403 protein-coding genes, 6 tRNA genes, 12 pseudogenes and 1 riboswitch (2 of these 422 cut by a window edge) are annotated in these 461,373 nt (G+C 72.7%); of the genes and pseudogenes, 202 read left to right on the top strand and 219 right to left on the bottom strand.

What is annotated here, in order from left to right; genetic code table 11:
- Window positions 1–449, top strand: partial view of a M15 family metallopeptidase gene (locus tag EV384_RS14410; protein WP_130333727.1) — the 3' portion only. Its footprint begins 187 nt before the window's first position; only the last 449 of its 636 coding nucleotides appear in the window; the start codon falls outside the window, past its left edge; the stop codon is at window positions 447–449.
- 175 nt (window positions 450–624) lie between these two features.
- Here EV384_RS14410 and EV384_RS14405 read toward each other — a convergent pair whose 3' ends face one another.
- From EV384_RS14405 to EV384_RS14390, 3 genes are all read right to left on the bottom strand, one after another.
- A complete protein-coding gene (locus EV384_RS14405) occupies window positions 625–1,038 on the bottom strand; it encodes a hypothetical protein (protein WP_165439936.1) in 414 nt (137 codons plus the stop codon).
- A 297-nt stretch (window positions 1,039–1,335) separates the two neighbouring features.
- Window positions 1,336–1,911 (bottom strand): GNAT family N-acetyltransferase, encoded by a 576-nt coding sequence (locus EV384_RS14400; protein WP_130340542.1) that lies wholly within the window; start codon window positions 1,909–1,911, stop codon window positions 1,336–1,338.
- Between the two features lie 898 nt (window positions 1,912–2,809).
- On the bottom strand, window positions 2,810–3,472 hold the full coding sequence (locus EV384_RS14390; protein WP_242624054.1) for an HAD-IA family hydrolase: 663 nt from the start codon (window positions 3,470–3,472) through the stop codon (window positions 2,810–2,812).
- 156 nt (window positions 3,473–3,628) lie between these two features.
- Between EV384_RS14390 and EV384_RS14385 the strand changes: the two genes are divergently transcribed.
- From EV384_RS14385 to EV384_RS14370, 3 genes and pseudogenes are all read left to right on the top strand, one after another.
- On the top strand, window positions 3,629–4,708 hold the full coding sequence (locus EV384_RS14385; protein WP_242624053.1) for an ROK family protein: 1,080 nt from the start codon (window positions 3,629–3,631) through the stop codon (window positions 4,706–4,708).
- 483 nt (window positions 4,709–5,191) lie between these two features.
- Window positions 5,192–6,740 (top strand): annotated as a pseudogene (locus tag EV384_RS14375) (ricin-type beta-trefoil lectin domain protein).
- A gap of 86 nt (window positions 6,741–6,826) precedes the next feature.
- Entirely contained in the window at window positions 6,827–8,092 is a 1,266-nt protein-coding gene (locus EV384_RS14370) for a family 16 glycosylhydrolase (RefSeq protein WP_242624052.1), read from the top strand.
- Between the two features lie 259 nt (window positions 8,093–8,351).
- On the opposite strand, the gene EV384_RS14365 is transcribed toward EV384_RS14370, so the two are convergent.
- The 4 genes from EV384_RS14365 to EV384_RS14350 all read right to left on the bottom strand — a co-directional run bounded on the left by EV384_RS14365 (window position 8,352) and on the right by EV384_RS14350 (window position 11,043).
- Window positions 8,352–8,726, bottom strand: coding sequence for a VOC family protein (locus tag EV384_RS14365; protein WP_130333719.1), 375 nt, complete (start codon window positions 8,724–8,726; stop codon window positions 8,352–8,354).
- Between the two features lie 222 nt (window positions 8,727–8,948).
- Window positions 8,949–10,160 (bottom strand): sodium:proton exchanger, encoded by a 1,212-nt coding sequence (locus EV384_RS14360; RefSeq protein ID WP_130333717.1) that lies wholly within the window; start codon window positions 10,158–10,160, stop codon window positions 8,949–8,951.
- The gene (locus tag EV384_RS37235; protein WP_130340536.1) at window positions 10,150–10,458 is read right to left on the bottom strand and encodes a signal peptidase II; all 309 of its coding nucleotides are present in this window, start codon (window positions 10,456–10,458) and stop codon (window positions 10,150–10,152) included. Before EV384_RS37235 ends, EV384_RS14360 begins: the two co-directional genes overlap by 11 nt.
- A gap of 24 nt (window positions 10,459–10,482) precedes the next feature.
- Window positions 10,483–11,043 carry an NADPH-dependent FMN reductase gene (locus EV384_RS14350; RefSeq protein ID WP_130333715.1) on the bottom strand — a complete coding sequence of 187 codons (561 nt, stop codon included), beginning with the start codon at window positions 11,041–11,043 and terminating at the stop codon, window positions 10,483–10,485.
- A 180-nt stretch (window positions 11,044–11,223) separates the two neighbouring features.
- On the opposite strand from EV384_RS14350, the gene EV384_RS14345 reads away from it, so the two are divergent.
- Window positions 11,224–11,706 (top strand): MarR family winged helix-turn-helix transcriptional regulator, encoded by a 483-nt coding sequence (locus tag EV384_RS14345; protein WP_130333713.1) that lies wholly within the window; start codon window positions 11,224–11,226, stop codon window positions 11,704–11,706.
- 78 nt (window positions 11,707–11,784) lie between these two features.
- Here EV384_RS14345 and EV384_RS14340 read toward each other — a convergent pair whose 3' ends face one another.
- From EV384_RS14340 to EV384_RS14315, 6 genes are all read right to left on the bottom strand, one after another.
- A complete protein-coding gene (locus EV384_RS14340) occupies window positions 11,785–12,399 on the bottom strand; it encodes an FMN reductase (RefSeq protein WP_130333711.1) in 615 nt (204 codons plus the stop codon).
- The gene (locus EV384_RS14335) at window positions 12,396–13,493 is read right to left on the bottom strand and encodes an LLM class flavin-dependent oxidoreductase (RefSeq protein ID WP_130333709.1); all 1,098 of its coding nucleotides are present in this window, start codon (window positions 13,491–13,493) and stop codon (window positions 12,396–12,398) included. Before EV384_RS14335 ends, EV384_RS14340 begins: the two co-directional genes overlap by 4 nt.
- A gap of 142 nt (window positions 13,494–13,635) precedes the next feature.
- Complete coding sequence (locus tag EV384_RS14330; protein ID WP_130333707.1) at window positions 13,636–14,124, bottom strand: hypothetical protein; 489 nt, start codon at window positions 14,122–14,124, stop codon at window positions 13,636–13,638.
- Between the two features lie 177 nt (window positions 14,125–14,301).
- Complete coding sequence (locus EV384_RS14325; RefSeq protein ID WP_130333705.1) at window positions 14,302–14,631, bottom strand: hypothetical protein; 330 nt, start codon at window positions 14,629–14,631, stop codon at window positions 14,302–14,304.
- Between the two features lie 111 nt (window positions 14,632–14,742).
- Window positions 14,743–15,123: a hypothetical protein gene (locus EV384_RS14320; protein WP_130333703.1), complete on the bottom strand. Its 381-nt coding sequence runs from the start codon at window positions 15,121–15,123 to the stop codon at window positions 14,743–14,745.
- A 188-nt stretch (window positions 15,124–15,311) separates the two neighbouring features.
- A complete protein-coding gene (locus EV384_RS14315; protein ID WP_242624051.1) occupies window positions 15,312–16,268 on the bottom strand; it encodes a sulfotransferase family protein in 957 nt (318 codons plus the stop codon).
- A 670-nt stretch (window positions 16,269–16,938) separates the two neighbouring features.
- Here EV384_RS14315 and EV384_RS14305 point away from each other — a divergent pair.
- Window positions 16,939–17,796, top strand: a complete 858-nt coding sequence (locus tag EV384_RS14305; protein ID WP_242624050.1) for a zinc metalloprotease — start codon at window positions 16,939–16,941, stop codon at window positions 17,794–17,796.
- 100 nt (window positions 17,797–17,896) lie between these two features.
- On the opposite strand, the gene EV384_RS14300 is transcribed toward EV384_RS14305, so the two are convergent.
- Entirely contained in the window at window positions 17,897–18,052 is a 156-nt protein-coding gene (locus EV384_RS14300; protein ID WP_207232726.1) for a hypothetical protein, read from the bottom strand.
- Between the two features lie 283 nt (window positions 18,053–18,335).
- Window positions 18,336–19,196 carry an aminoglycoside phosphotransferase family protein gene (locus EV384_RS14290; protein ID WP_207232325.1) on the bottom strand — a complete coding sequence of 287 codons (861 nt, stop codon included), beginning with the start codon at window positions 19,194–19,196 and terminating at the stop codon, window positions 18,336–18,338.
- Window positions 19,197–19,762: 566 nt separating this feature from the next.
- Between EV384_RS14290 and EV384_RS14285 the strand changes: the two genes are divergently transcribed.
- The 4 genes and pseudogenes from EV384_RS14285 to EV384_RS14270 form a co-directional block, all read left to right on the top strand.
- On the top strand, window positions 19,763–21,208 hold the full coding sequence (locus EV384_RS14285; protein ID WP_130333689.1) for a hypothetical protein: 1,446 nt from the start codon (window positions 19,763–19,765) through the stop codon (window positions 21,206–21,208).
- A 96-nt stretch (window positions 21,209–21,304) separates the two neighbouring features.
- On the top strand, window positions 21,305–22,840 hold the full coding sequence (locus tag EV384_RS14280) for a SagB family peptide dehydrogenase (RefSeq protein ID WP_130333687.1): 1,536 nt from the start codon (window positions 21,305–21,307) through the stop codon (window positions 22,838–22,840).
- Between the two features lie 47 nt (window positions 22,841–22,887).
- Window positions 22,888–23,379 carry a class I SAM-dependent methyltransferase gene (locus EV384_RS14275; RefSeq protein ID WP_242624049.1) on the top strand — a complete coding sequence of 164 codons (492 nt, stop codon included), beginning with the start codon at window positions 22,888–22,890 and terminating at the stop codon, window positions 23,377–23,379.
- A 254-nt stretch (window positions 23,380–23,633) separates the two neighbouring features.
- A pseudogene (locus EV384_RS14270) lies at window positions 23,634–23,963 on the top strand (3-hydroxyacyl-CoA dehydrogenase family protein); the annotation flags it as partial.
- Window positions 23,964–23,969: 6 nt separating this feature from the next.
- Here EV384_RS14270 and EV384_RS14265 read toward each other — a convergent pair.
- Together EV384_RS14265 and EV384_RS14260 are read right to left on the bottom strand one after the other, a co-directional pair.
- Window positions 23,970–24,431, bottom strand: a complete 462-nt coding sequence (locus tag EV384_RS14265) for a VOC family protein (RefSeq protein WP_130333685.1) — start codon at window positions 24,429–24,431, stop codon at window positions 23,970–23,972.
- Window positions 24,428–25,015 (bottom strand): DinB family protein, encoded by a 588-nt coding sequence (locus EV384_RS14260; protein WP_130333683.1) that lies wholly within the window; start codon window positions 25,013–25,015, stop codon window positions 24,428–24,430. The genes EV384_RS14265 and EV384_RS14260 overlap by 4 nt, the downstream gene beginning before the upstream one ends.
- 62 nt (window positions 25,016–25,077) lie before the next feature.
- Here EV384_RS14260 and EV384_RS14255 point away from each other — a divergent pair, with 62 nt between their 5' ends.
- Both EV384_RS14255 and EV384_RS14250 read left to right on the top strand, forming a co-directional pair.
- Window positions 25,078–26,076 carry a helix-turn-helix transcriptional regulator gene (locus tag EV384_RS14255; protein ID WP_130333681.1) on the top strand — a complete coding sequence of 333 codons (999 nt, stop codon included), beginning with the start codon at window positions 25,078–25,080 and terminating at the stop codon, window positions 26,074–26,076.
- 286 nt (window positions 26,077–26,362) lie between these two features.
- The gene (locus EV384_RS14250; protein ID WP_130333679.1) at window positions 26,363–27,640 is read left to right on the top strand and encodes an IS701 family transposase; all 1,278 of its coding nucleotides are present in this window, start codon (window positions 26,363–26,365) and stop codon (window positions 27,638–27,640) included.
- Here the strand turns inward: EV384_RS14250 and EV384_RS14245 are convergent.
- Window positions 27,618–28,166 carry a hypothetical protein gene (locus EV384_RS14245; RefSeq protein ID WP_130333677.1) on the bottom strand — a complete coding sequence of 183 codons (549 nt, stop codon included), beginning with the start codon at window positions 28,164–28,166 and terminating at the stop codon, window positions 27,618–27,620. The two genes, EV384_RS14250 and EV384_RS14245, sit on opposite strands and share 23 nt — an antisense overlap.
- 720 nt (window positions 28,167–28,886) lie before the next feature.
- Between EV384_RS14245 and EV384_RS14240 the strand changes: the two genes are divergently transcribed.
- On the top strand, window positions 28,887–30,314 hold the full coding sequence (locus EV384_RS14240; protein ID WP_130333675.1) for a cytochrome ubiquinol oxidase subunit I: 1,428 nt from the start codon (window positions 28,887–28,889) through the stop codon (window positions 30,312–30,314).
- Complete coding sequence (locus EV384_RS14235; protein ID WP_130333673.1) at window positions 30,311–31,306, top strand: cytochrome d ubiquinol oxidase subunit II; 996 nt, start codon at window positions 30,311–30,313, stop codon at window positions 31,304–31,306. Before EV384_RS14240 ends, EV384_RS14235 begins: the two co-directional genes overlap by 4 nt.
- Before the next feature lie 117 nt (window positions 31,307–31,423).
- Here the strand turns inward: EV384_RS14235 and EV384_RS34795 are convergent, their stop codons facing one another.
- Entirely contained in the window at window positions 31,424–31,651 is a 228-nt protein-coding gene (locus tag EV384_RS34795) for a DDE-type integrase/transposase/recombinase (protein WP_165439935.1), read from the bottom strand.
- 355 nt (window positions 31,652–32,006) lie between these two features.
- Here EV384_RS34795 and rph point away from each other — a divergent pair, with 355 nt between their 5' ends.
- Window positions 32,007–34,604, top strand: a complete 2,598-nt coding sequence (rph, locus tag EV384_RS14220) for a rifamycin-inactivating phosphotransferase (RefSeq protein ID WP_130333669.1) — start codon at window positions 32,007–32,009, stop codon at window positions 34,602–34,604.
- Window positions 34,605–35,190: 586 nt separating this feature from the next.
- On the opposite strand, the gene EV384_RS14215 is transcribed toward rph, so the two are convergent.
- The gene (locus EV384_RS14215) at window positions 35,191–36,684 is read right to left on the bottom strand and encodes an ADP-ribosylglycohydrolase family protein (RefSeq protein WP_207232324.1); all 1,494 of its coding nucleotides are present in this window, start codon (window positions 36,682–36,684) and stop codon (window positions 35,191–35,193) included.
- 259 nt (window positions 36,685–36,943) lie between these two features.
- Between EV384_RS14215 and EV384_RS14210 the strand changes: the two genes are divergently transcribed.
- The 6 genes and pseudogenes from EV384_RS14210 to EV384_RS35365 all read left to right on the top strand — a co-directional run.
- Window positions 36,944–38,227 carry a vWA domain-containing protein gene (locus EV384_RS14210; RefSeq protein WP_130333667.1) on the top strand — a complete coding sequence of 428 codons (1,284 nt, stop codon included), beginning with the start codon at window positions 36,944–36,946 and terminating at the stop codon, window positions 38,225–38,227.
- A 277-nt stretch (window positions 38,228–38,504) separates the two neighbouring features.
- The gene (locus EV384_RS35945) at window positions 38,505–39,005 is read left to right on the top strand and encodes a hypothetical protein (protein WP_242624048.1); all 501 of its coding nucleotides are present in this window, start codon (window positions 38,505–38,507) and stop codon (window positions 39,003–39,005) included.
- 16 nt (window positions 39,006–39,021) lie between these two features.
- Window positions 39,022–39,567, top strand: coding sequence for an integrase core domain-containing protein (locus tag EV384_RS35940; protein WP_242624047.1), 546 nt, complete (start codon window positions 39,022–39,024; stop codon window positions 39,565–39,567).
- Window positions 39,568–39,882: 315 nt separating this feature from the next.
- Window positions 39,883–40,332 carry an iron chaperone gene (locus EV384_RS14200; protein WP_130333665.1) on the top strand — a complete coding sequence of 150 codons (450 nt, stop codon included), beginning with the start codon at window positions 39,883–39,885 and terminating at the stop codon, window positions 40,330–40,332.
- A gap of 273 nt (window positions 40,333–40,605) precedes the next feature.
- A pseudogene (locus EV384_RS14195) lies at window positions 40,606–40,713 on the top strand (hypothetical protein); the annotation flags it as partial.
- A gap of 541 nt (window positions 40,714–41,254) precedes the next feature.
- Window positions 41,255–41,459, top strand: a pseudogene (locus EV384_RS35365) (IS5/IS1182 family transposase); the annotation flags it as partial.
- A 111-nt stretch (window positions 41,460–41,570) separates the two neighbouring features.
- Here the strand turns inward: EV384_RS35365 and EV384_RS14185 are convergent.
- Both EV384_RS14185 and EV384_RS14180 read right to left on the bottom strand, forming a co-directional pair.
- Window positions 41,571–42,620, bottom strand: a complete 1,050-nt coding sequence (locus EV384_RS14185) for a zinc-binding dehydrogenase (RefSeq protein ID WP_130333663.1) — start codon at window positions 42,618–42,620, stop codon at window positions 41,571–41,573.
- Window positions 42,621–42,715: 95 nt separating this feature from the next.
- Window positions 42,716–45,922 (bottom strand): bifunctional cytochrome P450/NADPH--P450 reductase, encoded by a 3,207-nt coding sequence (locus tag EV384_RS14180; protein WP_130333661.1) that lies wholly within the window; start codon window positions 45,920–45,922, stop codon window positions 42,716–42,718.
- A 99-nt stretch (window positions 45,923–46,021) separates the two neighbouring features.
- On the opposite strand from EV384_RS14180, the gene EV384_RS14175 reads away from it, so the two are divergent.
- Complete coding sequence (locus EV384_RS14175; RefSeq protein ID WP_130333659.1) at window positions 46,022–46,663, top strand: TetR/AcrR family transcriptional regulator; 642 nt, start codon at window positions 46,022–46,024, stop codon at window positions 46,661–46,663.
- Window positions 46,664–47,269: 606 nt separating this feature from the next.
- Here the strand turns inward: EV384_RS14175 and EV384_RS14170 are convergent.
- Window positions 47,270–47,560, bottom strand: coding sequence for a hypothetical protein (locus EV384_RS14170; RefSeq protein WP_130333657.1), 291 nt, complete (start codon window positions 47,558–47,560; stop codon window positions 47,270–47,272).
- Window positions 47,561–47,706: 146 nt separating this feature from the next.
- Here EV384_RS14170 and EV384_RS14165 point away from each other — a divergent pair, with 146 nt between their 5' ends.
- From EV384_RS14165 to EV384_RS14155, 3 genes are all read left to right on the top strand, one after another.
- A complete protein-coding gene (locus tag EV384_RS14165) occupies window positions 47,707–47,967 on the top strand; it encodes a low temperature requirement protein A (protein ID WP_130333655.1) in 261 nt (86 codons plus the stop codon).
- Window positions 47,968–48,182: 215 nt separating this feature from the next.
- A complete protein-coding gene (locus EV384_RS14160; RefSeq protein ID WP_130330084.1) occupies window positions 48,183–49,241 on the top strand; it encodes an IS110 family RNA-guided transposase in 1,059 nt (352 codons plus the stop codon).
- A 14-nt stretch (window positions 49,242–49,255) separates the two neighbouring features.
- A complete protein-coding gene (locus EV384_RS14155) occupies window positions 49,256–50,197 on the top strand; it encodes a low temperature requirement protein A (RefSeq protein ID WP_165439934.1) in 942 nt (313 codons plus the stop codon).
- An 88-nt stretch (window positions 50,198–50,285) separates the two neighbouring features.
- On the opposite strand, the gene dmpG is transcribed toward EV384_RS14155, so the two are convergent.
- Genes dmpG through EV384_RS14135 form a run of 4 tightly spaced genes read right to left on the bottom strand, consistent with a single transcriptional unit; the run spans window position 50,286 to window position 53,705 of the window.
- Window positions 50,286–51,308 (bottom strand): 4-hydroxy-2-oxovalerate aldolase, encoded by a 1,023-nt coding sequence (gene dmpG / locus EV384_RS14150; protein WP_130333651.1) that lies wholly within the window; start codon window positions 51,306–51,308, stop codon window positions 50,286–50,288.
- Window positions 51,305–52,243 (bottom strand): acetaldehyde dehydrogenase (acetylating), encoded by a 939-nt coding sequence (locus tag EV384_RS14145; protein ID WP_130333649.1) that lies wholly within the window; start codon window positions 52,241–52,243, stop codon window positions 51,305–51,307. Before EV384_RS14145 ends, dmpG begins: the two co-directional genes overlap by 4 nt.
- Window positions 52,243–53,064, bottom strand: coding sequence for a 2-keto-4-pentenoate hydratase (locus EV384_RS14140; RefSeq protein WP_130333647.1), 822 nt, complete (start codon window positions 53,062–53,064; stop codon window positions 52,243–52,245). Before EV384_RS14140 ends, EV384_RS14145 begins: the two co-directional genes overlap by 1 nt.
- The gene (locus EV384_RS14135) at window positions 53,061–53,705 is read right to left on the bottom strand and encodes a TetR/AcrR family transcriptional regulator (RefSeq protein WP_130333645.1); all 645 of its coding nucleotides are present in this window, start codon (window positions 53,703–53,705) and stop codon (window positions 53,061–53,063) included. The genes EV384_RS14140 and EV384_RS14135 overlap by 4 nt, the downstream gene beginning before the upstream one ends.
- Window positions 53,706–53,823: 118 nt before the next feature.
- Here EV384_RS14135 and EV384_RS14130 point away from each other — a divergent pair, with 118 nt between their 5' ends.
- The 4 genes from EV384_RS14130 to EV384_RS14115 all read left to right on the top strand — a co-directional run bounded on the left by EV384_RS14130 (window position 53,824) and on the right by EV384_RS14115 (window position 58,884).
- On the top strand, window positions 53,824–54,684 hold the full coding sequence (locus EV384_RS14130) for an alpha/beta fold hydrolase (protein ID WP_130333643.1): 861 nt from the start codon (window positions 53,824–53,826) through the stop codon (window positions 54,682–54,684).
- The gene (locus EV384_RS14125; protein ID WP_130333641.1) at window positions 54,681–55,667 is read left to right on the top strand and encodes a VOC family protein; all 987 of its coding nucleotides are present in this window, start codon (window positions 54,681–54,683) and stop codon (window positions 55,665–55,667) included. Before EV384_RS14130 ends, EV384_RS14125 begins: the two co-directional genes overlap by 4 nt.
- Window positions 55,664–57,268, top strand: coding sequence for a bifunctional 3-(3-hydroxy-phenyl)propionate/3-hydroxycinnamic acid hydroxylase MhpA (gene mhpA / locus EV384_RS14120; RefSeq protein WP_130333639.1), 1,605 nt, complete (start codon window positions 55,664–55,666; stop codon window positions 57,266–57,268). Before EV384_RS14125 ends, mhpA (EV384_RS14120) begins: the two co-directional genes overlap by 4 nt.
- Window positions 57,269–57,333: 65 nt before the next feature.
- Complete coding sequence (locus EV384_RS14115) at window positions 57,334–58,884, top strand: long-chain-fatty-acid--CoA ligase (protein WP_130333637.1); 1,551 nt, start codon at window positions 57,334–57,336, stop codon at window positions 58,882–58,884.
- 86 nt (window positions 58,885–58,970) lie between these two features.
- On the opposite strand, the gene EV384_RS14110 is transcribed toward EV384_RS14115, so the two are convergent.
- On the bottom strand, window positions 58,971–59,402 hold the full coding sequence (locus EV384_RS14110; RefSeq protein WP_130333635.1) for a hypothetical protein: 432 nt from the start codon (window positions 59,400–59,402) through the stop codon (window positions 58,971–58,973).
- Window positions 59,403–59,699: 297 nt separating this feature from the next.
- On the opposite strand from EV384_RS14110, the gene EV384_RS14105 reads away from it, so the two are divergent.
- The 7 genes from EV384_RS14105 (at window position 59,700) to EV384_RS14080 (ending at window position 67,797) form a co-directional block, all read left to right on the top strand.
- Window positions 59,700–60,752, top strand: a complete 1,053-nt coding sequence (locus tag EV384_RS14105) for a patatin-like phospholipase family protein (RefSeq protein WP_207232323.1) — start codon at window positions 59,700–59,702, stop codon at window positions 60,750–60,752.
- A gap of 67 nt (window positions 60,753–60,819) precedes the next feature.
- A complete protein-coding gene (locus EV384_RS14100; protein WP_130333633.1) occupies window positions 60,820–62,028 on the top strand; it encodes an AI-2E family transporter in 1,209 nt (402 codons plus the stop codon).
- A gap of 394 nt (window positions 62,029–62,422) precedes the next feature.
- Window positions 62,423–63,607, top strand: coding sequence for a low temperature requirement protein A (locus EV384_RS14095; protein WP_130333631.1), 1,185 nt, complete (start codon window positions 62,423–62,425; stop codon window positions 63,605–63,607).
- A 360-nt stretch (window positions 63,608–63,967) separates the two neighbouring features.
- Window positions 63,968–65,131, top strand: coding sequence for an FUSC family protein (locus EV384_RS14090; protein WP_130333629.1), 1,164 nt, complete (start codon window positions 63,968–63,970; stop codon window positions 65,129–65,131).
- Window positions 65,132–65,236: 105 nt separating this feature from the next.
- Window positions 65,237–65,899, top strand: a complete 663-nt coding sequence (locus tag EV384_RS36715; protein ID WP_278045598.1) for a low temperature requirement protein A — start codon at window positions 65,237–65,239, stop codon at window positions 65,897–65,899.
- A complete protein-coding gene (locus EV384_RS36710; protein ID WP_278045597.1) occupies window positions 65,842–66,420 on the top strand; it encodes a low temperature requirement protein A in 579 nt (192 codons plus the stop codon). Before EV384_RS36715 ends, EV384_RS36710 begins: the two co-directional genes overlap by 58 nt.
- 228 nt (window positions 66,421–66,648) lie before the next feature.
- Window positions 66,649–67,797 (top strand): FUSC family protein, encoded by a 1,149-nt coding sequence (locus EV384_RS14080; protein WP_130333627.1) that lies wholly within the window; start codon window positions 66,649–66,651, stop codon window positions 67,795–67,797.
- A 38-nt stretch (window positions 67,798–67,835) separates the two neighbouring features.
- Here the strand turns inward: EV384_RS14080 and EV384_RS14075 are convergent, their stop codons facing one another.
- Complete coding sequence (locus EV384_RS14075) at window positions 67,836–68,483, bottom strand: TetR/AcrR family transcriptional regulator (RefSeq protein WP_130333625.1); 648 nt, start codon at window positions 68,481–68,483, stop codon at window positions 67,836–67,838.
- Window positions 68,484–68,625: 142 nt separating this feature from the next.
- Between EV384_RS14075 and EV384_RS14070 the strand changes: the two genes are divergently transcribed.
- The 6 genes from EV384_RS14070 (at window position 68,626) to EV384_RS14045 (ending at window position 76,027) form a co-directional block, all read left to right on the top strand.
- The gene (locus tag EV384_RS14070) at window positions 68,626–69,759 is read left to right on the top strand and encodes a VOC family protein (protein ID WP_130333623.1); all 1,134 of its coding nucleotides are present in this window, start codon (window positions 68,626–68,628) and stop codon (window positions 69,757–69,759) included.
- Window positions 69,756–70,694 carry a fumarylacetoacetate hydrolase family protein gene (locus tag EV384_RS14065; protein ID WP_130333621.1) on the top strand — a complete coding sequence of 313 codons (939 nt, stop codon included), beginning with the start codon at window positions 69,756–69,758 and terminating at the stop codon, window positions 70,692–70,694. Before EV384_RS14070 ends, EV384_RS14065 begins: the two co-directional genes overlap by 4 nt.
- The gene (locus EV384_RS14060; RefSeq protein ID WP_130333619.1) at window positions 70,691–72,568 is read left to right on the top strand and encodes an acyl-CoA synthetase; all 1,878 of its coding nucleotides are present in this window, start codon (window positions 70,691–70,693) and stop codon (window positions 72,566–72,568) included. The genes EV384_RS14065 and EV384_RS14060 overlap by 4 nt, the downstream gene beginning before the upstream one ends.
- The gene (locus tag EV384_RS14055) at window positions 72,565–72,915 is read left to right on the top strand and encodes a DoxX family protein (protein ID WP_130333617.1); all 351 of its coding nucleotides are present in this window, start codon (window positions 72,565–72,567) and stop codon (window positions 72,913–72,915) included. Before EV384_RS14060 ends, EV384_RS14055 begins: the two co-directional genes overlap by 4 nt.
- The gene (gene mhpA / locus EV384_RS14050; RefSeq protein ID WP_207232322.1) at window positions 72,912–74,396 is read left to right on the top strand and encodes a bifunctional 3-(3-hydroxy-phenyl)propionate/3-hydroxycinnamic acid hydroxylase MhpA; all 1,485 of its coding nucleotides are present in this window, start codon (window positions 72,912–72,914) and stop codon (window positions 74,394–74,396) included. Before EV384_RS14055 ends, mhpA (EV384_RS14050) begins: the two co-directional genes overlap by 4 nt.
- A 92-nt stretch (window positions 74,397–74,488) precedes the next feature.
- Window positions 74,489–76,027: a low temperature requirement protein A gene (locus EV384_RS14045; RefSeq protein WP_242624477.1), complete on the top strand. Its 1,539-nt coding sequence runs from the start codon at window positions 74,489–74,491 to the stop codon at window positions 76,025–76,027.
- 22 nt (window positions 76,028–76,049) lie between these two features.
- Here EV384_RS14045 and tnpB read toward each other — a convergent pair whose 3' ends face one another.
- Window positions 76,050–77,426: an IS607 family element RNA-guided endonuclease TnpB gene (tnpB, locus tag EV384_RS35360; protein WP_278045675.1), complete on the bottom strand. Its 1,377-nt coding sequence runs from the start codon at window positions 77,424–77,426 to the stop codon at window positions 76,050–76,052.
- Between the two features lie 518 nt (window positions 77,427–77,944).
- Between tnpB and EV384_RS14035 the strand changes: the two genes are divergently transcribed.
- Window positions 77,945–78,628: a DUF1345 domain-containing protein gene (locus tag EV384_RS14035; protein WP_165439933.1), complete on the top strand. Its 684-nt coding sequence runs from the start codon at window positions 77,945–77,947 to the stop codon at window positions 78,626–78,628.
- A 452-nt stretch (window positions 78,629–79,080) separates the two neighbouring features.
- Here the strand turns inward: EV384_RS14035 and EV384_RS14030 are convergent, their stop codons facing one another.
- The 14 genes from EV384_RS14030 to EV384_RS13965 form a co-directional block, all read right to left on the bottom strand.
- On the bottom strand, window positions 79,081–82,401 hold the full coding sequence (locus tag EV384_RS14030; protein ID WP_130333613.1) for an ATP-binding protein: 3,321 nt from the start codon (window positions 82,399–82,401) through the stop codon (window positions 79,081–79,083).
- 63 nt (window positions 82,402–82,464) lie between these two features.
- The gene (locus EV384_RS14025) at window positions 82,465–85,329 is read right to left on the bottom strand and encodes a ribosomal eL19 family protein (RefSeq protein WP_130333611.1); all 2,865 of its coding nucleotides are present in this window, start codon (window positions 85,327–85,329) and stop codon (window positions 82,465–82,467) included.
- Window positions 85,329–87,803 carry a S8 family serine peptidase gene (locus tag EV384_RS14020; protein ID WP_207232320.1) on the bottom strand — a complete coding sequence of 825 codons (2,475 nt, stop codon included), beginning with the start codon at window positions 87,801–87,803 and terminating at the stop codon, window positions 85,329–85,331. Before EV384_RS14020 ends, EV384_RS14025 begins: the two co-directional genes overlap by 1 nt.
- A gap of 315 nt (window positions 87,804–88,118) precedes the next feature.
- A complete protein-coding gene (gene mmsB, locus EV384_RS14015; RefSeq protein ID WP_207232319.1) occupies window positions 88,119–89,381 on the bottom strand; it encodes a multiple monosaccharide ABC transporter permease in 1,263 nt (420 codons plus the stop codon).
- Between the two features lie 13 nt (window positions 89,382–89,394).
- Complete coding sequence (mmsA, locus tag EV384_RS14010; RefSeq protein WP_130333607.1) at window positions 89,395–90,921, bottom strand: multiple monosaccharide ABC transporter ATP-binding protein; 1,527 nt, start codon at window positions 90,919–90,921, stop codon at window positions 89,395–89,397.
- A gap of 86 nt (window positions 90,922–91,007) precedes the next feature.
- Window positions 91,008–92,135 (bottom strand): multiple monosaccharide ABC transporter substrate-binding protein, encoded by a 1,128-nt coding sequence (gene chvE / locus EV384_RS14005; protein WP_130333605.1) that lies wholly within the window; start codon window positions 92,133–92,135, stop codon window positions 91,008–91,010.
- Window positions 92,136–92,178: 43 nt separating this feature from the next.
- A complete protein-coding gene (gene araA / locus EV384_RS14000; RefSeq protein WP_130333603.1) occupies window positions 92,179–93,684 on the bottom strand; it encodes an L-arabinose isomerase in 1,506 nt (501 codons plus the stop codon).
- Window positions 93,685–93,710: 26 nt separating this feature from the next.
- Window positions 93,711–94,388 (bottom strand): L-ribulose-5-phosphate 4-epimerase, encoded by a 678-nt coding sequence (locus EV384_RS13995; protein ID WP_130333601.1) that lies wholly within the window; start codon window positions 94,386–94,388, stop codon window positions 93,711–93,713.
- Complete coding sequence (araB, locus tag EV384_RS13990; protein ID WP_130333599.1) at window positions 94,385–96,043, bottom strand: ribulokinase; 1,659 nt, start codon at window positions 96,041–96,043, stop codon at window positions 94,385–94,387. Before araB ends, EV384_RS13995 begins: the two co-directional genes overlap by 4 nt.
- The gene (locus tag EV384_RS13985) at window positions 96,040–97,062 is read right to left on the bottom strand and encodes a LacI family DNA-binding transcriptional regulator (RefSeq protein WP_242624044.1); all 1,023 of its coding nucleotides are present in this window, start codon (window positions 97,060–97,062) and stop codon (window positions 96,040–96,042) included. Before EV384_RS13985 ends, araB begins: the two co-directional genes overlap by 4 nt.
- Window positions 97,059–98,072, bottom strand: coding sequence for a galactofuranose ABC transporter, permease protein YjfF (gene yjfF / locus EV384_RS13980; protein WP_130333597.1), 1,014 nt, complete (start codon window positions 98,070–98,072; stop codon window positions 97,059–97,061). The genes EV384_RS13985 and yjfF overlap by 4 nt, the downstream gene beginning before the upstream one ends.
- Entirely contained in the window at window positions 98,069–99,175 is a 1,107-nt protein-coding gene (locus EV384_RS13975) for an ABC transporter permease (RefSeq protein ID WP_130333595.1), read from the bottom strand. The genes yjfF and EV384_RS13975 overlap by 4 nt, the downstream gene beginning before the upstream one ends.
- Window positions 99,172–100,737, bottom strand: a complete 1,566-nt coding sequence (locus EV384_RS13970) for a sugar ABC transporter ATP-binding protein (RefSeq protein WP_207232318.1) — start codon at window positions 100,735–100,737, stop codon at window positions 99,172–99,174. Before EV384_RS13970 ends, EV384_RS13975 begins: the two co-directional genes overlap by 4 nt.
- A 116-nt stretch (window positions 100,738–100,853) precedes the next feature.
- Window positions 100,854–101,834 (bottom strand): ABC transporter substrate-binding protein, encoded by a 981-nt coding sequence (locus EV384_RS13965; protein ID WP_130333593.1) that lies wholly within the window; start codon window positions 101,832–101,834, stop codon window positions 100,854–100,856.
- Between the two features lie 341 nt (window positions 101,835–102,175).
- On the opposite strand from EV384_RS13965, the gene EV384_RS13960 reads away from it, so the two are divergent.
- The 9 genes and pseudogenes from EV384_RS13960 (at window position 102,176) to EV384_RS13930 (ending at window position 118,362) form a co-directional block, all read left to right on the top strand.
- Entirely contained in the window at window positions 102,176–106,219 is a 4,044-nt protein-coding gene (locus EV384_RS13960) for a family 43 glycosylhydrolase (protein WP_130333591.1), read from the top strand.
- Between the two features lie 86 nt (window positions 106,220–106,305).
- Window positions 106,306–108,849: an alpha-L-arabinofuranosidase C-terminal domain-containing protein gene (locus EV384_RS13955; protein ID WP_130333589.1), complete on the top strand. Its 2,544-nt coding sequence runs from the start codon at window positions 106,306–106,308 to the stop codon at window positions 108,847–108,849.
- Between the two features lie 11 nt (window positions 108,850–108,860).
- Window positions 108,861–110,330, top strand: coding sequence for a family 43 glycosylhydrolase (locus EV384_RS13950; RefSeq protein ID WP_130333587.1), 1,470 nt, complete (start codon window positions 108,861–108,863; stop codon window positions 110,328–110,330).
- A gap of 12 nt (window positions 110,331–110,342) precedes the next feature.
- Entirely contained in the window at window positions 110,343–112,925 is a 2,583-nt protein-coding gene (locus EV384_RS13945) for a beta-L-arabinofuranosidase domain-containing protein (RefSeq protein ID WP_207232317.1), read from the top strand.
- Window positions 112,926–113,006: 81 nt separating this feature from the next.
- Window positions 113,007–113,168 carry a hypothetical protein gene (locus tag EV384_RS35355; protein ID WP_207232316.1) on the top strand — a complete coding sequence of 54 codons (162 nt, stop codon included), beginning with the start codon at window positions 113,007–113,009 and terminating at the stop codon, window positions 113,166–113,168.
- Between the two features lie 107 nt (window positions 113,169–113,275).
- The gene (locus EV384_RS13940; protein WP_207232315.1) at window positions 113,276–116,488 is read left to right on the top strand and encodes a glycoside hydrolase; all 3,213 of its coding nucleotides are present in this window, start codon (window positions 113,276–113,278) and stop codon (window positions 116,486–116,488) included.
- A 22-nt stretch (window positions 116,489–116,510) separates the two neighbouring features.
- Window positions 116,511–116,738: pseudogene (locus EV384_RS36705) on the top strand (glycoside hydrolase family 3 C-terminal domain-containing protein); the annotation flags it as partial.
- A gap of 54 nt (window positions 116,739–116,792) precedes the next feature.
- Complete coding sequence (locus EV384_RS13935; protein WP_242624043.1) at window positions 116,793–117,506, top strand: carbohydrate-binding protein; 714 nt, start codon at window positions 116,793–116,795, stop codon at window positions 117,504–117,506.
- Between the two features lie 165 nt (window positions 117,507–117,671).
- Window positions 117,672–118,362: pseudogene (locus EV384_RS13930) on the top strand (IS6 family transposase).
- A 70-nt stretch (window positions 118,363–118,432) separates the two neighbouring features.
- Here EV384_RS13930 and EV384_RS13925 read toward each other — a convergent pair.
- Together EV384_RS13925 and EV384_RS13920 are read right to left on the bottom strand one after the other, a co-directional pair.
- A complete protein-coding gene (locus EV384_RS13925) occupies window positions 118,433–119,011 on the bottom strand; it encodes a hypothetical protein (protein ID WP_130333583.1) in 579 nt (192 codons plus the stop codon).
- Window positions 119,012–119,048: 37 nt separating this feature from the next.
- Window positions 119,049–119,312: pseudogene (locus EV384_RS13920) on the bottom strand (transposase); the annotation flags it as partial.
- Between the two features lie 218 nt (window positions 119,313–119,530).
- Between EV384_RS13920 and EV384_RS13915 the strand changes: the two are divergent.
- Entirely contained in the window at window positions 119,531–120,613 is a 1,083-nt protein-coding gene (locus EV384_RS13915; protein ID WP_130333581.1) for an acyltransferase family protein, read from the top strand.
- 1,147 nt (window positions 120,614–121,760) lie between these two features.
- Here EV384_RS13915 and EV384_RS13910 read toward each other — a convergent pair.
- Window positions 121,761–122,357 carry a hypothetical protein gene (locus EV384_RS13910; RefSeq protein WP_130333579.1) on the bottom strand — a complete coding sequence of 199 codons (597 nt, stop codon included), beginning with the start codon at window positions 122,355–122,357 and terminating at the stop codon, window positions 121,761–121,763.
- A gap of 367 nt (window positions 122,358–122,724) precedes the next feature.
- Window positions 122,725–123,903 (bottom strand): low temperature requirement protein A, encoded by a 1,179-nt coding sequence (locus EV384_RS13905; RefSeq protein WP_130333577.1) that lies wholly within the window; start codon window positions 123,901–123,903, stop codon window positions 122,725–122,727.
- Window positions 123,904–124,483: 580 nt separating this feature from the next.
- Between EV384_RS13905 and EV384_RS13900 the strand changes: the two genes are divergently transcribed.
- Window positions 124,484–125,311, top strand: coding sequence for an alpha/beta fold hydrolase (locus tag EV384_RS13900; protein ID WP_165439932.1), 828 nt, complete (start codon window positions 124,484–124,486; stop codon window positions 125,309–125,311).
- 149 nt (window positions 125,312–125,460) lie between these two features.
- A pseudogene (locus EV384_RS13895) lies at window positions 125,461–126,311 on the top strand (IS5 family transposase).
- A gap of 29 nt (window positions 126,312–126,340) precedes the next feature.
- Here EV384_RS13895 and EV384_RS13890 read toward each other — a convergent pair.
- The 3 genes from EV384_RS13890 to EV384_RS13880 form a co-directional block, all read right to left on the bottom strand.
- Entirely contained in the window at window positions 126,341–127,153 is an 813-nt protein-coding gene (locus tag EV384_RS13890) for an IS5 family transposase (RefSeq protein WP_130332200.1), read from the bottom strand.
- 642 nt (window positions 127,154–127,795) lie between these two features.
- Entirely contained in the window at window positions 127,796–128,269 is a 474-nt protein-coding gene (locus EV384_RS34790; RefSeq protein ID WP_165439931.1) for a hypothetical protein, read from the bottom strand.
- Window positions 128,270–129,380: 1,111 nt separating this feature from the next.
- A complete protein-coding gene (locus EV384_RS13880) occupies window positions 129,381–129,998 on the bottom strand; it encodes a hypothetical protein (RefSeq protein WP_130333571.1) in 618 nt (205 codons plus the stop codon).
- 768 nt (window positions 129,999–130,766) lie between these two features.
- Between EV384_RS13880 and EV384_RS13875 the strand changes: the two genes are divergently transcribed.
- From EV384_RS13875 to EV384_RS13845, 7 genes and pseudogenes are all read left to right on the top strand, one after another.
- Window positions 130,767–131,249 (top strand): hypothetical protein, encoded by a 483-nt coding sequence (locus EV384_RS13875; protein WP_130333569.1) that lies wholly within the window; start codon window positions 130,767–130,769, stop codon window positions 131,247–131,249.
- Between the two features lie 551 nt (window positions 131,250–131,800).
- A pseudogene (locus EV384_RS13870) lies at window positions 131,801–133,371 on the top strand (replication initiator).
- The gene (locus EV384_RS13865; protein WP_091050912.1) at window positions 133,368–133,565 is read left to right on the top strand and encodes an excisionase family DNA-binding protein; all 198 of its coding nucleotides are present in this window, start codon (window positions 133,368–133,370) and stop codon (window positions 133,563–133,565) included. The pseudogene EV384_RS13870 and the gene EV384_RS13865 overlap by 4 nt, the downstream one beginning before the upstream one ends.
- A pseudogene (locus tag EV384_RS13860) lies at window positions 133,565–134,787 on the top strand (tyrosine-type recombinase/integrase). Before EV384_RS13865 ends, EV384_RS13860 begins: the two are co-directional and overlap by 1 nt.
- A gap of 740 nt (window positions 134,788–135,527) precedes the next feature.
- A complete protein-coding gene (locus EV384_RS13855; RefSeq protein WP_165439930.1) occupies window positions 135,528–136,046 on the top strand; it encodes an SLATT domain-containing protein in 519 nt (172 codons plus the stop codon).
- Window positions 136,047–136,266: 220 nt separating this feature from the next.
- The gene (locus tag EV384_RS13850; RefSeq protein ID WP_207232314.1) at window positions 136,267–137,325 is read left to right on the top strand and encodes an integrase core domain-containing protein; all 1,059 of its coding nucleotides are present in this window, start codon (window positions 136,267–136,269) and stop codon (window positions 137,323–137,325) included.
- A 41-nt stretch (window positions 137,326–137,366) separates the two neighbouring features.
- Window positions 137,367–138,152, top strand: coding sequence for a tyrosine-type recombinase/integrase (locus tag EV384_RS13845; RefSeq protein WP_207232313.1), 786 nt, complete (start codon window positions 137,367–137,369; stop codon window positions 138,150–138,152).
- Between the two features lie 57 nt (window positions 138,153–138,209).
- Here the strand turns inward: EV384_RS13845 and EV384_RS13840 are convergent.
- Both EV384_RS13840 and EV384_RS13835 read right to left on the bottom strand, forming a co-directional pair.
- Window positions 138,210–138,284 (bottom strand) — tRNA-Val (locus EV384_RS13840).
- Between the two features lie 51 nt (window positions 138,285–138,335).
- Window positions 138,336–138,911, bottom strand: coding sequence for a TIGR02611 family protein (locus tag EV384_RS13835; RefSeq protein ID WP_130333563.1), 576 nt, complete (start codon window positions 138,909–138,911; stop codon window positions 138,336–138,338).
- Between the two features lie 273 nt (window positions 138,912–139,184).
- Here EV384_RS13835 and EV384_RS13830 point away from each other — a divergent pair, with 273 nt between their 5' ends.
- Window positions 139,185–139,616 carry an SsgA family sporulation/cell division regulator gene (locus tag EV384_RS13830; RefSeq protein WP_007457244.1) on the top strand — a complete coding sequence of 144 codons (432 nt, stop codon included), beginning with the start codon at window positions 139,185–139,187 and terminating at the stop codon, window positions 139,614–139,616.
- Window positions 139,617–139,700: 84 nt separating this feature from the next.
- Here EV384_RS13830 and EV384_RS13825 read toward each other — a convergent pair whose 3' ends face one another.
- Window positions 139,701–140,477: a RhlG family 3-oxoacyl-ACP reductase gene (locus EV384_RS13825; RefSeq protein WP_130333561.1), complete on the bottom strand. Its 777-nt coding sequence runs from the start codon at window positions 140,475–140,477 to the stop codon at window positions 139,701–139,703.
- Between the two features lie 158 nt (window positions 140,478–140,635).
- Between EV384_RS13825 and EV384_RS13820 the strand changes: the two genes are divergently transcribed.
- Both EV384_RS13820 and EV384_RS13815 read left to right on the top strand, forming a co-directional pair.
- Window positions 140,636–141,550 carry a helix-turn-helix transcriptional regulator gene (locus EV384_RS13820; RefSeq protein ID WP_130333559.1) on the top strand — a complete coding sequence of 305 codons (915 nt, stop codon included), beginning with the start codon at window positions 140,636–140,638 and terminating at the stop codon, window positions 141,548–141,550.
- A 7-nt stretch (window positions 141,551–141,557) separates the two neighbouring features.
- The gene (locus tag EV384_RS13815; RefSeq protein ID WP_130333557.1) at window positions 141,558–142,013 is read left to right on the top strand and encodes an RrF2 family transcriptional regulator; all 456 of its coding nucleotides are present in this window, start codon (window positions 141,558–141,560) and stop codon (window positions 142,011–142,013) included.
- A 130-nt stretch (window positions 142,014–142,143) separates the two neighbouring features.
- Here the strand turns inward: EV384_RS13815 and EV384_RS13810 are convergent, their stop codons facing one another.
- Together EV384_RS13810 and EV384_RS37230 are read right to left on the bottom strand one after the other, a co-directional pair.
- Window positions 142,144–142,719, bottom strand: a complete 576-nt coding sequence (locus EV384_RS13810) for a flavin reductase family protein (protein ID WP_130333555.1) — start codon at window positions 142,717–142,719, stop codon at window positions 142,144–142,146.
- 125 nt (window positions 142,720–142,844) lie between these two features.
- Window positions 142,845–142,922 carry a putative leader peptide gene (locus EV384_RS37230; RefSeq protein WP_423202955.1) on the bottom strand — a complete coding sequence of 26 codons (78 nt, stop codon included), beginning with the start codon at window positions 142,920–142,922 and terminating at the stop codon, window positions 142,845–142,847.
- Window positions 142,923–143,167: 245 nt separating this feature from the next.
- On the opposite strand from EV384_RS37230, the gene EV384_RS13805 reads away from it, so the two are divergent.
- Window positions 143,168–143,347, top strand: a complete 180-nt coding sequence (locus tag EV384_RS13805) for a DUF4236 domain-containing protein (protein ID WP_089010394.1) — start codon at window positions 143,168–143,170, stop codon at window positions 143,345–143,347.
- A gap of 112 nt (window positions 143,348–143,459) precedes the next feature.
- The gene (locus tag EV384_RS13800; protein ID WP_130333553.1) at window positions 143,460–143,972 is read left to right on the top strand and encodes a potassium channel family protein; all 513 of its coding nucleotides are present in this window, start codon (window positions 143,460–143,462) and stop codon (window positions 143,970–143,972) included.
- Here the strand turns inward: EV384_RS13800 and EV384_RS13795 are convergent.
- Both EV384_RS13795 and EV384_RS13790 read right to left on the bottom strand, forming a co-directional pair.
- On the bottom strand, window positions 143,938–144,837 hold the full coding sequence (locus EV384_RS13795) for a hypothetical protein (protein WP_130333551.1): 900 nt from the start codon (window positions 144,835–144,837) through the stop codon (window positions 143,938–143,940). The two genes, EV384_RS13800 and EV384_RS13795, sit on opposite strands and share 35 nt — an antisense overlap.
- 24 nt (window positions 144,838–144,861) lie before the next feature.
- Window positions 144,862–145,383, bottom strand: a complete 522-nt coding sequence (locus EV384_RS13790; protein WP_130333549.1) for a VOC family protein — start codon at window positions 145,381–145,383, stop codon at window positions 144,862–144,864.
- A 50-nt stretch (window positions 145,384–145,433) separates the two neighbouring features.
- Here EV384_RS13790 and EV384_RS13785 point away from each other — a divergent pair, with 50 nt between their 5' ends.
- Window positions 145,434–145,895, top strand: a complete 462-nt coding sequence (locus EV384_RS13785) for a MarR family winged helix-turn-helix transcriptional regulator (protein ID WP_130333547.1) — start codon at window positions 145,434–145,436, stop codon at window positions 145,893–145,895.
- Between the two features lie 57 nt (window positions 145,896–145,952).
- Entirely contained in the window at window positions 145,953–147,551 is a 1,599-nt protein-coding gene (locus EV384_RS13780) for a tetratricopeptide repeat protein (RefSeq protein WP_130333545.1), read from the top strand.
- Between the two features lie 4 nt (window positions 147,552–147,555).
- On the opposite strand, the gene EV384_RS13775 is transcribed toward EV384_RS13780, so the two are convergent.
- On the bottom strand, window positions 147,556–149,118 hold the full coding sequence (locus tag EV384_RS13775; RefSeq protein ID WP_423202954.1) for an ATP-binding protein: 1,563 nt from the start codon (window positions 149,116–149,118) through the stop codon (window positions 147,556–147,558).
- A gap of 47 nt (window positions 149,119–149,165) precedes the next feature.
- Window positions 149,166–149,822, bottom strand: a complete 657-nt coding sequence (locus EV384_RS13770; protein ID WP_130333543.1) for a response regulator transcription factor — start codon at window positions 149,820–149,822, stop codon at window positions 149,166–149,168.
- A 96-nt stretch (window positions 149,823–149,918) separates the two neighbouring features.
- Between EV384_RS13770 and EV384_RS13765 the strand changes: the two genes are divergently transcribed.
- Complete coding sequence (locus EV384_RS13765; protein WP_130333541.1) at window positions 149,919–151,040, top strand: LolA family protein; 1,122 nt, start codon at window positions 149,919–149,921, stop codon at window positions 151,038–151,040.
- A gap of 239 nt (window positions 151,041–151,279) precedes the next feature.
- On the opposite strand, the gene EV384_RS13760 is transcribed toward EV384_RS13765, so the two are convergent.
- Entirely contained in the window at window positions 151,280–152,212 is a 933-nt protein-coding gene (locus EV384_RS13760; protein ID WP_242624040.1) for a GAF domain-containing protein, read from the bottom strand.
- 339 nt (window positions 152,213–152,551) lie between these two features.
- On the opposite strand from EV384_RS13760, the gene EV384_RS13755 reads away from it, so the two are divergent.
- Complete coding sequence (locus EV384_RS13755; protein WP_207232592.1) at window positions 152,552–154,771, top strand: HelD family protein; 2,220 nt, start codon at window positions 152,552–152,554, stop codon at window positions 154,769–154,771.
- Window positions 154,772–154,895: 124 nt separating this feature from the next.
- On the opposite strand, the gene EV384_RS13750 is transcribed toward EV384_RS13755, so the two are convergent.
- A complete protein-coding gene (locus EV384_RS13750; protein ID WP_130333537.1) occupies window positions 154,896–155,318 on the bottom strand; it encodes a hypothetical protein in 423 nt (140 codons plus the stop codon).
- A gap of 186 nt (window positions 155,319–155,504) precedes the next feature.
- On the opposite strand from EV384_RS13750, the gene EV384_RS35930 reads away from it, so the two are divergent.
- Window positions 155,505–157,547, top strand: coding sequence for a glycerophosphodiester phosphodiesterase family protein (locus tag EV384_RS35930; protein ID WP_242624039.1), 2,043 nt, complete (start codon window positions 155,505–155,507; stop codon window positions 157,545–157,547).
- A gap of 175 nt (window positions 157,548–157,722) precedes the next feature.
- Complete coding sequence (locus EV384_RS13735) at window positions 157,723–158,094, top strand: hypothetical protein (protein ID WP_130333533.1); 372 nt, start codon at window positions 157,723–157,725, stop codon at window positions 158,092–158,094.
- Between the two features lie 66 nt (window positions 158,095–158,160).
- On the opposite strand, the gene EV384_RS13730 is transcribed toward EV384_RS13735, so the two are convergent.
- The 3 genes from EV384_RS13730 to EV384_RS13720 form a co-directional block, all read right to left on the bottom strand.
- Window positions 158,161–159,108, bottom strand: coding sequence for a sporulation protein (locus EV384_RS13730; RefSeq protein WP_130333531.1), 948 nt, complete (start codon window positions 159,106–159,108; stop codon window positions 158,161–158,163).
- Window positions 159,109–159,204: 96 nt separating this feature from the next.
- Window positions 159,205–159,981 (bottom strand): DeoR/GlpR family DNA-binding transcription regulator, encoded by a 777-nt coding sequence (locus EV384_RS13725; protein ID WP_130333529.1) that lies wholly within the window; start codon window positions 159,979–159,981, stop codon window positions 159,205–159,207.
- A 38-nt stretch (window positions 159,982–160,019) separates the two neighbouring features.
- Entirely contained in the window at window positions 160,020–162,092 is a 2,073-nt protein-coding gene (locus EV384_RS13720) for a beta-galactosidase (RefSeq protein WP_130333527.1), read from the bottom strand.
- A 279-nt stretch (window positions 162,093–162,371) separates the two neighbouring features.
- On the opposite strand from EV384_RS13720, the gene EV384_RS13715 reads away from it, so the two are divergent.
- The 4 genes from EV384_RS13715 to EV384_RS13700 are packed head-to-tail and all read left to right on the top strand — an operon-like array spanning window position 162,372 to window position 167,793.
- Window positions 162,372–163,700 carry an ABC transporter substrate-binding protein gene (locus EV384_RS13715; protein ID WP_130333525.1) on the top strand — a complete coding sequence of 443 codons (1,329 nt, stop codon included), beginning with the start codon at window positions 162,372–162,374 and terminating at the stop codon, window positions 163,698–163,700.
- 21 nt (window positions 163,701–163,721) lie between these two features.
- On the top strand, window positions 163,722–164,678 hold the full coding sequence (locus EV384_RS13710) for a carbohydrate ABC transporter permease (protein ID WP_130333523.1): 957 nt from the start codon (window positions 163,722–163,724) through the stop codon (window positions 164,676–164,678).
- Window positions 164,675–165,586: a carbohydrate ABC transporter permease gene (locus EV384_RS13705; protein ID WP_130333521.1), complete on the top strand. Its 912-nt coding sequence runs from the start codon at window positions 164,675–164,677 to the stop codon at window positions 165,584–165,586. Before EV384_RS13710 ends, EV384_RS13705 begins: the two co-directional genes overlap by 4 nt.
- Entirely contained in the window at window positions 165,583–167,793 is a 2,211-nt protein-coding gene (locus EV384_RS13700; RefSeq protein ID WP_130333519.1) for an alpha-galactosidase, read from the top strand. The genes EV384_RS13705 and EV384_RS13700 overlap by 4 nt, the downstream gene beginning before the upstream one ends.
- 61 nt (window positions 167,794–167,854) lie before the next feature.
- Here EV384_RS13700 and EV384_RS13695 read toward each other — a convergent pair whose 3' ends face one another.
- Complete coding sequence (locus tag EV384_RS13695) at window positions 167,855–168,541, bottom strand: TetR/AcrR family transcriptional regulator (protein ID WP_130333517.1); 687 nt, start codon at window positions 168,539–168,541, stop codon at window positions 167,855–167,857.
- A 127-nt stretch (window positions 168,542–168,668) separates the two neighbouring features.
- Here EV384_RS13695 and EV384_RS13690 point away from each other — a divergent pair, with 127 nt between their 5' ends.
- The 4 genes from EV384_RS13690 (at window position 168,669) to EV384_RS13675 (ending at window position 172,208) form a co-directional block, all read left to right on the top strand.
- Window positions 168,669–169,403 carry a DUF4386 domain-containing protein gene (locus tag EV384_RS13690; protein WP_130333515.1) on the top strand — a complete coding sequence of 245 codons (735 nt, stop codon included), beginning with the start codon at window positions 168,669–168,671 and terminating at the stop codon, window positions 169,401–169,403.
- Between the two features lie 89 nt (window positions 169,404–169,492).
- Window positions 169,493–170,455, top strand: coding sequence for a TIGR03557 family F420-dependent LLM class oxidoreductase (locus tag EV384_RS13685; RefSeq protein WP_130333513.1), 963 nt, complete (start codon window positions 169,493–169,495; stop codon window positions 170,453–170,455).
- Between the two features lie 104 nt (window positions 170,456–170,559).
- A complete protein-coding gene (locus EV384_RS13680) occupies window positions 170,560–171,360 on the top strand; it encodes an alpha/beta fold hydrolase (protein ID WP_242624038.1) in 801 nt (266 codons plus the stop codon).
- A gap of 209 nt (window positions 171,361–171,569) precedes the next feature.
- On the top strand, window positions 171,570–172,208 hold the full coding sequence (locus EV384_RS13675) for a GAP family protein (protein ID WP_130333509.1): 639 nt from the start codon (window positions 171,570–171,572) through the stop codon (window positions 172,206–172,208).
- A 40-nt stretch (window positions 172,209–172,248) separates the two neighbouring features.
- On the opposite strand, the gene EV384_RS13670 is transcribed toward EV384_RS13675, so the two are convergent.
- From EV384_RS13670 to EV384_RS13635, 9 genes are all read right to left on the bottom strand, one after another.
- The gene (locus EV384_RS13670) at window positions 172,249–173,409 is read right to left on the bottom strand and encodes a hypothetical protein (protein ID WP_130333507.1); all 1,161 of its coding nucleotides are present in this window, start codon (window positions 173,407–173,409) and stop codon (window positions 172,249–172,251) included.
- A 41-nt stretch (window positions 173,410–173,450) separates the two neighbouring features.
- Window positions 173,451–174,254 (bottom strand): endonuclease/exonuclease/phosphatase family protein, encoded by an 804-nt coding sequence (locus tag EV384_RS13665; protein ID WP_130333505.1) that lies wholly within the window; start codon window positions 174,252–174,254, stop codon window positions 173,451–173,453.
- A 9-nt stretch (window positions 174,255–174,263) separates the two neighbouring features.
- The gene (locus tag EV384_RS13660; RefSeq protein ID WP_130333503.1) at window positions 174,264–175,754 is read right to left on the bottom strand and encodes a phosphatase PAP2 family protein; all 1,491 of its coding nucleotides are present in this window, start codon (window positions 175,752–175,754) and stop codon (window positions 174,264–174,266) included.
- 80 nt (window positions 175,755–175,834) lie between these two features.
- Window positions 175,835–176,836, bottom strand: a complete 1,002-nt coding sequence (locus tag EV384_RS13655; RefSeq protein ID WP_130333501.1) for a YihY/virulence factor BrkB family protein — start codon at window positions 176,834–176,836, stop codon at window positions 175,835–175,837.
- Window positions 176,829–177,830 carry a diacylglycerol/lipid kinase family protein gene (locus EV384_RS13650; protein WP_130333499.1) on the bottom strand — a complete coding sequence of 334 codons (1,002 nt, stop codon included), beginning with the start codon at window positions 177,828–177,830 and terminating at the stop codon, window positions 176,829–176,831. Before EV384_RS13650 ends, EV384_RS13655 begins: the two co-directional genes overlap by 8 nt.
- Window positions 177,831–177,914: 84 nt before the next feature.
- A complete protein-coding gene (locus EV384_RS37225; protein WP_423202953.1) occupies window positions 177,915–178,001 on the bottom strand; it encodes a hypothetical protein in 87 nt (28 codons plus the stop codon).
- Complete coding sequence (locus EV384_RS36700) at window positions 177,998–178,213, bottom strand: YdeI/OmpD-associated family protein (protein WP_278045596.1); 216 nt, start codon at window positions 178,211–178,213, stop codon at window positions 177,998–178,000. The genes EV384_RS37225 and EV384_RS36700 overlap by 4 nt, the downstream gene beginning before the upstream one ends.
- 43 nt (window positions 178,214–178,256) lie before the next feature.
- Window positions 178,257–178,835 (bottom strand): Clp protease N-terminal domain-containing protein, encoded by a 579-nt coding sequence (locus EV384_RS13640; protein WP_130333497.1) that lies wholly within the window; start codon window positions 178,833–178,835, stop codon window positions 178,257–178,259.
- The gene (locus EV384_RS13635; RefSeq protein WP_130333495.1) at window positions 178,835–179,071 is read right to left on the bottom strand and encodes an HTH domain-containing protein; all 237 of its coding nucleotides are present in this window, start codon (window positions 179,069–179,071) and stop codon (window positions 178,835–178,837) included. Before EV384_RS13635 ends, EV384_RS13640 begins: the two co-directional genes overlap by 1 nt.
- Window positions 179,072–179,233: 162 nt before the next feature.
- Between EV384_RS13635 and EV384_RS13630 the strand changes: the two genes are divergently transcribed.
- The 9 genes from EV384_RS13630 to EV384_RS13585 all read left to right on the top strand — a co-directional run bounded on the left by EV384_RS13630 (window position 179,234) and on the right by EV384_RS13585 (window position 189,985).
- A complete protein-coding gene (locus EV384_RS13630; RefSeq protein WP_130333493.1) occupies window positions 179,234–179,668 on the top strand; it encodes a VOC family protein in 435 nt (144 codons plus the stop codon).
- 207 nt (window positions 179,669–179,875) lie between these two features.
- Window positions 179,876–180,673 carry a PP2C family protein-serine/threonine phosphatase gene (locus EV384_RS13625; RefSeq protein ID WP_130333491.1) on the top strand — a complete coding sequence of 266 codons (798 nt, stop codon included), beginning with the start codon at window positions 179,876–179,878 and terminating at the stop codon, window positions 180,671–180,673.
- A 137-nt stretch (window positions 180,674–180,810) separates the two neighbouring features.
- A complete protein-coding gene (locus EV384_RS13620; RefSeq protein WP_130333489.1) occupies window positions 180,811–181,377 on the top strand; it encodes a TetR/AcrR family transcriptional regulator in 567 nt (188 codons plus the stop codon).
- Window positions 181,374–182,198, top strand: a complete 825-nt coding sequence (locus EV384_RS13615) for an oxidoreductase (RefSeq protein WP_130333487.1) — start codon at window positions 181,374–181,376, stop codon at window positions 182,196–182,198. Before EV384_RS13620 ends, EV384_RS13615 begins: the two co-directional genes overlap by 4 nt.
- Window positions 182,199–182,289: 91 nt before the next feature.
- Window positions 182,290–183,120: a universal stress protein gene (locus EV384_RS13610; protein ID WP_130333485.1), complete on the top strand. Its 831-nt coding sequence runs from the start codon at window positions 182,290–182,292 to the stop codon at window positions 183,118–183,120.
- A gap of 126 nt (window positions 183,121–183,246) precedes the next feature.
- A complete protein-coding gene (locus tag EV384_RS13605) occupies window positions 183,247–185,649 on the top strand; it encodes a phosphoketolase family protein (protein ID WP_130333483.1) in 2,403 nt (800 codons plus the stop codon).
- Window positions 185,650–185,680: 31 nt separating this feature from the next.
- On the top strand, window positions 185,681–186,547 hold the full coding sequence (locus EV384_RS13600) for a universal stress protein (RefSeq protein WP_130333482.1): 867 nt from the start codon (window positions 185,681–185,683) through the stop codon (window positions 186,545–186,547).
- A gap of 660 nt (window positions 186,548–187,207) precedes the next feature.
- Window positions 187,208–188,218, top strand: coding sequence for an Acg family FMN-binding oxidoreductase (locus EV384_RS13590; protein ID WP_130333480.1), 1,011 nt, complete (start codon window positions 187,208–187,210; stop codon window positions 188,216–188,218).
- A 42-nt stretch (window positions 188,219–188,260) separates the two neighbouring features.
- Window positions 188,261–189,985 carry a sensor histidine kinase gene (locus tag EV384_RS13585; RefSeq protein ID WP_130333478.1) on the top strand — a complete coding sequence of 575 codons (1,725 nt, stop codon included), beginning with the start codon at window positions 188,261–188,263 and terminating at the stop codon, window positions 189,983–189,985.
- A gap of 30 nt (window positions 189,986–190,015) precedes the next feature.
- Here the strand turns inward: EV384_RS13585 and EV384_RS13580 are convergent, their stop codons facing one another.
- Window positions 190,016–190,654 (bottom strand): response regulator, encoded by a 639-nt coding sequence (locus EV384_RS13580; protein WP_130333476.1) that lies wholly within the window; start codon window positions 190,652–190,654, stop codon window positions 190,016–190,018.
- A gap of 187 nt (window positions 190,655–190,841) precedes the next feature.
- Between EV384_RS13580 and EV384_RS13575 the strand changes: the two genes are divergently transcribed.
- Window positions 190,842–191,816 carry an Acg family FMN-binding oxidoreductase gene (locus EV384_RS13575; protein ID WP_130340511.1) on the top strand — a complete coding sequence of 325 codons (975 nt, stop codon included), beginning with the start codon at window positions 190,842–190,844 and terminating at the stop codon, window positions 191,814–191,816.
- A 4-nt stretch (window positions 191,817–191,820) separates the two neighbouring features.
- Here EV384_RS13575 and EV384_RS13570 read toward each other — a convergent pair whose 3' ends face one another.
- A complete protein-coding gene (locus tag EV384_RS13570) occupies window positions 191,821–192,834 on the bottom strand; it encodes an NAD-dependent epimerase/dehydratase family protein (RefSeq protein ID WP_130333474.1) in 1,014 nt (337 codons plus the stop codon).
- A gap of 575 nt (window positions 192,835–193,409) precedes the next feature.
- Between EV384_RS13570 and EV384_RS13560 the strand changes: the two genes are divergently transcribed.
- Complete coding sequence (locus EV384_RS13560; RefSeq protein WP_130333472.1) at window positions 193,410–193,994, top strand: hypothetical protein; 585 nt, start codon at window positions 193,410–193,412, stop codon at window positions 193,992–193,994.
- Between the two features lie 146 nt (window positions 193,995–194,140).
- On the opposite strand, the gene EV384_RS13555 is transcribed toward EV384_RS13560, so the two are convergent.
- From EV384_RS13555 to EV384_RS13545, 3 genes are all read right to left on the bottom strand, one after another.
- Window positions 194,141–195,793, bottom strand: a complete 1,653-nt coding sequence (locus EV384_RS13555; RefSeq protein WP_130333470.1) for a PKD domain-containing protein — start codon at window positions 195,791–195,793, stop codon at window positions 194,141–194,143.
- Between the two features lie 492 nt (window positions 195,794–196,285).
- A tRNA-Val gene (locus tag EV384_RS13550) sits at window positions 196,286–196,360 on the bottom strand.
- Window positions 196,361–196,421: 61 nt separating this feature from the next.
- Window positions 196,422–196,494: transfer RNA gene (locus tag EV384_RS13545), tRNA-Gly, on the bottom strand.
- Between the two features lie 99 nt (window positions 196,495–196,593).
- On the opposite strand from EV384_RS13545, the gene EV384_RS13540 reads away from it, so the two are divergent.
- Both EV384_RS13540 and EV384_RS13535 read left to right on the top strand, forming a co-directional pair.
- Window positions 196,594–197,076 (top strand): P-loop nucleotide/nucleoside kinase family protein, encoded by a 483-nt coding sequence (locus EV384_RS13540; RefSeq protein ID WP_165439929.1) that lies wholly within the window; start codon window positions 196,594–196,596, stop codon window positions 197,074–197,076.
- Between the two features lie 88 nt (window positions 197,077–197,164).
- Window positions 197,165–197,404: a DUF6458 family protein gene (locus tag EV384_RS13535; RefSeq protein WP_130333466.1), complete on the top strand. Its 240-nt coding sequence runs from the start codon at window positions 197,165–197,167 to the stop codon at window positions 197,402–197,404.
- Window positions 197,405–197,506: 102 nt separating this feature from the next.
- Here EV384_RS13535 and EV384_RS13530 read toward each other — a convergent pair whose 3' ends face one another.
- Window positions 197,507–198,325: an isocitrate lyase/PEP mutase family protein gene (locus EV384_RS13530; RefSeq protein ID WP_130333464.1), complete on the bottom strand. Its 819-nt coding sequence runs from the start codon at window positions 198,323–198,325 to the stop codon at window positions 197,507–197,509.
- Between the two features lie 70 nt (window positions 198,326–198,395).
- On the opposite strand from EV384_RS13530, the gene EV384_RS13525 reads away from it, so the two are divergent.
- Window positions 198,396–199,376: an ArsR/SmtB family transcription factor gene (locus EV384_RS13525; RefSeq protein WP_130333462.1), complete on the top strand. Its 981-nt coding sequence runs from the start codon at window positions 198,396–198,398 to the stop codon at window positions 199,374–199,376.
- 71 nt (window positions 199,377–199,447) lie between these two features.
- On the opposite strand, the gene EV384_RS13520 is transcribed toward EV384_RS13525, so the two are convergent.
- From EV384_RS13520 to EV384_RS13510, 3 genes are all read right to left on the bottom strand, one after another.
- A tRNA-Val gene (locus tag EV384_RS13520) sits at window positions 199,448–199,522 on the bottom strand.
- Window positions 199,523–199,535: 13 nt separating this feature from the next.
- Window positions 199,536–199,606, bottom strand: a tRNA-Cys gene (locus EV384_RS13515).
- A 34-nt stretch (window positions 199,607–199,640) separates the two neighbouring features.
- A tRNA-Gly gene (locus EV384_RS13510) sits at window positions 199,641–199,713 on the bottom strand.
- 177 nt (window positions 199,714–199,890) lie between these two features.
- Here EV384_RS13510 and EV384_RS13505 point away from each other — a divergent pair.
- Window positions 199,891–200,046, top strand: a pseudogene (locus EV384_RS13505) (TetR family transcriptional regulator C-terminal domain-containing protein); the annotation flags it as partial.
- Here EV384_RS13505 and EV384_RS13500 read toward each other — a convergent pair.
- On the bottom strand, window positions 200,036–201,229 hold the full coding sequence (locus tag EV384_RS13500; RefSeq protein ID WP_130333460.1) for an alkane 1-monooxygenase: 1,194 nt from the start codon (window positions 201,227–201,229) through the stop codon (window positions 200,036–200,038). The pseudogene EV384_RS13505 and the gene EV384_RS13500 overlap by 11 nt on opposite strands.
- Before the next feature lie 154 nt (window positions 201,230–201,383).
- The gene (locus tag EV384_RS13495; protein WP_242624037.1) at window positions 201,384–202,241 is read right to left on the bottom strand and encodes a hypothetical protein; all 858 of its coding nucleotides are present in this window, start codon (window positions 202,239–202,241) and stop codon (window positions 201,384–201,386) included.
- Window positions 202,242–202,423: 182 nt separating this feature from the next.
- On the opposite strand from EV384_RS13495, the gene EV384_RS13490 reads away from it, so the two are divergent.
- From EV384_RS13490 to EV384_RS13475, 4 genes are all read left to right on the top strand, one after another.
- On the top strand, window positions 202,424–203,092 hold the full coding sequence (locus EV384_RS13490) for a class I SAM-dependent methyltransferase (RefSeq protein ID WP_130333458.1): 669 nt from the start codon (window positions 202,424–202,426) through the stop codon (window positions 203,090–203,092).
- Between the two features lie 9 nt (window positions 203,093–203,101).
- Entirely contained in the window at window positions 203,102–204,265 is a 1,164-nt protein-coding gene (locus tag EV384_RS13485; protein ID WP_130333456.1) for a cytochrome P450, read from the top strand.
- Between the two features lie 107 nt (window positions 204,266–204,372).
- The gene (locus tag EV384_RS13480) at window positions 204,373–205,308 is read left to right on the top strand and encodes an ABC transporter ATP-binding protein (protein WP_130333454.1); all 936 of its coding nucleotides are present in this window, start codon (window positions 204,373–204,375) and stop codon (window positions 205,306–205,308) included.
- On the top strand, window positions 205,305–206,126 hold the full coding sequence (locus EV384_RS13475) for an ABC transporter permease (protein ID WP_130333452.1): 822 nt from the start codon (window positions 205,305–205,307) through the stop codon (window positions 206,124–206,126). The genes EV384_RS13480 and EV384_RS13475 overlap by 4 nt, the downstream gene beginning before the upstream one ends.
- A gap of 35 nt (window positions 206,127–206,161) precedes the next feature.
- Here the strand turns inward: EV384_RS13475 and EV384_RS13470 are convergent, their stop codons facing one another.
- The 3 genes from EV384_RS13470 to EV384_RS13460 all read right to left on the bottom strand — a co-directional run bounded on the left by EV384_RS13470 (window position 206,162) and on the right by EV384_RS13460 (window position 209,752).
- On the bottom strand, window positions 206,162–206,839 hold the full coding sequence (locus EV384_RS13470) for a response regulator (protein ID WP_130333451.1): 678 nt from the start codon (window positions 206,837–206,839) through the stop codon (window positions 206,162–206,164).
- Entirely contained in the window at window positions 206,836–208,416 is a 1,581-nt protein-coding gene (locus EV384_RS13465; protein WP_242624036.1) for a sensor histidine kinase, read from the bottom strand. The genes EV384_RS13470 and EV384_RS13465 overlap by 4 nt, the downstream gene beginning before the upstream one ends.
- A 91-nt stretch (window positions 208,417–208,507) precedes the next feature.
- A complete protein-coding gene (locus EV384_RS13460) occupies window positions 208,508–209,752 on the bottom strand; it encodes a cation:proton antiporter domain-containing protein (RefSeq protein WP_130333447.1) in 1,245 nt (414 codons plus the stop codon).
- A 218-nt stretch (window positions 209,753–209,970) separates the two neighbouring features.
- Here EV384_RS13460 and EV384_RS13455 point away from each other — a divergent pair, with 218 nt between their 5' ends.
- The 3 genes from EV384_RS13455 to EV384_RS13445 are packed head-to-tail and all read left to right on the top strand — an operon-like array spanning window position 209,971 to window position 211,981.
- Window positions 209,971–210,306 (top strand): TcmI family type II polyketide cyclase, encoded by a 336-nt coding sequence (locus EV384_RS13455; RefSeq protein ID WP_130333445.1) that lies wholly within the window; start codon window positions 209,971–209,973, stop codon window positions 210,304–210,306.
- On the top strand, window positions 210,303–210,731 hold the full coding sequence (locus EV384_RS13450; RefSeq protein WP_130333443.1) for a cupin domain-containing protein: 429 nt from the start codon (window positions 210,303–210,305) through the stop codon (window positions 210,729–210,731). The genes EV384_RS13455 and EV384_RS13450 overlap by 4 nt, the downstream gene beginning before the upstream one ends.
- Window positions 210,728–211,981, top strand: coding sequence for a beta-ketoacyl-[acyl-carrier-protein] synthase family protein (locus EV384_RS13445; RefSeq protein ID WP_130333441.1), 1,254 nt, complete (start codon window positions 210,728–210,730; stop codon window positions 211,979–211,981). Before EV384_RS13450 ends, EV384_RS13445 begins: the two co-directional genes overlap by 4 nt.
- 58 nt (window positions 211,982–212,039) lie before the next feature.
- On the opposite strand, the gene EV384_RS34785 is transcribed toward EV384_RS13445, so the two are convergent.
- Window positions 212,040–212,210 carry a hypothetical protein gene (locus tag EV384_RS34785; RefSeq protein WP_165439928.1) on the bottom strand — a complete coding sequence of 57 codons (171 nt, stop codon included), beginning with the start codon at window positions 212,208–212,210 and terminating at the stop codon, window positions 212,040–212,042.
- Between the two features lie 312 nt (window positions 212,211–212,522).
- On the opposite strand from EV384_RS34785, the gene EV384_RS13440 reads away from it, so the two are divergent.
- The 3 genes from EV384_RS13440 (at window position 212,523) to EV384_RS13430 (ending at window position 217,666) form a co-directional block, all read left to right on the top strand.
- Complete coding sequence (locus EV384_RS13440; RefSeq protein ID WP_130333439.1) at window positions 212,523–214,289, top strand: tryptophan halogenase family protein; 1,767 nt, start codon at window positions 212,523–212,525, stop codon at window positions 214,287–214,289.
- Window positions 214,290–214,352: 63 nt separating this feature from the next.
- Entirely contained in the window at window positions 214,353–214,868 is a 516-nt protein-coding gene (locus EV384_RS13435) for a flavin reductase family protein (protein ID WP_242624035.1), read from the top strand.
- Between the two features lie 1,022 nt (window positions 214,869–215,890).
- The gene (locus tag EV384_RS13430; protein WP_165439927.1) at window positions 215,891–217,666 is read left to right on the top strand and encodes an AfsR/SARP family transcriptional regulator; all 1,776 of its coding nucleotides are present in this window, start codon (window positions 215,891–215,893) and stop codon (window positions 217,664–217,666) included.
- A gap of 128 nt (window positions 217,667–217,794) precedes the next feature.
- Here EV384_RS13430 and EV384_RS13425 read toward each other — a convergent pair whose 3' ends face one another.
- The 10 genes from EV384_RS13425 to EV384_RS13380 all read right to left on the bottom strand — a co-directional run bounded on the left by EV384_RS13425 (window position 217,795) and on the right by EV384_RS13380 (window position 228,899).
- The gene (locus tag EV384_RS13425; protein ID WP_130333435.1) at window positions 217,795–219,180 is read right to left on the bottom strand and encodes an acetyl-CoA carboxylase biotin carboxylase subunit; all 1,386 of its coding nucleotides are present in this window, start codon (window positions 219,178–219,180) and stop codon (window positions 217,795–217,797) included.
- A complete protein-coding gene (gene accB, locus EV384_RS13420; protein ID WP_130333433.1) occupies window positions 219,177–219,713 on the bottom strand; it encodes an acetyl-CoA carboxylase biotin carboxyl carrier protein in 537 nt (178 codons plus the stop codon). Before accB ends, EV384_RS13425 begins: the two co-directional genes overlap by 4 nt.
- Window position 219,714: 1 nt before the next feature.
- A complete protein-coding gene (gene accA, locus EV384_RS13415; RefSeq protein WP_130333431.1) occupies window positions 219,715–221,433 on the bottom strand; it encodes an acetyl-CoA carboxylase carboxyltransferase subunit alpha/beta in 1,719 nt (572 codons plus the stop codon).
- A gap of 133 nt (window positions 221,434–221,566) precedes the next feature.
- A complete protein-coding gene (locus EV384_RS13410; RefSeq protein WP_130333429.1) occupies window positions 221,567–221,914 on the bottom strand; it encodes an antibiotic biosynthesis monooxygenase family protein in 348 nt (115 codons plus the stop codon).
- The gene (locus EV384_RS13405) at window positions 221,914–222,666 is read right to left on the bottom strand and encodes an SDR family NAD(P)-dependent oxidoreductase (protein WP_130333427.1); all 753 of its coding nucleotides are present in this window, start codon (window positions 222,664–222,666) and stop codon (window positions 221,914–221,916) included. Before EV384_RS13405 ends, EV384_RS13410 begins: the two co-directional genes overlap by 1 nt.
- 51 nt (window positions 222,667–222,717) lie before the next feature.
- Window positions 222,718–223,188, bottom strand: a complete 471-nt coding sequence (locus EV384_RS13400; RefSeq protein ID WP_130333425.1) for an SRPBCC family protein — start codon at window positions 223,186–223,188, stop codon at window positions 222,718–222,720.
- A 1-nt stretch (window position 223,189) separates the two neighbouring features.
- A complete protein-coding gene (locus EV384_RS13395; RefSeq protein ID WP_130333423.1) occupies window positions 223,190–223,447 on the bottom strand; it encodes an acyl carrier protein in 258 nt (85 codons plus the stop codon).
- A 37-nt stretch (window positions 223,448–223,484) separates the two neighbouring features.
- Window positions 223,485–224,720: a ketosynthase chain-length factor gene (locus tag EV384_RS13390; protein WP_130333421.1), complete on the bottom strand. Its 1,236-nt coding sequence runs from the start codon at window positions 224,718–224,720 to the stop codon at window positions 223,485–223,487.
- A 211-nt stretch (window positions 224,721–224,931) separates the two neighbouring features.
- Window positions 224,932–227,028 (bottom strand): multicopper oxidase family protein, encoded by a 2,097-nt coding sequence (locus EV384_RS13385; protein ID WP_130333419.1) that lies wholly within the window; start codon window positions 227,026–227,028, stop codon window positions 224,932–224,934.
- Between the two features lie 131 nt (window positions 227,029–227,159).
- Entirely contained in the window at window positions 227,160–228,899 is a 1,740-nt protein-coding gene (locus tag EV384_RS13380) for an MFS transporter (protein WP_130333417.1), read from the bottom strand.
- A 368-nt stretch (window positions 228,900–229,267) separates the two neighbouring features.
- Here EV384_RS13380 and asnB point away from each other — a divergent pair, with 368 nt between their 5' ends.
- The 5 genes from asnB to EV384_RS13355 all read left to right on the top strand — a co-directional run bounded on the left by asnB (window position 229,268) and on the right by EV384_RS13355 (window position 235,263).
- Window positions 229,268–231,142, top strand: coding sequence for an asparagine synthase (glutamine-hydrolyzing) (gene asnB / locus EV384_RS13375; protein WP_130333415.1), 1,875 nt, complete (start codon window positions 229,268–229,270; stop codon window positions 231,140–231,142).
- A gap of 66 nt (window positions 231,143–231,208) precedes the next feature.
- Window positions 231,209–231,850, top strand: coding sequence for a thiaminase II/PqqC family protein (locus tag EV384_RS13370; RefSeq protein ID WP_130333413.1), 642 nt, complete (start codon window positions 231,209–231,211; stop codon window positions 231,848–231,850).
- A 124-nt stretch (window positions 231,851–231,974) separates the two neighbouring features.
- Window positions 231,975–232,799 (top strand): DUF4097 family beta strand repeat-containing protein, encoded by an 825-nt coding sequence (locus tag EV384_RS13365; protein WP_130333411.1) that lies wholly within the window; start codon window positions 231,975–231,977, stop codon window positions 232,797–232,799.
- Window positions 232,796–233,635, top strand: coding sequence for a PadR family transcriptional regulator (locus EV384_RS13360; protein WP_130333409.1), 840 nt, complete (start codon window positions 232,796–232,798; stop codon window positions 233,633–233,635). The genes EV384_RS13365 and EV384_RS13360 overlap by 4 nt, the downstream gene beginning before the upstream one ends.
- Before the next feature lie 134 nt (window positions 233,636–233,769).
- The gene (locus tag EV384_RS13355) at window positions 233,770–235,263 is read left to right on the top strand and encodes a peptide MFS transporter (protein WP_130333407.1); all 1,494 of its coding nucleotides are present in this window, start codon (window positions 233,770–233,772) and stop codon (window positions 235,261–235,263) included.
- A 260-nt stretch (window positions 235,264–235,523) separates the two neighbouring features.
- Here the strand turns inward: EV384_RS13355 and EV384_RS34780 are convergent, their stop codons facing one another.
- The 3 genes from EV384_RS34780 to EV384_RS13340 are packed head-to-tail and all read right to left on the bottom strand — an operon-like array spanning window position 235,524 to window position 237,490.
- Complete coding sequence (locus EV384_RS34780; RefSeq protein WP_165439926.1) at window positions 235,524–236,234, bottom strand: SchA/CurD-like domain-containing protein; 711 nt, start codon at window positions 236,232–236,234, stop codon at window positions 235,524–235,526.
- A gap of 33 nt (window positions 236,235–236,267) precedes the next feature.
- Window positions 236,268–237,023: an SDR family NAD(P)-dependent oxidoreductase gene (locus tag EV384_RS13345; protein WP_130333405.1), complete on the bottom strand. Its 756-nt coding sequence runs from the start codon at window positions 237,021–237,023 to the stop codon at window positions 236,268–236,270.
- A complete protein-coding gene (locus EV384_RS13340; RefSeq protein WP_242624034.1) occupies window positions 237,020–237,490 on the bottom strand; it encodes an anthrone oxygenase family protein in 471 nt (156 codons plus the stop codon). Before EV384_RS13340 ends, EV384_RS13345 begins: the two co-directional genes overlap by 4 nt.
- 242 nt (window positions 237,491–237,732) lie before the next feature.
- Between EV384_RS13340 and EV384_RS13335 the strand changes: the two genes are divergently transcribed.
- The 3 genes from EV384_RS13335 to EV384_RS13325 are packed head-to-tail and all read left to right on the top strand — an operon-like array spanning window position 237,733 to window position 240,067.
- Window positions 237,733–238,791 (top strand): methyltransferase, encoded by a 1,059-nt coding sequence (locus EV384_RS13335; RefSeq protein WP_130333403.1) that lies wholly within the window; start codon window positions 237,733–237,735, stop codon window positions 238,789–238,791.
- Window positions 238,776–239,765, top strand: a complete 990-nt coding sequence (locus tag EV384_RS13330) for an SDR family NAD(P)-dependent oxidoreductase (protein WP_130333401.1) — start codon at window positions 238,776–238,778, stop codon at window positions 239,763–239,765. Before EV384_RS13335 ends, EV384_RS13330 begins: the two co-directional genes overlap by 16 nt.
- Window positions 239,765–240,067 (top strand): antibiotic biosynthesis monooxygenase family protein, encoded by a 303-nt coding sequence (locus EV384_RS13325; protein ID WP_130333399.1) that lies wholly within the window; start codon window positions 239,765–239,767, stop codon window positions 240,065–240,067. Before EV384_RS13330 ends, EV384_RS13325 begins: the two co-directional genes overlap by 1 nt.
- Before the next feature lie 3 nt (window positions 240,068–240,070).
- Here the strand turns inward: EV384_RS13325 and bioD are convergent, their stop codons facing one another.
- Both bioD and EV384_RS13315 read right to left on the bottom strand, forming a co-directional pair.
- Window positions 240,071–240,775 (bottom strand): dethiobiotin synthase, encoded by a 705-nt coding sequence (bioD, locus tag EV384_RS13320; protein ID WP_130340503.1) that lies wholly within the window; start codon window positions 240,773–240,775, stop codon window positions 240,071–240,073.
- Between the two features lie 142 nt (window positions 240,776–240,917).
- Window positions 240,918–242,054 carry an 8-amino-7-oxononanoate synthase gene (locus EV384_RS13315; RefSeq protein WP_130333397.1) on the bottom strand — a complete coding sequence of 379 codons (1,137 nt, stop codon included), beginning with the start codon at window positions 242,052–242,054 and terminating at the stop codon, window positions 240,918–240,920.
- 181 nt (window positions 242,055–242,235) lie between these two features.
- Between EV384_RS13315 and bioB the strand changes: the two genes are divergently transcribed.
- The 3 genes from bioB to EV384_RS13300 are packed head-to-tail and all read left to right on the top strand — an operon-like array spanning window position 242,236 to window position 243,960.
- The gene (gene bioB / locus EV384_RS13310; RefSeq protein WP_089010433.1) at window positions 242,236–243,231 is read left to right on the top strand and encodes a biotin synthase BioB; all 996 of its coding nucleotides are present in this window, start codon (window positions 242,236–242,238) and stop codon (window positions 243,229–243,231) included.
- An 8-nt stretch (window positions 243,232–243,239) separates the two neighbouring features.
- Entirely contained in the window at window positions 243,240–243,449 is a 210-nt protein-coding gene (gene bsaP / locus EV384_RS13305) for a biotin synthase auxiliary protein BsaP (RefSeq protein ID WP_130333395.1), read from the top strand.
- Between the two features lie 4 nt (window positions 243,450–243,453).
- Window positions 243,454–243,960 carry a GNAT family N-acetyltransferase gene (locus tag EV384_RS13300; RefSeq protein WP_130333393.1) on the top strand — a complete coding sequence of 169 codons (507 nt, stop codon included), beginning with the start codon at window positions 243,454–243,456 and terminating at the stop codon, window positions 243,958–243,960.
- Between the two features lie 203 nt (window positions 243,961–244,163).
- Here the strand turns inward: EV384_RS13300 and EV384_RS13295 are convergent, their stop codons facing one another.
- Window positions 244,164–244,691, bottom strand: a complete 528-nt coding sequence (locus tag EV384_RS13295; protein ID WP_130333391.1) for a GNAT family N-acetyltransferase — start codon at window positions 244,689–244,691, stop codon at window positions 244,164–244,166.
- A 110-nt stretch (window positions 244,692–244,801) separates the two neighbouring features.
- Entirely contained in the window at window positions 244,802–245,671 is an 870-nt protein-coding gene (locus EV384_RS13290; protein ID WP_130333389.1) for a DUF488 family protein, read from the bottom strand.
- Between the two features lie 245 nt (window positions 245,672–245,916).
- Between EV384_RS13290 and EV384_RS13285 the strand changes: the two genes are divergently transcribed.
- On the top strand, window positions 245,917–247,137 hold the full coding sequence (locus EV384_RS13285; protein WP_130333387.1) for a YbfB/YjiJ family MFS transporter: 1,221 nt from the start codon (window positions 245,917–245,919) through the stop codon (window positions 247,135–247,137).
- Window positions 247,138–247,214: 77 nt separating this feature from the next.
- Here EV384_RS13285 and EV384_RS13280 read toward each other — a convergent pair whose 3' ends face one another.
- Entirely contained in the window at window positions 247,215–248,201 is a 987-nt protein-coding gene (locus tag EV384_RS13280) for a GlxA family transcriptional regulator (protein ID WP_242624033.1), read from the bottom strand.
- A gap of 311 nt (window positions 248,202–248,512) precedes the next feature.
- Here EV384_RS13280 and EV384_RS13275 point away from each other — a divergent pair, with 311 nt between their 5' ends.
- The 3 genes from EV384_RS13275 to EV384_RS13265 all read left to right on the top strand — a co-directional run bounded on the left by EV384_RS13275 (window position 248,513) and on the right by EV384_RS13265 (window position 251,778).
- Window positions 248,513–249,238, top strand: coding sequence for an LPXTG cell wall anchor domain-containing protein (locus tag EV384_RS13275; protein ID WP_242624032.1), 726 nt, complete (start codon window positions 248,513–248,515; stop codon window positions 249,236–249,238).
- Window positions 249,239–249,395: 157 nt separating this feature from the next.
- Entirely contained in the window at window positions 249,396–249,923 is a 528-nt protein-coding gene (locus EV384_RS13270) for an isochorismatase family protein (RefSeq protein WP_130333383.1), read from the top strand.
- Between the two features lie 289 nt (window positions 249,924–250,212).
- Window positions 250,213–251,778: an aldehyde dehydrogenase family protein gene (locus EV384_RS13265; RefSeq protein WP_130333381.1), complete on the top strand. Its 1,566-nt coding sequence runs from the start codon at window positions 250,213–250,215 to the stop codon at window positions 251,776–251,778.
- A gap of 120 nt (window positions 251,779–251,898) precedes the next feature.
- Here EV384_RS13265 and EV384_RS13260 read toward each other — a convergent pair whose 3' ends face one another.
- Window positions 251,899–252,957: a GNAT family N-acetyltransferase gene (locus EV384_RS13260; protein ID WP_130333379.1), complete on the bottom strand. Its 1,059-nt coding sequence runs from the start codon at window positions 252,955–252,957 to the stop codon at window positions 251,899–251,901.
- Window positions 252,958–253,037: 80 nt separating this feature from the next.
- Window positions 253,038–253,742: an ACT domain-containing protein gene (locus tag EV384_RS13255; RefSeq protein ID WP_130333377.1), complete on the bottom strand. Its 705-nt coding sequence runs from the start codon at window positions 253,740–253,742 to the stop codon at window positions 253,038–253,040.
- A 149-nt stretch (window positions 253,743–253,891) separates the two neighbouring features.
- Here EV384_RS13255 and EV384_RS13250 point away from each other — a divergent pair, with 149 nt between their 5' ends.
- Complete coding sequence (locus EV384_RS13250; RefSeq protein WP_130333375.1) at window positions 253,892–254,980, top strand: phosphotransferase family protein; 1,089 nt, start codon at window positions 253,892–253,894, stop codon at window positions 254,978–254,980.
- Window positions 254,980–256,200 (top strand): acyl-CoA dehydrogenase family protein, encoded by a 1,221-nt coding sequence (locus EV384_RS13245; protein ID WP_130333373.1) that lies wholly within the window; start codon window positions 254,980–254,982, stop codon window positions 256,198–256,200. The genes EV384_RS13250 and EV384_RS13245 overlap by 1 nt, the downstream gene beginning before the upstream one ends.
- Window positions 256,201–256,384: 184 nt before the next feature.
- On the opposite strand, the gene EV384_RS13240 is transcribed toward EV384_RS13245, so the two are convergent.
- The 4 genes and pseudogenes from EV384_RS13240 to EV384_RS13225 form a co-directional block, all read right to left on the bottom strand.
- Entirely contained in the window at window positions 256,385–257,431 is a 1,047-nt protein-coding gene (locus EV384_RS13240) for a LacI family DNA-binding transcriptional regulator (protein ID WP_130333371.1), read from the bottom strand.
- A gap of 80 nt (window positions 257,432–257,511) precedes the next feature.
- The gene (locus tag EV384_RS13235; RefSeq protein ID WP_130333369.1) at window positions 257,512–258,945 is read right to left on the bottom strand and encodes a GH1 family beta-glucosidase; all 1,434 of its coding nucleotides are present in this window, start codon (window positions 258,943–258,945) and stop codon (window positions 257,512–257,514) included.
- Window positions 258,942–259,028, bottom strand: a pseudogene (locus EV384_RS13230) (carbohydrate ABC transporter permease); the annotation flags it as partial. The gene EV384_RS13235 and the pseudogene EV384_RS13230, both read right to left, overlap by 4 nt.
- A gap of 156 nt (window positions 259,029–259,184) precedes the next feature.
- The gene (locus EV384_RS13225; RefSeq protein WP_130333367.1) at window positions 259,185–259,730 is read right to left on the bottom strand and encodes a plasmid pRiA4b ORF-3 family protein; all 546 of its coding nucleotides are present in this window, start codon (window positions 259,728–259,730) and stop codon (window positions 259,185–259,187) included.
- A 151-nt stretch (window positions 259,731–259,881) separates the two neighbouring features.
- On the opposite strand from EV384_RS13225, the gene EV384_RS13220 reads away from it, so the two are divergent.
- The gene (locus EV384_RS13220; RefSeq protein ID WP_130333365.1) at window positions 259,882–260,667 is read left to right on the top strand and encodes a pyrimidine reductase family protein; all 786 of its coding nucleotides are present in this window, start codon (window positions 259,882–259,884) and stop codon (window positions 260,665–260,667) included.
- Here EV384_RS13220 and EV384_RS13215 read toward each other — a convergent pair.
- Window positions 260,664–261,710, bottom strand: coding sequence for a sigma-70 family RNA polymerase sigma factor (locus EV384_RS13215; RefSeq protein ID WP_242624031.1), 1,047 nt, complete (start codon window positions 261,708–261,710; stop codon window positions 260,664–260,666). The genes EV384_RS13220 and EV384_RS13215 overlap by 4 nt on opposite strands.
- Before the next feature lie 70 nt (window positions 261,711–261,780).
- Here EV384_RS13215 and EV384_RS13210 point away from each other — a divergent pair, with 70 nt between their 5' ends.
- The gene (locus EV384_RS13210; RefSeq protein ID WP_130333361.1) at window positions 261,781–262,614 is read left to right on the top strand and encodes an alpha/beta fold hydrolase; all 834 of its coding nucleotides are present in this window, start codon (window positions 261,781–261,783) and stop codon (window positions 262,612–262,614) included.
- 180 nt (window positions 262,615–262,794) lie between these two features.
- On the opposite strand, the gene EV384_RS13205 is transcribed toward EV384_RS13210, so the two are convergent.
- Entirely contained in the window at window positions 262,795–264,336 is a 1,542-nt protein-coding gene (locus tag EV384_RS13205; protein WP_130333359.1) for a M4 family metallopeptidase, read from the bottom strand.
- A 292-nt stretch (window positions 264,337–264,628) separates the two neighbouring features.
- Here EV384_RS13205 and EV384_RS13200 point away from each other — a divergent pair, with 292 nt between their 5' ends.
- Window positions 264,629–265,132, top strand: coding sequence for a DUF7144 family membrane protein (locus EV384_RS13200; protein ID WP_130333357.1), 504 nt, complete (start codon window positions 264,629–264,631; stop codon window positions 265,130–265,132).
- Here EV384_RS13200 and EV384_RS13195 read toward each other — a convergent pair.
- The gene (locus EV384_RS13195; RefSeq protein ID WP_207232587.1) at window positions 265,062–266,672 is read right to left on the bottom strand and encodes a lipase family protein; all 1,611 of its coding nucleotides are present in this window, start codon (window positions 266,670–266,672) and stop codon (window positions 265,062–265,064) included. The genes EV384_RS13200 and EV384_RS13195 overlap by 71 nt on opposite strands.
- 249 nt (window positions 266,673–266,921) lie before the next feature.
- Between EV384_RS13195 and EV384_RS13190 the strand changes: the two genes are divergently transcribed.
- The 9 genes from EV384_RS13190 (at window position 266,922) to EV384_RS13150 (ending at window position 278,337) form a co-directional block, all read left to right on the top strand.
- A complete protein-coding gene (locus EV384_RS13190; RefSeq protein WP_130333353.1) occupies window positions 266,922–268,673 on the top strand; it encodes an ATP-binding protein in 1,752 nt (583 codons plus the stop codon).
- Window positions 268,674–268,685: 12 nt separating this feature from the next.
- Window positions 268,686–269,828, top strand: coding sequence for an exonuclease SbcCD subunit D (locus EV384_RS13185; RefSeq protein ID WP_130333351.1), 1,143 nt, complete (start codon window positions 268,686–268,688; stop codon window positions 269,826–269,828).
- Between the two features lie 128 nt (window positions 269,829–269,956).
- Complete coding sequence (locus EV384_RS13180; protein WP_130333349.1) at window positions 269,957–271,381, top strand: RNA-guided endonuclease TnpB family protein; 1,425 nt, start codon at window positions 269,957–269,959, stop codon at window positions 271,379–271,381.
- Window positions 271,381–273,855 carry an AAA family ATPase gene (locus EV384_RS13175; protein WP_130333347.1) on the top strand — a complete coding sequence of 825 codons (2,475 nt, stop codon included), beginning with the start codon at window positions 271,381–271,383 and terminating at the stop codon, window positions 273,853–273,855. The genes EV384_RS13180 and EV384_RS13175 overlap by 1 nt, the downstream gene beginning before the upstream one ends.
- Window positions 273,856–274,087: 232 nt before the next feature.
- Complete coding sequence (locus tag EV384_RS13170) at window positions 274,088–275,050, top strand: hypothetical protein (protein ID WP_130333345.1); 963 nt, start codon at window positions 274,088–274,090, stop codon at window positions 275,048–275,050.
- On the top strand, window positions 275,050–275,907 hold the full coding sequence (locus EV384_RS13165) for a spermidine synthase (RefSeq protein ID WP_130333343.1): 858 nt from the start codon (window positions 275,050–275,052) through the stop codon (window positions 275,905–275,907). Before EV384_RS13170 ends, EV384_RS13165 begins: the two co-directional genes overlap by 1 nt.
- Window positions 275,908–275,990: 83 nt before the next feature.
- Window positions 275,991–276,689, top strand: a complete 699-nt coding sequence (locus EV384_RS13160) for a sigma-70 family RNA polymerase sigma factor (RefSeq protein WP_130333341.1) — start codon at window positions 275,991–275,993, stop codon at window positions 276,687–276,689.
- Entirely contained in the window at window positions 276,686–277,474 is a 789-nt protein-coding gene (locus tag EV384_RS13155; RefSeq protein WP_130333339.1) for an anti-sigma factor family protein, read from the top strand. Before EV384_RS13160 ends, EV384_RS13155 begins: the two co-directional genes overlap by 4 nt.
- Before the next feature lie 203 nt (window positions 277,475–277,677).
- On the top strand, window positions 277,678–278,337 hold the full coding sequence (locus EV384_RS13150; RefSeq protein ID WP_130333337.1) for a hypothetical protein: 660 nt from the start codon (window positions 277,678–277,680) through the stop codon (window positions 278,335–278,337).
- A gap of 154 nt (window positions 278,338–278,491) precedes the next feature.
- On the opposite strand, the gene EV384_RS36695 is transcribed toward EV384_RS13150, so the two are convergent.
- Window positions 278,492–279,727 (bottom strand): glycosyltransferase, encoded by a 1,236-nt coding sequence (locus EV384_RS36695; protein ID WP_278045595.1) that lies wholly within the window; start codon window positions 279,725–279,727, stop codon window positions 278,492–278,494.
- A 337-nt stretch (window positions 279,728–280,064) separates the two neighbouring features.
- Here EV384_RS36695 and EV384_RS13140 point away from each other — a divergent pair, with 337 nt between their 5' ends.
- Entirely contained in the window at window positions 280,065–280,985 is a 921-nt protein-coding gene (locus EV384_RS13140) for a DNA-3-methyladenine glycosylase family protein (RefSeq protein ID WP_130333333.1), read from the top strand.
- Window positions 280,986–281,016: 31 nt separating this feature from the next.
- Here the strand turns inward: EV384_RS13140 and EV384_RS13135 are convergent, their stop codons facing one another.
- Window positions 281,017–281,520, bottom strand: coding sequence for a DUF1990 family protein (locus EV384_RS13135; protein WP_130333331.1), 504 nt, complete (start codon window positions 281,518–281,520; stop codon window positions 281,017–281,019).
- 98 nt (window positions 281,521–281,618) lie between these two features.
- On the opposite strand from EV384_RS13135, the gene EV384_RS13130 reads away from it, so the two are divergent.
- On the top strand, window positions 281,619–282,113 hold the full coding sequence (locus tag EV384_RS13130; protein ID WP_130333329.1) for a GNAT family N-acetyltransferase: 495 nt from the start codon (window positions 281,619–281,621) through the stop codon (window positions 282,111–282,113).
- 42 nt (window positions 282,114–282,155) lie between these two features.
- Here EV384_RS13130 and EV384_RS13125 read toward each other — a convergent pair whose 3' ends face one another.
- Window positions 282,156–282,368: a hypothetical protein gene (locus tag EV384_RS13125; RefSeq protein ID WP_130333327.1), complete on the bottom strand. Its 213-nt coding sequence runs from the start codon at window positions 282,366–282,368 to the stop codon at window positions 282,156–282,158.
- 135 nt (window positions 282,369–282,503) lie between these two features.
- Between EV384_RS13125 and EV384_RS13120 the strand changes: the two genes are divergently transcribed.
- Window positions 282,504–283,616: an ATP-dependent DNA ligase gene (locus EV384_RS13120; RefSeq protein ID WP_130333325.1), complete on the top strand. Its 1,113-nt coding sequence runs from the start codon at window positions 282,504–282,506 to the stop codon at window positions 283,614–283,616.
- A 55-nt stretch (window positions 283,617–283,671) separates the two neighbouring features.
- Window positions 283,672–285,240, top strand: coding sequence for an alpha/beta hydrolase (locus tag EV384_RS13115; RefSeq protein WP_242624472.1), 1,569 nt, complete (start codon window positions 283,672–283,674; stop codon window positions 285,238–285,240).
- On the opposite strand, the gene EV384_RS13110 is transcribed toward EV384_RS13115, so the two are convergent.
- On the bottom strand, window positions 285,167–285,679 hold the full coding sequence (locus EV384_RS13110) for a potassium channel family protein (protein WP_130333321.1): 513 nt from the start codon (window positions 285,677–285,679) through the stop codon (window positions 285,167–285,169). The genes EV384_RS13115 and EV384_RS13110 overlap by 74 nt on opposite strands.
- Before the next feature lie 72 nt (window positions 285,680–285,751).
- On the opposite strand from EV384_RS13110, the gene EV384_RS13105 reads away from it, so the two are divergent.
- A complete protein-coding gene (locus EV384_RS13105; RefSeq protein WP_130333319.1) occupies window positions 285,752–286,204 on the top strand; it encodes a GNAT family N-acetyltransferase in 453 nt (150 codons plus the stop codon).
- A gap of 113 nt (window positions 286,205–286,317) precedes the next feature.
- A complete protein-coding gene (locus EV384_RS13100) occupies window positions 286,318–286,854 on the top strand; it encodes a hypothetical protein (protein ID WP_207232310.1) in 537 nt (178 codons plus the stop codon).
- A 278-nt stretch (window positions 286,855–287,132) separates the two neighbouring features.
- On the opposite strand, the gene EV384_RS13095 is transcribed toward EV384_RS13100, so the two are convergent.
- The 5 genes from EV384_RS13095 to ligD form a co-directional block, all read right to left on the bottom strand.
- The gene (locus EV384_RS13095; RefSeq protein ID WP_130333317.1) at window positions 287,133–287,849 is read right to left on the bottom strand and encodes an ABC transporter ATP-binding protein; all 717 of its coding nucleotides are present in this window, start codon (window positions 287,847–287,849) and stop codon (window positions 287,133–287,135) included.
- The gene (locus EV384_RS13090) at window positions 287,846–288,838 is read right to left on the bottom strand and encodes an ABC transporter ATP-binding protein (RefSeq protein WP_130333315.1); all 993 of its coding nucleotides are present in this window, start codon (window positions 288,836–288,838) and stop codon (window positions 287,846–287,848) included. The genes EV384_RS13095 and EV384_RS13090 overlap by 4 nt, the downstream gene beginning before the upstream one ends.
- Before the next feature lies 1 nt (window position 288,839).
- Window positions 288,840–291,560: an FtsX-like permease family protein gene (locus EV384_RS13085; protein WP_130333313.1), complete on the bottom strand. Its 2,721-nt coding sequence runs from the start codon at window positions 291,558–291,560 to the stop codon at window positions 288,840–288,842.
- Window positions 291,561–291,627: 67 nt separating this feature from the next.
- Complete coding sequence (locus EV384_RS13080; RefSeq protein WP_130333311.1) at window positions 291,628–294,816, bottom strand: FtsX-like permease family protein; 3,189 nt, start codon at window positions 294,814–294,816, stop codon at window positions 291,628–291,630.
- A 106-nt stretch (window positions 294,817–294,922) separates the two neighbouring features.
- The gene (gene ligD, locus EV384_RS13075; protein WP_130333309.1) at window positions 294,923–295,951 is read right to left on the bottom strand and encodes a non-homologous end-joining DNA ligase; all 1,029 of its coding nucleotides are present in this window, start codon (window positions 295,949–295,951) and stop codon (window positions 294,923–294,925) included.
- 47 nt (window positions 295,952–295,998) lie between these two features.
- Here ligD and msrB point away from each other — a divergent pair, with 47 nt between their 5' ends.
- Window positions 295,999–296,409: a peptide-methionine (R)-S-oxide reductase MsrB gene (gene msrB, locus EV384_RS13070; RefSeq protein WP_130333307.1), complete on the top strand. Its 411-nt coding sequence runs from the start codon at window positions 295,999–296,001 to the stop codon at window positions 296,407–296,409.
- Between the two features lie 40 nt (window positions 296,410–296,449).
- Here the strand turns inward: msrB and EV384_RS13065 are convergent, their stop codons facing one another.
- Window positions 296,450–296,725: an isoamylase early set domain-containing protein gene (locus tag EV384_RS13065; RefSeq protein WP_130333305.1), complete on the bottom strand. Its 276-nt coding sequence runs from the start codon at window positions 296,723–296,725 to the stop codon at window positions 296,450–296,452.
- Window positions 296,726–296,880: 155 nt separating this feature from the next.
- Between EV384_RS13065 and EV384_RS13060 the strand changes: the two genes are divergently transcribed.
- The 3 genes from EV384_RS13060 to EV384_RS13050 all read left to right on the top strand — a co-directional run bounded on the left by EV384_RS13060 (window position 296,881) and on the right by EV384_RS13050 (window position 300,227).
- Window positions 296,881–297,141: a Prokaryotic metallothionein gene (locus EV384_RS13060; RefSeq protein ID WP_130333303.1), complete on the top strand. Its 261-nt coding sequence runs from the start codon at window positions 296,881–296,883 to the stop codon at window positions 297,139–297,141.
- 226 nt (window positions 297,142–297,367) lie between these two features.
- Window positions 297,368–297,814 (top strand): GNAT family N-acetyltransferase, encoded by a 447-nt coding sequence (locus tag EV384_RS13055; protein WP_130333301.1) that lies wholly within the window; start codon window positions 297,368–297,370, stop codon window positions 297,812–297,814.
- Window positions 297,815–297,914: 100 nt separating this feature from the next.
- Entirely contained in the window at window positions 297,915–300,227 is a 2,313-nt protein-coding gene (locus EV384_RS13050; RefSeq protein ID WP_130333299.1) for an N-acetylmuramoyl-L-alanine amidase, read from the top strand.
- 60 nt (window positions 300,228–300,287) lie between these two features.
- Here the strand turns inward: EV384_RS13050 and hemQ are convergent, their stop codons facing one another.
- From hemQ to hemE, 3 genes are read right to left on the bottom strand one after another with little or no spacing between them, the layout of a single operon-like run.
- A complete protein-coding gene (hemQ, locus tag EV384_RS13045; protein ID WP_130333297.1) occupies window positions 300,288–300,989 on the bottom strand; it encodes a hydrogen peroxide-dependent heme synthase in 702 nt (233 codons plus the stop codon).
- A complete protein-coding gene (hemG, locus tag EV384_RS13040) occupies window positions 300,986–302,395 on the bottom strand; it encodes a protoporphyrinogen oxidase (protein ID WP_130340497.1) in 1,410 nt (469 codons plus the stop codon). Before hemG ends, hemQ begins: the two co-directional genes overlap by 4 nt.
- Window positions 302,396–302,397: 2 nt before the next feature.
- Window positions 302,398–303,498, bottom strand: a complete 1,101-nt coding sequence (gene hemE, locus EV384_RS13035; RefSeq protein ID WP_130333295.1) for a uroporphyrinogen decarboxylase — start codon at window positions 303,496–303,498, stop codon at window positions 302,398–302,400.
- A gap of 179 nt (window positions 303,499–303,677) precedes the next feature.
- Here hemE and EV384_RS13030 point away from each other — a divergent pair, with 179 nt between their 5' ends.
- On the top strand, window positions 303,678–304,250 hold the full coding sequence (locus EV384_RS13030) for a DUF3000 domain-containing protein (protein ID WP_130333294.1): 573 nt from the start codon (window positions 303,678–303,680) through the stop codon (window positions 304,248–304,250).
- A gap of 112 nt (window positions 304,251–304,362) precedes the next feature.
- Here the strand turns inward: EV384_RS13030 and EV384_RS13025 are convergent, their stop codons facing one another.
- The gene (locus EV384_RS13025) at window positions 304,363–305,142 is read right to left on the bottom strand and encodes a hypothetical protein (RefSeq protein ID WP_130333293.1); all 780 of its coding nucleotides are present in this window, start codon (window positions 305,140–305,142) and stop codon (window positions 304,363–304,365) included.
- A 167-nt stretch (window positions 305,143–305,309) separates the two neighbouring features.
- A complete protein-coding gene (locus EV384_RS13020) occupies window positions 305,310–306,557 on the bottom strand; it encodes a S1C family serine protease (RefSeq protein ID WP_341273655.1) in 1,248 nt (415 codons plus the stop codon).
- 674 nt (window positions 306,558–307,231) lie between these two features.
- Here EV384_RS13020 and EV384_RS13015 point away from each other — a divergent pair.
- The 4 genes from EV384_RS13015 (at window position 307,232) to EV384_RS13000 (ending at window position 313,278) form a co-directional block, all read left to right on the top strand.
- The gene (locus EV384_RS13015; RefSeq protein WP_130333292.1) at window positions 307,232–308,554 is read left to right on the top strand and encodes a ribonuclease D; all 1,323 of its coding nucleotides are present in this window, start codon (window positions 307,232–307,234) and stop codon (window positions 308,552–308,554) included.
- Between the two features lie 191 nt (window positions 308,555–308,745).
- Window positions 308,746–309,942, top strand: a complete 1,197-nt coding sequence (locus EV384_RS13010) for a thiolase family protein (RefSeq protein ID WP_130333291.1) — start codon at window positions 308,746–308,748, stop codon at window positions 309,940–309,942.
- Window positions 309,939–312,002 (top strand): 3-hydroxyacyl-CoA dehydrogenase NAD-binding domain-containing protein, encoded by a 2,064-nt coding sequence (locus EV384_RS13005; protein WP_130333290.1) that lies wholly within the window; start codon window positions 309,939–309,941, stop codon window positions 312,000–312,002. The genes EV384_RS13010 and EV384_RS13005 overlap by 4 nt, the downstream gene beginning before the upstream one ends.
- A 349-nt stretch (window positions 312,003–312,351) precedes the next feature.
- On the top strand, window positions 312,352–313,278 hold the full coding sequence (locus EV384_RS13000) for a hypothetical protein (RefSeq protein WP_130333289.1): 927 nt from the start codon (window positions 312,352–312,354) through the stop codon (window positions 313,276–313,278).
- Between the two features lie 64 nt (window positions 313,279–313,342).
- On the opposite strand, the gene EV384_RS12995 is transcribed toward EV384_RS13000, so the two are convergent.
- The 4 genes from EV384_RS12995 to EV384_RS12980 form a co-directional block, all read right to left on the bottom strand.
- Window positions 313,343–313,729: a VOC family protein gene (locus EV384_RS12995; protein WP_130333288.1), complete on the bottom strand. Its 387-nt coding sequence runs from the start codon at window positions 313,727–313,729 to the stop codon at window positions 313,343–313,345.
- A 232-nt stretch (window positions 313,730–313,961) separates the two neighbouring features.
- Window positions 313,962–316,502: a malectin domain-containing carbohydrate-binding protein gene (locus EV384_RS12990; protein WP_130333287.1), complete on the bottom strand. Its 2,541-nt coding sequence runs from the start codon at window positions 316,500–316,502 to the stop codon at window positions 313,962–313,964.
- 307 nt (window positions 316,503–316,809) lie between these two features.
- A complete protein-coding gene (locus EV384_RS12985) occupies window positions 316,810–317,970 on the bottom strand; it encodes a sensor histidine kinase (RefSeq protein ID WP_165439924.1) in 1,161 nt (386 codons plus the stop codon).
- A gap of 115 nt (window positions 317,971–318,085) precedes the next feature.
- Window positions 318,086–318,754 carry a response regulator transcription factor gene (locus EV384_RS12980; protein WP_130333286.1) on the bottom strand — a complete coding sequence of 223 codons (669 nt, stop codon included), beginning with the start codon at window positions 318,752–318,754 and terminating at the stop codon, window positions 318,086–318,088.
- Between the two features lie 161 nt (window positions 318,755–318,915).
- On the opposite strand from EV384_RS12980, the gene EV384_RS12975 reads away from it, so the two are divergent.
- Window positions 318,916–320,118, top strand: coding sequence for a C39 family peptidase (locus EV384_RS12975; RefSeq protein WP_242624029.1), 1,203 nt, complete (start codon window positions 318,916–318,918; stop codon window positions 320,116–320,118).
- Window positions 320,119–320,126: 8 nt separating this feature from the next.
- On the opposite strand, the gene EV384_RS12970 is transcribed toward EV384_RS12975, so the two are convergent.
- On the bottom strand, window positions 320,127–321,410 hold the full coding sequence (locus EV384_RS12970; RefSeq protein WP_130333285.1) for a PQQ-binding-like beta-propeller repeat protein: 1,284 nt from the start codon (window positions 321,408–321,410) through the stop codon (window positions 320,127–320,129).
- Window positions 321,407–322,702 carry an outer membrane protein assembly factor BamB family protein gene (locus EV384_RS12965; RefSeq protein ID WP_130333284.1) on the bottom strand — a complete coding sequence of 432 codons (1,296 nt, stop codon included), beginning with the start codon at window positions 322,700–322,702 and terminating at the stop codon, window positions 321,407–321,409. Before EV384_RS12965 ends, EV384_RS12970 begins: the two co-directional genes overlap by 4 nt.
- Window positions 322,703–322,800: 98 nt before the next feature.
- Here EV384_RS12965 and EV384_RS12960 point away from each other — a divergent pair, with 98 nt between their 5' ends.
- Window positions 322,801–324,687, top strand: a complete 1,887-nt coding sequence (locus EV384_RS12960) for a DUF6311 domain-containing protein (RefSeq protein WP_423202952.1) — start codon at window positions 322,801–322,803, stop codon at window positions 324,685–324,687.
- 6 nt (window positions 324,688–324,693) lie between these two features.
- On the opposite strand, the gene EV384_RS12955 is transcribed toward EV384_RS12960, so the two are convergent.
- Together EV384_RS12955 and EV384_RS12950 are read right to left on the bottom strand one after the other, a co-directional pair.
- Entirely contained in the window at window positions 324,694–326,502 is a 1,809-nt protein-coding gene (locus EV384_RS12955) for a DUF6311 domain-containing protein (protein WP_242624028.1), read from the bottom strand.
- Window positions 326,466–328,328 (bottom strand): DUF6311 domain-containing protein, encoded by a 1,863-nt coding sequence (locus tag EV384_RS12950; protein WP_130333278.1) that lies wholly within the window; start codon window positions 328,326–328,328, stop codon window positions 326,466–326,468. Before EV384_RS12950 ends, EV384_RS12955 begins: the two co-directional genes overlap by 37 nt.
- 158 nt (window positions 328,329–328,486) lie before the next feature.
- Between EV384_RS12950 and EV384_RS12945 the strand changes: the two genes are divergently transcribed.
- A complete protein-coding gene (locus EV384_RS12945; protein WP_130333276.1) occupies window positions 328,487–329,680 on the top strand; it encodes a hypothetical protein in 1,194 nt (397 codons plus the stop codon).
- 54 nt (window positions 329,681–329,734) lie between these two features.
- Here the strand turns inward: EV384_RS12945 and dxs are convergent, their stop codons facing one another.
- The 4 genes from dxs to EV384_RS12925 form a co-directional block, all read right to left on the bottom strand.
- The gene (dxs, locus tag EV384_RS12940; RefSeq protein WP_130333274.1) at window positions 329,735–331,681 is read right to left on the bottom strand and encodes a 1-deoxy-D-xylulose-5-phosphate synthase; all 1,947 of its coding nucleotides are present in this window, start codon (window positions 331,679–331,681) and stop codon (window positions 329,735–329,737) included.
- Window positions 331,682–331,777: 96 nt separating this feature from the next.
- Entirely contained in the window at window positions 331,778–332,938 is a 1,161-nt protein-coding gene (locus tag EV384_RS12935) for an anhydro-N-acetylmuramic acid kinase (RefSeq protein WP_130333272.1), read from the bottom strand.
- Window positions 332,939–333,063: 125 nt separating this feature from the next.
- Window positions 333,064–334,311, bottom strand: a complete 1,248-nt coding sequence (locus EV384_RS12930; protein WP_207232309.1) for a class I SAM-dependent RNA methyltransferase — start codon at window positions 334,309–334,311, stop codon at window positions 333,064–333,066.
- A complete protein-coding gene (locus tag EV384_RS12925) occupies window positions 334,308–336,374 on the bottom strand; it encodes an APC family permease (protein ID WP_130333270.1) in 2,067 nt (688 codons plus the stop codon). The genes EV384_RS12930 and EV384_RS12925 overlap by 4 nt, the downstream gene beginning before the upstream one ends.
- A gap of 159 nt (window positions 336,375–336,533) precedes the next feature.
- Between EV384_RS12925 and EV384_RS12920 the strand changes: the two genes are divergently transcribed.
- Together EV384_RS12920 and EV384_RS12915 are read left to right on the top strand one after the other, a co-directional pair.
- Window positions 336,534–337,199 carry a potassium channel family protein gene (locus EV384_RS12920; RefSeq protein ID WP_130333268.1) on the top strand — a complete coding sequence of 222 codons (666 nt, stop codon included), beginning with the start codon at window positions 336,534–336,536 and terminating at the stop codon, window positions 337,197–337,199.
- A gap of 2 nt (window positions 337,200–337,201) precedes the next feature.
- Window positions 337,202–337,891 (top strand): potassium channel family protein, encoded by a 690-nt coding sequence (locus EV384_RS12915; RefSeq protein WP_130333266.1) that lies wholly within the window; start codon window positions 337,202–337,204, stop codon window positions 337,889–337,891.
- Between the two features lie 52 nt (window positions 337,892–337,943).
- Here the strand turns inward: EV384_RS12915 and EV384_RS12910 are convergent, their stop codons facing one another.
- The 4 genes from EV384_RS12910 to dut all read right to left on the bottom strand — a co-directional run bounded on the left by EV384_RS12910 (window position 337,944) and on the right by dut (window position 340,445).
- Entirely contained in the window at window positions 337,944–338,627 is a 684-nt protein-coding gene (locus EV384_RS12910; RefSeq protein ID WP_130333264.1) for a DUF3159 domain-containing protein, read from the bottom strand.
- On the bottom strand, window positions 338,624–339,004 hold the full coding sequence (locus EV384_RS12905; RefSeq protein WP_130333262.1) for an OB-fold nucleic acid binding domain-containing protein: 381 nt from the start codon (window positions 339,002–339,004) through the stop codon (window positions 338,624–338,626). Before EV384_RS12905 ends, EV384_RS12910 begins: the two co-directional genes overlap by 4 nt.
- A gap of 216 nt (window positions 339,005–339,220) precedes the next feature.
- Entirely contained in the window at window positions 339,221–339,886 is a 666-nt protein-coding gene (locus tag EV384_RS12900) for a DUF3710 domain-containing protein (RefSeq protein WP_130333260.1), read from the bottom strand.
- 25 nt (window positions 339,887–339,911) lie between these two features.
- Window positions 339,912–340,445, bottom strand: coding sequence for a dUTP diphosphatase (dut, locus tag EV384_RS12895; RefSeq protein ID WP_130333258.1), 534 nt, complete (start codon window positions 340,443–340,445; stop codon window positions 339,912–339,914).
- Window positions 340,446–340,527: 82 nt separating this feature from the next.
- Here dut and EV384_RS12890 point away from each other — a divergent pair, with 82 nt between their 5' ends.
- Window positions 340,528–341,028 (top strand): DUF3093 domain-containing protein, encoded by a 501-nt coding sequence (locus tag EV384_RS12890; RefSeq protein WP_130333256.1) that lies wholly within the window; start codon window positions 340,528–340,530, stop codon window positions 341,026–341,028.
- Between the two features lie 59 nt (window positions 341,029–341,087).
- Here the strand turns inward: EV384_RS12890 and EV384_RS12885 are convergent, their stop codons facing one another.
- A complete protein-coding gene (locus EV384_RS12885) occupies window positions 341,088–341,876 on the bottom strand; it encodes a hypothetical protein (RefSeq protein WP_130333254.1) in 789 nt (262 codons plus the stop codon).
- A 264-nt stretch (window positions 341,877–342,140) separates the two neighbouring features.
- A complete protein-coding gene (locus EV384_RS12880) occupies window positions 342,141–342,437 on the bottom strand; it encodes a DUF4193 domain-containing protein (RefSeq protein ID WP_007075406.1) in 297 nt (98 codons plus the stop codon).
- Window positions 342,438–342,869: 432 nt separating this feature from the next.
- Between EV384_RS12880 and EV384_RS12875 the strand changes: the two genes are divergently transcribed.
- Entirely contained in the window at window positions 342,870–343,388 is a 519-nt protein-coding gene (locus EV384_RS12875; protein ID WP_207232585.1) for a LytR C-terminal domain-containing protein, read from the top strand.
- Between the two features lie 110 nt (window positions 343,389–343,498).
- On the opposite strand, the gene EV384_RS12870 is transcribed toward EV384_RS12875, so the two are convergent.
- A complete protein-coding gene (locus EV384_RS12870) occupies window positions 343,499–344,320 on the bottom strand; it encodes an inositol monophosphatase family protein (RefSeq protein ID WP_130333250.1) in 822 nt (273 codons plus the stop codon).
- A gap of 277 nt (window positions 344,321–344,597) precedes the next feature.
- On the opposite strand from EV384_RS12870, the gene EV384_RS12865 reads away from it, so the two are divergent.
- Window positions 344,598–346,205: an RNA polymerase sigma factor gene (locus EV384_RS12865; RefSeq protein ID WP_130333248.1), complete on the top strand. Its 1,608-nt coding sequence runs from the start codon at window positions 344,598–344,600 to the stop codon at window positions 346,203–346,205.
- Between the two features lie 247 nt (window positions 346,206–346,452).
- Window positions 346,453–346,686 carry a DUF7455 domain-containing protein gene (locus tag EV384_RS12860; RefSeq protein ID WP_036374862.1) on the top strand — a complete coding sequence of 78 codons (234 nt, stop codon included), beginning with the start codon at window positions 346,453–346,455 and terminating at the stop codon, window positions 346,684–346,686.
- A 136-nt stretch (window positions 346,687–346,822) separates the two neighbouring features.
- On the opposite strand, the gene EV384_RS12855 is transcribed toward EV384_RS12860, so the two are convergent.
- The 3 genes from EV384_RS12855 to EV384_RS12845 all read right to left on the bottom strand — a co-directional run bounded on the left by EV384_RS12855 (window position 346,823) and on the right by EV384_RS12845 (window position 349,656).
- Complete coding sequence (locus tag EV384_RS12855; RefSeq protein WP_130333246.1) at window positions 346,823–348,556, bottom strand: DEAD/DEAH box helicase; 1,734 nt, start codon at window positions 348,554–348,556, stop codon at window positions 346,823–346,825.
- A gap of 190 nt (window positions 348,557–348,746) precedes the next feature.
- On the bottom strand, window positions 348,747–349,397 hold the full coding sequence (locus EV384_RS12850; protein ID WP_130333244.1) for a trimeric intracellular cation channel family protein: 651 nt from the start codon (window positions 349,395–349,397) through the stop codon (window positions 348,747–348,749).
- A gap of 40 nt (window positions 349,398–349,437) precedes the next feature.
- Window positions 349,438–349,656, bottom strand: a complete 219-nt coding sequence (locus EV384_RS12845; RefSeq protein ID WP_130333242.1) for a DUF3039 domain-containing protein — start codon at window positions 349,654–349,656, stop codon at window positions 349,438–349,440.
- Window positions 349,657–349,744: 88 nt separating this feature from the next.
- On the opposite strand from EV384_RS12845, the gene EV384_RS12840 reads away from it, so the two are divergent.
- Both EV384_RS12840 and EV384_RS12835 read left to right on the top strand, forming a co-directional pair.
- A complete protein-coding gene (locus EV384_RS12840) occupies window positions 349,745–350,677 on the top strand; it encodes a pseudouridine-5'-phosphate glycosidase (protein WP_130333240.1) in 933 nt (310 codons plus the stop codon).
- Window positions 350,674–351,573 (top strand): carbohydrate kinase family protein, encoded by a 900-nt coding sequence (locus EV384_RS12835; protein ID WP_130333238.1) that lies wholly within the window; start codon window positions 350,674–350,676, stop codon window positions 351,571–351,573. Before EV384_RS12840 ends, EV384_RS12835 begins: the two co-directional genes overlap by 4 nt.
- Window positions 351,574–351,604: 31 nt before the next feature.
- Here EV384_RS12835 and EV384_RS12830 read toward each other — a convergent pair whose 3' ends face one another.
- Window positions 351,605–351,964, bottom strand: coding sequence for a DUF3099 domain-containing protein (locus tag EV384_RS12830; RefSeq protein ID WP_207232308.1), 360 nt, complete (start codon window positions 351,962–351,964; stop codon window positions 351,605–351,607).
- Between the two features lie 104 nt (window positions 351,965–352,068).
- Here EV384_RS12830 and EV384_RS12825 point away from each other — a divergent pair, with 104 nt between their 5' ends.
- Both EV384_RS12825 and EV384_RS12820 read left to right on the top strand, forming a co-directional pair.
- Entirely contained in the window at window positions 352,069–352,356 is a 288-nt protein-coding gene (locus tag EV384_RS12825; protein ID WP_242624027.1) for a hypothetical protein, read from the top strand.
- 13 nt (window positions 352,357–352,369) lie between these two features.
- Window positions 352,370–352,681 (top strand): hypothetical protein, encoded by a 312-nt coding sequence (locus tag EV384_RS12820; RefSeq protein ID WP_130333232.1) that lies wholly within the window; start codon window positions 352,370–352,372, stop codon window positions 352,679–352,681.
- Window positions 352,682–352,689: 8 nt separating this feature from the next.
- On the opposite strand, the gene EV384_RS12815 is transcribed toward EV384_RS12820, so the two are convergent.
- Both EV384_RS12815 and EV384_RS12810 read right to left on the bottom strand, forming a co-directional pair.
- On the bottom strand, window positions 352,690–353,889 hold the full coding sequence (locus EV384_RS12815; RefSeq protein WP_130333230.1) for a low temperature requirement protein A: 1,200 nt from the start codon (window positions 353,887–353,889) through the stop codon (window positions 352,690–352,692).
- Window positions 353,890–353,945: 56 nt separating this feature from the next.
- Window positions 353,946–354,530: an HhH-GPD-type base excision DNA repair protein gene (locus EV384_RS12810; RefSeq protein ID WP_130333228.1), complete on the bottom strand. Its 585-nt coding sequence runs from the start codon at window positions 354,528–354,530 to the stop codon at window positions 353,946–353,948.
- A 184-nt stretch (window positions 354,531–354,714) separates the two neighbouring features.
- Between EV384_RS12810 and EV384_RS12805 the strand changes: the two genes are divergently transcribed.
- Window positions 354,715–356,184 (top strand): DUF7782 domain-containing protein, encoded by a 1,470-nt coding sequence (locus EV384_RS12805; RefSeq protein WP_130340489.1) that lies wholly within the window; start codon window positions 354,715–354,717, stop codon window positions 356,182–356,184.
- Window positions 356,184–356,606, top strand: coding sequence for a D-aminoacyl-tRNA deacylase (gene dtd / locus EV384_RS12800; RefSeq protein ID WP_130333222.1), 423 nt, complete (start codon window positions 356,184–356,186; stop codon window positions 356,604–356,606). The genes EV384_RS12805 and dtd overlap by 1 nt, the downstream gene beginning before the upstream one ends.
- Before the next feature lie 141 nt (window positions 356,607–356,747).
- On the opposite strand, the gene EV384_RS12795 is transcribed toward dtd, so the two are convergent.
- Window positions 356,748–357,536 (bottom strand): sporulation protein, encoded by a 789-nt coding sequence (locus tag EV384_RS12795; protein WP_130333220.1) that lies wholly within the window; start codon window positions 357,534–357,536, stop codon window positions 356,748–356,750.
- Window positions 357,537–357,762: 226 nt separating this feature from the next.
- On the opposite strand from EV384_RS12795, the gene sigB reads away from it, so the two are divergent.
- Together sigB and EV384_RS12785 are read left to right on the top strand one after the other, a co-directional pair.
- A complete protein-coding gene (gene sigB, locus EV384_RS12790; RefSeq protein WP_423202895.1) occupies window positions 357,763–358,779 on the top strand; it encodes an RNA polymerase sigma factor SigB in 1,017 nt (338 codons plus the stop codon).
- Between the two features lie 92 nt (window positions 358,780–358,871).
- Window positions 358,872–359,279, top strand: coding sequence for a VOC family protein (locus tag EV384_RS12785; RefSeq protein ID WP_130333218.1), 408 nt, complete (start codon window positions 358,872–358,874; stop codon window positions 359,277–359,279).
- Between the two features lie 9 nt (window positions 359,280–359,288).
- Here the strand turns inward: EV384_RS12785 and EV384_RS12780 are convergent, their stop codons facing one another.
- From EV384_RS12780 to EV384_RS12770, 3 genes are read right to left on the bottom strand one after another with little or no spacing between them, the layout of a single operon-like run.
- Complete coding sequence (locus EV384_RS12780; protein WP_130333216.1) at window positions 359,289–361,844, bottom strand: bifunctional acetate--CoA ligase family protein/GNAT family N-acetyltransferase; 2,556 nt, start codon at window positions 361,842–361,844, stop codon at window positions 359,289–359,291.
- A gap of 25 nt (window positions 361,845–361,869) precedes the next feature.
- Window positions 361,870–363,051 carry an acetoin utilization protein AcuC gene (locus EV384_RS12775; RefSeq protein WP_130333214.1) on the bottom strand — a complete coding sequence of 394 codons (1,182 nt, stop codon included), beginning with the start codon at window positions 363,049–363,051 and terminating at the stop codon, window positions 361,870–361,872.
- 48 nt (window positions 363,052–363,099) lie between these two features.
- Entirely contained in the window at window positions 363,100–363,957 is an 858-nt protein-coding gene (locus EV384_RS12770; protein WP_130333212.1) for a sulfurtransferase, read from the bottom strand.
- Window positions 363,958–364,055: 98 nt separating this feature from the next.
- Between EV384_RS12770 and EV384_RS12765 the strand changes: the two genes are divergently transcribed.
- Window positions 364,056–364,742 carry an iron-dependent transcriptional repressor DtxR gene (locus EV384_RS12765; protein ID WP_130333210.1) on the top strand — a complete coding sequence of 229 codons (687 nt, stop codon included), beginning with the start codon at window positions 364,056–364,058 and terminating at the stop codon, window positions 364,740–364,742.
- A 13-nt stretch (window positions 364,743–364,755) separates the two neighbouring features.
- On the opposite strand, the gene EV384_RS12760 is transcribed toward EV384_RS12765, so the two are convergent.
- From EV384_RS12760 to EV384_RS12745, 4 genes are all read right to left on the bottom strand, one after another.
- Complete coding sequence (locus EV384_RS12760; RefSeq protein WP_130333208.1) at window positions 364,756–365,304, bottom strand: hypothetical protein; 549 nt, start codon at window positions 365,302–365,304, stop codon at window positions 364,756–364,758.
- Between the two features lie 79 nt (window positions 365,305–365,383).
- On the bottom strand, window positions 365,384–365,626 hold the full coding sequence (locus EV384_RS12755) for a DUF5522 domain-containing protein (RefSeq protein ID WP_130333206.1): 243 nt from the start codon (window positions 365,624–365,626) through the stop codon (window positions 365,384–365,386).
- A 158-nt stretch (window positions 365,627–365,784) separates the two neighbouring features.
- Window positions 365,785–366,759, bottom strand: coding sequence for an asparaginase (locus EV384_RS12750; protein ID WP_130333204.1), 975 nt, complete (start codon window positions 366,757–366,759; stop codon window positions 365,785–365,787).
- Window positions 366,756–367,325 (bottom strand): class I SAM-dependent DNA methyltransferase, encoded by a 570-nt coding sequence (locus EV384_RS12745; RefSeq protein WP_341273630.1) that lies wholly within the window; start codon window positions 367,323–367,325, stop codon window positions 366,756–366,758. Before EV384_RS12745 ends, EV384_RS12750 begins: the two co-directional genes overlap by 4 nt.
- Window positions 367,326–367,548: 223 nt before the next feature.
- Here EV384_RS12745 and EV384_RS12740 point away from each other — a divergent pair, with 223 nt between their 5' ends.
- The gene (locus EV384_RS12740; RefSeq protein WP_130333202.1) at window positions 367,549–368,841 is read left to right on the top strand and encodes an MFS transporter; all 1,293 of its coding nucleotides are present in this window, start codon (window positions 367,549–367,551) and stop codon (window positions 368,839–368,841) included.
- On the opposite strand, the gene EV384_RS12735 is transcribed toward EV384_RS12740, so the two are convergent.
- A complete protein-coding gene (locus EV384_RS12735; protein WP_130333200.1) occupies window positions 368,825–369,760 on the bottom strand; it encodes a DUF2332 domain-containing protein in 936 nt (311 codons plus the stop codon). The genes EV384_RS12740 and EV384_RS12735 overlap by 17 nt on opposite strands.
- Before the next feature lie 147 nt (window positions 369,761–369,907).
- On the opposite strand from EV384_RS12735, the gene EV384_RS12730 reads away from it, so the two are divergent.
- Together EV384_RS12730 and EV384_RS12725 are read left to right on the top strand one after the other, a co-directional pair.
- Entirely contained in the window at window positions 369,908–370,249 is a 342-nt protein-coding gene (locus EV384_RS12730) for a YciI family protein (RefSeq protein ID WP_130333198.1), read from the top strand.
- Between the two features lie 65 nt (window positions 370,250–370,314).
- Window positions 370,315–371,499 (top strand): RNA polymerase sigma factor, encoded by a 1,185-nt coding sequence (locus tag EV384_RS12725; protein WP_130340485.1) that lies wholly within the window; start codon window positions 370,315–370,317, stop codon window positions 371,497–371,499.
- Here EV384_RS12725 and EV384_RS12720 read toward each other — a convergent pair.
- Complete coding sequence (locus EV384_RS12720; RefSeq protein ID WP_130333196.1) at window positions 371,465–372,430, bottom strand: GlxA family transcriptional regulator; 966 nt, start codon at window positions 372,428–372,430, stop codon at window positions 371,465–371,467. The genes EV384_RS12725 and EV384_RS12720 overlap by 35 nt on opposite strands.
- A 95-nt stretch (window positions 372,431–372,525) precedes the next feature.
- On the opposite strand from EV384_RS12720, the gene EV384_RS12715 reads away from it, so the two are divergent.
- Window positions 372,526–372,915, top strand: coding sequence for a DUF6010 family protein (locus EV384_RS12715; protein WP_130333194.1), 390 nt, complete (start codon window positions 372,526–372,528; stop codon window positions 372,913–372,915).
- A 134-nt stretch (window positions 372,916–373,049) separates the two neighbouring features.
- Here EV384_RS12715 and EV384_RS12705 read toward each other — a convergent pair whose 3' ends face one another.
- A complete protein-coding gene (locus EV384_RS12705) occupies window positions 373,050–373,268 on the bottom strand; it encodes a hypothetical protein (protein ID WP_130333192.1) in 219 nt (72 codons plus the stop codon).
- A gap of 352 nt (window positions 373,269–373,620) precedes the next feature.
- Between EV384_RS12705 and EV384_RS12695 the strand changes: the two genes are divergently transcribed.
- Window positions 373,621–373,830 carry a helix-turn-helix transcriptional regulator gene (locus EV384_RS12695; RefSeq protein ID WP_130333188.1) on the top strand — a complete coding sequence of 70 codons (210 nt, stop codon included), beginning with the start codon at window positions 373,621–373,623 and terminating at the stop codon, window positions 373,828–373,830.
- A 222-nt stretch (window positions 373,831–374,052) separates the two neighbouring features.
- Here the strand turns inward: EV384_RS12695 and EV384_RS35900 are convergent, their stop codons facing one another.
- Together EV384_RS35900 and EV384_RS12685 are read right to left on the bottom strand one after the other, a co-directional pair.
- Complete coding sequence (locus tag EV384_RS35900) at window positions 374,053–374,235, bottom strand: hypothetical protein (protein ID WP_242624026.1); 183 nt, start codon at window positions 374,233–374,235, stop codon at window positions 374,053–374,055.
- A gap of 193 nt (window positions 374,236–374,428) precedes the next feature.
- Window positions 374,429–375,037, bottom strand: coding sequence for a DJ-1/PfpI family protein (locus tag EV384_RS12685; RefSeq protein ID WP_130333186.1), 609 nt, complete (start codon window positions 375,035–375,037; stop codon window positions 374,429–374,431).
- Between the two features lie 514 nt (window positions 375,038–375,551).
- On the opposite strand from EV384_RS12685, the gene EV384_RS12680 reads away from it, so the two are divergent.
- Window positions 375,552–375,809, top strand: a complete 258-nt coding sequence (locus EV384_RS12680; RefSeq protein WP_130333184.1) for a hypothetical protein — start codon at window positions 375,552–375,554, stop codon at window positions 375,807–375,809.
- 111 nt (window positions 375,810–375,920) lie between these two features.
- On the opposite strand, the gene EV384_RS12675 is transcribed toward EV384_RS12680, so the two are convergent.
- Together EV384_RS12675 and nrdR are read right to left on the bottom strand one after the other, a co-directional pair.
- Window positions 375,921–378,809: a vitamin B12-dependent ribonucleotide reductase gene (locus EV384_RS12675; RefSeq protein ID WP_130340481.1), complete on the bottom strand. Its 2,889-nt coding sequence runs from the start codon at window positions 378,807–378,809 to the stop codon at window positions 375,921–375,923.
- Between the two features lie 65 nt (window positions 378,810–378,874).
- The gene (nrdR, locus tag EV384_RS12670) at window positions 378,875–379,375 is read right to left on the bottom strand and encodes a transcriptional regulator NrdR (protein WP_130333182.1); all 501 of its coding nucleotides are present in this window, start codon (window positions 379,373–379,375) and stop codon (window positions 378,875–378,877) included.
- A gap of 546 nt (window positions 379,376–379,921) precedes the next feature.
- Here nrdR and lexA point away from each other — a divergent pair.
- Window positions 379,922–380,704, top strand: coding sequence for a transcriptional repressor LexA (gene lexA, locus EV384_RS12665; RefSeq protein ID WP_130333180.1), 783 nt, complete (start codon window positions 379,922–379,924; stop codon window positions 380,702–380,704).
- Window positions 380,705–380,753: 49 nt separating this feature from the next.
- On the opposite strand, the gene EV384_RS12660 is transcribed toward lexA, so the two are convergent.
- Complete coding sequence (locus tag EV384_RS12660; protein ID WP_130333178.1) at window positions 380,754–382,304, bottom strand: hypothetical protein; 1,551 nt, start codon at window positions 382,302–382,304, stop codon at window positions 380,754–380,756.
- Between the two features lie 50 nt (window positions 382,305–382,354).
- Window positions 382,355–383,818, bottom strand: a complete 1,464-nt coding sequence (gene hflX / locus EV384_RS12655) for a GTPase HflX (protein ID WP_130333176.1) — start codon at window positions 383,816–383,818, stop codon at window positions 382,355–382,357.
- Window positions 383,819–384,012: 194 nt separating this feature from the next.
- Here hflX and EV384_RS12650 point away from each other — a divergent pair, with 194 nt between their 5' ends.
- Window positions 384,013–385,485, top strand: a complete 1,473-nt coding sequence (locus EV384_RS12650) for an NAD-dependent malic enzyme (RefSeq protein ID WP_130333174.1) — start codon at window positions 384,013–384,015, stop codon at window positions 385,483–385,485.
- A gap of 177 nt (window positions 385,486–385,662) precedes the next feature.
- Here EV384_RS12650 and dapF read toward each other — a convergent pair whose 3' ends face one another.
- From dapF to EV384_RS12635, 3 genes are read right to left on the bottom strand one after another with little or no spacing between them, the layout of a single operon-like run.
- Window positions 385,663–386,508 carry a diaminopimelate epimerase gene (dapF, locus tag EV384_RS12645; RefSeq protein ID WP_130333172.1) on the bottom strand — a complete coding sequence of 282 codons (846 nt, stop codon included), beginning with the start codon at window positions 386,506–386,508 and terminating at the stop codon, window positions 385,663–385,665.
- Between the two features lie 7 nt (window positions 386,509–386,515).
- Window positions 386,516–387,439: a tRNA (adenosine(37)-N6)-dimethylallyltransferase MiaA gene (gene miaA / locus EV384_RS12640; protein ID WP_242624467.1), complete on the bottom strand. Its 924-nt coding sequence runs from the start codon at window positions 387,437–387,439 to the stop codon at window positions 386,516–386,518.
- Window positions 387,424–388,191, bottom strand: coding sequence for a class III extradiol dioxygenase subunit B-like domain-containing protein (locus EV384_RS12635; protein ID WP_165439923.1), 768 nt, complete (start codon window positions 388,189–388,191; stop codon window positions 387,424–387,426). The genes miaA and EV384_RS12635 overlap by 16 nt, the downstream gene beginning before the upstream one ends.
- Before the next feature lie 153 nt (window positions 388,192–388,344).
- Between EV384_RS12635 and EV384_RS12630 the strand changes: the two genes are divergently transcribed.
- A complete protein-coding gene (locus tag EV384_RS12630; protein WP_130333168.1) occupies window positions 388,345–389,553 on the top strand; it encodes a DUF349 domain-containing protein in 1,209 nt (402 codons plus the stop codon).
- A 212-nt stretch (window positions 389,554–389,765) separates the two neighbouring features.
- On the opposite strand, the gene miaB is transcribed toward EV384_RS12630, so the two are convergent.
- Window positions 389,766–391,265, bottom strand: coding sequence for a tRNA (N6-isopentenyl adenosine(37)-C2)-methylthiotransferase MiaB (miaB, locus tag EV384_RS12625; protein ID WP_130333166.1), 1,500 nt, complete (start codon window positions 391,263–391,265; stop codon window positions 389,766–389,768).
- Window positions 391,266–391,317: 52 nt separating this feature from the next.
- Here miaB and EV384_RS12620 point away from each other — a divergent pair, with 52 nt between their 5' ends.
- Window positions 391,318–391,545 (top strand): DUF2277 family protein, encoded by a 228-nt coding sequence (locus EV384_RS12620; RefSeq protein ID WP_089010531.1) that lies wholly within the window; start codon window positions 391,318–391,320, stop codon window positions 391,543–391,545.
- A 77-nt stretch (window positions 391,546–391,622) separates the two neighbouring features.
- Here EV384_RS12620 and EV384_RS12615 read toward each other — a convergent pair whose 3' ends face one another.
- Together EV384_RS12615 and selD are read right to left on the bottom strand one after the other, a co-directional pair.
- A complete protein-coding gene (locus EV384_RS12615; RefSeq protein ID WP_130333164.1) occupies window positions 391,623–392,102 on the bottom strand; it encodes a hypothetical protein in 480 nt (159 codons plus the stop codon).
- 201 nt (window positions 392,103–392,303) lie between these two features.
- On the bottom strand, window positions 392,304–393,293 hold the full coding sequence (gene selD / locus EV384_RS12610) for a selenide, water dikinase SelD (protein ID WP_130333162.1): 990 nt from the start codon (window positions 393,291–393,293) through the stop codon (window positions 392,304–392,306).
- A gap of 197 nt (window positions 393,294–393,490) precedes the next feature.
- On the opposite strand from selD, the gene EV384_RS12605 reads away from it, so the two are divergent.
- From EV384_RS12605 to EV384_RS12590, 4 genes are read left to right on the top strand one after another with little or no spacing between them, the layout of a single operon-like run.
- Window positions 393,491–394,246, top strand: coding sequence for an amino acid ABC transporter ATP-binding protein (locus EV384_RS12605; RefSeq protein ID WP_130333160.1), 756 nt, complete (start codon window positions 393,491–393,493; stop codon window positions 394,244–394,246).
- A gap of 57 nt (window positions 394,247–394,303) precedes the next feature.
- Window positions 394,304–395,179, top strand: coding sequence for a glutamate ABC transporter substrate-binding protein (locus tag EV384_RS12600; protein WP_130333158.1), 876 nt, complete (start codon window positions 394,304–394,306; stop codon window positions 395,177–395,179).
- Between the two features lie 41 nt (window positions 395,180–395,220).
- Window positions 395,221–395,928 (top strand): amino acid ABC transporter permease, encoded by a 708-nt coding sequence (locus EV384_RS12595; RefSeq protein WP_089010536.1) that lies wholly within the window; start codon window positions 395,221–395,223, stop codon window positions 395,926–395,928.
- The gene (locus EV384_RS12590; protein ID WP_130333156.1) at window positions 395,925–396,893 is read left to right on the top strand and encodes an amino acid ABC transporter permease; all 969 of its coding nucleotides are present in this window, start codon (window positions 395,925–395,927) and stop codon (window positions 396,891–396,893) included. Before EV384_RS12595 ends, EV384_RS12590 begins: the two co-directional genes overlap by 4 nt.
- A 60-nt stretch (window positions 396,894–396,953) precedes the next feature.
- On the opposite strand, the gene rny is transcribed toward EV384_RS12590, so the two are convergent.
- Entirely contained in the window at window positions 396,954–398,720 is a 1,767-nt protein-coding gene (gene rny / locus EV384_RS12585) for a ribonuclease Y (protein WP_130333154.1), read from the bottom strand.
- Between the two features lie 721 nt (window positions 398,721–399,441).
- Between rny and EV384_RS12580 the strand changes: the two genes are divergently transcribed.
- Entirely contained in the window at window positions 399,442–400,017 is a 576-nt protein-coding gene (locus tag EV384_RS12580; protein ID WP_130333152.1) for a hypothetical protein, read from the top strand.
- Window positions 400,018–400,073: 56 nt separating this feature from the next.
- Here EV384_RS12580 and EV384_RS12575 read toward each other — a convergent pair whose 3' ends face one another.
- From EV384_RS12575 to EV384_RS12545, 7 genes are all read right to left on the bottom strand, one after another.
- Window positions 400,074–400,772 carry a regulatory protein RecX gene (locus EV384_RS12575; protein ID WP_130333150.1) on the bottom strand — a complete coding sequence of 233 codons (699 nt, stop codon included), beginning with the start codon at window positions 400,770–400,772 and terminating at the stop codon, window positions 400,074–400,076.
- A 15-nt stretch (window positions 400,773–400,787) separates the two neighbouring features.
- The gene (gene recA / locus EV384_RS12570; protein ID WP_109799633.1) at window positions 400,788–401,834 is read right to left on the bottom strand and encodes a recombinase RecA; all 1,047 of its coding nucleotides are present in this window, start codon (window positions 401,832–401,834) and stop codon (window positions 400,788–400,790) included.
- 185 nt (window positions 401,835–402,019) lie between these two features.
- Window positions 402,020–402,220, bottom strand: a complete 201-nt coding sequence (locus tag EV384_RS12565) for a DUF3046 domain-containing protein (RefSeq protein ID WP_130333148.1) — start codon at window positions 402,218–402,220, stop codon at window positions 402,020–402,022.
- A gap of 4 nt (window positions 402,221–402,224) precedes the next feature.
- Window positions 402,225–403,574, bottom strand: coding sequence for an MFS transporter (locus tag EV384_RS12560; RefSeq protein WP_130333146.1), 1,350 nt, complete (start codon window positions 403,572–403,574; stop codon window positions 402,225–402,227).
- Between the two features lie 75 nt (window positions 403,575–403,649).
- The gene (locus EV384_RS12555) at window positions 403,650–404,792 is read right to left on the bottom strand and encodes an acyl-CoA dehydrogenase family protein (RefSeq protein ID WP_130333144.1); all 1,143 of its coding nucleotides are present in this window, start codon (window positions 404,790–404,792) and stop codon (window positions 403,650–403,652) included.
- A 20-nt stretch (window positions 404,793–404,812) separates the two neighbouring features.
- Window positions 404,813–405,040, bottom strand: a complete 228-nt coding sequence (locus EV384_RS12550; RefSeq protein WP_130333142.1) for a hypothetical protein — start codon at window positions 405,038–405,040, stop codon at window positions 404,813–404,815.
- Between the two features lie 104 nt (window positions 405,041–405,144).
- Window positions 405,145–405,849, bottom strand: a complete 705-nt coding sequence (locus EV384_RS12545) for a UdgX family uracil-DNA binding protein (protein WP_130333140.1) — start codon at window positions 405,847–405,849, stop codon at window positions 405,145–405,147.
- Window positions 405,850–406,168: 319 nt separating this feature from the next.
- On the opposite strand from EV384_RS12545, the gene EV384_RS12540 reads away from it, so the two are divergent.
- The gene (locus EV384_RS12540; RefSeq protein ID WP_341273629.1) at window positions 406,169–407,587 is read left to right on the top strand and encodes an RNA-guided endonuclease InsQ/TnpB family protein; all 1,419 of its coding nucleotides are present in this window, start codon (window positions 406,169–406,171) and stop codon (window positions 407,585–407,587) included.
- Between the two features lie 16 nt (window positions 407,588–407,603).
- Here the strand turns inward: EV384_RS12540 and EV384_RS12535 are convergent, their stop codons facing one another.
- A complete protein-coding gene (locus EV384_RS12535) occupies window positions 407,604–408,944 on the bottom strand; it encodes an aminotransferase class I/II-fold pyridoxal phosphate-dependent enzyme (protein ID WP_130333136.1) in 1,341 nt (446 codons plus the stop codon).
- A gap of 38 nt (window positions 408,945–408,982) precedes the next feature.
- On the opposite strand from EV384_RS12535, the gene EV384_RS12530 reads away from it, so the two are divergent.
- The gene (locus EV384_RS12530) at window positions 408,983–410,230 is read left to right on the top strand and encodes a bifunctional pyridoxamine 5'-phosphate oxidase family protein/GNAT family N-acetyltransferase (protein WP_130333133.1); all 1,248 of its coding nucleotides are present in this window, start codon (window positions 408,983–408,985) and stop codon (window positions 410,228–410,230) included.
- On the top strand, window positions 410,227–410,895 hold the full coding sequence (gene leuE, locus EV384_RS12525; protein WP_130333131.1) for a leucine efflux protein LeuE: 669 nt from the start codon (window positions 410,227–410,229) through the stop codon (window positions 410,893–410,895). Before EV384_RS12530 ends, leuE begins: the two co-directional genes overlap by 4 nt.
- A gap of 11 nt (window positions 410,896–410,906) precedes the next feature.
- Here leuE and EV384_RS12520 read toward each other — a convergent pair whose 3' ends face one another.
- From EV384_RS12520 to EV384_RS12475, 10 genes are all read right to left on the bottom strand, one after another.
- On the bottom strand, window positions 410,907–411,827 hold the full coding sequence (locus tag EV384_RS12520) for a sporulation protein (RefSeq protein ID WP_130333129.1): 921 nt from the start codon (window positions 411,825–411,827) through the stop codon (window positions 410,907–410,909).
- 154 nt (window positions 411,828–411,981) lie between these two features.
- Window positions 411,982–413,046 carry a hemolysin family protein gene (locus tag EV384_RS12515; protein WP_130333127.1) on the bottom strand — a complete coding sequence of 355 codons (1,065 nt, stop codon included), beginning with the start codon at window positions 413,044–413,046 and terminating at the stop codon, window positions 411,982–411,984.
- 43 nt (window positions 413,047–413,089) lie between these two features.
- Entirely contained in the window at window positions 413,090–414,445 is a 1,356-nt protein-coding gene (locus EV384_RS12510) for a hemolysin family protein (protein WP_130333125.1), read from the bottom strand.
- Window positions 414,446–414,607: 162 nt separating this feature from the next.
- Window positions 414,608–414,937, bottom strand: coding sequence for a monovalent cation/H(+) antiporter subunit G (gene mnhG / locus EV384_RS12505; protein ID WP_130333123.1), 330 nt, complete (start codon window positions 414,935–414,937; stop codon window positions 414,608–414,610).
- Window positions 414,937–415,200 carry an MrpF/PhaF family protein gene (locus EV384_RS12500; RefSeq protein ID WP_130333121.1) on the bottom strand — a complete coding sequence of 88 codons (264 nt, stop codon included), beginning with the start codon at window positions 415,198–415,200 and terminating at the stop codon, window positions 414,937–414,939. The genes mnhG and EV384_RS12500 overlap by 1 nt, the downstream gene beginning before the upstream one ends.
- Window positions 415,197–415,754: a Na+/H+ antiporter subunit E gene (locus tag EV384_RS12495; RefSeq protein ID WP_130340477.1), complete on the bottom strand. Its 558-nt coding sequence runs from the start codon at window positions 415,752–415,754 to the stop codon at window positions 415,197–415,199. The genes EV384_RS12500 and EV384_RS12495 overlap by 4 nt, the downstream gene beginning before the upstream one ends.
- Window positions 415,755–415,846: 92 nt before the next feature.
- Window positions 415,847–417,355 (bottom strand): Na+/H+ antiporter subunit D, encoded by a 1,509-nt coding sequence (locus EV384_RS12490; RefSeq protein ID WP_130333119.1) that lies wholly within the window; start codon window positions 417,353–417,355, stop codon window positions 415,847–415,849.
- A complete protein-coding gene (locus EV384_RS12485) occupies window positions 417,352–417,831 on the bottom strand; it encodes a Na(+)/H(+) antiporter subunit C (protein ID WP_130333117.1) in 480 nt (159 codons plus the stop codon). Before EV384_RS12485 ends, EV384_RS12490 begins: the two co-directional genes overlap by 4 nt.
- A gap of 232 nt (window positions 417,832–418,063) precedes the next feature.
- Complete coding sequence (locus EV384_RS12480; RefSeq protein WP_130333115.1) at window positions 418,064–420,898, bottom strand: Na+/H+ antiporter subunit A; 2,835 nt, start codon at window positions 420,896–420,898, stop codon at window positions 418,064–418,066.
- A gap of 157 nt (window positions 420,899–421,055) precedes the next feature.
- Window positions 421,056–421,442: a hypothetical protein gene (locus EV384_RS12475; RefSeq protein ID WP_130333113.1), complete on the bottom strand. Its 387-nt coding sequence runs from the start codon at window positions 421,440–421,442 to the stop codon at window positions 421,056–421,058.
- Window positions 421,443–421,635: 193 nt separating this feature from the next.
- On the opposite strand from EV384_RS12475, the gene EV384_RS12470 reads away from it, so the two are divergent.
- The 6 genes from EV384_RS12470 (at window position 421,636) to EV384_RS12445 (ending at window position 432,691) form a co-directional block, all read left to right on the top strand.
- Window positions 421,636–426,246, top strand: coding sequence for an ATP-dependent helicase (locus EV384_RS12470; RefSeq protein WP_130340475.1), 4,611 nt, complete (start codon window positions 421,636–421,638; stop codon window positions 426,244–426,246).
- A gap of 117 nt (window positions 426,247–426,363) precedes the next feature.
- On the top strand, window positions 426,364–426,864 hold the full coding sequence (locus tag EV384_RS12465; protein ID WP_207232307.1) for a GNAT family N-acetyltransferase: 501 nt from the start codon (window positions 426,364–426,366) through the stop codon (window positions 426,862–426,864).
- The gene (locus EV384_RS12460; protein ID WP_130333111.1) at window positions 426,861–427,646 is read left to right on the top strand and encodes an SAM hydrolase/SAM-dependent halogenase family protein; all 786 of its coding nucleotides are present in this window, start codon (window positions 426,861–426,863) and stop codon (window positions 427,644–427,646) included. Before EV384_RS12465 ends, EV384_RS12460 begins: the two co-directional genes overlap by 4 nt.
- Window positions 427,643–427,933, top strand: a complete 291-nt coding sequence (locus tag EV384_RS12455) for a CPCC family cysteine-rich protein (protein WP_341273628.1) — start codon at window positions 427,643–427,645, stop codon at window positions 427,931–427,933. The genes EV384_RS12460 and EV384_RS12455 overlap by 4 nt, the downstream gene beginning before the upstream one ends.
- Before the next feature lie 144 nt (window positions 427,934–428,077).
- The gene (locus tag EV384_RS12450; RefSeq protein ID WP_130333107.1) at window positions 428,078–428,917 is read left to right on the top strand and encodes a DNA-formamidopyrimidine glycosylase family protein; all 840 of its coding nucleotides are present in this window, start codon (window positions 428,078–428,080) and stop codon (window positions 428,915–428,917) included.
- A gap of 165 nt (window positions 428,918–429,082) precedes the next feature.
- Window positions 429,083–432,691 (top strand): multicopper oxidase domain-containing protein, encoded by a 3,609-nt coding sequence (locus EV384_RS12445; RefSeq protein WP_130333105.1) that lies wholly within the window; start codon window positions 429,083–429,085, stop codon window positions 432,689–432,691.
- A gap of 18 nt (window positions 432,692–432,709) precedes the next feature.
- Here EV384_RS12445 and pspM read toward each other — a convergent pair whose 3' ends face one another.
- The 7 genes from pspM to EV384_RS12410 form a co-directional block, all read right to left on the bottom strand.
- Entirely contained in the window at window positions 432,710–433,489 is a 780-nt protein-coding gene (gene pspM, locus EV384_RS12440; protein WP_130333103.1) for a phage shock envelope stress response protein PspM, read from the bottom strand.
- A gap of 24 nt (window positions 433,490–433,513) precedes the next feature.
- Window positions 433,514–434,386, bottom strand: coding sequence for a PspA/IM30 family protein (locus EV384_RS12435; protein ID WP_130333101.1), 873 nt, complete (start codon window positions 434,384–434,386; stop codon window positions 433,514–433,516).
- Between the two features lie 194 nt (window positions 434,387–434,580).
- Complete coding sequence (locus EV384_RS12430; protein WP_130333099.1) at window positions 434,581–435,030, bottom strand: helix-turn-helix domain-containing protein; 450 nt, start codon at window positions 435,028–435,030, stop codon at window positions 434,581–434,583.
- A gap of 237 nt (window positions 435,031–435,267) precedes the next feature.
- Entirely contained in the window at window positions 435,268–435,822 is a 555-nt protein-coding gene (locus tag EV384_RS12425) for a CinA family protein (RefSeq protein WP_130333097.1), read from the bottom strand.
- A 154-nt stretch (window positions 435,823–435,976) separates the two neighbouring features.
- A complete protein-coding gene (pgsA, locus tag EV384_RS12420) occupies window positions 435,977–436,558 on the bottom strand; it encodes a CDP-diacylglycerol--glycerol-3-phosphate 3-phosphatidyltransferase (RefSeq protein ID WP_130333095.1) in 582 nt (193 codons plus the stop codon).
- A 77-nt stretch (window positions 436,559–436,635) separates the two neighbouring features.
- On the bottom strand, window positions 436,636–438,126 hold the full coding sequence (gene rimO, locus EV384_RS12415) for a 30S ribosomal protein S12 methylthiotransferase RimO (protein WP_130340471.1): 1,491 nt from the start codon (window positions 438,124–438,126) through the stop codon (window positions 436,636–436,638).
- A 199-nt stretch (window positions 438,127–438,325) separates the two neighbouring features.
- Window positions 438,326–439,249, bottom strand: coding sequence for an ornithine cyclodeaminase family protein (locus tag EV384_RS12410; RefSeq protein WP_130333093.1), 924 nt, complete (start codon window positions 439,247–439,249; stop codon window positions 438,326–438,328).
- A gap of 119 nt (window positions 439,250–439,368) precedes the next feature.
- A riboswitch (guanidine-III (ykkC-III) riboswitch) is annotated at window positions 439,369–439,431 on the top strand.
- A 56-nt stretch (window positions 439,432–439,487) separates the two neighbouring features.
- Between EV384_RS12410 and EV384_RS12405 the strand changes: the two genes are divergently transcribed.
- Entirely contained in the window at window positions 439,488–439,802 is a 315-nt protein-coding gene (locus EV384_RS12405; protein WP_130333091.1) for a DMT family transporter, read from the top strand.
- 104 nt (window positions 439,803–439,906) lie between these two features.
- On the top strand, window positions 439,907–440,152 hold the full coding sequence (locus tag EV384_RS12400) for a hypothetical protein (RefSeq protein ID WP_130333089.1): 246 nt from the start codon (window positions 439,907–439,909) through the stop codon (window positions 440,150–440,152).
- A gap of 88 nt (window positions 440,153–440,240) precedes the next feature.
- On the opposite strand, the gene EV384_RS12395 is transcribed toward EV384_RS12400, so the two are convergent.
- Window positions 440,241–442,691, bottom strand: a complete 2,451-nt coding sequence (locus EV384_RS12395) for an FtsK/SpoIIIE family DNA translocase (RefSeq protein WP_130333087.1) — start codon at window positions 442,689–442,691, stop codon at window positions 440,241–440,243.
- 113 nt (window positions 442,692–442,804) lie between these two features.
- Between EV384_RS12395 and EV384_RS12390 the strand changes: the two genes are divergently transcribed.
- Window positions 442,805–443,284, top strand: a complete 480-nt coding sequence (locus EV384_RS12390) for a type III secretion system chaperone family protein (protein WP_130333085.1) — start codon at window positions 442,805–442,807, stop codon at window positions 443,282–443,284.
- A complete protein-coding gene (locus EV384_RS12385; RefSeq protein ID WP_130333083.1) occupies window positions 443,281–444,909 on the top strand; it encodes a type III secretion system chaperone family protein in 1,629 nt (542 codons plus the stop codon). Before EV384_RS12390 ends, EV384_RS12385 begins: the two co-directional genes overlap by 4 nt.
- A 92-nt stretch (window positions 444,910–445,001) precedes the next feature.
- Here the strand turns inward: EV384_RS12385 and EV384_RS12380 are convergent, their stop codons facing one another.
- The 6 genes from EV384_RS12380 to EV384_RS12355 form a co-directional block, all read right to left on the bottom strand.
- The gene (locus EV384_RS12380; RefSeq protein ID WP_130333081.1) at window positions 445,002–446,564 is read right to left on the bottom strand and encodes a S1 family peptidase; all 1,563 of its coding nucleotides are present in this window, start codon (window positions 446,562–446,564) and stop codon (window positions 445,002–445,004) included.
- 184 nt (window positions 446,565–446,748) lie between these two features.
- Entirely contained in the window at window positions 446,749–448,437 is a 1,689-nt protein-coding gene (locus tag EV384_RS12375; RefSeq protein WP_130333079.1) for a ribonuclease J, read from the bottom strand.
- A 52-nt stretch (window positions 448,438–448,489) separates the two neighbouring features.
- Entirely contained in the window at window positions 448,490–449,416 is a 927-nt protein-coding gene (gene dapA, locus EV384_RS12370; RefSeq protein WP_130333077.1) for a 4-hydroxy-tetrahydrodipicolinate synthase, read from the bottom strand.
- Window positions 449,417–449,469: 53 nt separating this feature from the next.
- Window positions 449,470–450,207: an FAD-dependent thymidylate synthase gene (thyX, locus tag EV384_RS12365; RefSeq protein ID WP_130340469.1), complete on the bottom strand. Its 738-nt coding sequence runs from the start codon at window positions 450,205–450,207 to the stop codon at window positions 449,470–449,472.
- A 96-nt stretch (window positions 450,208–450,303) separates the two neighbouring features.
- On the bottom strand, window positions 450,304–450,942 hold the full coding sequence (locus EV384_RS12360) for a DUF2752 domain-containing protein (RefSeq protein ID WP_207232306.1): 639 nt from the start codon (window positions 450,940–450,942) through the stop codon (window positions 450,304–450,306).
- Entirely contained in the window at window positions 450,932–452,161 is a 1,230-nt protein-coding gene (locus tag EV384_RS12355) for a winged helix-turn-helix domain-containing protein (RefSeq protein ID WP_130333073.1), read from the bottom strand. The genes EV384_RS12360 and EV384_RS12355 overlap by 11 nt, the downstream gene beginning before the upstream one ends.
- A 77-nt stretch (window positions 452,162–452,238) precedes the next feature.
- Here EV384_RS12355 and EV384_RS12350 point away from each other — a divergent pair, with 77 nt between their 5' ends.
- Window positions 452,239–452,790: a GNAT family N-acetyltransferase gene (locus EV384_RS12350; RefSeq protein WP_130333071.1), complete on the top strand. Its 552-nt coding sequence runs from the start codon at window positions 452,239–452,241 to the stop codon at window positions 452,788–452,790.
- Here the strand turns inward: EV384_RS12350 and EV384_RS12345 are convergent.
- Entirely contained in the window at window positions 452,689–454,026 is a 1,338-nt protein-coding gene (locus EV384_RS12345) for a glycosyltransferase 87 family protein (RefSeq protein WP_130333069.1), read from the bottom strand. The genes EV384_RS12350 and EV384_RS12345 overlap by 102 nt on opposite strands.
- 35 nt (window positions 454,027–454,061) lie before the next feature.
- Here EV384_RS12345 and EV384_RS12340 point away from each other — a divergent pair, with 35 nt between their 5' ends.
- From EV384_RS12340 to EV384_RS35340, 5 genes are all read left to right on the top strand, one after another.
- The gene (locus tag EV384_RS12340; protein WP_130333067.1) at window positions 454,062–454,643 is read left to right on the top strand and encodes a GNAT family N-acetyltransferase; all 582 of its coding nucleotides are present in this window, start codon (window positions 454,062–454,064) and stop codon (window positions 454,641–454,643) included.
- Between the two features lie 60 nt (window positions 454,644–454,703).
- Window positions 454,704–455,669 carry a sigma-70 family RNA polymerase sigma factor gene (locus EV384_RS12335; RefSeq protein ID WP_130333065.1) on the top strand — a complete coding sequence of 322 codons (966 nt, stop codon included), beginning with the start codon at window positions 454,704–454,706 and terminating at the stop codon, window positions 455,667–455,669.
- Window positions 455,670–455,733: 64 nt separating this feature from the next.
- Window positions 455,734–456,234 (top strand): hypothetical protein, encoded by a 501-nt coding sequence (locus tag EV384_RS12330; protein WP_130333063.1) that lies wholly within the window; start codon window positions 455,734–455,736, stop codon window positions 456,232–456,234.
- A gap of 39 nt (window positions 456,235–456,273) precedes the next feature.
- Entirely contained in the window at window positions 456,274–456,654 is a 381-nt protein-coding gene (locus tag EV384_RS12325; protein WP_130333061.1) for a VOC family protein, read from the top strand.
- Window positions 456,655–456,737: 83 nt separating this feature from the next.
- Window positions 456,738–457,172 carry a hypothetical protein gene (locus EV384_RS35340; protein WP_207232305.1) on the top strand — a complete coding sequence of 145 codons (435 nt, stop codon included), beginning with the start codon at window positions 456,738–456,740 and terminating at the stop codon, window positions 457,170–457,172.
- 61 nt (window positions 457,173–457,233) lie between these two features.
- On the opposite strand, the gene EV384_RS12315 is transcribed toward EV384_RS35340, so the two are convergent.
- The 5 genes from EV384_RS12315 to EV384_RS12295 form a co-directional block, all read right to left on the bottom strand.
- The gene (locus EV384_RS12315) at window positions 457,234–457,710 is read right to left on the bottom strand and encodes a GNAT family N-acetyltransferase (protein WP_130333059.1); all 477 of its coding nucleotides are present in this window, start codon (window positions 457,708–457,710) and stop codon (window positions 457,234–457,236) included.
- Window positions 457,711–457,778: 68 nt separating this feature from the next.
- A complete protein-coding gene (locus tag EV384_RS12310) occupies window positions 457,779–458,702 on the bottom strand; it encodes a helix-turn-helix domain-containing protein (RefSeq protein ID WP_165439922.1) in 924 nt (307 codons plus the stop codon).
- Window positions 458,703–458,856: 154 nt separating this feature from the next.
- Window positions 458,857–459,630, bottom strand: a complete 774-nt coding sequence (gene dapB, locus EV384_RS12305) for a 4-hydroxy-tetrahydrodipicolinate reductase (protein ID WP_130333055.1) — start codon at window positions 459,628–459,630, stop codon at window positions 458,857–458,859.
- Window positions 459,631–459,780: 150 nt separating this feature from the next.
- Window positions 459,781–461,151 carry a M16 family metallopeptidase gene (locus EV384_RS12300; protein ID WP_130333053.1) on the bottom strand — a complete coding sequence of 457 codons (1,371 nt, stop codon included), beginning with the start codon at window positions 461,149–461,151 and terminating at the stop codon, window positions 459,781–459,783.
- A gap of 137 nt (window positions 461,152–461,288) precedes the next feature.
- A protein-coding gene (locus EV384_RS12295) for a polyribonucleotide nucleotidyltransferase (RefSeq protein WP_130333051.1) crosses the window boundary here: on the bottom strand, window positions 461,289–461,373 show its 3' portion. It continues 2,294 nt past the right edge of the window; 85 of the gene's 2,379 nt are visible here — the last part of the coding sequence; its start codon lies off the right edge, out of view; it ends in the stop codon at window positions 461,289–461,291.

The raw sequence follows: 461,373 nt of genomic DNA, 5'->3' as shown, positions 1-461,373 counted from the left end.
CCGGGGTGCGCCTGCTGGTCGTCGAGGGATACCGGCCCTACCAGGCCCAGCTGGGCATCTTCACCGGCTACCGCGACGAGCTGCGCCGGCGGCACCCGGACTGGTCGCCGGAGCGGCTGCACCGGGAGACCAGCAAGTTCGTCTCGCCGGTCGAGGTGGCGCCGCACAGCACCGGCGGGGCGGTGGACCTGACGCTGTGCACCGCCGACGGTCTGGAGCTGGACCTGGGCACCGCCGTCGACGCCACCCCGGAGGACAGCGCGGGCGCCTGCTTCACCGGCGCCCGCACCATCGGCGCGACCGCCCGGCGGCACCGGCGGATCCTGGTGGACGCCCTCGGCGGCGCGGGACTGGTGAACTACCCGACCGAGTGGTGGCACTGGTCGTACGGCGACCGCTACTGGGCACTGACCACTGGCGCGCGCCGCACCCGGTACGGGCCGGTGTGACGGACCAGTCGCGGCGGGATCGCGGCGTACTTCGGTTGCGGACGCAATCAACGGAGTGGTCTTCCTACCGCCCTCCGACGGTAGGAAGACCGCAGGCCGGACTGCCGAACTGGGCGCCGGCGCGGACTCCGATGCGACCCAGGGTGGTGCAGTTGCCGCAGAGTCACACGTCGATTCAGCGGATCGTCCCACCCACAACAGGAATCGTGGGCTGAAGCGCCTGAACCGCCGAACCGGTCCTCACGGCGTTGACCCTCGGCGCCCCGCGGCCGTCGTCAAGCGAGAGGAACGCCACCACACCCACGACGGTGGCCACCAGCATGGCGGCGCTCGCGAAGGTGAGGAAGCGACGCCGGAGGCGCTTCAGCACCCAACCGAGAAGCACGAACAGCATCATGAGGAGCAGCCCGGCCACACAGCTGATCGCGAGCCCCAACCAGGCCCAGTCCTCACCCCTCGCGCATTCGTCGTCGCAACCCAGCGAGGAGGCGGCACTGATCAACCCCACCCCGAAGAACATGGCCATGCCCCAGAAGAGCAACAGGACGGTCCACAACCCCTCGCCAACCTGTCGCTGGTTGCGCACCACAACACACCTCCATGAGCGAACGGGGGTCGAACGGCAGGTCTACCCGGCGACGAGCTGCCGGCCCGGACGTGACGTCGCCTGAGGTCCACTGCGAGGGTATGCGAAGACCTCGTGGAGCCAGTGGTGGTCGAGCTCGATGCCCTCGGTGTAGATGCTGGCCACGCCACGGGCCTTTCACTTGACCGCCGCATTGCAAGGATCAAGACTCCTGTCGGCCAGCGTCGATGACTGCCGCTGGCCTGCCCGCCCTGTCGCCTGGTGGCTCAGTCGCCGCTGGGTGTGCCGTTCGGCCCGCGGTCAGCCGGTCGACTGTTGCATTATCCAGATCGTCAGCGGCTCGGTCGTCACGGTGCGCGCGACCTCCCAGCCGGCGCGGCGGTACACCTCGACGTTGGCCGGGTTGCTGGTTTCCAGGATCGCCGGCAAGCCGTCCGCGGCGGCCCGACGCAATCCGATCCCCATGACGGCGTGGCCCCAGCGGCGGCCGGCGTGGTCGGGATGGGTGCCCAGGACGCCGAGGTACCAGAACGGGGTGGTCGGCAGTGCGGCGTGCACGGCCTCTCCGTAGGCGTTGACGCGGGCCAGCGCGTCTGCGGGAAGGTGGGCCGCGAGACTCTCTTCCGGGGGCCCGCCCGCGGCTGCGGGACCGTCCCACATCGCGACCGACGCGCCGTGGCCGACTGTCCAGATCGTTCCCTGGCCCACCCGCTTGTCGAAGAGGTGCCCGAAGAACGCGGCGGCGTACCGCGGATAGGTGGCATCGTCGGGGAAGAGGTACCGCAGGACCGGATCGTTGGCGAACGCGGCAACCAGCGAGCCCATCGCGCGTTCACGATCGGCCCGTTCGGCCACGGTGATCTCAGGCGCGGTCACAACACCCGACGATATCTGGACGGCGCCGCTGGTGCAGCGGGCCAAGCCGCGCAGTTTGCCGTTCGGTCCGATCGGTCGCGAGCGAGCACTCGGTATGGAGTGTTGGCCGCTCGTGCCGTACCGCCGACACGCCTCCCTCGAGAGGCGTTCAGGTGGGCGTCGCGGGTTGGCACAGCAACTCGCCCGTGGCCGGGTCCTGGCACAGGTATCGGGTTCCCTCGTGCATCCACCCCCACAACACGTCATTGAACAGGGGTTGCCGACAGTGCCGGCACGTCGCGACCCGGCGCTCCTCAGGCGGCAGTTGTGGCACCTGGCCCGCGCTGTCCGGTGCGGCACGTGTCACCGCTGCGGATGCGGGCGAGGCGGTGGCAGCGCGCCGTTGCTGGGGCGACGGCTGTGGGGGTGCTACCGGCGATGTGGGGTCAGCCATAGGTACTTCCTGTCCGTGCTGTTCCGATCGACCGGGCGGAGCCCCGCGGTCCGGAGTCCCGCCCGCCAGAGAAGCCGTGCAGCCCGACCTTCCTGAAGCACAGGCGCTGCGCATCGCGGTGCTGTTACAGGGACACGGTCGCTGCGCAAGGCGGCGACTTGCATGAGGCGGTGGCGGATCCGATTGTCGGATGTGACCTCCGCCGGCGGCGGAACGCTCATCACTCGGCTCCCGGGATCTCCAGGTGGCGGTGCAGGTACTCGCGGACCAGCGCCTTGGCCTCGGCCAGCGTGTGCTCGTCGCCGTCAGGCCGTCAGCGAAACGCGAGCGTGATGAGCGCGTCGACCGTCGCGACCGCGCGCGTCCACGACGTCGCCGCGACGCAGGATCCAAACTTCGTCGATGAGTACGCCACAGGTGTCAAGGCAGGTACATCTGACAGCCCGGCGTGTCGCGTCACCACGGTCACCGACGCGACGGCGTAAGCAGCTGCGCCAGCTGCGCCAGATCCGCGATACGCAGGTCCGCGTCGATACCTTTGAGGGCGGCCGTCCACGCGCCCGCCGCGCGCCCGGCCTGCACTCCGACCTCGGCGTCCTCGACGACCAGGCAGCGCTCGGCGGGCACGTCGAGCAGCATGGCAGCGCGTAGGTAGCCCTGCGGTGCCGGCTTGCCGACGCTCACGTCGTCGACCGTGACGAGCACGGGCGCGTCGATGCCGGCGGCGGCCAGCCGCGCCTTGGCCAGGCGGGTGTCCGCGCTGGTCACCACCGCCCACGGCAGCCCGAGCCGGGCCAGCGTCGCCAGCAGTTCGACTGCGCCGCGGGTGGCGGTGACGTCGGACAGGTCGTCGTACTGCAGCTCCAGCTGCCGCGCCGCGGACGCGGCAACCGCCGCGTCGTCGAGGTGGGGCAGCAACCGGCGGACAGTACGGTCGGCCGGGCTGCCGTGCGCGATCGCCAACGCCGCCACCGGGTCGACGTCGTACTCGCCGGCCCACACCCGCCAAGCCCGCTCGACGGCGGCGTCGGAGTCGACCAGGGTGCCGTCCATGTCCAGCAGCACCGCAACCACCGCCGACAGGTCCACAACACCCTCCTCAGTACCGTCCGTGTCCAGCAGCACCACGACAACCTCCCCTAATATGCTCGTGGTACGAGGATAAGGTGGTGTGCTCCTGCCATGGCAAGCCCTCCCCGACAGCGCGCTGACGCGGCCCGGTACCACACCGCGTCACAGGTGCTCGCCGTGATGTCTCGCCGACCCGGGATAACCCGAGCGGCGATGGCCCGCGAGCTGCATTTGACCAGCGGGCTCGCCACCGAGATCACCGCCCGGATGCGCGAGCTGCGGCTGCTCACCGAGACGCCGGCCCCCATCCGTGGGCGCGGCCGGCCCACCACCGTGCTGCAGCCGCATCCCGAGGGCCCGGTGATCCTCGCCGCCGACCTGCGCCAGGAGGACTGGCGCCACGCCATCGTGACCGTCGACGGGCAACTACACAACCTGCGTCGTCAGGCGCACCGCAGCCGCGAACCCGCGACCGTGCTGACCGCGGTGCGTCAGACAGTCGCCCAGGCCCGTACCCAGTACGGCGACCGACTCCGAGCCGTCTCCCTCGCCGTCGCCGGCACCGTCCACGACCAGCACCTCGCGCAGGCCTCAACGCTCGGCTGGGGACGGGTAGATCTGAGCACCATCACCATCGACACATCTCTGCCGCTGCTGGTTGGTAACGACGCCACCCTCGCCGGCGTCGCCGAAGCCCGTACCGGCGCGGCCACCACCGCCAGCACGGCCCTCCACCTCATCGTCGAGGTCGGCATCGGCGGCACCCTCACCGTCGATGGAAGCCCCGTCACCGGAGCCCACGGTGCCGCCGGCGAATACGGACACCTGCCCCTCGGCGACCGCCGCCTTCACTGCCCCTGCGGGGCCCGCGGCTGCTGGGACCTCGACGTCGACGGCCGCGCCCTCGCCCGCCATCTCGGCGAACCAGCCCCGGCCGATCCCCGCAGCTACGCCCGCCACATCCTGGACCGCGCCGCTGACGACACCCGCGCGCGACAGGCCGTCACCGCCGTCGCGCAAGCCCTCGCCACCGGCATCGCCGGCCTGGCCAACATGCACGACCCCGACCTCATCACCCTCGGCGGACTCGGTCCCGCTATCCGCCACACCGCGCGCGCCGCGTTCGAAGGCGCCTACACCGACGGCCTCATGGCTTTCCACCGGGCCCAACCCCCACCCGTCGTCAACGCCGCGCACGGCGACGACGGGCCACTGCATGGTGCCGCGATCATCGGCCTCGACCACACCACCAGCGCACCCGCCCTCGCCGACTGGGCCATCGCCAATCGTTGATCACATTCCCGTCGGGCTCGATATCAGCCCGCCTGAAGCCCTCGGTCATGCCGGATGGTCTCAACAGTCACTCGAGCCACGTCAATGCCGCCGTTTACCTTGAGCCCTATAACGCGGCTTGGCCCCGGCGATTCGTCGACGAGGCCCTCATGATCAGCCAGACCATCGGTCCCTGGATCACCGGCGGCATCCACCACGTCGGCAGCAGGTCAGTACCTCGGCAAGGACCCCTCGACGGTTCGCCGCACCGCCCCTTGGCGAGGTGACCGGGACCGACACCTCCCTCGGCTGCCCCGTGGTCCGCGAGGCAACGCCGGGTCACCGTCCGGCCACTCTGGATTGTCATGCTGGCGGCGGCCGGCCACGTACTGGCAACAGTGTTGACAAATATCGCATGCATCGATGAACATCTGTCGGAGAGCGCTCTCAGTTTCCTGATCAAGGTCCACGTTCGGTCGCACCTCGTATCCCCGGAGGACGTCCATGTCTCGAACCCTGCGCGTGCTCGGCGCCGCCACGGCGGCCCTGACGCTGGTGAGCCTTTCTCCGCCGGCGGCAGCGGCCAGCGCCGGCCGCCCCACCGCTCCGCCTGCCGCCGACGTGGCGGCGACCGGCATCGCCCCGGCGATGGCCGAGGCGATGCGCCGCGACCTCGGCCTGACCGGCGCGCAACTCGGCGCCCGCATGCGCCTCGAGGCCGCCGCCCCGACCGTCGAGAAGCGCCTCCGCGCCCGGCTCGGCTCGGCCTTCGCCGGGGCGTGGATCCCGGCCGGCGGTCAACGCCTGACCGTGGCTGTCACGGATCCGGCGCTCGCCCCGGTCGTCCGGGCCGAGGGCGCGGATCCGAAGGTCGTGGCCCGCAACGAGCGCACCCTCGACGCGGCGAAGCGGGCCCTGGACCGGAGCAGGGCCGAGGCGGACCCGCACACTGTCCACGGCTGGTCCGTCGACGTGGCCCGCAAACCGGGTAGTGGTAACGACCAGGCCGGGTGCCGCTGCCGAGGCACTCTCCTTCGCCCGTGCCAGCGGGCTTGCTGCAAGCGAGGTGGCCGTCGCCGAGTCCGCCGACGCACCCCGCCTCAGGTACGACGTCCGCGGCGGCGACCAGTACGTCATCAACGGCAACACCCTGTGCTCGGTCGGCTTCGCGGTCGCCGGCGGCTTCGTAACCGCCGGCCACTGTGGACGCGCCGGTAGCCCGACCCTCGGCTTGAACAACGTCGCGCAGGGCACGTTCGTCGGTTCGTCGTTCCCCGGCGACGACTACGCCTGGGTCCGCACCAACGGCGACTGGACGCCGCGGCCCTGGGTCAACAACTACTCCGGCGGCAACGTGGCGGTGGCCGGCTCCCAGGACGCGGCCATCGGCAGCTCGGTCTGCCGCTCCGGCCGCACCACCGGATGGCGCTGCGGGACCATCCTGGGCCGCAACGAGACGGTCAACTACGCGCAGGGCGCGGTGTACGGCCTCAGCCGCAGCAACGCCTGCGCGGAGGGCGGCGACTCGGGTGGTTCCTGGATCTCCGGCAACCAGGCCCAGGGCGTCGCCTCCGGTGGCTCCGGCAACTGCTCCACCGGCGGCACCACCTGGTTCCAGCCGGTCAACGAGATCCTCGCCGCCTACGGCCTGTCGCTGACAACCACCGGCGGCGGTGACCGGGTGATCAGCAACTGGAACAACCGGTGCATCGACGTGCCGTACTCCAACTTCTCCGACGGCGTTCCGCTGCAGACGTGGACCTGCAACGGCACCGCCGCGCAGGCCTGGACCTTCACCGGCGGAACGCTGCGCAGCCAGAACAACATGTGCATGGACGTGGCCTGGGGCTCCACCGCCAACGGTGCCACCATCCAGATTGCCACCTGCAGCGGCAACCCGGCGCAGCAGTTCGTCCTCTCCGCCGCCGGCGACCTGGTCAACCCGCAGGCCGACAAGTGCGTCGACATCAAGGACTGGAACAACTCCGACGGCGCCCGCCTGCAGCTGTGGGACTGCGCCGGCACCGCCAACCAGAAGTGGCGCCGCGGCTGATCCGCACCCGTCCACCGTTCCGGCACCTGCCGCGCCGCCGGTCGTCAGCATCCGTCGTCCCGTACCCCACCCCCAAGGAGATCCCCGTGCTTCGAGCCCGCCCCCGCCCACGGTCGCGAATCCTCGCCCGCGCCGCGACCCTCGCCCTCCTGGCCGCACTGGCCCTCGTCATGCCGCCGCACCCCCACCCGGCCCAGGCGGCCATCGGCGGGATCACCTGGCAGGACGAGTTCAACGCACCGGCCGGCACGCCCGTCGACCAGAGCAGGTGGCGGTTCGACATCGGCGGTGGTGGCTGGGGCAACAACGAGCAGCAGTACTACACGAACAGCACCAGCAACGCGGTGCACGACGGCCAGGGCAACCTCGTCATCACCGCCCGCAAGGAGAACCCGGCCAACTACCAGTGCCACTACGGGCGCTGCGAGTACACCTCCGCCCGGCTGCTCACGGCCGCCACCTTCACCCAGGCGTACGGCCGGTTCGAGGCCCGCATCAAGATCCCGCGGGGCCAGGGCATCTGGCCGGCGTTCTGGATGCTGGGCAACGACATCGGCAGCGTCGGCTGGCCGAGCTCCGGCGAGATCGACATCATGGAGAACGTCGGCAAGGAGCCCAACACCGTCTACGGCACCGTGCACGGCCCTGGCTACTCCGGCTCGGGCGGCATCAGCGGCAGTCGCACCCTCGGCCAGCCCCTCGCCGACGGCTTCCACACCTACCGGGTCGACTGGGAGCCGAACTCCATCGTCTGGTACCTCGACGGCGTCGAGTACCACCGCGTCGACCCCGGCCGGCTCGGCGGCAACCGCTGGGTGTTCGACCACCCCTTCTTCCTGATCCTCAATGTGGCCGTCGGCGGCTACTGGCCGGGATACCCCGACGCCGCCACCCAGTTCCCCCAGCAGATGCTCGTCGACTACGTCCGGGTCTCCGGCTACACCTCGGGCGACGGCAACCCGCCGCCCGCAACCACCCGGATCAAGGGAGCGCAGAGCGGCCGTTGCATCGACATCCCCGGGGCCAACCCGGTCGACGGTGCGAAGCTGCAGATCTGGGACTGCAACACCACCGCCGCGCAGGCCTGGACGTTCGCCTCCGACGGCACGGTGCGCGCCATGGACAAGTGCATGGACCCCGCCTGGGCCGGCACCGCCAACGGCACCGAGGTCAACCTCGTCAGCTGCAACGGCAACCCGGCGCAGCGCTTCACCCTCACCGGCTCCGGCGACCTCGTGAACCTGAGCGCCAACCGGTGCGTCGACGTGCGGGACTGGAACCCGAACAACGGCGGCAAGCTCCAGCTGTGGGACTGCACGGGCGGGGCCAACCAGAAGTGGTCGCGAGCCTGAGGCAGAACGAACGCTCCGGCCCGGCGTGGAGCCGCGGGGCACCGCGCAACCGCAGGCAGCGTCCGTGACGGGGGTTGCCGGACAGATCCGAGCCGTGACGGCCGGCGGCCAGGATGCCTCCGGCCGTCACGGCCGCCCCTCGGACAGCCCGATGCGACGGTGCAGCCGCCGGCAAGGAGCCCGGCTGACCGGGGAGCCTCGGGCGGCCACCTCGCGGCCGGGACGGTGGGAGATCGTCACGAGCCGCCCGCCGATCGATTCAGATGAACAGGCAGAACGGGTGGCCGGCCGGGTCGAGGTGCACCCGCACGTCGTCCTGTGGTTGGAAGTCCGCCACCGTGGCGCCGACGGCCACCGCGTGGGCCGACGCCGCTTCCAGGTCGTCGACCTCGATGTCGAGGTGGGCCATCATCTGCGGCTCCTGCGGACCCGCCGGCCAGACCGGCCGCACGTACGCCGGCTCGGTCTGGAAGGACAGGCCCGCACCGCCGTCCGGCGGACGCATCGTCACCCAGTCCGGCTCGTCGTCGTGTCGCGACCACCCGAGCAGGCGTTCGTAGAACGCGGCGAGCTGCTGGGCGTCGGGCGAGTCCAGCACGGTGGCGGCGACGTTCAACCGAGGTCTATCTGCCATACCACCGTTCGTACCCGCATCCTCCGGGTGCCGCACGCCAGCGACGTCGTTCGAGCGCCCAACATCATCCGGCGTGCTCACAGACGGAACGTACGCAGCCGTCCGGGCCGTGTCTGATGCGCTGCGGACCTGGTCCTGGTTCGGTCCGCCATCCGTGCCAGGGCTGCCGCGGACACGGCGCGGCGTGGGGGTCGGTGTGTGAGGTGGGCTCTCCGATCGGTGTCAGAGGGACCTGATCAGCTCGGGGACGTGGCGACGCTGCCGGATGAGCAGCACGACGGCCAGCGCGGTGTAGGCGACGGCGATGACGTAGCGGATGTTCGGTGCGGGCAGCACGAACTGGACGGCGAACAAGCCGAACAGCAGGGCGGCTTCACCGCGGGACAGTCGCAGGTCGGTCAGGACGGCCACGCCGAGCAGCGTCTGGGCGGTGGTGAGCACCAGTTCCGCGGTCTGCCGGGCGTCCAGCGGCAACCCGGCGAACTCGCCGCCGCCGAGGTAGTAGGCGACCGGCAGGCAGGCGATCAGCAGGGTCCACTGGTTGAGTTTCGCGGCCAGTAGTGCGCCCATGCCGTCGTCGGCGCGTCCGCGCAGGGCGAACGTGATCGCGACGATGACCTCGGGCGCTTCGGAGGCGATCGGGGCCAGCCACTGGACGAGCAGAAACTCGTCAATGCCCAGGTCGATGCCCGCGCCGACGAGGGCGTCGCCGAACGGTTCGGTGGCGGCCAGGATGATCGTCCCGGCGGCCACGAACAGCGCGGCGACCAGGGCACGCCGGCGGGTGGCCGGCTGAACAGCGATGGTGGCGGCCACGCCGGCCAGTTCTTCCTCGGCTTCCTCCTTGCCGCGGATCCGCCACAGGTAGGCGGCGAACAACCCACTGAGCACCAGCGCGTCGTACCAGGCCAGCCGGCCGGTCAGCGGTATGACCAGGGCGTAGATGGTGGCGACGGCGAGGAACACGATCTCGGTGCGGCGGTGTGCCCGCACGGTCACGGCGTCGCGTTCGCCGCGAACGCCGCGGCGGCGTACCGCGACGATCGCGAAGACGACCAGCAGTGGCCAGGCCACCCCGATGAGCAGGCGGTTCGCGCCGGTCATGTTCGCCAGGGCGTAGGCGGCGTACGCCGGGTCGTGACCGGCGGTGTAGGCGAAGAAGATGTCCACCGCATACTCGGGCAGGATCGCCACCAACGCCAGGATGGCCAGCGCGAGGCTGCCGGAGATGTCCACCCGCGCGGCCTCCGAGGCCCACATCAGCAGCGCCACCGAGGCGAGTACGGCGGCGCCGAAAACCGCCACCGCCGCCACCGGCGCCACCTCCACCCCGGCCAGCCGCATGACCACTGCCGGGGCGGCGACCGCCACGGCGATGGCGACACGAGCCCCGGCGCCCCGACCGGTGACGGTGGTCTCGATCTCAGCGCCCATCGCGGCTACCGGCGGTGTCGGCGAGGTTGAACGTCGGCCACCAGTCGAGATACGGGAAGTCCACGACCTCACCATGGCCCACCCCTGGCGCGTGGAAGAGCCGGTCGACCAGATTGCCGGCCGCGCCACCGGCCATGAGCCCCAAGGCGCCGGCGACTACGGGCGGTCGAGGATCCTTTGCCGGGTCTGCACCTCGGCGGGACTCACCCCGCGCTGGTACTCCCCCGCCGAGGTCGCCATCCTCCTCGGCTTCGGGGATGAGCGGGCGGAGATGGCCGCGGGAGGAACCCGCGGCCATCTCCAGCACCGTTGGGGGCAGTGTTCAGCCCTTGCGAAGCGGGGCGAGCGCGGTGCTCCAGGCCACGACCTGGTCGAGGGTGGCGTTGAGCGAGTCCTGCTGGAACTGGTTCGGCTTGAAGACGCTGAAGTTCTCGAAGTCGGTGAAGAGCGACAGCGCCACCTGGGACCGTACGTCGGCCATCTGGAGCTCGCCGGCGATCAGGCGCAGGTGCTCCACAGCCCGGGTGCCGCCAGCGGAGCCGTAGCTGACGAAACCGACGGCCTTGTTGTTCCACTCCGCGTAGAGAAAGTCGATGGCGTTCTTCAGGGCACCCGAGGTGGAGTGGTTGTACTCCGGGGTGACCATCACGAAGCCGTCGAACGACGCGATGGTGTTGGCCCAGCGCAGCGTGTGCGGCTGGGTGTACTGGCCCATCGCCGGCGGGTACGCCTCGTCGAGGTGCGGCAGCTGGTAGTCGAGCAGGTCGATGAGCTCGAACTGCGCGTCGCTGCGCTGCTTGGCGACCTCGAGGACCCAGCGGGCGACGGCTTCTCCGTTGCTCCCGGGGCGGGTGCTCCCGAGGATGATACCGATTCTGGTCATTGTCGTGCCCTTCCAAATGTCCTTGCCTGGCGAAGCAAACGCTAGCCACCGATTGCTTGGTCAAGCAAATTTCATGCCCTATGGCCACGGTCACAGCGACTGGGTGCGCCCCGGCAGGGTGGCCTCCCGACTTCGCGCCAAGGCGGCCGATTGCTCGGTCAAGCAACTAGCATGGATGGCATGTCCGACTCCCCAGCCGAACGCCTGCAACCGCTGACCCCCGAGGAGGAAGCGGTGGTCCGCTCCCTGGGCCGCGTGATGTACGTCCTGCCGCGGACGATCGACGCCGACATGGTGGGCGAACACCAGTTGCCGCTCACCGAGTACACGGCCCTGAGGAACCTGTCCGAGGCGCCGGGCCGACAGATGCGGATGAGCGAACTCGCCGGGGCCTGCCAGCTCTCGCTGAGCGGGATGACCCGTACCATCAATCGCCTGGAGTCCCAGGGCCTGGTCGAGCGGGTCAGGACCGCGGAGGACGCGCGCGGCTGGAACGCCGTTCTCACCGACGCCGGCCTCGCCCGCTTGGAGGAGTCCTGGCCGAGCCACCTGGCCGCCGTACGGCGGCGGTTCCTGGACCACTTCACGGGCATGGACCTCGTCGAGCTGGCCCGCGCGTTCCAGCGGGTCGGGACGGCCGGTGAGCCGTCCGCCGCGCGCTGACCGCGCGGCGGCCGCATTTCCCCCCGCCGGCGCCGGGCACGTGCTACGGCGGTGCCCGGCGCGCTCGGCGCGGCCTCGTCACTCCCCGGCGAGCATGTGCTCGAACGGCGTCGGATCGTCGAATGGGTCGCCGTGCACCGGTTTGTCTCGCCGGTCCACCTCGCGGGCCAGCTCCCCGGCCGCGCGGTCGATCCGGTGGACCAATGAGCCCTGGGCTGTGTCGCCGGCACCCCAGTCCTCGGGGGCGGCGAACACCGCGGTCGGTACGACCACCGCGTGCAGGTAGCTGAAGAGCGGCCGCAGCGCGTGTTCCAGCACCAGCGAGTGCCGTCCCGTCCCCCCGGTGGCGGCGATCAGCACCGGTTTGTCCATCAGGATGGTGTCGTCGAGGACGTCGACGAACATCTTGAACAGCCCGTTGTACGACGCGTTGAACGTCGGCGTGACCGCGATCAGCGCGTCCGCGCGGGCGACGATCTCGTGCACCCGCCTGAGCTCTGCCGACGGATAGCCGGCGAACAGATTGTTGACCAGGTCGTGTCCGTGGTCGCGCAGCTCGATCAGTTCGACGTCGACCTCCGCCCCGAGCTGTTTTAGTTCGCGGCGGGCCGCGTCGGCCAGCCGGTCCGCGAGCATCCGGGTCGACGATGGCTGCCGAAGACCGGCCGACACGACCGCGATGGTCCGCTTCATCGGTCCTCCTCCGTCGCGGCGGCCCGCGCCGCCGCCTTCAGCGACTCGTGCGTCGGGGCGTCCGGCACATGGGCGGGACGGCCCACCGCGAACTCCTTGCGCAACACCTGCACGACCTCGCCGAGCATCTCGATCTGCTGGAGCACGGTCTTCCGCGGTACGCCGATCCCGTCGACGTTGAAGAGCTGGCGCTGGTAGTCGCCGCCCGCGTACTCCCGGAAGGTCAGGGTCCGGTCGATCACCTCCTGCGGGCTGCCGACCAGGAGCGCCGTCTGCTTCATCGTCTCCTCCAGCGACGGGCCGTGCCCGTAGGCCGCCGAGTTGTCGAAGTACGGGTGGAACTCGCGGACCGCGTCCTGCGAGTTCTTCCGCATGAACACCTGCGCGCCGAGGCCCACGATTGCCTGGTCCGCGGAGCCGTGCCCGTAGTGCTCGAACCGCCGTCGGTAGAGCCCCACCATCCGCTGGACGTGCTCCTTGGGCCAGAGGAGGTTGTTGTGCAGGAACCCGTCGCCGTAGTACGCGGCCTGCTCGGCGATCTCCGGGCTGCGGATCGAGCCGTGCCACACGAACGGCGGTACGCCGTCCAGCGGCCGGGGGGTCGAGGTGAACGACTGCAACGGGGTGCGGAACTTGCCCTGCCAATCGACCACCTCCTCGCGCCACAGCCGGCGCAGCAGGGCGTAGTTCTCGACGGCGAGCGGGATGCCGTTGCGGATGTCCTGGCCGAACCACGGATAGACCGGCCCGGTGTTGCCGCGCCCCATCATGAGGTCGACCCGGCCGTCGGCGAGATGCTGGAGCATCGCGTAGCCCTCGGCGATCTTCACCGGGTCGTTGGTCGTGATCAACGTGGTCGAGGTGGACAGCACGATCTTTTCCGTCCGCGCCGCGACGTAACCCAGCAGCGTGGTGGGCGAGGACGGGAAGAAGGGCGGGTTGTGGTGCTCACCGATGGCGAAGACGTCCAGGCCCACCTCCTCGGCCAGCTTCGCGTACTCCACCACGGCCTTGATCCGCTCGTGCTCGGACGGCATCCGCCCGGTCACCGGGTCGCGCGCCACGTCGCCCACACCAAAGATCCCGAACTGCATCTCAGCTCGCCTGCCTCGCTCGTTCCGATCACGCCTGACGCCCATCAGAAACCCGGGGCGGACGAGGCAAATTCCTTGACCAAGCAAGTATCTTGGAGTGAGCGCTCACGGTGGGTCAGCGAGGGCACGACGTACCCGATGGTCAGCTGGTCTGGCCCGGCCCGTCCACGATCTTGCCGGTGACCCGGATCAGCTCGACCTCGACGTCACCCTCCTGCAGCCTGCCCCCCTCAGGCGTCGTGTGGTCCTTGACCACGACGGTCCGGCATCCACGGAACTCGTGAGTGGTCGGGTCGAGCAGGATGTCCTCGTGCCGCCACCTGTCCTGGACCATGCCGACCGCGATCGCCGGGCGTCCGTCGAAGTCGACCGGATCGGTGGACTGGGTGACACCGGGGATCAGGGCAAGTACCCGCAGCAGCGTCGCCTTCACACTGGACGGAAGCACGTTCTCTCGCAGCATCGACTTGATCACGGCGTACGAGACGGCGTCGCGCCGGGCGTTGTCGCCCTTGCCGGACGGTACCTGGGCTCGCAGCCAGTCGAATAGTGCCTGCGGCTCGGTGGGCAGCCCGGCCAACGTCGGGTAGTCCTGGGGTGGCAGGGAATGCTGGACCTCCGAGGCTTCCATGCTGATGGGTGGCAGTCTCGCGCAGCTGCGCTCCTGATCAAAGGCGGGCCAAGTTCCCTGGCCAGCAGTTTCCCCTGTCAGCCGGCTCGCCGCGCTGTTCAGGCCGCTCGACGTGCATCGAGTGCTTCAGGTCTGGTTGCGGCCTCCGCCTGCATCGGGACTTGAGCTGAGGTCAGATCAGGCGCTGCCCGCGTAGTCGGGGAACGGGTCTTCGCCTTCGCCGAGCACCAGCGGCACGTCGCCCACCGACCGGTCCGTCCTGGGGCGCGCGTACCGGACGCGGTGACGCCACCGGTGGTGTTCGTAGGCGGTGTCGACCTCGATGTCCGCCACTACCGTCGGCTCGACCTGGATGTAGGGCAACGGCTCGGGCCGGTCGACCTGGCCGGACCGCGCGGCGGGTAGTGGCTCGGGCCACGGGTGGGTGACGGCACCGCGGCGGGGCAGGCGCAGCGGGGACAGCAGCGTCGCCAGCTCCAGCCGCTGGGGCGTGGCCAGCGGATGCATGCGGCCGGTGTATCGCAGCCGACCGCGCCGGTCCAATCGGCCGATGAGAACCGTCTCGGGGTTCCGGATGCTCCCGGTGACGCCTCCAGGGGTGCCATGAGCGGATGCTCTCTAACGAAGCGGGACGGTTGCTGTAGTGGGGATATTGAGCGTGACGAGTTGGCCTTCTCCGATTGCGTGCATCAGACCGTTGTCTCCGGGGACCAGCCGGCCAATCCGCGCCGAGAGCCGGATGCGAGCGCCGACGTCGCCAGCGCCGTCGATGGTGACCAGCGAGCCGTCCGTAAAGGCGAACAGCACACCGTCGGACACCGGGGCCGCGGCGCAGACAGCGCCGTGCAGTAAGGGCCGCACCTCGGTGACAACACCTTGACTCAGGTCGATGACCGCGACGCCGGCGTCCTCGACGAGCCACAGAGTCTCGCCGTGGAGGATCGGCGCTCGCGGGTGGAGATCACGCTCATGGTGCCACAGCACCTGCACACCGCTCATCGGATGGAAAGTCATGACCGTGCGCCGACCGCTGAGGAAGGTGACACGGCCATCGTTGCTGACTCCGGGCTCAAAAGACGGCCGGAAAGTTAGGAACGAGTGGTCTGCGATGCGGTTCGGCTGAAGCAGCGTTTACCGGGCGTTCGAGGGGCGCGACGCGGCGTCGTCAAGGTGGAGAGCCAGAGCCGTCACTCATATCCCATGGCCGGGATGACCATGCCGAGTGCTTCTTCGATAAACTCGCGGGTTTCGTCGTCGAATTGGTCGTTGCGGTTCGTCAGCTTGTGCGACTGAAACGTTGAAGGGGTGGCGAAGTCGTCGACGTCGAGCCGTTCGAACAGGGCGCGGCGCTGCCCGGGCCAGTCGGCTGCAAGATCTTCTGCTTTCACCTCGATGTATCGCCTGCCCGTCAGGTCGACCGCGTTCTTCCAGGTGAGCCATCGGTGGTAGACCGGCTTGAGGTAGGCGAGCGCGCCGTCGACGGTGGGCGGTGCCCATGGCTGGGCCAGGTGGGATGCGAGCACTGAGACCGGGTGACGCTTGATGTGCACGATGGTCGCTTCGGGGACCAGTTCCCAGAGGAACTCCATGCACAGCAGGTTGAACGGTGTCTTCTCGCACCAGGTCGGCTTGCCCGCGTCGGCGGCTGCTCCGCCGAACATGGTGTCGATCAGGCCCCGCAAGATTCCGAGCAGTTCGCCCCGGTCGCTGAAATACCTGGGAAGTACCCGCCGGCGGCTCAGCGGCTCGAACGGCCCGGCAGGCCGGTCGGCGTTCCCGAAGCCTTCCGCGGGCGCAGGTTCGTCGTATGTGTACGCGATCAACTGCGGCCAGAGCTGTTGCACCGCGTCCCGGTAGCGCCGCTCGCCGACCAGCTCGGGAACGGTTTTGCCGCGATCGTCGCGCCGGCCGGGCACTCGTACGGTGAGGAAGTCGCTCAGCCGGTGCAGGGCGTCCTCACCGACGGTGGGGTCGTATCGATCGGTGAGCGCGTCGGCCAGGTCCCGCAGGCCACCCGGGTCGATGAGAAACCGGGTCTCCATGGGAATCCGATGGATCAGCGGATGTTCGCCGATGATGTCGGCGATCCGTGACGTTCCCGAACGACCCGTACCCGCAACGAAGACCGGTGAGGGGAAAGGCATAGCGAGCAGTCAAACTCTCAGCCCGGCACCTGTGCAAGCCATTTATCCCCTTCACCCGCTGCTACGGGCCGGACCCGCACCCGCCGCGCCGAGTGCGTGCCGGACGGCCGCCTCCAACAAGCGAGCAACGAATTATCGAAGCTTCCCAACGCGCCGCATCCCTCACACACTGATGCACTGATCTCGGCAGATCCGTGCACCGCCGGGGCAAGCGACCTTCATCAACGTTCACGCAGAGTGACTTGGCGCTGTGTTGATATCGCGGCCTCAGCCACGGACTGGCCAGCAGTCGCTTGAAAACCGGCGTCGACCGGTCGTTTTGCTCGACTGTCACGTAGCGCGCCATGATGCGCCTGCGGCGATCGCCGCCGCGATCCGCGCCTCGGCCTGGTCGTGTGGCCCCAGAGGCGAGGCCGGGACCTGGCGATGCGGTCCCGATCTTGAGGTCTGTTGTCAACGCCAATGGCGTGTTCTTATAACGGGACGACGATGTCAGTGACCTTGTCGCGGCGTACCGTCGTCCATACCGCTCTGTCACCCCTCCATCCCGTCCGTGAAAGGTGCAACGATGCGCAGGAGATCGACGTTCCAACTGGCAGTCCTGACCGCTACCGCTGCGACATTCTTGGCGGCCGGTGGAGCCTCCGCGGCGGTGGGTACGGCAGCGTCCGTGACCGCCTCCGCGGGTGTTGCGGCGTGTGAGCCGGGTGCCGAGGGGCACAGCGCGGCGCGGGTGAGCGAGGGCGCCACCGCCCAGGAGCCGGAGCTGTACTCCAAGAACGAGGCGAACGCCTACGGCGTGATCAAGGATTCGCCGCGCCTGGCCAACGGCAGCATCACCGTGCCGACGGTCTTCCACATGGTCTCCGACCACCCCCTCAGCGAGGCCGAGACGAACCGGTGGAACACCCTGATCGCGGCGCAGATGACGGTGCTCAACGACTCGTTCGCCGGTCGCACGGCCTCGGACGCCTCCGACACGCCGTTCCGCTTCTCGCTTGTCGACACGACGTGGACGGTGAACAGCGACTGGTACACCGTCGTGCCGGGCAAGAACGAGCGGGACATGAAGAAGGCGCTGTACACCGGCGACGCCCGCACCCTGAACGTGTACGCGGCCAACATCGGCGGCGGGCTCCTCGGCTGGGCGTACTTCCCGAAGGGTTACAACAACGGCCGGGACTACATCGACGGCGTGGTGATGCTCGATGAGTCGATGCCGGGCGGAACGGCGGGCAAGTACGCCCTGGGCGACACGCTGACGCACGAAGTCGGGCACTGGCTGATGCTGGAGCACACCTTCGCGCACGGGTGCTCCGCTTCCGGCGACTACGTCGCGGACACTCCCCGGGAGGCGGCGCCGCAGTTCAACTGCCCGGTGGGCGCGGACACCTGCACCGCACCCGGGCTGGACCCGATCCACAACTTCATGGACTACACGCAGGACTCCTGCATGAACATGTTCAGCGCAGGGCAGGCGGACCGGATGAGCGACGCCTGGCTGGCGTTCCGGGCCGGTGGCGTCTAACCAAGCCTTGGTGGGCACGTGTCGGGGTTGACGGGCCGCAGCCAGCGGCTCGTCAACCCCTTTTGTATACGTAGACCGAAGCGCTACCCAGAGGCTCCTCTTAGCAGGCCCAAGCGACGAACCGGTCGTTGCCCGACGCCTCGGGGTCGTCGATGATCTTGCGTAGCTGCTGCAGGTGGGCGGGGCGGAGGTAGTCGGCGATGTCGTGCATCGCCTCGGCGGTGAGCTGCTGGATCGCCTCCGGGGCCGCCTTCACCCAATCGGCATGGGCGTGCAGCTGATCAAGCGCTGTCATTACGCCGCCCGAGCCATTGGCGCACCGCCGAGAAGGCTGCGTCGGTCAGTCCCGCGGATGGGTCGACAGGGTGCGGCAGCGGCGGCCCCGGGTGGTGCGCTGCCACCCATCGCCGGTCAGCCACCGACAGCGGCAGATCCGCACGTCTCGATCGTGGTGCAGGGACGTTGAGTTGGGTGCCCGACTTCCCAGGTCTCGAGGTGCGTCCGCTGAGCGCGAGTAGCCACTCGGCTGGCAGTGGCATTCACGCCAGTTCGGCGATCACTGCGCGGACCATTCGGCGGCCGTGCTCGGCCATTCGCGGGAAGGTATGCCGGTAGTAGTCGATGCCGGTCAGCGACGGTGCGAGGGCCCAGCCGCAGGCGCGGCGCCAGGTAGCGTCGTCGTACTCGACTGCCTCCCGGTAGGCTTCCCGGGCCGCGCCGGTGAAGGTCCATAGCGCCGGAGCCACGTCCGGCGCCGGATCGCCGACACCGAGTGCGCCGAAGTCGATGACCGCGGCCAGTCGGCCGCGGTCGGTGATCAGGTTGCCCGGCTGCAGATCACCGTGGATCCATACGGGGTCCCGGTCCCAGTCAGGAGCAGCCAGGCAGGCGTCCCAGGCCGCCTCGGCCGCGGTCACATCGAAGCCGTCGTCCTGCTCGGCGAGCCGGGGCAGCACACGGCGGACGCCTTCATCGGCGTGGTGCAGGGCGGACCCGCGGGAACCCGGTGGCTTGAACGGGCCTCCGGCCGGATCCACCCCGTGCAGGGCGCGAACGAAGGCGGCCACATCGCGGGCCAGGAGTACGTCGTCGCAGCCAAGCCTGGGAGGCGTGCTCCCCACGACCCACGGCACCACGGTCCACCGCCACGGGTACCCCGCGCCCGGCTCGCCCACATGAAGCGGAACTGGAATCCGCACAGGCAGGTGGGACACCAGCAAGGGCAGCCACCGCGCATCAGAATCGGCCTGGTCGACCGCCGAGGCAATCTTGGGCATACGGGCGACGAGTTCGTTGCCGATCCGAAAGAGTACGTGGTCGGTGCCCTCCAACTCGTCGGGTAGGGGTGTCACGGGAAGGTCGGCCCACTGCGGGCACTGGGCCGCCACCAGGCGGCGCACCTGCCCGACGGTGGCTCGGATCTCGTCATCGTGGATGGGCACGGCTGGCACGGTAATGCGGTTAGGCGGTGTGGTGCCAACCGATTAGGTGTCCAGCACCGACGCTCCCGAACGACTACGGCGCCCTTGGTGTCGACCAGCAGCCGCCGAGGACGAGGTCTCAACAGCGAACGCATCGTCGAACACCGGCTGCGCCAACCGCGGCAGCCCCAGTCTCAACATCTCCTGCCGGCCACCGCCCAGGTAGGCGCGCCAGAGAGAGTGGCCATAGCTTCGGCCACACCGTCAGGCAAAGTCTTCGGCCACACTCTCTGCTGCATGAGCCTGTACAGGCCGCGCCACTGCTGCCGATCAGGCCGCCCGGTCTTGCCGCTCGGCATCGGCTTCCCCGAGCAGATCACCGAGTTACAGAGCGATCAAGGTGTGACCGATGGTCGGATTCGCGGATAAGGCCCAATATGTCCCGCTTTCTACTAACGTGAGGGCTGCTCGCACAATCCCCACCCTCCTCGCTGGGCACGGCCTGGCGTGACGCGTCTAGCGAGGTCTCGGTGCTCTCCCCATCCGTGACATCCCGATCCGGCGCGCGACCCCTGGTCGCGGTGTGCGTGATCTTCGCCGCCGTGGCGCTGGTCGCGGTGCCGGCCAGTCTCGACCTCGGCTGGGACGAGGTCGTCTATGTGAGCCAGCACGGCAACCATGCGCCGCCGGCGTTCATGAGCGCACCGCGCGCCCGGGGCGTGACCCTGCTGGTGTGGCCGGTGGCGTCCTGGCTCGATTCCACCGTCGTGCTCCGCCTGTTCCTCACCGTCACCGCGGCGGCGTCCCTCGGGCTGGCGTTCTGGGTGTGGTCGCGGGTGTCCCGGCGGCCCGCCACCGCCGCGATAGCCGCCGGGCTGTATGCGAGCCTCTGGACCGCCCTGTTCTACGCGAACGCCGCAATGCCCAACCACTACACGGCGATGGCGGCGGTGGCGGCGGTCGGGTGTTTCCTGCTGGCCGCGGCCGAGCCAGCCCGACCCGGGGCGTACCTCGGGCTCGTCGCCGCCCTCGCCGTGGCCGCCCTGATGCGTCCGGCCGACGCCTTCTGGCTCGGGCTCCCGCTGCTCGCCGCCACCGTCGCGGTGCCCGCGTTCCGGCGGTGGCGGCTGACCGCGGCAGTGGTCGCCGGCCTCGTGCTGGGCGGCGCACCGTGGGCGGTCGAGGCCGAGCTGCGCTACGGCGGGCTCCTGGAGCGCATCCGTCAAGCCGGTCACGTGCAGGGCGGCACGAGCCTGCAGTTCTCCCTCGGGCACGTGATCAGCACCCTGGACGGGCCGATCCTGTGCCGCCCGTGCGGCAGCCCCGTGCGGTGGCCGGCGGTGCTGTGGTGGCTGGCGCTGGCGGTGCTGGTGCCACTGGCTGTCCGGACGGCCCACCGGGCGGGCATGGCACGGACGGCATGGCTGCCAATCGTGGTCGCCGCCGCCATGGCCTTCCCCTACCTGTTCCTGATCGGATACTCCGCACCCCGGTTCCTGCTGCCGACGTACGCCGTTGCTCTGGTCTGCGCCGCCCCGGGGATCGCCGCATTGTTCTCCACGGCCGTCGGCCAGTCGCGGCGGGTCGTCGCCGCCGTGGTTGCGTTGGGCTTCGCCGGCCACCTCGCCATCCAGGCCGGCATCCTGCACCACGTCGTGGCGGAGCAGGTCCGCGGCCGCGGCGACTGGACCCGCCTCGTCCAGACCCTGCGATCGCACGGGGTGCGACCGCCGTGCGTGATCTCCGGCCACGAGGCCATTCCGATCGCCTACTATGCCGGGTGCCGGGCGCTGGAAGACCGGGGATACAACCGCAACGCGAGCACCGCGCAGCTGCGGCAGGCCGCGGCGACCGGACACTTCGCCCTGCTGGTCAAGGGCTCCGCCCCGCCGGACTGGGCCAAGGACTGGCACCGGATTCCGGTGCGGGGCCTCACCACCTCCGGCTGGGAGGTGTACCTGCCGCAGCGCCCGGCGGCAGCACCGAAATAGGACGGCTGCGCGGCGGGTGCGGGCCGCGGACGGCTGCCACGCCCGGCACCGCGCTCGTTCGGGCATACGCCGGGCGCCGGCGGGTATGCCCGGCGGATGCGCACCGGCGAGTTGACCCGGCTCTACCACCACCAGACGAGCCAGTGTCGCGGCGGCCGGCCGCCGGGTGTCCATGGGTTCGTCCCGATGGACCCGAGCAACCGGCCCCAGCCCTTCAAACGCCACCTCGGGGCGCCGGTGCACCCCCTCCCCCGCGACCTGCCGCCGACCGGGGCGCCGGCCGCGGCGACCCTGTCCGGACGGGTACCGCCGAGCGACCCGACCATCGACGGCGAACTCCTCGCCCGGCTGCTGTTCTACTCGGCCGGCGTCACCCGAACCGCCGGAGACAACCTCTGGTTCCGGGCCGCCCCCTCCGCCGGCAATCTTCACCCCCTCGAGATGTACGCGGTGGCCAGCGAGGTGGCCGGACTCGACGCCGGGCTGTACCACTTCGCGCCGGAGGTGTTCGGCCTGGAGGCACTCGCGGCCGGGGACCACCGCCGGGCGCTGGCCGACGCCACCGCCGACCCAGACGTCGCGGCCAGCCCGCTCGCCCTCGTCGTCACCGGCCTCCCGTGGCGCACCGCGTGGAAGTACGCCGAACGGGGCTGGCGGCACGTCTACTGGGACGCCGGGACAATGCTGGCGAATCTGCTCGCCGTCGCCGAAGGCCACGGGCTGCCCGTGCGGGTACGGCTAGGCTTCGTCGACGCCGCCGTGTCTCGCCTGCTCGGCGTCGACGGCGTGACGGAGTTCCCGGTGGCGGTGATCACCTGCGGCCGGCCCACCGCGACCGCCGCCGCCGAGCCGGTCGAGCTACCTCCGCCGCAGTTCCCGCCGACGCCGCTCTCCCCCGCGCCGGTCGACTTCCCGCTGGTCAACCGGGTGCAGCAGGCCGGTGAGCTCACCACGGGCGACGACGTGACCGGCTGGCGGGCGGCCGCCGTCGCGGGCCTGCCCCGCGCCACCGACACCGTCGATGCACCGGTTGCGGCCGGCAGCGAGCCAATCGAGTCGGTCATCCTGCGCCGCGGCTCCACCCGGCGCATGCGCCGCCAACTCGCCCCCGCCGAGCTGCTGCACTGGGCGATGGCGGCGGCGACCCGAGCGGTCCCCGCCGACGCAATCCCGACCGGGACCACCCTGCTCTCCCACGAGGTCGCGGTCCACGCGGTGCACGGCACGGAGCCGGGCCTGTATCAGCAGGTCGACGGCCCGCCGCAGCTGCGCCGTCCGGCGCCGGAGCCCAAGGTACGAACGTTGAGCCAGGGGCTCTGCCTCGACCAGCCGCTCGGCGGCGACTCGGCGTACACCGACTTCGCCTGCGCCGATCTCGACCAGGTGCTCGACGGGTACGGCGAGCGCGGGTACCGGGTCGCCCAGTTCGAGGCGGGGGTGGCCGCCGGCCGCCTGCAACTGGCCGCCTTCACCCTCGGTCACGGCGGCACCGGCCTGACCTTCTACGACCAGGACATCTCGGATGCGTTCGACACCCGTGCGGCCTGCATGCTCGCCGTCGCCATCGGGCTACCCACCTACCGGCCGAAGCCGGGCGGCCCGCCCGGCCGACCCCGGCGGATCACCCGCTGACGGGTCCCGCTGGGGGTCAGTTTTCACGCGACGCCGACAACTTGGATGTGTCCTCCCGCCAGGCGCAACACCTTGTCAGCGCCTGCTGCTGGGACAGTTGGTTCTGTCCGTGGATTGCGACCGGCTGCGGCACAGGTGATCTCACGATCGCCCTCGCCCGCCGCGGCTACGAGGTAACAGCGATCGACATCTCGCGCGTGGCGATCGACATGGCCCGCGCCAAGGCCGTCGGCGAGGGCCTGACGGTGCATTTCGAGGTCCAGGATGCCACGGACCTGTCGTTGCCGTCGGCGCCGTTCGACTCGGTGTTCGATTCCGGTCTGCTGCACAGCCTCAGCCGGCGCGGCGGTGGCAAGGTGGACGAATACCTCGCGCTACTGCCGGGCCTCGCCGGGCCGGGCGCGACCGTCTTCGTACTGGCGGTGTCTCTGGGGGCGGGCCAGGGCTGGGGCGTGACCGAGGATTGCTGCGGGCGGGCTTCCCCGGGCCGGAGTGGGTCGACACGGAGGTCGAAGAGAGCGACGTGGCCGCAGAGATAGCCGGCCGGGAGCTTTTTCTGGCCGGCTTCCTGCTCCGCACGGTCCGAGCACTCGACACCTAGCCCCGACCGGCGACGGCCGAACCGCATGACCCAAACCCGCGCCCGCGGCGAACGCTCCACGACCGAACGAACCTACCTGCGGGCCGGACGCAGCAGCGTGCTGGTGACCGAAGCGACCCAGGCGGTCATCGAGCTGAACCAACGCGCCCGCGCCGAGCGCATCCTCGACGGCGAGACCATGCCGAGTCGCGAGGTGAACTCGGCAAGGTGGCCGTCCGGTGCGGTGACCGCTCCGGCTTCATCGTCAACGCGCTGCTCTTCCGTACCTCAACGACGCGGTGAAGATGCTCCAGGCCCACTACGCGACCGCCGACGAGATCAAGACGGCCATGAAGGAGGGCTGTGCCCTTCCGGTGGGCCCTTCGAGCTCCTCGACGTGGTCGGCAACGACTGGCGATCCAGCGCGAGCTCTACCCGAAGTTCCGCGAGCCCGGCTTCGCGCCCGCCCCGCTGCTGGAGCACCTCGTCACCGCCGGCCACCTCGGCCGCAAGACCGGCCGCGGCTTCCGCGACTACAGCTGAGCTGCGTCAGTCCAGGCAGAACTCGTTGCCCTCGGGGTCGGTCATCACGATGAAGCCGGCGCTCATCGGGGGAGCGGGCTCGTAGCGACGAACCCGCGTCGCTCCCAGCGCGACGAGCCGGTCGCACTCGACCTCCAGCACCGCCATCCGCTCCGCTCCCTGCAGTCCGGGAGCCGCACGGACGTCGAGGTGGACGCGGTTCTTGGCGACCTTGTCCTCGGGCACCTGCTGGAAGAACAGCCGTGGGCCGTGCCCGTCCGGGTCCTCGATGGCCGATCTCGTGTTGCGCTGCTCCTCCGGTACGCCGACCCGCGCGAGGAAGTCTTCCCACGCGGCCAGCGGGTCGGCGTCCTCGGGCAGGTCGACTCCGGGCGGGCCGGGGTGGACGTAGCCCAGTACGTCGCGCCAGAAGGACGACAGTGCCCGCGGGTCGTGGGCGTCGAAGGTGACCTGGATGTGGCGGCTCATCGGGTTGCTCCGCTCGTAGCGGGTTTCGGGTGCAGGTAGAGGTCGCGCAGCAGGCAGACCTCGGACAGGTGGTGGATCAGCTCGCGGTGGATGTGCAGCACCAGATCGGCCATGGGCGCCTCGGGGAAGGGCTCCTTCGCGCCGACCGGGACCCGGAGCCCGGCCTCGCCGAGGCCGCGCACCCCGGCCAGCCAGACGTCGAGCTGGGCCTCGAGCTGGTCGAGCGCGATGGCCGCGCTGCCACCGTACTCCCAGGTCTCGTACGACGCCGCCGGCGCGCCGAAGTGCGCCGCGTTGCGCGCGGCGAGCACGCCGACGATGACGTGACCGAGTCGCCAGGCGATCGTGGTGAAGGCCGCGGGGACCGGCTCGGGGAAGGCGTAGTCCATCGTGAAGTCCCCGGCACCGACCTGCACGGGCGCCGTCGAGCTGCCGCGCGGCCGCACGCTCCAGGCGTCCGGCACCGGCGACCAGAAGTACTCGTCGTCGGTGAGGCCGTCGAGCCGGGCTCGGAGCTGATGGTTCCAGTGGAACTCCCACTGCTCGCGCAGCGTCCGGTTCCAGTCGAGTTCGTCTGCATCCATGGAGCCACCCTGACACCCCTAGCGGACAGAATCGGTCCGCTATCTCTGGCAGGGTGGGCGACATGGACGTGGCAAGCGGTGACGTGCGGGGGACGACGGAGCGGGTGCTCACCCTGCTCGGGCTGCTGCAGCAGCGCCAGGTCTGGACCGGCCCCGAGCTCGCCGACCGGCTCGGGGTCACGCCGCGCACGGTACGGCGTGATGTCGAGCGGCTGCGCACGCTCGGCTATCCGGTGCACGCCAGCCAGGGTGTCGGCGGCGGCTACCAGCTCGGCCCGGGGCAGGACCTGCCGCCGCTGCTTCTCGACGACGAGGAGGCGATCGCCACCGCGGTCTCGCTGCTCGCCGACGCGGGTGGCGGGGTCGCCAGCGCCGGCGACGCCGCACTCCGGGCGCTGACCAAGCTCGACCGGGTGCTGCCCACCCGGCTGCGGCACGAGGTGCGCGCGCTCTCCGGCTCGGTGGAGTCATTCGGCGGAGGCCGTACGCCGGTCGACCCCGAGGTGCTGATGACGCTGGCCAGAGCCTGCCGCGACGAGGTCGAGGCCGGCTTCGACTACCCGTCCGGGAGCGAGGTGCGACGGCGGCGGGTCGAGCCCTACCGCCTCGTCGCCTCCGACCGGCGCTGGTACCTCCTCGCCTACGACCTCGATCGCGACGACTGGCGCAGCTTCCGCGTCGACCGGATGACCGATGTGTCTGCACGGACCTGGCGCTTCCGCCCGCGCCCGGCGCCCGACGCGGCGACGTACGTGCAGGAGGGTGTGGCGAGTCGGGTCTACCCGCACCAGGCGCGCTTCCTCGTGCACGCGTCGGCCGACACGGTGCGCGCGCAGATTCCGGCGTCGGCGGCCGTCGTACGACGGCGAGGGAGCGAGCTCTGCGAGGTGCTCAGTGGCGCTGGCAGCCTCGACTTCGTGCTCATGCACGTGCTCCTGCTGGGGCACGACTTCGAGGTACTCGACCCTCCGGAGCTCGGGAGGCGCTGTCGCGCGCTGGCGGAGAGACTGCTGTCGGCCGGTGCAACGATCTCACCGGTGCCGGACATGGAGGTGTCATGAGCCGCGACCACGCGAGCGCCGAGGATCGTCGAAGGAGACCCGGGACGCACTCAAGCGCCTCGGCGATTCTCTGGGCAGATGACCGTTGCTATTGGTCAGCGTTGCGCCGTCAGGCTGAACGGGACTCGTCACCACGCTCTAGTACGGCAGCCGCCGTTTGAGATGTCACTGGTCGGGAGGGGTGGACGCGAGGCGGCCACCGCGTGATCGTCTGTGCGTTGTGGACACAACATCAGATTTGGCGGTGGCCGCGAGCCACAGCGTAGACGTTGCCCCGTGGCGTTGGGTGCTGGCTGGCGTGCTCGCCTCGTTCGCGGGCCGGTTCGGGCGGGTCGAGCCGCGTCGCACGGCGGCGGCGTTTGTTACCGGGCTGCTGGCCGATATCGAGGTCAAGACGTGCTGGCAGCTGGCGGAGCAGGCCGGGCACGCCCGGCCGGATGCGATGCAGCGGCTGTTGTACCGGGCGGTGTGGGACGCCGACGCCGTCCGTGACGATGTGCGGACGGTGATCGTCGATCGGTTCGGTGACCCGGACGCGGTTCTGGTCGTCGACGAGACGGGGGACCTGAAGAAGGGCATTCACTCGGTCGGGGTGCAACGCCAGTACACCGGCACCGCCGGCAGGATCGAGAACGCGCAGGTCGGGGTGTTCCTCGGCTACGCCAGCGGGCACGGGCACACCCTGATCGACCGCAGGGTCTACCTGCCGGTGTCGTGGACCGACGATCGGGACCGATGCCAGGGCGCCGGGGTCCCGGACGAGGTCGAGTTCGCCACGAAATCCGAGCTGGCAGCCGAGATGATCACCGCAGCCGCCGACGCCGGCGTGCCCGCAGGGTGGGCTACCGCGGACGAGGCCTACGGCAACAACAGCGTCTTCCGCGCCCACCTGCGCGAACACCAACTGGGCTACGTCCTGGCCGTGTCTCGCAGCCACCAGGTGCCCCTCGACGGCGGCAAGGTCAAGATCCGCGCCGACCGCATCGCCGCCGAACTACCGGCCTCGGCGTGGCAACGCCGCAGCACGGGGGCCGGGTCGAAAGGGCCACGCCTCTACGACTGGGCCTGGCTCGACGATGTCACCACCGACGCCGACCCCGACGACGACGGCCACCACAGCCTCCTGATCCGCCGCAACACCACCACCGGTGAGCTGGCCTTCTACCGCTGCTGGACCCCGCAACCGGCCACCCTCGCCCAACTCATCAGGGTCGCCGGGATCCGCTGGACCGTCGAGGAAGCCTTCCAGGCCGCCAAGGGTCAGGTCGGCCTCGACCAGCACCAGGTCCGCCGCTGGGACTCCTGGCACCGCTTCACCACCCTGGCCCTGGCCGCCCTCGCCGTCCTGGCGATCTGCGCCGCCGACGCCGCCGACGAACCCCCGCAGAGCGGATTGATCAAGCTGACCGTCAACGAAGTCCGACGGCTGATCAACACCTGCACCATCCGGCCGATCCACGAACTCGCCCATCGTCTGCGCTGGTCACAATGGCGGCGCCGCCATCAAGCCCGAGCCCGACAAGCCCACTACAAACGACGCCTCAACGCCGAACTTCAGCCATGATCCCGAACGGCGGCTGCCGTACTAGGCCTGCCAGGCGCTGGGTGTCTACCCATGGAACGAGCCAGAGCCCGAGCCGCCGCAGTTCAAGGCCAGGGTCGTCGCTCTGCACGAGACACATCACCCGCTTGCCCTGCAATGCTGCCGGCCATGCCCGTTCCCCTACCACTTCCAACAGGTTCTGGGCGTCGTCGCTGCGACGAGTCGCAAACACATCGAAGCCGGTCAGGACCAGCGTGAACCCGGCGGACCGATCCAGCGTTTCCCAGATCGTCTCGGCGAGTCCCTCGCTCAGACAGTGCCACTGGTCGTGGCATGTGTAGCCCAAGACCGACCCCAGGTCACGAAACATATGCGAGGTGATCAGCCAAGACGCGTCCACTGAGACGACGTGGTATCTCTGCCGTCGCAACCAAGCAACGATGTCGCTCAGCAGCGCACGACTGTGCACCAATCGCACCGGCGATTGGATCATCAACTGGTAATCGAGCCGTCCAGAGTCGGTCTCGCGATCAAACGCCGCCGCCACATCCGCCAGGATGCATCAGCCGCGACCATGCCTGCCATCCCGCATACCGATCCATTCGGCCGTCTCGGAGCGGGCCGTCGCTCTCGGCCGCTGACCGTTGCTGCACTTCGCTGCTGTACGAGCAGCAAGAGGCCACCCCCATCAATGGGAAGTGGCCTTCTACCTGCGTGGGCGATACTGCGATCGAACCAGTGATCTCTTCGGTGTGAAGCCGGACGCTACACCGACTCTGACCTGCGGAGACGCGAGACCGCAGGTGGGAGCGCATGCCGTTGGGCGTCGTTCGGTGCCGTTGAGTGCCGTTCAACGCCGTTCATGGCACCCGACTGCTCCCAACCCGCTCCCCGATCCCCGCCCCACATGACCCACTCGGTATGCCGAGATGTCTGCCTAACGCAGGGCCGTCCGCCCCACGTCCTACCGCCAAGGTGGGTGGTCGACCGCACGTTCGGCTGGCTGGTGCACAACCGGCGGCTGGCCCATGGCTCCGACCGTGACCGTCAACTCCGAGGCATGATCACAATCGCGATGATGCGACTCATGAGGATACGTCTGGCCGGCCGGACGGTCCGCTGGAGCAACGCCGTCGCGCGCGCAAAGCCACCGGACCAGCAACGCCGAACAGGTCCTCGCAACGCAGCCGCCCGTTACCCCGACACCCTGACCAAATCCTCACCCCATCGGTACGTTTCGGGCCGCCGTCAACGGGTAGCACGCCGCATGCCTGGCCTGTCACTGGTGACCGTCGGCGCCAGCCTCGTGCTCGCCGATCCGGCGCAGCTGCTGCCGGCGCGCGAGCAGATGGCCTTCACTCTCGGCTTCCACATCATCCTGGTGCCGTTCGGGGTGGCCTTCACATTCCTGATGCTGATCGCGAACGCCCGCGGCATTCGCCGGAACGACGAGACTGCGCTGCTGCTGGCCCGGCGCTGGTCACAGGTGGCGGCGGTGCTGTTCGCCGTCGGCGCCGTCTCCGGCACGATGCTGTCGTTCGAGCTCGGGCTGCTCTGGCCGCGACTGATGGGCAACTACGGCGCGGCGTTCGGCATCCCATTCGCGATCGAGGGTCTGTTCTTCTTCCTGGAAGCGATCTTCGTCGCCATCTACGTCTACGGGTGGCAGCGGATGCGCCCATGGCCACACTTCTGGACCGGGGTGCCGGTGGTGCTGTCCGGAGTCGGCGGCACGCTGTCGGTGGTCGCGGCGAACGCCTGGATGAACCAGCCGGGCGGATTCACCATGCGGGACGGCAAGATCGTGGAGGTCCGCCCACTCGAGGTGATCTTCAACGACGCGTTCTGGTACGAGGCCATCCACATGCTGCTGGCCGCGTACATGGTCGCCGGGTTCGTCGTCGCCGGCGTCTACGCGGCCGGGATGCTGCGCGGCCGCCGCGACCGCTACCACCGGCTCGGCCTGGCGATACCGCTGACCGTCGCGGCGCTGGCCACCCCGCTGCAGATCTTCGTCGGCGACGTCGCCGCGCGCGAGGTCTACCGGAACGAGCCGGCGAAGTTCGCCACGATCGAGGCCCTCCCCACCACGGGCACCCACGTGCCGGAGGTGCTGGGCGGCTACTACGCGAACGGGGAGGTGCACGGCGGCCTCAAGGTTCCCTCGGGGGCCTCGCTGCTGTCTGGTTACTCGCCGTCCACCCGCATCCAGGGGCTGGACGCCATACCCGCCGAGGTGCGGCCGCCGGACCGGCTGGTCACGATCGTCCACCTGAGCTTCGACGTCATGGTCGGTATCGGCTCCGCGCTGCTGGCCCTCTCCGCCTGGTACGCGCTGGCCTGGTGGCGCCGCCGTGACCTGCCGCGCAGCAGATGGTTCCTGCGGGCGACCACGATCAGCGGTTTGCTCGCGGTGGTGGCGCTGGAGGCGGGCTGGGTGGTCACCGAGGTCGGCCGGCAGCCGTGGACGGTCGTCGGTCACCTCCTCACCCGGGACGCGGTCACCACGTCCGGCAACCTGTGGCTGTTCTTCGCCGCCACCGTCGCGCTCTATGCCGCGGTCGGCGCCACCACCGTGTACGTCCTGCGACTGCTGCGCCGCCGCTGGCGCGACCAGGGCGGGGCTACCGAGACGGACGTGCCCTACGGGCCGCCCCGGGCCTCGGAGTCCGCGCCCGCGGGAGATCAGGCGTGAGTACGTTCGCCGCCGTCGTGCTGTTCATCGGCGTCACCGCCTACGCCGTGCTCGGCGGCGCGGACTACGGTGCCGGCTTCTGGGACCTCACCGCCGGTGGTGCGCGGCGCGGGCGGGCCCCGCGGCACCTGATCGACCACACGCTGGCACCGGTGTGGGAGGCCAACCACGTGTGGCTGATCTTCGGCCTGGTGATGCTCTGGACAGGCTTCCCGTCCGCCTTCGCCGCGATCATGACCACGCTCTACATCCCGCTGGGCCTCACCGCGCTGGGCATCGTGATCCGCGGCAGCGGGTTCGCATTCCGAAAGGTGGTGGTGAAGACCGACCAACAGCGGGCGACCGGAGCGGCGTTCGCCACCTCGTCGGTGATCACACCGTTCTTCCTCGGCACGGTCGTCGGTGGAATCGCCTCCGGGCGGGTGCCCGCCGACGGACACGGCAATCCCGTGACCAGCTGGGTCAACCCGACGTCGCTGCTCGGCGGGGTGCTCGCGGTCGGGGTGTGCGCGTTCGTCGCCGCGGTGTTCCTCACCGCCGAGGCCCGTACCCACGCCGACGCCCGCCTGGAGCGCTGGTTCCGCCGTCGAGCCCAGGCCAGCGCCGTGGCGACCGGCGCCGTGGCGCTGGCGGGAATCGCCATCCTGCACGCTGACGCCGGGCGCCTGTTCTCCGGGCTGACCCGCCGCGGCCTGCCCCTGGTGCTGGTCTCCGCGGCATGCGGGCTGGCCAGCATCGCCCTGCTTCACCGGGCCGCGCCCCGATTGCTGCAGGCGCTCGCCGTCAGCGCGGCCGGCACGGTGGTGGTCGGCTGGGGCGTCGCGCAGTACCCGTACCTACTGGGCACCCACCTACGCATCGACGAGGCCGCGGCTCCCGACGCCACCCTGGCGTCGCTCACCCTCGTCGCCGCCGCGGCGCTCCTGCTCGTCGTGCCGGCCATGGCGCTGCTGTTCGTCCTGCACCAGCGCGGTCGTCTGGACACCGCCTGACTCCGTTCACGCTGGCGCCGTGCCGGACCGCGGCCGGTTCAAGATTCGTTGGTGGAACCGCGGGTGCCGTTGCATTATCTGATCGGGAGACGCGGCACGCCCGGGTCGAGTCTGCGGTCAGATCACCCGGGCGAGTTCACTGAACGCCGAAACGACTCGGAGCTTGGGCTGACTGTCGAGCCCGAGTTCGCAGTGTCCGCGGCGGACATTCTGCATGAACGCGTGCCCGGCGATGATCACCTGTGCGGTTGAGTCGGCCCGGAGCCCACGCATGGGTCGTAACCGATGCTTGAGCTGGCTGTGACCGGCCTCGATCGGATTGTTCGCGTGCCGCTCGAATTCCACTTTAACGTATATCGCACCGGGGGGCTTGCCGCAAGACCCGGGTCTTGCCGCAGAATCGTCGGCCGGACCCAAGAATGGACGAAGAAATGGGGCACGACGTGCGTGTGTTGTTGTCGACCTATGGGGGGCGCGGTGACGTCGAACCGCTGGTGGCATTGGGGGTGCGATTGCGGCCGAACGGCGCGGAGATGCGGGTGTGCGCGCCGCCCGACTGGGCGGAGCGACCGGCCGACGGTCAGAGGGGTAGGCAAGAAGAGATGAGGACGCCCCCAGGAGTTTCGACCGAGCTCGAGACGCCGGTGATCCACCCGGTCAGTGGAGTGCAGCGGAGGACGGCTGCCTCGGAGGTATCGCGATGATCGAGCAGTACGTGTTAGGTCTCCAAGAGGTCGACGGGATGCAGGTCGCGATCGTTGGCGGCAAGGGCGCGCACCTGGGGGCGTTATCGCGGATCGACGGCATCCGCGTGCCGGCTGGGTTTTGCGTGACGACGGCCGCCTTCCGGCGGATCATGGCCGAAGCGCCGTCGATCGACGATCGGCTCGATCAGCTGTCGCGCCTGAACCCGGACGACCGGGAGGCGATCCGCACGCTCAGTGCGGAGATCCGCCGGACCATCGAAGGGATCGTCCTCCCCGACGATGTGGCGGCAGCGATCACCCGGGCTCTCACCCACCTCGGCGAGCAAGCCGACTACGCCGTGCGATCCAGCGCGACGGCAGAGGACCTGCCGACGGCCTCCTTCGCCGGCCAGCAGGACACGTACCTGAACGTCATGGGGCTGGCGGCGATCCTCCAGCACGTCAGCCGGTGCTGGGCGTCGCTGTTCACCGAGCGGGCCGTGACCTACCGCCAGCGCAACGGCATCGACCACCGTACGGTCCACATGGCCGTTGTAGCGCAGAAGATGGTCTTCCCGGATGCGGCCGGCATCCTGTTCACGGCCGACCCCGTCACGGGCAACCGGAAGGTCGCCACCGTGGACGCCAGCTTCGGCCTCGGCGAGGCCCTGGTCTCCGGCCTGGTGAACCCGGACGTCTTCAAGGTGCGCGACGGCGAAATCGTCGCCAAGGCGGTCGCCACCAAACAGCGTGCCGTCCACGCCCTGCCGGCCGGCGGGACGAAGGAACAGGCGATCGACCCACAGCGGCAGGAGCAGCCGGCGCTGACGGATGCACAGGTCGTGCGGCTCGTGCAGCTCGGGCGGCGGATCGAAGCGCATTTCGGCAGCCCGCAGGACATCGAATGGTGCCTGGTCGACGATGACTTCCAGATCGTGCAGAGCCGGCCAATCACCACGCTGTTCCCCATCCCCGCGGCCCGCGACCGGGAGAACCACGTCTACGTCTCCGTTGGTCATCAGCAGATGATGACCGACCCCATGAAGCCACTGGGCGTCTCCGTGTGGCAGCTGACGGCCATGGCGCCGATGCACGAGGCCGGCGGGAGGCTGTTCGTCGACGTCACCCGGCGCCTGGCCTCGCCCGCGAGCCGCGCCGGCCTCCTGGAGGTGGCGGGGAGGGGCGATCCGCTGATCAGGGACGCGCTGGAGACCGTCCTCGACCGCGGCGACTTCGTCCCGACGCTCCCGGAGGCTGGTCCCGGCGGGCCGCCGGCCAGCGGCGCGTCCGCCCCGACCGAGACCGATCCGGCCATCGTCACCGAGCTGATCGAGCGCAGCCAGGCCTCCATCGCCGCCCTGCGGCGCGACATCCGGACGAAGACCGGACCGGCGCTGTTCGACTTCCTGCTGGAGGCCTTCCAGGAGCACAAGCGAGTCCTCAGTGATCCATTGAGCATGCAGGCGATCATGGCGGGGATGGAGGCCACCTGGTGGCTCAACGACCAGCTGCGGGAGTGGCTGGGCGAGAAGAACGCGGCCGACACGCTCACGCTGTCCGCCCCCGGCAACGTCACGTCAGAGATGGGGCTGGCGCTGCTCGACGTCGCGGACGTGATCCGCCCGCACCCGGAGGTGGTGGCGTTCCTGCAGGGCGTCGAGGACGACGGCTTCCTTGACGAGCTGCCGAAGCTCGCGGGCGGGACCGAAGCGCGCGACGCCATCGAGGCCTACCTCGACCGGTACGGCATGCGCTGCGTCGGCGAGATCGACATCACGAGGCCGCGCTGGAGCGAACGCCCCACCACGCTCGTGCCCCTGATCCTCGACAACATCAAGCTCTTCGAGCCGGGCGCCGCCGAGCGGCGCTTCGAGCAAGGGCGACAGGAGGCGCAGAAGAAACAAGAGGACCTGCTGGAACGCCTGCGGGCCCTGCCGGACGGGGAGCAGAAAGCCGACGAGGCCAAGCGGATGATCGACCGGGTCCGAACCTTCATCGGCTACCGGGAGTACCCGAAGTACGGCATCGTCAGCCGCTACTTCGTCTACAAGCAGGCCCTGCTGGAAGAGGCCGAACGCCTCGTGCAGGCCAACGTGCTCCCTGAGAAGGAGGACATCTTCTACCTCACGTTCCAGGAGCTCCACGACGTCGTGCGCTCGAACAGAGTGGATGACCAGCTCATCCAGCAGCGCAAGGACGCGTTCCGGTCGTACCACGCGCTCACGCCGCCCCGGGTGCTCACGTCTGACGGCGAGGCCATCACCGGGGCGTACCGACGCGACGACGTGCCGACCGGCGCCCTGATCGGCCTACCGGTCTCCGCCGGGACCATCGAAGGGCGCGCCCGCGTCATCCTGGACATGGCCCAGGCTGATCTCGAACCGGGTGACATCCTCGTCACGGCCCACACGGACCCGAGCTGGACGCCCCTCTTCGTCGCCATCACAGGCCTGGTGACGGAGGTCGGAGGATTGATGACACACGGCGCAGTGATCGCACGGGAGTACGGCCTGCCGGCTGTCGTCGGTGTGATAGATGCCACCCAGCTGATTCCCGATGGGCAGCGGATCCGCGTGCACGGCAGCGACGGGTACGTCGAGATTCTGCCTTGACCGACCACTCACCGAGAAGGCTGTTCATCACCGCAGTTCAGCGCGCTGCCACTTGTCCGACCCCGGTGAGCACTTCGGACGCGGTGGCCATTTCGCCAAGCTGCACCCAATCTGCACCCACATCCAAGGCCGGGCCCTCCAGTGACTCCTTACCGCCCTGACCTGCAGACACTCCCCTGCCAGGCGACATAGAGCGCCGTCGACTGCTGCTCAATTTGGCTGAGCACTCCGCGTGAAACGGGACGCTGCATCACCTGTGACCTGCGTCAACGTGGAGCCGCAGGTGGGCGCGGATGCCGTTGGGTGCAGCTCGGCGCAGTTCGGTGCAGTTCAGCGTCGTTCAGCGCACCCCGTTGCTCCCAGCCCGCTCCCCCATCGATCATCGATGGGCGATCGGCGGGCGCCGACACGGTTGCCGTCGGCCGTCGAGGCTCCTCGATCCCACCTCGCCCACGCGCTCGCCAAATGAGCAGTGTCAGCATTCTGTCCGCTGGTGCAGGGGCGATTCCGCCGGTAGGCGCGTTCGTCTGCCGTTACCCCTGCGGCGGCAGCCCTTGCGAACGCGCTACCTCGGTGGCGTAACCGGTCAAAGCTGTTCGACGACCTGCCGCAGTTCCGGGTTGAGTGTCCAGCCGTGCGCGCCGAGCAGTCCGCGCAGCTCGGCCAGCGCGGAGCGCGCCGGTATGCCGGTGGTCAAGGTCGTGTAGCGGGCGGCGACCGCCGGCGTGCGACTCTGACCGGCGGCGCAGTGCAGCAGCACCACATGGCCCTCCTTACGCAACTCGAGCACCATCCGGGCGGCCTGATCGACCACGAAGTGCGGCTGCGCATTGGCTCCGGGCTGGTCGACCAGCCACGTTGACACCCGGTTGACGACGGCCACGTCGTCGAAGTCGTCACAGCCAACGCGACACAGGGAGACCACCGCTCCGGCGCCCGCCGCGGCCGCGTCGGTGTGGAGGTTGCCGAGGATCACCCCGGGATCGTGCGGATGCGCCAGCGTCAACGGTGCAACCGGTTGCCGTGGCGCGCGGGCGCAGCCCGGCCAGCCGGCGTGGTCGGTCCTGCCACCTTGGGCCGTCAGCACGGCCAGGCGGATGAGGTCCGCCGCGCGCCGGTTCGGCCACCCGTGAACGATGCGCTGCCAGGCCAGGGGCACCGCGGAGGAGCCCCACCGGGCGCCGAGCAGTGCCCCGGCGATCGCCGCGACCGTGTCGGTGTCGTCGCCGACACGCACCGCTGCGGTCAAGGCGCGTTCGAGATGCTGGCAGGGGAAACTGCCGTGGCCTGGGTTGTGGTCCGGGACGTCGGTGTGTGTGATCGCCGACCAGGCGGCCTGCAACGCGGCGACCACGAACCCGTTGGGACGGAACTGCTCCGGCGGCTTGGACTCCGCCTCGGCCAACCAACTCGACCATTGTGCACGGCGTTGCGCGGGCAGCAGGTCCAGACCCTCGCGTACGCCGTTGAAGGTCCCGTCGAGAACCGCCCGGCGTATTCCGGCGCACCACAGCACACACGCGTCCGCGGCCAGGGGGTCGTGATGGGTCAGCTCACTGACTGCCCGGGCGGCTTCCGCGAGGGCCTCCGGCTCGCCGAGATAGGCCAGCGCAACCGGTGCGGTGCGCATCAGGGACCCGTTACCCGCGCTGCGGCCCGTTCTCTTGTGCAGCTCCGCGGCTGCGTCTCGCATCGCCGCGGCGGTGCCCGCTCCGCTCACCTGCGAGACCGCGCCGAGGACCTGCCGGGTCTGTGCCCCGATATCGCTGGCGCCCTCCCGTTTCCACCGGAGAAAGTTGCCGGCGATGCGGTCGAGGGCGTCGCTGCTGCGCAGATCCGCCCCGGTGGCGGACACCTCCGCGATGCACATTGCCATCTGGGTGTCGTCGCTGTACTCACCGGGCGCGTACGGGCCGAGCCCACCGCCGCGCATCGCGGGCTGTTCGCTGACCGCAAGCGGCGGTTGGAACTCGTACGGCACGCCCAGCGCATCACCGCACGCCGCAGCGAGGAGAACACCGGCAGCCCGGTCGCTTTGGATCGCGTCCAGCCGCACAGCCGCTGTCATCAACTCCCCCACGGTCGCAACTCCCCACGTCCTCATCCGCCTGCCCAGCCCGACGACCATACTGCGACAGCGCGGCTGCAGCATCCTTACCCCGGCCGGGCTGCCGCCCGCCGGGTCGGCACTGCGCGGCCGTCACGCTCATGCCGCCGATCGTTCGCGTGAAGCGCCGAGGCCCGGCAACGACCATCGGAGTGTCACAGCGCGGTGATTCACTACCGTCCGCCAGGCAACCTCTGCTTGCGTACCCGCCGTGGCCGCTGAAGGAGACAACATGCACATCTCCGCACATCTGGATGTTGACGTGCTGGCACTGGAGACCGACGACCAACTGTCCGTGCTCGTCGAACTGACCGCACCCGCGGCGTCGACCCGCGACGCCGCCCGCCCGGCATCCACACTGCAGGTGGTGCTCGACCGCAGCGGCTCGATGGCCCGTGGCCGCCTCGACGGCGCGAAGACCGCACTCATCGGCCTGATCGACAAACTCGATCCCGGCGACAACTTCGGGCTGGTCGCATTCGACGACCGAGTCGAGGTAGCGGTCGCAGCCGGGCCGCTCGCCGACAAGCAGGCGGTCAAACACGCAATCTCCAAGCTCGACGCGCGCGGCAGCACCGACCTGTCCGCCGGCTACCTACGCGGGCTGCAGGAAGCCGCCCGCATCGCCGGGCCGGCCGGTGCGAACGTGCTGCTCATCTCCGATGGGCACGCCAACGCCGGCGTCACCGACCCCGACACGTTGTGCGCCATCGCCGCCAAGGCCCACGCCGACAACATCACCACCTCCATCCTGGGCTACGGACTCGGCTACGACGAACGGCTCATGTCGGCGATCGCCCGCGGGGGCTCCGGCAACGAACTCTTCGCCGAAGAAGCCGACACCGCGGGCGCGCTCATCGCCGGCGAGGTCGACGGCCTGCTATCCCAGAGCGTCCAAGCAGCGTCGCTGCTGATCCAGCCCTCACCACACGTACGCGCGATCCAGATCGTCAACGACATGCCCGCGACCACCACCGGTGACGGGCTACTCGCCGAACTCGGCAACTTCTACGCCGACGAAACCCGCAAACTGCTGCTGACCTTCGACATCCCCGCCATCGCCACCCTCGGACTGGCCCAGGTCGCCACGTGCCAGTTCACCTGGGTCGAGCTGCCCACGCTGGCCCAGCACACGCTCACCCTGCCGCTGCACGTCAACGTCGTCCCCGGTGACCAGACCGCAGGACGGGTACCCGACCCGACCGTACGCACCGAGCTGGTCTACCTGCGGGTACAGCAGGCCAAACGTCGCGCCTCCGGCCACCTCAGCGCCAGTGCCCCCGCCGCAGCGCTCGCCGAGATCCGTCAGGCGCAGGACGCCCTCTCCGACGCCCTACCTGTAGCTCCAGCCCACCTGCACGACGACCTGACCGAAGAGGCAACCGCCCTGGCCTACCTCGCCGACCAGACCGAGCACGGAATGATCGCCCGCGCGGCGAAATACTCGTCCATGGATGCCGCGTACAAGTCAAGCAAGCGCGGCAGGACCCGCCCACCATCGACCGAGCCGAACTGACCGTGCCGCGGGCAAGGGACTGAGGGGGACCGCCACAGCAATGCGGCGGTTCAGACAGTGATGGTGCCTCTTGCACGGGCGCTGTCAGGTCACGACGCCCCTGCCAGTGACGTGCAGGAACGGGGCCACCCGGCCAAATCGACCACTCCCCAGCAAGGCAGCAACATCGGTCAGTCGGAGAGTCAGACCCAACCGGGAGACCTGTGGGACTCGAGAATTGAGTTATGCCGGTTGGCGTGCGGGGCTCGACGCGGGCGGGCCCGACACGATGGAGGCCATGAGCGCGTCGTTGGTCTACCTGCTGTTGCGGCAGGTCCTACAGATGTTGAGCCAGCTCGCCCGGGACGGTGGGGCCAAGGATGTGGAGATTCTGGTGCTCCGCCACCAGGTGGCGGTGCTGCGCCGCCAGGTGCACCGCCCTTACCCCGAACCCGCCGACCGGGTGGTGCTGGCAGTGTTGTCGCGGCCGCTGCCCCGCCCGCGCTGGTCGGCGTTCTTCGTCACCCCGGCCACTCTGCTGCGGTGGCACCGTGAGCTGGTCGCCCGACGCTGGACGTACCCACATGCCCGGTCGGGCCGGCCACCTGTCGACAAGCAGGTCCGTGACCTGGTACTGCGACTCGCTACGGAGAACCCCTCGTGGGGCACCGCCGGATTCAGGGCGAACTGCTCAACCTCGGTCATCAGGTGGCGGCCAGTACCGTATGGAAGATCCTCGACCGGGCCGGGATCGACCCGGCACCACGCCGGTCCGGACAGACCTGGAAGCAGTTCCTGACGCTCAGGCGCACAAGATGCTGGCGTGCGGCTTTTTCACGGTCGACACCGTCTTCCTCAAGCGGATCTACGTGCTGTTCTTCGTGGAGATCGCCACCCGCGAGGTCCACGTCGTCGGGGTGACGGCGCATCCGACCGGCGCCTGGGTGGCGCAGCAGGCGCGAAATTTGCTGATGGACCTCGATCAGCGTGCTGCTGGTCTGCGGTTCCTGCTGCGCGACCGGGATACGAAGCTCACCGAGGCCTTCGACGCGGTGTTCGCTGCCGAGGGCATCGAGGTGATCAGGACTCCGCCGCAAACGCCCCGGGCGAACTCATGCGCGGAGCGCCGGGTAGGCACCGTACGTCGCGAATGCACGGACAGGATGCTTGTCGTCGGCGAGCGTCATCTGGCGGCGGTCCTCAGCGAGTACGTGGCTCACTACAACGGCCACCGCCCACATCGTTCGCTGGGCCAGCAGCCACCGATTCCTGCGCCGCTAGTTGTTGAGCTGAGCACCGCCCGGGTTCGCCGGCGACCGATCCTGGGCGGATTGATCAACGAGTATTCGCTGGCAGCGTAGCCGAACCGGCATTACGAGCCCCACACGTCGTTCGCGCACGGGTCGCGGTACGACTTGCCGGGGACCACAAGGGCCCGCCGACATCCGGTCGCCAGGCTGGCTGGCGCGCTCGATACGACAGGGCGGTGCCGAACGCCCGCGGTCGGCGGCAACTCCAGACGATTCCTCGGTGACGAGAGCGCTACTCTCGAACACCTCGTCCGGGCCTGCGCATCCGATCAGGAATCGAGAAGCGGCGGGGCGTCGTCGGGCCATAGCCTTCTCCCAGGCAGCAGGCATCACGCCGAGCCTTGAACGACGAAGGGGAGCCCGAGAATGTCCGCGAAGAGTTCGACGACCGTGTCAGACGGCTTTAGCGCCGAGGAGCGTGCCGCGATGAAGGAGCGCGCCGCCGAGCTGCGCGCCGAGGGCAAGAAGGGCGCCAAGAAGGCCGACGAGCTGCAAGCGGTCCTCGACCGGATCGCGCAGATGGCGCCGGAAGATCGTGCGCTCGCCGAGCGCGTGCACGCGACGGTGACCGCTGCCGCCCCGGGGCTGTCGCCAAAGACCTGGTACGGGATGCCCGCCTACGCGAACCCGGACGGCAAGATCGTCGTCTTCTTCCAGGACTCGGGCAAGTTCAACTACCGGTACTCGACCGTGGGCTTTCAAGACACGGCCAACCTCGACGACGGGGACCTGTGGCCGGTGTCGTACGCGCTCCAGCAGTGGAGCCCGGCGGTAGAGAAGAAGCTTGTCGAGCTGGTGAGGGCCGCGGTGTCCTGACGGACGGCGACTGGGTTGCTGCGTGTGGCCGGCTCATACCGGGCTGCCTGACGCGTCAGGCAGCGCGAACCAGCGGCATCCAACCACCTCGCGTAGATGACCGCGCCGGCGAGGTGGGTAGAGGCGCTCGGTGCCGATCCCGCCGTTCGCGGTGACCGCAGTCGCTCACCGAGCATGAGCGGGCCTTCCGGGCCGACGACCAGGTGCTCGGCCTCACCACGGCACAGGTGAGCCGATCCGTCGGGGGACTTCCGAGGTCGCGTCTGGAAGCCGTCCCTGCAACGTGCCGGCCTGCCGGTGGCACTGCGCTCCCATGACCTGCGGCATTCCTACGCAACCTGGCTGGCCTCCGACGGCGTACCGATCAACGACGTGGCTTAGGTGATGGGGCACGAGCAGACGTCCACAACGTTGAACCGCTACACCCACTCGACCGCGGAGCGCGACCGCCGGGCGTTGAAGTCCTTTTGCTGCCTTCTCGCTGCATCAAGGCAACGACTGACCCTCAGATGCGAGTCAAGGCCCCTCAGTTGAGGGGCCTTGAGCTTGCCTTATTCATGGTGGACCATTCTTGGCAGAATCTGAACCACATTCCGGCAGCTCACAGGCCTAAGGTAGTCGTTTCGGCGGTTCGACGTCGCGCTGTGGGCCAACGATGACAGGGCTGGCTGAGGGCTAGCTGACGGCGCCAGGATCAGCGAGATCAAGGACGCCCGACCGACGTGGAGTGGGTCGGGCTCAGGCCACAACCGCTCGCCTTGGCGTGTCCTGTCGATCTTGTAGTGGTTGATCGTTGACGCTGTGCCGGTGGTGCGTCGTGGTGAGGTGACAGACGAGGCGTGGGCGGTGATCGCGCCGCTGCTGCCGGAGAGGGCAGCGGTCGGGGGCGGTGGCGGTGGCGGTGGCGGTGGCGGGATCACCGGACCAGGTCGCCCGCCGGGCCGCCAAGGGCAGCGCCGGCGGGCGGCCACCGACCTTCGACCGGGTGACCTACAAGAAGCGCAACGTCGTGGAACGCTGCTTCAACCGCCTCAAACAGTGGCGGGATCGCCACCTGCTACGCCAAACGTACGTCCCCCTACCGGGCCAGCCTCGTCCTGATCGCCGCCGTCATCTGGCTTCCATGATCGACAGGACAGGCCCTAGTCCAGGCTGTGCCGGCAGGTGATTCACCCTGCCGGCACGCCAATGTCGGCTTGCGGGGCAGGAGGCGAAAGCCTCACGACCCGCAGTAGATGTCAGGGCTTGAGGATCAGCCGGATCGGGCTGCCTTCCTTCTTCACCAGCCGTTCGACGCCTCGGGGCGCCTCGGACAGCGGGAGCACATCGCTGATCGACCCGGAAAGGTCGAGGCGGTGGTGGCCCACCAGGGAGACGAGCTGCTCGACGTGCTCCGGTGCGCTTCCGTAGTGGCCGCGGACCTGCTGCTTCAGATAGCTGAACAGGGTCGTCTGGTGAATGGTCAGCGGTTGGGGTGCCAGTCCGACCAGGACCAGCCGGCCCTCGTTGGCGAGGACGGCTTGGGCCTGGGTCCAGACCGGCGGGGCACCTGCCAGGTCGAAGGCGACGTCGAGGCCGCGCCCGCCGGTGATCCGGCGGACCTGCTCGGCGAAATCGGCGGCGCCGGGGTCCAGGACGTGGTCGGCACCCAGGGCGAGGGCCCGCTTCCGGGCATCCGGGATCGGATCCACGGCGACGATCGGGGCGGCCCCGACGAGACGCAGCAACTGGACGGCATGGGCGCCCAGCCCGCCCAACCCCCACACGCCGACGGCTTGGGTGGGGCGTACGTCACCGGTGCCGACGATGGCACCCCAGGGGGTGGAGACCGCGTCGGGAATGATCGCGGCCTGTTCCAGGGGAAGGTCGTCGGGTACGGCGACGAGGGTGAAGTGGTCGGCGATGGCGTACTCGGCCCAGCCGCCGTCGTAGTCGACCCCGCGGGTCAGCGGGTGCTGGCACTGGCCCACCCGCCCCAGGAGGCAGGGCGGGCAGGCGCCGCAGGGCTGGCCGGCCTGCAGCAGCACGCGCCGCCCGACCTGCCATTCGGCGGGTACCTGTGCACCGACGGCGTCGATTACGCCGGCGACCTCGTGCCCGAGGGTCACCTTCTCCACGGCGGTGTCCAGTCGCAGGCTGCCGTCGATGAGGTGGACGTCGGACAGGCAGATCCCGGCCGCGGCGACCTTGATCCGCACCTGGCCCGGTCCCGGCTGCGGAACGGGTACCTCCTCCATCGCGAACGTGCCGGTCTTGTAGTCGAGCCGGCCGGCAAGCATGGTGGACATGACCTTCTCCTTGTCTCGCGGTGCGTGCGGTTGCCCCCACCGCGCGGGGCGTGGGCGATCCGGCGCTCTCGCGCCGTATTGCCGTGGATTGGGGATCAGGCGAAGACGTCCTGCTGGTAGCGCCCGTCCGCCTCGAGCTGGTCGAGCCACTTCTCGGCGTCGTCGGCACTGCCGCCCGTACGGCTGCGGTAGATGCCCGCCAGTGCCTGCCGTACCGAAGGGGCCATCCGCCGGCCGTCACCGCAGACGTAGAGGTGGCCGCCGTTCTGGAGTGCGTCCCAGATGCCGTCGCCGTCCGCGGTCATGGCGTCCTGCACGAATCGGTACGGGTGACCGGGCACGCAGGAGAACGCCAGGTGCACCTCGGCGACGCCGGCCTGCTGCCAGGACTGCATCTCGTCGCGGTAGAACCAGTCGTGCTCGGGGTGCCGGCAGCCGTAGAACACCTTCGACAGGCCGATCTCGACACCGCTGCCCTGCTGGGCGGCGCGCTCCTCGAGGAAGCCGCGCAGTGGGGCGAAGCCGGTGCCGGGACCGACGAGGATCATCGGTGTGGCCGGGTCGGCCGGCGGGTGGAACGGCGGGGCTGGGACGCGTACGTACCCGAAGAACACGTCGCCGGGCCGCAGCCGGGCCAGGTACTGGGAGGCCAGGCCCCGGTACTCCCCGTCGCCGGACAGTGCCGGACCCTCCACCAGGCCGACGGTCAGTCGCGGCCGGTTCGGCTCGACCATGGCCGCCGAGGAGATGGAGTAGAACCGGGGCCGGATCGGCCCGGCCAGCTCCAGGAAGGCAGCCAGCGGCAACTCGACGGCGGGGAACCGCTCCAGCAGGGTGAGGACCGAGACCCGCTTGGCGAGGATATCGTCCTGATAGCGCTGACGCGCCTCGTCGGTGTCGTCGAGGTACCCCTGCAGCTGGCCGGCGGTCCACGGGCATTGCGTGTGCTCGGCCAGCGCTCGCAGGTGCATACGGGTGGCCACGTCCTGCAGCTCGACGAACTCCGTCAGCAGCAGCTCCGCGGTCACGGGCACATCGATCGGCAGGTGAGTCCCGGTGCTGGCCTCCTCGCGGCGCAGCCGGACCACCTGGTCGCGGGGTACCCGCAGCAGCCGCAGCGCCCGCGTCACCAGCCCGGGGTCGTTCTTGCCGAAGACGGCCAGGTGGTTGCCGGTCTCGTAGCCGACCCCGTCGGGCAGCTCGACGGTGATCGACAACGCCTGCGGGCGAGGCGCCTCCACGCTGAAGTCCCACAGCCCGGTCGGGTCGCCGACCAGTTCCTCGCTGGCCACAACGGTGATCGGGTACGCCTTCTCGGAAACCACTGCCGGGCGCACCTGCGCCTCGGTGAGGACCTCCAGCGACAGCCGTGGCCCGGTGCTGGCGCTGGTGTCCGCGCCGTACTGCTCGCCCAGCGCCGTCCACAGTGCGGCCATCCACGTGGTCGCCATGCCATCGAAGTCGCCGTTCGCGTCGACCTCACCGCGCGGCACGATCGGCGTGGCACCGGCCGCCAGCAGCGCCGCCTCCACCCGTTTGGGGAATGCCTGGTAGGTGATCCAGTGCGTGTTGCCGTTGCCGAGCACCGCGAACCGCACCTGCGACATCGAATCCGCGGTCAGTCCGCCGGCGGCGGCGAGGCCGTCGAAGCGCTGCGCGTTGTCGGGGGCCTTGCCGTTGTAGCTCGGCGTGACCACGACGAGGATCCCGTCGCTGGGCGGGTTGTCGGCCAGCTCGTCCAGCGTGAGCACAGTGGTGTCGAAGCCGGACTGCTCGGCCCGGCCGGCCAGCTGCCGCGCGAGATCCTCCGACGCGCCCAGGTTCGAGCCGTACGCGACGCGCAGCGTGACGCCGACGACGTTCACCGCGGCCGCCGCCACCTGTGGCTCCGGCACCGCCCGCACCTCGGTGTCGAACCGCTCGTACGGCTGGCGGGAGCGAACTCGCACCATGAAGTTCTCCGGCTTGCGGGTGAGCGTCTCCTTGACCTTGATCTGATAGTCGTTCGGGTCGGTGATCGCGAAGTTCTGCAAGACCAGGGCAAGGGCGAGCCGGGCCTCGGTGAGGGCGAACTGCCGGCCGATGCAGGCCCGCTCGCCGTTGCCGAACGGCTTGTAGGCGTGCGGGTGGTGCTGGGAAATGTTCTCCGGCAACCACCGGTCGATGTCGAACTCGGTCGGCCGGTCCCACGCCTTGGGGTGCTTGTGCAGCGCGGGGATGACGACCATGACCTGCTGGTCCTTCGGCAGCGGGTACCGGCCGCCGAGCACGGTGTCCTCGTACGGCGCCAGGGCGATCGCGGGGATGGGCCCCCACAGGCGCAGGGTCTCGTCCAGGACCCGCGGGATCACGTTCAGCTTCATGATCGTCTCGTAGGTGGGCACCGTGTCACCCGGCAGCAGCCGGTCGATCTCCGCGTACGCCTGGGCCAGCACGTGCGGGTTGCGCAGCAGCTGGTACAGGGCGTACGAGAGCAGACCGCTGGTGGTCTCGTGCCCGGCGATGAGGAACGTCACCACGTTGTTGCGGATGTTCTCGTCGGACAGCGGCTCGCCGGTCTCGGGGTCGACCGCGTTGAGCATGAGGCTGAGCAGGTCGCGGCGATCATCGCCCCCACCCGCGCGGCGCTCGCGGATGACCTCCTCGACGAGCGAGTGCATGACCCGCACGTTCTCCTCGAAGGTCCGAATCTGCCGGCGCCGCATCGCGGTGACGAACGGCGGCTGCTTCAGCCGCCCCATGGCCTCGTGCAGAGAGTCCGCCAGGGCCTGCAGGAACGGGTGCACCTCCTCGCTGCCGAAAGAGTCGAACCGGTAGTCGAAGCCGGTGATCCCGATCGTGTCGAGGGTCAGCCGGGTCATGTCGGCGACCACGTCGAGGTCCTTGCCTTCGTCGCGCCGCCACTTGCCGACCAGCGCGTCGGCAACCTCGAGCATCTCGGGGAAGTACGACTTCATCGACCGCTGGCTGAAGGCGGGCATGAGGATCCGGTGCGCCTTGCCCCAGTTCGGCTCGTCCCCCCTCGCGGTGAACAGGCCGTCCCCGGCGATCGCCCGCACGTCACTGTGCGGCTTCTCGATCGGCTTGTAGAAGCGCGACTCGTCGCACAGCTCCGCCACCAGGTCCGGGTCCGATACCAGGACGAGCTCGCGGCCGGGCAGCGCGAGCCGGTAGATGCCCTCGGGGAACTGACCGGCCATCTCCTCGAAGAACGCCGCCGGCCCGTCGGACGGGATCTGCAGCGCATTCCCGACGATCGGAATCCCCCGCGGGGCGGGGATGGTCTTGAGGTTGCTCGACACGTGGACTCCTCCCTGAGCAGTTGCCGGCGGTGACCGGCCAATGGATCCGGGTGCCGGACGCCAGCCATACGCTGTATGGCTGCTGCTACCATACGGTGTATGGCTACGACCGGACAGGCCCCAAGCGGCCGAGGAGACGCACGTCTCACCGAACAGGGCATCTACACCGCGGCGCTCCAACTCATCGACGCCGACGGGGTGGGCGCGCTGAGCATGCGGAAGCTGGCCGCGGTGCTGGGCGTCAACCCCATGTCGCTCTACCACCACGTGCCGAACAAGGCCGCGCTGCTGCGCGGCGTCAAGAACCTCGTCGCCGCGCAGTTCCAGCCGCAGGTCGACGGCGGTGCCTGGCAGGAACAGCTGTACCGGTTCGCGAGAGACTTCCGAGCGCTGGCGCACCGGCACCCCAAACTCATCGTGCACAGCCTGGCCAGCCCGGACTTCATCGAGCCGGAAGACCCGTTCTGGACCGGACTGACCGGCATCCTCAACAGCACAGGCGTGCCGGCCGCGGAGGTCGCCCCCGTCGGAGCGGTCCTCACCAGCCTCTTCTCAGGCTTCCTCCTCGCCGAGGTCAACGGAACCCTCGGTCGCCTCGCCGCCATGCGACCCGCACCGGGCCGGGCGGGATCGACCGCTGCACCGCGCGCAGACGCGGACGCCAATGACAGTTTCGAGTTGGCGGTCCAGACCCTCATCGCGGGCCTCGAGGCTCACCTCCCGCCCGCAACCGCCCGCTGACTTCCACCTGTGGCCCGTGACTTCGTCGGTGGGTCCCGGACGCCCTACGGCGATCAAGGAGAAGGATCAGGAGTCAGCTCGCCGGCACTGCATGCCGCGGGTGCATTCCCTTGGCTTCCTCCTGCCCCGGCAGGTTGATGCATTGCGACCCCTGGCTCGGCCTTGCAACCGTTACCTGGTCCGGGTCCCTGGCTTGCGGTTATCCGCAGTCCACGACGTAGCAACGCCAGGCGGCGAGCGGCGGCCGGGTACGGAAGGGCTTCCGCCAAGGCGGCCGCCCGGCGGAAAGCGTCCGCCGCATCCCGCTCGCGGCCCAGCTCCGCCAGGGCGGCAGCGTGCACCGTCCGCGCGTCCGTCTCCGCAAGCCGCTCCCCCGCCCGCTCCGCGCGCGCAGCCTCCGCCGCCGCCACCTCGACAGCCTCCTGGACGCGCCCGCATGCCAGCCACGCGCGACGGTGGCGGTGGCGTAGCGCTGCTCCTGCCGCTGGGCGGCGACATCGGGCCGGGCAGCGAGCCGCTCGACCGGGTCCCGGCCGCCGGTGACCTTGACGGCGTTTGCGATCCAGTACGACTCGCAGCCGAGCTTCGCCTGGTCCAGGTAGCGGGTCAGCGAGCTCTGATCCGGGCGGCCTCGGCGCGCAGCGCCTGGTACGCGGCGGCCTTCCGCTCCTTGCCGCGCTGGCGAGTGGCACTGGACAGATCGGGACGGCCGTCGAGGATGACGAAGAAGGTCGCCTCCTGACCGGCGGCAACGGCGGCGGCGAGACCCGGGTCGACGGCCGCATGGTGTCGGGGTGCGGCGGCCGCGGCCGGCGCGGCAAGCCCGCCGACGACGGTGACGGCAACCGCTGCCCAGGCGGTGGCTGCTCGCCACAGGGGTGAACGGGGCAAGTGCATCTATCGGCGCGAGGGGCGTCGGATATGGCAGGTTTATCGCCTGCCGCCCCGGATACTCCGCCTCGTGTTTCCTGGCCGGGAGTCTGGGATTGCCGAGGCAGGCGAACGCCGTGCGCGCCTGCGGCGGCAAACCAGACTGATGACCGATGGATGAGCCGGGCCGCGAGCGGCGCGTACGGGAGGAGGTCAGCTGGCACCGGGCGACGATCCTCGAGCTGTTCTTCGACCTCGTCTTCGTCTTCGCGCTCAACCGGATCAGCTTGCGGCTGTTGGACGACTTCCATTCCGGGCGGCTCGGGTTCAGTCAGTTCGCTGAGACCCTGCTGCTGTTTCTGGGGCTCTGGTTCATGTGGCAGACCACCGCTGCACTGACTGTGAGGGTGGCGGGGTCGGTTCAGCAGTGGTGAGCTGACAGCTGGTGGTGGCGGGCGTGACTCTTGCTCTGACTGGCTTCGTGCCTTTGGCGGGACTTGTCCGCCTGCTGCTGCCGGCGCCGGCCCGGCGGGAGACGTTGGCCTGATCAGGAGCTTGACCGCCAGTTAGCGGCTGGCGTGTCTCATCACAGTCCTGCCATCTCCGCACCGGACCGGACCCTTGCGTCCCCACGGTGAGGAGAGAACGCATGTCCATGCTGGCAGATCTGGTCGAGGTCGTCATCGGCGTCGACACCCACAAAGACACCCACACCGCCGCGCTACTGGATACCCGCACCGGCGGGGTGCTGGCCAGGGCCACGGTCGCCACCGATCCGGATGGCTACGCGCAACTGGTGGCCCTGGCCGAGCAGCATTCGGGGCTGCGGGCCTGGGCGCTGGAAGGCTCCGGTGGCTACGGCGCCGGCCTGGCCCGGCACCTGGCCGACGCCGGTGAACTGGTCGTCGAACTGGACCGTCCGCTGCGCCCGGCCCGCCGCGCCGGGGCGAAGTCCGACCCGATCGACGCCGAACGCGCCGCTCGCGACGCCCTGGCCCGCACGCGGCTGGCTCAGCCCAAGACCGGGGCGCAACGAGCAGCGCTGCAGGTGCGGCTGACCGCCCGCCGGGCGGCCGTGGAAGCCAGCGCCGACGCCCAGCGGCAGCTGCACGCGTTGGTGATCACCGCTCCTGAGGTGGTGCGGGCCCGCTTCCGCGGCCAGAGCACCCGGATCATGCTCACCACCGCCACCCGACTGCGCCCTACCACCAGCGCAAATGTTGACGTGTTCACCTGCCTGACCGTGCTGCGGGACCTCGCCCGCCGCGTCCGCTTCCTCGAAGCCGAAGCCGCCGACCACGAAAAGGCGATCCGCGCGATCGTCCGCACCTGGCGACCGGACCTTCTCACCCTCACCGGCGTCGGACCGATCGTCGCCGCCACCGTGCTCACCGCCTGGTCCCACCCCGGGCGCTGCCGCGACGACGCCGCGTTCGCCATGCTCGCCGGCGCCGCGCCGATTCCCGCCTCGTCGGGAAAGACCGTCCGCTACCGGCTCAACCGCTCAGGCGACCGCCAACTCAACCGCGCCCTGCACACCATCGTCCTGACCCGGCTACAACGCGACGAACGCACCCGCGCCTACGCCGACCGCCGCCGCGCCCAAGGCAAAACCGACCGCGAGATTAAACGCTGCCTCAAACGCTACGTCGCCCGCGAAATCTACCGACGCCTGGAAACCCCGCCCCAACCACTTGACGCGGCATAGGAGCGTCCAGTCGGGTGAATCCGGATTCGCGGCCGGGTCAGTTCATCGTGTTCTCCTCGATGGCCGGTGCCACCGTGATGGCCGTTTCGGTCCCGCAGGGGTTCGAGGGACGAGCTCTGGTCTTCGCCGGCGCCTGGGTCGCGGTCCGGCTCAGCCGTCTGTTGCTCTACCTCCTGGTCAAGCAAATGAGGACCGGCACGTCCGCACTACCGGGCCTCCTGTCGCTCGCCGGGAGCAGCATTCCGTGGATCGCTGGAGCGTTGGTGCACGACCGGCTGCTACGGGGTGGGCTGTGGGCACTTGCGCTGGCCATCGAGTTCCCCGGGTTCGTGCTCGGCTTCAGTCAGTGGGCCGGCAGTCAGGTCGCGGGCGAGCACCTCGGCGAGCGGTTGCAGCAGATTTTCTTGATCAGCTTGGGTGAGGCTGTCTTCGTGTCCGGCCGGGCGTTCTCCGACAGCGACCTAGCTCTCCCGCACGGGATGGGGTTCGCCCTGGCCTTCGTCGGCATCGTGCAGCTGTGGCGCGTCTACTTCTACCGAGCCGGCCTGCTCCTGCCGCTGGCCATCACCGCCGCCCGTGACCCGAGCCGGCAAGCCGTGGCGGCCGCCTTGAGTCATCTGATCATGATCTCCGGTGTCGTCCTCGCTGGTGTCGGTTTCGAGCTGTACATCATCGAGCCCAACGGCCGGCCGGAACCGAACTGGCTCGTGGCCATCCTCGGCGGTCCGGCACTTTTCCTGGTCGGGCGGGCTCCCTTCGAACTGCAGGTCTTCGGCCGGATCTCCCTGTCACGGCTGATCGGGCTCCTCGCCCTCGGCCTGCTGATCCCGGCCGTATGGCATGCTCCACCGCTGGTGGCGGGTGCCGGCGCCACGGCCGTGCTGAGCGGAATCGCCGTCGCGGACGCGCACCGCGCCCGCAGGCGAGAGCCCGAGTCACCCGCCCCGCTGATGTGAGTTCCTCGCGCAGCATGAGCCCCATCCGCTGCGTGGCGGACGCATCAGCCGCGCGTACAGGTTGGTTGACCTTTGCCTCGTCGGACGATCAGCTCCGGCTCAGGTCGAGGGCGATGTCCAGGATCATGTCTTCCTGCCCGCCGACGAGTTTGCGCCGGCCGACTTCGAGCAGGATGTCCCGGGCATCGAGACCGTAGTGTCGCGCGGCGGTCTCGGCGTGGCGCAGGAAGCTGGAGTAGACGCCGGCGTAGCCGAGGGTGAGGGTTTCCCGGTCGACGCGGACGGGCCGGTCCTGCAGCGGCCGGACGAGGTCGTCGGCGGCGTCCTGGAGGGCGAACAGGTCACAGCCGTGCTGCCAGCCTTGCACGGTGGCCACGGCGATGAACGGTTCGATCGGACAGTTGCCGGCGCCGGCGCCGTGGCCGGCGAGTGACGCGTCGACGCGGGTGGTGCCCTCCTCCACGGCGACGACGCTGTTGGCCACGGAGAGGGACAGGTTCTCGTGGGCGTGAATGCCGATCTCCGTGCCCGGGTCGAGGACGTCCCGGTAGGCCCGCACCCGGTCGCGGACGCCGTCCATGGTGAGCCGCCCGCCGGAGTCGGTGACGTAGACGCAGTAGGCGCCATAGGACTCCATGAGCTTGGCCTGAGCGGCGAGCTCCTTGGGCTCGGCGAGGTGGCTCATCATGAGGAATCCCGACACGTCCATGCCCAGCTCGCGGGCCGTGGCGATGTGCTGCGCGGCGATGTCCGCCTCGGTGCAGTGGGTGGCGACGCGGACCGACCGTACGCCGAGGGCGTGGGCCTGTTTGAGGTCGTGGATGGTGCCGATGCCGGGCAGGAGCAGGGTGGTGACGCGGGCGCGGGTGGCGGCGGCCGCGGCGGCTTCGATCCACTGCCGATCGGTGTGGCTGCCGGGGCCGTAGGTGAGGCTGCCGCCGGCGAGCCCGTCACCGTGGGCGACCTCGATGCCGTCGACGCCGGCGGCGTCGAGGGCGGTGACGATCCGGGTGACGTCGGCCGGGGTGATCCGGTGCCGGGTGGCGTGCATGCCGTCGCGCAGGGTGACGTCCTGGATGAACAGGCGGCGGGCGGGTGCGGTAGCGGTCATCGGATGGCTCCCTGGGCTGCGGTGAGGCGTTCGGCGACCCGGAGTGCCGCGGAGGTCATGATGTCGAGGTTGCCGGCGTAGGCCGGGAGGTAGTGGGCGGCGCCTTCGACCTCCAGCAGGACACTCACCTTGGTGGTGACCGCTGTCGTGTCGTCGGGCAGCAGGGTGTGGACCGGTTCGTCCGGGGCCAGGGGGGTGAACTGCACGGGCTGCTTGAGCCGGTAGCCGGGGACGTACGCGGCGACGTCCGTGATCATCTGCTCGATGCTGGCGCGGACGGCGTCGTGGTCGGCGGGGCCGATGAGGCACTGCACGGTGTCCCGCATGATCATCGGCGGCTCGGCGGGGTTGAGGATGATGATGGCCTTGCCGCGCCGGGCGCCGCCGACCTGTTCGATGGCGGCGGCCGTGGTCTCGGTGAATTCGTCGATGTTGGCGCGGGTGCCGGGGCCGGCGGACCGGGAGGCGATGGAGGCGACGATCTCGGCGTACGGCACGGGCGTCACTCGGGACACGGCCGCGACGACGGGAATGGTGGCCTGCCCCCCGCAAGTGACCATGTTGACGTTGCCGGCGTCGAGGTGCGCGTCGAGGTTCACCGCCGGTACGACGTACGGGCCGATCGCGGCCGGGGTGAGGTCGACGAGCCGCTTGCCGTACGGGGCGAGGGCGGCGGCGTTGGCCCGATGCGCCCCGGCCGAGGTGGCGTCGAAGACCACGGCGATGTCGGCGAAGTCCGGCATCGCGATGAGGCCGGCGACGCCCTCGGCGATGGTGGGCACGCCGAGGCGACGGGCCCGGGCGAGGCCGTCAGAGGCGGGGTCGATGCCGACCATCGCGGCCATCTCGAGGTTCTGCGACAGGCGCAAGACTTTGATCATCAGGTCCGTGCCGATGTTGCCGGATCCGATGACGGCGACCTTCGTACGCGACATCAACTGACGCCTTTCGTCACGGCACCACGGGTGGCGAAGGTGGCCCCGACGCTGCCGAGGCCGCTGAGGTGTGCGCGGACCTGCATGCCGGGGGTGACCGGAACCATCGGCCCGAGTGCGCCGGAGAGCACGACGTCACGGGCGCGGAGCGGGTCGCCGTGGGCCAGGGTGGTCCGCGCCAGCCAGGCGAGGGCCTCCAGCGGGTCGCCGAGGCACGCCGCGCCCGAGCCGGTCGAGGCGGGCACACCGTCCACATACATCGTCATCCGCACCGCCGCCGGTTCGACGGCGTCGAGGGGGACCTGGTCGGCGCCGAGGACGAACAGCCCGCTGGAGCCGTTGTCGGCGACGGTGTCGGCGAAGCTGATGTCCCAGCCGGCGATGCGGCTGTCCACGATCTCCAGCGCGGCCACCGCGTAGGCGACCCGCTGGCCCACGGTGACGGCGGTGACGCCCGGGTCGGTGACGTCGTCGGCGAGGACGAAGGCGATCTCGGCCTCGACGCGGGGTTGCAGCAGCCGGTCGAGGCTGATCACCGCGGACTCCGCGCAGGCCATGTCGGCGAAGAGCATGCCGAAGTCGGGCCGGTCGACGCCGAGCTGACGTTGCACCGCCGGGGAGGTGAGCCCGACCTTGCGCCCGACCGGCCGCCTGCCGTCCCGGACGCCGGCCTCGGTCAACCGACGCTGAACAGCGTAGGCGAGGGTCTCGTCGTCGGGGCCGATGAGGTCGCGGACCGGCGGACACGGCGTGCGGGTCTCCGCGGCGGTGCGCAACCGACGGAAGGCCGCGGCAACGGGATCGGTGGTGCCGGTGGTCATGGGGTCTCCGTGGCGGGACTGCCGCCGGTCAGGCGGGTGAGGCTGTCGTACAGGGTGCGGCCGAGCAGTTCGAACAGCCGCAGGAGGTCGACGCTGTCGCCGCCGATCTCCTTGGCGATGAACAGCCCGTCGGTGGCGGCGATGGCGTACGTGGTGATCGTTTCGATCGTGTCCCGGTCGGCGTCCGGGGCGACCCTGGCGAGCACGGCGGCGAGCCGCGCGCGGGCGGTTTCCCGGACCTGCAGGAACACGCGCCGGGCGCTGGGCTCCTCCGGGCGGCGCTCGAGGGTGAGCATGAGCCCGAGGCGAAGGAAGTCGGGCGAGTCCAGCAGGGTCTTGGCGACCTTCACCGCCATCGCCGCGAGGCGTTCCGGCATCGGCTCGCTGTCGTCGCCGGGGAGGGCGAGCACGTCGACCCAGATGTCGAAGCTGCGCTCGATGACGGCGGCGAGGAGGTCGTCCTTGTTCTTGAAGTGCCAGTAGATCGAGCTGGCGGGCAGGCCGCACTTCTCGCTGACCAGCGCGATGCTGGTGCCCTCGTAGCCGCGCTCGCCGGCGATCTCGGCGGCGGCATCGAGGATCCGCCGTCGGGACTCCTCGCCGTTGGCCCGGCGCTTGCGTTCACCGCGAGATTCCGTCATCGCACCCTTCCCGTGTTTCCGGCCGATGTCTTGACGATGTCAGCAGTGAAGCTTACCGTAGCGGCCACTACAACTGTAACGGTCATTACATTAACAGCGCGGGGTTGCGGGAGGTCAAGTGAGCGTCGAGGAAGTCACCGCGGATCAGCGGGTGGTGCGAGTCGGTGCGCGGGACATCGCCGTCACCGAGCGGGGCGCCGGTGAGGCGGTGGTGCTGCTGCACGGCGGCGGGCCGGGGGCCTCCGGGATGTCGAACTACGCCCGCAACGTCGACGCCCTCGCACAGCGGTTCCGGGTGATCGTGCCGGATCTGCCTGGCTACGGCCGGTCCAGCAAGCACATCGACCAGTCCGACCCGTTCGGTGACCTCGCCGGCGCCGTTCGTGGGCTGCTCGACGCGCTCGGCATCGACCGGGCCCACCTGGTCGGCAACTCCTACGGTGGCGCCGCCGCGCTGCGGCTCACGCTGGACCGGCCCGACCGGGTCGGACGCCTGGTCCTCATGGGCCCGGGCGGGATCGGCACGACCCGACGTCCGCCGACTCCCGGCTTGAAGCGGCTGCTCGCCTACTACGGCGGCGAAGGCCCGACCCGGGCCAAGCTCGAACGGTTCATCCGCGCCGACCTGGTCTACGACGGCACGGCCGTCCCCGCCGAGATGATCGAGGAGCGGTACCAGGCGAGCATCGACCCGGAGGTGGTCGCCAACCCGCCGCTGCGGCGCCCCGCCGGGCTGCGCACCCTGCTGCGGATGGATCTGCTGCGGGACAAGCGGCTGTCCGGGGCCGCCACGCCCACGCTCGTGCTGTGGGGCGCCGACGACAAGGTCAACCGGCCGTCCGGCGGGCTGCTCCTCGCCGAGCGGATGCCCCGCTGCGACCAGTACCTGGTCGCCAGGACCGGCCACTGGGTGCAGTGGGAACGCCCTGACCTGTTCAACTCCCTCACCGCTGCCTTCCTCTCCGAGGAGTCCACGTGAACGTCTTCGGCAAGGTGCACCTGGGCTACCTGTGCATCGAGACCACCCGGTTCGGTGACTGGCGCCGCTTCGGCGCCGACGGCGTCGGCCTGCACGTCGACGAACTAGACCGCGACCGGATGCGCTTCCGGCTGGACGACCACGAGTGCCGCCTGCTGCTGCAGCGGGGCCCCGCCGAGGACGTGACCACAGTCGGCTGGCACGTCGACGACCACGAGGCGTTCGACGACATCGTCGGCCGCATCACCGCCCGCGGCGTCACCGTCGAGCAGGGCCACGACGAGGAGGCGGCGCTGCGCGGCGTGCGTCGGCTGGTGCGCTTCCCCGGGCCGAAGGGCCTGGTCCAGGAGCTGTACACCACTCCGGTCACCACCACCGCCCCGCTGCACATGCAGGCCAGCGGTTTCGTCACCGGCGACGCCGGCATGGGTCACATCGCCATCAGCTCACGGCAGCCGGACGCCATCCACCGTTACTACGACAACCTGCTCGACGCCCGGCTCAGCGACTTCATCGTCGAGACGATCAGCAGGGTGCGCTTCCGGATCCGGTTCCTGCGGGTCAACGGCCGCCACCACTCGGTCGCCGTGGCCAACACCGAGGGCCTGCGCATCGATCCGATCCGCACCGCTATCCAGCACCTCAACACCCAGGTCGCCACGTTGGACGACATGACCATCTCCTACCAGCGCCTCAAGCAACTCGGCTTCACCATGGCCCTGGGCATCGGGCAGCACACCAACGACAAGGAGCTCTCCTACTACGTCCGGACGCCGTCCGGCTTCGAGTGGGAGGTCGGCTGGAATCCGATCGTCGTGGACGAGGGCACCTGGGAACCCACCACCCACCAAGGGATCAGCATTTGGGGGCACACCCCCGAGGGCCAGAGCGTCATCGACAAGCTCAACCAGTTCCGCCGCGGCGCGGCCTCGCTGCGCCGTGCGGAGATCACCGTCCCGGCACTGAGCGGAGCCACCGCATGAACACCGAACTGCCCGAATACGACGTGATCATCGTCGGATACGGCCCGGTCGGCGTCACCACCGCGAATCTGCTCGGCGGCATGGGCGTACGCGTCGCCGTGGTCGAGCGCGACGCCTCGATCTATCCCCGCGCGCGGGCGATCTCCACCGACGAGGAGACGATCCGGATCTGGCAGGCGATCGGCCTCGCGGAGCGGCTGAAGGAGGACATGCTCGCCGGCCGGCCGATCGACTTTGTCGACGCGCGCGGCCGGTCGTTCCTGAGCCTCGCGCCGGCTCCTCGGGGCAACGGGCACCCGCCGCAGCTGTTCATCTACCAGCCGGCCATGGAGGAGGTCCTCCGCGACGGCGTGAGCCGCTACCCGAACGTCGAGGTCCTCCTCGGCCACGACTGTGAGCTCGTCGAGCAGGACAGCGACAGTGTCACCGTCACCGCGCGGGACCTGACCGACGATAGGCTACGTACCCTGCGCGGGGCCTACCTCATCGCCGCCGACGGCGGCTCCAGCCCGATCCGGACCGGGCTGGGCGTCGGCTTCGACGGCCGCACCTACCACGACCGGTGGGTCGTCATCGACACCAAGGTCAAGCGGGGCTGGGACACCGTCGACCGCCTGCGCTTCCACTGCGACCCCGCCCGGCCCGCCGTGGACTGCCCGACCCCGCTGGGCCACCACCGCTGGGAGTTCCCCGTCCTGCCCGACGAGGACGAACAGGATCTGGTCAGCCACGACTACATCTGGCGGCTGCTGCGCCGCTACGGCCGGACGCCCGACGAGGTGGAGATCCTCCGCGCGGTCATCTACAGCCACCACGTCCGCTTCGCCGCCCGGTGGCGCGTCGGCCGGATCTTCCTCGCCGGCGACGCGGCACACGCGATGCCGCCGTGGATCGGCGAGGGCATGTCCTCCGGCGTACGCGACGCGGGCAACCTGTGCTGGAAGCTGGCCGGGGTGCTGCGGGGTGAGCTGCCCGATGACGTTCTGGACAGCTACGAGGTCGAGCGCAAACCACACGTGCGGGAGATGACCGCACAGGCGGTCCGCTTCGGACGCATCATCACCGAGCGACGTCCCGGGCTGACGGCCCTGCGCAACATCGCGTTCCGGCTCGTCATGCGGGTCCCGGCCATCCGCGCCTACATGCAGGAGGCCAGGTGGTTCCCGGACAACAGCTACCGGAAGGGCCTGCTGGACCACACCGGTGGCAATCGGGCGGTCGGCAAGCAGCTCCCACAGCCCTGGGTCCAGACGGACGGCGGCGACCGGGCCCGTCTCGACGACGTGCTCGCCGGTCGGTGGACGCTGTTGCACACCGGCCAGGCGCGACCCTGGCCGGCCTGGGCGGCCGGCGGCATCAGCTGCCTGCAGGTCACGCCGGCGGGCTCGGCCCCCGCGCCCGGCACGATCGTGGACGACGAGGACGTGCTCATCCCCTGGATGCGCCAGCACCACGCCACCGTGCTCGCACTGCGCCCCGACGTCGTCGTCTACGCCGCCGCCACCGGTGACGCCGACCTGCCCCGCCCACCGTTCGTCCACCCGCCACAGAGCCCCGTCGCCGAACAGACGCCCCCGCCCGCCGCGACAACGGCGCCCTGACCTGACCCGACCCCATTGCATCGACGCCCACCACCACGTCGCCCACGCCATCAAGGAGAGCTGCCATGCTCAACCTCGCGCTCATGCTCGAAGGCAGCGCCGAACGGCTGCCGAGCAGGTCGGCGGTCGTCCTCGGTAGCACTCGCTTGTCGTACGCCGAACTCAACGGCGCGGCGAACCAGGTCGCGAACCTTCTCGTCGAAAGCGGCATCCGCCCCGGCGACCGCGTCGCGCTGTCGTGCCCGAACCTGCCGTACTTCCCGATCGTCTACTACGGCATTCTCAAGGCGGGCGCCGTCGTCGTGCCGCTGAACGTGCTCCTCAAGGCCGGCGAGATCGCCTACCACCTGCAGGACTCGGGTGCCAAGGCGTACCTCTGCTTCGAGGGCACCCAAGAGCTGCCCATGGGGACCGAGGGCTGGCAGGGCTTCGGCGGGGCCGTCGGGTGCGACCACTATTTCCTCATCACCGCAGACCCCCAGGCGCCGACCCCGATCGAGGGCGCCACCACGCTGGGGTCCGCACTCGCCGGCAAGGCCCCACGCTTCGCGACGGTGGCCACGGCGGCCACGGACACCGCGGTGATCCTCTACACCAGCGGGACGACGGGACAGCCCAAGGGCGCCGAACTGACCCACGCCAACATGGTCATGAACGCCCTCACGTGCTGGCGCCTCTTCGGCTCCGTCGATCATGACGTCCATCTGGTGACGCTGCCGCTCTTCCACTCGTTCGGACAGACAGTGCAGATGAACGCGGGCCTCGGCGGTGGCGCCACGTTGGTGGTCCTGCCCCGGTTCGACGCCGGCACGGCACTGGCGCTGATGGCGCGAGAGCGGGTCACCTTCTTCGCCGGAGTGCCGACGATGTACTGGGGCCTGCTCTCCGTCGGCCGGGAGAACGGCAACGCTCCGGCGATCGCGGCCAACCTGCGCATGGCGATCTCCGGCGGTGCCGCTCTTCCGGTGGAGATCCTCGAGCAGGTGGAGAAGGTCTACGGCGTCCGGATCCGGGAGGGCTACGGCCTCTCCGAGACCAGCCCCGTCGCATCGTTCAACCACCCCGGCCGGGAGGCCAAGCCCGGTTCGATCGGGCAGCCGATCTGGGGCGTGCAGATGACGCTCGTCGACGCCGACTGGAACGAGGTCCCGGAGGGCGAGTCGGGCGAGATCGCGATCCGGGGGCACAACGTCATGAAGGGCTACCACGGCCGCCCCGACGCCACCGCGGAGGTGATCCGGGACGGGTGGTTCCGCACGGGTGACGTCGCCCGCCGCGACGAGGACGGTTACTACTTCATCGTCGACCGGGCCAAGGACATGATCGTCCGCGGTGGCTTCAACGTGTACCCCCGGGAGATCGAGGAGACCATCATGACGCACCCCGACGTGAGCCTGGTGGCCGTGGTCGGCGTGCCGCACGAGTCGCACGGCGAGGAGGTGAAAGCCTTCGTGATCCGTAACCCGGGATCCCAGCTGACCGAGGACGAACTGGTGGACTGGTGCAGGGAGCGAATGGCTAGCTACAAGTACCCCCGCCTCGTCGAGTTCCGAGACGAACTGCCCATGACCTCCACCGGCAAGATCTTGAAGCGCAAGCTTCGCGACGAGGCGTGAACTGAACCCACGGATGTCGAGGGCTGGGTCCAGCGGGACGCGGGTCTGCACGCACCGTGGGCCCAGCCCCGAGGGTTCGAGCAAGCTCAGGTGCGTGCGGTGCTGGCGAGTTCGTCGGCGTAGGCGCGGGCGTCGATGGCGTCCAGCACGGCCAGTTGAGCGTTGTAGGCCGTCCACTCGGCGAAGTCGAGGGCGTCGGCCGCGCCGCTTTCGGCCCAGTCCGCGTCGCTGGCGGCGGCCTTCGCGTCCAACTGCCGAGTCCGCCTGTCGATCTTGGCCTTGATGTCCTCCGTTTTTGCGGAGGCGTCGGCCTTCATCTGCGCCCACTCGCTCCGCCTCTCGGTGGCGGCCTTCTTCGCACCCTGCTGTGCCCCAGCGGCGGACCGGTTGAGCTCGCTCTGGGTTTGATCGATTCGCTGCCGGAGCTGCTCACGAGACTCGGCGGCGGCTGCCTGCACCTCGGCCTTGGCCGCCGCGGCACGCTGTTGCAGTGCGTCGAGTCGGTCGGAGAAGTCCATGGTTCCTCCTGGATCCCGTCATTGCCGGTCACAACTGCCTCTCTCCAGCCGACCTTCACAAGCGCCGAGGTGAGCTGGCATCACCCGTGCCGGATGATGTGACGCCCGGTTCCGCCGCCGCATCGACCGTCCGTGTCGCCGCGCACCATTGCGGCTGGCTCCGGCTGACCGCGCCTCTGGGGAGGGCCGACTGGCCGGAGCTGGCCAGTAGGGCTGCCCGCACAGAGAGCGAAGTCCAGAGACCGGATATCCGGTCCTACGTTTCGTGATTGAGTGTCAGCACCGACGGGTGTGTCTTTGAGCCTGCCCGACATGCCAAGCGGACTGCGGCTCGACCTCCTCGACATCGAAGCCTCGTGCCCAATTTGGGTCGGAGCACTGGACGGTGGTGACGTGCGGATCGCGGTGGCACTCGGCGCAGGCGGGGCGCGCGGCTATGCGCACATCGGGGCGATCCAGGTCCTTGAGGAGCGTGGGTTCGACATTGTTGCGATCGCTGGTTCTTCCATGGGCGCCCTCGTCGGGGGGCTGTACGCAGCGGGCAAGCTCGACGCCTACGCCGACTGGGTGCGCACCATCGGCCAACGCGACGTGCTGCGCCTGCTGGATCCGAGGGCGGGTGCGCCCGGCGCGATCCGGGCCGAGAAGCTCATGGCTCGGGTCAGGGAACTGTTCGACGGCGTACGCATCGAACAGTTGTCCGTGCCCTTCACGGCGGTGGCGACCGACCTGTTGGCCCGCCGAGCTGTGTGGTTCCAGCGCGGCCCGGTGGACGTCGCGGTGCGGGCCTCCATCGCTTTGCCACCCGCGATCAGTCCGGTCATGATCAACGGCCGGCTCCTCGCCGATGGCGGCCTGATGGAGCCGCTGCCGATGGCGCCGACCATCATCATGCCGGCCGACGCGGTCGTCGCTGTATCCCTCAAGGCTGCCGGCACCGACTCCCACCCCGCGGCAGCTGTCCGGGAATCGGCCGACCCGCGGCCGGGACGAGGGGGGCGAGACCACCCGCGGGGCCCCGCCGGGTTCGTCGACCGGGTGATCTCCGGCGGCGGCGTATCCGGTGACGGCAGTCCGGCGGCGGACGCCGCCGCGGAAACCATCACCACCGACGATGGCGGACTCGGCCAACTCCCCGCCGACCTGCGCGTACCCGACGTCATGAGCCTGTCATTGGAGGCCGTACGGGATCTTCTCACCCGCTACCAGTTGGCCAGCTACCCGCCGGACCTGCTGATCGAGATACCGACGGAAGCCGTCCGGACGTACGAGTTCCACCGCGCGACCGAGATGATCGAAGTCGGCCGGCGGGCAGCGCTCGATGCCCTCGCGTCGAGCCCGTTCGCCTGACGGCGCCCCCAGAGATCGAGACTACTCCGCTGGGTTTCTCTTTTTTCGCAGCGGGTAGCCGCGCCCGGTGAGCGACGCCGACGATCGGTCCACGGCCCGCCGGGCGCTGATCGTCATCGGTCTGGTCCTCGCCACCCTGGCCGGGCTGGCGTTGGTGTGGGAGACCCGGCGGGTGCTGATCTGGGTGGTGGTCGCCGCGTTCTTCGCGGTGGCCCTGAATCCGCTGGTGGACCGGGTGCAGCAACGGTTCGCCCGGCGGCGGGCGCCGGCCACGCTGGTCGTGTTCCTGGCCAGCTTCGTGGCTCTCGCCGCGCTCGGCGTGCTCATCGTGGTGCCCCTGCTGGACGAGCTGGCCCGCTTCGCCGACCGGGCGCCGGACCTGGTGCGCGAGACCCGGGCCGGGCGCGGGCCGATCGGCGAACTGCTGGAGCGGTTCCACCTGCGGCGCTACGCCGAGGCCCACGTCGACCAGTTCCAGCGCTTCGGCGGCCAGCTCGGCCGGTCGACGGTCGGGCTGGTCCGCGGGACGGTCCAGGGCGTCGCCGGAGTGCTGACGGTGGTGGTGCTGGCGTACCTGATGGTGGTGCAGGCCCCACGGATCACCGCCGGGACGCTGGCCCTGGCCGGCGGCGCCCGGGCGGAGCGGCTGCGCCGCATCGGCCGGGAGTCGGCGCGCACCATCACCGGCTACCTGAGCGGCAACCTCCTGATCAGCCTGATCTGTGGTCTGGCGACCTTCGTGGTGCTCGCGCTCACCGGCGTGCCGTTCGCCGCCGTGATCGCGCTGTTGGTCGCCATCGCCGACCTGATCCCGCTGGTGGGGGCGACCCTCGGCGCCATCGTCGCGGGCGGCGCGGGCTTCCTGCACTCGCCCACCGCCGGAGTGGTCGTGCTGGTCTTCTTCGTGGTCTACCAGCAGGTCGAGAACCACCTGCTGCAACCGGTCATCATGTCCCACGCGGTCCGACTGAACCCACTGACCGTGCTGGTCAGCGTGCTGCTCGCCGCCGAGCTGGGTGGCCTCCTGGGAGCCCTGCTGGCCATCCCCGCCGCCGGCATCGCGCGAGTTCTGTTTCGTGAGTTCGTCCCCGCCAACCGGCAAGCCGGCTCCGTGCCGGCAGAGGCCGGCCCCGGAGACCGCACGGGGGGACCTGCACCGTCTGAGCGGCCTCGGTCCGGGCGGCCCGGACCAGCCGGCGGGCGACGACCCGGGAGACCACGGGACGGCCGGCAGCCGGCACCCGGTGACCAGGACCGGCCACCGGGCGGCGATTGACCGGGGTGGCCGGCGGCGTGCCGCCACCTCAAGCGCGCGCCCGGTCCGGGTGGAGGGCCCCGCTGGACGTCTGACCCGGACCGAGCGGGGCGCCGGTCTGGTGGCCTCCGGTATGCAACGGGGCGGCGCCAAGGCGGCTGGCCATCCGGGAGCGCCGGAGGCCGGATCCGGGTCTAGGGCTGGACGCGCCGGAGGCACCGCCCTTGCCGGGTCGGCTCGGTACCTGCTCCGCGACCGGCTGCTGTAGCGGCCGCGTCCCGCCGGCTGGGTGGGCAGGGAGGGCCGCCGCGCGCAGTGGTTGTTGTGCGCGACGTCTATGTCGGCAACGTTCGAGGCCCAAACCGCTTGGTATGACTACGGTTAAGACGGGCAGAGACGGCAAAAGGGGCGACAGATGACGACGGGTAGGTTAGGGGTACTGCTGCGGAGACCCGACCAGGCGCGGCCGGCATTCCTCGAACTGTTCTTCGACCTGGTGTTCGTCCTCGCGTTCTTCCGGCTCTCCGAGGAGCTGCTGGAGCATCTGAGCTGGACTGGCGCGTTCCAGACACTGGTGTTGCTGCTCCCTGTGTTCGCGGTCTGGGTCTCTACGGCGAGGTTTCTGGACGCGTTCGACCCGCAGCATCCGCTGGTACAGCTGTTCACCATGCCCATCATGTTCGGCACCCTCGTGATGGCGGCTGCGACGCCTGAGGCGTTCGACCGCAAGGGCCTGGTATTCGCAGGTGCGTACCTCACCGTCCGCGTTGGTGGCCTCGCTGTCGCCATCTTCTTTTTGCGTGGCCACGAGGCACAGCCCAGCGCGGTGCGGCTACTGTTCTGGCTCGGCATGGCTACGGTGCCATGGATCGCCGGTGCGCTCCTAACCGGTTGGGTACGTGGAGCGCTGTGGCTGACGGCGGCGGGCGTGGAGTACGCGGGGATCGCACTCGGCTTCCCCACGCCGAGGCTGGGCCGCAGCGGCGAGCGCCGACTCGAGGTCGTGGTCTCCGAAGAACACGCGGCCGAGCGGTACCAGCAGTTCTTCATCGTCGCGCTCGGCGAGCCGATCCTGGTGACCGGACTGACATTCGCAAACGGCGCGTTCGGGGCGGACCGCAGCGCCGCGACCCTACTGGCGTTCACCACCACGGCACTGCTGTGGCGCATCTACATCCACCGGGCCGGAGCATTGCTGGCCGACGCCATCGCAGCGGCCAACAACCCACGCCGCGTTGCTATCCTGACGATCTACTCCCACCTGGTCATGGTCGCCGGGATCGTCACCATCGCCGTCGGCGACGAACTCCTCATCACCCACCCGCTCGGACACCCGGACCCGGCCTGGACCGCCGTCATCCTCGCCGGACCCGCCCTGTTCCTCGCCGGACGAGCCACCTTCGAGTACGCGGTGTTCGGCCGCGTGTCCCCAACCCGCGTGATCGGCGCACTCGCCCTGGTCGCCCTCACCCCAGCAATGCGGCCGGTGCCGCTGCTGGCGGTAGCCACCACCGCCGCCCTCATCCTGGGCGGCGTCGCCGTAGCTGACGCGGCCCGTACCCGAAGACTCCCATCCGAGCAGCCGTCACCACCCCGTTAGACGAATCGGAACCCGCACTGTCAGACCCGAAAATCCAATAGTTGAGTAGGCAGGCGGCAGCACGCGGCGGAGCGTAGCGGAGCCGGGTTTGTGAGCGGATGGGTCAGGCGGCTTCGGGTTTGGCGATGACAGCTTTGCCGTCGCGGATGGTGATCTTTTGACCGGTGACGGCCTGGAGTTGGGTGGCGAGGTTTCGGCCCTGCGCTGTTTGTCGATACGCGTGTCGAAATAGTCGGCGCCGAGGTCACGGAACCAGACGGCAGGGTCTGACAACAGGTGGTAGACGATGACGCAACCGAATCGCCTCGACAGGGAGAACGGGTCGTAGGTTTGTGAGAGCCGGGCGGGGTAACCCCCGCCATGGCCGCTGACCGGAGCCTCCTGCCCCGCCCTGAGGAGGTGGTCGAGCAGGCCAGAGACCTGGTGGCGCAGGCTGCACGCCGTGGTGGTAAGGCCGGCCGACTGCGGCTGCGTCAGGTTGAGGTCGTCCTGGTCATCGCGGCCCAGTGCGGGCTCGCCGCCACCCTGGCCTGGGGGCTCGCGCACGAGGTGGCGGGGCGTCCCGCGCCGGTCTTCGCGCCCAGCGCGGCCGTCGGCACGATCGTCGCCGCACTCGGACAGCGCGCCCGACGTACCGCCGAACTGATGCTCGGCGTCGGGCTGGGCCTGCTCATCAGCGACCTTTTACTGCGTTACCTCGGGTTCGGGGCCTGGCAGATCGGCGTGGTGGTGGCGCTGGCCATCGCCGTCGCCCTGCTGATGACCGGGCACAGCGGCGCGCTGGTCGCCCAGGCCGGCAGCACCGCCGTGCTGCTCTCCACGCTGTCACCGGTCCAGCACAATCTCGAATGGGAGCGGCTCATCGAAGCCGGGTCGGGCGCTGTCGTCGGGCTGGTGGTGGTCGCGTTACTGGTGCCGATCGACCCGATGCGCACTCTCCAGCGCGCGGCCGCACCGCTGACCGAGACTCTCGCATCTCAGCTTCGGGAGGTCGCACAGGCGCTGAGACAGCGGGACCCGGACCGCGCTGTGCGGGCACTCGACCAGCTTCGCGGTATGGACGGCGACCTCAACCGGCTGCACGAGGCGCTGGGTGGCGCCGAGGAGGTGACGATGATCTCGCCGGTCCGGTGGCGGCGGCGCCGCGATGTCGAACGCTACCGGCGCGGGATCCAGTACATGGATCGAGTGGCGCTCGCGTGCCGGTCTATGTCCCGCTGGGCGGCGACCTCGCTGCAGTACGACGAGCCGGTGCCGGAGGAACTCATTGCCGCCGTGGAGAGGCTCGCCGAGACGGTCCGAGTGCTGCAGCGGGAGGCACGACAGGCTGGGCCGTTCGAGCAGACCCGCGAGGCGGTACTGGACGTAGCTCGGCTGGTCGGCAAGGCGTGCCGAAAAGGCCTGAGAGCGTACGGAAGTGCCATGGTGATCCAGCTCCGCACGGCGTCGAGTGACCTACTCCGGGCGACCGGGTACGAGACGGACACGGCCAACCGTATGGTACGGGAGGCGGTCAACGCCTAGGTCGGTCGAAGGCCCTCCTGGCTGGGTGGACGTCGGTCACGACCATCGAGGGCGGGCAGTGGCCGCTGGCATTAAGACGGGCAGAAAGGCAGAAACGGGCGGCCGATGACGACGGGCAGGGCGAGCAAGCTGCTGCGAAGGCCCGGGCAGGGGCGGGCGGGATTCCTGGAACTGTTCTTGGACCTGGTGTTCGTCCTGGCGTTCTTCCGGCTCTCGCAGGAGCTGCTGAAGCATCCGAGCTGGACTGGCGCGTTCCAGACACTGGTGTTGCTGTTCGCCGTGTTGTTTGTCTGGATCGCTGCGACGAGGTTTACGGACACGTTCGACCCGCAACATCCGCTGATCCAGCTGGTGGTCATGTGGATCATGTTCGGCACGCTCGTGCTGGCGGCTGCGACGCCCGAGGCGTTCGGCCGGCGGGGCCTGGTCTTCGCAGGTGTGTACGTCGTCGTCCGGCTTGGTATCTTCGCTGTCGCGATCCTTCTGTTGCGGGGCCACGAGGGGCAGCGCAACGCGGTGCGGCTACTGTTCTGGGTCGGCATGAGCGCGGTGCTCTGGATCGCGGGGGCTTTCCTGCCCGGCTGGGTGCGGGGAGCGCTGTGGATGACGGCGGCGGCCGTGGAGTTCGTGGGGATCGCACTCGGCTTCCCCACGCCGCGGCTGGGCCGTAGCGGCGAGCGCCGATTCGAGGTCGTGGTCTCCAAGAACACGTGGCCGAGCGGTTCCGGCAGTTCTTCATCATCGCCCTCGGCGAGCCGATCCTGGTGACCGGACTGGCATTCGCAAACGGCGCGTTCGGCGCTGCCCGCAGCGCCGCGACCCTCCTCGCGTTCGCCACCACGGCATTGCTGTGGCGCATCTACATCCACCGCGCCGGAGCACTGATAGCCGGCGCCATCACAGCGGCCCCCAACCGACTCCGCGTTGGTGTCCTGACGGTCTACGCCCACGTGATCATGATCGCCGGCATCGTCACCATCGCCGTCGGCGACGAACTCGTCATCACCCACCCGCTCGGACACCCGGACCCGGCCTGGACCGCCGTCATCCTCGGCGGACCCGCCCTGTTCCTCGCCGGACGAGCCATCTTCGAGTACGCGGTGTCCGGCCGCGTTTCCCGCCCCCGCGTGATCGGCGCACTCGCCCTGGTCGCCCTCACCCCAGCAATGCGGCCGGTGCCGCTGCTGGCGGTAGCCACCACCGCCGCCCTCATCCTGGCCGGCGTCGCCGTAGCCGACGCGGTCCGTACCCGAAGATTCCCATCCGAGCAGCCGTCCCCGCCCGGTTGAACGATCGCCAGCGGGCAGACGATCCGGCGGTCAGGTGTCCTGCTGCCGCAACGGCTCGCGGCCGGCATCGTGGGTGGTCTGAGCGGGGTCGCACCGCCCATAAGCTGCGCGGCTTCGCCGAGCGGGTAGCCATGGGAGCGGGGGCAACCGAATCGCCTCGACAGGAAGCTCGACAGGGAGGAGAACGGATCGCCGGGTTTGTAAGGGCCGGGCGGGGTAACCCCCGCCATGGCTGCGGACCGGGGAGACGTCGCTGCCGAGCATGCCAAGGACGTGACGGCGAAGGCCCGGCGTCGCGGTGGTGAGGCAGGCCGGCTGAGGCTGCGCCTGTTCCCGATCATCCTGTTCGTCGCAGCTCAATGTGGGCTTGCCGCGACGTTGTCCTGGGGGCTGGCGCACGACATCCTGGGTCGCCCCGCACCGATCTTCGCGCCCAGCGCGGCCGTCGGCACGATCATCGGCGCCCTCGGGCAGCGCGCCTTACGTACCGCCGAGCTGATGCTCGGCGTCGGGCTGGGCCTGCTCGTCAGTGATCTTCTCATCCAATTCCTCGGGTTCGGGCCCTGGCAGATCGGCCTGGTGGTGATGCTGGCCATCGCCGTCGCCCTGTTGATGACCGGGCGCAGCGGTGCGCTGGTCGCTCAGGTCGGCAGTACCGCTGTGCTGATCGCCACGTTCTCCCATGTGCAGCAGGGCCTCGAATGGGCGCGGCTCGTCGACGCGGGAGTGGGCGGCGTCATCGGGCTGGCGGTAGTGGCGTTGCTGCTACCGATCAACCCGATGCGCATTCTCGACCGCGCCACCGCACCGGTCGCCTCGACCCTCCACACGCAGCTTCGAGAGGTTGCACAAGCACTCGCCCGGCATGACCCGGACCGCGCGATGCGGGCGCTGGACCAGCTGAGCGGAATGGAACCCGACCTCGCCCGGATGCACGAGGCCCTGGATGGCGCCGAGGAGGTAACGACCATTGCGCCGGCGCGCTGGCGACGTCGAATCGATGTCGAGCACTACCGGCGCGGCATCCAGCATATCGATCGGGTGAGTGTCCACTGCCGGGCGCTTGCTCGCTGGGCCGCCACCACACTGCAGCACGACGAGCCGGTGCCGGAGGAACTCCCCGGCGCCGTGGACAGGTTCGCCGAGGCGATCCATTTGCTGAGGCAGGAGGGGCGGGCGGGCGGGCCGTTCGACCAGACCCGCAACGCGGTGATGGACGCGGCGCGCCTGGCCGGCCAAGCGGCCCACAAGGGCACCAAACCCTTCTCGGATGCCATCGTGATCCAGCTGCGCACCATGGCGAGTGACCTGCTCCGCGCGACCGGGTACGAGCCGGAGACGGCCAACCGGATGGTGCGCGAGGCGGTCACTGCCTAGGATCGGCCGGCGGCCCGCTCGGGCGGATGGACATCGGTCTACGGGCGAAGGCCGTCGAGGTCGGGCAGCGGGCGTTGGCAGATCTCGTGGGCCTCGTCGGGCGGTAGACCGAGCGTGCGCAGCAGGTCCTCGGTGACCCGGTCGGTGGCTGCGGCGTCGTCGCGCTCGGGGTGGTCGTGCAGCAGTTGCCCGAGAACCAGCGCGGCGCCGGCAACAATCACCATCGCCAACTCGGGGTCGCGTACGCCGAACCGCCCGGCACGGACGCCGTCTTCGATGTCGCGCCGGGCTCGCGGCGCGAGCCCCTTGTCGGAACCAGCCAGGGCCAGGCCGTTGCTGAGCAGCACCTTGCTCAGCTCGGGACTCCGGCGGTGGAGGCGTCCGGTCAGCCGGAAGCTCTGCGCGAAGACGTGGGCCGGGTCGTCCAGGCCCACGGTCAGCTCGTCGAGCAGGGTGCCGTAACGCTCAAGGGCGTCCTCCACCGCGGCCTGGTAGAGCTGCTCTCTGCTGTCGAAGTGGTTGTAGAACGACCCCATCCCCACGTCCGCGGCCTGGGTGAGCTCGAGGATCGGGACGTTCTGCTTGCCAGCCGCGATGAAGGTCTGGGCCGCGCGAACGAGCGCCGATCGGGTGTGCGCCTTCCGCCGTTCCAGGCGGTTCGGGGCGTGCCTGGCCTGTTGCGCCATGCCTACTTGTTCACCTCTCCCAGGTCGGTCTGCGCCCACTTTAACCCTGACGGGCTTCAGAGATGACGGAATCGTCAGCCGGTCTTGACTGACGCTACTCTCGTAAGTGACGATTTCGTCATCACCTGGAAAGGAGCGTGACATGATCGACCGGCACGACCCACACACCGGCCTGCACAGCGAGCAGGGTGCGTTGCCGGGCGAGCACCCCGGGCGCGCGCGCAATCCGATCGTCAAGGTGCACGACCTGGCCTGGCTGGAGTTCCAGAAGCCCGATCTGGAGGGGGCCGAGGTCTTCGCCCGGGCCTTCGGGTTCACGACGTCGCTGCGTACGCAGGACGAGCTGCACCTGCGGGGCACCGACCCCGGTACCCCCTGCGTGCTCATCCGCCGGGGCCCCCGGTCCCGGTTCGTCGGCCCCGCGTTCAGGGCGGCCGAGCCGAACGACGTGCTGCGGCTGGCGGATGCGACCGGGCGGACCATGGCCAGCCTGCCGGAGAGCCTGGGCGGGGTGACGATGGACCTGGTCGACCCCAGCGGGGTGCGGGTCCGCGTGGTCGCGGACACGCACGAACTCCCCGCGCTGCCCACGCAGGCGCCACTGACCTTCAACGTCGGGCCCGACGTGGCGCGGGTGAACGCCACCCAGCGGCCGCCGCGGGAGCCGGCCAAGGTGCAGCGCCTCGGTCACGTCGTGCTGCAGACGACCCGATACCTGGAAACGCTCAACTGGTATCTCGAGCACCTGGGCCTGATCGTCAGCGACTTCCTTTACCACCAGGGACAGCGCGAGCGCGGCCCGACCATGAGCTTCATCCGCTGCGACCGTGGCAGCACGCCCAGCGACCATCACACGCTCGCGATGACGCTCGGCCCGGCCAACCGGTACGTGCACTCGGCGTACCAGGTCCCCGACCTCGACTCGCTGGCCGCCGGCGGGGAGTACCTGCTCGGGCAGGGCTACCAGCGGTCCTGGGGGATCGGCCGGCACATCCAGGGCAGCCAGATCTTCGACTACTGGCGCGACCCGGACGACTTCCTGGTCGAGCACTTCACCGATGGCGACCTGTTCGACTGCACGCTCGAGCCGGGCTGGGCACCGATGAGCGCCTCCGGGCTCGCCCAGTGGGGTCCGCCCGCCACCAAGGATTTTCTCGGCATGAGACCCGGCCGGGAATCGCTTCGCGAGCTGCGCGCAGTCATCGGCGCGCTGCGCGAGGACAACGAATTCGACCTCCACCGCCTCCGCGGCCTGATGAAAGCGTTCACCTCATGAGCACCTCCGTCCTGCGCACCGCCGACGCCTGGTGGGTGCTCACCCCCACCGGTGCCGCCAAGGTGCACACCAGCGCCACCACCACCAGCGAGCTGCTGGCCGACCGGCCGGCGATCCTCGCGGCCGCGACGAGCAGCGACACCGTTCCGGTGGACGACCTTGCGCTGGTCTCCCCGGTGACGGCGCCCTGCCGCGTCGTCGCCCAGATGACGAACTTCGCCTCGCACGTCAAGGACAGCGGCGGAGATCCCGCTACCGTCCCCTTGACCTTCTTCCGCAAGACCTCGGGCTCGATCAGTGGGCCGTTCGCCGACGTGGTCCGCCCCGCCCACGTGCGTCTGCTCGACTACGAGGTGGAGATCGGCCTGGTCTTCGGCCGCGAGATGCCGGTCGGCACGACCGTCACCGACGACAACCTCGCCGACTACGTCGCGGGCCTGGTGGTCACCAACGACATCTCGGCACGCGACGTGCAGCTGCCCAAGACCCAGTTCTACGAGGGCAAGTCCTACCCGACCTTCACCCCGGTCGGCCCCGCGCTGGTGCTGCTCGACGCCGAAGAACTCAAGCGGTTCATCGACCTCCGGCTGAAGCTGTGGGTCAACGGCGAGCTCCGGCAGGACATGACCGTCGCCGACATGATCTACCGCCCGGCCCAGGCGCTGCAGGCGCTGACCCGCTTCCAGCGGGTCGACCCCGGCGACCTGCTGCTGACGGGCACGCCCGTCGGGACGGCCCTGAGCGCACCGCCGAAGGCGGTCATGTTCCTCGTCTCGCTGCTGCCGCCCGCGGTGAAGTGGAAGATGTTCTTCAAGGGCCAGGTTCAGAACCCCAAGTACCTGAAGGACGGCGACGTCGTCGAGGCCACCGTCGCCACCGACGACGGCGCGATCGACCTGGGCCGGCAGCGCACGGTCGTGAGGTACGCCCAATGACCGGACCCCTGCTGTGGCCGGACTACGCCAGGCCCGCCGACCTCGCCGCGATCGAGGCCGTGCCGCTCGCGGCTCGTGGCCTGCCCGAATCGACGTACGCGCTGCTGTCGCGGGCGGCGACGCGCTGGCCGGACCGCACGGCGCTCACCGTCCTGCCGGACGCCGCCCGCTGGCGGGAGCCGCTGGGCCGCACCTTCGCCGAACTCCTGGCCGACGTCCACCGGTACGCGAACCTGTTCCACGACCTCGGGGTGCGGCGGGGTGACGCGGTCGCCCTGATGTCGCCCAACTGCGCTGAGCTGATCACCGCGACGCTGGCCGCACAGCTCGCCGGGATCGCGGCGCCCCTGGGCGGCGGACTGTCGCGGCAGCACCTCGCCGAACTCCTCCGGCGCTCCGGTGCCCGCGTGCTGGTCACGGCCGGACCCGAGCTCGCGCCGGACACGTGGGACACCGCGCAGGCGCTCGCCCGCGGCGGCCTGCTCGACGCGATCCTCGTGCTCCGGCCCACCGGGGCGGCGGACGCGCCCCAGCAGCTGCCGGCCATCGACGGCGTACGCGTCGGCTACCTCGGCGAGCTCGCGGCGCCCATGAATCCGGCCACCTTCGACGGTGCCCTGCCCCGGCCCTCCGACCTGGCCGCGATGTTCCACACCGGCGGCACGACCGGCGCGCCGAAGCTGGCCGCGCATACGCACGCCAACGAGGTTGCCGACGCGTGGATGCTGGCCTCCCTGTTCGATGAGGAGACCGTGGTCTTTGCGGGCCTCCCGCTGTTCCACGTCAACGCACTCGTGGTCACCCTGCTCGCGCCGCTGTTCAAGGGGCAGGCTGTGGTGTGGGCCGGTCCGCTCGGCTACCGCGACCCCGCGCTCTTCGGCGCGTTCTGGAAGATCGTCGAGCACTACCGGATCGCCGCCATGAGCGCGGTGCCCACCGTGTACGCCGTACTGGCGCAGGTCCCGATCGACGCCGACATCAGCAGCCTGCGGTTTCCGATGGTGGGGGCCTCGCCGCTGCCCGCCGCGGTCCGGGACAACTTCCAGGCCCACACCGGGATAACCCTGGTCGAGGGCTACGGGCTGACCGAGGCGACCTGTGCGAGCGCGCGCAGCTTCCCCGACGCGTCGCGGCCGGGCTCGGTCGGGCAGCGCCTGCCCTACCAGCAGGTGCGGGTCGTCGCCGCGGACGGCACGTGGGAAGACCGACCCGTCGGCGAGACGGGCGTGCTGGCCATCAGCGGCCCGACGGTCTTCCCCGGCTACGTCATCGACCGGGACGAGAACGGCCACGTCCTGGACGGCCTTGGCAAGGTGGTCGACGGCTGGCTGGACACCGGCGACCTCGCGCGCCTCGACGAGGACGGCTTCGTCTACCTCGCCGGCCGGGCCAAGGACCTCATCATCCGCGGCGGGCACAACATCGACCCCGCGATCATCGAGGACACGCTGCTGTCCCACCCGCAGGTCACCGCGGCCAGCGCGGTCGGGCGCCCCGACGTCCACGCCGGCGAGGTACCCGTCGCCTACGTCACCCTCGCGCCCGGCGCCATCGTGACGGAGGACGACCTGCGCGACTGGGCGAGCGACCGGGTGCCCGACCGCACCGCCGCGCCCAAGACCGTGACGATCCTCGACGAACTGCCCGTCACCGCCGTGGGCAAGCTCTACAAGCTCGCCCTGCGGACGGACGCCGCCCGCGAGGAACTCCGTGCCGCGCTCGACCAGACCGCCGGGGTACTGGACGTCGCGGTTGCGATCGAGGGCAGCTCCATCGTGGCCACTGTGAAAATTCATCCCTCTGCCCAGGAGGAGGCCGTCAAGGCGATCCTGGGCCGGTATGCCATCGAATGGCGATTGGTGGTTATGTCATGACGCTCGCTGCGGCCATCCTCGCGGTGCTGCTCGCGCTGGTCTTCCTCGCCCTGGGCACCGCCAAGATCCTGGCCTTGCAACCGATGCGGGAGCTGGCCGCGGAGGCTGGTTTCTCCGTCGCCGCCTATCGCCGCATCGGCCTGCTCGAGGTCGCCGGAGCGATTGGACTGCTCGTCGGCCTGTTCCAGCCGCTGATCGGCGTCCTCGCCGCGGCCGGGCTGCTGCTCCTGCTCGGCGGAGCCGTCGTCGTACACCTGCGCAAGGGAGACGGCCCGCGCAAGTACGCCCCGGCGCTCGTCTGCGGGCTCCTGGTCGCCACCTACCTCGTTCTTCAGCTGGCGGCATGATGACAGTGGTTCCGGTCGTGATCGTCGGCGCGGGCCCCACCGGGCTCACCGCCGCGACGCTGCTCGCCCAGTACGGCGTCGAGTGCCTGATCCTCGAGCAGTGGGGGTCGGTCTATCCCCAGCCCCGGGCCGTCGCCCTCGACGACGAGGTCCACCGCATCCTGGCGCGCCTCGGGCTGCGGGACGAGTTCGCCGCCATCTCCAGGCCCCACCGGGGTCTGCGTCTCCTCGACCGAAACATGCGGGTGCTCGCCGAGTTCCAACGCGACACGGCGGAGGGCCGGCACGGCTACCCCCAGGGGAGCATGTTCGACCAGCCGGAACTGGAGGCGATCCTCCGCCAGAATCTCAAGCAGTACGACACCGTCACCCTTCGCGGCAACACCGAGGTCACCGCGCTGACCCAGGACGCCGGCGGCGTACGGATCGACGTTACCGACACGGCCACGGGCGAGCACGATGTCGTCCGTGCGGCGTACGTCCTCGGTTGCGACGGCGCCAACAGCCTGACCAGGGCCTCGATCGGCGCCACCATGCACGACCTCGGGTTCACGCAACGCTGGCTCGTCATCGATGTGGTCACCGAGGCCGACCTCGGCCAGTGGGAAGGGGTGCACCAGCTCTCCGACCCGGCCCGCGCCGGCACGTACATGCGGATCGGGAAGACCCGCTACCGGTGGGAGTTCCAGCTGACGCCGGGTGAAACCGCGGACGACTTCCGCGACATGGCCCAGCTGCATCCGTTGATCGCGCGGTGGACCGGGAACATCCCCGTCGGGGAGCTGGAGATCATCCGTGCGGCGGAGTACACCTTCCGCGCGCAGGTCGCCGACCGCTGGCGCGACCGCCGGTTGTTCCTGCTCGGCGACGCCGCCCACCTCACCCCACCGTTCATCGGTCAGGGCATGTGTGCCGGGCTGCGCGACGGGATGAACCTCGCCTGGAAACTCGCCGGCGTGCTCGACGGGACCCTGCCCGAGACCGTGCTCGACACCTACGAGATCGAACGCAGGCACCACGCCCGCGCCATGATCAAGCTGGCGAAGTTCATCGGCACCGCGATGACGGCCGGCGGCGAGGTGGGCAACCTCATCCGCCGGGCGGTGGCGCCGCGGCTGCACCTCGTGCCCGGCCTCACGGACCTGGCCACCGACAGCCAGACACCCCCGCTGCACCGGTCCGACCTGGTGAAACGGCCACGCCTGCGCCGCACCCTCGCGGGCCGACTGTGCCCGAACGCCACCGTCGACGGCGATCGCCGATTCGACGACGTGGCCGCCGGCCGATTCGCGATCGTCACATCTCACGAGCCGTCCCCCACCCAACGAGCCGACATCGAACGGCGTGGAGCAGTTCTCATCACTGCGGAACCCGGCAGCGAGCTACACCAATGGCTGAGGACAGGTGGGGCCCGGGTGGCGATCGTCCGTCCCGACGGCACCGTCCTCAGCGCCGGCCGGCAGCTGCCCGCCTGTCACTGACTCACACCGCCGTATCCGCCGCTCGCATTCCTCACCAGACTGCCCAGCCGGAGGCTCCTCCCCCACCATCCCGAACCTGATCCGTGGTGGAGATGCTGACGCCGGACATCCGGTTCTCACCTGCCGGGCGCGGGCCGATCGGCGAACTGCTGGAGCGCTTCCACCTGCGGCGCTACGCCGAGGCCCACGCCGCCAAGTTCCAGCGCTTCGGCGGCCAGCTCGGCCGCTCGACGGTCGGGCTGGTCCGCAAAGCGGCGCAGGGCGTCGCCGGAGTACTGACGGTGGTGGTGCTGGCGGCCTCGTCGGAGCCCCGCTGGCCGGCGGGCAGGAAGGGCTGCCCCCGGGCAGTAGTCGCTGTGCGCGGCTTCTATGTCGGCAACGTTCAAGGCCCAACGCATGGTACGACTACGGTTAAGGCGGACAGAAGCGGCAGAAATGGGCGGTTGATGACGGCGGGTAGGTTGGGCGTACTGCTGCGAAGACCCGAGCAGCCGCGGGCGGCATTCCTGGAACTCTTCTCCGACCTGGTGTTCGTCCTCGCCTTCGTCCGGCTCTCGCAGCACCTGCTGGAGCATCTGAGCTGGACTGGCGCGTTCCAGACCCTGGTGTTGCTGTTCGCCATGATGCATGTCTGGGTCTCTACGGCGAGGTTTACGGACCTGTTCGACCCGCTGCATCCGCTGGTACAGCTGTTCACCATGCCGATCATTTTCGGCACCCTCGTGATGGCGGCTGCGACGCCTGAGGCGTTCGGTCGGCGGGGCCTGGTCTTCATAGGGGCGTACCTCGCCCTCCGGCTTGGTGGCCTCGCTGTCGCCATCTACTTTTTGCGTGGCCACGAGGTACAGCCCAGCGCTGTGCGAATACTGTTCTGGGTCGGCGTGGCTTCGCCGGCATGGATCGCGGGTGCGCTCTTACCCGGCTGGGTGCGTGGAGCGCTGTGGCTGACGGCGGCGGGCGTGGAGTACGCGGGGATCGCACTCGGCTTCCCCACGCCGAGGCTGGGCCGCGGCGGCGAGCGTCGATTCGAGGTCGTGGCCTCCGCAGAGCACGTGGCCGAGCGGTTCCAGCAGTTTTTCATTGTCGCGCTCGGCGAGCCGATCCTGGTGACCGGACTGACATTCGCAAACGGCCCGTTCGGGGCTGACCGCAGCGCCGCGGCCCTGGTGGCGTTCGCCACCACGGCACTGCTGTGGCGCATCTACATCCACCGCGCCGGAGCGCTGCTGGCCGACGCCATCGCAGCGACCACCAACCTGAACCGCGTTGCTATCGCGACGGTCTACGCCCACGTGATCATGGCCGCCGGCATCGTCACCATCGCCGTCGGCGACGAACTCGTCATCACCCACCCGCTCGGACACCCGGACCCGGCCTGGACCGCCGTCATCCTCGCCGGACCCGCCCTGTTCCTCGCCGGACGAGCCACCTTCGAGTACGCGGTGTTCGGCCGCGTGTCCCCAACCCGCGTGATCGGCGCACTCGCCCTGGTCGCCCTCACCCCAGCAATGCGGCCGGTGCCGCCGCTCGCGGTAGCCACCACCGCCGCCCTCATCCTCGCCGGCGTCGCCGTAGCCGACGCGGCCCGTACCCGACGATTCCCATCCGAGCAGCCGTCACCACCCGGTTAGCGGGTGCGGTAACCGTTACCTTTCAGTGCGCTCTAGCGAGCGTGTGATCGGTAGTCCCGCCTTGCGGTGGGACGGTCCCGGTCTGAGCAGCGGTGGCTGTGCCGGGTTGACGCTTCACAGCCACCTGCCCGCCGAGGCGGGTCTCACGGTCGGCTCCACGTCCTGGCGCCGGGCCACTCCCGGCGGTGTCGATCTGCGCCGCGAGTGCGGCGAGATTGCGTGCGGCGTAGAGGTCGCGGTCCAGGGCCAGGCCGCAGGCTTCGCACTGGTATTCACGCTCGGACAGGGCCAGCTTGGCTTTCACCGTGCCGCAGCCTGAGCAGGTCTTCGAGGACGGGTACCAGCGGTCGGCTGTGAGCAGCCGCCCGCCGTTCCAGCCGGTTTTGTAGCCGAGCTGGCGGTGTAGCTCGGCGAACCCGGCGTCGGCGATGTGGCGGGCCAGGCGCCGGTTGCGCAGCATCCCGGCCACGTTGAGGTCTTCGACCACGACCGTGCCGTAGGCGGCCGTGAGGCGGGTGGTGAGTTGGTGCAGACCGTCGCGGCGCAGGTTCGCGACCCTGGCGTGCGCCCGGGCGAGCTGGGTCTGGGCGTGGCGCCACCGGTTCGACGGCTGCTGCCCGGTGCGCCGGTCGGGACCGACCCGGCGGGACAGCCGCCGGGCGAGCCGGCGCATCCGCCGGGAGGCGGTGTCCAGGCGGCGCGGGTTGGGTACGAGTTCGCCGGTGGACAGCACGGCCAGGTGCTTGATCCCAACGTCCACGCCCACGGTCGCGTGCGGGCGGGTCGGGTGCGGGCGGGTCGGGTGGCGCTCGGCGCGCTCGACCTCGGCGCAGAACGCGACATGCCAGCGGCCGCCGTCGCGGCGCACCGTCGCGGACAGGATGCGGGCGGTGCCCGCGTCGAGTCGGCGGGCGAGTTTACGGGCGGACTCGTGTAACTTCAGTCGGCCCAGCCTCGGCAGCGTGGCGTGTGTGCGGTCGGGCTCGACGCGGATGGTGCCGGTGGTGAACCGCACGGACGGTGTCGTGCGGCGGCGGGACTTGAACCGGGGGAACCCGACTGGCCGCCCGGCCGGTTTCCCCGCACGGGAGTCCGACCAGTTCTTCAGCGCTTGGGCGAGCGCGTCGAGGCCGGTGTTGAACGGTTCCTTGGAGCATTCGGGCCACCACGGCGCCACCTCGCGCTTGGCGCTGTTCCACGCCTTGCGCAGCGGGGGCAGTGTCCAGCCTGCCGGTCCAAGTCGACGCGCTGGTCGGCCGACGACACGCAGGCGTACACCACAACCTGACCGGCGTCCGGCATCGCGGCAGTCAGCGGCTCGCCGACCATGATGAGCCGCCCGAGCCCGGTAGGTGGGAACAGGCAGCGCCCCGGCCGCGTACCGCCGCCGCGCGGTCACATACGCGATGCCCTGGGACGCCGCCCACTCCTTCAGGGTCACACAACCACCGAAGCTCCTTAAAGGACGCTAAAGCGCGTCGAGACGCCAGCAGCTAGGAACCCCCGCCATGGCTGCAGACCGGGGAGACCTGTCCCGCCCCAACGCCGCTGCCGGGCACGCCAAGGACCTGGCGGCGAAGGTCCGTCGTCGCGGTGACGAGGCAGGCCGGCTGCGGCTGCGGCTGTTCACGATCATTCTGGTCGTCGCAGCTCCATGTGGGCTTGCCGCCGGTTGTCCTGGGGCTGGCGCATGAGGTCCTGGGCCGCCCCCACCGATCTCCGCGCCCAGCGTGGCCGTCGGCACGATCCGCCCTCGGGCAGCTGCTGTCGAGCGGACCCGTGCAGTCGGGTCGCACGGCTCGACGGGCGCGGAGGCACAACGATTACTAGATCCCTCAGTGGACCATCTAGGTAACCACGGGGTTCGCTGCGCGGACCATGAGCGCGCCATGCGATGCGGTCGGAGACACTCGGACGATGAAAGGTATCCCCACGAAGACGTTGTATCACCGCTCGTTGGGCTGGCACGCCCCCGCCCTGCGGCGAGCCGTCATCGTCGCCTCCATCGGGCTGATCGTCGCTCTCGCGCTCCTGCCCTTCATGGCCTGGGAGTTGGCCGCGGTCGGGGGCTGGGACACCGCTGCGCTCGCCTTCCTCATCACGGTCTGGCCAATCATTGTCCCAGCAGACGGCTCGCATACCGCGCTGCTCGCCAGACGTGAGGACGAGACGCGGGGAACCGCCGCGGTTCTGCTGGTAGGGGCAGGCGTCACCAGCCTGCTGGGGGTCGGCTTCACCCTCAGCCTTGCTGGCCGGCAGGGCGGCTCAATGCGAATACTGCTCATCGGCGTCGCAACGCTGACCGTCCTGCTGTCGTGGACCATTGTCCACACGGTCTTCACACTGCGCTACGCCGACCTGCATTTCGGGTCGACGGCCGGGGGCATCGGTTTCGGCGGCGAGTCTGTGCCAGGGGGGCCTACCTACCGCGACCTAGCCTACGTCTCTTTCACGATCGGCATGACTTACCAAGTCTCCGATACGGCCATCAGCGACCCTCGGATCCGAGGCACCGTGCTCTCCCATGCCATCCTGTCGTACGTATTCGGCGTGGTGATCGTGGCCGGTGGTGTCAACCTCCTCGCTGGGCTGGCTCGTTGATCTTGAGCGGCGCCTGCGGCGTTGACGGTGGGGATGCGAACACCAACCCTTGTTCCTCGCCATGTTGCCCGCCGAGCGCGTAGCGCCGGCCATGAATCTCCATGATCGCGCGTCGAGGTCCCAGCTGTCGCAGGCGTCGAAGTAGCGGCGATGTGCTCCAGGATCGAGGCGTAGACGGCGGGATCGGTCACGCGGCATCAGCCCAGGCCGCCCCCGGTGGTGCTGGTCGCGACGGCGCCCTCGGCGATCACCGCGGCGCCGACCGGGACGGCGGCTCCGTTCGGTGCCGAGCCGATCGCCGTCCAGATCTGCTGGGCACCCGTGGGACTGGGGGAACTCGCCGGCCGCCTCGACCTGCCGGAAGTAGGCCACGAGCGGCACCTCGTCAGGGTCACGTGCCATGACGCTGCGGACAACCGCCACGCGGCGAAGCATGCGGGCCCTTGCAACCGTTACTCCGGCCGTGACCCTGAGCCCTCGGTTGTCCGCCGTCGACGGCGTACCAACGCCAGCCGGCGAGAGCCCGCCGGGTAGGGAAGGGCTTCTGCCAGGGCGGCCGCCCGTCGAAATGCCTCCGCCGCATCCTGCTCGCGGCCCAGCGCCGCCAAGGCGGCGGCATGCACCGTCCGCGCGTCCGTCTCCGCAAGCCGCTCGCCGGCCCGCTCCGCGCGCGCCGCCTCCGCCGCCGCCACCTCGAGGGCCTCCTGGACGCGCCCGCATGCCAGCCACGCGCGGGCCGTCAGGTGCGCCGACCTCGTCTGTCGGTCTGCGAGGAGCGCCAAGGCGTCCTCCGGGCGCCCCTCCTGTAACGTCAACTCGGCCCGCACCGACCGCACCTCGTCCTGGGCCTGAAAGTCCCCCTGCGCGCGCGCCGCGCGCTCGGCCGCGTCCAGCAGCACGCCCGCACCCGGCTCTCCCATCCGGATCCGCACCCGGGCGAGGGCTGCCAGAGCGTATGGCACGCACCAGCCGAGGCCCGGCCCCGCCTCCCGCACCGCGGTCTCCGCCAGGGCCCGGGCCTCGGCCGTCTCCTCCATCAACAGGTGGAGCTTGGCCAGGTTCGCCCGCTCGAAGACCGTTGCCGTCGGATCGCCGGACCGCTCGGCGAGGTCCAACGCCCGCCGCCCCGTTTCGATGGCCTCCGGTAACCGCCCGGCCCGAAGAGCGGTTTCCCGCAGCACCGAGAGGACCAGGGCGAGTAGCTGCGGATCTCCGTACGCCTTCGCGTGCGGTAGTGCGCGTTGCGCGACCAGGCCCGTCTCCCCGAAACGACCGGCCAAGCCCAGGGACGTCGCACGCATCGCCAGCGCCCGGGCGAGCAGTCCCCGCCGTTCCGGGCCGGCCACCGCCCGCGCTGCGGTTTCCGTCGCCCGCGCGGCCGCCGCCCCCTGCTCGTACCGGCCGGCGACGAAACAGAGCACAGCCCTGGCGAGATGATGGGCGCTCGTCGTCGCCGCCGGCGTGTCGGGAGCGGGCGGAGTGGCATCGAGCAGCCGGAGGCCCTCGTCCGTGCTCCGCGTTTTCGCCATGAGTTCGGCGAGCCGGGCTGCGGCGAGCACCCGTCCGTCCCGGTCGCCGTGGCGCTCCATCTCCGCCAGAGCCTCGCGGAGCAGCCGGGCCGCGTCCTCGAACCGGCCCATCCGGCGCAGCACGACGCTGTGGTCCATCCGTGCGCGCGCCGATTCGGCGGCCAGCGCGTCGAGCCGGTCGGTGAGCTCCGCGTAGTAGCGGTCTGCGGTGTCGTTCGCGTGATGGGCCGCCGCGCGTTCCGCTGCCCGCCGCAGATACCCGGTGGCGCGCGGGTCGTCGGCGCCCGTCAACTGGGCGGCGAGCGTGTCCACGGCATCCGGCCGGCGCCGGAGCACCGCCTCCGCATACGCCGAGTGCAACAGCTGCCGCCGGGCCGCCGACAGCATCCGGTAGCAGGTCATCCGGACCAGGGGATGGCGGAAGGTAAGCCCGGCCATCGGACGGCCCTCGACGGCCACCGGCCGCTCCTCCAGCACGGAGGCGGCGACAGCGGCCTCCACTGCCTCCGTCGCCTCGGCCGCCGACAGCGGTGGCTGCCCGCAGCGCCGGGCGACGTCCAGGACCTCGGCGAGTGCCGCGTCCTGACCCGCCACCGCGACCATGTCCACCACTCGACGGGCTGCCGGGTCGAGTCGTCCGAGCCGCTGGGCGACCACCTGTCGGATACCCTCGGGTGCTCCCGAAACGCCCACGACCCCGTCCCGCAGCGCACGCGCCAGCTCGAGCGCGAAGAGCGGATTACCCAGGGACAGTTCCCACACCCGTTCGGGTACGGCTGCGGAGGAGGAGCCCAGCGCGTCGGCCGCGAGCTCGAGACACGCCTCCCGGGGCAGGCGGGGTGGTTCGACAGCCCGGGCGAGCGACTGGCGGACCAGCACGTCCAACGTGTGCCGCCGTAGATCGGAGCCCGGCAGCTCCTCCGGGCGCAGCGTGGCGAGAAACCGCCAACCCATACCGTTCTCCCGGGCCCGCCGCGCGAGATAGCTGAGGAGTTGGAACGAGCCTGCGTCCGCGGCATGAAGGTCGTCCAGCACCACCACCGCCGGCCGTTCCGCCGCCAGCTCCTGGAACAGCGCGGCCGCTGCCTGGAACAGGCGGTCCCGCTCCTCCTCGGGGCTTCGCCACGCCCTCGGCTCCACCCTCCCCAACGGCAGGAGCCCGGCCAGTTCCGGATACTCCGCGCCCATGCTGGCCCGCTCCTCGAGGGAGCGGTCCGCCAGCCAGCCCTCGACCGCCTCCGCGAACGGGCCGTACGGCCGGTGCCCTTCCGCGTCGTGGCCGGCGCCCCACAGCACGGTCGCCCCCTTCTCGGCGGCCCGGCGGGCGGCCTCGGCAACGAGGCGCGTCTTGCCGAGCCCGGCCTCTCCGGTGACGAGGAGGACGGGCGGGGTGTCGACTTCCAGCAGCTCGGCCAGCACGTCATCGCGACCCCGCAGCGGCAGGGCGGGTGGTAGCCGCACCGCCGCCGGGAGCGCCGGCTGCCCCGACCGGGCGGCCGAGGTCGGCGCGGCGAGGGCTCGACGGTACAGCGCTTCCGCCTCGGCGCCCGGCCGCACCCCGATCTCGGCGTCCAGTGCCTCCCGGCACAGGTGGTACTGGTGCACGGCCCGGCGTCGGAGCCCCTGCCGGAGGAACGCCTCGATCAGGATGCGGTGGGCGTACTCCTCGGCGGGTGAGGCCGCCAGGACCTGCTCGGCCGCCTCCACCGCTTTCTCGGTGCCGCCCGCTTCAAGATGGGCGGCGGCCAGTGCGAGGAGGGTCTTCTCCCGCAGCGCGGCCAGGCGTTCCCGGCGGGCCTGGGACCACGGCGCGTACCGGTCCTCGGGGAGAAGCTCGCCGGTGAACGCGTCGAGCGCGGCCGTCAGTTCCGCTCGGCCGCCGTGCGCTAGCGCCGCCTCCGCGAGCCGTTCGGCTTCGTCGGCGTCGATCCACACGGTGTGCGGATCCAACCGCAGCAGCGCCCCCTCGCCGATCAGGTACGACGACGTGGCCCGGGGCGCGAGTTCCGGTTCGACGGCCCGGCGGGCGGCGTGCAGCGCCACCCGCAGGCTGCGCAGCGCTGCCTGGGGATCGGCGTCCGGCCAGCAGATCTCCATCGCCTCCTCGCGATGGAGGCGATGGTCCGGGGCGACTGCGAGCAGCTTGAGCAGCGTCCGGGCGCTCGGCCGCGGCCACCGCTCCGCGAGCGGTGGCCCGTCGTTCCGGTGGACCCGGAACCCGCCGAGGAGGTGCAGCCGCAGCACCTGGGTCTCCCTACGCTGATGGGGGCCCCCACCATAGCGGGAGCCCCCATCAGCGGTGTCAAGTCAGGAATTGGTCACGACGCCCGTCACCATTCCGTGAATCCGGTTGTCGACCCCCATGTCGTACCGGTAGCCGGACAGTTCGGCCATCCGGTCCTGCCCGAGGTTTTCGTTGTGCAGGCCGACGATCTCGTCCACGCCGTCACCGGTGAGGTCCGCGATCACCACGTTCTGGGTCGCGTACCGCTGCAGCCGGGCCTCGTGATCCGGATAGTGGACGCCGGCCGTGAGCACGGACGGGTCCCAGATGTAGAACGCGCCTTCCGTGCCACCGACGAGCAGCCGGCGCCCACCGGGACCGGTCGCGAAACCGGCTCGGTGGATGGCCCCCACCGTGTAGATCAGGTAGTCGTTGCCGTCCGTGCCGAAGGTTTGCAGCGAGGCCGTTCCGGTGAGGATCAGGCCCTCGTCGCCGGTGAACCAGTTGCCGAGGGTGAAGGATCCGCCACCGAGCGCGGTCTTCACCACCCCGCCCGTGCGGACGTCGCGGAACTCGAAGAACTCCCGCCACCAGCCGTTGTCATCGCGCACGATCCAGGTGGCCACGGCCGCATGCCCGTCCGCGTACGGGATCGCGGGCGAGGCGTACACGCCGTGGAAGAGCTGCGCACCGTAGATCTTCGGGTCGCTACCCGTCCACACTGGGCTGGCGGTCCAGGCGACCGTACCGGTCCGGGCGTCCAGAGCCATCTCCTCGACCGTGGCGGGCTCGCGCTGGTACGCCGTCTGGTACGAACCGAGCACCCGGCCGTCGGTCACCGCCAGGTCCGAGAAGGCAACCGGCCCCGTGCCCTGGGGAGCGTAGGACCACAGTTGGCGGCCACTACCCCGGTAGGCGCGGACGGCGTCGGTCGGAACGAGCACGTCGTCAGCGCCGTCGCTGTTCAGATCGGCCACGGTCACCGAGCGGACGAACTGCCCCGGCTGGTCGATGGTCGCGCTGACCCGACCGGTGGTGGCGTCGACGATCACCGCGGCGGTCTCGGCGGCCACCACCAGGTCGTCGCGGCGTCCGTCACCGTCCGTGTCACCCAGCACGATGTCGCCGTACACGGCGCCGGGCAGGGTGGCCTGCCACAGCACCCGCGGCTTGCCCGCGGCCAGCGACGGACCGTCGAACGCCCACAGGCCGCGGGACTGGCCGCCGGCCACCAGGTCCTTGCGGCCGTCTCCGTTCACATCGACCGCGACGCCGGTCGACAGGTCGGCAAGGAGCGGTACGAGCCCCGCCGACGTGCCGTTGTCCAGCCGGTAGAGGTGGATGTTCTGGGCGTTGCCGATGGTGCGTACCAGCCAGTCGTCGCCGGCCTGGTACGGCTCGGCGTAGATCGGGGAGGCGACCATGCCCTTCTGCGACCACCGCACCGAACCGTCCCCGCCGCTGAGCACGGTGATCGTGCCGTAGCGGCGGCCCCCCGCGTTGATGGCGCGGCCCCTGTCCGCGGTCGTCACGTACGAGGCGATGGCCTTGCCGTTCGCGATCCGCAGGCCGAGGACGCTGTCACCGTCAAGCCGGTTCGACTCGTCCCGCTTCACCGTGTACGACCAGAGTTCCGTCCCGCCGTCACCGCGCAGGCCGCGCACCGTCGCCGCATTGATGTAGAAGTCGTCGTCGAAGGTGGCCTCGGCGACCGCGTACTCGACGCCGCCGCCGCCCTTCAACTCGCCGACCGCCAGCTCGGTACCGACCGCGTTGACCCGCTCGTCGAGCACGGTCCGGGTGCCGTTGGCCAGGTCGTAACCGACCAGCTGGTACCGCACCCCGTCGGTGTAGTCGGACTGCTCGATGGCGACGAGCCGGTTCCGGGACGGGTCGACGACCGCCTCCCGCCCGTACATCGCGCCGGCGGTCTGCCAATGCGGCGTGCCGTCCGCCGTGTCGATCACGAGTGTCTGGCTCGCGGCCGGGTCGGTGTCGGTCTTCCGCACGTACCAGGAGAGGGCTGCCGCGGTGTCGGAGAGCGCGGTGACCGAGGCCCACCGGCCGTCGCGCTGGCCGGTGTCGTACGACCAGGTCGCCGCCGGGGTCAGTCGCCCGTCCGCGAACGTGAAGCGGAAGCCGTACAGCTTCGTCGTCAACGTTTCGTCGGCGCCGAAGTTGTTGGACGGCTGGTCGGCGACGAGCAGGGTCCTGCCGGCGAGGGCGACCTGCTGGGCGTCGGGGAGGATCTGCGACCACAGCGTCGCCCCGGTCTTCCCGTCGAGGGCGGTGACGAAGCTACCCGTCGTCAGGGACGAGCCCGGGGAGGTGAACGGGCGGTACGGGTTGGCGCCCACCTTCGCGGTGAAGACGACGTCAGCCACCCCGTCGCCCGTCAGGTCCCCCTGCGCGAAGCCCCGGTCGGCCAGGTCCGCGTACGGACTGTTGGCCTCATAGCCGACGGTGATATGGGCAGGGTACGGCTCCTTGTCCCACGGCCGCAGCGGCTTGACGTGCCAGTCGGCGTAGAGGGAATCGTTGTCGCGCTTCCACACCGCCCGGCCCCCCGTCGTGAAGCGGGTGATCAGGCCGAGACTGTGCACGGCTAGGAAGTCGCCCTTGCCGCCGCCGAGTGGGGCGGTTTCGGCGTTCCCCCGGTACGTCTCCAGCGCGGACGCCTCGGTGAGGGTGACCGGTGCCGCGTCCTGCGGCTGCTCGGCCGGCGGTTCGGCGGTGTCGCTCGGCGCGGTCGCCTTCTGAGCAGAGGGGGCCGCCGTGAATCGACTTTCGAGTTCAGCGGCTTGGGCGTCGGTCAGGACCCGCGCCTGCTGCGACCCGTCCTCGGCGTACGCCGGGGTGGTGATCGCGGGAAGCGCGGCAAGCACGAGTCCGGGCGCGAGCAGGGCGGAGGCGAGGCGGCGCACGGCGCTTCGGGATCGCTTCTTCATCATGCCGCCTTCGGGAAGATACGCAGAGCGCTACGGTCGGTGAGGACCGGTTCGTTGAAGGAGTACTGCAGGGCGTCGGCGCCGGCCTGGTTCTCGATGCCGACGGTCGCTGATCCGCCTTTCTCCAGCGCCGACGCGTCGTCGATGGACTGGTACTGCAGGAGGATCGCCCCGGTCGCCTCTTCGAAGACCGCCTCGAACGTCACTCGCCGGCTCGAATCGGCGGCGAAGGTCGCGTTCTCCCAGACGATCGCGAACTTCTGCTGTCCGGCCGTGCCGGTGGTGGCGGTCTTCACGGCCGACCTCTTGTCGAGGACGAGATCGTCCCAGTAGGCGGCGAGGATGCCGTTGGGCTGCGCCGTCGCCGGCAGCGCGGTGTTGACGTAGTCGCCGAGCCGCGGGGCGAGGAAGTTCACCAGGCCGTTGGTCGTGACGCTCGCCTGGTTGTACGCGACGCCGTAGAAGGTCACCGGGAACGGCAGGGCGACGGTCTTGGCGTTTTCGTCGCCGGAGAGGGCGACCTTGGTGGCGCCGCTGACCCAGGAGTACGCGGCGGGCAGACAGCTGTTGCCGAAGGCGTCGCTGTGGGCGGGCAGTCGGACCGCCACGCTCTCGTCGCCGTCCACGGTCAGGGTCTTCTGGTAGGTGCCGTTGCACAGCACCGGCTCGGCTGGCGTCACCATCAGCGTGAAGGATCCTTCGGCGACGACCGGGAAACGGAAGGCGCCGGCGGCGTCCGACACGACCGGGGCGAGCGGCGCCTCGACGATCCGTACGCTGGCACCGGGGAGCGGCTTGCCCGTCACGTCGTACACCGTGCCGGTCACGGCGTGCCGGGGAACGGCGTCCAGCGCGATGTCGTGGGAGAGGGCCTGGCCGTCGGTGACGGTGAGGTCCTCCGTGACTGTGCGGTAGCCGTAGCCGACGCTGGTGACGGTGTACGCGCCGGCCGCCAGGACCAGCCGGTAGGCGCCCGAGGCTTCCGTGGTCACGGTGCGCTGGCCGCCCTGGCCCGTTGCGGTGATGGTGATTCCGGCCAGGCCGGCGCCGGTGACCCGGTCGGTGACGGTGCCGGTGATGGTGGCCGCGGTGTGCGGGGCCCGGTCGACGGCGGCGAAGGCGTCGAGCTTGCCCTCGCCCCAGACGTTGTTGGCGTCGGCGGTGCCGCCGCAGTGGGTGTCGTCGACATCCCGCGCGGAGTCGTTCAGGACGGCGCGGGTGGCGTCGATGTCGCCGACGAGGGAGGGGGCCGCGGACCAGAGCAGGGCGACGGCACCGGCGACATGCGGGGTCGCCATGGACGTACCGGAGATCGCCCGGTAGCGGCTGCCCGGCCAGGCGGAGCGGACGTTGACGCCGGGCGCGGCGATGTTCGGCTTCATGGAACCGTCGACGAGGGAGGGGCCGAAGCCGGAGAAGGACGCGATGGCTCCGGTCGCGTCGTACGCGCCGACCCCGTACGCCGGAGCCTGGGCACCTGGCGCCTCGGTGGTCGAACAGGTCGTTCCGTTGCCAGCGTTGCCGGCAGCGAACGCCTCGAAGATGCCGGCCGCGTTCCAGGCCTCGATCATGTCCTGGTAGAAGGTGGTGTTCCCGCCGCCCCAGGAGTTGTTGACGATGTCCGGGGCGAGATCGGGCCGCGGGTTCTGCCCGTTGTGGTCGGTCGGCGCGAGGATCCACTGGCCGGCATTCAGCAGCGAGGTGTCCGAGCAGTAGTTGGCCTCGCAGCCCTTGGCGGCGATCCACGTCGCGCCCGGCGCGACGCCGATGCCGCCCGCGCCCGCGATGGTGCCCATGGTGTGGGTGCCGTGGCCGTTGTTGTCGCAGGGGGTGCTGCTGTCGGGGCACTGGCCGGACGCGTCGTACCAGTTGTAGTCGTGGTTGTAGGTGCCGTCGCCGAGGTTGCCCCGGTAGTTGTCCGCCAGGGCCGGGTGGTTGAACTCCACGCCCGAGTCGATGCTGGCGACGACGACGCCCTCGCCGCGGTCGGCGTACTGGGACCAGACCTGGTCGGCGCCGATGTCCTTGACGCCCCACTCCGGGTCGGTGGTCGTGGTCGTGGTCGTGGTGACGGGGTCCATCGCGACGGTGCTGATGGCGTAGTGCTGCTCCTGCCGCAGGGCGGCGACATCGGGACGGGCGGCGAGCCGCTCGACCAGGTCCCGGTCGCCGGTGACCTTCACGGCGTTCGCGATCCAGTACGACTCGTAGCCGATCTTCGCCTGGTCCAGGTAGCGGGTCAGCGAGCTCTGGTCCCGGGTGGCCTCGGCGCGCAGCGCCCGGAACACGGCGGCCTTCCGCGCCTTGCCGCGCTGACGCAGGGCACCGGACAGGTCGGTGCGGCCGTCGACGACGACGAAGAAGGTCGCCTCCTGACCGGCGCCAACGGCGGCGGCGAGGCCCGGATCGACGATCGCATTGTGCCGGGGCGCGGCGGCCGCGGCCGGCACGGCAAGGCCGCCGACGACGGTCACGGCAACCGCTGCCCAGGCGGTGGCCGCTCGCCGCAGGGATGAACGGGGCAAATGCATTTATCTAGCTCCTCAATCGCCGATACAGGGAAAGCCGGTAACTCCGTTTCAGGGAAAGCCGCCGGAAGGGCGACCGGAAAGCGCGGAGCTGGCCTGGTCGGGCAGGCTACGGCTGAACCGTTACTGGCGAATTACTGACGCGGCGCGGGAGCCAACCCGTGGGTGGAACCGTCAGTGGCGGAGTGGGTGGCCCAACCGCCTCTCCCCTCTTCATGAGCCCGGGGCGCTGGAAACCGACGCCACGCTCGATGGGCGCGGCTAACGTGCGGCGCCGGCCCGCCGCTTGGTCCACACATCGAACGCGACGGCGGCGAGAAGCACCAGGCCCTTGACCAGCATCACCTGCTCACTGGGAGCCCCGATCAGGGACATGCCGTTGTTGATGACGCCCATGATGAGGCCCCCGGTGATCGCGCCGACGACCTTGCCGACGCCACCCTGGACGGCGGCGCCGCCGATGAAGGCCGCTGCGATGGCATCGAGCTCGAACTGGTTGCCGGCGGTCGGGCCGGCCTGGTTGAGGCGGCCGGCGAAGATGATGCCGGCGAGGGCGGACAGCACCCCCATGTTCACAAAGATCCAGAAGACATTGGACTTGACCTTGACGCCGGACAGGACGGCGGCTTGCAGGTTTCCGCCGACGGCGTAGATCTGCCGGCCGAACACGGCCCGGTTCATCAGCAGGCTGTAGCCGAGCACCAGGGCGGCGAGCAGCACGAGGACCCAGGGCAGGTTGCGGAACCGGGCGAGCTGCACAACGATCCCGAGGACGAGGAACGCAGCGAGCGCGATCTTGGCGAGGAAAGTCGGCAGCGGATCGACCGCCTGGTGGTAGCCCAGCCGGGCGGCGCGGGTGCGCCACTGGGTGATGGCTATTCCGGCCACGGCCGTGATGCCGACGAGCAGGCTGAACAGGTCCGCACCGCCGAGCGGTCCGAGGCCGACGTTGCCGAGGTAGCCCTGGGTGAAGCCGTTGGACAGGGTGCGGATCTCCTCGGGGAACGGGCCGATGCCCTGGTTACCGAGCACGGTCAGGGTGAGCGCGCGGAACAGCAGCATGCCGGCGAGGGTGACGATGAACGCCGGAATCCCGAAGTAGGCGATCCAGTAGCCCTGCCAGGCACCGATGAGAGCGCCAGCGATGAGGGTGATGACCAGGGCGAGCGGCCACGGCACGCCCATGTTGACGGTGAGGACGGCGGTGATCGCGCCGGTGACCGCGACCACCGAACCGACCGACAGGTCGATGTGTCCGGCGATGATGATCAAGATCATGCCGATGGCGAGGATCAGGATGTAGGAGTTCTGAACGATGATGTTGCTGATGTTCTGCGGCTGCAGCATCGCGCCGTCGGTCAGCACGGTGAACAGCAACACGATCAGCGCGAACGCGACGTAGATGCCGGACTGACGCAGGTTGACGGTGAAGCGGCGTGGCGCGCGGCCGGCCGGTTGCCCCGGCTGGGCCAGCGTGGTGTCGGCCATCGCAAGGTCGGCGTTGGTGGGTGCGACGCTGGTCATGCTGGTCTCCCGTTTACTGTCTCTTGGTCATGTACTGCATGAGCCGCTCCTGCGTGGCATGCTCGCGGGGCACCTCGCCCGTAATCCGGCCGGCGGACAACGTGTAGATTCGGTCGCACAGCCCCAGCAGCTCGGGCAGCTCGGAGGAGATCACGAGCACGGCCCTACCCTCGTCGGCGAGCCGGTTGATGATCGTGTAAATCTCGTACTTGGCCCCGACGTCGATGCCCCGGGTCGGCTCGTCCAGGATCAACACGTCCGCGTCGGTGAACATCCACTTCGACAGGACGACCTTCTGCTGGTTTCCGCCGCTGAGTTTGCCGGTGAGGCTGAGCACGCTGGGGGCCTTGATGTTCATGCTGGCCCGGTACTCGTCGGCGACCCGGTACTCCTCGTTGTCGTTGACCCATCCGCGCGTCGCCAGTTTGCCGAGCGCCGCGGCGGAGACATTGCGCTTGACGTCCTCGATCAGGTTGAGGCCGTACCGTTTCCGGTCCTCGGTGACGTACGCGATGCCGTGCCGGATGGCGTCGCGCACGGACTTCAGGTGGATCTCCCTGCCGTCCTTGACGACCCGCCCGGTGATGTTCGTGCCGTACGAGCGGCCGAACACGCTCATCGCCAGCTCCGTCCGTCCGGCGCCCATCAGCCCGGCCAGCCCGACGATCTCCCCGCGGCGCAGCACCAGGTTGGCGCCGGACACCACGACCCGGCCGTGCTGGGTCGGGCTGTGCACGGTCCAGTCCTCGACGCGCAGCAGCTCCTCGCCGATCTTCGGCGTGTGTGGCGGGAAGCGGTGGCTCAGGTCCCGGCCCACCATCCCGGAGATGATCCGGTCCTCGGTCACCTCGTCGGTGGCCATGTCGAGGGTCTCGATGGTGCGCCCGTCGCGGAGGATGGTGATGGCGTCCGCGATCGCGAGGACCTCGTTGAGTTTGTGCGAGATGATCACGCAGGTGATCCCCGCGTCACGCAGCCCGCGCAGCAGATCCAGCAGGTGCGCCGAGTCCTCGTCGTTCAACGCCGCGGTCGGCTCGTCGAGGATCAGCAGCTTCACCTCCTTGGAGAGCGCCTTGGCGATCTCCACCAGCTGCTGCTTTCCCACCCCGAGATCGAACACCGGGGTTACCGGATTTTCGGCCAGGCCCACCCGCGCCAGCAGCTGTGCCGCCTCGTGGTTGGTCCTGTTCCAGTCGATCAGGCCCTGATGGGCCCGCTCGTTGCCGAGGAAGATGTTCTCCGCGATCGACAGCTGGGGGCACAGCGCGAGCTCCTGATGAATGATGACGATCCCGCGGTGCTCGCTATCGCGGATGCCGGAGAATCGGCACGGCTCGCCGTCGAAGTAGATCTCGCCCTGGTACGTGCCGTGCGGGTACACCCCGGACAGCACCTTCATCAGCGTCGACTTACCCGCGCCGTTCTCGCCACAGATCGCGTGGACCTCCCCCCGGCGCACGGACAGGTTGACGTCCTGAAGCGCCATGACCCCGGGAAACGTCTTGGTGATGCCCTGCATCTGCAGGATGTGGTCGCTCATCGCCGCACTCCCTCCGCCGGCACGTGTGCTACGAGGCTGAAGACTCCCGCCGCGCCTCTTGAGGGCGCGGCGGGAGTCACCCCGGGTCAGCCCAGCTGCGCGCCGGTGTAGTAACCGGTGTCGACGAGCGCCTGCTTGTAGTTGCTCTTGTCTACGATGACGGGCTGCAGCAGGTACGACGGCACCACCTTGACCCCGTTGTCGTAGTCCTTGTCGTTGTTCACCTGCGGTTTGCTCCCCTTGAGCACGGCGTCGGCCATCTCCACCGTCACCTTGGCGAGCTCGCGGGTGTCCTTGTAGATCGTCGAGTACTGCTCACCCGCGATGATGGACTTCACCGACGCCAGCTCCGCGTCCTGGCCAGTGACGACCGGGTACGGCTGGCCGGCGGTGCCGTAACCGTTGCTCTTGAGGGCCGACAGGATGCCGATCGACAGCCCGTCGTACGGCGACAGCACCCCGTCGACCGTGGCGCCGCCCGTGTACGTCGAGGTCAGCAGGTCCTCCATGCGCTTCTGCGCGGTGGCCGGGTCCCAGCGCAGGATGGCGACGGTCTTGAAGTCCTTCTGGCCGCTCTTCACCACGAGCGCGCCCTTGTCGATGTGCGGCTGCAGCACGCTCATCGCACCGTTGAAGAAGAACGTGGCGTTGTTGTCGTCCGGCGAGCCAGCGAACAGCTCGATGTTGAACGGCCCCTTCGCCTCACCGGGCGAGCCGTCCGGCTTGAGCAGTTTGAGGCCCACCAGCAGCGAGGTCGCCTGCTGCACACCGACCTTGAAGTTGTCGAACGTCGCGTAGTAGTCGACGTTCGGGCTCTTGCGGATGAGCCGGTCGTACGCGATGACCGAGATGTTCTTGTCCCTCGCCTGCTGCAGCTGCGTGGTCAGCGCGGTGCCGTCGATGGACGCGATGATGAGCAGCTTGGCGCCCTTGGTGATCTGGTTCTCCAGCTGGTTGACCTGGGTCGGGATGTCGTTCTCGGCGTACTGCAGGTCGACCTTGTAGCCGAGCGCCTCCAGCTGCTTCTTGACGTTCTCGCCGTCGCTGATCCACCGCTCCGACGACTTGGTGGGCATGGTGACGCCGACCAGTGCGCCCGCGTTGTCGCCGGACTGTGCCTGCTGGTCGACGGTCTTGGTGCTGGAACCGCAGGCGGTCAGGGCCGTGACGAGGACGATGGCCGCCGCCACCGAGGAAAGACGGGTGATGAGCATGATGTCTCCTTCTGAGGGGGGAAAGGGGTACCTCGGCCGGGGTCTAGCGGCTGTGCATCAGCCGGTAGTAGGCCTGGTTCCACCGCAGCCGGTCACCCAGGTCGGACGGGGTGGTGCGGTGGTCGATGAGCAGGAATTCGGATTTCAGCATGTCGGCGAAGTCCCGCAACGTCTCCGCGCCAACTGCCTGGGTCAGCACGGTGTGGTGCGGTCCGCCGGCCATGAGCCACGCCTCGGCGGAGGTGGACAGCGACGGGGCCGGCTTCCACACCGCGCGGGCAACCGGCAGGTTGGGCAGCGGCTCATCCGGCGGTGTCACCTCGACCGTGTTGGCGACCAGCCGGAACCGGTCGCCGAGGTCCGTCATGCCGATCACCACGCCGGCGCCCGGTGCGGCGTCGAACACCAGTCGTACCGGGTCCTCCCGGTCGCCGATGCTCAGCGGGTGGATCTCGCAGGACGGCCGGTGCGCGGCGATGCTCGGGCAGACCTCCAGCATGTGCGCCCCGAGAATCTTCGGCTCGCCCGGCCCCAGGTGGTAGGTGTAGTCCTCCATGAATGAGGTGCCCCGCCCGCTGCCGGCACCCATGGCCTTGATCGCGGCGAGGAGAGCGGAGGTCTTCCAGTCCCCCTCACCGCCGAAGCCGTAGCCGTCGGCCATCAGCCGTTGCACCGCCAGACCGGGCAGCTGCCGCAGGTCGCCGAGGTCCTGGAAGTTCGTGGTGAACGCGCCGAAGCCACCCGCGGTGAGGAAGTCGCGCAGGCCGACCTCGATGCGCGCGGCGTACCGCAGGGACTCGTGGCGCCCGCCACCCCGGGCCAGTTCCGGTGCGAGGCGGTACGCGTCGGCGTACTCGGCGACGAGCGCGTCGACCTCGTCCGCGGATGCGTCGTCGACCGCAGCGACCAGGTCGTTGACGCCGTAGGTGTTGACCGAGACGCCGAACCGCAGCTCAGCCTCCACCTTGTCCCCCTCGGTCACCGCGACGTCGCGCATGTTGTCGCCGAACCGTGCCAGGCGCAGCCCGCGCAGGTGGTCCAGGCCGAGGGCAGCGCGGATCCAGCCGTCGAGTCGGGCGACCACCTCGGGGTCGGAGGCGTGGCCGACGATGGTCTTGCGGGTCACCCCGAGCCGCGTCAGGATGTAGCCGAACTCCCGGTCACCGTGCGCGGCCTGGTTGAGATTCATGAAATCCATGTCGATGGACGCCCAGGGCAGCGCCGCGTTGAGCTGGGTGTGCAGGTGCAGCAGCGGCTTGCGCAGCATGTCCAGACCAGCGATCCACATCTTGGCCGGTGAGAACGTGTGCATCCAGGCGATGACGCCCACGCAGCCGGGGTCCGCGTTGGCCTCGAGCATCACGTGGCGTATCGCGGTCGAGTCGGTCAGCACCGGCTTCCAGACGATCTCGGCGGCGAGTTGACCCGAGGACACCAGGGTTCGCTGGATCTGCTGGGACTGGTCGGCGACCTGGATGAGGGTTTCCGGTCCGTAAAGGTGCTGGCTGCCGGTGAGGAACCAGACCTCGGGTTTCGTGGCCGATGCCATGGCGGGTTCTCCTGTCGGGGTGCGGCTCACGCCTGCCCGTAGACGTTCTGGTAGCGGTCGTAGAGGGCGTCGATGTCGCTTTGCCGCAGCGGCAGCGGTGCACCGAGCTGACGAGCGATGTGGACGGTGCGGGCGACGTCCTCGCACATCACGGCGGCTTTGACCGCCGCTCGGGCGTGGGTCCCGATGGTGAAGACGCCGTGGTTGCGCATGAGGACGGCCGGTGAGCGGTGGGTCCGGAGCGTGGCCACGATGCCGCGACCGATGGAGTCGTCGCCGATGAGCGCGAACGGGCCGACCGGAATCTCGCCGCCGAACTCGTCGGCGATCATGGTGAGCACGCACGGGATGGGCTCACCGCGGGCGGCCCAGGCGGTCGCGTACGTGGAGTGGGTGTGCACGACGCCGCCCACGCGTGGCATGTGCTTGTAGACGTATGCGTGGGCGGCGGTGTCCGACGACGGCGCCAGGTCTCCGTCGACCAGGTTGGCGTCGAGGTCGGTGATGACCATGTTCTCCGGGCGGATGTCGTCGTAGCTGACCCCCGACGGCTTGATGACCAGCAGGTCCGCACCGGGCACGCGGGCCGAGACGTTGCCGGCCGTCCACACCACGAGTGCGTTGCGGGGCAGCTCGGCGTGCAATGCCGCCACCTGGGCGCGCAGCGACGTGATGGTGGCGTTGACCGACTGGATGACGCTCATCGGGCCACCGCCGAACGCTGGATCGCACGCAGCTTGCGCATCAGCTTGTTGTCGCCTCTGCCGAAGTGGTCGTGCAGCGTGGTGTACTCGGCGAAGAGTTCGTCGTAGACCGCGGCGTCCGCCTCGTGCGGGGTGTACGCCGCGCGCTCGGCGTGGCCCATCCGCGCGGCCGCCGTGCGTACGTCCGGATACGCTCCGGCGGCGACCGCGGCGTGGATGGCCGCACCCAGCGCGGGTGCCTGCTCCGACGGAACTATGGACAGCGGTAGTCGGGTCACATCGCTGTAGATCTGCATGAGCATCGGGTTCTTGACGAGTCCGCCCGCGACGACCAGCTCGGTGACCGGCACCCCGGCGTCCCGGAAGGTCTCGATGATGGTTCGGGTGCCGAAGGCGGTGGCCTCGATGAGCGCCCGGTAGATGTCCTCCGGCCGGGTGGCCAGCGTCTCTCCCACCAACAGGCCGGACAGCTCGTGATCGACGAGCACCGAGCGGTTGCCGCTGTGCCAGTCCAGGGCGAGCAGGCCGTGCTCCCCCACCCGCTGGGTCGACGCCAGGCTGGTGAGGTACTCGTGGATGCTCAAGCCTTCGGCGCGGGCCCGGGACGTGTAGCTGGCCGGCACGTGCGTCCGCACGAAGTGCGCGAAGATGTCGCCCACGCCGCTCTGCCCGGCCTCGTAGCCCCAGAGCCCCTTGACGATGCCGTTCTTCACCACGCCGCACATGCCGGGCACGACGCGTAGCTCCCTGCCGTTCATGATGTGGCAGGTGGAGGTGCCCATGATGGCGACCATCTGCCCGGGCTCGAGCGCGTTGGCCGCGGCTGCCGTGACGTGGGCGTCCACGTTGCCGACGGCGACCGGGATGCCGGGCGGCAGACCGGTCCACGCCGCCGCCCGGTCGGTCAGCGTGCCGGCGGTGTCCCCCAGCTGGCCGATGGGCTGGTCGAGCTTGGTCTCGACGAAGTCGGCGAACGCGGGATTGAGCTCGGCGAGGAAGTCCGGGCCGGGATACTGCCCGTCCTGGTAGATGCCCTTGTAGCCGGCGGCGCAGGCGTTGCGGACGTAGCGGCCGGTGAGCTGCCAGACGATCCAGTCCGCTGCCTCCACCCAGCGCTGCATGGCCGCGTAGCTCGTCGGATCCTCCTCCAGCAGCTGTAGCGCCTTGGCGAACTCCCACTCCGAGGAGATCTGGCCGCCGTAGCGGGCCAGCCATGGTTCGTTCCGCTTCGCGGCGAGCTGGTTGATCCGGTCGGCGTGCGGCTGGGCGGCGTGGTGCCGCCAGAGCTTGACGTAGGCGTGGGGCCGGGCGGTGAACTGGTCCAGCTCGGACAGCGGGGTACCGTCGGCGAGCGTCGGGATCATGGTGCACGCGGTGAAGTCCGTGCCGACGCCGGTGACGTCGGCCGGGTCGATTCCCGCTTCCTGCACCGCCTGCGGCACCGCCACCTGCAGCACCTCGCGGTAGTCCTGGGGCACCTGCAGCGCCCATTCCGGAGGCAGCGGCTGGCCGCCGGGCAGGGCCTCGGTCACCACCGCGTGGGGGTACTCGTGCACGGCCGACCCCAGCTCGGCACCGTCGGAGACACGGACCACCAGGGCTCGTCCCGAGAGCGTCCCGTAGTCGACGCCCACCACGTACTTCTCGTCACTCATGTGCTGGTCCTTGTCGGGGGGGCGGTGCTCTGGCGCACCACGAGCTTGGGAATGACCAATGGCGAGGGCTGGAGGTCATCGCCGTTGATCGCCTGGGTGATGACGTCTATCGCACGTCGACCGATGGCCTCGAAGTCCTGCTCGATCGTCGTCAGTGGCGGGATGAGGTAGGCGGCCTCGGGGACGTCGTCAAACCCGACGACGGAGATGTCCTCCGGCACCCGCCGACCGCGCTCGTGCAGCGCGCGGAGCACACCGATCGCCATCTGGTCGTTCGCCGCGAAGACCGCGGTGGTCTCCGACATCTCGCAGATCCGCAGCCCGGCGGCATACCCGCTCGCGGAACTCCAGTCGCCGGGCACCGGCTCGGCCGGGCGCAGCCCCGCCTCACTCATCGCCAGGCGCCAGCCCTCGACCCGGGCGCGCGCCTCCGCCCAGTTGAGCGGACCGCTGACGTGCACGATCTCGCGGTGCCCGAGCTTCAGGAGGTGCTCGGTGGCCAGCCGAGCGCCGAGCACCTGGTCGACGCCGACCGTGCGGGACGCCTTGGACAGGTCCCCCTCCACGACGACGAAGGGGACGCCGGAGCGCTGCTTGCGCACCACCTCGAGAGCCTCGTCGTGACCGGCAATCATGACGATGCCCTCCACGCCGACCCGCATGAGATGGTCGGTGGCGTCGTCGAGGGCTCGCCGCGTCACCTCGGACAGGCTCACCGAGGTGGCGAAGTATCCGGCGGCCCGCGCGGCGTCCTCAACGCTCCGGTGAATACTCGTCGGACCGAACAGCGTCCTGGCGGTGCCGATGATGCCGATCATCCCGGAGCGTCCGCGCACCAGGGCGCGGGCGGCGGTGTTGGGACGGTAGCCGAGCCGTTCGATGGCCTGGAGCACCCGCTCCCGGGTCTCCGGCTTGATGCTGGCCGACCCGTTGATCACCCGGGACACCGTCTGGTGCGACACGCCCGCCAGGCGAGCGACGTCGGCCATCACCGGCGCCTTGGCGGCAGCCGCCGTCACGGCTGCCTCCGCATGAAGACCCTCTGCATCACGATGAAGAGGAGCAGCAGGGTTCCGATCGCGATTTTTGTCCACCATGAGCTCAGCGTGCCTTGGAACGAGATCAACGTCTGGATGACACCCAGGACGAGAACGCCGAGCAGCGACCCGAGGACGTAACCGACGCCGCCCGAGAGCAGCGTGCCGCCGATCACGACGGAGGCGATGGCGTCCAGTTCCATGCCGACGGCGTGCAGGCCGTAGCCGGAGAGCATGTAGAGGGCGAAGAGGAGCCCGGCGGTCGCGGAGCAGATTCCGCTGATGACGTAGACGCCGACCTTGACCCTGGCGACCGGCAGGCCCATGAGCATCGCCGAGTTCTCGTTGCCGCCGACCGCATAGGCGGTGCGTCCGAACCGGGTGCGGTGCAGGACCCAGCCGGCCACCGCCACGATGGCCAGCGCGATCACCACACTCCAGGTGATCGACACGTTCGCGGACAGCGGCAGGGAGGCGGTGGCAATGCTGCGGAAGGTCGGGTCCTTGATGGAGATCGACTGGACGCCGACCACGAAGCACAGCCCTCGGGCGAGGAACATGCCGGCGAGCGTCACGATGAACGGCTGGATCTCGAAGTAGTGGATGACCAGGCCCATCAGCAGGCCGAGTGTCGACCCCATGGCCAGCACCAGCAGCACCACGAGCGGCGCCGGCAGACCGGCCCCCAGGCCGGCCGCGGCCACCATCGTCGACAGCGCGACCACCGCGCCCACCGACAGGTCGATCCCGCCGGTCACGATGACGAAGGTCATGCCCACGGCGAGCACGATCAGGAAGGAATTGTCGATGAACAGGTTGGCCACGACCTGGCCGGAGGTGAACCCGTCGTAGCGGCCGGCGCCGACGCCGAAGAGGAGCACGAAGAGCACGAACGTGGCGAGTACCGGGACGACCCGGCCGGGGATCGACCGGCCGCCCGCAAGCGTCCCGAGCAGGCCCTTCTCCTTGGCCGGCGTTGCTGTGGTCGTCATGGCTGGGCCACCTTCTCCACCAGGGGTTCGGTCGGGGTCTGCGTACCCTGCCGGGCCGTTGGCTCGGCCTCCGGGTCCGGCGGGGCGTGCCGTCGCCGGGTGCGGCCCAGCAGGGCGGCCCGCACCTTGGGCGCCTGCAGGAGGCACACGGCGATGACGACGACGGCTTTGAAGACGAGGGTGATCTTGGGGTCAATGCCCATGCTGTACACCGTCGTGGTGAGCGTCTGGATGATGAGCGCGCCCAGCAGCGTGCCGGTGAGGCTGTACCGGCCGCCGGCCAGCGAGGTGCCGCCGATGACGACGGCCAGGATCGCGTCCATCTCGATCCATAGGCCGGCGTTGTTGGCGTCGGCGGCGCTGACGTTGGAGCTGATCATCAGGCCGGCGACGCCGGCGCAGATGGCGGCGAACACGTAGACGGTCCACCGGATGGTGCGGGCGCGCAGGCCGGCCAGCCGGCTGGCCTCCGGGTTGATCCCGACCGACTCGATGAGCAGGCCGAGCGCGGTCCGGCGGGTCACGAGGGCGACGAGCACGAACACGGCGACGGCGATGAGGATCGAGACGGGCAGCACCAGGAAGCCGGCGCCGACGGTACGGAACGTCGGGTTGCGCACGGTGATGATCTGGCCGTCGGTGATGAGCATCGCAATGCCACGCCCGGCGGTCATGAGAACGAGCGTCGCGATGATTGGTTGCATGCCGAGGCCGGCGACGAGGAAGCCGTTCCACAGTCCGAGGACGGCGCAGAGCGCGAGCGCGGTCCCCATGCCGACGAAGGCGGCCCCGGCGCTGCCCGGCTCGGCCGCGCCCACGATGGAGGAGCAGGTGACCGCTCCGGAGATGGCGACGACCGCGCCGACCGACAGGTCGATCCCCCGGGTGGCGATGACCAGGCACATGCCGAGCGCGATGAGCATGGTCGGCGCGCCGTTCTTGAGGATGTCGATGAGGCTGCCGTAGAGGTGGCCGTCCTGGAAGCGCAGGGCGAGGAACGACGGGCGGACGACCGCGTTGGCCGCCAGCAGCACCACGATGGCCACCAGGGGCCACAGCAGTCCGCTGCTGCGGAAGCGGTCCAGGGGGCGCGTGGAGGTCATGCCGCCACCGCCTCGGAGCCCTCGTCCACGCGGGCGATGAGCCGCATGATGTCGTCGACGGTGGCGTGCTGGTCGAGCTCGGCGATCTTGGCCCGGTCCTTCATCACCACGACGCGGTGGCTCAGGCGTACGACCTCCTCAAGCTCGGCGGAGATGTAGACCACGGCCATGCCTTCCTGGGCGAGCTCGGCGACGAGCTTCTGGATCTGGGTCTTGGCCCCGATGTCGATGCCGCGGGTGGGCTCGTCGAGGATGAGCAGCTTCGGCTTGGTGACCAGCCAGCGGGCGAGCAGCACCTTCTGCTGGTTGCCACCGGAGAGCTTGCCCACGAGCGCGTCGGGGTTCGCCGGTCTGATGTCCAGCGCCTTGATCCACTTTTCCACCAGCTGGTCCTTGGTCTTACGGGGGATGGGCCGGGCCCAGCCGCTGGCGGCCTGCATGGCCAGAATCAGGTTGTCCCGGACGCTGAGGTCGGCCAGCACTCCCTCGCCCTTGCGGTCCTCAGAGCAGAAGGCGATCCCGGCGGCGATGGCGACGCGGGGGTTCCGCAGGTGCACCACCTTGCCGTCGACGGTCACCTGGCCGCTGTCCGGACGGTCCGCCCCGAAGAGCAGCCGCGCGAGCTCGGTGCGCCCGGAGCCGAGGAGTCCGGCCAGGCCCACCACCTCGCCGCGATTGATCTGCAGGTGAAACGGTGCGACCGAGCCCTTGCGGCCGACACCGGTGGCCTGCAGCACGGGGGCGGTGGAGGCCACCTCGCCGGCCTGTCCGGCGAGCCGCTCGACCTCCGCCAACGCGCCAAGCTCGCGGCCGATCATGAGGGAGACCAGCTCGAGCCGGCCGAGGTCGGCGCTCCGGTGCTCCCCCACCAGCCGGCCGTTGCGCAACACCGTCATCCGGTCGGAGATTTCGTACACCTGCTCGAGGAAGTGGGAGACGAAGAGGATGGCGACGCCCCGGTCCCGCAGGACTCGCATGATGCGGAAGAGTTCGGCGACCTCGTCCTGGTCGAGGCTGGAGGTCGGCTCGTCGAGAATGAGGACCTTGGCGTCCACGGCGACGGCACGGGTGATCGCCACGAGCTGCTGGATGGCGATGGGATGCTCGGCGAGGATGGAGCCGGGGTCGATGTGGAGTCCCATCTCGGCGAGCAGCTCGGCGGCGCGGGCCCGGGTCGCCCTTCCGTCGATCGCGCCGAGCCGCCGCGGCTCGCGGCCGAGCAGGATGTTCTCCGCGACCGTCAGGTTGGGGCAGAGGTTGACCTCCTGGTAGACGGTGCTGATCCCGGCGCCCTGGGCCTCGGCCGGGCCGGAGAACGACACCTCCCGCCCCTCGATCGTCGTGACGCCGGCGATCGGGCTGTAGACGCCGGTCAACGCCTTGATGAGCGTCGACTTGCCCGCGCCGTTCTCCCCCATGAGGGCGTGCACCTCGCCGGGGAAGAGCCGGAAGTCCACCTCCTGCAAGGCCTTCACACCCGGGAACTCCACCGAGATCCCCCGCATCTGCACGAGCGCGGCCGGTTCGGCCGCATGCGGCGCCTGCTTCGCGTCCTCCGACATGGTGGTCCTCCCTCATGTGCTACGAGCCATGGCCGGCTGTGGGCCGGACGCCGGGGTTGCGCCCCCGCCATCCGTGGGGGTGGCGGGGGCGCGGTGGGTGGAGAATCGGCCCGACCTCAGTACTTGCGGTTGGGCAACTCGGTCTTCGCCTGCTCCTGCGTGAACGTCGTCTCCTCCGTCACCACGCGCTGGGGCACCTGCTCACCCTTGACGACCTTCTTGGCGAGATCCATCAGCTGGGGACCGAGCAGCGGGTTGCACTCGACGATGTAGTTGATCTTGCCGTCGGCGAGCGCCTGCACGCCGTCGTGCACCGCGTCGACCGTGATGATCTTGATGTCGACACCGGGCTTCTTGCCGGCCGCCTCGATGGCCTCGATGGCGCCCAGACCCATGTCGTCGTTGTGGGCGTAGACCACGTCGATCTTGGGGTTGGACTTGAGGAAGGCCTCCATGACCTGCTTGCCGCCGGACCGGGTGAAGTCGCCGGTCTGGGAGGCGATGACCTTGATCTGCGGGGCGGCCTTGGTCGCGTCGGCGAAGCCCTGCTTGCGGTCGATGGCGGGGGCGGCACCCGTCGTACCCTGCAGCTCGACCACGTTGACCTCGCTCTTGCCCTGGGACTCCTCCACCAGCCACTCACCGGCCTTCTTGCCCTCGGCGACGAAGTCCGAGCCGAGGAAGGTCTTGTAGAGCGAGGTGTCCTCCGAGTCCACCGCGCGGTCGGTGAGGATCACGGGAATGTTGGCTCGCTTGGCTTCGAGCAGCACGGCGTCCCAGCCGGTCTCCACGACGGGACTGAAGGCGATGACGTCGACCTTCTGCTGGATGTAGCTGCGGATCGCCTTGATCTGGTTCTCCTGCTTCTGCTGGCCATCCGAGAACTTGAGGTCGATCCCGGCCTCCTTGGCCGACTCCTGGACGGACTTCGTGTTGGCGGTACGCCAGCCGGACTCGGCACCGACCTGGGCGAAGCCCATGGTGATGGTGTCGTTTCCGGCTCCGCCGCCACCGGACGCCGCCGAGTCACCGCCGCATCCTGCCAGGCCGACGGCCAGCACCACGCCAGCGACGGCCGCGAGGAACTTCTTCGACATTGGACTTCCTCCACTTTCTGACGCCATGGTGGGCCCCTCCGTGCGGCTCGTACCTGGTTCGCCGCCTGGCAACCACTGCCCATCTGGCGCAGAAGTGTGAGCGTTAACATCCGCGGATGTCAACCCCCCGTGTCCTCTTTGTCAACAGAAGATGTCGCTGCAGGTAGGAGTATTGACACGATCGGAGGCCGTACGTATGTTAGCGCTCACTTTCGAGCATGTTAACGCTCACTTCGCAAGTCGAAGGCGTTCCTCGAAGCGCAACTGCTCCAGACAGCACCCGGCTGCACCACCCGTCCCGACGCCCGGCCTCGGCCGAGTCACCAGGAGGAAGCCCGGCAATGTCCCCGTCCCGGCCCCGCCCGGCGCGCCACTCCGCGCCCCACCGAACCCGCCGCCTGCTCGCCGGCGTCACCGCACTTGTCACCAGCCTGGTCAGCGTCACGGCCCTGGCCCCGCCCAGCCAGGCGGCCACTCTCGACGACGGCCTGGTCCTGCACTACGACCTGACCCAGACCAGCGGCCCCGTGACCGACAGCTCGGGGCACGGCCGCAACGGCACGCTCAGCGGCGACGCGACCTGGCAGGGCCCGGACGGCCTGCGCCTCGGCGGCGCCAACGGCCACGTCCGGCTGCCCGACAACATCCTGCGGGGCCTCACCGACATCACCGTCTCGGTGCAGGTCAACATGGCGACCGACCAGGCCGCGCCGTACTTCATCTGGGGGCTCGGGAACACCGGTTCCGGCGGCGTCGGCAACGGCTACCTGTTCAACACCGGCAACGCCTTCCGCGCCTCCATCGCCAGCGGCAACTGGTCCACTGAGCAGACCGTGACCACCGGCCGCAATCTCACCCGGGGCAGCTGGCGCACCATCACCTACGCCCTCGGCGGCGGCACCGCAGTGCTCTATGAGGACGGCGTCGAGGTCGCCCGCAAGACCGGCATCACCCTCACGCCCGGGTCGATCGGCGGCGGCACCACCACCGCCAACTACCTCGGCCGCTCCGTGTACACCTCGGACAGGTACCTCAAGGGGCAGGTCCGGGACTTCCGCATCTACGACCGCGCTGTCACCGCCGCCGAGGCGCACGCCCTCGGTGAGCGGACCGCCACCGGACGGGCTGCGGATGACGCGGCAGCCCTAGACCTGGGCGACACGTCCGCGGTGACGGAGAACCTGAGCCTGCCGACCCGCGGTGCCGGCGGCTCCAGCATCACCTGGTCGTCGAGTGATCCCGCGATCGTGTCGAACACCGGCGTGGTCACCCGTCCCACACCCGGATCCGGCAACGCGACCGTGACGCTGACCGCCACCGCGTCGTACGCCGGCTACGCCGCCACCCGGGAGTTCACCGTCACCGTCGTCGAGGACATCACCGACCAGGAGAAGGTCGACGCCGCCCTCGCGGCCATCGTCATCCCCGACCAGGACGCGGTCCGCGGCAACATGACGCTGCCCACCCGGGGAGCCCGCAACGTCGCGCTGGCGTGGACCGCCAAGGACTCCTCCGTCGTCAGCAGCACCGGTGAGGTGACCCGGCCGCCGTACGGGTCGGGCGCGATCAAGGCCCGCCTCAGCGTACGGGCGACCAAGGGTGCGGCCAGCGGCGTACGCAATTTCACCCTGACCGTCCTCCCGCTGCCGAAGAAGGATCCCCTCGAGGGCTACGCCTTCGCCTACTTCACCGGTGAGGGCAGCGCTGACGGCGAGCAGATCTACTTCGCGGCGAGCCGCGGGAACGACCCGCTCAAGTACGACGAGCTCAACGGTGGCCGCCCCGTCCTCACCTCCACCGAGGGCGACGACGGCGTGCGTGACCCGTTCATCATCCGCAGCCCGGAGGGCGACAAGTTCTACCTCATCGCCACCGACCTCAAGATCTACGGCAACGGCGACTGGGACGCCAGCCAGCGCACCGGCAGCAAGTACATCGAGGTCTGGGAGTCGACCGACCTGGTGAACTGGTCCCAGCAGCGCCATGTGCGCGTCTCTCCCGACACCGCCGGTAACACCTGGGCGCCCGAGGCCTACTACGACGACACCATCGGCGCCTACGTGGTGTTCTGGGCCGCCAAGCTCTACGCGCCGGAGGACACCGCGCACGCCGGCAACACCTACAACCGGATGCTGTACGCGACGACCCGCGACTTCCGCACCTTCAGCGAGCCCAGGGTGTGGGTCGACCCCGGCTACTCGGTGATCGACTCGACCGTGATCAAACACGGCGGCACCTACTACCGCTTCACCAAGGACGAGCGGAACAACACCTCGAGTACCCCGTGCAGCAAGTTCATCCTGGAGCAGAAGTCGACCCAACTGCGCAGCACGAGCTGGGACTTCGTCCAGGACTGCATCGGCAAGGCGACGGACACCTCCGCGGGCATCGCCCAGGGCGAGGGTCCGACGATCTTCAAGAGCAACACCGAGGACAAGTGGTACCTGTTCATCGACGAGTTCGGGGGGCGCGGCTACGTGCCGTTCGAGACCACCGACCTCGACGGCGGGCGGTTCACCATGTCGACCGGCCACGACCTGCCGGCCCACCCGCGGCACGGCACCGTCCTGCCGGTCACCAAGGCCGAGCTCGACCGCCTGCGCCAGGGCCCCTCGCCGACACCGGCGACCAGGAAGGGCGTCATCGCGGACTACCACCTCGCCGGCGGCAGCGGCACGACGGTGGCCGACAGCTCCGGCAACGGCCGGGACGCCACCATCCACGGCGGGGTCACCCGGGGCAGCGACGCGATGACGTTCGACGGCACCGACGGCTACGTCGACCTGCCGGACAACCTGCTGACCGGCCTGTCCGACGTGAGCGTCTCCGCCCGGGTGTGGATCGATCCGGCGCAGGCCACGCCGTACTTCATCTGGGGCCTGGGCAACACCACGAACGGCGCCGGCAACGGCTACCTGTTCGCCACCGGCAACTCCTATCGCACCGCCATCGCGACCGGGAACTGGTCGACCGAGCAGAACACCGGCACCGGACGCGACCTGAGCCGGGGCAGCTGGCACACCATCACCTGGACGCTCTCCGGCGGGGTGGCCCGCCTCTACGACAACGGCGTCGAGGTGGCACACAACACCGGCGTCACGACCAAGCCGGGTGACCTCGGCGGCGGCATCAGCACGGCCAACTACCTGGGCCGCTCCCTCTACGCCGCCGACCGCTATTTCACGGGCCGGATGCGCGGCTTCACCCTGTGGAACCGGGGCCTGTCGGCCAGGGAGGTGCTCGCCCTGCCCGGAAACGAGACCGCCATCGGCGCGGTGAAACTGGACGCGCTCAAGGTGCCGGCCATCATCGACAACGACGGCGGCACGGTGACCCTGCCGGTCAAGCCGGGCACCGACCTGACCGCTCTCGCACCCGAGTTCGGGATCAGCGACGACGCGCAGGTCAGCCCCGGCAACGAGTCCGTCCAGGACTTCACGCGACCGGTCACCTACACCGTGACGGGCGCCGACGGCAGCAGCCGCGTCTGGACCGTCAAGGCGGTCGCCATGAACAGCCCGGTGCTACCCGGCTACAACGCCGACCCGAACATCGTCCGCTTCGGCGACACCTACTACATCTACGCCACCACCGACGGCTACCCGGGCTGGTCCAGCACGACCTTCAAGACCTGGTCGAGCAAGGACCTCGTGCACTGGACCGAACACCGGACCATCCTCGACCTCGGCCCCGACGTGTCGTGGGCCGACGGGCGGGCCTGGGCGCCGGCCGCGACCGAGAAGAACGGAAAGTACTACTTCTACTTCTGCGCCGACGCCAAGATCGGCGTGGCCGTCGCCGACTCCCCCACCGGCCCGTTCGTCGACGCGCTCGGCAAGCCGCTCGTCGCCACCAATCCCGACGGCGGCCAGGCGATCGACCCAGCGGTCTTCACCGACGACGACGGCCAGAGCTATCTCTACTGGGGCAACGGCAACGCCTACGTCGTGCCGCTCAACCCGGACATGACGTCGTTCGATCCCGCCAAGGTCAAGCGGATCACGGGGCTGACCGGCTTCCGCGAAGGCCTCTTCATGGCCAAGCGCGGCGGCACGTACCACCTCAGCTGGTCCATCGACGACACCGGCAGCGAGAACTACCGCGTCGGCTACGCCACCGCCACGAGCCCGATGGCCGACGGGCTGGTCAACCGGGGCGAGATCCTCACCAAGGACGTCAGCCTCGGCATCCTCGGCACCGGGCACCACAGCATCATCCAGGTGCCGGGCACCGACGACTGGTACATCGCCTACCACCGCTTCGCCGTTCCCGGCGGCGACGGCACCCACCGCGAGGTGACCATCGACCGCCTGCGGTTCAACGCCGACGGCACGATCGCCAACGTGGTGCCGACGCTGGAGAGCGTCCCGCCGCTGGCGCAGTGAGTCCCGGGCGGGCGTCGCGCCGTCCGGTGACGCCCGCCCGACCGTACCCGTCATCGCTCCCACCAACGACAGGGAGGCCATCACCCATGCGCACCCACCGCCTCGTCGCGGGACTGGTCACCGGACTCGTCACCACGACGTTGTCCACCAGCACGCCCGCCCTCGGCGCCGATACGGCCCCGGCGCTCGACTACACGATCAACGTCGACGCGACCGGCACCGGCCCCGCCATCGACCCCGCCATGTACGGGGTGTTCTTCGAGGACATCAACCGGGCCGCCGACGGCGGACTCTACGGCGAACTCGTCCAGAACCGCTCCTTCGAGTACCTTCCGGTCGACAACGGCTCCTACACCGGCCTCACGTCGTGGAGCCCGGTCTCCTCCTCCGGCGGCAGCGGCAGCATCGCCACCGTCAGCGACGACGCCCGACTCAACGAGCGCAACCGCACGTACCTCAAGGTGACGCTCACCAACGCCGGTCCCGGCACCTACGGCGTGCTGAACTCCGGCTACAACACCGGCATCGCGCTCGAGGCCGGCAAGGCCTACGACTTCTCCGTCTGGGCCCGGACGGATGCTGCTGGCGGCACGCCGTTGACCGTCACCCTGCACAACCAGGACGGCACGACCAGGTACGCCGCGCCGGTCCAGCTCTCGGTCCAGGACGGCGCCTGGCGCAGGTACACCGGCACGTTCGTGGCCACCGGCACGACCGACGCGGCCCGCCTGGCGGTGGAGGCCGGAGGCGACGGCACCCTGCGCCTCGACATGGTCTCGCTCTTCCCCCGCGACACGTTCAAGGGACGCCCCAACGGCCTGCGCAAGGACCTCGCCGAGAAGATCGCCGCCCTGCGCCCGGGCTTCGTGCGCTTCCCCGGCGGGTGCATCGTCAACACCGGCAGCATGTACGGCTACGACGCCGCCAGCGGGTACCAGCGCGCCCGCGCTTACCAGTGGAAGGACACGATCGGGCCGGTCGAGGAGCGTGCCACCAACGCCAACTTCTGGGGCTACAACCAGTCGTACGGCCTGGGCTACTACGAGTACTTCCAGTTCGCCGAGGACATCGGCGCCAAGCCGGTGCCCGTCGTGCCGGCGCTCGTCACCGGCTGCGGGCAGAACCGGGCCGTCGACGACGACGCGCTGCTGCAGCGGCACATCCAGGACACCCTCGACCTCATCGAGTTCGCCAACGGCCCGGTCACCTCGACCTGGGGCGCCAAGCGCGCGGCGATGGGTCACTCCGCGCCGTTCGGCCTCGACCGCATCGAGGTCGGCAACGAGGAGAACCTGCCCGACGCCTTCATGGCCCGGTTCGTGGGGTTCCGTGACGCCATCAAGGCGGCGTACCCGAAGGTCACGGTCATCAGCAACTCCGGCCCCGACGACGCCGGGACGACGTTCGACCGGGCGTGGGAGCTCAACCGGGCCAACGGCGTGGAGATGGTCGACGAGCACTACTACAACGACCCGAGCTGGTTCCTGCAGAACAACAAGCGCTATGACAGCTACGACCGGTCTGGCGCCAAGGTCTGGGTCGGCGAGTACGCGTCGTGGGACAACAAGCTCTCCAACGCGCTCGCCGAGGGTGCGTACATGACCGGCCTGGAGCGCAACGCCGACGTCGTGACGATGGCGTCGTACGCTCCCCTGCTGGCCAACATCGACTACGTCCAGTGGCGGCCGGACCTGATCTGGTTCGACAACGACCAGTCGTGGGGCTCGGCCAACTACGAGGTCCAGAAGCTGTTCATGACCAACGTCGGTGACCAGGTCGTGCCGAGCAGCTTCACCGGGGCGGTGAAGACCGCTCAGCCCGTCACCGGTGCGATCGGTCTCTCCACCTGGCGGACCGCCGCCAAGTACGACGACGTCCTGGTCACCTCATCCGACGGCACGCCGCTGTTCAGCGACGACTTCTCCAACGGCGCCGGCCGGTGGACGCCGATCGCCGGCCGCGGCACCTGGACAGTGCAGGACGGCGCCTACGTCCAGTCCGACACCGCCGCAGAGAACACCATGGTCAAGGCGGGTGACGAGAGCTGGCGCGACTACGACCTCAGCGTGAAGGCCACCAAGATCTCCGGCGCCGAGGGCTTCCTCGTCGGCTTCGGGGTCAAGGACTCCGGCAACTACTACTGGTGGAACCTCGGCGGCTGGAACAACACCCAGGGCGCGGTGGAGAAGGCCGTGAACGGGGCCAAGACCACGCTGATCGCCAAGCCCAACACCATCGAGACCGGCCACACGTACGACATCAAGGCCCAGATCCGCGGCACGAAGGTCACCCTGCTGCTCGACGGGCAGGTATGGGGCAGCTTCGACGACAACGCCGTCACCGAGCCCTTCGCCCAGGTCGTCACCCGCGACGTCGCGGCCAAGCAACTCATCGTCAAGGTCGTCAACGCCCAGGACGCCCCGGCCCGCACCACGATCAACCTCGGCACCGGAGCGCGGGTCATGGACCGGGCGCAGATGACGGTCATCAGCGGTGACCCGCAGGAGCTCAACACCCGCACGGCCCAGCCGATCAAGCCGGTGACGAGCACGATCAAGGGCGTCGCGCCCACCTTCACCCGGATCTTCGAGCCGAACTCGGTGACCTTCATCCGAGTGCAGACGAAGTAGGAGCAGCAGCGATGAGCATGCACCTCACCCGACGTTCCCTCCTGCGCGGCGGCCTCGGCGCGGCGGCGACCGGGCTGGTCCTGCCCGCCATCGCCGAGGGCGCTTGGGCGGCATCGGCGCCCACGCCCACGGACGCCGAGACGTACGGCGCGCCGAACACCAGCCCGCTCGTCTGGCAGCGGGCCGACCCGTTCGTCACACCGCGCACCGAAGGCCTCTACTACTTCACGGCCTCCGTGCCGGAGTACGACCGGCTCATCGTGCGCGCCTCGCCGACGATCGAGGGCCTGGGCAGCGCCGCGGAGACGGTGGTGTGGCGTCGTCCGGCCAGCGGCAGCATGGGCGGCCACATCTGGGCTCCGGAGCTGCACCGCATCGACGGCCGCTGGTACCTCTACTTCGCCGCCGGCGACTCCGACAACGTCTTCCGGATCCGGATGTACGTCATGGAGTCCTCTGCCGCCGACCCGCGCGACGTCAGCGGTTGGTCGTCGCCGCGCCAGATCGTCACGCCGTGGGACAGCTTCGCGCTCGACGCCACGACGTTCGAGCACGACGGGCAGCGCTACCTCGTCTGGGCGCAGAGCGAGCCGGAGATCGGCGTCAACAGCAGCCTCTACATCGCGCGGATGACCTCACCGTTCACCTTCACCGGCACACCGGCCCGGATCGCCACCCCCACCAGGTCATGGGAGGTCGAGGGCTTCCGGGTCAACGAAGGGCCGGCGGTGCTCAAGCGTGACGGCCGGATCTTCATGACCTTCTCGGCCAGCGCCACCGACGCCCGCTACTGCCTGGGCCTGCTCACTGCGGACGCCCGCGCCAACCTGCTCGACCCGGCCACCTGGAGCAAGAGCCCGGACCCGGTGTTCACGACCAACGAGCAGACCCGCCAGTATGGCCCAGGCCACAACAGCTTCACCGTGGCCGAGGACGGCGAGACGGACGTGCTCGTCTACCACGCCCGCGATTACCGGGACATCATGGGTGACCCGCTCTACGACCCCAACCGGCACGCCCGGGCGCAGCGGCTGTACTGGTACGAGGACGGCACTCCGCTGTTCGGTGTGCCGGTCGGCAAGGGCGGACCGATCCTGCGGCTGTCGCCTGGGGACGCCTCGTCCGCGTTCGTGCGCCACTACGCGTACGCGCTGCGGGTCGACCCGAGCGTGCGCGAACTCGCCGACTCCCAGTTCCGATTCGTGCCGGGGCTTGCCGGCGAGGGCACCGTCTCCATCCGGTCGGTGAACTTCCCGGACCGCTACTGGCGGGTGGACGGCACGAGCCTGCGGATCGACCCGGTCGAGGACGGGAGTGGGTATGCCGCCCTGGCCAGCTTCCGCCGGGTGCCGGGCCTGGCGAACAGCAACGCGATCTCCCTGGAGCTGTCGGACCGCCCTGGCGTGTACGTCCGCCACGACAAGGGCAGCCTCACGGTCGGCAGGCCGGCCGGCTCGAAATCGACGTTCTGGCTGAGCTGAAGGAGGACCATCATGAGCACACCTGCACTGGACCGGCGCGGGCTCCTCCGGGCCGCAGGGCTGGTCGGCGCGCTGCCGCTGCTGCCGGCGCTCGCCGGGCCCGCGGCGGCCTCGACCGCCGCCGCCGCGGCGTCGGGTGCCGGCCTCCCCGCCCCCGCGGCGTGGCGGCTGCGCCCCTTCGCCCTCGCCGACGTCTCCCTCGGGCCCGGCGTCTTCGCCGACAAGCGCGCGCTGATGCTCGACTACGCGCGGGGCTACGACGTCAACCGGCTGCTCCAGGTGTTCCGCGCCAACGCGGGGCTGCCCACGCTCGGCGCGGTCGCGCCCGGCGGCTGGGAGGGCCTGGACGGCGAGGCCAACGGCAACCTGCGCGGCCACTACACCGGGCACTTCCTGTCCATGCTCAGCCAGGCGTACGCCAGCACGGGTGAGCAGGTGTTCGCCGACAACATCTCGACCATGATCGGGGCCCTCGTCCAGTGCCGGCAGGCGCTCAACCGGCCGCCCTCGGTGCGGAGTGTGCCTGGGCGGTTCGGGACGGCGGTGGAGAGCCAGCGCGGGTCGTACGAGTTCGCGCAGCTGCCCACCACGGTGCTCGGCGGCGCGGCGGAGCTGACCTTCGCGGCGTGGGTGAAGCCCAGCCACGGTGCGGCGTGGGCGCGGATCTTCGACTTCGGCAACGACACCACTCGGTACATGTACCTGGCCGCGCGGAACCAGAACGGCCTGCCCCGGTTCGCGATCACCACCGGGGGCGCCGGCCGGGAGCAGGGCATCAACGCCAACGTCGCCCTGCCGGTCGGCGAGTGGAGCCACGTCGCGCTCACCCTGGCCGATACGGTAGCCACCCTCTACGTCAACGGCGTCGTCGCCGGGCGCAACACCGCGATGACACTCGGCCCCGCCCAGCTCGGTCAGCTCAGGAACTACTGGCTCGGCCAGTCGCTCTACCCCGACCCGGTCTACGCCGGCGCTTTCGACGACGTCAATCTCTGGTCCCGGGCCCTCACCGACGCCGAGGTGGCGGCGCTGCGGACGCAGCCCGCGTCCGCAGCGCCCGCCGGTCGGGGTGACCTGGCCTCCTACGACCTGGACGAGACCGACGGGCAGGTGCTGCACGACTCCTCGGGGCGCGCCCAGCACGCCACCTGGCTGCGCACGTGGGGCGGGCCCAGCCACCCGGGCTTCCTCGCGGCATACCCGGAGACGCAGTTCATCACCCTCGAGACCATGACGGCGTCCAATTACTTCGTCGTCTGGGCGCCGTACTACACGGCGCACAAGATCCTGCGTGGGCTGCTCGACGCGTACCTGGCCACCGGCGACCTGCGGGCACTCGACCTGGCCGAGGGCATGTGCGACTGGATGTACTCGCGGCTGTCGAAGTTGCCCGCCGCGACCCTGCAGCGGATGTGGGGCATCTTCTCCAGCGGCGAGTACGGCGGCATCGTCGAGGCCATCTGCGACCTGCACGCGCTCACCGGCAAGGCCGAGCACGTCGCGCTGGCCAAGCTCTTCGACCTCGACCGGCTCATCGACAGCTGCGCCGGAGCGCAGGACATCCTCGACGGGCTGCACGCCAACCAGCACATCCCCATCCTCACCGGGCTGGTACGGCTGCACGACGAGACCGGCGATGACCGCTACCTCGCCGCGGCCAAGGGCTTCTGGAACATGGTGGTCCCCGCGCGGATGTACTCGATCGGCGGCACGAGCACCGGAGAGTTCTGGCGCGCGAGCGGCCGCATCGCGGGCACGATCAGCGACACCAACGCAGAAACCTGCTGCGCCCACAACATGCTCAGGTTGAGCCGAATGCTCTACTTCCATGAGCAGAACCCCAAGTACGTGGAGTACTACGAGCGGGCGCTGTTCAACCAGGTGCTGGGGTCCAAGCAGGACAAGGCCGACGCGGACAAGCCGCTCACCACGTACTTCATCGGGCTCACCCCCGGGCACGTCCGCGACTACACCCCGAAGCAGGGCACGACCTGCTGCGAGGGCACGGGGATGGAGAGCGCGACCAAGTACCAGGACTCGGTCTTCTTTGGTGCCGCGGATGGGTCGGCGCTCTACCTGAACCTCTTCGTCGCAAGCACGCTGGGGTGGGCCGCGAAGGGGGTGACGGTGGAGCAGTCCACCACCTTCCCGGCCGAGCAGGGCACCCGGCTGACCATACGCGACGACGCCACCTTCGACCTCATGGTGCGGGTGCCGTCGTGGGTCGGGCCGGGCTTCGCGGTGGCCGTCAACGGCAAGGCGCTGAAGGTCGACGCCGCGCCGGGCACCTACCTGCGCATCGCCCGCTCCTGGCGCAGCGGCGACGCGGTGACGGTGTCACTCCCCTTCACGCTGCGCACCGAGGCCGCCCTCGACGACCGGTCGCTCCAGTCGCTCTGCTACGGCCCGATCAACCTCGTGACGCGCGACGCCACCCGCTCGTACCTGTCGTTCGGGCTCTACCGCAACGCGGCGCTCTCCGGGGATCTGCTGCCGAGCCTGACACCGGTCGAGGGCAAGCCGCTGCACTTCACCCTCGACGGCCGCGAGATCGCGCCGTTCCACGAGGGCACCGAGGATCCGACGCACGTCTAATTCCGGCGCTTCGAGCCCACCGTCGTGTTCGGGGGCCGCGACTCCGGCGTCGCGAACCCGGTACGCGCCAACGGTGTCTCATTGCTGGACGAGCTGTGGTCCAGTGCGCCCTATGGCAGCAAGACCGAGCTACTCAAGAAGCTGGAAACCGTGACCAGTTCCTGGGTGACCGACGGCCTGCTGTCGGCCGATGACCGCAGCACCATCCTCGCCACCGCCAGGGGCGCGCAATTCGTGCCCTGAACGCGCTCTGCCATCACTCGGTGCAGTACCCATGGGGGTGGCCGTACTGCCAAGGGGCCAGTTCTGGCCCACCACGCCGTCGACCAACAGGAGAAGAGGCGCTACCGATGAGACGAAACACGCGGCGTTTACTTGCCGCGATCAGCGCGGCCACCATGGCGGTGGGCGGCACGGTCATCGCCGCAATGGCGACCGCCACGCCGCAGGCCGCGCGGGCCGCGGCGTCGCCGACCGCGTCGCTGCCGGCTGTCACCGTACGCCCCGACCCGTCCTATCAGGGGCAGCCGTTTGAAGGCTGGGGCACGAGCCTCGTCTGGTTCGCCAACGTGACCGGTGGTTACCCGGACGAGGTCCGGGAGAAGCTCGCCGAGATGCTCTTCGGCTCCGACGGTCTGAACCTCAACATCGCCCGCTACAACGTCGGCGGTGGCAACGCCCCCGACGTGCCCGACTACCTGCGCCCCGGCGGCGCCGTCCCGGGGTGGTGGCGGGCGCCCGCTGGTACCACCCGGAACGACAAGGACTGGTGGGACCCCGAGAACCCCGATCACTGGAACTGGAACGCCGACCAGAATCAGCGCTGGTGGATCAACCGCATCAAGAACGACGTCTCCCACTGGGAAGCCTTCAGCAACTCACCGCCGTACTTCCAGACCGTCAGCGGCTACGTCTCCGGGGGATTCAACGCGACCGACGACCAGCTCAGGACCGAAAGCATCGACGACTTCAACACCTACCTCGTACGGGTCGTCGAAGAGGTGGAGCGGGCGCATGGCATCAAGATCGACACCCTCGACCCCTTCAACGAGCCCAACACCAACTACTGGAGCACCCGGCTGAATGCCGCCGGTGAGCCGATCGGTGGGCGCCAGGAGGGGGCGCACATCGGCCCGGAACTGCAGCAGCAGGTCATCCGATCGCTGGCGCAGCGGCTGCAGAGCGCCGAAACCGATGCGGTGATCTCGGCGATGGACGAGACCAACCCCGGGCTCTTCGCGACCAACTGGAACAGCTACCCCGACGACGTACGGGCGAAGGTAAGCCAGCTCAACGTGCACACGTACGGCACCGGCCAGCGTGCCACCGTCCGCGACATCGCCAAGGGCGACAACAAGCCACTGTGGATGAGCGAGGTCGATGGCTCCTGGGGCAACGGGCAGAACTTCGTCAGCATGGCTCCCGGACTCGGCATCGCCCAGCGCATGGTCGATGACCTGCGCGAGTTGGAGCCCACCGCGTGGGTGTTCTGGCAGCCGGTCGAGGACTACAACAACATGAAGCCGGGCGGCGAGTCCCCCGAGGGCGCGAACTGGGGAAGCATCCAGATTCCCTTCGACTGCACCGCCCAGGACACCCTCGCGACCTGCCCGATCTACACCAACACGAAATTCCATACGGCGCGCAACTTCACGCACTTCATCCGCCCCGGCGACCGGCTGGTGAAGGTCAACGACACCAACAGCGTCGCGGCGATCTCGACGAAGGGCGCTAAGGTCGTGTACGTCAACAGCGGCACCGCGCCGCGCTCGGTGACGATCGACCTCTCCGCCTTCGGGACCGTTTCGCCAGATGCGACGGCAACCCCCGTCATCACCAGCGCGGGAAATGCGCTCAAGCACGGCGAGCCGGTGGCCGTGAACCGGAAGAGCCGTACCGTGACGGTGCAGGTCCCCGCCGAGTCCGTGTCGACGTTCCTCATCGACGGGGTCAGCGGCGTGGCGAAGGACGCCCCGCTCATTCAGGACGGGCACGTCTACCGGATCGAGGGGGTCCAGAGCGGCAAGTCGCTCACCCCGGCCAGCACCACGGCGGGTGCGGTGATCCGGACCACCGACCCGACGAGCGCGGCCCAGTTGTGGCGCGTGACGGAACTGAGCGGCGGTGACAGCAACCGGGCCCGGTACTCGATCACCACGGCGGCGGGCGATCGTCAGGCGGCCGTGCAGAACGGCGCGCTCACGCTTGTCGAGCCGCAGCTTGAGCCGGACCGGAACCGGCAGTGGATCCTCTCCACCACCGGCAACGGCACCTACACGTTCGTCAACGTCGGTTCCGGACGGGTGCTCGACGTCGGAGGCTCGGCTACCAACGACGGAGCCAGCGTGTCGGTCTGGCTGGCCAACTCCGCCGACAACCAGCGCTGGAAGGTCATCGACGAAACCGTCCAGGACGTGCAGAAGGCCGAGGTCTTCACCACGCCGCGAACCGTGCCGACGATGCCGACAACGGTCGTACCGGAATACCGGGATGGTCCCCGCGGCACCCTGCCCGTCACTTGGGAGATGCCGGCGGACCAGGACTGGAGCAAGCCGAAGACCGTCAACGTGGCTGGCGTGGCCATCGACCCGCGGGGCCGCCAGTACCCGGCCAAGGCCGTGGTCACCGTCGACAACCTGGTGTCGACACAGCCGGCCCGGGCCAAGACCTACGTCGGCGGCCAGCCCGACCTGCCGGCCCAGGTGACCGCCGTCGGCAGTCTCGGCGGGACCGTCGCCCGTCCCGTGACCTGGGAAACGCCCGCTGCGGACGCCTTCGACCACACGGGCGTCGTGACGCTCTCCGGACAGGCGGACGCGGGCGACGGGCGGGCCCTGCCAGCGACGGTACGCGTGCAGGTCACCGAGCCGGCGGAAGAGAACGCCACGCTCGCTGCCGGCACGTCCATCACGGCGACGTACACCGAGCCTGGCTACTCCACCGCGGGCCTGCGTAACGGCGACCTGACCGACAAGGCCTGGTCGAACTGGAAGCCTGGCACGAAGAACACCTCCGACGCGATCACCATCACCCTGCCGAAGCCGCGGACGGTCAGCCACGTCGCGACGGCCTTCTACCGGGACGGTTCGTGGGAGAGCTACGCCCAGAGCCTGAAGATCCAAGCCCGGAACGCGCAGGGTGCCTGGGTCGACGTCAGCGGGTCGGTGACGGTGCCCCTCGGCGGTGCCACGGCACCGGTGGTGGACGTTCCCGTCACGGTCACGACGACCGATGCCGTCCGGGTCGTGCTCACCGCTCGGACCGATACGCACATGACGATCAGCGAGATCCAGGTCTTCGCGTACGGGCCCGGCACCTCATCGGACGCCCGCGCCGAAACCATCGCGGTCAACGGCACCGAGGTGCCCGGCTTCGATCCGGACACCACGTCCTACCAACTGCCGGTGCAGGGGACGCTCCCGCAGGTCACCGCGGTAGCCGCCGACCCGTACGCCACCGTCGCGGTGGACCAGGCAGACACCCACGACGACACTGCGACTGTCTCGGTCGCCAGCGAGGACGGCTCACAATCGCGGACCTACCGCATCGAACTGCAGCGGTAGCCGTCACGGCATTCCCTGATCCCTGACACCGCGGCCGCCGCCCGGACGAACCCCCGTCCGGGCGGCGGCCGGGATCGGGCACGCCGTCACGGACGTTGTTTTCGGCGATCACAACCCGGCCGGGCGGCTGACCCAGACCTGGTACGCCAGCGACGCCGACCTGCCGCCGAACCTGCTCAACTACGACATCATCAGGTCCGAGCAGACGTACCTCTACTTCCGCGGCAACCCGCGGTACGCGTTCGGACATGGGCTGTCGTACACCACGTTCAAGTACGCCAAGCTGCGCACGAGCGCCGCGTCGGTGTCGGCCGGCGGCTCGGTGCAGGTCAGCGTCGACGTGACCAACACCGGACGATACGCGGGCGACGAGGTCGTGCAGCTCTACACCCACCAGCGGCACTCGCGGGACAAGATTCCGGTCAAGCAACTGCGTGGCTTCCAGCGGGTGTCGCTGGCGCCCGGCCAGACCACGACCGTACGGTTCACGCTGCGCGCCGACGACCTGGCCCACTGGGACGTGACCCGCGACAAGTGGGTACTCGAGTCATCGATGCACGACCTGCTCGTGGGCGCGTCGTCCGACGACATCCGGCAGCGAGCGACCCTGCGCGTGGACGGCGAGCGCATCCCGGCCCGCAACCTGTCCGCGACCATCCGGGCAGAGAACTTCGACGGGTACGCCGGCATCCAGCTCGTCGATGAGAGCAAGGAGCACGGGACCTCCGTCGGTGCGACGGGGCCCGGCAACTGGATCAAATTCGCTGGTTGCGTCCTCGGCGGCGGGCGGACGACGTTCACCGCTCGGGTCGCGAAGGCGAGCGCCGGCGCGGGCGCGATCGAGGTCCGGCTCGGCTCGCCGACCGGCCGGCTGCTAGGCACGGCGACCGTGCCGAGCACGGGCGACGTCTACACCTACGCCACGACCAGCGCGCCGCTGGCGGCGGCACCGGGCATTCACGACGTCTACCTCGTCTTCCGCTCCGACCTGCGGCTGGCGACGTATTCGATCGGCTGATGTCCCCGAGTGGGTAGACGGTGCGGCGGGGTGCCTCCGGGGGAGAGGCACCCGCCGCGTCTGCCCTTGCGAGGGCATCGAGCTCTGTTGCATTGGCCGTTGGCAAGCTCGAGGCAGACTTGAGCGGTGAACCCTTCGACCCGTCCTGCCCCGTGTGCCCCGTGGATGACTCCGGAGTCGGCGTTCGTAGGGTTCCGGTTCCCACCCAGAGGTGATCGTCCTCGCGGTCCGCTGGTACCTGCGGTTCAATCTGTCCTACCGGGACGTTGAAGAGCTCCTGGTAGAGCGTGGGGTCGAAGCCGATCACGTTACTGTCTACCGGTGGTGCAGCGGTTCACCCCCGGTGTTGGCCGACGCCGCGCGGTTCTGCCGGCACTCGCCGGGCAACAGATGGTTCGTCGACGAGACGTACGTCAAGGTCAACGGGGTGTGGCGGTACGTGTACCGGGCGGTCGACCAGTACGGACAGGTCATCGACGTACTCGTCTCGACCCGACGGGACGCCGACGCGGCCCGCCGGTTCTTCCGCCGAGCGTTATCAACGTTGAAGGTGACACCGAGTGAGATGGTCACCGACGCCGCCGCGGTCTATCCCGCCGTGCTCGACGAGTTGGTCCCGTCCGCGTGGCACCACGTCGAGCAGTACGCCAACAATCCGATCGAGGCCGATCACAGCCAGCTCAAACAGCAGCTGAGACCGATGCGCGGCCTCCTGACCGACAAGACCACACAAGTGACCATCGCCGGGCACGCATTCATGCAGAACCTCCGCCGCGGACACTACGAACTCGCGATCGACGCCCCACCAGCAACGAGGGTCGCCGCTGCGTTCACCGAACTCGCCCGAGCGATCTGACCTCAAGGGATCCGAGGCAGGCTCAACGCGTCCGGTGATCCACTAACGCAACGGCGCCCACCCACCCCGCCTACGACGAGCGCCGCCGCCAGCGCCGGACCGCGACGACCACCGCCAACACGGCGCCGACCAGCACGCCGAGGGACGCCAGGACGGAGGCGGCCAGCACCGCCAGTGCCTTCGAACGCGGGTTGTGGAACCGCGGAGGATCACCGATTGAGAGGGACGGTGTGCCGTCCGCAGCCGAGGCCGTGCAGGTCACCGTGTACGTTCCGGCCGGCTGGGCATGCACCATCATCACGCCGCGCCAGCGCTCGCCGTTCGCGTTCAAGGTGACATCGTCGGGACGCATCGACACCGTGGTCCACCCGAGTCCCTGGGTGTCCGCCGGGGAGGGGGCGCAGCCAACGCCGGGGAAGTTCTGGGAGCCTCTGTCCTTGGCCCACACCATCTTCCCGGCCTCGGGCACATGCACGGTGACCGGCTGGCCGGGCGTGATGCGCTGCCCGAGGTCACCCCCGGCGGGAATCAGGAACAGCACCGCGGGGGCGGCCAGCACACTACCGACGGCGATCAGCACCGCGACCAGGTACGAGGTGCGGCGGGGCCGTAGCGGGTTGGCAGCGACGGCCGCCGCAGCAGGATCCATGGAGGCATGCTCACCTGTTGCCGATGGCCGCGCCAGTGGGGAAGAACGAACCCGTGCGCAGCTTCGGGATCCGCAGGTCCAGGTCCCCGGCCGTGGTGGTCAGGGTGCGGGGGCGGTGGCCGTTGCGCTGCGCCACCCGGGCCTCGCTGCGCTGATGCGGGGCGGCGCCGATCACCGCGGTCAACTCCGCCTCGATCAACGCCTGATAGATCGTCTCTGCTGCCTGCCGGACACGGCCATCAACCTCCGCGGCCTTGAGTGCATCCAGCACCTCCAACAAGGCAGACTGGTCCAGGGTCATCGCGTACTCCGTCCTCTGCGTGTTCTTGGTCGTTCACACAGAGACTCACGCGATGACCCACCTCTATCCCGGCGGCACGCCGAAGCGGGTCAGCTTCTACACCAACCGGCGGGACGCAACCGCCGGCCTGCCTGCGCCTACAGCGCTTCGCGGGCGGCCTTTGGTGATCCTGCTCACTCCAGCTAGATCGGGTATCGGCCGACCGGCAGCCTGGCCGGGTGACAACCACGGTGATGCCTGAGAGCCCTGGCGTCGCTGTCGCGCCCATCAGGCGCGACCCGTACATCGACAACGTCAAAGGGCTGTTGATCGTCCTGGTCGTGCTCGGCCACATGGTGGGTCAGACGGTCGGCTCCTCGCCAGGTGGCAGGACGATCTACACGTTCATCTACCTGTGCCACATGCCGGCCTTCGTCATGCTTTCGGGGATGCTTTCGGCAACCGAACTCACCGGCCGTCGTGCGGCGTCGCTGATCCGGGATCTGCTCGCGCCGTACGTGGTGTTTCAGCTGCTTTACATGAGCTTCTACACGGTGATGGGCAAGCCGATGCCCTGGACGGTCAACGAGTTCCTCTCCCCGATTTATCACCTGTGGTTCCTGCCCGCTCTGTTCATCTGGCGGATGCTCGCTCCGCTCTTCGCCCAGCTTCGCGGAGCGGTCGTCATCGCGATCGTGGTGTCCCTCTCCGCCGGAGTCGCCACGGTGCTCGGCCACGCCCTGTCGTTGGACCGGGTGGCAGGAATGCTGCCCTTCTTCGTCCTCGGCGTCTGGCTCGGTCGCGGCAGGCTCGCGTACCGCCCATCTCCGCTTGTGCGGCTAACCGCGATCGCCGTGCTCATCGCTGCCGCACCGATCGCCTATCTTGTCGCCTCGCGCCTGTCGAACCTCTGGGTGTACTGGAACCGCGCTTACCAGCGGCTCGGGGTGGAGATGACCGAGGGCCTCCTGATCCGGCTTGGACTGATGGCCGTCGGGTTGGCGATGACATGGGCGATCATGATGCTCGCTCCCCGCCGCCAGACGTTCCTCACGGGTTGGGGAGCCAACTCCATGTACCCGTATCTTCTGCACGGGTTCGTCGTCCTGGCCTTCGCCTGGTCACCCCTCGACAACCAGGTCGACAACATCCCAACCTTGCTGGTGCTCATCGCCGCGGTCGTTGCGCTGGTCTGGATCACCGCCAGCCGGCCCGTGGTGTGGGCGTTGCGTCCGCTGGTCAGCCCTCCGGTCGGCTGGCTGCTCAGGGACGTCGTCCCAGCGAAGAAACATCAGTCCACGGCGGTGACCAGCCAGAGCTGAGCTTAGCCCGATTCCTCACCCCGATCCGGCGGGCAGATGGTCGAGCACCCAGTCGACGGCGTCGACGGCCCCGTCGGCGACGTGCATCGTCGGCCGATCCACGGCCGGGTAGGCGTGCGGTGCTGGTGGTGACTGGTGGGCGCGGCAGGTTTCGAACCTGGGACCCCTCGCTTGTAAGTTCTGGGCACCCATCCTGTGCGGTACTTCGGCGTCTGCGCTCTCAGCGCAGACCGTCGGTGGATGTCGTGCGGGTACGCGATCGTCTGTCACCGTTGCTACAGCGCCCTGTCGTCGTGCAACCGCGACAGACCAATTCGCCAGCCAGCAACGCCCAACCGCCGGCGACTCTGGGACTGCCATCGCTGATCGCTGGTTGACGACGTAGCACAGCCTCTGGTGCCCCCTGTGCCCCACGCGGCCCGGAGTCACCACGGCCTGGTCGTCGCCTTCATCCGCGGTCACGACCGCGGCTGCCCTCTGCCGTCCGGCTGTGTCCGCCGCGATGGCTACTTGCTTGGCTATTTGGCCGACCGGCCGGACCAGCGGATTAAGAGGCACAGTCGGAGTCGCTGCCAGAGGACTGCAAGCTCGGCGGCGTCGTCGGCCTGGACTCTGCTCAAGCGGCCCATGATTGCACCGGTTGCTGTCGCAGCAAAGACGCCCGTTGGCCATCCCCACACTGCCAGGAGCCGGCAAAAGCCGGACAGCCTGGCCCGGCGCTGCTCAACAGGTCCGCCGGGGTACGGGGCTGTCCCGGCCGGTGCGCCGCCTTGGCTACTCGCGTGGCTACTCAGCCTGCGAAGGTGTAATCGCGTCGGCGCACCGGCGGGTGTTCAGTCGTGCTGCGACACCTGGAAGCAGGCGACGTCATACTGCGAGACGGACTTGGGGTTCCTCGAGTTCTGCGGCTGTTCCCCCGCGTAGTGCGTTCCGGCGACGCTGTCGCCCTCAATAAACGGGGAACCGTTACCGGGAGCGTCGGCGGAGCGACCCGGCCTCGTGTCGTTGCCGTCTTCGCCGCACTCCACACCCGGCTGGCCGGTACCTGCGGGGTTGGGGGCGGCGAATGCCGCACCGCCGGTCGCTGCGAGCCCGACCGCGAGTACGGCGCTGCTGGCACAGACCAGCGCGGCACGTGCAAGAGTTCTCATGTCTTCCTTTCATGTCGTGGACGCCAGCCCACGTCGACGCGCCACTGAGAAGCAGCGGTCGGCAGGGAATTACGGCTCCGGTCGAGCTCGAACCTATGACCGTTTTGCCCTCTACACGGCACTTTGCGGATTTTCCCTGGGCTAGCGCCTACTCGAAGACGACGAAGGGCGTCCGTCATGTACGACGAACGTCCTGGTCGATAAGGGTGGACCTCATCGCCAAGAACCCAGCCGTGCCAGTCACCCTCGCCACCGTCCGTCGGCGGCGAGGTAGGAATCACCTCATCCGCGTCCCTTACGACGAAGGCGTCCGACGCAATCCCATCCAGCCCAGCCTCGTCCGCATCCGCCTGGTCCACTCGGGCGATCAGGTCCTTGACCGCCGGGTGGTCAACCGGCAATCGCTCGACGTCCCCACCGATCGGAACGAAATCGGCCAGGTCGAGATAGGACAGCCAGGCCGGGCCGACCGCCTCAACCGGCTCAAGCGCGGTGATCGGATCCGATTGCCGCAGGGCGAGTCGAACCCGATCAACCATCTGATCGTCCGGAACGGTCGCAAGCGTCGCCCCTTCGATCCGGACAATGCCCACCCAACCCGGCGGACACAGCAACGACTCGGGCGAGACCACTACACAGGTCTCGATCCCGCCACGTGCCGGCGGAGGTCTTCATCATCCGTTCGACTATTGCGCGGGCGGATGCCTCGTTGGGGTAGTCGTACGAGACCTCTTGCCCTCCGTCACCACCGATGCGGCCGCGGACTCGCCAGTGCCGGCCATCGGAGACCAGCCAGATGTCGCGCCGGGCCATGCGGCCCCAGCTCCCGTTCCACCAGCGCCCGCGTATCTCCACCGGCAGCACTCTAGTCGAACACACGTTCGATCTGCCGGCTGCCGGCATGTCGGGTCTCAGGACCTGCGTGGCAGAACAGTCTCAAGATGTGGGTGACACTTCCGGCTAGCCGGGTGGTGACGGCGGCTCGGGCGGGCGTCTGCGGGCGCGGGCTGCGTCGGATATGGCGATCCCGGTCAGGACGAGGGCAGCAGCGGCGGCGACCACGACTGGCGGCAGGGGGAGCATCGCCGGTGTCAGGGCGGCCAGCGCAAGGACGCCGATCGGTCGGGACCGGGACACGCGGCCGAATACCGCGTGCTCGAAGTGGGCGCGCCCGGCCAGGTACAGCGCGGGTCCGCCGAGGATGACGGCGATCCAGGCCGGTGGGGTGTGTCCGAGTGGATGGGCGATGACAAGTTCGTCGCCGACGGCTGCAGCGACCACGCCGGCCACCATGACCAGGTGGGCGTATGACGCCGATCTGGCGAGGCGGACCGGGTCGGCGGACACGGCAATCGCTTCCGCCAGGACTTGCCCAGCGCGGTAGATGTAGATCCGCCACAGCAGCACGGTGGTCGCGATCGACACTGCGAACGCGGCGACCCCGTCCGGCGCGAAGCCGCTGCTGCTCAGCGCCAGTCCGGTAACCAGGATCAGCTCGCCGAGCGCGATGATGAAGAACTGCCGGTAGCGCTCCGCCAGGTGCTCGCCCGAGATCACAAGGTCTTGGCTGGGCGTACGGCCCGCCCCCGGGGTGGGGAAGCCGATTCTGCCTGCCGTGTGGTCAAGGACCACCGCGAGTGCCCACAACGCGCCCCGCGCCGTACCGTGCACGAGCGCCCCCGCGATCCACGGCAGCGCCGACAGGCCGTACCAGAACAGCCCGCGCACGCCGGTGCGCTGCAGCTCGTGGCCACGCAGAACGGCCACGAGGACGAGCCCGCGGGCGAGCTGGATGGCGACGTAGGCGCCCGCGAAGATCAGGCCCGTGTCGCCGAATGCCTCGGGCACCGCGGCCGCCATCACCAGGCTGCCGACCATGGTCGCGATGACCAGCGCCTGGATTACCGGTCGTTGCGGGTCCACCCGGTCGGTTAGCCACGCGGTGCTGGACCAGACCCACCACATGGCCCCCAACAGCACCAGCGTCCGGAAGGCACCGCTCCACCCGAGATCCTCGGCCAGGCCGCGCGAGAGCTGAGTGAGCGCGAGGACAAACACCAGGTCGAAGAAGAGTTCCAGGAACGTGGCCCGCTGTGGATCCCCGGCTTTCCGCACCAGCTCGGCCCTGCTCGTCGTCATCGGCTCGCCCGTTCTGCCAGCTCTGCTCCAGGTTTGGGGGCATTCTGCCATGCGGCAGCGGCGGGTGACCGCGGACGTGCTGCCGTGGACTGGATCGAGCGACCCGCGTTACACGGACGGGCGACGGTCGAGGCCGGTGAGTTCCTTCCATCCGTCGCCGCGGGTTCGGATTAGCTCGTCGACCTTGGCCAAGCGTCGGGCCGGTGCTACAGAGGGCGGAGTGTCACCCAGGTCCTGATACCGATATGTCACGCAGGTCCTGAGACCGGACAGCCGGCTGCCCGCGATGTGGACGCTCCTATTGATGTCAAGGCTCGTCGCCGAAGTGCCCAAAGCCGTCCGGGTCGTCCAGACGGGGAGTGCGAGCGATGTGGCGCTTTGAGGCACCGCGGGATCTCGGTCTTGGTCTTGCCCTCGGCAGTGCGGCATGCGACGTAGTGGGTTGATGGCAGTGCATCCGCCGGCAGGCCTGCTCCGGGCCGCGAGTGAGCAAGTTCTCCACCGGTGGACCAGGGTTGGCCATCGGCTGGCGGCCACGGTTGAATCGCTGGTTCGACGCCTCGAACAGACCAGGAGACCAATGACTGCCACGTCGTACACCCCGTCCGGCATCGCGTACGACCGCAGCGCGCCGCAGGAGGGCGGCCTGCCCGTCGTCTTCATCCACGCGGGCATCGCCGACCGGCGCATGTGGGACCCGATCTGGGGCGACCTGGCCGCCGACCGCACGGTCGTCCGTGTCGACCTGCGCGGCTTCGGGGAGTCGACGACCCGGCCGGACGGGGGGCTGGACCACGTCGCCGACGTCCTCTCGACGCTAGAGCATCTGGGCGTCACGCGGTGCCACCTGGTCGGCGCCTCGTTCGGTTCGGGCGTGGCCACGGAGGTCGCCCTGACCCGGCCCGATCTGGTGCAATCGCTGCTGTTGTGCCCGCCCGGTGGCAGCCTGCTGGCCGAGCTGACGCCCGATCTGCGGCGCTTCTTCGACGCCGAGAAGGCGGCCCTGGCCAGTGGCGATCTCGATGCTGCGGTCGAGGCCAACTTGACCACCTGGGTCGCCGGCCCCGGCCGCAGCGTTTCCGAGGTCGAGCCGTCGGTGGTGTCCGCTGTCCGGCTGATGCAGCGCAATGCGTTCGAGATCGCGGACTCGTGGGGCGAGGTCGACGAGGCGGAGCTGGAGCCGCCCGCCCTGGAACGGCTGGGCGATCTGGACCTGCCGGTGCTGGTGCTCGTAGGCGGGCACGATCTGGACACCACCCACGACGCCGCCCGCCGCGTGTGCGCCGGTGCGCCCCGTGCCCGGCGGGTGGATTGGGATGACGTCGCGCACCTGCCGTCGATGGAACGGCCGGTAGGTTTCGCCGCCCTCGTCCGCGACTGGACTGCCGGGGAAAAATCCTCCTCATAGACGGACTGGCGGCCGTAACGGCGAGAAACGCCGACCAGGTCAAGCAGCAGGTGGGACGCAGCTGTAAAGCATCAGGCGGGACACGGTGCAGCGTGCCTGATCTGGCTAAGAGTTCCTAACAGAAATGATCTACGCCTCTTCCGCCCTTTGTGGATAGTGGTCTACGATGTCTGGCCGTGAGGCGTGGTGAGCAGCCGCCGTGGATCGTGCCGGACGGGTTGTGGCAGCGCATTGAGCCGTTGCTGCCCAAGCCTGTGCTCCGCGATCCCCGGCGTCCGGGACGGAAACGGATCCCGGATCGGCAGGTGTTGTCCGGGATCCTGTTCGTGCTGCACACCGGCATCCAGTGGGAGTTCCTGCCCCAGGAGCTCGGGTTCGGGTCCGGGATGACCTGCTGGCGGCGGCTCGAGGAGTGGAACCGGGCCGGGGTGTGGCAGCAGCTGCACGAACTACTGCTCGCCGAGCTGCAAGCCGCGGGAAAGCTGGACTGGTCCCGGGCGGTCATCGACTCCTCCCACGTCCGTGCGGCCAGACGCGGCCCAAAAGCGGACCGAGCCCGGTCGACCGCGCCCGAGCGGGCTCGAAGCACCACGTCCTGACCGAGGGCGCCGGCATCCCCCTGTGCGCGTCGCTGACCGGCGGCAACCGCAACGACGTCACCCAACTGCTGCCGTTGATCGACAAGGTCCCAACGGTCCGCGGCCGGCGAGGCCGGCCCCGCCGGCGCCCCGACGAACTGTTCGCCGACCGGGCCTACGACCACGACAAGTACCGCAAAGCCGTACGGGCCAAGGGTATCCGTCCGCGGATCGCTCGCCGCGGCACACCACACGGCTCCGGGCTGGGCGTCTACCGGTGGGTGATCGAGCGAACGATCGCCTGGTACCACGGCATGAAACGGCTCCGCATCCGGTGGGAACGCCGCGACGACATCCACGAAGCCTTCCTCAGCCTCGCGACATGCATCATCACGTACCGACACGTCGTACGACTTTGTTAGGACCTCTTAGAGCCTGGTAAATAAGGGTTTTAGGTGCCTTGGTGGCGGGCGAGGCGGCGGGTCATGACGATGATCATGGCCCATTGGACCATCGCGGCGTGGTGGTCGGGTAGCCGTTCGTAGTCGCGGACGGTGCGTCGGCACCGGTTGATCCAGGAGAACGTGCGCTCGACCGCCCATCTGCGGTGCAGGACGACGAAGGTGGTCTGCCCGGCGAGCTTCGCGACGATCTGCACGGTCAGGGTGAGGTGGGCGGTGGCCCAGTCGACGAGCCGGCCCGCGTAGCCGCTGTCGGCCCAGGTCAGGCTGATGGTGGGGAAGCAGGCGCGTAGCGCCCGCAGCAGGGGTCGGGCGGCGTCGCGGTCCTGCACCTGCGCGCCGGTGACCAGGACCGCCAGCAGCAGTCCGCAGGTGTCCACGGCGATGTGGCGTTTGCGGCCGTTGACCTTCTTCCCCGCGTCATAGCCACGCCCGCCCCGGCCGACGGTCTCCGCGCCCCGTACCGACTGGGAGTCGACCAGCGCAGCCGTCGGCTGCCGGTTGCGACCCTCGACCTGTTCGCGGACCTGTTCCCGCAGGCTGTTGTGCATGCGGTTGAGCGTTCCGTCGCGGGTCCAGGTCGTGAAGTAGTGGTAGACGAGCTTGTGGTGCGGGAAGTCGGCAGGCAGCGCGTCCCACTGGCAGCCGGTCCGGTCGAGGTAACGGATCGCGTCCACGATGTCCCGGCGGGGGTAGGTGATCGGCCGGCCGCGTCCGCTCCCGGCCGGCACGTGCGGAGCCAGGACCTGCCATTCGGCATCCGAGGTGTCGGACGGATAGTGCCGTGGCCGGGCGGTGGGCAGGTGATCGTCAACGGTGGCCGGGGTGGCGGATGCGGCGACGCCGGCGACAAGGTATACAGACAGGGTTGGGCCTTCGGTCGTGCTGGTTTAGTCGCCTTTGCTCGTATCCGAAGGCCCTTCCCTATGTCACGTCGCCACGCCGGGGCCGTCACGATTGTCGATCTTCGCCAGGACCGGCGACCGCCCGAACCCCTTATTTACCAGGCTCTTAGAGCCGCGATCAGCTCACCAGCGGGAACGATGCTGGGCACCTGCTTACCCGGCCTCTTGGGCTGCCATGGCTGGTCGCTGCTCGACGACGTTTCACACTGTCTTGTGCCCCACGTGTGCCCCGGCTGTTGTCCGGTCAATGTGAAGGTGGCCGCTGCTCATCGCTCTGAGCTGGTATTGGCCAGGTTGACCTGGACGGCTCGGAGCCTGGTCGTCCGGGTCAACCTGGCCATTTCTTGGTCGTCAGGCCGATAAGGGCGAGGGGCATCCAGGCGGCGGAATAGCCGAACGCGACGGTGAGTGAGACGGCGGTCCAGAGGATGCTGGCGACCGCGCCGGGGTGAGAGTGAACGTCACACCCTTCTCAGCTCAACGACCGTATCGGAGGTTGAAAACCCCGTCAGGATTCACGCCACCTCGATGAGAGTCGGTTCAGACGGACGGTGAACGACCGAGTTCAAGAGTACCGATGGACCCCTCCGCTTCCACATTCATGTCCGAGAAGAGGGTCCGTCCAAAGCACACCGACCACGAGTTCGCCGAAACCCCCGATGACGGGCATGCCCAAGTGCCCATGAGAGAGCCAAAGGTGTGGCTCAGGCTGAGGAATGCCGTCGTGGAGTAGAGGCTGGATCGGTTGTTACGCACGATCACTGCCCCCTGTACGTAGGCGCCTCCTCCATTTTGCGTCCTGATCGCGCAGACCTGCGCGAGCACATTGGTGGTGACCGTCTTGGTGCCGGCGCACTTCCATAGGCTGGAGCTGGACGTGATCGGGTTGGTGTTGCCGTAAGCAACCCAGGTGCCGCTCTCCGCCGCGGCGGCGGGGCCGGCGGTTGCCAGACTTAGCCCGAGAACAGCAGTGATGACAGCTGTCAACCCTGCGACCACCCGTGCAACTCGCATGTTGATCCCTTCTGGACCTTGCTAGGACGAGGCTGGAGCCTAATGGGTCCCGTCGATTTCCAAAAGATCTTGCTCGCATTGACTTTGTTCTTATAGTCTGTCTGGCTGGTTAGCATCCTGTTTGACAGGCAGTCGTTACCTGGCTTTGCCGCAGGCCGCGGGCATGATCAGGAGTCGGTTGGTTGCGGGGATCATGACCGCCGACGGTCGGACGCGGGTCGGCCACATCATGGTCACGAAACAGCATCGGCCGGGCTTCGACGTGACGCCGGCGGGTAGCGCGGTACGGCCCCCGCCCTACTGCGCGCGTTGGCTTCTGAGGCAGGGCGGCTGCCGAGGCCCCTCGGAGAACCGGCCACTCCAGAGCAGGGCTTTAGACATTCGACGAGGCTGTGGTGGGGATGCGGCGCGCGCACTCCGGGCAGGCCCCTGGCCTGCCGGCAACGCCGGCCCGAGGGGTCGCAGAGGCTCCGGGGTCAAGGGCGGCCTGCAGGGCCGTCGCGCAGCGACGCGAAGCGCCCTTGACCTTGGAGGGGCGGCCCCGCATCCTCCGCGCCGCATCCCCACCACGGCCGGCGGTGACTTGCCCGACGGCGCGGCGGTGCCACGGCCGCCGCGCCCCGGCCGGCTGCCAGCCCACCACACCCCGGTCAACGGACTGTCGTTCTGCGGCGGCCCACCGGGCCTCCCGCTGTCCGCGCCAGCCGCCGGGCATCAGGCGTGACGGCCGCAGAGCGACAGCGGCAGCGGCCGGCGCGCGCCCGGGCGGCGGCGCGTGCGGCCCGCCAAGGGCCGCCTTGATAGACGTACAGAAAGTCCTCCCACACCGGGCGGCAGCCGGCAGCCGGCAGCCGCTGGAGTCACCTGGTGGTCCTGCGCCGGGTGATGGTTGACACCGTGGCCTCAAACAGGGCGGGGCAGCGCCCGACCGAGGGCCATTGACCTTTGCCGGGAATGCGCGGGGGCTGGTCGCTGTGGTGATTGGGGCCCTGGTCGGGGGTGCCCCACGGTACCCGGACACAGTGAAGGGCCCTCAGAACCGTTCTGAGGGCCCCTACACGGGTGGGCTAGCCGAGTTGCGGATACCCCGGCCCCTTGCGCGCCTGGCGGTCTAGGCGATTGGGGGCGGGGGACCAGTCAAAACTGTGAAAGGCCCGTTATCGAGGATGGGGTACTCGGATTCGCCTGCAAGCAGACACCCGTTGCCCCCAAGGCCCGGGGCGGGCCCGCGGCCGGTGCAGACGTCCGCGTTCATGTCCACGATGAGGGTGCTGGTGTGAGTGCCGGGGCGAAGCGGATGAAAGACAGGAGACACGGGTACGACGAAGGGCAGCCCGGCGGTTCCCGGCGGCAGCACAACATCACCGGGAACCACCCCGGATTGCAAGATTTCCGGGCCCACCGTGACGGACTGCTCTTGGGCGGTCCCGGCGTCGATCACATAGCGGGCGCTCTTAAAGTTGTCGATAAAAGCATCCCGTTCGGTCTCCGTCGCCGTGATCCAGGGCGGGACGGCCCGGACCCACTGGTCCCCGACCAGCGCCGTGCGGCAGCCAGGCCCACCGGGGGGGTCAGCAATATCGTCGGTCGCGGGCGCAGGAGGGCCGATGATCCGTTCGCTGACGCCGTAGCGCTGGTTTAGATCCAGCCATTGCTCGCTCCCTCCGAAGAAAGTGGGGCTGGTGCACTTGTGGGTGCGGGGTGGCCCTGCCTCGGCGACGCCGGGCATAAGACCCACGCTTAACGCCAGCGTCGTCAGGATTGCCCCCGCTTTCGCGGACCGCAAGACAGCAGTAGTCAAGGTTTGACCCCCTGTAGCTCGTAGGTTGTTTTCCCTGTGGTCGTGCGCCTCGGCTGGCGCGTGAGGTACCGGGGGCGGACCTGGCTCACGCCCGCGCCGCCCGGTTTAGGTGTCTTTGACCGAAGCTAGCCTGCTGTCGCCTTCCCGCCGAGGATTTCGGGCGCCTTCACCCCCGCGAGTCCGGCTCAGCACTCTCGGATCAGCCTGGCGAGGCTACTTTCGGTTTCCACGCAGCACAGTTGAAGATGGCACCCCGCGCTCACCACGGGCTCATACCACGCTCACAGCCGGCGCATGGTCGGCTCAACGATTCAGGGCGGGCCGACCAGGGCTCGCTAGTCATCGCGCACGGAGTGTGGCGAGAGCCGGCTTGTAGACGGCTTGCTGGGTGCAACGGTCGCGCCGGAGGTTCAGGCAGTGGCAAAGCCCAGACCGACTGAAGTGCTGGGCGGATGCTGAAACTTCTGCTGAAAAGAATCTTGATGTACCGCAACGTTCGCTGAGAACCGACACCTACGAGTCGGCCGCCAGACCTCCGAGCGGCTACCCTGACACGAAGATCGTCTAGCTGGACGTGTCACGCACGTCCCGAGACTGGTCTGTCACGGAGGTCCTGAGACCCGGCACGGGCGGCAGCCGGCGGGGTCATCAGGGCATGCTGAGCACATGCACATCCCTTGGCGGACCACCGCTGACGTGTTCGCGCAGATCCTGCGGCGGCATGGCGTCGATCAGGACGGTGTGACCGATGTCGAGGCGGCATGGGGTGCGTTCGCTGAGTTCCTGCAACTGGACATCGACGGCCTCGACCAGACTCCGGACTCTGATGCCGATGGCTTCATCATCCAGTGGGGCCGACGGTCCTGGAGCGACAACCGCCTGATTCTGACCTTCACCCGGCAGCTGGCCATCGCTGATGTCGGTGACCACGACGATCCCTACTGGCAGCCCGAACTATGGCAGCTCGACTTGGAGATGGCCTTCGACGACGAGGCCGATCTGATCGGCCTTGACAGCCTCGACGTCCATGACACGGGGTTCAAGTTCGCTCCCACCGGGCCGCTCCGCGCCGCAGCGCTGGCGGATACCTGGGCGAAGGCGCAGCGGCATGCCCCTGTCCGGGCAGCCTGGATCGCGACCCCGGCGAGTAGCGGCTTGTCCTTCGAGTGCGTCTGCTGACACTCAGAACCGCGAGGTGGAGCGGGCTCGCCATTCACTGAAGCGGAGTCACGGCGGGTTGACGTATCGGTACCCGGTGCTACTCTGGCGCTCGTCGAGCACGCCAGCGCGGCCGTCCTGCCGGATCGCTGGACTCGACGTCCGAGATGCTGAGCGGCCTTCCTGCCGCTGATGCGGGCAACGTCCCGCCGGCTCTCGATCGCACCGGCCACCGTGCCGGTTCCCTGAATCCGCTGAGCGGCCCAGCACGGCCTCACGTGCCGTCCACGATGGCCCGGATTCGCGCCTCTCCACGGGTGGGGGCAGCCTGCGGCAACCTGCCGGATGCCGATATCTCAGGCTCCCCACCCGTGCCGGCCCACTCATCAGGTCCAGAGCGTGAAAGGACATGACCCATCGGCGGGAAGTGGCATGACCACGATTCCGCCCTCCGGCGTCAGCCGCCCTCTCGGCGGTGCCAGGAGACACGACGAACACCACCAGCGGACCCATGTCCACGGCTGGTGGTGCTTCGTCTCTCGTCCCTGCCACCTCCTGAAGAGGAGACAGTCGTGTCCACCACCTCGCTCACCCTGTACCGGCCCGGACTCGCCGTCGGCCGTGACGCCCAGGTCCTGCACCGCGCTGCCACGCCGGAGTTCTCCGGCTGGCTGGAGCACACCCGCTCCGCTGGCGGCTGCTCTCGGCCGATCCGCCTCACCGGCACCATCGCGGCCGTCGACCGGAGCACCGGCCGCGTCACCCGCCGGCTGCACACCGACGAGCTGCCCGACCAGACGCTCTACAAGGCGTGCGGCAACCGCCGCGAATCGGTGTGCCCGGACTGCGCCTGGGTCTACCAGGGCGACGCCTACCAAGTCGTCTGTCGCGGACTGACCGGTGGCAAGGGCGTCCCCGCCTCGGTCGGCCGGCACCCGGTCGTCTTCGCCACCTACACGGCACCCTCGTTCGGCGCGGTCCACCACCGGCACGTCCCCCGCCACACCTGCCGCAACCGGCAGCGCTGCGACTGCCGTCCCGCCCCCTGCCGCGCCCGCAGCGACGCCGGCACCTGCAAGCACGGGCAGCCCGCGGTGTGCTTCGCCCGCCACGACGCCGACGATCCGCGGCTCGGGCAGCCGTTGTGCCTGGACTGCTACGACCACGCCCACCAGGTCGTCTGGAACTACTTCTCGGGCGAGCTGTGGCGACGCACCAAGCAGGCCATCGAACGCCACCTCGCCGCCCTCTGCCGCCAACGCGGCATCCCCTTCGTCCGCATCGTCACCACCTCCGGCAAGGTCCGCTGACTGCCACCCGTGCGGGTGTCGCACGGCAAGGTCGCCGAGATGCAACGCCGCGCCGCCGTGCACTTCCACGCCCTGCTGCGCCTCGACGGCCTCGACCCCGACGATCCAGACGCCCTCGTCCCGGCGCCGCCCGGCATCACCATCGACGACCTGGCCGAAGCCGTCCACGCCGCCGCCTCCCGAATCATCGTCACCACACCCCCACACCCCGACCAGCCCGAAGGCTGGCTGGTCGCCTGGGGCAAGCAGGTCGACGTCCGCCGCATCAACACCGCCAGCGGCGAACTCACCGACGATAAGGTTGCCGCCTACCTCGCCAAGTACGCCACCAAGGCAACCGAAGCCACCGGCCACTGCTCCACTCGACTCGCCCCGGCCACCATTGACGGCTACGCCGACCCGGAAGGCGACCACCTCGCCCGCCTCATCGACGCCTGCTGGCACCTCGGACGCCCCACCCCACCGACACCGCCAGCGGCGCCGCAACGGCCAACCGCCGTCAAGCCGACCTTGACACCCAATCCAACGCCTACGCCGGGCTGCGGCGCTGGGCGCACATGCTCGGCTTCGGCGGCCATTTCCTCACCAAAGCCCGCCGCTACTCGGTCACCTTCGGGTTGCTCCGCGACACCCGCACCACCTACCGCCGCACTGAGGACGACGACACCGCAGACGTCATCACCCTCAGCACCCTCAGCTACGCCGGCTCGGGATGGCTCACGGAAGGCGACGCACTCCTCGCCAACACCGCCGCCAGACAGCGACGCGAGAGCAGACGCGTCGGCCGGGAAGAACTCGCCCACGAAGCCTGGCTCATCGGGGCCGCCGCATGAGCCGTGACCTCACCCCACGCTGGTACTCACCCGCAGAGGTTGCCGTCCTCCTCGGTTTCGGCATCTCCAAGGTCAAGATGAAGATCGCCACCGGCGAGCTGCGCTCCATCAAGGACGGCAAGTACCGTCGCATCCTCCCCGAATGGGTCGACGACTACATCCGCGAACAGGTCGAACGCCAGGAGGCCGCCTGATGCCCGGACGCACCCGCGCCAACGGCGAAGGCTCGATCTTCCCCTACCGCAATGGCTTCGCCGCGTACGTCTGGGTCACCAAGCCCGACGGCAGGCGGACCCGCAAGTACGTCTACGGGCAGACCCGCGAGGCCGTCCACGACAAGTGGATCAAGCTGCACCACCAGGCGAAGCAGGGGCCGGTGGCGACCAGCGTCCCGACGGTCGGCAGCTTCCTCACCTACTGGCTGTCGGAGATCATCCAGCCGAACCGGGCACCGCTGACCTACGCGACCTACGAGACGTTCGTCCGCCGCTACATCGCACCCGGCCTCGAGGCTAAGCGCCTCGACCGGCTCCAGTCGCGGGACGTTCAGACTTGGATCAACCAGGTGGCCCGCACCTGCCAGTGCTGCGCCCAGGGCAAGGACGCCGCGCGCCCGAAGGACAAACGGCGCTGCTGCGCGGTCGGCCGCTGCTGCCAGGCCGTCCCGTCGACGCGGACGGTCAGCGACATCCGGGCCGCGCTGCGGGCCGCCCTCACCCACGCCCAGGCCGAAGACCTCATCGCCAAGAACCCGGCCGTGCCAGTCACCCTGGCCACCGTCCGCCGGCGGCGGGGCAAGTCCTGGTCGAGCGATGAGGCGCGGAAGTTCCTGGACAGCGCCTGCCAGGACGAGGACCCGCTCTACGCCGCCTACGCCTTGGTCCTCGTTACCGGACTGCGCAAGGGCGAGGCGCTGGGGCTCACCTGGGAGGACGTCGACCTCGACACAGGAGAGCTGACCGTCGGCCGCCAACTGCAACGCGTGCGCGGGCAGCTCCTACACCGGGACACCAAGACCCAGGCATCCGACGCCACACTCCCCCTGCCCGACATCTGCCTGACCGCGCTAAAGCTACGAAGCGAACAACGCGACGAGGCGCGAGCAGCCGCCGGCAACGCCTGGCACGAAACCGACCTTGTATTCACCACCCGCTACGGCACACCCATCGAACCACGCAACTTCCAGCGCTCCTGGCAAGCCCGGTTCGAGAGGGCGAAAGTCGAGCCGATCACCGTCCACGACGCAAGGCGCACCTGCGCCACGCTGCTGGCCGACCTCGACGTTCACCCGAGAGTCGCCATGCAGGTCCTCCGGCACGCTCGCTTCTCCGTGACGATGGAGATCTACACGCAGGTCTCGTCGAAAGCGACCCGCGACGCGCCCTCAAGCGTCTCGGCGACTCACTCGGCCGCTGATCGTTGCTGTACTTCGCTGCTGTACGGGCAGCAAAAAGGCCACCCCCGAAGCCGGGAAGTGGCCTTTGACCTGCGTGGGCGATACTGGGATCGAACCAGTGACCTCTTCGGTGTGAATGTTGATCTCGTCCGCCGGGGCGATTCAGCCGATGCCATCTGATGTCGTCGCGTGCACTCCACCTACCGTCCGAGGTAGCTCAGCGACAGATGATGCCTGCCTCCTTGCTGACTTCTTGCTGACGTAGCGGCCCGGCATCAGCCGGCTTCTCGGCGGTTGATGTCGGGAACAGATGTCAGGCACAGCGTCCGCATGAGTTGGGCAAGGCAGTCGGCGTTGGTAATGGCTGGTCGCTACTGACTAGCCTTTGACGGCCCGGCCGGCCGGGAACGTGCAGGGTGACGGATTGTTCGAGGTAGCGGGACCCATAGGGTGACCGGGAGCGACACCGCCTACACCCCGTGAGCGGCGCGAGGGGGATGGGTGAGGGCATCCCGGTCATCGTTATCTTTCCCGCCGACGGCTCCCGCGAGCTTGTACGCCGCCGACCGCATCCGCGTCGGCCGCCGGCCCACGTCCGGCCCAGGTCGCTCTCTCTAGTGGCCGCGCATTAAGGACACCCGCTTGCTCAGAAGGGGCTCCCGTCGGGAGTCGCCTTCAACCTCCTGTCGGGCATGGGCCACCGACCGTTTTGTTGCTACGATGTCGGGACTCTGGCCCACCCCAGCCCGTTGGAGCAGTCTTGTCCGATTCACAATGGACGCAGGCCGATAAGCTTTTGCAGACCTGGCTAACGCGTGCGCGGGAAGGGCAGCATTCGCACCATGAGGCCGGAAAATTCCTCAAACGAGCTAACTACTGGCTGGCAGTTCCCGTAATTGTCATTACCACTACTTTGGGTACCGGCGCCTTCGCCACGCTAACGAGTAGCGTTCCCGGATTCTTGAAGATAACGTTCGGCGTACTCAGCATCACCGCGGCCATTTTGTCTGCCCTGCAGATCCACCTCCGATTCCCCGAGAGAGCGGAAAAGCACAAAACTCTAGGCGCGCAGTATGGAAACGTTCGCCGGCGCATCGAAGCTATCCTAGCTACGCCTCACCAAGAGCGTGGAGACCGTCAGCCATTGCTTGATGAAATTCGGGGGAAATTCGATGCCCTAAGCAGTGAGGGAGACGTGGTGTCTCGGCGAATATTCGACAAGACCTTGGCACGGTTGGACGCGCGCGACAAGCAGCGTGCAAGCACGAAAGGAGTTTAATACCTACCACAGACTCTTCATCTCTAGCAGCAACTCCTCCGGTAAGTGGCTGTTCCAGACGTCTGTGAGTAGCATGGGAGCCGTACTGAGGCGTTCAAAAATCGCTATCCCTTCCGGTTGACCCACTAGCACGAATGAGCCTTCCGCGCCCTGTACCGTGCCGAAACTAGACGCACGAGCTGTGAGCTGGGGTTCGGCTTGGCTAACGCATGATCGGTTCGTGACAGTTCGGCTGCTGTATCTGATCATGGTTCGGGTGTTCGGCTGGCTCGCTCTCCTTGCCAGGAGCGATGCCGCCAAGACAGCAGAGCTGCTGGTGTTGCGGCATGAAGTCGCCGTGTTGCGCCGCCAAGTCGGTCGGGCGAGGCCGTCCTGGCCGGATCGGGCCGTGCTGTCCGCGCTGAACAGGCTGCTGCCCCGCGCACTGCGTGAGCACCGGATCGTCACCCCAGCCACGCTGCTGGCCTGGCACCGCCGCCTGGTCAAGCGGAACTGGACGTATCCGAACCGGTCGGGTCGTCGGCCGGTCAGCGACGAGGTGCGTGATCTCGTCGTGCGGTTGGCCCGGGAGAACCCTCGCTGGGGGCATCGGCGCATCCAAGGTGAACTGGTTGGGCTCGGCTACCAGGTTGGTGCCGGCACGATCCGCCGGATCCTCGCCCGTACCAGGATCGGCCCGGCCCCGCGAGGCGTCGACACGTCCTGGCGAACCTTTCTGCGCGCCCAGGTGTCCGGTCTGCTGGCCACCGACTTCTTCCACCTCGACACGATCGGCCTGCGGCGGCTGTACGTGCTGTTCGTGATGGAGGTCGCCACCCGCCGGGTGCACATCCTCGGCGTCACCGAACACCCGACCGCCGCCTGGACCGTCCAGCAGGCCCGCAACCTGGTGATGGACCTCGACGACCGGATCGCGTCGTTCCGGTTCCTGATCCGCGACCGGGACACCAAGTTCGCCGCGTCCTTCGACGAGGTGTTCGCCCCCGAAGGCGTCGACGTGGTCAAGACGCCGCCACGAACTCCGCGGGCGAACTGTTACGCGGAACGGTTCATCCGAAGCGTCCGGCAGGAATGCACGGACCGAGTCCTGATCTACAACGAGCGTCACGCCCGCACGGTCCTCGACCAATACGCGGCGCACTTCAACGGGCATCGTCCACATCAGAGTCTTGCCCAATGCCCACCGAACCACGACCCGGCCGCCGTCCCGATCGACGCCCCGATACGGCGACGACGAATCCTCGGCGGCGTGATCAACGAGTACCAGCGAGCAGCCTGACCTGATCAACAAAGCCCCAGGTCAAGGGCCTGCATCCAATTTTGGCACGGTACAGGGTCAGACTTCCGGCCCGACGCAAGAAGGACACCGACGGGCACGTGCTGTCCCGCGCGGACCTCATCACTCGGCTTCTGCCGGCGCTTCCCGACCGGTACCGCGCCCTGGTCGCGCTCGCCGGTGGCACCGGACTGCGGTGGGGCGAGTGCACCGGGCTCCGCTGGGAATCGCTCGACCTGGCCGGGAAGACGGTCGAGGTGGTCCGGGTCGCGGTCGAGGTCGCGGGCGCTGTCACGATCAAGCCCTATCCGAAATCGAGGGCCGGTCGGCGTACCGTGCCGGTGCCAGACTTCGCCGTCGACCTGCTCACCGCCCACCGCCAGGCGTTTCCAGCTGGCCCCCGAGGTGAGGTATTCACCAACTCGTTGGCCGGTCCGCTGCGCCGGACGCTGTTCCGGGCTCGTGTTTGGCGACCGTCCCTGGTCCGTGCCGGGCTGCTCGGGAACGTGGATCGCATAGGGCACTTCAAGTGGCGGGCGGCCTGGATCGACACCGAGGGCATCCAGTGGTCAGCGGAGTTCGCCACCGAGCGGGAAGCGGTCGCGCACGTGGCGAAGATGGCGCCGAGTGGGCTGCGCTTCCACGACCTGCGGCACTCGTACGCGACCGAGCTGGTGTCGCGGGGCGTCCCGGTCAACGACGTCCAGGCGGTGATGGGCCACGAGAAGCCGTCGACCATGCTCAACCTCTACACCCACCGGTCGGACGGCCGGCACCAACGTATCCGCGACGCGTTTGCTGACGATCCGCTGACGCCCAACGACGACTGACGATGGAATCAGCAAGAGCCACCCTCGACCGAGGGTGGCTCTTCTGCGGTACTTCGATGGTGGGCGATACTGGGATCGAACCAGTGACCTCTTCGGTGTGAACGAAGCGCTCTCCCGCTGAGCTAATCGCCCTCAGCGCCGATGACTCTACCTGATCGAGAACCGAGACCAAAAACCCGGGTCTCAGTGCGTCGCGAGGTAGTGCAGCGCCCGGGCGACCAGGTCGATGCCGAGGCTGTACTTGAGCGACAGCCACACCACCACGGCCACGAAGACGAGGCCGACCGCGCCGAGCACCAACCGGACCGGCAGCGACCGGCTGGTCACCCAGCGCGTCCAGTTGTGTACGTGTCGTCGGGTGAAGCCGAGCAGGCGTCGCGCCCAGTGGAACTCGACCGCCCAGATGCCCAGCCCGGCGATCACCAGCAGCCAGCCCGGCCCGGGCAGCGGGATCAGCGCGATACCGACGGTGACGACGATGGCGCCCGCGATGGCGATGAAGATCTTGAGGGTGATCCGGCCGGTGGGGTTGGCGCGGATCAGGTCGAGGGTGGCGTGCACCCGCTCCCGCCAGCCGCCACGCCGACGCGGCGAGACCGCGGTGCCGGCCCGCTGGCCGGCGGCGCCGGAGGCGCCGCGCGGATCACCGGAACCTCGCTCCGTCGACACCCCGTACCCCCGCCTTTCGGCTGCTCGGGCCGCTCCTTTCGGTGGGTCGGCCGTGGTCGTCGGATCCACTGAGGAACCCCTCGTGACCATTTCCACCCCCAGTGTCGCCCGGGACCGTCACCCCTGCAGAGGACTGGACGTTACCGGAGTAAGTCGACGACTGAACCACCCGATGCCGGGCGGCACCACGGTCTGGGCGGAACGGGCAATCCTACAAGAATATTCACATTCTGGCAGGCTTTCCGACCCTCTTCCCACCACTGGGTGAAGTCAGCGTATGGCGGAGCGTAGCCAGGAGTAGCACCTGAGTATGGGAAAAGCGGGACACGCGCGTTCCGCAGCGGTGCCGGGGGGAGAACGTCCATGAGTGTCATCCGACCGACGACCGTAGAGGTCGAGACGTCGCTAAGGCTCGTCGCACCTGACGCCACCGCCTTGCCGGTGCGTGCCAGTCTGCGTTACGACCCTGCTGACCCGTATGCGGTCCATGTCCTGTTCCACGCCGAATCCGCCGGCGGCGAGGCGGTGAGCTGGTCGTTCGCGCGCGAACTGCTGGTCACCGGGCTCGACGAGCCGGCCGGCATCGGCGACGTCCGGGTCTGGCCGTGGGCCACCCCGCGCGGCGACTTCGTCGCGCTCGCGCTGTCGTCCCCGGACGGCAACGCCCTCTTCGAGGTCCCACGCAGCGTGCTCGTGCGCTTCCTGCGGCGGACCTACGTCGTCGTCCCACGCGGCCGCGAGGCCGAGCACCTGGACGTCGACACGGCGGTGAACCGGCTGCTCGCCGGCCGCTGACCACGCAACCCGGGGCCGCGCGGATCTGCCGAGTCCGCGCGGCTCCGGCCACCACCGATCGGGTACGCCGTGGGCGTGCCCGAATCAGCCGTGCGTGGTGATCCCACCGTCAACGGGGATCACCGCTCCGGTCAGGTACGCCCCGGCGCGGGACGACAGGTAGATCGCGGTGCCCGCCATGTCCTCGGGGCGGCCGATCCGGCCGAGCGGCACCTGCTGCTCGATCGCCGCCCGGGCGGCCGGGTCGTCCAGCGCGAAGGCCATCATCTTGCTCTCGAACGGCCCCGGCGCGATCGCGTTGACCGTGATCCGTTCCCCGGCGAGCTGGTGGGCGAGGCTGCGGGTGAGCATGTGCACGGCCGCCTTGGTGGCCGAGTACGCGTACACCTCCATGAACGGCACCCGGAGGCCGTCGATCGACCCGATGTTGATCACGCGGGCCGGGTCGTCGGCGCTGGCTGCCACGCGCAGCGCCGGCAGCAGCGCGGTGGTGAGCCGGAAGACGGCCTTGACGTTGACCGCCCAGAGCTTGTCGAACGCGGCCTCGGGATACTCCTCCAGCGGTGCGCCCCAGGTCGCGCCGGCGTTGTTGACCAGCACGTCGAGCCGGTCGGTGCGCTCCCGCACCGCGGCGGCCAGCCCCTGCGCGCCCTCGTCGCGGCTCAGGTCGGCGGGGATCGCCTCGCAGCGTCCCTCGGCGGAGAGCTCCTCGGCCACCCGCTCGCAGACGTCGGCCTTCCGCGACGAGATGATGACCTTCGCGCCGGCCTGCACGAAACCCCGGGCGATCATCAGCCCGATCCCCCGCGAGCCGCCGGTGACCAGGACCGTCTTGCCTTCGACCGAGAACAGATCCGTCATGCCCATCCCATCGCGAGTCGGCGGGGCCGCGGGGTGGTCCGCCGACCCAGGCGCTACCGATCGGTAACCTAATTGGCCCGCGACTGTGGCGACAAGCCCGCGCCCGCCGTCCCGGCCTCGAGATGCAAGCTGGGCAGCAGACCGTTAACGTCGGGACGATGGTCACTCCCGGTCAGCTCTCCCCGGCCACCCGTACCAGCCTGTCCCCCGCCGAGGGGGACGCCGACGAGATCACCACCGGCGCGCTCGGCGACCTGCCGGCCGAGCCCGGCTGGCGCCGCCCCGTGCTGCTCGACGCCGACCTGCTGATCCTGGTCACCGGCGGACACGGCAGCGCCGAGCTGGACTTCCGGGCGCTGCCCTGCCGACCCGGCACCCTGCTGCGGGCCCGCCCCGGCCAGGCGCTCCGCTGCCTCGGCGCCCACCTGGACGCGACCGTGGTCCGCTGGAGCGCCGGCACGCTGCGCGGGCTGGACGTCGACCCGGACGCGGTGCCGACGTACCGGCAGCTCGCCGGCGAGGACGAGGACGCGGTGATCGGCGAGGTCACCCAGATCGCGGTGGACGCGGAGCGGCACCGGGGGGTGCCCGCCGCCCGGGCCCTGCTCCGGCACCAGCTCGCCGTGCTGCTGCTGCGGCTGACCCTGCTCGGCAGCCCGGACGAGCGGCGCGCGGCGCGCCCCGAGTTGGAGACCTTCCACCGGCTCTGCCGGGAGGTCGAACGCGGCTACCAGCACACCCGCCGGGTCGAGGACTACGCCGCGCAGCTCGGCTGCTCGGTGCGGACCCTCACCCGGGCCTGCCTGGCGGTGACCGGTCGCAGTGCCAAGCAGGTCATCGACGAGCGGGTGGCGTTGCAGGCCAGCCGGCTGCTCGCCGCCACCGACGACCCGATCGCCCGGATCGGCCGCCGGCTCGGCTTTCCCGAGCCGACCAACTTCGGCCGGTTCTTCACCCGCGAGGTCGGGGTCAGCCCGGGTGCCTTCCGGGCCGCCCGGGAACAGCCGCTACCTGTCCGAATGGTGCGCCCGCGCCCGCCCGCCGACGCGCCGGTGCCCAACGGCCGGGCATGATGACAAGGTGCAGATCTCCGCGCGTGGCGACTACGCGGTCCGGGCGGCCCTGAGCCTGGCCACCGCGTACCCCGCCCTGCTGTCCACCCAGGCCATCGCCGCCGAGCAGGACATGCCCCGCAAGTTCCTGGAGGCCGTCCTGGCCGATCTGCGCCGGGCCGGGATCGTCCGGGCCCAGCGCGGGGCCGAGGGCGGTTACGCCCTGGCCCGCCCACCCCGCGACATCACCATCGGGCAGATCCTCCGCGCGGTCGACGGCCCGCTGGCCGGCGTGCGCGGGCTGCGTCCCGAGGAGACGCAGTACGCGGGCGCAGCCGAGAACCTGCCCCGGCTCTGGGTGGCCGTCCGCGCCGCCGTCCGGCAGGTGGTCGACGAGGTGAGCCTGGCCGAGATGGCCAGCGGGAAGCTCCCCGGGCACGTCCGCAAGCTGATCGCCCGCCCCGACGCCTGGGAACCCCGCTGACCGACCCGGCGGCCGATTCATTTACAACATCAGCTTCATAGCGACCACACCGGCACTCCGCCCGCCCCGCCGGGTCCGGCCCGCCGAGCCTGCATGGCCGGACGGCACCGACCGGCCAGCGCCGACGCCGTCACCACGGCGACGGCCACGGGCCGAATGTGGTGGTGTTGCCGCCGCGGTGTTCAACGAGGGGATCGTCGTCCTCCCTCGTACCCAGGGCGAGGGGCTCGCCGAGCACGATGGTGTGATCGTCGGCCTCGATCCGGCGCACCACCCGGCAGAGCAGCACCGCCAGGGCGTCGTCGATCAGCGGCACTCCGAACGGCCCGGACGTCCAGCCCCGGTTGGCGGCGAACTCGTCGATGCCGTTGGTGGTGAAGGTCCGCGCCACCTCCTGCCGGCCGGCGGCGAGCAGGTGCACCGCCAGGTGTTCGGCCCGTGTCACGGTCGGCCAGCTCGACGACTCCCGGCCCAGGCGGAACGAGACCAGGGGTGGGTCCACCGACACCGGGTTGAACGAGGTGGCACTGAAGCCGGCCGGGGGCAGCGCCGGCAGGCGCCGGTTCGCCGCCAGGCCGGGCACGGTGACCACGGTGACCGTGGCCGCCTGCCGCCGCAGCAGGGTGCGGAACAGGTCCCGGTCGACCGGGCGCAGCTCGACGGCGGCGGCGAGGGTGCGCCGCAGCGGTTGACGGGATGGGGCCATGCGGGAATCTCCTGATCTGTCCACGAATGCGGTGGAGGAAGCCAACGAGGGGCGCGACGGTACGCCGCGCCGGACCGGGCGGAGGAGGTGCGAGGACGGGAGCCGAGCCGGTGGAACCGGTCAGCTCAACAGAGCGCACTCGCGTGTCGGACCAGGTCGACGTGCACGCGAACGGTGAGGAGAAGCTCGTCCCGCTGCGACATGACCTCATGCTGCCGGCCGTTCTTCGGCCCGGTCAACGCCCTTCCACAGTGTGAGATTCAGGCCCTCGGCTTCGTTACAACCGGCCTCCACCAGCATTCACCACCCCTTAACACCTACCCGTTGGATAGAGATTGTGACGAGCGTTCCGAGCGGCGTCCAGTCCGGATCCGACCGGGTTTCGCGAAACGCCGTTTTGGGCATGTTCGATGCCGCAGAGGCAGCGAGACGACGAGAGGAGCCCGTGATGGGCATTCAGTTCCGCAAGCGTCAGAAGTACGGCCCGCTGGTGCTCAACTTCACCGAGAACGGCTACTCCTCCTGGAGCATCAAGATCGGGCGCTGGTCCTGGAACTCGAAGTCCCGCGCCCACCGCGTGGACCTGCCGGGGCCGCTCTCCTGGAAGCAGGACAAGTCCCGGGCGTGACGTCCCGAGGTCGAGCGGGGTGCCGGTGGTTCACCGGCACCCCGCCCGGCGTACGGGCCCCGGATCGGGCGTTCCGGCCGATCCGGGCCAGGTCGCGGCGCAGAATCGCGGCATGGCGGACGGGTCGTACCGGCGGGAGCGGTGGCGGGCGCTGGTGGCCTGCGTGCTGCTGTTCCTCGCGTACTTCCTGGTGCCGGTGGAGCCCGACCCGAACGGGCTGCGGCTGACCCTGCGGTCGGCGGGCACCCTGCTCCTCGTCATCGCCGTCGCGCTACTGGTCACCGGCCAGGTACGCCGGCAGCTCACCGCGCCGGCCGGCGGCGTCGAGATCCGCTCGCTGATCAACCTCGTCGTCGCCCTGGTCGCCGGGCTGCTGGTCTTCGCGCTCGCCGACTACGTGGTGGCGGACAGCCAACCCGGCCAGTTCGTCGGCCTGGACACCCGGGTCGACGCGTTCTACTTCGCGCTCACCACGCTCACCACCGTCGGCTACGGCGACGTGCACGCCCAGGGGCAGATCGCCCGGATCCTGGTCTGCGTGCAGATGGGGTTCAGCATCGGCGTGATCGCCACCGGGGCGTCCATCGTGGTCAAACAGTTGACCCAGCGTCCGCGGCGGCGCTGACCAGCACCTCACCGCCGAGCCGGCCGTGCTCCGGGTCGCGGGTCACCGCGCCCGAGGCGAGCAGCGAGGTCAGCGCCCGGTTCGCGTCGGCGGCCCGGTAGACCGTCGAGGTCACCGTGAAGCGGCGCAGCTCGGTCACCGTACGCGGGCCGGAGCGGGCCAGCTCGGCCAGCAGCTCGCGGCGCAGCGGGCCGGGCTCCGGTTCGAGGGTGATGTCCAGCAGCCGCCCGGCCGGGTCGGCCGGGTCGCGGTAGCGCACCCCGGCGTACTCGTCGACGGCCCAGAGCGCGTCCTTCACCGCCTCCAGGCCCCGGTCGGAGCCGGTCGCGTAGGCGAGTCGCCGGGCCGGGCCGCCGTCGGCGGGCACGAGATCGACCTCGGTGACCAGCGGGAAGCCGGCCGCCGTCAGCGCCGGACGCGGCGACCGGCCGACGTCGGTGACCAGCAGCAGTTCGGCCGGGCGGCCGGCGGCCGCGGCGGCCAGCAGGGCCGGCGTCGGCTCGGCCCCGTCGACCACGGTGAGCAGCGGCGCACCGGCCGCGCCGGCGGCCTTCAGCGCCACCGGCAGCCGGTCCGGGTGCCCCGGCACCACGTGCACCGCGACGTCCGTGGGCAGGGTCGCCTCCACCGGGCCGAGCCGGCCCGGCAGGTCGGGGTCGTCGGCGAGCACCAGCACGGTCAGCCGCCGGCCGCGCAGCCGGTCGGCGAACTCGGCCACCACCCCCAGCGCCGCGTCCGCGCCGCCGGCGTCGCCGCCCGCGTACGCGAGGGCGAGGGTGGCCCGCCGGGAGCGGTGCAGCGCTCCCGGGAGCCAGTGGTCGAGCTGCCGGACGAGCAGCTCGCGCAGGACCGCGTCGGTGGACATCCTGCCGTTGTACCGCACGGCCGGTCAGGCCGGAACGGAGATCCCCACCCCGCCGCGGGTCTGGCCGCCGTAGCGCCGCCGCTCCTTGTCGATGTCGAGCCGGCCGATCCGCTTGCGGGCGGCGAGGGCGTCGTCGTCGAGCAGGTCGGCCGGGATGATCCAGACGATCTCGAACTCCAGCCCGTCCGGGTCCTGCCCGTAGAGGCTCTTGGTGGTGCCGTGGTCGGAGGTGCCGACCAGGGCGCCGGCGGCGGCCAGCCGCTCGGCGGTGGCGGCCAGCTCGTCCAGGGTGTCCAGCTCCCAGGCCAGGTGGTAGAGGCCGACGGTGGCCCGGCCGGCCTGCGAGCGGCCGGCCGCCGCGCCGATCTCGAAGAGGCCGAGGTCGTGGTCGTTGGTGGAGTCGGGCGCCTGGAGGAAGGCCGCGCCGCGGAACCCGTCCGGGGTCATCGCCACCGGACGGAAGCCCAGCACGTCGCGGTAGAAGGCGACGCTGCGCTCGAGGTTGCTGACGTAGAGGACGGCGTGGTTGAGCCGGTGGATTCCCATGGCCGCCACGGTAACGCGATTTAGTTGAGCGTTCAACCAGTACGGCTATGATGGGCATCATGACCCGGTGGCTGGACCCCGACGAGCAGCGGACCTGGCGGGCGTTCCTGACCGCCTCCCGAGCGCTGATGGACACCCTCGACCGCGAGCTGCAACGCGACGCGGGGATGCCGCACGCCTACTACGAGATCCTGGTCCGGCTCTCCGAGACCCCGGACCGGCGGCTGCGGATGAGCGACCTCGCCGAGGCCACCGGCTCCTCCCGCAGCCGGCTCTCACACGCCGTCGCCCGGCTCGAGGCGGCCGGCTGGATCCGCCGCGAGGAGTGCCCGACCGACCGGCGCGGGCAGGTCGCCGTCCTCACCGACGCCGGCTTCGCCGCCCTGGCCGCCGCCGCCCCCGGCCACGTCGAGGGCGTACGCCGGCACCTGTTCGACGCGTTGAGCCCCGCCCAGGTCGACCAGCTCCGACGGATCAGTGAGACCCTGGCCGACCACCTGACCGGTTCCTGACCGATTCGATCACCTCCGGGGGTTGTACTTACCGTCGCCGGGCGGCCACGATGGGGCGTGCCCTCCGGCTTCGGCGAACTGACTGTCCAGGCGCACCACCTGGTGTCCTCGGGCGACCTGGCCGGCGCCCAGCGACTGCTCGCCGACGCGCTGACCGACGCCGATCCCCGCCCCGCCAACGCCTCCCCGGAGCTGGCCGACGCCGCCGGGCTCCAGGCGCGCGTGCTGGTCGCGCTCGGCGAACCGCACTCCGCCCGCGGCTGGGCCGCCTTCGCGTACGCGGCGGCCACCCGGCTGTACGGCCGCGCCGACGAGCGGACGATCACCGCCGCCGCCACCCTCGCCGCGGTCCTGCATCGGGTCGGCAGTGACGCCCGGGCAGCCCGGCTCTACTCCGACGTCATCATCGAGCTGACCGCCCGCGACGGGCCCGAGTCGATGCGGGTGCTGGCCGCCCACGCCGACCTGGCCACCGTGGAGTACGCCCGGGGCCAGTGCGAGGTGGCCCGGGACCGGCTCCAGGACGCCTGGGAGCTGCACCGCGAGGTATACGGCGACGGCCACCCGAGCGGGATCAAGATGCTGGCCAAGCTCGGCGGGATGGAACGCGACTGCGGCCGCTACACCGCGCACGAGCACCTGGCGCTCGCCGAGGAGCTGTGCCGGGCGCACCTGCCCGCCGACGACCCGCTCGCCGCGCAGGTCGCCGCCCTCTCCCGGGCCGCGGCCGACCGGGACCACGTCTGCGCCGACCCGGAGCCGCCCGCCGGCGTGGCGCCCGTGGCGCCGGCCGCCCGGGAGACGCCCGTCGTGCCCGCCGCCCGGGTGCCTCCGGCCACCGAGGGGCCAGCCGAGCCACCGCCGCACCACCCGCCCGAGCAGCCGCTCTACCACCCGCCGGACCGGGCGGCGGCGGCCCCGCACCCGGCCGTGCCCACGCCACGGCTCCCGCCGGAGGCCCGCGACGAGCCGTTCGGCGACGCAAGCGCCGACGACGACTGGTGGCCGCCGGAGGAGCACCTCGACGACCTGTACCGGGCCGGGGAGAGCGCGCTGCCCCCGACGGTGGTCGGCCTCGCCGACGGCGAGGCGGACGGCGTGCACCGGGTCCCCCGGGCCGCCGAGCCGGAACCGCCGTCGAGGTACCTGCCGGTGCACGTGCCCCGGCCGCCCGAGCCCGAGCCGCGCGCCAACCGTTGGCTGCCGCTCGCCGTGGCCGGCGTGGTCGTGGTGCTGCTCGGCACCGGGGCGGTCATCGCGGGTGTGTCCCGGGTGGACGGAGGGCGCGACGCCCCGCCGCCCCCGCCGGCCACGACCGGCGCCCCGGCCAGCGATCCACCCGCCCCGACCACCGGTACGCCCCGCGCCGCGCCGCCCGCCTCCCCCGGCACCCCGCCCGGCGCCGTGCAGCTGACCGATCGGCGGGACAGCATCGCCCTACGCTGGACGTACCCACCGGGCGCGGAGGGGCCGGTGGTCATCGCCGGTGGCCGGGCCGGCGAGGGGCAGCACACCTTCGAGCAGCTCCCGGCCGGCACCGACAGCTACATCGCCTACGGCCTCAGCCGGACCACCGACTACTGCTTCACCGTCGCGCTGGTCTGGTCCACCGACCTGGTGGCCCGGGCCGAGCCGGTCTGCACCCGCCGCGGCTGACCGCTCAGCCGGCGTCCGGCTCGACCAGCGCCGGCAGCCGGACGCTCACCCGCAGGCCGGGCCCGCCGCCGGACGCGACACCCGCCCCCGCCGGTCGAGCCGTCTCCCCCACCTCCATCGCACCGGCCGGGCTTGCGGCAGCCTCCTTGGCGGCGGCACCGGGCGCGCCGGCCGGCATCGGTGCCACAGCCGCAGGTGGTCCGGCCGCTGTCTCGGCATCCGCGTCGGCGAGTTCGACGGTGCCGCCGGCCCGGCGGACCAGCTCGCGGACGATGGCCAGCCCCAGGCCCGCGCCGCCGGCGTCCCGCGCCCGGGCGTCGTCCAGCCGGGTGAACCGGTCGAAGACCCGCTCCCGGTCGGCCGCCTGGATGCCCGGCCCGTCGTCGGTCACGGTCACCAGGTGGTACGCCCCCCGGCCCGCCGCCGCGCGCTGGCCGGGAACGGCATCGGCGGGCGGGACGTCGGCGGGGTGTGGGCCGGTGACGGTCAGAGTGACCCGGGAGCGGGCGTGCCGGACGGCGTTCTCCACCAGGTTGGTGACGATCCGGCGCAGCTCGTCCGGCTCCCCCTCGGTCCAGAGTGGCGCGGTCGGCGGCACCACCTCCACCGGCGGGGACGGGTGCCGGCCGGCGACCCCGCGCAGCAGCTCGCCCAGCTCCACCGGGCCGACCGTCCGGCGCACCGGGCCGTCCCCCGGCCCCGACGCCTCGTCGAGCCGGGCCAGCAGCAGCAGGTCGTCGACGAGCCGGGCCAGCCGCTCGGTGTCGGCGAGCAGGCTCTCCGCCACCGCCGGCCAGTCCGTCCGGTCCGCGAACCGCCGGGCCACCTCCAGCTCCGTACGCATGGTGGTCAGCGGGCTGCGCAGCTCGTGCGCGGCGTCCGCGACGAACGCCCGCTGCCGGTCCCGGGCCGACTCCAGCCGGTCCAGCATGTCGTTGAGGGTGACCGCCAGCCGGTGGATCTCGTCCCGGGCCGCCGGTACGGGCAGCCGGCCCGCCGCGGCCCGCCCGGTGATCTCGGCCGCGCCGCTGCGCAACGCCTCCACCGGGCGCAGCGTCGCGCCGACCACCCGCCAGGCGACCACGGCCAACCCGGCCACCAGCAGCGGGAAGCCGACCAGCAGCAGGGTGCGGACGACGTCCAGGCTGTGCCGCACGTCCGCCATCGACTTGCCGACCACCACGGTGAGCGGCTCCCCCGGGCCGCCGGCCGGCACGGTCACCACCCGAACCGGGCCGGCGAGGCCGAGCCGCTGCCCGCCGACCACCAACCGCTGCCGGGTCCCCGGTTCGAGCTGGTCCGGTCGGAGCATCGGGGTGAGCCGGTCGGCGTCGATCGAGGCGGCGCGCACCCGGCCCTCGACGTCGACCACCTGCACCCGGAGCTGGCCGCCGGCCACCGGCAGCGGGTCGGGCAGGACGTCCTCCTCGGCGAGCAGCGCGACCGCTTCCGCCGTGCGCAGGGCCTCCGCGTCGACCGTGCGCTGCAGCGTCCAGCCGAGCGCGCCGAGCAGGAGCGCCCCACCCAGCGCCAGACCCACGGTCAGCCCGAGCACCCCGATCGCGATCAGCCGCGCCCGCAGGCCGAGGCCGGGCAGCAGCCGGCGCGGGCGGCTCATGTGGCGAGCCGGTAGCCGGCGCCGCGGACCGTCTCCAGGCGCTCCCGGCCGATCTTGCGGCGCAGATAGCCGACGTAGACCTCGACGGCGTTCGGCGCGGTCTCCAGGCTGGCGTCCCAGACGTGGTCGAGCAGCTCGGTCTTGGAGACCACCTGGCCGGGGCGGCGCATCAGGTAGTCGAGCAGCGCGTACTCCCGGGTGGTCAGGGCGACCTCGGCGTCGGCCCGGGTCACCCGGCGCCGTGCCGGGTCCAGCCGCAGGTCGCCCACCGCCAGCACGGCGGGCCGCTCCGGCGCGCCCCGGCGCAGCAGCGCCCGCAGCCGGGCCAGCAGGACCACGTACGAGAAGGGCTTGGTGAGGTAGTCGTCGGCGCCGCAGTCCAGCCCGTCGGCCTGGTCGTACTCGCCGTCCTTGGCCGACAGCATCAGCACCGGCAGCCAGTGCTCCTCGGCCCGCAGCCGGCGGACCACCTCGTACCCGGAGAGGCCGGGCAGCATCACGTCCAGGATCATCGCGTCGTAGTCGCCGTGCCGGGCGGCGTCCAGGCCGGCCGGGCCGGTGGGCGCCACGTCCACCGCGAAGCCCTCCGCCTGCAGGCCCCGCTGCAACGCCGCCGCCAGCCGCGACTCGTCCTCCACCACCAGCAACCGCACGCCCTCAAGGGTGCCACCCGGATGACACCCGTACGGGTTGTCCTCAGCACCCTCACAGCCAGCGGGGTGCAACATGGCAGGCAGGAGGTGTCCACCATGTCCGTACTGAAGAACCGCGCCGTGCTGCGCTGGCTGGTCCCGGTGACCGCGGGGGTCGCCGTGATCGGTGGCGGGGCGGCCGTCGGCACGTTCGCCGCCGACGCCGACCCGGCGCTGCCGCCCCGCACCGCGGCCCAGCTCCTGGTCGACCTGCAGACGTCCCGCCTCGACGGGCTCTCCGGCACCGTGGTGCAGCGGGCCGACCTGGGCCTGCCGGCGCTGGCCAACCTCGCCGGCCTGGCCGGCGGCAACGAGCTGACGACGCTGTTGACCGGCACGCACACCCTGCGCGTCTGGTACTCCGGCGAGGAGCGGCAGCGGGTCGCGTTGCTCGACACTCTCGGCGAGCGGGACGTGATCCGCGACGGCCGGGACCTCTGGGTCTGGGAGAGCCGGACCAACACCGCGACGCACCGCACCCTGCCGGAGGGGCGTACCGCGCCGCCCTCCCTGCCGGCCACGCCGGCCGAGGCCGCCGACCGGGCGCTCGCGGCGGTCGACCCGACCACCTCGGTCACCGTCGGCCGGTCCGCCCGGGTCGCCGGCCGCGACGCGTACGAGCTGGTGCTCACCCCGCGCGACGCGGACTCCCTGGTGCACCAGGTGCGGATCGCCCTCGACGCGAAGGAGCACGTGCCGCTGCGCTTCGAGGTGCTCGCCGACGGCGCCGACAAGCCGGCCTTCGAGGTCGCCTTCACCCAGATCGACTTCAGCCGACCGGAGGCGGACCAGTTCCGGTTCAACCCGCCGCCGGGGGTGACCGTGAAGGAGGAGCCGGCCGGCAAGGCCGCGCCGGATGGGAAGTCCGCGCCGGACGGCAAGGCCGGTCACCGGCCGGACGGCACGGACGTGCGTACCGTCGGCACGGGCTGGACCACGGTGGTGGTCGCGCGGCTCGACGAGGCCGGCCTGGCCGGCGGCGCCAAGGCCGGCCGCTCGGCGGCGGGCGGCGCGGACCAGGCGGCGGGGCTGCTCGCGGCGCTGCCGAAGGTGAGCGGCGACTGGGGCAGCGGTCGGCTGCTGACCGGAAATCTGTTCAGCGTGCTGCTCACCGACGACGGCCGGGTGCTGGCCGGGCTGGTCACCCCGGAGCGGCTCTACCAGACGGCGCGGAGCTGATCTGACGGGATCGGGGCCCGGACGGCGACGCCGTCCGGGCCCCACTGGTGGCCGCCGGTGGAAGCCCGGTCAGTCATACAGATCGGGCCGCCAGAGAGCCTCCCTGCCCCGGTCCACCTCCGGCGGCGGTCGCAGCATCGGATGATCCCGCCAGCCCCGCCGCCTGTAGTTGATGGACCGGTGCGGTCACCGACAGCGCTCGGCTTGAACGATGGCGCGTCGTGCACAGGCCGGCCGAGTCAGTGGATCGGACGGTTGCCGAGGTAAGCGGAGAGTCCGGCGAGCTTGGCGTCGGCGACGAAGACCGAGCGCGCGTTCAGGATCGCTTCCTCGACATGGTCGAGGCATCCCCACGCCGAGTCGCCCCAGGAGTCGGCGACCTTCAGCTCCGGGGCCGCGGTGCAGCGCGTGTCGCGGCCGAGCTGGCAGGCGGCGGGCCGATCGGCGTCACCGAGCGCGGCGGCGGCGGCCTGCAGTCGGGCGAGGCGAACGTCGGCGGCTGCGACCCGGACGTCGCTGGCGGCGGCGCGCACCTCGGCCTCCTCGCGCAGCCCGATCTCGGTGCGGACGGTCTGCAGCGCGGTCAGGCGCAGATCGAGGTGTTCGGCGACGAGCGCGGCGAGGCGGATCAGCAGGGAAACCTGCGTGTCGGTGGCCTCGCGCGGCTGCCGGTCGATGACGTTGACCGTGCCGAGGTGGTGACCGTCGACGGTCGTGATGGGCGCTGCCGCGTAGAAGCGCAGCCCCAGCTCGCCGCGCACCAGCGGGTGATCCAGGGTTCGCGGATCGACGGCGGCGTCGGTGACCACGTAGGGGCCGTCCTGCTCGACGACGGATGCGCAGAGGCCCGGGTCGACCCCGACCTCGGCGACGCCGTCGAGCCCGTGCGTGGCAGCGAACCACACCCGCTCCGCGTCGACGATGCTCACCGTGGCAATCGGGGTACCAAAGGTCGTCGCAGCCAGCCACGCGACGTTCGTGAAGGTGCCGTCGGTCGGGGTATCGAGAATCTCGTAGCGGCGAACAGCGGCCAAGCGAGCATCTTCACGCACTGCGGCGCGGCCCTCGGTCGAGGTCATCGTGCACCTTCCTGCCGCACTCCCGGCCTGGTCCAGCCGGGGGCGCAGATCCATCGACCCGCCGATCGCGCGTTGATCATCAAGTTCGGTCACCTCGGGCAACCACCTTCGGTCCCGGAAAGATCGTAGCCTCCGCCCGAGCCACCGGGACCGGCTGAGATGCTGCGGGATCCTCGACACGACGACGCGTGGACAGCCGTCGCGGGAGCCGACGGCGCGGAGGTGTGACGTGGGCGGGGGCGGGGGCGGCCGGGCAGGCTTGGTCCGGCGGCTCGCCGCGCGGTATCTTTCTCAGTTCAAACACAAAAAGGAACGGCCGCACAGGCCATTCCTTGTGCCGATTTTAGCCCATGAGGAGCCGGCTTGTCAACGCACTCCACCGGTGAGCTACACCAGGACGACGAGATCGGTCGTGAGCAGGAGTACGTCTCGATGCTCTACGGCCGGCTGGACGGCATGCGGGACCAGGCGGCCCGCCGGCTCGCCGAGGAACTGCGTACCACCGGCGGCACGTTGCAGGCCCGCTCCCAGCGCGACTCCGCCGTCCAGATGTACGCCGACCAGGTCGAGCAGTACTCGGCGGTGGAGACCGGCCTCTGCTTCGGTCGCCTCGACGGCGACGACGGCGCGGCCCGCTACATCGGCCGGATCGGCATCTTCGACACCGGCGGCGACTACGACCCGCTGCTGATGGACTGGCGGGCACCCGCCGCCCGGGCGTTCTACCTGGCCACCGCGGCGAACCCGCACGGCGTACGCCGGCGGCGGCACCTGCGCACCCGGGAGCGGAAGGTGACCGGGCTCAACGACGAGGTGCTCGACCTCGCCACCGCCTCCCCCACCGCGCACGAGGAGCTGACCGGTGAGGCCTCGCTGCTCGCCGCGCTCAACACCGGCCGGACCGGCCGGATGCGCGACATCGTGGAGACCATCCAGGCCGAGCAGGACACCATCATCCGGGCCGACCTGCCCGGGGTGCTGGTCGTCCAGGGCGGTCCGGGCACCGGCAAGACCGCGGTCGCGCTGCACCGGGCCGCGTACCTGCTCTACACCCACCGACAGCAGCTCGCCAGCCGGGGCGTGCTGCTGGTCGGGCCGAACGCCACCTTCCTGCGCTACATCTCCCAGGTGCTGCCGGCGCTGGCCGAGACGGGCGTGCTGCTGCGTACCCAGGCGAACCTCTTCCCCGGCGTGAGCGCCCGGCGGACCGAGCCGGCGGAGACGGCGGCGCTCAAGGGCCGGGCGGTGATGACCGAGGTGCTCGCCGCCGCCGTTCGCGACCGGCAGTGGGTGCCCGACGAGCCGCTGGAGATCGAGCTGCCGCAGCGGGAGGTCCTCACGCTCGACCCGGAGACAGTGCTGCAGGCCCGGGACCGGGCCCGCCGCTCCGGCCGTCCGCACAACCTGGCCCGGGCGCTCTTCGACATCGAGATCGTGCACGCGCTCGCCGCTCAGGTCGCCGAGCGGATCGGCGCCGACCCGCTGGGCGGGGAGAACCTGCTCTCCGAGGCCGACCTGGCCGAGATCCGCCGCGAGCTGCGCGAGGAGCCCGAGGTACGGGCCGCGCTGGACGAGCTCTGGCCGGTGCTCACCCCGCAGCGGCTGCTCGCCGACCTGTACGCCTCGCCCGACCGGATCGCCACCGCCGCGCCGATGCTCACCTCGGTGGAGCGGGCATCGCTGCACCGGGAGCCGGGCGGCTGGACCCCGGCGGACGTGCCGCTGCTCGACGAGGCGGCCGAGCTGCTGGGCGAGGACGAGCGCGCCGCGGCGGCCCGCCGGGAGCGGATCCGGTCGATGGAACGGGAGTACGCCGAGGGCGTGCTCGAGATCGCCCGCGGTTCCCGCTCCATCGACGTCGAGGACGAGGCGGACGGCGGCGAGATCCTCGGCGTCACCGACCTGATCGACGCCGACCGGCTGCTCGAGCGGCAGGAGGAGTCCGAGCGGCTGACCACCGCGCAGCGGGCCGCCGTCGACCGGAGCTGGGCGTTCGGGCACGTCATCGTCGACGAGGCGCAGGAGCTGTCACCGATGGCCTGGCGGCTGCTGATGCGCCGCTGCCCCAGCCGGTCGATGACGATCGTCGGGGATGTCGCGCAGACCGGCGCGCTCTCCGGCACCCCCTCCTGGCAGGAGGCGCTGGAGCCGTACGTGGCCCGGCGCTGGCGGCTGGAGGAGCTGACCGTCAGCTACCGCACCCCGGCCGAGATCATGGCCGTCGCCGCCGACGTGCTCGCCGAGATCGACCCCGCGCTCCGCCCGCCCCGCTCGGTCCGCGCCAGCGGGGTGCCGCCGTGGGACCGCACCGTCGACCCGGACCGGCTCGCCGCCGAACTCGTCGAGGCGGCCACCCGGGAGGCGGCCGGGCTCGCCGACGGGCGGCTCGGCGTGATCGTGCCGACCGGTCGGGTGGACGAGCTGGGTGCCGCGGTCACCGCCGCGCTGCCGGAGGCCGCGGTCGGCGAGCAGCCGGAGCTGGAGAACCGGGTGGTGGTGCTGACCGTCGGCCAGGCCAAGGGGCTGGAGTTCGACTCGGTGCTGGTGGTGGACCCGGAGCGGATCGTGGCCGAGTCGCCGCGCGGGCACAGCGACCTCTACGTCGCCCTCACCCGCGCGACCCAGCGCCTCGGCGTCCTCCGCCCCGCCTGACCGGTCCCGTCCCCTCACCACGGCGGGACGCACGGGATCGGCGATCGTGCGCGATCCATGAGCTAGTGCCGTGTCCACAAACGTTGGCCGGGAGGCCACTTGCGGCACGTGGGAAGTGCTCCGACTAGCCCGGGTTGGCTCCCTCGTCCGTGAAGTTGCCGACCTGGGCGGCGGTGCTCGACTTGTCGCTGGTGGAGCCGCCGCTCGGGGTGCTCATCCCGCCGGTGGTGGCGTCCCCGGTGGTGGTCGGGGCGACCTCGCCCGGGTGCCGCTCCGGCTGCCGCGCCACCCGCCGGGCGCTGGCCGGGCCGGCGGTGCCGCCGGTCGTCGTGATCGCCCCCTGCCCGCGGGTGGGGCCGCCGTCCCGCAGCACGGTCGGGTCGACCGGGGCGTGCGCCGGGTCATCGGGGTCCTCGTCCTGGATGACCCGCAGCACGTCGGTCTGCGGCACGGTGACCTCGTCGAGCGCGCCCTCGCCGTACACGCCGCCGGCGACCCGTTCCTCGGCCCGGCGGGCGGCATCCTGTCGCATGTCGTCCTCACGCACGTCAACCACCTCGCAGCTGTCTTGGATCGTTCTGCGTGCCCGTGGACCGGCCGGCCAAACCCCCGGACGCCGGTCGTCCCCCGGGGTTCACCCGGCCGACTTCCGCCGCTCGCCCGCCCGCCGTCCCGACTGCCCATGCTGACCCGCGGGTTGGCGGGAACCGCCCGCCCCCGAAGGGAAGACAGCGTGCGAGCCGTACGCCGTACCGCCATCGCCGCCCTCGTGGCGGCGACCGTGACCACCGGCCTCCCGGCCCCCGCCGGGGCGACCCCTCCGCCGGGCCGGACCTTCGACCTGCAGGCCCACCGCGGTGGCCTCGGACTACGGGTGGAGAGCACCCTCGCCTCGTTCGGCAACGCCCTCCAGCTCGGGGTGAGCACCCTCGAACTGGACGTCCAGATCACCGAGGACGGACAGGCCGTGGTCACCCACGACCGGAAGGTCAGCGGCGCCAAGTGCGTCGACACCGCACCAGTGACCCCGGGTGACCCGGAGTTCCCGTACGTCGGGAAGTACGTCAACACGCTCACCCTGGCCCAGGTGCGCACCCTGGACTGCGGGTCGAAGACCCTGCCCGACAAGCCCGGGCAGCTCGCCGTGCCCGGCGCCCGGATGCCGCTGCTGCGGGAGGTCTTCGCGCTGGTCAAGCGCTATAGCGCGGACGACGTGAAGCTCAACGTGGAGACCAAGGTGGAGGCCGGCGCGCCGACCGAGACCGCCCCGCGCGAACAGTTCGTGCAGGTCACCGCGCGGGAGATCCGCGACTCCGGGCTGCTGAAGCAGGTGACCGTCCAGAGCTTCGACTGGGGCTCGCTGATCCGGATGCACCAGGTCGAGCCGCTGCTGCCGCTGGTGGCGCTGACCAACTACGACTTCCTCCAGGTCGGCCGGCCCGGCGCCTCGCCGTGGCTCGGCGGGCTGGACATCGACGACTTCGACGGCGACCCGATCGCGGCGATCCGCAGCTTCGGCGCGTCCGCGTTCTCCCCGGTGCACGGCTTCCCGCAGGACGGCAAGGTGACCGACCCCGGCTACCGGCCGTACGTGACGAAGGAGATGGTGGCGCACGCACACCGCAACGGCATCAAGGTGATCCCGTGGACGGTGGACGACGTGCCGACCATGGCGAAGCTGATCGACGACGGTGTGGACGGCATCATCACCGACTACCCGGACCGGCTGCGCGGGCTGCTCACCGAGCGCGGCTACCGGCTCCCCCGGGCGTACGCGTCGCCGTTCGACATCCAGGCCCACCGGGGCGGCCGGTCCACCCGGCCGGAGAACACCCTGCCCGCGTTCGCGCACGCGCTGGAGAACCCGGCCATCTCGACGCTGGAACTCGACACCGGGGTGACCGCCGACGGGCACCTGGTGGTGCTGCACGACCGGGCGGTCAACGGCTCGCACTGCGTCGACACCGCCCCGGTGCGGCCCGGCGACCCGAATTACCCGTACGTGGGCAAGCTGGTGCACGAGCTGACCCTGGCCCAGCTGAAGACCGTCGACTGCGGGTCGAAGACGCTGCCCGAGTTCCCCGCCCAGGTGGCCGTGCCGGGCGCCCGGATCCCCACCCTCGACGAGGTCTTCGCGCTGGTGAGGGCGAGCGGCCGGGACGACGTCCGGATGAACATCGAGACGAAGATCAGCCCGCTGGTGGCGGACACCGAGCCGTACCCGAGTTTCACCCGCAAGCTGGTCGACGCGATCGAGCGGGCCGGCATCACCCGGCGCGCCACCATCCAGTCCTTCGACTGGCGCACCATCCGGTACGCCCACCGGCTGAACCCGCGCATCGACACGGTCGCCCTGGTCTGGCAGTACGGTCCGGCCGAGTGCGTCAGCCTCGCCGACGAGTGCTCGCTGCGCGCGGTCTACGACGACCCGTCGGTGCGGAGCCCGTGGACGGCCGGCCTGGACTGGTGGCAGCACCGGGACCTGGGTGAGCTGGTCCGGCGGTCGGGCGCGACCACGGTGTCGGCGAACTGGCAGGTGCACGACCCGGCGCAGGGCACGGTGGCCTCGGCCGACTGGTACCTGCGGGAGAACCCGGCATACTTCCACGGACCGGACGTCCGCACCCTCCAGCGTCGGTACGGGCTGACCGTGGTGCCGTACACCGTCGACGACGCGGCGGTGATGCAGCGGGTCATCGACCTCGGCGTGGACGGGATCATCACCGATGACCCGGATCTGCTGATCTCCGTCGCCATTCGTAACGGCCTGCGCTGAGCCGACCACAGCGGGGCCCCGGAGAGGCGGCGTCGGGCGACGGACCGGTGTTATCTCGCCGGCTCGTCGGGTAGACGCAGCCTGTCCCCGCCATGAACGCGAACCGCGCCGTGGCCGAGAAGCGGTAGCGGGGCGAGGGAGTGCACGGAACGACTCATCGCATCCAGGAGGAAAGATGAGCACGCAGGCTGCATCCACCAGGCCGATGAATCGGCCGCAGGAGGCACCCGGCCGGGCGGCGGTGCAGGAAGCACCCATCGCTCCGATGATGATGCAGGACGGACAGCGGATTCCGGTGCAGGCGCCCGGGACGGAAACCAAGCCGTCGCTGCGGACCACCGAGTTCTGGGTCTACATCGCGGCCGTGGCCGCCGTGCTGGTCGCTTCGCAGTTGGCGGGCAAGAACTCGGTCGGGGTGGACATCTTCCGCGCCAACCAGGCCTGGTTCTTCATCACGCTGCTGACCATCGGTTACCTGGGTAGCCGCGGTCTGGCCAAGGCCGGTAGCGGCTGGCGCAGCGCAGAAGAGCGCAAGGCTCGGCATTGAGTGAGCGACACCTGAGAGCGACGGCGGCCCCGGGAGTTTTTCCCGGGGCCACCGTCGTCGGTCGTCCTACTCGAAGTCACCGCCGAAGTCACCGAAGTCGCCCTCGAAGGCGTCCCCGATCAGCTCGCCGGCGACGAGACCGCCGGCGACGCCGAGCGCGGTGCCCGCCACCACGCCGCCCATCCCGTGCCCCCGGCCGTGGCCGTGCGGCGCGCCGAAGCCGTGGGCGCGCTGGTTGCCGTAGCGGGAGGTGGTCTCGCGCAGCCAGCCGTCGACCACCTGGACCCAGTCGGTCCGGTCGGCGTCGGCGTGCGGGACGGCGTACCGGCCGACGACGTCGTGACCGGCGCTGAGGAAGCCGCCGCGCTTGTCGCACTCCAGGATCACCTCGACGCCCCGCTGGCTGGTGACGAAGGTCAGCTCGACCTCGGTGACCGTCCGGGCGTACTGCGGCGCGGCGAAGAACTCGATCTCCTGGTAGAACGGCAGCGTCTGCTGCACGCCACGGATGTGGCCGCGCTCCAGGTCGGCGTGCTTGAAGCGGAAGCCGAGCGCCTGGAAGGCGTCGAGGATCCGCTCGTGGATCGGCAGCGGGTGCACCGCCACGTGGTCCAGGTCGCTCTTGTCCACCGCCCGGGCAACCGCCAGCTCGGTGCGCAGCCCCATCGTCATGCCGTGCAGGCGCTGGCCGTACACGTCGGTGACCGGGGTCTCCCACGGCACCGGCAGCTGGAACGGGATGGCGAGCTGCTGCTTCGGGGCCAGCTCCAGCGGCCCGCTCACCGCCATCCGGTGGAACTCCATGATGCCGGCGTACTCGGAGTCGCCGCCCTCGATCTCGACCCGGGTGACCAGGCCGACGGTGATCTGCTCGATGCTGGCCGGCGCGTCCCCGCCGACGAGGTTCACGTGCCCGTCGAGGGTGAGCCCGGGTCGGGTGTTCGGGTTGGCCAGCACGGTGTCGACGCTGGGGCCGCCCACGCCGAACGCGCTCAACATCTTCTTGAAGACCATCGGTCACTCCCGCGGGACGGCGCTCCACCATGGAACGTCGGAGGCATTGCTGAGGGAACCCTAACGCGAGGCGCTGTGAAGTGGCTGTGAACGCGCTCAGTCCGCCTCGACGACAATCAGCTCGCCGACCTGCTCGCCGATCTGGCGGCGCCCCTCCGGCGGCAGCTTCCCGTCGCTGATCAACATGTCGGCGTCCTCGAGCGGGGCGATGGTGGCGATGCCGATCGTCTCCCACTTGGTGTGGTCGGCGAGCACCACCAGCCGCCGGGCGGAGCTGATCAGCCGCCGGTTGACCGCCGCCTCCAGCAGGTTGGGGGTGGTGAACCCGGTCCGCGGGCTCATCCCGTGCACGCCGAGGAAGAGCAGGTCGACGTTGAGGGCGGCGATCGCCGCCTCGGCCACCGGCCCGGTCAGCGCGTCCGACGGGGTACGGATGCCACCGGTCAGCACCACGGTCTGGTCGGCGCGCGGGTCCTGGTAGAGCGCGTCGGCGACCGGGATCGAGTTGGTCACCACGGTCAGCCCGCGGACGTCGGCGAGCCGGGCGGCGAGGGCGGCGGTGGTGGTGCCGGCGGAGAGGGCGATCGCCATGCCTGGTTCGACCATCGCGGCGGCCCGTTCGGCGATGGCCCGCTTCTCGGCCTGCTGGCGGATCGACTTCGCGGCGAAGCCGGGTTCCTCGGCGGACCCCGGACCGGCCAGGGTCGCCCCGCCGTGGACCTTGTCGACCAGCCCCCGCTCGGCGAGCACCTCCAGGTCCCGCCGGATCGTCATGTCCGACACCCCGAAGCGACTGACCAGGTGGCTGACCCGCACGCCGCCGCGCTGCCGGATCAGCTCCAGGATGGCGCTCTGCCGTTGCTGGGCGAGCATGGGACCTCCTTCGGGCGCACGGGGAACGGTAGACGGGCTCAAGCCGGCTCGGCGGCCCGGTCCACCGGCGGCTCCGCCGTCGGGACGCCGGCCGTGGACCCGGCGGCGATCGGCCGGTCGGTGGCGGCCTCCTCGCGGACCACGGCCACCTCCCCGGCCGGTACGACCAGCTCGCCGTCGCAGCGGGCGGCGTCGAGCAGCTCGGTGCCGGTGACGGCGAGCCGGGCTTCGGCGTCGGTGTGGTTGATGACGAAGAGCCAGCTCCGGTCGGCGTCGCGGCGGCGGACCACCTCGACGCCGGCCGGGGCGGGCACCGGTGGGCGGACGCCGGACTCGGCGAGCAGCCGGGCCACGAGACGGTCGGTGGCCGCCTCGTCGAGCCGGGTGCCGACGTACCAGGCGGCGCCGGCGCCGGCGGGGTGCCGGGTCAGCGCGGGCACGCCGGGCAGCGGCCCGTCGGCGTACGACGCGAGCACCTCCGCCCCCTCCGGGTGCAGCCACTCGGTCCACACGTCGGCGGTGGCGCCGTCGTCGAGGCGGACCCGCTCCCCCGCGCGGAGCGGGAAGAACTCCTCGGTGCGGATGCCGAGCAGCTCCCGGAACGCGCCGGGGTAGCCGCCGAGCCGGATGTGGTCGTGCTCGTCGACGATGCCGCTGAAGTAGGTGACCAGCGCGGTCCCGCCCGCCTCGACGTACCGGCGCAGCGCCTCGGCGTCGGCGTCGTGGACCAGGTACAGGGTGGGGACCAGGACCAGCCGGTAGCCGGAGAGGTCGGTGGACGGGTGCACCACGTCGGCGGTGACCCCGGCCCGCCAGAGCGCGCCGTGCAGGGCGGCGAGCCGGTCGGCGTACGTGACGTCGACGCTGGGGTGGGAGTCGAGCTCCGCGCCCCACCAGGCCTCGTAGTCGAAGAGGATCGCCACGTCGGCGTCGACGCGGCTGCCGCGTACCTCGGCGAGGGCCCTGAGGTCGGCGCCGAGCCGGCAGACCTCGCGGAACACCTTGGTCTCCGGGCCGGCGTGCGGGACCAGCGCGGAGTGGAACTTCTCGGCACCTGCCCGGGAGGCCCGCCACTGGAAGAAGAGCACCCCGTCGGCGCCGCGCGCCACGTGCGCGAGGCTGTTGCGGCGCAGCTGGCCGGGGGTCTTGGCGACGTTGCGCGGCTGCCAGTTGACCGCGCTGGTGGAGTGCTCCATCAGCAGCCACGGGTCGCCGCCGGCGACGCCGCGGGTGTGGTCGGCGGCGAGCGCCAGCCCGACGTGCGCCTCCGGGTCGGCGGCGGTCAGGTAGTGGTCGTTGGCGACCACGTCCACGTCGGACGCCCAGGAGTGGTAGTCCAGGTACTTGATCCCGGTGCCGATCATGAAGTTGGTGGTGACCGGCTGCGGGGCCAACCGCTTCAGCACCTCCCGCTCGGCGCGCAGCTGGGCCCGCTGCTCGTCAGAGGAGAAGCGCAGGAAGTCGAGCTGCTGGGTGGGGTTCGCGAAGGTCGGCGCGGTCCGCGGCGGGTTGATCTCGGCCCAGTCGTGGTAGCGCTGGCTCCAGAAGGCGGTGCCCCAGGCGGCGTTGAGCGCGGCCAGGTCGCCGTACCGGTCGCGCAGCCAGCGGCGGAACGCCTCGGCGCTGACGTCGCAGTAGCAATGCACGTTGTGGCAGCCCAGCTCGTTGGAGACGTGCCACATCACGACGGCCGGGTGCTCGGCGTAGCGGCGGGCGACCGCCTCGACCAGGGCCAGCGACCGCTCCCGGAAGACCGGCGAGCTGGGGCAGTACGCCTGCCGGCCGCCGGGCCAGAGGATCGCGCCGTCGGCCCGTCGGGGCAGCGTCTCCGGGTACCGGTGGGCCAGCCACGGTGGTGGGCTGGCGGTGGCGGTAGCGAGGTCGACGTTGATCCCGCCGCCGTGCAGGACGTCAAGGGCGCGGTCGAGCCAACCGAAGTCGAACTCGCCGGGAGCGGGCTCCAGCAGGGCCCAGGAGAAGATGCCGACCGAGACCAGGTTGACCCCGGCCCGGCGCATCAGCGCGACGTCCTCGACCCAGGTCTGCTCGGGCCACTGCTCCGGGTTGAAGTCCGCTCCGTACCAGATGCCCTCGCCGTGCCAGCTCCGCATGAGAGCAGAGCGTGCACCTCGACGGCACCCAAGTCAACACTTTCCAACATCGACAGAAATTCCAACGTTTACTTCGTCTCAGCCGTGTCACAACTGGGTTATCAGTGACCGTCGACCCTCTTGACAGTCACGTACGGAGGGGTAACTTGACGAGCCACCGGCTGTTTGTGTTCGGACATGTGGATTCACGGTGGATCTAATACTGCCGGCGCGAACACCGATCCCCGCTACCCGTCACGGCCCTTGGGCGCAGCGCACCTCTTCCACGCAGGAGGAACAATGTCCCGTCCCCGATCGCAAGCCGAGTACCTCGCCCGACTCGTACCCCCGTCCGTCGCCGGCCTGAACCGCCGCTCGCTGCTGGCCGGCGCGGCCGGCACCGGCGCGCTGCTCGGCACGGGACTGCTCGCCGGCTGCGGCTCCGACTCGGACTCCGGGTCGGACTCCAAGACGGTCTCGGTGGGCTCCAACCAGTCGGACCCGAAGCCGAAGGACGTCATCGCCAAGGTGATGGCTGGCTTCCAGACCGCGTCCGGCATCCAGCCGGCGGTCAACACGGTCGACCACAACACGTTCCAGGAGAACATCAACAACTACCTGCAGGGCAAGCCGGACGACGTGTTCATGTGGTTCGCCGGCTACCGGATGCGGTTCTTCGCCGCCAAGGGGCTGGCCGGCGACGTCAGCGACGTCTGGGGCAAGCTCTCCGGCTACTCCGACGCGTTCAAGAAGGCGTCCACCGGCGACGACGGCAAGCAGTACTTCGTCCCGGCGTCGTACTACCCGTGGGCGGTCTTCTACCGCAAGTCGGTCTGGCAGCAGCACGGCTACCAGGTGCCGAAGAACCTCGACGAGCTGAACACCCTCGGCGCCCAGATGAAGAAGGACGGCCTCGCGCCGATCGCCTTTGCCGACAAGGACGGCTGGCCGGCGATGGGCACCTTCGACATCCTCAACCTGCGGATCAACGGCTACCAGTTCCACGTGGACCTGATGGCCGGCAAGGAGGCGTGGACCTCCGACAAGGTGAAGAAGGTCTTCGACACCTGGGCCGGGCTGCTGCCGATCCACCAGCCGGACGCCCTCGGCCGGACCTGGCAGGAAGCCGCCCAGTCGTTGCAGCAGAAGAAGAGCGGCATGTACCTGCTCGGCCTCTTCGTCGCCCAGCAGTTCAGCAACGACGAGCAGGACGACCTGGACTTCTTCACCTTCCCCGAGATCGACCCGGCGATCGGGGCGAAGGCCCTGGACGCGCCGATCGACGGCTACATGATGGCCCGCAAGCCGAAGTCCGAGGCCAACGCGAAGAAGCTGCTGGAGTACGTCGGCTCGAAGGACGCCGCGAACATCACGGTGAAGAACGACCCCAGCACCCTGGTCGCCAACACCGGCGCGGACACCAGCGGCTACACCGCGCTGCAGAAGAAGGCCGCCGAACTGGTCGGCTCGGCCACCGAGATCGCCCAGTTCCTCGACCGGGACACCCGGCCGGACTTCGCCTCGACGGTGATCATCCCGGCGTTGCAGCAGTTCATCAAGAACCCGAAGGACATCAGCGGGCTGCTCACCAGCATCGAGAACCAGAAGAAGTCGATCTTCACCAGCTGACGGCGAGAGGGGGAGGACATCGTGTCCGACCTGCCCCTGATCCAAGCGGATCGCGCCGTGCCGCCGCCGGCCACGACCACCTCCACGGGTGGTCGTGGCCGCCGGCTACGGCTCCTGTCCCGCACCGACCGCGTGGTGATCACGCTGATGGTGCTCGTACCCCTGCTGCTCGTCACCGCTCTGGTCTGGCTGCCCGCCCTGGCCACCGTGCTGCTCTCCGGCACCGACTGGGACGGCATCGGCCCGTTCGGCGAGATCGACTGGGTCGGTCTGAAGAACTACGACGACGTGGTGAACATCTACCCGCCGTTCGTGCCAGCGGTGCAGAACAACCTGCTCTGGTTGGCCGCGCTCTTCGTGGTGGCGACGCCGTTCGGCATGTTCCTCGCCGTGCTGCTGGACAAGGAGCTGCGCGGGAGCCGGTTCTACCAGACCGCGCTCTACCTGCCGGTGGTGCTCTCGCTGGCGCTGATCGGCTTCGTCTGGCAGCTCATCTATTCCCGCGACGAGGGCCTGCTCAACGCGGTGCTGGGCACCGACACCGACTGGTACGGCGACCCCAACGTCAACATCTGGGCGGTGCTCTTCGCCGCCGGGTGGCGGCACGTCGGCTACATCATGCTGCTCTACCTGGCGGGGCTGAAGGGCGTCGACCCGTCGCTGCGAGAGGCCGCCGCGGTGGACGGCTCCTCGGAGGCGAGCACCTTCTTCCGGGTGGTCTTCCCGGTGATGCGGCCGATCAACATCATCGTGCTGGTGGTGACGGTGATCGAGTCGCTGCGCGCGTTCGACCTGGTCTGGGTCATCAACAAGGGTCGCAACGGGCTCGAGTTGATCTCCGCGCTGGTCACCTCCAACGTGGTCGGCGAGGCCAGCCGGATCGGCTTCGGCTCCGCGCTGGCGACCATCATGCTGGTGGTCTCCCTGGTCTTCATTGCCCTCTACCTGACCACCGTGATGCGGGAGGACCGGAGATGAGCACCGCGACCCTGACCCGTGAGCCGGCGGCCGCCGCCCCGGCCGGACGCCGCCGGCCACTGCGGCCCGCCCGGGTGGTCCTGCACCTCTTCCTGGCCGCGGTGGCCGTCGGCTGGCTCTTCCCGATCCTCTGGGCGGTGCTGACCTCGCTGCGGTCCTACCAGTACACCGCCGCCCACGGGTACGTCTCGTTCGGCGGTTGGACCTTCGACAACTACATCACCGCCTGGCAGACCGCCGAGTTCGGCAAGCACTTCCTCAACTCGGTCTACATCACCGTGCCGGCGGTGCTGCTCACGCTATTCCTCGCCTCCTGCGTTGCGTTCGTGATCGCCCGGTTCAGCTGGAAACTCAACATCGTCCTGCTCGGGCTCTTCACCGCGGCGAACCTGCTGCCGCAGCAGGCGCTGCTCATCCCGCTGTTCCGGCTCTTCACCCAGGTGCCGCTGCCGGAGTTCATGAGCGACTCCGAGCTGCTGTACGACAGCTACTGGGGGCTGATCCTGGTCAACGTCGCCTTCCAGTGCGGGTTCTGCGTCTTCGTGCTGAGCAACTACATGAAGGCCCTGCCGCACGAGCTGTACGAGGCGGCGATGGTCGACGGGGCGAGCGTCTGGCGGCAGTACTGGCAGGTGACCATGCCGCTCTGCCGGCCGGCCCTGGCCGCGCTGGCCACCCTGGAGGTGACCTGGATCTACAACGAGTTCTTCTGGGCCACCGTGCTCATGCGCACCGGCGACAAGTTCCCGGTGACCAGCTCGCTGAACAACCTGCGCGGCGAGTTCTTCACCGACAACAACCTGGTCTCGGCCGGCTCGGTGCTGGTCGCCATCCCCACCCTGGTGATCTTCTTCCTGTTGCAGAAGCAGTTCGTCCGGGGCCTCACCCTGGGAGCCAGCAAGGGATGACCATCGTCCACCTGCGCCGCGCGCGGACCAGCCTGGTGCTCGACGCGCGCGGCCCCGGGCTGCCCCGGGTCGTGCACTGGGGCGCCGACCTCGGACCGCTGCCCGCCGACGACCTGGCGGCCCTGGTCGACGCCACCATCCCACCGGTGGTGCCGAGCAGCTTCGACGCGCCCACCGTGCTCTCCCTGCTGCCCGAGGCGAGCGCCGGCTGGAGCGGGCGGCCGGGTCTCGCCGGCCACCGGAACGGGCGGGACTGGTCGACCGCCTTCCGCCTCGACCGGCTCGACGTGTCCGACGTCGGCCCGGACCTGGGCCGCGTGGCGCCGGGCGAGGGCGCGGTGGTCGTATCCGAGGAGGACGGTGTGCACGACGGGCCCAGCGCGGCGCGGGTGACCGTGCGGGCGGCGGACCCGGGCGCGGCGCTGTCGCTGACCATCGAGATCGCGCTGGACGCGCACGGCCTGCTGACGGTCCGGCACCGGCTGCGCAACGACGGCGACGCCCCCTACGAGGTGCGGGAGCTGACCCCGGTGCTGCCGGTGCCGGCGGTCGCCACCGAGCTGCTCGACCTGACCGGCCGCTGGTGCCGGGAACGCGCGCCGCAGCGGCACCCGTGGCCGATGGGCGCCTGGGTGCGGGAGGGCCGGCACGGGCGGACCGGACACGACGCGACGCTGCTGCTGGTCGCCGGCACGGCCGGCTTCGGCTTCGGCCACGGCGAGGTCTGGGCGGTGCACACCGCGTGGAGCGGCGACCACGTCACCGTCGCCGAACGCCGCCCCACCGGCGAGTCCACCCTGGCCGGTGGCGAGCTGCTCGCCCCCGGCGAGATCATGCTCGCCCCCGGCGAGGAGTACGGCACTCCCTTGCTCTACGCCGTCCACTCGACCGCCGGGCTCGACGGGCTCAGCGACGTGCTGCACACCCATTTGCGCGCCCGCCCCGCGCACCCGCGCACCCCCCGGCCGGTCACCCTCAACGTCTGGGAGGCGGTCTACTTCGACCACGACCTGGACCGGCTGACCAGCCTCGCCGACCGGGCCGCCGAGGTGGGCGTGGAACGCTTCGTCCTCGACGACGGCTGGTTCCGGGGCCGCCGGCACGACCGGGCCGGCCTCGGCGACTGGTGGGTCGACGACGACGTCTGGCCGGACGGCCTGCAACCGCTCATCGACCACGTCCGCAAGCACGGGATGCAGTTCGGGCTCTGGGTCGAGCCGGAGATGGTCAACCCCGACTCCGACCTGTTCCGCGCCCACCCCGACTGGCTGCTCCAGGTGCCCGGGCGGCTGCCGCCCGAGTGGCGCCACCAGCAGGTGCTCGACCTCGCCCACCCGGAGGCGTACGGGCACCTGCTCGGGCGGCTGGACGCGGTGCTGAGCGGGCATCAGGGCATCGCGTACCTGAAGTGGGACCACAACCGCGACCTCACCGAGGCCGGGCACCAGGGCCGGCCCGGGGTGCACGCGCAGACGCTCGCGGTCTACCGGCTGCTGGACGAGCTGCGCGCCCGGCACCCGGGCGTGGAGATCGAGAGCTGCTCCTCCGGCGGCGCCCGGGTCGACCTGGAGATCCTGCGCCGCACCGACCGGGTCTGGGCCAGCGACTGCAACGACGCCCTGGAGCGGCTGTCGATCCAGCGCTGGACCGGGCTGCTGCTCCCGCCCGAGTTGGTCGGCACCCACATCGGACCGGACCGCTCGCACACCACCCACCGGGTGCACGACCTGGGCTTCCGCGCGGCCACCGCGCTCTTCGGCCACCACGGCATCGAGTGGGACATCAGCGCCGTCTCCGCGTCGGAGCGGGCCGAGCTGGCCGCCTGGGTCGCGCTGCACAAGCGGCTCCGCCCGCTGCTGCACGCCGGCCGGGTGGTCCGGGTCGACCACCCGGACCCGGCCGTCCAGGCGCACGGCGTGGTCGCCCACGACGGCTCCCACGCGGTGTACGCGGTCTCCCGGCTGACCACCTCGGTCGCCCAGATCCCCGGCGCCGTACGCCTTCCCGGACTGGACCCGCACCGGCGGTACGCGGTCCGGCCGGCGGCCGGGGTGCCGGAGCCGGCGGTGCTCCAGCTGAGCGAGCCGGGCTGGCTGGCCGGCGGTGGGGTGACGCTGAGCGGGGCGGTGCTGGGCGCGGTCGGCCTCCAGATGCCGGCCCTGCACCCCGAGCAGGCGTTCCTGCTGGAGCTCACCGCCGTCGACTGACCAGTTCGGGTGCGGTTGTTGTCGCTGGGACGACGAGAACCGCACCCGAAGCCGGCGTCGGTCACGTGGAGCTCCACCCCCGTCGCCGGAGCCGATCGAACCCGTCCAGGAGGAGGTCGAGCGCGAACTCGAACTCGAACTGGTCGTCACAGCCCGGACCGACCACGGACTCCTCGTCGTGGTCCACCCTCGCCGCGACCTCCACGAGGTGGGGGTACCGGGCTGACATCTCACGGAGCCCGGCCGCCCGCACCTGCGGGTCCGGGCTCTGCGGTTCGTCGAAGAGTTCCTGGCTGAACCCGAGGGCACGGCTGCCCAGCGCGTGCATCACGTGATGCGTGAGATCGACGGAGAATCCGCCGGCCCGGAACATCCCGATCATCGAATCCAGGTACTCCAGCACAACCGGCGTCGGGGTGGTGCGCGACTCGATCGCGCGCGAAGCCCACGGGTGACGCAGGAGCGCTCGCCGTGCCGAGAGGATTCGCTGCCGGACCGCGGTCTTCCAGTCGACGTCGGGATCCGGCGGGTCGATCTCGCCGACGACGACGTCGACCATGCCGTCAAGGAGTTCATCCTTGTTCGCGACGTGCTTGTACAGCGCCATCGGCACGACGCCGAGCTCTCGGGAGAGCTTGCGCATGCTGAGTGCGTCGATCCCGGCGTCGTCGGCGAGAGCGACGGCGGCGAGCAGCACCCGGGCTCTGCTCAGCGGGGCGCGGCGGGTGGCATCCGCCTCGTGGGACATCGATCACCCTTCCGCTGCGACCGCTGCTGACCGGTTCCTGCCCTTGACAGGTGTACATCGTACACCTAGCGTTCCCGGCTATCAGGTGTACGGCGTACACCGGCGGTGCGCGAACGAGGGAGTGGACATGGGTTCGACGAGGAGAACCGCGGTTGCCGCGGGCGTCTTCTTCCTGATCACGGAGATCGCCGCAATCGCGGGGCTGGTGCTGTACCAGCCGGTCCTGAGCGACGCCAGCTACATCGTCGGGGCCGGCGCCGACGGCCGCGTGCTGCTGGGCGGACTCTTCGAGCTGATCCTCGTCGCCGCCGTCATCGGCACCGCGGTCACGCTGTATCCCGTCGTCAAGAGCCAGCACCCCGGCCTCGCCCTCGGCTACGTCTGCGGTCGCCTGCTCGAAGCCGCTCTCATCGCCGTCGGCGTCATCAGCGTGCTGTCGGTCGTGACGCTGCGACAGGACCTCGGAACAGCCCCGGGCACGGACGAACCTTCACTCGTCACCGCCGGCAGGGTGCTCGTCGCCATTCACGAATGGGCCTTCCTGCTCGGCCCCAACGTCGTGCTGGGCGCGAACAGCCTGCTGCTCGCCTGGCTGATGTACCGGTCGGAGCTCGTACCGCGGATCATCGCCGTGCTGGGACTCGTCGGCGGCCCGCTCATCTGCGCCTCGGCGACCGCCGTGCTGTTCGGCCGCTACGACCAGCTCTCCCCGTGGGGCTCGATCGCCGCGCTTCCCGTGTTCGCCTGGGAGGTCAGCCTCGCCGCGTACCTCATCCTCAAGGGATTCAGGCCGTCCCCCCTACCGCACCGCACGTCTCCACCGCCCGCCGCCCGACTCCCGGCGGCGCAGGTATCAGCGTAAGACGATGAAGGGCGGCGGGGAAGCGGACACCAGGGTTGACCGCCGGTCGGCGGGGTATCCGGTGACGATCTGCCCGGAAGGAGAACCACATGGTCAAGGTCGGCTACACCCTGATGTGCGAGCAGACCGGCCCGAAGCAGCTGGTCGACTACGCGGTACGCGCCGAGGCGGCCGGCTTCGACCAGCTGGTGATGTCCGACCACTACTACCCGTGGCTGGACTCCCAGGGCCACTCCCCGTACGCCTGGTCGGTGCTCGGGGCCGTCGCGCACGCCACCAGCCGGGCCGAGCTGATGTCCTTCGTGACCTGCCCGATCCGCCGCTACCACCCGGCCGTGGTCGCGCAGAAGGCCGGCACCATCGGCGTCCTCTCGGACGGCCGGTTCACCCTCGGCCTCGGCGCCGGGGAGAACCTCAACGAGCACGTGGTCGGCGGCTGGCCGCACGTGCAGCAGCGGCACGAGATGTTCGAGGAGGCCCTCCAGATCATCCGGCCGCTGCTCAACGGCGAGACGCTGACCTTCTCCGGCAACCACTTCGACGTCCCCGACGCGTACCTCTGGGACCGGCCGGACCGCCCGGTGCCGATGGCGATCGCCGCCTCCGGCCGCCAGTCCGCCACCCTCGCCGCCGAGTACGGCAACGGCCTGGTCGCCACGGAGCCCGACGCGCACCTCATTCAGATGTACGACGACGCGGGTGGCGCGGGCCAGCCCCGCTTCGGCCAGGTCGCGATCTGCTACGGCCCGGACGAGGCCGAGTGCCGCAAGCTCGTGCACGACCAGTTCCGCTGGTTCGGCATGGGCTGGAAGGTCAACGCCGACCTGCCCGGCCCCGAGTCGTTCGCCGCCGCCACCCAGTTCGTCCGTGAGGAGGACGTCGCCGAGGGCATCCCCTGCGGCCCGGACGTGGACAAGCACGTCGAGGCGTTCAAGAAGTTCGTCGACGCGGGCTTCACCCACGTGGCGATCGTGCAGGTGGGCGGCGAGACCCAGCCGATGTTCCTGGACTGGGCGCAGGAGCAGCTGCTGCCGGGCTTGCGCGAGCTGTGAGCCTGACGCGGTCCAGGCCGGCAGGCTCCGGAGCCGCCGGCTTCGATGCGACGCGCTTCGGGGCGGCGGCCTTCCGGAAGGTGTCGCCGCCGGGGCGGTTCCGGGTGGCCGAGCTGCGGCTCGCGCTGGCGGCGCCCCGGCCGGTCGCCGGCCTGACCAGTGAGTTCCGGCTCGTCGACGGGCTGCGGACGCACACCCGGCGGTCGGCCGATCCGGGGGCCGGCGCGCCGCCCGTGGTGCTGGTGCACGGCCTCGCCGTCTCGCACCGCTACCTCACCCCGCTCGCGCTGACCCTGTCGGCCACCCATCCGGTGTACGTCCCGGACCTGCCCGGCTTCGGGCTGACCGAACGCCCCGGCGCCGCGTACGACGTGTCCCGGCACGCCGCGCACCTGGCCGCCTGGCTCTCCGCGTACAGTCTGGGGCCGGTCTGCCTGCTCGGGCACTCGTTCGGCGCCGAGGTCGCCGCCCGGCTCACCGCCGACCGGCCCGACCTGGTGCGCGCCCTGGTGCTGGCCGGTCCGACCAGCGACCCGGCGGCCCGGTCCCGGCGCGGCCAGTTCGGCCGGTGGCTGGTGGACACCCTGCGGGAAGCCCCGGCGCAGCTGCCGGTCCTGCTCCGGGACGTGCGGGACGCCCGCCCCTGGCGGGTGTACGCCTCGCTGTCCCACTCGGTCCGCAACGCGATCGAGGCGGACCTGGTGCGGATCGCCGCGCCGACGCTCGTGCTGGCCGGCGCCCGGGACACGATCGCCCCGCCGGCCTGGCGGGAGGAGGTCGCCCGGCTCGTCCCCACCGCCCGCACGGTGACCGTGCCGGCCGCCGCGCACAACGTCGCCACCACCGCCCCGGCGCAGGTCGCCGACGCGATCCGCGCCCTGCTCGCCCCCGCCCTGAAAGGTTGACGTCATGCGTATCGGCAACACCGAGATCCGTCCCCTCGGCGGGGGCCTCGGCTGCCTGCTGATGATCCTCTTCTCGGTCCTCGCCTCGGTCGTCCTGACCGTACTGCTCAACCTGCTGCTCTGACCCGCGCCGGCGCCCCGGCCGGCCCGGGGGAAAACCGCGGACGCGCCTCCGCCATGACCCAGAATGGGTCGAGGAGGCGTATCGGATGAACCTGCTGACCGTCCTGCCGCTGGCCTTCGTCATGGTCGCCGGGCCCCAGCTGATCAGCGCGGTGTTTCTGGCCGCCAGCCGGGACCCGCGGCGCAGCTCGGTGGCCTACCTGGCGGGCGCGGCGCTCGGCACCGGCCTCGCCCTGACCGTCTGGTACCTCGTCTTTCGGGCCGTGAAGCACACGGCCGGCGGCGAGGACCCGGACAGCGGCAGCCGGCACCTCGTCGACTGGATCGTGCTGGCGGTGCTGCTGGCGGTGATGGTGGGCATCTTCCTGCGGCGCGGGCACCGCGAGCCGCCGTCCTGGATGAGGAAGCTGGAGGATCCCCGGCCGCGCCTCGCGTTCGGGCTCGGCCTGCTGCTCATCGCCGCCATGCCGACCGATGAGGCCATCATGGCCTCCGTCGCGGGCTCCCTGGCCGGGCACGACCGGCCGTGGTGGCACCTGCTGCCGTTCCTGGTGCTCACCATGCTGCTGCTGGCCCTGCCGCTGCTGGCGCTGCTGCTCCTCGGCCACCGCGCCACGGTCGCCCTGCCGAAGGTGCGCGACTGGGCGAACACGCACTCCTGGGTGATCAGCGAGCTGGTCACCCTGATCTTCGTCGCGATCGTGGTCTCGGACCTGGCGAAGTGACCACGCCCGGATCGGGGCGGCGCGTCGACCGGCAGGGACGTCAGCGGCGCAGGCCGAGGGCGGTCAGCACCTCGCGGGAGGTGAGCCGGACCGGATCGAGCACGGCGCGGCGGACCCACCGCCGGGCCGGACCGACGGTGGCCCGCCAGCCGGCCCGGACGGCCCGGGCCAACGGCACCGCCGTGTGTCGCCAGGTCGCCCGGACCGCCCGCCCCAGCGGCACGGCGGTGTGCCGCCAGAGCCACCGCAGGGCCAGTCCCGTCGGGCGCAACAGCACCCGGTGGAGGAAGCCGAGCAGCCGGCCGGCGAGCCACCAGGCGCCGATCACCGCGTCCACCAGCACCCGGCCGACGGCCCGGGCCGACCCGAGCAGCGCCCGGCCGAGCACGGCCAGCCCCGCTGAGAGCACCCGGGCGACCGCGCGGACCCCGGCGGCCAGCGCCCGGGCGACGAGGGCCAGCCCGTGCAGCAGGGCGCGGCCGGCCGGAGCGAGCACCCGACCCAGCCAGCGCAGCGGCCGGACCACCAGGTACCGGACCAGCCAGGCCAGCGGAGTCCAGACCAGGGTCCGGCCCAGCCAGCTCAGCGGACGCCACACCAGGTGCACCGCCAGCCGGGCCACCCCGTGCGCCACCCGGACCAGGGGACGCCACACCAGGTGCACCGCGGCCCAGGCCAGGCCGCGGCCGAGCCAGACCAGCGGCAGCCACACCAGGGTCCGGGCCGCCCAGGCCAGGGGACGCCACAGCAGCCGCACCGCGACCCACGCGACGGCCGCCGCCAGCCGGACGAGCGGCAGCCAGACCAGGGTCCGGGCCGCCCAGCGCAGCGGGCCCCAGATCAAAGTGCGGGCCACCCAGGCGAGCGGGAGCAGCAGCCACCGGAGCAGGAACCGGCCGGCGGGCGTGAGCAGGTGCCGGTCCAGCGCCCGGCCGGTGGCGGCGGCCAGCTCCCACAGCAGACGTACCGGCAGCACCACGAGCAGGGCGACCCCACGCGCGACGGCCGCGACCAGCGGCGGCTCCGCCGCCCGGACCTCGTCCCGCCGCGAATGACGGGCGGCGTCGGGACCGGCCGTGTGGCGCTCCCCCGGCTCGGGGCCGACGGCCGGCGCGCCGGCGTACCCCGACGGCCCGTCCCCGGCGGGCGAGCCCGGCCGCCGGGACGGATCGGACGGTCGGAGGGTGGGCGGGCCGGTCACGGCGTCACGGTAGCCAGACGGGGCAACGGCCGCCGCCCCGCTCAGCCGGGTGCCAGCTCCAGGTCGGCGACGACCGGGTAGTGGTCGGAGGCCCGGTCGGTCTCCCGGTCGCGGACCACCCGGACCTGGCGGGTCAGCGCGGCCACCGCCGGGGTGGCGAGCAGATAGTCCAGGCGCATCGCGGCGAACTCGGCCCCGCCGTGCCGGGTCGGCACGGTCTGCCCGTCCGGCTCCGCGCCGCCGGCGTGCGGCCAGAGGTCGACCAGGCCGGCCGCGAGCAGTCGGGACACCGCGCGGGTGTCGACGGTACGGCCGTTGCGGCGCAGATGCCGACGACGGTAGAGGTCGGGCAGGCCGGCCAGCCGCTCGGTGTGGTCGACGGTCGGGTCGAGGGTGTTCAGGTCGCCCGCGACCAGGGTGAACGGGCCGTCGGCGCGCCGCACCGCCGCCGCCAGCCAGTCGGCCTCCATCCGCCGCCGCCCACCGGAGTACGGGTCGAGGTGGGTGCTGACCACGGTCAACGGTCCGGCCGAGGTGGCGACCACGGCCCGGGCGGCGGCGTGGTGGAACGGCCGGCGTACCCGGCCCGCCGAGAGCATCCGCAGCGGCGGGCGGACCAGCACCGCGACCGGCTGGCCGAGACAGGAACGGGCCAGGTGGGGCGTCATCCCCACCCGGCCCGCCACGTCGGCCAGCAGCCCGCCCCGGTCGAAGCCGCGCAGCTCCTGGAGAGCCAGCACGTCGGGCCGCTGCGCGGTGACGACCGCGACGATCCGGTCCAGTCGGTCGTCGCCGCCGCGGTCCCGGCCGCCGGTCCGGATGTTCCAGGTCATCACCCGTAGCATGGGCGCCGGTCAGTCCTCCCGGCCGGCGTTAGCCAGCTCGTCGTCCAGCTCGCGCACCTGCTCCGACTCGATGGCCGGCCGGTTGCCCTGGTGCACGTCGGCGTTGGGCCGCACCACCCAGTAGAGCAGGCCGATCCAGAGCGCGCCGAGCAGGATCGCGCCCATGAAGTCCGTCGGGTGGTGCATGCCCCGGTACATCCGGGAGGTGGCCACCCCGACCGGCATGAGCACGGCCAGCGCCACGAAGAGCCAGCGCCACCAGCGGTCGGTACGGGCGAACACGATGATCGCCATCGCGGTCCACAGGCAGATCGTCGCGGCGATGTGGCCGGACGGGAAGGACGAGGTCGGCATCTGGCCGTCCAGGTTCTCCACCGGCGGGCGCGGCCGCTCGACCACCCGCGCGGAGGCGAGGAAGAGGCTCAGCTCGCCGAACATCGCCAGCACCACGAAGAGCACCGGCCGCCAGCGCTTCCAGATCGCCAGGACGAGGGGGCAGAAGACCAGCGAGACCAGCAGGATCGCGTGGGTGTCGCCGAACTTGCTCCACCACCAGCTCAGCCCGGTCAGCGTGTCGGTGCGCCGCGCGGCGAACCACTGCGGCACCTCGGTGTCCAGGGTCTCGAAGAAGGTCCCCTTGGCGTGGTAGCTGACGAGCATCCCGAAGCCGTACAGGACGCCGAAGACGATCACCCAGCCGACCAGCAGCTCGGCGACGGAGGAGCGGGGGTGCTCCAGTACGTGCTCCTCGGCGGGGGCGGGGGTGATCTCCTCGCCCGCCTCGGGCTCCAGGCCCTCGGTGATCGGCGGCACCGGGCGGCCGCGCTCGCGCCGCCACAGCCGGAAGGCGTACGCGGTGACGCCGAGCCACGCCGCCCCGAGCAGCCAGCCGCCGAGCACGTCGGAGACGAAGTGCACGCCCAGCGCGATCCGGGTCAGCCCGATCAGCACGACCAGCACGGCGGCGATCGCGATGGCCGGCTTGCGCCAGCGCGGCGCCATGGCCGGCAGGAAGACCAGCAGCAGCGCCCCGTACGCGACGAACGAGCCGAGCGCGTGCCCGCTGGGGAAGCTGTTGCCCGGTGGGCTGGCGACCGGCACGTCGACCACCGGCCGCAGCCGGCCGACGAGGGCCTTCAGCGACGGGTCGAGGATCAGCCCGCCGACCCCGGTGATGATCAGGTAGACGGCCAGCCGGGACTGGCGGCGGATCAGCAGGCCGACCACGGCGATGGTGACCAGCCAGATCAGCACCGGCCAACCACCCAGGTCGGTGATCGCCTGGAGCACGGTGACCAGGGCGTGGTGCGGGGCGACGAGGCCGTTGAACCACTCGGCCGCCTCGTGGTCGGCGTGGTACAGCGGGCTCCACTTGAAGCGGACGAGCATGAGCAGCAGGCCGAAACCGACGCCCGCGCCGGCGATGACGAACAGCCCGGCGATGCTGCGTTCGGCGAAATGGCCGAGCGGCCGTCTGGTGGTCTCCTTGACCGCGGTCACTCCGCACCTCCCTTGTCTCCTGGCGAGGCGCGCAGTACCCGATTCGCGCTCCGCGTACACGCGGCCTACGGCGCGCCGGGTCAGAGCGAGGTCATCTCGCCGGTGTCGAGGGCCTCTTCGCGCTCGGCCTCCGGCTCCCACAGGTCCGGCTGCGCCGGCTCCTGGACGCCGATCCGCATCGCCTCCAGCTGGGCGGCGAAGGCCAGCCCGCCGAAGAGCGCCATCCCGGTGAGGTTGGCCCAGAGCAGCAGGGCCATCATCCCGGTCAGCGCGCCGTAGGTCTGCCCGAAGCCGCCGCCGAGCTTGACGTACGCGGCCAGCAGCAGGCTGGCCAGCCACCACAGCACGGTGGCGATGCCGGCGCCGAAGAAGAGCCAGGAGAGGCCGGGCTGGTTGCGCCGGGGCGCGTGCCGGAAGAGCACCGCCACGGCGACCACGGTGAGCCCCAGGCTCAGCGGCCAGCGGACCACGTCCCAGGCGGCGTTGGCGAAGCCGCCCCACTCGTAGTGCCGCTGCACCGAGTCGCCCATCGCCCGTCCGCCGACCAGGATCAGGAAGCCGGTCAGCGCCGGCACGCCGGCGGTCACCGCGAGGATCGCGGCGCGGATGTACTTGGCCAGCGCGGGGCGGTCCCGTTCGACGCCGTAGATCCGGTTGGCGCCCCGCTCGATCTGGGCCATGGTCGTGGTGAGCGCGATGAGGCCGGTCAGCAGGCCGAGGGTCAGCGCCAGCTCGCCGGCGCGTTCGGTCCGCTCGCTGTCGCCGAGCAGGTCCTGCACCACCGACTCGCTCTGCCCGGGGGTGAGCGCGAGCACGGTGTCGGCGACGACCCGGCCGCCCTCGTCGGCGCCCAGGTCGGTGATCAGGCCGGTGAGCGCGATCAGGAAGGGCACCACGGCCAGGCAGAGCTGGAGCGCGAACGCCCGGGAGTGGCTGAACCCGTCGCCGTAGCGGAACCGGATGAAGGCGTCCCGCAGCAGGCACCAGCCGCCGTGGCGGCGCAGGGTGTGCCAGGCGTCGTCGGCCGACAGCTCCTCCTCGGCCATCAGCCGGGTCTCCGGCACCATCCGGGTGCTACTCACGTCGGGCCTCCTCGACCAGGCGCTCACCGCGCTCGGCCGCCGCCTCGGCGTCCACCGACAGGTCGGGGTGCTGCGCGGGACGCGGCACGCAGAGCCAGAGCGACTCCGGCTTGATCTCGGCCTTGAGCGACCGGCCCGGCTCGATCAGGTCCCCGTCGAGCTGCCGGGGCTGGGCCCGGTTGCTGGTGATCGCGACCTTGCGACCCTTGAAGACCTCCATCCGGGGCACGCTGCCCCGGTGGCGCATCAGCGCCCAGCCCATCGCGAGCCAGTGGCCCAGGGTGCGGGGGGTGAGCACCGCGACGTCGAGCCAGCCGTCGTCGGGCTCGGCGTCGGTGAGCAGCCGTACGCCGCCCTGGAGGCGGCCGACGTTGGCCACCAGCACGGACCGGGCCCGGCGGCGCAGCGGCGGCTGGTCGTCGATCCGGATGGAGACCCGCATCGGACGGTCCCGGAGGTGCTTCGCGGCCCCCACGACGTACGCCGGCCAGCCGATCCGCGCCTTGGTGGTCTCGGAGGTGGAGTCGAGCATCTGGGCGTCGAAGCCCATCCCGGCCATCACGGCGAAGCACTGGTCGCCGACGACGCCGACGTCCAGCCGGCGGCGTCCGCGTTCCACCGCGATCTCCAGGCCGGCAGCAAGGTCGTTGGAGAGGCCCAGGTTGGCGGCGAGCAGGTTGCCGGTGCCCAGGGGCAGCACGGCGAGCGCGACGTCGGTGCCGGCCAGCGCGGTGACGCAGGCCCTCACCGTGCCGTCGCCGCCGCAGGCGAAGACGACCTCGGCGCCGGCCCGCACGGCCTGCTCGGTCTGGCCCCGGCCCGGGTCCTCGACCGTGGTCTCGTACCAGGTCGGTGCCGGCCAGCCGGCCGCGGTGAGGGCGCCGTCCACGGTCCGGCGGAACTCGTCCAGATCGGCGACCTTGACCGGGTTGACCACCACGGCCGAGCGCAGCCCGGCGTCACCTGCCGTCGGCTTGTCCTGTCCGCTGTCCACGGCGCCAGTCTGCAGCAACTCCGGTCGGGCGGCGACTCGACCGACGGTGATGATGCGCGCACCGCGGAAAGGTTTCAGAATCGGTCAGCGCGGCCGCTCGCCCCGGGCGGCCCGCTCGGCCGTTCCGGTCACCCGACGCTGCCGGATGTCTGCCCGTTTCGCCTGGCTTATCCATTCCAGCGCCGCCCGGCGGGTCGACCGGGGAAGGCGTCCCAGTGCGTCCGGGCGCCGGGGTGACGGTCGAAAGCGGTCGCGAGATCGTCGGGGACGATCAGCGCCTCCACCTCGTCCAGCCGGTTCCAGGCGCCGCCGGCCCGGGCCTCGGCGACGAGCCGGGCGCCGGCCGGCGCCATCCGGCCGGCGGCCTCCAGCCGGCGACCCACTCCGCGGCGCTCTCCGCGTGGAACCGCTCGCCGTCCTCGGGCATCAGGCCGCCGTCCGCAGCGCCGCCTCCACCCGCCGACGCAGGTCGTCGAGGTCGACGCCCGCCTCGGTGAGGACCAGTGCGGCCAGCCCGTGCCCCTCGCGGAGCAGGCCGAGCAGGATGTGCTCGGTGCCGATGTGGTGGTGCCGCAGCCGGATCGCCTCCCGCAGCGCCAGCTCCAGCACCTTCTTCGACCGGGGCGAGAACGGGCCACCGACGTACCGCCGGCGGCCCCAGCGGCGACGCGGGGCGGGCATCGCCTCGCGCAGCGCGTCGGGCCCGAAGGACTCCTCGATCCGGGCCACGATGGCGGCCAGGTCGATGCCGATCTCCCGCAGCGCCGCCGCGTCGGCGTCGCCGAGCCCGACGCCGCCGTGCGCCACGTGCCGCGCGACGGCGGCCCGCAGGTCGTCGGCGCGGACGCCCAGGTCGGCAAGGACGCGCACGGCCAGGTTGTCGTCGTCGGCGAGCACGCCGAGCAGCAGGTGCTCGGTGCCGACCGGCCGCTGCCCCTCGGCCCGGGCCTCGTCGCGGGCGCGCCGGACGACGTCCCGGGCGCGGTCGGTGAACCGTTCGAACATCACGCCTCCCAACTGCCTTGGACCGCCGGCCGCCCGGCGTGCTTCTTGTGGACCGCCTGCCGGCTGACCTCGAGCGCGTCGGCGATCTCCTGCCAGGACCAGCCCTGTCGACGGGCGTTGTCCACCTGGACCACCTCCAGCCGTTCGAGCAGCCGGCGCAGGGCGAGCACGGCGCGGAGGCCGACCTTCGGGTCGGCGCTGCCGGCGGCCGCCGCGAGTTCCGTTGCCTGACTCATGCTGTCAACTTACGTTGACGGTTCCACTGTGTCAACCCTCGTTGACACGATTCGCCCGCCCACCTCACGTGACCTGTGTGGGTTCTCAGCGCCGCATGCGCCCCAACCTAGCCAGGGGCGGGCCTGTGGAGACGACGAAAGACCCGCCTCTATGGTGGGCCGATGGCATCGGTCAAGCAGATCCAAGTCACCTTCGACTGCGCAGAACCTGAGCGCGTCGCTCGTTTCTGGTGCGAGGTGTTGGGGTACGTCGTACCGCCGCCACCGGAGGGGTTTGCTACTTGGGACGATTTCGATCGCGCGCTGCCGCCGGAGCATCAGGGTTCAGCGTTCGCATGCATTGACCCCTCAGGTGTGGGCCCGCGACTGTTCTTCCAGCGCGTTCCCGAAGGCAAGGTCGTCAAGAATCGGCTGCATCTTGACGTGCGGGTCGGCACCGGGCTCGTGGGTGAAGGGCGCCTGGCCGCACTTGAGGCCGAATGCGCACGACTGGTCGCGCTCGGCACGGTACGCGTGCGACTACTGCCTGCCGATGGCGACAACGAGTCGTGCCTCGTGATGCAGGACATCGAGGGCAACGAGTTCTGTCTCGACTGAGTGGCCGCGAACGTGGCACCTTCGCGAGTCGACTGGTGCAGTTCGCCATCACGAGGGTCGCCGTCCCGCCTGGCGCTTCTCACCGAATTTGATCCGCTGCTGGTCGGCTGGCCGCCCCGGATCACCTTCGCTGAGAACCCACAGTGACCTGCGCCGACACGGGTCGGGCACCCCGGCCGCGACCTGCGGCGGTGCTACCGTCCGCTGGTGTTCCGTCGCCGCTCTCTGGACCGACCCGTCGAGGCGGCACGCCGACTGACCGTCGGCCGCGTCACGCTGGAGATCGCCGCCGGCAGCGTGGTCGGGCACCGCTATCCGGAGAACTTCGACGTGCTGCACGTCGACCCGGAGCTGCCGATCGCCGCGGTGGCCGACGGGATGGGCGCCGGCGAGGGCAGCCGGGTCGCCGGCCGGACCGCGATGGAGACCCTCGTGGAGCAGCTCCGCGAGGGCTGGCCCGGCGTCGGGCCGCGCGAGCTGCGCGCCGCGACGGCCGCGGCGCAGACCCGGGTACGCCAGGCCGGCGCCGGCCTGGCCGAGCTGACCGGCTGCACGATGACCGCCCTGGTCGCCGAGCCGGACGGCGAGCAGGCGTGGATCGTCCAGCTCGGCGACTCCCGGGCGTACCGGCTGCACGGCGGGCTGCTGGAGCTGCTCACCGTCGACCACACCATGGCCTGGCTGGGCCTGCTGCACGGCTGGTGGCCGGCGACGTCCCCGGAGGCGGCCCGCGCCCGCTACCAGCTGCTGCGCTACGTCGGCCACCGCGACCGGCCGGACGCGGACCTGCTCGCCGTCCCGCTGCGCCCCGGCGACACCTGGCTGCTCTGCACCGACGGGGTGAGCGACCAGCTCGACTACCACCGGCTCCGGGACCTGTTGGCCGACCGGGACCCGGCGCGGGCCGCCCGCGCCCTGCTCGCCGCCACCCTGGCCGCGGGCGGTGACGACAACGCCACCGCCGTGATCGTCCGGGTCCACCCGGCGATCCCCACCCCGGGCTGACGGCGTCCCTCCCCCACCACCCGCCCTCCGCCCGGCCACCCGCGACGGACGTGACCGGGCGGGTACACCGCGGCCCGACTCCGGGCGTGACCGCGAACACCGTTGACGCTCTGACATTCTGTGCAAACATCGTCAGCATGTCGAACGAACGGTTGGACACCATCCTCGCCGCCGCGTACGAGTGCTTCACCCGGCACGGCGTGCGACGCACGACGATGGACGACATCGCGGCGGCCGCCGGCATGTCCCGTCCCGCCGTCTACCAGTACGTCCGCAACAAGGACGACGCCTACCGCCGGCTCGCCGAGCGGCTCTTCGCCGACTCCCTCGCCGACGCGCGGCAGGTCGCCGAGGCCCCCGGCGCGGACCTGGCGCAGCGGCTGCACGACGTGCTCGCGGCCAAGCTGGAGCTGACGCTGCGGCTGCACCGGGAGAGCCGGCACGCCGCCGAACTGCTCGACACCAGCACCCGGCTCACCGGGGACCTCGCCGAGGCGTACACCCGGGAACTGACCGACGTGGTGGCCGGCGCGCTGGCCGACGCCGCCGGGCCGCGGGCCCGCGCGGTCGCCGACGTGCTGGTCGCGCTCACCCGCGGCCTGGAAGCCGATCTCACCGACCCCGACCTGCCCCGGCGGCGGCTGCGCGACGGCGTCGCGCTGGTCGTCGCGGGCCTCGCCCCCCACCCTGGAGCCCCGTCATGACCACTGTTCTGATCACCGGCACCTCCTCCGGCATCGGCCGGGCCACCGTCCGCCGCCTGGCCCGCCGCCCCGACCTGACCGTCTACGCCACCGCCCGCAAGGTCGAGGCCATCGCCGACCTGGCCGAGGCCGGAGCCCGGCTGCTCCCCCTCGACGTCACCGACGAGGCGTCCATGCGGGCCGCCGTCGCCGCCGTCGAGGCCGAGCACGGCCAGGTCGACGTGCTGATCAACAACGCCGGCTACGGCGAGTACGGCCCGATCGAGGAGGCCCCGATGGACCGGGTCCGGGCCCAGTTCGAGACGAACGTCTTCGGGCTCAGCCGGCTCACCCAGCTCGTGCTGCCCGGCATGCGCCGGGCCGGGCGGGGCCGGATCGTCAACATCAGCTCGATGGGCGGCCGGCTGGTCTTCCCCGGCGGCGGCTACTACCACGCCAGCAAGTACGCGGTGGAGGCGATCTCCGACGCGCTGCGGCAGGAGGTGCGGCCGTTCGGCGTCGACGTGACGATCGTCGAGCCGGGGCTGATACGGACCGGCTTCGGCGCGGTCGCCAGCTCCTCGCTCGGCGCCGGGGCCGACCCGGCCGGACCGTACCGGAAGATGGTCGCCTCCGTCGACGCGGTGATGGCGAAGTCGTACCGGAACAAGGCCCTTTCGGCCACGCCGGAGACGGTGGCCCGGGTGATCGAACGGGCGGTGACCGCCCGCCGGCCGCGCACCCGCTACCTGGTCACCGCCGCCGCCTGGGCCATGGTGCACACCCGCCGGCTGCTCGGCGCCCGGGTCTTCGACGCGATGAACCGGCTCCAGTTCCGCTGACCGATCCCGCCCCCGGTGGGCACGGCCCCGACTACCGTGGGTGAGGAGAACGTGGTCGTGCCCTACCCGGCGCCGGGGGAGGTGAGGCGGGATGGCCGCACCCACCCACGGAGCCGTCGTGGTCGGCGTCGGGTCGTCGGACGAGGACCTCCAGGTGGTCCGGGAGGCCGCCGGCGAGGCCGCCACCCACGGCCGCCCGCTGCACCTGCTGCACGCCTTCAACTGGGCGGCGGCGCTGCAGGCGCCGTCCGTGGCGGTGTCGCGCGCTGCGGCGGAGGACCTGCTCGAGCGGGCCGGCCAGGTCGTCGGCGAGGTCGAGCCGGACGTTCCGGTGAGCGGCGAGATCGTCGAGGGCCGCCCGGTCGAGGCCCTGATCCGCGCCTCGGAATCGGCGTTCATGGTGGCGCTCGGTGACGGCGGGATGGCCGATTGCCCGGACTGCGTCCCGGCCGACGCACCGGCCGTGCAACTCGCCGCCCGGGCCGGCTGCCCGGTACTGGTCGGCCGCGCCCAACCGGCACCGCAGGGACCGGTGCTGATCGGAGTGGACGGCTCGTCGAGCTCCCAGGCCGCCCTAGGTTTCGCCTTCGACTGCGCCGACCGTCGCGCCGCCCGACTGCTCGCCGTACGGGTCGTCGAGCCCGGCCGGCCGGACGACGGCGACGACGTACTCGCCGCGGCGGTGGCCCGGCACGCCGAGCGGCACCCGTCCGTGGCCGCGGAGTGCCACACCGTCCGCGGCGACCCCAGCACCGTCCTGGTCGAACAGTCCCGGTCCGCGCAGGTGGCGCTGGTCGGCGCGCGCGGCGACGAACCATGGCGGGGCATGCTCGGCGAGGTCAGCCAGACCCTGCTCTACCACTCACCGGCCCCGGTGATCGTCGTCCGTGGACTGGAGCCCGCGCCGCCGGTCGGGACATGACGCCTCCGGTCGCGGGACCAACGACCCTGATCGCATACCCGGGCCTGGGCCGAAGCTGGACGGGCCCGGGGCGGATTCCCGCCTTCGGGTGGCAGAAGACCCCGAGCCGCGAGAGGCTAATGCAGCATGGACACCGCTCTCGACCTGCAGAGCCCACTGACCGAAGACGAGCTGCGCCGGCTTGACGCCTACTGGCGGGCGGCGAACTACCTCACCGTCGGGCAGATCTACCTGCTCGACAACCCGCTGCTCCGCGAGCCGTTGAAGCCGGAGGATGTCAAGCCCCGGCTGCTCGGCCACTGGGGCACCGCCCCCGGCCTCAACCTGATCTACGCGCACCTCAACCGGGTCATCGTCAACCGCGACCTCAGCGTCATCTACATCACCGGTCCAGGGCACGGCGGGCCGGCCCTGGTGGCGAACACCTGGCTGGAGGGGACCTACAGCGAGCTCTACCACTCGGTGAGCCGGGACGAGGCGGGCATGGCGCGGTTGTTCCGCCAGTTCTCCTTCCCCGGCGGCGTTCCCAGCCACGTGGCGTCGGAGGTGCCGGGTTCGATCCACGAGGGCGGCGAGCTGGGGTACGCGCTGAGCCACGCCTACGGCGCCGCCTTCGACAACCCGGATCTGCTGGTCGCCTGCGTGATCGGCGACGGCGAGGCGGAGACCGGCCCGCTGGCCGGAAGCTGGCTGTCCAACGTCTTCCTCAACCCGGCCCGCGACGGCGCGGTGCTGCCCATCCTGCACCTCAACGGCTACAAGATCGCCAGCCCGACGGTGCTGGAACGGATCCCCCAGGACGACCTGCTCGGTCTGATGCGCGGCTACGGATACGAGCCGTACATCGTCTCCGGCGACGACCCGACCCGGGTGCACCAGAGCCTCGCCGCCACGCTGGACCGGGCGGTCGACGAGATCGCCGAGATCCAGCGCCGGGCCCGCTCCGGCGGCGATGCCAAGCGCCCCCGCTGGCCGATGATCATCCTCCGTACGCCGAAGGGCTGGACCGGCCCGCGGGAGGTCCACGGCAAGCAGGTCGAGGGGACCTTCCGCGCCCATCAGGTGCCCATCGACGGGGTGCGGAAGGATCCGGAGGCCCTGGCCGAGCTGGAGCGCTGGCTCCGCAGCTACCGGCCGGAGGAGCTCTTCGACGCCACCGGCGCCCCGGTCGCCGAGCTGACCTCGCTGCCTCCGAGGGGGAACCGGCGGATGAGCGCAAACCCGGTCACCAACGGCGGCCTGGTGCTGCGCGACCTGGACCTGCCGGACTTCCGCGCCTACGCGGTCGACGTCAAGCAGCCCGGCGAGCCGGTGGTCGGCTCCACCGGCGTGCTCGGCCAGTGGGTCCGCGACGTGATCACCGCCAACCCGCAGAACTTCCGCCTGTTCGGCCCCGACGAGGTCGCCTCCAACCGGCTGGGCGCCGCCTTCGAGGTCACCGACCGGGCGTTCGTCGGCAACACGGTCCCCGGCGACGACCACCTCTCCCCCGACGGCCGGGTGATGGAGGTGCTCTCCGAGCACCTCTGCCAGGGCTGGCTCGAGGGCTACCTGCTCACCGGCCGGCACGGCATCTTCACCAGCTACGAGGCGTTCATCCACATCGTCGACTCGATGGTCAACCAGCACGCCAAGTGGCTGAAGGTGACCCGCGGCATCCAGTGGCGGCAGCCGCTGGCCTCGCTCAACTACCTGCTTTCCAGCCATGTGTGGCGGCAGGACCACAACGGCTTCTCGCACCAGGACCCGGGCTTCATCGACCATGTGGTCAACAAGAAGGCCGAGGTGGTCCGGGTCTACCTGCCGCCGGACGCCAACACCCTGCTCTCCACCATGGACCACTGTCTGCGCAGCCGGCACTACATCAACGTGGTCGTGGCCGGCAAGCAGCCGGCGCCGAACTGGCTGAGCATGGACGAGGCCATCCAGCACGCCAGGCGGGGCCTGGGCATCTGGGACTGGGCCAGCACCGACCAGGGCGCCGAGCCGGACGTGGTGCTCGCCTGCGCCGGCGACGTGCCGACGCTGGAGACACTCGCCGCGGCCGACATGCTCCGCCAGCACCTGCCCCAACTGAGGGTGCGGGTGGTCAACGTGGTCGACCTGATGCGGCTCCAGCCGCCCTCGGAGCACCCGCACGGCCTGCCCGACTTCGAGTTCGACACGATCTTCACCCGCGACAAGCCGATCATCTTCGCGTACCACGGCTATCCGTGGCTGATCCACCGGCTCACCTACCGGCGGACCAACCACGACAACCTGCACGTCCGGGGCTACAAGGAGGAGGGCACCACCACCACGCCGTTCGACATGGTGATGCTCAACGACCTGGACCGCTTCCACCTCGTCATCGACGTCATCGACCGGGTGCCCGGGCTCGCCTCGCGCGCCGCCCACCTCCGCCAGGAGATGGTCGACGCCCGGCAGGCCTGCCGCGACTACACCCGCCGGTACGGCGAGGACGACCCGCGGGTCGCCGAGTGGCGCTGGATCCGCGAGACCGAACCCGGCCTGCGGAGCGGTCAGTGAGCGGGCTCAGAGGCGAGCGGAGGTCGATCCGGTGAGTGGCGACGAGATCCTGATCGGCTACGACGGCTCCGAGGATGCCACGGTCGCCCTGAACTGGGCCCTGGACGAGGCGGGCCGCTCGGGCCGGCCGGTCCGCCTGGCGTACGTCTTCGAATGGCTGACGGTGGCCGGTTGGATCGGTCCCGGGCTGGCACCCGGCGTCTGGCCGGACGAGCACGCCCGGCGGCAGGTCGAGGACCTGGTCCGCAAGGCGGCGGCGGACGCCGCCGCCGAACGGCCCGGGCTCACCGTGCGCGGCGAGGTCTTCGACGGCCCGCCCGCCCTGGTGTTGCAGGAACGCTCCGCCGAGGCCGGGATGCTGGTCCTCGGCAGCCGCGGGCACGGCGGATTCGGCGGCCTGCTGGCCGGCTCCACCGCGGTCTCCGTCACCGCACACGCGCACTGCCCGGTGGTGGTGGTCCGGGACGGCCAGGCCGCCACCTCCGGGCCGGTGGTGGTCGGCGTGGACGGTTCGGAGTCCTCGCTGCGGGCGCTCGGCTTCGCGGTCGAGCGGGCCCAGCAGCGGGACGTGCCGCTGCGGGTGATCCGGGCGTGGGAGCCGCCCGGCGAGCGGTGGGTGCCGCCGGGCTTCGACCCGGAGGAGGCGAGCGCCACCGAACGGGCGGCGGTCGAGGAGGAGCTGGCCGGGTGGCGGGAGAGCTTCCCGGCCGTCGAGGTCGACCTGCGGGTGTCGCCCGGCAACCCGGCCGCCCTGCTGGTCGAGGCGAGCCGCGAGGCGCAGCTCGTGGTGGTGGGCAGCCGCGGTCGGGGCGGGCTGCGCGGGATGCTCCTCGGCTCGGTGAGCCAGCAGCTGCTCCACCACGCGCACTGCCCGGTCGCGGTGGTCCGGGAACGCTGAACGCCCGGGCCCGCCAGTCGCTGGTCGGCGGTCGGCGGTCGGCGGTCGGCGGTCTCGGGCCTGCCGGCCACCGGCGACAGTGTCGCGATGAGCGATATGACTGTGCGGCTGGCGCGCCGCTGGGCGTACGTCTCCAGCGACCGCCCGGTCGCCACCATCACCGCGATCACCGCGCCGGCCAGGTACTCGCGGACGACGAGGGAGCCGGCCAGCGCCAGCACGGCGATGACGTCCACGCCGAACTGCCGGTGCCAGAGTTGCCGGAGCACCGCCCAGGTAGCCGGCAGCAGCGCGACCAGGGTCACCGCGGACCAGACCAGCTCGGCGGCGCCGCGCAATCCGCCGAACCACAGCCCGGCGCCGGCCAGCACCGCGAGGGCGAGCAGGGTCAGCGGCGCCCACTCCCGCCAGTCCACCCGGTGCCGGTCCATTGGCCGCTCCGGGACGCACTCGCGCGGTTCGGCACCCACCTGCGGATGGTGTCAGCGCCCGGCCCGATCGGACAGTGCAATGCGGGTATCGCGGCGGGTCAAAAGGCCCGGTGGCGGGGGACCTGCGGACCGTGCGACCGGCTGCCCGGTGCCCGAGGATGAAGCGGCAACCCCGTCCCCTGCCCCGGCGGGGTGCGGCACGATGGGAAGAAACCGAAAGGTCGTGACGATGAGCCACCAGACGCCGGCCACGGACCGCCCGCTGACCACCGCCCTCGCGGAGGCCGCCGGAACGGCGAGCCACGCGCCCTCGGTGCACAACACCCAGCCGTGGCGCTGGAAGGTCCTGCCCGACTCGCTGGAGCTGCGGGTGGTCCGGGACCGCCAGCTCACCGCCACCGACCCGGAGGGCCGGCTGCTGGCGATCAGCTGCGGCGCCGGGCTGCACCACGCCCGGGTGGCGCTCGCCGCCGAGGGCTGGACCCCGGTGGTGGAACGGCTGCCCGACCCCGCCCAGCCGGACCTGCTGGCCCGGTTGACCGGGTTGCGGCACACCGGGGCGGACCCGGACGCGATGCACATGGTGCAGTGCATGCAGGTCCGGCACACCGACCGTCGACCGGTCAGCGAGGAGCCGGTGCCGACGGCGGCCCTCGGCGAGATCGACCGGGCGGCCACCCGGGAGGGCGTCAACCTGCGACTGCTCGACGACGAGCAGAAGCTCCAGCTGGCCGCCGCGGCGCAGCACGCCGCCGCGGTCGAGGCGAAGGACCCGCAGCTGTGCGAGGAGCTGGCGTACTGGACCAGCCGGGCCGGCACCGGCGCCGGACTGCCGCCGGAGGTACTGCCCGAGCAGGCGCCGCAGACCACCGTCCCGGCCCGCGACTTCGGGCGCCCCGGCAGCCTGCCGGTCGGCCCAGGGCACGACCGCGCCGCCGTGTACGGGATCCTCTGGGGCACCGAGGACGAGCCGGACAGCTGGCTGCGGGCCGGCGAGGGGCTCTCCGCCGCCTGGCTGACCGCCACCCGGCTCGGGGTCTCGCTGGTGCCGCTGAGCGGCGTGGTCGAGGTCGAGGGCACCCGGCAGGTACTGCGCCAACTGCTCTCCGGCCTCGGCTTCCCGTACCTCGCGCTGCGGCTGGGCATCGCCGACCCGACGCACGCCGGGCCGCCGCACACCCCGCGGCTCGACACCGCGGAAACCGTCGACACCTCGGCGGTACGCGACCAGCTGTCGTAACGGGGCTCGTCCCGCAAGGTCACCGGGCGATAACATCGCCCGATGGCCAGTGCACCGAACCCGCGGCACGAGCACGTGACCCCGTCGCTGGGCCTGAGCCCGCTGTCCCGGGTCCGCCTGGACGAGCTGCTCCAGGAGATGCTGGACCGGGTCGGTGACGTGGTGACCAGCCGGGAGCGGCTGCGTGCCCTGCTCGACGCGGTGGTCGGCATCGGCTCCGACCTCGACCTGCGCAGCACCCTGCAGCGGATCGTGGAGTCGGCGTGCGAGCTGGTCGGCGCCCGGTACGGCGCGCTCGGCGTGATCGGCCCCGACCGGCTGCTGCACGACTTCATCATCCACGGGATCGACGACGAGCTGCACGCCAAGATCGGCGACCTGCCGCACGGTCGGGGCGTGCTCGGCCTGCTCATCGACGACCCCCGGCCGCTGCGCATGCCGGACATCACCCAGCACCCCAAGTCGTACGGCTTCCCGAAGCACCACCCGCCGATGCACAGCTTCCTCGGCGTGCCGGTGCGCATCCGCGATCAGGTCTTCGGCAACCTCTACCTGGCCGAGAAGCAGGGCGCGGCGGAGTTCACCGAGGACGACGAGGAGATCGTGGTGGCGCTCGCCGCCGCGGCCGGCGTGGCGATCGAGAACGCCCGCCTCTACGCGCTGGCGCACCGGCGGGAACGCTGGCTGGCCGCGACCGCCGAGATCACCACGGTGCTGCTCGGCGAGGTCCGGCGGACCGACGCGCTGACCCTGGTGGCCCGCCGCGCCCGCGAGGTCGCCGAGGCGGAGCTGGCGCTGGTGCTGCTCTACGACGAGGACGAGCGCCAGTTCACCGTCGAGGTGGTCGACGGGGCCGACGACCGGGGCGGGGAGCTGGTCGGCGCGGTGCTGCCCGCCGCCGAGACCAGCTTCGCCGGCTCGGTCACCGAGCGCGGGCACCAACTGCTGGACAATCTCGCCGACGCCGCGCCCTGGCCGGCGCCGGTGGTCGCCGGTCCGGCGGTGGTCTCCCCGCTCGCCGCGGCGGACGCCCTGCACGGCGTGCTGGTGATCGCGCACCGCCCCGACAGCGGCCGGGCCGCCGAGGACGACGTCGCGCTGCTGGGCAGCTTCGCCGGCCAGGCGGCCCTGGCCATGGAGCGGGCCCGGGGCCAGGAGGAACGGGAGCTGCTGGTGGTCCTGGAGGACCGCGAGCGGATCGCCCGGGACCTGCACGACGTGGTGATCCAGCGGCTCTTCGCCACCGGCCTGCAGTTGCAGAGCGCCGCCCCGATGAACGTCCGCCCGGAGGTGGCCAAGCGGATCAACGCGGCCGTCGACGACCTGGACGCCACGATCCGGGACATCCGCCGCACCATCTTCGAGCTGCGCACCCCGATGAGCGCCGCGCTGCGCACCGAGATCCGCGAGGCGATCGAGGTGGCCGCCGAGTCCCTCGGCTACCGGCCCGGCCTGGAGCTGACCGGCCCGATCGACAGCGCCGTCCCGGACGCGCTGCGCCCCGAACTCACCGCCGTGCTCCGCGAGGCGCTCTCCAACGCGGTACGCCACGCGCACGCCGACGGGGTGACGGTGGCGGTCAAGGTCGACGCCGGCTGGGTCAGCGTGACGGTCATCGACGACGGCGTGGGCTGCGACCCGGAGGCGGCCCGCAGCGGCCTGGTCAACCTCCGCGAGCGGGCCGAACGCCTCGGCGGCGACTTCCAGCTCAGCCGGGTGATCCCGCACGGGACCGAGGTGCGCTGGAGCGTCCCGCTGCGCGACTGACCGGGGTGTCCGGGCGGGGCCGGGCCGGGGTCAGTGGGTCTTGCCGAGCAGCCGGGTGGCGAGCACCGCGGCCTGGGTACGCCGTTCCAGGCCGAGCTTGGCCAGCACGCTGGAGACGTAGTTCTTCACGGTCTTCTCGGCCAGGAACATCTTGCCGGCGATCTCCCGGTTGGTGAGCCCCTCGGCCACGTACTCCAGGATCCGCCGCTCCTGCTCGGTGAGGGTCTTCAGCTCGCGCGGCTGCTCGACGCCGTTGCGGATCCGCTCCAGCACCCGGGTGGTGATCGCCGGGTCGAGCAGCGACTGCCCGGCCGCCACCCGGCGCACCGCGTCCACCAGGTCGGTGCCGCGGATCTGCTTGAGCACGTACCCGGCGGCGCCCGCCATGATCGCGGCGAAGAGCGCCTCGTCGTCCTCGTACGAGGTGAGGATCAGCCCCTTGATCGAGGAGTCCACGGCCCGGACGTCCCGGCACACGTCGATGCCGTTGCCGTCGGGCAGCCGGGCGTCGAGGATTGCCACGTCGGGGCGGAGCGCGGGGATGCGCCGCGCCGCCTCCTGGGCGGAGCCGGACTCGCCGACCACCTCGATGTCGCCGCTGCTCTGCAGCAGGTCGGCAAGGCCACGACGGACGACCTCGTGGTCGTCGAGCAGGAACACCCGGATCATCCGTCTTTTCTACCCCCTCGCGCCGCCGCTTCACACGGGCCGAAGGTCCCTACTGCTGCCGCGCCCCCTTCGGGCAGACGGGCCCGACCAGGAGGGACCTCCGGCCCTGCGCGCAAAGCCCCTCGTGACGGACCGTGGGAGTGAACCAACCGGGGGGCGGCACGGCTGCCACGGAAGGAGCATGACCATGACCACCGGCTTCACCGTCCAGCAGCTCAGGGCCGCCGTCTCCGACGCCGTCCGGGCGCCGTCCCTGCACAACACTCAGCCGTGGCGGTTCCGGCTGCGCGACGGCGGGATCGAACTCTCCGTCGACCCGCGGCGCCGGCTGCCCGCCACCGACCCGAGCGGCTGGGGCGCCCGGCTCGCCTGCGGGGCGGCGCTGTTCAACCTGCGGCTGGCGCTCGCGGTGGCCGGCACGCCGGCCACGGTCCGGCTGCGGCCGTACCCGGCGGAGCCGGACGTGCTGGCCCGGCTGACCCCGGACCTGCCGCGCCGCCCCACCCCGACCGAGCAGAGCCTGCACGCGGCGATCCGCCGCCGGTTCAGCAACCGCGCGCCGTTCTGGCCCGACCCGGTCCCCGCCGACGCCCGCTGGCAGCTCGGCGAGGCGGCCCGGGCCGAGCAATGCTGGCTGGAGCTGGTGATCGGGACCGGCGCGGTCAACGCGTTCGCCGAGATCGCCCGCAGCGCCCACCGGGTGCTCGAACGCGACCCCGCGTACGTCGCCGAGCGGACCGCGTGGATCCGCTCGGAGCCCTGCCCGGACGGGGTGCCGGTCGCCGCCGGCGGCCCGCGGAGCGAACCGCAGGACCTGCTGCCGCAGCGCGGCTTCGGCGGGCGCAACCGGGCGCCGGGGCGGGACTTCGAGCCGGAGCCCCTGGTCGCCGTGCTCGGCTCGGCGGGAAACACCGCCACCGACCAGGTCGTCGCCGGCCAGGCCCTGCAGCGGGTGCTGCTCACCGCCACCGACGTCGGGCTGAGCGTGTCGCTGCTCTCCCAGCCGATCGAGGTGCCGGGGGCGCGGGAGGCGCTGCGGCTGTCGCTGGGACGGTTCGGCACGCCACAGATGGTGATGCGGATCGGGTACGGCCAGCCCGGCGTCGCCACCCCGCGCCGCCCCGTCGACGAGGTGCTCGACCTGCCGGTGGTGTCGGCCTGACCGGTCAGGCCGGCGCCGCCCGGACCGCCACCGCGGCCAGCAGGGCCGCCTCCCGCTCCGGATCCAGGCCCACCGCCGCCCGCGCTGGTCGGCCCGCGCGTGGCGGGACCCGCCCCACCTCCCGCAGCCAGCGCCAGGTGTCGGCGACCGTCTCGGCCACCGGACGGCAGGCCAGCCCCGCCGCGTACGCCCGCTCGACGTCGCGCTCCTGCAGCCAGCGGTACTCGTGGCCCAGCGGGATCCAGATCGGCAGGTCGTTCCAGGGCACTACGCCGGCGGCGAGGATCGGCTCCGGGTCCGTCCAGCGCAGCACCGCGTCCGAGCCGGTCACCGCGACGGCCGCGTCGAGCAACTCCCCCATCGTCGCGTGCCCGGTGCGACCCACCACGTTGTACGCCCCACCGACGCCCTCCGCGCCCCGGTCCAGCAGCCAGGTCGCCAGGTCGCGCACGTCCACGTACTGCACCGGCAGCTCGCGCGGCCCGGGTGCCAGCACCTCGCCGCCCCGGGCGACGCGGCCCAGCCACCAGGGCAGCCGCCCGATGTCCTCCCCCGGCCCGAGGATCAGCCCGGCCCGGGCCAGCAACGCCCGCTCCCCGAAGACCTCCACCGCGGCCCGCTCGGCCCCGGCCTTCAGCTGCGCGTAGTCGCCGTCCACCGCGTCGGCGGCCGCCGCGACGGTCGGGGCGTCCTCGTCCGAGCCCGGTTCGACCGGTTCGGCGTAGACCGAACCGCTGGACACGTAGACGTAATGCGGCGTCGAATCGACCAGCGCCCGCGCCGCGTCCCGCACCGCCCGCGGCGCGCCGTCCCAGGTGTCCACGACGAGGTCCCACTCGCCGGCCAGCGCCGCCAGGCCGCCCGGCGCCGTCCGGTCACCCCGCAACCGGTGTACGCCCGCCGGCACGTCGCCGTGCAGCCCCCGGTTGAACACCGTCACCGACCAGCCGCGGCGTACCGCCTCGGTCACGGTGGCCCCACCGACGAATCCCGTTCCACCCAGCACCAGCAGTCTCATGCGTCCACCCTGCCCGGCTCCCGGAGTGACCGCGAGGCCCGTTCACGGTCAGCGGATCTGCCGTGGGCAGAAGGGGGGTCCGTTGTTGGTTGCGGTGGGGGGTGTGGCCCTGGGCGGGGTCCGTCCGTTGCCGCCGCGTCGGGTCGGTCCGGGTGACGTGGCAAGGTCCGTCGCTGGTTGCGACGGATTGGTGTCTCCGGGCGTTGGGAGGCGCCGGTGTCCCGCATGCTGTGTCGATCTTGTCGGTCGGCGGGTGATCGGGTGAGTCGTGTGGGCCGAATGTCCGGTTCCGGGGGTGACCGGTGGCATCCTGGGGCTGGAATCGTGGCGGGCCGGGGGTCGTTATATATCGCGTACGACCGAGTACCTGGCCCGCTCGACCGGGCCGATGGTCGGGCCCCGGAATGATGGCGGGCCGCCGGTCGTTACACATGGTCCCGGCGCCGCGAAGAGGCCCCCGCCCCGCGGTCGGACCGGGCAGAGACTTTCCCCCCTTGAACTTAGTGAGCGCCTGACGGTGCTTGCGCATGTCCCGGCCCCCACCGGGTGTGCGCCAACCCCCAAGGAGCTTTCCCATGAACACGATCATTCGTAAGAGCGTGCTGGGTGTTGCTGGTCTGGCTTTCGCCGGTGGTGTGTTCGCCGGTCCGATCGCCGCTCACGCCGACACCGGTCCCGTCACCGGCAAGCCGGTCGCGGTGCAGGCTGACAAGCCGGACAGCGGCAAGCTGATCCCGCACGGTGTGCAGGGCAAGCAGTCGCACATCTCGCTGAACGATGAGCAGACCGGCAACGCGAAGGCGATCATCGCCGCGACGAAGAAGGCGGGTCTGCCGGAGCGGGCCGCGGTGATCTCGATCGCCACGAGCCTGCAGGAGTCGAAGCTGGAGAACCTGGGTCACCTGGGTGACCGCAACGACCACGACTCGCTGGGCCTGTTCCAGCAGCGGCCGTCCTCGGGTTGGGGTACGCCGGAGCAGATCACCGACCCCGAGTACGCGACCCTGGCGTTCGAGAAGGGTCTCAAGCAGGTCGACGGGTGGCAGGACATGCCGCTGACCGAGGCCGCCCAGACGGTGCAGGTGTCGGCCTACCCGGACGCCTACGCCCAGTGGGAGAAGCAGGCCGCCCACATCGTCGCCGCCAACTGGAACAGCTGACCCATAAAGCAATACGCCGCTGGCCGGCACCCCGAGACAGGGGTGCCGGCCAGCGGCGTATCCACGTACAGGCGAAAGAACCGTGACAGCCGGACGGACGGTGACCAGAGTCAGGGCTGGGGGCGACCAAAGAAGCAACCAAAGAATCAGACCGGCCGGAGGATCAAAGTCCATGTGGTCGTGGTGGTGCTGGCGGCCGCACCCGTCGCGGTCAGCCCGCCGTAGCTGCCGGTCGGCACCGTGCTCGCGGAGTCGGCGAGCAGCCCGGTGACCCGTCCCCCGCCGCTCTGCGAGCTGTTGCTGCGCACCTCCACCCCGGGCGGCGGGGCCAGCGCGGTGGAGAGCCCATCGCCGTGCATCCAGTACGACACTCCCCAGCTCTGCGCCGCGGTCACCGTCGCGTACGGGGTGATCCGGGCGGCGGCGCTCGCCGGGTCCGTGGCCCGGGCGAACGCGCTGAACGGCTGCGCCGGATCCACGCCGCGGTAGCCGGCAACCACGAGGTTGCCCTTGGACTGCACCCCGAGGGTCACCCGCAGAGTGGCCCCCGCGTCCCCCGCAGCGGCGACCTTCCACCACGCCGTCGTGGTCGCGTTGCCGCCGTCAAGGCGATCCAGCTTCGTCCAGCCGGTCACGCCGGTCGGCTCGCTCGTGGTGGCATGCGTGTTCTGGCTGAAGAAGAGCAGCAGGGCATCCCCGGCCTGCACGCTCGTCGGCACCACCACCGAGTGGGTGGTCAGGTTGGCGTTCGCGGTGGCCTGCCCGACGAAGGAGATCCGCTCGGCGACCGGCGCGACGGTGACCTCCACAGTGACGGTGCCCGTGGCGCCCCGGTCGTCGGTCACCGTCAGCGTGACGGGGTAGGTGCCGGCCGTCGCGTAGGTGTGGGAGGTGGTCGGCACGGAGACGGTGTCGGCGGTGGATCCGTCGCCGAAGTCCCACCGGTAATCCTGGATCGCGCCGTCGGCGTCGGTGGAGCCGGCGGCGGAGAACGTGCAGACCAGCCCGGAGCACGACGGCGCGAGGTTGGCGACCGGCGGCTGGTTGGTCGCGCCGCCCGCACCCTTGAGGATCTTGACGTAGTCGATGTCGCCGGCGAAGTAGTCGCAGGTGACCTTCACGCCGTCGCAGGAGCTCTTGCCGCCGATGGAGAACTGCCAGGAGTTCGCGATGGTCCCGGTCGGCCCGGTCAGCCGGCTCTTCCGCACCCCGTCGACGTACATCTCCACGTAGGTGGAGGTGCGGTTGCAGGTGACCGTGTGCCACTGACCGTCGGCGATCGACACGTCCGTGTAGCCGGTACGCGAGGAGCCGTCACCGCCGCGGAACAGGCACCTCGGCTTGCCCGCGGGCGCCTCGAACTTCCAGTAGCCGCCCGCCGTCGAGCCCTGTCCCTTCTGGAGAATGTTGCCGAAGGAGTGGGTGGTCCGGTAGCGGATGGTGAACGAGAAGTCGCCCGCGTCGGGGTTGAAGTCGGTGCTGTGCGGGACCAGGTTGACGTGCCCCGGGACGTACTCCTGATCGGGGGGCGAGTGGTAGGCGAACCGGTGGCCGCTCGCCCCGGCGTACAGGGCGCCGGTCACCACCTCGGAGCCGACCGTGCCGTTCCGGCCGTTGCCGCTGCTGTCCTTCAGCACGGTGGCCCCGGCCGGCTCGTCCATGCTCCAGAACGCCACCGTCCGGGTGGCGGTCGCCTGCGCGGGCGCATCGGCGACCACGATGCCCACTGTGGTCAGCAGGGCGGCGGCGCCCAGCCGACCGACCGTCCGCCGCCAACGTCGTCCGGTGCCTGACCGCATGCGATCGCCTCCCTGGTCCGCGAGCCCCCACCCTGACACGGGTGGCACGGCCGTTCCATGGCCCGTTGGGCGGATCGGGGGAGCCATCGTCGGCGGTGCGGGACGACCGATGTGGACAAGGGCGGGGGGCCGGTCGTGGTCGGCCGGGACCGACTGATGGGACGGGCCCGGCGATCGGCCCGGCGCGCGCGACGAGCGGCCGGGGAGGTCGGACACCCACCGCCGGGCGGGCGGCTGGGTGACCGGAGCGCCCTGAGACCGGCCGTCGTGGACGGGTCGGCCCCAGGGTCTGATCGCCGGGGTGCGAGGCACCGCGGCGACCTGGTTACATCCGACGCATCCCTCCAACAACAGCGGCCCTGCGGAGAGAACTGTAAGCAGGCCGGTCACGGCATCGGCGGCAAGGTGGCGGCGAACGCGCTAGCTGCTTTCCCGGCGGTCGGTCGCCGGCCAACGAAAGACGGCCTGTCCATCTGGACAGGCCGTCTGAGCTGGTGGGCGATACTGGGTTTGAACCAGTGACCTCTTCCGTGTCAAGGAAGCGCGCTCCCACTGCGCCAATCGCCCGCGCCCGCCGGGCGGCGAAACCAGCACCGGCGACGGTCGACCCCGCGAGGGGCGGATCGCGAGCGGACGACGGGATTCGAACCCGCGACCCTCACCTTGGCAAGGTGATGCGCTACCAGCTGCGCTACGTCCGCGTGCCGCCGGCTTGCGTCGGCGACGGGGAGAACTCTACCCGATTGCAAGATCGCCGTCGGGACGGCCCCCGCGCCGGCGCGTCGGTAGCCTGGGCCGACGTGGCCACCCTCTTCCTGACCTGCGGCATCCAGGGCGCCGGCAAGACCACCCTCGCCCGCCGGCTGGAACGTCGGTACGGGGCGCTGCGGCTCACCGCCGACGAGTGGCTGCACGACCTCGGCTACCCCGCCACCGGGGCGGCGCTGGACGCGTACCGCGACGGGGTGGAACGGGTCCAGTGGCGCACCGCGCTGCGGGTCCTGGAGCTGGGCTGCGACGTGGTGCTGGACTGGGGGCTCTGGGCGCGGGAGGAGCGGGACCGCTACCGGCGTGCGGCCCGCGCCGTCGGCGCCCGGGTGGTGCTCTGCGTGCTCGATCCGCCCGAGGAGGAGATCCGCCGCCGGCTGGCCCGGCGCAACGCCGACGCGCCGGCGGGCACGTTCGCCATCTCCGACGCGGAGCTGGCCCGGGCGCAGCGGTACTTCCAGCGGCCGACCCCGGAGGAGCTGGCCCGCTACGACCCGCTGGAGCCTCCCGGGTGACCGCCGCCACGGACCGGTGATTGCGCTGCTCACCACCTGGGTACTGACTGCTCTCGACAGCACACCACATCCCCTGAAGGAGGCTGTCGTGGGAATCGGTACCAGCATCTTCCTGATCGCGGTCGGCGCAATCCTCACGTTCGCGCTGGACGCCAGCATCGGTGGGGTCAACCTCGACGTCATCGGCTGGATCCTGATGGCGGCGGGCGTGCTCGGCCTCATCATGACGACCCTGGTCTGGGGCCGCCGCCGCGAGGTGGTCACCCCGGCCGAGCCGGTCGAGTACCGGCGGGTCGAGGAGCGCCGGGACGTCGGCCCGCCGCTGTGACCCGACCGACCCAGGGCCGACGGGGCTGATCGGTCGCGGGGTCACCAGGCACGCGTACGAGGGGGTGCCGGCCGACACGGCCGGCACCCCCTTGTGTCCGCTTCAGCCGCGCATCAGGTCGTTCAGCGCGCCGTAGTCGAACGCGCCGACCAGCGCGTCGTACGTCCCGGCACCGAACGCCTCCTCGGCGGCCCGCCGGGCCACCGCGTACGCGGCCTCGGCGACCGAGGAGCCGAGGCTGATCCGGGCCACCCCGAGGCGGGCCAGCTCCGGCACCGCCGGGGCGCCCGGCCCGACCAGCACGTTCAGCGGGGCCGGGATGGCCGCGACCAGGGCGGCCACCGTCGCCGGGTCGACCGTCCCGGGCACGAACACCCCGTCCGCGCCGGCCGCCAGGTACGCGTGGGCCCGCGCCACCGTCTCCTCCACGCCGCCGGCGCCGCGCAGGAACGTGTCGATCCGGGCGTTGACGTACAGCGGCACGCCGGCGTGGTCCGCCGCCTGCCGGACGGCGGCCAGCCGGGCGCACTGGTCCGCCACCTCGCGCAGCGGCGCGCCACCGTCGTGGCGGGCGTCCTCGACGTTCACGCCGACCGCGCCCGCGGCCACCACCGCCCGTACGGTCGCGGCGACCTCGTCGACGGTGTCGCCGTACCCGGACTCGATGTCGGCGGTGACCGGCAGCGGCACCGCGGCGACGACCCGGCGGACCAGGTCGACGGCCGCCTCGCGGCCGAGCGCGTCGCCGTCCGGCGCGCCGAGGCTCCAGGCGACCCCGGCGCTGGTGGTGGCGACCGCGCGGGCGCCGGCGGCCGCGACGATCCGGGCGCTCGCCGCGTCCCAGGCGTTCACCAGGACCAGCGGCTCGCCGGGGACGTGCAGGGAACGGAAGTGCAGGGCTCGGGTGTGTTGATCGTTCACCCGCCCAGTCTGGGCCCGCGCCGCCGCCGGCCGTAATGTTTCAGTCCCAGCTGAAACGACGGAGGACACCGTGGTCGCGATCGGCCTCTCCGCGGATGCGGTCGCCCGGGTCCGCTTCGCCCTCTCCTGCCTCTGGGAGGTCGTCGCCAGCGTGCGGGTGCTGCGCGACCCGGGCGACCACGCGGTCCACCTGCCCTGGGTGAACCGGGTCCGGCCGCGCCTGGCCGAGGCCGGGCTGGCCGGCCCCGACGGCGGGCTGCTCTGGCAGCTGGTGCCGCCCGCGCCGGGTTACCTGGCCGACTTCCTCACCCCGCCGCCGGCCGGTCTCACCCCCGACCTGGGGCAGGAGCTCTCCGCGCTGCGCGCCACCCCGCCCGGCACGGTCCGCGCCCAGCTCGACCTCTACCCCGGTGCCCGGCCGCCGGCGCTGGCCGCCCTGTACGCCGACCCGGCGGACGGGCTGCGCCGGCTCGCCGAGGAGATCGCGGCGTACTGGCGGCTGGCCCTGGCCGCCGAGTGGCCCCGGATCCGGGCGCTGCTCGACGCGGAGGTGTTCCGGCGGGCCCGCCGGCTGGCCGAGGAGGGCGCCGCCGGGCTGCTGAACGACCTGCACGAGCGGGTCCGCTGGGAGGGCGACGCCCTGCTGATCAGCCAGCGGCACTGCGCCGCCCCGGACGTGCCGGACGGCAGCGGGCTGGTCCTGGTCCCCTCGGTCTTCGTCTGGCCGTCCGTGCTCAGCATCGCGGCGGGGGACGTGTCGCAGCTGGCGTACCCCGCCCGGGGCCTCGGCTCGCTGTGGGAGTGTCCGCCGGCGGCGCCGGACGCGCTGGGGGCCGTGCTCGGCCGGGGCCGGGCCCGGTTGCTCGCCGAGCTGGACGCGCCGCGGTCGACCACCGAGCTGGCCCGGCGGACGGGCATGTCCCCCGCGGGCGTGTCCCAGCACCTGGCCACGCTGCGCGCCGCGGGCCTGGTGGTGACGCACCGGGCGGGCCGGTCGCTGCTGAGCAGCCGGACCCCCGTCGCGGAGGCGCTGCTGACCGCGCCGGGGTGAGCGGGCCGGCACCGGGAGAAACAGGAAGGCTCGTCACCGATGTCCGGTGACGAGCCTTCTGCTCATCCAACTGGTGGGCGATACTGGGTTTGAACCAGTGACCTCTTCCGTGTCAAGGAAGCGCGCTCCCACTGCGCCAATCGCCCTCGTCAACTGCCGAGGTGGAGACGGGATTTGAACCCGTGTACACGGCTTTGCAGGCCGTTGCCTCGCCTCTCGGCCACTCCACCGAGGTTGCCCCCGACATGCGTGGCGGCAGCTCCGAGCGGACGACGGGATTCGAACCCGCGACCCTCACCTTGGCAAGGTGATGCGCTACCAGCTGCGCTACGTCCGCGTGCCCCCGGTTGTTTCCGGGTGACGGATGAGAACTTTAGCCGAGGCCGGGAACGGTTGCCAAATCGGGGGGTCCCCCGGCGCGTCCGGCGCGGGGGCGACGGCCGGCGTCACCGGGACCTGGCCCACCCCTCCTGAAGCTTCCCAGAAGCCTGGGTGGGAGGTCCGAGGGCCGGGTCGCTGGCGGCAGGACCTGGCCCAGGTGATCTCCGACGGGGTGGCCGCCGGCACCTTCGACTGCGCGGACCCGGCCGGCGCCGCGTGGCGGATCAACGCGGTGATGGACGGCCTGGCGGTGCAGCTCGCGGTGCACGAGCGGGCGGTCAGCCGGCGTACGACTCGGGGGCGGGGGCCGCGGGGCGACCGCGCTGGCGCTCCCGCAGCCGGCGCAGGGCCGGCGGGTGGACGTTGGCCGACCCGAGGTCGCCGCCGTAGTGGGCGAGCACCCGGTGGTCCATCACCCGCCGCCAGACCGGCGGCACCAGCGCGGCCACCACCATGGTGGCGTAGCCGGCCGGCAACTGCGGCGAGGAGTCGAAGCTGCGCAGCGTCTGGTAGCGGCGCAGCGGGTTGGCGTGGTGGTCGCTGTGTCGCTGGAGCTGGAAGAGGAAGACGTTGGTGACCGTCCGGTCGCTGTTCCAGCTGTGCCGGGGGTCGACCTTCTCGTACCGGCCGGCCACGGTGCGCTGCCGGGCCAGCCCGTAGTGCTCCAGGTAGTTCACCACCTCCAGCAGCGAGAAGCCGACCACGGCCTGGGGCAGCAGGAAGAGCAGCACCCCGGGGCCGAAGGCGAGCATCAGCACCGCGTAGAGGACCAGGGTCATCGCCCAGGCGTTGAGGATGTCGTTGCGCCACGTCCAGGGGCTGCGACCACGGATGCGGAACCGGCTCGTCTCCAGCCGCCAGGCCGAGCGCAGGCTGCCCCGGACCGTGCGCGGCCAGAACGCCCAAAAGCTCTCCCCCAGCCGTGAGCTGGCCGGATCCTCCGGGGTGGCGACCCGGGTGTGGTGGCCGCGGTTGTGCTCGACGTAGAAGTGCCCGTACCCGGTCGGCGCGAGGGCGACCTTGGAGAGCCAGCGCTCCGCCGACTCGCGCTTGTGGCCCAGCTCGTGGGCGGTGTTGATGGCGATGCCGTTGACCACGCCGACGGTGGCGACCAGGCCGGCGGCGCCCAGCCAGGAGAGCCCGCCCCGGGCCCAGACCGCACAGCAGAGGACCAGGGCGGCGTACTGGGCGGGCAGGTAGAGGTAGGTGAGCGAGCGGTAGTAGCCGTCGGCCTGCAGGCGGGGCACCGCCTCGTCGGGCGGGTTGCGCCGGTCGTCGCCGATCAGCAGGTCGATCACCGGGATCAGCCCGAAGACGACGAGGGGGGTCAGCCACCAGGCCCAGGCGCCGCCGGTGGAGTGCCAGCCCAGCCAGCCGACGAAGGGCAGCACCGGGACGAGCAGGGCGAGCGGCCAGAGCGGCTTTCGGGTGTCGCGCCAGGCGAGGGGCGTCGCGTCGGTGCCGGTGCTCATCGTCAGCCTCCGATCTCTTGACTCCTCCCCAGACTGTGGCAGCCGTCATGCCGTTTTACAAGAGGCAGTATTTTGTAAACCAACTCGGCGCAGAGACGCACCGGGGCCGGGAGGATCTCCCTCCCGGCCCCGGCCACCCCCGATCAGCGGCCCGCTACCGCCACCGCCCCCGCGGCGCCCGACGCTCGAAGGCCCGGCCCGGGTCGTCCCCGGCCGCCGCGTCCCCGGCCGGGCGCAGCAGGTGCCGCAGCCGCAACAGCAGGCCCGCGCCGAGGAAGAGGAGCAGGCCGCCAAGGAGGAAGGCGCCCTGCACGACCCCGAAACCACCGGGCTGCGCCACCGGCCGGCCCGCCGCACCCGGCGGCGGCAGCTCGGCCACCGCCTCCTCGCTCGGCGTCGCGTCCGCGCCGGGATCGTCCGACACCGGCGCCGAGGCGGCCGGGTCGCTCGGCGCGGCGGAGCTCTCCGTCGGCTCCGGCGCCGTCGCGCTCGGCGTCGCCACGGCCTCCTCCCCGACCACCTGCCGCGTCGCCGTCTGCCGGGCCAGCAGACGCAGGTTCTCGTCGTACGCCTCGGCGGCGAAGCTCACCCGCCCCCGGCTGACGTCCTCGGCGAAGGCCACCCGGTAGCGAGCGGTGACCGTCCGCCCGGGGCAGAGGATCCCCGGGTCCAGCTGACGGTCGGTCAGCCGGGCCACGTCCCCCTCGGTCCGGATCTCCAGCGGGAAGGAGCCGCTGTCCTCCACCCGGTCCATCTTCACCTGGTCCAACCGCAGGCCCTGCACGCCGAGCACCATCGACCAGCGCACCTTGACGCAGCCGCCGCCGTCGGAGCGGGAGACCACCGCGGCGACGGTCTCCACCCCGTTGCCGGCGGTGAACTCGTCCGGCAGCCCGCTCAGCTCGGTGGCGAAGCCGGCCGCCGCCCGCGCCGGCGCGGCCGCACCCAGGCCCGCCCCCGACAGACAGGCCAGCACCATCCCGATCCGCAGCGCGTTCCGCCACACGCTCACCACCGCCTCGTCCTCCCGTCGGTCGCGTCCAACTGGCAACGCTATGAGCGGGCGGGGCAAGCCGACAGACGGGCGTGTTCGCACCGATCGGCAAGCGCGGGGGTCGATTCCACGGACAGTGGTGAACCGGTCACGCCCGCCCCGCGACACGCCCGGGATCCCTGCCGGCGCAGAATCACGGGGTGTCCGACCTGTCCGCGGCCTTCGTCCGGCTGCACGCCCGGCTCGCGCCGGTCCCGTTCGTTCCCGAGGTGCGGCTGCACCAGGCCGACGAGCCGATCGGCCTGTGGGAGCTGACCGAGGGCGAGTTCCGCAGCGCCCAGCCGCCACCGTTCTGGGCCTTCGCCTGGGCCGGCGGCCAGGGACTGGCCCGCTACGTCACCGACCATCCCGAGCTCGTCGCCGGCCGCCGGGTGCTCGACCTCGCCGCCGGCTCCGGCCTGGTCGCCATCGCCGCCGCCCGCGCCGGCGCGGCGGCCGTCCGCGCCGTCGAGGTCGACGAGCGGGCCGTCGCGGCCGTCGCGCTCAACGCCGAGGCCAACGGGGTACGCATCGACGCCGAGTTCGGCGACATTCTCGACGGCGACGCCGGGGGTGCCGAGGTGGTCCTCGCCGGCGACGTCTTCTACAGCGAGGCGATGGCCCGGCGGATGCTGCGCTTCCTGCTCCGGGCCGCCCGGTCCGGGGCCCGGGTGCTGGTCGGCGACCCCGGGCGGGCGTTCCTGCCCCGCGAGCGCTTCCACGAGCTGGCCGCGTACGACGTGCCGGTGCCGGAGGCGCTGGAGAGCGTACGGGTGAAGCACACCACCGTGTGGGAGCTGGACCCCGCGCCGCCGGGAGCCGCCCGCTAACGTGGCGGCGTGCTGTTCCGGGGCTGGGGGGAGTCCGTCGACGGGCGGTGGCCGGACGTGGCGACCGTGGTCGACCACGTCGGCGTCGGTCACCTGGTGGTCACCCGGCACGCCCTGGTCCGGCGGGTGCTCACCGACCCCGTCACGTTCCGGCCGGACAACGCCCTCGACGCGGTGACCCCGATGCCGGTGGCCGCGCTGCGGGTGCTCGCCGGACACCGGTTCCGGCTGCCGCCGACGCTGGCCAACAACTCCGGCGCCAGCCACCCGCAGATCCGCGGCATCGTCGCCGACGCGCTGCACCCCACCCGGGTGGCGGCGCAGCAGCCCTGGCTGACGGCGCTGGTCCGGGAGCGGGTGGACCGGCTCGCCGCCGCCCTCGAGGCGGGCCAGGCGGTCGACCTGTACGCCGAACTCGCCGCCGACCTGCCGCTGCTGGTGCTCGCCCGGCTCGTGGAGCTGCCGGACGCCCCGGTCGGCGCGGTCAAGGAGTTCGCCCGGGCCGCGCTGGAGCTGTTCTGGGCGCCGCTGGACGCCGAGCGGCAGCGGGCGCTGGCCACCGAGGTCGGAAGGTTCCACACCATGCTGCGCGCGTTCGCCGCCACCGGCGGAGGGCTCGCCGCCCGGCTGCGGGCTGCCGGGCACTCCCCCGACGTGGTGGTGGGCGCGCTGTTCTTCCTGCTGGTCGCCGGCCAGGAGACCACCTCGCAGTTCCTCACCCTGCTGCTGCACCGGCTGACCGGCGAACCGGAGGTACGCGCGGGGCTGCGTGCCGGCGAGGTCGCCGTCGCCGACGTGGTCGAGGAGGGGCTGCGGCTGGAGCCGCCGATCGTCACCTGGCGGCGGGTGGCCACGGTGGACACCGAGCTGGGCGGGACGGCGGTGCCGGCGGGCACCAGCATCGTGGCGTGGCTGGCCCGGGCCGGCCGGGACCCCGAGGTGGTCGCCGCCCCGGCCGAGTTCCGGCCGGGACAGCCCGGTTCCCGCCGGCACCTGGCCTTCGGGGCGGGCGCGCACCGCTGCGTGGGGGCCCAACTGGCCCGGATGGAGGCGGCGGTGGTGGTCGCCGAGGCGGCCCCGCTGCTCGACGGGGTGACCGTGGTCCGCCCGCCGTGGTGCCCGGACAACCTGACCTTCCGGATGCCGGACGCGTTCGTCGTCCGCCGCGCCTGACCGCTCCGCCGCTGCGGCGGGGCGCTCGCCGGTCCTGACGAAAGTGGGGGTCGGTCGGCGGCGATCGGCAGCGGTGCGGCGCCCGGTCCGGTTCGTACCGTCGGCGCATGATCACATTACGTGGGTTGACGAAACGGTTCGGCGGGACGACCGCGGTCGACGACCTGACCGTCGACATCGCGCCCGGACGGGTGACCGGCTTCCTCGGCCCGAACGGCGCGGGCAAGTCCACCACCATGCGGATGGTCCTCGGCCTGGACCGACCGACCGCCGGCGAAGCCCTGGTCGACGGGCGGCCGTACCGGGCCCTGCGACACCCGTTGCACGAGGTGGGGGCGCTGCTGGACGCGACCGGCATCCACCCGGCCCGGTCCGGCCGGGCGCACTTGCGGGCCATGGCGCGCAGCAACGGCATCCCGCCGCGCCGGGTCGACGAGGTGCTCGGCCTGGCCGGCCTCGACGGACGGGCCGCGGACAAACCGGGCCGCTCGCTCTCCCTCGGCATGGCGCAGCGGCTCGGCATCGCCGGCGCGCTGCTCGGGGACCCGCCCGTGCTGCTCTTCGACGAACCGGTCAACGGGTTGGACCCCGACGGGGTGCGCTGGATCCGGCGGCTGACCCGCGCGCTGGCCGCCGAGGGGCGGACCGTCCTGGTCTCCAGTCACCTGATGAGCGAGATGGAGCAGACCGCCGACCAGCTCATCGTGATCGGCCGGGGCCGGCTGATCGCCGACGCGCCGGTCGCCGAGCTGATCGCCGCCAGCGCGGCCGCCTCGGTCCTGGTCCGCGGCCCGCAACCGGTGGCGCTGGCCGCGCTGGGTGAGCGGTTGACGGCCGAGGGAGCCACCGTGACCCCGCACGGCGCCGACGGCCTGACCGTCTCGGGCGCCGCCGCCGACCGGGTCGGCGATGTGGCGTACGAGCTGGGGGTCCGGATGCACGAGCTGACCCCGATGACCGGCTCGCTGGAGCAGGCGTTCATGGAACTCACCGCCGACAGCGTCGAGTACGCCGGCGGCACCGTCGGAAGCGAGGCCCGATGACCACCCTCCGCACCGTCGCCCCCGCCCGACCGACGTCCCGACCCGCCCCGGCCGGCGGCCCGTTCACCGGCGCGGTGGCCGCCGAGTGGACCAAGCTCTGGTCGGTCCGGTCCACCTGGTGGACGCTGCTGGCCGGCGTGCTGGTGATGGCGGCCACCGCCGGGCAGCTCGCCATCTACGCGGCCAACGCCAACACCGACGACGACCCGACCAACAACCCGGGCGTCGGCACCGTCGGCAGCGTCGTGATCGGTTCCCTGGACCTCACCCAGTACGCCGTCCTGGCCCTGGGACTGCTCGCCATCACCTCGGAGTACGCGACCGGCACCATCCGGACCACGCTGCGCTGCACCCCGTCGCGGGGCCGGATGCTGCTGGCCAAGGCGGTCGTGGTGGCGGTCGTGACCTTCCTGTTCGGCCTCCTGCTCGGTGGCGTCGGCGCGCTGGTGGCCGGGCCGGTGCTGGGCCGGTGGGGCCGCGTCCCGGTGGCCGGGACGCTGGGCGATGTGCTGGCCGCCGCGGTCTACCTGGCGCTGGTCGCGGTGCTGGCACTGGGCCTGGCGGCGGCGCTGCGCGGCGCGGTGCTCACCCTCACCGTGCTCCTCGCCGTGCTGATGATCGTGCCGCTGTCGCTCCAGGAGCCGCGGATCACCGTGCTCACCCGGATCGCCGACGCCTTCCCCGGCGTCGCGGGCGCGCATTTCATGGCCGGAGACAGCGACCCGTACCCGGCGGCAGTGGGGCTGCTGCTGCTCGCCGGCTGGACGGTCGCCGCGCTGGCCCTCGGCCGGGCCGCGCTCCGGCGGCGCGACGCCTGACCCGCCCCGCCGGACTGGGGACGGGGCGGGGCTGGTCAGCCGGTCGGCGGGACCAGCCCCGCCTCGTACGCGAGGATCGCCGCCTGCACCCGGTTACGGACGTCGAGCCGGGTGAAGATGCTGGTCAGGTAGCTCTTCACGGTGCCCTCGACCAGGTGCAGGCGGCGGGCGATCTCGGCGTTGGACAGCCCGGCGCCGACCAGCGCCAGTACCTCCCGCTCGCGCTCGGTCAGGCCGACGAGCCGGTCCCGGGCGTACGGCCCGCGGGCCAGCCGGCCGCCGGTCAGCTCGATCACCCGCCGGGCCACCCGGGGTGACAGGTACGCCCCGCCGTCGGCCACGGCCCGGACCCCGGCGAGCAGCTCGCGGGGATCGCCGGCCTTGAGCAGGAATCCGCTCGCCCCGTGACCCAGCGCCCGGGCGACGTGGTCGTCCTCGCCGAACGTGGTCAGCATGACGCTGGCGGTCTCCGGCACCAGCCGCCGGATCTCCGCGGCCGCGCCGATCCCGTCCAGCCTCGGCATCCGAATGTCCAACAGGGCCACCCGGGGGCGGTGGGCGCGGACGAGTTCGACCGCGTCCCGGCCGTCGGCGGCCTCGCCGACCACCTCGATCCCCGGGTCCGCCGCCAGGATGGCCCGCACCCCGGCCCGGACCATGGCCTCGTCGTCGGCGAGCACGACCCGCACCGGGCGCTCGCGGTCCTCGCTCACCGGGCGATCCGCTCCTTGCTGGCCAGCCGGCCGTCGGCGAAGCAGAGCCGCCAGCTCGGCTCCGCGAAGGGGAAGTTGCCGTCGGTGTAGTACTCGCACCCGCCCGCCGGGGCGCCGTCCGGCGGCTCGGCCTGCCGCCGGGGCAGCCCCAGTGCGGCGCGCGGGTCGCCGACCCGCAGCCGCTCGTACCCGGGACGGTCCAGCACGGCGCCGGCCGTGGCGAGCGGGTAGTAGACCAGCGACAGCACCAGGCCCAGCGTGACCGGGGCGCCGAACGCGATCAGCAGGCTGCGCCGCACCCGGCGTCGGGCGTCGCGCAGCCGGCGTTCGGACTCGCCGGGCGGGTCGGCCGTGGCAAGCCCGGGCCGGCCGTCGAGCGGCCAGCCGCCCGGGGCGTCGGGCGCCGGGAGCGGCCCATCGTCCTCCCCCGCCGGCCCGTCGGGGACCAGCGGCAGCCAGACCCGTACGGCGAACCCGCCGTCGCGTGGGCCCGCGTCGAGGACCCCGCCGGTGAGGCGTACCCGCTCGCGCAGGGCGAGCAGACCCGAGCCGTGGGCGGGCGGGCCGGGCAGCGGCGGGGCCGCGGCCGGGGCGTTGACCACCCGCACGTCGACCCGGTCACCGGCCCGGGCCAGGGTGACGGTGACCGGAGCGCCGGGCGCGTACCGGGCGGCGTTGGTCAGCGCCTCGCGGATCACCCGGTGCGCGGCGTGCGCGACCATCGGCGGCAGGTCCAGGTCGGCCGGCACCCGCAGCTCGACCGTCATCCCGGCGTCGCGGGCCCCCTCCACCAACTCCGCCACGGTCTCGTCGGGCGGCCGGACGTCCGACGCCCGCTCCTCGCGCAGCACGCCGATGATGTCGTGCAGCCGCTCGGTCGCGGCGGCCACGCTGGCGCGCAGCTCACCGGCGGCGGCGCGGTGCGCGGGGGCGAGGTCGGCGGAGACCTCCAGCGCGGCGGTGCGGAGCGCGATCAGGCTCAGGTCGTGGCCCAGCGAATCGTGCATCTCCTGGGCGATCCGGGCCCGTTCCCGCAACCGGATCCGGTCCACCGCGCTGCGCCGCTCCCGGTCCACCGCCTCGGCGTGCCGCCGCTCGGTCGCCGCCAGCGCCCGCTGCTGCCGCCGGTGCCGGCCGAGCAGCCAGGGGAACACCCCGCCGAAGAGCAGCACCGACGCCAGCAGGTACCAGGTCGCCGGCCCGGTGCCGAGCAGGCCGAGGTTGAGCCCGGTGCCGGCGGCCGCGATCGCCCCGAAGACCCCGGCGGCCCGGGCGGTCCCCGCGCCCCGCCGCCCGGCCAGGTAGCTGAAGACCGGGATGGCGAAGACGAAGTTGCCGTCGAGCAGCGAGCCGAGCACCACCGCCACGAGGGCGGTCAGCGGCAGGCGCCGACCGGTCCCCACCGCCAGGGCCAGCAGCGCCAGCGAGGCGACCAGCAGGAACACCGCGGAGGGCGGTCGGGGCGGGGTGATCCCGGCGTACCCGATCGGCGCGGCCAGCGCGGCCCAGAGCAGCAGGTCGCCCACCCGCCGCCGGTCCCCTAGCAGGCGGGCGTGACGCCAAGACCGCGATTCCACGGCGGTCAGGCTACCGACGGGTGCCCGGTCCGGACACCGACGAAAGTCAGGTGCCCGGCCGGTGTCCGCCGGCCCGACCGGGGCGCGGCGGTCAGCCGGGGTGGGCGGTCGGCACCGGGGCGGCCGGGGCATAGCGCCGGCGCGGGTAGAGGACGCGCAGCAGCGGCCCGGCCATCGCGGTGGTGAGCACCGCCATCACCACCATCAGCGAGTAGAGCCGGGTGTCCAGCAGGGTCAGTTGCAGGCCGATGTTGAGGATGACCAGTTCGGTCAGGCCGCGGGTGTTCATCAGGGTGGCCAGCGCGCCGGACTCCCGGGCCGGCAGTCCGTTGGCCCGGGCCGCCAGGTAGGCGCCGACGAACTTGCCGCCGATCGCCACCAGCAGGATCAGGGCCAGCTCGCCCAGCCCGGTGCCGCCGACGGCGGAGAGGTCGACCCGCAGGCCGGCGACGATGAAGAAGACCGGCAACAGCAGCACCGAGCTGACCTGGCCGACCCGTTCCAGCAGTTCGGCGCGGAGCGCGGCGCCGCCCTCGCGGGGCATCACCACGCCGAACAGGAACGCGCCGAAGATGAAGTGCAGCCCGACGGCCTCGGTGGCCGCGGCCGACAGCAACGCACCGGCCAGCACCACGGCGAGGGTGCCGCTGGTCAGCCGCCCGGCGGTCCGCTGCGCCGCGGCCACCCGGCGCAGCAGGGGGCGGACCAGCAGGAACATCACCGCCAGGTAGGGCAGCACCAGCAGCAGCCGGGCCTGGTCGGCGGCGGCGCCGGCGACGGCCACCACCATGGCCAACATCGACCAGGCGAGGACGTCGTCGACCGCCGCGCAGGTCAGGGCCACCTGGCCGACCAGGGTGTGGCTCATGTTCCGGTCGGTGAGGATCCGGGCCAGCACGGGGAACGCGGTGACCGACATCGCCGCGCCCATGAACAGCGCGAAGCTCAGCGGGTCCCGGCTCGGGTGATTGTGGATCAGGTACAGCGACAGCAGGGCGCCCAACCCGAACGGCAGCACGATGGAGCTGATCGAGACGCTGCCGGCCAGCCGGCCCTTGCCCCGCACCAGCGCGTGGTCCAGTTCGAGACCGACGATGAACATGAACAGCGCGATCCCCAGGTTGGCCAGCGCGGCGAGGAACGGCCGGATGTCGGTGGGGAAGACCGCGTCGGAGACGACGCCGTCGAGGAGCGTGGGACCGAGCGCGATCCCGGCCAGCACCTCGCCGATCACCGGCGGCTGGTCCAGCCGGCGGGCCACCGCACCCAGCAGGCGGGCGGCCACGATGATGATCGCGAGGGCGAGCAGGAGACGGGTGGCCTGAGTGGTCGACATGGCTCCTCCGACCGGACGTCCGACGGTTGACCCGGCGATCGTCACGCCGCCGCCTCGGGTGCGGCTCGACCACCGGTCAAGGGCCGCGGCGGCGCCGTCGGGACGGGCGTCCGCGGGCGGCGGCGGGTCGCCCGGCCGCCGAGCCGGGTTCGAGTACGGCTCCAGCCGGCGCTGTGAGCATGTGCGGGCCCATCGGAGCGGACGCCAGGAGGATCACCGTGCACCGCACCTTGATCATCGCGAAGTTGAAGACCGACGAACCACAGCGCATCGGCGACGTCTTCGCCGAATCGGACGCCACCGACCTGCCCCACATGATCGGTGTCTCGCGGCGGCTGCTGTTCACCTTCCACGACCTCTACCTGCATCTCGTGGAGGCCGACGACGACATCTCGCCCAACCTGTACAAGGCCCGCAGCCACCCGCTCTACCAGGACATCAACACCCGGCTGACGGAGTTCGTGTCGCCGTACGACCCGAACTGGAAGGAGCCGAAGGACGCGATGGCCGCCCCGTTCTACGTGTGGACGGCGCAGGACGGGAGGACCCGGTGACCACGACCCGCGAACTGCGTGTGCACGTCGACCAGGTGGCGCCGAACCGGCGCCGCGGCGGCGACATCCGGCTCACCCTGAGCCCGAGGACGGTGGGCTGCACCTCCGGCTTCGGCGGGGTGCTCGCCCTCGCCCCCGGCGAGTACGTCACCGAGCACTACCACCCGTACTCGGAGGAGTTCCTGCACGTCGTCGACGGCGACCTGGAGATCCGGCTGGACGGCGAGCCGGTCCGGCTCGGCCCCGGCGACTCGCTGCTGGTGCCGATCGGAGTGAAGCACCGGCTGGTCAACACCGGCGGCAGCGCCGCCCGGGTGGTGTTCCACCTCTCCCCGCTGGCGCCCCGGCCCGAGCTGGGTCACGTGGATACCGAGGAGCCGATCCGGCCGGAGGCGGCGAACCCGGACGTGGGTGGTCCGGCATGACCCGGTCGGTGGTGGTCACCGGGATCGGCGCGGTCGCGCCGGGGGCGGTGGGCCGGGAGGCGTACTGGGAGCTGCTGGCCGCCGGGCGGACCGCGACCCGGCGGATCAGCCTCTTCGACGCCGGCGCCTTCCGGTCCCGGATCGCCGCCGAGGTGGACTTCGACCCGCGGGCGTGCGGGCTGACCTCAGCGGAGATCCGGCGGATGGACCGGGCCGCGCAGTTCGCGGTGGTCAGCGCCCGGGAGGCGGTCGCGGACAGCGGCCTGGACCTCGCCGCCGGAGACCCGGCCCGGCTCGGGGTCAGCATCGGCAGCGCGGTCGGCTGCACCATGGGTCTGGAGCAGGAGTACGCGGTGCTCTCCGACGACGGCCGCAACTGGCTGGTCGACCACAGCTACGGGGTGCCGCACCTGTACGGGTACATGGTGCCGAGCACGCTGGCGGTGGAGGTGGCCTGGACGGCCGGCGCGGAGGGGCCGACGGCGCTCATCTCGACCGGCTGCACCTCCGGGCTGGACGCGGTCGGGCACGCGGTGGAGCTGATCCGCGAGGGCAGCACCGACGTGATGGTGGCCGGCGCGACGGACGCCCCGCTCTCCCCGATCACCTCCGCCTGCTTCGACGCGATCAAGGCGACCTCGCCGAACAACGACGACCCCGAGCACGCCTCCCGCCCGTTCGACGCCACCCGCGACGGCTTCGTCCTCGGCGAGGGGGCGGCGGTGCTGGTGCTGGAGGAGAAGGAGGCGGCCCAGCGGCGCGGGGCCCGCGTCTACGCCGAGATCACCGGCTTCGCCAGTCGCAGCAACGCCTTCCACATGACCGGGCTGAAGCCGGACGGCCGGGAGATGGCCGAGGCGATCCGGGTCGCCATGGACCAGGCGCGCATCGACCCGTCCGACGTGGACTACATCAACGCGCACGGCTCGGGGACCAAGCAGAACGACCGGCACGAGACGGCCGCGTTCATCCGGGCGCTCGGCGAGCGGGCGTACCAGGTGCCGGTCAGCTCGATCAAGTCGATGATCGGGCACTCGCTGGGGGCGATCGGCTCCCTGGAGGTGGCGGCCTGCGCGCTGGCCCTGCAACGCCAGGTGGTGCCGCCCACCGCGAACCTGCACCAGCGCGATCCCGAGTGCGACCTGGACTACGTGCCGCTCACCGCCCGGGAGCACCGGATGGACAGCGTGCTCAGCGTGGGCAGCGGCTTCGGCGGCTTCCAGAGCGCGATGCTGCTCGCCCGCGTCTGACCCCGGACCGACGACCGGCCGCCCACCTGGCAGTGGACGGCCGGTCGTCGTGCGTCGGTCAGCGGCGACGCCGGGCCGGGCGTGCCGGGGGCGGCTCGGCGGGCCGACCCGGGGGCGGTGGGAAACCCATCAGGAACAGCCCCTGGACCTGGGCGCCCGACCAGAGCCGCCGGGCGATCCGCACCAGCATCGACGGGTACCCCTGATCTCCGCCGCCGTCGGCCACCATCGCACGCCCCTTCCGGTCCTCGCCGGCCCGCCGCGGGCGCGGCGGACCGGCCGCCAGCCTGGGGCGTACCCCTCGAACCCGCCTCGACCGGCGAGCGAGCCGGCGGGGCGCGCGGACCCGGCCCGGCGCGGGCCCGGGCACCCTGAGCGACGCTCCAGCGGGGTTCGAGCCGGCCTGCGCACAGTGGCCGTGGCCGGGTCGATCCCGGCCGGCGGCACCGGCGCCGACGGGTCCGGACCACCCTGGCGGCACCGCGCCCCGCCCGAACGGAGCCGGCGGGGCCATCCATCCAACGACGGTCGGGAGTGCGGAATGTACGGAAACATGGGCGGCTTCGGCGGCCCCAGCACCAGGACACAGCTGGACACCCTGGTCGAGAGCCTCACCGAGTCCGACGCGGACGCGGTACGCGACTGGCTGGGCGGCGCGAACGGCCAGGGCATGCCGGGTGTGCTCAACCCGCGGGCGCTCACCCAGCACCACGAGGCGGTGGCGAGCGACCGGCGTCGCCCGGCCGACGACGACCCGCAGGGGGTCCGCTCGGTCGGCGTCATCGGTGGCGGCACCGCCGGCTTCATGGCCGCACTGGCGCTGAAGGCGAAGCGGCCGTGGCTGGACGTCACCCTGGTGCAGTCGAAGGAGATCCCGATCATCGGCGTCGGCGAGGCGACGGTGACCTACATGGTGATGTTCCTGCACCACTACCTGGGCATCGACGCCAACGAGCTGTACCGGAAGGTGATGCCCACCTGGAAGCTCGGCATCAAGTTCGACTGGGGACCGGCGGACGACGAGCCGTTCATGGCCACCTTCGACTGGCACCACCACTCGATCGGCGGCCTCGGCGCGCTGGACGCCACCGGCAGCGTCAACGGCTTCACGCTCCAGTCGCTGATGATGATGGCCGACCGCTCGGCGGTCTACGAGGTGGACGGCAGGCCCGTCTCGCTGATGAAGTACCTGCCGTTCGCGTACCACCTGGACAACGGCCGGTTCGTCGGCTACCTCACCGAGCTGGCCGAGCAGCGCGGCATCAAGCACGTCGAGGCGCGGCTGGCCGACGTGGTGCTCAGCGGCGAGGAGTGGGTAGACCATCTGACCACCACCGACGGGCGCGAGCTGGAGTTCGACTTCTACGTCGACTGCACCGGCTTCCGGTCGATGCTGCTCGGCAAGACCCTCGGCACGCCGTTCCACAGCTACTCCGACACGCTCTTCACCAACTCGGCGGTCACCGGCAACATGCCGCACGACGGGGTGCTCAAGCCGTACACCTCGGCGACCACCATGCAGGCCGGTTGGACCTGGAACATCCCCACCCCGGAGAGCGACCACATCGGCTACGTCTACTCGACCGACCACCTCAGCGACGAGCAGGCGGCCGACGAGGTCCAGGAGCGCTTCCCCACCGTCGACGGGCTGCGCCAGGTGCGCTTCCGCAGCGGCCGGCACGACAAGGCCTGGCGGGGCAACGTCTACGCGATCGGCAACTCGTACGCCTTCGTCGAGCCGCTGGAGTCCACCGGGCTGCTGATGAGCGCGCTCTCCATCCAGGCGATGGTGGCCACCCTGCCCACCTCGTGGTCCGAGACCCCGGCCCGGGACGTGGTCAACCTCGGCCTCGGCCAGCGCTGGGACGCGATCCGCTGGTTCCTCGGCATCCACTACAAGTTCAACACGAAGCTGGACACGCCGTTCTGGAAGGACGTCCAGGAGCGCTGCGACGTCTCCGGCTTCAAGCCGCTGCTGGACCTGTACGCCAACGGCGCGCCGCTGACCCGGCGGGACCCCTTCCTGCTGGACCTGGCGCTGGGCGCGGCGCCGACCTTCTTCGGCCTGGCGGGCATCGACAACCTGCTGCTCGGTCAGAAGGTGCCGGCGACCCTGCTGGAGCGCACGGAGACCAACGACGACTGGTGGCAGCGCCGCAAGGCGGCCGACGCCCTGGTGGCGAAGGCGATGACCCAGGCGGACGCGCTGAAGGCCTTCGCCGAGCACCCGGAGCTGAACAAGCAGCTGCTCGAGGACTTCGACAGCTGGGCCGGCCGGCACATCGCCCCGTACATCGGGATGAACTGACCGACGCCGGGGTCCGGTCCGGACCACCGGCGGACCCCCGCCCGATCCCTGAGGTGGTGCGACGTGACAGATTCCCTCGCCGAGCGGGCCGCCGGGCCCTCCTCGACCGACTTCCGGGGCCTGATGGCCGAGTTCCCCACCGGCGTGGCGGTGCTGACCGCGTTCGGGCCGGACGGCGGGCCGCACGGCATGACGTGCTCGTCGGTGTGCAGCGTGACCCTGAGCCCGCCGACGTTGCTGGTCTGCGTGTGGAGCGGCAGCCCGACGCTGGCCGCGATCGTCGCCGGCTCCCGCTTCGCGGTGAACCTGCTGCACGACCGCGCCTCGGAGACGGCGCGGCTGTTCGCCTCCGGCGACCCGGACCGGTTCTCCCGGGTGTGCTGGGACGCCGGGCCGGACGCGGCGGGGCCGCACCTGGCCGACGACGCGCTCGCCGTGGCGCACTGCGCCGTGACCCGCACCGAGCCGGTCGGCGACCACGTGGTGGTCTTCGGCGAGGTGCGGCGCATCGTCCGGGAGCCGGGCCGGGAGCCGCTGCTCTACGGGCAGCGCCGGTTCGCCGCCTGGCCGGCCGGCTGACCACCGGTCGTCCGCACTGATCCCCGGGGCCGGGGACCGGTCGCCGTCGCGTCACCGCGCGCCGGCCCGGTCCGCGGGCCCGGGGATCGTGTCGTTTCCGGGCCGCGGGCGTCCCGGACCCGGGAATCCTGTCGTCGCGGGATTGTGCGTTCTCCGCGCCCGGGAATTGTGTCGTTCGGGTGTCGAACCCACTTCGTGGAATCCGCCCCACCGCCACTATTGCAATTTGCACCCGGCGCGATCACTGTCGGTGACACGCCTGCCGTCCGGCGGGCGCCGCGGCGGCCCGCCTACGCGCGGGCCGACACCCGCGACATCGGGCCGCGGGCGCGCCCCGCGCAACGCCCCCACCACGGCCGACGGTGAACGCCGGGGGCGTCCGGACGGCTTTGTCCAGAATCCCATTATTGGGCCGCTTGACAATGTTTTCTCCGGCGGCCCGGACCAATACCGCGCCTTTCCGACAGTCGGCCGTCCGCCAATTGTTACCGAATGTTTCGGGTACTCTCGGTAAGGAAAGAGCCGGCCGGATCGAAAGCCGGAGATCCGACATTGCACAGCCGATCGAAATGACGGATTGTCGAACACCGTGGGATCCGTAGCGAGCTTTCCGGGCGCGGAAGGTCGGGCCAGTCGCGGTCGACCGAGCGCACGGAGTTCAGGGGATGCGCCCCGACTGTCCGGTTTTGGGCGACCCCTGCCCCTCGGCAAACCGTCGGAGGCAGGGGTCGACCGATTGGTGGAGATTAATGCGTTGCGCATCCACTCCGCGTGTGCATTCGACTGGCGTTTGCCGCGAAAAGGGACGAGTGGAGGACTTCGAGAAAGGGGGCTCTATCCGCGCTCCAGCGCTTTTCGAGCGCTGAAAGATGGCATCGACCCAGCCTGATACCAGGTCTCTCGAAGTCGACGTCCCACCCGGTGCGGGGCGGGACAGCAGCGACTTCGACCACAAGGGGGAAGTGGTTGTCGTGCAGATTTCGATCCTAGGACCGCTGGAGGTGGTACGCGACCGTACGGTCGTGACACCTTCGGCACCCAAACTCCGCCGAGCGCTCAGCCTTCTCGCGCTCAACGGCAACGTCGTCGTGCGGACCGACCAGATCATTGAGGAGTTGTGGGAGGACAACCCTCCCGCCAGCGTCACCACCACGCTCCAGACCTACGTCTACCAGCTCCGCAAACTGCTGCGGCTCGGCGTACCCAACGCCCGGGGACAGCTGCCGACCACGGCGGGGGCGCCGTCGCTGCGGACCTCCGCCTACGGGTACGTCCTCTCGCTCGCGCCGGACGCCCTCGACGCCCGCCGCTTCGGCCGGCTGGCCGCCCTGGGCCGGGCCCAACTGGAGGCCGGCGACCCCGCCACCGCGGCGGGCACCCTGGCCGAGGCGCTGCGGCTCTGGCGCGGTCCGTCCCTGGTGGACGTCAGCCTGGGTCCGCTGCTGCAGGTCGAGGCGCTGCGGCTGGAGGAGATGCACAAGAGCGCCCTGGAGTCCCGTATCCAGGCCGACCTGCAGCTCGGCCGGCACCACGAGGTGCTCGGCGAGCTGACCGCGCTGGTGGCCAAGCAGCCCACCCACGAGGGCTTCCACGCCAAGCTGATGCTCGCCCTCTACCGCGCCGGGCGCCGCCCCGACGCGCTCGCCGTCTACCAGAGCCTGCGCACGGCCCTGGCCCGGGAGCTGGGCCTGGACCCGTCGCTGGACACCCAGCGGCTGCACCGCTCGATGCTGGAGGGCGACCTCGCCCTGGAGCCGCCGCCGGCGTCGGCCGAGCCGGCGGCCGTCGTCGTCCGGTCCGCGCCGCCCAGCCAGCTGCCCCCGAAGGGGCCGGCGCTGGTCGGCCGGGACACCGAGCTGGCGGCGGTGCTGGCCGCGCTGGGCCGCACGCCGCGCAGCGCCCCGGCGGTGGTGGTCGTCGCCGGACCGCCCGGCTGCGGCGCCACCGCGCTCAGCGTGCACGCCGCCCACCAGGTCCGCGACCACCACCCGGGCGGCCAGCTATACGCCCGGCTGCTCGACGGCGACGGCGGCCGGGCCGACCTGGGCGAGGTGCTCGGCGGGTTCCTGCGGGCGCTGGGGGTGCCCGACGAGGCGCTGCCGACCTCGCTCGACGAGCGCAGCCGGATGTTCCGCTCGGTCACCGCGGACCGGAACGTGCTCGTCCTCCTCGACGACGTGGCCGACATCGACCAGTTGGCCCCGCTGCTGCCGTCGAGCCGCGCCAGCGCGGTGCTGGTGACCAGCCGGCGTCGGCTCTCGACGCCGTCCATCAGCGAGACCCTCCACCTGCCGCCGCTGGACGTCGACGGCAGCCTGCAACTGCTGGCCGCCGCGATCGGCCGGCGTCGGATCGAACGGGAACCGCTGATCGCCCGCGAGCTGGTCTACCTCTGCGACGGGCTGCCGTCGGCGCTGCACGTCGCCGCGTCGATGCTGCTCTCCCGGCCACACTGGAGCATCGCGCGACTGATCGCGTGGAAGCGGCGGGAGATGGACCGCCCCTGCGGCGACCCGCTGCGGCTGCGGGCCAGCGTGGAACGGACGTACCGGCTCGCGCCGCGGGCGGTGCAGACCGCGCTCGGCCAGCTCGCCGGGCTGGTGCAGCAGCCGGTCTCGCTCGGCACCGCCGCCAGCGTGCTCGGCGTCGACGAGCACGCCGCCGAGTCGGTCCTGGAGGAGCTGGTCGAGCTGCACCTGATCGGCGCCGAGCCGCCGGACGACCAGCTCGTCGGGTACAACTACCGGTTCCTGCCGACCCTGCGCAGCATCAGCCAGCAGCTCGCGGTGGGCCGCTGAACCCTCCCCCGGGTCGGCTCCACCGGCCCGGGGGCAACGGCCCGGAACGCCGACGGCCGCGACGGTCTCTCACCGTCGCGGCCGTCGCCGCAGCTGCTCCCCGGGGTCGGGCCGCCGGGACCGACCCGTCACCCGGCCAGGCGTACGCCCGGCGCCGCCGCCATCTCGTCCAGCAGCGACGTGGAGTGCTCCGCCGCCCGGAACACCGGGTCGGCCAGCACCTCCCGCAGCCGGGGCACGGTGGTCCGGACACCCCGCCCGGCGATCCGGAACTCGGCCAGCGCCCGGTCCATCCGGTCCAGCGCCTGGTCCCGGTCGGGCGCCCAGACGATCACCTTTGCCAGCAGCGAGTCGTAGTACGGCGAGATCCGCCAGCCCGGGTAGGCGTGGGTGTCGACCCGGACGCCCGGGCCGCCGGGCGGGACGAACTCGGTGAGCTCCCCCGGGCAGGGGGCGTAGTCCCGCGCCGGGTCCTCGGCGTTGACCCGGCACTCCACCGCCACCCCGCGCGGCCGGACGTCGTCCTGGGTCACCGACAGCGGCAGGCCGGCGGCCACCCGGATCTGCTCGCGTACCAGGTCGATGCCGGTGACCGCCTCGGTGACCGGGTGCTCCACCTGGATCCGCGAGTTCACCTCGATGAACGCGGTCTCCTCGCCGGCGACCAGGAACTCGAAGGTCCCCGCCCCGGTGAAGCCGACCGCCCGGGCGCCCCGCACCGCCGCCTCGGCGAACGCGTCGGCGATCCGCCGGGGCAGGCCCGGGGCCGGGCTCTCCTCGACGAGCTTCTGGTGCCGGCGCTGCACCGAGCAGTCCCGCTCCCCCAGGTGCACCACGTTGCCGTGCCCGTCGGCCAACACCTGGATCTCCACGTGCCGGGCGCGTTCCAGGAAGCGCTCCAGGTAGACCCGGTCGTCGCCGAAGACCGAGCGGGCCGCGGCCCGGGTCGCGCGGAACGCGGGCAGCAGGTCCTCCGCGCGCCGCACCACGCTCATCCCCCGGCCGCCCCCGCCGGCCGCCGCCTTGATGATCACCGGGAACCCGACCCGGTGCCCGGCGGCCAGGATCTCGCTGGCGCTGCCGACCGGTTCGAGGGTGCCCGGCAGGACCGGCAGGCCGGCGTCGGTCATCAGCCGTCGGGCCAGCGACTTGTCGCCCAGGCGCGCCATCACCTCCGGCCGGGGCCCGATGAAGACCAGCCCGTTGCGGGCGCAGATCTCGGCGAAGTCGGGATCCTCGGAGAGGAAGCCGTAGCCGGGGTGGACGGCCTGCGCGCCGGTGCGCAGCGCCGCCTCGATCAGCGCCGGCGGGTACAGGTAACTCTGCTTGGCCGGTCCCGGTCCGATGTGGACCGCCTCGTCGGCGGCGCGGACCGCCGCCGACTCGCGGTCGGCGGTGGAGTACGCCACCACGCTGCGGATCCCCATCTCCCGACAGGTACGCACCACCCGCAGCGCGATCTCGCCGCGGTTGGCCACCAGCACCGTGTCGAAGGTGGCCTCCCGCCCGCTCACTCGCCCTCCCAGGGCTCGATCACCAGCAGCGGCTGCTCGTACTCGACCGGCTCGCCGTCGGCCACCGGGATGTCGACCACCCGCCCGGCCAGGTCGGCCACCAGCGGGTTCATCAGCTTCATCGCCTCCACGATGCCGACCTGCTGGCCGACCTCGACGATGTCGCCGACCTCGACGAACGGCTTGGCGCCCGGCTCGATCGCCCGGTAGAAGGTGCCCACCAGCGGCGACCGCAGCTCGTGTCGGCCGGCCTCCGCCCCGGCGTCGACCTGGGTCGCCGGCGTCTCGGCGTAGACGGTGACGGGCGTCCCGCCCCCGGCCGCGGTCGCGTCCGGCCACTCGACGTCGATGCTGGCGCAGCCGAAGCGGACACTGATCCGGCTCGGCGCGCCGCTGACCGAGCGGGCCACCCCGAGGACGCTGCGGTGCAGCACCTCCATCGCGGCCTCGGCGTGCAGCACCGCCACCGCCGCGTCCAGCCCGCCCGGATCGGCCGGTGCCGGGGTCGTGGTGGGAGCAGGAGTGATGGTCATGTCAGGGCCTCCTATCGTTGGTCAGACCGAACCGCCGGAACCGGCCCCGCCGCGCCGCGACCAGGGCCGGTCCGTCACTGGCCCGCAGCTCGCGCAGGGCGACGACCACGGCGTCGCGGACCAGCCGGGACGCGCGCGCCGGGTCGAGGTGGGCGCCGCCCGGCGGTTCCGGCACCACCCCGTCGACCACGCCGAGCCGCAGCAGGGACCCGGCGTCCACGCCCAGCGCGGCCGCCGCGTCGCCCGCCCGCTCCGGGCTGCGCCAGAGGATCGCCGCGCAACCCTCCGGGCTGATCACCGAGTACGTGCCGTTCTCGGTCAGCAGCACCCGGTCGGCCACGGCCAACGCCAGCGCGCCGCCGCTGCCGCCCTCGCCGGTGATCACCGTGACCACCGGCACCGGCAGGCTGCCCATCAGCGCGATGGACTCCGCGATGGCGACCGCCTGGCCCTGCTCCTCCGCCGCCAGCCCGGGGTGGGCCCCGGCGGTGTCGACCAGCGTCACGACCGGCACCCGCAGCTTCGCGGCGAGCCGCATCAGCCGGGCGGCCTTGCGGTAGCCGGCGGGCGAGGGCATTCCGAAGGAGTGCCGCACCAACTCCTCGGTGCTGTGCCCCTTCTGGTGCCCGATCACCATCACCGGCAGCCCGTCCAGCACGCCCAGGCCACCCACCACGGCCCGGCAGTCCCCCGCGCCGTCGCGGGCGCCACGCAGCTCGACGAAGCCGTCCAGCCACTCGGTGAGGTGGTCGGTGAGGGTGGGCCGGTCGAGGTGCCGGGCCAGCCGGACCACCTCGGCCGGCGGCCGGCGGACCAGGGTGGCCGGGTCCCGCAGCACGGCGTCCACCACCTCGCCGCCCCAGTCCGCGGGCGCCGGGGCGGCCGCCGCCAGCAGCTGGCCCAGCACCCAGGGCAGCTCGCCCCGGGCGCGTACCCCGTCGACCAGGCCCCGCTCCAGCAGGAACTCCGCGGTCTGGAAGCCCGGGGGCAGCTCCTGGCGGATGGTCTGGGCGATGACCCGGGGGCCGGCGAAGCCCATCCGGGCGCCGGGCTCGGCGATGATGACGTCGGTCAGCGTGGCGAACGAGGCCGCGACCCCGCCGTACGTCGGGTCGGTCACCAGGGTGACGGTGAGCAGCCCCGCCTCGTCCAGGGCGCGCAGCGCGTTGCCGGTCTTGGCCATCTGCATCAGCGCCAGGGCGCCCTCCTGCATCCGGGCCCCGCCGGAGGCGGTGACGATCAGCAGCGCGCAGGAGTCGGCCAGGGCCGCCTCCGCGGCGGCGGTCACCGCCTCCCCGGCGGCCACCCCCAGGCTGCCGCCGAGGAAGCGGAAGTCCATCACCGCCGCCACCACCGGGTGGCCCTGGATCCGGCCCCGGACCACCCGGACCGCGTCGGCGAGGCCGGTGCTCTCCCGGGCCCGGGACAGCCGGCCCGGGTAGTCGACCAGGTCGGTGAAGCCCAGCGGGTCGTGCACCGACTCCGCCGGCGTCACCGGGCGCACCGAGCCGGGATCGAGCAGGCTCCGCAGCCGCTCGTCGACGGACAGCCGGCTGTGCCACCCGCACTCCGGGCACACCCCCAGCAGCCGGTCGAACCGCTTGCGGTACAGCAGCACCCGGCAGCCACCGCAGGTCAGCCACTCCGCGTCGGCCGGGGTGGCCGGGACCGCCGGCGCGGCGGTGGCGCCCCGCACCGGCGCAGGAACCGTACTGGTCATGTTCCGCTCCGATCGTCCGTGCCCCGCGTCGAGCGGGACGCGGGATTACCGCCGTCGGTCTCCGGTCGTTCGGCCCGGCCGGCCGCCCGCCCGGCGCCCGGTCCCCCGGTACGCCGGACGCGCGGCCGGCACGTCACCGGACGCCGACCCATTCCCCGTGGCTCCCGGCGCTCGCCGCACCGGGCAGGTGGGCGACCACCCGCATGGTGGTCATCGAGCCGCCCGAGCGGTACGGGTGCAGCCTGGTCCGATGCTCCAGGTGCCGGTCGCTGTGCTCGAACTCGCGGAACCGGGGCTCGTCCACCCAGTCGCTGACGATCCAGTAGACGCCCTCCTCCTCGTCGCGGGAGAGCCACTGCCCCAGGTTCGCCGGGTGGCTGGTGACGGAGTCGCCGACCTCCAGCCAGACCCGCTCGAACTCCTCCTGCATGCCGGGCTTGATCTGCATCCGCAGCATCACCCGGAAGGGTCCCTCGGCCATCAGGAGATCCCCCCGTCGACGTGCACGGTGGCGCCGGTGACGTACCGGGACAGGTCGCTGGCCAGCCAGAGCACGGCGGCGGCCACCTCGTCCGGCTCGCCGAGCCGGCCCAGCGCCGTCTTGTCCTGGTAGCGCTTCGTCAGCATGGCGCGCTGCTCCGCCGGCATGGCGTCCATCGCCTCGGTGCGGATGACCCCGAGGGCGAGCACGTTGAAGCGCAGCCCCTTCGCCCCGTACTCCTTCGCCAGCGAGCGGGTCAGGCCGCGCAGCGCCGCCTTGGTGGCCGTGTAGTGGGCCCGCAGCGGGATGCCCACCTCGGAGGACTTCGAGCCGATGCTCACCACCGAGCCGCCGGCCGTCATCATCGGGATCGCCGCCTGGGTGACCAGGTGCACCGCGGTCAGGTTGGTGTCGATCACCTGCTGCCACTGGGCCAGGGTGAGCTGCTCGTACGGCACGTGGCTGATCGCGCCGGCGTTGTTGACCACCAGGTCGAGCCGGCCGAACCGGCTGCGCGCCTCGGCCATCAGCGCGCCGACCTGCTCCGGGTCGGCCAGGTCGGCGCGGATCAGGTGGTGCTCGCCGCCGATCTCCTTGAGCTCGCGTTCCAGCGAGGTGACCGCCTCGCCCTCCTGCCGGTAGCAGGTCAGCACGTCGACACCGTGCCGGGCCAGGGCCAGGACGATGCCCCGCCCCACGCCCCGGGTGCCCCCGGTGACCAGTGCCTTCTTTCCGGCCAGTTCCAGATCCATCGTGGTCCCTCCATGTCGGTTCGCCGCGCCCGGTGCGCCCGGGCCGGGCGCTCAGCTGACCGGTACGCCCCGACGGGCGGCGGCCTCGACCTTCTCCTTGATCAGCTGCTGCTGGACGGCGGTGTTGCGGTTGAGCCGCTCCTGCATCCCGGCGTCGTCGAGCGGGGCGCCGGGCTTCATCTCGAAGTCCTGCACCCAGCGCAGCCGCACCCCGCCCTCGACCGGCGTGTACTCCCAGAACAGCGACATGTACTTGAAGACCCCGGTCTCCACCCGGTGCGAGCGGACCGTCCAGGTCTCCCGGTCGGCCGCCCGGGCCGAGACCCAGGACCAGACCTTGCCGTTCTCGTCCGGGTGCAGGGAGAGCCGGAACAGCACGGAGCCGTCCGGCCGGCGGTCCAGCACGGTCGCCTCGGCGTACTCGCTGAACAGCCGCGGCCACGACTCGATGTCGTTGGTCAGCTCCCAGACCAGCTCCAGCGGGGCGTCGATGACCACCGCGTTGTCGGTGTGCCCGGCCATCTCAGCCCACCGTCGCGAACTGCGCGTTGATGTAGTCGACGGTGCTGCGCGGGGTGGTCATCCGCTCCACCGCCTCGTCCGGGATCGGCACCCCGTAGCGGCGCTGCACGTGGCCGGCCAGCTCCAACATGGCCAGTGAGTCGTAGCCCAGGTCGGCCAGCGGCACGTCGGCGATGTCGCCGGACAGGTCGGTGGACTCGTCGACCCCGGCGATGCTGCCCAGCAGCTCGCGAAGGTCGTCCAGGGTGAAGCTCGTCATCGCTCGGCTCCGTTCGTCGTGGATCGGTGGGTGACGGTCAACGGCGGCGGGAGGTCCCGACCACCATGGCGGCGGTGAAGCCGCCGTGGCCCCGGGCCAGCACCAGGGCCCGCCGCAGCGGCAGCTCCCGGGGCTCACCTAGGACCAGGTCCAGGTCCGGGTCGGGGCGGGTCACCCCGACGGTGTGCGGGACCACCCCGTCCCGGACCGCGAGCAGCGCGGTGGCGACGTCCAGCGGCGCGCCGCCGCCGTACAGCCGGCCGGTGAGGGTCTTCGGGGCGGTGACCGGCACCCCGCGCCGGCCGAACACCGCGGTGATCGCCGCGGACTCGGCCGCGTCCAGGTCCGGGCAGCCGGCGGCGTCGGCGAACACGACGTCGACGTCGTCCGGCGCCAGCCGCGCGTCGGCCAGCGCGGCGGTGATGGTCCGGCGCAGCGCCGGGGGTCGCCCGGAGCCGGGCGGCGGGTCGAAGCCGGCCGCGTAGCCGAGGATGCTGCCGTAGCCCTCACCGGCGCCGCGCTCGCGGGCGTGCCGGCCGTTCTCCACGATCAGGATCGCCCCGCCCTCGCCGGGCAGGTACCCGCTGGCCCCGGCGTCGAAGGGCAGGTACGCCAGGGTCGGGTCGTCCACCGTGGAGAGCCGGCCGGTGGCGAGCTGCGCGGTGAGCCCGTACGGGCAGAGCGACGCGTCGGTGCCGCCGCTGACCACCAGCCGGTAGCCGGAGCGGGCCAGCCGGCGCGCCTGGCCCAGGGCGTCGAGCCCACCGGCCTGCTCGGCGCAGATCACCCCGCAGGGACCGCGCATGCCGTGCCGGATCGAGACCTGACCGGTGGTCGCCGCGTAGAACCAGGCGATCGACTGGTACGCCCCGACCCAGGACGGGCCGTTGCGGTACAGCCGCTCCATCTCGTGCTGGCCGAACTCGGTGCCCCCGGACGAGCTGGAAGTGACCACCGCCATCTCGTACTCCGGCAGCCCGGCCGGGTCGACGCCGGCGTCGCCCAGGGCGTCGTCGGCGGCGGCCAGCGCCAGGTGCGTCCAGTGGTCCGTCTGCGGGATCAACCGGCCGGGCACCCGCTCCCGCGCGGCGAAGCCGGGGACCTGCCCGGCGTACCGGACCGGGTAGCTCTCCGGGTCGAAGCGGGTGATCCGGCCGATCCCGGTCTTGCCGTCCAGCACCGACTGCCAGTGCGCGTGGATCCCGATGCCGGTCGGCGCGGTGACCCCGATGCCGGTGACGACCGCGCCGACGTCGGCGTCCGATGCGCTCATCAGCACCACCTTCCCGTTGTGTGGCCGCGGGCCTCTCCTCGGGCCGCTGCCAGTGCACCCGGGAGCTGTCCAGTTCCTCTCAAGGCCGGCTCGACGCTCCGCACCGGACGGAGAGCGGGCCGTCATGGTCGGGGCGCGGACGCACGACGGCCGCCACCCCCCGCCCTGGTCGACGGGGGGTGGCGGCCGTGCGGGGGGTGGGCCGGAGGTGCTACTCGGCGAGGTTGCCGGTGGCCCGGCCGGCGTGGAACGGGGTGCTGATCCCCTCGTAGCCGAGGTGCATGGTCATGCCCATCGCCGCGTGCTGGAGGTTGTGGCAGTGGTCCATCCACAGTCCCGGGTTGTCGGCCCGGAAGGCCAGCTCGTAGGACTCGCCGGAGAGCACGGTGACGGTGTCGAGCCAGAGCGGGCTGCCGGTGGCCCGGTGGCCGTTGCGGCTCAGCACCAGGACGTGGTGACCGTGCAGGTGCATCGGGTGTTCCAGGAAGCTTCGGTTGCTGATGGTCACCTTGACCAGTTCGCCCTCCCGCACCATGAGCATCGGCACGTGCGGCGAGACGTGCCCGTTGATGGTCCACAGGTAGTAGGGCTGGCCGTCGTAGAACCCCGGCCGGTTGTCGAGCACCAGGTCGAAGCTGCGGTCGAAGTGGCTCTCCGGCCCGAACGGGGTGGCGGCCGGGCTGCCGTACCGGGTCGCGTCGAACTCCGGCCCGTCGGTCAGCGGCGCCAGCTCGCCCTGCCCGTCCGGGCTGAGCAGCAGGCCGGCGCCGACCGCCGCCAGGTCGGTCAGGCGGACCGGCGCGGACGGCATGGTGAACTCGAGGTCGTACCGGCCGCCGCCGCCGAGCATGAGCTTGGTCCGGTACAGGTCGGTGGGGGCGTTGACGGCGCCACCGTCGACCGCGGTGACCTTGAACGGCGTGCCGGCGAGGGTGAAGTACTTGCGGAAGTTGTCCGCGTTGATCAGCCGGATCCGGACCGGCGTGCCGGGGGCGACCGCCTCCCGCCGGAGCGTGTCAGCGGCGTTGAGGGTGCTGGTGTCGCCCTTGTCGGTGTCGAAGACGTGCGCGGCGACCACGAACTCGCGCACCCCGGCGGGGCCCGGCTGCGCCGGGTCGATGACCAGGGGACCGAACAGCCCGCGCCGCACCTGGGTCGAGGACGCCTGGTGCGAGTGGTACCAGTACGTGCCGACCTGCTCGGCGCGCCACCGGTAGACGTGGCTGCCACCCGGCGGCACGGCGTTCTGAGTGAGGCCGGCGACGCCGTCCTCGGCGTTGGGCACGTCCAGCCCGTGCCAGTGCACCGTGGTCGGCGTGTCCGCGGTCCGGTTGACCAGTGTCACCTCGACCAGGTCGCCCTGCCGGACCCGCAGCTCGGGGCCGGGGATCTGGCCGTTGAAGGCGATCGCGTCGACGGTGGTGCCGGAGCTGAGCGTCAACTTGGCGTCCGTGGCGATCAGGGTGAATCGCTTGTCGGGCTTGCCCGCCGGGCCGGTGAACCGGGTCAGCGGGCGGTCCGGCAGTCCGACGCCGTGCGAGTGCGCCGAGTGGTCCACCGGTCCAGGGCCTTTGCCATAGGTCATCGCTTGCTCCGTCATGCGGTAGTCGTCGGGCAGCTTGCTGGTCTGCCAGTCCCAGCCGGCGTAGCCGCCGACCAGGACGAGGACGGCCGCGGTGCCGACCGCGACCCGCCGCACCCGGGCCGCGCCGCGCGGCAGCGGTCGCACCACCCCGTCACGCACCCGGTTGGCGTGCCGGCGCCAGATCACCACCAGGACCAGGGCCACGCCGCCGTAGCTGACGAGCGCCGGCACCAGCAGCGGCGGGGCCGGCGCGAAGAGGATCATGACGAAGGAGACCAGCCCGCCCACGGCGACCGCGCGGGCCGGGAACGACACCCGCGGCGCGGCCGCCGCGGCGGGGGACGCCGGCGGCGCGTCCGCCTCCGCCGCGTCCTCCGGCGACGGTCGGCCGAGCCGGCGCAGCGCCGGCACGGTGACCAGGAGGGTGGCCAGCACCGGCAGCGCCACCAGGGGTACGCCGATCAGCAGCCGGTCGGCGGCGAAGTGCCAGCCGTACCCGTAGAGCACCAGCGAGGTGACCAGCCGGGCCGGCACGAGCAGCGCCCCGACGACGGCGGCGAGCGCCAGTCGCCGGCTCGACCGGCGCAGCCGCGCGGCGGTACGCGCGTGCGGCAGCCGGTGCAGCCGCCGGGCGACCGCGGCCCAGTAGCCGAGCAGCACGAGGGCGACCAGGAAGTCGTAGTTGAAGTTGTCGTCGTACGCGGGGATCGACGGCTCGAACACAGCTGTCCTCTCCGATAGGCGGGGGCGGGCGGCCGGTGTCGGGGGCCCGGGGGGACCGCGCGGGGGCGCGCCAGCCCCCGACACCGGCCTGTCTGGACGGGCCGCCACCTGTGGCGGCGAGGGCGGGGGCCCTAGTGGACGCGCGTGGAGTCGACCGGCTCGGCCGGCGCGTCCTCGTCGAGGCCGGCCTCGGCCTCGGCGTGCACGTTGATCCGGCGGGGCAGCCCGAACACCAGCAGGAAGGCGAGGAGGAAGACGCCGGCGTTGTACCAGGCGGTCAGCTTCATCGCGTCGCTGAACAGCTCCCGGCGGGCGTCGGTGGCGGCGTCGGTGTAGGCGCGGGTGACCGCCGCCGGCGCCGCCTGGTCGGTGTCCCGGCAACTCACCGGGACGGCGGTCGGGTCCTCTTCCGCGGACCGGTCCATGAAGCAGCGGACGAAGCCGTCCACCGCCTGCCGCTGGGCGTCCACCGGTGCGCCGGCGGACTGCAGCGCCGCGCGGATCGGCGCGGTGTTGGCCTCCGCGACGCCCTGCGCCCGGTCGCCGAGGAGCCCGAAAAAGATCACGCCGATCAGCGCGATGCCCAGCGCGCCGCCGACCTGCTGGACGGCGCTGAGCACGCCGGAGGCGGAGCCGGCCTCGTGGTGCGGGACGCCGGAGATGACGGCGTCCACCAGCAGCGGGGCGACCAGCCCCATGCCGACGCCGCCGACGAACATGCTGGGGACGAAGTGCCAGACCGAGACGTCGGTGCCGACGAACTGGATGGTCAGGATGATGGCGACCATCGACGCGGTCATCAGACCGGTGCCGATGTGCAGCACGGTCCGGCCGAGCTTCGGGGCGAGCTGGAACGAAGCGCCGCTGGCCAGCGCGATGCCGACCGACCAGGGCAGGTTGGCCATCGCGGCGGCGAGCACCGACTTGTCGAGGCCGGCCTGCAGGTAGATGATGAAGACCAGGAAGAAGGAGACAATTCCGGCGAAGAACACGAGGTTCACCAGGAGCCCGCCGACGAACGCCTTCTCCTTGAACAGCTCCATCGGCACCAGCGGCGAGCCACCGTGGCCGGACCGCCGCCGCTGGTGGGCGGCGAAGACCACCAGGCCGACCGCGGAGGCGGCCATCATGGCGAAGATCCAGGTCGGCCAGTCCTTCTCCCGGCCCTGCATGAGCGGGTAGACCAGCAGCAGCATGGTCACGGTGATGATGCCGACCCCGGTGAGATCCAGCCGCAGCGCGTGCGGGGTGCGCAGCTCCTTCATCAGCACCAGCGCGCCGACGAGCGCGGCGAGACCGATCGGAACGTTGATCAGGAAGATCGCCCGCCAGCCGAGGTCGAAGATGTCCGCCTTGATCAGCAGGCCGCCCAGCAGCGGCCCGCTGACCGTGGCGAGGCCGGCGACGCCGCCGTAGACGCTGAACGCGGCGACCCGCTCCTTCGGCGAGAACATCACCTGGATCGAGGAGATGACCTGCGGCACCATCATGGCCGCCATGGCGCCCTGCAGCACCCGCGAGGCGATGAGCAGCTCCGGGTTGGGGGCCAGCCCGCAGAGCGCCGACGCGACCGTGAAGCCGGCCATGCCGAGCAGGAACATCCGCTTCCGGCCGATGATGTCGCCGAGCCGCCCGCCGGTGATCAGCAGCAGCGCGAAGGCGAGCGAGTAGCCCGCGAGCACCCACTGCGCGGCGGTGTACGTGGCGCTGATGTCCTGCTGGATCGACGGCACGGCGATCGCCACGATCGTCACGTCCAGCAGGTCCATGAAGGTCGCGACGAGCAGGATGACCAGCACCATCCAGCGCCGACGGTCGGGCGGCGCCGCGGGCCGCGTGCCGACCCGGGCTTGGGCGTTGTTGTCGGTCATGACGACTCCTTCGACGGGGATATCGCGATACAACTCTCTCGGCCAATCACGCTATATCGCAACTGCGGAGCCGGTCAAGACGCTTCCAGAGAGTGACCGAAAGTCGTTCGTCACCTGCGAAAACGCCGACAGCAGCGGACCGGTCGCGAGTGTCGCGAGACAGTCGCGACTGTGCCAGTCGGCCCTGAAGCCCCGGTCGACGCCCGCTGGAGCGCCCCCTGGATCGCGGGCCGAGCGGGGCTCGAGCGACGCGCCAGAGGATCAGCCGGTCGGCGGCGGGCGACGCCACCCGCCGGCCCGCGCCCGCCGGGCGTCCGGCGTCCGGGCCGTCACCCGGGCGGCCCAACGAACTCAGGGGGAGCACGCGCATGTGTGGCATCGCCGGTCTCGTCGACTTCGAACGCACCCTGCCCACCGACCGGTCACCGGTCACCGCGATGTCCGGCACCCTCGCCTGCCGCGGCCCGGACGCCGACGGCCTCTGGACCGCACCGCACGCCCACCTGGCCCACCGCCGGCTCGCGGTCATCGACCTGGCCGCCAGCACCCAGCCGATGACGGCCCACGCCGACGGCCGGGAACTCGCCGTGCTCAGCTACAACGGCGAGCTCTACAACTACCGGCAGCTGCGCGCGGAGCTGGCCGGCCGGGGACACCGGTTCCACACCGACGGCGACACCGAGGTGGTGCTCCGGGCCTACCTGGAGTGGGGTGAGGACGTCGGCACCCACCTCAACGGCATCTTCGCCTTCGCCGTCTGGGACGTCCGCGCGGAACGGCTGGTCCTGGTCCGCGACCAGCTCGGCGTCAAGCCGCTCTTCTACCACCGCACCCCGGACCGGCAGGTGCTCTTCGCCTCCGAGATCAAGGCGATCCTCGCCACCGGGCTGCTGGAGGCCCGCGCCGACACCGACAACCTGCGGGAGATCCTCACCCAGGTCTGGACCCCCGGCCGCACCGTCTTCGCCGGCGTGGCGGAGGTCCGCCCCGGACACGTGGTCACCGTGGACGCCACCGGGGTCCGGCACCGCTGCTACTGGCGGCTGGCCTCCCGGCCGCACACCGACGACCTGCCGACCACCGTGGACACCATCCGGGGCAAGCTGGAGCAGGTGGTCGACGCCCAGCTCGTCGCCGACGTACCCGTCGGCTCGCTGCTCTCCGGCGGCCTGGATTCCAGCGTGATGACCGCGCTCGCGGCGCAGGCCCGGGCCCGGCGCGGCGCCGAACCGATCCAGACCTTCTCGGTCACCTTCACCCGCTACACCGAGCGGTTCCGGGCCGACGAGGTCCGCGACACCCCGGACGCGCCGTTCGCCCGGATGGTCGCCGAGCACGTCGGCTCCCGGCACACCCCGGTGGTGATCACGCCGGAACGGCTCGCCGATCCCGAGATCCGCCGCCGCACCATCGCCGCCCAGGACCGCCCCACCCCGCTCGGCGACATGGACGCCTCGCTCTGGGTGCTCTTCGACCAGGTCCGCCGGCACGCCACCGTCGCGCTCTGCGGCGAGGCCGCCGACGAGGTCTTCGGCGGCTACCACTGGGCCTGGGTGCCGGAGCTGATCCACCGGGAGGCTTTCCCGTGGATCGCCTTCTACCAGCACTTCTGCGAGGGGCCGGGGCTCGGCAGCGGGCTCTTCGACCCGGGGCTGCTCAAGCTGCTGGACCTGGAGACCTACAGCGTCGACCGGTACCGGGAGGCGCTGGCCGAGGTGCCGCAGCTGCCCGGGGAGACCGGCACCGAGAAGCGGATGCGGGAGATCACCCACCTGCACCTGTCCCGCTGGCTGCAGCACCTGCTCACCCGGGACGACCGGCTGAGCATGTCGGTCGGGCTGGAGGTACGCGTCCCGTACACCGACCCCGACCTGGTGGAGTACGTCTTCAACGCGCCGTGGGCGTTCAAGAGCCACGACGGCCGGGAGAAGGCGCTGCTGCGCGCGGCCGGGCTGGACCTGCTCCCCGGCGACGTGCTGGACCGGCAGAAGAGCCCGTTCCCGGTCACCCAGGACCCGCTCTACACCCGCTACCTGAGCGAGTCGCTGCGGGAGATCCTGGACGACCCCGGCCAGCCGGCGCACGCCCTGGTCGACATCGCCGCCGCGCGGCGGCTGCTGGACACCCCGGCCAAGTTGGCGAACGGCCCGATCGCCTGGGTCAACCGCACCCACATCGAGCAGGTGCTGACCCTCAACTCCTGGCTCGACATGTACCGGGTCCGCCTCGACCTGGACGACTGACCGCGCACCCGTCCCGCCGGCCGGGCGAGCGCCGGTCGCGACCCGTACCGTTGTGAAGGGAATGAGATGTCATTTCGCAAGGAACTCTGGGCGGCCGGCGAGGCCAGCTTCGACGCCCTGCTGGCCCACCCCGTACCGGTCGGCATCTGCGACGGCACGCTGCCCAAGGCGGACCTCGCCCGGCTGATCCGGGCCGACATCGTCCACCTGGGCACCTTCGCCCGGGCGCAGGCCCTGCTCGCCGCCCGGGCGCCGGAGCTGGCGGACCTGTCGCACTTCGCCGGCATCGCCATCGGCTCCAGCTACTCGGCGACCGGCAAGAGCGTGGCGGTGCTGCGGATGCTCGGCGGCAAGGCGGGCGAGCCCGGCGAGACCGTCGACCCCGCGTACGACGACTTCATCACCGCCGTCGCGCACACCGGCACGTACGCCGACGTGGTGGTGGCGACGCTGCCGCGGATGTGGTTCCACGCCGAGTTCAGCAAGGAGCTGCGCCGGCGCGGCTCGCCGGACCGGACCTACCGCAAGTTCATCGACACGCTGCTGCACGACGCGTACCTGCCGATCGTGGAGGCGACCCTGGAGCGGGCGGACGCGGTCGGCGCGGACGCCGCACCGGACGAGCGGGAGCGGCTCGCCGCGCTCTTCGCCCGGGCCGCGGAGTTCGAGCTGCGGCTCTGGGACGCCGGCCTGCCCCGGACCGCCTGACCACCCCCCGGGGCGCGCGGCCGTCCCGCGCGCCCCGGGCCGGCCTGATGAGATATAGCGCGTCACACTATCGCGATAGTGGGTATGCTGGTCCGGACAGGCGGTCGGCCCGAAGGAGTGTGGCGTGCAGGAGTGGCAGGTACGCGAGGGCGAGCGGCTCGAGCTGCCGCCGGCCCGACGGGTCCGGATCCGGGTCGTCGGCGGCGAGGTCGACCTGACCAGCGGCCCCCCGCTGCTGGAGCTGACCGACCTCACCGGCCCGCCGCTGCGGGTCACCCTGACCGGCGACCTGCTGGAGGTGCGCCACGACCAGGGGCTGCACCGGCCCTGGTGGCGGGACTTCCCGCCGGCCTTCCGGCGCCGGTGCCGCCTGGCGCTGGCGCTGCCGGCCGGCACCGAGGTCGAGGTGGAGACCGTCGGCGCCGGCATCGTCGCCGTCGGACTCGCCGGCAGCACCCGGCTGACCAGCCTCAACGGCGAGATCGTGGTGGACCGGACGGGCCCGGAGCTGCGCGCCCGCACGGTCTCCGCCCGGATCCTCGCCCGCGGCTGCACCGGCCACGCGCACCTGGAGACGGTCTCCGGCGAGGTGACCGTGGTGGCTGGCCGGGAGCCGGTCGCGCTGGACCTCACCGCGGTCTCCGGCCCGCTGCTGGTCGGCGTGCCGGACGACGACGGCGCCAGCCTCGACGTCGAGCTGACCACCGACGGCGGCCCGGTCGTCACCCAGCTCCCCGACGGCACGCCCGGGCTGGAGAGCCACGCCTCCGGCGAGGGCGGCGCGACGGTCGGGCTGCGGCTGCGCCGCGGCACCGCGCCGCACGCGGTCCGCGTCCGCGGCACCACGGTCTCCGGCCAGGTGGCGCTGGTCCGGCAGGCCGGGTCCGGCACGCCCACCCCGCCACCGGCGGCACCCGCACCGGCCATCGGGACCGAGGAGCAGCGATGAGGGCACCCACCTCCCCGTTCGGCCACGGGCAGTTCAAGCTCTACCTGCTCGCCCTGCTCCGGGACCAGCCCCGGCACGGCTACGAAGTGATCAAGCTGATCGAGGAGACCTTCGCCGGCGCGTACGCCCCGTCGGCCGGCGCCGTCTACCCGCGACTGTCCCGGTTGGAGACCGAGGGGCTGGTCTCCCGGGAGGTCGACGAGAGTGGCCGCAAGGTCTACCGGATCACCTCCGGCGGCGAGGAGGAGCTCCGCCGCCGCGCGCCCGAGCTGGACGAGCTGACCAGGGAGATCGACCGCTCGATCGCCGACATCACCCGGGAGGCCGACGCCGACATCCGCGCCGAGGCGGCCGGGCTGCGCGCCGAGGCCCGGCGCGGCCGGCGGGTACGGAGCCCGGAGAACCGGCGCGGCTGGTTCCGTCGGGGCGACGAGCCGGAGCCGACCACCGGCGGGCCGGAGCCCACCGGCGCGGAGGCCGAGGCGGCCGAACGCCCGGAGGAGCGGCTCGCCGACCGGACGCCGGCGGGCCGGGCCGACGCGGAGCGCGGGCCGGCGGCCGCGGAGCCGGAGCGGCACGGGACGGGGCCGGAGGACTGGGGCCCGCGGGAGTGGCGCGAGGCGCTCTCCTGGGGTGCGGAGTGGCGCCACGAGTGGAGCGACTACTTCGCCTTCGGGCGCAACGCCCGACAGGTCGAGAAGATGGTGGACCGGTTCCGGGAGGACGCCCGCCGGGCCCTCCAGGAGGGCAACGCCGCCGACGCGCACGCCATCGAGGAGTGCCGGCAGGCGCTCGGCGAGGCCCTGGTCCGGATCCGCCGGGCCGTCGGCGTCTGACCCTCCGCCGCTCACGCCGGCCCTCCGCCAGCGTCGAGCGGTGGTCCAGTCCCCGTCGAGTCACCGGTGCGAGCCTTCCGCCGACAGGAGCGCGGGTCGCCTCCCGCGCCGGACCGGCCACGGAGGACGCATCGATGACACGGATCCAACTGGCGCCACCCGCGCCGACGACCGCGCCGGGCCGCCTCGCCGGCATGCCGCGCTGGTTCGTCACCCTCTTCCTCACCGACATGTGGGAACGCTTCAGCTTCTACGGCATGCAGGCGATCCTCTTCCTGTACGCGGTGGCGCCCCGCGCCGACGGCGGCCTCGGCCTCGGCGTGGGCACCGCGACCGCGCTGTTCGGGCTGTACATGGCCCTGGTCTTCCTGGCCGCCGTGCCGGGCGCGTGGATCGGGGATCGGCTGCTCGGCGCCCGGCGGACGACCCTGTACGGCGGCCTCGTCATCGCCGCCGGGCACACCTGCATGGCGCTGCCCGGCGCCTGGTCGATCTGGGCCGGCCTGGGCCTGCTGATCGCCGGCACCGGGCTGCTCAAGCCCAACATGGGGGTTCTGCTCAGCGACTTCTACGGCGACGGCGACGTGACCCGCCGGGAGGCCGCGTTCTCCATCTTCTACATGAGCATCCAGGTCAGCGCGCTGATCGCCCCGGTGGTCACCGGCTTCCTCGGCGAGACCGTGGACTGGCACCTCGGCTTCGCCGCCGCGGCCGTCGGCATGTACGCCGGGGTGCTCCAGTTCGCCCTCGGCCGCCGGCACTTCGGACCGGTCGGCGCCCAGCCGGCGCACCCGATCGGGGCGGCCGCGCGCCGGCGGCTGTTCCGCCGGACCGGGTACCTGGTGGCCGTGGTGGCCGGCCTGCTCGGCGCCGACGCGCTCGCCGGCACGCTGCGTGTCGAGCACGCCCTGATCCCGCTCGGGCTGACCGTGCTGGGCGTACCGGTGCTGCTGTTCCGGCGGCTGCTACGGCACCCGGCGATCACCCCGGTGGAGCGGCTGCGGGTGTACGGCTTCATCCGGCTCTTCCTCGGCTCGGCCGTGTTCTGGATGATCTTCACGCAGTCGGGCTCGGTGCTCAGCCAGTTCGCCCGGGAATCCGTCGACCGCGAGGTGTTCGGTTTCCTGGTGCCGGCGAGCTGGTTCCAGTCGCTGCACCCGCTCTTCATCCTCGCCGTGGCGCCGCTGGGCGCCTGGCTCTGGGTCCGCCTCGGCGACCGGCTGGGCGTACCGGTGAAGTTCGCGCTCGGCCTCGGCCTGGTGGCGGCGAGCTACCTGGTGATGGCGGTGGTGGCGGTACGGGCCGCCGAGGCCCCGGTGTCGCCGGTCTGGCTGCTGCTGGTCTTCCTGCTCCAGGCCGCCGGGGAGCTCGCGCTCGCCCCGGTCGGGATCAGCGCCGCCGGTACCGCCGCCCCGGCCTTCTACCGCAGCCAGATGATGGGGCTGTGGTGGTTGTCGGCGGCGGTGGGCGCGGCCGTCGGCGGCCGGATCGGGCAGCTCGCCCCGGCCCTGCCGCAGCCGGCCTACTACGCGGCGCTGGCCCTCGTCGCACTCGCCGTCGGCCTGGTCCTGCTCGCCCGCCGCGTCCGCATCCGCCGCCTGCTCACCGCCGGCGTCCCGGCGGCCTGATCCCGCGGCGCTCCGGGGCCGTACGTCCGCACGCCCGCGCGACCTCGCGCGGGCGTCGGCGCGCCCGGCCCACGCCCGCGTTGGGCGGAAGTGACCGACGCCATCTCGCCGATCTGGCGGGGTCCGGTGGGCCTGGGATGCCGCCCGGTCGGCGACCCGGTGCCGGCCCGCCGCGGCTGGCAGCCCGGAACGACCCGTCGCCCCGGCACCGGGACGCGGTGCCGGGGCGGCGGGTGAACGGACGAGCGACCGGGACGGGATCAGGCGCCGCGGGCGGCGGCCGGCAGGTTGAGCACGGAGAGCTGGGAGATACACCGCATCGGGGCCGGCAGGGCCACCATCGGGCCGACCACGTACGGCCGCAGCCGCTCCCACTCCACCGCCCGCCCCGCCCAGCCGGTGATGTGGTCCAGCGCCGCCGCCAGCTCACCCTCGTACTGGTAGATCCGCACCAGCGTGCGGTCCCGGACGAAGGCCGCGGTGGCCAGCACCGGACCATCATCGGCGGAGATCGGCGGGGTGGCGGCCAGCGCGCCGCCGATCTCCGGAGCGGCGTCCGGCACGACCGGCCAGCGCAGCGCCAGCATCGCGGTGGCCACGTCGTCGCGGCGCACGTGCTGCTGCACCGGGCGCATCGTGGCGCGGCTGAAGTGGGCGGAGAAGCCCTCGACGGTGCCGGTGTCCCGGGCCTCCGCCAGGTACGGCGCGATCTGCTGCTCGGCCCGGTGCACGCCCGGCTGGGAACCCATGTGCCGCGCGATCGCGGCACCGTTCCCCTCGAACTGGATGACCCGGACCATGTCCGTGTCCTGGATGAACAGACCGGTGGCGAGCAGGCGACCGACCACCGCGCCGGAGGGGTCGCGCAGGGTGGGCGAGGAGGCCCGCTGGAAGCTGCCGGCCGAGAAGATCCCGGCGATCTCGTCCTCGTGGCCGGGTTTCACCCCGTAGCTGATGGCACCGAACGGCATGGTGACTCCTTGAGGTGTCGTGGGTCGGACTGGTCAGATGCCGCCGTCGACGTGGACGACGGTGCCGGTGACGTAGCCGGAGAGCCGGCCGGCGAGGAAGAGCACCACGTCGGCAACCTCCGCGGCGGTGGCCTGCCGGCCGAGGGCGGCCATCGCGCGCAGCCGGGCGGCGAGCGGCGGGGGCGGTTCCTCGCCGGGCGACGCGACGGGGCCGGGCGCGACCGTGTTCACCCGGATTCCGGTCGGTCCCAGCTCCTTGGCGAGCGAGCGGGAGAAGCCGAGCAGCCCCGACTTCGCGGCGGCGTAGTGGCTGCGGCCCGGGGCGCCGCGCAGGGCCAGCGCGGCGCCGACGGTGACCACCGACGCGCCGGGGCGGAGCAGCGGCAGGACCGTCCGGGTGGTGGCGGCGACCGCGGTCAGGTCCGCGTCGACGACCCGGCGCCACTCCTCGTCGGACATTCCCGCGAATGGCGTCCCACCGTCGACGGCGGCGTTGTTCACCAGCACGTCCAGGCCGCCGAACTCGTCCCGGCAGGCGGTGGCGAGCAGCTCCCGGTCCGCCGGCACGGTCAGGTCCGCCCGCACCACCCGCAACCGCTGCGGTACGTCGGTCGACCCGGACAGGGCGACGGCCGCCGCGGCGTCGCCCCGATGGCAGGTGAGCACCGAGGCGCCGGCGTCGAGCAGCGCGTGCACCACGGCCCGCCCGATCCCCCGGGTGCCCCCGGTGACCAGGCACCGCCGCCCGGCCAGGCCCAGCAGGTCGACCGCCGGCGCGGGGGCGCTCACCGCGCCACCACCGCGATCGCGTTGAGCAGCAGCGCGCCCACCGCCAGCGAGGTGCGGGTCCGGTGCAGCGTCTGCCACCGCGGTCGCGGATCCCACCAGTCGGCCGGTACGGCGTCCGGGTCGACCCGCTTGACCTGCCGGTTGATCGGCACGTTGCCGAGGTGCGAGACGAACTGGCTGGCGGCCAGGAGCAGCCCGGCGACCACGAACAGCACCCAGCTGCCGTCGTTCCGGTCCAGCGCCACCGGGACCAGCAGGAAGTCCGCGACCATGCCGACGTTCACCACGATCGGCATCACCGGGTGGTAGCCCTTGCCCAGCAGCCGGTGCACCCGGATGTAGGTGCCCGCGGGAAGCGCGAAGAGCGTGGGCAGCACGCTCACCGCGACGGCGAAGAGCACCCCGGCGGTGATCCCGCTTGCCACCAGCGCGGAGACCCCGAGCAGCCCGGATATCCAGGTCATCATCGTCCTTCCCTCCCCGCCGCGGCGGCCCGCCGCGGCTGCCGGCCGCCCGGACGTCCCGGCCGGGCGGATCGGCGACCATGCTCGGCCACCCCGGTGGAGTCGATCTGGAGGGCGGCTGGAGCGCCGGGCACCACCGCGTCCTGACCGGTTCTCGAGCGCGCGGCGGCACCGTCGCCGGTGGCGGTCGGTGGCCGGGGCACCGGTCGGTCCGCCGGCCCACACCCGGCGAGAACGGAGAACCCATGGACAGCAACTGGCGAGGAGCCCAGGCGGTGGCCGGGCTCGGCGACGCGCCGTTGCCGGCACCCGCCCGGCTCCTCCTGCTCACCAGCGGCAAGCGCATCTCCCAGGTCATCTACGCGCTGGCGGAGGTCGGCGTCGCCGACGCGCTGGCCGACGGCCCGCTGCCGGTCGACGAGCTGGCCCGACGCACCGACACCGATCCGGGGGCGCTGTACCGGCTGCTGCGCTGCGCCGCCGCCGTCGGCGTCTTCGCCGAGCGGGAGGGCCGGGAGTTCGCGCTCACCGAGCTGGCCGAGGCGATGCGCGCCGACGTGCCGCACAGCCAGCGGGACATGATCCTGTTCAACGGCGCCGAGGAGATGTGGGCGCCGTACGGGCGGATCGTCGACAGCCTGCGCACCGGCAAGCCGGTCTTCCCGGAGCTCTTCGGCGCCGGGTTCTTCGACCACCTGCGGGCGCACCCCGAGGTGAGCGCGGTCTTCGACCGGGCGATGACCCGGATGAGCGCGACCACCACCCGGCAGTTCCTCGACGCGTACGACTTCGGGCGCTTCCGCCGGGTGGCCGACGTGGGCGGCGGGCGGGGCCACTTCCTGGCCGAGCTGCTGCACCGGCACCCCTCGGTGCGCGGGACGCTGGTCGACCAGCCGCACGTGGCCGAGGTGGCGGCCGGCGTCTTCGCCGCCCGGGGCGTGGCGGACCGGGCCGAGGTGCGGCCCGGCGACTTCTTCGGCGAGCTGCCCGGCGGCTTCGACGCGTACGTGCTCAAGGCGGTGCTGCACGACTGGGACGACGAGGACGCGCTGGCGATCCTGCGCCGGATCCGCGCCGCGATCGGCGCCGACCCCGAGGCGCGCCTGCTGGTGCTGGAGCACGTGCTGGCTCCGTTGAACGCGTGGGACCACGGCAAGTTCCTCGACATCGACATGCTGCTGCGCTTCGGCGGCCGGGAACGCGACGCGGAGCAGTGGCGGGAGCTGCTGCGCGCCGGCGGCTTCGAGCTGGTCGGCGAGCCGACGGCCGGGCGGTGGGCGGTGCTCGAATGCCGGCCGGCGTGAGCGCGGGCGGGCGGGCCGGGGCGCGGCTGGACGGCCGGCGGGCCCTGGTCACCGGCGCCGACCGGGGCGTCGGCCGGGCCGTCGCGCTGGCCCTCGCCGACGCGGGGGCGACGGTGATGGCGGCGTACCGCGCGGAGGGTGCGGGCGTGGACGACCTGCGGGTCCGGCTGAAGGAGCGGGGCGGCACGCACCACCTGGTCCGGGCCGACGTCACCGATCCGGACGAGGTGACCCAGCTGCTCAACCTGTGCCGGCGGCAGCTGTCCGGACTGGACGTGCTGGTCAACGCGGACACCGCGAGCGGGTCGGCCCGGCTGGCCGCGCTGACGGTGGCCGAGTGGCGGCGGGTGCTCGACGGCACGTTGACCGGGATGTTCCTGGTCACCCGGGAGGCGCTGCCGCTGCTCGGCGCGGGCGCCTCGGTGGTCAACCTGACCTCGGCGGCGGCCCTGCGCGGCCGGCCGGCCCGGGCGCACGACCTGGCGGCGAAGGCGGGCGTGCTCGGGCTGACCCGCGCGCTGGCCCGGGAGCTGGGACCGGACGGCATCCGGGTCAACGCGGTGGCCACCGGGCGCATCGCCCTCGACCCGGCGGACGCCCCCGCCACGGCGGCCCCGGGCGGCCCGTCGGCCGGCCGGGAGAGCGCCACCGGCCCGGCGCCGGCCGGAACGCCCGCACCGCAGGTGCAGGTCACCGCGCCGCAGGGCCACTGGCTGGGCAGCGCGACGCAGGGCCACTGGGTGGGCACCGCCATGCAGGGCTTCGGCCCCGCCGTCGCCCCACCCTCCCCGGCCACGGCGGCACCGGGCGGCGGGTCGACGCCGGGGCGGGCGCCGGCCGCCGACACCCACCCGCCGGTGGCGCTGGGCCGACCGGGCACCGCCGAGGATGTGGCCGCGGCGGTGCTCTTCCTCGCCGGCGACCTGGCCCGGTGCGTCACCGGGGAGACCGTCACCGTCGACGGGGGGATGTGATGAGCGTCCGGATCCTGCTCTGGCACCGCGTGGACGGCGACGGCGCCGCGGTGCGGGACGCGTACCACCGGGTCAGCCGGGCGCTGGCCGGCACCCCCGGGCTGCTCGGCAACCAGCTGCTGCGCTCCGCCGTCGACCCGGCGAGCTTCGTGGTGATGAGCGAGTGGACCAGCCTGGCCGCCTTCCAGGACTGGGAGGGCGGCGCCACGCACCGGGGCACCACCGCGCCGCTGCGCCCCTACCAGGACCCGCGCCGGCAGCCGCCGTACGAGATCCTGGAGACCCTGGCGGCGTACCCCTGAGCGTCAGCTGATCTCCTCGGCCCAGGTGCGCCAGTCGTCCAGCACCCCGTGCAGCGCCGGGGTGAGCCAGCCGGGCGCGGAGCGGCGGAAGACCCCCGGGTCCATGCCGCCCGCCCCGTCGGGCAGGGCGCCGAGCAGGTTCGGCACCAGGTCGGTCAGGTTGGTCCAGTGCACCAGCTCCGGTGCGGTCGGCCAGGCGCCGATCACCACCCCGGCCGGGACGGCCCGGCGCTCCAACGCCTCCAGGGTGAGCGCGGTGTGGTTCAGCGTGCCGAGCCCGGCGCGGGCCACCACCACGGCCGGGGCGCCGAGCGACACCGCCAGGTCGGCCACCGTCCAGGGCTCGCCCGAGGGCCGCAGCCCCATCGGTACGAGCAGGCCGCCGGCCCCCTCGACGAGCACCAGGTCGTGCTTGTCGACCTCCTCGCGGACCGCGTCGACCGCCGCGTACAGCTCCAGCGGTTCCAGCTCGGCGACCCGGGCGGCGGCGAGCGGGGCGAGCGGGTCCGGGTAGCTGGCCAGGGTCCGGCCGGTCAGCGGGGCGGCCAGTCGGGTCACCGAGTCGATGTCGCCCGGCTCGCCGGTGGCCGTACCGGTCTGCCCCGGCTTGACCACGGCGACCCGCAGCCCGGCGGCCTGCGCCGCCGCCGCGATCGCCGCGGTCACCACCGTCTTGCCCACCCCGGTGTCCGTGCCGGTCACCAGCACCGGCCCGGTCCACCCGCCATCCGTCACGGTGTCACCTCGGTTCGCGACTGCGGGGCTCGCAAACCCGGCTCACTCCTCGCGCTCACGGAGCCCACCTCGGTTCGCGACTGCGGGGCTCGCAAACCCGGCTCACTCCTCGCGCTCACGGCGCACATTCCACAATGACGTCCAGGGCCCGTTCGTAGTCCGCGCGCGCAACCCCGGCGCTGATCGTCAGCCGGAGCCGGGAGCGGCTGTCCGGGGTGGACGGCGGCCGGAAGCAGCCCACCGCGACCCCGCGGTCGCGGCAGTCCGCCGCCCAGGCGGTCGCCGCCTCCGGGCTGGAGGCGGTCACCGAGACCACGGCCGCGTCGGGGGCGGAGACGGTCAGCCCGGCCGCGCCGAGCCGCCGCACCGCGAGCGCGGCCCGGTCGGCCAGCTCGGCGCGGAGGTCGTCGCCGGCGCGGGCCAGCCGCGCGGCGGCGGCGACCCCGGCGGCGACCGCCGGGGGCAGCGCGGTGTCGAAGATGAACGTCCGGCCCGTCTCCACCAGGTGGCGGACGAACTCGGCCGGGCCGGCGACCACCCCGCCCGCGCCGCCGAGCGCCTTCGACAGGGTGGCGGTGACCACCACGTCCGGCTCGCCGGACAGGCCCGCGGCGGCCACCCCGCCGGCGCCGGCCGGGCCGGTCACGCCGAGCGCGTGCGCGTCGTCGACCAGCAGCAGCGCGCCGTGCCGTCGGGCGACGGCGTGCAGCGCGGCCAGCGGGGCCAGGTCGCCGTCGACGGAGAAGACCGACTCGGTGACCACCACGGCCGGCCGGCCGGGGGCGGCGGCCAGTGCGGCGGCCACCGCGTCGACGTCGGCGTGCGGGGTGACCACGGTCTCCGCGCCGGAGATCCGGCAGCCGTCGATCAGCGAGGCGTGGTTGTGGGCGTCGGAGACGAGCAGCGTTCGCGGCTGGACGACACCGCGGACGGCGGCGAGATTGGCCAGGTAGCCGGAGGAGAAGACCAGCGCCCGGTCGGTGCCGAGCCACTCGGCGAGGGTGTCCTCGAGGGCGTGGTGGGCGTCGGTGGAGCCGCGCACCAGGCGCGACCCGGTGGCCCCCAGTCCGTACCCGGACAGCGCCCGCGCGGCGGCGGCGGTGACCTCGGGGTGGGTGGCCAGGCCGAGGTAGTCGTTGCCGGCCAGGTCGACCACGGCGTCGCCGGCGGCGCGGGGGCGCAGGGTGCGGGTGAGTCCCGCCCGGGCCCGCAGCTCGGCGCGACGGTCGAGCGCCGCCAGCCAGTCCGCCACCGTCACTCCCCTCGTCCGCCGCGCCCGCGGGCGCTCCCGCCGGGCGAAGTTACCACCCGCCCGACCGGCCCCGGCGTGGCGCGGGCCGCCCGGCCGGGCTGCTCGGACGCCGCTGGTGCCCGGATCGAGCGCCGGGCCTGGGCCGTTCTCCCCCGTCCGACGGCCTTGTAGGGTACGAGCCATGCCAGAGATCCTCGACCAGGCCCGGACCCAGGTGCTGGAGAACGGCGTCGGCCTCGACGAGGCCGGTGTCCTCGCCGTGCTGAACCTGCCCGACGAAGACGTTCCCGCCGCTCTCCAGCTCGCCCACGAGGTGCGGATGCGCTGGTGCGGCCCGGAGGTCGAGGTCGAGGGCATCGTCTCGCTGAAGACCGGCGGCTGCCCCGAGGACTGCCACTTCTGCTCGCAGTCGGGGCTGTTCACCTCCCCGGTCCGCTCGGTCTGGCTGGACATCCCGTCCCTGGTGGAGGCGGCGAAGCAGACCGCGAAGACCGGGGCGACGGAGTTCTGCATCGTGGCCGCCGTGCGCGGCCCGGACGCCCGGCTGATGAAGCAGATGCGCGAGGGCGTCGCCGCCATCAAGGCGGAGGTCGACATCCAGGTCGCCGCGTCGCTGGGCATGCTCACCCAGGAGCAGGTCGACGAGCTGGTCGAGATGGGCGTGCACCGCTACAACCACAACCTGGAGACCTGCCGCTCCTACTTCCCGAACGTGGTCACCACGCACTCCTGGGAGGAGCGCTGGGAGACGCTGAAGATGGTCCGCGAGTCCGGCATGGAGGTCTGCTGCGGCGGCATCCTCGGCCTCGGCGAGACCGTCGAGCAGCGCGCCGAGTTCGCCGCGCAGCTCGCCGAGCTGGACCCGCACGAGGTCCCGCTGAACTTCCTCAACCCCCGCCCGGGCACGCCGCTGGGTGACCGCCCGGTGGTCGAGGGCAAGGACGCGCTGCGGGCGATCGCCGCGTTCCGGCTGGCCATGCCGCGGACCATCCTGCGGTACGCGGGCGGCCGGGAGATCACCCTCGGCGACCTGGGCACCCGGGACGGCCTGCTCGGCGGCATCAACGCGGTCATCGTCGGCAACTACCTGACCACCCTGGGCCGGCCGGCGACCGACGACCTCGCGCTGCTGGACGACCTGAAGATGCCGGTCAAGGCGCTCTCCGCGACGTTGTGAGGCCGACGGTGACCGAGCTGGTGGAGCCGACCGCAGCCGGGTCGTGGTGCGACCGCTGCGGCGAGTCCGCGGCGGCGGGCCCGCACCCGGCCTGCGCGGCGGCCCGGGCGCTGGAGCCGCCGCGCTACTGCCCGCACTGCCGGCGCCGGATGAAGGTGCAGGTGCTGCCGGTCGGCTGGTCGGCGGCCTGCGTCGAGCACGGCGAGATCCGAGGCTGAGGCCGTGCTGCGGGGGCGGGCGGTGACGCTGCGGCCGGCGACGGACGCGGACGTGCCGGTCCTCGCGGCGATCCGGGCCACCCCGGAGGTCCGCCACTGGTGGCGCGGCGGCGACGACCTGGCCGAGGCCGTCCGCGCCGACCTGGCCGACGACGACCTGACCGTGTACGCCATCGAGCACGACGGCCGGGTGGTCGGGGCGATCCAGTGGTACGCCGAGCCCGACCCGGACTACCGGCACGCCGCGATGGACATCTTCCTCGACCCGGCGGTGCGCGGCGCCGGCCTCGGCGGGGACGCGATCCGCACCCTGGCCCGGCACCTGGTCGACGAGCACGGCCACCATCGGTTCACCATCGACCCGGCGGCGGCGAACACCGCTGCGATCCGCGCGTACGCGAAGGTGGGTTTCCGTCCGGTCGGCATCATGCGCCGCTACGAGCGCGGCGCGGACGGCCGCTGGCACGACGCCCTCCTGATGGACCTCCTGGCCGACGAACTGGCGGACTGAGTCAGCGGGGGCGGATCCGCCCAGCTCGGATCCCGGACGTCCGCCAGCACCCCGCCGTGCCAGCCGATGGCGAAGCCGGTGTCCCACCGTTACGACGACCCGGTGGTGGTCAACACCGTCAACGAGACCGGCCGACCCTGCGTGAATGTCGGCTCGGCCAGCGCGGCAGCGACATCCGCGAGCACGTCCCACGCGATGTCGGCTCAGGCGGTGTGGATCCAGTACCGCCGCAGTTGCCCCAACTCGGTGTCCCGCACGTCCTCCAGCACCCCGCCGTGTCGCTCGATCGTGCGGGTGGACGCCACGTTGTCCACGTCGCAGGTCACCAGGACCGGGTCCAGGCCCCGCCGACCCGCCTCGGTCAACACCCCGCCCAGGGCGAAGGTGGCCACGCCGCGGCGCCGCGCCGACGGCCGTACGCCGTAGCCGATGTGCCCGCCGGCGCGCCGCAGGAAATCGTTGAGGCGCAGCCGCAGGGAGATCGCGCCGAGCACCTCGTCGCCGTCGACGATCCACCAGTGCAGCGCGTGGACCAGCCCCTCCGGCGCTGGCCGGGACTCGTCCGCGTGCTCGTGCAGCCGCCGCACCCACGTCGCGAAGCCCTCCGGCGAGTCGACGTCGTCGTCCGGCTGCAGCCCGCTGCCGTCCTGGTGGACGCCCCGGCCCCAGTCGTCGCGGGCGGCCAGCCAGGCGGTGTGCAGGCGGGCGGTGGGGGTGATCAGCTCAAGCATGGGCGGAGGCTAGTGGGACGGGCGCCAGGCGGGCCACCGCTTTCCCCGCCGCACCGGTCCCAGACCACCTCCCGACCCGTCCCGGTCCTCGCCGACGAGCTGCCGACGAGTCACCCGTCCCAGATCAGGTGACCGTCGGGGAGCCGGCGGGCGCCCTCGGCCGGCAGGTGCGCGCTGAGCCGCCCGTCCGGCATCAGGTGCCGCACCGGTACGTCGCGGGCCAGCACCGCGACGTCGGCGATGAGCCGCCGGTGGCAGCGCCACCAGACACTCTCGCTGCACATCACCGCGGTGGTCCGCCGCGGGGCCTCAGCGAGCACCCCGTCCAGCGCCGCGTCGAAGTCCGGCGTCCGGGTGTACGCCGCGTACGCCCGGAACGCGGCGACCGTCCACCAGATGTCGGGTTCCGGGTCCCCGGCCCGGACGTGCCGGCGGCCGCCGAGCCGCGGCTCCCAGCGGTAGTCGACCCCCCGCTCCGGCAGCCAGCGGGCCAGTTCCTCCCGTCGCACGTCCGGGTTGGTCCGGCTGGCCGGGTAGCGCCGCACGTCCACCACCAGGGCGACCCCGGCACCGGTCAGCAGCTCCCCCAGCCGCTCCCGGTCGGCCGACCCGTGCCCCACGGTCAGCAACGCCCGCTCCACCCCGTCAGCTTGCCCGCAATCGCGGCCGGCCACCCGGTCAGCCCGGCGGGGGCGCGGCCCGCACGGTGGGGGCGCCGAACCGGCCGGCGGTGAGCAGGTCCGGGGCGACGTCCAGCGCCGGCGCCACAGCGACACGTGCTGGCTGCACATGGTCCGCCGGACGTACGGGTCGGGGTCGCCGGAGCGGCTCACCCGCTCCCAGTGCCGGGTCAGCCGCACCAGCGTGAGCTGCACCAGGTCCTCGGCCTGGTGCCGGTCGCCGGTGAGCAGGTACGCCGACCGAGACAGCGCGGCTGTCCACGCGGCCACGTATGCCCGGAACGACTCCTCAGGGTTCACACCCACCTCCACCTCACCGCACGCCTGACGGATGGGAGCCGGGTGGGTGCTGTGCCGAGTTTCTCAGCCAGCCCGGCGCGATCCGGCGCATCACATAAGCGGCAAAACCCCCGTTCCGGTCGAAACGACCGGGAGGGGGTGTCCCGATCCGAGGGTGACCTGTCCTCATGGACGGCCATCGCCCCCCGACCCCTCCCGGTTCCACCTGTCAGCGGGCCGACGAGCCCGCCGACTGAGGAGGAACGATGTCCCCGAATCCACGCCGGCGCGAGGCGCTGATCGCGCTCGGCCTGGCCGCCGGCCCGGTCGTCGCGCTCGGCTTCACCCGGTTCGCGTACGCCCTGCTGCTGCCCGCCATGCGCGGCGACCTGCATTGGACGTACGCCCAGGCCGGCGGCCTGAACACCGCGAACGCCGCCGGCTACGTGATCGGCGCCGGGACGGCGGTGCTCTGGGCCCGCCGGCTCGGCGACCGGGCCGCCTTCGCCGGCGCCCTCGCGGTCAGCGCGCTCGCCCTGCTGCTCACCGGGACCACCGCGGACTATCCGGTGCTGAGCCTGCTGCGGTTCGTCGGTGGGCTGGCCACGGCGGTCTCCTTCGTGCTCGGGTCGGCGCTCGCCGCCCGGGTCGCCGCCGGCGGTGGCCAGCGTCGGGCCGCGCTGCTGGTCGCGCTCTACATGGCCGGGGTCGGCATCGGCGTGGTGCTCTCCGGACTGCTGGTGCCGGCGGCCCTCGCCGTGGCCGGGGACGCCGGGTGGCGGGCCGGGTGGCTGCTGCTCGGTGTGGTGGCCGTGCTCGCGGTCGGGCCGGCCGTGCTCGCCGTCCGGCGGGTCCCGGCGGTGGCCGGGAGGACCGGCGCCGGGCTGCCCCGGGCGGACCTGGCCCGGCTCGCCCCGACCTTCGCCTGGTACGTCCTCTTCGGCGCCGGCTACGTCAGCTACATGACCTTCGTCATCGCGCTCCTGCGCGACCAGGGTCTCGGCACCGCGGGCGTCGCCACCTTCTTCGTGGTGCTCGGTCTCGCCTCGGCGGTGGCCACGCTGACGGTGTGGGGGCGGGTGATCGGGCGGCTGCCCGGCGGCCGCGGACCGGCGCTGGTCTCGGTGCTGGTGCTGGTCGGCGTGCTGCCGGTGCTGCTGCTGCCGGCCGGGCTGCCCGCGGCGCTGGTGTCGGCGGCGGTCTTCGGCAGCTCGTTCATGGCCGGCCCGACGGCGGCCACCGTGCTCGCCCGGCGGACCCTGCCGGCCGGCGGCTGGACCGCCGGCATCGCCCTGCTGACCGTGGCCTTCTCCGTCGGCCAGGCGGTCGGCCCGCTGGTCTCGGGCGCGCTGTCGGACTCCGGCGGCGTCGCGGTGGGGCTCTGGCTCTCCGTCGGCCTGCTGGCCGCCGCCGCCCTGGTCGCCCTGCGCCAGCGCGACACCGTCCCGGCCGAGGCCCCGGAACCCGTCGCCGCCCTCCGTCGCTGACCCGGCCGCCCGGCCACGATCCGGGGCCTGTCGTCCGGCTTTCCCGCCGGCCACGACAGGTCCCGGATCGCGGCGGTTCAGGGGGTGGGATTGATGCCGGTGGTGCGGAAGCGGGAGCGGTAGGCGCCGGGGGTGACGCCGAGTTCGCGGAGGAAGGCCCGGCGCATCGTCTCCGGCGAGCCGAAGCCGACTCGGCGGGCCACCACGTCGAGGGTGTCGTCGCCGCGCTCCAGCAGGTCCTGCGCCGCCTCGACCCGGACCCGGTCGAGGTAGACCGCCGGGGTGATGCCCAGCTCGGTGCGGAACAACCGGCCGAGGTGCCGCGCGCTCACCCCGGCCAGCGCCGCCAGGCCGGCCAGGTCGTACGGCCCGACCGGGTCCGCGGCCACCGTGTCCAGCACCCGGCGCAGCAGGTCGTTGCGGGTACTCGCGGTGTTGGTCCGGACGCTGAACTGGGACTGCCCGCCGGGGCGCTGCATGAAGACCACCAGGTGCCGGGCCACCGCGCGGGCCGTCTCCGGGCCGAGGTCCGCCTCGACCAGCGCCAGGGTCAGGTCGATGCCGGCGGTGATCCCGGCGGACGTGATGATCCGGCCGTCGACGATGAAGATCGGGTCCGGGTCGACGGTGACCGCCGGGAAGTGCGCGGCGAGCTGGTCGGCCAGGTCCCAGTGCGTGGTCACCCGGCGGCCGTCGAGAAGGCCCGCGGCGGCGAGGGGGAACGCCCCGGCACAGACCGAGGCGGTCCGGGCGGACCCGGCGGCGAGCCGGCGGATCTGGTCCAGCAGCGCCTCGTCCGCCGCGGCGGCCTGCCAGTCCGGCGCGCCGGGCACGACCAGGGTGCCGATCGGGCCGGTCACGTCGGGCAGCGCCAGGTCGGCGCCGAGCCGGGCGCCCGCGCTGCTCACCACGTCCCGTCCGTCGGGTGAGGCGAGCAGCGGCCGGTACGAGCCGCCGTGCTCGTTGGCGACGGTGAGCACCTCCAGCGGCCCGGTGACGTCAAGCAGCCGCACCCCGTCGTAGACGACGAAGAGCACGGTGTCACTGCGCCCCCGGGCCTCCACGGGTCGAGCCTAGTGCGCGTAGAGCACGTGCCGGGTGTCGGTGGGGACGGCCCGGCTGTTCCAACCGTGTGTGAAGACGGGAGAAATCGGTAGAAGCTCGGCAGGTCGCAGCGTTGCAGTGATCACGAGCGTTACATCGACACGCGGCGCATCGACGAAGAGATCGGCGTGAACACGTTCATGGCCGCCACGTCGCCCCAGCTCAGACCGATCGTCCGATGTCTCCGGTGTCGCCCCGGCGATCGGTTCATGCGAACATGTGCCGTCTGTATTTCCAAGTTCGGAGGATCCACATGCCACAGCGTCGGCACGTGGCGCGCGCGGCCCTCACCGCAGCCGCCGCCATGGCCTGCCTCGCTCTCGGTAGTCCCGCCCTGGCCACCGACCCGGGCGGCGCGAACGGCACTGTCAAGATCGACGGGCCCGCGTACCAGCTGGACAACCGGAACGAGCCGCACGTCACCTGCGAGTTCCAGGTCGAGTTCTTCAACTTCGACAAGGACGAGCGGGCAAGCCTGATCTTCGAGGCGTGGCCGCCGTCCGCCCCGGACTTCCACGAGGTCAAGCGCGTCACCGACGTGCTGGTGAGCGACGACAAGGCCAGCGGTGGCTCGTACCGGAACGACCCGGACGAGGTCTTCCGGTTCTCCGCCGCCGACCTCAACCTCACCGAGGCGATGGCGCACCCGAAGCAGGGCTACCACATCAAGCTCACGGTCGACCGGCAGAACCACCCGGGGTGGACCGAGAAGCACAAGGTCTTCTGGCTCAAGCCGTGCGAGTCGACCGAGTCGCCCTCACCGACCCCGTCGGAGTCGGAGTCGTCGTCGGAGTCGCCGACCCCGACGCCGGGCCAGTCGGGTGCGACGTCGCAGTCTCCGGGCGGCGTCGGTGGCGGCAACGGCACCGAGGGTGGGCTCCCGCTCACCGGTGTGGCCGCGACCAGCACCGCGCTGACCGGCCTCGCCCTGATCGGTGGCGGTGTCGCGCTGATGGTGCTCCGTCGCCGTCGCGACAAGATCACCTTCACCAGCTGACCCCAGCCGGTGAACTGAACCGGCCGTCGGACATTCGTCCGGCGGCCGGTTCCGTCTTTCTCGGACGGCACGCCGAGGGCAGGTCGGCCGAGCTGCACATCCCCTACCGACTCACCGCCGGCGGGACATTCTGAGCAGCCCCGATACGATCTTGGTTGTGGAAGCTCTCGACCCGAAGCGCACCGCCGTCGTCCTGATCGACCTGCAGCGTCGCATCGTGGGATTGCCCACCGCCCCGCACACCGGGGCCGAGGTGGCCACCCGCTGCGTCGCCCTCGCCGAGGCCGCCCGCGCCGCCGGCGCCACCGTGGTGGTGGTCCGGGTCGAGCGCCCCGGCCCCGACCCGCAGCCGGCGGGGAGCGAACTGGTTCCCGAGGCCGTGCCGCGCTCCGGCGACCTGGCGATCGTCAAGCACAGCTGGGGGGCCTTCCACGAGACCGGGCTGGACGCCGCCCTACGCGAGCGGGCCGTCGACACGCTGGTCGTCGCCGGGCTGGTCACCAACTTCGGCGTGGAGCAGACCGCCCGGGTGGCCGAGGAGATCGGCTACCGCGTGGTCTTCCCGCACGACGCGATGTCCGGACTGGACGCGTACGCGCACGAGTTCGCCGTCGACTACATCTTCCGCCGGCTCGGCACGGTCTGCTCGACCGACGAGGCGGTCGCGGCGCTGCGCGGCTCCTGAGCGACCGTTGAACCGGATCCGGTATTGATCCGTACTGACGGGTAACCCGGTCGACGTCGCCCGGAGGTGGATCACATCATCGACAGCTTTCTATTTGTTTGAGGCGTACTCCCAGGTCAGAGCCGGTGGTCGACGGTCGCAAGGTACCGCGAGCGGCGCCGGACGGCGGACCTGGTGTCCTGGCATACGAACGTACGGTTGCCGCCGCGCTCGACGGCGCGGGACAGTACGCGACACCAGCGGCGCCATGGACGCCGCCGCTCCCCCGGTCCACCCTGAGGAGATCGCGATGGCTCTCAGACTCGCCGACGGCACCGCCTGGTCCGACACCCTCGCCCGCGCGGTGGCCGCCGCCCCGGAGGCCTTCGGGGCGCCGACCGACGGCGTCACCACCCTGCACAACCTGGTCGAGGGCGACTGGCGGGCGGTCGGGTCACCCACCCCGGTCCGCACCCCGGTCGACAACACCGTCCTGGTCAACCTGGCCCGGCTCGACGCCGACTCGGCCCGCGCGGCGGTCGCCCACGCCGCCGCCGCGCACCGCGAGTGGGCGCAGACCCCGCTCGCCGACCGCAAGGCCCGGGTCACCGACGCCCTGGACGCGCTCACCGCGCACCGCGACCTGCTCGCCCTGCTGCTGGTCTGGGAGATCGGCAAGCCGTGGCGGCTGGCCTGCGCCGATGTGGACCGCGCCCTGGACGGCGTCCGCTGGTACGTGGGCGAGATCGACCGGATGCTCGCCGACGGCCGGGAGCCGCTGCCCGGCCCGGTCAGCAACATCGCCTCCTGGAACTACCCGATGAGCGTGCTGGTGCACGCCGAGCTGGTGCAGCTGCTGGCCGGCAACGCGGTCATCGCCAAGACCCCGTCCCAGGGCGGCGCGGTCTGCCTCACCGTCGCGCACGCCCTGATGCGCCGCGCCGGGCTGCCCGCCACGCTCGTCTCCGGCAGCGGGGAGGAGCTCTCCGAGGTCCTGGTGCGGGCGCCGGAGATCGGCGCGGTCGCCTTCGTCGGCGGCCGCTCCAACGGTGGCAAGGTCGCCGCCGCGCTGCTCGACTCCGACAAACGGCACTTCATCGAGCAGGAGGGCCTCAACGCCTGGGGCATCTGGAACTTCTCCCAGTGGGACATGCTCGCCGCGCACCTGAAGAAGGGCTTCGAGTACGGCAAGCAGCGCTGCACCGCGTACCCACGGTTCGTCGTCCAGCGCGACCTCGTCGACGAGTTCCTCGACATGTACCTGCCGGTGGTCCGCTCCGTCCGGTTCGGACACCCGCTCGCCGTCGGCGAGGACTGGTCGGCCGGCGACCCGCTGCCCGAGCTGGACTTCGGGCCGCTGATCAGCGCCGCCAAGGCCGAGGAGCTGCGCCGCAAGGTCGATGAGGCGGTACGCGGCGGCGCGGTGCCGCTGCACCGCGGCAAGCTCGACGGCGCACCCTTCCTCGACGGGCAGGACACCTCGGCGTACGTCGCCCCGGCGGTGCTGCTCGCCCCGCCCGGTCGGTCCCGGCTGATGCACGCCGAGCCGTTCGGCCCGGTCGACACCATCGTCGTGGTGGACACCACCGACGAGCTGCTGGCCGCGATGAACGCCTCCAACGGCGCGCTGGTCGCGTCGCTGGCCTGCGACGACACCGACGAGGCGGCGAAGCTCGCGGTCGACCTCCAGGCGTTCAAGGTGGGCATCAACAAGCCCCGCTCGCGCGGGGACCGGGACGAGCCGTTCGGCGGCCGGGGCGCCTCCTGGAAGGGCGCCTTCGTCGGCGGCGACCTGCTCGTCCAGGCGGTCACCGTCGGCGGGGACGGCCGGCTCTACGGCAACTTCCCGGACTACAGCAGCTACCCGGCCACCTGAGACACCGGACATGGGCAGGGCCCCCGCACCGGGGGCCCTGCCGTTTCACCGCCTCCGCACCGGAGGTCGGCCGTCCCGCCGACGCCGGGCGCACCGCCCGACGCCGACGCTCCATTCAGCTCACCCGGACCGCGCCGGGATGGTCACGCCGGCCACCAGCGGCACCGTCGCGGTCAGCAGGGACCCGTCCCGCTCCATCGGGGTCGGGCGGCCCAGCCGGGCCAGGGTCCGCAGCATCGGCGCGTTCTCCGCCAGGACGTGCAGCACCAGGGCCGCGTAACCGGCCCGCTCGGCGTGCCCGACCAGGCGGTGGAGCAGCGCGGTGCCGATGCCCCGCCGCTGCCAGTCGTCCCGGACCAGCAGCGCCACCTCCGCCTCGTCCCCCTCCGCGAGCAGGTTCGCCATCGCGACGACCGACTCCGCCGCCCCGCCGAAGCCGGACCGGGTCACGACGAGGCTGACCCCCCGCGCCGGTTCGAGCAGCCGGCGCAGTCGGGACGGCGACGGGGACCCCGCCCCACCCAGGTACCGGCGCTGCCGGCTGCGCGCCGAGCAGCCCTCGTGCAGCTCCACCACGCCCGCCAGGTCGTCCACCGTCGCCGGCCGGACCAGCAGCTCCGCCCCGTCGGGCAGAAGCAGGGTGACCTGGTCCACCGCCCGGCGGGCCGCCGTGGCGGCCAGCTCGGCGAGCGCCTGCGCCCGGGCGTACTCCGCCGGGGTGAAGCTGGGCGCGGCCCGGCGCAGCTCGAACGACCCGCCGGTCGGGTCGGCGAGCAGCATCGTCGCCGCGCCGATCCCCGGTCGGCCGCCGACCGGCACCGGCCGCCAGGTCACCGCGTCCGCGCCCAGCAGGGCGCGCAGCGCCTCGCCGGTCGCGTCCGGGTCGCGGACCAGCCGGCTGGCCAGGCCGAGCACCCGGGTGGGCTGGTCGGCGAGGCCGCGCGCCTCGCTGCGCGCCACCCAGCAGTCCCGTCCCCGCCCCCGCTCCACGGCGGCCAGCAGGTCCGTCTCGGTCAGCTCGTCGGGCGCGTCGACGAGGAAATCGTCGACGGCGCCCACCTCGGTGGTGTGCACCTGCACGGTGAGGATGTTGACCCCGCGCAACGCGAGGCTCGCCGTGAGCACCGACAGGTAGCCGGGCCGGTCGTCCACGGTGGCTCGGATCCGCCATAGCGTCATGTCTGCTCCCTCCCTCACCACAAGACCCTGCCGGACGGCTGTTGCGCCGCCGTTGCCCGACGGTGACAGGCGCGAACCGGTCAGGTGACGCTGGTCACGGGCGGGGCGCCGACCAGGTCGAGGCGGTCACCGAGGATCACGGCGCTGGCCCGGACCAGCTGGGCCAGCCGGTCCACCTCGGTCGAGTGGAACGCGGCGGCCGCCAGGGGCTCGCTGCGGTCGCGCGCCACCACCAGCACCAGGCCGGCACGGCCGAACGGCGCGACCGCGTAGTGGTCGCCATCCGCGGTGGTCATCGAGCGGGCCCGCAGCGGGGTCACCTCCGGCAGCCGCGGCGGTTCCGGCGCCCGCCAGCTCGCGTGCCCGACCGTCGCCTGGCCGGCCCCGCCGCTGCGCGAGGCCCAGTCCAGCGGTACGACGGCGGCGACCGCCCAGTCGGCGGCGAGCAGCCCGGGCACCGCGTCCACCAGGGTGGCCACCCCGTCGGTCGGGTTCGCGGCGACCTGGGCGAGCAGTTCGGCGTCCTGGCCGGTGGTGGTCGGCGCGCCGATCGCCCGCCACACCCCGTCCACCTTGACGCCGGCGATCGCGGCCAGGCCGGCGAGGAGGCGCTCCACCCGCGCCGCCCCCGGCCAGACCACCGTGAAGTCGTCGACCGCCCGGCCGCCGAGCCGCTCCAGCACCACCACCTGGACGATGTCGGCGCCGGAGACGCCGAGTGTGCGGGCCACCTGGCCGAGCGTCCCGGGTCGGTCCGGCAGGGTCACCCGAACTCTCAGCAACATGTCTGGTCCCTCCGCTCGGCGGGCCGGTCGGGACGGCCGGCAGGCTGGGCACCAGCCTGCCGGTTGACCATTTCGCCCCTGTTGCAGCGGCATGTCCCGGCGGAAAATCCGACCTTGACAAGAAAGCTGAGCTGCCATCAACTATCCGGATGACCGAACCGGCCGTCGACCCCGCCCAGAAACCGACCGGCTCGGCGCCCGACCGGTCCCCCAAGGGCCTCGATCTCGACCGGCTCGCTGGGTACCTGGCCGAGCGGCGGCCGGAGCTGGCCGCCGGGCCGCTGTCGGCGCGGCTGATCGCCGGCGGCAAGTCCAACCTGACGTACCTGGTGCGCGCCGGCGGGCGCGAGATGGTGCTGCGCCGGCCCCCGCTGGGGCACGTGCTGGCCACCGCGCACGACATGGCCCGCGAGCACCGGGTGATCTCGGCGCTCGCGCCGACCGACGTCCCCGTCCCGGCGGCGCTGCTGCTCTGCGCCGACGACGCGGTGATCGGCGCGCCGTTCTACCTGATGGAGAAGGTCGACGGCGAGGTCTACCGGACCCGGGCGCAGACCGACCCGCTCACCGCCGCACAGCGGCACGACCTGGCCATGGCGATGATGGACACCCTCGCGGCGCTGCACATGGTCGAGCCGGCGGCCGTGGGGCTGGCCGACTTCGGCCGGCCGGAGGGCTACCTGGGCCGGCAGGTACGCCGCTGGGCCGGCCAGCTCGACCGGTCCCGCAGCCGCGCGCTGCCCGGCATCGACGAGCTGCGCGACGCGCTCGCCGACACCGTGCCGGAGGGCGCCAACGCGGGACGGATCGTGCACGGCGACTACCGGCTGGACAATCTCCTCGCCGCGATCGACCCGGTCACGGTCCGCGCGGTGCTGGACTGGGAGATGGCCACCCTCGGCGATCCCCTCGCCGACCTGGGGCTGCTGCTGACGTACTGGAGCGTGCTGGGCGACAGCGAGCTCGCCGAGGGCAACCCCGTCGCCGACGGGATCGGCCCGCGCGCCGGCTTCCCCACCGGCGACGAGCTGATCGACCGGTACGCCGGCCGCAGCGACGTCGACGTGGGCCCGCTGCACTGGCACGTGGCGCTCGGCTGCTTCAAGCTCGCGGTGATCTGCGAGGGGATCCACTACCGGCACACCCTCGGGCAGACGCTCGGCGGCGGCTTCGACCGGATCGGCGACATGGTGGCGCCGCTGGTCGACCACGGCCTGCGCGCGGTCCGGGAGGAGTGATGGACTTCGCGTACGACGACCGTACGGTCGAGTTGCGGGATCGGCTGGCCGCGTTCCTCGACGAGTGCGTGTACCCGGCCGAGCCGGTGCACGCCGAGCAGGTCGCCGCCGCCGGCGACCCCTGGTCCCGCTCCCCGGTGCTGGCGGAGCTGAAGGCGGAGGCCCGCGAACGCGGCCTGTGGAACCTCTTCCTGCCCGACCCGCGCTACGGCGCCGGCCTGACCAACCTTCAGTACGCTCCCCTCGCGGAGCTGACCGGGCGCAGCCCGCACCTGGCCCCCGAGGCGGTGAACTGCGCCGCGCCGGACACCGGCAACATGGAGCTGCTCGCCGAGTTCGGCTCCGCGGCGCAGCGGGACCGCTGGCTGAAGCCGCTGCTGGCGGGGGAGATCCGCTCGGCGTTCTGCATGACCGAGCCGGAGGTGGCCTCCTCCGACGCCGCCAACATCGCCACCCGGATCACCCGGGACGGCGACGAGTACGTGATCAACGGCCGCAAGTGGTGGTCGTCCGGGGCGATGGACCCGCGCTGCGAGATCTTCATCGTGATGGGCAAGACCGACCCGGACGCCGACCGGCACCGCCAGCAGAGCATGATCCTGGTCCCTCGGCACACGCCCGGCGTCACCGTCCGCCGGGGCATGACCGTCTTCGGCTACACCGACGCCCCGCACGGCGGCCACGCCGAGATCGACTTCACCGACGTCCGGGTGCCGGCGGAGAACCTGGTCGGCGCCGAGGGCGCCGGCTTCGCCATCGCCCAGGCCCGGCTCGGCCCGGGCCGGATCCACCACTGCATGCGGCTGATCGGCATGGCCGAGCGGGCCCTGGAGCTGCTCTGCCGCCGGGCCAACGAGCGGATCGCGTTCGGCCGGCCGCTCGCCGAGCAGGGCGTGGTGCGGGAGTGGATCGCCGAGTCCCGGGTCCGCATCGAGCAGGCCCGGCTGCTGGTGCTCAAGACCGCCTGGCTGATGGACACCGTCGGCAACAAGGGCGCGCACACCGAGATCCAGGCCATCAAGATCGCCACCCCGGCGATGGCCGAGTGGGTGATCGACAAGGCCATCCAGGGGTACGGCGGCGCCGGCGTCAGCCAGGACACCCCGCTCGCCGGCCTCTGGGCCCAGGCCCGCACCCTCCGCCTGGCCGACGGCCCCGACGAGGTGCACCGCGCCTCCCTCGCCAAACGCGAACTCCGCCGCTGGCCCACCCCCGCCTGACCCGCTCCCCTCCCGCTCCCCCTCCCCACCGCCCCCACCGCACGGTTGATCATGAAGTTGTTGCCCTCGACCACGGCGCGTCGAGGCAACAACTTCATGATCAACCCGGGATCGGGCGGGGTGGGAGGGAGGGTGGGGGTGGGTGGGGGGTGGGGGTGGGGGTGGGGGGGTGGGGGGTGGGGGGTTAGGCGGAGGTGCGGTGGATGAGTTTGGTGTCGAGGAGGACGTGGGGGGAGGGGACCTCGTCGCCGCGGATGCGGGAGACCAGGAGGCGGGCCATCTGGCGGCCCATCTCCTCCACCGGCTGGAAGACGGTGGTCAGCGGGGGTTCGGCCTGCCGGGCGATGGGCGCATCGTCGAAGCCGACCACCGCCACGTCCTCCGGCACCCGGCGGCCGGCCTCGCGGAGCGTACGGAGGGCGCCGAACGCCATCAGGTCGGAGGCGGCGAAGACCGCGTCCAGGTCGGGGCAGACCTCCAGCAGCCGTCGCATGCAGGCGATGCCGCTGCCCTCGCTGAAGTCCCCGTACGCGATCAGGTCCTCCTCGACGCTGGCGCCCGCGGCCCGGACGGCCTCCCGATAGCCGGACAACCGGGCCAGGCCGGCGCCCATGTCCTGCGGCCCGGCGATGGTGGCGATCCGGCGCCGCCCCCGCGCGAAGAGGTGCTCCACCGCCTGCCGGGCGCCCCCGACGTTGTCCATGTCGACGAACCAGGCCGGCTGGGCGTTGGGGTGCAGCATCCGGGCCGGCCGACCGCCGAGCACGGTGGGCAGGCCACCCTCCTCCAGCAGGGTGGGCAGCGGGTCGGAGTCGTGCAGCGAGAGCAGCAGGACGCCGTCGACGTGCTGGTTGGTCAGGTGGTGCTCCACCCGTTCCCGCTCGATCGGCGACTGCACCATGGCCAGCCAGAGCTGCATCGGGGTCTCCAGCAGCCCGGAGCTGACGCCCCGGACGATGCCGGCGAAGAACGGCTCGGTGAAGACTCGCTCGCCGGACTCGGAGACCACCAGCGCCACCGAGTCGGTCCGCTGGGTCACCAGCGCCCGGGCGGCGCGGTTGGGCACGTACCCCAGCTCGGCGATCGCCTGTTGGACGGCGGCCCTGGCCTCCGGGCTGACCTGGGGCGAGCCGTTGACCACGCGGGAGACCGTGCCGCGGCCGACGCCGGCGCGGGCCGCGACCACGTCGAGGGTCGGGCGCCCGAGCGACCGCGTGCGCTGCGTTGTCATGGGCTGCTCCTCCGACATCGGACTGGCCCGGCACCTGTCACGCCGACGGGGCCGGGCCGCCCGTTACTGGCTGGCCAAGCCTATTGTGCGGCCAGGCCGTTGCGTCGGATCACATCGGCGTACCACGTGGCGCTCGACTTGGGGATCCGGGCCTGGCTGTCGTAGTCGACGTACACCATCCCGAAGCGCTTGGTGTAGCCCCAGGCCCACTCGAAGTTGTCCATCAACGACCAGGCGAAGTACCCCTTCAGCGGCACCCCGGCGCTGATCGCGACGTGCGCGGCGCGCAGATGCGCGTCGAAGTACGCCAGCCGGTCGGGGTCGTCGACCTGGCCGTCGACCACCGCGTCGACGAAGGCGGAGCCGTTCTCGGTGATGTAGAGCGGCAGGTCGGTGTAGTCGCGGTGGACCCGCTCCAGGGTCTCGACCAGGCCGGGGGCGTCGATCTCCCAGTCCATGTCGGTGACCGGGACGCCCCGGGAGACGAACCGGACGTCCTCGCTGCCCGGCCAGCACGACGGCGACCGCCAGTACGCCTCCGGCTCCGCCCCCTCGGCCGGGGCGGCGACGACGTGCCGGCTGTAGTAGTTGATCCCCAGCACGTTCAGCGGGCTGGAGATGATCTTCAGGTCGCCCTCCCGGACGTGCCCGAAGTCGCTGACCTGGCGCAGGTCGGCCCGCAGGTCCGCCGGGTACGAGCCGCGCAGCACCGGGTCGAGGAAGAACCGGTTCGCCAGCCCGTCGATCCGCCGCGCGGCGTCGACGTCCTCGGCCGCGTCGCTGGCCGGGGTGACCGGGTAGAGGTTGAGCGTGATGCCGAGCTGGGCGTCGGGCCGGGACGCCCGCAGCGCCTGCACCGCGAGGCCGTGGCCGAGCATCAGGTGGTGCCCCGCCCGGACCGCGTCCCCGCCGTCCCTGCGCCCGGGCGCGTGCACCCCGGAGCCGTAGCCGAGGAACGCCGAGCACCACGGCTCGTTGAGCGTGGTCCAGTACCGCACCCGGTCGCCGAGCGCGTCCGCGACGAGCTGGGCGTAGTCGGCGAACCGGCCGGCGGTGTCCCGGGCCGGCCAGCCACCGGCGTCCTCCAGCGGCTGCGGCAGGTCCCAGTGGTAGAGGGTCAGCCAGGGCTCGATGTCGTGGGCCAGCAGCTCGTCGACCACCCGCCGGTAGAAGTCCAGGCCCGCCTGGTTGGCCGCGCCCGTGCCGCCCGGCTGGACCCGGGGCCAGGAGACCGAGAACCGGTACGACTTCAGCCCCAGCTCGGCCATCAACCGGACGTCGCCGGGCATCCGGTGGTAGTGGTCGCAGGCCACGTCACCGGTGTGACCCGCCACCGTCCGGCCCTCGGTGTGGCTGAACGTGTCCCAGATCGAGGGGGTACGGCCGTCCTCGGTCGCCGCGCCCTCGATCTGGTACGCGGCGGTCGCCGCGCCCCAGAGGAAACCGGGCGGGAAGGTGAGTTCCGGACCCTGGTCGAGGACTCCGAAGGCGGGCGGGCTGGCTGGGTTGCTCACGACTTGACGGCGCCTTCCATGATTCCGCCGATGATCTGGCGGCCGAACAGAACGAACACGATGAACAGGGGCAGGGTGGCGACAACGTACCGGCGAAGATCTGATCCACACCACTCGGGGGAGCGCTCCCATGAGCGTGCCGCGAGGTGTCAGGGGTGTCAATGGGCCACTGGGAGCGTTCCCAGATCGTGACCGCATCGATCGACGCTCCGGGGTCGCACCGGGTAGGAGCGCCCGGATCAGCAGAGGCGGCGCAGCAAGGTTGTCGCGCGGGTGGCGTCGAAGACGTCCGGGTCGAAGCCGGCGCCCGCCCACTCCCGCATCGTCCAGTGCTCGCGATGGGCCGGATCGGTCAGCGCGGCCAGCAGGACGGCGTACCCGGACGGGCCGCCGACGTCCTCCGGCGGGCAGGCCCGCTCCCCCTGCGGACACGACGGGTACCGCTCGTCCGGGTCCGCCGAGCAGACGTCCTCCACCAGCAGGTCGTGCTCCCACCAGTCGCCGAAGTCGTAGGTGTAGTGGAACCGACTGCCCTTGCCGACCACCGCGTCCAGCCGGACGTCCAGCTCGTCGCGGACCGCCAGCTCGCCGTCCGGGTCCGGCTCGCCGTACTGGAGCCCGTCGATCTCGAACGAGTGCAGATGACAGTCCCGCCAGCCCATCGCGTGCTGCACCACCCGGTGCACGCGGTCCAGGGTGTAGCCACCGGGGACGAGGACCCGCCGCCAGACCGGCGGCCGGACCCCGGCCAGGGAGACCGTGAGCTGAAAGATCTGACGCGGCATCGGTGTCCCATCCTCCCTCGGCATAGGCTGCCAGCATGATCTGCCGAGCGTGCCGGGAACGACGGCACGACGACTGTCCGGGCCGGAAGTGGTGCGACTGCCAGCACCGTACCCCCCGACCCACCCCTCCGGTCACCGGTCCGGCCAGCGAATGAGCGTCGGAAGTCCGATTTCCCGGGTCTGGCCGGCGCCGGCGACCGGGCCGCTGACCGACCCCGAGCTGGCCACGCTCTACGGTCGCGCCGGGCGGCCCCACCTGCGGGTGAACTTCGTGGCCAGCGCCGACGGCGCGGTCACCCTGGACGGCTACTCCGAAGGGCTCTCCGGCGAGCCGGACAAGCGGGTCTTCGGGCTGCTCCGGATGCTCTGCGACGGCCTGGTGGTGGCCGCCGGCACGCTCCGGCACGAGGGCTACCGGGCGGTCCGGCTCAGCGAGCCGCGCCGGGCCTGGCGCCGCAAGCAGGGCCTGACCGAGTACCCGACGTTGGTGGTGGTCTCCGGCTCGCTCGACCTCGACCCGGCCCAGGCGGCCTTCGCCGACGCGCCGGTACGGCCGGTCGTGCTCACCCGCGACGCCGCCGAGCCGCCGCCAGGGCTCACCGACGTCGCCGACCTGGTCCGCTGCGGCGCGGACCGGGTGGACCTCGCCGCCGGCCTGGCCGAGCTGCGCCGGCGCGGGCTCGACCAGCTGCTCTGCGAGGGCGGCCCGCACCTGTTCGGCGCGCTCACCGCCGCCGACCTCGTCGACGAGCTCTGCCTCACCGTCGCGCCGCTGCTCGCCGGGGCCGGCCCCGGCCGGATCACCGCCGGCGACGCCAGCGCGCCCCGGCGCCTGCCGCTGCGGCACGTGCTGGCCGCCGGGGACGGGACGCTGATGCTGCGCTACGCCCGGGACCCGGACGGCGCTCCCCCGGCCGGCGCCGCGCCGGCCGCCTAGGGCGCATCCCGTCGGGCCGGACCACCGGCGGGTGGCGGCAGCGCGTCCGGCAGCCCGAACACCGGGAAGAGCGACGCCGCCACGAACGACGTGATCTCCGCGATCCGCGCGCCCCGCAGCGTCAGTACGTCGATCGACCACGGCAGGTACGGGCCGGTCCCGCCCTGGCGCAGGTAGGACGCGACCGCGGGCTGGCCGTTCGCGCTGGTCGGCAGGTGCCGCCAGCTCCCGCACCGGGTCAGGGGCAGCTCGCGGGCGAAGTCCATGACCGCGTCGAGGCCCCGGTACCAGTGCGGCATCGGCGGCATCGACCAGGTGACGTCCTCGGTGAGCAGGGCGATCAGGGTGTCGGCGTCGCCGTTCTCCAGCGCGGTGGCGTACCCGGTGACGATCTCCCGCAGCCGGGCGTCGTCGAGCGTGCGCAGGGTCCGCAGCTGACTCGCGGCGGGGACCCGCTCGGCGACGACCCGGCGGGCCCGCTCGAGGGCCGAGTTCACCGACGTGGTGGAGGTGCGCATCATGGCCGCGATCTCCGCGGCGGAGAAGCCGAGGACGTCGAAGAGCAGCAGCGCCGCCCGCTGGTTGCCCGGCAGGTGCTGCAGCGCGGCGACGAAGGCCAGCTCGACCGCCTCGCGCTGCTCGTAGCGGACGTCCGGGGCGGCCGGACCGGCGGCGAGGTCGGCATCCGGACAGGGACCGAGCCAGGCGACGTGGTGGGCCGGGGGGTTGTCCGGCACGGCGCGTTCACTCGCCGGGCCCAGGTCGACGGGGAGGGCGCGGCGGCGGCGACCGGCGACGACGTCCAGGCAGGTATGGGTCGCCACCGTGTACAGCCAGGAGCGCAGCGAGGCGCGACCCGCGAAGCCCGGCAGGCCCCGCCAGGCCCGCAGCAGGGCGTCCTGGAGGGCGTCGTCCGCGTCGTGGGTGGAGCCGAGCATCCGGTAGCAGTGGGCGTGCAGTTCCCGGCGCAGCGGTGCGACGAGCGCGGTGAAGGCGGCCTGGTCGACGCCGCCCGCCGCGACTTTCCGGGAAGTCACGCTCACGAGCGACGATTCTGCCGTACGACGGGAGTCTGCATGGTGAACGCCGTTCGCCACGACCCGGGAGGACCCGATGAGCAGCATCTCCGCCGAGCATGTCACCGCCGCGACCCTGGAGGTCCCGGACGGGCGGCTGTACTACGAGGTACGCGGGCAGGGACCGCTCGTGGCCCTGGTCGCCGCCCCGATGGACGCCGGAGCCTTCGCACCGCTGGCCGACCTGCTGGCCGCGGAGCACACCGTGCTGACCACCGACCCGCGCGGCATCAACCGCAGCCTGCTGCACGACCCCCACCAGGACTCGACCCCGCAGCTGCGCGCCGACGACATGTCCCGGCTCCTCGCCCACCTCGACGCCGGCCCGGCCGCGGTGCTCGGGTCCAGCGGCGGCGCGGTGACCGTCCTCGCCCTCGCCCAGGCCCACCCCGAGCGGGTGCACACGGTCATCGCGCACGAGCCGCCGCTGCTCGGGCTGCTCGACGACCGCGCGGAGCTCCGGGCCCGGGAGGAGGACATGATCGCCACCTACCGCTCCGGGGACCGGCTCGGCGCCGGGCGCAAGTTCCTCGCCAACGCCAACATCGAGCTGCCCGAGGAGATGATCCAGGGCATGTTCGGCGGCGAGCCCGATCCGCGGGCGGCCGCCGACGAGCACTTCCAGTACGTCCACATGATCCGCGGGACGACCCGGTTCCAGCCCGACGTCGCCGCCCTGCGCGACGGCGCCACCCGCGTCGTCGTCGGCCTCGGCGAGCAGTCGACCGGCCAGATCTGCGACCGCACCTCGCGGGCGCTGGCCGCGGCGCTGGGCGGCGCCCCCACGATGTTCCCGGGCGGGCACATCGGCTTCGTCGAGGATCCGCCGGCCTTCGCCGCCCGGCTGCGCGAGGTCCTCGCCGAGCGCTGAGCCGCAGCGCCGGCGGCGGGCGGACGTCGCCGGCCGCCGGCCCGTCCCGGGTACGCGGACCGCCCGGCCCGCGCACGACGACGGGCGCGGGACGCCGTCCGGCGTACCCGCGCCCGTGATCGGTGGCGCTGCCGTCCGGCGTCGGCGGTGGAGGAGGGCCGCCGACGCCGGGTCAGGCGGTCAGTTGACGCTCACGGCCGACCAGGCGGCGGCGACCGTGTTGTACTCGGCGCTGCCGGCGCCGTACAGGTCCGCGGCGGCCGACAGGGTCGCGGTGCGGGCACCGGCGTAGCTGGTCCGCGAGGTCATGTAGGTGGTCAGCGCGCGGTACCAGATCGCGCCGGCCTTGGCGTTGCCGATGCCGGTCACGGTGCTGCCGTTGCAGGTCGGGCTGTTGCCGTAGGACGACGAGCCGCTGCCGACGGCGAGCAGGTAGAAGAAGTGGTTCGCCACACCGGAGGAGTAGTGGACGTCCAGGCTCTTCACCATGTTGCTGTAGCAGTCGGCCGAGGCGCCATCCTTGGACGGCTTGTCCATGTACCGCAGCGGCACGCCGCTGGAGCGCAGCTTCTCGCCGATCAGGTAGTCGCCCGCGTCCTTGCTGTTGGCCGCGTAGAACTCGACCAGGGTGCCGAAGATGTCGCTGGTGGCCTCGTTGAGGCCGCCCGACTCACCGCTGTAGCGCAGGCCCGCGGTGTTGCTGGTGACGCCGTGGGTCATCTCGTGCCCGGCGACGTCCAACGAGGTCAGCGGGTACCAGCCGGAGCCGCCGTCGCCGTAGGTCATGCAGAAGCAGGAGTCGCTCCAGAACGCGTTGGCGTAGTTGGTGCTGTAGTGCACCCGGCTGTACGCGCCGACGCCGTCGTTGCGGATGCCGTTGCGGCCGAACGTGGTCTTGTAGTAGTCCCAGGTCTCCTGCGCGCCGTACGCGGCATCGGCGGCGGCGGTCTGCCGGTTGGCCAGGGTGCCGTCACCGAAGACGTTGCCGGCGTTGGTGACCAGGGTGCCGGTGCCGGAGGTGCCGCCGTTCAGGTCGTAGGTCTTGTGGCCGCCCCGGCTGGCGTCGGCGAGCTGGTAGGTGCCGCCGGAGAGGGTGCTGCCCACCACGACGGAGCCGGAGTGGAAGGTGTTGCCGGTGCCGTCGCGCTGCACGCCCTCCCACGAGTCGCGGACCTTGCCGGTGACGGCGTCGACCAGCACGTGCAGCTCGCTGGGGGTCCCGTCGGCGTACGCGCCGCCCACGACCACCTCGTACGCCAGGGCGGTGCCGGCGGCGTCGGCATCGTAGACCAGCTGACTGCCGTCGACCCGGCGGTCGGCGGCGGTCGAGGCGCCCAGCGCCGTCCGGCCCGCGGCCGCGGCGCTGATCTTCGCCTTCGCGCCCCGAACGGGGGCCGCGGCGAGGCTCTGGCTGGCGCCGCGCCAGGCGTTGCCCTTGCCGAGGTGGACCACCAGGTCGCCGCCCAGCACGGGCAGGCCGTCGGCGTAGCGGTTGAGCCGGACGTGCTCGGTGCCGTCGGCGTCGGTGCTCGTGTTCTTCAGCGTGAAGCTCTGGCCGTCGCTGACGAGCGCGCTGCCCGAGTGGGCCTTGAGCTGAGCCACCGCGCGGGTGAACGCGTCACCGGAGACGCCGGGCGCGGCGGCGGCCGCGGTCGGCACGGTGGCGGCGGTGGCCAGGAGAGCGGCCGTGGCCAGCCCGCCCAGGAGAGTGGTACGACGCATGAAGTTCCTACCTTCACTAGGACTGCCAGTCGGGGGGGTGCCGACTGACCGGTGACCCGCCGGTGGTGGACGACGGATCGGTCGCGTCCCCGCGGGTGGCAGGGCGCGACGGCGCACAGGGATCGACGTTGGGAAGATCCTCAATGCGTTGTTGCATATTTTTGCGCCAAGCCGCCCTTCCCTGTCACGACCTGAGACCAAGATTTTTTCCACAACTTTTCGCATCCCGTTCACCACTGTGGGCAACCGGCTGTTGGCCCGGGACCGGCCGTCGGGGCCTTAGCCTGGGACGATGGGATCCGCACGGGTGGGCGACGCCGGGGCGACCGGGTCGGGTCGCCCGCTGCTCGCCGCCGGACTGCTGACCGGCGCCGGACTGGTGGACGTGCTCTCCGCCTGGGCACACACGGCGCGCGACGCGTTCGCCGTGGAGACCGCGCAGGGCGTGTACCTGGTCGACATCACCGGCTGGGCGCGGCTGCACGTCGCCATCGGGGCCGCGGCAACGCTCGCCGGGCTGCTGGTGCTCACCGGGCGACGCGGAACGGTTCCGCTCGCGATCTGCTGCGCCGTACCGGCGGTCGCCGTCGACCTGGCGCTCCTGCCGTACGCGCCGATCCGGGCCGTCCTGGTGGTCGCGCTCGACCTGGCGGCCGTCCGACTGCTGCTCCGCTACCGGCGCGCCGTCCGCGGCCGCACGCCGGCACCGCCCGGGCCGGATCGGCTCAGCGCGCCTCGCAGACCCGGCCGGTCATCGCCGGGTCCCCCTCCCGGCTCGCCGACCACACCGGGTTGAGCGACAGCGCCAACGGCGGCGCCTGCCAGGCGGCGCCCAGCCGCTGGAACAGGCCGTACTCCCGGCGGGGCTGGTCCACCCGCTCGCCGGCCAGGAACGCGATCACCCGGTCCTCCACCATCCGCTGGCCGATCAGGCCGCCGTGGAGCGCGGGCTGCTGGTAGACCGGGATGCGGCTGTACTCGCCCGGCGGCGCCTCGGCGGCGCTGACGGTGGGCAGGAAGGCGATCATCCGGACGCCGGGCACCGGGCAGAGGGTGCGGTTGCGGTAGAACGGCGCGTCGCTCAGCACCGAGCGCACGAACGGCTCGTCGGGGTCGTCCTTCACCGGTCGCGGCAGGTTCCCCAGCCCGAACAGGGCACGCAGCTCCCAGCCCGCCGCGACCCCCCAGCCCTCGTGCCCGGGGGGCGGGTAGTAGGTCCGCCCGGCCTGGACCAGGGGGCTGAACATCACCGCCGCGGTCACCGGGCCAGGGGGCAACTTCTCCAGGTAGGTCCGGACCACCATCGAGCCCTCGCTCTGCCCGACCAGGGCCACCGGCCGGCCGGTACGCCGGTGCAGCGCCTCCACCTGGGCGGCGAGCAGGACGCTGCTGGAGTCGAGCGACCGGTGGGTCGCCGCCGGTGGGTACGGCAGGGGCCGACCACCCGCGTCCAGCCCCTGGTAGGAGAACTGCTCGACCCGCGGGTCGGCGGGTGGTTCCCCGTCCCAGTTCGAGTCGTGCCCGTCGAGGACGATCACCGCATGGTTGACCCGGTCGGGCAGCCGTTCGGTGAGGACCGGCGGGCGCCACATCCCCGGCCCGGGGGCGGCGATCCCGATCAGCGACGGGGCCCAGACCGCGCCCGCCATGGTGAGGGCGATGGCGATCGGGGCGACCGGCGCCCGTCGCCAGCGGATCCGGGCCGGCAGCGCCGCGGCGGCCACGGTCCGTTGCCAGAGCAGCCCGTTGGCCACGCCGGCCAGGCCGGCGACCCCGACGGTCCCCCAGCCGGGGGTGGTGGAGATCAGCGCGCCGGCCAGGGTCAGCAGCACGAAGTTCAGCGCCGACCAGCCGAACAGCTCGATCGTCGGCAGCCCCCGCCACCAGCCGGCAACCACCCCGGCCCGGACGAGGAAGGGGGCGAGCACCAGCATCGGGCCCAGCGAGGCGAACAGGTACCAGGAGAGCGCGACCGCGGAGAAGGCGACGGAGAGCGCGGCCCAGGGCGAGATCACCACCGCGGCCAGCGCCGCGACCTCCAGGTTGCGCCGCACCAGCCAACCCCAGGCGGGGCGCGGCGTACCGGCCGGCCAGGCCAGCGCGGTCAGCCCGGCGGAGAGCAGCCCTCGGGCCACCGTGACGCCGAGCAGCCCGAGCACGAACGTGAGCCACGAGTCGTGGTAGACCAGCAGCCAGCGCAGGTCGTGGTACGAGTCGTACGGCCAGACGGCGGTGACCTGCGGGGCGAGTCCCCGGGCGGCGTGCAGCCCGACGACGACCAGCGCCGCCTCCTCGACCACCGGCGGCAGCCCGGCGAGGACGAGCAGCGCCACCATCCGGCCCCGTCTCGATCCCACGTCCGCTCCCCGCTTCCCCCGGTCCCTGCAGGATCTCGCGGATCATGCCCGGCCGGGGCGGGAATCGCGCCACCCCGACACGCGGTGTGGTTGGTCGACCCCGTTGTGCGAGGGGCACGGAGGACCTCGGGTGGCGTCCGCCGCGTCGCGTGGCAACCTGTCGCATCCCTCGGGCAGGATGCTCCTCGTGCCCCGCGACCGAGACGACCAGCTGACCGGAGTCCGCCGATGACCGACGACCTGCTCGACGGCCCCGGCGACGGGGTCGGCCGGGTGCTCGGCACCGCCGACGCCACCCCGCTGACGTTCTGGACCGCCGTCGCCCCCGGCAGCTACCTCCAGCTCGACGACGTGGTGGTCACCCGCCGCGAGCTGCCCGACCGGGAACCGGTGACCATCGCCGGCGTGGTCACCCAGGTCCGCGCCCGGCACGAGGGCGCGCAGTTCGACTCCGACGTCTTCGCCATCGCCGACGGGACGCTGCCGGCCCAGGTGCAGGAGGCCGCGGAGATCACCACCACCCGGATCGACCCCGAGTTCTACGTGCCGCCCACCCCGGGCGCGGTGGTGCACCGGGCCGAGGGTGACGCCCGGGCCCGGGCGCTGCACTTCGACCGGATGGAACGGCGCATCCCGATGGGCATGGGCCGCGACGGCGTGCCGGTCTACCTCAACGCCGACTTCCTCGACGGCACCCGGGGCGCGCACGTCTCCATCTCCGGCATCTCCGGGGTGGCCACCAAGACCAGCTTCGCGACCTTCCTGCTCTATTCGGTCTTCCGCTCCGGGGTGCTCGGCGGCGACGCGGTCAACGCCAAGGCGCTGATCTTCAACGTCAAGGGCGAGGACCTGCTATTCCTCGACCACCCCAACACCCGGCTCGACGACGCCACCCGGGCCGGGTACGCGAAGCTCGGGCTGGACGCGGGCGCCTTCCCCGACGTGCGGGTGTACGCCCCGCCCCGGGTCGGCGACTCCTCCGGCACGCCGGACGTGAGCAGCCGGCTCACCGGGGTGGACAGCTTCTACTGGACGCTCACCGAGTTCTGCGCGGACCGGCTGCTGCCGTACGTCTTCGCCGACGCCGACGACGAGCGCCAGCAGTACACGATGGTGGTCCACTCGGTCGCCGCCCACCTGGCCCGGTACGCCCAGCCCGCCGACGGCGGGGTCAGCCTGGACGGGGTCCGGCTGGGCTCGTACGCGGACCTGGTCGACCACATCGTCGAGCAGCTCAACGACGACGAGACCCGGTCCGAGTGGGCGGGCAGCGCGGTCGGGCTCGGCACCGTCAACGCGTTCGCCCGCCGGCTGATCGGCAGCAAGAAGGACCTGGGCCGGCTGATCCGGGGCGACCTGGCGACCCGCCGCCCGCACTCGATCAACACCGCCGAGAGCGCCCAGGTCACCGTCGTCGACCTGCACAACCTCCCCGACCGGGCCCAGCGTTTCGTGGTCGGCGTGACGCTCAAGAGCGAGTTCGAGCGCAAGGAGAAGGCCGGCACCGCCAAGCCGCTGCTCTTCGTCGTCCTCGACGAGCTCAACAAGTACGCCCCCCGCGAGGGCTCCTCCCCGATCAAGGAGGTGCTGCTGGACATCGCCGAGCGGGGCCGCTCACTCGGCGTGATCCTGGTCGGCGCGCAGCAGACAGCGAGCGAGGTGGAGCGGCGGATCGTCACCAACTCGGCGATCCGGGTGGTCGGCCGGCTCGACCCGGCCGAGGCATCCCGCCCCGAGTACGGCTTCCTCCCGCCGGCCCAGCGGCAGCGGGCCCTGCTGGCCAAGCCGGGCACCATGTTCGTCAACCAGCCGGACATCCCGGTCCCGCTCTGCCTGGAGTTCCCCTTCCCGGCCTGGGCGACCCGGGTCTCCGAGGCCGGCCGGGCCCCGTCGGAGACGCTGCGCTCGATCACCCAGTCGGCCGACCCGTTCGCCGTGGTCGGCTCCGGCGCCACCACCGACGACGACATCCCGTTCTGAGGTGATCCAGCCATGAAGATCCTGCACACTTCCGACTGGCACGTCGGCAAGGTGCTCAAGGGGCAGTCCCGGGCCGAGGAGCACAAGCAGGTGCTGGCCCAGGTGATCGAGATCGCCCGGGCCGAGCGCCCCGACCTGGTCATCGTGGCCGGCGACCTGTACGACACCGCGGCGCCCACCCCGGAGGCGACCCGGCTGGTGACCCGGGCGCTGACCGCGCTGCGGCGCACCGGCGCGGACGTGGTGGCGATCGGCGGCAACCACGACAACGGGCAGGCCCTGGACGCGCTGCGCCCCTGGGCCGAGGCCGCCGGCATCACCCTGCGCGGCGGCGTCCGGGACAATCCGGCCGAGCACATCATCGACGGCGTCACCGCCGACGGCGAGCGCTGGCAGCTCGCCGCGCTGCCCTTCCTGTCCCAGCGGTACGCGGTCCGCGCGGTGGAGATGTACGAGCTGACCGCCGCCGAGGCCAACCAGACGTACGCCGACCACCTCGGCCGGGTCCTCGCCCGGCTCACCGAGGGCTTCACCGAGCCCGACCGGGTGCACCTGGTCACCGCCCACCTGACCGTGGTCGGGGCGAGCACCGGCGGCGGCGAGCGGGACGCGCACACCGTCCTCGGCTACGCCGTGCCGGCCACCGTCTTCCCGGGCACCGCGCACTACGTGGCGCTCGGCCACCTGCACCGCTCCCAGCGGGTCATCGGCCCCTGCCCGGTGCGCTACAGCGGCAGCCCCCTCGCCGTCGACTTCGGCGAGCAGGAGAACGTCGGCTCGGTGACGATCGTCGAGGTGACCGCCCGGACCGCCGCCCAGATCCGGGAGGTGCCCGTCCCCGGTGCCATCCCGCTGCGCACCGTGCGGGGCACCCTGGCCCAGCTCGCCGAGGTCGAGGCGCCGGAGGGCTGGCTGCGGGTCTACGTCCGCGAGCAGCCCCGCGCCGGGCTGCGCGAGGAGGTGCAGGAGCTGCTCCCCCGCGCGTTGGAGATCCGGATCGACCCGGAGCTGGTCCCGGCGCCCGGCAGCGGCACCCGCACCGCCCAGCGGGCCGGCCGGTCGCCGCGCGAGCTCTTCGCCGACTACCTGGGCAGCCGCGGGCACGCCGACGAGGGCGTCCAGGAGCTCTTCGACGAGCTCCTCGAGGAGGTGTGACTAGTTGTCGGCATTCTCTGCTTTGAGGAACTGCTGGCGGTCGTGCACGCCTTTGACGTCGGCTGTGTGGGTTGCGACGCTACGTGAAGGAACGCGAAAGGGGCGGATCTGACCGTGGGGGGCGAGCGGTGAAGGTCACGCGGATCGCTTACTCGACGCGCCTGAACGCGGGTAAGCACGCCGCGTTGCTGGAGCAGGCTCGCCGGTTGGGTCGGGTTCGCAGTGAGGTGTGGCAGCGTTACGGGTCAATCGCCGGTGTCGGGTCCGGGCTGACGTGCCGGCAGGTGCGGGACCGGTGGTTGGCCGACGGCACGCACACGCGGTTCGGTGTGTTGGCGAACGCGTGGAAGGAAACCGTCCGCGACGCCATGGCCGACATCGGAGCGAACCTGGCGGCGGCGAAGGTCGAGGTTCGTCGTGCGATCACCCAGCGCACCAGCGATCCGGTCGAGCGCAAGCGAATGTTCACTGCGTTGAAGGCCAACCAGTGGGCTGAGGATCCGTTTCTGGCTCGGCAGATGCGTAAGCATTGGAAGCGTGGCCGCAACCGCACGCACGATCAGATCGTGGTGCGCGCCGACCAGCACAACACCGTCACCAACGCGCGCGGCCAATTGTGGCTGGCGGTCCCGGGCCTCGAACGGCGCAAGATGGTCAGAATCCCGCTGTCCACGACGGTGGCCCCGACGGGCACGTTGCGGCTGATCCTGCGCGGCGGGCGGGTTGAGGTGCACTATCAGATCGACGCGTCGCAGATGCGGTCGTCGCTGCGGCCCTGCGGCGATGCGACGATCGGTGTCGACAAGGGCTACACCGAAGCCCTGACCGACTCCCACGGCGGCCGCCTCGGTGAGCTGCTGACCAGCGAGTCGGACCGGTTGACGGAACGTAACCGGCGTCGGGCCAAGCTGCGGTCGATAGCGAACACCGCCGCCCTGTGTGGTGATCATGCGAAGGCGCGCCGGATCAGGGTGAACAACCTCGGGACGGCCAAGCGGGACCGGCAAGCCGCTCGGCACCGTGCGCGGGTGCGCACGGAGATCTTCACCGCCGTGCACCGCGTCGTCGACAAGGCCGCCACCGTGGTCGCCGAAGACCTCACCAAACGCTTCGCCGGGCGCAAGAGGCTCGGTAAGAACGTAAATCGGCGTCTTGCCGGGTGGACCAGAGGTGTCACCGCCGAGGCGCTGGCGAACGTGTCGGAGCGCAGAGGTTCTGCGCTCGTGCACGTCAACGCCGCCTACACCTCACAAGCCTGTCACCGCTGCGGCCGGCTCGGCCGACGCAGCGGGGACCGGCTTCACTGCACCCTGTGCAGGGTGGTGTGGCAGGCCGACGTGAACGCCGCGATCAACATCCTGCAACGAGCAGGCGACGCCGACATCGCCCTGCACACCCCGCACCGCGCCGTGAGGCAGATCCTGCAGGATAGGACCGATCGCCACCGGACCAGACTGCCGGTCCAGGACTCCAGCTCGGCCACCACCGAGCGGAGAGCGAACCATCCGAACCGCTCGCCCATGAGCAACAGTAGGAAGCAGGTCGACCGCTGATGCGCCCGATCCGGCTGGACATGGCGGGCTTCACGGTCTTCCGCGAGGAGACCACCGTCGACTTCACCGACGCCGACTTCTTCGCCCTGGTCGGGCCGACCGGCTCCGGCAAGTCCACGGTGCTCGACGCGATCTGCTTCGCCCTCTACGGCACCGTGCCCCGGTGGGGCGGCGCCCGGGGCCTGACCAACGCGCTCGCCCCGTCGGCCACCGAGGCCCGGGTCCGGCTGGTCTTCGAGTCCGCCGGCGACCGGTACGTCGCCACCCGGGTGGTCCGCCGGGACGGCCGGGGCGCGGTCAAGACCGCCAACGCCGGATTGCAGCTCATGCCCGCCGGCTTCGACGTGACCAAGCTCGACACCGGGCTGAGCCCGGACGACCTCGGCGAGGTGGTCGCCGGCACCCCCGCCGAGATGGAGGAGGCGGTGCTGGAGGCGGTCGGGCTGCCGTACGAGCAGTTCACCTCCTGCGTGGTGCTGCCGCAGGGACAGTTCGCCGACTTCCTGCACGCCAAGCCCGCCACCCGGCAGCAGATCCTGGTCAACCTGCTCGGCCTCGGCGTCTACGAGGCGGTGCAGAAGCGGGCCACCGAACGCGCCGGGCAGGCCGAGGCGAAGCTGGAGGCCGTGGACCGGATGCTCGCCGGGCTCGCCGCCGTCGACGACGAGACGGTGGCCGGGGCGCAGGCGCAGGTCGACCGGGCGCGGGAGCTGGCCGGGGCGGTGGCGGTGGCCGTACCGGAGCTGGAACGGGCCCGGGGCACGGCGCGGGAGGTGGCGGCGGCGCTGGCCGCGCTCGACGCGGAGCTGGCCGTGCTGGCAGCGGTGCGGGCGCCGGACGGGATCGCCGAACTGGCCCGCGCGGTGACCACGGCGCGGGCCGCGGCCGACGAGGCGGGTGCCGCCGTGGCCCTCGCCGAGGAGCGGGAGGAGAAGCTCCGCGGCGAGCTGGCCGCGGCCGGCGACGAGAGCGCGCTGCGCCTGCTGCTGAAGGCGCACGCCGACCGGGACCGGCTGACCGCCGAGGCGGAGACGGTCCGGGCCGCGGTGACCGGGGCGCAGGCCGAACACGACGCGGCCGCGCAGGCCCTCGCGGAGGCGCGGGCCGCGGCCGAGCGGGCGGACACGGAGCTGGAGGCGGCGTTCCGGGCGCACGAGGAGGCGAAGGCCACCGACCAGGCCGTGGCGCTCCGGGCCCACCTGGTCGACGGGGCGCCCTGCCCGGTCTGCGAGCAGGTGGTGCCCCGGGTGCCGGCGGTGCCGGCGGGGTCGGCGGTGGCCCGGGCCACCGCCGCGGGGAAGGCGGCCCGGGCCGCCAGCGAGGCCGCGAAGCGGGCGGTGCAGGAGCGCGACGCCGCGGCCCGCGACCTGGACCGGGTGCTGCTGCGCGCCCGCGCGCAGCACGACCAGCTGCGGGCCCGGCTGGCCGAGCTGGACGACCAGCTCGCCGACGCCGCCGCGCCGGCCGCGCTGCGGGCGGCCCTGGACGAGCACGCCCGGCTGCGCCGGGCGCTGGAGGAGGCGGCGACCGCGGTCCGCGCCGGACGGGACGCCGCCCGGCGGGCCCGGGGCGCGCTGGACGGTGCCGAGGAGCGGCTGCGCCGGGCGTGGCGCGACTTCGACACGGCCCGGGACCGGCTCGCCCGATTCGGCCCGCCGGCCGCCGACCGCGACGACGTGGCCGCCGCCTGGGCCACCCTGGCCGGGTGGGCCGGCGGCGAGGCCGACCGGCGGCGGGCGGACCGCACCGGGCTGGTCGACTCGGTCGCCGCGGCCCAGGCGGCGGCGACCGAGGTCGAGGAGCGGATCGCCGCCCTCTTCACCGCCGCCGGCCTGGCCGTCGCCGACGACCCGGGCCGGGCCGCCGCGGTGGCGGTGGAGCGCGCCGAGGCCGAGCTGCGCCGGCTGGTCGAGCGGCGCGAGCAGGCCGCCGAGCTGCGCGAGCAGCGGGCCGGCCACGAGCGGGAGGCCCGGGTCGCCCGGGCCCTGGCCGGGCACCTGCGGGCCAACAACTTCGAGCGCTGGCTGCTGGCCGAGGCGTTGGACCTGCTGGTCGACGGCGCGTCGCGGATCCTGCGCGAGCTCTCCGGCGGCCAGTACGACCTGGTGCACGACAAGGGCGAGTTCTTCGTGGTCGACCATCACGACGCCGGGCTGCGCCGGGGCGTGCGCACCCTCTCCGGCGGGGAGACGTTCCAGGCCTCGCTGGCGCTGGCCCTGGCGCTCTCCGAGCAGCTGGCCGGGATGTCCACCACCGCGGCGAGCCTGGAGTCGATCGTCCTCGACGAGGGCTTCGGCACGCTCGACGCGGCCACCCTGGACACCGTCGCGGCGACCCTGGAGAGCCTGGCCGCCCGCGGCGACCGGATGGTCGGCGTGGTCACCCACGTGCCGGCCCTCGCGGAGCGGATCCCGGTCCGCTACGAGGTCCGCAAGGACGCCCGCACCGCCCGCATCGAACGGACCGGCCTGTGAGCGCGAGGAGTGCAGCGCAGCGGAGCCCCGCAGTCGCGAACGAAAGGGCGGCCCTGTGAGCGCGAGGAGTGCAGCGCAGCGGAGCCCCGCAGTCGCGAACGAAAGGGCGGCCCTGTGAGCGCGAGGAGTGCAGCGCAGCGGAGCCCCGCAGTCGCGAACGAAAGGGCGGCCCTGTGAGCGCGAGGAGTGCAGCGCAGCGGAGCCCCGCAGTCGCGAACGAAAGGGCGGCCCTGTGAGCGAGGCCCGGTTCTTCGTCGACGCGTGGGACCCGGCGTACGGCGCCTCGTTCGAGGCGTCGGCCGGCGGCCCGGCGGCGCCGAGCAGCGCCCAGGTCGACCCGGACGTGGAGCTGCCGGCGACGGACTGGCGGGCGATCGGGGCCCGGCGGGACGTGCCCGCCCCGGACGTGGTGCTGCTCGTCGACGGCGTGCGCCGGATCGACGCCAGCGTCTGGACGGCCGAGGACGACGGCGGATCGTTCCCCGGCATCGCCGCCTCGTACGCGGCCGGGGTGGTCCGCTGCGACCTGGAACGCGGCGCGGCGGAGCTGGCCGGCGCCCGGGTCGGCCGGGGTCTCTTCACCGCGAGTCCGTCCGCCCAGGACGTGGTGGCCGGCCGGATCCACTACCCGGTGCACCGGGTCGGCGGCACCGGTGAGCTGAGCAAGCTCCCGGCGGCGGTGCAGGGCCCGCTGACCGCGCTGGAGGTGGCGGTCTCCGACGCCGCCCGGGTCGACGGCGACCTGCTGGTGGTGGACGGCCCGCTGCGCAGCCGCCGGCAGCTGCCGCGCACCCTGGGGTACATCAAGACCCAGCACAGCCAGTACCTGGACGCCCGGCTGACCGCGGTGGTGACCGGGCTCGCCCCCGGCCAGCGCTCCCCGGTGTTCCGGCTCGGCACCGCCTGGGGCGGCTACTCGTGGTACCTGCGACTGCCGGTGGCCGCTGGCGCGCCGTGGGCCGGCATCGTGCGGATGGAGTGCTCGGCGGAGCTGACCCCGGCCGAGGCGATCGGCCTGGCCGACCTCTCCCTGGTCACCCTGCCCCGGTTCGCCTCCACCCCGTACAAGGACCCGCGCGCCCCGCAGAACCTCGTCCCCATCGCCGGGCTGGAGCGCCGGCTGCGCGGGCTGCTCGGCGACGCCCGGCTGCTGCACCGGGTGCTGATCGCGGCGGCCGGCGGGATCCGGCGCTGATGGGCCGCCGACGCGACGCCGACCGGGTGGTCGAGCAGGTCGACACCGGGCAGGCCGAGCTGGTGCCGGACCCGGACCGGCCGGGCTCCTGGACGTTGCTCCTCGACGGCGCCCCGCAGTCCCACGTGGACCTCACCGACCCGACCCACCTGGAGTTCGAGTACGTCCGGCGGCTGGCCGCCGCGCTGGACCTGGTCGCCCCGGCCGGCGCCCCGCTGCGGGTGCTGCACCTCGGCGGCGGCGCGCTGACCCTGCCCCGGTACGTCACCGCGACCCGGCCCGGCTCTGCCCAGCGGGTGTCCGAGGTGGACGGTGCCCTGGTGGAGCTGGTCCGGCGGGCGCTGCCCTGGCCCACCGATCCGCGGCTGCGGGTCCGGGTGGCCGACGCCCGGGCCACCCTGACCGCCAGTCGGGACGCCAGCTACGACGTGGTGGTCGCGGACGTCTTCGCCGGCGCCCGCACCCCGGCCCACCTGACCTCGGTGGAGTACGCCGCCGAGGTGGCCCGGGTGCTCCGGCCGGACGGCTGGTACCTGGCCAACATCGCCGACGGGCCGCCGCTGCGGCACGCCCGCGCCCAGGTCGCCACGGTCCGCTCGGTGCTGCCCCGGGCCTGCCTGGTCGGCGACGCGGCCGTGCTGCGCGGGCGGCGCTACGGCAACCTGGTGCTGGTGGCCGGCCGGGTCGAGCCACCGGTGCCGGAGCTGACCCGGCGGGCGGCCGGCGACTGGTTCCCCGGCCGGGTGCTGGCCGGCGAGGAGCTGGACCGGTTCGCCGGCGGCGCCAGCGTGGTGCGCGACGCGGACGCTACCGCCTCCACCCCACCCCCGCCCGGAATTTTTTCCGTGCGCCGTTGATCCGCTGGGCGGGTCACTCCGTATCCACGGGCGGCCATGCCCGTGGGGGGCCGGCTGATGTCACTGGACACCCGGAGGTCTGCATGCATGCGGTGGCGGCCGGCTGGCACGGCGAGGTGGCGAGGCCTGAGTGGATGTTCGCCCGGGCGCAGCCACAGTCGCGTGCGTCGAAGGCGGGCCGCGGGGTCGACGCACACCCCGCCGATCGCCAGAATGACCCGGTGACGCCGCGACCGGCGCCCGGGCGCCACCAGGCGGCGTCCCCTGAGGCCAGTCATTCCGACCAGTTGATCCGGCTGCTCTACGCGGAGCACGCCGGTCCGCTGCTGATGTTCGTGATGCGGCTGACCGGCGGTGACCGGCAGCGGGCCGAGGACATCGTCCAGGAGACGCTGCTGCGGGCCTGGCGCAACGCGCACCGGCTCGGCACCCACGGGCAGGGGTCGCTGCGCCCCTGGCTGGTCACCGTGGCCCGGCGGATCGCCATCGACGAGCATCGCAGCGAGCAGGCCCGCCCGGCGGAGACGTACGACCGGGACCTGACCGCGTTCGCCGAGGCGGACAGCACGGACCGGGTGCTGCGCACGATGACGGTCGCCGACGCGCTGCGTACCCTGAGCCAGTCGCACCGGGAGATCCTGGTGGCGACGTACTTCCGGGGCCGTACGGTGCCGGAGGCGGCCGAGGAGCTGGGCCTTCCGCTCGGCACCGCCAAGTCGCGCGTCTACTACGCGCTGCGCGCGCTGCGCACGGCTCTGCAGGAACGGGGGGTGACGGAATGAGCCGGGCAGACCACATGGACGTGGCCGCGTACGCGCTCGGCGTGCTCGACCAGCAGGACGCCGAACGGTTCGAGGAGCACCTCGCCACCTGTTGGGCGTGCGCCGCGGAGCTGGAGACCATGGTCCCCGTGGTGGGGTTGCTCGCCGGCATCGACGGCGAGACGATGACCGCGCTGGAGCAGACCCAGACCGACCCGGCCCTGCTGGACCGGACGCTGGTGGCGGTGCGGCAGCACCGCCGGCGTACCCGGTTCCGGCAGCTTCTCGCCACGGCGGCGGCCGTGGTGGTCTTCGGCGGACTGAGCGGCGTCGGCATCGCCGGCTTCGCGGGCAGCGGGGACGACGACCGGATCCCGCAGGCCGAGCCGACCCTGACCACCCCCGTCACCGGCCCACCGTCGCCCGAGCCGACGAACTCCGGTGATGGGTTCGGAGGCCCGGACCCGGTTGATGGTGAGCAGCACGACGCCACCGACCCGGGCACCGGCGTGGAGACGACGATGTTCCTCAACGCCAAGGAGTACGGCACGCAGGTGTTCGTCCGGCTGACCAAGCTGCCGGGGCCGCGCACCTGCCGGCTGGTGATCATCAGAAAGAACGCCACCAGCGAGGTGGTCTCGACCTGGTCGGTGCCGGGGGGCGGGTACGGGACCAGCACCAACCAGCTCCCGCTGGAGCTGACCGCGTCCACCTCGGCGGTGCGCGACGACATCGCGAAGATCCAGGTGCAGTCCGTCGACGTCAACGGGATCGCCAGCCCGCTGGTGACGGTGGCCGACCTCTGACCCGCCACGTCAGCGGCGCCGGGCGGCGACATCGCCCGGCGCCGCTTCGGCGTGCCCGCGCGACGGACCCGACGTGCTCCCCCACGCACGCGCGAGCGGAACGGTTCAATCGATCCACTGTGAAATGGAGCACCCTTTCCTCTTCAACCTTGACAGCGAACCACCCGTACTACCCGGTGAACTGCCAAGAATGAGGAGGGCACGTGGCACACCTGAAGCGGACGACCGTCATCGTCGCGAGCGCGATGGTCGCACTAACGGCCTGCGCTCCCGCGGGTTACGACGGGGCGAACTCGAGCGCGGCCGAGCCGGTCGCCGTCGCCGCGGCCGAACCCACCGCGGCGGCCGAACCGGAGGCCTCCGCGACCGCGGACGCCCCCGCCCCCGAGCAGGCGCCCCCGGCGGACGTCCGGCTCACCGACCAGCTGGTCGGCAAGAAGGTGCCCCGGATGGGCAACGTCGTGATGGACCAGGACGGCTGGATCCTCTACCGCTTCGACAAGGACTCCGCCGACCCGCCGTCGTCGAACTGCGTGGACAAGTGCGCGCAGGTCTGGCCGCCGGCGCTGACCGACGGCAACCCGCAGCTTCAGGGCGTCTCCGACGACAAGGTCGGCACCGTCACCCGGCAGGACGGCACCCGGCAGATCACCATCGGCGGCTGGCCGGTCTACCGCTACATCGGCGACAAGAAGCCCGGCCAGTGGAAGGGCCAGGGCGTCGGCGGCACCTGGTTCGTGGTCGACCCGAACGGCAAGAAGAACCTGACCTGCCTGCCCACCGGCACGCCGAAGGCGGTCGCCCCGCCCGCGTCCGGTGACTCGGGCAGCTCCGACGGCGGCAGCTCGGGGTACTCGTACTGATCCCGCACCGCACGGACACGGTGGCCGGTCGCAGCCGGGGAGGGCGCGGCCGGCCACCGTCGTGAACCTGGACGCCGGCGTACCGGCAGCGCCCCGCGTCCCGGCGCGGCGCCGGCCCGGTCAGGGCCGGCGCCGCTCTGCCGCGGACGTGTGGTCAGCCCTTCTCCCAGGGACTGGCCACCGGGAAGTAGGTGTCCAGGAAGGGCGTGAGGATCGACAGCTGGGCGGCCAGGTCCTCCTCCGTGGAGAAGGCGTCGTTGAGACAGAAGACGTGCCGGTCCCGGCGCGCGAGCAGGTGCGCGAGGCGCGCGGGCGTGTCGGGATGGGACAGTTCGGCGATGGCGTATTCCAGCTCGCCCGGCCGGCGACGGAGCACGGCGCCGTCCGGGGTCCCCGGCCCGTACCAGCTGAACGCGATCGTGACGGTCTCGCCGTCGAGGACGATCCGGCGCACCTCCGCGTGCGCGGCGCGCACCCAGCTGCGCACCGCCAGGAAGCCGTCCGTGGTGCGGTAGGGCACGTGCGCCCGCACCCCGGACCGCTCCCCGGCGAGGCCGTCGTCCGGGCAGTCGGTGAGGACCCGGCTGTCGAGCCGCTGCGGCCGCACCCGGCGCCGGGCCCCCTTCCCGTCCGCCAGATAGACGTTCCACCGGCCCTCCGAAAGCGCGTCGGCGTCGAGCGTGCCGACGTGCCGGAGGCCGTCGTTCGACGGGCCGAGGGACACCTGGACGACCTCGCGGGTGTTGCGCAGCACGACCCACGCGCCGGGAGAGCATGCCGCCGCGTCGACCGACCAGCGCAGTCCGAGATGGGGCAGCACCCGGCAGTCCGCGGCCGGAACGTCGGCCGGGCCCGAGACCCGCCGCCGGATCGCCTGCTGCAGCCGGGTGCTGGTTGCCCGAGCCCGCCGGATCCGGGCCAGCCGCACGAGCGCGCCCACACTCGCCCGCCGGGGGAGGTCGTTGCCCGCGATCCCGCGCAGCAGCGGATCGGCCAGCGTCCGGACCAGATCCGGCTCCCGGAACAGCTCGCCGCCCCGGGCCAGCATCGACCGGGTCAGCCCCCTCCTCGGCGTCCCGCGTCGTCCCGTCCGGCGGTGCCGGGGCGTCTCGCCGCGCCGGACGGCCAGCACCTCCGCGCAGTCGTCGGCGAACTGGGCAGCCAGGTGGGCTGGATCGAAGCGGGCGGAGTTGGCCAGCGCCATCTTGGCCATCCGGGCGCGCAGGTCGTCGTTCCGCATCCGCGTCCGCAGCGCGACGGCGTACGCGTCGAGGTCGTCGCTCGGAACGAGCAGACCGTCCTCGCCGTCGTCGATGATCTCGCGCGGACCCACGGGACAGTCGGTGCTGACGACGGGCAGGCCGAGCCGCATCGCCTCGACGATCGTCATGCCGCTGATCGCCCTTCTCATTACATCCCCGTTGGTCGCTTCCGGAATTCCTCTCACCACACCGGCACAAAGGGCGTGGGAATGCTGAGGAGAACCCATCCCGGGCAACGACAGACCGAAGGGTTAGCAACGGATTCATCTCGGGAGCACGAGCTGTTCACCTCCTGAACGGCAGCACACCGCCGGCTACGTCGCATTTGACCACCGGACCGATATTTCACGTTCGACAAGTAGGACCTTCCGGTTGAGGGGCCGGTACCGGATCGGCCGATCTCATTCGCCCATGAATCGACGAGCCGCAGGCAGCGCACCTCGGTCGACCTGGCAGAGTGTCCGGGTGACTCCTTCCGGACCCGCCGCCCGCCGGACGCTGCGCCCACCGGCCGGCTACCGACTGGCCGCCTCGGTCCGGGCGCTCACCTTCAGCCCGTACGACCCGTGCGCCCGGATCGCCGCCGGCACCTTCTGGTGGGCCACCCGCACCCCGGACGGGCCGGCCACCCTCACGCTGCGGCAGACGGCCGACGAGCTGGTCGCCGAGGGGTACGGGCCGGGCGCCGGCTGGGTGGTCGACCGGGCGGACGCGGTGGCCGGGCTCCGCGACGACCTCACCGGCTTCGCCGACCTCGCCGCCGCGCACCCGGTGGTGGCCCGGCTGGCCGCCCAGCACGGCGGGCTGCGGATGCCCGCCACCGGCCAGGTCTTCCCCCGGCTGCTGCGGGCCGTCTTCGAGCAGAAGGTCACCGGCAAGGAGGCCTACCGGGCGTACGCGGCCACCGTGCGGCACTTCCGCGAACCCGCGCCGGGGCCCCTGCAGCCGCTGCTGCTGCCCCCGGAGCCGGCCGCGGTGGCCGCCGCCCCGTACTGGGTCTTCCACCCGTTCGGGGTGGAGCAGCGGCGGGCCGAGACGCTGCGCCGCGCGGCCGCCGCCGCCGACCGCCTGGAGCGCTGCGCGGACGCCGAGGAGGCCACCCGCCGGCTGACCGCGATCCTGGGCATCGGCCCGTGGACCACCGCCGAGGTGGTGCGGATCGCGTACGGCGACCCGGACGCGGTCAGCGTCGGCGACTACCACATCCCGAACACCGTCGCCTGGGCCCTCGCGGGCGAGCCGCGCGGGGACGACGCCCGGATGCTGGCGCTGCTGGAGCCGTTCCGCGGCCACCGGGGGCGGGTCTGCCTGCTGCTGGAGGCGAGCGGCGTGCACGCCCCGCGCTACGGCCCGCGCGCCCCGATCCGCTCCTTCGCCCGCTTCTGACCCCCTCCGCGTCCCCGGCGGACGGATCGGGTCAGGGACGGGTGCAGAGCCGGCGGAGGGTACGGCCGAGCCACCAGGCGTACCCGCGCTGGAAGGCCCGGCCGAGCGGGCCGGCGGCGCGCATGAACCAGCGGTCCGGGCGGCTGAACGCGCGGACCTCGAACCAGACCGCGCCGGAGGAGTCCCGGGTGACCACGAAGGCCTCCTCGCCGCGCGCCGGGTGACCGGGCAGCGTGCCGTACCCGAAGCCGGCCCGCCGCTCGTCGTCGGCGGCCCAGACCACCGCGCAGGGCGCGGCGAGCCGCAGCGGTCCGACGCCCAGGCGGGAGACGACCCGGACCCCGGGGGCGGCCCGCGGCGCGTCGGCATCGATCCGGATGCCGGCCGCGCGGTGCAGCCGCCAGCCGAGGACCGCCGCGCCGGCGGCGGCGAACGACCCCGCGGGCAGCGGGACCCGGTGCTGGACGTGCCGCCAGCCGGGCGGCAGCGGCCCCTCGCGGGTGGCGCCCACGTCCGGGTAGGTCAGCTCCGGCACGGTACGCACCCCCACGGTCGAGTCGGATCCCGCCAGCGTACGGCCGGCGCGGGTGGGCCGGCCGGCGCGGTCGCGGGCGGCTGTGGTGGGCTGGGCGGGTGACCTCGCAGGTGACCATCGCCCCGGCCGGCGTCGCGGACGCCGGCGAGATCCTCACCGTGCAGCGCGCCGCGTATCTGGTCGAGGCGCAGCGCTACGGCGACGCGTTCCTCCCGCCGCTGACCGAGACCCTGGACGAGGTACGCGCCGCACTGGCCGGCCCCGCGACGGTGCTGGTCGCCCGGGCCGGGCACCGGCTGGTCGGCTCGGTGCGGGCCCAACTGGATGACGGCACCGCGCACGTCGGTCGGCTGTCGGTGGCCCCCGACCAGCAGGGCCGGGGCGTCGGCGGGCGGCTGCTCGGCGCGATCGAGGTGGCCTGCGCGGGGCGGGCGGACCGGTGCGCCCTGTTCACCGGCGCGGAGAGCGCGGAGAACCTGCGGCTGTACGAGCGGCACGGCTACCGGGTCGTGGCGCACCGGCCGGACCCGCACGGCATCCGGCTGGCCGTGTTGGAGAAGGCGCTGGTCAGCCCCGCGCGCAGCGACGCCTGAGCCGGTCGGCCACCGGCGGCGGGATCCAGCGGACGCGGGGACTCAGGCGGCCTCGTGCAGGTCGGCCAGGCCGACCGGGGCGTGCCGGCGCAGCAGCTCCTCCAGCTCGGCCACCGAGGAGACCTCGCCGACGACGTTCGCGCCGCCGCCGAACTCGGGCCGGTAGCGGTGCGCCAGCCGGTAGCGGTACCGCCCCCGGATCAGCTCCACGCTGACCCGCCAGCGTCCGCAGCAGCCGCACACCCACTCCCGCACCCGGCGAAGGTAGCTCTGACCTGCGGTTTCATCATCCGCCCGCGGGTGACGAACGGGCCGGAGCGGGGACACGCCGCCCCGCACCAGCGGTGATCTGCCTCACGGCTGTCGGCCCCGTCTGATTGACTGGTCGCCGTGGACCTGCCGATCAATCCCCCGGTCGAGCCGATGCTGGCCAAGAGCGTGCCCCAGCTCCCCACCGCCCCGGGCATGACGTACGAGCCGAAGTGGGACGGGTTCCGCTGCATCATCTTCCGCGACGGTGACTCCGTCGAGCTGGCCAGCCGCGGTGGCAAGACGATGACCCGCTACTTCCCAGAGGTGGTCGAGCAGGCGCGCGCGCAGCTGCCGGAGCGGTGCGCGGTCGACGGCGAGCTGATCGTGATCCGCCGGGACGGGCCGGGCGGCCAGCCCCGGCTCGACTTCGAGCTGCTCGCCCAGCGCATCCACCCGGCGGCCTCCCGGGTCAAGCTGCTCGCCGAGACCACCCCGGCCGACTTCGTCGCCTTCGACCTGCTGGCCATCGACGACGAGGCGCTGCTCGACCAGCCCTATCCGCAGCGCCGGGCCCGGCTGGAGCAGGCGCTGGCCAAGGTCCGCCCGCCGGTGCACGTCACCCAGGTGACCACCGACCCGGAGACGGCCCGCCGCTGGTTCGACGTCTTCGAGGGCGCCGGGCTGGACGGCCTGATCGTCAAGCCGGCCGACCTGCCGTACGAGCCGGGCAAGCGGCTGATGTTCAAGGTCAAGCACGCCCGCACCGCGGACGCGGTGGTGGCCGGCTTCCGCTGGCACAAGTCCGGCCCGGTGGTCGGCTCGCTGCTGCTCGGCCTCTACGACGACGCGGGCGTGCTGCACCACATCGGGGTCAGCTCCTCGTTCACCGCGGCCCGACGCAAGGAGCTGCTCACCGAGCTGGAGCCGTACCGGGACGTGGCCGCCGACCACCCGTGGGTGCACGGCGACCACGAGCGGGGCCAGCGCATCCCCGGCGGGGTGAGCCGGTGGACCGGCACCAAGAACCTCGAGTGGGAGCCGCTGCGCCCGGAGCTGGTGGTCGAGGTCGGCTACGACGCGATGGAGGGCGACCGGCTGCGGCACACCGCGCAGTTCGTCCGCTGGCGGCCCGACCGCGATCCCCGCTCCTGCCGGTACGACCAGCTGGAGCGCCCGGTCCGCTACGACGTGGACCAGGTGCTGCGCGGGGATCCGGCGGCGACCGTCGGCAGCGCACCGGGCCCGGCGTAGCCTGGCCGTCGACACGATCACGGAAGGCTCCCACGTGACCCGCTTCTCCGACCGGATCCGACGGGTCCGGCTGACCCTGGCCGGGTTCGCCGCGGCGGTGGTGGTCACCGCCGGCTGCACGCTGCCGGCGTTCGCCCCACGGACCGAGAGCCAGGGCGAGGCGGCCGCCCCCGGCAGCGCGCCGACCTGGCGGGCCTGCCCCGAGGTGGCCGACGAGCTGGTCGGCCGGGGCGCCTCAGGGATGCGCTACGAGTGTGCCCGGATCGCCGTGCCGCGCAACTGGGGCAGCGGCGCCACGACCGGCGCGACCGCCGGGCCCGGCGCCGGGGAGACCTTCGAGATCGCGCTGCTGCGGATCCGGTCGAACCGGCAGCACGACCGGATCGGGTCGCTGGTGGTCAACCCGGGCGGCCCCGGCGCGTCCGGTGTGGACACCGCCGTCTACCTCTCCTTCGGCTCCGCGTTCGGCGGGCTGCCGGCCACGGTGACCGACCGCTTCGACATCGTCGGCTTCGACCCGCGCGGGGTGGCCCGGTCCAGCCCGGTCAAGTGCATCTCCGACGCCGACCTGGACGCCAGCTTCGGCTACGACCCCGACCCCGAGAGCCAGGCCGCGTTCGACGGCTTCGTCAACCTCAACAAGCGGATCGGGCAGCGCTGCGGCGACCGGTACGGCGACCAGCTCCCGCTCTACGGCACCGAGCAGGCGGCCCGGGACATGGACGCGGTCCGGGCGGCGGTCGGCGACGACAAGCTCACCTACCTCGGCTACTCGTACGGCACCCTGCTCGGCGCGACCTACGCCCAGCTCTACCCGGACCGGGTCCGGGCCCTGGTGCTCGACGGCGCGGTGGACCCGCAGCAGCAGCTGATCGCCGGGTCGGAGAGCCAGGCGAAAGGCTTCGAGCGGGCGTTCGGCAACTTCGCCCGGTGGTGTACCGCGAACGCCGGCCGCTGCCCGATCGCCCCGGACGCCCGGGGCGCGGTCACCGCCGCCATCGACAAGGCGAAGGTCTCCCCGGTCCGGGGCGGCGACGGGCGGGAGGCCACCGCGGGCTGGGTCTTCTACGCGGTGATCTCCTCGCTGTACACCGAGTCGGGGTGGCAGGAGCTGGCCCGGGCGATCGACCAGCTCCAGGGCGGCGACCCGGCCGGGGTGTTCAAGCTCGCCGACGCGTACGCGGGCCGCGAGGACGACGGGCACTACTCCAACCTCTTCGACGCCAACCTCGCGGTGAACTGCGCCGACGAGACCGAGAAGCCGACCCGGGAGCAGATCCGTCAGCTCCAGTCGCAGTGGCGGGAGAAGTACCCGCTCTTCGGTCCGGCCCTGGCGGTGGGCATGGTGGGCTGCGTGGAGTGGCCCGGCGGGCGGGACCCGTACCCGACCGGCAAGGCGGTGGGTGCGCCGCCGATCGTGGTGGTCGGCACCACCGGCGACCCGGCCACGCCCTACGAGCAGACCGCCGCGCTGGCCTCGATGCTCGGCGTCGGCCGGGTGCTGACCTGGGAGGGCGAGGGGCACACCGCGTACCCGCAGACCGCCTGCGTCACCGCCGCCGTCGACGCCTACCTGATCTCGCTGACCGTTCCCAGAGAGGGACTTCGCTGCCCGGCGCGTTGACCGGCTCGCGGCGCTCCGGCTCCGGCACGGAGATCCCCTGCCGGGCGGCCAGCTCCTCCAGCAGGGCCCGCATCCGGCGTACGTCGGCCTTGAGCTCCTCCTGCTCGTCGTGTTCGAAGGCGTCGTCGTCGACGATCAGCCGGCTGGCGAAGTGCGCGGTGATCAGCGGGATCACCAGCAGCACCATGGTGGAGATGAGCAGCGCGGCGAGGGTCCGCCCCTGCCAGCTGGTCGGCGAGATGTCGCCGTACCCGACGGTGGAGGCCGTGACCACGGCCCACCAGACGGAATCGACGCCGCTCTTGTGCTCCACGTGGCTGTAGATGATCCCGGCCACCACGATCATCACCAGATACGACGTGATGAGCGTCCGGGGCGAGTTGGCGAACCAGACCAGGCCCCGGTAGATCAACCGGAACGGCAGCAGCAGGAGCTCCATGGCGCACATGCTGCCCGGTGCGGGCAACCGACGCCTGCGCATCGCCCGGTGTCGCTGTGTCAGGCTGCCGGCATGACCGACGTGATCTTCCGGGACGCCGTCCGGGCCGACCTGCCCGCCATCATCGCCCTGCTCGCCGACGACGTGCTGGGCAAGGCCCGCGACTTCACCGAGGTCGACGACGCGTACGAGAAGGCGTTCGCCGACATCGACGCCGACCCGCGCAACCACCTGGTCGTCGCGGACGCCGGCGGCGAGCTGGTCGGCTGCATGCAGATCACGTACATCCCGGGGCTGGGCCGGCACGGCGCGGAGCGGTCGCTGATCGAGTCGGTGCGGGTCCGGTCGGACCTGCGGGGCCGGGGGCTCGGCCGGGAGATGATGGCCTGGGCCATCGACCAGGCCCGGCAGCGCGGCTGCGCGCTGGTGCAGCTCACCACGGACAAGACCCGAGCCGACGCGCACCGCTTCTACCGCAACCTGGGCTTCGTGGCCAGCCACGAGGGGATGAAGCTGGCGCTCTGACCCGCCCGGGCGGCCCTCCCCCATCCCGGGGAGCTGGCTCCCCGCCGCTCGGGATGGTCGCCGGTCCGCCCGCGACCAGGCTGGGGAGGCAGCCGAGGAAACGGGGAACCGCCATGCGAACCGCCACGCCGACCAGCTCCGTCCGCCACCCCCTGGACGGGCGGCCCGCGCCCGCCTGGGCGGTCCGCGTCGCCCACCTGGTCCCGCTGGTCACCCTGCCTTCCGGGCTGTGGCGGATCGCCCTGGTCGCCGGCGTGCCGCTCGGCGCGTCCGAGCACGGCGCGCCGATCCGCCCGCACGGGTGGGAGAGCGTCTACATCGTCTCGCTGAGCCTGGTCTCCGAGGCGCTCGCCCTGCTCGCGCTCGGCCTGGTCCGGCCGTGGGGCGAGGTTCTCCCCCGCTGGCTGCCCGTGGTCGGCGGCCGGCGGGTGCCGCCGCCGTTCGCGGTGACGGCGGCCACCGCCGGCGCCGTCGCGGTCACCCTGATCTGGGGGTACGCGGCCTGGGGCGTCCTCGTCCACGGCAACGACCTGAGCCTCACCCCGGCCGGCTTCGCGCTGCTGGTGGCCTGCTACGCCCCGCTGCTGCTCTGGGGGCCGCTGCTGCTCGCGGTGACCGCCGCCTACCACCGCCGCCGCTGCCGCGCCTGATCCCGGCACGCGCACCGACACCGCCGCGCCGTGGCCGCCCCTCCGCGGACTCGCCGCTCGACAGGTCCGCCGGCACCGGGCAACTCGGCGCGGCGACCGCGGCGACCTGTACGGGGAGACGCTACGAGGCTGATGTCGCAGCTGACTCACCCGAGGCCGGGCGGGGCCGCCGCGACAGCCTCACCGATCCATTCACGACATCAGCTTCGTAGGCGGTGCCGAGGGCACCGGCCGCCCGGCGTGCCCGCACCGGGACAGCACCACCTCGGTGGCGGCCGTCAGTCGTCGACCAGGCGGCCGTCGCGCAGGGTCAGGGTCCGGTCGGCCAGTTCGATCAGCGCCGGGTCGTGGGTGGCCACCAGCGCGGTCATGCCGCGGGCGTGCACCACCGCCCGCAGCAGGTCCATGATGGACCGCCCGGTCTCCGAGTCGAGCTGACCGGTCGGCTCGTCGGCGATCAACAGGTCCGGCTCGTTCGCCAGGGCCCGGGCCACCGCCACCCGCTGCTGCTGCCCGCCCGACAGCTCGTACGGGCGCTGCGCGGCGTGCCCGCCGAGACCGACCAGCTCCAGCAGCACCGCGACCCGCTGCTCCCGCTCGGCCGCCGGCACCCGGGCCAGCCGCAGCGGCACCCCGACGTTCTCCGCCGCGGACAGGATCGGCACCAGCCCGAAGGTCTGGAACACGAAACCGATCGTCCCCCGGCGCAGCCGCAGCAGCTCCCGCTCACCGGCGGCCGTCACGTCGTGCCCGGCCACCCGCACCCGGCCCGAGTCCGGCCGGTCCAGCCCGCCGACCAGGTTGAGCAGCGTGGTCTTGCCGGCGCCGGAGCGGCCCCGCACCGCGACCAGCTCACCCCGCCCGGCGCAGAACGAGACGTCCCGCACGGCGTGCACCGCGTGCTCGCCCCGGCCGAAGGTGCGGCTCACCCCGTCGACCCGGACCACCGCGGTGGTGGTCGCGCCCGCCGACGTCGCGGACAGCTGCTCGGTCATGCCTCACTCCGTTCGGCGTGCGCCCGGTCGCCGGGCCGCACCTCGACGTGGTCGGGTTCCAGGTTGAGCCGGACCCGGTCGCGCAGGGCCAGCGCGTCGACGAAGGACGCCGGGAGCTGCATCCGACCGGTCCGGTCAAGCACCGCGTACTCCTCGCTGACCAGCTCGGTGCTGCCGTCCGCGGCGATCCGGGCGGTGCGGCGTACCTCGGAGGCGGTCCGGCCGTCGCGGATCGCGACGGTCCGGCGGACCTGGCTGGCCACCGCGTGGTCGTGGGTGACCACCACGATGGTCACGCCCAGCTCGGCGTTGATCGTCCGCAACGCGGCGAAGACCTCCGCGCCGGTCGCTTCGTCCAGCTCGCCGGTCGGCTCGTCGGCGAAGAGCACCTCCGGGTCGTTGGCCACCGCCACCGCGACCGCGCAGCGCTGCTGCTCGCCGCCGCTCATCTGGCCCGGCCGCCGGGCCGCGCAGTAGCCGACCCCGACCAGGTCGAGCAGCTCCCGGGCCCGCTCCCGGCGGGCCCGCCGGGCCCGCCCACCGGCCAGCTTCATCGGCAGCTCCACGTTCTCCACCGCGGTCAGGTACGGCAGCAGGTTGCGCCCGGTCTGCTGCCAGACGAAGCCGACCATCTTCCGCCGGTAGCTGAGCCGACGCCGGTGGGAGAGGGCGAGCAGGTCGTACTCGGCGACCCGGGCGATGCCGGCGGTGGGGGTGTCCAGCCCGGAGAGGATGTTCAGCAGGGTGGACTTGCCCGAGCCGGAGGCGCCGACGATCGCGACCAGCTCGCCCCGGTCGATGACCAGGTCGAGCCCCTGCAGGGCGACCACCTCCACCCCCTCGGTCTTGAAGATCCGGACCAGGCCGTCACAGACGATGTGCCCGCGCAGCCGGTCCTGGCCGCCGGCCCGCTCGGCCGCGCGCTGCGCGGCCCGCAGTTGCAGGGCGGCCAGGTCCGGCACCGCGGACGCCTCGGCGGTGGCTGTCATCTCAGCTCTCCTCTCCGAGCCGGAGCACCTCACCGAGGCGCATCCGACGGTTGTTCAGGGCCTCGACGGCGACCGCGAAGCCGAGGGCCAGCACGGCCAGCCCGAGCACGCCGGCGACCAGACCGGGGTCGAAACGCACCCGCACCGCCGCGCCCCCGGTGAACGCGGGCAGGCCGAGGACGGGGGTCAACAGCAGGGGCAGCAACGCACCGACCAGCGCGCCGGTGAGCACCGAGACCAGCACCAGCGGGGTCAGCTCGACCAGCAGCAGCCCCCGCCACTGCCGCCGGGACAGCCCCATGGTGCGCAGCCGGGACAGCACCTGACCGCGACCACGGGCCCCGGCCAGCACCGCGAACGCCAGCGCGAGCAGGCCCAGCCCGGCGCCGCCGGCCGCGCCGATGGCGAAACCGAAGACGAGCAGCCCATTCACCCCGCTGCCGCCGAGCTCCGCCCGCACGGCCGACCAGGTGCGCACCTCCGGCGCGAGGGGCCGCTCCCCGCCGGTGACCACCCCGCCGCGCTGGTAGCGGCGCTGCCCCTCGTCCACCACCCGGCTCACCGCCGCCGCGTCGATGCCGTCGCCGGCCAGCACGAAACCGGTGGGCACCAGCGGATGCGGGGCGTGCGCCGGCAGCGTCGGCCAGGGCAGCACCACGAAACGTTCGATGTTCCGGTCGACCAGCGGGAACTCCCCGACGGTCCGGGCCATCCGCACCGGCAGCCGGTTGCCCTGGACGTCGAGCCAGGCCGGCCGCCGGCCCGCGGCGTCGGCGAGCCCCGCGTCGGCGAGGTCCGCCGCCAGCGCCGGGGAGACCAGCGCCGGCAGCGGCGTCGAGCCGTCACCGCTGGTACGGAGGACGTCGGGCACCGCGACGCCGGCGCGGCGGCCCACCTCCGCGAAGGTGGCGCCGTCGACCAGCAGCACCTGGGTCTCCCCGACCCCGCCGAACCGGCCGGCGGCGTCGGCGTACGGGCGCTGGGCCGACTCCACCAGCAGCGGGGCGACCGCCCGCACCCCGGGCAGCCCGGCCAGCGCCGCGGCGGTGTCCGGGGCGAACCGCTCCCCGTCGACCAGCACGTCCCCGGGGACGGCGCGGGAGGCGGCCCGGTCCCGGCCGGCCTCGATGCCGGCCGCCACCACCCCGCAGAACACGGCCGTCGCGATCGCCAGCACGACCACCACCAGCGGCGCGGTCGCGGCGGCCCGGCCGGCCCGCGCCGTGCCGAGGAAGGCGACGCTGCCCCGGGCCCGGGCGGCCGCCCGGCTGAGCAGCCGCAGCGGCCACGGGTACGCGCGCAGCGCGAGCAGCGCCGCGGCGACCGCCACCAGCACCGGCACGGACACCAGCAGCGGGTCCACCGACCCGCCGAGGGTCAGCCCCCGGCGGCGCAGCAGGAACGCCCCGAGCACGGCCACGCCGAGCAGGCTCGCCTCGACGGTGAGCCGGACCGCGGTGGACCGGGCGCCGATCAGGTCGGCCCGGCCGGACGACCGCTGCCCGGTCAGCGCGGCGGCCGGCAGCGCGAGCGTCGCCAGCGCGGCGGCGAGCAGCACCCAGCGCAGCTGCGAGCCGCCGCCGGGCAGGAGGCCGCCGAGCAGCCAGCCGGCGCCGGCCGCGACGGGCAGGACCAGCGCCGACTCGGCCAGTCCGCGGCGCAGCACCGCGCCGGTCGAGCCGCCCCGGGCGCGCAGCAGCACATACTCGGCCCGGCGTCGGCGCGCCGCCAGCCGGGCGGCGAGCACGGTCAGGCCGGCCAGGGTGGCGAGCAGCCCGGCGGCGATGACGGCGAGCAGCGTACGCGCGGCGGCGAGCGACTCGGCGAACCGCCGCAGCGGGATGTCCACGCCCTGGGTGAGGGTGATCCCGGCGGGGCGGGTCCGGTCCAGGGTGGACAGCCCGTCGATCAGCTCGCCGAGCTGCCCTGGGGTGATCCGGTCGGGCGAGATCCGGTAACGCCAGGCGAAGCCGACCGGCCAGCCGGCCGCGGCCATCGCGTCGAAGCCGGCGTCGGCGGTCACCCCGACGGTCAGGAACGGCTCGCCGTCCCCCTCGGGCGCGGCGAGCCGCAGCATCGACGGGAGGGCGTCCCAGATCCCGTCGCTCCGGTCGGTCGGCCGGAACACGCCGACCAGCGTGATCTGCTTCGCCCTCAGCGGTTTGCCGTCGGCGTCGAGGACGGACAGCCGCAGCCGGCTGCCGGCACGCAGCCCGAGCGGGCCGGCGACCGTCTCGGCGAGGGCCAGCTCGACGGCGCCGTCGTCGGTCACGCCCGCCTCCGGCCACCGCCCCTCGACCAGGCCGGCCGCCTCCCGGACCCCGCCCAGGCTGCGCAGGCTGAGGTCGATCAGTCCCTTGTCGGAGGTCAAATCCGGCCCGGTGAGCCGGGTGAACCCGGTCCGGGCCGCGTACCACCGCTCGCCGATCGAGTGCCGCACGGCCGGGGGCATCCGCTGCTGGAGCGCGTCCAGCTCGCCGGCCTGGAGGGTGGCCACCGACCGGGTCGTCCCCCGCATCGGCGCCTCCGCCGTGGTGTAGAGCAGGTCCCGGCGGGCCACCGGCTGCCCGGCGACGTGCTCCCGCAGCCCCTGCCCGGTCAGCCGGTCGGCGACCCGGGGCACCGCCGTGATCAGCAGCGCGGTGACCAGGGTCAGCACGGCGAGCAGCAGGAAGTGCCCGCCGTAGGCGCGGACCCGCCGAACCACCTCGAGGAAACTCATCGCGCCGCCTCGCTTCGCTCGCCGTCGCGACGAGTCCCCGTCCCACTGAGCTGGATGATCCGCTCGCTCATCGCTCTCCCCCGAGCCGCAGCTGCCGGGCGGCCACCCGCTGCCGGATGCCGGTGGTGATGACGGCGCTGAAGGCGAGGGCCGCCACCAGCAGCCCGAGCGCGGTCAGCCCGATCGGTGTCCAGGGCAGCAGGAAGGCGGCGTCGGGCACCGGCCGGCCGGCGGCCGGGGTGAGGATCACCAGGGGCACCATCGTCGCCGCGACACCGGCGCCCACCAGCAGCCCGACGCCGACCCCAATGCCGGCCAGGAAGGCCTGCTCGGCCAGGAGCGCCCGGGCCAGCAACCGGGGCGCGGCGCCCAACGTGTGCAGGACGGCGAACTCCCCCAGCCGGTGCCGGGCGGTGGCCCAGACGTCGACCGCCAGGCCGACCAGGGCCAGCAGCACCGAACCGAGCGCGGCCGCGAGCAGCCCGGTCCGCGCCCCCAGCCAGTACGGATCCCGGGCCGCCTCGGCGACGACGGCGCGCCGGTCGAGCAGGGTCACCCCGGGCAGCCCCGCGAGCGCGGCCGCCGCCCCGGCGTGCCCGGCCGCGTCGGTGCTCAGCCACCACTCGGGCACCGGCCGGACCGTGCCCTCCTGGCGGAGCAGCCAGTCGGTCGCCGCGGGCAGGTCGACCAGCACCCCGCCGCCGCTGTCGGCGGTCGCGGGGACGGCCTCGACCTCGCCGACCACCCTGACCGGCAGGGTCACGCCGGCCAGCGCGAGGGTCACCGTGTCGCCGGTGCGGACGTTCAGCGCGGCCCGGGTCCGGGGGGTCAGCAGCGCCGGCGCGGGCGTGTTGTCGCCGCCCGGCACCACGACGAACCGGGACGACGGCGGATCGGCGAACCGGCCGCCCTCGGGGATCACCACCCGGAACGTGGCGTCGACGGTTCCGCCTTCGACCAGGGCCGGCCCGATCGGTCCCTGGCCGTTGTCGGCGAGGTTCCACCCGCCGGTCAGCGCCAGCGGCAGTCGGGCGCCCGCGGCGTCGATCAGTCCGAGCTCGTCGACGCGCAGCCGGTAGCTGCCGCCGGTCGCCTCGCCCCCGTCGGCCTCGAACCCGGCGAGGCGCAGCGGGGTGCCACCGGTGTCGGGCAGCCGCACGGCGAAGGACACCGGCCGGCCGTCGCCCCACCCGGTCGCCAACGGCAGCCGCCACGCCCTACCACCGTCGGTGGTGAGCAGCGCCGTCACCTCCACCCGCGGATTCGCGAACGACTTGACCGGGGTGCGGAGGACGCCGGTGAGCTGCCGCGCGGTAGCCGGCAGGATGGTCCCGGCCGGCGCGCCGCGGCCCCGGATCAGCCGGCCGAGCAGTTCGGTGGCGGACGCCCCGCCGGCGGCGTCGTCCAGCCGGAGCGCGCCGGCGTCGGCCGCGTCCAGGCTCACCACGGTCGCCGGCAGGTCGTCCCGGCCGACCCGGACGTCGTCCCGCCAGGCCGGCAGCACCCGGTCCACCCCCGGCACCGCGGTCAGCCCGGCGACCCGGTCGGCCGGGGCGACGCCGCTGCGTTCGACCAGCCGCAGGTCGGCGCCGACGCGGTGCTGGGCCTGGTCGCGCTGCGACCCTTCCCAGGAGGCCACCAGCGACCAGGCGAGGGTGCTGCCACCCACGGCCAGGGCGAGCAGGAGCACCGGACCGGCGTGCGGGCGCCGGCCCGCCTGCCACATCCCGAACATGGTCGCCGTCCAGGGCCGCCGGTCGACGAACCGCTCGGCGAACCGGGTCGCCGGGGGCAGCAGCCGCAGCGCGACGACCGCCCCGGCCAGCACGCCGAGGGTCGGCGCGGCGGCCAGCAGCGGGTCGATGCCGAGCCCCCCGCCGGCGCCGGTGAGGGGCGAGGAGTACTGCCGCAGCTGGGTCCAGGCGAGCACGGCGAGCGCCACCAGGGCGAGGTCGACGCCGGCCCGCTGCACGGCGGCGCCCCGGGTGGGGCGGGAGCGGGCCGCCATGTCGGCGACGTACGTGCCGGCCCGGCGCAGCGCCGGCAGCACGATGGCGAGCAGGCAGCCGACCGCGGCGGCGACCGCCACCGCCCAGACCGGGCCGGCGCCGCCGTCGGTCAGCCGGGGATCCGCCGTGCCGGCGCCGAGCCGCCGCAGCGCCTCGCCGGCCAGCGCCGGCGCGAGCAGCACGGCCGGCGCCACCACCAGCGTCGCCTCGCGTACGGCGAGGCCGGCGAGCTGGCCGCGGGCCGCGCCCCGGGCGCGCAGCAGCGCGGTCTGCGCCCGCCGGTCCTCGTTGAGCAGCGCGGCGACCAGCACCAGCGCGTACCCGCCGAGGACCACGATCAGCAGCAGCGGGGTGAGCAGGGCGGAGCGGCCGACCAGGTCGGCCCGGCCGAGCCGGTCGATCAGCCGGTCCATGGTGGTGACGCTCTGCGCGGACGAGCCGAGACCGGTGGCCTCCGGCAGCTGCGCCGAGATCGCGGCGACGGCCTGCTTGACCGAGGTCAACCGGCTGGGCTCGACCACGGCGAGATCCGGCGCGACCAGCCAGGAAGCCGAGCTGGAGCCGGGGAAGGTGCGGGCGAAGTCGGCCGGGTCGAGGGCGAACGGCCCGTACGAGGTGACCGCGCCGGTCCCGCTGTCGCCGACGCCGGGGGCCAGCCGCCAGTACGCCTCGGCCGGATCGCGGGGTCGCCAGGTGCCGGCGAGCACCACCTCGCCGGCCCGCTCGGCGCTGCGGTCGAAGAGCGGCACCCGGTCGCCGGGGCGCAGCCCGAGCTGGCCGGCGACCTTCTCCGGCAGGGTGACCTGCAGCGGGGTGGCACCCGGGGTGGGCCACGCGCCGGCGGTCAGCTCGGCGTGCCCGGCCAGGTCGCCGAGGGTGGTGAGGTTGGCGAAGAGCGGGTCGTCGCCGACCCGGGCCGCGCCGAGGTCGCCGGTCAGCTCCCGCCCGGTGCCGTAGCGGGCCGTGGCGATGGTGACCGGCACCCCGCCCAGGCCGTCGGTGAACTGGGCGCGTACCGCCCGGTCCCGGTCGGCGTACGCGGCGGTGTCCCCGCCGCCCGACCCGCTCACCAGCAGGCTGCGCTCCTCGGCGGGCGCCGCCTGAAGGAGCGCCCGTTGCCCGGCGGCGACCGCCCGGCGGTTGTAGTCGGAGAGACCGGTGACCAGCGCGACCGCGACCAGGGCCGCGACCGCGGCGGCGAGCAGCAGCCCGCGCGCCTCGACGGCCCGCCTCCACACCAGGTTCATCCGACGCCTCCCCGGGCCCCCGACGGGCCGACGACCAGGAAGACCAGTCGGGGCGCGGGAAAGGTTCGCGCCCGTTACATGATCGTTACCGGGGCGACGGTGGGGGTCAGTCCCGGGGTCGGTCGCGGTCCTTGGAGGGCTGCACCCGCTTGGGCTCGCCGGGCATCTTCGGGTGGTCCGGCGGGTAGGGCAGGTCGCCCTGGCCGGCGGCGGCGTCCCGCTCGGCCCACTCCAGCAGCGGGGTGATGTCCCACGGGGCGTCGTCGATGCCGGAGTGCGGGTCGCCCCGCTCGGCGAGCCGGGCCGGCACGCTCCCCAGGTGGAAGTCGTCCGGGTCGACCTCGGGCAGCTCGTCCCAGTCGACCGGGGTGGAGACGGTGGCCCGGGCGTTGGCCCGCAGCGAGTACGCGCAGGCGATCGTCCGGTCCCGGGCCATCTGGTTGAAGTCCACGAAGACCCGGCTGCCCCGCTGCTCCTTCCACCAGGCGGTGGTGATCAGCTCCGGGCGGCGGCGTTCCAGCTCGCGGGCCAGCGCGATGGTGGCCCGGCGCACCTCGGTGAACGTCCACCGCGGATGGATCCGCAGGTAGACGTGGACGCCCCGGCCGCCGGAGGTCTTCGGCCAGCCGGTGGCGCCCAGCTCGTCCAGCAGCGCGCGCAGCTCACCGGCGGCCGTCACCGCGTCGGCGAAGTCGGTGCCGGGCTGCGGGTCGAGGTCGATCCGCAGCTCGTCGGGGCGGTCAACGTCGGCGGCGCGCACCGGCCACGGGTGGAACACCACGGTGCCCATCTGCGCGGCCCACGCGACGTGCGCGAGGTCCGCCGGGCAGAGCTCCGCAGCCGTCCGGCCGCTGGGGAAGCTGATCTCCGCGGTCCGCACCCACGGCGGTACGCCCCGGGCCGGCACCCGCTTCTGGAAGAACATCTCCCCCTCGATGCCCTCCGGGAAGCGCTGGAGCGTCGTCGGGCGGTCCCGCAGGGCCCGCATGATCCCGTCGCCGACCGAGAGGTAGTAGCCGAAGACGTCCGCCTTGGTGAACCCGCGCTGCGGGAAGATCACCCGGTCCGGGCTGCTCAGCCGTACGGTGTGCCCGGCCACCTCGATCTCCGCGGCCGCTGCCTTGGTGCCACCCATTGCGCGACCATATGCGATGGCACCGACGCCCGGCGTACCGTTGACCGGTGAGTCTTGACAAGAGCGAACTGCCCCGTACCGAGGAAGAGTGGCGGGTCCGGCTGAGCCCCGAGGAGTTCCACGTGCTCCGCGAGGCCGGCACCGAGCGGCCGTGGACCGGCGAGTACGTCGAAACCAAGGCCCCCGGCGTCTACCACTGCCGGGCCTGCGGCCTGGAGCTGTTCCGCAGCGACGCCAAGTTCGACTCGCACTGCGGCTGGCCGAGCTTCGACGACGCCATCCCCGGCGCGGTGAAGGAGATCCCGGACCGCAGCCTCGGCATGCTCCGTACGGAGATCCGCTGCGCCCGGTGCGACAGCCACCTGGGGCACGTCTTCGAGGGCGAGGGTTTCACCCCGAAGGACACCCGGCACTGCGTGAACTCGCTCTCCATCCGGCTGGAGCCCGACCAGGGCTGACCGGGCCGGCCGGCGTCGTTCCGGCGGCGCCGCCGGCCGGTCAGAGCAGCAGCCGACTGCCCTGGTTGTCCACCTGGTCGGCGGACTCGTCGTCGAGCCAGACGCCCCCGGTGGCGAGGTAGCGGAAGCGGTACTCCCCTGGGCCGAGCCGGACGGTCACCGTCCGGGTGCCGTCGCGGCGGGTCACCAGCTCGTGCCGCCCGGGCTGCCAGTCGTTGAAGCAGCCGACGACGCTCACCGTGCCGGGTGGGGTGTCCCGCGGCAGGCAGAAGGTGACCCGGGTCTGGTTGCCGAAGAGCTTGTTGCGCTTGATCACATGGTCCTCCGGGGTTCGAGGCTGTCACCAGGCCTAACGCGCGACACGCCGGGAGCGACTCGCCGTCGAGCGGGATCAGGTTCGCCGGTTTCGGTTGCCCGGATGTGTCCGGTGCTCGACGCTGGTGTGACATGTCCGTATCGGGGGGTTTTGGAATGGCTACCTGCGAGGTCTGCGGTAACGACTACTGGATGGCGTTCGAGGTGCGCACGGTGAGCGGGGACGTGCACAGCTTCGACTGCTTCGAGTGCGCGATCCACAAGATGGCGCCGATCTGCGAGCACTGCCAGATCAAGATCGTCGGTCACGGCGTCGAGGTCTCCGGCCGCTTCTTCTGCTGCGCGCACTGCGCCCGGGCCGAGGAGGGCGCCGAGGGCGCCGAGATCCGCGACGCGGTCGGCGCCCGCCCCGCCTGAGCGACGGGTCCGGCCCGACCGGGTCGCCCGGCCGTGGTCCCCTCCCACAGCCGGGCAGTTGCCCGACGAGCGATATACCTGAGAGTCATAAATAAATATGCCTCTCAGGTATATCGCTCCCAGCAGTGTTGTCTTCCGCGGGAGCGATGGCCTGCCGATACCGCTCACCAGGGGCGGGAGCCGCCACCCCCGAGAGGCTTCCCCCGTGAGGGCCTACCATCGCGGGATGCCGTCGCAGCTCCTTGAGGTCCGGGTCGCCGCCTTCGCCGACCTGGACGCCCGCACCTTCCACGACCTGCTCCGGCTGCGCATCGACGTCTTCGTGGTGGAGCAGGCGTGCCCGTACCCGGAACTGGACGGCCGGGACGTCGAGCCGGGCACCCGGCACCTGTGGCTGACCCGGGACGGCGACGTCGTGGCGTACCTGCGGATCCTGGCCGACCCGGGCGGCGTGGCGCGGATGGGCCGGGTCGTGGTGGCGCCCGGGGTCCGCGGCGGCGGCCTGGCCGGCCGACTGATGACCGAGGCGCTGGCCCTGGTGGGCGACCGGCCGTGCGTGCTGGAGGCGCAGACGCACCTGGTCGGCTTCTACGCCGGGCACGGCTTCACCGTCAGCGGCGCCGACTATGTCGAGGACGGCATTCCGCACACGCCGATGCGCCGCGACGGCTGACCCCACGCCGCCGTCGTGGCCCGCCGCGACCGGGCGGAGTAACGCCCACGGCATTGATTACGCTGAGCCCTCCAGTGAGATCATTCGGAGGGACTCAACTGTGAAATTGACGGGGATCCGCTGGAACCGCCGGACGGCTGGCATCACGGCCGCGATGGTCGCCACCGCCGTGGCCGGCACGGCGAGCCTGGCCGCTGCCGGCTACGGCGAGGACCTCGCCGTGTGGGGCGCCGGGGACGGACCGGTCGCCGCGGCGCTGCACACGGTGGCCTTCCCGGCCGCGAACGGACGCGAGGTGACGATCCCGAGGCGGGACACCGAGCGGTTCGCCATGGTCGGCGTTACCTGGACGGACCCCCAGGTCGACTTCAAGGGCACGATCGACGTCCGCACCCACGCGGTGGACGGCAAGTGGTCCGGCTGGCGGCCGCTGGAACTCGACAACCACTTCGGTCCGGAGCCCGGCGCCGAGAAGACCGCCGGCAAGGCGCGCGGCAGCACGGACCCGCTCTGGGTCGGTCTCTCCGACGGGGTCGAGGTGCGGGCCACGGCCGCCGCCGGCGGCACCAGCGACCGGCTCCCCGCCGGGCTGCGCCTGGAGTTGGTCGACCCGGGCCAGACGAAGCGCCGCAAGGCGGGCGCCGCCGGCGTCGGGCAGCTCCGGCCGGAGCGCCTCCAGCCGGTCGCCGAGGTGCGGGCGCTCGAGCCCACCCCGACCGACCCGGCCCCCACCGAGACCGCGCCGACCGACCCGGCCGATCCCCCGACCACCACCGCGCCGGCCGAGACCACAGCCCCGGCGCCGACCGAGACCACCGCCCCGCCGGCGACGACCACCGCGCCCGCGCCGACCACCACGTCGGCCCCGGCGCCCACCACCGCCGCGCCCACCGTGGCGCCCACCGCCACCGCCCCGGCGAACCCGGTCCCGACGCCGAAGGTGGTCACCCGCGCCGAGTGGAAGGCCGACGAGTCGATCGTCACCGAACCGCCGACGTACGGGGCCACGGTGAAGGCGTTCTTCGTGCACCACACCGCCGGCACCAACGACTACAGCTGCGCCGACTCCGCGGCCATCGTCCGCGGCATCGAGGTCTACCACGTCAAGAGCAACGGCTGGAACGACATCGGCTACAACTTCCTGGTCGACAAGTGCGGCGTGGTCTTCGAGGGTCGCAAGGGCGGCATCGACAAGCCGGTGACCGGGGCGCACACGTACGGCTTCAACACCGACAACGCCGCGATCGCCGTGCTCGGCACCTACATCAGCACCGGCATCCCCACCGTGGTGCAGGACGCCGTCGCGCACGTCGCCGCGTACAAGCTCGGCCAGTACGGCAACGACCCGCTCGGCAAGGTCACCCTGACCTCCGGCGTGGACGGCAAGTACGACCTCGGCGAGCAGGTGGTCTTCAACCGGATCTCCGGACACCGCGACGCGGTGGCCACCGAGTGCCCCGGCGACGCGCTCTACGGCCAGCTCTCGGTCCTCCGCAACAAGGCCGCCAGCGTCTACGGCCTGACCCTGACCGGGCTGACCGGCACGAAGAACGGCACCACGTACTACACCGGGACCACGACCACCGCCTCCTGGGCGGTGAGCACGCCGAGCGCGCTGATCTCCCGCTTCGAGGTGCTGGTCGACGGCGCGGTCGTGGCGACCACGGCCGGCACGGCCCGTTCGGCGGCGCTCACGCTGGCCCAGGGCACGCACACCGTCCAGGTACGCGGCGTGCACCGGCTCGGCCGGACCGCGGCGACCCCCGCGCAGACCATCGTCGCGGACACCACCGCGCCGACCTTTCCGCAGGGGCCCACGCTCTCCCTGCGTACCGGCGGGGTGAGCAGCACCGTCGTGCCGGTGACGCTGAACTGGCGCTCGGCCGACAACGTGGCCGTCCGGTCCGTCGCGCTGACCGCCCCGACGACCGGCACCTTCGCGGCGAGCGGCGCGTACGGCACCACCACCAAGCCGGGCGTCACCACCACCTGGTCGATGCGGGCCCAGGACTGGTCCGGCAACACCGCCACCTCCTCGGCAAGCTGGACGCCGGTCTTCATCCCGGAATCCAAGGCCACCCGCACGGGCACCTGGGGCACCTACACGAGCAGCAACTACCTGGGTGGCTCGGCGCTGACGGCGACGGCCGGCGGGGCGTCGCTGAGCTGGGTCTTCACCGGCCGCTCGGTCTCCTTCGTGGCCACCAAGACGTCGACCTCGGGGCAGGCGCACATCTACGTCGACGGCGTGAAGGTCAGCACGGTCGACCTGTACTCCAGCACCGTCAAGTTCCGCCAGGTGGTCTGGGCGAAGAGTTGGACCGGTAGTGGCCGACACACCGTGAAGATCGTGGTGGCCGGAACCTCGGGTCGCCCACGGATCATCACGGACGGCCTCGTCTACGTCCGCTGACGCAACGGCGACGGGCCCCGGAGGAGATTCCTCCGGGGCCCGTTGCGCTGATCGGCCGGGTCAGACCAGGCAGGTGACGATGTCGGCGATCGAGCGGCGCCGGCCGGTGTAGAAGGGGATCTCCTCCCGGACGTGCCGCCGCGCGCCGGAGGCCCGCAGGTCGCGCATCAGGTCGACCATCCGGTGCAGCTCGTCGGCCTCGAAGGCGAGCATCCACTCGTAGTCGCCCAAGGCGAACGAGGCGACCGTGTTGGCCCGCACGTCCGGGTAGCCGCGGGCCAGCCGGCCGTGCTCGGCGAGCATCTCCCGCCGCTCGGCGTCCGGCAGCAGGTACCACTCGTAGGAGCGGACGAACGGGTAGACGCAGAGGTAGGCCCGGGGCTCCTCGTTGGCGAGGAACGCCGGGATGTGGCTCTTGTTGAACTCCGCCGGCCGGTGCAGCGCCATCTGCGACCAGACCGGGGTGAGCGCCCGACCCAGCGTGGTACGCCGGAACCGCAGGTAGGCGTCCTGCAGCGCGTCGCTGGACGAGGAGTGCCACCAGATCATCAGGTCGGCGTCGGCGCGCAGGCCGGCGACGTCGTACGTGCCGCGGACCGTCACGTCCTTGCCGGCCAGCTCCTCGAAGAGGGCCTCGACCTCGTCGATGACGTTCTCGCGCAGCGACGGGAGCGGGCTGGTCGCCCGGTACACCGACCACATCGTGTAGCGGACGGTGGCGTTCAGCTCCTTGAGCCGGGCCGCGTTGGTCTGCTCGGTCATGAACCCGATCCTCCCAGGGCAGTGATGATCTCCTCGGCCGCGGTCTCGCCGGAGCGGACGCAGACCGGGATGCCGACGCCGTCGTAGCCGGCGCCGGCCAGGACCAGCGTGGGGTGGGCGGCGCGCAGCGCCGTCCGGGCCGCGGCCACCCGGTCGAGGTGGCCGGGGGCGTACTGCGGCAGGGCCCCGCCCCACCGCTGCACGTGGCTGGCGACCGGGGTGGGCAGCGGGGTGCCCAGCACCTTGGACAGCTCCCGGTGCACGGTGGCGACCAGGTCGTCGTCGGTCAGCTGCAGCGACGTCTCGTCGCCGTACCGGCCGACCGAGGCGCGGACCAGGGCGAGCCCGTCGGCCCGGCGCAGGTGCCCCCACTTGGTGGTGAAGAAGGTGGACGCCTTGATCAGCAGCCCCTCGGTGGCCGGCACCAGGAACCCGGAGAGCTCGGGCAGCTCCGGCTCGGGCAGGGCCATGGTGACCAGTGCGACGCTGGCGTAGTCGAGCCCGCCGACGGCCGTGGCCACCTCGGGCGCCGGGCCGGCGAGCAGCCGGGCGGCCGGGCGGGCCGGCACCGCGAGCACCACCGCGTCGGCCTCGACCAGCTCCGGGTCCCGGGTGGGGCCGATGACCAGCCGCCAGCCGGTCGCCGTCGGGTGCAGCTCGCGCACCGCCGCGTCCCGCCGGACGGTCGCGCCGCTGGCGGTCGCCGCCGCCTCGACCAGGGTGCTCAGCCCGCCGGCCAGGGTGCCGAAGACCGGCGCGCCGGGGGCGCGCGGCGCGGCGGCCTGGGCCGCCCGGACCGCGCCGACCAGGGTGTGCTCGACCCGGGCCGCCCGGGCCAGCGCCGGCATGGCGGTGGCCAGGGAGAGGTCGTCGGCCCGGCCGGCGTACACGCCGCCGAGCATCGGGTCGACCAGCCGGTCCACCACCTGGTCGCCGAGGCGGTCGCGGACCAGCGCGCCGACCGCCACGTCCTCGTCCGGCCCGAGCAGCGGCCGGCCGCCGTCGCGGTCGGCGTCCGCTGCGGGCGTCGCCACCGCCGCCACCTTCGCCAGGTCCCCCGGTACGCCGACCAGCGTGCCGCCCGGGACCGGGCGCAGCTCGCCGTCGACGGCGAGGGCGGCCTGCCCGACGGTGGGGTGGACGATCGCGTCGGCCAGCCCGAGCCGGCGGACCAGGCTGACGGCGGCGGACTCCGCGCCGGCCGGGTCGCGCATCAGGAACGACTCCGCGCCGAACTCGACGGCCTGCCCGGCCAGCTCGCCGGTGCGCAGCTTGCCACCGAGGGCGCCGGACTGCTCGTACACCGTGATCTCGGTGCCGGCGGGGGCGCGGTCGCGCAACCGGACGGCGGCGGCCAGCCCGGTGATCCCGCCACCGACGATCGCCACCCGCCACGGTTGCCGCACGGTCATCTCCCCTGCTCGACCGGCCGCGCGGAGAGGTCGTGCACCAGCGCGACCACCCGGGTCAGCACGTCGGGGTCGGTCTCCGGCAGCACGCCGTGGCCGAGGTTGAAGACGTGACCGGGGGCGGCCCGCCCCTGGTCGAGGATCCGCCGCACCTCCGCCTCCACCACCGGCCAGGGGGCGAGCAGCAGGCACGGGTCGAGGTTGCCCTGGACGGCCTTGTCCGGGCCGATCCGGCGGGTCGCGGCGTCGAGCGGGGTACGCCAGTCCACGCCGACCACGTCCGTGCCGGCCTCGCCCATCGCGCCGAGCAGCTCGCCGGTGCCCACCCCGAAGTGGATCCGCGGCACGCCCGCGTCGGCCAGCCCGGAGAGCACCGCCGCCGAGTGCGGCAGCACGTAGCGGCGGTAGTCGGCCTCGGAGAGCGCGCCGGCCCACGAGTCGAAGAGCTGCACCGCGGAGACCCCGGCGTCGACCTGCACCCGGAGGAAGGCGAGGGTCACCTCGGCCAGCCGGCCGCAGAGGGCGTGCCAGAGTTCCGGCTCGCCGTACATCAGGGCCTTGGTCTTGGCGTGGGTCCGCGACGGGCCGCCCTCGACCAGGTAGCTGGCCAGGGTGAACGGGGCGCCGGCGAACCCGATCAGCGGGGTGTCGCCCAGCTCCGCGACGAGCAGCCGGACCGCCTCGTCCACGTAGGACACGTCGTCGCGGGTGATCGGGCGGATCCGTTCGAGGTCCTCGGCGGTGCGCACCGGCTCGGCCACCACGGGTCCGGTGCCGGCCACGATGTCCAGGTCGACCCCGGCGGCGGCCACCGGGACCACGATGTCGCTGAACAGGATCGCCGCGTCCACCCCGTGCCGGCGGACCGGCTGGAGGGTGATCTCGGCGACCAGCTCGGGGCGGCGGCAGGACTCCAACATCGCCACGTTGGCCCGGATCTCGCGGTACTCCGGCAGCGACCGGCCGGCCTGGCGCATGAACCAGACCGGGGTGTGCGGGACGGGCTCACGGCGGCAGGCCCGGACGAAGGGCGAGTCGGCCGGCCCGCCGCGGCGGGGATCTCCGTCTCGGGCGGCAGCGCCCGTGGTGTCGGTGGTCATCGCGGCAATCGTGCCACGCCCCCGGGGGCGGCCAGCGGGCACCGCCGCCTTTTGTGACGGGGCCCGCGACGCGGGTACGGGCGCACGGACGGTCGCCGCTCCCGCGCTCCGATGATCGTGAACGGGCCCCTCGGCGCGCCGTCCGGACGACCGGGCGGGCGGCGGAATAGGCTGCCGGCATGGCCCCCCCGATCGCGCTCCCGGAAACCTTCGCCCGCGCGGTCGCCGGACTGCGGTCGGTCACCCCCCGGCCGGAGATCGTGCTGGAGGAGGTCGGGGCACCCCAGCGGCTGGCCCCGTACGCGTTCGCGCTCTCCGCCGGGGTGCTGCGCGACGGCGACGAGGTGGCCACCGGGCGGTTGATCCTGCTGCACGACCCGGCCGGGCACGAGGCGTGGCAGGGCACCCTGCGGCTGGTCACCTACGTGACCGCCGAGCTGGAGGTGGATCTCGCCGCCGACCCGCTGCTGCCCGGGGTGGGCTGGACGTGGCTGACCGACGCGCTGGACGCGCAGCACGCCCGGCACCGGGCGATCGGCGGCACGGTCACCCAGACCCTGTCGACCCGGTTCGGGGAGCTGGCCGGGCCGCCCGCGGCCGGCGACATCGAGATCCGCGCGTCCTGGACGCCGCTCGGCGTCGACCTGGGCGCGCACCTGCTCGGCTGGTGCGCCCTGCTGGCCTCGACCGCCGGCCTCCCCCCACCCGGCGTGACGGCCCTCCCCTCCCGCCGCCCCGCCACGACCACCTGACCCCGGCTCTCCCCCTTCCCAGGGTCGATCATGGAGGTGCGGCCCCTCGTTCGTGGCGATCCGCCCCTTTCGGCGGGTGCCACACCGCCATGATCGACCCCCGGGTCGCGGGTCAGAGGTAGTTCTCGGCCTCGTCGCAGACCTTTTCCAGGCCCTTGCTGGCCTTGTCGAAGGCGGCCCGGTTGCCGGCCGACGCCGCCGCCATCGCCTGGGTCAGCTTGTCCAGGCAGGTGGCGATGACCTTCTTCTGCCGGGCCTGCTCGTCCCGGTCGTTCTTGGTGCCGGTCAGGTCCTGCTCGGTGTCGGCCAGCTTGTCCCGCACGGACTGCAGGTCGGTCTTGAGCTTCTCCATCTCCTGCTTGTTGGCCGCGATGGTGCCGTCCCGCTCGCTGACCTGGGCGGAGAGCTTCTTCTCAGTGCGGTTCAGCTCGTTGTTCTTGGTGACGAACAGGCCGGTCATCACGCCGCCGAGGACGAAGAGCAGCCCCGCGACGACGGCGAGGATCAGCGTGGTGCGGCCCTTGCCGGCGCCCCCGGCGGGGGCGCCGTAGGGCGGGACCGAACCGGGCGGGGCGGACATCGGCTGACCGAAGTCCGGACCGGAGACCGGCGGGGCGGACATCGGCGGCGCCGAGAACGGCTGCGGGTACGTCGGGCCCGACACCGGGGCGGAGCCCGGCGCGTACTGGCCGGGCACCGGCGGGGCGGACGCGGGCTGGGCGGGCTGGGCGGGCTGGGCGGGCTGGGGCACGGTCGGGTCCGGCTGGGCCGGGCCGTACCGCTGGGGTGCGGGCTGGCCGGCGCCGTACGGGGTGCCGTAGACGCCGCCGGCCGGCGGCTGCGGCGGGTAGGCCGGCCGGTGGCCCTCCGGCCCGTTGGGTGGCTGGGACATCTCTTCCTCCGGATTGCTGTTCCCCCGTGGGGTGGCCCCGAAGGGCCGGGGTCTGCGGGTCGAGGGCCGACGGCGTCGGCCGCCACAGGTTCGACGGTGCGGGGTGGAGTCAAGGCCGGCCGGCCGGTGGGCCGGGCGGCGGCCGATTCGTTCGGTCGGTCGTTCGGTCAGCAGAGCTTGAAGGTGTCGCAGGCGGTCCTGATCGGCACGGCGAGACCGATTCCCTCGGCGTCCCGGGCCTTGGCGGTGGCGATGCCGACGACCTCCTTCGAGCCGTTGATCACCGGGCCGCCCGAGTTGCCGGGGTTGATCGGCGCGTCGAACTGGATGACCGGACCGGAACCGTCCTCATCCTTACGAAACGCGCTCACCACACCGGTGGTCACGCTGTCCTGCAGGCCCAGCGGGGCGCCGACCACGACGATCTGCTGCCCGGACTTGACCGGCGTGCCGGCGGCGACCAGGCCGGTGAACTTGGCGGTGGTCCGCAGCTGGGCGATGTCCTTGGCCTTGTCGACCTTGACGATGGTGGCCTCGAAGCGCTGGTCGGTCCGCTCCAGGAAGACCTTCCGGCCGCCGCCGTCGAAGACCGACTCCACCACGTGGAAGTTGGTGAGCAGCGTGGTGCCGCCGCCGGCGGGCGGCTTGCCGATCGCGAACGCCGTACCGGTGAACTGGCCGGCCCGGACCCGGAACACGCTGGGCAGCACGGCGCTCGCCACGGCCTCGGGGTTGAACGCCGCGCCAACCTGCTTCTCCAGCCCCTCCGTGCGCTTGTCGAGGCTGTCCAGCCGGGTGCCGTCGGCGCGCTGCGCCTCGGCCAGCCGGCGGTCGCTGGCGGCGAGCCGGTCGTCCAGCCGGTGCAGCTGGTACGCCTGCACCCCGGCGACGAGGGCCAGCACCGCGGCGAGCGCGAGCGCCACCACGGGCAGCCGAGGCCGCCGGTCGGGCCCGGCCGCGGGGACCGGCCAACCGCCCGGCCCACCCGGGTACGCGGGCGCGGAGACCGGCTGCCCACCCGGGTATGCCGGTCCGGAGACCGGCTGCCCACCCAGGTACGCCGCCCCTGAGCCGGCCTGTCCACCCGGGTACGCCGGTCCGGAGACCGGCTGCCCACCCAGGTACGCCGCCCCTGAGCCGGCCTGTCCACCCGGGTACGCCGGTCCGGAGATCGGCTGGCCCACGGGCTGGCCCGGTCCGGCGCTCGGCTGCCCGGGGGACGCGCCCGGAAACGGTGACCCGGCGCGGGACGGCTGCTCCGGCGCCGGCTCGGTGGGCGCCCATCCGCCCGGCCCGCCCGGTGCCCCGGTCGCGGCGGACCCGGGACCGGTCGGAGCGCCCCACTGGCCACTGTTCGGCGGCGCGGACCAGCCGGCCCGGGGGCCGGGAACGCTCGACTGCCCGGGACCCGTCAGTCCGGTCTCGGAGGCGGGCGCGGCCGCCCCGAACCCGGCGGGCGAAGGCAGGCCGGGCTGGGCGCCCGCCGCCGGCTGACCGGGCGCGGAGGCGCCGGGCGGCGAGCCGGAAATGCCGGAGAAGCCGGACGCGGCGGAGTAGCCGGCGACCGGCGGGTTGGCGGACGCCGGCGGGAACGCGGTGGTCGGCGCGCCGGCGGGCGCGGTAGGGAAGCCGGTGGCTGGCTCGCCCGATGGGCCGGCGGGCGCGGGAGGAACGGCGGCGGCCGGGGACGGCGGGCCGGGGACGGCCGCCGGGTAGCCGGGAACGACCGGTCGGTGCGGCTCGAAGCGCGGCGGCAGCGGACCCGGCCGGCCCGTCTCGGGACGTTCCGCGCGGCCACCCTCGGTGGCCTCGTCGGCGCCGTGTCCCGGCGTCCCGTCGCCCGACCCGTACCCAGCCGTCATGATCGCCACGTCCTCCCCGTAGACGCCCTGCCGCGATGCCACCCAGGCCCCTCGGTCCCTCGGCGGCTCGATGGACCGTACCTGCGCGAACGGGGTTTGTCTCCCCCGATGTCCGACACTGCCACGTCGGCGCCACCCGACGCCGTCACGACACCCGGCAGCCATCGCGTCGACACGCACCCGACCGGCTGCGCACACCGGATCCGGTCGCGCACTAGGGTTGTCAGGTGACCGACGAACCACCCCTGCGCCGTCGGCCCGCCGAAAGCCGTACGGGAGAGGCCTCTCAGCACCCGTCACCGGCCGCGCCGGAGCCGGCTGACGCGGGGACCGAACCCACCATCGGCGGGCCCGTACCGCTCACCGCGCCACGCGAGGGCACGCCCGCGCCGGTGGCCACCCCGAGCGAGCTCGACGAGGTCGTGGCCCGCTTCGCCGCGGGCACCGGACCAGTGGCCCTGGACGCCGAGCGCGCCTCGGGATACCGCTACAGCCAGCGGGCCTACCTGGTGCAGCTGCGCCGGGCCGGCTCCGGCACGGCGCTGATCGATCCGCTGCCGCTGCCCGATCTGGCCGCCCTGGACGCGGCGATCGGCGGGGCCGAGTGGGTGCTGCACGCCGCCAGCCAGGACCTGGCCTGCCTGGCCGAGGTGGGGTTGCGGCCCCGACGGCTCTTCGACACCGAACTGGCCGCCCGGCTGGCCGGTTTCGAGCGGGTCGGCCTGGCCGCGCTGACCGAGCAGCTGCTCGGCTACACCCTGGAGAAGCACCACTCGGCGGCGGACTGGTCCAGCCGGCCGTTGCCGGAGTCCTGGCTGACGTACGCGGCGCTGGACGTGGAGATGCTGGTCGACCTGCGGGACGCCCTCGACGAGGAGCTGCAAAAGCAGGGCAAGTCGGCGTGGGCGGCGGAGGAGTTCGCCGCGCTGGTCCGCTCCGGCGCCCGTCCGCCGCGGGTCCGCGCCGAGCCCTGGCGGCGGACCTCCGGCATCCACCGGGTCCGGGGCTCGCGGGCGCAGGCCCGGGTCCGCTCCCTCTGGTACGCCCGGGACCAGATCGCCGCCCGGCGGGACGCCGCCCCGGGCCGGGTGCTGCCCGACTCGGCCATCGTGGCCGCCGCCGAGCTGGACCCGAAGGACGAGAAGACCCTGCTCACCCTCCCCGGCTTCGGCGGCCGGTCGGTGCGCCGGCTCGCCCGTACCTGGCTGGCGGCCCTGGACGACGCCCGCCAGCTGCCGGAGGACGCCCTGCCGGTGGCCCCCACGGTGGAGGGTCCGCCGCCACCGCACCGCTGGGCCGAGCGCGACCCGGTGGCCGCCGGCCGGCTGGCCCGCTGCCGGGAGGTGGTGGTCCGGATCGCCGGTGAGCACAACCTGCCCCCGGAGAACCTGATCGCCCCCGACTCGATCCGCCGGCTGGCCTGGCAGCCCCCGGAGGAGATCAGCGACGACACGGTGGCGGAGACCCTCCGCGGCTTCAACGCCCGCGAATGGCAGATCGCCCTCCTCCTCCCCGCCCTCACCGAGGCCCTCACCATCCCCACCCCCTGACCCCCACCGCCTTGCGCGTTGATCATGAAGTTGTTGTCACGACACGCCGGCGTGAACCGACAACAACTTCATGATCACCGCAGCGCGGGCCGGGCAGCGGGTGTGGGGTGGGCCACACGGGGGGTGGTGTCGGCGTTGGTTACTGGCGAGTAGCATCCGAGGGAAATGCCAGTGCCGGCTAGGAGGCTCAAGTGCCCCGTGAAGTTCGAGATGTCGTCTTCGTCGACGGCGTCCGTACCCCGTTCGGCAAGGCGGGTGGCATGTACGCCAACACCCGCGCCGACGACCTGGTCATCCGCTGCATCCGCGAGCTGCTGCGCCGTAACCCGCAGCTGCCGCCGGAGCGGGTCGAGGAGGTCGCCATCGCCGCCACCACCCAGATCGGCGACCAGGGCCTGACCATCGGCCGCACCGCCGCCCTGCTGGCCGGGCTGCCCAAGACGGTCCCCGGCTTCGCGATCGACCGGATGTGCGCCGGCGCGATGACCGCCGTCACCACCGTCGCCGGCGGCATCGCCATGGGCGCGTACGACATCGCCATCGCCGGCGGCGTCGAGCACATGGGCCGCCACCCGATGGGTGAGGGCGTCGACCCCAACCCGCGGATCATCGCGGAGAAGCTGGTCGACCCGTCCGCCCTGGTCATGGGCGCCACCGCGGAGAACCTGCACGACCTGGTCCCGCACATCACCAAGGAGCGCACCGACGCGTTCGCGCTCGCCTCGCAGCAGAAGACCGCGAAGGCGTACGCCAACGGCAAGCTCCAGGACGACCTGGTGCCGGTCGCCATCCGCGACGAGGAGAACGGCTGGGGCCTGGCCACCGTGGACGAGGCTCCCCGGGACACCTCCCTGGAGAAGCTGGCCACCCTGAAGACCCCGTTCCGCCCGCACGGCAAGGTCACCGCGGGCAACGCGGCCGGCCTGAACGACGGCGCCACGGCCAGCCTGCTCGCCTCCGAGGACGTCGCCCGCGAGCTGGGCCTCCCGATCGCCATGCGGCTGGTGTCGTTCGGCTTCGTCGGCGTCGAGCCGGAGGTGATGGGCGTCGGCCCGATCCCGTCGACCGAGAAGGCGCTGCGCATCGCCGGCCTGACCATCGACGACATCGGCCTGTTCGAGCTGAACGAGGCGTTCGCCGTGCAGGTGCTCGCCTTCCTCGACCACTTCGGCATCGCCGACGACGACCCGCGGGTCAACCCGTGGGGCGGTGCGATCGCCATCGGTCACCCGCTCGCGTCCTCGGGTGTGCGGCTGATGACCCAGCTCGCCCGGCAGTTCGCCGAGCACCCCGAGGTCCGCTACGGCCTCACCGCCATGTGCATCGGCATCGGCATGGGCGGCACGGTCATCTGGGAGAACCCGCACTGGGAGGGTGGAGACAAGTGAGCCTCACCGCACCGAACGAGGTCGTCACCAAGGCGCTGCTGCGCCAGGTGAACGTGCCGGGGCTGGACCGTCCCGCCGCCCTGATCACCCTGGACAACGGCTTCGACCACACCAAGCCGAACACCTTCGGCCCGGCCGGGCTGACCAGCCTGGACGAGGCGATCACCGCCGCCCTGGCGGCGAACCCGGCGTTCATCGCGGTCACCGGCAAGCCGTACATCTTCTGCGTGGGCGCGGACATCGTCGGCCTGCCGGCGCTCGCCGACCGCGCGCAGGCGCTGGAGATCGGCCGGCTCGGCCACCGGGTCTTCGCCCGGCTCAAGGACAGCGAGATCCCGACCTTCGCCTTCGTCAACGGCGCGGCGATGGGCGGCGGCCTGGAGCTGGCCCTGCACTGCCACTACCGGACGCTCTCCGGTGGCGCGGCTGCCCTGGCGCTGCCCGAGGTCTCGCTCGGCCTGGTCCCCGGCTGGGGCGGCACCCAGCTGCTGCCGAACCTGATCGGCATCCCGGCCGCCACCCAGGTGGTCATCCAGAACCCGCTGATGCAGAACAAGATGCTCAAGCCGAAGCAGGCCGCCGAGATGGGCATCGCGGACGTGCTGCTGGAGCCGGCGGACTTCCTGGAACGGTCCCTGGAGTGGGCCGCCGGCGTGGTGCGGGGCGAGGTCACGGTGACCCGGCCCGAGGTCGACAAGGACATGTGGGCGGGCGTGCTGTACTTCGCCCGGCAGACCCTCGACCAGCGGCTGCACGGCGCGGTCCCGGCCGCGTACAAGGCGCTGGACCTGCTGGAGACGGCGAAGGACGCCGACTTCGCCACCGGCACCGCCGCGGAGGACGAGGCCCTGGCGGACCTGGTCTTCTCCGAGGAGCTGCGCAGCGGCCTGTACGCCTTCGACCTGGTGCAGCGGCGGGCCAAGCGGCCGGCCGGCGCGCCGGACAAGGGGCTGGCCCGCCCGGTCACCAAGGTGGGCATCGTCGGCGCCGGCCTGATGGCCAGCCAGCTCGCGCTGCTCTTCGCCCGCCGCCTCCAGGTGCCGGTCGTGATGACCGACCTGGACCAGGCCCGGGTGGACAAGGGCGTCGGTTACGTGCACACCCAGATCGAGAAGGCCGTCAGCAAGGGCCGGATGGACAAGGGCACCGCCGCCAAGCTGTACGGCCTGGTCAGCGGCTCGGTCGACAAGTCCGTCTTCGCCGACGCCGACTTCGTCATCGAGGCCGTCTTCGAGGACCTCGACGTCAAGAAGCAGGTCTGGGCCGAGCTGGAGAAGATCGTCAAGCCGGAGGCGGTGCTGGCGACGAACACCTCGTCGCTGTCGGTCACCGCGATGGCCGCCGAGCTGGAGCACCCGGAGCGGGTGGTCGGCTTCCACTTCTTCAACCCGGTCGCGATGATGCCGCTGCTGGAGATCGTCCGGGGCGAGCGGACCGACGACGCCACGCTGGCCACCGCGTTCGCGGTCGGCAAGCAGCTGAAGAAGTCCTCGGTGCTGGTCAAGGACGCCCCGGCGTTCGTGGTCAACCGGCTGCTCACCCGCTTCCTCGGCACGGTCTTCGCCGCCGTCGACCAGGGCACCCCGCTGGACGTGGCGAACAGCGCGCTGGACCCGCTGGGCCTGCCGATGCGCCCGCTCGCCCTGCTCCAGCTGGTCGGGCCGGCCGTGGCGTACCACGTGGGCGGCACCCTGCACGCCGCGTTCCCGGACCGCTTCGCGGTCAGCGAGAACCTCAAGCGGATCGCCGAGTCCGGCCAGCCGATCGTGGTCGACGACCGGGTCAACGAGGACGTCGCCAAGCTGCTCGTGGTCGGCGACCAGCCGCTCACCGCCGAGCAGGTACGCCAGAACGCGCTCGACGCGCTGGCGCAGGAGATCCGGCTGATGCTCGACGAGGGCGTCGTCGCCGAGGCGCAGGACATCGACCTGTGCATGATCCTCGGCGCCGGCTGGCCGTTCCACCTGGGCGGCGTCACGCCGTACCTGGACCGGACCGGCTCCTCCGAGCGGGTCACCGGCCAGCGGTTCCTGCCGCGCGGGGTCGCCAGCCTGCTGTGACAACTCCAGCTCGGCGCGTCTGACGCCGCGCCGCGACCTGGAGCCGTCAGCCTGACCCACCCCCGCTCCCCCGCGATCGCGGTGGCCGCCCGTCCCTCCGGACGGACCGGCCACCGCGATCGTCATGTCCGGGGGCGGACCTCCCGGCCCGGCGGCGCGCCGAACCGGGCTTCCCGGGCGCGGTGCGGGGGGCCGGGCCTTCCGGGGTGGCGGCCGTCGCTCCGGGCCCGGTACGGCCTGCCTGGTCACGACCCGACGGCGGTTTCGTCACGTTGACGCCGGGCGGACAGCGGCAGGTCGGCCGGCCTGACTAGGATCACCCGTCCCGATCTTTGTCTGGAGCTGACCCATGTCCCAGCCGCCGTCCAATCCCTATCCCGGTTCCTACCCGCCGCCGCAGCAGCCCGGCGGCTACCCGTCGCAGCAGCCCGGCCCGCAGTACGGCGGCGGCTACCCGCCCCAGCAGTCGGACCCCCAGTACGGCGGCGGCTACCCGCCGCAGCAGCCCGGTCCCCAGTACGGCGGCGGCTACCCGCCGCAGCACTCGGACCCGCAGTACGGCGGTGGCTACCCGCCGCAGCAGCCCGGCCCGCAGTACGGCGGCGGCTACCCCGGTGAGCAGCCTGCCTCGCATGCCGGCTCGTACCTGGAGAGCGGCCAGCCGTCCTACGGCGCCCCGGCCGGCCCTCCGCCCAAGAAGTCGAACGTCGGCCGGATCCTGCTGATCACCCTGGCCGTCGTGGTGGTGCTCTGCCTGGGCGGCGGCGCGGTCCTCGTCTTCGCCGCCAAGGACAAGGTCGGCGACGTGGTCGACGCCACCAAGACCCGCCTGGTGGCGCCCGCGACGCTGGCCGGCAAGCCCAAGGTGACGGATCCGCAGCTGACGTCCGCCGCCGAGCAGATGAGCGCGGAGATGAAGAAGGACGTTCCGGACGCCACCAGCACCGTCGGTGCGTTCTACGGCAACCCGGCCAAGAAGGATCTGGTCATGATCGCCGGCGCGTCCGGCGTGCTGGCCGACCCGAAGAAGGAGCTGGAGGACGGCGCCAAGAGCCTCTCCAGCGAGCTGGCGGTGACGACGTTCAGCCCGGTGGACGCCGGCCCGCTGGGCGGTGACGCCAAGTGCGGCGACGGCAAGATCGACGGCAGCCCCGTGGGCGTCTGCATCTGGGCCGACCGCGGCAGCCTCGGCGTGATCATCATGTACTTCAAGTCCGCCGACGACCTGAAGTCCCAGTTCGCCACGATGCGCGGCCAGATCGAGCAGAAGGGCTGACCCGCCCGGACCCGGTGACCGGGCCCCCGCCGCGCAGGTGGCGGGGGCCCGGCGCGTATCCGGGTCAGGCCGAGGCGGTCCGTTCCGCCGCGCTGCGGCAGACGCAGAACTCGTTGCCCTCCGGGTCGGCGAGCACCACCCAGCCCGTGCCGTCCGGGCGGCGGCGGTCGGCGACCAGGGCGGCGCCGAGCCCGAGCAGCCGCTCGACCTCGGCGTCCCGGGTCCGGTCGGCCGGTTGCAGGTCGATATGGAACGCACCCTTGCCGTGCCGCTCCCCGACCTCGACGAAGAGCAGGTCGGGGCCGTGGCCGCCGGGCGCGACCAGGACCGCCTCGGGGTCACCCGGGTGGTCGTCGTCGTGCAGCCGGCGGTCGAGCGCCCCCGCCCACCAGCTGGCCAGGGTGTACGGGTCGTCGGACTCGACGGTGACGCAGTGGATCAACGCACTCACGGTGCTTCCTCCTGGTGTGGAGTGGAGTGCGCCCCGCGGAGGTGGATGTTGTCAGCGGTGACCGGGGCGGGGCGCGGGACTGTTCGTGGTGGACATCGACCGCACCCCCTTTCCGCGTGTCGGGCTGACGCGGCCGATCATGTCACCGCCCGGGCCGGGGGCACAACCCCCTTGCGACGACGCCGGCCCGGCCCCACGACGGGACCGGGCCGGCGTCATCCGGCGGTACGGGTCACGGGCCGACGAACACGGCCTTCGCCCGCCAGTCGGCGCCGTCCACGGCCGGTCCGCTCCGCACGGTGAACGACCCGGTCGGCACGCCACCGGCCCAGTCTGTCGAGGAGAGCTCACCGGTGCTCCGGTTGACCTGGTAGAGGGTGCTCCCGGAGAGGAAGACCCCGCCCGCGTCGGCGAGACCGGTCACCCCCGCGACGGTGAACTTCTCCGCGCCCACCACCCCGCTGTCCGGGCTGAACCAGCGCCAGTAGAGGCCGCCCTGCCCGACGAGGGTGTAGTAGAGCCGGCCGGCGGTGTAGAACATCCCGCTCACGTTCGGGATCTCGGCGTAGAAGTTGGTGGTCACCCCGACGTACGTCTGGCCGGCCGGCCCGGAGTCGGTCTCCACCGCGTCCCAGTACGCGTCGTGGTACGGGTCGACCAGCGTCGGCGCGCCGAAGGTGGCACCGTCGAAGGTACGCCGCCACAGCGCGCCGTTCATGCCGTAGAAGAACGTGCCGCCCACCCAGAAGCCGCCCCGGGCGGTGGACCAGGCGGTGCCGTCCGGGTTGGCCACCGGGCTGGTCGCGCCGACCGTGGTCACCCCGTCGTACGGGCGGACCTCGACCTCGTCGCCGGTGCCCGCCGGCGGCGCCCCGGTCTTGACGATCTCGATGCCGTCGACGAGCGGGTTCTCCACCACGTGCCCGAAGTCGATGTCGACCGAGCCGTCGCTGACGACGGTGAAGGAGCGCATGGTGCCCACGTTGTGCCCGACGGTCCCGGAGAGGTCCAGGTTGTCGAGGACGAGGGCGCCGTCCAGGGAGACGTCGAAGACCCGGGAGCCGGGGTCCGCGGTGCCGTCGTACCGGTTGGCCAGGTAGAGCCGGACCTGGATCTCGGTGCCGGCCGGCACCGGGAACTGCCAGCGCATCTCCGGATCGCCGCCGGAGTCCCAGCGCTCGTCGCTGTAGAGGGCCGCCGGGGTGCCGGCCGGTACGGTGGCGTCGACGCTGCCCACCGCCGCGAACCCGGCGGTGCTGCTGCCGGCGTTGTGGTGCGGGCTCGGGTTGCCGGAGTCGTCGGCCGCCCAGTCCGGCCCGCTGTCGGTCGAGCCGACCAGCGGCCCGCCGGCGTTCACCCGGTAGAGCACGTTCGTCGGCGCCGGGACGCCGGCCCGGTAGACCTTGCCGGGCAGGCTCGCCGTGGTGGTCGGGTGCGGGGCGGCCCCGCCGGTCAGCGGGAAGAACGCGATCCGCTCGCGCCGGTACTGGAAGTTGCCGATCCAGGAGGTGTCGGAGCCGACCCACACGCCGCTCGGCGTCACCAGCATCTCCGTCGCGCCGACGCCGCGCGGGTGCCGGCCGGGGTTCCAGGACAGCGGTAGGCCGCTACGCGGGTCCAGCGCGGCGATGCTGGCCCGGCCCACCGCGCCGGCCTGGGCCGAGTCGCCGCCGAAGCTGTTGTTCAGCCAGCGGATGTGCCCGCCGACGTAGACCGCCTGCTCGCTGATCCCCACCGACAGGAAGGTGTCCCCGCCGGAGTAGTCCGCCCAGGTGGGCTGGAGTTCGGTGCCGGTCGCGCCGGCCTCCCAGCGGGCGGCGGCGTCGCAGAGGGTGCCGGCGTTCGGGGCGCCGGTGGTCACCACCACGAAGTAGCTGCTGTCCGGGGCGTACGCCACGTCCCGCATGTACGAGTCGAAGGCCCACCAGGCGCAGCGCGGGGTGTACCGGCTGGTGTTCCAGTCGGCGATGGTGGCCGCGGTGGCGCCGAGGTCGAGCTTGACGATCTGGTCGTGGACCACCCCGTCGGCCTTCTTGAAGTTGCCGATCACCACGAGCTGCCGGCCGTCCGGGGAGACGGTGAGCTTGCTCGCGCCCACCCCGCCGCTGGCCCCGCTGACCCCGTCGTAGTTGTGGTGCTCGGTGAGGGTGGTGGTCAGGTAGCCGTCCACCGCGCCGGTGCTGGCGTTGAGCGAGGCGAGCCCGTCGCGCGGGTTGGTGTTGCCGGCGGTGGTGAAGATGCCGCCGACCAGGAGCCGGCCGCCGACCAGGGCGGCGTCGTTGACCAGGCCGTTGAAGGCCGGGCCGGCGAAGCTGGTGACCACCGCGCCGGTGGCGACGTTGAGCAGGGCCACCTTGCGCCGGGTGACCCCGTTCACGGTGTTGAACTTGCCGGCGATGAAGACGGTGCCGGCGGTGGGCCCGGCGACCACCGCGTAGACCTCGTTGTCGACGGTCGGGGCGAAGGCGGTGTCCACCGTCCCGGTGGCCTTGTCGAAGGCGAGGACGTAGTTGCGGGTGATGTCCACGTCGGAGCCGCGGTTCTGCGCCCGGGTGAACGTGCCGGCGGCGATGATCTTCGTACCGGCGTCGTAGATGGCGTGGACGGTGCCGTCCATGATGTCCGGCGAGGCGGTGGAGGGGACCTCCTTCACCAGCGTGGTGTGGTCGGGCGCGGCGGTGGCCGGGCCGGCGGCGGTGAGGCCGGCCGCGGTGAGGGCGACCGCGGCGAGCGCCGCGAGAACCCGGCGGGTCAGGGCCGAGGGATGAGTCACTGGCAGCTCCGGTCTGGCATGCGCGGACAGGACCGGCGGACTCCCGGCGCGGCGGGGTGAGGCACCCGTCCGGCCGCCGGGGTACGGCCGGGTGAGGCAAGGCGCACTGCCCACCCTGCGGCACCGGTTCCCCGCCGTCCAGCGCCCGCCGCGTTTTGTATCCGACCCTCGGCGGCGGCCCGCCCGACCACCGAGGAGGCCGGACGGGACAGCCGGACCGCCTGCACGAAAAGGTGACTGTGGATGGTGGTTCGGCGGGGACCGCCGCGCCGTCCGCCGGTCCCGCCGACGCCGAACGGAGGCCCGGTCAGCTCGGGTAGGGGACGTCGACCGACGGCAGGGTGACCGTCACCTCCAGGCCGCCGCCGGGCTGGGCGACCACCGCGACCGCGCCGCCGTGCGCGTCGCAGACCGCGCGGACGATGGAAAGCCCGAGGCCGGAGCCGCGCGCCCCGGTCCGCTCCTGGCCGCCGCGCCGGAACGGCTCGAACAGCCCCGGCACGTCGGCCTGGGCGACCTCGAAGCCGGTGTTCCCCACCACGAGCCAGGAGCGCTGCCCGTCGCTGCCGGTACGCACCCAGATCCGGCCGTGCAGGTGGTTGTAGCGGACCGCGTTCTCGATCAGGTTGCCGGCGAGCCGGTCGAGCAGCCCCGGGTCGCCGACCACCGGCGCCGGGCGCAGCGAGGTCTGCACCCGCAGCCCGATCCGTTCCACCTCGCGGGCGACCGCGGAGAGCGCGTTGGCGGTGCCGACGGCGAGGTCGCACTCGGCGCGGCGGCCCAGCCGGCGGCCGGTCTGGGCCTCGCTGCGGGCCAGCACCAGCAGGGCGTCGACCAGGCCGTTGGCCCGCTCCGAGGCGTCCCGCACCACGGTCGCCATCCGGCGGTACTCGGCGATGTCCGCCTCGTCGTCGCTGAGCGTCACGTCGATCTCGGTCCGCATCACGGCGAGCGGGGTACGCAGCTCGTGCGAGGCGTTGGCGACGAAGCGCTTCTGCGCCTCGAACGCGGCGGCGATCCGGTCCAGCATCGCGTCGAACGTCTTGGCCAGCTCGGCCACCTCGTCGTCCGCCCCGGACCAGCCGATCCGCTGGTCGAGGGTGGCCTCGCCGAGGCGCTGGGCGGTCGCGGTGACCTGGTGCAGCGGGCGCAGCGCCCGGCCGGCCACCGCCCACGCCCCGGCGACCCCGACCACGCTGATCGCCAGCAGCGCCACCAGGCCCTTGATCAGCAACTCCCGCGACGCGGCGTCGACCAGCTCCCGCTGCCACTGCCCGGCGTCGAGGGTGCGGCCGTCGGCGAGCACCACCGTGGTCCCGGGCAGCAGCTCGTCGGTCGGGCGCAGCGCGGCGCGGACCAGCAGCCAGGCGAGCAGCACCAGGATCGCCCCGGCGCCGACCAGCAGCACCCCGTTGAGCAGGGTGAGCCGCAGCCGCAGGGTGGGGCGCACCCGCAACCGGCGGCTCACGGCGCCACCCTCGGTTCGCGACTGCGGGGCTCGCAAACCCGGCTCACTCCTCGCGCTCACGGCGCCACCTCAGTTCGCGACTGCGGGGCTCGCAAACCCGGCTCACTCCTCGCGCTCACGGCGCCACCTCGGCCGTCCGGTAGCCGGCGCCCACCACCGTCTCGATCAGCGGCGGGTCGCCGAGTTTCTTGCGCAGCGTCATCACGGTGACCCGGACGATCGTGGTGAACGGGTCGGTGTTCGCGTCCCAGACCCGTTCCAGCAGCTCCTCGCTGGAGACCACCGCGCCGCGGGCCTTGAGCAGTTCGGCGAGGACGCCGAACTCCTTGTTGGTCAGGTCGACCGGCTCGCCCCTCCGGGTGACCACCCGGCGGGCCGGGTCGAGCACCAGGTCGGCGACCTGCAGCACCGGCGGGGCGGCCGGGGTGGCCCGCCGGCCGAGCGCCTGCACCCGGGCGACCAGCTCGTCGAAGGCGAACGGCTTGGGCAGGTAGTCGTCGGCCCCGAGCTGCAACCCCTCGACCTTGTCGGCGACGGTGCCGCTGGCGGTGAGCATCAGCACCCGGGTCAGCGTGCCGGAGGCGGCCAGGTCCGCGCAGATCCGGTCGCCGTGCACGCCGGGCAGGTCCCGGTCGAGGATCACCACGTCGTACCGGGTGACGAAGGCGGCCTCGTGGCCGGTGCTGCCGTCGTACGCGACGTCCACCGCCATGCCGCGCTTGCGCAGCCCCCGCGCGATCGCGTCGGCGAGGTTGCGCTCGTCCTCCACCACCAGTACCCGCATCCCGGCCTCCTGCCTCGTGACCTCCCGACAACCTAGTGCCGGCCACCAAACCAGCGTCCCTCGCCGTCGTTGCAGAAAACCTTCAGGTACGCGATGCTTCCCGGCGCCCGCCGCCACCCACCCCGGGCGCGGGCGGCCGGCGACGAGCGGACGGAGCTGCCATGACCGGAACGCCTGAGCGGAACGTCGCGTACCGCGGCTTCCGCCTGCCGGCCGACCTCGACCTGGGCGCCGCCGAGGGGGTGGTCGCCGTCCCGGGCGGCCTGGCGATCGGCGCGCCGGTCGGTCGGCTCGACCACACCGACCCGCACACCGGCCGCACCGCCCGGTACGACCGGGCGACCTGGACCTCCCCGGTGGTGTGGACCGGCTTCGCCGCCGACGAGATCGTCCCGTCCTGGACCGGGGACACCCCGGAGGGCGGCTGGCTCCAGGTCGAGCTGCGCGGCTGGGACGGGGGCGAGCCGTCCACCGACTGGTACGTGCTGGGCCGCTGGGCCGCCGACGACACGACGGTCCACCGCAGCTCGGTGCCGGGCCAGCAGGGCGACGACGCCCGGGTCGCGGTCGACACGCTCTGCGCCCGGCGGTCCACGACCGGCTGGCAGGCGCGGGTCACCCTGTTCCGCCGCACCGACGCCGCGGCCGGCCCGGTGCTGCGTACCGTCGGGGCGGTGGCCTCGGCCGAGGAGCGGGACGCGCCCGACCCGCCGGCCGCCACCGCGGCCGCCACCGCGGCCGGCGGCGCCGCCCGGGGGCGGGTGCTGGACGTGCCCCGGTACGCGCAGCGGCTGCACGGCGGCGGGGAGACCCGCTGGGGCGGCGGCGGGGACTCCTGGTGCAGCCCCACCTGCGTCTCGATGGTGCTGGACTTCTGGGGTGCCGGCCCCACCCCGGACCGGTACGCCTGGGTGCGGCCGCCCGGCCCCCGGCCGGTGGTGGTGCACGCGGCCCGGGGATGCTACGACCACGCCTACGCGGGCGCGGGCAACTGGCCGTTCAACACCGCGTACGCGGGGCGGCACGGGGTGGACGCGTTCGTCACCCGGCTGCGGTCGCTCGCCGAGGCGGAGGAGTTCGTCGCCGCCGGCATCCCGCTGGTCGTGTCGGCCGCCTTCCGCGCCGGGGAGGTGCCCGGGCTGGACTACGACACCAAGGGCCACCTGATCGTGCTGGTCGGCTTCACCGCCGACGGCGACCCGGTGCTCAACGACCCGTACGCCGCCGACGACGCCACGGTCCGCCGGACCGTGGCGCGGGACCGGTTCCAGGCCGCCTGGCTCGGCAGCAGCGGCGGCCTGGCGTACGTGATCCGGCCGGCGTCGGTGCCGCTGCCGCCCGCCCCCGCGCAGGCCAACTGGTGAGCCGCTGATCAGCGGCGCTCCGGCCAGACCAGGAGGCCCCCGGAGGGCCGCAGGCAGACCAGGGCGGCGGCCGCGGCGGCGCAGTCGTCCCAGGAGCCCGGCAGCACGGCCCGGAACCGGGCCTGCCCGGCCGGGACGTCCAACTCGGCGACGAGGGTCCGGTCATCGCCGAGCCGGCGCAGCCCCAGCAGCGGGCGTGGGTCGCCGCCGCCGCCCAGCCGCCAGCGCCCCAGCCGGGCGAGCGTGCCGCCGGTCCGCGGGTCGACCACCGACAGCTCCATCTCCAGTCCGACGGCCGGGGCGCTGGCGAGGAGTCGGCCGCCGACCGGGCCGATCCCCAGCCAGCGGTCGTCCGTCCAGAGCGGACGCCCGGTCGCCGGGTCGACGGCCCGCAGCCCGGGACCCCGGTCGCGCAGGCAGATCACCCCGGCGCAGTCGGCGAACCAGGCCTCGGCCGACGGGCCGACCGGCATGCTCCAGCGCCGGTCCAGCCGGTCCAGACCGTACGCCGTGACCGTGCCCGGCGCCCCGTCGAGCAGCAGCAGGTCGCCGACGACCTGGGTGAACCGGTACGACACCCCGTCCGCGGCCGGCGGCACCCGGCCGGCACGCAGCAGCGCCCCCGAGCCGGCGTCGTGGACCTCCACTCGGCCGGCGGCGGTGACCAGCACCACCCGCGTCACGCCCCGGTCGCCGATCTCGTACGCGAGCCCGTTGCCGGGCAGCGGCAGCGACCACCTCGACCGGCCCGACACCGGGTCGACCGACCGGACGGTGCCCGTCCCGTCCGCCCGGGGCGTCTCGAAGAGCACGCCGTCGGACTCCGTCCGGACCGGGTAGCCGGGCTGTCGCCAGCGCACCGCCCCGGTCTCCGGGTCCAGCGCGGTGGAGGCGGGGTCGCCGGCCCCGGCAGGGCTGCTGATCACCAGCACCGCGCCGGCCATCGTGGTGAGACCGAGCGCGTGGTCGCCGGTGGGGAGGACGAACCGCCACAGCGGCTCCCCGTCGGGCAGCCGGTGCCCGGTCACCACCCGACCCGCCCGGCCCACCGTGCCCGGCCCGTCCGCGACCACCAGCCGGTCGCCGAGCACCAGGAAGCCGGCGCCCTGCGGGGCGGGCACCGTCACGGACGGCCCCCGGCCCGGGGCGGCGGCCGAGCCGGCCAGACCGAGCAACGCGGCACAGAGCAGCGCCGCGACGCGCGCCGACCGGGAAGGGGAACGGCGCGGGTCGGGCGGCGGCTCGACCTCGTCGCCGTGCCGCAGCTCGCCCAGCTCGATCACCGGACTCACGGCAGCCGCCACAGCCCGAACCCGCCATCGGCCCGTCGGCAGGCGAGCACGCCCGCGCCGACCCGGCAGTCGCCGAGCAGGCCGGGCAGCGCGCCGATCACCCGGGCCCGGGCGGCCACGGGATCGAGCTCGGCCACGACCAGCCGACCGTCCCAGCCCCACCGGGTGCCGATCAGCGGGTCGTCCCGGTCGGACCAGTTCGCCAGCTCCCAGCTGCCCAGGTCGGCCAGCAGGTGACCGGTCGCCGCCTCGACCACCGCGTACCGGGAGGCCCCAGCGGGGTCGGCCGCGATCACCAGGAACCGGCCGGCCGTGTCGCGCAGCACCGCCTGCCAGTGCTCGTCGTGCCACCGGGTCGCGCCGGTCGCCGGGTCGAGCGCCCACATCCCGCCGACCTGTTGGTAGGCGCAGAGCAGGGCGCCGCAGGAGCTCAGGTCGCCGACCAGGGAGAGCCGGGTCGTCCAGCGCCGGTCCAGGCGGTCCAGGCCGTAACCGGTGACCGTGGCGCCGTTGTCCCGGATCACCAGCAGCAGGTCGTCGATCACCGCTGTCCGCTGCCAGCTGGGCAGCTCACCGGGACGGATGTCGCGGGTGACCAGCCGGGCGCCGGAGACGGCGTCGCGCACCTCGACCTCGCCGGAGGCCGGTGCCAGCACGACCCGGTCGGCCCCGGCCGGGCCGTAGCGCAGGTCGACGCCGCCCGGCGTACGCAGCGACCACAGTGCCCGCCCGGACGGCACGTCGACCCGGCGGATCCTGCCCTGCCCCTCCGCCCCTTGGGTCTGGATGAGCACAGCGTCCCCCGCCTCGACCGCGACGCCGGGCTGTTGCCAGCCGAGCCGTCCGGTGCGGGCGTCGACGGTGAACGTCCCGTACGCGTCGTCGGCGCCGCCCACCGGCCCGGTGAGCAGCACCGATCCGGCCCGGTTCAGCAGCCCGACGTTGTCGCCAATGCCCACCGGTAGCGAGCTGCGCCACAGCAGGGCGGGCGGACCGTCGGCCGGAATCCGGTACGCGACCAGCTGCCGCCCCTCGTTCCGGTCCAGGTCGGACGGCTCGACCAGGTAGAGGCGGTCGCCGACGAGGAAGGCCGCCGCGCCGGGGCGGGCCGGCACGGCGGCGGCCGGACGCCCGACCGCCGGGACGCCGCCGGCGAGCGTGAGCAGGGCCACCGCCAGCACCGCCAGGATCCGGTACGGCCGCGCGGCGGACCGCTCCCGGGGCCGCGGCCGGGGCGTCGACGGTCCCGGCGCCGGGTCGTCGCGGAGCTCACCCAGATCGATGACGGTCACGGCCACCCCTCCCCGCCCGCCCGTCGGGCGGCACCGCCGGGACGCACCGGCCCGGCCGGGGCGACGCCGCGCCGCCTGTACGATGGCCCGTCGTGGCCGTGCCGGTGGTAGACCCCTCGTTGAACTCCGCGTCCGTCGCGGCCGAGTCCGTTGTGGCCGACCCGCCGCGCCGGCCGCGACGCCGGCCGGCCCGCGCCGACGTGCTGGCCATCGGAGCCTATGCGTTGCTCGGCGTTTTCGTCTGCCTCAACTACTGGGGGGACGTCCAGCACCGCGTGTCGTCGCACCTGCCGACGGACCACAGCTGGTTCGAGTGGCTCTTCGCGCACGGCGCCTACTCGGTACGGCACCTGGAGAACCCGCTCTTCACCGCCCGGCAGAACGCGCCCGACGGCGTGAACATGATGGCGAACACCTCGCTGCTCGGGGTCACCCTGCCGCTGGCGCCGCTCACCCTGCTCCTCGGCCCCCAGGTGATGTACGCGCTCTACCTGGGCGGGGCGCTCGCCGCGACGGCCGGCACGTCGTACTGGATGCTCTCCCGGCACCTGGTCCGGTCCCGGGGCGCGGCCTTCGTCGGCGGCGCGTTCCTCGGGTTCGCGCCCGGCATCGTGCACCACGCCAACGGGCAGCCGAACTTCGTCTCCAACTTCCTGCTCCCGCTGATCGTGGTGCGCGTGCTGCGCCTCGGCGAGCCGGGCCGGTGGTGGCGCAACGGCATCGCGCTCGGCGTGCTGGTCGCGTACCAAATCTTCATCAACGAGGAGATGCTGCTGCTCACCGCGTTGGCCTGCCTCGTGGTGGTGGCGGCGTACGCGGCGCAGCGACCGCGGGCGGCGTGGGCGCGGGCCGGCGCGTTCCTCGCCGCCGGCGGCGTCGGCGCCGGGCTCGCCCTGCTGCTGACCGCGTACCCGATCTGGTTCCAGTTCAACGGGCCGCAGTCCTACCGGGGCCTGCAGGGCGGCGTCTTCCACGGCTGGGGCGAGGACCTCGCCGCGTTCGTCACCTTCGCCCGGGACACCGTCGCCGGCGACGAGGCGGTGGAGAAGACGATCGGGTTGACCGAGCAGAACACCTGGTTCGGCTGGCCGCTGGTGCTGGTCGCGCTGGTCGCCCTGGTGCTGCTGGTCCGCCGCTCGTTCGCCGCCCGGATCCTCGCCGTGCTGGTGGTGGTCTTCACCGTCGCGGCGATCGGCCCGAAGGTGCGGTTCGACGGGGTGGAGACCGCGATCGACGGCCCCTGGGCGTACGTCCCGGACGACCTGCCGCTGGTCGAGATGATGATGCCGACCCGGCTCTCGCTGGTGGTGGCCGCCGCGGTCGGGGTGCTGCTGGCGCTGGCCTGGGACGCCCTCGCCGGCCGCGGCCGCCCGCCGGTCCCGGCGCCGCGCTCCGTCCCGGCCGCCGAGCGGACCGAGGGGACCGCCGAGCCGGCGCCGCCGGCCGCCGGGCCGCGGCGCCGCTGGCTGCGCCCGGTCGGGTACGGCGCGCTCACGCTCGCCCTGCTGCCGCTGGTCCCCCGGCCGCTGCCCGCGCAGCAGATCGACCCGCCGCCGCACTTCATCACGGCGGGCGGCTGGCGCCCGTACGTCCCGGCCGGCCGGACGCTGGTGCCGGTGCCCATTCCGAGCAACGTGCACGGCCTGCCCACGCTGCGCTGGAGCGCGCTGACCGGGCAGGCGTTCCCGATTCCCGGCGGCTACTTCATCGGCCCGAACGAGCAGGGCGAGGGGGTCTTCGGTGCGCCGAACCGGCCGACCAGCACCCTGATCTACGCCACCATGGACGCCGGCAGGGTGCCGCCGCTCACCGCGGAGAACCGTCGCCAGGCGGTCGAGGACCTGCGCTTCTGGAAGGCCTCGGTGGTGGTGCTCGGCGCCGGACCGCGCGAGGCGGTGCTCCGGGAGCTGATGACCGCCCTGCTCGGCCCGCCGCAGCGGGTCGACGACGTCTGGCTCTGGGACGTCCGTCCTCTGCTGCCCTGACCAGGGTCAGCCGGTGAGGGCGCGGACGTCCCAGATGTGAGCGCCGGGCACGTCGCGGCCGGGGCCGACGAGGGCGTCCAGCGTCGCGCGGACCGGGTCGGCGGGCGACGAGCCGGCCTGCACCAGGACGGCGGCCCGCCAGTGGCGCAGGTCCTCGACGGCCTGGCGCCGGTCCGCGTCGCCAACCGGCGGCACCTGGCCGCTCTCCGCGGCCCGGCGCAGCAGCAGCGAGGTCGGGGTGTCCGGCGCGCCCCAGTGCGCGGTCGGGTCGGCCGCGTCCGTCGGGCCGATGAAGTAGCCGCCGGGCGCGTCGAAGGCCAGCCCGGTCCGAGCCGACCAGAACGTGGCCGGGCTGACCGCCGCCCCGGTCACCGGCAGCAACGGCACCAGCGTCATCCCGGGCGGCACGTACGCCCGCCAGCCGCCGTCGGCCACGAACTGCGGCACCGGCCCGGCGGGCACGGTACGGATCGGCGTCGGGGCGAGCGGCAGCAGCGCGGCGACCACCGCCCCGGTCCAGAGCAGCCGCCGCGCCCGCCCGACGCCGTGGTCGTACGCCCGGTCCAGGGCGAGGGCGAGCAGCACCCCCAGCACCGGCACGCAGACCAGCGCGAACCGGGCGGGCACCACCAGGTCGAGCAGCGGCACCCCGCTGACCAGCCGGTACGGCCCGGGCAGTCCGGTCTCGTGGTGGGCGACCCGGATCCCGGTGCCGAGGGAGAGCAGGGCGAAGAGCAGGCCGCAGCCAGCCAGCGCGCGGACCAGCGGCCGCCGCCACAGCCGGACCACCACCAGCACGGCGAGCAGCGGCAGCGCCGGCCCGAAGAAGGAGTTCTCCTCGGTCGGGTTCGGCGAGAGCAGCCCCGCCGAGTGGCCGTCCCCGGCGACGGTCTGCCGGGCGACGGCGGTGAACGAGGCCGCGTCGAGGCGGAAGCCCGCCGCGAAGAAGGGCATCCCGGCGTAGTTGCCGGGGCCGTGGAACTGGAACCACAGCGGGTACGCCAGCAGCACCCCGGCCACCAGGGCGCCGACGCCGAGCCGGCCGAGCAGCGCGGGCGCCCGCCGGCGCGCGGCCCCCGGGTCGGCCAGCGCGTACGCCCCGGCGAGCACCCCGGCGGCGAGGGCGAGGAAGACCAGCACTTCCTCACCTAGGAAGACCTGGTACGCCACGGCCAGCCCGAGCAGCACCCCGTCCCGCCGTACCCGGTCGGCATTGGGCCGGAACACCAGGCCGAGGATCACCGGCACCAGGAACTGGGCGGCCATGTGCAGGTGCGCCCCGGCCTGCGAGACCATCCCGGGAGCGAAGCCGCAGAAGAGACCGCCCACCGCCGCCGCGGCCCGGGACCGGACCAACCGGCGGGCCAGCAGGGCGTACCAGGCGGTGGCGGTGCCGGCCAGGCAGCAGACCACGGCCACCAGGAAGGCCGCCTGGGAGCCGAAGAGCAGGGTCACCGGGGTCAGCGGCACACCCAGCCCGAGCACCGAGGTGTTGGCCATCAGGTTGACCCCGTCCGGGGCGTTCAGGGCGGTGCTGTGCAGCGGATTCTCCGCGCCGGTCACCGCCCGCGCGGCCCGGGCCAGCATCCACTCGAAGAGCATCTGGTCGCCGGCCTGGTGGAAGAGCCGCTCCGGGCGGCCCCACTGCCCGCCGGTGAGCAGCACGGCCAGCCCGAGGTAGCCGGCGACCACCAGCACGTCGACGCGGCGCGGCAGGTGGCGGCGGGGCCGCTCCGCCGGGGCGGCGTCGGGCGGGACGGCGGCCGGCGGGGCGGTGGTCAGGCCGACCGGTCGGTCAGTGTCCGGACGTCCCACAACCACACGTCCAACTCCTGCCGGCCGGGGCCGACGAGCTGCTCGACGGTACGCCGCAGCGGCTCGGCGTTCTGCTGGTCCAGCGGCAGCACCACGACGGCGGCCCGCCAGTGCCGCAGCTCGTCCAGGCAGCGGCGGCGCTGCCGATCGTCCAGCTTCGGCGTACGGCCGGTGGTGGCCACCTCCGCGAGCAGGTCGCCGATGCCGCTCGGCCGCCCGCCGAACCGGCCCGGGTCGCCGGTCACGCCGTTGCGTGGGGCGAGGAAGTAGCCACCGGGGATCTTGAAGTCCAGGTTGGTGCTGGCGGCCCAGCGCATCGCGTTGGTGTTGCCCATGCTGGTCACGGGCACCGCCACGAGGGTCTGGTCCGGGCCGACGTAGTCGCGCCAGCGGTCGGCGGTGATGAACCGGGGCACCGCGGGGCGGGTGGTGGCCTGCAACGGCAGCGGCGCGATCGGCAGCAGCGCGAGGACCAGGCCGGCGACGGTCAGGGTCCGCACGGTCCGCCGCTCGGCCGTCCGCAGCGACCAGGCCCGCTCGACCGCCAGGCTCAGCAGCACCCCGATCACCACGGTGGTGATCAGGCCGAACCGGGTGGGCACCACCGCGTCGAGGAGCGGCAGCCGGACCAGCAGCTCCCACGGGCCGGTGACGAGGTCCCGGTCCCACCAGGACACCCGCTCACCGAGGGAGAGCACCGCGAAGAACAGCCCGGTCGCCGCGAGCGCCCGGACCACGATCTCGCGCCGCAGCCAGACCACGATCCCGACGGCGAGCAGCGAGAGGCTCCAGCCGAAGAAGGCGTTCTCCTCGGAGTAGTTCGGGGCGAGGTTGACGTTGGCCCGCTCGTTGCCGCCGAGGGTGGGCGAGCCGGCGGCGAAGAACGCGGCGATGTCGTTGCCGTAGTCGCGGACCGTGTCGCTGAGCCCGTGGTATGCCATCGGCCCGGCGAACTGCACCCAGAGCGGGTACGCCAGCAGCGCCCCGGCCAGCACCCCGCAGACCGCCAACCCGGCGCCGAGCGGGCGCCACGCGGCCGACCAGAGCTCGCGACGCTGGGCGAGCACGGCGAGCAGGAAGACGCCGCAGGCCAGCGCGGTGAAGAGCAGGATCTCCTCGTTGATGAACGCCTGCACGGTGACCAGCAGGGCGAGCAGCGCGCCGTCGCGGACCGGGCGGGTGGCGCGGGTCAGCACCAGCACCCGCCAGACGATGAACGGCAGCAGGAACTGCGAGATGATGTTGGGGTGCCAGCTGGCGTGCGAGAGCATCGCCGGCGAGAACCCGCAGAACCAGCCACCCACCGCAGCGGCCAGCCGGGTCCGCACGACGTGCCGGGAGAGCACGTGGTACCAGGCGGCGGCGGTGCCGGCAAGGCCGAGCGTCACCAGCGTCACGAAGGAGACGGCCGGTCCGAAGAGGAGGGTGATCGGCACCATCGGGATGCCGAGCGCCAGGATGGCGGTGTTCGCCATCAGGTTGACCCCGTCGGGGTAGTTGAACTGGTCGGTGTAGAACGGGAACTCCCCGTGCAGCACCACCCGGACGGAGTGGGCGAGGAAGAACTGCACCTGCGCCGGGTCGCTGCTGTAGAGCGGGGCGACCCGGCCGGCCGGGTCGGCCCAGATCCGGCTGGTCACCCAGACCGCGGCGAGCAGGAAGACGCCGTGCACCGCGAGGTCCTGCCGCCGGGGCGTCCACCGCCAGCGACGCCGGGCGGCCGGGCGGTCGGCGCCGGTGACCCGGTCGGCGTCGGCCACCTGCGGGGAGCCGGTCGGGGTGTCGGCATCCGGTGGGGAGTCGACACGGGCCTCGGCAGACGTCACAGTCGGCGGAGTCTACCGGAGCGGGGAAAACGGCACGAAACGCGTCGCACGGTCCTCAGTGGCCTGGGACGGCGGCGAGGCGGGCGCGGTCCGGCGATCGGACATCTCGTACCATGTGGCTTCGAAAAACGACCGGCGACGCGATCGGGGGCGTACAGGTGGCTTCAGTCCGCCGGCGCGGCACGACGGCCACCGCACTGCTGACGCTGCTGCTGACCGCGACCGCGTGCGGTCCGGTCGCCGACCGGCGGGCGACGACGCTGCCGGTCGGTTACGACAGCCTGGACGGGTCGCTGGCGGTCTGGCCGGCGCGCGGCAGTCTGGCCGGTGATGCCGCCGCGACGGCGGCGGTCACCGCAGCGGTACGCGACTGGCGTTCGCCGATCGACGACCGGGCGCACCTGCCCTCGTCGGGCATCCTCTTCTCCGGCCAGGTGGACGGGACACCGCTGGCGCTGGTCGTCGCGGACGTGCCCGGCGAGGGCGCGTCCTGGCTGCTGCAGCTCGCCCGGGACGGCGAGCGGTGGACGGTCCGCCACGCCACCGAGTACACCGACCCCGGCTACCTGGTCTACTCCGACGTGTTGCCGGTGCAGCTCCCGGCGGGCCGGCGCTACCTGACCTCCGCCCGGGTGGAGCGGCTGCTCGGCCCGGACGGGCGGGCGCTGCCCACCGCCGACGGCATCACCGCGCCGGTCGCCGTGCCGCCCTGCCGGGCGGTGGGGCTGACCGCGACCCTGCGGCCCACCCGGTCGCTGCCGCGCGGCCGGGCCGCGGACCGCCTGCTCGACCTCGGTACGGCCACCGCCGACCCGCGGTACCCGCTGGTCCGCGACGAGAGCGGCTCGGGCCGGCGGGCGCTGACCGGGCTGGACACCTGCGTGCTCGCCGGCGAGCGCGGCCCGTTCGGCAGCGTCCCGCGCCGGATCGGCGACCGGGACGCTGCCCGCTCGGCGCCGGAGTCCTGGCCGATGGCGAAGCTCGCCGTCCGCACCCTGGGCGAGGTCGCCTTCGGTGGCGGCGAGCCGGCCGACCTGGAGCAGCTGAGCTGGGAGAGTGCCACCGGCACGATGACCGCGGTGGTCTACCGCCCGGCCGACGGCGGGACCCCGGTGGTCTCCCCCGCCGACCGCGCCACCACCCTCCAGGCGTACCTGCTGCCGATGCCGGGGCAGCCGCTGACGGTGCTGAGCTGGCGGGCCACCCGGGACGCTTCGTTCGCGGCGCCGCCGGGCACCTCCCGGCTGGTGGACCGGCCGGGTCTGGTGGTGGCGCCGCAGCCGGCGACGAAGCAGACGTTCAGCCTGGCCGGCACCGAGAAGACCTGGTACCGGTCGGTCGGCGGTCGCTGACCGTGGCGACGAACGGGCGGCCCGGGTGCGCGGCCGCCCGTTCGTCGTGCTGCGTCAGTTCTTGGCGCCGGCCTCGTCGCGCTCGACGTCCTCGACGGGCTGGGCGTCGAGGCCGGAGATCCAGCCGGTGACGTCCCGGGCCACGTCCTGCGCGGTCAGGCCGAGGTCCGCGAGGATCTGCGCGCGGGTGCCGTGCGGGTGCCAGTCGGCCGGCACGCCCAGGTCGCGCAGCGGCACCCGGACGTCGGCGTCCCGCATCGCCTGGGCGAGGGCGTCGCCGACGCCGCCGACCCGGACGCCGTCCTCGACGGTGACCACGAGCCGGTGTCCGGCGGCCAGCTCGACCAGCTCGGCCGGGACCGGGCGGACCCAGCGCGGGTCGACCACGGTCACCCCGTAGCCCTGCTCGGCGACCCGGGCGGCCACCTCCATGCCCAGCCCGGCGAAGGAGCCGACGGCGACCAGCAGCACGTCGGTGCGGGCCGACTCGGCGAGCACGTCGACGGTGCCGACCCGGCGGACGGCCGGCAGGTCGGCGGCGACCGTGCCGGTCGGGAAGCGGAGGATGGTCGGGCCGTCGTCGACGGCGATCGCCTCGCGCAGCTCCTCGCGGAGGCTGCCGGCGTCCCGGGGAGCGGCGATCCGCAGGCCGGGCACCACACCGAAGACGGACATGTCCCAGATGCCGTAGTGGCTCGGTCCGTCCGGGCCGGTGATGCCGGCGCGGTCCAGCACGAAGGTCACCGGCAGCTTGTGCATCGCCACGTCCAGCAGGACCTGGTCGAAGGCCCGGTTGAGGAAGGTGGCGTAGACCGCCACCACCGGGTGCAGGCCGCCCATCGCCAGGCCGGCCGCCGAGGTGGCGGCGTGCTGCTCGGCGATACCGACGTCGTAGACCCGGTGCGGGTGCTTGCGGGCCAGGGTGGCGATGCCGGTCGGCTCGGCCATGGCGGCGGTGATACCCACCACGTCGGGCCGCTCGTCGGCGATCGCGACCAGCTCGTCGGCGAAGACGTTGGTCCACTTCACCGACGGGACGGCGAGCAGCTTGCCGGTCTCCGCGTCGAACGCACCCGGGCCGTGCAGGCAGTCCGCCTCGTCCTCCTCGGCCGGGCGGTAGCCGTAGCCCTTGCGGGTCACCGCGTGCACTATCACCGGGCCGCCGAAGTGCTTCGCGGCGCGCAGCGACGACTCGACCGCGGCGATGTCGTGCCCGTCGACCGGGCCGACGTACTTGATGCCGAGGTCCTCGAACATGGCCTGCGGCGCGACCGCGTCCTTGATGCCCTTCTTGACCGCGTGCAGCACCTCGTACATCGGCTTGCCGACCAGCGGGGTGGAGCCGAGGGCGTCCTTGACGGTGTCGAGCACCTTCTCGTAGCCGGGGTTGAGCCGCAGCGACGAGAGGTGGTCGGCGAGGCCGCCGATGGTCGGGGAGTACGACCGGCCGTTGTCGTTGACCACGATCACCAGCGGGTTGCCGGCGGTGGCGATGTTGTTCAGCGCCTCCCAGCACATGCCGCCGGTCAGCGCGCCGTCGCCGACCACGGCGACCACGCTGCGCTGCTCGCCCCGCAGCGCGTACGCCTTGGCCAGCCCGTCGGCGTAGGACAGGGCGGTGGAGGCGTGCGAGTTCTCGATCAGGTCGTGCTCGCTCTCGGCCTGGCTCGGGTAGCCGGAGAGGCCGCCGCGCTGGCGGAGCTTGTCGAAGCCGTCCTGCCGGCCGGTGAGGATCTTGTGCACGTAGGCCTGGTGGCCGGTGTCGAACAGGAGCCGGTCCCGCGGGGAGTCGAAGACCCGGTGCATCGCCAGGGTCAGCTCCACCACGCCCAGGTTCGGACCGACGTGCCCGCCGGTACGGGAGACCTTGGCGATCAGGAAGTCACGGATCTCTGCGGCGAGGATGTCCAGCTGCTCGGCGGTCATCCGCTTCACGTCCTGCGGGCCGCGGACGGCGCCCAGCAGCCGGCCGTGGTTGGCCGTGCCCTCTTCAACACTCATGACGGAAGAGTCTATCGGCCGTCCGACAGCCCGCAGCTCGGCCCGAGATCACCGCAGGTCAGAGCGGGTATGCCCTGCTCAGGGCGGTGGCCGGCGTCAGCCGGTGATCACCAGCCGGCGCGGCGGCTCCGGCGGGACGGCGGCGTACGCCGGCCCGGCCGGGGTCCACGAGCCGAGCACGGCGACCCGCCGCGCCCCGGTCACCGACGGGATCGCCCCGGGCAGGCCGTGCCAGGAGAGCCAGCCGAGCAGGGCGAACGCGTACGCCTCCTTGGCCTGCGCCGGCACGCCGAGCTCGTCGGTGGTGCGCAGCCGCCAGCGGCCGGCGCCGAGCGCGGCCAGCCGGCCCCGGAGTGTGGGATTGCGCACCCCGCCGCCGGCGGCGACCACCTCGGTGACCCGGTGCCGGTCGCACTCGGCGGCCACCGTGCGGGCGGTCAACTCGGTCAGCGTGGCCAGCACGTCGTCGGCGGCCACCGGCGCGCCCAGCGCGGCCAGCCGGTCGTCCAGGTAGCCCGCGTGGAACAGCTCCTTGCCGGTCGACTTGGGCGGGGCCGCCGCGTAGTAGGGCTCGGCGAGCAGCAGCTCCAGCAGCCCGGGGTGCACCCGCCCGGCCGCCGCGCGGGCCCCGTCGAGGTCGCAGGGGCGGCCGAGGAGCCGGCGGGCGGCCGCGTCGAGCAGCGCGTTGGCCGGGCCCACGTCGTACCCGAGGACGGGCGCGCCGGGCGCGACCACGGTGAGGTTGGCGATGCCGCCGAGGTTGAGCGCGGCCCGCGGCCCGGCGGACGGGTCGAGCAGCAGCGCGTCGAAGGCCGGCACCAGCGGCGCGCCCTGCCCGCCGGCCGCGACGTCCGCCGACCGCAGGTCGCTGAGGACCGGTACGCCGACCCGCGCGGCCACCCGGGCCGGCGCGCCGAGCTGCAGGGTGCCCCGGGCCCGGCCCGCCTCGACCCAGTGGAAGACGGTCTGCCCCGGCGAGACCACCGCGTCGGCCCGGCCCCCGGCCAGCTCCACGCCGATCGCCGCCGCCTCGGCGAAGACGTCGCCGAGCCGGTTGTCCAGCCGGCAGACCGCCTCGATGGTGGTGCCGCCCGGCGGCAGCAGCGCGCCGATCTCGGCCCGCAGCCCGTCGTCGTAGTCCAGGCTGGCCGTGCCGAGCGGCCGCAGCCGCAGCGTCTCCCCGTCGCGGGTGAACTCGGCCGCGGCCACGTCCACCCCGTCGTACGAGGTCCCCGACATCAGCCCGACGATCTTCATCGCGCCAGGCTATCGGGCGGGTCGGCCCGACCCCACCACCCTCGTGCGCAGCCAGGTCGGCGCCCGGGCCGCGGGTGACGGGTCGCGGTCGCCGTGCGCCACCGGTCGCACCGGGCGACGTCGGCTCAGTCCGGCGGCAGGAGCAGCCCCACCAGCTCGACGTGCTGGGTCATCGGGAACAGGTCGAAGCCGCGCAGCGCGGCCAGCCGCCAGCCCAGCCCGGTGAAGGTACGCACGTCCCGGGCGAAGGCGGCCGGGTCGCAGGCGACGTACGCCACCGCGCGCGGACGGGCGGCCACCACGTCCCGCACCACCTGGGCGCCCGCGCCGGAGCGCGGCGGGTCGAGCACCACCACGTCGACCGGGCCGGTGACCCGGCGGCGGGCCAGCGCGGTCTCCACCCGGGCCGCGACCACCTCCACCCGGGGCAGGTCGGCCAGGTTCTCCCGGGCCGCGGCCACGCCCTCCGCGGACGACTCGACCAGGGTGACCCGGGCCTCGCCGACCCGGCCGGCCAGGGCCGCGGCGAAGAGCCCGGCGCCGCCGTACAGGTCCCAGGCGGTCTCCCCGGGGCGCGGGTCGAGCAGGTCGAGGACCGCGCCGACCAGGGTGTCCGCCGCGGCCGGGTGGACCTGCCAGAAGCCCGACGCGGGCAGCCGCCAGTCCCGCCCGGCGGCCACCTCGCGCACCACCGCCGGTCCGCTGACCGGCGTGGGGACCCCCTCGGCCAGCGCCACCACGCTGACATCGCCGCCGGTGGAGGCGACCGTCTCGACCGCGTCCGCGTCCGGCCAGCGGGCGCCGCTGGGGGTGAGCACCGGCAGCTCCTGGATCGCCGGGTGGGCGATCAGGCAGCGGTCGATCGGCACCACCTCGTGCGAGCGGTGCTTGAGCAGCCCGGCCCGGCCGGCGCCGTCGACCGCGTACCGGACCCGGGAGCGCCAGCCCAGCAGCCCGCCGGGCAGCGCCTCGACCCGGACGCCGAGCCCGTCGATTTCGGCGTCGGTCAGCCCACCCAGCCGGGTGAGCTGCTCGCGCACCACGGCGGTCTTCCAGGCCAGCTGCGCCCCGGGCGCCACGTGCTGCAGGTCGCAGCCGCCGCAGCGGCCCGGCTTCGCGTACGGGCAGGGCGCCTCGACGCGGTCCGGGGAGGCCTCCAGGATCTCCACCGCGTCCGCCCGGGCGAAGCCCCGGTGCACCTCGGTCACCTCGGCCACCACCCGCTCGCCGGGGAGCGCGTGCCGCACGAAGACCACCTGGCCGTCGAGCCGGGCCACGCAGTGCCCGCCCGGCGCGACCGCGTCCACGGTCAGCTCGACCCGCTCGGCCTCCTCCAGCCCTCGCCGCGCGCCGACGGCCTCATCGGCGGTCACCGGCGCTCCCCGGCCGGGCCGCTCTCGCCGGGCGGCGCGGAGACCACCGGCGGGACGGTCGGCGGCAGGGTGCTGCGCGGGGCGACCCGCGGCCCGCGCGCCGGGCCGCGGGTGAGCGTGGCGTCCAGCCGGTCCAGGTTCTTGCTGGCGGTCGAGGCGAGCTGCCACGGCACGCTGGTCACCATCACCCCCGGCTCGAAGAGCAGCCGGCCCTTGAGCCGCAGTGCGCTCTGGTTGTGCAGCAGGTTCTCCCACCAGCGGCCGACCACGTACTCGGGGATGAAGACGGTGACCACGTCGCGCGGCGACGCCCGGCGGGTGGAGGCCACGAAGTTGAGGATCGGCCGGGTGATCTCCCGGTACGGCGAGTCGACCACGGTCAGCGGGACCGGCATCTCCCGCCGCTCCCACTCCTCCTGGAGCTGGCGGGTGTCCTTCTCGTCCACGTTCACGGTCACCGCGGTGAGCGTGTCCGGCCGTGTCGCCCGGGCGTACGCGATGGCCCGCAGGGTCGGCTGATGCACCTTGCTGACCAGCACGATGGCGTGGTTGCGGGCGGGCAGCACGCCCCGCGCCTCGGTCGGCTCCAGCTCGGCGGCGACCCGGTCGTAGTGCCGGCGGATGGCCAGCATCAGCAGGTAGATCACCGCCATCGCGGCGATCGCGATCCAGGCGCCGAGCAGGAACTTGGTGATCAGCACGATGACCAGCACGATGCCGGTCATCGCCATGCCGAAACTGTTGATGGCCCGGGAGCGGATCATCCGGTGGCGCGCCTCCGGGTCCCGCTCGGTCCGCAGGTGCCGGTTCCAGTGTCGGATCATGCCGGCCTGGGAAAGCGTGAAGGAGACGAAGACGCCGACGATGTAGAGCTGGATCAACCGGGTCACCTCGGCCTGGAACCCGATGATCAGCACGATCGCGAAGACGGCGAGGAAGACGATGCCGTTGGAGAAGGCCAGCCGGTCGCCCCGGGTGTGGAACTGCCGGGGCAGGTAGCGGTCCTGGGCCAGGATCGAGCCGAGCACCGGGAAGCCGTTGAACGCGGTGTTCGCGGCCAGGAAGAGGATCAGCGCGGTCATCCCGGCGACGACGAAGAGCAGCGCCGAACCGGAGCCGAAGACCGTCTCGCCGAGCTGGGTGGTGACGGTCTTCTGCACGTACCCGTCGGGCCCGGAGACGATCTGCGAGGGGTCCTCGACGAACTGGAGCCCGGTGAGCCGGGACAGCCAGATGATGCCGACCAGCATGCTCACCGCGATGGTGCCGAGCAGCAGCAGGGTGGTGGCCGCGTTGCGGCTCTTCGGCGCCTTGAACGCGGGCACCCCGTTGGAGATGGCCTCCACACCGGTGAGCGCGGCGCAGCCGGAGGAGAAGGTCCGCAGCAGCAGGAAGACCAGCGCGAAGCCGGCCACGCTGTGCTCCGGGCGGATCACCAGGTCGGCGCTGGGGGCGCGCAGGTCGTCGCCGAGCACGAAGACCCGGACCAGCCCGGTGAGGATCATCCCGACCATCACGATGATGAAGCCGTAGGTGGGGATCGCGAAGGCGGTCCCCGACTCGCGCAGCCCGCGCAGGTTGATCGCGGTCAGCACCGCCACCGCGAGGACCGCGATCATCACCTTGTGGGTGCCCACGAAGGGCACCACCGAGCCGAGGTTGGCCACGCCCGAGGAGACCGAGACGGCGACGGTGAGGACGTAGTCGACCAGCAGCGCGCTGCCCACCGCCAGGCCGGCGCGCGGCCCGAGGTTGACCGTGGCCACCTCGTAGTCACCGCCACCCGAGGGGTACGCGTGCACGTTCTGCCGGTAACTGGCCACCACGGTGAGCATCACCACGACGACGGCGAGCGCGATCCACGGCGAGAACACGAACGCCGACGCCCCCGCGATGGAGAGGGTCAGCAGGATCTCGTCCGGCGCGTACGCGACGCTCGAGAGCGCGTCGGAGGCGAAGACCGGCAGCGCGATGCGCTTGGGGAGGAGGGTGTGCTGGAGTCGGTCGGACCGGAACGGTCGACCGACGAGGAGTCGCTTCAGCAGCGAGGTGGGACTGGCCACAAGCGCTAAGGGTACGACCAACCCCCGCCGGCCGTCGGGGGTGCCTGATCAACCTTCCGCGCGCCCGCGCGGTACGGTCGGTCCCCCGCCCGCGGCGGGGACGTGGCAGGCTCGCAGACGACGGGCCCACCGGGGAGCACCGTGGGAGGAGCGGACACCGTGCATGTCGTGATCATGGGCTGCGGCCGGGTCGGGTCGACCCTCGCCCACAGCCTGGAGTCCCGGGGGCACTCGGTGGCGGTGATCGACCAGGACGCGGACGCGTTCCGCCGCCTCGGCCCCGACTTCGCCGGCATCACCGTCACCGGCGCCGGCTTCGACGGTGAGGTGCTGCGCCAGGCCGGCATCGAGCGGGCGGACGCCTTCGCGGCCGTCTCCAGCGGCGACAACTCCAACATCATCTCGGCCCGGCTGGCGCGGGAGACCTTCGGCGTCTCCCGGGTCGCCGCCCGCATCTACGACCAGCGCCGGGCGCAGGTCTACGAGCGGCTCGGCATCCCCACCGTGGCCACCGTCCGGTGGACCGCCGACCGGATGCTGCGGCACCTGGTCCCCGAGGGGAACGTCGAGATCTTCCGGGACCCGACCAGCACCGTGTCGATCGTCGAGGTGCCGGTGCACAAGGACTGGATCGGCCGGTCGCTGCGGCAGCTGGAGGAGGGCGTCGGGGCCCGGGTGGCGTACCTGATCCGCTTCGGGATCGGGATGCTGCCGACCGCCTCCACCGTGGTGCAGGAGGGCGACCAGGTCTTCATGCTGGTGACCGACGACATCGCGGGTTCGGTCACGTCGGTGGCGGCGACGCCGCCGGAAGGAGGGCACTGACCATGCGCATCGCCATCGCCGGCGCGGGCAACGTCGGCCGGTCGATCGCCCAGGAGCTGATCGACAACGGCCACCAGGTGATGCTGATCGAGCGGCAGCCCAAGATGCTCCGCCCGGACCGGGTGCCGGCCGCCGATTGGGTGCTCGCCGACGCCTGCGAGCTGGCCAGCCTGGAGGAGGCCAACCTCGCCGGCTGCGACGTGGTGGTCGCCGCCACCGGGGACGACAAGGTCAACCTGGTGGTCTCGCTGCTGGCCAAGACCGAGTTCGCGGTGCCCCGGGTGGTCGCCCGGGTCAACCGGGCCGAGAACGAGTGGCTCTTCACCGACCAGTGGGGCGTCGACGTCGCGGTGAGCAAGCCGCGGGTGATGGCCGCCCTGGTCGAGGAGGCGGTCACCGTCGGCGACCTGGTCCGGCTGATGACCTTCCGGCAGGGCGAGGCGAACCTGGTCGAGATCACCCTGCCGCCCACCGCGCCGTACGTCGGCCAGCCGATCCACGCGGTGCCGCTGCCCCGGGACGCCGCCCTGGTGGCGATCCTGCGCGGCAAGCGGGTGCTGGTGCCGAGCCCGGACGACCCGATCGAGGCCGGCGACGAGCTGGTCTTCGTGTGCACCGCCCAGGTGGAGGACGAGGTCCGCGCGGTGATCCTCGGCCCGGACAGCGTCGAGCGCACCCGCGGCAAGGGCTGAGGGGCGCCCGCGGGTGTCACCGCCGGCCGGCCCGGGCGGCCGGCGGCGGGGCTCAGGCGCCGGGTAGCGGCTCCGGCGCGGTCTCCCGGGTCACCCGACGCACCGTCCAGACCGTGATGAGCAGCAGCAGCGCGTACGGCGGGTAGCCCAGCGCCAGCCGGGCCACGCCCAGCGCGGTGTCCTGGTGGGCCAGGTAGAGCCCGGCCTGCACGCCCACCTTGGCCAGCCAGACCACACCCCAGAGCACGGTGAGCTGGGTGAAGGTGCGCACCAGCCGCGGGTCGCCCCGCCACTCGGCGCGCCCCTTGGCGACCAGCACCGACCAGATCCAGCCCACCAGGGGCTGCCGGATCGCCGCCGAGATCAGCAGGGCGAGCCCGTAGCCGATGCCGTAGAGGATGCCGGGGAGGTAGAAGTCCCGCTCGTCGCCGGTACGCCAGGCGATGGCCGCGCCGATCGCGATGCCGAAGAGCCCGTTGACCGCGTGCCGGACCGGCCGGCGCTGGGCCAGCCGCAGGCCGGCGATGAGCAGCGCCACCGCCACCGAGGCGATGACCGCCGGGCGCAGCTCGCCCACCACGTTGGCGAGCACGAAGACCACCACGGGGATGCTCGACTCGACCAGGCCGCGCCAGCCGCCGAGCTGGTCGGCCATCTGCTCGGCGAGGCTGGGCAGCCGTCCGTCGTCCGGCGGCCCGGTCTCCGGCTCGGTGGTCCGGGGCTGTCCCGTCGTCACTTCGGCGACTCCAGCTCGTAGTACGGGTTGTAGATCACCTTGCGGTCGTCCCGTACGGCCACCCGGCCGCGGGCGGTGAGGTGCCGGCCCGGCTCGATGCCGGCGATGTGCCGGCGGCCCAGCCAGACCAGGGTGACCACGTCGCTGCCGTCGTAGAGGTCCGCCTCCAGCGTCGGCAGGTTCGTCCGGGGCGTGTAGACCACCGTGCGGAGCCGCCCGGCGACCGAGACCACCTGGCCCCGCATGCACTGCCGGGCCGGCATGCCGCCGGACTGGGCGCTCTCCCGGCGCAGCTCCTGCGCCTCGATCTCGGCCTCGCTCGCGGTGAGCCGTTGCAGGATGCGCCGCAGCGACACCCGGCTCTCGTCGGTCGTCATGACCTCCGCGTCACCCTCTCCACGCTGGCCGGTCCGCGCCGGCGCTGGCCCGGCCCCGGAATGCCGGAACCGTCCCGCCAGCGTACGCCGCTCCGGCCGCGCGGCGGAGCCCGCGTCCACGGGGCCACCTGCCCGGCGTACGGCGGCGGCGGCCGGCACGCGACGGGCCCGGCGCCGCCGGCGGGAGCCGACGGCACCGGGCCCGGTGTGGATGCCTCAGACCTCGCGCTGGCCGGGTGCGGGATTCTCCTGGGTGGCCTGCTCGGCCATCTCGCGGGGCAGCCGCAGCGGCAGCGGCTCGCGGACCGGCTTCGCCTCGTGCCCCCGGTCGACCACCAGGCCGTCGAGGCAGGCCGCCAGCGGGCCGGCCGCGGTCGGGTCGGTGGCGGCCGCGCCCTGGTAGACGCCGCGGACCATCCAGCGCGGCCCGTCGATGCCGACGAAACGCAGGTCGGTCGGGCCGTCCGGGGTGCGGACCCGGGCGCGCAGCTCGGTGCCGTACTCCCCCTCGACCTCGTCGGCGGCGGCGCCGTCGTTGGACAGCGACTGCCGGATCTCCTCGCGCACCTCGTCCCAGATGCCCTCGGAGCGGGGCGCCGCGAAGACGCCGAGTTGCAGGGCGCTCTCCCCGTGCACGAGCACGACCTGTTGGATCACGCCCTGGGGGTCGGCCTGCACCCGGACCTCGACCTCGGGCACCGCCGGGATCTGCAGGCTGCCCAGGTCCAGCCGGGGCATGTCGGGCGCCTCGGAGGCGTCGTACGGGCCCCGGGACGGCGTCTCCGGGCTCGACTCCTCGGCGTCGTAGGAGTCGAGGACCTCGGCGGTCCGCTCGTCACGCGCGTGCCGCGCGCCACCGGCCCGCTTTCGGGAGAAGATCACTGCGCCCACCCTCCGCTGTTCGCACTCACCCTGCCACCTCTTCCGTCCGCCTGCCGGCCAGGTCCGCCGAATCCCGCCGCCCGGCGGCGTCGGCCGGGGCCGGGACCAGCCCGGCGTGCCCGCCGGTCGATCCGTGCCCGCCGGCGCCGCGCCGGGACGCGGGCAGCTCGGCCACCGGCTGGAACTCGGCCCGCGCCACCCGCTGCACGACGAGCTGCGCGATCCGGTCGCCACGGCTGATCTTCGCCGGCACGTCCCGATCATGATTGATCAGGTTGACCATGATCTCACCCCGGTAGCCGGCGTCGACCGTACCGGGCGCGTTCAGCACCGTCACGCCGAGCCTGGCCGCCAGCCCCGACCGGGGGTGGACCAGCCCGACGTACCCCTCCGGCAGCGCGAGCGCCACCCCGGTGGGGACCAGGGCCCGCCCGCCGGGCGGCAGCTCGACGTCCGCGGCGGCCACCAGGTCCGCGCCGGCGTCGCCGGGATGGGCGTACGCCGGCAGCGGCAGCTCCGGGTCGAGCTGCCGTACGGGCACGGGTACGACGTCTGTCACGGTCTTCCTCTTCCGTCCGGTCCTCGGGTGACCCTGCCATCCTGCCGGTTGGCGGGCCGGTCGTGCGCCGTACCCTCGAACTGTGAGCCTGTCGCCATCCCCGTCGTCCGCCCCGGCCCCGTCGGCGGCGCCCCCGGCGTACGCCGAGCGGCTCGGCCTGCCCTGGTGGTACTGGCTGGCCGGGCTCGGCCTGGCCGGGCTGCTCGCCACCGAGCTCTGGATGGGCGCCACCGGGCTGCGCTCCTGGCTGCCCTTCGTGCTGCTGCTGCCGGCGGCGGTGGCCGCCCTGTGGTGGCTGGGCCGGATCCGGGTCGCCGTCCACGACGGCGAGCTGCGGGTGGACGACGCCCGCCTGCCGGTGCGGTTCGTCGCCGACGCCGTCCCGCTGGACGCCGCCGGCCGCCGCGAGGTGCTCGGCGTGGGGGCCGACCCGCTCGCCTTCGTCGTGCAGCGACCCTGGGTCGGCGGCGCGGTCCAGGTGGTGCTGGACGACCCGGCCGACCCGACCCCGTTCTGGGTGGTCAGCTCCCGGCACCCGGTCGAGCTGGCGGCCGCGATCATGGCGGCCCGCGACGCCGCCTGAACGGATCGTCCCGATCCGGGCGCCCCGGCCGGGCCGCGCCCGGCGCCGGAGCCCGGGGCTCAGGGCAGCGCGGGCCGCGCTCCGGGCAGCTCGCGCCCCTTCCTCCGCAGGTCCTTGCGGAGCTCGTCGGCCACGGCCAGGGTGGTCCGGCGGTTGAGATAACTGGCCACCGCGGCACCGGTGAGGAAGGGCCCGAGCGTGGTCAGGTTACGGCCGAAGCGCTTGAGCAGGGTGTCCCGCAGCTGCTTGCGGGTGCCGTTGGCGAGCACGGCGCTCACCCCCACCCCCGGCATCATCGGGTTGATCCCCCGCCCGCTGGCCCAGGACTGCACCAGGGCGACGGTGCGCTGGGTGCCACCGGTGGGCAACGGCACACCGTAGACCTCGTGCAGCTCGCCGATCAGCTTCAGCTCGATCGCGGCGACGGCGACGGTCTCGGCGGCCAGCAGCACGGGTGCGGAGAGCAGGGTCGGGGTGACGGCCCACTCGACCGTGGCGACGCCGCCACCGGCGGCACCGACCCCGGCGGTGGCCCGGGCGGCGTTGCGGATCAGCCGATCGGCCAACGCCTCGTCGTCGAGCCCGGGGATGTGCCGGCGCAGGGTGGCCAGGTCCCGGATCGGCACGCGCGGGGCGACGTCGGAGACGGTATCCACCATCCAGCCGACGGCGGCCTTCGGCTTGAACAGGTCGGCGAGCCCGCGGGCTCGCGCCTGTTTGAGCGCCTGGTTGACCAGCCGGGTGAGCAGCTGCCGCCGGCGGGTCGGCTCGATGTCGTCCGCGGTCAGCGCAGCCACGGTGGCGCCGAGCTGGTCGGCGTCATCATCCCGCACATCCCGCCCAGCCACGACACCACCGGCGGTGACCGGTGCGCCGGGCCTGCCCGAGGCGTGGGAACTGGTCACCGGAGCCTGCCCGGGACGCCCGTCGGTGTCTTCGGCGCCGGGTCCACCAGCCCGCTCGCTGCGCTCGCTCACCCGTCCGACCTCCCGGAGTTCCGCCGGCATCGAAACCGCCCATTACGAGTCAAGCAGCTTCCCGCCGCCGCCGCACGGCGACTCGAACAGCGGCGGCCCCGTCGTGGAGGCCGCCGCCGGTGACACGCGTCGCGGTCAGACGCACTCGCGGCAGATCAGCTCGCCGTTGCGCTCGACCGCCAGCTGGCTGCGGTGGTGGACCAGGAAGCAGCGGGCGCACCGGAACTCGTCCTGCTGCATCGGTAGGACCTTGACCGTGAGCTCCTCGTCGGCCAGGTCGGCGCCGGGCAGCTCGAAGCTCTCGGCCACCTCGGCCTCGTCGACGTCCACGGCGCCCGACTGTGAGTCGACCCGCCGGGCCTTGAGCTCTTCGAGGCTGTCCTCGCCGAGGTCGACCTCGTCGCGACGCGGGGCGTCGTAGTCGGTGGCCATCGGTTTCACTCTCCCATATCGATATGGTCGCTTCCGGTTGTAACGCCGGGCGACGCTGTTTCGGTTCCACTGGCCGGCCACCATTTGTGTCGGTCACCCGACCCCAGGACCGGTGAGCCGAGTCCGCCAGAGAAACTCCCCAGCAAGCGCGGAACCTACCCCCCCTTTGGGCGAGGCATGTATACCGCCCTCGCGCCAGAGATGTACGCCCCTGCGCCCGAAGTTGTTCCCAATGTGACTCAGGCGACACGAAGATAGGGGTAGTAGTACCCGGTTCCCGGATGGCGCGCCGGCATGTCGGACTGTTTCCACGCGACGGCCGGACAACCGTTAACCTCAGCGGCGTACTCGACGGCCGGCGGGGCGGCCCGACCGCCAAGCGGCCGCCGCCACCCAACACGTCCGGGGAGCGCCCAGATGAGTTTTGCGCGAGTGCGGGCACTCGTTGTCGTCGGTCTGCTGGCGGTCCTCGCCCTGGTCTTCGTCGTCGTCGCCCTGGTACGCGACAGCCAGGGCAAGGTGGGCACGGCGGAGGGCTGCCCCGACGGCTGGCCGCTGGCCGACGTGACCCTGCGCGAGCCGAAGGACGTCAAAATCAACGTCTACAACGCCACCGACGAGGCGGGCCTGGCCGGCAGCGTGGCCGACGACTTCCGCAACCGTAAGTTCCAGGTCAAGAAGGAAGGCAACGCCGCGAAGGGCGTCGACGACGTCGCCGTGCTCCGTTTCGGGCCGAAGGGCGTCGGCTCCGCGCACCTGCTGCGGGCCTATTTTCTGAACAACGCCGAGCGGGCGTACGACCCGAAGCGCAAGGACGACACGGTCGACGTGGTCCTGGGCAACGGCTTCCAGCAGTTGGCCACCACCACCGAGGTCAACCAGTCCCTCGGTGACCTCGGCTCGCCGGTGGCGCCTCCCGGCTCCTGCCCCATGCCGGTCGACGACAAGTAATCCCGCTTCCGCCCCCGCCGTGCTCGGCGGGGGCGGTTGATCGACTCAAGGTCGGCGACGTGCGGTGTCGGACGGGCCGGGTCACGCCGATGTCCCCGACGTGGAGTTGATCAGGGGCCGCCGGATGCGTCCAGGGCGGCCAGCCGGGTGTGCAGCGGCGCGAACAGCGCCGGCGGCGCGGCGATGACCAGGTCGGGGCCGGCGGGCCGGCCCTCCAGTCCGGCCACCCGCAGCCCCGCCTCGGTGGCGACCAGCCCGCCGGCCGCCTGGTCCCAGGCCGCCAGCCCCTTCTCGTAGTAGGCGTCGACCCGGCCCTCGGCGGCCAGGCAGAGGTCCAGCGCCGCCGCACCCATCCGGCGGATGTCCCGGACGTGCGGGATCAGCTCGGCGAGCACCCGGGCCTGGTGCGCCCGCCGGCCGGGGTCGTACCCGAAGCCGGTGGCGACCAGCGCCTGGCCCAGGTCGGTCTCGGTGGAGCAGCGCAGCCGCTCGCCGTCCCGCCAGGCGCCGCCGCCCGCGGTGGCGGTCCACTCCTCGCCGGTGGCCACGTTGCGGACCACGCCGGCGACCACCTCCCCGTCCACCTCGGCGGCGAGGGAGACCGCGCAGTACGGCAGCCCGTACAGGTAGTTCACGGTGCCGTCGATGGGGTCGACGATCCAGCGGACCCCGCCCGCCTCGACCGGCCCGGTCTCCCCCGCGCCGTACTCCTCGCCGAGCACCGCGTCGTCCGGGCGGAGCTTGCGCAGGGCGTCGAGCACCTGCCGCTCCACGGCCCGGTCGGCGGCGGTGACCACGTCGGTGACCGTGCTCTTGGTCGCGGCGACCGAAACCCCCTCGGCCCGCATCCGGTGCGCGGTGGCGGCCGCGTCCCGGGCGACGTCGATCGCGATCTCCAGCAGTTCCTGCGTCGGCGGCGCCGAGCGGATCATGGTTTGTCCCCTTCCCGTGCGACCGGGGATTCCCGGGTCGCGCGCGGGTATCATCCTTACAAAGGGCCCAATCGGCGGTCCGAATGGCCGGTACGCCGTGCGGCGCAGGATGATCGCGGCAGACGGCGTTACAATTCACCCTGCCCACGCGCCACGGACCGCCAGCGACCGGTCGGTTCGGGACACGGGGGTCCCTCAACGACATCGCCCGGCACGGCGTTCCGTGCTGCGCCGGACGACCCGGCCGTGCTCGCTCTTCGCCTCCGGAAGGTCATTCGTGACAGAACCCCGCCAGAACGGCGCCGACGTTCGCTCGCTCACCGACACCCTGATCGCCCACGCGCAGAGCGCCGGCGGCCAGCTCACGTCGGCCCAGCTCGCGCGCACTGTCGAGTCCGCTGAGGTGACCCCGGCCCAGGCCAAGAAGATCCTGCGCGCGCTCTCCGAGGCGGGCGTGACGGTGGTCGTGGACGGCTCCGCCAGCACCCGCCGCCGGGTGGCCGCCGCCCGCTCCGCCACGCCGGCGTCCCGGGCCACCACCGCCAAGACCACCAAGAAGGCCGCCGCGCCCGCCCCGAAGCAGGCGCCCGCCGCCGACGAGGCCCCGGCCCCCGCCCCGCGGAAGGCGACCGCGCGCAAGGCCGCCGGCACCACCGCCGAGGTGGCGGCCAAGGCCGCCGCGCCGGCCAAGGCCACCAAGGCGACCCGGGCCACCAAGGCGACCGTGGCCGCGAAGACCGCCGCCAAGTCGACCAAGGCGGGCGCCAAGGGTGAGGGCGCCGAGGGTGAGATCGACCCGGAGGAGCTCGCCGCCGCGATCGAGGACGTGGTGGTCGAGGAGCCGGCCGCGCTGACCCAGGCCGCCGAGACCGACGCCGCCGCCTCCGCGACCGACAACGACTTCGAGTGGGACGACGAGGAGTCCGAGGCGCTGAAGCAGGCGCGCCGGGACGCCGAGCTGACCGCCTCCGCCGACTCCGTCCGGGCGTACCTGAAGCAGATCGGCAAGGTGCCGCTGCTCAACGCCGAGCAGGAGGTCGAGCTCGCCAAGCGGATCGAGGCCGGCCTCTACGCCGCCGAGCGGCTGCGCGCGGCCGAGGAGGGTGAGGAGAAGCTCACCCGCGAGATGCAGCGCGACCTGGGCTGGATCTCCCGCGACGGCGAGCGCGCCAAGAACCACCTGCTGGAGGCGAACCTCCGGCTGGTCGTCTCGCTGGCCAAGCGGTACACCGGTCGCGGCATGGCCTTCCTGGACCTGATCCAGGAGGGCAACCTCGGCCTGATCCGCGCGGTCGAGAAGTTCGACTACACCAAGGGCTACAAGTTCTCCACCTACGCCACCTGGTGGATCCGCCAGGCCATCACCCGCGCCATGGCCGACCAGGCCCGCACCATCCGCATCCCGGTGCACATGGTCGAGGTGATCAACAAGCTCGGCCGGATCCAGCGCGAGCTGCTCCAGGACCTGGGCCGCGAGCCCACCCCGGAGGAGCTGGCCAAGGAGATGGACATCACACCGGAGAAGGTGCTGGAGATCCAGCAGTACGCCCGGGAGCCCATCTCGCTCGACCAGACCATCGGTGACGAGGGCGACAGCCAGCTCGGCGACTTCATCGAGGATTCGGAGGCCGTGGTCGCGGTCGACGCGGTCTCGTTCTCGCTGCTGCAGGACCAGCTCCAGCAGGTGCTGCAGACGCTCTCCGAGCGTGAGGCGGGCGTGGTACGCCTGCGCTTCGGCCTGACCGACGGCCAGCCGCGTACCCTGGACGAGATCGGCCAGGTGTACGGCGTGACCCGGGAACGCATCCGGCAGATCGAGTCCAAGACCATGTCCAAGTTGCGGCACCCGTCGCGCTCCCAGGTACTCCGCGACTACCTGGACTGACCCATTCACGTCAACAAGTCGTGTCGCTTTGATCACCAGCCGTACAACACTCGATGGTGATCGGTCGGTTGCCCGTTTGTGATCGTTGACGTGGCACCCTTGGTGCACGGCACACTGTCTCCACGCCATGTGTGACCTCGGTCCCCCGCGGGCACACAGGGAAGGCAGGGCCCGACAAGGATGTTGCACGATAGGTGAGCAACGACCGAAGAGAGTGTTCATCGGTGACGACCAGAGGAGGAAGGCGATGACCCCGACCCTCACGCCGCCGCCCGAGACGGTGGCTCCCCCAGCCGCCGATGAACGGTGCGACCGCTGCAATGCTGCCGGCAAGCTCCGGATCACTCTGGCGGGTGGGAGCGAGCTGGTGTTCTGTGGGCACCACGCGAACAAGTACGCGGAGGATCTCGTGAAGATCACCGTGCGGTACGCGACGGACCCCGAGTTCAGCTGGCGTGGCGCCGATCTGATGGCGAACTGAAACCGCACAACCACGACATAGCCGGCCGGAGGCCCCCACGGGGAGCCTCCGGCCGGCTTTTCGTGCGCTGCCCATCTCAGCGCGGACGGCCGGAGCGGGACGGTGCGGGCCGGCCGGGTCCGCTGGGGTGGGTGGGTCAGAGGGTCTGGACGGTGGCGATGCGCTCTTCGAGCTGCTCGATCGTCGCCTGGGCGCTGGGCGGGCCGCCGCAGAGCCGGCGCAGCTCGGCGTGGATCTTGCCGTGCGGCTGGCCGGTGCGGTGGTGGCGGGCCGCCACCAGGGCGTTCAGCTGGCGCCGCAGGGCCACCCGGCGCTGGGCGGCGCTCATCGGCGGCGGCGCCGCCGCGGGGCTCTCAGCGGCCGGCTCAGCGGTCCGGGTGGCCGTCCGGCGGCGCCGGGCGGCGAGCTGCTCGGCCTGCCGCTTGGTGAGCAGCAGGGAGACCTGGTCCGCGGTGAGCAGCCCCGGGAGGCCGAGGTACTCCTCCTCCTCCGGGGTGCCGGCCTGGGCCGTGGTGCCGAAGGACGCGCCGTCGAAGATCACCTGGTCCAGCTCGGCGGTGGCGGAGAGCGCCGCGAAGCGCTTCTCCAGCTCCCCGCTGGCCTGGTCGTCGCGCTGGGCGCGCTCCAGCAGGTCGTCGTCGAAGCCCTCGTTGTCCTTGGGCTTGCCGAGCACGTGGTCCCGCTCGGCCTCCATCTCGCTGGCCAGCCCGAGCAGGTGCGGCACGCTCGGCAGGAAGACCGAGGCGGTCTCCCCGGGGCGGCGGGCCCGGACAAAGCGGCCGATCGCCTGGGCGAAGTAGAGCGGCGTGCTGGCGCTGGTGGCGTAGACGCCGACGGCCAGGCGGGGGATGTCGACGCCCTCGGAGACCATCCGGACCGCGACCAGCCAACGCTGCTCGGACGCCGCGAACGTCGCGATCCGCGCGGACGCGCCCTGGTCGTCGGAGAGCACCACCGCGGCCTTCTCGCCGGTCACCTGCTCGATCAGCTTGGCGTACGAGCGGGCGGTCTGCTGGTCGCTGGCGATGATCAGGCCGCCCGCGTCGGCCATCCCGGCGTTGCGCAGCACGGTCAGCCGGGCGTCGGCCGCGCGCAGCACCTGCGGCATCCAGTCCCCGGCCGGGTCCAGGGCGGTACGCCAGGCCTGCGCGACCAGGTCCTGGGTCATCGGCTCGCCCAGCCGGGCGGCCAGCTCCTCGCCGGCGTTGGTGCGCCACCGGGTCTCCCCGGAGTACGCCAGGAAGAGCACCGGCCGGACCACGCCTTCGCGCAGCGCGTCGGAGTAGCCGTAGACCGAGTCGGCGCGGGACCGCAGCAGCCCGTCCCCGCCCCGCTCGTAGCTGACGAACGGGATCGGGTTGTCGTCGGAGCGGAACGGCGTACCGGTGAGCATCAGCCGGCGTACGGCGGGCTCGAAGGCGGCCTTGACCCCGTCGCCCCAGGACCGGGAGTCGCCGGCGTGGTGGATCTCGTCGAGGATGACCAGGGTGCGCCGGGTCATGGTGCGCCGGCGGTGCACCTGCGGCGCCATCCCGACCTGGGCGTAGGTGACGACCGCGCCGTGGAAGTCGGCCGAGGAGTGCAGGTCGGCGTTGCGGAACGCGGCGTCGAGCTGGATGCCGACCCGGGCGGCCGAGGTGGCCCACTGGGTCTTCAGGTGCTCGGTCGGGGCGACCACGGTGACCGCCTCGACGGTGCCGTCGGCGAGCAGCTCGGCGGCGATCCGCAGGGCGAAGGTGGTCTTACCGGCACCGGGGGTGGCGACCGCGGTGAAGTCCTCGGTCCGGCGGCGCAGGTACTCCACCAGCGCCTTGCGTTGCCAGGCACGCAGGGGCGGGAACGTCTCGAGCGCCGGCGTCCGGGCTGCCACGCGAAGGCTCCTCTCCGACCGCACCAAGGGCGGACCCGGGCCGAGGGGCACGGGTACCGCCGCCCATGAAAACGCCTCCGCGCAGAAGATCCCGCGAAGGCCGACTCAGCATAACCAGCGCGGCCGGTTCGGCCCAGGCGACGCCACGCTGGTCACATCCGCGACCCCCGCCACCCCGGCCCCGGCCGGCTCAGCCCTGCGGGCCGCGGGTGCCGGTGCGCGGCGGGCGCGTGGTGGGCACCGGGGCGGACCAGCGCCGGCGCAGCGAGATCAGGCGCAGCGCGAAGACGACGAGCGCCGCCGCGGTCAACGGCGCCGCGGTCGCGTGTCCGTACGTCGACAGCAGGGCCACCACGATCGACCCGGCGAGCGCCGCCACCGCGTAGATCTCCCGGCGCAGCACCACCGGGATCTCGGCGGTGAGCAGGTCCCGGCCGAGCCCGCCGCCGATCGCGGTGAGCATGCCGATCATGCAGGCGCCGACCGCCGGCACGTGGGCCTCCAGGGCCTTGAGCGTGCCGGTGACGGTGAACAGCCCGAGGCCGGCCGCGTCGAGCACCAGCACGGTGGTGCGCAGCCGGGCGAGCTGCGGGTGGAGCCGGAAGACGGCGGCGGCGACGACCGCCGCGGTGATCGCGTACCGCCAGTCGGCGAAGGCCAGCGGCGGCACTTCGTCGATCACCAGGTCGCGGAAGATGCCGCCGCCGAGCGCGGCGACGACCCCGACGAAGACCACACCGAAGAGATCCAGCCGCTTGGCCACCGCCGCGGAGGCCCCCGAGGCGGCGAAGACGGCCACTCCGGTCAGGTCGGCGAAGAGCAGGGCGGTGGAGGTGGTCACCGCCGCAGGCTACGTGGGCGGCCGGGGCGACCGCCCGGCATCACTCGTGGTACGAGTCGTAGATCTCCTTGCACTTCGGGCAGACCGGCGAACCGGGCTTGGCCGCCTTGGTCACCGGGAACGTCTCGCCGCAGAGCGCCACGACGTAAGTGCCCATGACGGCACTCTCGGCGATCTTCTCCTTGCGCACGTAGTGGAACATCTCAGGACCGGTGTCGGCGTCCTTCAGTTCCGGACGCTCGAGAATCTGTGTGCTCACGTCTACACCTCCAACCTTTCCAGTTTCGCAGGTCGTCCGGGGCCGGTCCACCGCAGGCCGCCGGGACGGCGGCGGTACCGTAACGGAAGTGACCAGCTTTCACATCCGTTTCGGCACCGAGGTGGCCGACGCCCTGCGCGCCGGGCGTCCCGTCGTCGCCCTGGAGAGCACCATCGTCTCGCACGGCCTCCCCCGGCCCGACAACCTGCTGGTCGCCCGGCAGATCGAGCAGGCGGTAAGGGACGCCGGCGCGGTTCCGGCCACCATCGGCATGGTCGGCGGCGAGCTGGTGGTGGGCCTGGACGACGCCCAGCTGACCCGACTCGCCACCGTCGACGGGGTGAGCAAGCTCTCCGTACGCGATCTGGCGGTGGCCGCCGCGACCGGCGCGGACGGTGCCACCACCGTGGCCGCGACCAGCGCGGTGGCCGCGGCCGCCGGGATCGGCGTCTTCGCCACCGGCGGCCTGGGCGGGGTGCATCGGGAAGCCGCGCAGACCTTCGACGAGTCGGCCGACCTGGTCACCCTGGCCCGGACGCCGATCGCGGTGGTCTGCGCGGGGGTGAAGTCGATCCTCGACGTGGGCGCGACGCTGGAGCGGCTGGAGACGCTCGGCGTCGGCGTGGTCGGCTACCGCACCCGCCGCTTCCCCGGCTTCTACCTCACCGACGCCGGCTTCGACCTGGACTGGTCGGTGAACTCGCCGGAGCAGGTGGCCGACGTGCTGGCCGCCCGGGCGGCGCAGGGCCTGCACCACGGTGGGCTGATCGTGGCCAACCCGCTCCCCGTCGACGAGCAGCTCGACCCGGAGCTGCACGACCGGACCCTCGCCGAGGGTCTGGCCATGCTGGCCCACGACGCGGTGACCGGCAAGGCCGTGACGCCGTTCCTGCTGGCCCACTTCCACTCCGCCACCCAGGGCGCCAGCCTCGCGGTGAACGTCCGGATCATCCTGCGCAACGCCGACCTGGCCGCCCGGATCGCCGTCGCCGCCGCCCGTCGTCCCGCCGCCGCGGCATGAACCACCGGTCCCGCATCCTCGTCGTCGGTGACGTGATCACCGACGTGGTGGCGGTGCTCTCCGGGCCGCTGGCGACCGGCTCGGACACCGGCGCCGAGATCCGCTTCAGCGGCGGCGGGCAGGCGGCCAACACGGCCGCCTGGATCGCCGCCCAGGGGGTGGACGTGACGCTGGTCGGCGCGGTCGGCGACGACGAGGCGGGACGCGACCGGGTGGCCGAGCTGACCCGGATCGGCGTCGACTGCGCGGTGGAGCCCCACGAGGGCTACCCGACCGGCACGGTCATCGTGCTCGCCACCGACGCCGAGCGGACCATGGTCAGCCAGCGCGGGGCGAACCTGCGACTGAGCGCCGCGCACGTCGACCGCGCCCTGGCCGGGGCGCCCGACGCCGGCCACCTGCACCTGTCCGCGTACACCCTGCTGGACGCCGAGTCGCGCGGCGCGGGACTGCGGGCGCTGGCCGCCGCCCGCGAGCGCGGGCTCACCACCAGCGTCGACGCGGCCTCCGCGGCGCCGCTGCGGCGGGTCGGCGCGGCGGCCTTCCTGACCTGGGTACGCGACGTCGACCTGTTGCTGGTGAACACGGACGAGGCGACGGTGCTGGCCGGCGGGCTGGACCCGGCGGCGCAGGCGCGGGCGCTCTCGGCGGCGGCCCGCCGGGTGGTGGTCAAGCGGGGCGCGGCCGGCGCGGTCTGGGTGGACCGGGACGCCACGGTCAGCGTGGCGGCGGCCCGTCGGGTGGCGGTGGTGGACGTGACCGGGGCCGGGGACGCCTTCGCCGCCGGCCTGCTCACGGCCTGGCTGGCCGGCGCGGACCCGCGCGCCGCGCTCAACCGCGCGGCGGACCTCGGCGCCACCGCCGTCGCCACGGTCGGCGCCCGCCCCACCCCCTGACCCCGCCGCCCGACGTGCGGGATCGCGGCGATCAGGGCTCGACGTCGATGATCTTGTGGGGGCGTTCCTCGGCGGTCAGGCTCATCGGCGGGGTCTCGTCGCGGTGGCGGTGGCGGAGCTTGTTGGCGAGACGGTGCTCGTCCTTGGGCGGCCGGTCGTTGGCCAGCAGCACCGCCAGCCAGGGGATGAGCACCATCCCGAGGCCGAGCAGCGGCAGCCAGAGCCAGAGCAGGGGTGCCTTCGCGACGACCAGGACGGCACCGACCACCAGGCACGCCACCCGGATGCCCATCATCAGCACGTAACGCTTCTGCCGGCTGTTGAGCTGGTCGTTCTGGCTGCGCGAGGCGTCGGTGATCAGGATCGGCTGGTACGCCTGACGCTTCACCACGGACCTCCTCGAGGGGATTACGCCCCATCCTGTCACCCGCAGCCGTTGATCAGCGAAAATCGAGCCATCCCGTTCGCGTGTTACGGCCGTGGTACGCTCCCCTCGTGGGCAGCCGGTTCAGCTTCACCGACGAGGCGTTGGCCAACATCCGGGTCTACGACGTCACACCCGGGGAAGTCTGGGAGGCCCTGCACAGCACGCGCCGGGTCATCCGGCACCTCGGCGACGACGTGATGGTCGTCTACGCGGTGTCCCACCGGGGGCGACGACTCGCCGTGCTGCTCGCCGAGGCCGACGGCACCGACCACGACTGGGACGTCCTGTCCGCGCGCGAGCTGAGCGACGTCGAGGCGAAGCGCTACGACGAGGCGGTACGGAGATCTCGCCGATGAGGAGGCGGTCACGATGGACCGGAACGAGGCGACCAAGCGTTTCCACGGCGGCGACGACGCGCTGGCCGAGCTGATCGACGAGAGCCAGCCGGCGGAGCTGCCCACCCCCGACACCGACGTGCCCATGGTCAGCCGCTCGGTGCGCCTCCCGCTGGAGACGTACGAGCGGGTCCGGGCCGCCGCCGACGCCCGCGGCATCGGGGTGACCACCCTGATGCGACAGTGGATCGAGGCGGGCCTGGCCGACCTGGACGACTCGGCGACCGTTTCCCTCGCCGACGTGCGGCGGGCGCTGGCCGCGCTCTCCCGCCCCACCGCTGCCTGACCGCCCCGTCAGATCGGCGGCGCGGGCTGCTCCGGCGGCCGGCCCCGGGCCCGCAGCGCGTCGGCCGCGGCGATCCCACCCAGCACCGCCGTGGTCGCCGCGCCGACCGCCAGCGGAGGCAGCCGGATGACCAGGGGCACCATCGCCACCAGCACGACGAGACCGACCAGCCGGGACCGGGACACCCGGCCGAACACCTCGTACTCGAAACGCGCCCGGCCGAGCACGAAGAGCGCCGGACCGCCGATGATCACGGTGAGCCAGGCCGGATCGGTGTGCCCACCGGGATGGCCGATGACGAGTTCGTAGCCGACGGCGGCGGCGACGATGCCGGCCACCATGACCAGGTGGGTGTACGTCGCCGACTCGGCGAGCCGGCCGGGTCGCGCCGACCCGGCCACCGCCTCCACCAGCACCGTGCCGGCCCGGTAGAAGTAGATCCGCCAGAGCAGCGCGGTGCTCGCGAACGTGATGGCGAAGGCCACCCACTGGGCGGCCGCGAACTCGCTCATGCTGAAGCCGAATCCGCTGATCAGGATCATCTCGCCCAGCGCGATGATGGTGAACTGCTGGTAGCGCTCGGCCAGGTGCTCGCCGGTGACCGGCCAGGAGGAGGCGGGCGACCGGCCCCGTCCGGGCAGCGGCCAGCCCAGCCGGGCCGCGCCGTAGTCGATGATCACCGCGACGGTCCAGAACACCCCGCGGGCGTCGTTGTGCACCAGCGCTCCGGCGATCCACGGCACCGCCGACACCACCGCCCAGACGAGGATCCGGCCGGCGACGTGCCGCTCCGGATGGTGCCGCATCGCCACCGTGAGGAAGAGGGGACGGCCGACCTGGACGGCCACGTAGCCGATCGCGAAGGAGAGGCCCCGGGTGTCGAACGCCTCCGGCAGCGACACCGCCATCACCATGCTGGCGAACATCGAGCCCGCCACGACCAGTTGGATCTCCGGCCGCTCGGGGTTGTACCGGCTGGTCGTCCAGGTGGTCAGCGACCAGACCATCCAGAGGGCGAGCAGGAGCAGCAGCGTCTGCCCCGCCTCGGGCAGGAAGACCCGCCGCTCCACCGTGAAGTCGTCGACCAGCCGGTTCGACACCCGGGTGAGCGCGAAGACGAAGGCGACGTCGAAGAAGAGCTCCAGGAACGTGGCCCGCGGCGAGGTCGCCTTGCCGCGGAGGAGCTCCTCCCCCCGTTGATCCGCCATCCCCGCCCGCCGTCGTCGCCTGAGGTTCTCAACGACGGGGACGGGCGGGCGTTGCGTCAGCCCTTCGCGGCCTTGGCCGCCGCCTTCATCTGCTGCTTGTACTCGCGCACCTGGCGCAGCGACTCCGGGTCGGTCACGTCGGCCACGGACCGGCGGGCGTCCGGCTCGCCGTACCCGCCCGCGGCCTCCCGCCAGCCGTCCGGGGTCACCCCGTACCGCTTGCCGAGCAGGGCCACGAAGATCTGCGCCTTCTGCTTCCCGAAGCCGGGCAGCTCACCGACCCGACGCAGCAGTTCGCGGCCGTCGGCGACGTCCGCCCAGAGCCGGGTCGGGTCGCCGTCGTAACGGTCGACGAGGACCTGGCAGACCTCCTGCACCCGGGCCGCCATCGCCTTCGGGAACCGGTGCAGGGCCGGCGGCTGGGCGAAGAGTTCGACCAGGGCCTCCGGGGCGTACCCGGCCAGCTCGCGGGCGTCCGGCTCGTGACCGAGCCGCTGGGTCAGCACGTACGGCGAGGAGAACGCCTTCTCCATCGGCACCTGCTGGTCGAGCACCATGCCGAGGAGCAGCGCCAGCGGGCTGCGCGCCAGCAGCCGGTTGGCCTCCGGATCGATGGGCAGCGAGAGCGTCATGCTCCCCATCCTGCCGCCTCCGCGGTGCGTCGGCCGCGCCGACTCCCCGAGGCAATACGCGACCGGCCCGGCGGACAGGGGTCGGGTCCGCCGGTGGAGACAGTGGCCGATACCTACGGGCCACGGTATGGATGTCCCGGGTGCCGGCCGATCCGCACCGGTCGCGAGGCAGGATGGCGACGTGGAACACGACATGCTGCTCTCCCCCGCCGGAGTCGAGGCGCTGCGCACCGCGCTGACCCGGGCGGACTTCACCTCGAACGGCATCGCCGGCCGGCTCGGTTCGCAGGCCACCGGCGCGGTGGCCCGCAACGACTTCCGGGCCGCGCTGCGCGCCACCGAGGACCGCGACCCGCTCGCCACCCTGATCCGGGTGTTCATCTGCGACCAGACCGAGCCGGCGGCGGCGGTGGCCGCCGCGCTCGCGCCGCTGACCGTCGAGGAGGCCCTCGCCGGCGGGATCGTCGAGCGGCACGGCGACGGCCTGCGCGCCGGCGTCGACCTGGAGCCGTACGGGGACGAGTGGTGGGTGCTCGCCGACGTGCCGGCCAGCGCCCGGCCCGGGAAGCCGCTGCACGCCGAGCACGTGCTGGGCATCGGCGGCGCCACCCAGACGCTGATCGGCGCGACCGTCCGCCGCCCGGTGGAGACCGCGCTGGACCTGGGCACCGGCTCCGGAGTGCAGGCGCTGCACCTGGCCACCCACGCCCGGACGGTCACCGCGACCGACGTCTCCGAGCGGGCGCTGCGCTTCGCCGCCACCACCGCCGCACTCAACGGCCAGGACTGGGAGCTGCTCCGCGGCGACCTGGTCGCCCCGGTCGCCGGCCGCCGCTTCGACCTGGTGGTGAGCAACCCGCCGTTCGTGGTCGGGCCGGGCACCACCACCCACGTCTACCGGGACTCCGGGCGGGTCGGCGACGCGATCGGCGCCGAACTGGCCGCCGCCGCGCCGCACCTGCTCACCGCGGGTGGCACCATGCAGTACCTGGCCAACTGGGTGCACGTCACCGGTGAGGAGTGGAACGAGCGGGTGGCCGGCTGGTTCGCCGGCACGGGGCTGGACGCCTGGGTGATCCAGCGCGAGGTGGCCGACCCGATGGCGTACGTCAACCTGTGGCTCACCGACGTCGGCGAGGCCGCCGATCCGCAGCGGATGGCGGCCTGGCTGGACTGGTTCGACGCGCACAAGGTGGAGGCGATCGGCTTCGGCATCGTCTCGCTGCGCCGCTCCGGCCACGACCAGCCGGCGGTCCGGGTGGAGGACCTGCGCCAGCGGGTGGAGCCGCCGATGGGGGACCAGATCGCCGCCTGGTTCGACCGCCAGGACTGGCTCCGGGCACGCGACACCGACGCGCTGCTCGCCGCGCGTTACCGGGCCGCCGAGGGGCTCCAGCTCCGGCAGGAGGCCACCATGGGCGACGAGGGCTGGGCGGTGGACCGGCAGGTGCTCGCCATGCCGCACGGGCTGCGCTGGTCGGAGGAGATCGACCCGCTGGTGCTCGCCCTGGTCGGCGGGGCCGACGGCCGGCTGCCACTGCGCGACCAGCTCGCCCTGCTCGCCGTCGCGCACGACGTCGCCCCCCAGGAGCTGGCCGAGGCGGCCGGCCCGATCGTGGCGCACCTGGTCGAGCGCGGCATCATCGAGCCGGTGGCCGACTGATGCGGGCGGTCGTGCAGACGGTCAGCCGGGCCAGCGTGACCGTCGACGGCGAGGTGGTCGGTGAGATCGCCGACGGCCTGCTGGTGCTGCTAGGGGTGACCCACGCCGACACCCCGCACCTCGCCGCCACGATGGCCCGCAAGATCCACGAGCTGCGCATCCTGGACGAGGAGCGCAGCGCCGCCGACACCGGCGCCCCGATCCTGGTGGTCAGCCAGTTCACCCTCTACGGCGACGCCCGCAAGGGCAGAAGGCCGAGCTGGACTGCGGCAGCCCCGGCAGAGGTCGCCGAACCCCTGGTGACGGCGGTCGTCGAGGCGCTGCGCGCCCGCGGCGCCAAGGTCGAGACCGGCCGCTTCCGCGCCCACATGCTGGTGGAGAGCGTCAACGTGGGCCCCCGCACCCTCCTCCTCGACCTCTGACCCACCCACCCTTCCCCCGCCCTTCCCCCGCCCCGCCCCGCCCCGCCCCGCCTCCCCGGTGATCATGAAGTTATTGCCCTGACCCGCCGATGCGGACGGCAACAACTTCATGATCAACGCGGCTGACGCGCGCGGGGGTGGTCAGGAGAAGAGGCCGCGGCGCTGGATGGACTGGCGGAGCCAGCCGTCGAGCTGGGCGGTCCAGTCCGTACGGTCGACCGTGGCGTGGTCGACCGTGAAGCGGCCGAAGGCGTCGCGGCCCTCGGTGAAGAGGCCGCCCCGCCTGTCGATCTCCAGCACCACCTGCACCTGCTGCGGATCGGTGACGAAGGTGACCTCCAGCTGGTTGATCGCGCGGGCGTACTGCGGCGCGGGGTGGAACTCGATCTCCTGGTAGAACGGCAGGCTCTGCCGTACGCCGTAGATGTGCCCGCGCTCCACGTCGGCCCGGGCGAACCGGAAGCCCAGCCGCAGCAGCGCCTCCAGCAGCCGCTCCTGGGCCGGCAGCGGGTGCACCGCCACCGGGTCCAGGTCCCCGGAGTCGACCGCCCGGGCCACCTCCAGCTCGGTACGCAGCCCCATCGTCATCCCGTGCAGGTGCTGGCCGTACAGGTCGGTCAGCGGCGTCTCCCACGGCACGTCGAACCGGAACGGGATGTCGTACCGCTGCCCCGCCTCCAGCCGGAACGGCCCGGTGACCTGACGGCGGCCGAACTCCTGGTTGGTGTCGTAATCGGAGTCCCCGCTCTCCACCTCGACCCGGGTCATCAGGCCGAGGGCCACATAGGAGACGTCCACCCCGTGGTCGCCGCCGACCACCTGGATCCGGCCCTCCAGGTGCCCACCCGGGCGGCAGTTCGGGTCGGCCAGCACCGTCTCCACCGAGGGGCCACCCACACCCATCGCCTGCATGAGCCGCTTGAAGACCACCACGTCCTCCGATCGCCTGTGCTGCCGGGCCCCGGTGGCCGGCCGCTGGCACGGTAACCGGGTCGGGCAACCGACACCCGACGTTCCGTCGGTATTGCTGTCGGTTCCCCGATCGCCTCACTCCCGTTTCACGCCCCGACCGCCAAGCTGTTCTCACCGGCACCACCGCGCCGGCACGCGGTACGGAATCCGGTACGCGGCACGAAGGACACGGGGAGAGACAGAGATGGCCCTTCAGATGATCGAGCACCAGACCCGCCCGGCTGCCACCGTCGACGCCGAGCCCGGCCCCGACACCCTGACCGATCTGGACGCCACCGACGAGCGCGGCGTCTCCACCGACCTGGTCCGGGCGTACCTGAACGGCATCGGCCGCACCAAGCTGCTCACCGCCGCGCAGGAGGTCGAGCTCAGCAAGCGGATCGAGGCCGGCCTCTTCGCCGAGGAGAAGCTCTCCACCTGCACCCCGGTCTCCGTCGAACTGCGGGCCGACCTGGCGCTGATCGTGGCGGAGGGCCGCGCCGCCAAGAACCACCTGCTGGAGGCGAACCTGCGGCTGGTGGTGAGCATCGCCAAGCGGTACACCGGTCGCGGCATGGCCTTCCTGGACCTGATCCAGGAGGGCAACCTCGGCCTGATCCGCGCGGTCGAGAAGTTCGACTACACCAAGGGCTACAAGTTCTCCACCTACGCCACCTGGTGGATCCGCCAGGCCATCACCCGCGCCATGGCCGACCAGGCCCGCACCATCCGCATCCCGGTGCACATGGTCGAGCAGGTCAACCGGATGGTCCGGGCCCGCCGGGAACTGTCGGTCTCGCTGGGCCGGGAGCCCACCGTCGCCGAGGTCGCCGCCGCGCTGGGCGTCCCCGAGTTCCAGGTGATCGAGCTGATCTCGTACGACCGGGAGCCGGTCAGCCTGGACCAGGCGGTCGGCGACGACGGGGAGAGCGCGCTCGGTGACTTCGTCGCCGCGGTGGACCCGCGCGCGGAGCCGGGCGACGCCGCCGCCAACGGCGAGCTGCGCAACGAGGTCCGGATCGTGCTGGCCACCCTCTCCCAGCGGGAGCAGGCGGTGATCCGGCTCCGGTTCGGCCTGGACGACGGCCGGCAGCGCACCCTCGACGAGGTGGGCCGGGAGTTCGGCCTGTCCCGGGAGCGGATCCGGCAGATCGAGAAGGTGACCCTGCTCAAGCTGCGCGCCCCGGAGCGGGCGAACCGCCTGGAGGCGTACGCCTGCTGATCCATCCGGACGCGGAGGCCCCGGCGGTTCGCCGGGGCCTCCGCCGTGTGGCGCCCTTGACTCTCCGCTCCGGTCGGGCAGGGTACGAAGGCATGAACTGGACCCTGGAAGTGGTGGTGGTGCCGGTCTCCGACGTGGACCGGGCCAAGGAGTTCTACGCCGACCGCCTCGGCTTCGCCGTCGACCACGACACCCGGATCGGCGACGACATACGGATCGTGCAGCTCACTCCCCCGGGCTCGGGCTGTTCGATCGTGATCGGCACCGGCGCGGTCCCGGACATGCCACCGGGCTCGCTCAAGGGGCTCCAACTGGTCGTGCCGGACCTGGAGAAGGCCCGCGCGGAGCTGGTCGAGCGGGGCGTCGACGTCAGCGAGATCCAGGTGGTGGGGCGCAACCCCCGCCCGGTGCCGCACCCCCTCGACAACGTCGGCTTCGTCTTCTTCACCGACCCGGACGGCAACGGCTGGGCGGTGCAGCAGATCTCCAGCCGCGGCTGACGCCGACCGTCAGAGGCGGCGCGGACCGGTGTCGGGACGGGGAGCCTCGAGGCCGGTGCGGACGGTGGCGTGCAGCACAGAGATGCCGTCCGGGCGGGCCAGCACCGGGTTGAGGGTCAGCGAGCGGACCCGGGGCTGCTCGTCGGCGAACCGGCCGACCCGCAGCAGCAGGTCGACCAGGGCGGCCCGGTCCACCGGGGCGGCGGCCCGGTGGCCGCGCAGCAGCGGCGCGGCCCGGGGCTCGTCGACCAGCTCGGCGGCGTCCCGGTCGGTCAGCGGCACGGCCCGCCAGGCCCGGTCGCCGAGCAGCTCGGTGGCGACGCCGCCGAGCCCGAAGCCGACCACCGGCCCGAACGCCGGATCCTCCATCAGCTCCACCACGCAGGCCACGCCGGGCGGGACCATCGGCTGGACCAGCACGTCCGGGCCGAAGACCGGGGCCATCTCCGCGTACGCCCGGCGCAGCGCCGCCGCGTCGGCCAGGTCGAGGCGGACCGCGCCGAGGTCCAGGCGGTGCCGCAGGCCGGGCGCGGCGGCCTTCAACGCCACCGGCCAGCCGAGCCGCCCGGCGACCTCGACCGCCTCGTCGGCCGTCCGCGCCGGCGCGGACTCCACCACGTCGATCCCGTACGCCCGCAGCAGCGCCGCCGGATCGGCGCCGTCGGCCCGGAACGCGGCCTGAACGGCGGCCTGGTCGACCCGGTCCAGTTCGGGCAGCACGCCGGGCGGCCGGCGCAGCCAGTCGGCGTACGTGGTGACCCGCGCGAGGGCCCGGACCGCCTCCTCCACGCTCGGGTACGCCGGCACCCCGGCGGGCACCCGTCCGGCCAGGAACGTCGCCACCACCGGCTTGCCGGCGGCGAGCGCGTCGGGCAGGGCGGCGGTGAAGTCGGCGTCCGGGTCGGCGAGCTGGCCGGGCAGCGGCGGAGCGAAGACCGCCACCACCGCGTCCACGCCCTCGTCGGCGGCGGAGGCGGCGAGGGCGGCGGCGTACTCGGCGGCGCCGGCCCGGGGGCCCACGTCGCGCGGGTACCCGTCGGCGACGGTGAGGCCCTGGCCGGCGCAGGCGGTGGCGGCCAGCCCGGTCAGCGCCGACGAGTTGCCCACCACGGCGACCCGGCGGCCGGCGGGCAGCGGCTGGTGGGCCAGGAGCACGCCCACGTCGAGCAGCTCGGCGACGGTGTCCACCCGGATCACCCCGGACTGGGCGAAGAGGGCGCTGACCGCGGCGGCGTCCAGGGCCGGCGCATCGCCGACGCCCGGCGGCCGGGCCAGCGAGGCGAGCGCCACCACCGGCTTGCTCCGGCCGATCCGACGGGCCAGCCGGGCGAACTTGCGCGGGTTGCCGAAGGTCTCCAGGTAGAGGGTGATGACGTCGGTGCCCGGGTCGTCCTGCCAGTACTGGAGCAGGTCGTTGCCGGAGACGTCGGCGCGGTTGCCGGCCGAGACGAAGCTGGACAGGCCCAGCCCGCGCCGGGACGCCTCGGCGAGCAGCGCCACCCCGAACGCGCCGGACTGGCTGAAGATCCCCACCCGGCCGGGGGCGGGCAGCACCGGGGCGAGGGTGGCGTTGAGGCGTACCGCGCCGTCGGTGTTGGCGACGCCGAGACAGTTCGGGCCGACCACCCGCATGCCGGCCAGGTGGGCGGCGCGGACCAGGGCCCGCTGGGCGGCCGCCCCCTCCGGCCCGGCCTCGGCGAAGCCGGCGGAGATGACGACCAGGCCGTGCGCGCCGGCCTTCGCGGCGTCGGCGACCACCTCGGTCACCGCCTCCGGGGCCACCGCGACGACCGCCAGGTCGATGTCGAGCCCGGCGTCGGCCGCCGACGGGTACGCGGGCAGCCCGGCCACCGTCGACGCGGTGGGGTGCACCGGCACGATCGCCCCGGTGAACCCGCCGTCGCGCAGGTGCCCGAGCACCGCCGCGCCGACGCCCTGGCCGGTGGCGCTGGCCCCGTAGACGGCGATGCCGCGGGGGGCGAGCAGCCGGGCGATCGAGCGGGACTCGGTGCGGTGCTCCCGGCCGCGCTGCACCTCCAGGGTCGCCTCGGTGGGGGCGATCGGGAAGCTCAGGTGCACCACGCCGTCGGCGTACTGGCGCTGGACCTGGTAGCCGAAGTCGGAGAAGACCCGCAGCATCGCCCCGTTGGCCGGCAACACCTCGGCGACGAAGTGCACGATGCCGAACCGGCGGGCCGTGTCGGCCAGGTGCTCCAGCAGCACCGAGCCGATGCCCCGCCCCTGGTACTCGTCCTCGACCACGAAGGCCACCTCGGCCTCCGGGGAACCGGGGCCGAGCCGCTCGTACCGGCCGACGGCCACGATCCGCCCGCCGGCCAGCACCACGAACGCCTCCCGGTCTTGGTGGTCGACGTTGACGAAACGCTGCAGGTCCCGCTCGGGGATGCGCGGGTACGGCGAGAAGTAGCGCAGGTAGCGGGTGCGCTCGGAGAACCGCGAGTGCATCGCCACGATCGCCGGGGCGTCGTCCGGGCGGATCTGGCGCAGCTGGACGGTCGTCCCGTCGCTGAGCAGCACATCCACCGGTTGTTCGACAGTGGTCACCGGTCGGTCCTCCCCCACCGCCGGCTCAGTCCCGGGGATCGTGCGGGTCGAGCCCCAGCAGCGGGAAGACCGCCCGGCGGCTGGCCGCGATGGCCCGGTCCACCGCGTTCGGCTCGCCGGTCGGCTGCCACGGCTCGTACGACGGGTCGGCGTCGTCTGTCATCCGCAGCGGCACCTCCCGGCCCGGCCGCCGCGCGGCGGCCAGCTCGCGCCAGGCCGGCGGGGTGAGCCTGGCCGGGTCGATCGGCTCGCCGCTGGCGATCGCGAGCAGGTGGGTCCAGGCCCGGGGCACCACCTCGACCAGCGCGTACCCGCCGCCCCCGAAGGCCACCCAGCGGCCGTCGCAGAGCTCGTCGGCGAGCGCGCGCAGCGCCAGGTAGGTGGCCCGCTGCCCGTCCACGGACAGGTGCAGGTCGGCGAGCGGGTCCAGCCGGTGGCCGTCCGCCCCGCACTGGGTGACCAGCAGCTGGGGCCGGAACGCCCGCAGCACCGACGGCACGATCGCGTGGAAGGCACGCTGCCAGCCGGCGTCGCCGACCCCGGGCGGCAGCGGCACGTTGACCGCGCTGCCCTCCGCGCCCGCCCCGCCGGTCTCGTCGGGGAACCCGGTGCCGGGAAAGAGGGCGAGCGGGGTCTCGTGCAGGCTGATCGTGAGCACCCGCGGGTCCTGGTAGAAGATCTCCTGCACGCCGTCGCCGTGGTGCACATCCACGTCGACGTACGCGATCCGCTCGGCGCCGAGGTCGAGCAGGCGGGCGATGGCCACCGCCGGGTCGTTGTAGACGCAGAAGCCGGCGGCCCGGGTGGGCATCGCGTGGTGCAGGCCGCCGGCGACGTTGACCGCGCGGCGGGCGTCGCCGTGCCACACCGCTTCGGCCGCGGCCACGCTGGCCCCGGCGATCAGCGCGCTGGACTCGTGAATGCCGTCGAAGACGGGGTTGTCCGACGTACCGAGTCCGAAGCCGGCGAAGAGCGGGTCGCGCGGCGCGGCCCGGACCGCGTCCAGGTAACGGGGGTCGTGCACCCGGGTCAGCAGCGCGTCGTCGGCCGGCTCCGGTTTGACCAGGCGGACCCCGGGCCGGTCCAGCACGCCGAGCTCGCGGGCGAGCGCGATGGTCAGCTCGACCCGGACCGGGTCGAGGGGATGGTCACCCATGTCGTAGGCAAGGAGGGCCTCGTCCCACACCACCACCGTGTCGTCGGCCATGAGGTCATCGTCGCACGAGGCCCGACGGCCGCCCACCGCACGCGCTGCCTACCGGTCGGGTGTCTCCCCGGTGGCGACCGGCCGGGCCGGGTCGGCGACCCAGTTGCTCCAGGAGCCGACGTAGAGCGCGGCGTCCGGCCGGCCGGCGAGGTGCAGCGCGAGGACGGCCTGTGCGGCGGTCACCCCGGATCCGCAGTACGCCCCGACCGGCGCCGGGTCGGTCACGCCCGCCGCGGCGAACCGCTGTCGCAGCGCCTCGGCGGCCGGGAAGCGGCCGTCGCCGACGTACTCGGGGGCGGGGAGGTTCACCGCCCCCGGCACGTGCCCGGCGACCGGGTCGATCGGCTCGATCTCGCCCCGGTAGCGCGGCGCGGCGCGCACGTCGAGCAGCACCCCGGAGTCGGCGGCGGCGAGGCGGGCGGCCTCCCCGGCGTCGAGGACCGGCAGCGCGCCGGGTGCGACGGTGACGTCGCCGGGGGTCGGGGTGGGCGGCTCGGTGGAGGTGGGCAGGCCGGCGGCGACCCAGGCCGGGAAGCCGCCGTGCAGCAGGCGTACCGGGCGGTGCCCGGCCCAGCGCAGCGTCCACCAGGCGCGGGCGGCGGACATGCCGTCGCCGCCGTCGTACACCACGACGGGGTGACCGGCGCGGACGCCGGCGGCCCGCAGCGCGGCCTGGAGCGCGGCGGGGTCGGGCAGCGGGTGCCGGCCGGCGGCGCCGGGCCGGCCGCAGAGCTCGGTGTCCAGGTCGACGAAGACCGCGCCGGGCAGGTGGCCGGCGGCGTAGTCGTCCCGGCCGGGCGGGCCGACGAGCCGCCAGCGGACGTCGAGCAGGGTGGGCGGGTCGGTGCGGTCGAGCTCGGCGGCGAGCTGGTCCGCCTCGACCAGCAGCTCCTCGGTTCCGGACATGCGGTCCAGTCAACACCATCCGGGCAGCGACCTCGCTGTTCGCGGGCGACCGATCGGCGCGCCTCCGGGGTAGCATCGACCACCGGGAGGCCGCTGACGTGAAGCATGACCTGGTCGATACGACCGAGATGTACCTGCGCACCATCCTCGAGCTGGAGGAGGAGGGGGTGCCGCCGCTGCGTGCCCGGATCGCCGAGCGGCTGCGGCAGAGCGGTCCCACCGTCAGCCAGACCGTCGCCCGGATGGAGCGGGACGGCCTGCTCACCGTCGAGGGCGACCGGCACCTTTCGCTCACCGGGCTGGGCCGCAGCACCGCCGTCTCGGTGATGCGCAAGCACCGCCTGGCCGAGCTGCTGCTGGTCAACGTCATCGGGATGCCCTACGAGGAGGCCCACGAGGAGGCCTGCCGGTGGGAGCACGTGATGAGCGACGCGGTCGAGAAGCGGGTCTACGACCTGCTCAACCGGCCGACCCGCTCGCCGTACGGTAACCCGATCCCCGGGCTGGAGGAGCTGGGCAGCCCCGAGCAGCCCGAGGCCGAGGGCGCCGAGGCCGAGCGCAACCTGGCGTTCCCGGGCCTCTCCGGGCCGGTCGTGGTCCGGCGGATCTGCGAGAGCGTGCAGACCGACGCGGACGTGCTCCGGCAGCTGCACGCGGCGGGCGTGGACCCGGGCGCCACGGTGACCGTGGCCCAGGAGCGGGACGGCGTGTCGATCGACCGCTCCGGCGACCGGGTCCGGCTGCCCCGCGAGGTGGCCTCCCGGGTCTTCGTCGCCGCCCACTGACGTCCCGGCGGGCTCACATCCGTCGGGTGTCCACCGTCTTCGCCAGGGTGACCAGCTTGCCGGCCACCACCTCGGCGGCCGCCTCGTCGGCGCCGCGCGGGCAGGTCCAGCTCAGGGTGGCCAGCCGCCCGTCGGTGGCGAGCCAACCCACCTCGGCCGCCGGCCCGGCCTTCGCCGTCTTGGGCAGCGTGCGGCGGTAGGCGACCTGGCCGAGCTTGGTGACCTTCTTCGCCCCGTCGGGCAGGACGTCGAGGGTGAAGCTCGACTTGTCGATCGAGGTCTCGGTGACCGTGAGGGTCAGCTCCGGCAGGACGGCCTGCTCGGCCCGGACCACGCAGGTGTGGGTGTCCCCCCGGTCGCTGGCGGCCGCCACGTCGAACCGGCCGCCGGTGTGCTTCGCGATCGCCGCGTAGTCGAGCAGCCGGCAGGCGCCACCGGAGGAGGCCGCCGCCACCTCGACGGGCACCGGCTCCGCGGCGGGAACCGCCACCCGCTCGGCCTCCGCGGCGCAGCCGGCGGTCAGCACCACGGCCACCCCGGCGAGCCAGATCCGCCCGTGCACCCTTACCCCTCCTCGCCGGCGGATCCCCGCCGGATGTCCGTCGGACACCGTACGGGGTGCCCCGGGCGGGCGGAAGCCCTCAATCGTCCAGATACGGACAGTGCCGGCACCCTCGCCCACAGCAGGTGCCGCGCCGGACCAGAAAGCCGGCGCTGAGCACGAAGAGCCCGGTCGCCGGGTCGAGGTAGCCGGCTTCCCCGGCGGCCAGGGCCGCGGCGTGCGCGGCCAGGATCCGCGCCCGGTCAGGGTGGTCGGGCGAGAGCCGGATGGGGTGCGGCTCGGTCAACGGCCGATCCGCCAGCGGTCGTCGCTCTCCGGTCACCGGGCGAGTCTACGGAGCGCCGGCCGGCCGGCTCAGGCGCAGCCGGGCCGGCCGGGTGATCGGCGGTTCGGTGTGGCCCTGGGTTGGTGGCCCGACAGCCGCACGCTGCGACGACCGATGTGCCGCCAGGACGCTATGCGGCTGATGTCGTAGCTGAATCAGCCGTGCCGGGCGAAGGCGGCGGCGACCCCCGCCCGGTCCGCGCCGCCGGCCAGCAGCAGCCGGAGCAGCACCTTCGCCTTGTACGGATCGAGCAGCCCGCCGTTGATCAGGCCGCGCCGTTGCAGGTCGGTCTCCGAACCGACCGCGCCGTACGTGTGTCGCAGCACCGACCCGGCGCCGGTACGGGAGGTGAGCACCACCGGCATCCGGTCCGCGAGCGCGCCGAGCGCGGGGGCGAAGGCCGGCGGCACGTGGCCGACCCCGAAGCCGGCCACCACCAGGCCCTGTCGACCGTGGGCGAGCGCGTCGAGCAGCGCCACGTCGTCGTCGACGGTGACGGTGTGCAGGGCTACCCGGGTGTTGGCCAGCCGGTCCGGGTCCACCGCCAGCGGGGCGTGCCGCGCCGGCCGGGTCAGCAGCCGTACCTCTCCCTCGATCACGTGGCCGAGCGGGCCGGCGTTGGGCGAGGCGAAGGTGGCCGTACTGGTGCTGTGGGTCTTGCGGACGTACCGGGCGGCGTGGATCTCGTCGTTGACGGCGACCAGGACGCCGAGGTCGCGGGCGGCCGGCGCGGCGGCGACCCGGACGGCGGCGAGCAGGTTCGCCGGGCCGTCCGGGCCGGCCAGGGTCGGGTTGCGCATCGCGCCGGTGAAGACCAGCGGCGCCGGGTGCGGCCAGACCAGGTCGGCCAGGAAGGCGGTCTCCTCCAGGGTGTCGGTGCCCTGGGTGACCACGACGCCGGTCGCCCCGTCGGCCACCGCCGCGCCCGCCTCGGCCACCAGGTCGAGGATCCGGCGGTACGTCAGGTCGGCGCTCGGCACCGCCTGGACGTCCCGCACCTGAAGCGGAAGGTCGGCCAGCCCGGGCACGGCGGCGGCGAGCTCCGCGCCGGTCAACCGGGTGACCACCCCCGTGGGCCCGGCCCCGGCCATCGCGATGGTGCCGCCGAGGGTGAACAGGACGACGCTCACCGGTCGACCCCGTCCGCCCGGACCGCCAGCATCAGCGACTGCGGCCCCTTGTCCCGGCCCTCGCGCTCCCGGTCCAGCCGGGCGTGCACCGCGAACCCGGCCTCGGCGAGCTGTTCGGCGACCCGGTCGGGCGACAGCCAGTGCACGTCGTACGAGACGGTGTGGCCGTACGCCTCCTCGAGGCGGACCAGGCGGTCGCCGGCCTTGAAGGCGAGCAGCAGCCGACCACCCGGGGCGAGCACCCGGTGGAACCCGGCGAACACGCCGGGCAGCAGCGCCGGCGGCACGTGGATGATCGAGTACCAGGCGACGAGACCGGCCAGGGCGCCGCCCGGCAGCGGCAGGTCGGTCATCGAACCGACCGCGAAGCGCAGCCCCGGGTGGTGCCGCCGGGCCACCTCGACCATGCCGGGCGACAGGTCGATCCCGGAGACGTCCAGCCCGAGGTCGCGCAGATGGGCGGTGATCCGTCCGGTGCCGCAGCCCACCTCGACCACCGGACCCGCTCCGCCGACCTGCTCGGCGAACGCGGCCAGCATCGCCCGGTCCAGCGTCCCCTCCTCCACGTCCGGTATGAGCCGGGCGTAGTCGACGGCGACGGTGTCCTACGCGGCGCGGGTCTCGGACATCCAGTGTGGTTCCGTCATGATCTTCAGACCCTAGTCGGGCCGGGCGCTGCGGACCCGGCCGCCCGGAACGCAATTGCGGTGCCGTCCGTCCGGGCCCAGCGGTAGGGTGCCCGGGCCGCGGCGACCAGCTCGCGGTGTTCGTCGACAGACAGGCCCGGCAGTGACGGAACACCTCACCCGAACCGCTCCGGCGACTGCCAGGGTCCGCCCCTCGCTCTGGCGCAGCCGGAGCTTCCTGCTGCTGTGGAGCGGCCAGACGGTCAGCGAGATCGGCACCCGGGTCTCCGGCGTGGCGGTGCCGCTGCTCGCCGCGGACACCCTCGGCGCCAGCGTCTTCCAGATCTCCCTGCTGACCTTCCTGGCCTGGCTGCCGTACCTGATCTTCTCGCTGCCGGCCGGGATCCTCGCCGACCGGGTCGACCAGCGGCGGCTGATGATCGCGTGCGACCTGGGCCGGGCCGCGCTCCTGCTGTCGCTGCCGGTGGTCGCGCTGGTCGGGCACCTCACCCTGGTCTTCCTGTACGTCGTGGTCGGCCTCTCCGGCGTGCTGACCGTCGCCTTCACCGTGGCGTACCGGAGCATGCTGCCCCGGCTCGTGCCGGCGGAGCAGCTCGTCGACGGCAACGCCAAGCTGGTCACCAGCCAGCAGTTCGCCGAGCTGGCCGGGCCGACGCTGAGCGGTGCGCTGATCGCGCTGGTCGGCGCGGCCCGCACGTTCCTCACCACCGGCCTCTCCTTCGCGGTCAGCGCGGTCACGCTGCTGCTGATCCGGGCCACCCCGGATGCCGCGCCGCCGGCCGCCGGGCGGGTGACCGTACGGGCGGCCCTGGGCGAGGGGCTCGGTTTCGTCCGCCGGCAGCCGATCCTGGTGAAGCTGCTCGCCTGCACCACCACGTCGAACTTCTTCGTCATGGCCGCGAGCGCGATCGAGGTGCCGTTCCTGCGCCGGGAGCTGCACGCCTCGCCGCTGGTGATCGGGTTGCTCTTCTCCGCCGGCGCGGTCGGCGGCCTGGTCGCCGGCGCCCTGGCCGACCGGCTCTCCCGGCGGATCGGCACCGCCCGGATCATCTGGGTGGCGATGGCCGCACCCGGACCGCTCTACCTGCTCATCCCGCTGGCCCGCCCGGGCTGGGGCGTGCTGCTCTTCGCGGTCGGGTTCTCCGCGTTCTCCGCCAACGCGGTGCTGTTCAACGTGGCGGCGATGTCGTACCGGCAGCGGATCACCCCGGCGCCGCTGCTCGGCCGGGTCAACGCCGCGTTCCTGTGGATCTGCTACGGGGTGATCCCGCTCGGCGCGCTGCTCGGCGGCACCCTCGGCAGTCAGCTCGGGCTGCGGCCGGCGCTCTGGATCTGTGTGCTGGGCATGTGGAGCGCCGCGGTGTTCGTGGTCTGCTCCCCGCTGCGCCGGATGCGCGACTTCCCGCCGGTCGGTGACGTCACCCGAACCAGCTGAGCGCCTGCCCGTGCCCGCGGGTCCAGGCGAGCGGGGTCCCGTCCAGCGCGAGCACGTTGTGGTGTGCCCCGCCCGGCGGCTCCGGCAACGCCTCATGGCGCAGCACGTCCGGCGCCTCGTTCGCGATCCAGTGCCCGGGGAGGCCGCGTACGACCTCGACGAACGCCGCCCGTCGCGGCGCCGGGACCTGGTAGAGCACGGAGGTGTGGAACACCACCAGGGTGGCGCCGGCCGGTACCTGCGCGGCCAGCGCCGGCAGGTCGTCCACCAGGTCGCCGCGCATCAGCACCGGCGGCTCGGCGGCGGCGACGGCCGCCGCGGCCCGCAGTCGGGCGCGGCGGTGCGTGTGCTCCGGCCAGATGAGGGCGTCGAGCCAGGCGAGGTCCGCGGGGTCCGACACGTCGAGCGGGTTCAGGTCCAGGCCGGCCCGCCACACCACATCGGGTAGACGGGTCGGCGGTGCCATGCCGGTTGCCGCGCACTCGAGGACCGGTTCACCGGAACCCCTCTGGTGGTCGCCGTAGCGGTAGGCGTACCGGTCGGGATAAAGGCAGAGCCCGGCGGACGCGCCGACTTCCAACAGCGCGAGCGGCTGCGGTAGCGCGGCGAGCACCGGTAGCAGTACGGCACACCGCCCGGGCTCGTTCGTCTGCGTGGCCCGGCTGCGCATCTCCGCCGCGATCGCCGGCCAGTTCGCCACCGTGTAGTCGTGGAACGCGGCCGGGTCCTCGACCGGGCCCCCGAGCAACCGTACGACGCCGAACAGCAGACTCGGCTGCCGCTTGGTCGGGGGGAGCGTGCCGAGCAGGGCGAGCACCTCGTCGTCGCGGGAGACCGCCAGTGCCAGGCGCTCGTACGCGGGTGACACGGCGTGTGCCTCGCGCGCGGCGAACTCGGTGTAGCTCGTGGCGACCGACATGTCCCCATGGTCGCACCGCACCCCGGCAGCGCGAGGTCCCGCCGATCAAGGTGGGCGGGGCAGAATTCTCCCCGTCCGCTGTCGAATCCGGCCGGACCCGCTCGTCGGGATGGCAAGAAGGTGGAACGACAACCTGAGGAGACCCTGATGGCCCAGTACGCAGTCCTGATCTACTCGCCCGCGCCGGCCGACCCGATGGAGATCACGCCCGACTACCTGGCGCTGCTGGAGCGGTACCCGGCCCAGGTCGAGGAGCTGGGCGGGAAGATCGTCACGGGGTTCGCGCTCCAGCCCAGCACCACCGCCACGGCGGTCCGCGGCGACCTCGTCACCGACGGCCCGTTCATCGAGGCCAAGGAGGTGGTCGCCGGGTTCTTCATCCTTGAGGCGCTGGACCTGGACGTCGCCCTGAAGATCGCCAAGCTGAACCCGGCCACCATCGACGGGGGCGTCGAGGTACGGCCGCTGTTCGTTCCCCCGTCCGAGTGAGCAACGCCGGCACGGCCGCGGCCGAACGCGCCGTGGCGGACGCGCACCGTCGCGAGTGGGCCTTCGTGGTCGCCGCGACGGCGCGCGTCGCCGGCGACCTCGACGTCGCCGAGGAGTGCGTGCAGGACGCGTACCTCGCCGCGCTGGACGCCTGGGCGCGGGACGGCGTACCCCACAAGCCCGGCGCCTGGCTGACTGCCACCGCGAAGCGCAGGGCGCTGGACGTCCTGCGCCGGGAGAAGGTGTTCCGGTCGAAGATGCCCCTGCTCGTGGAGTCGGCGGAGGAGGAGGTCGTGGAGGAGCCCGACGAGGACGCGGTGCCCGACGACCGGCTGCGGCTGGTCTTCACCTGCTGCCATCCGGCGCTGGCCCGGGAGGCCCAGGTAGCGCTGACCCTGCGCCTGGTGTGCGGGGTGAGCACCGGCGACATCGCCCGCGCGTTCCTCGTCTCCGAGCCGACCCTGGCCGCCCGGGTCACCCGGGCCAAGAAGAAGATCGCCGCAGCGCGGATCCCGTACCGGGTGCCGGAGGCCAGCGAGCTGCCCGAACGGCTGGACGCGGTGCTGATCGTCGTCCACCTGCTCTACACGACCGGGCACACGGCCCCGTCCGGCGCCGACCTGGTCCGCGCCGACCTGGTGGACCGGGCGCTGCACCTGACCCGCGTGCTGCTGGCCCTCATGCCCGACGAGCCGGAGGTCCGCGGGCTGCTCGCGCTGCTGCTGCTCACCGACGCCCGCCGGGCCACCCGGACCGACGCGGAGGGGCGGCTGCTGGTGCTGGCGGAGCAGGACCGGTCGGTCTGGGACCGGGCCGCCATCCAGGAGGGCAAGGGCCTGGTCGTCGGCGCGTTCCGTACCGGTCGGGTCGGCCGGTACGCCCTCCAGGCCGCGATTGCCTCGCTGCACGCCGTCGCCTCCAGCTACGCCGCCACCGACTGGCCCCAGGTGGTACGCCTCTACGACGAGCTGTTGAAACGCTGGCCCTCGCCGGTCGTCGCGCTCAACCGGGCCGTGGCGGTGTCGATGGCCCACGGCCCCGAGGCCGCCCTCGACGACGTCGAGGCGCTGGCCCGGGACGACCGGCTGGCCGGGTACCACTACGTGCCGGCGATCCGGGCCGACCTGCTGCGCCGGCTCGGCCGCCAGCGGGAGGCGGCGGACGCGTACCGGGCGGCGCTGGATCTAGTGGACAACGACGCCGAGCGGGAGTTACTCACCGCCCGCCTTGCGGAGGTCGCCTTGGGCTGACGCCGGGCGGGAACGCGGCCCGGTAGTCGCGGGGACTGACGCCGACGACCTGGCGGAAGCACTCGCGGAAGGCGGTCGGCGAGGTGAAGCCGACGAGCGCGCCGACCCGTTCGATCGCCTGGTCTGGCCGTTCCAGCAGGTGCTGGGCCCGGCGGATCCGCTGCCGGTTGAGCCATTGAATCGGCGTGGTGCCGACCTGGTCACGGAAGTGCCGGCTCAGGGAGCGGGTGCTCATCGAGGCGTGCTCGGCGATGTCGGCCAGGGTGAGCGGGCGGTGCAGGTTGTCGGTCAGCCAGGCCAACAGCGGCTGCAGGCTGTTACCGGCCGGCACGGGCGGCTCGTACGTGATGAACTGCGCCTGACCGCCGGCGCGCTCCAGCGGCATGACGCAGCTCCGCGCGGTGGCGGCGGCGACCGCGGCGCCGTGGTCGCGGCGCACGACATGCAGGCACAGGTCCAGTCCGGCCGCCGCGCCGGCCGACGTCAGCACCGGCCCGTCGTCGACGAACAGCACGTCGGGGTCGACGGTGACGGCGGGATGGCGGCGGGCCAGCTCGGCCGCGGCAGCCCAGTGGGTGGTGGCCCGCCGACCGTCGAGCCGGCCGGCTACCGCCAGGGTGAAAGCGCCGGTGCAGATCGAGATCAGCCGCGCCGTGCTGCCGGCGAGCACGTCGCGGATCGCGGCGGGCACCGCCGCGTCGAGGTCGGCAACCCCCGGTACGACGACCGTGTCGGCCTCGGCCAGCGCGGACAGGTCGTGGGGCGTCCTGATGCTGACCGCTCCGGCCCGGACCTCGTCGGTCGCGGCGCAGACGCCAACCTCGTAGGCGAGGCGGCCGCCGGCCAGGCGCGCGCGGCCGAACACCTCGACGGGCACGGACAGGTCGAACGGGATCACGCCGTCGTAGGCGAGGACCATCACCTGATGCATGTGTCCATCCTGGCGGGAATCCGTCGACGGTTGGCTCGCCGGCCACTGCCGGCCGCTGCGGCCCGTCCCTAGATTCGACGACCACGAACGTCCTCATGCCGCTGCTGATCGGCCTCCTGTACGTGTGCCTCAACGCGTTGATCCCCGAACGGCACCGCCGCCGCTTCAACGCGATCATGGTCGCCGGGGCCGGGGCGGCGTACCTCAGCGGCGGTGGTCTCGGGGCCTGGGAGTTTCCCTTCGTCGTGCTGATGACCTACGTGGCCTGGCGCGGACTGGAGTCGTGGACGTGGATCGGGATCGGCTGGCTGCTGCACACCGCCTGGGATGTCGTCCATCATCTGCGCGGGGCGCCGATCATCCCGTTCCTGCCCGGCTCCTCGCACGGGTGCGCCATCTGCGACCCGGTCATCGCACTCTGGTGCCTCACCGGCGGCTGGTCAGTGGCGGACCTGGTCCGACGGATGCTTCCGTCGGCCCCGTAACTCGTCGAGGTGCCAATGCTGGTGCTGGCGGACCATCGCCTCCCAGGCTTCCTGGTCGTGGTCCGGGTCCGGTGGGATCCACCGGTGCGAGCCGTCCCTGTAGTGGAACCGCTCGTCGCCGCGCCGGATGAGGCTCACCGGACCCATCCCAGGAACCGCCGGTGCAGCAGGCCGGCCGGCACCCAGGTCAGGTCCTCGGCGGCCCACGCCAGGTAGGACCCCATGTAGAGCGCCAGCGACACCGGGGCGCCCTCGAACTCGGCCCGCAACTCCCTGCGTCGGGTCGCGCAGGGCCAGGGCGAGCCGCAGCCGCCACAGCTCCATACCGGCAGGACCGGGCCGTGCGTCGTCACGGCAGGCCGTCCAGGAAGCGTCGGGTGACGACGCGGGCATGACAGCGGGAGGCCCATTCCGCCTGATAACAGGGGTACGGTGCCAGCCGCGCCCACCACCGCCGGCCGCCCGCGCACAGGCCGTCGACGCCGGGAAGGTGTACCGACAGGTCCGGCGCCACTGTCGCCACGACCACACCGGACGGTGCCTGCGAGCCAGGGTCAGCGCGACGGCGAGCAGGTAATCGTCGTACGACAGGCGCTTCGGCACACGACCCTCCCGGCGGCTTGACCCAAGCACGTCCCATGCTCGAATGAATTGTCAATCTGTAAGTGACGATTGTACAGGTGAAGTTGCCCCTACGTTCAGGCCGTGAAGCGACCGCGCTTGTACGGACCCGGCGAGTTGGCCGCACTGTTCGGCGTGTCGCGTCAGCGGGTTTTGCAGATCACCCGCAGGCCCGGCTTTCCCGAGCCCGTCGCCCGCCTGATCGGGATGACCGTCTGGGACGCCGACGAGGTGGACGAATGGGCAAGGCACAACCGCCCACCTCGCCCGACGGACGGCGACGAGGAGCGCTGACCGCGCTGAGCATGCTGATTCCCCGACAGCGGCAACCGCGTGCGGGTTGGTGTGCGGAGCTACCGGAATCCATGCTGTTCCTCAGCTGCTCAGCTGTCGTGCGTGGGCAACCGTTCGACGGGCGTCACTCCAGGCGATCAGCGCGTATCCGGGGCGAGGAGAGGCCCTCCCTCGGCGTCTGCGCGTAGCTGGTTGATCAGCCAGGCTGGGGCGTCGGCCTGCTCAATGGCTCGGGGTCTTGTCGAGCAGTTCGCCATTGCGGAGCGCATAGCGGCCACGGGCCATCGACGTGAGGCCGAGGCCTGCGAGGGTGGGATCCAGCCACAGCCACGGACGCCGGGCCGCCCAGACCCAGTAGCCGGTCAGTTCTGCGCAGGTGGCCACGCGCATGTCGTCATTACTCACCGTGGAAGACGTCGCGCGATGGGGCTCGTCTACGTGCGTTGACGCGGTCGTCGCAGGCTGCGGCGGGTCTGGCGCAGCGGGCGAGGATCGTCCAGTCCAAGGCCGCTCCGTTGATCGCGTGGGCAACGTGCTCTCGATGACCCGCCCGCCGAGCCTACTTGGCGATTTGCCCAGAGGGCTGATTCGCGGGGCGTCAGCGCAGTGCAACCTCGCCCGCGTGGACGGCACGCATGGCGCGCTCGACAGTCTCCTGGTTTTCGCCGACCGGAGCCACATAGCCGATGACGTCGCGCGCGGCGTCCTCCCCGAGCATTCGGGTGATCACCCACGTGGCGAGATACTGTGACGCCAGGCAGCCGCCCGCCGTAGCGATGTTCCCCTCGGCGTGGAACGGCGCGTCCAGCACGGTGACGTCGCAGGCTTCGACAAAGGGCCGGCTCTTCATGTCCGTGCAGGCGGGCATGCCATCCAGCAGCCCGAGCCGGGCGAGCACCAGCGCGCCGGAGCACTGCGCACCGATCAACTGTCGCGAAGGGTCGAGCAGCAGCCTGGAGATCAGCCGGTCGTCGGCGACCACGTCTCGCGCCTTCACCCCGCTACCGATCAGCACGACGTCGGCTTCGGTCACGAACTCCACCGGGCGCTGCCCGGTCACCTCGACGCCGTTCATCGACGTGACCACCGGCGTCGGCGTCGTAATGAAGGCCTCCAAGCCGTCCTTACGGCACCGGTTGATCAGCGCGGAAGCGATGAAGCTGTCGAGCTCGTTGAACCCGTCAAAGGTGACCACGGCTACCTGCATGCCATCTCCTCAACGTACGGCACTGGAGGTGCAGTTTCCCAGGCGCGCTGTGCCCAGGTCGCGGGCCAGTTGGCGATCGGTGGCTCATCTCACAGTGCTGCAGTTGCCGAAGTCGAGCCTGGACCGGTTGATGGCCGAGATGGCGGCGTCGAGGCTGGACCTGGACCGCATCTCGCCGATTCGGTAGGGCCGAAGGCGAAGCTGGACTCGTCTGAAAAGTGAGTGCGGCAGAGCAGCGAAGTACAGCAACCGCCGACCAGATCACCAAGGCCAACCGCAAAAAGACTTCAGACACGCAACACTAGCTCTGCGGTAGGACTCCGCCCAGCCTGACCCAGCAACCAGCAAGATTCGGATCAACGTCTCGTTCTCTAAGGGCACGCTCTACGTCGGCTAGCGCCCTCTCGTAAGCACCCCGCACACTCCCATCCACCCGGGCATTCAACTCCCGCCGGCGATTCGCATGGCCTGGTAGAACACTCTCGAACAGCGCATCGGTCTTGTCGAGCACCGCTTGACTTCGCTGGGCCTGGCGGTGGGCCTCCAGGATCTCAGCCGGGTGCTGCTGCATCACGACGTACTGGGCGTCGAGTACAAGACCCTGGCTGCACTGAGAGCCATACCGGAGGGCGAGCGCAACGATATTCTCGTCCGCCAGGTGGTCGGACGCCTGCCATTCGATACGGGCCAGGTCAACCCCGTGCTCGGGAGATGGCCTCAATCGCAGCCGCAGCCCGTACGTCGCTCCAATCCATACGACGATCAGGCCTAATCAGGTAAAGAATAGGGAAATCCGTCCAATCGAATGAGGGCATTGAACAAGCAATCAGTATTGAGAGGCGCCTCGGATCCTTGGACCCGAGGCGCCTCTCAATCGCGTACGTCAGCTGCAGCCGCTGGTGGAGCCGCAGCCCTCGCAGACGTAGCAGCTACCGGCGGGCCGCATCTTCGTACCGCAGGTGAAGCAGAGCGGCGCGTCGGCGGCCTTGCCGAGCACGGCCTCCAGCAGCTCGGTGCTGGAACCGACGGACGGCGCCGGCTTGGCGGCGACGACCTCCGCCACCTCCTGCGCCGGCTGCAGGACCGGGCCGGCCTTCGGCTCGGCCGGCGTCTCGACCGGGGCGGAGGCGGCCATCGCGGTGAGGTCCGCACCGCTCGCCTCCGCCTCCGCCTCGGCCCGCAGCTGGGCGGCCCGCTCCTTGGCGGTGAAGATGCCCAGCTCCGCGCGGCGCTCGTACGGCAGGAAGTCCAGGGCCAGGCGACGGAAGATGTAGTCCATCACCGAGGCCGCCATCCGCACGTCCGGGTCGTCGGTCATGCCGGCCGGCTCGAAGCGCATGTTGGTGAACTTGCTGACGTACGTCTCCAGCGGGACGCCGTACTGGAGACCGATGGAGATGGCCACCGAGAAGGCGTCCATCACGCCGGCCAGGGTCGAGCCCTGCTTCGACATCTTGAGGAAGACCTCGCCGAGGCCGTCGTCCGGGTAGGACGACGCGGTGAGGTAGCCCTCGGCACCGCCGACGGAGAAGGAGACCGTCTCCGACGGGCGCTTCTTCGGCAGCCGCTTGCGCACCGGCCGGTACTCGACGACCTTCTCCACCACCGGGGCGGCCGGGGCGGCCTCGACGGCCGCCGGCTCGGCGGCCTTGTTGGACTTGGCCACCGAGAGCGGCTGGCCGACCTTGCAGTTGTCCCGGTAGATCGCCAGCGCCTTGAGGCCGAGCTTCCAGCCCTCGAAGTAGATCTTCTCGACGTCCTCGACGGTGGCCGCCTCCGGCATGTTGACCGTCTTGGAGATGGCGCCGGAGACGAACGGCTGGATGGCCGCCATCATCCGCACGTGACCCATCGGGGCGATCGTCCGCTCGCCCATGGCGCAGTCGAATACCGGGTAGTGCTCCGGCTTGAGCCCGGGGGCGTCCACCACGTGGCCGTGGTCGGCGATGTGCTCGACGATCGCCTCGACCTGCTCCTCGGGGTAGCCGAGGCTGCGCAGGGCGCGCGGCACCGTCTGGTTGACGATCTGCATCGAGCCGCCGCCGACCAGCTTCTTGAACTTGACCAGCGCCAGATCCGGCTCCACGCCGGTCGTGTCGCAGTCCATCATGAAGCCGATGGTGCCGGTCGGCGCGAGCACGCTGGCCTGCGAGTTGCGCCAGCCGTTCTTGTCGCCGATCTTGTTGCCGAGGGTCCACTGCTTCGTGGCCTCCCGCTGGATGGCGGTGGCCACGGTGCCGGCCGGCTTGATCTCGTCGTTGGCCGCGGCGTGCTTGCGCATGACCCGCTTGTGCGGCTCCGCGTTGCGGGCGTAGCCGTCGTACGGGCCGACGACGCCGGCCAGCTCGGCCGAGCGGCGGTAGGCGGTGCCGGTCATCAGCGAGGTGATCGCCGCGGCGACCGAGCGGCCCTGCTCCGAGTCGTACGGCAGGCCGGAGGCCATCAGCAGGGCGCCCAGGTTGGCGTAGCCGATGCCGAGCTGCCGGTAGGCCCGGGAGGTCTCGCCGATCTTCTCGGTCGGGAAGTCGGCGAAGCAGATCGAGATGTCCATCGCGGTGATGACGAACTCGACCGACCGGACGAACTTCTCCACCTCGAAGCCGCCGTCGGCGCGGAGGAACTTCATCAGGTTGAGCGAGGCCAGGTTGCACGAGGAGTTGTCCAGGTGCAGGTACTCCGAGCACGGGTTCGACGCGGTGATCCGGCCGGTCTCCGGGCAGGTGTGCCAGTCGTTGATGGTGTCGTCGTACTGCAGACCGGGGTCGGCGCACTCCCAGGCGGCCTGGGAGATGCTGCGGAACAGCTTCTTGGCGTCGACCGTCTCGATGGTCTGCCCGTCGAGCCGGCCGCGCAGGTCGAAGCCGCCGCCGTTCTCCACCGCGGTCATGAACTCGTCGGAGACCCGGACCGAGTTGTTGGCGTTCTGGTACTGCACGCTGACGATGTCCGCGCCGCCCAGGTCCATGTCGAAGCCGGCGTCGCGCAGCGCGCGGATCTTGTCTTCCTCGCGCGCCTTGGTGACCACGAACTCCTGGATGTCCGGGTGGTCCACGTCGAGGATGACCATCTTGGCCGCGCGCCGGGTGGCGCCGCCGGACTTGATGGTGCCGGCCGAGGCGTCCGCGCCGCGCATGAAGCTGACCGGGCCGGAGGCGTTGCCGCCGGAGGAGAGCAGCTCGCGGGAGGAGCGGATCCGGGACAGGTTGACGCCGGAGCCGGAGCCGCCCTTGAAGATCAGCCCCTCCTCCTTGTACCAGTCCAGGATGGAGTCCATCGAGTCGTCGACGCTCAGGATGAAGCAGGCGCTGACCTGCTGCGGCGACGGCGTGCCCACGTTGAACCAGACCGGCGAGTTGAAGCTGAAAACCTGGTGCAGCAACATCCAGGTCAGCTCGTGCGCGAAGATCTCCGCGTCCGCCGGGGTGGCGAAGTAACCATGCTCCGCACCGGCCTTGCGGTAGGTGGTGACCACCCGGTCGATCAGCTGCTTGAGCGACCACTCCCGCTCCGGGGTCCCCACCGCTCCCCGGAAGTACTTGGTGGTCACGATGTTGGCCGCGTTGACGCTCCAGGACTCGGGGAACTCCACCCCGCGCTGCTCGAAGTTGATCGAGCCGTCCCGCCAGTTCGTCATCACGACGTCGCGGCGCTCCCACGCCACCTCGTCGTACGGGTGGACCCCCTCGGTCGTCCACACCCGCTCGACCTTCAGCCCCGCCGGCGCACCGGCCCGGGTCCGCGACTTGCTTGCTGTCACGCCGTCCCCCGCCATCTCATCCGCCCCCTCGTCTGCGCGGTCACCCACCGCGCATCGTCGCTGTCAGAAATCCGAAAAACTCAAGTGGTACGGCCGGCGGCCTCGGCCGGCTCGGCCCCGGCGCCCTCCCGGGCGATTGCGGCGGCCCGTAGCGTCTCGATCTCGCGCTCGAAGTCGGCGAGCGAGTCGAAGGACCGGTAGACGCTGGCGAAGCGCAGGTAGGCCACCTCGTCCAGGTCGCGCAGCGGCCCCAGGATGGCCAGCCCGACCTCGTGGCTCGGGAGCTCGGCGGCCCCCTTGGCCCGGACGGTCTCCTCGACCTTCTGCGCCAGCAGCGCGATCGAGTCGTCGTCGACCGGCCGGCCCTGGCACGCCTTGCGCACCCCGCCGATGATCTTCGTACGGCTGAACGGCTCGGTCACCCCGCTGCGCTTGACCACCGCGAGCACCGCCTCCTCGACGGTGGTGAACCGCTTGCCGCACTCCGGGCAGGAGCGCCGCCGCCGGATGAGCTGGCCGTCGTCGGCCTCCCGCGAGTCGACGACCCGGGAGTCGGCGTATCGGCAGTACGGACACCGCATCGCCTGACCTCCTTCATCGATCCGCGGGCGCACCGACGCGCTCCCGGGGCACGCGCCACCGCGGCGAGACCATCGTCGGATGGCCGCCCCGGGTCGGCGGTGCGGGAGTGCGGTCGGTAGTCGAACCCAACCTGTAGGCAACTTACGCCCGTGTGACTACTACATCTAGGGGTCGACCGTATGTCGTCGCCCAGGCGAGGTCAAGTTGGCCGGCGTGTCCGGCGCGTCATCAGAATCACTCACCCGCCCCACCTCCCCACAGGGTCGCGGAAAGCCCAACGGGCGACTCCCGCCACGGTCACGGTCAGTTCTCTCATCGAACACGCGTTCGAAGTCGACGTATCATTTATCAGAACAGGCGTTCGGAATTCTCGGGTTTCGCCCCGACACGCCGACAAGAGGTCGTACAGATGTTTGAAAATGGCCGATCTCACCTATACGGTCAACAACGACCGGGCGAGGCGTGTCGCCCCGGCCGGTCGGCAGCACCATCCGCACGCACCACGAGCCGCCAAGGCACCCAGCGTCGACCAGGGAGGGACGGACGTGACCGAGGACCGGGCCAGCCGGCAGAAGAACCCGCAGCCGATCGACGGGGCGGGTCCGCCGGCGACCCGACGGCCCCGCGCCGCGCGCAGCCGGACGGGCCAGCCCGCCGTGCGCCCGGTCACGCCGGTGGTCAGCAGCTTCCCCGACCCCGCCACCGTCGACCTCACCGCCCGGCAGCGCCGGATCCTGGAGTTCATCCGCACCTGGGTGGAGCGCCACGGCTACCCGCCGAGCGTGCGCGAGATCGGCGAGGCGGTCGGCCTGGTCTCCCCGTCCAGCGTCGCCTACCAGCTCAAGGAGCTGGAGAAGAAGGGCTTCCTGCGCCGCGACCCGAACCGCCCTCGGGCGGTCGACGTCCGCGCTCCCAGCGACGCCGACGACGAGCTGAGCCGCGCGCAGCGGCCCACCCCGGCGTACGTGCCGATGCTGGGCCGGATCGCCGCCGGTGGCCCGATCCTCGCCGAGCAGGCGGTGGAGGACATCTTCCCGCTCCCCCGCGAACTGGTGGGTGAGGGCGAGGTTTTCATGCTCCAGGTCAAGGGCGACTCGATGCTCGACGCGGCGATCTGCGACGGCGACTGGGTGGTGGTCCGGCAGCAGCCGACCGCCGAGGCCGGCGACATCGTGGCGGCCATGCTCGACGGCGAGGCGACCGTGAAGACCTACCGGCGGCGCGACGGCCACGTCTGGCTGATGCCGCAGAACCCGGCCTTCGAGCCGATCCCCGGTGACGATGCCACCATCATGGGTCGGGTCGTCGCGGTGCTGCGCCGGATCTGACGCCCGTACCGGGTGACTGCCGTGCGGCGGTCACCCGGTGTGGCGTCGCTCAGTAACGGTCGCCGCGGTACTCGCGGCCGCCGGGCACCTGCCCGTACTGGCCCCGCCCGTCGTCGTAGCCGTGGCGGCCCTCGCGCGGGTCCCGGGAGTCCGGGGCACGCCGGGGCGGCTCCGCGCGGCCACCGCCGTAGACACCACCGCCCTGCGGCGCGCCGCCGTAGACCCCGCCGCCCTGCGGGCGACCGCCACCGCCGCCGTAGACGCCGCCCTGCGGACGGCCGCCCTCCGCGGGACGCCCGCCGCCGTACACCCCGCCCGAGGCGGGTCGGCCCGGCGCGCCGTTCACCGGCCCGGCACCGTAGCCGCCGCCGGCGGGTCCGCCGTACACGCCACCCTGGGGCCCGCCCTCGGCGCGGCGGTCGTCGAACCCGCCGCTCAGCGGGGTTCCGTCCTGGTCCGGTCCGTCCGTCCGGTCGGTGGCCGGTGCGGGCCGGCGCCGGGCCCGGAGGATGCCGAAGATGCCCGCGCCGACCAGCAGGGCGCCGAGCACGCCGACCGCCGCGATCAGGTACGTGATCTCGTCCAGGCTCAGCCCCTCGACCCAGGACTTCTCGGCGGCCGGCTTGGCCACCTCACCGGTGGTCGGCAGCGCCTCGATCCCCTTGGTCGACGGGACGTAGCTGAGGATGTCGATCGGGTCCTCGGGGGCGAGCTGACCACCGTCGGAGACGGTGACAAAGGACTTGCCGTCCGGGGTGTAGGAGATCGCCTCGCCGAACGGGTCGGTCAGTGGGGTGACATGGGGCGTGCCCTTGGTCAGGGCGCCGACGAGGTCACCGCCGGTCACGTCGTACTCGAAGGCGTCCGCGTACGTCCGCAGCACCACCTTCTTGCCGTCGGGCGAGCGGGCCGCGCCGGTGACCAGGAGCCGGCCGGTCAGGCCCAGCTTGTTGTCGGTGGTGGTCTTGGGGAGCGTGACCTCGCCGACCTTCTGCATCGGCACCGGCTCGGTGTCGCCGGTCTTCAACGCGGCCGCCGGGGTGAAGATCTCCGACTTGCCGGAGAGCTCCTTGGTGATGATCAGCGGCTTGTTGTCGTCACCGATCAGCAGCGCCTCGGCGTCGTGCGGCTTCTTCTCCGGGTACGCGAGCCGGTGCAGCACCGGCTGCTTCGACCCGTTGACCGGCATGTGCCAGACCGCGACCCGCTCCCGGCGCGACTTGCTGGTGATGTTGTCCCCGGTGTCGGCGATCCAGAGGGTCTTGCGGTCCGGCGAGAGCGCCAGGTCCTCGGTGTCGAGAGGCCCGTCACCCGAGTACTGGACCGGCTCCTTCGAGATCTCGCACTTGGTGTCGAGGTAGAAGACCCGCTTGCGGCTCGGGATGTCGGAGCCGTCGTTGATCACGACGTAGCCGGTGCTGGTGGCGACCAGGCCGGACAGCTCCCGCAGGCGCTTGTCCTCGACGGTGCACTTCTTCTTGCCGGGGGCCGCGGCCTGCACGGGGGCCGCGGCGGGACCCGCCAGGGCGAGCCCGGCAGGCGCCACGGTTGCGCCCAGCAGGCCGAGCGCAACCGTGACCGAGTAGACAACGTGCCGCATGGAGCCCAGTGTCGCATGCCCGTTTACCCGGGCGGGTGACACCGGAGGCCTCATCGACCGGCGCCGACCCGCTCCTCCTCGACGAGCCGCTCGCCGGCACGGAACGGCGCCAGCTCGGCGGCGAGCGCCTCGCCCACCCGCACGTGCAGCAGCGTCCCCTCGGGGAGGTGGGAGGTGCTCAGCACCTCGCCCTGCCGGTGCAGCCGGGCCACCAGGTCACCCCGGTCGTAGGGGAGCACCGCGTGCACCTCCACCGCCGGACGGGGCAGCCGCTCCTCGATCGCCTCGCGCAGCCCGTCGACACCCCGCCCGTTGTGGGCGGAGACGAAGACCGCGTCCGGCCAGAGCCGCTTGAGCCGCAGCAGCGTCTCCTCGTCGGCGGCGTCGGTCTTGTTGACCACCAGCAGCTCGGGCAGCCGGTCGGCGCCCACCTCGGCGAGCACCTCGCGGACCGCCCTGACCTGCTCCTCCGGGTCCGGGTGGGTGCCGTCCACCACGTGCACCACCAGGTCGGAGTCGGCGACCTCCTCGAGCGTCGAGCGGAACGCCTCGACGATCTGGTGCGGCAGGTGCCGGACGAAGCCGACCGTGTCGGAGAGGGTGTAGAGCCGCCCATCGGAGGTGGTGGCCTTGCGGGTGGTCGGGTCGAGGGTGGCGAAGAGCGCGTTCTCGACCAGCACACCCGCCCCGGTCAGCCGGTTGAGCAGGCTGGACTTGCCGGCGTTGGTGTAGCCAGCGATGGCCACTGCGGGCACCGCGTTGCGGGACCGACGGGCGCGCTTGGTCTGGCGTACCGTCTTCATGCCCTTGATCTCGCGGCGCAGCCGCGAGATGCGGTTCCGGATCCGGCGCCGGTCGGTCTCGAGCTTGGTCTCACCGGGACCACGCAGGCCCACGCCGCCGCCGGCGCCGCCGCCGCGGCCGGAACCACCGGTCTGCCGGGAGAGCGTCTCACCCCAACCGCGGAGCCGCGGGAGCAGGTATTCGAGCTGGGCCAGCTCGACCTGCGCCTTACCTTCCTTGCTCTTGGCGTGCTGGGCGAAGATGTCGAGGATCAGCGCCGTCCGGTCGACCACCTTGACCTTGGTGCGCTGCTCCAGGTTGCGCAGCTGGGACGGGGAGAGCTCACCGTCGCAGATCACCGTGTCGGCGCCGGTGGAGAGCACCATCGCGCCGAGGTCTTCGACCTTGCCCCGGCCGACGTAGGTGGCCGGGTCCGGCCGGTGACGCCGCTGGATCAGCCCCTCGAGCACCTGCGAGCCGGCCGTCTCAGCCAGCGCCGCCAGCTCGGTGAGGCTGTTCTCCGCGTCGTCCTGGGTGCCCTCGGTCCAGACGCCCACCAGGACGACCCGCTCCAGCCGCAGCTGGCGGTACTCGACCTCGGTGATGTCGGTGAGCTCGGTCGAGAGGCCGGGGACCCGCCGCAACGCCTGCCGCTCCGACAGCTCGAACTCACCGGTGGTGGTGTCGAGCTCGTCGTCTTCGAAGGGAACGTAGGTCTCCTGGTCTCGCAAACTGATCTCCTGTCCGTTCTGTCCGCTACCGAGTGGTTTCGCGCGTGTACCGATCATCCTGACATGTGTCAACGCGCGACGCACCTGCTATATGCCCGTGGCGCATGTCCCCAAAGGCGGGGCCGGATGCCGGGCGACCTGGGTGAGCGGGTAGAAAGGCGGAGCGAGCCGCTCAGCTGACGGAGGGATTTTCCGTGGCCATCACCCGACTTCCGAGTGCGGGATTCTCGATCACTATCCGGATCGCGGTGACCGCGGACGCCTCCTCGATCGGCCGACTGACCACCGCGGTGGGCGAGGCCGGCGCGATCGTCACCGCGCTCGACGTGGTCGACTCCGATCCGACCAGCGTGATCGTCGACCTCACCTGCGACACCGCCGACGCCAGCCACGCCGACCAGGTGGTCGACGCGCTGACCGCGCTCGACGGGGTGGACGTCCGCAAGGTCTCCGACCGGACGTTCCTGCTGCACCTGGGCGGCAAGATCGAGGTCAACTCCAAGGTCTCGCTGCGCACCCGCGACGACCTGTCCCGCGCGTACACCCCGGGCGTGGCCCGGGTCTGCATGGCGATCGCCGAGAACCCGGCCGACGCCCGCCGGCTGACCATCAAGCGCAACACGGTCGCCGTGGTCAGTGACGGCTCGGCCGTGCTCGGCCTGGGCAACCTCGGGCCGGCCGCGTCGCTGCCGGTGATGGAGGGCAAGGCGGCGCTGTTCAAGCGCTTCGGCGGGGTGGACGCCTGGCCGGTGGTGCTGGACACCCAGGACACCGACGAGATCGTGGCGATCGTCAAGGCGATCGCACCTGCGTACGGCGGGATCAACCTGGAGGACATCGCCGCGCCGCGCTGCTTCGAGATCGAGGCCCGGCTGCGCGAGGCGCTGGACATCCCGGTCTTCCACGACGACCAGCACGGCACCGCGATCTGCGTGCTGGCCGCGCTGACCAACGCGCTGCGCGTCGTGGGCAAGCAGCTCGCGGACGTCCGGGTCGTGGTCTCCGGGGCCGGCGCGGCCGGCACCGCGATCATCAAGCTGCTGCTGCGCCAGGGCGTGGGCGACATCATCGCCTACGACCGGCAGGGCGCCCTGCACCGCGGCCTGCCCGACCTCAACCCGGCCTGGCAGTGGCTGGCGGAGCACACCAACAAGGAGAGCTACTCCGGCGACCTGCCGGGGGCAATCCGGGGCGCGGACGTCTTCATCGGGGTCAGCGCGCCGAACCTGCTCACCGGCGACGACATCGCCACGATGGCCAAGGACGCGATCGTCTTCGCGCTGGCCAACCCGGACCCGGAGGTCGACCCGCGGGAGGCGCGCAAGCACGCCGCGGTGGTCGCCACCGGCCGCTCCGACCAGCCGAACCAGATCAACAACGTGCTCGCCTTCCCGGGCGTCTTCCGCGGCATGCTGGACGCGCACGCCGAGGAGTTCACCGAGGAGATGGCGATCGCGGCGGCCCGGGCCATCGCGGACGTGGTCGGCGAGGAAAAGATCAACCCGACGGTGATCGTGCCGAGCGTCTTCGACTCGCGGGTGGCCCCGGCGGTCGCCGCCGCGGTCCGCGCCGCCGCCCAGCACCCGGCGACCACCCCGCCCCCGGCCGCCGACCCGGGCCCGGCCGACCTCCCGGAGATCGCCGCCAACGCCAGCGCCACCCCCTGACCCCACCTTCGGGTGCGTTTTTTGTCGCCAGGGCGACGAGAAACGCACCCGAACCCGCACCGCCGGCGCCTCCGCTTCCGCCGGTGCCCCGAGCGACCGCCGGCGGATGACCGACCGCGGGTGGTGGGCCCGCACGTCCCCGGGTGTGGGCGGTGGAGGCGGACCGGGCGGGCGGCCTCAGCCGAGCAGGGCGCCCGGGATGAGCTCGCCGGTGGCGACCAGGACCGCCGGGCCCGACAGCCAGCAGGAGTCCTCGGTCACCGTGACGGTGAGGCGTCCGCCGGGCACGTCGACCGCGACCGTGCCGGTCTCCAGGCCGGTGTCCCGCAGAGCCACCGCCGCCACCGCGCAGGCGCCCGTGCCGCAGGAGAGCGTCTCCGTCGAGCCGCGCTCGTAGACCCGCATCAGCACGTGCCCGGCGGTGCCGCCCACCGGCTCCCCCGGGACGGTGAACTCGACGTTCACCCCGGCCGGGAAGACGGCCGGGTCGACGTCCGGCGCGCGGGTCAGGTCGAGACCCGCCAGGTCCAGCCCCGCCGGCAGGGCGCAGACCAGGTGCGGGTTGCCGACGTCCACCGCGGCGCCGGGCAGGGTCAGCCCGCCCAGGGTGGCGGTGGCGGTGGCGTACAGCAGGGGGCGGCGCATCTCCACGGCGATGGCCTCGCCCTCGACCCGCGCGCGCACGACGCCGGCCCGGGTGGCCACCGGCAGCGCCGCGCCGGACGGCGTGGCCAGGCCGGTCTCCAGCAGGTACCGGACGAAGACCCGGGCCCCGTTGCCGCACATCTCGGCGAACGAGCCGTCGGAGTTCCAGTAGTCCATGAACCACTCGGCGTCGCCCGCCAGGGCGGCGCCCTCCGGGTGCTTGGCGGCCCGTACGACGCGCAGCACGCCGTCCGCGCCGACCCCGCGCCGCCGGTCGCAGATCGCCGCGACCAGCCCCGGGCTGAGGTCGAGCGCGCCATCCGGGTCGGGCAGGATCACGAAGTCGTTGCCGGTGCCGTGGCCCTTGGTGAACTCCACGCCCCCATCATCCCCGATGGTCGGCGACCAGCCGCAGCGCAGTCTCGACAAACGCCGGTGACGCCGAGTCCAGCCAGTGGATGCGCGGGTCGCGCCGGAACCAGGACCGCTGCCGCCGGACGAAGCGGCGGGTGGCCCGGATGGTCTCGTCGTGCGCCTCGACCTCGGTCAGCTCCCCGGCGAGGAACCGCAGCACCTGCTGGTAGCCGAGCGCCCGGCTGGCCGTACGCCCCTCGGGCAGGCCCTGCCCGACCAGCGTCTGGGTCTCGGCCACCAGGCCGTCGGCCCACATCCGGTCCACCCGCAGCGCGATCCGCTCGTCCAGCAGGGCGGTGTCCAGGTCGACGCCGAGCTGCACGGAGGGGTAGTACGGCGTCGGCTCGGGCAGCGAGGCGGTGAACGGGGCGCCGGTCAGCTCGATCACCTCCAGGGCGCGGACGATCCGCCGGCCGTTGCCGGGGAGGATGCCGGCCGCCGCGGCCGGGTCGGCCTCGGTCAGCCGGGCGTACAGCGGGGCCGGGCCGACCGCCGCCAGCTCCGCCTCCAGCCGGGCCCGCACCGCCGGGTCGGTGCCGGGGAACTCGAACTGCTCCAGCACCGCCCGCACGTACAGCCCCGACCCGCCGACCAGCAGCGGCACCTTCCCCCGGGCGAGGATGTCGTCGACCGCCGTGCGGGCCAGCCGCTGGTACTCGGCGACGCTGGCCGGTTCGGTCACCGCCCAGATGTCCAGCAGGTGGTGCGGCACGCCCTCCCGCTCGGCCGGGGTCAGCTTCGCGGTGCCGATGTCCATGCCCCGGTAGAGCTGCATCGAGTCGGCGTTGACCACCTCGCCGTCGAGCGCGTGCGCCAGGGCGATGCTCAGCGCCGACTTGCCGGCCGCGGTCGGCCCGACCACGGCCACGACCGTGCCCCTCACGCCGGTGCCCAGTTCGCCACGAAGTAGGAGACGCCGTAGGGCGCCGCGGCGTAGCTCAGCTCGCCGCGCCAGTCGCCGCCCACCGCGCGGACCGCACCGGCCAGCACCTGCCAGGGCGCCCACCCGGCGACCTTCAGCTCCGCCGACAGCGCCGGGTCCAGGCCGAGCAGAGCGTCGGGGTCCGCGTCGGCCAGGGCCTTGGCCACCCCCTCGTCGTACGCCTCGGCGCGCGGGTCGTCGTAGCCGGGCGCCTGCCGCCCCCGGCACGCCGACCCGTCCCCCATCACCAGCAGCGCCACCCGGGGGCGGTACTCGTGCACCTGGCCGGCGAAGCCGCCCAGCTCCCCGACGGCCGCCTCCGGGCCGACCTGTGCGCCGACCACGCGCACACCGACCCGGTGCTGGTGGAGCAGCCACGCCCCGATGGTGAGGCTCAGCGGCAGCACCGCCTCGCCGTCGGGCAGCGCCGGCCCGAGCGGGACGGTCAGGTCGAGACCCCAGGGGCGCAGCGAGCCGGCGGCGGGCGGGATGATCCAGCCCGTCGTCGGGCCGGAGCCCAGCACGACCACGCAGTCCGGTCCGGCGGCGAGGAGCCGGGTGACGGCCCCGGCGGCGGCGGCGCGGAGGTCGTCCAGCTCGGGCGCGGCGGCGCCGGCCAGCTCGGGCACGATCAGCGGCGGGTGGGGGCAGACGGCGGCGACGACCAGAGGCACGCCCTCACCGTAGCGGGATCCCCCGGTGCGTCCCCGCGCCGATCCGGTCATTAGAGCGGTAGGACACCGTATGGTCACGGTCGACGACAGGCGCTCGACGCGGACGGGGTCGGACCTGTGACAATGCCCGGAGTAACTTTGCTGCGCCGTGGCGGCGATCGCGGGGGCCTCTCCCGTCGACGCCGGGAGAACGAGGATGGGCACATGAGCGACTGGACTGCCTTCGGACGGGTGGACGCGGACGGCACCGTGTACGTCAAGACCGCCGAGGGCGAGCGGGTGGTCGGATCCTGGCAGGCGGGGGCCCCGGAGGAGGGGCTGGCCCACTTCGCCCGACGCTTCGCCGACCTGGTGACCGAGGTGGACCTGACCGAGGCCCGGCTCAACTCCGGCGCCGCGGACGCCGGCGGGTCGCTGACGACGATCCGGCGGATCCGCGCCTCACTGGCCGAGGCGCACGTGGTCGGTGACATCGACGCGCTGGCCGCCCGGCTCGACAAGCTCGCCGAGGTGGCCGAGGCGAAGGCCGGCGAGGCGAAGGCCGCCCGGGACGCCGCTCGGGGCGCGGCCCTCGCGCGCAAGACCGCCCTGGTCGAGGAGGCCGAGAAGCTGGCCGCCGAGTCGACCGGCTGGAAGACCGCCGGGGACCGGCTCAAGGAGATCCTCGACGAGTGGAAGACCATCCGCGGCGTCGACAAGAAGACCGACGGTGAGCTGTGGAAGCGGTTCGCCGCCGCCCGGGACGGCTTCACCCGCCGTCGGGGCGCCCACTTCGCCTCCCTCGACCAGCAGCGCAAGCAGGCGCAGACGGTCAAGGAGGAGCTGGTCGCCGAGGCGGAGAAGCTGAAGGAGTCCACGGACTGGGCGGTCACCGCCAACCAGCTCAAGGACCTGATGACCCAGTGGAAGGCCGCGCCGCGGGCGTCCAAGGAGGCCGAGCAGAAGCTCTGGGAACGGTTCCGGGCGGCGCAGGACGAGTTCTTCAGCCGGCGCAGCGAGGTCTTCTCGGCGCGGGACAACGAGCAGCGCGCCAACCTGGAGCGCAAGCAGGCCCTGCTCACGGAGGCCGAGGCCCTCAACGTGGACGCCGACCCGAAGGGCGCCCAGGCGAAGCTGCGGGAGATCCAGGCGCAGTGGCACGAGGCCGGCCGGGTGCCGCGGGAGGCCGCCGCCGGGCTGGAGCGCCGGCTGCGCGCGATCGACGACAAGGTCCGCGAGGTCATGGACTCGGCGTGGCGCCGTACCACCAAGGAGGACAACCCGCTGCTCGCGCAGATGCGGGCGCAGGTCGCCGAGGCCGAGGATCGGCTGTCCCGGGCCCAGGCCGCCGGTGACGCGCGCCGGATCAAGGAGGCCGAGCAGGCGCTCGCCTCAAAGCGGCAGTTCCTCCAGCTGGCCGAGCAGGCCGGCTGAGCTGAGCCACTCCGAGAGCCCCGGTCCCACCTCGGGACCGGGGCTCCCGCACGTCCGGGCCCGGCCGGTCCGGCCGGGGAGCTGACGCGGACCTCCCGGTGAAGCTCAACGGCACCGCCTGCTGACCGCGCCGGTCCGGGCCCGCCCACGTCGGGCCCGGAGGGCACGACGGCCGGGGCCGCCACGGGGCGGTCCCGGCCGTCGACGGTCGGTCAGTGCGCGGCGCAGCCGGTGGTCGGCGCGGGTGCCGCGGCCGGCGCGCCGATCGTGGGCAGGCCGAGCAGCACTCCGGGGGTACGCGGGGAGCGGCCGGCCTCGGCGGCGTCGCCGGCCCGGGTGCGCCGGTGCGACAGCGGCTCGCCGTCGGCGTTGAGGTGGTGCGGGGCGGCGTACGTGACGGTGGTGTGCACGATGTCGCCCGGCCGGATCTGCCCCGCGAGGGAGCCCGCGTCGAAGTGCACCAGCCGGCCGTCGCGGGCGCGGCCGGACATCCGGCCGGTGCGCTCGTCCTTGCGCCCCTCGCCGACGGCGACCAGCACCTCGACGGTCTCCCCCACCAGCTTCCGGTTCTCCGCCCAGGTGATCTCCTCCACCGTGGCGATCAACCGCTCGTAGCGTTCCTGCACGACCTGCTTGGGGAGCTGGCCGTCCATCGTCGCGGCGGGGGTGCCGGGGCGCTTGGAGTACTGGAAGGTGAAGGCCGAGGAGAAGCGGGCCGCCCGGACCACGTCGAGGGTCCGCTCGAAGTCGGCGTCGGTCTCGCCGGGGAAGCCGACGATGATGTCGGTGGTGATCGCCGCGTCCGGCATCGCGGCCCGGACCTTCTCGATGATGCCCAGGTACTTCTCCGACCGGTACGACCGGCGCATCGCGCGCAGCACGTCGTCGGAGCCGGACTGCAGCGGCATGTGCAGCGAGTGGCAGACGTTCGGCGTCTCGGCCATCGCGGCGATCACGTCGTCGGTGAAGTCCTTCGGGTGCGGGCTGGTGAACCGGACCCGCTCCAGCCCCTCGATGTCGCCGCAGGCGCGCAGCAGCTTCCCGAAGGCGTACCGGTCACCGAACTCGACGCCGTAGGAGTTGACGTTCTGCCCAAGCAGGGTCACCTCCAGCACGCCCTCGTCGACCAGGGCGCGCACCTCGGAGAGGATGTCGCCGGGGCGGCGGTCCTTCTCCTTGCCGCGCAGGGAGGGCACGATGCAGAACGTGCAGGTGTTGTTGCAGCCCACCGAGATCGACACCCAGCCGGCGTACGTCGACTCGCGCCGGGTCGGCAGCGTGGAGGGGAAGACGTCGAGGGATTCGAGGATCTCCACCTCGGCGGCGGCGTTGTGCCGGGCCCGCTCCAGCAGCACCGGCAGCGAGCCGATGTTGTGCGTGCCGAAGACCACGTCCACCCAGGGGGCCTTGCGGACGATCTCGCCGCGGTCCTTCTGGGCCAGGCAGCCGCCGACGGCGATCTGCATCCCGGGGTGCTTGTCCTTCACGGGGCGCAGATGACCCAGGTTGCCGTAGAGCCGGTTGTCGGCGTTCTCCCGGACGGCGCAGGTGTTGAACACCACCACGTCGGGGTTATCGTCGGCCTCGGCGGCGCGCACGTAGCCGGCCTGTTCGAGCAGGCCGGAGATGCGCTCGGAGTCGTGCACGTTCATCTGGCAGCCGTACGTTCGCACCTGGTAGGTGCGCGGGCTGCCCACGGCTGCGGTAGTCATGACCCGGACAGCGTATCCGGGCCGAGCTGGTCGGACCGAACGAGGAGGAGCCGTGTGCCGGAGCATCAAGACCCTGCGTGAGCCGTACGTCCCGGTGGTCACCGAGGAGGACGTCCGCGCGGCGGCGTTGCAGTACGTCCGGAAGATCTCGGGCTTCCGGACGCCCGCCGCCCACAACGCGGCCGCTTTCGACGCCGCGGTGGACGCCGTGGCCGCCGCGACCGCGACGCTGCTCGACCAGCTGGTGGTGCGCGGCCAGCAGCCGACGGCCCGCGCCTGACGCCGCCCGACGCGCGCCCCGGCCGGCCCGCCGATCCGCCCCGGCCGGCCCGCCGACCCGCGCCGGCCGGCCCGGGCTCAGGCTGCGGCGAGCGCCGGGGCGACCGAGTCTGGGGCCCACCGGGAGCGGTGGCACTGTGACCAGCCCCGGCAGCCCGGGTGGGCCACGGTGCAGAGCCGTTGCTCGCTCAGCACCTCGCCGTCGTCCGTCTCGGTGACGGTGAAGTGCACCGGGCGGATCGTGCCGTCGGGGGCGACCAGCAGGTGCCGGCCGGCGTCGAGGGTGTCGTCACGCATCAGGCAGTTGCGGTCCAGCAGCCGGGCCAGCGCCGCGATGCTGGGGAGCTCGGGCAGCCGCTCGGGCACCCCGTAGCAGTCGACCATCGTGCCGAACTCCCCCGGCGCCTCCCACACGTCGCAGATCACCGCGTACGTGGGCAGCCGGGCCGGGTCGGCGACGGCGAGGGGCATCACCACCCGGCCGAGCGCCTCGGCCAGCGCGGGGTACACCTCCACGGGTGCCGCCCCGTCGATTCTCCAGTTCCACAGCTCGGTCATGCCGCCTCCTCGCTGTGCTCGTCCCACCGGCCTCCGGATCGGGCCTTACTGACGATGGTGGGGTGCATATGACCTCAGCCGGGGGCAAGTTACCGGTCTGTGACCATTCCGGGCAAAAATTCCTCGGGCATCGTTGCTCCGAGTAGCGGGAAGATGACAGTTTATCGGGTATGGTGCCCGGCCGGGCGAACGACATGACAGTCAGCGGACCCGGATCAGGTGCTCGCCCCGAGGCAGCAGCTCGCCGATCACCGTGCCGCCGGGCACCTCGCCGGCGACCAGCAGGCCACCGGAGGTCTGCGCGTCGGCCAGCAGCAGCCGCTCCCCCTCGTCGGCGGCGCCGAAGTCCGTCCACGGGGTCACCCAGTCCAGGTTGCGGCGGGTGCCGCCGCTGACGTACCCGTCCCGCAGCGCCTCCCGGGCCCCCGGCAGGTACGGCACCCGGGCCGCGTCGATGGCGACTGTCAGCCGGCTCGCCCGGGCCAGCTTGGCGGCGTGCCCGAGCAGGCCGAAGCCGGTCACGTCGGTGCCGCAGCGGACGCCGGCGGCGACCGCCGCCCGGGCGGCGTCCCGGTTCAGCGCGCTCATCGAGGCGACCGCCTCCGGGAAACGCTCGCCGGTGGCCTTGTGTCGGGTGTTCAACACCCCCACGCCGAGCGGCTTGGTCAGCGAGAGCGGCAGGCCGGCGCGACCGGCGTCCAGGGTGATCAGCTCCTCGGGCCGGACCACGCCGGTGACCGCGAGGCCGTACTTCGGGCCGTCGTCGTCGACGCTGTGCCCGCCGGCCAGGTGGCAACCCGCCTCCCGGGCCACGTCCTGGCCGCCGCGCAGCACCTCCCGGGCCAGCTCCACCGGCAGCTTCTCCCGCGGCCAGCAGAGCAGGTTGAGGGCCACCAGCGGGGTGCCGCCCATCGCGTACACGTCGGAGAGCGCGTTGGCGGCGGCGATCCGGCCCCAGTCGTACGCGTCGTCGACGACCGGGGTGAAGAAGTCGGCGGTGGCGACCAGGCCGGTCCGCTCGTCCAGCCGGACCACCGCGGCGTCGTCGCCGTTCTCCAGGCCGACCAGCAGGTCGGCGGTGCCGCTCGCCGGTCCCAGCCCGGCGACCATCGCCTCCAGCTCGCTCGGTGGGATCTTGCAGGCGCAGCCGCCGCCCCGGGCGTAATCGGTCAACCGGATCGCATCGGTCATCCTCACATGATCTCCGTGAAACCCGGCCCCCGCCATCCGGACGGACCGGCGCGTGACGGAATTCGGACTCCGGGACACGGCGGGGACCGGTGTTATCGCTCCGTGACCATCTGAGTTGCGTTCCGCCACGTGGGCCCGCCTACAGTTGCCCAACCGGGGGTCGACCGACCCCACTTTGGGGACGACCGACAGGGACGGTGGACGACGTGGCGACGGGCGAACCGCTCATCGTGCTGGACGGGGTCAACAAGTACTTCGGCCCGCTGCACGTGCTGGACGACGTGTCACTCTCCGTCGGCAAGGGCGAGGTGGTCGTGGTCATCGGCCCCTCGGGCTCCGGCAAGTCGACGCTCTGCCGGGCGATCAACCGACTCGAGCCGATCAACTCCGGCACCATCACCTTCGACGGCCAGCCGCTGCCGGCCGAGGGGAAGGCGCTGGCCAAGCTGCGCAGCGAGGTCGGCATGGTCTTCCAGTCGTTCAACCTCTTCGCGCACAAGACGATCCTGGAGAACGTGACCCTGGGCCCGGTGAAGGTCCGCAAGGAGAAGCCGGCTGCCGCGCGCGAGCGCGCCCTGGCCCTGCTGGACCGGGTCGGCATCGCCAACCAGGCCGACAAGTACCCGGCGCAGCTCTCCGGCGGCCAGCAGCAGCGGGCGGCGATCGCCCGCGCGCTGGCCATGCAGCCCAAGGCGATGCTCTTCGACGAGCCGACCAGCGCGCTGGACCCGGAGATGGTCGGCGAGGTGCTGGACGTGATGACGTCGCTGGCCCGGGAGGGCATGACCATGGTCGTGGTCACCCACGAGATGGGCTTCGCCCGGCACGCGGCCAACCGGGTGATCTTCATGGCCGACGGGCAGCTGGTCGAGGACGCGCCGCCGGCCGAATTCTTCGCGAACCCCCGCAGCGAGCGGGCCAGGGATTTCCTGTCCAAGATCCTCACGCACTAGGCGTCCGTTGTGGAGCACGCCGTCCCCCGGCGGGCTCCGTCGAAGAAGGAGAAAAGTATGCGTATGAAGCGCGTAGCGGCGCTCGCGGCGGCCGCCACCCTGGCGCTCGGGATGGCCGCCTGCGGCGGCGACTCCGAGGAGGGCACCGGCGCCGGCAGCAAGTCCTTCGCCGCCGGCAGCACCATGGAGAAGCTCAACAAGGCCCAGAAGATCAAGATCGGCACCAAGTTCGACCAGCCGGGCTTCGGCCAGAAGGGCCTGTCGGGCAAGCCGGAGGGCTTCGACGTCGAGATCGCGAAGATCATCGTCAAGGAGCTCGGCATCCCCGAGGACAAGATCGAGTTCGTGGAGACGCCGTCCAAGGTCCGCGAGGACGTGATCGTCAACGGCACCGTCGACCTCGTCGCGGCGACCTACACGATCAACGACAAGCGCAAGGAGCGCATCGCCTTCGCCGGGCCGTACTACGAGGCCGGCCAGAACATCCTGGTCAAGAAGGACGACACCACCATCACCGGGCCGGACTCCTTCAAGGACGGCACCAAGAAGGTCTGCTCGGTCACCGGCTCGACCCCGGCCGAGAACATCAAGCAGTACGTCAAGGACGTCGGCACCCAGCTGGTGCTCTTCGACACCTACGACAAGTGCCGGGACGCCCTCAAGGGCGGCCAGGTGAACGCGGTCACCACGGACAACGTGATCCTGCTCGGCTACATCGCCAAGGACGAGGCGTCCTTCAAGCTGGCCGGCGACAACTTCACCAAGGAGCCGTACGGCATCGGGGTGAAGAAGGAGGACACCGCGTTCCGCACCTTCATCAACGACACGCTGGAGAAGGCGATCGCCGACGGCAGCTGGAAGAAGGCCTGGGACGGCACCGCCGGCAAGTTCGGCGCGGAGCTGGGCAGCGCCCCGACCATCAACCGCTACTGATCTGATCCTTCGATCTGGAGGGTGGGGAGGAACACCGACCCGTGAACGTGCTCATCGACAAGTTCGACGTCTTTGCGGGTGGTTTCTGGCTCACCCTCCAGATCTGCGTACTGGCCGCGATCGGCGCCCTGATCCTGGGCGCCGTCGTGGCGGTGCTCCGGATCTCCCCGGTGCCGCCGCTGCGCGCCGTCGGCACCGGCTACGTGAACGTCTTCCGCAACATGCCGCTGACCGTGGTGATGTTCTTCGCCGCCTTCGGCCTGCCGGCGCTCGGCTCCAACGCCGACTTCCTGCGCATCCCCGGCGTGGACGCGCTCTTCACCCGGCTCGGCACCGACCTGCCGTACTTCCGCTTCGCGCTGATCGCCCTGGTGCTCTACACCGCGGCGTTCGTCTGTGAGGCGCTGCGCTCCGGCGTGAACGCGGTGCCGGCCGGGCAGGCCGAGGCCGCGCGCTCCATCGGTCTCACCTTCGGCCAGAACCTGCGCTACGTGGTCCTGCCGCAGTCCTGGAAGGCCTCGGTCGTGCCGCTCGGCTCGGTCATCATCGCCATGATCAAGAACTCGGCGCTGGCCGGCTTCTTCGGGGTCGTCGGCGATCTGTCGGCCACGGCCGACCAGCTCACCGGAGCCGAGGGCTACGCCTTCATCCCGGTCGCCATCGGCATCTCGATCGGCTACCTGATCATGACCGTGCCGCTCGGCGCCCTGCTGGACCGGATCGAGAAGCGACAGGCGGTGGCCCGATGAGTCAGCAGACCAGCGTCCTCTACGACGTCCCCGGCCCCCGCCAGCGGCGGATCACCCTGATCAGCAGCCTGGTCGCCGGGGTGGTCCTGCTCCTCGGGGCGTACTTCCTGATCTACCAGCCGCTGGACGACAAGGGCCAGTTCTCGATGGAGCTCTGGGGGCCGCTGGTCGACCCCTCCAACGAGAACTTCTCCCTGGTGTGGGACCGGATCGGCCTCGGCTTCAAGAACACGCTCACCGCCGCCGCGCTGGCCATCGTCGCCTCGCTGGTGGTCGGCACCCTGCTGGCCGTCCTGCGGATCCAGCTCAAGAGCCTCACCCGGCGGCGGTTCACCGGGCTGGCCACGCCGCTGGCGTACCTGCTGCGCGGGCTGAGCCTGCTGCTGTCGGCGGTCACCCGGGTCTGCGTCGAGGTGTTCCGCGGCCTGCCGGTCGTGCTCACCATCTTCTTCGTGGCCCGCGGCTTCCCCGAGTTCGGCGTCTCGTTCGACAACCTCTGGTACCTGGTGATCGGCCTGACCGTTTACAACTCCGTGGTCATCGCCGAGATCCTCCGCTCCGGCATGGAAGGCCTGCCCGGCGGGCAGGCGGAGGCCGCCGCCGCCATCGGGCTCTCCCCCGCGCAGACCACCCGGATGATCCTGCTGCCCCAGGCCTTCCGGATCATGCTGCCGGCGCTGATCAGCCAGCTGGTCGTGGTGCTCAAGGACACCTCGCTGGGCTTCATCATCAGCTACGAGGAGACCCTGAACATCGGCAAGCAGATCATCGGCGTGCTGGGCAACCCGATCCAGGTCTACGTGGTGATCGCCGTGCTCTTCATCGCGGTGAACTACTCGCTGTCGAAGCTGGCCCAGTACCTCCAGCGCCGGCTCGCCCGCGGTCGCAAGACCGCCGGCATCCCCGCCCTGAACCCGCCGCCCGCGGCGCTCATGTCGCAGGCCGAGGGCGCCGGCGGCAACTGACCCCCAGCCGTACGTCGAAAGGGCCGGCCCGGGTGTCCCGGGCCGGCCCTTTCCGCGTCCTCAGCGGGCGATCTCGGTGACCCGGGACTCGCGGACCACGGTCACCCGGATCTGACCGGGGTAGGTCAGCTCCTCCTCGATCTGCTTGGCCACGTCCCGCGCGAGGACCGCCGCGCCGATGTCGTCGACGTCGTCCGGCTTCACCATGACCCGGATCTCCCGGCCCGCCTGCATCGCGAAGACCTTCTCCACGCCGGGCTTGCCGGCCGCGATCTCCTCGATCCGCTCCAGCCGCTTGACGTACGCCTCCAGGCTCTCCCGGCGGGCGCCCGGCCGGCCCCCGGAGCAGGCGTCGGAGGCCTGGGTGAGGACGGCCTCGATGGTCTGCGGCGGCACCTCGTTGTGGTGCGCCTCGATGGCGTGCACCACGTCCTCGCTCTCGCCGTACTTGCGGGCGAGGTCGGCGCCGATGATGGCGTGGCTCCCCTCCACCTCGTGGGTGAGCGCCTTGCCGATGTCGTGCAGGAACGCCGACCGCTTGATGGTCGGCACGTCCAGCCGCAGCTCGGCGGCCATGATGCCGGCGATGTGCGCGGTCTCCACCAGGTGCTTGAGCACGTTCTGCCCGTACGACGTCCGGTAGCGCAGCCGGCCGAGCAGGGTGACCAACTCCGGGTGGATGTCGGTGATGCCGACCTCGACCAGCGCGTCCTCGGCGGCGCGGTGGCACAGCTCCTCCACCTCGTGCCGGGCCAGCTCGTAGACCTCCTCGATCCGGTGCGGGTGGATCCGCCCGTCGAGGACCAGCTTCTCCAGGGTGAGCCGGCCGACCTCCCGGCGGACCGGGTCGAAGCAGGAGAGCAGCACCGCCTCGGGGGTGTCGTCGATGATCAGGTTGACCCCGGTGACGGACTCGAAGGCGCGGATGTTGCGACCCTCCCGGCCGATGATCCGCCCCTTCATCTCGTCGCCGGGCAGGTGCAGGACACTGACCACGCTCTCCGCGGTCTGCTCGCTGGCCACCCGCTGGATGGCGTCGACCACGATGTGCCGGGCGCGCTGCTCGGCGGTGTTGCGGGCGTCCGACTCGATGTCCCGGACCAGCAGCGCGGCCTCCCGCTTGGCCTGGCCCTCGATCACCTCGACCAGCTCGGCCCGGGCGGCGTCGGCGGTCAGCCCGGCCACCCGCTCCAGCTCCCGTCGGCGCTGCTCCTCCGCCTCGGCCACCGCCCGCTCCCGCTCCGCCAGGGCGTTCTCCCGGGCGGCGAGGGCGGCGCTGGCGGCGGTGAGCTGCCGCTCCCGCTCGGCGAGCCGCTCCACCTCCTCGGTGTGCAGCCGCTCCCGCTCGTCCATCCGGGCGGCCCGGCGCTCCACCTCGGCGGCCTGCTCCCGGGTGGTCGCGGCGAGCACGGCGACCTCCCGCTCGCCGCTGCGCCGGGCGGCCGTACGGAGCCGCTCGGCGTCCGCCTCGGCCTGCTTGTGCGCCCGCTCCAGGACGGTGTCGGCCTCCGCGCGGGCGTCGTCGAGCACCCGCCCGGCCTCGGCCCGGGCCGCCTTCGCCTCGGCCTTCGCGGCGGCCGCCTCGGCGCGAGCCGCGGCGGCGGCCGACTTCGCCACGTCGATGGTGCTGTTCGCCTCGTCGGCGGCGGAGCGCAGGGCGGCCAGGGACTGCTCCTGGCGGTCCTTCTCGGCGATGAAGGCCGGGTCCCCGGGGGTCGGCGCGACGCTGATCCGGCGCATCGTCCGGACGCCCACCAGGACGGCCCCGACCACCACGACGGCCAGGATCAGCACCACCGCGAGGATGACCACGTCGAAGGCGCTCATGCCGTCGCCCCGGAGCCTGCGGCCGCCGTCCGGCCGCCGATGCGTGGAAGACCGCCGGTGAACCTGTGCCGCCCCGCCATGGCCGCCTCCCCTGAACGTCGACTCCGCAGGAGACGTGCCAGGGGCACGCACCTGCGGCTCTGGACGCCCGACCGGAGCGGCTGGCAGTGGGTAGCTCTCCGTCGGCGGTGCCCCCGGAAGGACATCGCCGACAGCCGGTTGCAGTTGTCGGTCGGCTCCGGACCGGCTGTCCGGAGCTGCCGTCAAAGGCCGGTGAAGCTGGCCAAAGTGATGCTGTTCTGTTACGAGATCTATGTTGTGCGCTTAGCCTGCGCTGGTCGGGCAATGTGAGCCTGTATGGCGAGGCTAGGTCTCCGGGGCCGCTCTGGTCAAGAACTCATGATCAAACCCCCCGGACGGAGGGAATTCGCGGCGTAACTTTCCGCTGATCCACAGCCGGACAGCGGAGGACAAAGGAGGACACGTTCCAGGCCGGGCCAGCGCTGCCCAGCCGGCAGGGGCCGCGCGGCCGACCCGGGCGAGACCGCCCCGGCGCAAGGGTGCGGGCCATTCGAGGGCAGGGTCATGGAAGTCGGGCTGGCCGACCTAACTCGCGGCATCCCGACTTCCATGAAATGGAGTGGATCAACACCCTGGCGGCGCCCACGACCGGCCCGATGGACGATTCTCTCCCCGAGGCCGGCTCCCTAGTGTCGCGATCATGAAGCGGACCCTGCTCGCGATGCTCCTCGTGCTCACGCTCACCATCGGCGCGGGGGTCGTCTGGGGTCGCCACCTGATCGCCGCGCGCGAGCTGGGCGGAAGCGCCACCGACAGCCGGATGACCACCGACGGCCGGGTCGCCACCGGCGATGGTCGGCTCAGCGTCGATCTGCCGGCGGATTGGGCACAGCAGCCATGCCCGCCCGTTCCGCCGACCTGCCTGCACCTCGCTCCGCCGGCAGCCGGCCCGTTGGACCGGATCACGGTGCTCGTCTTCCGCCCGGAGGCAGACGCAGACCCCGTGGAGTACTACCTGGACATCCCGCCCGGGACGCCCAATCAGCCCTCGCTGCAGTGGTTGACCGTCGACGGCATGCAGTCGGTCCGGAGCGACCCGGACTGGTCACCCGGACCACGACAGACCGGACCGGGGGCAGCTCCCGTGATCATGGTCGCCGGCCGGATCCCCGGAGGTAAGGAGATCTTCATGGTCTACTGCGGGTACGAGCACCGCAGAACGGAGATCCGGGCCGGCTGCGACCTGGTCACGGGCTCGTTGCGGGTGAAGCGTTGACCGGTGCCGGCGGCCCGGCGGGCGCCAGGGACCCGGCTCTCCCCGCTCTGCCCGGGTCACTCCGGCACTCGGTTGTCCCGGTCGAGCTCGCCCTCGGCGTCGGCGAGGGCGTCGGCGTCGATCTGGTCGGCGAACTCGGCCGCCTCCGCGCTCTGCGCGGCGAGCGCGTCCTTCACCGCCCGGATCGCCACGCCCGGCGGGTAGCCCTTGCGGGCGAGCATGCCCACCAGCCGGCGGAAGACCGCGTCCGGCTCGCCCCGGACGGAGCGCAGCTTCCGGTCCACCAGGGCGCGGGCGGTCTCCGCCTCGGTCTCCTCGTCCAGCTCGCCGAGGGCCTCGCTGGCGGTGTCCCCGTCCACCCCGCGCTGGCGCAGCTCGTTGGCGAGCGCCCGCCGGGCCAGCCCCCGGCCGGCGTGCCGGCTGGAGACCCAGGCCCGGGCGAAGGCGGCGTCGTCGATGATGCCGACCTCGTCGTACCGGTCGAGCACCTGCGCGGAGACCTCCTCGGAGATGCCCCGCTTGGCCAGCGCGCCGGCCAGCTCCGCCCGGGTACGCGGCCGCACCGCGAGCTGCCGCAGGCAGATCTCCCGGGCCACCTCGGCCTCGTCGCGCGGTGGCGCCGGGGTCGCCTCCGGGTCGGCCTCCTCGGACCGGCCGCGGCGGCCCCGTCGGGGCCGGGGGGTCGTGTTGTCGTCACCCGCCCGGGGCGGGCTCGCGTCCCAGCCCCGCCCCGTGCGGGCGCGTCGTCCTGCCACTTAGCCGGCGACCGGTCAGAAGTCGACCGGCGGCAGCTCCGGGCCACCGGCGGCGTCGCCCGCGCCGACCCCGACGCCGAGCTTCTCCAGGATCTTCTTCTCGATCTCGGCGGCCACGTCCGGGTTCTCCTTGAGGAACTCCCGGGCCTTCTCCTTGCCCTGGCCGAGCTGGTCGCCGTCGTAGGTGTACCAGGCGCCGGACTTGCGGATGATCGCCTGCTCCACGCCGACGTCGATCAGCGAGCCCTCGCGGGAGATGCCCTTGCCGTACATGATGTCGAACTCGGCCTGCTTGAACGGCGCGGCGACCTTGTTCTTCACGACCTTGACGCGGGTGCGGTTACCGACCACGTCGGTGCCGTCCTTGAGGCTCTCGATGCGGCGCACGTCGAGCCGGACCGAGGCGTAGAACTTCAGCGCCCGACCACCGGTGGTGGTCTCCGGGCTGCCGAACATCACGCCGATCTTCTCGCGGAGCTGGTTGATGAAGATCGCCGTGGTGCCGGTGTTGTTGAGCACACCGGTGATCTTCCGCAGCGCCTGGCTCATCAGCCGGGCCTGCAGACCCACGTGGCTGTCGCCCATCTCGCCCTCGATCTCGGCACGCGGCACCAGGGCCGCGACCGAGTCGATCACGATGACGTCGATCGCGCCGGAGCGGACCAGCATGTCGACGATCTCCAGCGCCTGCTCACCGGTGTCCGGCTGGGAGACCAGCAGGGCGTCGGTGTCGACACCGAGGGCCTTCGCGTAATCCGGGTCGAGCGCGTGCTCGGCGTCGATGAAAGCGGCGATGCCACCGGCCCGCTGGGCGTTGGCCACTGCGTGCAGGGCGACCGTGGTCTTACCGCTGGACTCGGGACCGTAGATCTCGACGACCCGGCCGCGGGGCAGACCGCCCACGCCGAGCGCCACGTCGAGCGCGATCGAGCCGGTCGGAATCACCGCGGTCTGGATGACCGGCCGCTCGCCCAGCCGCATCACCGAACCCTTGCCGAACTGCTTGTCGATCTGAGCGAGAGCAAGGTCGAGTGCCTTCTCCCGATCGGGCCCTGCGGCCATGTTTGCCACCCCTGCCTTCGCCGGCGTCTTTCCTGAGCTTCGCGTCACGCGGGACACGCTAGGCGCTGGGTCCGACAGAAAACCAGCCGACGGGCCGCGAGCTGTGGACGAGCACCCCGCTGTGGACAATAGCCGAACAGGTGTACGACTCGGCAAGCGACACGCGGACGCGGCGAAAGGGCCGCTCAACGTAGCCGGGCGGGGACCCGGTCGGGATAGGCGGCGACGACGGCCCGCCAGACCACGTGGGTCTGCTCACCCGACCGGAGCGCCTGCTCGATGGTCCGCCCGCCGAGCTGGGACAGCACCTGGTCGCGGGCGATGCTGGCCGCGTAATCCGGCCCGAACGCCTCCTCCAGCCGCGCCCAGAAGTCGGTCAGCCGCACGTGATCAGTCCTCCTCGTCGGGCACCCGCCCGGGCACCGGACGCAACGCTAGCGCCACCAGGGGCACGACCGCGATCGCCGCCAGCAGGGTGAGCACCGGATAACCGGCCGCCCGCATGACAAACCCGCTGACCGCGGCGGCTCCCGCGCCGGCCAGCCCCATCGTCAGGTCGGAGAACCCCTGCACGCTCGGCCGGACCGCGGCCGGCACCGACTCCGACAGCAGCGTCGAGCCGGCCACCATGGTGCCGGACCAGCCCAGTCCGAGCAGGACCAGGCCGATCGAGAGCCGGGGCGTGTGGTGCCCGGCGGTGCCGGCGACCGCGCACGCGGCCAGCAGCGTTGCGACCCCGCCCAGGATGACCGCGCGCCGGCCCGCCCGGTCGGTGAGCCAGCCCACCAGCGGGCTGAGGGCGTACATGCCGGCGATGTGCAGGCTCAGCACGATGCCGACCACCCGCAGCACGTCCGCGTCGGAGTGCGACTCGCCGAGGCGTACCGGGGTCATCGACATCACCGCCACCATCACCACGTGGCCCACCGCCACCGCCGCGATGCCGAGCCGGGCGGCCGGGCGCCCGCGTACCACCTGCCAGGCCGCCCGCATCCCCGCGCCGCGCCGGGCGGTCGGAGCTGGCGGGGCGACGGCGTCCGCCGGCGGGGTGAGGTCCGGCGGCGCGACGGCGGCCGCCACCGGGGCCTCGGCCGCCGCCAGCCGGCGGGCGGTGAGCAGCGGGTCGGGCCGCAAGAGCACGAGGAGTACGACGGCGGCGAGCGCGAAGGCGGCAGCGCTGAACGCGAACGGGCCGGCCAGCGCCGGCAGCCCCCAACCGGTGGTGGCGCGGTCGGCGAGCGCGGCGAAGTTCGGCGCCGCCACGGCGCCGATGGTGGTGGCCCAGACGATCAGCGAGAGCTGACGGCCCCGGCGGGCCGGCTCGGCGAGGTCCACCGCGGCGTAGCGGGCCTGGAGGTTCGCCGCGGTGCCCCCACCGAAGAGCAGCATGCCGAGGAAGAGCAGCGGCACGGAGCGGGTGACGGTGGCGAGCACCACCAGCACGGCGCCGACCGCGCCGGCCAGGTAGGCGACGGCCAGTCCCGGCCGGCGTCCGTGCCCGTTCATGATCCGGGTGACCGGGACGGCAAGCAGGGCCCCACCCACCACGGCGGCGCTCTGCGCCAGGCCGGCCATCGCGGTGCCGGCGACCCGCGCGGCGAGCAGCGCCCCCACCGCGATGCCGATGGTGACGCCGACCCCGCCGATGATCTGGGTGGTGAAGAGCAGGCGCAGGGTCCGCCGCTGGATCGGCGCGACGTCCGGCCGGGTACGGGCCGGCGCGGTCAGATCGGTGGCCATCCCGGCCTCCTCGGTTAGGGGTCAGACGAAGCCCCATCCTTGCGCACCCGCCCCACCCGGCGGCACCCGGTTTCGCTACAGGCCGAGACCTCGGCCGATGATCTCCTTCATGATCTCGGTGGTGCCGCCGTAGATGGTCTGCACCCGCCCGTCCAGCCAGGCCTTCGCCACCGGGTACTCCAGCATGAAGCCGTAGCCGCCGTGCAGCTGCACGCAGCGGTCGGCGACCTTGTTCTGCAGCTCGGTGGTCCACCACTTGGCCTTCGCCGCGTCGGTCACCGACAGCCGGCCGGCGTTGAACTCGGCGACGCAGTGGTTGACGAAGGTGCGCGCGATCGTCACCTCGGTGTCCAGCTCGGCCAGGAGGAAACGGTTGTGCTGGAACTTCCCGATCGGCCGGCCGAACGCCTCCCGCGAGCGGGCGTAGTCGAGGGTGACCGCGAGCAGCTTCTCCGCCGCCGCGACCGCGGCCACCGCGATGCTCAGCCGCTCCCGGGGCAGGTTCCCCATCAGGTGGTAGAAGCCGTGGTTCTCGGTGCCGATCAGGTTCTCCGCCGGCACCCGGCAGTCGTCGAAGAAGAGCTCGGCGGTGTCGTTGGCCTTCAGCCCGACCTTGGCCAGCCGCCGGCCCCGGGTGAACCCGGGGGTCCCGGTCTCCACCGCGACCAGGCTCACCCCGTGGGCGCCCTGGTCCGGGGCGGTCCGGACGACCAGCACCACCAGGTCGGCCATCTCGCCGTTGGTGATGAACGTCTTCTGGCCGTTGAGCAGGTACGTGTCACCGTCGCGGACCGCGCTGGTGCGGATCCCGGCCAGGTCGCTGCCCGCGCCGGGCTCGCTCATCGCGATCGCGGTGACCAGGTCCCCGGAGCAGAAGCGCGGCAGCCAGCGCTTGCGCTGGTCGTCGGTGGTCAGCTCGGTCAGGTACGGCGCCACCACATCGTTGTGCAGGCCGAAGCCGAGCCCGGAACAGCCGGACGCGACGATCTCCTCGACCAGCACCGCGTTGAACCGGAAGTCCCGCTGGCCGCCGCCGCCATACTCGGTGTCGACGTCCATGCCGAGCAGCCCGGCCGCGCCGGCCTTGCGCCAGACCTCCCGGTCGACGATCCCGTCGGCCTCCCAGCGCTCGTGGTGCGGGGCGGCCTCCCGGGCCAGAAACTCCCGGCACAGGTCGCGGAACTCCTCGTGGACGGGTTCGTAGAGATGCTGCTCCATGGCGGCCAGTGTGGCACCGCTCAACCGCGCTGCCCAGAGGGTGCGGTCAGCCGCCGATCCAGCCGGCGCACCCGGCACAGGGTCAGCGCCGCGACGCCCAGGCAGACCGCCGCGACCAGCCCGTAGATCGCCGCCCAGCGGACACTCCCCGCCACCAGCAGCGCGAACAGGATCAGAGCGGCGAGCACGTACGGGCCGGGCGCGCCGAGCCGCACCGGCAGGGAACGGCGGGAACGGTCGTCGGCCATGGCGCGGGGGTTACCCCGCCCGAGCCTCCGGCACTCCCCAGTGGATGCTCGTCAGCTCAGGTCGCTGCAGGATCGTCGAGCGTGATCTTGCCTGGCCCAGCGCATCAGGCGGCGAGGGCGCGGGCGGCGACAGTGAGGTCGGCGACCAGCCCCCCGTACGCCACGTCCTGGTTGTCGGCGCGCAGCACCGCGGACGGGTGGATGGTGGCCAGGAGTTGCGCCGGAGGCACGTCGGCCACCTTGCCCGTGTTGTCCACCGGCACCCGCTTGAAGTCCTCCGGGTGCTGCGCGGCGTCCGGCCAGGGCAGCAGCTCGCCGCGCTGCTTCGTCACCCGGAACGTCGGGCCGAGCAGGGCCTTGGCGGCGGTGGCGCCGAGCACCACCACCACCTCGGGGCTCAGCCGGGCGAACTCGGCCACCAGCCAGGGCCGGCAGGCGGTGATGTGCACCCGGTCCGGCGACTGGTGGATCCGGCGCTTGCCGCGCAGCTCGAATCTGAAGTGCTTGACTGCGTTGGTCAGGTAGATGTGACCAGGGTCGATGCCGGCGTCGTCCACCGCCTTGCGCAGCAGCCGGCCGGCCGGGCCGACGAAGGGCAGGCCCTTCTGGTCCTCCATGTCGCCGGGCTGCTCGCCCACGAGGACCACCCGGGCGCTCTCGTCGCCCCGGCCGAAGACGGTCTGCGAGGCGTCCCGGTAGAGCTCACACCCCTGGCAGCCGGCCGCCGCGGCGCGCAGCTCGTCGATGGTGTCGGCCTGCGGCGGGATGAACTGCTGGGCGCCGGGGGCGCTCTCGGTCTGCTCGGCCATGCCGACTTTATATACCGGTTTCCTGCCGGACGCCGGGTTCCCGCCCGTCGCGCGGCAGAGTATTCCGTGCGTCAGTAACCGCCCCCTCCGCCGCCGTCGCGTGCGGCCAGCGCGATCACGATGATCACGATGATCACCGCCACCGCGATGGCGATCCAGAGTCCGGTCCGCGACTTGTTCGAATCCATGGTCGACCACCTCCCGGCGCGGCATTCCCACAGGTGCGGCCGGCATGCCCCGGCTAGTGCCGTGTCCACAAACGTTGGCCGGGTTGGTCGGGGTTGGGAAAATGTCGTAGGGGTGGTGTTGGCTTCGGTTCGTGCCTCGTCGTCGGGATCCCGCCGCCCCGCGGGCCGTGCACCGCACCGCGCGCGTCGCGTTGCGGGTGACGCCCGGGCAGCGGCGGCGGTGTTTCGGGCTGCTGCGCTCGGCCGGTGACGTGTGGGCGTGTGTGTTGGAGGTCAACGGGTGGCGGCGTCGCCGCCGGGATGTACCCCTGTCCGGTTATCAGGAGTTGTGCCGGGAGTTGGCGACGTCCGGGCCGGGCACGTTCGCGGAACTGGATTCCGTCGGTGCGCGGTCGGTGTTGCGTCGGTTTTCCGATGCGTGGTTCGCGGCGGCGAAGCGCCGCAGCGCGGGTGACCTGTTGGCGCGGTTTCCGCGTCGCCGGCGGGGGTTGGTGCCGGTGCGCTGGTATCACGGCACGTTCACCCTCGACGGACGCCGGGTGCGGATCCCCACCGCCAAAGGTGGGGCGCCGTTGTGGGTGCGCCTGGCGCGGGAGGTGCCGTATCCGGCCGAACAAGTCCGGTCGATCACGCTGATGTGCGAGGACGGCCGCCTGTTCCTCGATGTCACCGCCGAGGTTCCGATTGCGGTCTACCCGCCCGGCGAGGAACCGGACCCGGCCAGGGTCGCCGGGGTGGATCTCGGGATCATCCACCCGTACGCGGTGGCCGGTCCTGACGGGGAGGGGTTGTTGGTGTCGGGGCGGGCGATCCGCGCCGAGCACCGCATGCACCTGGCCGACACGAAAGCCCGCCGCCGCGCCGTGGCACGGCGGGCGCCGAAACCTGGTGAGAAGGGGTCGCGGCGGTGGCGGCAGTACCGCCGTCGGGCACGGCTGGTGGAGGGCCGGCACCGGCGCAGGGTCCGGCAGGCCCAGCACGAGGCCGCCCGCACGGTCGTCTCGTGGGCGGTGCGGCAGCGGGTCGGTGTCCTGCACGTCGGCGATCCTCGCGGTGTGCTGAATCTGCCGGCGGGGCGGCGGCACAACCTGCGGCTACGGCAGTGGCAGATCGGCCGGCTCCTCCAAGTTCTCACCGACAAGGCCACCCTGGCCGGGATCACCGTCCGGCTGGTCGACGAACGCGGCACGTCGTCCACCTGCCCCGCCTGCCGAAGGCGGGTGCCGAAACCCCGGGGCAGGACGTTGTCCTGCCCGCACTGCGCATTCTCCGGTCACCGCGACCTGGTCGCGGCGGCCAGCATCGCCACCCGCACCCCGGGCGGCGGATCCACCACCCCGACAGCTGTTGTGCAGCCGGAGGTGGTCACGCACCGTCGAGCCGGCCGGCACCTGCCCGGTGCCGGCCGGTCCCGACGTGACCCCCGCCGCCCACCCCGGGCGGCGCGAGGATCAGTTGGCCCGCGGAGGCCCGCCCCACCAACCGGTGGGGAGTCGCTCGCCCCCAAAGCGAGGATCCACAACACCCACCGAAAACCCGGTGAACGTTAGTGGACACCGCACTAGGTCACGCGGTGAACCCGAACGGCGCGGTGGGGCGTACCGCGCGGGCGATCGCGGCGGCGAGCGGGGCGAGGTCGGCCTCGTCGAGGGAGCTGACCGTGATCCGGACGCCCGGGCCGGCGGCGATCCGGTTGATCACGCCGGGGGCGACCGACCAGCCGGCGTCCCGCAGCGCGGTGACCACCACGGTCTCGTCCGGCACGGGCACCCAGACGTTGATCCCGGTTCGGGCGTGGGCGGCGAGGCCGTGTGCGGCGAGCTCTCGCGCCAGCCCGTTCCTCCGCCGCTCGTAGCTCTCCCCGGCGCGGCGCACCAGGTCGGCGGTGGCGGGGTCGCGCCAGAGCGCCAGCACGAGGCGTTGCAGCACGGTGGAGACCCAGCCGGCACCAACCCGGGCCCGGCCGGCGACCCGGGCCACCGTGGCCTCGTCGCCGGCGAGCACCGCCAGGCGCAGGTCCGGGCCGTAGGGCTTGCTCACCGACCGGACGAAGGCCCAGGCCGGGGTCGCCCCGGCGAGCGGATGCAGCGGTACGCGGGCCAGCTCGGCGGCGTGGTCGTCCTCGATCAGCAGCAGGTCGGACCGGCCGGCGAGCAGCGCCCGCAGCGCGTCGGCGCGGTCGGCGGAGAGGGCCGCGCCGGTCGGGTTCTGGGCGCGGCTGGTGACGACCAGCGCGCGGGCCCCGGCGGCGAGGGCGGCCCGCACCCCCGGCTCGGTGGGGCCCTCGTCGTCGACCGGCACGCCGATGGCGCGCAGCCCGAGCGCGGCGACCAGGTCCAGCAGGTTGGCCCAGCCGGGGTCCTCGACCGCCACCGCGTCACCGGGCCGGAGGTGGGCGGCGAGCAGCCGCTCGATGCCGTCCAGCGCGCCGCCGGTGACGGTGATCTCCTCGGCCGGTACGCCGTCGGCGGCGAGCCGCTCCCGGGCGGCGTCGACCAGCTCGGGGAGGACGGCGGCGGCGGCGTACCCGGTGGGCGCGCCGATCTCGGCGGCGAGCGCGGCCAGGTGCGGGCCGAGCGGTGGCAGCAGCCGCCTGTCGGGCTGCCCGGCGGAGAGGTTGCGGCTGCCGGGCAGCGGTGGCGGCATCAGCCCGGCGCGGCGGGTGGCGACCGGCGGGCGGGGCCGGACCCGGGTGCCGTGCCGGCCGGCGGTGACCACCAGGCCGCGCTGCCGCAGCTCCTGGTACGCCCGGGCGACGGTGGCCGGGCTCACCGCCAGCCCGGTGGCCAGGGTGCGGACGGCGGGCAGGGCGTCGCCCGGGGCGAGTGCCCCGCTGCGGATCCCGCTCTCCACGCTGGCCGAAATGGCGGCCGACGTCGACCCTGCGATCTGATAATGTGCTGCCACAGTTTGGAGATTGTACTAGAACAAAGATGGGATGTCGCATGTACCCCCGCACCGAACGGACCACCGCCAGCCGGACCCGCGACCGGATGAGCTACGACGAGAACGCCGCGCACGCCGTCCTCGACGAGGCGTACCACTGCGCGCTGGGGTTCACCGTGGACGGTGAGCCGCGGGTCCTGCCCACCCTGCACGTCCGCGTCGGCGACACCCTCTACCTGCACGGCTCCACCGGCAGCCGGCCGCTGCTCGCCGCCCGGGACGACGCCGGGCTGCCGGTCTGCGTCGCGGTGACCCTGCTCGACGCGCTGATCTACGGCCGCTCCCAGTTCCACCACAGCGCCAACTACCGCTCCCTGGTCGCGCACGGCACCGCGCGGCTGGTCACCGACGAGCGGGAGAAGACCGCCGTCCTCACCGCGCTGGTCGAGAAGGCCGCAGCCGGGCGCAGCGCGGACAGCCGGCCGCCGAGCCGCCGGGAGCTGGCCGAGACGGCCGTGCTGGCGCTGCCGCTGCGCGAGGTGTCGGTCCGGACCCGCACCGGCGGGGTCAACGACGACCCCGCCGACCTCGACCTGCCGTACTGGGCCGGGGTGCTGCCGCTGCGGCTGACCGCCGGGGTGCCGGAGCCGGCCCCCGGGGTGACCGCGCCGCTGCCGGCGTACCTGCGGCCGGCCCGGTCGGCCTGGCTGGAGCCGGTGGTGCTGCGCGGCGAACACGTCGTGCTGGAACCCCTCGACCTGGCCCACGCCGAGGAGCTGTTCACGGCGACCGCCGACCCCGAGGTCTGGCGGCACCTCGGCGGCCGGCAGCCGGTGGACGCGACCGAGATGCGCCGAGCCATCCAGGCAGCGCTGACCGCGCACCACCGGGAAGAGCGGGTGCCGTGGGTGCAGCGCTGCGCGGCAACGGGGGCGGTGGTCGGCGCCACCTCGTTCTACGAGGTGGACGCCGACCGCCGGTCGGTGGCGATCGGGTACACCTGGCTCGGCCGTCCCTGGTGGCGGACCGGGATCAACACCGAGGCGAAGTTGCTGCTGCTCGGTCGGGCCTTCGATGAGCTCGGTGCGGTCCGGGTCGTCTGGCACACCGACATCCGCAACGAGCGCTCACAGCGGGCGATCGAGCGCCTCGGCGCCACCCGGGAGGGGGTGCTCCGGATGCACCGGCCGCGGGCGGACGGCTCCTGGCGGGACACCGTGCAGTATTCGATGACCGTCGACGAGTGGCCGAACGCACAGGTCAGGCTGCGGGAAAGGCTTCGCCCGGCGGCACCGGTGGCGTCATGATGACCGGCGTGCTGGGCATCACCGACATCTGGACGTACCTGCTGGGGACCGTGGCGATCATCCTGCTCCCCGGGCCGAACTCGCTCTTCGTGCTCTCCACCGCCGCCCGGCGCGGGGTGGGAGCCGGCTACCGGGCCGCGGGCGGGGTGTTCGTCGGCGACTCGGTGCTGATGGCCCTCTCCGCCGCCGGGGTGGCGTCGCTGCTCCAGGCGTACCCACCGCTCTTCCTGGTGATCAAGTACGCCGGCGCGGCGTACCTCGGTTATGTGGGGTTGACGATGCTGCGCGGCGCCTGGCGACGCTGGCGCGACCGCAACGACCCGACCACGCCGCGGCTGATCGACGCGGCGGAGCCGGCGGCGCTGCGCAGCCCGTTCCGCAAGGCGCTGGTGATCAGCCTGCTCAACCCGAAGGCGATCCTCTTCTTCATCTCGTTCTTCATCCAGTTCGTCGACCCCGGGTACGCCTGGCCGGCGCTGTCGTTCCTGCTGCTCGGCCTGATCGCCCAGGTGACCAGCGCGCTCTACCTGACCGCGCTGATCTTCGCCGGGACCTTCCTCGCCGCCCAGTTCCACCGCCGCCGCCGGCTCGCCGCCACCGGCACCACCGCCGTCGCCGCCCTCTTCCTCGGCTTCAGCATCAAGCTCGCCACCGCCTCGGTCTGACCACGCGGCGGTCAGGTGCCGTCGCCACCGCCGCCGATGCCGCCACCGCCGGCCGTGCCGCCCAGGCCGTAGCCGGGCGCGACCGGCTCGTCGGGGTGGCGGCTGACGTGCGCGGACTCGCTGATCGTGGCGGACCAGTCGGCGTGCGCGGCGTCGGCCGCGTGCCGGTTGATGGCGTGCCGCAGCCACCCGTCGACCGTGGCCACCCAGTCCCGCCGGTCCTGACCCGCGTGCCAGACCCGGAACCGGCTGATGCTCTGGTGGGTCACCCCGGCGAGGGAGAGCCGCCGGTCCAGCCAGAGCAGCACCTCCAACCCCGCCGCGTTGGTCACGAAGATCAGTTCCAGCTCGGTGATCGGGCCGGCGTAGAGCGGCGCCACCCAGTAGCCCAGCCGCTCGTACAGGGGCAGCGTCTGCTCCACCCCGGGCAGCCGGCCCAGCTGCAGACCCGCCTGCCGCATCACGAAACCCAGGGTGTCCAGCGCGGCGAGGATGTGCTGCTGGGTGGGGAGCGGGTGGACGAAGACCGGCACCATCGCGCCCTGGTCCAGGTCCGGATCCACCGACACCTCGGTACGCAGACCGGTGCGCAGGCTCATCAGCGGCACCTCGCCGAAGATCGTCACCGGGGTCTCCCAGGGCAGCGGCAGCGCGAAGTCGACCGCCCGCCGCCGCCCCGCCGGCACCACGAACCGGCCGGCGACCGGCACCTGGTGGAACTGCACCAGGCGGCGCGGCGAGCCCGGATCCTCCGGCTCGGCCTGGGCGATCAGGCCCAGCCGGATGTGCCGGACCGGCACGTCCTCTCCCCCGGCGGCGAGCGTCACCCGCCCCGGCAGGCGCAGGCCGGGACGGGTGCTCGGGTTGGTCAGGGTGGTGGTCACCGACAGCCCGGTCCAGCCGGACTCCGAGGACACCCCGGTCAGCCGCACCCCGCTCCCCCGTTCCCGTCGCCGCCGCCCCGGCGGCATTCCCGGTCCTCGGCCCGGCACTCCTTTGCCGGCGCCGGCCGTCGGTCCGCGCCGCCCCCGGCGGTACGGCGGCGGCGCACGGGGACCCGGCGGCCGGTCGGGAATGCGGGAGGCATCAGCGCATGCGCCGGCCCCTCGGCACCGGGTCGGTCTCGTCGTCGAACTCGCCGATGACCTCCTCCAGAAGGTCCTCCAGGGCCACGAAGCCGATCGGCCGGGTCGGGCCACCGCCGTTGCTGACCAGCGCCAGCTGGGCCTGCCGGCCGCGCATCGCCGCCACCGCCTCGGTCACCGAGGCCGCCCCGGGCAGGGTGAAGGCCGGGGTCATCAGCTCAGCGGCGGTAGCCGCCCGGCCGGTGGTGACGGCTCGGACCGCCTCCCGGACGTGCACCAGGCCGCAGACCTCGCCGCCGGCGTCGAGCACGGCCAGCCGGGACCGGCCGCTGTCCCGGGAGACGTGCTCGATCCGCTCGGCGGTGTCGTCCCGGCGGACCGTGACGATCCGGTCGAACGGCTCCATCACCTGCGCCACCGTGGTGCCCTGCAGCTCCAGCATGCTGGTCAGCAGCTGGTGCTGCTCCGCGCCGAGCAGCCCGTGCTCGCGGGACTGCTCCAGCAGGATGCGCAGCTCGTCCGGGCCGTGCACCATGGCGAGCTGGTCCTGCTGCCGCACGCCGACCAGCCGCAGCACCAGGTTGGCCAGCGCGTTCAGCGCCGAGAGCACCGGGCGGGAGACCCGGGCGAAGGCCCGGAACGGCAGCGCCAGCAGCGTCGCCGAGCGCTCCGCGTCGGTGATCGCCCACGACTTCGGGGCCATCTCGCCGACCACCAGGTGCAGGAACGTCACCAGGCCGAGGGCGAAGAGCAGCGCCACCAGGCGGCTGACCGCGTCCGGCAGGCCCACCGCGTGCAGCAGCGGGCTGAGCAGGTGTTCGATCGCCGGCTCGGCCAGGGCGCCCAGGCCCAGGGTGCAGAGCGTGATGCCGAGCTGCGCGCCGGCCAGCATCAGGGACAGCTCGCGGACGCCGTCGAGCGCCGCGCGGGCGGCCCGGCCGCCGCCGGACGCCGCCTGCTCCAGCCGGTACCGCTTGGAGGCCACCAGGGCGAACTCGGCGGCCACGAAGAAGCCGTTCAACGCCAGCAGCACGGCGCTGAAGAAGAGTGCGAAGCCGGGGCTCATGCGGGGACCTCCCCGCGCCGCGCGGCGGACATGGTCAACCCGCTCATGCCGCCTCCTCCCCGCGTTCGGCCGCGGCCATCCGGAGCCGGACGGAGTCGGCGACGTGCCGGTCCACGGCCAGCACCTCGACCAGGGCGCGCGGCTCGGCGTCGGGCTCGCCGCCGTCGGCGGCGAGGCTGATCTCCAGCCGGTCGCCGACCTCGGGCACCCGGCCCAGCTCCCGCATGACCAGCCCGGAGAGGGTGTCGTACTCCGGAGCCTCGGGCAGCGAAATGCCGGTGCTGTCGGCGACCTCGTCGATCCGCCAGCGGGCCGGCACCACCCAGGAGCCGTCGTCCTGCCGGGCCGGGGCCCGCTCCGGCGGGTCGTCCTCGTCGCGGATCGGCCCGACCAGCTCCTCGGCGATGTCCTCCAGGGTGATCACGCCGGCGAAGCCGCCGTACTCGTCGACCACGCAAGCGAGCTGCCGGTGGCCGACCCGGAGCCGGTCCAGCACCGTCGGCAGCGGCAGCGTCTCCGGCACCAGCAGCGGCGGTACGGCCACCGCGCCGACCCGGGTGGTCGCCCGCTCGGCCGGCGGCACGCCGAGCACATCGGCGATGCCGACCACGCCCACCAGGTCGTCGACGCCCTCGGCGCCGCGGACCGGGAAGCGGGAGTGGCCGGTGTCGAGCAGCTCGACGACCCGGCTGACCGGCTCGTCGGCGCGCACGGTGTGCACGTCGACCCGGGGCACCATGGCCTCACCGGCGGTCAGCTCGCGGAAGTCCAGGCCCCGGTCGAGCAGGTCGGACATCTCGGCGTCGAGGCTGCCCTCCTCGCGGGACTCGGCGATGATCTGTTCCAGGTCCGCCGGGGTGGCGCCGCTGGGCAGCTCCTCGATCGGCTCGATGCCGACCCGGCGGAGCAGCCGGACGGCGGCCCGGTCGAAGAGGGTGATCACCGGGCCGGCGAGCTTCAGGTAGATCAGGGTGGACCGGCTCAGCGCCCGCGCGAGGGGTACGGCGCGGGCGATGGCCAGGTTCTTCGGGGCCAGCTCGCCGAGGACCATCTGCACCACGGTGGCGATGAGCAGGGCCAGCACCACCGAGAGCGGCAGGCTGATCCCGGTGGAGACCCCGGCGACGCCGAGCAGGTCGGCCAGCCCGGTGCCCAGGTACGGCTCGGCGACGTAACCGACGAGCAGGGCGGTGACGGTGATGCCGAGCTGGGCGCCGGAGAGCATGAACGACAGCCGACCGGTCACCGCCAGGGCCCGGGCGGCGGGCACGTCGCCGGCGTCGGCGAGCTGCTTGAGCCTGCCGCGGTCCACGGCGACGTAACCGAACTCCTGGGCCACGAAGTAACCGGTGGCGGCGGTGAGCACGATGATGAGTACGAGACCCACGACGATCAGCACGGGAGGTTCAGGGCTCCCGGGGTCGTCGGGGCGAGGGAATGCCGGGCACGACCCGGCTGGCTACTGCTGCCCTCCTGGGCAGAGGAGTCGATCATGCCCCCATTTTATCCGCGCTGGCTGGACGCCCGCTGAAGGTGGCGCAGTTGTCCGGTTCCACCCCGGTCAGCGGTCGGCCAGCTCGTCCGTGTCGAGCAGGGCCCGGTCGACCCGACCCGACCGGTACGCGGCCCGACCGACCATCTGGGCGGCGACCGGCGCGGTGGCCAGTTGGAAGATCGCGACCAGCGCCAGCATGCCCAGGTCCGACGGCGTACGCAGGCGCAGCGCCACCCCGGCCAGCAGGAGCAGCACGCCGAGCACCTGCGGCTTGGTGGCCGCGTGCATCCGGTCCAGCACGTCCGGGAAGCGCAGCACGCCGATCCCGGCGGCCAGGCTGAGCAGGGCCCCGGCAACCAGGCAGGCCGCGCCGAGCCAGTCGGCGACCGCCCCCATCACGCCTCCTCGCGGACGGCGAAGCGGACCATCGCCACCGAGCCGACGAAGCCGAGCAGGGAGAGCACCACCAGCACGGGCAGCGTGGTGGCGTGCCGGTTGACCGCCGCCTCGGCGCCGACCGCGCCGAGCATGATGGAGAGCAGCAGGTCGGCGGCGACGACCCGGTCCAGCAGCGACGGCCCCCGGTAGATGCGGGCCAGGGCGAGCAGGGCGGTGACCGAGAGCAGCACGGTCAGCACGACGGCGAGGAGCGTGGTCACGGATTGTTCCTCCGGTCGACGGGTTCGGTACGCAGCTGGCGTACCTCGGCGGGCGAGCCGATCGCGCGGACGATGCGCCGCTCGACGGCGAGGATCCGGTCGCGGCTCGCGGTCAGGTCCGCCGGGCCGCGGACGTCGAGCACGTGCGCGTAGAGGACGGCCCGGTCCCGGTCCACCTCGAGGATGAGGGTGCCCGGGACCAGGGAGATCACCTCGGCGGTGAGCGCCAGGTTGAGGTCGGTGCGGACCCGCAGCGGCACCGCGATGATCGCGCCGCGCGGCCGGTAGCCGGGGCGGACGGCGATCGCGGCGACATGGACGCTGGCGCTCACCAGCTCACCGGCGAAGGTGGCGGCCAGCACGAGCAGCGCCCCGGGGCGGAGCCGGCCGCCGAAGGTGACCGGCGGCAGCGGGAAGAAGAGCAGCACGGCGCCGCCGACGACCAGCCCGCCGAGCACGTTGCCCCAGGTCACCTCCCCCCAGAGCAGCAGCCAGGTCAGCACCAGCCAGCCGAGCGCGACCGCCTCGTCCCGCCACCGGCCGCCGCGCCCCACTTTCGCGTTGCGGCCCGGCGCCCCGGACGGCCCGGCGCCGGGGTGCGGCGGCGGAGCCGCCGGCCCGTCGCGACCGGACGGCCCGCCGGCCGTCACGGAACGCCACCCGGGAAGACGGCCCGCACGTAGGGGGTACGTGCGCGCAGGTCGGTGGCGGCGTCCGCGGTGACCTCGAAGAGCGGCCCGGCGGCGAGGGTCAGCGCCACGCCGAGCACGACCAGGGCCGTGGTCGCGCCGACCATCAGCGCCGGCAGCCGTACGGTCGGATCGGTGGTGGCGAGCCGGGGCGAGCGCCAGAACGCGATGTTCCACACCCGGGAGGCGGCGTAGAGGGTGAGCAGGCTGGTCACCGCCCCCGCTCCCACCAGCACCCCGGGGAGCACCCCGGGCGCCGCCACGCCGGCCTGGAGCAGACCGAGCTTGCCGAGGAAGCCGGAGAAGGGCGGGACGCCGGCGAGGTTCATCGCCGGGACGAAGAAGAGCACCGCGAGCAGCGGCGCGACCCGGGCCAGCCCGCCGAGGCGGCGCAGGTCGGTGCTGCCGGCCCGCTCCTCGACCAGACCGGCGACCAGGAAGAGGGTGGTCTGGATGGTGATGTGGTGCACCACGTAGAAGATCGCCCCGGAGAGGCCGGCGACGCTGCTCAGCGCCACCCCGAAGATCATGAAACCGATGTGGCTGACCAGGGTGAACGAGAAGAGCCGCTTCATGTCGGACTGGGCCACCGCGCCGAGGATGCCGACCACCATGGTCAGCCCGGCGACCACCATGAGCAGCCGGTCGGCCTGCCCGCCGGGGAACAGCAGCGTCTTGGTGCGGATGATGGAGTACACGCCGACCTTGGTGAGCAGGCCGGCGAAGACCGCGGTGACCGGGGCCGGGGCGGTCGGGTAGCTGTCCGGCAGCCAGGCGGAGACCGGGAAGACCGCCGCCTTGATGCCGAAGGCGAGCAGCAGCATGAGCTGCAACGCCATCCGTACGCCGGCCGGCAGGCCGTCCAGCCGCCCGGCGAGCTGGGCCATGTTGAGGGTGCCGGTGGCCGCGTACACCAGGCCCACCGCGGCCAGGAAGATCATCGAAGAGAGGACGCTGACCACCACGTACGTCGAGCCGGTCCGGATCCGGGTCTCGGTGCCGCCCAGCGTGATCAGCACGAAGCTCGCCGCCAGCAGGATCTCGAAGCCGACGAAGAGGTTGAACAGGTCCCCGGCCAGGAAGGCGTTGGTGACGCCGGCGGTCAGCACCAGGTAGGTGGGGTGGTAGATGCTGACCGGCGCGGTCTCGCTGGTCTCCCCGCGCCCCTGGCCGATCGAGTAGAGCAGCACGCAGAGCGTCACCGCCGACGAGACCACCAGCATCAGCGCGGCGAGCTGGTCGGCGACCAGCACGATGCCCACCGGCGCCGGCCAGCCGCCCACCTGCACGACCACCGGCCCGTGCCGGTACGCCTCGACCAGCAGCGTCACGGCGACCGCCAGGGTGGTGGCGAGGCCGACCACGCTGACCGACCGTTGCAGCCGGGGCCGGTTGGCCAGGATCAGCGTCAGCGCGGCGCCGAGCAGCGGCACCACCACGGGCAACGGCACCAGCGCCGGGGTCACCCCTGCTCCCCGCGGCGCAGCCGACGCAGCGCGGGCCCCGGGTCCACCTGCTCCGGGTCGTTGTCCGGACCCTCGCCGCCGAGGTCCGCGGTGGAGACCTCGTTCCGCTCGGCGAGCCGAACGACCTGCCGGTCCTCCAGGTCGTCCTGCACCTCGTCGTCGCCGGTGAGATACCAGCTCCGGTACGCGACCGCGAGCAGGAACGCGGTCAGCCCGAAGGTGATCACCACGGCGGTCAGCACCATCGCCTGGGACAGCGCGTCGCTCATCTCCCCGCTGGGCGCGGTGCCCACCACCGGGGCGGCCCCGGACCGGCCGCCGAGCAGGATCAGCAGATTCACCCCGTTGCCGAGCAGGATGACCCCGAGCAGGATCCGGCTCAGGCTCCGCTCCAGCAGCAGGGTGACGCCGGTGGCCACCAGCACCCCGACGGCGATCACCAGCACCAGGGTCGGTCCCGCCCCAACCGCCTTCACCGCGCCACCTCTGTTCGCGACTGCGGGGCTCGCAGAACCGGCTCACTCCTCGCGCTCACCGCGCCACCTCTGTTCGCGACTGCGGGGCTCGCAGAACCGGCTCACTCCTCGCCCTCACCGCGCCACCTCTGTTCGCGACTGCGGGGCTCGCAGAACCGGCTCACTCCTCGCGCTCACCGCGCCACCTCTGTTCGCGACTGCGGGGCTCGCAGAACCGGCTCACTCCTCGCGCTCACGTCCGGTCCCCCTCCCGGTGGACCGCCAGGCCCGCCTCCGGGCCGCCGCTCGCCTCGACGTGCCGGTCCACCTCCGCGCCGAGGCTGCGCAGGATGTCCAGCACCAGCCCGACCACGATCAGGTAGACGCCCACGTCGAAGAAGAGCGACGTGACCAGGTAGCAGTGGCCGACGGCGGGCAGCCAGAGGTCGACCTTCACGCTCTCCAGCACGGATCCGGTGCGGAGCAGCCCGATCGCGCCGGTGCCGACGGAGACGGCCAGCCCGGCGCCGAGCACCGTCCCCGCCCCGACCGGCGCCGCCTCGGCCAGCTCGTACCGGCCGCCGGCCAGGTAGCGGACGGCGAGGGCGAGGCCGGCGACCAGGCCGCCGGCAAAGCCGCCGCCGGGGGCGTTGTGCCCGGAGAAGAGCAGGAAGAGGGAGAAGAGCAGCACGGTGTGGAAGATCAGCCGGGTGACCACCTCGAAGACGATCGACCGGCGCCGCTCGCGCAGGGTGGCCCCGCCGCGCAGCCAGACCGGCCGCCGGTCCCGACGGGGCGCGGACGGCGCGGGGCGGCGCGGCCGCGGCCCGGTGCGGGACCGTTCGAAGATCAGGCTGGCCACGCCGGTCGCGGCCACCACCAGCACGGAGAGCTCGCCCATGGTGTCCCAGGCCCGGATGTCGACCAGGGTCACGTTGACCACGTTGCGGCCGTAGCCCTGGGCGACCGCCAGGTCGGGGAAGGCGAGCGAGATCGACGGCGTCCGCCGGGCGCCGGCCGCCGCGAGGGCGAGGCCGGCCATCACCACCCCGGCCGCCACCCCGATTCCCCGCCGCAGCCAGCGGCTGCGGCGCAGCGGTCGGGCCGAGAACCGGTCCGGCAGCCGCCGCAGCACCAGCACGAAGAGCACGATGGTGGCGGTCTCGACCAGGAACTGGGTGAGCGCCAGGTCGGGCGCGCCGTAGAGGACGAACATCATCGCGGTGCCGTAGCCGGTCACCCCGACCAGCAGCATCGCGGTGAGCCGGCGGCGGGCGCCGACGGCGAACACCGCCGCCACCGCGATCACCAGGCAGACCACGAGCTGGGCGGGGGTGTCCCAGAGCGCGATCCGTTCCCGCCAGGGGCGGGCGGTCAGCATCGCCGCGCCGGGCAACAGCACCAGCGCGAGCAGGATGGCGCCGAGGTACTGCGGCAGCGAGCCGCGCTGGGTGGCGCCGGTGACCTCGATGGCGAACCGGTCGAAGCGGTGGGTCACCCACTCGTAGCCCTGGTTGCCGCCGACCGGGACGTGCAGCCGGGCCAGCGCAGGGGCGAGCGGGCCGCGTACCAGGTGCAGCGCGACGCCGGCGGCGACCGCGACCGCGGAGAGCCCCAGCGCCAGGTTCGGCCCGGGCCAGAGCGCGAGGTGCGCCTCCCCCGGACCGAAGAGTTCGGCGTACGGGTGGAGCAGGCCGCCCAGCCAGCCGGCGGCGGGACCGAAGGCCAGCCCGGCGGCGGCGAGCAGGGCCGGTGGCGCCAGCATCGCGGCCGGGGCGGCGGCCAGTTCGGTGGCCGGCGTGCCGGGCCGGGTGGCGAAGGCGCCCCACAGGAACCGGATGCTGTAGGCGACGGTGAGGGCGGTGCCGCCGACCAGCACGGCGAGCACGAGCGGCCGGTCGGTGAAGGCGGCGAGGACCGCCTCCTTCGCGACGAAGCCGAACAGCGGCGGCAGCCCGGCCATCGACGCGGCGGCGAGCCCGGCGACCACCGCCAGCAGCGGCGCGGTACGCCCGACCCCGGAGAGCTCCCGCAGGTCACGGGTGCCGGCACAGTGGTCGAGGAGGCCGACGACGAGGAACAGGGCCGCCTTGAACAGCGCGTGCGCCAGCAGCATCGCCGTGCCGGCCAGCGCGGCCTTCGGCGTGCCCGCGCCGATCACCACGGTCAGCAGGCCGAGCTGGCTGACCGTCCCGTACGCCAGCAGCAGCTTCAGGTCGGTCTGCCGCAACGCCGCCCAGCCCCCGGCGACCAGGGTGACCAGCCCGGCGACCACGGTGACCGGACGCCACGGGCCGGCGATCGCGAGCACCGGGGCGAGCAGCCCGACCAGGTAGACCCCGGCCTTCACCATCGCCGCCGCGTGCAGGTACGCGCTGACCGGCGTCGGCGCGGCCATCGCCACCGGCAGCCAGGAGCTGAACGGCACGACGGCGGACTTGGCCAGCGCCCCGGCCAGGATCAGCAGCACCGCCGCGGCGAGGTACCCGCCACCGGGCAGCGGCGCGGCCGCGATCGCCGACCAGCGGTAGCCGCCGGCGTGCCGGCCGAGCAGCAGGAAGCCGACCAGCATCGCCAGCCCGCCGAGGGTGGTCACGGTCAGCGCCTGGGCGGCCGCCCAGCGGCTGGACCGCCGCTCGGTGCTGTGCCCGATCAGCAGGTAGGAGAAGACCGTGGTCAGCTCCCAGAAGACGTAGAGCAGCAGCAGGTCGTCGGCGACCACCAGGCCGAGCATCGCCCCGGCGAAGGCGACCAGCACGGCCGCGAACCGGGCCACCCCCGCCGAGCCGGGGTGGAAGTAGCGGGCGGAGTAGACCAGCACCAGCGCGCCGACGCCGCCGACCAGCAGCAACATCAGCCAGGACAGGGTGGTGACCCGCAGCGCGAGGTCGAGCCGGAGCTGGCCGATCCACCGGTACGTCTCGACGACCGCGCCGCCGTCGCGGACCGTCGGGGTGTGGGCGACGGCCCAGCCGAACGCGGCGGCCGGCGCGAGGGCGAGCGGGTAGCAGGCGCGCGGACCCCACCAGCGGACCAGCAACGGCGCGAGCAGGGCCGCCACCAGGTGCAGGATCAGCAGTACGAGCACGCGGGCTCCAGGTCGAGTGGGACCGCACGCCGGGGCGGGCACGCTCCGGCCACGACCGATCAGACGTCAGATCGCCGGCCCAGGGGCGGGTTTGCGGAAAACGGTCCGACCGGGACCGGGCCGGGTCAGCGACGCGGTACGGCGTACCGGAGCGGGGTCAGCGCAGCGCGCTGTCGCCGGTGGAGAGCGCGGGCGCGCGGGACGGCCGCTCCCGGCGGGTCTCCACCAGCAGGTCGGGGCGGCCGAGCTGGCGCACGGCCTTGTTGACCACCCGCTGGGCGGCGGCGAGGGAGCGCACCGAGAGCAGCCGGCCGCGGCTCTCCCGGCGGAGGACGAAGTAGTGCACCGCGGCGCGGACCAGCCCCCGGTCGGCGGCGCTGGAGTGGGCGGTGGCGATGACCAGCTCGCGCAGGCAGCGGGCGAGCTGCTCGGCGAGCTCCAACTCGGGGCCCTGCAGGCCGGTGCGGAGCGCGGCGAGATGGCTGTCGACCTTGCGGATGAGCACATCGGTCCCGGGCCCGGAGCCTCGCTCCTCGACGGTCATCCAAAGCCCTCCACCCGACGCTGCGTTGCGAGTGAAGTTACTTTATGTTGCGCGGCACAAGCAAGCAGTTAGTTAAGACTTAACGCGTTCAACGTCGCATCCGTCGCGTAAGCGCCCGGAGCCGGACAGAACCCGCGTCCGGCGCGGGCGGGATGTCACACCGCCGGGGCAGGATGGGAGCGTGGCGAACGAGATGACCGGCGGGGACGCGGTGCTGGCGGATTTCGGCGCGGCGACCCGGGAGTGGTTCACCGCGGCGTTCGCCGCGCCCACCGCCGCCCAGGCCGGCGCCTGGCGTTCGGTGGCCGCCGGGCGCAACGCCCTGGTCGTCGCCCCCACCGGCTCCGGCAAGACCCTCGCCGCGTTCCTCTGGTCGCTCGACCGGCTGGCCAAGGAGCCGCCGCCCGCCGAGGCGCGGCAGCGCTGCCGGGTGCTCTACGTCAGCCCGCTGAAGGCGCTCGCCGTCGACGTGGAGCGCAACCTGCGCACCCCGCTCGCCGGCATCCGGCAGGCCGCCACCCGGCTCGGCGTCGCCCCGCCGGAGATCACCGTCGGGATGCGCACCGGCGACACCCCGGCCGACGAGCGGCGTGCCTTCGCCCGCACCCCGCCGGACATCCTCATCACCACCCCCGAGTCGCTCTTCCTGCTGCTCACCTCCGCCGCCCGCGACTCGCTGCGCGGGATCGAGACGGTGATCGTCGACGAGGTGCACGCGGTGGCCGGCACGAAGCGCGGCGCCCACCTGGCCCTCTCCCTGGAACGCCTCGACGAGCTGCTGGCGACGCCCGCGCAGCGGATCGGCCTCTCCGCCACCGTCCGGCCGATCGACGTCTGCGCCCGCTTCCTCGGCGGGGCCCGCCCGGTCGACGTGGTGCAGCCGCGCAGCAGCAAGACCATCGAGGTCAGCGTCCAGGTCCCGGTGGAGGACATGACCCGCCTCGACGAGCAGGAGCAGCCGCCGGACGACCTGGGCGGCCCCGGCGGCCCGCGCCGGCCGTCGATCTGGCCGGCCGTGGAGGAGCGGGTCTTCTCGCTGATCCGGGCGCACCGCTCGACCATCGTCTTCACCAACTCGCGGCGCAGCGCCGAACGGCTCTGCGCCCGCCTCAACGAGCTGGCCGCCGAGGAGCTGGCGGCCGCGGCCGGCCCGGACGCCGGCCGGGCCGCCGACGGCGGCGGGCCGGTGGGCGTACCCGACGGTTCGGTGCGGGCGCCGCGCCAGCCGGCGGAGGTGATGGCGCAGTCCGGCGCGGCGGCCGGCGCGGCCCCGGTGATCGCGCGGGCCCACCACGGCAGCGTCTCCCGGGAGGAGCGCAAGCACATCGAGGAGGCGCTCAAGTCCGGCCAGCTCCCGGCCGTGGTCGCCACCTCCAGCCTGGAGCTGGGCATCGACATGGGCGCGGTCGACCTGGTGGTGCAGATCGAGGCGCCGCCGAGCGTCGCCGCCGGCCTGCAACGGGTCGGCCGGGCCGGGCACCAGGTCGGCGCGGTCTCCCGCGGCGTGGTCTTCCCCAAGCACCGCGGCGACCTGCTCTCCTGCACGGTGGTCGCCGAGCGGATGGCCGCGGGCGCCATCGAGGAGCTGCACTACCCGCGCAACCCGCTCGACGTGCTGGCCCAGCAGATCGTGGCGATGGTGGCGCTGGAGCCGTGGCAGCTCGGCGACCTGGCCGTGCTGGTCCGCCGGGCCGCACCCTTCGCCGAGCTGCCCGACTCGGCACTGCACGCGGTGCTCGACATGCTCTCCGGGCGGTACCCGTCGACCGCCTTCGCCGAGCTGCGGCCCCGGCTGGTGTGGGACCGGGCCACCGACGTGCTCACCGGCCGCCCCGGCGCGCAGCGGCTCGCGGTGACCAGCGGCGGCACCATCCCCGACCGGGGCCTCTTCGGCGTCTTCCTGGCCGGGGCGGAACGCGCCGCCCGGGTCGGCGAGCTGGACGAGGAGATGGTCTACGAGTCCCGGGTCGGCGACGTCTTCCTGCTCGGCTCCTCCTCCTGGCGGATCGAGGAGATCACCCCCGACCGGGTGCTGGTCTCCCCCGCCCCCGGCCAGGCCGCCCGGATGCCGTTCTGGAAGGGCGACCAGCTCGGCCGGCCGGTCGAGCTGGGCCGGGCCATCGGCGCCCGGGTCCGCGCCCTGCTCCGCCAGGACGACGAGACCGCCACCGCCGCACTGCGCGCCGGCGGGCTCGACGACTGGGCCGCCGGCAACCTGATGGGGTACCTGCGCGAGCAGAAGGCGGCGACCCGCTCCCTGCCGGACGACCGGACGGTGGTCGTCGAACGGTTCCGCGACGAGCTGGGCGACTGGCGGCTCGCCGTCCACTCGGTGCTCGGCGCCCGGGTCAACGGCCCGTGGGCGCTGGCGATCGGCCGCCGGCTCGCCGAACGGTACGGGGTGGACGCCCAGGTGATGCCCTCCGACGACGGCATCGTGGTCCGGCTGCCCGACACCGCCGACGAGCCACCCGGCGCCGACGTGGTGGTCTTCGAGCCCGACGAGATCGCCCAGCTCGTCGAGGAGTCCGTCGGCACCTCCGCGCTCTTCGCCGCCCGGTTCCGCGAGTGCGCGGCCCGGTCGCTGCTGCTGCCCCGCCGCGATCCGCGTCGCCGGCAGCCGCTCTGGCAGCAGCGCCAACGCGCCGCCCAGCTGCTCGACGTCGCCCGCGAGTACGCCGACTTCCCGGTCACCCTGGAGGCCGCCCGCGAGTGCCTCCAGGACGTCTTCGACCAGCCCGCCCTCGCGGAGCTGATGCGCGACCTGGGCAGCCGCAAGGTGCGGCTGGTCGAGGTGGAGTCCGAGCGGCCCTCGCCGTTCGCCCGCTCGCTGCTCTTCGGCTACGTCGGGGCGTTCCTCTACGAGGGCGACGCGCCCCTCGCGGAGCGCCGGGCCGCCGCCCTGGCCCTGGATTCGGGCCTGCTCGGCGAGCTGCTCGGCCGGGTCGACCTGCGGGAGCTACTCGACCCGACGGTGCTCGCCGAGACCGAGCGGCAGCTGCGCTGGCTGACCGAGCAGCGCCGCCCGCGCGACGCCGAGGACGTGGTCGAGCTGCTCCGGGTGGTCGGCGACCTGAGCGAGGCCGAGCTGGCCGAGCGGGGCGCGCCGGTGGCGTGGCTGACCGAGCTGGAGGCCGCCCGCCGGGTGCTGCGGGTCCGCGTCGCCGGCGAGGAGCGCTGGGTGGGCGTCGAGGACGCCGCCCGGCTGCGCGACGCGCTCGGCGTGGCGCTGCCGGTCGGGGTGGCCGAGGCGTACCTGGCGCCGGTGGCCGACCCGCTCGGCGACCTGGTGGCCCGCTACGCCCGCACCCACGGCCCGTTCGCGGCGGCCAGCTGCGCCGCCCGGTTCGGGCTGGGCGTCTTCGTGGTGGAGCAGGCGCTGCGCCGGCTCGCCGCCACCGGCCGGGTGGTCTCCGGGGAGTTCGCCCCGGACAGCGTCGGCACCCAGTGGTGCGACGCGGAGGTGCTGCGGCTGCTGCGCCGCCGCTCGCTGGCCGCGCTGCGCCGGGAGATCGAGCCGGTGCCGCCCCGGGCCCTCGCGGCGTTCCTGCCCCGCTGGCAGCAGGTCGGTTCGTCGGCGCGGGGGGTGGAGGCGCTCGCCGCCGCCGTCGAGCAGTTGCAGGGCGCGGCGGTGCCCGCGTCCGCGTTGGAACGCCTCGTGCTGCCCGCCCGGGTGGCCGACTACTCCCCCGCCCAGCTCGACGAGCTCTGCGCCAGCGGCGAGGTGGTCTGGGCCGGGTCCGGGGCGATCTCCGGCGGCGACGGCTGGGTCACCCTGGCGTACGCGGACGCCGCGCCGCTGCTGCTCCCGCCGCCCGACGAGGCGCTCACCCGCACCCCGCTGCACGACGCGGTGCTCGACGCGCTCGCCGACGGCCAGGCGCTCTTCTTCCGCTCCCTGTCGGACCGGGTGGGGGCCACCGACGACGCCGCGCTGGCCGCCGCCGTCTGGGACCTGGTCTGGGCCGGTCACCTCACCAACGACACGCTCGCCCCGCTGCGGGCGGCGCTCGGCGGCGGCGGCGCGCACCGGTCCCGCCCGTCCGCGCCGCGGACCCGCTACCGCCGTCCCGGCCGGGTGGCGCTGCCCAGCCGCAGCGGCCCGCCGACGGTGGCCGGGCGCTGGTCGCGGCTGCCCGAGCGGGACCTCGACCCGACCCGCCGGGCCGCCGCCCTCGCCGACCTGCTGCTCGAACGGCACGGCGTGGTCACCCGGGGCGCGGTCATGGCCGAGCAGGTGGTCGGCGGCTTCGCCGCGGTCTACCCGGTGCTGTCGGCGCTGGAGGAGCGCGGGGCGGCCCGCCGGGGCTACTTCGTCGAGGGGCTGGGCGCCGCCCAGTTCGCCGTGCCCGGCGCGGTGGACCGGATCCGCGCCCTGGCCGACCCGGCCGACGGCGGCCGGGGCCGGGGCGGGCCGACGCTGGTGCTCGCCGCCACCGACCCGGCCAACCCGTACGGCGCGGCGCTGCCCTGGCCGGAGCGGGTGGTCGACTCGGGTGACGGCGCGGCCCCGGCCAGCGGGCACCGGGCCGGGCGCAAGGCCGGCGCGCTGGTGGTGCTGGTCGGCGGCGACCTGGTGCTCTACGTGGAGCGGGGCGGGCGGACGATCCTCTCCTTCACCGACGACACCGACACGCTCGCCGTGGCCGGCAAGGCGCTCGCCGACGCGGTGCACTCCGGCGCGCTCGGTGCGATGTCGGTGGAGCGGGCCGACGGCGAGGCCGTGCACTCGTCGCCGCTGCGCGACGCGCTGACCGCCGCCGGCTTCCGGGCCACCCCCCGCGGCCTGCGGCTGCGCGGCTGAACCCGGCCCACCGCCGCCGGGCCAATCTCCGGCCCGGCGACGGCACGGCGGGCGCCTCGACCGGCCGCGCACGGTGGGTAGGGTGATCCGGCCGGCAGCGCAGCACGGGACGGTGGGATGGGCGCGATCGAGGTACGACCAGCGGCGCCACACGATCACGACGACGTGGCGGCCCTGCACCGGCGGGAGTGGGGTGGCCCGCACGTGGTGGTCCACGACACCCGCTACGACCTGCGTGCCCTGCCGACGCTGGTGGCGGTGGACGGGGCGGGGCACTTCGCCGGCGCGCTGGCGCACCGGCTCGCCGACGGCGGGCTGGAGGTGGTGAGCCTGGCCGCCACCGCGCCGGGCCTCGGGGCGGGCCGCGCCCTGCTCGCGGCCGCCGAGGCGGTGGCGGTGGCCGCCGGGGCCGACCGGCTCTGGCTGGTCACCACCAACGACAACCTCTCCGCGCTCCGCTTCTACCAGCGGCGCGGGCTGCGCATCGTGGCGGTCCACGCGGGCGCGGTCAACCGGGCCCGGCAGCTCAAGCCCACCATCCCGTACCTCGGCGAGGACGACATCCCGCTGCACGACGAGCTGCTGCTGGAGCGGCGACTCACCGGGACGGCCCGGTGACCGGGACGCCGTGGGTCTCGCTGACCACCGACTACGGCCTCGCCGACGGGTTCGTGGCGGCGTGCCACGGGGTCGTCGTCCGGCTCGCCCCGGCCGCCCGGGTCATCGACGTGACCCACCTGGTCCCCCCGGGGGACGTCCGCCGGGGCTCGGCCGTGCTCGCGCAGACGGTGCCGTACCTGCCGGTGGGGGTGCACGTGGCGGTCGTGGACCCGGGGGTGGGCACCGGCCGGCGGGGCGTCGCCCTCGCCGCCCCGGGCGGGCTGCTGGTCGGGCCGGACAACGGCCTGCTGCTCGACGCCGCCGAGGCCCTCGGCGGGATCACCGGCGCCGTCGAGCTGACCAACCCGGAGTGGCTGGCGCCCACGGTCTCCCGGACCTTCCACGGGCGGGACGTCTTCGCCCCGGTCGCCGCCCGGCTCGCGCTCGGCGCGCCGCTGGCCGGGGCCGGCCCGGCGGTGGACCCGGCGACCCTGGTCCGGCTGCCGGCACCGGTGCTCCGGCGGATCGGCGCGGGGTTCGCCGCCGAGGTGCTCACCGTGGACCACTTCGGCAACGTCCAGCTCGCCGCCCCCGGCGAGCTGCTGGAACAGCTCCCGAAGCGGATCCGGGTGGCCGGCCGGGCGGCGGTACGCGGGCGCACCTTCGGCGACGCCGAGGTCGGCGCCCTGGTCGTCCACGTCGACTCCGCCGGCTTGGTGGCGGTGGCGGTACGCGACGGCCGGGCGGTCGACCTGCTCGCCGTACGCCCCGGAGACGTCCTGTCGCTGAGCGGCGAGTGAGATCGCTCCTTACCGGTCGGCGTCGAGTATGGAATGCTGCTCCGGTGGGTGAGCACTGGGTTCCCGTCGCGTGTCCGTGTTGCACGTCCCGGACCGGCGGAGGCACCTGCCCGGTCTGCTTCTGGACGGACGACGGCCAGTCGGACGCGGACGCCGATGTGGTGCGCGGCGGCCTTAACGGGGACCTGAGCCTCACCCACGCCCGGCTGAACTTCGCCGTCTACGGCGCCAGCCACCCGCGCTACCAGGACATGGTCCGCTCTGCCCGCCCCGACGAGCGGCCCTGATCGACCGCCTGCGGGCCCGCAGGCGGGCCGGGTGTCTGCATTCTCCTGAGAACCCCTGGTGATGCTGTGTCGGCGGATCAAGGGGGAACCTCCCGACAAATAGCGACACATGCGGACCCCGCCCGGGCGAGGGAAGATGGAGCGGTGCCCGAAGGCGACACCGTCTGGAACACCGCCCGCGTCCTGCAACGGGCGCTGGCCGGCACCCGGCTCACCGGCTCCGACTTCCGGGTGCCGCAGCTCGCCGCGACCGACCTGACCGGCTGGACCGTCCGCGAGTCGGACAGCCGCGGCAAGCACCTGCTGCTCCGGCTCACCGCCCCGACCGGCACGCCCGGCCCCGAGGGCACATCCGGCGGCGGGCGGGACTGGACGCTGCACTCGCACCTGCGGATGGACGGCGCCTGGCGGGCGTACGCGCCGGGCGAGCGGTGGGCGGCCCGGCCGGCGCACCTGATCCGGGTGGTGCTCCGCTCCGCCGGGGCGGTCGCGGTCGGGTACCACCTGCACGAGCTGGCGTTGATCCCGACCGACCAGGAGCAGTCGCTGGTCGGTCACCTCGGCCCGGACCTGCTCGGCCCGGACTGGGACCCGGCCGAGGCGGTCCGCCGGATGGCCGCGCAGCCGGAGGCCACCATCGGCGAGGCGCTGCTCGACCAGCGCAACCTGGCCGGGGTGGGCAACCTCTACAAGTGCGAGGTGCTGTTCCTGCGCGGTGTCTCCCCGTGGACTCCGGTCGGCGCGGTGCCCGACCTGACCGGCACGGTCACCCTGGCGCAGCGGCTGCTGGCCGCCAACCGGGGGCGGTGGACGCAGAGCACCACCGGCTCGCTGCACCGCGGGCAGACCAGCTACGTCTACGGCCGCCGGGCCCAGCCGTGCCGCCGCTGCGGCACCGCGATCCGCAAGGAGGAGCTGGGCGAGCGGGTCACCTACTGGTGCCCGGTCTGCCAGCCGGAACGCCCCGCCCTCGCCGGACCGTAGAACTTCCACGAACCGGTCAAGATCGCCCGAGATAGGGACGATTGGGTAGTTCCCTCTGCCGGTGTACGGGTCGCATGCTGCGGTGGAGTGCTCACCGATCGTCAGCAGGGCGTTCGTCCGCCACGCCGGAGTGACGGCCGTCGCGCCCCGATCCCGGGGAGAGCCATGGTGCTGTTCCGGAGACTGCGGCCGAGCTGGGCGGACCGCGCGGTCCGCACCGGCGAGGACCACCCCCCGACCGTGCCCGCCGCCCGCGACGGCGAGCCGGGTGATCCCGCGCCGGCCAGCCTCGACCCGGCCGCCGTGCCGCGCTGCTTCGGTCCGGTGCCGAACGTCGCCGGCAGCCCGCTGCCGGTCGCGGACCGGCACGGCCGGCCGGTGCCCGGCACCGGCATCCGCAAGTTCCTCGACGCGCTGCCGCTGCCCGGGCCGCTGGGCCGCAACGGGTTGGGCGCCCACCTGCCGGTGGCGGCGCCGGACACCATCACCTGGCCGGGCTGCGACTACTACGAGATCGGGTTGCAGGAGTACCCCCAGCGGCTGCACCGGGACCTGCCGGCCACCCGGCTGCGCGGCTACCGCCAGCTCAACCTCGGCACCGACTCGTCCGGGCACAACACGGTGATTCCGCCGGACCGCCCCTGGCATCTCGGACCGCTGATCCAGGCCCGGCGCGGCCGACCGGTCCGGATCAAGTTCATCAACCAGCTCCCGACCGGCCGGGCCGGGGAGCTCTTCCTGCCGGTCGACGAGACGGTCGACGGGGCGGGCGTGGGGCCGCTGGACGGGCCGGCGCCGTACCCGCAGAACCGGGCGGCGCCGCACCTGGCAGGCGGGCAGACGGCCTGGATCAGCGCGGGCAACCCGTGGCGGTGGGTCACCCCGGCGGGTGAGATCACCCCGTACCCAACCGGGGTCGGGGCGACGCCCGTGCCGGACATGCCGCCGCCGGGCGCCGGCGCCACCACGCTCTACTTCCCGAACGAGCAGAGCGGCCGGCTGATGTGGCTGCACGACAACACCCTCGGCCTGTCCCGGCTCACCGTCTACTCCGGACAGCTGGCGCTCTACCTGCTCACCGACCCGGCGGAGGAGCGGCTCGTCGCCGACGGCGTGCTCCCGGCCGACCAGCTGCCGCTGGTGATCCAGGACAAGACCTTCGTGCCGGACGACGACCAGCTCGCCGCGCAGGACCCGACCTGGGACCGGGACCGCTGGGGCGCCAAGGGCAACCTCTGGTACCCGCACGTCTACCAGCCCCGGCAGAACCCGTACCGCGCGGACGGGCGGAACCCGACCGGTCGCTGGGACTACGGGCCGTGGACGCACGACCCCGACGGCGGCGGCAGTCCGTGGGTCGCCCCGGTGCCGAACCCGCACCACGACCCGGTCGCCGAGCCGGACGAGCCGCCGCTGACGCCGGGCGTGCCGCACCCGTCGGCCGTCCCCGCGGCGTACGGGGACACCATGCTGGTCAACGGCGCGGCCTACCCGTACCTGACGGTCGAGCCGAGGGCGTACCGGTTCCGGATCCTCAACGCCTGCGCCGACCGCAGCCTCAACCTCCAGCTCTACCGGGCCCGCTCGGACGGTCCGCTGTGGCCGGACGACGGCGGCCCGGCCGACCCGGACGCCGGTGAGGTGCCGATGGTCGAGGCAATCCGGGCGGCGGACCGGCCGGCGGCCTGGCCGACCGACGGGCGGGACGGCGGGGTGCCGGATCCCCGGGCGGCCGGCCCGGCGCTGATCCAGGTCGGCAACGAGTGCGGTCTGCTGCCCGCCCCCGTGGTGCTGCCCAACCGGCCGGTGGGCTACCGGTACGACCGGCAGGACCCGACCGTGCTCAACGTGGACGGGCACACGCTGCTGCTCGCCCCCGGCGAGCGGGCCGACGTGGTGGTGGACTTCTCCACCGTGCCCCCGGGCGCCACCCTGATCCTCTACAACGACTGCCCCGCCCCGCTGCCCCGCTTCGACCCCCGGTACGACCACCGCACCGACGCCCCGGACCGCACCGCCGTCGGCGGGCTCCCGCCCACCCGTTCCGGGTACGGCCCGAACACGAGGACGCTGCTCCAGATCCGGGTGGCCGGCGCCCCGGCGCCCCGGTACGACCTCGCCCGGCTCGCCAAGCGGCTGCCCGGCGCGTACGCGGCCAGCCAGCGCCCGCCGATCGTGCCGCAGCCGGCGTACGACCCGGCGTTCGGCACCCGGACGCCCCGGGAGACGCTGGTGCCGGCGCGCGCCACCTCGGTCAGCTTCACCCCGCCCGGCGCCGCCGCCCCGGTCACCCTCCCGCTCGCGGTAAAGGCGGTGGGGCAGGTCTTCGAGCCCCGGCACGGCCGCGCGGTGGGCCGGCTCGGCGTCGGCCATCCGCACGCCGGCCCGCTCACCCCGGCCACCCTGTCGCTCGGCCCCGCCGACCCGGCGACCGAGGTGCTCTTCGCGGCCGATCCGACCGTGCCGCTGGGCGCCCCGGCCGACGGCACCCAGCTCTGGCGAATCGTCGGCGACGCCCCGCAGACCCATCCGGTGCATGTGGAGGGCTGCGACGTGCAGCTGGTCAACCGGGTCGGCTGGGACGGCACGGCCCGCCCGCCGGACGCCAACGAGCTGGGCTGGAAGGAGACCGTCCGGGTCAACCCGCGGGAGGACGTGATCGTGGCGCTGCGCCCGGTGCCGCCCACCCTGCCGTTCAAGATCGGCGACAGCGTACGGCTGCTCGACCCGACCCGGCCGGCCGGCGCCCGGCTCGACGCCTCCCCGGTCAGCCCGCTCGACGGGCGGCCCGCCACGGTGGTGAACCAGCTGGTGAACCTCGGCTGGGAGTACCGCTGGCACACCCGGGCCGCGGGCCTGCGGGACCAGGGCATGAGCCGGCCGCTGGTGCTGCGGGCCTCCCCGAAGGCGCCGACCGGGCTGACCGCCACCCCGGCGCCCGGCTCGGCGACCGCGCTGCCGGCGATCGCGCTGGCCTGGACCGGCAACGGCAGTCGGCCGCCGGCCACCAGCCACCTGCTGCAACGGGCCACCGACGCCACCTTCACCGTGGGGCTGACCGAGATCACCGTGGCCGCCACCGCGACGCGGTACACCGACGCCACGGTCACCCCGGGGGTGACCTACCACTACCGGATCCGGGCGGAGAACGCGGTGAGCTGCTCCGCCTGGTCGAACAGCGTCCCGGCGTCGGTGCAGCTCACCGCGCCGGCCAGGCTGACCGCGGCGGTGCCGCCGGCCGCGCCGCTGCGGGTGGCGCTGCGCTGGGCCAACCGCTCGTTCGCCACCGGGGTCGACGTGCAGCGGGCCACCAACCCGACCTTCACCAGCGGGCCGGGCACCACCGCCATCGCGGTCGGCGACAACCACGTCGACCCGGCCGTCGCCCCGGACACCACGTACTACTACCGGGTCCGCACCACCTACCTGGGCGCGTCGTCACCCTGGTCCACGGTCGCCACCGTGACCACCCCGCCCCGGCCCGGGACGCCGGGCACGGTGTGCGCCACCGCCACCGCGCCCACGCCGGACACCGCGGCGGTGATCCTGAGCTGGTCGGCCAGCACCCCCACCGGGCCGGGGTCCGGGTTCGTGGTGCAGCGGGCGCTGGACGCGGCGTTCGGCCAGGAGTTGGCCACCTTCAGCGTCACCGGTCGGGGCTTCACCAACACCGGGCTGGCCCGGGGCGTCACCTACCACTACCGGATCCGGTCGTTCAACGTCGTGGGCACCTCCACCTGGACCGGCCCGGTCCCGGTCACCACCCCGGCGTGAGCCGCCCCCGGGCCTGCCTCAGGGGGTACGCAGGGGCAGGCCGGCGGTCCGCAGCTCGGCGAGCGCGGCGGCCACCCCGTGCAGCAGGTCGGTCGCCTCGGTGAGCCGGGCGGCGGCGGGGTGCTCGGTGGTCGGGCGGGCGTCCTCGGCGACGTAGCCGGCCGCCGCCACCACCAGCCGCTCGTACGCGGACACCCCGGCGTCCAACTGGGCGACCAGGGTGCCGTGCGCCTCGGCAAGCGACCCCCGAGCCTCGGCCGGGGCGAGCCGCAGCGCGCGTTCCACGCTCGCCACCCGCTCGGCCAGGTCCCGCAGCGAGCGGTCGGCGGCGGTCGCCTCCCGCACAGCCGGCTCGGCCAGCCCGGTCAACCGGCCGGCCATCCCGGCCAGGGTCAGCGCGGCCCGGTCCAGCCGGGCCCACGCCTCGGCCGCCGTGGTGCCGCGCAGCGCCAGCCGGGAGCGCACCCGGCGCACCTTGGCCAGCACACCGGGGCCGACGGGCAGTCGCTCGACGGCGGCGACCAGCCGGGCCCGGGAGCGGGCGGCGGCCTCGGCCGGGTCGAGCGCCGGCGGCGCCGGCACGGCGGCGAGCGCCCGCAGGTCGATCCAGCGCCAGGCGGCGAGCGCGATCGCGCTGCCGGCGGCGCCCGCCCAGGCCGCGTCCGGCAGGCCGAGCCCCGCGTACGGGGTCAGCACGGCGGCGGCGCCGCCGAGCCCGCCGGCCAGTACGCTCCACCGCCGCGCGGAGCGTCGCAACCGACGCAGCCGGCGGAAGTGTCGCGCTCGCTCGTCTGCCATCCCCGCCTCCTCGCCCCGCCCGGGTCAGCCCGCTGCGGTGCTGTCCCCGGTGCCGCGTTCCCGGCTCATGCTGGCCCGGATCTCGTCGAGCCGCGCGGCGGCCGCCGGGTCGGTGGCCGGCGTGCTCTCGCCGGCCTGCGCCACCGCGGGCCGCTCCTGCCGGCCGGTGAGCTGCTCGCCGGCCATGCTCGACCGGATCTGCTCCAGTCTGGCCGACCCGGCCGAGTCGAGGGTCGCCTTCTGGATCTCGAGCATCCGACCCTCGACCGAGTTGCCGGCCAGCTCGGCCCGGCCCATCGCGGTGGCGTACCGGCGCTCGATCCGGTCCCGCACCTCGTTCAGCGAGGGGGTGCTGCCGGGTGCGGTCAGCGAGGACATCGACTCCAGCGAGCGGGCCACGCTCTCCTGCATCTTGGCCTGCTCGAGCTGGCTGAGCAGCTTGGTCCGCTCGGCCAGCTTCTGCTGGAGGATCATCGAGTTGTTCTCCACCGCCTTGCGGGCCTGGGCGGCCGCGCCGAGCGCCTGGTCGTGCAGCGTCTTCAGGTCCTCGGTGGCCTGCTCGGCGGAGACCAGCTGGGTGGCCATCAGCTGGGCGGACTGCTCGTACCGGCCGGCCTCGGGCTCCTCGCCCCGGGCCCGGGCCTGGTCGGCGAGGACGAGGGCCTGCCGGGCGTTGGCCTGGAGCTGCTCGACCTCGGTCATCTGCCGGGAGAGCTTCATCTCGAGCTGGCGCTGGTTGCCGATCACGGCGGCCGCCTGCTGGACCAGCGCCTGGTGCTGCCGCTGGGCCTCCTCGATGGCCTGCTGGATCTGCACCTTCGGGTCGGCGTGCTCGTCGATCTTCGCGCCGAAGAGCGCCATCAGGTACTTCCAACCCTTGGCGAACGGGTTAGCCATCTCCGCGTTGTCCCCTCAGTAGCGTCGCTCCGCCTCGACCTGCCGGACGGGGCCGACCGGCGGGCCGCGCGGCGTGTCTCCATCGTCCCAGCCCGACGCCAGCCCGGCATCCGTACGACGAGGGGGCGGTCACGCAACCCTGATCAAGCCTACGCGGCGGGGGCCACCCCCGGCCACGGCGCGCGGCGCGCGGATCAGGCGGCGCAGACCACGTCCCGGTCCTTGGAGCGGACCCGGGTGCTGCGCAGCGTGGCCTTGAGCGGCGAATCCTGGCGCACCTGGACGGCGACCGCGCCGTCGGAGGTGACCTGGCGGACCCCCCGGTTGGTGGCCTTGCGGACGGCGGCCGCCGGAACGGGCGTCGGCTCGGCCGCCTGCTCGACCACGGGGACCAGCACCCCCGGCATCTGCTCGGCCAGGGCGACGTGGTCGCTGACCTCGCGGAGCAGCTCGGAGAGGCGGGCGCCGAGCGCGTCGCAGATGGCGGCCAGCAGCTCGCTGGAGGGCTCCTTCTGGCCGCGCTCGATCTCAGAGAGGTAGCCCAGGCTCACGTTGGCGGCGGAGGAGACCTCGCGCAGGGTGCGGTGCTGCCCCTGCCGGCGCGCTCGCAGTGCGTCACCGATCACACGGCGTAGCAGGACCATCGCACCTCCCCCTGACGGGACCACCATCTCCGACCGGGCGTGCCGCGCCGGACGCGGCCGGCCGCCCCAGCGCCGACGGCGACCGTCGGAGCCTTCCCGCAACCGTACCCGTTGGCCGGCCCGGCGACATCCCACCCCGCCCCTCCAATCCCGGCGATCCGCCCGCGCCGGTCCCCGGCGGCCGGGTCGGCGGCGGGCACGCAGTCGGGCGGGTCGGGATCCGTGCCGCGGCCGGGGTCACCGGCGACCCGCGCCGGCCGGGTCGGCGGCCCGCGCCCCGTCGACCTGGTCGGCGTCGCGGATCCGCTCGGCCAGCAGCCGCAGCGCCTCGATCACCGCGGCCGAGCGGATGTGGTCCCGGCCGCCGTCCAGGTCGAGCCGCTGCACCTCCGTGCCGAGCGGGCCGGCCACGGCGACGTAGACCAGGCCGACCGGCTTGCCGTCCTGCGGCTCCGGCCCGGCCACCCCGGTGGTGGCCAGCCCCCAGTCGGCGCCGCAGCGCCGGCGTCCGCCCTCGGCGAGCGCGACCGCCACGTCCGGGTCCACCGGCCCGCGCTCGGCGAGCAGCTCCGCCGGCACGCCGGCCAGCTCGGACTTCAGCTCGGTGGCGTAGACCACCAGGCCGCCCCGGTAGACGCCGCTCACCCCGGCGATCTCCACGATCGAGGCGGAGAGCAGGCCGCCGGTGAGGGATTCGACGGTGGCCAGCGTCTCGTGCCGCTCGTGCAGGCTGTGCACCACGCCCGCCGCCGGACTACCGGCGGTCCGCTCGTGCCTCGCATCCGTCCCCATGCCCCGCTCTCCTTCCCTCCCCAACCCGCCCTACTCATCCTCCGCCCCGATCCGTTGATCATGAAGTTATCGCCACGACACGCCGGGCCGGCGGACAACAACTTCATGATCACCGGCGCGACGGCGGAGGCGGGGCCCCGGGCGGAGGAAGGGGTCAGGGGGTGGGGCGGCGGAGGCGGAGCGCCTGGGCGATGTAGTCGAAGCCGGTCAGGACCGTGACGAGGACGGCAGCGCCCAAGATCCACGGGCCGACGGGGACCAGGGCGTCGGGCATCGGCCACAGGTACCAGGTGATGGCCAGGATCTGCAGCGCGGTCTTGATCTTCCCGCCCCGGCTGGCCGCGATCACCCCGTGCCGGATCACCCAGAAGCGCAGCGCCGTGATCCCCACCTCACGGACGAGGATCACCGCGGTCACCCACCAGGGCAGCACGTCGTACCAGGAGAGCAGCACCAGGGCCGCCCCGGTGAGCGCCTTGTCGGCGATCGGGTCGGCGACCTTGCCGACCGAGGTGACGAGCTTGAACCGGCGGGCGATCCAGCCGTCCACCAGGTCGGTCACCGAGGCGACGACGAAGATCAGGCAGGCGGCCATCCGCCAACCGGCGTGGGTCATGCCCGAGACGACCACCGTCGCCCCGAAGACCGGGACCAGCACCAGCCGCAGCGCGGTCAGCGCGTTCGCCGCGTTGAGCACCGGCACCCGGGCCACCACCGTGGACTCCGCTCCGATCATCCCCGCACCTCGCTCCGGCCGCCGTGGCGTTCCTGGCACCGCACCACGTGGCTCCCCCGCTCCGCCCGGACCCGACGTCACCGTGCCGCGCCGGGCGCCGCCGAGATCATCTCATCCGGCACGGCGACCAGGTCGACACCCTCGGTCGCGGTGACCGTGGCCCGCACCAGGTCACCGGGGCGCAGCGCGGCCAGGTCCACCCCGCCGCCGTCCGGCGCGACCAGCGTGGTCGAGCCGTCGACCTCGGGCGCCTGGTGGGCCGCCCGCCCCTCCACCACGCCGTCGGCGACCGAGTCGACCAGCACCTCGACCGTCGAGCCGACCCGGTCCTCGGCCCGCTGCGAGCAGAGCTCGTCGGCGAGCGCGCTGAGCTTGTCGTACCGGCGCTTGATGGTGGCGGCGGAGACCTTGCCGGACAGCCCGGCGGCCTCGGTGCCGTCCTCGTCGCTGTAGTCGAACATGCCGATCGCGTCGAGCCGCGCCTCGGTCAGGAACCGGACCAGCTCGTCCACGTCGGCCCGGGTCTCCCCGGGGAAGCCGACGATGAAGTTGCTCCGGGCGCCCGCCGCCGGGGCCAGCGCGCGGGCGGAGGCCAGCAGCTCCAGGAACCGGTCGGTGGAGCCGAAACGGCGCATCCGGCGCAGCACCGGCTCGCTGGAGTGCTGGAACGACAGGTCGAAGTAGGGCGCGACCCCGGGCGTGGTGGCGAGCACCTCGACCAGGCCGGGCCGGGTCTCGGCGGGCTGGAGGTAGCTGGCCCGCACCCGGACGATGCCGTCGATCCCGGCGAGCTGCGGGAGCAGCTTCTCCAGCGCCCGCGGGTCGCCCAGGTCCTTGCCGTACGACGTCGAGTTCTCGCTGACCAGCACCAGCTCCCGGACGCCGGTCTTGGCCAGCCACTCCGCCTCGGCGAGCAGCTCGTCCGGGGTACGCGAGACGAAGGCGCCGCGGAAGGCGGGGATGGCGCAGAACGCGCAGCGCCGGTCGCAGCCGCTGGCGAGCTTGAGCGAGGCGACCGGGCCGGTGTCCAGCCGGTGCCGCAGCACCTGGCGCAGGTGGGCCGGGGTGTGCTCGTCGGTCTCGGTGACCGCCCGGGTGGGGGTGCCGTGGCCGGGCAGCGAGACCGCCGCCTCGCGCCGCTTGACCGGGGTGAGCGGCAGCAGCTCGCGCCGGTCGCGCGGGGTGTGCGCGTCGATCGACTCGCCGGCCACCACGGCGTTCAGCCGGGCGGAGATGTCCGGGTAGTCGTCGAAGCTCAGCACCGCCTGCGCCTCGGGCAGGCTGTCGGCCAGCTCCCGGCCGTACCGCTCGGCCATGCAGCCGGCGGCGACCACCTTGGCGCCGGTGTCGGCGGCGGCGAGCAGCGTCTGGATCGAGTCCTGCTTCGCCTTCTCCACGAAGCCGCAGGTGTTGACGACCACCACGTCGGCGCCCTCGCCGTCGGTGGTCACCTGCCAGCCGTCGGCGTGCAGCCGGGCGGCCAGCTCCTCCGAGTCGACCTCGTTACGGGAACAGCCCAGGGTCAGCAGGGCGACGCGGCGGCCGTCGGCGGCGGACGACAGCTCCAGGTCGCGGCGCGGCGACAGACGCGCCGAGCTGGAGTTGTCGGAGGGGGAGGTGGCAGACACCACCCGAGGGTACCGGGCCGCGTCCGGGTCTCCACCAACGGCGGGCCGCCGGCATCGGCCGGCTCACATCCGCCGCCGGGCGCGCGCCGCGCCGACCGCCGCCGCGCCGACCGCCGCCGCGATCGCCCGACCGGCCCGGTCAGACCGTCGCCGCGCCGACCCGGACCAGCCGGTCGAGCAGGAAGACCTCGGTGCCGGCGAGGCCGGTCGAGCAGAAGACCGAGATCTGGTCCGCGCCGGTCCGGCCCGGGACCGCCCCCGCCAGCACCGCGCCCAGGTCGCGCAGCCGCCCGGCGTACGGCTCGACGGCGGCGAGCATCGGCGGGGCGTACGCGGCGGCCTGCGAAGGCGAGTCGGTGACCAGGACGTCGGCGACGTCGAGCAGGTCGGTGCCGAACTCGTGCCGGTCGGCCTGCTTGAAGCCGACGGTGTTGACGTGAGTGCCCGGGGCGAGGTCGGCGGCGTCGAGCACCGGGGTGGTGCTGGTGGTGGCGAGCACCACCACGTCGCGGCCGGCCACCGCCTCGCGGGCGGACCCCACGGCCCGCGCCGGGACGCCCAGCTCGGCCCGGACCCGGGCGGCGAACGCCTCCCGCCGGGCCGCCGAGCGGCTGTGCACGGTGACCTCGCGCAGCGGGCGCACCGCGGCGGCGGCCCACACCTGCGTCCACGCCTGCCGGCCGGAGCCGACCACGCCGAGGGTGGCCGCGTCCGCGCGGGCGAGGGTGTCCACGGCCACGCCGCCCAGTCCCCCGGTCCGCCGGGAGCCCAGCTCCTCGCCGACCGCGATCGCCCGCACCGTCCCGGTCCGTCCGTCGTGCAGCACGACCAGCTGCCCGCTCTCCGGGTGCCCGAACGTGTCGTACGACCGGAAGCCGTACCACTCGCCGGTCAGGTGGCCGGCGGTGAGCACCATCCGGCCGCCGCCGAGCGGCGCGCTCGCCCGGGGCGGGGCGACCAGCCGACCGGCGTACGCGGCCAGCAGGGCGTCCCGCATCACGGCGACGGTGACCGGGGCGTCCAGGGTGGCGGCGACGTCCTCGTCGGAGAAGAGCAGCGTCATGACTCCATCCTGCAACCTGAAGCGAGGTTGAGATCCACCGGTGGTGGGGTTCGTCACCGCACCGGCCGCCGCCGCGCCCGGCCGGTGCTAGCGTCGGCTGCGGCGGCACCCGCCGGCGCAGCAGCGGCCGGGCCGCCCCGGACGAGTCGTGGGCGTACCCGGTCAGGCCAAGACGCCCCGCACGACGACCGACTCGTCCCGGCCCCGGTGGCCGGGCCGCCCGCAAGAGGTGACCGCCATGGCCTGGATCGTGCTGGTGCTCTCCGGACTTCTCGAGACGGCGTGGGCGATCGCCCTCGACCGCAGCGCCGGTTTCAGCCGCCCCCTCCCCTCCGCCGTCTTCGCGGTCACCCTGGTGCTGAGCATGGCCGGCCTGGCGTACGCGCTGCGGGAGATCCCGGTCGGCACCGGCTACGCGGTCTGGGTGGGCATCGGTGCGGTGGGCACCGCGCTGGTCGGCATGCTCGCCCTGCACGAGCCGGCCAGCCTGCCCCGGATCCTCTGCCTGCTCCTGGTGGTGGCCGGCGTCGTGGGCCTGAAGTTCTTCCACTGACCGGTACCGCCCTTGCCGGGCTGTATCGCCCCGGATGCGTAGCGCGAGCGCCAACTGGGTAGAGACCTGTCCACCCACCGAAGGGCCTACTCACGGAGGACACCATGGCCGACATCCACGCCACCGCCCGCCCGCGCAGCAGCGCCGCGCGAATCTGCACCATCCTGGGTTTCGTCTTTGCCGTCATCGCGGTCTTCTTCCTGCCGCCGTTCTTCGGCCTGGCCGGTCTGATCCTCGGCATCGTCGGCGCGGTCCTCGGCGACAAGCCGCTGGGTTGGTACGCCGCCGCCGCGAGCGTCGTCGGCGCGATCCTCGGCATGGTCATCGGCGCCGCGCTGATGAGCTCCTGACCAACCGCTGAACTCCTGACCAACCGCGGCACGACATAGGCCCGCCGGATCCCGGCGGGCCTTGTCGCGTCGGGTGCACCGGGCGGGCCTACCCCTCGCCGCCGTGCAGGCCGGCCAGGACCTCCTCCAGCTCGTCCGGCTTGACCAGCACGTCGCGCGCCTTAGAGCCCTCGGACGGGCCGACCACGCCCCGGGTCTCCATCAGGTCCATCAGCCGGCCCGCCTTGGCGAAGCCGACCCGCAGCTTGCGCTGGAGCATCGAGGTCGAGCCGAACTGTGAGGTGACCACCAGCTCGACCGCCTGCACCAGCAGGTCCAGGTCGTCGCCGATGTCCTCGTCGATCTTCTTCCTGCTGTCCTGCGCCGGGGCGAGCACGTCCGGGCGGAACTCCGGCTCGCGCTGGTCCTTGCAGAACTTCACCACGTCGGCGATCTCGCGCTCGGTCACCCAGGCGCCCTGGATCCGGATCGGCTTCGAGGCGCCCATCGGCAGAAAGAGCCCGTCGCCGCGGCCGAGCAGCTTCTCCGCGCCGGGCTGGTCGAGGATGACCCGCGAGTCGGCCAGCGAGGACGTGGCGAACGCCAGCCGGGACGGCACGTTCGCCTTGATCAGGCCGGTGACCACGTCGACCGAGGGGCGCTGAGTGGCGAGCACCAGGTGGATGCCGGCGGCCCGGGCGAGCTGGGTGATCCGGACGACCGAGTCCTCCACGTCGCGCGGGGCGACCATCATCAGGTCGGCCAGCTCGTCCACTATCACCAGCAGGTACGGGTACGGCCGCATCTCCCGCTCGCTGCCCGGCGGCGCCTTGATCTCGCCGTTGCGCACCTTGCGGTTGAAGTCGTCGACGTGCCGGACCCCGTTGGCGGCGAGGTCGTCGTAGCGCATGTCCATCTCGCGGACGACCCAGTCCAGCGAATCGGCCGCCTTCTTGGCGTTGGTCACGATCGGGGTGACCAGGTGCGGGATGCCCTCGTAGCCGGTCATCTCGACCCGCTTCGGGTCGATCAGCAGCAGCCGCACCTCGTCCGGCGTGGCCCGGCTCAGGATCGACACGAGCAAGGTGTTGAGGCAGCTCGATTTCCCAGCACCCGTGGCCCCCGCAATGAGGATGTGGGGCATCTTCGCGAGGTTGGCCACCACGTAGCCGCCCTCGATGTCCTTGCCGAGCGCCACCACCATCGGGTGGTGGTCGCTCTTCGCGGCCCGCGAGCGGAGCACGTCGCCGAGCGCGACGTTCTCCGGGTCGGTGTTCGGGATCTCCACGCCGACCGCGCTCTTGCCCGGGATCGGGCTGAGGATCCGTACGTCCGGCGACTTCACCGCGTACGCGATGTTGCGGGAGAGCTGGGTGATCCGCTCGACCTTGACGCCGTGGCCCAGCTCGACCTCGTACCGGGTGACCGTCGGGCCCCGGGTGAAGCCGGTGACGGCGGCGTCCACGTCGAACTGTTCGAAGACGCCGGTCAGCGCCGCGATCACCTCGTCGTTGGCCTTGCTCCGGGTCTTCGGGGCGGCGCCGCTGCTGAGCATGTTGGCTGGCGGCAGGGTGTAGTCGCCGGCCAGCCCGGTGAGCGCGAGCTGCTCGGCCCGGGTGGGCAGCGGCGAATGCTCCGGCGGCTCGACCGGCTTACGGGAGCCGGGCACCTTCGCCCGGGGCTTGCGGGGCAGCACCACGGTGTCCTGGAGGTCGACGCCGTCGTAGTCGCCGTCCGGGTCGTCCGGGTCCAGCGGCGGCGGCAGCCGCTTGGCCGGCCCCTTGCGGGCCGGCTTCTCCACCACCTCGGCCTCGTCGGTGGCCGGGGGCGCGACCAGCGTGCCGGCGAGCAGCCCGAGCCGCTCCGGGATCTTGTTGATCGGGGTCGCGGTGACCACCAGCAGGCCGAAGAGGAGCAGCAGGATCAGCAGCGGCACCGCCACCCAGGCGGTGATCGCCGACTCCAGCAGGTCACCGACGCCCGCGCCGATCAGGCCGCCCGCGTAGTCCCGCTGGACGGAGTCGACCGGATCCTGTCCGATGTGCAGCATCGCCGCGGTGGCGATCAGCATCGACCCCCAGCCGACCAGGCCGCGGCCCCGGTGCTCGGGATCGACCGGCGTGCGCATCAGCCGCCAGGCGCCGATCATCAGCAGCACCGGCACCACGATCGCGATCGCGCCGAGGAAGAGCCGCACGGTGTCGGCCAGCCGGGCGCCGACCGGCCCGGCGGCGCCGAACCAGATGGCCACCGCGGTGAGGATGGCGAAGCCGAGGAGCAGCAGCCCGCCACCGTCGCGGCGGTGCTCCGGATCCAGGTCGCGGGCCGACGCGGCCTGCCGACCGGCCGCCCGGACCGCCCAGCCCACCCCGTGCGCCAGCCCCATCCAGACCGCGCCGAGCCCGCGCCCGACGTAGACGGCGAGGCCGGGCCGGGCCGCGGATCGCCGCCGGGCCGCCGCCCGGGTGGTCTTCTTCGCCGGTTGGCGGGCGCGGCTGTTCGTGGTGCCGCGCGGCGACGCGCCGCGCCGCCGGCTCGCCTGAGAGGTACGGCCCGCCATACAGTCACCGTAACGGCGTCGCCCGGCAGATCGCCGCTTTTCCGGGTCGTGTCCGCGCGTCGCAGCACGGACCGCGCCGTCCGTTGTGTTATTTGCCTCAGAAGGGATGCCCGATGGCGTCGCCGGAGATCGAGGACGGTCCGGACGGCCCCCTGGCCGGACATCCGCAGGCACTACGGCCACTGACCCGCGAACTGATCGCCGCGGTGCTGGCCAACCGGGGCTACACGGTCGCCGCGGACGCCGACGGCAACCTGGTGGGCCGCTGGGAGGACAATCTGATCTGGTTCTTCCGCCGGGGCGCCGCGGGCGAGCTGCTCCAGGTCCGCACCGTCACCGCCCCCCGCTTCGGCATCGAGCACGTGCCGGACCTCTACGCCTTCTGCAACAGCTGGAACCACGACCGGCTCTGGCCCAAGGCGTTCGTGCACGTCGCCGACGACGGGCTGGCCCAGATCTGCGGCGAGGTGATCACCGACCTGGAACGCGGGGTCACCCCGCACCAGCTCGACCAGCTGATCGACTGCGGCATCTCCACCGGCTGCCAGCTCGCCGCCGCCGTCGGCGACCTCCCCGGCGGGTCGGTCCGGTGACCATCTCCCGTGGCCGGGGGCTGGCCGAGGCGCTCGCCGACGCCCGGGACCTGCCCGACGGCGAGGCCCGCTTCGCCGAGCTGGAACGGATCGCCGGTCAGGCCGACGCGACCGGCGACCCGGGCACCGCGCTGGCCGCCCGGCTCGCGCTGATCGAGGGGTACCTGCACCACGGGGAGCGGTGGCGGCTGCTCGAACCGGTGCGCCGCTGCCTGGCGGCGGTCGACCGGGCGCCCGGGCTGCTGGCCGGCCGCCCCGACGACGCCGAGACGCTGCGCCGCCACCAGCGGCAGGCGGTGGAGGCGTTCCTCGGCACCCCGCGGGTCGGGCTGGACCAGGCCCGCTCCCTGCTGGACGACCTCGCCGACCGGCTCGGCCCGGACGCCGAGCCGGTCGCCGAGCTGCGCTGCCGGCTCGCCGACCACCTCGGCGACGAGCCGACCGCGCGCCGGGAGTGCGACCGGTGGCGCCACGGCTCGGCGCGTCCGACACCGGGCCGCGACCCGGAACAGTCGGCCGCCGCGCCCGACCCGGCCGGCGGCTGCCCGGGTTGCGCGCCGGCCCGCCGGGCCGAGCTGCTGGCCGGGTGGGGCGAGCACGCGGCGGCGCTCGACGCGCTGCGGCCGGTGCTCGACGGCGAGGTGCGCTGCACCGACCAGCCGGAGCGGGCGCTCGCGGTGGCGCTGCTGCCGTGGCTGCGGACCGGGGCGGCCGACCGGGCGGGGCGGGCGCACCTGCGGGCGTACCGGCGGCACCGGCGGGAACGGACCGCCTTCCCCCAGCTCGCCGCGCACCTGCGGTTCTGCGCGCTGGGCGGGCACCTGGACCGGGGGCTGGACATCCTCGCCGAGCAGCTGCCCCGGCTGGACCACCCGTACGACGATCTGTCCGCGATGGAGTTCGCCGCCGCCGGCGCGCTGCTCTGCGCGCTGGCCGCCGAGGCCGGGCGGGGCGGGCGGCGGCTGCACCGCCCCGGGCACGGTCCCCGGCCGGCGGCCGAGGTGGACGTGGCGACGCTCGGCGCGGACCTGCTCGCGGTGGCGACCGAGCTGGCCGGCAGCTTCGACGCCCGCAACGGCACCGGCCACCAGGCCGGGCGGATCGCCTCCTGGCTGGCCGAACGGCCGCTCGCCGACCCGGTGCCGCTGGCCGCTGAGGACGACCCCGACGAGTGGCCGGCCGACCCGGCGACGGAGCGGGCCGAACCGCCGGCGGAGGAGCCGGCCCCGCTGAGCCTGGCCCTGGTGACCGCCGCCCTGGACCGGCGGGGCGACGGGTACGGGGTGGAGCCGGACGGCGCGGTGGTGGGCCGCTGGGGCGAGGCGGTGATCCGGTACCGCCGGCTGGGGCAGCGCGGGGAGATCCTGCACGCCCGGGTGGTCGCCACCCGACGGCTGCCGGCGGCCCGGCGCGCCGAGGCGTACGCGTTCTGCAACGCCTGGAACCACGACCGGCTGCTGCCCAAGGCGTACGTGCACGAGCTGGACGAGGGCGAGCTGCTGCTGGCCGGGGACGTCAGCACCGACCTGGAGCACGGGGTGGCCCCCGTCCAGCTCGACGTGCTGATCGACGCGACGGTGGCCACCGGCGTCGGGTACGCCGCCGCGGTCGCCGCCCTGCCCTGACCGACCGCCGGCTGCGGCACGGCCCCCGGCCGCCGGGCGGTGGTGGGCGGGGGCCGCGGTCCGGAGCGCCGGGCGGAGCGCCCGGCGACGACTCAGCGGGCGGAGAAGGCCAGGGTGTACGCCCCGGCGCCGTCCAGCCCGACGACCCGGTAGCGGTAGACGCCGGCCGGGGTCCCGGCGGTCAGCCGGGCCACGCCGTCGGAGGTGTCGGCGCTGGCCACGGTCTCGAACGACGTCCCGGTGAAGCGTTGCAGCTGCACCGCCACCAGGGTGCCCTCCGGCGCGTCCAGGCAGGCCTGCTGGCTGCCGGTGGCGGCCCGGAACCAGCGACCGTCCGGCTGGTTCTGCGCCCGGCCGGCGGCGATCTGGCCGGTGCGGCTCACCTGGCCGGTGCACGCGGTCTGCTCCCCGGCCGGCGGCGCGCTCGGGGCCGCGGTGGCCGGCGGGGCGGTGGCGCCGCCACCGGCGGGCGGCGCGGACGGCGCCGACCGGCCGGCCGCGGTGACCAGGGCCAGGTTGTTGCGCTGGAGGATCTCGTTGACGGGCTGGAAGAAGGTCACCCCGCCCTGCGTGCAGTCCCCGGACCCGCCGGAGGTGACCCCCTGCGCCTGGTCGCCGGAGAGCCACGCGCCGCCGGAGTCGCCCGGTTCGGCGCAGACGTCCGTCCGGGTCAGCCCGGTGACCGTCCCCTCCGGATAGTTCACCGTGGCGTTCTTCGCCTGGATCACGCCGCAGCGGGTGCCGGTGGTCGAGCCGGAGCGGCAGACCGAGGCGCCGACCGGGGCCTCGGTGGAGCCGTTCACCGGCACCGTGCCGCCGTTGAAGTCGTTCACCACGCCCTGCGGCGTCCACTCGCCGTTGACCTCGACGACCGCCCAGTCGTCCCCGGGGAACGAGGAGGCGGTGAAGGTGCCCTGGGCGATCCGGTTCGCGCCGGTGGTCCGGTCGCCCGGCTGGCCGCAGTGCCCGGCGGTGACGAAGCCGCCGACCACCGAGAAGCCGACCGAGCAGAGGCCGGCGTTGTTGATGAAGAAGGCGTCGCCGCCGCGTACGTCGAAGAGCGGGCGGGGCGTCTCGGCGGCGGCCCGCACCCGGACCGACCCGGCGGGCACGCCACTGGCCTCGGCGAACCGCCGGCCGGCCGCCTCCGCGCCCGGCTGGGCGAGCACCACCACCGAGTTGGTGGCGACGTCGACGTACCAGCCGGAGACGTCCGGGCTGGCCTTGCCGCCGGCCGAGTCGAGCCGGCTCTTCACCGCGTCCAGCTCGCGGGCACCCCGGTCGACCTGCTTCGGAACCGCGCCGGCGGCCTTCACCCGCGCCGCCCGCGCCGGATCGGCCACCGCCACGGTGAGCGTCGCGCCGTCGGCGCTGAGCCAGCTGCCGCCGTAGTCCTCGCCCAGCTCGGTGCGGAGCCGGGCGACCGTGCCCGCCGCCCAGCGCTCGGTCCTCAGCCGCGTCGCGGCCTGTTGCCGGCTCAGCGAGAGGTCGCGGCTCAGGGCGTCGACCACCTCCGGCGCGACGCCGTCGGACGCCGCGGGCGCACCGCCGCGGGGCGCCGCGCCCTCCCCGGCGAACGACGGCAGGGTCACCGCCGCCGCCGCTCCCGCCGCCACCACCAGTACGCCGATGGCTGTGATCCGTCTGCGGTCCATCCGCCACGCTCCTCCCGGCCGGCGCGGGGTACGCCTGCCGGAGCGGAGTACGGAGACGGACGCCGATCGGTTGAAGTGACCGTCGACGATCGACCGAGCGTGGCCGGGCGGCATCGGGGCGTACCCGGAGAGTGACGACGCCGGCCCACCGCGGACGGTGGACCGGCGTGCGGAGCGGGTGGGGTCAGACCTCGACCACGGTCGGGACGATCATCGGCCGACGCCGGTACGCGTCGTTGACCCACCGCCCGACGGTGCGCCGGACGATCTGCTGGAGCTGGTGCGGGTCGGTGATGCCGTCCGCGGCGGCCCGGTTGAGCGCCTCGGTGACCAGCGGGATCACCGGGTTGAACGCCTCCGGGTCCTCGGAGAAGCCCTTCGCCGACAGCGTCGGGCCGGCGACCACCTTGCCGGTCACCGAGTCGACCACCACGGTGGTGGCGATGAAGCCGCCGTCGCCGAGAATCCGCCGCTCGGTCAGCAGCGACTCGCTGACGTCGCCGACGGCGAGCCCGTCGACGTAGACGTACCGGCTCTTCACGTGCCCGACCAGGCTGGCGCGTCCCTCGACCAGGTCGACCACGTCGCCGTCCTCGCAGAGCACCACCCGGTCCGCGGCGACTCCGGACTCGATGCCGAGGCGGGCGTGGGCGCGCAGGTGCCGCCACTCGCCGTGCACCGGCATCAGGTTGCTCGGCCGGACGACGTTGAGCAGGTAGAGCAGCTCCCCGGCGGGGGCGTGGCCGGAGACGTGCACCTTGGCGACGTCCTTGTGCACGACCACCGCGCCGGCCCGGGCCAGCCGGTTGATCACCCGGTAGACGGAGGTCTCGTTGCCGGGTACCAGCGAGGAGGCGAGCACCACCGTGTCGCCGGGGGCGATGGTGATGTGCCGGTGGTCGCCGCTGGCCATCCGGCCCAGGGCGCTCATCGGCTCGCCCTGCGAGCCGGTGGACATCAGCACGATCTGCTCGGGCGGCAGCGTGGTTGCCTCCTCGATGCCGACCACCAGGCCGGCCGGGATGTTGAGCAGGCCGAGGTCCCGGGCGATGCCCATGTTCCGGACCATGGACCGGCCGATCAGCGCCACCTTGCGGCCGTGCTCGATCGCCGAGTCGAAGACCTGCTGCACCCGGTGCACGTGCGAGGCGAACGAGGCGACGATGATCCGCCCCTTGGCCTTCGCGAAGATCGAGTCGAGCACCGGCCCGATCTCCCGCTCCGGGGTGACGAAGCCGGGGATCTCCGCGTTGGTGGAGTCCGACAGCAGCAGGTCGACGCCCTCGGCGCCGAGCCGGGCGAAGCCGGCCAGGTCGGTGATCCGGCCGTCCAGCGGGAGCTGGTCCATCTTGAAGTCGCCGGTGTGCAGCACCAGGCCGGCCGGCGTGCGGATGGCCACCGCGAGCGCGTCCGGGATGGAGTGGTTGACGGCGAAGAACTCCAGCTTGAACGGGCCGAGCCGCTCCCGGCCACCCTCCCGCACGGTCAGCGTGTACGGCTGGATCCGCCGCTCGGCCAGCTTCGCCTCGACCAGGGCGAGGGTGAACTGGGAGCCGACCAGCGGGATGTCCGACTTGTGGGCGAGCAGGTACGGCACCGCGCCGATGTGGTCCTCGTGACCGTGCGTGAGCACGATCGCCTGGACGTCGTCGAGCCGGTCCAGGATCGGACCGAAGTCGGGCAGGATCAGGTCCACGCCCGGCTGCTCGACGTCGGGGAAGAGCACCCCGCAGTCGACGATCAGCAGCTTGCCGTCGAACTCGAAGACGGTCATGTTCCGGCCGATGGCGCCGAGTCCGCCGAGCGGGATGATCCGCAGGCCACCCGCCGGCAGCGGCGGGGGCTGTTCACCCTCGAAATGCGCCTCGGTCACGCGTCCACCTCATTCTGCGACACCGTCACCCGGTGTCCGTCGTGTCGTTCGATCATTCGGGCAGTTCCAGGCCCGCCGCCGCGCAGTCCGCGCGCAGCTGGGCCAGTTCGTCGGCGGTGGCGTCCACCAGCGGCGGTCGTACCGGGCCGGCGGGCAGTCCCTTGGCCGCCAGGCCCGCCTTCACCAGGATCACGCCCTGGGTACGGAAGATGCCGGTGAACAGGGGCAGCAGCCGCCGGTGCAGGCTCAGCGCGGTCGCGGTCTCCCCGGCGTCGTACGCCTCGATCATCTGCTTGGCCAGCGCCCCGGTGAAGTGCGTCGAGGTGCCGACCAGGCCGACGCCGCCGACGGCGAGCTCGGGCAGGGTCAGCGAGTCCTCGCCGCTGTAGTAGGCCAGGTCGCACCGGCTGAGCACCCACGAGGTGGCGGTGAGGTCGCCCTTGGCGTCCTTGACCGCGACGATCCGGCCGTGCTCGGCCAGCTTGACCATCGTCTCCGTGGCGATCGCCGTCCCGGCGCGGTGCGGGATGTCGTAGAGCATGATCGGCAGCCCGGTGGCGTCCGCGACCGCGGTGAAGTGCCGCAGCAGGCCGCTCTGCGGCGGCTTGTTGTAGTACGGGGTGACCACCAGCAGCCCGTGCGCGCCGGCCTTCTCCGCCGACACGGCCAGCTCGATGGTGTGCCGGGTGTCGTTGGTGCCGACCCCGGCGACGATCCTGGCCCGGTCGCCGACCGCCTCCGCGACGGCGCGGATCAGGGCCTCCTTCTCCGCGTCGCTGGTGGTCGGCGACTCGCCGGTGGTGCCGTTGAGCACCAGCGCGTCGTTGCCCTGCTCGTCGACGAGGTGCTGCGCGAGGCGTACGGCACCGTCGAGGTCGAGGGACCCGTCCGGGGTGAACGGGGTCACCATGGCCGTGAGCAGCCGCCCGAACGGGCGTGACGCGCCCCGGTCGGGGGCGGCAGGGTGGTCGTGCGTCATGTTCACAACCTAGCGGACAACCACCGGGGCCCCGGCGGGGAAGGGTTCAGGAGTCACTCGGCGTGCGGGCTGGCCGCCACCTCGGTGCCGTCCGGCAGCGTGGCGAGCACGAAGTCGGCGAAGACGTTCGGCGCGACGCCCTTGAGCTGCCGCAGGCACTCCACGGCCAGCTCGCGGATCTCCACGTCGGCGTGCTCGGTGGCGCGCATCTTGATGAAGTGCCGCCAGGCCCGGTAGTTGCCGGTGACCACGATCCGGGTCTCGGTGGCGTTGGGCAGCACCGCCCGGGCCGCCTGCCGGGCCTGCTTGCGGCGCAGCGTCGGGTTCGGCTCGTCGGCGAAGCGCTGCTCCAGGCCCTCCAGCAGCTCGGTGTACGCCCGGACGCTCGCCTCGGCGGCCTCGACGAACTTCTTGTGCAGCTCCGGGTCGTCGGCGATCACCGCCGGCTCGACCATGGCGGCGTCCCGCTCCGGGACGTACCGCTGGGACAGCTGGGAGTACGAGAAGTGCCGGTGCCGGATCAGCTCGTGGGTGAACGAGCGGGACACGCCGCTGAAGTAGAAGCTCACCGAGCCGTGCTCCAGCACCGAGAGGTGCCCGACCTCCAGGATGTGCGCCAGGTAGCCAGCGTTGGTCGCGGTGGCCGGGTTCGGCTTCTTCCAGCTCTGGTAACAGGCCCGGCCGGCGAACTCGGCGAGCGCCTGCCCGCCCTCGGCGTCGGTCGACCACGGCACGTCGTCCGGGGCCTGGAACTGGGTCCACGCGATCAGCTTGACCTGGGGCTGCACCATCTCCGGCATTCCTCGGACTGTAGTGGCCGGACGCCCGGTGGCGAAACTTGGGCGCGCGGACGTGAAAGCGCCCACCATCAGCCGGCCCGGGGCCGATCAGACGTAGAGCGCGGTGAAGGGCGCCCAGGGCAGGTTGCGCAGCACCGAGAAGGCGAGCCAGGCGGCCAGGAAGCCGCCGATCACCTTGGGGCTGAGCCGCAGCTCCGGCAGGCGCCAGCCGAACGCCTGGTTTCCCGCCCAGGCGACGAAGAGGTAGGCGAGGAAGGGCACCGAGAAGATGAAGAGGAGGTGGTGCCGGGCGGCGGCCGGCAGGTCGCCGTGCAGCGCGTACCAGAGGGCGCGGGTGCCGCCGCAGCCCGGGCAGTCCAGGCCGGTGGTGAGCTTGAGCAGGCAGGTCGGCCGGGCGTCCGGGTCGCTGTGGGTGGGGTCGCTGACCAGCGCGTACGCCATGCCCATGCCGACGCAGCCGAGCGCGGCCAGCGGCACCGCCCAGCGCGGGGCGCGCTCGTGGAGGCGGATCACCAGCCGGGTGAACCGGTCCGGCTCGACGGGCTGGTAGGCCACCGGCTGCGGCCAGCCGCCGGCCGGGACCTCGCCGGTGGGCCAGGCCGCCGGCCCGGGCTCCGCGTGCCCGGCGCCGGGGACCGCCGGGGCGGTCGGGGCGACACCGTCGGGGAACTGCTGGCCCGGCTGGGTGGCCGGCCGGTCGACGCTCGTCACGCGCTCACCGTACACCGGCGACACCCGCCAGCGCGGCGGCCAGCGGCACCGCCAGGTCCCCCGCCTCGGGCGGGGCCACCGCGTCCAGGCCGAGCCAGCCGGCCAGCCGGTAGAGCTCGCCGGCCAGGGCCATCGCGGTCTCCCCCGGCTCGGCCCCGGGCTCGATCCAGGCGGCCGGCACGAGCAGCACCCCCGCCCTCCGGTCGGCCTTCAGGTCGACCCGGGCGGTAAGCCGCTCCCCTTGCAGGAACGGCAGCACGTAGTAGCCGTGCACCCGCTGCGGGGCGGGCACGTAGATCTCGATCCGGTAGCTGAAACCGAAGAGCCGCTCGGTGCGGGCCCGCTCCCAGACCAGCGGGTCGAAGGGGCTGACCAGCCTGTTGCCCCGCACCCACCGGGGCAGCCGGGCCTGCGCGTGCAGGTACGCCGGCTGCCGCCAGCCCTGCACCGTGACCGGCGTCAGCTCCCCCGCCTCGACCAGCTCGGCGACCGCCCGCCGGGCGCCGGCCAGCGGCAGCCGGAAGTAGTCGCGCAGCTCCGGCTCGGCGGCCACGCCGAGCGATCGGGCGGCGACCGACACCAGGGCGCGCCAGGCGTCGGCGTCGCTCGGGGTGGGGGCGTCCAGCACGGCGGCCGGCAGCACCCGCTCGGGCAGGTCGTAGCGGCGGGCGAACGAGGTGGTGCGCTCGGCGGCGGTCACCTCGCCGGCCCAGAACAGGAACTCCAGCGCCCGCTTCACCGCCGACCAGTTCCAGCCCCAGTTGCCGGTCTCCCGGGGGGCGTCGTGCTCGATCTCGGCGGCGGTCAGCGGCCCCCGGGCGGCCACCTCGTCGCGGACCCAGGCCACCAGCTCGGGCTGCTCCTGCGCGATCCGGCGCATGCCGCCCCAGGCGTCGTCCCGGGCCTTGGCCATCCGCCAGCGCAGCACCGGGTGCAGCCCGACCGGGACCAGCGACGCCTCGTGCCCCCAGTACTCGAAGAGCTCCCGCGGGCGGCGGTAGGCCGCGGAGTCGAGCAGCGTGGTCGGGTACGGCCCGAGCCGGCTGTAGAGCGGCAGGTAGTGCGCGCGCTGCAGCACGTTGACCGAATCCATCTGGATCAGCCCGACCCGGTCGAGCACCCGGCGCAGGTGCCGGCGGGTGGGCGCGCCGCCGGGCGCCGGGTCGGCGAAGCCCTGGGCCGCGAGGGCGATGCGCCGGGCCTGGGCGAGTGAGAGCGATTCCGGTACAGCCATCGTCGGGCACCCTATTCCACGGGTACGACGCCGCGCGGACGCTGGACCGATCGCCCGCGAGGGAATAGAACGGACGGATGCTCACCATTCGCCGGGAGGAGCCGGACGACGCCGAGGCGATCGCCCGGGTGCACGTGCGGAGCTGGCAGGCCGGCTATGCCGGGATCATGCCGGACGAGGTGCTGCGCCGGCTCAACCCGGCGGCCTGGGCGCAGCGCCGCCGGGACTTCGGCACCGCCGACCCGGAGCACCCGTTCACCACCCTGGTCACCGAGGTCGACGGCGCCGTCACCGGCTTCGCCACCTTCGGGCCGTACCGCAACGACCAGGACCGGGCCGACCTCGACCCGGCGTTCGGCGAGATCGTGACCATGTACGTGGAGCCGGCGCGCTGGGGCGGCGGGACCGGCCGGGCGCTGCTGGCCGCGGCCCGCGCCGGGCTGGCCGAGCGGGGCTGGACGGAGTACCGGCTCTGGGTGCTGGCCGACAACGTGCGGGCCCGGCACTTCTACGAGCGGGCCGGGCTGTCACCCGACGGGGCGGAGTCCGTCTACCCGGTGCCGCTCTCCGGCGGACGCGACCCCCTCGCGCTGGTCGAGCTGCGGTACACCGCCCGGCTCACCGACTGACCCGGCGGGCCCCGGCTCCCCGGCCGACCCGACCGGCCCCGGCGCCCGGCCCGGCCCGCCGTCGGCCGGCACGGCCCAGCGGCGGATCGGCAGGCCGAGCAGCAGCGCCAGGCTGATCCAGACGTAGGTGTTGCTGCCGAGGAAGCCGTCCACCCCGGTGAAGTCCTTCTCCCAGGCCCAGACGATCCGGCTGATCAGGAAGCCGTACCCGATGATCGCGGCGGCCAGCAGGACGCGGCGCCGGCGGCCACGCGCGGGCGCGGCCATGGCGTTGTCCACCAGCAGGATCAGTCCGGGAATCAGCCAGACCAGGTGGTGCACCCAGGTCACCGGACTGACCAGGCACATCATCACGCCGGTCAGCGCCAGGCCGGTGGCCTCGTCGCCCGCGGCCACCGCGGACCGGGACCGCCAGGCCCAGACGGCGAGGGTGGCGAGCACCAGCGCCAGCCAGGCCACCGTGCTCGGGTGCTCCGGATCGAGGCGGGCGACCACCCCGCGCAGCGACTGGTTGGAGACGAACGCCAGCTCCCCGACCCGGCCGGTGTTCCACAGCGCCTCGGTCCAGAACTCCCGCGAGGCGTCCGGGAAGAGCGCGGCGGCGAGCAGGGTCGCCCCGGCGGCGGCGGCCATCGCGGTGAACGCGGCCCGCCAGCGCCGGGTGACCAGCAGGTAGACGATGAAGACGCCCGGGGTCAGCTTGATCGCGGTGGCCAGGCCGATGCCCACCCCGGCCCACCGGTTGCCGGCCGGCAGCAGCCGCAGCAGGTCCACCGCCACCAGGAAGAGCAGCAGCGTGTTGACCTGGCCGAAGTTGACCGTCTCGCGCATCGGCTCGAACGCGGCGGCCAGGCAGAGCGCCACCGCGAGGGCGAACCAGCGGGTCCAGCCGACCCGGCGGGCGATCGGGTCGACCAGCCACCGGATGAGCACCGCGCTGGTCAGCACGCTGGCGGCCACGCTCACCGTGATCGCCGCCGGCCACGGCAGGTACGCCATCGGCAGCATGACCAGCGCGGCGAACGGCGGATAGGTGAAGCCGTACTGGGTGCCGGCCTTGAGGAAGTCGTAGATCTCCCCGCCGTCGTGCACCCAGAAGGTCAGCGCGCCGTAGTAGACCTTCAGGTCGAAGAAGCCGTGCCGCACGGCCGCGACGGAGAGGAAGGCGGCCACCACGACGGCGAGCACCACCACGCCGGCGACCTGCCCGTACGTCCGCCTGGCACCCTGCGCCACCATCGCCTCCCTCGCCCTGCGTAGGCTCTCGTGCCATGGCTCTCGGGTACGTCCGCCCGGCGCGTCCCGAGGACGCCGGCGAGATCGCACGCATTCAGCTCGCGACCTGGCGGGTCGCGTACCGCCGGATCCTGCCCCGGCACGTGCTCGACAACCTGGACGAGGCGTACCTCGCCCGGCGGTGGAGCGCGGCGGTGCAGGAGCCGCCCTCGGGCGCGCACCGCGTGCTGGTCGCCGTCGAACAGGCCGAGCAATCGTATCTGGTGGGTTTCGCCGCATCCGGTCCGGCCGACGCGGAGGCGCTCGCCCCCGGCGAGCCGGCCGACGCGCTCGCCGACGGTGTGGTGGCGGTGACCGACCTGCTGATCGAGCCGCGCTGGGGTCGGCGCGGGCACGGCAGCCGGCTGCTCTCCGCCGCCGTGGACCGCTGGCGGGAAGACGGCTTCACCCGGGCGGTGGCCTGGGCGTTCGACGGGGACGAGGCGACCCGGAAGTTCCTCACCTCGACCGGCTGGGAGCCGGACGGCGCGGCCCGGGCGCTGGATGTCGACGACATGCTGGTCCCCCAGCTCCGCCTGCACGTCGCGGTCCCGACCGAGCCGGCCAGCGAGGCCTGACCGCCCCTCCGCCGCGCGTCGGCGGTACGCGCTGTCGGAGGGCCGGCCTACGGTGGCTCCATGACCACGGCGACCGCGAGGACGGGCACCGATCTGGACAAGTTCCGGGTCGAGCTGACCGGCTACGCGTACCGGATGCTCGGCTCCCCGTTCGACGCCGAGGACGCCGTACAGGAGACCCTGCTGCGGGCCTGGCGCGGCCTCGACCGCTTCGACGGCCGGTCCAGCCTGCGCACCTGGCTCTACCGGATCGTCACCAACGTCTGCCTCGACCAGCTCCGCAGCCGCGGGCGGCGGGCCCTGCCGATGGATCTCGGCGCCCCGTCGGCGCCGGTGGCGGCGTCGCTCGGCGCACCGGGGCCGGTCGGCGACTGGTTGGAGCCGATCCCGGACGCGGCGGTGCTGCCCGGGGACCCGGCGGAGCTGGCGGTGGCCCGCGAGTCGGTCCGGCTGGCGTTCGTGGCCGCGCTGCAGCACCTGCCGCCCCGGCAGCGCGCGGTGCTGATCCTGCGGGACGTGCTGCGCTGGCACGCCGACGAGGTCGCCGGGCTGCTCGACGCCAGCGTGCCGGCGGTCAACAGCGCCCTGCAGCGGGCCCGGGCGACGCTGGCCGACGTCGGCGAGGCGGGCCGACCCACCGGGGCCGACCTCGACGACGAACACCGCGACCTGCTCGACCGTTACGTCGACACCTTCGCCCGGTACGACATCGCCGCCCTGGTCGCGCTGCTGCGGGAGGACGCCGTGCACAGCATGCCGCCGTACCCGGTGTGGCTGCGCGGGGCGGTCGACATCGGGCGCTGGATGGTCGGGCCGGGCGCCGGCTGTCGCGGTTCCCGGCTGGTGCCGGTGCCGGCCAACGGCGGCACCGCCCTCGCCCAGTACCGCCCCGACCCGGCCGGCGGCCACCAGGCGTTCTCGATCCAGCTGCTGGAGTTCTCCGGCGACCGGATCTCCCGGCTCACCCACTTCCTCCAGCCGCGTCTCTTCCCCCGCTTCGGGCTGCCGCTCCGCCTCGATCCCTGAGCCCGGCGATGAGTTCCGGCCCGCCGGGTCGTCCACCCCTGGTACGCCATGACAAGGGAGTGAGATGACCGCGGACACCACGGCGACCACGCCGCTGACCGGGGCCGGCCGACGCGAGTGGACCGGCCTGGCGGTGCTGGCCCTGCCCACCCTGATCGTCGGCTCGGCACCGCCGGAGCGGGCCGGCTCGGCGGCGTCCATGTCGGAGTCCAGCGGGGAGCTCGGCATCGCGCTGGGCGTGGCCACGCTGGGCAGCCTGAGCGCCGCCGTCTACCGCGACGAGCTGGACCGCACGCTCCCCGCCGGCCTGCCCGCCGACGCGGCGACACAGGCCCGGGACGGACTGGCCGGGGCGGTGTCGGCGGCCGGCGAGCTGCCCGCCGCCACCGGCGCGGCGCTGGTCGACGGGGCGCGGGCGGCGTACACGGGCGGGCTGACCGTGACCGCCACCAACGGGGCGGTCCTGCTGCTCGCGCTCGCCGCGGTGGCCGCGCTGGCGTTCCGGTCGATCCGGCCGTACGCGTCGAGGGAGCAGCCAGCCGACAGCAACGAGCCGACTCGTTGACCACAAGGAACACCAGGCACGACCATGGAGGAGAGAACCATGTTCAAGGACACGAAGGCGTTCAGCAGCTTCGCGGTGGACGACGCCGACCGGGCCCGGCAGTTCTACGCCGACACGCTCGGCCTGCGCGTGTCACGTGACGACGCGATGGGCGGCCTGCTGACGCTGCACCTGGCCGGGGACCGGGACGTCCTGGTCTACCCGAAGGACGATCACGTCCCGGCCACCTACACCGTCCTCAACTTCCAGGTGGACGACATCGACCGCGCGGTGGACGAGCTGGCCGGGCGAGGCGTACGGTTCGCGCGCTACGAGGGCATGCCGCAGGACGACAAGGGGATCATGCGGGACAACGGGCCGTCGATCGCGTGGTTCACCGACCCGGCCGGCAACGTCCTGTCGGTCATCGAGCAGAAGTGAACCCCGGTGGGCGGTTTCCGGGCGACCGGGAACCGCCCACCGGTCGCTCAGCCCTTGTCGGCGCCCTCGACCGCGACCAGGCTGTGCGGAAACTCGTTCCAGGAGCCCTGGAACGACAGGATGGTCAGCTCTACGGCGGGGACGACCGCGCGCTGGTCGGCCGCCCGGTGCCGTACCCGGCGGCCTGCCGGCCGCAGGCCTGGTCGGCGGCGGCCGCGGTCATGCTCGTCCAGGCCGGTATCGGGCTCTACCCCGACGTGCCCGCCGGCCGGGTGGCGGTACGACCGCTGGCCGGCCCGGAGCTGGGCGCGCTCGCGGTCAACCGGTTCCGCGTCGCCGGCGCCCCGGTCGACGTCCACGTCGACCGCTCCGGCCACCCGACGGTCACCGGCCTTCCTCGCGGCCTCACGCTCGACACGACCCCCCCGCTCAACCCCGACCATCCCCACCCCCCGCCGCGCCCCGGCCCGCACCTCCCCCACCCCCCGCTGACCACCGCCCCACGCCGTCGATCATGAAGGTGTCGCCACCCGCCCCGGCGGGTCGCGGCGACAACTTCATGATCACGTGCGGGGTGGGTCAGGAGGGTGGGGTTCGTTCGGCGACGAGTTCGTCGTCCTCCATGGCGCCGGTGGGGGTGAAGCCCAGGGAGGTGTAGAGGCGGGCGGCGGGGACGTTCTCCGGGTGGTACGACAGCCGCACGACGCTGCCGCCGTCCTGGGCGGACAACCAGTCGGCGAGGGTGCGGACGGCGGCCCGCCCCACGCCCCGGTCCTGCTCCGCGGCGTCGATCACCATGCCGCCGATCCAGCGGGAGCCGTCGTCGTCCACGCCCCACATGACGTGCCCGACCACCGTCTCGTCGGCGACCACGGCCAGCGAGGTCCAGACATCCGAGCGCATGGTCAGCACCAGGTACCGGGCGGCCAGGGCGGGCACCCAGCCGCGCTGGTCGTCGCGGGGCGCGATGTCGGCGACGGCCCGCCAGTTCCCGTCGCCCACCGGCCGCAGGGTGACGTGACGGCCGGCCCGGTCGCGCAGCCCAGAATCGATCATCACCGGGGGAAGCCTAGGCGGTGACCCGGCCGCCGGCGACCGCTTTCGGCCGCCACCGCCGGCCGGGTTCAGCCGGCCCGGGCGTCCAGGTACGGCCGGGGGTCGCCCGCGCCCAGGTCGGTGACGCCCGCGGTGTGCAGCGCGCCGATGGCGAGCGTACGGCGGACGGCCGCGAAGGTGATCACGTGGCCGATGGTGCCGCCGAGGGTGTGGGTGGTCGGCGGTGTGCAGGTGGTGTCGACGAACGTGTCGGCGAGGGTGCCGGCGGCCAGCGTCTGCGCGACGAAGGCCCGGTAGTCCCGGCCGGCCACCGCGTGCCGGGCCGCCAGACCGCCGATCGACCGGTCGCTCTCGTCGGGCCAGCCGCCGCCGCGCAGCGCCGACAGCCAGTGCTCCTCCTGGGTGACCATCGCGTTGATCAACGAGCGGAGGGTGGGCCGATCGTCGATGGTCTCGACCGAGACGGTCACGGGCCGGTCGAGGATCTCCTCGTCCAGCCGGGCGGCGCGGTCGATGATCGCGGTCAGGGTCTCGACGTGGTGGTCGACCAGCTGCTGCAGCACGTTCATCGGAGTCTCCTGGTGCGCGGCCGGCAGCCGCAGGCCGCCGGGGGGTTGGAAGTGGACGCCGCTGGGGCAGGGCAGCTCCAGCTCCCGGAAGGTGAGCGGCGGGCGCCGTCGCACGGCCGTGGGGGTCGCCCCGTACGAGCGGAGAAAGGCGCGGGTGAACGCCTCGTGCGAGCCGTACCCGGCCTCGACCGCGATGTCCAGGATGGTGCGGTCACTGGTGATGAGCCGGTGGGCCGCCCGCTCGAGCAGCAGCCGGCGCCGCAGGGCGCCCGGGGGTTCCCCGGTCGCCGCGGCGACCAGCCGGTCGAAGTGGAAGCGGGAGAGGTGGGCACGAGCGGCGAGATCGGCCGGGCTGATCGCCGGGTCGTCGAGACCGGTCTGCACCCGGTCGAGGATGCTGGTCAGCCCGTCCGTCGTGGTCATGGCTCCAGCGTGCACCGTGGACCGGCTGCCGTGCTTGATCGCCGTTGCGCACCTGCCCGGTCGCGCCCGACGCGCCATGCCGGTCCGCCCTGCCGCCGACCCGGCCGAGCAGCGGCAGGCCGGCGGCCGGGCGGCGGGGCCGGGCGGCGCGGCGTCAGTCGAGCAGGGCGTCCAGGCCGACGGTCAGGCCCGGGCGGTGGCGCGCCGCGCGGACGGCCAGCAGCACGCCGGGCATGAAGGAGGCGCGGTCGTACGAGTCGTGCCGGATGGTCAGCGTCTCGCCGGTGGTGCCGAAGAGCACCTCCTGGTGGGCGACCAGCCCGGTGGCCCGGACCGCGTGGACGCGGATCCCGTCGATCTCGGCGCCGCGCGCGCCCGGCACCTCGTCCTTGGTGGCGTCCGGCACGGGACCGAGGCCGGCCTCGGCGCGGGCCGCCGCGATCCGCCGCGCGGTGTGCGTCGCCGTGCCGCTCGGGGCGTCCAGCTTGCGTGGGTGGTGCTGCTCGATGATCTCGACCGACTCGAAGTGCCGGGCCGCGCGGGCGGCGAACTGCATCATCAGCACCGCGCCGATGCCGAAGTTGGGGGCGATCACCACGCCCACGCCGGGCTTGCGCTCCAGCCAGCCGCGCACCCGCTCCAGCCGCTGCTCGGTGAAGCCGGTGGTGCCCACCACGGCGTTGATGCCCTGGTCGATGCACCAGTGCAGGTTGTCCATGACGGCGTCCGGGGTGGTGAAGTCGACGACCACCTCGGCGCCCGCGTCGGAGGCGTTGAACAGCCAGTCGCCCTGGTCGATCATCGCCACCAGGTCCATGTCGGGGGCTGCGTCGACCGCCTTGCAGACCTCCATGCCCATCCGGCCGCGGGCACCCAGCACACCGACCCGGATCGGCTCGGTCGGGCTCTTCTCCTGCTCGTCAGTCACGGGGCACAACCTATCCCAATCGGGACGGCATCACCCGCCGGGACCACCCACCTGCCAGGGTCCACTCCGGTTTGCGCCACGTCGTGGCCGCCGGCGCGGCGGTGACCGCGAGCTGGCACGTCCCACGCCTGGTCACCGGCGGGGCGGGGCTCAGGCGGTGAAGTCGTTCTCGCCGAACGGGCCGACCACGGCGAGCGACATCGACCGGGCGAGCAGCTCGGCGGCGAGACCGTTCACGTCGTCCAGGGTGACCGCGTCGACCCGGGCGAGCAGCTCGTCCACCGGCATCAGGTCGCCGTAGAGCAGCTCCCCCTTGGCCAGCCGGCTCATCCGCGAGCCGGTGTCCTCCAGGCCCAGCACGAAGGAGCCCTTCGACATGCCCTTGCCCCGGGCCAGCTCGTCGGCGGTGATTCCGTCGGCGGCCACCCGGGCCAGCTCCGCCCGGGTCAGCTCCAGCACCTCGTCCACCTTGCCCGGCGCACAGCCGGCGTAGACCGCGAAGAGGCCGCTGTCGGCGTACTGGCTGGCGTAGGAGTAGACCGAGTAGGCCAGGCCGCGCCGCTCCCGGATCTCCTGGAACAGGCGGCTGGACATCCCGCCGCCGAGGACGTTGTTCAGCACGCCGAGGGCGAAGCGCCGCTCGTCGGTGCGGTCGATGCCGGGGCAGCCGAGGATGACGTGCGCCTGCTCGGTCTCCTTCGGCTCGACCAGGGTGGCGGCCGGCCTGGTGCGTACGGCCGGGGTGGCCGGGCGGTGCGGGGCCGGTACCGCCGGGTCGCCCTCCAGCGGGGTGCCGCGCAGGGCCTGGCGGACCAGCTTGACCACGGTGGCGTGGTCGAGGTTGCCGGCGGCGGCGATGACGATCTGCGGCGGGGTGTAGCGGCGCCGGTAGAAGCTCTGGATCTGCCGGCGGGTCATCGGGGTGACCGTCTCCTCGGTGCCGGAGATCAGCCGGCCGAGGGGGTGGTCGCCGTAGACGGCCCGGGCGAACAGGTCGTGCACCTCGTCGCCGGGCTCGTCGTCGTGCATGGCGATCTCTTCGAGGATGACGCCCCGCTCGGTCTCCACGTCGGCCGGTTCCAGCAGCGAGTCGGCGACCGCGTCGCACATCACGTCGATGGCGAGCGGCAGGTCCTCGTCGAGCACCCGCGCGTAGTAGCAGGTGTACTCCTTGGTGGTGAAGGCGTTGGTCTCGCCGCCCACCGCCTCGATCTCCGAGGAGATCTCCAGCGCGGTCCGCTTCCTGGTGCCCTTGAACAGCAGGTGCTCCAGGAAGTGCGCGGCGCCGCCCTGCGGCCCGGTCTCGTCGCGGGAGCCGACCGCCACCCAGATGCCGAAGGAGACGCTGCGCATCGCCGGGATCGCCTCGGTCAGCACGCGCAGACCGCTGGGGAGCACGGTACGGCGTACCGTGCCGCCCAGCGGGTCGTCACTCAGCGTGCGGGTGACCGCCCGGGCCGACCCACCGGCGCGCCCGGGCTGCGACCCGGTGGCGTGCCGGACGGCACCGGACGCCGCCACCCCCCGTCGACCCGCAGGAAAAGACGAACGCTGGGCCCGACTCACGGAAACCTGCTCTCACTTCGACGAGGGGTGGGTGGTGCGGGTGTCACGAGCCGGCCGGGCGGGGACCGCGTCCCCACCCGGCCGGTCACTGCTCAGCTGTGCCGGGTCCGGCGGCGCGGACGCTCGCCGCCCTCGCCACCCTCGCCGCCGCCCTGGCCGCCCTCGCCACGCTCCGGG

The organism is Micromonospora kangleipakensis, from assembly GCF_004217615.1.
Classification (GTDB): domain Bacteria; phylum Actinomycetota; class Actinomycetes; order Mycobacteriales; family Micromonosporaceae; genus Micromonospora; species Micromonospora kangleipakensis.
The sequence above is the reverse complement of the archived record's forward strand: the minus strand, read 5'-3'. Positions and strand labels throughout refer to the sequence as shown.

Coding starts and splice junctions, on each gene's coding strand:
- EV384_RS34780 (WP_165439926.1), bottom strand. CDS start 236,234: ATGCCGTTCGGTGCCATCAGCTACGGGGTGAAACCCGGCCACGAGGAC.
- EV384_RS12580 (WP_130333152.1), top strand. CDS start 399,442: ATGAAGCGGACCCTGCTCGCGATGCTCCTCGTGCTCACGCTCACCATC.
- EV384_RS14025 (WP_130333611.1), bottom strand. CDS start 85,329: ATGAAGAAGCGATCCCGAAGCGCCGTGCGCCGCCTCGCCTCCGCCCTG.
- EV384_RS14090 (WP_130333629.1), top strand. CDS start 63,968: ATGGCCGCTGACCGGAGCCTCCTGCCCCGCCCTGAGGAGGTGGTCGAG.
- EV384_RS14165 (WP_130333655.1), top strand. CDS start 47,707: ATGGATGAGCCGGGCCGCGAGCGGCGCGTACGGGAGGAGGTCAGCTGG.
- mhpA (WP_207232322.1), top strand. CDS start 72,912: ATGATGACAGTGGTTCCGGTCGTGATCGTCGGCGCGGGCCCCACCGGG.
- EV384_RS12685 (WP_130333186.1), bottom strand. CDS start 375,037: ATGCAGGTAGCCGTGGTCACCTTTGACGGGTTCAACGAGCTCGACAGC.
- rny (WP_130333154.1), bottom strand. CDS start 398,720: ATGAGCGCCTTCGACGTGGTCATCCTCGCGGTGGTGCTGATCCTGGCC.
- EV384_RS14160 (WP_130330084.1), top strand. CDS start 48,183: ATGTCCATGCTGGCAGATCTGGTCGAGGTCGTCATCGGCGTCGACACC.
- EV384_RS13195 (WP_207232587.1), bottom strand. CDS start 266,672: ATGGTGGCGCTGCTCGTCCTCGCCGGGCTGCCGCCGGTGGTCGAGGAG.
- EV384_RS13560 (WP_130333472.1), top strand. CDS start 193,410: ATGAACACGATCATTCGTAAGAGCGTGCTGGGTGTTGCTGGTCTGGCT.
- EV384_RS14135 (WP_130333645.1), bottom strand. CDS start 53,705: ATGACGGAATCTCGCGGTGAACGCAAGCGCCGGGCCAACGGCGAGGAG.
- EV384_RS13240 (WP_130333371.1), bottom strand. CDS start 257,431: ATGACAACGCAGCGCACGCGGTCGCTCGGGCGCCCGACCCTCGACGTG.
- EV384_RS13155 (WP_130333339.1), top strand. CDS start 276,686: ATGAGCCGGGCAGACCACATGGACGTGGCCGCGTACGCGCTCGGCGTG.
- pgsA (WP_130333095.1), bottom strand. CDS start 436,558: ATGATCGGAGCGGAGTCCACGGTGGTGGCCCGGGTGCCGGTGCTCAAC.
- EV384_RS13355 (WP_130333407.1), top strand. CDS start 233,770: ATGACACGGATCCAACTGGCGCCACCCGCGCCGACGACCGCGCCGGGC.
- EV384_RS12730 (WP_130333198.1), top strand. CDS start 369,908: ATGGCCCAGTACGCAGTCCTGATCTACTCGCCCGCGCCGGCCGACCCG.
- EV384_RS13105 (WP_130333319.1), top strand. CDS start 285,752: ATGACCGACGTGATCTTCCGGGACGCCGTCCGGGCCGACCTGCCCGCC.
- EV384_RS34790 (WP_165439931.1), bottom strand. CDS start 128,269: ATGCGAGTTGCACGGGTGGTCGCAGGGTTGACAGCTGTCATCACTGCT.
- EV384_RS13620 (WP_130333489.1), top strand. CDS start 180,811: ATGTCGAACGAACGGTTGGACACCATCCTCGCCGCCGCGTACGAGTGC.
- selD (WP_130333162.1), bottom strand. CDS start 393,293: ATGACCGATGCGATCCGGTTGACCGATTACGCCCGGGGCGGCGGCTGC.
- EV384_RS12530 (WP_130333133.1), top strand. CDS start 408,983: ATGTACCCCCGCACCGAACGGACCACCGCCAGCCGGACCCGCGACCGG.
- EV384_RS12775 (WP_130333214.1), bottom strand. CDS start 363,051: ATGGCCGACGACACGGTGGTGGTGTGGGACGAGGCCCTCCTTGCCTAC.
- EV384_RS12820 (WP_130333232.1), top strand. CDS start 352,370: ATGGACCGGAACGAGGCGACCAAGCGTTTCCACGGCGGCGACGACGCG.
- EV384_RS36695 (WP_278045595.1), bottom strand. CDS start 279,727: ATGACGATCGTCGAGGCGATGCGGCTCGGCCTGCCCGTCGTCAGCACC.
- EV384_RS13720 (WP_130333527.1), bottom strand. CDS start 162,092: ATGCGGAGCTGGCACGGCGAGGGCATCTGGTACGGAGCGGACTTCAAC.
- EV384_RS14325 (WP_130333705.1), bottom strand. CDS start 14,631: ATGCATCCGCTGGCCACGCCCCAGCGGCTGGAGCTGGCGACGCTGCTG.
- EV384_RS12410 (WP_130333093.1), bottom strand. CDS start 439,249: ATGACGCTGCTCTTCTCCGACGAGGACGTCGCCGCCACCCTGGACGCC.
- EV384_RS12310 (WP_165439922.1), bottom strand. CDS start 458,702: ATGACCACGACGGACGGGCTGACCAGCATCCTCGACCGGGTGCAGACC.
- EV384_RS13605 (WP_130333483.1), top strand. CDS start 183,247: ATGGACACCGCTCTCGACCTGCAGAGCCCACTGACCGAAGACGAGCTG.
- leuE (WP_130333131.1), top strand. CDS start 410,227: ATGATGACCGGCGTGCTGGGCATCACCGACATCTGGACGTACCTGCTG.
- EV384_RS12915 (WP_130333266.1), top strand. CDS start 337,202: ATGCGCATCGCCATCGCCGGCGCGGGCAACGTCGGCCGGTCGATCGCC.
- EV384_RS13635 (WP_130333495.1), bottom strand. CDS start 179,071: ATGAGTCAGGCAACGGAACTCGCGGCGGCCGCCGGCAGCGCCGACCCG.
- EV384_RS14265 (WP_130333685.1), bottom strand. CDS start 24,431: ATGAGCCGCCACATCCAGGTCACCTTCGACGCCCACGACCCGCGGGCA.
- EV384_RS13360 (WP_130333409.1), top strand. CDS start 232,796: ATGAGGGCACCCACCTCCCCGTTCGGCCACGGGCAGTTCAAGCTCTAC.
- araB (WP_130333599.1), bottom strand. CDS start 96,043: ATGAGTGACGAGAAGTACGTGGTGGGCGTCGACTACGGGACGCTCTCG.
- EV384_RS13805 (WP_089010394.1), top strand. CDS start 143,168: ATGGGCATTCAGTTCCGCAAGCGTCAGAAGTACGGCCCGCTGGTGCTC.
- EV384_RS13475 (WP_130333452.1), top strand. CDS start 205,305: ATGACCACCCTCCGCACCGTCGCCCCCGCCCGACCGACGTCCCGACCC.
- EV384_RS12425 (WP_130333097.1), bottom strand. CDS start 435,822: ATGGGGACGGATGCGAGGCACGAGCGGACCGCCGGTAGTCCGGCGGCG.
- EV384_RS13825 (WP_130333561.1), bottom strand. CDS start 140,477: ATGACGGATCTGTTCTCGGTCGAAGGCAAGACGGTCCTGGTCACCGGC.
- EV384_RS13205 (WP_130333359.1), bottom strand. CDS start 264,336: ATGCGTCGTACCACTCTCCTGGGCGGGCTGGCCACGGCCGCTCTCCTG.
- EV384_RS14330 (WP_130333707.1), bottom strand. CDS start 14,124: ATGGAAGCCTCGGAGGTCCAGCATTCCCTGCCACCCCAGGACTACCCG.
- EV384_RS13865 (WP_091050912.1), top strand. CDS start 133,368: ATGAGCCGTGACCTCACCCCACGCTGGTACTCACCCGCAGAGGTTGCC.
- EV384_RS13835 (WP_130333563.1), bottom strand. CDS start 138,911: ATGGTCACGAGGGGTTCCTCAGTGGATCCGACGACCACGGCCGACCCA.
- EV384_RS14175 (WP_130333659.1), top strand. CDS start 46,022: ATGGCTACGACCGGACAGGCCCCAAGCGGCCGAGGAGACGCACGTCTC.
- EV384_RS12545 (WP_130333140.1), bottom strand. CDS start 405,849: ATGGCCGAGCAGACCGAGAGCGCCCCCGGCGCCCAGCAGTTCATCCCG.
- EV384_RS12600 (WP_130333158.1), top strand. CDS start 394,304: ATGCGTATGAAGCGCGTAGCGGCGCTCGCGGCGGCCGCCACCCTGGCG.
- EV384_RS13800 (WP_130333553.1), top strand. CDS start 143,460: ATGGCGGACGGGTCGTACCGGCGGGAGCGGTGGCGGGCGCTGGTGGCC.
- EV384_RS12470 (WP_130340475.1), top strand. CDS start 421,636: ATGACCGGCGGGGACGCGGTGCTGGCGGATTTCGGCGCGGCGACCCGG.
- EV384_RS13795 (WP_130333551.1), bottom strand. CDS start 144,837: ATGTCCACCGACGCGGTCCTGCGCGAGCTGCTCGTCCGGCAGCTCGAC.
- EV384_RS14065 (WP_130333621.1), top strand. CDS start 69,756: ATGAGCACCTCCGTCCTGCGCACCGCCGACGCCTGGTGGGTGCTCACC.
- EV384_RS13445 (WP_130333441.1), top strand. CDS start 210,728: ATGACCCGGTCGGTGGTGGTCACCGGGATCGGCGCGGTCGCGCCGGGG.
- EV384_RS13265 (WP_130333381.1), top strand. CDS start 250,213: ATGGCTCTCAGACTCGCCGACGGCACCGCCTGGTCCGACACCCTCGCC.
- EV384_RS13335 (WP_130333403.1), top strand. CDS start 237,733: ATGGACAGCAACTGGCGAGGAGCCCAGGCGGTGGCCGGGCTCGGCGAC.
- EV384_RS13730 (WP_130333531.1), bottom strand. CDS start 159,108: ATGGTCTTCAAGAAGATGTTGAGCGCGTTCGGCGTGGGCGGCCCCAGC.
- EV384_RS13405 (WP_130333427.1), bottom strand. CDS start 222,666: ATGGATCTGGAACTGGCCGGAAAGAAGGCACTGGTCACCGGGGGCACC.
- EV384_RS12715 (WP_130333194.1), top strand. CDS start 372,526: ATGCCGCTGCTGATCGGCCTCCTGTACGTGTGCCTCAACGCGTTGATC.
- EV384_RS13400 (WP_130333425.1), bottom strand. CDS start 223,188: ATGGCCGGGCACACCGACAACGCGGTGGTCATCGACGCCCCGCTGGAG.
- EV384_RS14140 (WP_130333647.1), bottom strand. CDS start 53,064: ATGACCACCGGCACCACCGATCCCGTTGCCGCGGCCTTCCGTCGGTTG.
- asnB (WP_130333415.1), top strand. CDS start 229,268: ATGTGTGGCATCGCCGGTCTCGTCGACTTCGAACGCACCCTGCCCACC.
- EV384_RS13585 (WP_130333478.1), top strand. CDS start 188,261: ATGGCCAGTGCACCGAACCCGCGGCACGAGCACGTGACCCCGTCGCTG.
- EV384_RS13725 (WP_130333529.1), bottom strand. CDS start 159,981: ATGCTCGCCCAGCAACGGCAGAGCGCCATCCTGGAGCTGATCCGGCAG.
- EV384_RS13945 (WP_207232317.1), top strand. CDS start 110,343: ATGAGCACACCTGCACTGGACCGGCGCGGGCTCCTCCGGGCCGCAGGG.
- mmsB (WP_207232319.1), bottom strand. CDS start 89,381: ATGACCAGCGTCGCACCCACCAACGCCGACCTTGCGATGGCCGACACC.
- dtd (WP_130333222.1), top strand. CDS start 356,184: ATGCGGGCGGTCGTGCAGACGGTCAGCCGGGCCAGCGTGACCGTCGAC.
- EV384_RS13460 (WP_130333447.1), bottom strand. CDS start 209,752: ATGTCGACCACTCAGGCCACCCGTCTCCTGCTCGCCCTCGCGATCATC.
- EV384_RS12770 (WP_130333212.1), bottom strand. CDS start 363,957: ATGTCCGGAACCGAGGAGCTGCTGGTCGAGGCGGACCAGCTCGCCGCC.
- EV384_RS13370 (WP_130333413.1), top strand. CDS start 231,209: ATGTCATTTCGCAAGGAACTCTGGGCGGCCGGCGAGGCCAGCTTCGAC.
- EV384_RS12330 (WP_130333063.1), top strand. CDS start 455,734: ATGACCGCGGACACCACGGCGACCACGCCGCTGACCGGGGCCGGCCGA.
- EV384_RS13055 (WP_130333301.1), top strand. CDS start 297,368: ATGCCGTCGCAGCTCCTTGAGGTCCGGGTCGCCGCCTTCGCCGACCTG.
- EV384_RS35945 (WP_242624048.1), top strand. CDS start 38,505: ATGAGCGCGTCGTTGGTCTACCTGCTGTTGCGGCAGGTCCTACAGATG.
- EV384_RS13995 (WP_130333601.1), bottom strand. CDS start 94,388: ATGAGCGTCATCCAGTCGGTCAACGCCACCATCACGTCGCTGCGCGCC.
- EV384_RS14145 (WP_130333649.1), bottom strand. CDS start 52,243: ATGTCGCGTACGAAGGTCGCCGTCATCGGATCCGGCAACATCGGCACG.
- EV384_RS13640 (WP_130333497.1), bottom strand. CDS start 178,835: ATGTTCGAACGGTTCACCGACCGCGCCCGGGACGTCGTCCGGCGCGCC.
- EV384_RS37230 (WP_423202955.1), bottom strand. CDS start 142,922: ATGTCGCAGCGGGACGAGCTTCTCCTCACCGTTCGCGTGCACGTCGAC.
- EV384_RS13260 (WP_130333379.1), bottom strand. CDS start 252,957: ATGACGCTATGGCGGATCCGAGCCACCGTGGACGACCGGCCCGGCTAC.
- EV384_RS12810 (WP_130333228.1), bottom strand. CDS start 354,530: ATGGGGAGCATGACGCTCTCGCTGCCCATCGATCCGGAGGCCAACCGG.
- EV384_RS13970 (WP_207232318.1), bottom strand. CDS start 100,737: ATGTCGGAGGACGCGAAGCAGGCGCCGCATGCGGCCGAACCGGCCGCG.
- EV384_RS12355 (WP_130333073.1), bottom strand. CDS start 452,161: ATGGCTGTACCGGAATCGCTCTCACTCGCCCAGGCCCGGCGCATCGCC.
- EV384_RS13025 (WP_130333293.1), bottom strand. CDS start 305,142: ATGTCCCAGCCACCCAACGGGCCGGAGGGCCACCGGCCGGCCTACCCG.
- EV384_RS14185 (WP_130333663.1), bottom strand. CDS start 42,620: ATGTCCACCATGCTTGCCGGCCGGCTCGACTACAAGACCGGCACGTTC.
- mhpA (WP_130333639.1), top strand. CDS start 55,664: ATGAACACCGAACTGCCCGAATACGACGTGATCATCGTCGGATACGGC.
- thyX (WP_130340469.1), bottom strand. CDS start 450,207: ATGGTGCAGCCCCAGGTCAAGCTGATCGCGTGGACCCAGTTCCAGGCC.
- EV384_RS13735 (WP_130333533.1), top strand. CDS start 157,723: ATGAGCACGCAGGCTGCATCCACCAGGCCGATGAATCGGCCGCAGGAG.
- EV384_RS12635 (WP_165439923.1), bottom strand. CDS start 388,191: ATGACCGGATCGGCGCGGGGACGCACCGGGGGATCCCGCTACGGTGAG.
- dxs (WP_130333274.1), bottom strand. CDS start 331,681: ATGAGTGTTGAAGAGGGCACGGCCAACCACGGCCGGCTGCTGGGCGCC.
- EV384_RS13695 (WP_130333517.1), bottom strand. CDS start 168,541: ATGTCCCACGAGGCGGATGCCACCCGCCGCGCCCCGCTGAGCAGAGCC.
- EV384_RS12675 (WP_130340481.1), bottom strand. CDS start 378,809: ATGGCGGGGGACGGCGTGACAGCAAGCAAGTCGCGGACCCGGGCCGGT.
- EV384_RS13175 (WP_130333347.1), top strand. CDS start 271,381: ATGCGCCCGATCCGGCTGGACATGGCGGGCTTCACGGTCTTCCGCGAG.
- EV384_RS13555 (WP_130333470.1), bottom strand. CDS start 195,793: ATGCGGTCAGGCACCGGACGACGTTGGCGGCGGACGGTCGGTCGGCTG.
- mnhG (WP_130333123.1), bottom strand. CDS start 414,937: ATGGGGGCGGTCGCCGACTGGCTCGGCGCGGCCTGCCTGGTTGCCGGG.
- dmpG (WP_130333651.1), bottom strand. CDS start 51,308: ATGACCGCTACCGCACCCGCCCGCCGCCTGTTCATCCAGGACGTCACC.
- EV384_RS13030 (WP_130333294.1), top strand. CDS start 303,678: ATGGCCCCCCCGATCGCGCTCCCGGAAACCTTCGCCCGCGCGGTCGCC.
- EV384_RS13500 (WP_130333460.1), bottom strand. CDS start 201,229: ATGAGCACCGGCACCGACGCGACGCCCCTCGCCTGGCGCGACACCCGA.
- EV384_RS13965 (WP_130333593.1), bottom strand. CDS start 101,834: ATGTCGAAGAAGTTCCTCGCGGCCGTCGCTGGCGTGGTGCTGGCCGTC.
- EV384_RS37235 (WP_130340536.1), bottom strand. CDS start 10,458: ATGGCCGCGGGTTCCTCCCGCGGCCATCTCCGCCCGCTCATCCCCGAA.
- EV384_RS12935 (WP_130333272.1), bottom strand. CDS start 332,938: ATGAAGATCGTCGGGCTGATGTCGGGGACCTCGTACGACGGGGTGGAC.
- bioB (WP_089010433.1), top strand. CDS start 242,236: ATGCCAGAGATCCTCGACCAGGCCCGGACCCAGGTGCTGGAGAACGGC.
- EV384_RS14080 (WP_130333627.1), top strand. CDS start 66,649: ATGGCTGCGGACCGGGGAGACGTCGCTGCCGAGCATGCCAAGGACGTG.
- EV384_RS12380 (WP_130333081.1), bottom strand. CDS start 446,564: ATGGACCGCAGACGGATCACAGCCATCGGCGTACTGGTGGTGGCGGCG.
- EV384_RS12395 (WP_130333087.1), bottom strand. CDS start 442,691: ATGGCGGGCCGTACCTCTCAGGCGAGCCGGCGGCGCGGCGCGTCGCCG.
- EV384_RS12860 (WP_036374862.1), top strand. CDS start 346,453: ATGACCCCGACCCTCACGCCGCCGCCCGAGACGGTGGCTCCCCCAGCC.
- EV384_RS12720 (WP_130333196.1), bottom strand. CDS start 372,430: ATGCATCAGGTGATGGTCCTCGCCTACGACGGCGTGATCCCGTTCGAC.
- EV384_RS14110 (WP_130333635.1), bottom strand. CDS start 59,402: ATGGACTTCTCCGACCGACTCGACGCACTGCAACAGCGTGCCGCGGCG.
- EV384_RS13665 (WP_130333505.1), bottom strand. CDS start 174,254: ATGCTACGGGTGATGACCTGGAACATCCGGACCGGCGGCCGGGACCGC.
- EV384_RS35940 (WP_242624047.1), top strand. CDS start 39,022: ATGCTGGCGTGCGGCTTTTTCACGGTCGACACCGTCTTCCTCAAGCGG.
- EV384_RS12975 (WP_242624029.1), top strand. CDS start 318,916: ATGACCGGAACGCCTGAGCGGAACGTCGCGTACCGCGGCTTCCGCCTG.
- EV384_RS13880 (WP_130333571.1), bottom strand. CDS start 129,998: ATGCCCGGCGTCGCCGAGGCAGGGCCACCCCGCACCCACAAGTGCACC.
- EV384_RS13285 (WP_130333387.1), top strand. CDS start 245,917: ATGTCCCCGAATCCACGCCGGCGCGAGGCGCTGATCGCGCTCGGCCTG.
- EV384_RS12660 (WP_130333178.1), bottom strand. CDS start 382,304: ATGCGGCACGTTGTCTACTCGGTCACGGTTGCGCTCGGCCTGCTGGGC.
- EV384_RS13925 (WP_130333583.1), bottom strand. CDS start 119,011: ATGGATCCTGCTGCGGCGGCCGTCGCTGCCAACCCGCTACGGCCCCGC.
- EV384_RS13755 (WP_207232592.1), top strand. CDS start 152,552: ATGCTCTACGGCCGGCTGGACGGCATGCGGGACCAGGCGGCCCGCCGG.
- EV384_RS13905 (WP_130333577.1), bottom strand. CDS start 123,903: ATGACGACGAGCAGGGCCGAGCTGGTGCGGAAAGCCGGGGATCCACAG.
- EV384_RS13785 (WP_130333547.1), top strand. CDS start 145,434: ATGGGCATCATGACCCGGTGGCTGGACCCCGACGAGCAGCGGACCTGG.
- EV384_RS13830 (WP_007457244.1), top strand. CDS start 139,185: ATGAGTGTCATCCGACCGACGACCGTAGAGGTCGAGACGTCGCTAAGG.
- EV384_RS13615 (WP_130333487.1), top strand. CDS start 181,374: ATGACCACTGTTCTGATCACCGGCACCTCCTCCGGCATCGGCCGGGCC.
- EV384_RS14070 (WP_130333623.1), top strand. CDS start 68,626: ATGATCGACCGGCACGACCCACACACCGGCCTGCACAGCGAGCAGGGT.
- EV384_RS12785 (WP_130333218.1), top strand. CDS start 358,872: ATGAACTGGACCCTGGAAGTGGTGGTGGTGCCGGTCTCCGACGTGGAC.
- pspM (WP_130333103.1), bottom strand. CDS start 433,489: ATGGCAGACGAGCGAGCGCGACACTTCCGCCGGCTGCGTCGGTTGCGA.
- EV384_RS12335 (WP_130333065.1), top strand. CDS start 454,704: ATGACCACGGCGACCGCGAGGACGGGCACCGATCTGGACAAGTTCCGG.
- EV384_RS13110 (WP_130333321.1), bottom strand. CDS start 285,679: ATGGAGCTCCTGCTGCTGCCGTTCCGGTTGATCTACCGGGGCCTGGTC.
- EV384_RS13060 (WP_130333303.1), top strand. CDS start 296,881: ATGGCTACCTGCGAGGTCTGCGGTAACGACTACTGGATGGCGTTCGAG.
- EV384_RS14360 (WP_130333717.1), bottom strand. CDS start 10,160: ATGGGCGCTGAGATCGAGACCACCGTCACCGGTCGGGGCGCCGGGGCT.
- EV384_RS12515 (WP_130333127.1), bottom strand. CDS start 413,046: ATGAGCCCCGGCTTCGCACTCTTCTTCAGCGCCGTGCTGCTGGCGTTG.
- EV384_RS12435 (WP_130333101.1), bottom strand. CDS start 434,386: ATGGCTAACCCGTTCGCCAAGGGTTGGAAGTACCTGATGGCGCTCTTC.
- EV384_RS13820 (WP_130333559.1), top strand. CDS start 140,636: ATGGTCACTCCCGGTCAGCTCTCCCCGGCCACCCGTACCAGCCTGTCC.
- EV384_RS13675 (WP_130333509.1), top strand. CDS start 171,570: ATGAACCTGCTGACCGTCCTGCCGCTGGCCTTCGTCATGGTCGCCGGG.
- EV384_RS13220 (WP_130333365.1), top strand. CDS start 259,882: ATGAGCGTCGGAAGTCCGATTTCCCGGGTCTGGCCGGCGCCGGCGACC.
- EV384_RS12560 (WP_130333146.1), bottom strand. CDS start 403,574: ATGGCCACCGATCTGACCGCGCCGGCCCGTACCCGGCCGGACGTCGCG.
- EV384_RS14210 (WP_130333667.1), top strand. CDS start 36,944: ATGCACATCTCCGCACATCTGGATGTTGACGTGCTGGCACTGGAGACC.
- EV384_RS13250 (WP_130333375.1), top strand. CDS start 253,892: ATGACCGAACCGGCCGTCGACCCCGCCCAGAAACCGACCGGCTCGGCG.
- EV384_RS34785 (WP_165439928.1), bottom strand. CDS start 212,210: ATGGTGGCCGACGGCGGCGGAGATCAGGGGTACCCGTCGATGCTGGTG.
- EV384_RS14350 (WP_130333715.1), bottom strand. CDS start 11,043: ATGACCAGAATCGGTATCATCCTCGGGAGCACCCGCCCCGGGAGCAAC.
- EV384_RS13395 (WP_130333423.1), bottom strand. CDS start 223,447: ATGACGAGCTTCACCCTGGACGACCTTCGCGAGCTGCTGGGCAGCATC.
- EV384_RS12815 (WP_130333230.1), bottom strand. CDS start 353,889: ATGGCGGATCAACGGGGGGAGGAGCTCCTCCGCGGCAAGGCGACCTCG.
- EV384_RS13630 (WP_130333493.1), top strand. CDS start 179,234: ATGGCATCGGTCAAGCAGATCCAAGTCACCTTCGACTGCGCAGAACCT.
- sigB (WP_423202895.1), top strand. CDS start 357,763: ATGGCCCTTCAGATGATCGAGCACCAGACCCGCCCGGCTGCCACCGTC.
- EV384_RS13590 (WP_130333480.1), top strand. CDS start 187,208: ATGAGCCACCAGACGCCGGCCACGGACCGCCCGCTGACCACCGCCCTC.
- EV384_RS13900 (WP_165439932.1), top strand. CDS start 124,484: ATGACTGCCACGTCGTACACCCCGTCCGGCATCGCGTACGACCGCAGC.
- EV384_RS13715 (WP_130333525.1), top strand. CDS start 162,372: ATGTCCCGTCCCCGATCGCAAGCCGAGTACCTCGCCCGACTCGTACCC.
- EV384_RS13580 (WP_130333476.1), bottom strand. CDS start 190,654: ATGATCCGGGTGTTCCTGCTCGACGACCACGAGGTCGTCCGTCGTGGC.
- mmsA (WP_130333607.1), bottom strand. CDS start 90,921: ATGAGCGACCACATCCTGCAGATGCAGGGCATCACCAAGACGTTTCCC.
- EV384_RS13200 (WP_130333357.1), top strand. CDS start 264,629: ATGGGATCCGCACGGGTGGGCGACGCCGGGGCGACCGGGTCGGGTCGC.
- EV384_RS13390 (WP_130333421.1), bottom strand. CDS start 224,720: ATGAGCGCATCGGACGCCGACGTCGGCGCGGTCGTCACCGGCATCGGG.
- EV384_RS12550 (WP_130333142.1), bottom strand. CDS start 405,040: ATGGCCGACGACCGTTCCCGCCGTTCCCTGCCGGTGCGGCTCGGCGCG.
- EV384_RS13940 (WP_207232315.1), top strand. CDS start 113,276: ATGAGACGAAACACGCGGCGTTTACTTGCCGCGATCAGCGCGGCCACC.
- EV384_RS12465 (WP_207232307.1), top strand. CDS start 426,364: ATGGGCGCGATCGAGGTACGACCAGCGGCGCCACACGATCACGACGAC.
- EV384_RS13810 (WP_130333555.1), bottom strand. CDS start 142,719: ATGGCCCCATCCCGTCAACCGCTGCGGCGCACCCTCGCCGCCGCCGTC.
- EV384_RS12615 (WP_130333164.1), bottom strand. CDS start 392,102: ATGACCGAGCTGTGGAACTGGAGAATCGACGGGGCGGCACCCGTGGAG.
- EV384_RS13295 (WP_130333391.1), bottom strand. CDS start 244,691: ATGCTTGAGCTGATCACCCCCACCGCCCGCCTGCACACCGCCTGGCTG.
- EV384_RS12630 (WP_130333168.1), top strand. CDS start 388,345: ATGAGCGACTGGACTGCCTTCGGACGGGTGGACGCGGACGGCACCGTG.
- EV384_RS12390 (WP_130333085.1), top strand. CDS start 442,805: ATGGCGTCGCCGGAGATCGAGGACGGTCCGGACGGCCCCCTGGCCGGA.
- EV384_RS13225 (WP_130333367.1), bottom strand. CDS start 259,730: ATGCCGCGTCAGATCTTTCAGCTCACGGTCTCCCTGGCCGGGGTCCGG.
- chvE (WP_130333605.1), bottom strand. CDS start 92,135: ATGCTCATCACCCGTCTTTCCTCGGTGGCGGCGGCCATCGTCCTCGTC.
- EV384_RS14060 (WP_130333619.1), top strand. CDS start 70,691: ATGACCGGACCCCTGCTGTGGCCGGACTACGCCAGGCCCGCCGACCTC.
- EV384_RS13610 (WP_130333485.1), top strand. CDS start 182,290: ATGGCCGCACCCACCCACGGAGCCGTCGTGGTCGGCGTCGGGTCGTCG.
- EV384_RS13690 (WP_130333515.1), top strand. CDS start 168,669: ATGGGTTCGACGAGGAGAACCGCGGTTGCCGCGGGCGTCTTCTTCCTG.
- EV384_RS12350 (WP_130333071.1), top strand. CDS start 452,239: ATGCTCACCATTCGCCGGGAGGAGCCGGACGACGCCGAGGCGATCGCC.
- rph (WP_130333669.1), top strand. CDS start 32,007: ATGATCGAGCAGTACGTGTTAGGTCTCCAAGAGGTCGACGGGATGCAG.
- miaB (WP_130333166.1), bottom strand. CDS start 391,265: ATGACTACCGCAGCCGTGGGCAGCCCGCGCACCTACCAGGTGCGAACG.
- EV384_RS13000 (WP_130333289.1), top strand. CDS start 312,352: ATGTCCCAGCCGCCGTCCAATCCCTATCCCGGTTCCTACCCGCCGCCG.
- EV384_RS14365 (WP_130333719.1), bottom strand. CDS start 8,726: ATGGCAGATAGACCTCGGTTGAACGTCGCCGCCACCGTGCTGGACTCG.
- EV384_RS14075 (WP_130333625.1), bottom strand. CDS start 68,483: ATGGCGCAACAGGCCAGGCACGCCCCGAACCGCCTGGAACGGCGGAAG.
- EV384_RS13255 (WP_130333377.1), bottom strand. CDS start 253,742: ATGTTGCTGAGAGTTCGGGTGACCCTGCCGGACCGACCCGGGACGCTC.
- EV384_RS12735 (WP_130333200.1), bottom strand. CDS start 369,760: ATGTCGGTCGCCACGAGCTACACCGAGTTCGCCGCGCGCGAGGCACAC.
- EV384_RS14320 (WP_130333703.1), bottom strand. CDS start 15,123: ATGAGCGGTGTGCAGGTGCTGTGGCACCATGAGCGTGATCTCCACCCG.
- recA (WP_109799633.1), bottom strand. CDS start 401,834: ATGGCCGCAGGGCCCGATCGGGAGAAGGCACTCGACCTTGCTCTCGCT.
- EV384_RS13095 (WP_130333317.1), bottom strand. CDS start 287,849: ATGACCGAGCAGCTGTCCGCGACGTCGGCGGGCGCGACCACCACCGCG.
- hemE (WP_130333295.1), bottom strand. CDS start 303,498: ATGACCACCGACACCACGGGCGCTGCCGCCCGAGACGGAGATCCCCGC.
- EV384_RS12590 (WP_130333156.1), top strand. CDS start 395,925: ATGAGTCAGCAGACCAGCGTCCTCTACGACGTCCCCGGCCCCCGCCAG.
- EV384_RS14260 (WP_130333683.1), bottom strand. CDS start 25,015: ATGGATGCAGACGAACTCGACTGGAACCGGACGCTGCGCGAGCAGTGG.
- EV384_RS13190 (WP_130333353.1), top strand. CDS start 266,922: ATGACCGACGACCTGCTCGACGGCCCCGGCGACGGGGTCGGCCGGGTG.
- EV384_RS13685 (WP_130333513.1), top strand. CDS start 169,493: ATGGTCAAGGTCGGCTACACCCTGATGTGCGAGCAGACCGGCCCGAAG.
- nrdR (WP_130333182.1), bottom strand. CDS start 379,375: ATGCGGTGTCCGTACTGCCGATACGCCGACTCCCGGGTCGTCGACTCG.
- hemQ (WP_130333297.1), bottom strand. CDS start 300,989: ATGACCGAGCAGACCAACGCGGCCCGGCTCAAGGAGCTGAACGCCACC.
- EV384_RS13080 (WP_130333311.1), bottom strand. CDS start 294,816: ATGAACCTGGTGTGGAGGCGGGCCGTCGAGGCGCGCGGGCTGCTGCTC.
- yjfF (WP_130333597.1), bottom strand. CDS start 98,072: ATGACGACCACAGCAACGCCGGCCAAGGAGAAGGGCCTGCTCGGGACG.
- EV384_RS14095 (WP_130333631.1), top strand. CDS start 62,423: ATGACGACGGGTAGGTTAGGGGTACTGCTGCGGAGACCCGACCAGGCG.
- EV384_RS14170 (WP_130333657.1), bottom strand. CDS start 47,560: ATGCACTTGCCCCGTTCACCCCTGTGGCGAGCAGCCACCGCCTGGGCA.
- EV384_RS12405 (WP_130333091.1), top strand. CDS start 439,488: ATGGCCTGGATCGTGCTGGTGCTCTCCGGACTTCTCGAGACGGCGTGG.
- EV384_RS14115 (WP_130333637.1), top strand. CDS start 57,334: ATGCTCAACCTCGCGCTCATGCTCGAAGGCAGCGCCGAACGGCTGCCG.
- EV384_RS13705 (WP_130333521.1), top strand. CDS start 164,675: ATGAGCACCGCGACCCTGACCCGTGAGCCGGCGGCCGCCGCCCCGGCC.
- EV384_RS14240 (WP_130333675.1), top strand. CDS start 28,887: ATGCCTGGCCTGTCACTGGTGACCGTCGGCGCCAGCCTCGTGCTCGCC.
- EV384_RS14340 (WP_130333711.1), bottom strand. CDS start 12,399: ATGAAGCGGACCATCGCGGTCGTGTCGGCCGGTCTTCGGCAGCCATCG.
- EV384_RS13330 (WP_130333401.1), top strand. CDS start 238,776: ATGCCGGCCGGCGTGAGCGCGGGCGGGCGGGCCGGGGCGCGGCTGGAC.
- EV384_RS12445 (WP_130333105.1), top strand. CDS start 429,083: ATGGTGCTGTTCCGGAGACTGCGGCCGAGCTGGGCGGACCGCGCGGTC.
- EV384_RS13325 (WP_130333399.1), top strand. CDS start 239,765: ATGAGCGTCCGGATCCTGCTCTGGCACCGCGTGGACGGCGACGGCGCC.
- accA (WP_130333431.1), bottom strand. CDS start 221,433: ATGACCAGTACGGTTCCTGCGCCGGTGCGGGGCGCCACCGCCGCGCCG.
- EV384_RS13160 (WP_130333341.1), top strand. CDS start 275,991: ATGCATGCGGTGGCGGCCGGCTGGCACGGCGAGGTGGCGAGGCCTGAG.
- EV384_RS13245 (WP_130333373.1), top strand. CDS start 254,980: ATGGACTTCGCGTACGACGACCGTACGGTCGAGTTGCGGGATCGGCTG.
- EV384_RS12835 (WP_130333238.1), top strand. CDS start 350,674: ATGAACCACCGGTCCCGCATCCTCGTCGTCGGTGACGTGATCACCGAC.
- EV384_RS36715 (WP_278045598.1), top strand. CDS start 65,237: ATGACGACGGGCAGGGCGAGCAAGCTGCTGCGAAGGCCCGGGCAGGGG.
- EV384_RS13765 (WP_130333541.1), top strand. CDS start 149,919: ATGTCCGTACTGAAGAACCGCGCCGTGCTGCGCTGGCTGGTCCCGGTG.
- EV384_RS13340 (WP_242624034.1), bottom strand. CDS start 237,490: ATGATGACCTGGATATCCGGGCTGCTCGGGGTCTCCGCGCTGGTGGCA.
- EV384_RS13410 (WP_130333429.1), bottom strand. CDS start 221,914: ATGGCCGAGGGACCCTTCCGGGTGATGCTGCGGATGCAGATCAAGCCC.
- EV384_RS13210 (WP_130333361.1), top strand. CDS start 261,781: ATGAGCAGCATCTCCGCCGAGCATGTCACCGCCGCGACCCTGGAGGTC.
- EV384_RS14255 (WP_130333681.1), top strand. CDS start 25,078: ATGGACGTGGCAAGCGGTGACGTGCGGGGGACGACGGAGCGGGTGCTC.
- EV384_RS14345 (WP_130333713.1), top strand. CDS start 11,224: ATGTCCGACTCCCCAGCCGAACGCCTGCAACCGCTGACCCCCGAGGAG.
- araA (WP_130333603.1), bottom strand. CDS start 93,684: ATGGCATCGGCCACGAAACCCGAGGTCTGGTTCCTCACCGGCAGCCAG.
- EV384_RS14385 (WP_242624053.1), top strand. CDS start 3,629: ATGGCCCGCGAGCTGCATTTGACCAGCGGGCTCGCCACCGAGATCACC.
- EV384_RS12870 (WP_130333250.1), bottom strand. CDS start 344,320: ATGATCCGCTCGGCGCCGCCGACGCAGGAACTGCTGGAGATCGCGATC.
- EV384_RS14035 (WP_165439933.1), top strand. CDS start 77,945: ATGAAAGGTATCCCCACGAAGACGTTGTATCACCGCTCGTTGGGCTGG.
- EV384_RS14315 (WP_242624051.1), bottom strand. CDS start 16,268: ATGCCTTTCCCCTCACCGGTCTTCGTTGCGGGTACGGGTCGTTCGGGA.
- EV384_RS13790 (WP_130333549.1), bottom strand. CDS start 145,383: ATGGGAATCCACCGGCTCAACCACGCCGTCCTCTACGTCAGCAACCTC.
- EV384_RS13085 (WP_130333313.1), bottom strand. CDS start 291,560: ATGAGTTTCCTCGAGGTGGTTCGGCGGGTCCGCGCCTACGGCGGGCAC.
- EV384_RS12980 (WP_130333286.1), bottom strand. CDS start 318,754: ATGCGGGTACTGGTGGTGGAGGACGAGCGCAACCTCGCCGACGCGATC.
- EV384_RS14280 (WP_130333687.1), top strand. CDS start 21,305: ATGCGCACCGGCGAGTTGACCCGGCTCTACCACCACCAGACGAGCCAG.
- accB (WP_130333433.1), bottom strand. CDS start 219,713: ATGACCATCACTCCTGCTCCCACCACGACCCCGGCACCGGCCGATCCG.
- EV384_RS12430 (WP_130333099.1), bottom strand. CDS start 435,030: ATGGTCCTGCTACGCCGTGTGATCGGTGACGCACTGCGAGCGCGCCGG.
- dapA (WP_130333077.1), bottom strand. CDS start 449,416: ATGACGCACGACCACCCTGCCGCCCCCGACCGGGGCGCGTCACGCCCG.
- EV384_RS12400 (WP_130333089.1), top strand. CDS start 439,907: ATGGCCGACATCCACGCCACCGCCCGCCCGCGCAGCAGCGCCGCGCGA.
- EV384_RS13960 (WP_130333591.1), top strand. CDS start 102,176: ATGTCCCCGTCCCGGCCCCGCCCGGCGCGCCACTCCGCGCCCCACCGA.
- EV384_RS13570 (WP_130333474.1), bottom strand. CDS start 192,834: ATGAGACTGCTGGTGCTGGGTGGAACGGGATTCGTCGGTGGGGCCACC.
- EV384_RS12340 (WP_130333067.1), top strand. CDS start 454,062: ATGGCTCTCGGGTACGTCCGCCCGGCGCGTCCCGAGGACGCCGGCGAG.
- EV384_RS14335 (WP_130333709.1), bottom strand. CDS start 13,493: ATGCAGTTCGGGATCTTTGGTGTGGGCGACGTGGCGCGCGACCCGGTG.
- EV384_RS13950 (WP_130333587.1), top strand. CDS start 108,861: ATGAGCATGCACCTCACCCGACGTTCCCTCCTGCGCGGCGGCCTCGGC.
- EV384_RS13165 (WP_130333343.1), top strand. CDS start 275,050: ATGGGCCGCCGACGCGACGCCGACCGGGTGGTCGAGCAGGTCGACACC.
- EV384_RS12555 (WP_130333144.1), bottom strand. CDS start 404,792: ATGGAGCAGCATCTCTACGAACCCGTCCACGAGGAGTTCCGCGACCTG.
- EV384_RS14055 (WP_130333617.1), top strand. CDS start 72,565: ATGACGCTCGCTGCGGCCATCCTCGCGGTGCTGCTCGCGCTGGTCTTC.
- EV384_RS14045 (WP_242624477.1), top strand. CDS start 74,489: ATGCTGACGCCGGACATCCGGTTCTCACCTGCCGGGCGCGGGCCGATC.
- EV384_RS12475 (WP_130333113.1), bottom strand. CDS start 421,442: ATGACCGTCGAGGAGCGAGGCTCCGGGCCCGGGACCGATGTGCTCATC.
- EV384_RS13975 (WP_130333595.1), bottom strand. CDS start 99,175: ATGACCTCCACGCGCCCCCTGGACCGCTTCCGCAGCAGCGGACTGCTG.
- EV384_RS12805 (WP_130340489.1), top strand. CDS start 354,715: ATGCTGCTCTCCCCCGCCGGAGTCGAGGCGCTGCGCACCGCGCTGACC.
- EV384_RS14200 (WP_130333665.1), top strand. CDS start 39,883: ATGTCCGCGAAGAGTTCGACGACCGTGTCAGACGGCTTTAGCGCCGAG.
- EV384_RS12905 (WP_130333262.1), bottom strand. CDS start 339,004: ATGACGACCGACGAGAGCCGGGTGTCGCTGCGGCGCATCCTGCAACGG.
- EV384_RS13700 (WP_130333519.1), top strand. CDS start 165,583: ATGACCATCGTCCACCTGCGCCGCGCGCGGACCAGCCTGGTGCTCGAC.
- EV384_RS12325 (WP_130333061.1), top strand. CDS start 456,274: ATGTTCAAGGACACGAAGGCGTTCAGCAGCTTCGCGGTGGACGACGCC.
- ligD (WP_130333309.1), bottom strand. CDS start 295,951: ATGGGTGGCACCAAGGCAGCGGCCGCGGAGATCGAGGTGGCCGGGCAC.
- EV384_RS13440 (WP_130333439.1), top strand. CDS start 212,523: ATGTACGGAAACATGGGCGGCTTCGGCGGCCCCAGCACCAGGACACAG.
- EV384_RS13185 (WP_130333351.1), top strand. CDS start 268,686: ATGAAGATCCTGCACACTTCCGACTGGCACGTCGGCAAGGTGCTCAAG.
- EV384_RS13575 (WP_130340511.1), top strand. CDS start 190,842: ATGACCACCGGCTTCACCGTCCAGCAGCTCAGGGCCGCCGTCTCCGAC.
- EV384_RS12315 (WP_130333059.1), bottom strand. CDS start 457,710: ATGATCGATTCTGGGCTGCGCGACCGGGCCGGCCGTCACGTCACCCTG.
- EV384_RS13955 (WP_130333589.1), top strand. CDS start 106,306: ATGCGCACCCACCGCCTCGTCGCGGGACTGGTCACCGGACTCGTCACC.
- EV384_RS13100 (WP_207232310.1), top strand. CDS start 286,318: ATGCGAACCGCCACGCCGACCAGCTCCGTCCGCCACCCCCTGGACGGG.
- EV384_RS13090 (WP_130333315.1), bottom strand. CDS start 288,838: ATGACAGCCACCGCCGAGGCGTCCGCGGTGCCGGACCTGGCCGCCCTG.
- EV384_RS13380 (WP_130333417.1), bottom strand. CDS start 228,899: ATGACCGACAACAACGCCCAAGCCCGGGTCGGCACGCGGCCCGCGGCG.
- EV384_RS13480 (WP_130333454.1), top strand. CDS start 204,373: ATGATCACATTACGTGGGTTGACGAAACGGTTCGGCGGGACGACCGCG.
- EV384_RS12880 (WP_007075406.1), bottom strand. CDS start 342,437: ATGGCCACCGACTACGACGCCCCGCGTCGCGACGAGGTCGACCTCGGC.